Source organism: Nocardioides sp. zg-1228 (assembly GCF_017086465.1).
In the GTDB taxonomy this organism is placed as follows: domain Bacteria; phylum Actinomycetota; class Actinomycetes; order Propionibacteriales; family Nocardioidaceae; genus Nocardioides.
The window spans coordinates 2,036,964-2,490,532 of the sequence record NZ_CP070961.1 but is presented as its reverse complement, the minus strand read 5'-3'; the positions used below and the strand labels follow the sequence as shown (position 1 = coordinate 2,490,532).

Here is a 453,569-nt window from a genome sequence, read left to right as displayed (position 1 = left end):
TCGTCGTGGAACTCGGCCGCGGTGACGTCGACCCAGCCGCCGTCCTCGGTCGGGCGGCTGAACACGGCCGTCTCGGCGAAGTCGCGCGCGTTGGTCACGACGTCGTCGGTGAGGTTCCCCGTGGTGGGGATCGCGATGGAGAGCGGCGTGGAGTACTCACGCACGGTGGAACCTCCTGGAGATGGTGGACTGCGATCCGCAGGCTATCCCGCGGACTTCCGCCGGCCGCAGGCCCGGTGGCACCGGGCCGGAACGGGCGCGGCGGTGGGCTAGGCTCCGGCCATGGCCGAACAGACCTCCTCGTCGATCGTCGTCGACGCTCCTCCGGCCGAGGTGATGGCCGTCATCGCCGACTTCGAGGCCTACCCCGAGTGGGCCAAGGGGGTGCAGAAGGCCGAGGTCACGGTCCCCGGGACGGGCGACCGCGCCGAGCAGGTCTACTTCGCGCTCGACGTCTCCCCGATCAAGGACGAGTACACCCTCGCCTATGACTGGGACGGTGACCGGGAGGTCACCTGGACCCTCGTCGAGGGCAACATGCTGAAGGCGCTCGACGGCGCCTACACGCTCGTCGACCGTGGCGACGGCGGCACCGAGGTCACCTACCGGCTCGCCCTCGACGTGAGCATCCCGCTCATCGGCATGCTCAAGCGCAAGGGCGAGAAGATCCTCATCGACGCCGCGCTGAAGGGCCTCAAGAAGCGCGTCGAGTCGCTCTGACACGCGGTCCGGGCATGCGGATCCTGCTGTTCACCGGCAAGGGCGGCGTCGGCAAGTCGACGCTGGCCGCCGCCACGGCGTGCGCAGCGGCGGCCGCCGGCCACCGGACCCTGGTGCTGTCGACCGATGCCGCCCACTCGCTGGCCGACGCGCTGGACGTCGCGGCCTCGTCCGAGCCGACCGAGGCCGCGGACAACCTGTGGGTCCAGCACGTCGACGCCCAGGAACGGTTCGACCGGTCCTGGTCCGACATCCAGGGCTACCTCCTCAGCGTGCTCGACGTGGCCGGGGTGGACCATGTCGCCGCCGAGGAGCTCACCGTCATCCCCGGCGCCGAGGAGGTGCTGGCCCTGCTCGAGGTGCGCGCGCAGGCGAGGTCGGGGCAGTGGGACGTCCTCGTGGTGGACTGCGCGCCGACGGCCGAGACCCTGCGCCTGCTCGCCCTCCCCGAGGCGCTCGGGTGGTACATGGGACGCGTCCTGCCCGCCCAGCGCCGCGTGGTGAAGGCGCTCAAGCCGGTCCTGACCAGGGCGGCCGGCGTGCCGATGCCGGAGGACTCGGTCTTCGACGCCATCGAACGGCTCCACGCCGACCTCGACGACGTACGCACCGTGCTCACCGGGCCCGAGACATCCGTGCGGCTGGTCCTGACGCCCGAGTCGGTCGTGCTGGCCGAGGCGCGTCGGGCCTACACGTTCCTCACGCTCTTCGGCTACAGCGTCGACACGGCGATCGTCAACCGGGTGTTCCCCGAGGAGGGGGCCGACGAGTGGCGCCGTACCTGGGTCGAGGCGCAGCGTCGTCGGCTCGAGGACGCGGCCGACTCCTTCGCCGGCCTCGACGTGCGCCGATCGGTCTACCGGGCCACGGAGCCCGTGGGCCGCGACGAGCTCCTCGAGGTCGCGGCGTCGGTGTACGACGGCTCCGACCCGCTGGGACACGGCACCTCCGCGCCGGGGATGTCGGTGCGCACCACGCCCGGTGCCGTCGTCGTGTCGCTCCCGCTGCCGCTCGCCGCCCAGGACGACGTGGGGCTGGTCCGCAAGGGCGACGAGCTGATCGTCTCGGTGGCCTCCTACCGCCGGCTCCTGACGCTGCCGACCGGGCTCGCGCGCCATCGCGTCTCCGGGGCCCGGGTGCGCGACGGCGAGCTGCAGGTCCGGTTCACCGCCCCGGTCGACGGTGCGGCCCGCGCGGCCGACGCCCACCCCGACGCCCACCCCGACGCCCACCCCGACGCCCACTCCGACGCCGACCCTGACGACGTGCCCGAGGAGGCCTCGTGACCGACGCAGACCCGCACGCCGACCGGCACACGGATCCGCACGCCGACCCGCACCCCGATCCGCACGCCGATCCGCACGCCGTGGGATCGCTGGGGGAGGAGGCGACCAGGCTGCTCGGCGCCCTCTCCGGCTGGGCCCGCGAGCACGCGGACGAGGCCGGCGACGGGCTGACCGGCCTGGCGTCGCACCTCGCGGCGTCCGCCCACGACCTCGACGACCACCTCGCGACCGGTTCGGCCGAGTGCACGGTGTGTCCCGTGTGCCGGATGGTGGCCGTGGTGCGCCAGACCAGTCCCGAGGTGAGTGCCCACCTCGGCGCCGCGGCGGCGTCGCTCGCGCAGGCGTTCTCCGCTGTCATGGCGACGCGGGGTCCCCGGACGCCCCGCCGGGAGGACGACCCCGACGTCGAGCACATCGACCTCGACGACGAGTGGCCCGAGGACCCGTGAGCGGCCGGGCGCCGGGCGTGGTGGTCGGGGTCGACATCGGCGGCACCAAGGTCCTGGCCGGTGTGGTCGACGCCGAGGGCCGGGTCACCCGCACGGCGCGGCGCACGACCCCGGGCCGCCGGGTGGTGACCAGCCGCGTCGAGGACGCGCTGGTCGAGGCCGTCGTCGAGGCCGCGGCCGGGGCGCCACTCGCCGGCGTGGGCGTGGCCGCCGCGGGACTCGTGGACCGGGCGGGGGAGCGGGTGATGTTCGCGCCGCACCTGCCGTGGCAGGGCGAGCCGCTGCGCGAGCTGCTCGCCGACCGCCTCGGGTGTGCCGTCCTGCTCGACAACGACGCCAACTGCGCCGCGCGGGCGGAGGCGACCCACGGCGCCGCGCGGGGGGCAGGGTCGGCGTTGATGATCACGATGGGCACCGGGATCGGTGGCGCCGTGCTCCTCGACGGTCGCGTCGTGCGGGGCGCCAACGGCATGGCGGGCGAGTTCGGGCACATGCAGGTCGTCCCCGACGGCCTGACGTGCGAGTGCGGGCGGCGGGGTTGCTGGGAGCAGTACTCGTCCGGCAACGCGCTCGTCCGTCACGCCCGCGCCGCGCTGGCGGCGGGGCAGCCGTCGGTGCTGCACGAGACCGCCGACGGCGACCTCGACCGGGTGAGCGGACCGATGGTGACGGCGGCGGCCGGCAGCGGCGACCCGGTGGCGGCGCAGGCGTTCGCCTCCGTGGGCGACTGGCTCGGGGTCGGCACGGCCAACCTCGTCGCGGCGCTGGACCCCGAGGTCGTGATGGTCGGCGGTGGACTGTCTGCCGCCGGCGACCTGCTGCTGGAGCCGGCGCGCGCGGCGCTGCGACGCTCGCTCGTCGGCGGCGCCCACCGCCGGACCCCGGACGTCCTCGCTGCCCGGCTGGGCCCGCAGGCGGGCATGATCGGGGCGGCCCTGCTGGTGTCGGCGGCTCACGCCCAGCGGTAGTCGGGCACCAGCTCCAGTGCGAGCTGCTCGAGGAACAGGGCGACGTCGGTCACGATGCCGCGCCCCGGGTTGGCCCCCCGGTCGGTGAGCCGGCTGACCGTGGCGGGGTCGCTGTCGACACACACCAGGGGCACGGTGGCGGGCAGGAGGCTGCCCGTGGCGGAGGCGAGGAGCCGCGTCGCCAGCATCATGCAGTGGCCTGCGCCGCGGACCTCCGCGCGCATCGCCCGCTGTCCCTCGACCACGTCGGTGTAGGCCTCGGGCATGGGCCCGTCGTCGCGGACCGAGGCGACGAGCACGAACCGCTTGTCGTGCGTGACGAGCGCGTGCATCAGCCCGCTCGTCAGCACCCCGTCACGGACGGCCTGCGCGATCGAGCCTGCCTTGCGGATCGTGTTGACGGCCCGCACCCGGTGCTCGTGGCCGTGCTCGTAGCCGCGCACGCCACGGATGCCCGGCCCGTGGAGCGCCGCCTCGACGTCGTGGGCCGCGACGGCGTTGCCCGCGAAGAGCACGTCGACCCAACCGTCTCGGACCAGCGCCACGAGTGCGGGCACGGCTCCGGCGTGCACGACCCCCGGGCCGGCCACCCAGATCAGGGGCTTGCCGTCCGAGCGCGCCTCGCGCATCCCGTCGGCGACCTGCCGCACGAAGATCGCCTGCGGCCGGTCGGGCACGTCGCCCTCGGCGGAGCCGCTCGCGGACGGTGCCACGCGGCGACCCGGCACGCTCACCTGGATGCCGGTGGCGCCCGTCACGACGCGCATGCCACGCACGACGTCGGGCATCGGGATCGTGCGGACGCGGTGGTCGCCGTACGGCGTCGTCTCGACGACCAGGCCACAGTCCATCTCGGGGGCCTCGACGTCATGCCAGCGCCCGTCCAGCCGGACACGAGTGGGGAGGCTGGTCGTGGCGTAGAACCCGTCGGGCAGGACCCCGTCGTGGGCTGCGGCCACCAGCGTCGCGTCGCCGTGGAGCACCTGGTTGACCCCGCGGGTCTGAAGCCGCATGAGGAGGCGCTGCAGGGAGTCGTCGTCGGGGGCCTCGACGGTGAGGCGGGCGCAGCTCGGGTCGTGCGCGTCGTGACCGACGTCGAACTCCTCGATGACGTAGTCGCCGCCGTACTCCCGGATGTCGTCGAGGACGCGCGACAGGATGCCGCTGTCCATCAGGTGACCCGTGATCTCGACCGTCTCGCGCGCCCCCACGCGCGAGACCCTACGCCCCGCGGATCGTGACCGGCGCTCAAACGCGCGAGCCGTCGTCCCAGGGATCGCGCGGAGCCTTCGGCATGTCGAGGACGAGGTAGACGAACCCGCCGACGAACCAGCCGACGAGCGCCCAGCCGACCAGGGGAGCGACGTAGAAGGAGAACAGGCCGATGACGAGGGCGACGACCGGTGAGACGAACACCCCGGCCCAGGCGAGTCCCCGCTGCCAGGTGCGCGGGACGGGGAAGGGCGGCGCGGGAGGGGGCTTGAACTGCTCGGCCCGGGCGATCGCCTGCTCGCGACGCTCGACCTCGTCGACGTCGCGCAGGTGCTCGGGCAGCTCGTCCGACAGCTCGTCCGACGGGGGCACCGTGGGGTCGTCAGCCGAGGCACCCGCCGCGTCGTCGCTCGGCTCCTCGACCCGGTCGGCGGGAGGCGCGTCGGCGCTGGGCGAGGAGCGCGCCTGGTCGTCGAGGACGGCGCGCTCGCCGTAGTGGGCGACGATCTCGCGCCACGCGAGCTCGGTGCGGCTCTCGTCCTCCGGGCGACTCACACGGTCCACGGTAGCGGGGGACTGGTTCCACGTCGCGGGGTCGCTCGGGGGCCCTCCGCCGGACGACCGGTGCGGCGCTCCGACGCGTCCGGGTGCGGCCGTGCCGGGCTGGTGCACACTGTGCGCGTGAAGCTCCCCCTCCCGGGCACCCGGGCCCCGCTCCTCGACCCCGAGCGGGTCGCGCCGATGTCGACGCCTGCGCGGCCCGAGCTGACGGGCGGACGGCGCATCGGCGTGCTCGTGCAGCACGGCTTCACCGGCAACCCCGTCTCGATGCGACCGTGGGCCGAGGACCTCGCGGCACGCGGCTACGCCGTCGAGATGCCGCTGCTCCCCGGTCACGGCACCCGCTGGCAGGACCTCAACAAGGTCACCTGGGCCGACTGGGTCGCGACCGTCGAGGGCGCCCTCGACAAGCTGTCGTCGGAGAACGACGCCGTGGTGGCCGTCGGGCTCTCCATGGGCGGTGCGCTGTGCCTGCGACTCGCCGCCGACCACGGTGAGGACCTCGCCGGGATCGTCGTCGTCAACCCCGCGGTCGACACGCTGCGCAAGGACGTCAAGCTGCTGCCCCTGCTCAAGCACGTCCTCCCGGGGATGCCGGGCATCGCCAACGACATCAAGAAGCCGGGCGCCGACGAGCACGGCTACCCGACCACGCCGCTGAGGGCGGCCGCGTCGATGTTCGCCGGCTACGCCGACCTGCGCCGCGACCTGCCCAGGATCGCCGTCCCGGTGCTGTTCTTCCGCTCGGCCGAGGACCACGTGGTCGACATCGCGAGCTCGCGCGCCCTGCACGCGGGCCTGTCGTCCACCGACTTCGAGGAGCGGGTGCTGGAGGACAGCTACCACGTCGCCACCCTCGACCACGACGCCCCGCGGATCCTCGCCGAGTCCGCCGAGTTCATCGAGCGGGTCACCGCCCAGCAGCAGGGATAGTCTCGGACAGTGCTCTATTGGTTCCTGAAGTGGATCGCCCTCGGGCCGGTCCTGCGACTCGTCTTCCGGCCCAAGGTCTACGGGGTGGACAACGTGCCCGAGGTGGGTCCGGCGATCATCGCGAGCAACCACCTCTCCTACGCCGACTGGCTGTTCATGCCGCTCACGCTCAACCGTCGCGTGACCTTCGTGGCCAAGGCGGAGTACTTCACCAGCCCTGGCATCAAGGGCTGGTTCCAGAAGAAGTTCTTCACCGGCGCCGGACAGGTCCCGATCGACCGATCCGGCGCCAACGCCGCCGAGGGCGCGATGAAGTCGGCGATGAGGATCCTCGCCGCGGGCGACCTCTTCGGCATCTACCCCGAGGGCACCCGGTCCCACGACGGCAGGCTCTACCGCGGCAAGACCGGGGTGGCCCGGCTCGCCCTGGAGAGCGGCGCCCCGGTCATCCCGTGCGCGGTGGTCGGCACCGACGTCGTTGCGCCCACGGGCAAGGTCTATGGCACCTGGACGCGCCCGGTCGTGCGCTTCGGCGCGCCCCTCGACTTCTCCCGCTACGCGGGCATGGAGAACGACCGCTACATCCTGCGCTCGATCACCGACGAGATCATGTACGAGATCATGCGGCTCTCCGGCCAGGAGTACGTCGACCTCTACGCGAGCAAGGCCAAGGAGCTCGACAAGGAGAGGGCCAAGCAGGCCGACCGCGAGAAGGCCGAGCGGGAGAAGGCGGCGCGCGAGCAGTCGGACGACGGGCCCGGGCAGCCCGATCGGAAGGCGTCCTGAGCCTCCTGCGGCGCCCGCTGCCGGTGCACCCGCGGGCCGACTCCGCCCTCGCCGTCGAGGACCGCCTCTACTCGGCGCTCGCGCTCGTGCGGGTGGTCGTCACCGTCAACATGGTCGGCCTCAACGCCTACCGCCGCGACAGCTTCGCCCACCCCGACGTCGCCCTCGCCGTCGTGCTGGGCCTCGTCGTGTGGACGGGTGCCGCGATCTGGCTCTACGGCCGTCCCGCCACCCGTACGCCGGCCCTGCTGGTGGCCGACCTGCTGATCGCCGTCGCGGCCATCGCGGTCACGCCGTGGCTGAAGTCGGAGGGCTTCCTCGCGACCCTGCCGGGCTTCTGGGTGATGGGCGCCCTGCTGGCGTGGGCGATCCACTGGCACTGGAAGGGCGGCCTCGTCGCCGCCGTCGTGCTGTCGGTGGCGGACCTGCTGCCCCGTCAGGTGGTCGACCAGGGCAACTACGGCAACGTCTTCCTGGTCGTCATCGGCGGCCCGATCGTGGGCTACCTGTGCGAGTCGCTCCAGCGCATGGCGCGCGAGCGCGACGAGGCCGAGCGGGCGGCGGCAGCCGCGGAGGAACGCACGCGCCTGGCTCGCGCCGTCCACGACGGCGTCCTGCAGGTGCTGGCGATGGTGCAGCGGCAGGGGGCGGCCAGCGGCGGACAGTGGGCCGAGCTCGGCCGGCTCGCGGGCGAGCAGGAGCGCGGCCTGCGCTCGCTCATCCGGCAGCAGGACACCGTGCCGGCGGGGGCCGGGGACCTGGTCGACCTCGCCGGCGCGCTGGAGGCCATGGCCACCGCGCACCCGGTGCGGGTCGAGGTCGCCACCCCCGGTGGCGCCGTGCCGGTCGACGCCCACGTGGTGGCCGAGACCGTGGCGGCGGTCAAGGCGTGCCTCGACAACGTGCTCGCCCACGTCGGCCCCGACGCCACCGCGTGGGTCCTGGCCGAGGCCGGGCCGGGAGCGATCACGATCTCGGTGCGCGACGACGGTCCCGGGATCGCTCCCGGTCGGCTCCACCAGGCGGAGGCCGAGGGGCGCCTGGGCGTGGCGTCGTCGATCCGCGGGCGCGTCGAGGCGCTCGGCGGCACCGCGACCGTGCAGAGCGGAGAGTGGGGCACCGCGTGGGAGCTGGCGGTGCCGCTAGCGTGAGGCGGGTGACGATCCACGCCGGCCACCCGTTCCCCACCCCGGACGACCCCGTACGCCGCCTGCGCGGGCGCCTCGGTGGGTCCGTCTCGCTGTGGACGGCCGGGGACGACGCGGAGCGGGCCGGCCTGACGGTGACGTCGTGGCTCGTGGCGGGCGGCGAGCCCGGCCGGGTGGTGGCGCTGCTCGACCCGGACGCCGACCTCACCGAGCTGCTGCTCGAGTCGGGACGGGGCGTCGTGCAGCTGCTGTCGTGGGACGACCGCGGCCTCGCCGACGCCTTCGCCGGCACCGCCCCCGCGCCCGGCGGGCCGTGGCGGATGGCCGACTGGGTCGACACCTCCCACGGGCCGCGCCTGGCGCGGGCCGGCACCTGGGCCCTGGTCAGCGTCGAGACCCAGGCGGAGGCCGGGTGGTCGCGGCTGGTGACCTGCACCCTCGACGAGGTGGTGGTCGGCGACGACGACGAGCCCCTGGCGCACCGCCGCGGTCGCTACGTCCCGCCCGGCGCCTGACTGGTCTAGTCTCCTGCCCAGCTCTCGGAGGGGGGACGCATGGTCAGGGTGATGGTGGTCGACGACCACCCCATGTGGCGCGACGCGGTCGAGCGGGACCTGCAGGCGGCCGGGCACGAGGTCGTGGCGGTGGCCGCCAACGGGCGTGAGGCGATGGCCCGGTTTCCCGCGGCGGCGCCGCAGGTGGTGGTCCTCGACCTCCAGCTGCCCGACCACAGCGGGGTGCAGGTCACCGGCATGATGCTCGAGCACGACCCCGCGGCCCGCGTGCTGATCCTCTCCGCCAGCGGTGAGCAGGCCGACGTCCTCGACGCCGTCAAGGCCGGTGCCACCGGCTACCTGGTCAAGTCGGCCTCCAGCGCCGAGCTCATCGACGCGGTGGCCCGGGTCGCCGAGGGCGACACGGTGTTCACCCCCGGACTGGCCGGGCTGGTGCTGGGGGAGTTCCGCCGCATCGCCGACGGCCCCGCCGACGACCCGCGTGACCAGCTGACCGAGCGGGAGACCGAGATCCTCAAGATGGTCGCCACCGGCATGAGCTACAAGCAGATCGCCGGGCGCCTGGTGATCTCGCACCGCACCGTGCAGAACCATGTGCACAACACCCTGCGCAAGCTGCAGATGAACAACCGGGTGCAGCTGACCCGGTGGGCCATCGAGAACGGGCTCGACGAGTCCTGATCGCGCCGCTCAGGACGGGATCGTCACCACGGCGAGCACCCGGTCGACGGGGTCGTCCCCGGTGAGCTCGACGCGCCACTGGTCCGTGCCGCCCGACACCCCGCCCGAGGTGCCGCACGGCGTGGGCCGGCGGTCGGGCGCGGCACACGCCAGCGACAGCACCTCCTGCGACCGCACCACCCGCACGTCGCGCGCCTGGGTCGCGGTGACGTCGAGCGACGTCGTGGTCGCGAGCCCGCGGCCGTCGGCCGACGAGCTCCGCTCGACCGCACCCGTGAGCCGGTAGCGCACCTGGATGCGCGTCGCCTCGGCGAAGGAGTACGACGACCCGCCCGCGGGCACGACGCGCGGCCCGGCTGCGGTGCGACCGTCGGCGACGACCTCCACGTCGGCCGCCGCGATCTGGACGGCCCCGTCGAGGTCCGGCAGCGTGAGCCCGACCTCGTCGAGCGGGAGGTCGGAGTGGATCCAGTGCGTGACCTCGAGGTCGCCGTCGGCGCGCACCTCGGTCACGGCCCGCGACTCGCCCGCCGCGGGCCAGCCGTCGATCGGCAGGGCGGCCGCCGGTGGGCGCGACGACCCGTCCACCCCGACGACCTGCCACACCCCGACGGCGCCTCCGAGGACCCCCGCGAGCGCGAGCGCCACGAGCAGGGGCGTCCGGCGGTCCGGCCGGCTCGGCCGGTCCGGGCCGGCGACCGGGACAGGAGCGGGGGGAGCGGCGGGGACAGGGGCGGGGACAGGAGCGGGAGGAGGGGCGGGGACAGCGGCGGGGGCGGGTGCGGGCGCCGGTGAGGCGGGTGCGGCGGCACGGGGTCCTGCCGGGCGGGGCGCGCGCCGCGCGGAGGCCTGCTGCTCGGGTGGACGGCGCGGCGCGGGCGGCAGCACGGTGGGCAGGCGCTTCTGGAAGGGCTTCTTCGGGCTCATGTCGTCTCCGGGGGACCGATCGGCCGGGCACTCACCACGGCGAGGTTCTGGTAGCCGCCGCGGCCGGCGTCGTAGGGCGGCGCGCAGGTGACCAGCGTCAGCCGGAGATCGCCGGCCGCGGCGTAGATCCAGGCGTCGTCCGCGAGGCCGCCCTGCGGCACCAGCCGCCGCGACGTCACCTCGAAGTCCTGCCGGAGGCCGTCGGCCTCGAGCCGCACCCGCGCGCCCTCCGAGGTCGTGAGCATCTCGGCGAACGGTCCGAGTCCCTCGGTCCACGAGTCGACGTGCGCCGCGAGGAGGATCGAGCCGAACGGGTCGCCGATCCGGGAGCCGCCGCGCCACCATCCGGCGACGTCGACGTCGTCGGGGACGTCGAGGACGCCGGCCCCGGTGGTGCCCGCGGCGGTCACGGGGACGACGCGTCCGCTGGGGAGCGTGGCGCTGGCCGGTCGGCGCGGAGACACCTCCGATCGCGCCCGGCGCGCGGGGAGGACCGGCTGGGGACGGGGGTCCGCGGCCTGAGTGGTCGGGTCGTCGGCCGCCGGTGGGGTCGCGGCGGGGCCGGTCCCGGCGCACCCGGCGGCGGCGAGGAGGAGACCGGCGGAGACCAGGATCCCCGGTGCGCTGCGGGTCATCCCGCGGGTGGTCGCGCGGAGGTGCGGGCTCGCGGGTGACGCAGGCAGGCGCGGGGGCGCCGGGCGCGCACGAGGAGCCCTGCCGCCACCAGCGCTGCCACGGCGAGGGCGGACCACGCCCCGGGTGACGGACCGGGTGGCAGAGCGGGCCACGGACCGGAGGCGGCCGGGTCGGCGGCGGAGGCCCCGAACGGTGCGACCGGGGCGCGCACCAGCCCCGCCGAGCCGGTCTCTATGCGCGAGGGGCGCACGCTCCCGTCGGGTGCCAGCCGGGCGGTGTGCGCGATGACGTTCATCGAGCCGTCGCGCGGGTTGCCGTAGGCGTAGATCATCGAGAGCGTCCGGGGCTCCAGCGTCACCTCGAGCGGTCCGAGGATGGGGTCGGCGTCCGTCCCGGAGGGCAGCAGCGCGACCTCGATGGACCCGGCCGGCACGTCGGCGTCGGCGAACTCGCCGTTGGCGATGTTGGTGAAGACGGTCTGCCCGTCCACCTCGACGTCGGCTGGGGCGACGGTCGCCGTGTGGGCGAGGAGGACGCGGGCCTTGCCGGGGCCGATGGGGCCGGCGGGCGCCGCGTAGGAGTGGACGACGGGGTCGCCGCCCACCTCGGCCGGCAGGTGCAGGACGACGTCGCTGGCCTCGCCGGCGCCGACGTCCAGGGTCGAGTCGACGCGCACGCCGTCGCCGCGGAAGCTGATCTCGTGGTCGCCGGACGGCAGGTCGAACGGGCCGAGCACGTCGCCGACGGCGACCCCCGCTGCGACCTCGCGCCCGTCGACGGAGACGTCGACCGAGGCACCGGGCACGGCCTGGATGACGGTGACCCGGGCGGGGACGGGCGCGGGCGCGTCGGCGCTCGCGGGCGGGCCGAGCACCACCGGCAGCCAGGCTGCCGCCACCAGCGCACGGAGTCGTCGACGCATCCCCACCACATCCCCACAGCCCGGCGTCCCGAGCGGGAGACCGTCCTCACCTGAACACCGGCCGGCCGGGCGGCTCAACCCCGATATGGGGTATGCCCACGCGCGCGCGGGGCCACGGGCTACGGTCGTCGCGCGCCCGGTGGCCGGGTGGGCGAGAGCGAGGAGCAGCGTGGACGACGACACCGTGGTCGGGGCCTACCTCGCGCGCCTCGGGCTGGATGCCGCGCCGCCCGCGACGCTGGCCGGGCTGCGCGAGCTCCACCGTGCCCACGTCGCCCGGATCCCCTACGACAACCTCTCCACGATGCTCGGCCGTCCCGACCCGGTCGACCCGGTCGCGGCCGCCGCGCGTGCCGCCGGCGGTCGGCGGGTCGGCTACTGCTTCCAGCAGAACGGCGCGCTCGGCTGGCTCCTGGAGCGGCTCGGGTTCGCCGTCAGTCGTCGCCACGGCCACGTCTGGTTCCGGCCCGAGGACCAGCTCGGCACCGCCCTCAACCATCTGGTCCTCGTCGTGTCCGGGCTGCCCGCCGACGACAACCCCGGTGGCCACTGGTGGGCGGACGCCGGGCTGGGGGAGGGCTTCGCCGAGCCGCTGCCCCTGGTGCGCGGCGACCACGTGGTCGACGGGTGGTCCTTCGGCATCGGAGCGGGCTACGGCGCGCAGGCGGCCGGGCGCCCGACGGGGCCGGCCGCCTGGACCTACCGGCACCTGCCCGGCGGCGTGCTGCGGGGCCTGGTCGTCACGTCCCGCGACCACTCGGCCGAGGCCGTCGAGGCGGCGCACGACACCCTGAGCCGGGGCCCGGACTCGCCCTTCCGCCGCGTCGTCGTCGCCCAGCGCATCGACGGGGCGCACCAGCGCACCGTGCGGGGACTGGTGCACCAGGTCATGACCCGGGGTGGGAAGGACCAGCGCGACCTGACGTCGTACGCCGAGTGGCGCGGCGCGCTGGTCGACGACCTGCTGCTCGCGGTCGACGACGTCTCCGACGACGAGTGGGCGTCGCTGTGGGAGCGCACCCGGGCCGCCCACCGGGCCTGGGACGAGGCGGGTCGCCCGTGAGCGCGGCGCAGTGGCGGCGGGCGACCGCGGACGACGCGGTGGCGCTGCGCGACCTCGAGCGCGTCGCGAGCCAGGTCGGGCTCGCCCACGTGTTCGGCGAGCTGCCCTACCCCGACGACGACGTGCTCGCGCGCTGGGTGCTGCTCCTCGACGACCCGGAGGTGAGCGTCGAGGTCGTCGAGGACGGGCAGGGGCTGGTCGCCCTCGCCGCCCACGACGGCTCCACGCTGCGGCACCTGGCGGTGCGGCCCGACCACTGGAGCGCCGGGCTGGGCAGGGAGGGCTTCCTCCGCGCCGAGGCCGCGGGAGCACGGCGGCTGTGGGTCCTCGAGGCCAACGCCAGGGCGCGCCGGCTCTACGAGTCCCTCGGCTGGGCACCCAGCGGCGTCACCCAGGAGTGCCCCTGGCCGCCCCATCCGACCGAGGTGGAGTACGCCGCTCCCTAGGATCGGTGCATGCCGGACGCCGACCCGCTGCTGGAGATCGCCGACGACCTCTACGCGCTGCCGCTCGCCGACTTCACGCCCGCGCGCGACGCGCTCGTCAAGGAGCACAGGGCCGACAAGGACCTCGCCGCCTCGATCAAGGGGCTGCGCAAGGCGTCCGTCGCGGCGTGGGTGGTCAACCTGCTCGTGCGCCGCGACCCCGACCAGGTCGACCAGGTGCTGGCCGTCGGCGAGGCCCTGCGCGACGCGCAGGACAACCTCGACGCCACCCAGCTGCGCGAGTTCACCAAGCAGCGCCGCCAGCTGACCGCGTCGGTCACCACCGCGGCGCGCCGGATGGCGCGCGAGGAGGGGGTGCGGACGACGGAGTCGGTGGCCGAGCAGGTCGAGGCCACCCTCACCGCCGCCATGCTGGAGCCCGACGCCGCGCGCGCCGTGCGGAGCGGCCTGCTGGTGAGCGCGCTGTCGGCGACCGGGCTGGGCGACCTCGACCTCGGCGGCGCCGTGGCCGTGCCCGAGGCGCTCGGCTTCAGTGCGAAGGCCCGCCCGGCGCCGGGTCCCGACCCGACGCAGCGTCCGCAGCTCCACGTCGTCCCCGATCCCGACGCCGACGTCAAGGCGCGGTCGGCGGCCGACGAGCGGCTCGCCGAGGCGCGCAGCGCGCTCAAGGACCACGAGAAGGAGCACCGGGCGGCCCGCCGGTCGGTCGAGAAGCTGCAGGCGCGCACGCTCCAGGTCCAGTCCGAGATCGACGAGCTGCGCGGGCGGATCGCCACGCTCGAGGACACCCTCGAGGAGGTCGACGAGCAGCTCGCCGAGGCCGAGGCGGCGCAGGCCGAGGTCGAGGAGGCCGTCGACGAGGCCAGGTCCGAGGTCGAGGCGGCGCGCGAGGCCCGCGAGCGGCTGAAGGGCTGACGGGCTGACGGGCGCTCAGCCGAGGCTCGCCCAGCCCTTCGACCGCTCCACGGCCTCGCTCCACCTGGCGTAGGCCGCGTCGAGTGCGCCGCGGTCGCCGCCGGGCTCGAAGCGGCGGTCCAGCGACCACGTCGCGCGGAGCTCGTCGGTCGAGTCCCACACCCCGGTGCCGAGCCCGGCGAGGAAGGCGGCGCCCAGCGCCGTCGTCTCCACGATCTCCGGACGCTCCACGGCCCGGCCCACCTGGTCGGCCTGGAGCTGGCAGAGGAAGTCGTTGGCCGCCGCGCCGCCGTCGACGCGCAGCGTGGTGAGCTCGGGCAGGGTCTCCAGCACGTCGCGCACCTCGAAGGCGATCCCCTCGAGCGTGGCGCGCACGAGGTGGGCGCGCGTGGTGCCGCGGGTGATGCCGAGGATGGCGCCCCGGGCGTGCGGGTCCCAGTGCGGTGCCCCGAGCCCCGTGAGCGCGGGCACGAAGACCACGCCGTCGGAGTCGTCCACGGTGGCGGCGACGGCCGCGGTCTCGGCGGCGCTGCCGACGATCTGCAACCCGTCGCGCAGCCACTGCACCGCCGCTCCGGTGACGAAGATCGCGCCCTCCAGGGCGTAGGTCAGCCCACCGTCGGGGGAGCGCCAGGCCGCGGTCGACAGCAGGCCGGCGTCGCTGCGCACGGCCGTGCTGCCGGTGTTGGTGAGCACGAAGGAGCCGGTGCCGTAGGTGCACTTGGACTCGCCCTCGTCGAAGCAGGTCTGCCCGAAGAGCGCGGACTGCTGGTCGCCCGCGACCCCCGCGATCGGCAGGGACAGGCCGAGGAAGGTGGCCGGGTCGGTCGGTGCGATCTCGCCCCAGTTGGGCACCAGGTCGGGCAGAGCGTCGCGGGGGACGCCGAAGAGCTCGCACAGCTCGTCGGACCACTCGCCCGACTCGAGGTCGAGCAGGAGGGTGCGACAGGCGTTGGAGACGTCGGTGACGTGCCACGTGCCGCGCGTCATCCGGGCGATGAGGTAGGAGTCGACCGTGCCGACGGCGTACCTGCCGGACTGGACGAGCGCCCACGTGTGCGGCTCGTTCTCGGCCAGCCACGTCAGCTTGGTGCCGGAGAAGTACGGGTCGAGGCGCAGGCCGGTGAGCTCGGCGACCCGGTCCTCGTGGCCCTCGGCGCGGAGCCGGTCGCAGATGTCTGCCGTGCGCCGGTCCTGCCACACGATCGCCCGCCGCGGCGAGCCGAGCGTCTCGCGGTCCCACAGCACGATCGTCTCGCGCTGGTTGGTGATGCCGATCGCCGTCAGCTCCGACTGGTCGACCTTGGTGAGCACCTCGCGGGTGGCCTCGATGGTGGCCTGCCAGATCTCCTCGGCCGAGTGCTCGACCCAGCCGGGCCGCGGGAAGTGCTGCCGGAACTCCTGGTAGCCCGTGGCCGCGATCCGGCCGTCGGGCGTGACGACGACGGCGGTGACCCCGGTGGTGCCGGCGTCGATGGCCAGGATGCTCACTGCGCGTCGCCCCGGAGGATCGCGAGCACCCGACGGTCGATCCAGGCCGGCCGCAGGCCCGGCGCGACGCGCATCTCGTAGTTCTCCGACCCGACCCACTCCCGGAAGCTGTCCTTGCCCTCCGCCTTGGCGAGCGACTCGAGCTCGATCATCAGTGCGTCGTCGACCGGCACCTGCTCCTCGGGCGTCGAGGCGGTCAGGTAGAGCTCGTTGAGCTCGACCAGACGCGTCAGCTCGGCGACGGGGTCGGCGTGGTCGTCCACCCGGAGGTCCACCGCGACGTCGTCGTGGCCGCCGTAGCCGGCGCCGTCGCGCACGACGAGCAGCGCCGCGGACTGGCGCCCGCGGCTGTCGCCGCCCGCCTCGTCGCCCGCCGCCAGCGCGGCGAGCAGGCGGCGCTCGAGCGAGCGGCCCTCGGCGCCGATCCACGCCCGCTCCATCGCCTCCACCACCTCGGGTCCGGTGAGGATGTTGCCCTGGATGGCGTAGCCGCCCCGCTCACCGCTGCGTCCGGTCGTCCCGCCCGCCCAGGCGAAGCACTCGGCTCCGGTGAAGGTCGCGGCGTTGCCGTCGGAGTCGACGATGCCGACCTGCCGGTGCTCGCGGTCCTCGTCGTCCTCCACCAGCCGGTCGAGGGCGACCTGGGCGGTCGCGCCGTCGTCGAGGTGGGCGAGGCCGAGGTACTTGTAGGAGGTGTTGGCGTCGGCCTGCGTGGCGACCGCGCCGATGCCCGCGGCGGCCGCAGGCACGGCCGAACCCACGGCCAGGAACTTGGAGGCCACCGCGACGCCCCACGACTCACCGTCGTCGGACCGAGCCACGATCGAGAATGTCATGGCCCGACCCTAGTGTGAGCACGTGCTGACCCGTCTCGGCTTCCCCCACGTCGGGGAGCACCGCAGGTTCGTGGCCGCGATCGTCGCCGACACCGTGGGCAGTGGGCTGTTCATGCCGATCACGCTGCTCTACTTCATCGCGATGACCGATCTGTCCCTCGTGCAGGTCGGGTCGGCGCTGTCGATCTCGGCGCTGCTGACGATGCCCGGGGCCTTCGTCATCGGCGCCCTCGTCGACCGGTTCGGCCCGCGCCGGATGATGCTCGCGGGCAACCTGGTCCAGGCCGCCGGCATGGTGGCCTACCTGTGGGCCGACTCGCTGCTCGCCGTGGCGCTGTGGGCCACCCTGCTCAACCTCGGGCGCCAGTCGTTCTGGGGGTCCTTCGGCAACGTCGTCACCGCGATCTCGGCGCCGGGGGAGCGGGAGGTGTGGTTCGGGTTCCTCCAGGCGGTGCGCAACCTCGGCTACTCCGTCGGCGGCGTGCTGGCCGGGCTGGCACTGCAGATCGGCACCGATCTCGCCTACCAGTCGGTCGTGGTGGTCAACGCGGTGACCTTCGTCCTGGCGTTCGTCCTGCTGCTCGACGTGCCCGACCACCGCGCCGCACACGCCGACGACGCACCGGTCGAGGGCTGGGGCGTGGTCCTGCGCGACGGGGCCTACCTGCGCCTGGTGGCGGGCCAGCTCGGATTCGTGGCGGGCATGATGGTGCTCAACTTCGCGCTGCCGGTCTACGTCGCCGAGACGATCGCCCTCCCGGGCTGGGTGGTCGGGGCGATCTTCACCCTCAACACCGCGATGGTCGGGCTCTGCCAGGGACTCGTCGTACGCCGCATGAACGGACAGGTCCGGGCCCGGATGATGGGCCTGGCCCAGGTCGTCTTCGTGGTCGGCTACGCACTGTTCGTCCTCGCCGGCTGGCTGCCGGTGTGGCTCGCCGTCGTGGCCATGCTGGTCGGCGCCGCCGTCTACACCAGCGGCGAGCTCGTGGGCGGGCCGGTGTTCAGCGCGACGGCCGCCGAGGCCGCCCCCGACCACCTCCGGGGCCGCTACCTCGGGCTGTTCCAGCTCAGCTGGGGCATCGGGGGAGCGGTGACCCCGATCGCGTTCACCTGGCTGCTCGCGCAGGGGCAGACCACGCTGTGGTGGGTGCTGGCGCTGGTCGCCGTGGTCAGCGCGGCCTACCTCCAGCGGCTGCCGCGCGTGCTGCCGGCCGCCGGGCGGCGGGTGACCGACCGCTCCGAGCAGGCGGAGCCGGACACGGCCTAGCCACGTGCACCGAGCTCAGGCCTGGCCGATCCCGGCGAGCAGGTCGGTGAACCACTGCTGCGAGGCGTCGAAGGGCTTGTGGCCGGCGATCCGCTCGAACTCGATGGCGCGCAGCTCGTCGCCGCGGTCCTCGTCGTGCCCGATGACGCCCGCCCGGCCCTCGAGGGCGCAGGCGACGGCCAGCTCGGCCATCTCGCGAACCAGCGCCAGGTCGGTCTCGTTGGCCGGCGCGGAGCGGGAGAAGTAGCCGGACTTCTGCACCATGGTCTTCTCCGCGCCGATGGCCTCGGAGAAGCGGTCGGCGAAGTACTGTCCCGGGTTGATGGTGTCGATCTTGACGTGGCCGAACGGGTCGCGGCCCACCGTCTCCCCGGTCGCCTCGAGATCGGCGACGATGTCGTCGATGCCGGCCCCCTCGGCGAGGAAGATGTTGACGCATCCGGTCTCGTCCATCACGGCGCGCAGCCGCTCGGCCTCGGCGGCCAGGTCGATGTGGATCTCGGGCACGTAGACCGCGTGGATCGCCCAGGTGCGGGGGTCGAGGCCGATGCCGGGCAGCCAGTCCTGCTCGGCGTGCCAGGCCATGTAGGCGCGCGCGGCCGACGCGGTGAGCCAGCCGCTGGCGCGGCCCATCACCTCGTGCACGATCAGCATCCGCGGGTTGGAGCCGTGCTCGGCGAGCACGTTGCGGGCGAAGCGCCCGGTCTCCTCGGCGGCGGTCAGCGCGCCGAGGCTCTGCCGGATCGGGACGATGTCGTTGTCGATGGTCTTGGGCAGGCCGACGACCGTCAGGTGCGAGCCCCGGGCCTCGAGGTGCGCCGCCAGGTCGGCCGCCGCGGTGTTGGTGTCGTCGCCGCCGATGGTGTGCAGCACGTCGACGCCGTCGGCCTGCAGCCGCGCGGCGGCCACCTCGAGGGCGGTCTCGCCCTCGCCGATGAGCCCGCGACGGCGGCAGTCGTCGTCGTTGGTCAGCTTGACGCGGCTGTTGCCGATCGGGCTGCCGCCGAACCGGTGGAGCAGCGCGGCGCCGACGCGCTCCTCGGGACCGACCGTGACGCTGTTGCCGGTCAGCAGCCCGTGGTAGCCGTGCCGGTAGGCGATGAGCTCGATGTCGGGGTCGGTGGCGTCATAGGTCTCGATCAGTGCCCCCACCGCGGAGGACAGGCACGGGGCGTATCCGCCGGCCGTCAGGATCGCAACACGCTTCGGCATGGGGGGCAGCGTAGTTGGAACGTTCACATGCCCGGTAGGGGAGTCCATGTGGCGTCGGGCCCACCCCTTCGGTGGTGCCGGTGCGGCTCAGCGTGCGACACGACGCCGTCCGGGATGCTGCGGTGGTTGCCACGTCCCCGCGGCAGGGCCATTGTGAGGGGAATGCCGTGCGGGGGCACGGGCCGACGATGGGAGCCTCGGATGAGCGCGACAGAAGCCGCGGAGCAGGACGTCAACGGATCGGAGACCACCGAGCTCAAGCGGGTGCTCGGCCCGAAGCTGCTGCTCCTGTTCATCGTCGGCGACATCCTCGGCGCCGGGGTGTACGCCGTGACGGGCAAGCTGGCCGGTCAGGTCGGCGGCGTCGCGTGGCTGCCGTTCCTGGTCGCCTTCGCGGTCGCGACCGTGACGGCGTTCAGCTATCTCGAGCTGGTCACCAAGTATCCGCAGGCCGCGGGCGCCGCGCTCTACACGCACAAGGCCTTCGGCATCCACTTCATCACCTTCCTGGTGGCCTTCACGGTGGTGTGCTCGGGCGTCACGAGCGCGTCGACGTCCTCCAACCTCCTGGCCGCCAACCTGCTCATCGGCTTCGGCAACGACGACCCGAGCACCGGCACCACCCTCGTGACGGCGCTCGTCTTCATGGTGGTGCTGGCCGCGATCAACCTCCGCGGCGTCGGGGAGAGCGTGAAGTTCAACGTGATCCTCACGATCGTGGAGATGACGGCCCTCGCCATCGTCATCGGCCTCGGGGTCTGGGTGATCGGCCGCGGCGAAGGCGACCTCGGACGGATCACGGTCTTCGAGAGCCCCGACGACAAGGGCCTGTTCATGGCCGTCACCATCGCCACGGCGATCGCCTTCTTCTCGATGGTGGGCTTCGAGGACTCCGTCAACATGGTGGAGGAGACCCGCGACCCGCTCCGGATCTTCCCGCGCACCATGCTCACCGGCCTGGGCATCGCCGTCGTGATCTACATGCTCGTCGCCATCTCGGTGGTGGCGGTCATCCCGTCGGGGCAGATCCTCGAGCCGACCAACGCCGAGGCGGGCATCCTGCTCGACGTCGTGAAGATCGGCGCCCCCGACCTGCCGATCGACACCGTCTTCCCGTTCCTCACCGTCTTCGCGGTCGCCAACACCGCCCTCATCAACATGCTGATGGCGAGCCGGCTCATCTACGGCATGGCGCGCCAGGACGTGCTCCCGCGCTCGCTCGGCAAGGTGCTGGCCGGTCGCCGCTCCCCGTGGACGGCGATCCTCTTCACCACGCTCCTGGCGCTCGGCCTGATCACCGTCGTCACCCTCGACTCGGAGTCCTCGGTCGTCGGGGCGCTCTCGGGCACCACGGCGCTCCTGCTGCTGGCGGTGTTCACCATCGTCAACATCGCCTGCCTGGTGCTCCGACGCGACCCCACGCCGGACGACGCGTTCCGCGCGCCGTCGTTCCTGCCCGTCGTCGGCGCCCTCTGCTGCGGCTACCTCCTCGGGCCGTGGGCGCGGCTGGAGGCCGACATGGTGCAGTACAAGATCGCCGCCGGGCTCCTCGCCATCGGCGTGGTGCTGTGGGCCCTGACCTGGATGACCAACCGCGGCGTGCGGGCCAAGAAGACCGGGTTCCGCGACATCGACCACCTCGACGAGTGAGTCGGCACCGACGACGTCCGCGGGTCCTCGCGCGGACGTCGGTCGCGACCTCTACGGTTGTCCGGGTGATGCGACGACCTCTCGGGCCCCTGCTGGCGGTGCTCGTCGCCGGTGCACTCGGCTGCTCCACGGCCACCTCGTCCGGCTCGTCGGCCAGCGCGGCGCCGGGCTCCGACTACCCCGGGCAGAGCGTGCCGCCGGCGTCCGCCGGTCGCGCCGGTGACGCCGACGCTGCGTCCGACCCCGCCCTCCGTGCCCGTGGCCCGCGGGACCGCCCGCCGGTGCCCTCGGCCCCCGACCTGGCCGGGGCCTACCGGTTCGTCTCGGCACCCGACTTCCTCAACCAGGACGTCGCCGACCTCACCGCCGGCGGTCGTCGCGAGCACGTCGTCGCCGCCACGGGCGAGGTGGCCAACTCGACCAACGAGGCCTACGAGACCGCCCTCGGCCGGGTCATCGACGAGATGGCCGACCAGGGTGCCGACGACGTCCTGGTCGCCGGCGACCTCGTCGAGGGCCGCTGGGGGCGCGACGACTCCCGGACCGGCGTGTTCGGCCCGGTCCGCACCGACGCCCAGCGGCTGCGCGCGTGGCGCCGGGCGGCCGACGTCTACTACCCGGCGTGGTTCGAGCGCTTCGCCGACCGCGGTCTGGCCACCTACCCGGCGGTCGGCGACCACGAGATCGGCGACGACCCCTGGCGGGCCCGGCGGGGCGACCCGTGGGTCGACTTCAAGCGCCGCCACCTCCCCGAGTTCAAGCGGATCTTCGCCCAGCACGCGCTGAGCGGGAGCGACGGACTGCCCCGGTTCGCCGACCGTCCCCCGCGCGGACCGGCGCGGCACACCGCCTACGCCGTGCGGCTCGACCGCGACGTGCTCCTGGTGAGCCTCGACGTCTTCGAGCGCCGCGGCGGCGACGTGCACGTGTCGGTCGACCCCGCCCAGCTCCGCTGGCTGGCCGGGGTGCTCCGGCGCGCCGAGCGCGACGACGTGCCGTGGGTGATGGTGCAGGCCCACACGCCGATGCCCGGTGCGGTGCGGGTGCGCAACTCCACCCACCTGGTCTACGAGAAGGGCCGCTCGTCCGACCTGTGGCGCACGATGGTCGACGGGGGAGTCGACGTCTACCTCAGTGGTGAGGTGCACGACCAGACTGTCCGCCAGCGCGACGGCGTCCTCGAGGTGTCGCACGGCTCCCTGTTCTACCGCGGCGAGGCGTCCTACGTGGTGGGGCAGGCCACGGCCGAGCGGCTCGTCCTCGAGAACCGCCAGTTCCGCGGCACGGTCGGCTTCGACTCCCGGCTCTGGACCACCTCGCGCCAGGGAGCGCCGGCGCAGATCTCCTACCCCCCTCGCTCGATCGTCACCGGCACCCTGGTGGCGAGCCGCACCCGCGCGGGGGGCGTGCGCGTCGACGACGCCGAGGGCGTGCTGGTCCCGCGGGGCTGAGCCCCGCCCGGTGACGTCCGTGCCGTGGGTCACCCGTTCAGGGTTCGGTCACGGTTCGGGCAGGGAGGCGGCGTCGCCGTACCCTTGTCGCGTGAGCGCCATCCCCACCCTCGAGCAGCTGCACGCGCTCGGGCCCCGCCAGCAGCCGACCTACCCCGACGCCGGGGCGGTCGACGCGGCCGTGGCCCGACTGAGGACCGCGCCGCCGCTGGTCTTCGCGGGTGAGTGCGACGACCTCACCGACAAGATCGCCGCGGTCTCCCGCGGCGAGGCGTTCCTGCTCCAGGGCGGCGACTGCGCGGAGACCTTCGCCGGCGTCACCGCCGACAACGTCCGCAACAAGCTGCGGGTGCTGCTGCAGATGGCGGTCGTGCTGACCTACGCCGCCTCGGTGCCGGTCGTGAAGCTGGGCCGGCTCGCCGGGCAGTACGCCAAGCCCCGCAGCTCCGACGAGGAGACCCGCGGCGACGTGACGCTGCCGGCCTACCGCGGCGACGCCGTCAACGGCTACGACTTCACCCCCGAGGCCCGCATCCCCGACCCGCAGCGCCTGGTCGAGGTCTACAACTCCTCGGCAGCGACGCTCAACCTGGTCCGCGCGTTCGTGACCGGTGGCTACGCCGACCTGCGCCAGGTGCACACCTGGAACACCGACTTCGTGCAGAGCTCGCCGTTCGGCCGGCGCTACGAGGCGGTGGCCGACGAGATCGAGCGGGCGCTGACCTTCATGCAGGCGATCGGCGCCGACCCCGACGAGTTCCACCGCGTCGACTTCCACTCCAGTCACGAGGCGCTGCTGCTGGAGTACGAGCAGGCCCTCACCCGCATCGACTCGCGCACCGACCTGCCCTACAACGTCTCGGCGCACTTCGTGTGGATCGGTGAGCGCACCCGCCAGCTCGACGGGCCGCACGTCGAGCTGCTCTCGAGGATCAAGAACCCCATCGGCATCAAGCTCGGTCCGACCACGACGCCCGACGACGCCCTGGCCTACGCCGCGCGGCTCAACCCGGACAACACGCCCGGCCGGCTGACGTTCATCACCCGCTTCGGCGCCGGCAGGATCCGCGAGGGCCTGCCCGCCCTGGTGGAGAAGGTCAGCGCCGAGGGCCTCAACGTCGCGTGGGTCTGCGACCCCATGCACGGCAACACCTTCGAGGCCTCCTCCGGCTACAAGACCCGTCGCTTCGACGACGTCATCGAGGAGGTGCAGGGCTTCTTCGACGTCCACCGCAGCCTCGGCACCTGGCCCGGCGGGGTCCACGTCGAGCTCACCGGCGACGACGTCACCGAGTGCGTCGGCGGCGGCGAGGAGATCGACGAGGTGGGCCTGTCCCACCGCTACGAGTCGGTCTGCGACCCGCGGCTCAACCGGGTCCAGTCCCTGGAGCTCGCGTTCCTCGTCGCGGAGATGCTCCGCAAGGCCTGACGGCTCCACGGGTGGGGCACTCGTCTCCGGGCAGTGGGGCGGAGGGGGGTAGGTTCGGCGCGTGATCGACCTGCGCTCCGACACCCTGACCCGCCCGTCCGACGCGATGCGCGCGGCGATGGCCCGCGCCGAGGTGGGCGACGACGTCTACGGCGAGGACCCGACGGTCGCGGCGCTCGAGGAGCGGGTCGCGTCCACGTTCGGGCACGAGGCGGCGATGTTCACGCCCACCGGCTCGATGGCCAACGTGCTGGCCGTGGCGAGCGTCGTGGCCCCGGGCGAGGAGGTGCTGTGCGAGTCGTCCGCCCACATCGCGCGGGCCGAGCTCGGCGCGCACGGGGCGATCACCGGCCTCACGATGCGCACCTGGACCCACCCGCGCGGACAGGTCGACCTCGCCGCGATCGAGACGATGTACGCCCCCGACATGGGCCCGTTCTTCGTGCGCACCGCGGCCGTGTCGGTGGAGAACACCCACAACTTCGCCGGCGGCACGGTGCTGCCGATCGACGACCTGCGCGCGCTGCGTGCGTGGGCGGACGAGACCGGGACGAAGGTCCACCTCGACGGCGCGCGGGTCTGGAACGCCCACGTGGCGACCGGGACGCCGCTCGCCGACTACGGGCGCATCGCCGACGTGCTCGCGGTGTGCCTGTCCAAGGGCCTCGGGGCGCCCATCGGCTCGCTCATGGTGGGCTCGGCCGACGCGATCGCGACGGCGCGGGTGCGCCGCAAGCGCATGGGCGGCGGGATGCGCCAGGTCGGCGTGCTGGCCGCGGCAGGTGCGTACGCCCTCGACCACCACGTCGAGCGCCTGGCCGAGGACCACGCGCACGCCCGCCTGCTGGGCGAGGCGCTCGGGCTCGACCCCGCGGCCGTGGACACCAACATCGTGGTCGTCGAGCGGCCCGACGCCGTGTCGTTCGTCGAGCGAGCGGCCGCGGAGGGCGTGCGCATCGCGGCCGTGGGACCGCGCGCGGTGCGGCTGGTGACCCACCTCGACATCTCGCGCGAGGACGCCGAGCGTGCGGCCGCGGTGCTCAGCCGGCTGGCCGCCCCCTGATGCCGACCTCGCTGATCGCGGTGTAGTCGCGCCCGAGGCTGCCCGGGCCGGGCGACGTCACGTCGACGAGCGTGAGGGTGAGCGTCGAGGTCTCCACCGGGGGCACGTCGCGCCACTGCATCCCCGGTCGCTCGGCCAGCACCTGCTCGACCGAAGAGCCGTCGTCGAAGCCCCACCGGACCGCGACCGTGCGCCGGTTGTTGGGATACCAGTCGACGCCCGCCACGGTCTTGGCGTAGCCGTTGATGAGCCCCACGCGGGTGACGACGGCCGGCTCGGGCAGGGTGATCGTGATGGACTGACCTGTCGCGTCGCCGGCCGTGCGCCACGCCGTGCCCGGCTTCCCGTCGCCCATCTGGTCGGCCTCGTAGGCGACGAGGTTGCCGTCGAGGTCGGTCGTCGGGGGCGCGGTGCCGGGGACCTCGAAGGTGGCACCCCGGGCGAGGTTGCGCGCCTTGGCGGGCTCCTCGCCCTCGTCGTCGCTGTCGCCTCCGCCCGCGCCGGGCGCGGAGGGGTCGGCCGAGGCGCTGCTCGTCGCCCGGTCGCCCGCGGCGTCGTCGCCGTCGGTGCTGAGGACCTGGAGGAGCAGGAAGGCCAGACCCACCAGCAGCAGGGCGCCGACGACCCACCCGATCCACGCCTTGCCCCGCACCGGCAGGTCGCTGTCGAGGTCGTCGACCTCCTCGTAGGGCAGCAGGTCCTCGCCGGGGTCCCACGCCGGCCGCTCCGGCTCGGGGCCGAACGAGCGCTCGGCCGGGTCGACGGGAGGGGTCGTCGGGGGCACCGGGGTCGGGTCCGCAGCCTGGACAGGCGGCTGGACGGGTGGCTGGACGGGTGGCTGGACGGGCGCGGCGTCGGGACGATCGGCGACCCGGTCGGCGGTGTCGGGGTCGGCGGTGTAGGGGTCGGCAGTGTCGGGGGAGCCCGTCGAGGTGCCGCGCGCCGGCGCGGCAGGGGCCACCGCGACGTCGGGGGCGGACGCGGCGGGCCGGGGGACGCCTGTCGGCGCGGGGGGAGTCGGCGCGGGGCGAGTCGGCGCGGGCGCGCCGATGCGGTGCCCGCAGTTGAGGCAGAACCGCCCCACCCCCAGCTCGGCGCCGCACGCCACGCACGTGTCCACGGTCCAACGATAGGCGGCCGCGCCCACCTCGGGGCCGAGTCCGGACGACCGGACCCGGCTCACACGGCGATGTGCGGCACCTCACCCTCGACGGCGCGGCGCGGGGCGAGCTCGACGGTCAGCATCGCCACCAGGACCATCCCGCCACCGAGCAGCAGGCGGGTCGTGACGTCCTCGCCGCCGAGCCACACGGCGAAGAGCGAGGCGAACACCGGCTCCATGCTCATGATGATCGCGCTGCGGGTGGGAGGCAGGTGCGCCTGGGCCCAGGTCTGGCCCAGGAGGCCGAGGGCGCCGACGACCACGGCCATGTAGACCACGGCCCACCAGTCCGCGGCGCGGTCGGGGAGCACGATCCCGTCGTGGGCCGTCGCGAGGGTGCAGACCACCGCGATGACCACGATCTGCAGGATCGTCATGCCGACCGCGTCCTGCGCGGTCGACCAGGCGCCGAGGCCGACGATGTGCAGCGCGTAGAGCACGGCCGACGCCAGCGTGATCAGCTCGCCGTAGCCGATGCTCAGGCCGTTGAGCGCCAGCACCCCCAGGCCCACGGTCGCGAGCGCCACGGCCGCCCACGTCACCGGCGGGATCCGGGTGCGCAGGATGGCGGCGGCGAGCAGTGGGGTGCACACGACGTAGAGCCCGGTGACGAAGCCGCTGATGCTGGCGGGCGTGTGCGCCAGCCCGGCCGTCTGAAGGATCTGGGCGACGCCGTAGAGCAGCCCGAGCACCACGGCGTGGCGGCGTACGACCGGGGACAGCCGCCCGAGCGCCTTGGGTGCGACCGCCAGCAGCACGAGCGCGGCGATGCCGAAGCGCACCGCGAGGAAGTCGAGGGTGGGCACCCGCTCGAGCAGGTCCTTGATCATGAAGAACGTCGAGCCCCAGCACGCCGCGAGCGCGAGGAGCGCGGCCGCCGCCAGCAGGGACGTACGACGGGTCTGCTCGGCGCTCACCCGAAAATGCTAGGCCAGCCGCACCGAGCCGCCGGCGCCGCCCTCAGGCGTGGACGACCGACGAGAGGTGGCCTCAGACGAGGAACAGGGTGATCGTCGAGCCCTTCGGGACCTTCTCGCCCGCACCGGGGTCGGAGTCGGAGACGTAGCCGAGCCCGAGGTGGATGTCGGCCTGCTCGGTCTCGACCTCGAACCCGAGTCCCTCGAGCAGCTCGGTGGCGGCCTCGACGCCCATCCGCCGCACCTGGGGCACCTCGACCAGCTCGGGGCCGAGCGAGACGACGAACGAGACGGTGTCGCCGCGGTGGAGGGTGCCGGTCGTCGGGTCCTGGGAGATGACGTCGCCCTCGGGGACGGTGTCGCTGTACTCCTCCGCGCTCACGTCGACGGCGAGCCGGCGCTTCTCCAGCGCCGAGCGGGCGTCGGCGAAGGAGCGGCCGGTCCAGTCCTTGACCTCGATCGGCTTGCGACCGCGGCTGAGGACGAGGTCGACCGGGGCGCCGGGCTTGAGGGTGGTGCCGGCCTTCGGGGCGGTGCGGATGACCTGGCCCTCGGGCACGGTCTCGCTCCAGCGCCCCTTGCTCGACCCGAACGCGAGGTTGGTCGCGGCGAGGGAGTCCTGGGCCTGGTCCTCGGTCTGCCCGGTGAGGTCGGGGACGTCGTAGCGCTCGGGGCCGAGGGACAGGACGAGGGTCACGGTGCCGCCGTCGAGGACCTTGCCGCCCGGGCCGGGGTCGGTGGCGATCACCAGTCCGGGGGCGACGTTCTCGGAGTACGCCGGCTCGCCGGCCTCGGCCGCGAGGCCGGCGTCCTCGAGCTCGGCGGTCGCGGCCGGCTCGTCGAGGCCCAGGACTCCGGGCGTCGTGGTGTAGCGCTCCCAGCCGAACCACCACGCCCCGCCCGCGACGCCCGCGACGAGCAGGACGGCCAGCAGCAGGACGACGGGTCCCTTCACGGACCGTCGGCGGGCGGTGGTGGTGACCGGCACCGGCCGGCTCGGCCCGCGCCCGGGGACCGGGCGTGCGCCGTCGCGCGGCGCGGGGTGCGCGGCGGCGCCTGTCGCCGGCGCCGCGCTCCTGGAGCTCGCAGGGCTCGCAGGGCTCATCGTGCTCATGGCCACGGTGGCGGGGGCGGCCGTCGGGCCGGGCGCGCCGGCCGGGACGGCCGCCCCGGCCGGGTGGGCCGGTCGGGACGGACCGCCGGGTGCCGCCGGGTGCCGCTCCAGTGCCGTGGTGCGATCCGGGGTGCCGTCGTCGACGAGCCCGGAGTCGCGCGGGTCGACCTCGGTGAGCAGCGCGAGCGCGCGGGCGTCGAAGGGCTCCGGTGTCGTGTCGGTGCTGACGGCGGGCTCGTCGGGCGCTGCGCTGGGACGGCGGGGGAGCAGGTCGGCGGCGAGCTCGGTGTCGGAGTCGAGGCCCTCGCGCAGTGCCTGCTCCACGCGGTGCAGGTGGTGCAGCAGGACCGTGGCGTCGGCGGGACGGTGGTCCCGGTCGCGAGACGTGGCGCGGGCCACCAGGGCGTCGACGTAGTCGGGGATGCCGGGCTGCACCAGCGACGGCATCGGGACGTCGTGGTGCACGTGCCGGTAGGCGACCTGGATGGGCGACTCACCCTCGTGGGGCTTCGTCCCGGTGAGCAGCTCGTAGAGCACGACCCCCACCGCGTAGACGTCGGCTCGGGCGTCGGCCCGGCCGTCGACGACGAGCTCCGGCGCGAGGTAGGACACGGTGCCGATCAGCACGCCCCCGGTGGCGGTGTGCTGGGTGTCGGCACTGACCGCCTTGGCCAGGCCGAAGTCGGCGACCTTCACCCCGCCGCCGTGCGCCTCGTCGGCGATGAGCACGTTCTCCGGCTTGACGTCGCGGTGGATCAGGCCGGCGCGGTGGGCGGCGGCGAGCGCCGAGACGACCGGCTCGATCAGCGCCACGGCCCGAGCGGGAGGCATCGGGGCCTCCTTGCGGATCACGTCGCGCAGCGTGTGGCCGGGCACGTACTCCATCACCAAGAAGATCGTGTCGGTGCCGTCCGAGGTGTCGTCGCCCTGGTCGTAGACGCCCACGACGTGCGGGTGGTTGAGCCGGGCCGCGGCGCGCGCCTCGCGGACGAACCGCTGCGCGAACTCCTGGTCGTCGCCGAGCCCGGGGTGCATCACCTTGACGGCGACCGTGCGGTCGAGCCGCAGGTCGGTGGCCTCGTAGACACTGGCCATGCCGCCGCGCGCCACCCGGGCGATGATGCGGTAGCGGTCGTCCAGCAGGCGTCCGACCAGGGGGTCGCCAGCAGCGCCGGGCGCTGTCGCGCGGGCGTGCTCCGGTGGCTCCACGGTCGACCTCCATCACCGGTCGGGGAAGGGACCGGCGCGCCCATCGTACGGAAGCCGGGGCTCGGCCCACGCTCAGGCGCGGCCCCGGCGTGGCGTCAGCAGGCTCCGTGGAACGTGCTGAGCTCGAGCTGCGGGGCCTTGATCGACTTCTCGTTGGGCGCACGCATCGTCCAGTAGCGCATCCAGTCCATCTGCATCCGGGCCGGATCCATCGTCTTGCCGTCCTGCGCGCGGAGCTCGAACTTCAGCTGCCGCGGCACCGGGTCGAGCGCCTCGGCGCGGCGCTCGGTGTGGATCACGTGGGCGTCGACGAACCACGAGACGTGGTCCTCGGCGACCTCCACGGCGTAGGTGTGCCACCGGTCGTTGCGCAGGTGGCGACCGAGGAAGCCGCGGAAGGAGTTGTCGGGCAGCGTGTGCACGTAGGACTTCACGGTGTTGGTGCCGAGGGTGAAGTTCTCCAGCGCGATGTCGCGACCGCCGCAGCGCTGGTCGCGGGTGCCGGCGGGCACCAGCTCGGTGACGACCTTGAAGGGCTTGCCGCCCTTGACCTTCGACATGGTGCGCGCCCGCATGCGGATCTCCCACCGCCCGTAGGTGTTCCCCTTGAGGTCCAGCGTCGCGGACACGCTGCCGCGGGTGGTGCTCATGAGCGTGAGCATGCCGTTCTGGGTGCGGACGACGCCGCGCCCCTTCTTCTTCCAGAACCCCGGCTTCGGGCCGATGAACTCCTGCCGGAAGACACCGTGCTGGTACCAGCCGAAGGTGTTGCCGGCGTGGACCGGGCCCGGGGCACCGTCGTAGTGGTCGGCGGACGCGGGGGAGACCGCCGGGGAGAGCGTCAGGGCCAGCAGGCCCACGAGGCTCGCCGCGAGGACTGATCGGAGTGGGCGCATCCGCGACACGCTACGGACCGGTGGCCGCGGCGACAACTCCACCGGGCCCGCGACTGCCGGGCCGCGACCCCTCTCACCTAGGCTGCCCGCATGAGTGACGTCCCCCTCGCCGACCGTGACCTCGCCGCCCTCGTCCCGGAGTGGCTCGACTGGGACCAGGCCGCGAAGCTGCTCGGTGTCACACCGGGCAAGGTGCGCACGATGATCCGTGACCACGAGCTGGCCGCCGCGGTGTCCGAGCCGGGCACCGGCCCCCGGGTGCCGGCGGCCTTCATCCAGGACGGGGTCGTGGTCAAGGGTCTTCCCGGCCTGCTCACGCTGCTGCACGACCACCGCTTCGACGACCGCGAGTGCATCGCGTGGCTCTTCACCGACGACGACCTCCCGGGCCGCCCGATCGACGCGCTGCGCGAGAACCGCGGCAGCGAGGTCAAGCGCCGGGCGCAGGTGCTGGAGTACTGATGGCGCCTGCCGGCCCGACCGGCAGGCAGCGCTACCGCTGGCTGCTCCTGCTCCTCGCGGCCGCGCTGCTGGTCGCGTGGCTGGCCGGCGGCGGCTGGAAGGGCGGGACCGGGCAGCCCGGCGAGCCGTCCGCGCCCTCGCCGTCGGCCTCGTCGTCCCCGACCCACGACTTCACCGCGACGACCACACCGACGAGTGAGCCGACCAGTGAGCCGAGCGGGGGTACGTCCGGCGCCCTGCCGGTCGTCCGGCTCGCCGACCTGCCGCCCGAGGCCGCACGCACGGTGGAGCTGATCGACGCGGGCGGACCGTTCCCCGAGCCCGAGCACGACGGCACCACCTTCGGCAACCGCGAGGAGCTGCTGCCCGACCGGCCGACGGGCCACTACCGTGAGTACACGGTGCCCACGCCGGGCGTCGACCACCGTGGCGCCCGCCGCATCGTGGCGGGCGAGGACGGCGAGCTCTACTGGACCGGCGACCACTACAGCTCCTTCTCGCGCATCCGGAGGTAGACGTGAGCGACGCAGCGACGCGAGCACGTCGATGAGCGGGCTCGCGGCCGTGCTGGCCGGACGCGAGCCACCCGGCATCCACCGGTGGCACGCGGCGTTCGAGGTCGAGGAGGTGCGCCACGCAGTGGAGCACGCCGGGTGGGGCTTCGGCTACGTCGACGGCTGGACCGGCGCCGACACCAAGCCCGCCTTCCTGGCCGCCGTGGGGGAGGCCCTCGACTTCCCCGACCACTACGGCCAGAACTTCGACGCCCTCGCCGACTGCCTGCACGACATCGGCGAGCACCGCGACGGCGTCGTGCTGCTGTGGGACGGCTGGGCGACCCTGGCCCGGACGGACGAGAGGGCGTTCAGCGTCGCACTCAGCGTCCTGGGCTCGCGTGTCGAGGCCGATCGGGGCGTGCCGTTCGTGGTGCTGCTGCGCGGCGAGGGACCGGTGCTGCCGGGCGTGACCAGCCTGGACTGAGGCCGTCGGGCCCCGCCGTCGGGCCGAGCCGGGCGGGGAGCGTGGGTCAGACCGTGCGCTGGGTGGCGGCGGCCGCCAGCTCGACGAGGACGTCGCACGCGTGCGGATCGATGTCAGCGGATCGCAGCGCCTCGACCGCGTGGTCGGCGAGCTGCCCGATCACGGCCTCCACCTGGGCGCGGGCTCCGGACTCCTCGATGATCCCGCGGAGCTCGTCGACGTCGGCGTCGCTGAGCGGAGTCCCGAGCGCGGCGTCGAGCCGCTCGGCGGCGGCACGCGGGGCGGCGTCGAGGGCGAGCGCGACCAGGACCGTGCGCTTGCCCTCGACCAGGTCGTCGCCGGCCGGCTTGCCGGTCTCGCCTGGGTCACCGAAGACGCCGAGCAGGTCGTCGCGCAGCTGGAACGCCTCGCCGACCGGGAGCCCGAAGCGGCCGAGCTGGTCGAGCTGTCGGGGGGTGGCGCCGGCGAGCGCGGCGCCGATGTGGATGGGGCGCTCGATGGAGTACTTGGCCGACTTGTAGCGCAGCACGGTCATGGCGGTGTCGACGTCTGCGCGCCCGCGCGCCTGCACCGACACGTCGAGGAACTGCCCGGCGATGACCTCGTTGCGGCACCGCTCGAAGAGCGCCAGCCCGGGGGCCACCTCCTCGGGCGCGAACCCGCTGCCGCGCAGCATGTCGCCGGCCCAGCCGAGCAGCAGGTCGCCGAGCAGGATCGCTGCGGCCGCGCCGTACTGCTCCGGGTCGCCGCGCCACGCGGCGGCGCGGTGCTCGGCCTCGAACGCGCGGTGGGTCGCCGGGCGGCCGCGCCGGGTGTCGGAGGCGTCCATGAGGTCGTCGTGCACGAGGGCGCTCGCGTGCAGCACCTCGAGGGAGGCGCAGGCGCGGGCGAGGGCGGCCTCGTCGGCCACCTCCGGGCGGATCGCGCGGTGCCCCCAGTGGCAGAACGCCGCGCGGAACCGCTTGCCGCCACGCACCGCCGTCCGTGCCTCGGCGACCAGCCGGCCGGCATCGGGCCCGAGCGGGACCAGCTCGGCCTCGCGGGCGGCGAGGAACTCGTCGAGCACCTCCTGGACCTGGTCGCGGAAGTCGGCGGGGTCCCAGGTGGTCACGCGGTGCAGCCTAATCAGTGGGACGATACGAGGGGTCACGGCTGTGCTCCGTAGGCTGGTTGCCATGACCTCCGCACCCGGCCTGAGCATGCGCGAGCTCCTCGCGCGCGGTGAGCGGTCGTTCTCCTTCGAGTTCTTCCCACCCAAGGACGAGGCGGGCGAGGAGCAGCTCTGGCAGGCGATCACCGACCTGGAGCCCTACCGCCCGACGTTCGTCTCGGTGACCTACGGCGCGGGCGGCACCACGCGGGACCGCACGGTCGCGATCACCGCGCGCATCGCCCGCGAGACCGGCCTGCTCCCGGTCGCGCACCTCACCTGCGTGGGCCACACGACCGACGAGCTCCACGCGATCCTCGACGACCTCGGTGCCGCGGGCGTGCACCACGTCATGGCCCTGCGCGGCGACCCCCCGGGCGGCCCCGGCGCCCCGTGGACCCCGACCGACGGCGGACTCACCTACGCCAACGAGCTGGTCGCCCTCATTCGCGAGCGCGCCGACATGCGCATCGGCGTCGCGGCGTTCCCCGAGGGGCACGTCGACGCGTCCGACCTCGACCACGACGCGCGCGTGCTGAAGGCCAAGCAGGACGCAGGGGCCGAGTTCGCGGTGACCGAGATGGTGCTGCGCGCCTCCGACTACGTCGCGCTCGTCGAGCGCGCGTGGGCAGTCGGGGCCGACCTCCCGATCATCCCCGGCATCATGCCGATCCTCGGCCTCCGGTCGATGGAGCGGATGGTCGAGCTGTCTCGCCGTCAGCTCCCCGCCGAGGTCACCGCGCGGCTCACGCCCCACGCCGACGACCCGGCGCGGCTGCGCGCGGAGGGCATCGCGATCGCGACCGAGCTCTGCGAGACGCTGCTCGACGCGGGCGCGCCGGGACTGCACTTCTACACCCTCAACCGGTCCAGGGCGACGCGCGAGATCTTCGCCAACCTGCAGATCACCGTCTGAGCTCGGCCCGACCCACCATCTCGGCGACCAGGGCGGCGCTGAGGCCCGCGAACGGCAGGCCCGACCCCGTCGTGGCGTGCGCGCCCGCGGTGAGCACGCCCTCGATCGGCGTGCGGGGACCGAGTCGCGTGCGAGCGGAGCGCGGTCCCTGCCAGAGCACGCCGTGCGGGGACCCGCCCCACGCCTCGACGAGGTCGCGGGGCGTGCGGTCGATCCGGGCGACGACCTGACGGCGCACGTCGAGGCCGCGGCGGGCCAGCGCCGTGAGCAGGTCCTCGCCGAGGCGCCCGCGCGCCAGCACCGTCCACGCAGCGGCACCGTCGGGCGCCCGGCCGCCCGTGCGCACCACGAGCAGCGGGTCGCCGTGCAGCACCACCTCGTGCGTCAGGTCGGGCAGGTCGCCCTCGAGGGCCACGTGGCACACCGCCGGCGGGCAGGCCGCTCTCGTGCGGCGGACGTGGCTCGCGAGCGCGGGCAGGCGACGCGGGTCGACGGCGACGACGACGACGTCGGCGTCGAGCTCGTCGCCGTCAGCGGTCCGCACCGCGACCACGTGGTCGGCGCGCACCACCAGGTCTGCGGCGGGGGTGCCGGTGAGCACCGTGACCCGCCGCAGGGCGAGCCGGTCGGCCATCGCCGTGCCCAGGGCGGCGAGCCCGCCCGGCACGGTCCAGGCGCCGAAGCGCTGCTCGAGGTAGACGTCGACGCCGGCGATCACCGGCGCGTCGCGCGGGTCGTGCCCGTCCATGACGACCCGGTGCCCGGCGACCAGCCGCAGCCGCTCGTCGCCGAGCGTGCGGCGCAGCCGCCGGTGCAGCGACTCCCGCCGCTCCAGCAGCCTGAGCAGCTCGCTCGGGGCGACGTCGGCGTCGAAGGGGCGTTCGTACCACTCCTTGCGCAGCAGCTCCCACGGCTCGCCGTAGGACGCGACGTGATCGACCCACTGCTGTCCCAGGCCGGCGCCGAGCTCGTCGAACGCTGCGAGCTGGGCCGCGCGCGACCCGCCCGGCAGGACCAGCGACGAGCCGTCCGCGAAACGGTGCTCGCGCACCACGTCGAGCGGCTGGAGGTCGACCTCGCGCTCGAGCGGACGACCGGACTTGCGGAACAGGTCGCGCACGACGGCCGGCAGCAGGGTGCTGGTCGGTCCCGCGTCCCAGGCGAAGTCGTCGTGCTCCACCGTCGTGAGCGCGCCGCCGAGCCGCTCGGACCTCTCGAGCAGAGTGACCTCGTGGCCGAGCTTGGCCAGCCGGGCCGCGGCGGCCATGCCGCCGAACCCGCCGCCGACCACCACCACGCGTGCCACGGGGGGAACCCTAGGCGACCCGGTGGACGGGCTCCCTCGCGCGCCACCGGCGCCAGCCACGGCGGACCAGTCGCCCGACGAGCAGCAGCATCACCAGGCCGAGGAGCAGCAGGACGCCGGCGATCGCGGCGGCCGCCTGCGGGTGCTCGAGGGAGAACCAGACCACGCCCAGCACCGCGGCGTCCTCGGTGATGCTGGCCAGCACGTTGGTGGCGGGCTCGGGGGAGGAGTTGAGCGCCAGCCGCCCGCCCGCCTTGGCGAGGTGGCTGAGCAGGGCCGTGCCCCCGCCGACCACGCCGAGCACGGCCTGGTCGAGGGAGGAGGCGTCCCCGGCGAGCAGCACGCCGATGACCGCCCCCGCGGTGGGGCGCACGGCCGTGGAGATCGCGTCCCACGTCGAGTCGATGTAGGGGATCTTGTCGGCGACGAACTCCATCGCGTACATGAAGCCCGCCGCGGCCAGCACGTCCCACCGGCCCAGCGCGTCGGGGATGTCGGCGAAGGAGCCGAGCCGGTCGGCGACGCCCAGCACCAGGACCACGAGGTAGGCGTTGATGCCGCTCGCCCACCCGCTCGAGAACGTCAGTGCCAAGGCGTCCATCAGGCCGGCACCTCAGTCGACCTCGACCTCGACGGCGCCCGTCATCGCCACCAGCTCGTCGTAGGACGTGGAGAACACCGCGGCCGGGTGGCCGGCCGCCGCCCACACGACGTCGTGGCGTCGCAGCCACGGGTCGATCCACGTGCGGATCGGGGCCGGGTGGCCGAGCGGGGAGACGCCGCCGATCACCTGGCCGGTGTGGAGCCGGACGAAGTCGGGGTCGGCCCGCCGGAGGCGCGCGACACCGATGCGCTCGGCCACCGCGGCGGTGTCGACCCGGTGTGCGCCCGAGGTGAGGACGAGGACCGGCTCGCCGTCGGCGTCGAAGAGCAGGCTGTTGGCGATCGCGCCGACCTCGCAGCCGAGTGCCGCCGCGGCGAGAGCCGCGGTGTGGGCGCTGTCGGGCAGGATGACCACGTCACCGGTGCCGCCGCGCCGGTGGAGGTCATCTCGGAACGAGGTGATCGATGCGTGCTCCGTCGACATGGCGCGAGCCTAGCGACCCGACGACGAGCCCCAGGGGAGATCCGATGGCGCGCGACCTGCCGCGATCCGTGGTCAACAGCCTGCGCGTGCTCGTGCTGATCGTCGCCACGGCGGGCCTGATCACGCTCCTGATCCGGCTGATGCGCGACGACGTGATCCTCGGATGGGCCGAGGGCAACCCGTCGGCGCAGGGGCTCCTGGCCCAGGGTGGCATCGAGCTGCTCCGCGAGAGCCCGATCGTGCCGGGCTTCGTCGCCCTGTCGATCGTCGCGTTCGTCGGCTTCGCCGCCCTCGTCCTCGTGCTCGGGTCCCTCTTCGTCGGCGGCCACGGCTGGACCCGGCCCGTGCTCACGGGCACCGCGGGCATCGGCGTCCTGGTCGGGGTGGTCTGTCTCGACGCCCGCCTCCCGGCGGTGTTCGTCGTGCTCTCGGCGCTGGTGATCGTCGAGGGCCTGGTGCTGTCGTTCTTCCTGTGGCGCCGCGAGACGACCGCCTTCCTGCGCGGCGACTGAGCGGGGCGGCCCGCCCCGGCCCGCCCCGGCCCATCCCTCGCCCGGCCCATCCCTCGCCCGGCCTTGACGGGCTGTCGGTGGCAGGTAGTACCGTGGCGGTGTTCGAACATCTGTTCGATGCGACCCGGGTGGGCGTGACCTCGACCCCCACCTCCACCCGGGTCGGCCCCGGGTCGACCGAGGTGCGGAGGAGGCACGATGAGTCAGGACCACGACCCTGTCGAGGTGCGGAGCGGGGTGACGGACGACTCCCGCGGCTCGCCGGTCGCCCGGACCGAGGAGCGGGCATGAGTGCCGCCGCTGCGAGCGCCCGCCGCCACCCACTGGCGCAGCCGGGCCCGCACCTGCTGCCGGCCACCGCCCACTCCTACCTCCAGCGCTCCGCCACGTCGCTGCGCGACGCGATCACGGCTCGCGACGTGCCCACGCGCTACGCCTGCGCCCACGTCGCGGCCCTCTGCGCGGCGGCCGCACTGCTTGCCGCCCGCGCCCGGCCCGCGCCGCGGGGGCGCCGGCAGAAGAACGCCTGGGTGCTGCTGGCCGAGGTCGCCCCCGAGCTCTCCGAGTGGGCGACCTTCTTCGCCGCGGGTGCGGCCAAGCGGGCCGCCGCCGAGGCGGGCTCGACCCGTGCCGTGAGCGAGCGGGAGGCCGACGACCTGGTGCGCGACGCCGACCGCTTCCTGGCCGTGGTCGAGCAGACGCTCGGCCTGGTCCCGCACGCGAGCGTCGCCTGAGGCGGGGGAGAGAGGTGACCTCCGACTCGCGCGTCCTCCCGTCCGGACGATCCGGGCGCGCCCGCGTGCGCCCGCGGGGCTCGGTCGACGAGCCACTAGGGTGGCGCCCATGGCCCAGCCGTCCGCCAGCCCGTCCGCCAGTGAGCGCCGCCAGTCCGTCCGCAGCGGCGTGGCCTGGGAGGGCGTACGCCGGCTCCTGGAGCACCGTGGTGACGCGGAGGGTCGGCCCGCCCGCATCGTCGACGTCGGCGGCGGCACCGGCGGCTTCGCCGTGCCCCTGGCCGAGCTCGGCCACGCCGTCCGGGTCATCGACCCCAGCCCCGACGCGCTGGCCGCGCTCGACCGACGCGCCCGCGAGCGTGGGGTGGCCGACCGCGTCACCGGGCAGCAGGGCGACCTGTCCGACCTGCCGCACCTCGTCGACGAGGCCGACCTCGCCGACCTCGTCCTGTGCCACGGCGTGCTGGAGATGGTCGACGACGCCGCCGCGTCGGTGGCGTCGATCGCCGGGGTGCTGCGCCCCGGCGGGCACCTCAGCCTCCTGGTGGCGCAGCGTCACGCCGCCGTGGTGGCGCGCGCCATGGCCGGGCACTTCCAGGCCGCCCGTGAGCTGCTCGACGACGGCGGGTCGTCGGCGGGACAGCCCGGACGCGGTGGGCACCGCTTCACCCACGACGAGGTCGTCGAGCTGCTCGCCACCGCGGGCCTGCGTCCCGAGAGCGTGCACGCCGTCCGCGTCTTCGCCGACCTCGTCCCGGGCAGCCTCCTCGATCTCGAGCCGGGCGCGACCGCGGCGCTGCTCGAGCTCGAGCAGGCCGTGGCCACCCGCCCCGAATACCTCCCCCTCGCTGCCCAGCTCCACGTCATCGCCCGGCGCTGACAGTCGCCCCCGCGGGGGCCGGCGGTGACCGAGACGCCGCTCCTCCACGTCGACATGGACGCGTTCTTCGCCTCCGTGGCGCTGCGGGAGCGTCCCGACCTGGTCGACCAGCCGGTGGTGGTGGGCGGCAGCGGGCGCGGCGTCGTGCTGGCCGCCAACTACGTCGCGCGCGGCTACGGCATCCGCTCGGCGCTGCCGATGGCGCGGGTGCGTCGGCTGTGCCCGCACGTCGTGGTGCTCGCGCCCGACTACGCCACCTTCGCCGGCGTCTCCGCCTCGGTGATGGAGACCTTCCGCGACGTCACTCCCGTGGTGGAGGCGATGTCGCTCGACGAGGCCTTCCTCGACGTGCGCGGTGCGACCCGACGCCTGGGCGAGCCCCGTGAGATCGCGGAGCGGCTCAGGGCCACCATCCACGACGAGCAGGGCATCACCTGCTCGGTGGGGGTCGCGGCATCGGTGTCGGTGGCCAAGGTCGCGAGCCGGCGCGCCAAGCCCGACGGCGTGGTCGTGGTGCCGCCCGCCGAGGTCGCGTCGTTCCTGCACCCGCTCGACGTCGGGGAGCTCTTCGGCGTCGGCGAGAAGACCCGGACGGTGCTGCGCCGCGCCGGCCTCCTCACCGTGGGCGACGTCGCGCACACGCCGCTCCCCACCCTCCAGCAGACCCTGGGCCGCCACCTCGGTCGCCACCTCCACCAGCTCGCGTGGGGCACCGACCGCAGCGAGCTCTCCGCGACACCCGGCCCCCACGAGCCCGAGAGGTCGATGGGTGCGGACGAGACCTTCGCCCGCGACACGGCCGACCGCGAGGTCGTCGTCCGCGAGCTCCTGCGCCTCTCCGCGCGGGTCACCGGCCGGATGCGTGCGGCCGGCGTGGTCGGGCGCACGATCACGCTCAGGGTCCGCTTCGCCGACTTCACGACCATCACGCGCTCGCGCACGATGCCCGAGGTGACCGACGTGACGGTGGAGGTGCACCGTGCGGTGACCAGGCTCTACGACGCGCTCCGGCTGCGGCGCGAGCGCCTGCGTCTGGTCGGCGTCCGCGTCGAGGGTCTGGTCCCTCGGGCGATGGTGCAGCGGCAGCTGGTGCTCGGCGAGCCCGAGCACGGATGGGCCGAGGCCGACCGTGCGGTGGACCGGGCCACGCGCCGCTTCGGGGCGGCCGCCGTGCGCCCGGCGAGTCTCGTGTGAGGGAGGCGTTCCTCGCCCCTCGGACGGAATTTTCTGGGGGACGCCTACCCTAGGCGCAGCAGCGTGCCTAGACTTGCAGCAGAAGGTGAGGAGGAACCGTGGAGCTCTCCGAGGAAGAACTGCGAATGCTCGAGCAGATGGAGCGCGCCCTCGTCGAGGAAGACCCCAAGCTCGCCTCCACCCTGCGCGGCACGTCCTTCCAGCGGGCTGCTCGTCGCCGGATGATCCTGGGCGGTGCCGTGCTCCTCGTCGGCATCGGTCTGCTGATCGTCGCGGTGCTCCTCGACCTCAACGCCGTCCTCCAGACGGTGGTCGGTGTGCTGGGCTTCGTGGTGATGCTCGGCGGCGCGATCCTGGCCCTGACCTCCGCGCGCAGTCCCGGTCACCCGGCGGCTCCCACGGTGCGTGCCTCGGGCCGCACCGGCTTCGGGGTCGTCGACGGCGGTCGCCCCAGCCGGCCCGCCCGGCAGCGCTCGGGCGGCCCCTTCATGGAGCGCATGGAGGAGCGGTGGCGTCGCCGCCGCGAGCGCGGCCTCTGACCTCCGCAGCACGCGCATCACGTCCCATCGACGCCAGGCGCCCGCTCGTCCGACTGCGTCCCTCGGCTGGGAGCTGAGCCTGTTCCTGCTGACGCTCGACCTCGTGGGCGTCGCGATCGTGACGGCCACGCCGTCCTTGGCGATGGTCGCCGTCATGGTGTGCGCCGCCGCTGCTCCCGTGGCCGTCGTCAGCTTCTTCGTCCGGCTGGTCGCGGCGATGATCGACGAGAGTCGGCGTCGGCGGCTGCTCCGCCGTGTGACCTGGGCCCGACCTGAGCCCGGCCCGAGCCCTGCCCCGTTCCTGCCGGGCCGGGCCGTCAGCCGACGAGCTCGTCGACCGTCTGGGTGGACTCCCGGTCGGGGGTCGCGGTCGTGGCCCGGGCCGACCGGGAGCGGCGACGCCACGACGTACGCCGTCCCACCACCGATGCGGGCCACCACCGCGCCCTGCGCTCCTCGCGCGGCGTCACGCCTGCGGCCAAGGACTCCTCGACGACGAGGAGGTCGGCGCCGAACCGGTCGGCGGTGCAGGTCTCGGGATCGCGGGCGTAGCGGCTGCGCTCCAGCGTGACGACGAGCCGGTCGAGCGCCTGGGCGGCCCCGGGAGCCTGATCGCGTCCGCGCCGCGGCCGGTCGGGCCGCGACGCGTCGTCGACGGGTGCCGCGAGGAGCCGGCCGATCCAGTCGCCGGCCCGACGCGGCGAGCGGCCGTCCGGCCATGCGTGGCCGAGGTCGACGGCCACGTCGCGCAGCTCGGCCCAGAGGTCCTCGATGCCGCCCTCGAGTCGGCGGCGCCGACGTGCCCGCCGGACCAGGTGCGGCGTCGCCAGCACGAGCGCCACCAGGGCCAGACCGAGCAGGCCCGACAGCACGGGCACCCAGGGGATCGAGGACGCGCTGCTGTCGTCGGCCGCCGCCTCGGCGTCGGCCTCCTCGCCCCGCTCGGGCAGCAGCTCGGTCGACCGGCTGGCGCTGGGGGACGGCGCCTCGGTGACCGCCTCGAACTCGGCCTCGGTGTAGTCGGGCGTCTGCGTGGCGCGGTCCTGCGGGGTGGGCTCGAACCGCACCCAGCCCGAGCCGGGGAAGTAGAGCTCGGGCCACGCGTGGAGGTCGTGAGAGGAGAACTCCCACGACCCGTTGGTGGCCCGCTCGGGCTCCAGGAAGCCCACGGCCACGCGGCTCGGGATGCCGATGACCCGCGCCATGATGGCCATCGTCGCCGCGAACTGCTCGCAGTAGCCCACCCGGTCGTTGAGGAACGCGAGCAGGTCGGCACTGCCGTCGCCCGCCGACGGCACCTCGGCGAGGTCGTAGCGGAACCCGCCGTCCTCGCGGAACCACTGCTGCAGCAGCTGCGCCTTCTGGAAACGGGTGGGCGCGTCGGCGGTGACGCTGGCCGCGATTCGCCGGATCTCGTTGCTGAGGGTGGGGGGCACCTCGGTGAAGATGCCGGCCACCGACCCGGCGCCCGACACGGCCGAGTCCATCCGCTGGGCGTCGTAGGTCAGCTGGACGCCGGTGTAGTCGTAGGTGCTGTCGGCGGTCGTGACGTCCTCGCGGGCCGCGATGACGTCGCGGGTGTCGAGGTCGAAGCGCCAGTCGGTGCCGGCCGCGATGCGGGTCGTCTGCGCGGCGGTGGGCAGCCACGCCGAGGTGAAGTCGGGGCCCACCCGCACGTCGTACTTGAACTCGCGGCGCGGCACGTCGCCGCTGACCCCGTCGAGGGGCGGGAGGTCACCGGTGGCCGACTGCGACTCGGGGATCTCGCGGTCGCCCGGCGTCCACTCCGACCCGCTGAAGCGAGCGAGCACCGAGACGCGCAGGTAGGTGGGCTTGGGCCCGGAGGTGGTGACCCACAGCAGGGGCACGTCTGCGCCGCGGGTCAGGTCGCGGCGCAGGTCGACCATCGGGTCCTTGACCTCGACCTCGCGGGTGCCCGGACCCTTGCCCTCGAAGACGCTCATGCTCATGGTCGGCACGGCCGCCGGCACCACGACGGCCAGCGCGATCGCGGTGGCGCCGAGGGCCAGCGCAGTGTTGCCGATCGCCCCGGTGCGGACGGAGAACGAGCCCTTCTCGCCGTCGGGCGCCCGTCCCCAGCTGGTCACGTGGTCGCTGTGCTGGAGAAAGACCAGGGAAAGGAAGAGGCCGGCGACCACGACGAACAGCCACCACGACACGGCCTCGCCCGTGACCGCGACGGGCAGCGTGTAGGCCGCGAGCAGCACCAGGCCGGCTACGGGCGCGCGGCGCAGCGTGCAGGCGACGAGGTCGACGAGCAGCACGATCAGCGTCCCTCCGACCAGGAGCAGCGGATGGACGGAGGGCACGCCGAGCTGGATGGGGGCGGCATAGTCGCGCGAGGTCTGGAGGGCGTCGTCCAGCGCGGCCAGGAACGCCTCGACGTTGCCCGGGGTCGGGACGGGTGAGCCGGTGGTGGTGCCCAGCACCAGCAGCGCGGCCACCACGACCTGGCCGGCCACGACGGCGAGCGCGGGCAGCCGGCTCCACCGACCGAGGGCGCCCATCGCGGCGACGACGACGCCGATCATCAGCAGCGGGATCGCGACCCGGGGGAAGCCCTCGGTCAGCACGCGCCACGACAGCACCGTCGCCCACGCCGCGAGCAGGGCGATGCCGGCGATCCGCAGCTGGTGGGGGAGCGTGCTCCACTCGGTCCTCATCGGCTCGCCCCCGCTGACGCGGTGGCACGGCTCCGCATCAGCCCGAGCTCCTGCCAGGCCGTGTCGAGGCGGTCGCGCGGGCCGAGGGTGATCGAGCGCCAGCCGGTCGCGGTGAGGTGGGCGGCCGACCCGGGGCCGGGGTGGACCGGGAGGTGGGGCGCCCACGCGTCGACGTCGAGGGCGATCGCCAGGCTGGACGACGCGTGGTGCTGGAGCCGGCGCAGGAAGGGCAGGTCGGTGTCGCCGAGCGCGCCGAAGACGCCGATCGTGAGGCCGCCGTGGCCGGGCTCGGCCAGCCACTGCGTGTCGGGAGCGGGCGAGTGGTCGAGCTGCACGACGGCGAGCGCCTCGAGCAGCGGGATCGTGCTGGCCGCGGCGGTGTGGGAGTGCCACTCGGTCTCCCGGCTGTCGCCGGACGCCGTGACCAGCCGGACGGTGTAGCCGTGGTGCGTGAGGTGGACGGCGATGGAGGCCGCGGCCGACACGGCCGCCTCCAGCGAGCTGGCCGCGCCCTGCCCTCGGTGGGCGGTGCCCCGGTTGTCGAGGAACACCGTCGCCCGCGACTGCCAGGGCTGCTCCTCGCGGCGCACCATCAGCTCGCCGACGCGGGCCGAGCTGCGCCAGTGGACGCGCCGCAGGTCGTCGCCGCGCCGGTACTCGCGCACCGTGACGTCCTCCGCGCTGCCGGTGGCGAAGGCGCGCGGGCGGTTGTCCCCCGACCCGGTCCACGCCCCGCCCAGCGGGATGCTGGGCAGCGCGACGGTGCGCGGGGTGACCGTCAGCCGCGACGTGGCGTGGAACGTGCGGCCCAGCTCGACGAGGCCGAACGGGTCCGTCACCCGCACCGCCATCGGGCCGATCTCGAACTGGCCCCGCAGCTCCGAGCGCACCTGGTAGGTCGCGTGCCGGCGCCAGCCGTGGCCGAGGCCCTCGAGCACGAAGCGGGGCCGTGTGCCGAGCACGTAGGGCAGCCGCTCCTCCAGGAGCAGCACGCCAGTGGGGGTGCGCGACTCGTTGGAGACGGTGAGCTCCACCGTCGCCGGCTGACCGGCGACCACCAGCTGCGGCGACACGGTGCGCACCAGTGCGAGGCGGTAGCGCGAGCGCCCGACCCACCAGGCGGTGAGGAGCGGCAGCGCCGCGACCAGCACGCCGATGCGGACGACCGAGGGGTGTCCCACGACGATGGCCGCGACCACCGTGGTGATGCCGGCGGCCAGGAACGCCCGTCCGCGGACGGTCAGCGCAGCAAGTGCCTCACGCACGGCTGCCGCGTGGGATCGACGGGGAGCCGGTCGTGGAGTGGGACGTGGCGTGTGACGTGGAGTCGGACGCGGTGGGCACCGGCACCGACTCCACGATGCCGGACAGGATCGCCGAGGTGGTGCGTCCGCTCATCGTCGCCTCGACGTTGGGCAGCAGCCGGTGCGCGAGGACGGACGAGGTGATGCCGTACACGTCGTCGGGCAGGACGTAGTCGCGTCCCTGCGTGGCGGCGACGGCCTTGGCGGCGCGGACGAGGTGGAGCGTCGCCCGCGGCGAGGCGCCGAGGTGGAGGTCGTTGCTCGCGCGCGTGGCGGTGGTCAGTGCCACGGCGTAGCGCTGGACGGCGGGCGCGACGTGCACGCGCCCGACGATCTCGATGACCTTGCGGATCTCGCCGGCGTCGGTGACCGGCTCGAGGTCGTCGAGGGGGTTGCGGGCGGTGTGCCCCTCGAGCATCGCGATCTCCGCCGACTCGACCGGGTAGCCGACCGACACCCGCGCCATGAAGCGGTCGCGCTGTGCCTCGGGGAGGGCGTAGGTGCCCTCCATCTCGATCGGGTTCTGCGTCGCGATCACCATGAACGGCCTCTCGAGCTGGTAGGTCGCGTTGTCGACGGTGACCTGGCGCTCCTCCATGCACTCCAGCAGCGCGGACTGGGTCTTGGGCGACGCACGGTTGATCTCGTCGCCGACCACGATGTTGGCGAAGACGCCGCCGGGGCGGAACTCGAACTCGCGGGTGTCCTGGTTGAACACCGAGACCCCGGTGACGTCGGAGGGCAGCAGGTCCGGCGTGAACTGGATGCGCCGTACCGAGCAGTCGATGCTCCGGGCCAGCGCCTTGCTCAGCTGCGTCTTGCCGACGCCGGGCACGTCCTCGATGAGGAGGTGGCCCTCGGCCAGCAGCACGACGAGCGCGGCGTTGACGACGTCGGGCTTGCCGGCGATGACGCGCTCGATGTTGCCGCGCACGGCCCCGGTCACCCGGCGCACGGTGTCGAGATCGGGCGCCTGCCCGGTGGACCCAGTCGTCACGTCGTTCGTTCCCCTCGTGCCCGTGCGGTCGACCCGTCCGCCGATCCGTTCGCCGATCCGGTCGTCGACCTCGCCACCACGGTATGTGGTGCGCGCAACATACCGCTCGGTCGCTGCCGCGGCGCCGATGCGGAGACGAACGCCCTCGTCCTGCGCTCCCCTCGGCACCACCCTTCGCCACGCCGTTCCCCACTTCGCTCCACCACGGCGCGCCGGCTTCCCCCACCGACCCTCCACCAGGGCCGTCCTGAGCGTGGATCGGCCCCGTTCCGCGCTCCCGGACCGGTCACGGCGCGGCGCGTGCGCACCCATCGGAGAGGTCGCGGAGCCGCCGATCCGGGCGCGAAACGCGCTCGATCTGGTTGACGGTGGAGCGAAGTGGGGTACTGTGGTGCGAAGTGGGGGACAGGGTCGATCTTTCCCGCCGAGCAAGGGGAGGTGCCGGGTGTTCTTCGGCACCTACACGCCCAAGCTCGACGAGAAGGGCCGTCTCTTCCTCCCGGCGAAGTTCAGGGACGAGCTGACGGAGGGACTCGTGGTGACCAGGGGACAGGAGCGCTGCCTCACTGTCTGGTCGCTGGAGGACTTCGGCCGGCTCACCGACCGGCTCCGAGAGGCGCCGGTCACGCAGAAGAACACCCGTGACTACGTCCGCATGCTGTTCGCCGCCGCCAGCCAGGAGGTGCCGGACAAGCAGGGGCGGATCAACATCCCGGCCCCACTGCGGGAGTACGCCTCGCTCCGCAAGGAGTGCGTCGTCATCGGGTCGATGAACCGGATCGAGATCTGGGACCCGACCGCGTGGGCGACCTACTCCGAGGAGCAGGAGCAGAAGTTCTCCGAGCTCAGCGACGAGGTCTTCCCCGGGATCTGAGCACCACCCCGCAGCAGCACCAGCACGCACCACCCGACAACGCCAGACAACAGCACAGCTGACATCGCGACCCGTATCACCAGGTCTCGAGCCCGCTCCTCGCGGCCATCTGGGGCACTTCCCCGGCACCAGAGGGCACCCCCTGCTCCGGCAGGGGGCAAGGAGCGGGCAGGGACCTGGTGCGGCGGCTCGCCCCGTGCCACACGGCGGGGAGTGTCAGCCGCACCGCCAGCTCCGGCCCCGCCACCTCAACATCCGGCCCGGCCGGGCCGGCGCCCAGCACGTACATCCGCAGCAACCAGTGGGGTCGAGACGATGAGCACCACCCAGCGCGTGGGACGCACGGCAGCACCGCCGTCGCGGGTCCGCGACCAGGCGCGTGAGGCGGTCGCGCTCGTCGCGTTCTCGGCCGCGACCGCCTGCGGGCTGGCGCTCGCCCTGCTCCTGCTGATGCGCCTGGGCTCCCAGGGTTGAGCAGATGACGACTCCCCGCCACGCCCCGGTGCTCCTCGACCGGGTCGTCGCCCTGCTGGCCCCTGCGCTCGAGGCCCCCGGCTCGGTCTACGTCGACTGCACCCTCGGCCTCGGCGGGCACAGCGAGGCCGTCCTCGAGCGCCTCCCCCACGCCCGCGTGATCGGGATCGACCGCGACCCCGAGGCGCTGCGGATGTCCTCCGAGCGGCTCGCGTCCCACGGCGACCGGTTCACCGCCGTGCACGCCGTCTACGACGAGCTGCCGGAGGTGGTCGGCTCGCTCGGCCTGGACCACGTCGACGCCGTGTTCTTCGACCTCGGCGTGTCCTCGATGCAGCTCGACGTGCGTGAGCGCGGGTTCGCCTACGCCGAGGACGCGCCGCTCGACATGCGGATGGACCCCACCACCGGCCCGACCGCGGCCGAGCTGCTCAACACCGCGACCGCCCAGGAGCTGACCCGGATCCTGCGGGAGTACGGCGAGGAGAAGTTCGCCAGCAGGATCGCCCGCGAGGTCGTCCGGCGCCGCGAGGCGACGCCGTTCAGCACCAGCGCCGACCTCGTCGAGCTGCTCTACGCCACGATCCCCGCACCCGCCCGGCGCACGGGCGGCCACCCGGCCAAGCGCACCTTCCAGGCGCTGCGGATGGCGGTCAACGACGAGCTCGCCGTGCTGCGGCGGGCGATCCCGGCCTCGATGGAGGTCATCGGCGTCGGTGGGCGGGTGGTGGTCGAGTCCTACCACTCGCTCGAGGACCGGCTCGTCAAGCGGGCGTTCGCCGACGCCACCCGCCTCGACGTGCCGCCGGACCTGCCGTTCGTGCCCGAGGGCGCCGAGCCGGCCCTGCGGCTGGTCACCCGCGGCGCCGAGCGGGCCGACGAGCAGGAGATCGCCGAGAACCCCCGCGCCGCCTCCGTCCGCCTGCGCGCCGTCGAGCGCGTCCTCCCGTCCACTCCCACTTCCCCAGGAGTCGTCCGATGAGCAGTCCCGCCCTCCAACCCCGGACCCGGGTCACGCGGATCGCCCAGGAGGCCGTCGACAAGGCCCGCCTGAGCGTCGTGCCGCGGGTGCGCACCCGCGCCCCGCGGATGCCGTTCATGACGTTGGTGAGCCTCGTCCTGCTCGCCGGGATCGTCGGCCTGCTGCTCTTCAACACCTCGTTGCAGCAGGCGTCCTTCGCCGCGTCCGCCCTCGAGTCCGAGGCCGACACCCTCGCCGCCCGCGAGCAGACCCTGCGCATGGAGCTCGACGAGCTGCGCAACCCGCAGCGGGTCGCCTCGCAGGCCCAGGCGATGGGGATGGTCATCCCCGCCGCACCGGTGTTCCTCGACCTCGAGACCGGCGAGACGAGCGGCGTCCGCACGCCCGCCACCCCGGAGAACGCGCTGCTGCTGCAGCCGCCCGCCCCGGTCAAGCCGGCCGTCCTGGCCCCGCGCCCGACCTACGTCGAGGTGCCGGCCGCTCCGCGCGTCGAGGAGCAGGGCGCGACCGCCGCGGGAGGCACCGACGCCAAGCCGCGCAAGAAGCGCAACCGCTGACGGCGCGCTCGCGCGGATCCGTCGCGCCGCGCGCCTAGATTGTCGACCAGGCCGGCTCCACCCCGGAGCCGTCCGGGAAGCGAGGGAGATCAGTGCCGAGCACCCGCCCCAGGCGCGGCGCCTCACGTGGCGCGCCCATGCTGCGCCTGCGCATCGGGTTCGTCCTCATCGCGATGGTCCTCTCCTTCTTCGGTGCCCGGCTGGTGCAGCTCCAGGGCGTCGATCCCCGCTCCTACGCGGTCCGCGCGGCCGCCGAGGGCGCGGTGCGGGTGCCGCTGGAGGCCGAGCGCGGCGACATCCTCGACCGCAACGGCCAGCCGCTCGCCGACTCCGTCAAGGGCAAGATGGTCATCGCCGACCCCGCGCTCACCGCAGACCGGGCGCCCGAGCTCGCCCGGCTGCTGACCGACCGGCTCTCCGTCGACTACTTCAGGACCCTCACCGCGCTGCGCGGCCGCAAGGACGGCAGCCGCTTCGAGTACGTCGCCCGGCGGGTGCCGAGCACGCTGGCGGGCGACACCCTCGCGGCCCTCGACGAGGCCGGCTTCAAGGGCATCAGCCTGCAGGACGACCCGATCCGGTCCTACCCCTCCGGTGACGTGGGCGCCAACCTGATCGGCTACATGGGCACCGACGAGCCGCTCGGCGGCTTCGAGCGCACCTTCGACACGCAGCTGGCCGGCGTCGACGGCGAGGCCACCTGGCAGTCCAACTCGGGCAAGGGGGTGCGGATCCCGCTGCGCGAGAGCACCCTCAAGGCCGCCCGCAACGGCGAGGCGCTGCGCACCACCATCGACCGCGACCTGCAGTGGTTCACCCAGAAGGTGCTCGCGCAGTCGGTGCGCCAGTACCGCGCCGAGAGCGGCGCCGCGGTCGTCATGGACACCCGCACCGGCGAGATCCTCGCGCTCGCCGACTACCCGACCTTCGACGCCAACGTGCCGACCGAGTCCGACCAGGACGACCTCGGCTCGCGCGCCATGAGCGACACCTACGAGCCCGGGTCGGTGCAGAAGGTGCTCACCGCCGCCTCGCTGATCGACGCAGGCAAGGCGTTCCCGCGTCAGCGCTTCAAGGTGCCGTCCAGCCTCGCGCGCCAGGACCGGGTGATCGGCGACTGGTTCGACCACGGCGACATCCGGCTCACCCTGGCCGGCATCATCGCCAAGTCGTCCAACATCGGCACGGTGCTCGCCGCCGACGCGTTCTCGCCGCCGGAGCTGGTGGCCTACCTGAAGCGGTTCGGGCTCGGCACGCGCACCGACATCGGCGTCCGCGGCGAGACCCCCGGCATCCTGACCCCCGGCGAGGCGATGACGTCGCAGACCAAGGACCGCGTCGCCTTCGGGCAGTCGCTCTCGGTCAACGTCGCCCAGATGGCCGCGGCCATCAACACCATCGCCAACGGGGGAGTGCGGGTCTCGCCCAGTCTCGTCTCGGGGTCCGCGGTCACCGACGACGGCGTCACCGTCGGCACCGACGTCGCCACGCGTACGCGCGTCGTCAGCAAGAAGGCCGCGCGCGCGACCGCACGGATGATGGAGAAGGTCGTCGACCCCGAGGACGGCGTCGCGCCCGCGGCACAGGTGCCCGGCTACCTCGTCGCCGGCAAGACCGGCACCGCCCAGCGGGTCGCCAGCGACGGCACCGGCTACGACGGCAGCACGTCGGTCTCCTTCGGAGGGTTCGCTCCCGCCGACGACGCCCGCTTCACCGTCTACGTCGTGGTGCACGCCCCCCGGGTCGACGGCGGCGGCGGCTCGATCGCGGGGCCGGTGTTCTCCCGGATCATGGGCTACGTCCTGGGCCGCTACGGCGTCGCGCCCACCGACGGCACCCCGTCGCGCCTGCCCGTCGAGTGGTGAGTCGATACGCTCGGTCGGTGCACGAGTCTGTGAGTGCGACGCGACCACGGCAGTCCCCGTCGACCCCTGCGGTCGAGCTCGCCGAGTGGCTCGCGGCGACGACGGAGGTGGCCGTCCACGGCGATCTCGACGTCGTGGTCACCGGCATCTCGCTGAGCACCGCGCGGGTGCGCCCCGGCGACCTCTACGCCGCGCTCCCCGGCGCGCGCGCCCACGGCGCCGACTACGCCGAGCAGGCCCTGGCGGCCGGGGCGGTCGCCGTGCTCACCGACCCCGACGGCCTCGACCGGCTCCCGCCGGGCACGCCCGCCCTCGTCGTGGCCGACCCCCGACGGGTGCTCGGCCGGCTGGCCGCCCGGGTCTACGGCGACCCCGCCGACGCGCTCCGCGTCGTCGGCGTCACCGGCACCCAGGGCAAGACCACGACCACCCGGCTCCTCGAGCAGGGCCTCACCGCCGCGGGGGTGACCTCGGCGGTCATCGGCACCGTCGGCACCCGGGTCGCCGGGGAGGACGTCCGGACCCAGCTCACCACCCCGGAGGCGCCCGACCTGCACGGCCTCTTCGCGGTGATGCGCGAGCGGGGCGTCGACACCTGCGCGATGGAGGTCTCCAGCCACGCCCTCGTGCTCGGCCGCGTCGAGGGGGTGCGGTTCGACGTCGCCACGTTCCTCAACCTCGGGCGCGACCACCTCGACTTCCACGCCGACCTCGACGACTACTTCGCCGCCAAGGCCGGCCTCTTCACGCCCGAGCGGGCCCGGGTCGGTCTGACCAACGTCGACGACGAGTTCGGCAGGCGCCTGCTCGACGTGGCGCGCATCCCGATGTCGACCTACTCCTCGCGCGGCGCCGACGCCGACTGGCGGGCCACCGACGTCGAGCTCTCCGCCGACGGCGCGCGCTTCACCGTCCTCGGCCCGGGGGTCGAGGTCCCGGCGCAGGTGCTCCTCCCGGGCGAGTTCAACGTCTCCAACGCCCTGGCCGCCATCGCCTCGGCAGCCCTCGCCGGGCTCGACCCGCGCCGGGTGGCCGACGGGATCGCCCGCGTGGGCGGGGTGCCGGGCCGGCTCGAGCCGGTGACGGCCGGCCAGGACTTCACCGTGGTCGTCGACTACGCCCACAAGCCCGACGCCCTCGAGGCGGTGCTGGCCACCCTCCGGCCGCTGACGGACGGACAGGTGGTCGTCGTGGTGGGGGCCGGGGGCGACCGCGACACCGCCAAGCGCCCGGTCATGGGCGAGATCGCCGCGCGGCTCGCCGACGTCGTCGTCGTCACCGACGACAACCCCCGCACCGAGGACCCCGCGACCATCCGCGCCGCGCTGCTGGCGGGTGCGCGCGGCGGCGCTGCGGAGGTCCTCGAGGTGGGGGAGCGCCGGCTCGCGATCCGGGAGGCCGTGCGGCGCGCCCGCACCGGTGACGTGGTGCTCATCGCCGGCAAGGGCCACGAGACCGGCCAGGAGGTCGACGACGTGGTGCACCCCTTCGACGACCGGGTCGTCGCCGCCGAGGAGGTCGAGTCGGCCCTGGCCGCGCGACGCGACGGCACCACGGGGTCGGAGGCGCCGGCCCGCTCCGACGGCTCGGGGGCCCGCGCATGATCGAGATGTCGCTCGACGAGATCGCCCACGTGGTCGGCGGCACCGCCCACGGGGAGGCGCTCGTGCGCGGCGGCGCGTTCATCGACACGCGCACGCCCGAGGACGGCGGACTCTTCGTGGCGGTCACCGGCCAGCGGGTCGACGGTCACGACCTGGCCCGCGCCGCCGGCGACGCCGGCGCCGTCGCCGTGCTCGGCACCCGGCCCACCGAGCTGCCCACCGTCGTCGTGGCCGACGTGACGACGGCCCTGGGGCTGCTGGCCCGGCACGTCGTCGACCGGCTCCCCGACGTGGTCGTCCTCGCGATGACGGGCTCGCAGGGCAAGACGGGCACGAAGGACTACCTCGCCCACGTGCTGTCCGAGGACGCGCCGACCGTCGCCACCCGCGGCAACTTCAACAACGAGCTCGGCGTCCCGCTGACCGTGCTGCGCGCCACCTCCGAGACCCGCTACCTCGTCGTCGAGATGGGGGCCCGTGGGATCGGCCACATCGCCGAGCTGTGCGCGATCGCGCCACCGCGCGTGGCCGCGGTCCTCAACGTCGGCTCGGCCCACATCGGCGAGTTCGGCAGCCGGGAGGCGATCGCGCTGGCGAAGGGCGAGATCATCGAGGCGCTGCCGGCCGACGGCACGGCGGTGCTCAACGCCGACGACGACCTGGTGGCCGCGATGGCCCCCCGCACCCACGCGCAGGTGATGACCTTCGGCAGTGCGTCCGAGAGGTCCGCGCAACACCCGGTCCCCGACGTCGCCGTCAGCGAGGTGACCACCGACGAGCTCGGTCGGCAGTCGTTCGAGCTGGCCCACCGCGGCTCGGGGGCCACCGTGCACCTCGCGACGATCGGCGCCTACCAGTGGCGCAACGCCGCGGCAGCCGCCGCCATGGCACTGGCGGCAGGGCTCGACCTCGACACGGTCGCCGACTCGCTGGGCGACGCCGTGCCGGCGAGCCGCTGGCGCATGGAGCTCGGCGAGCGTCCCGACGGCCTGGCCGTCCTCAACGACGCCTACAACGCCAACCCCGAGTCGATGACGGCCGCGCTGGAGACCCTGGCCGGCATCGGCGCACGCAGCGGGCGGCGTACGGTCGCGGTGCTCGGCCAGATGCTCGAGCTCGGCGACGGGGCCGCCGAGGCCCACCGCGGTGTGGGCGCCTACGCCGCGGAGGCCGGGATCGACGTCCTGGTCGCCGTCGGCGACGAGGCCGCCGCCATCGCCGAGGGCTTCACCGCGGTCGGACGTGGGGGAGTGAGCATCGCCACGGCGGGGCGTGACGAAGCCGCCGACTGGCTGCGGCACAATGTCTCGGCTGCTGATGTCGTCCTGGTGAAGGCATCGCGGGGGGCGGCGCTGGAACTGATCGCCGACGACCTCCTGACCGGGAGCGGCAAGGAAGGAAGCACCACATGAGAGCCATCCTGTTCGGAGGAGGACTCTCCCTGCTGATCTCGCTGCTGGGCACGCGCTACGCGATCAGGTTCTTCACCCGCCAGGGATTCGGGCAGCCGATCCGTGACGACGGGCCGACCACCCACCACGTCAAGCGCGGCACCCCCACGATGGGCGGGGCGGTCATCGTGCTCGCCACCGTCGTGGGCTACGCCGCCGCCAAGGTGATCACCGGCACGGCACCGACGGCCTCGGCGCTGCTGCTGCTGTTCCTCTTCGTCGGCCTGGGCACCGTCGGCTTCCTCGACGACTTCCTCAAGGTCAGCCGGCAGCACAACCTCGGGCTGCGCAGTCGCGCCAAGATGATCGGCCAGACGCTCGTCGCGGTCATCTTCGGCTTCCTCGCGCTCTCGCCGGCGCTGGAGGACGAGCGTGGCTGGCGACCGGCGTCCGACCACATCTCCTTCATCCGCGACTACGAGCGCTTCGCGCTGCCGACGGCCCTCGCGATGCTGCTGATCTGGTTCTTCGTGACCGGGTTCAGCAACGCGGTCAACCTCACCGACGGCCTCGACGGGCTGGCAGCGGGATCCTCGATCCTCGTCTTCGCCGCCTACACGCTGGTCAACATCTGGCAGAACAGCCAGTCGTGCGCCCTCCAGGCCGGACCGAAGTGCTACGAGGTGCGCGACCCGCTCGACCTGGCCGTGGTCGCCGCGGCCATCACGGGAGCCTGCTTCGGCTTCCTGTGGTGGAACGCCTCGCCCGCGCAGATCATCATGGGCGACACCGGCTCGCTCGCCCTGGGCGGCGCGATGGCCGGCTTCGCGATCATGACCCGCACCGAGCTGCTGCTGGTGATCATCGGCGGCCTCTTCGTCGCCGTCACCCTGTCGGTGATGATCCAGGTCTCGGTGTTCAAGGCGAGCCGCGCGAGCGGGCTCTTCCGCAGCATCTTCAAGGTGCAGCCCGGCCACCGGGTGTTCCGGATGACCCCGCTGCACCACCACTTCGAGATGCTCGGCTGGGAGCAGGTCACGATCGTGATCCGCTTCTGGATCATCACCGGCCTCGCGGTCGCCACGGGCCTGGGCATCTTCTATGCCGAGTGGGTCGCGGGCATTGGCTAGCACCCCGGGCGGTCTCGACGTCGACGGGCTGGGGCGCACCAGCGACTGGTCCGGCGTGCGCGTCGTCGTCGCCGGGTTCGGCGTCTCGGGGTTCGCCGCCGCCGACAACCTGCTCTTCCTCGGCGCGCAGGTGACGGCGCTCGACGAGTCGACCAGCGACGAGAAGGCCGAGAGGGCCCGGCTGCTGGAGACCCTGGGCGCCACCATCCGCCTCGAGCCCGGCGCCACCGACGTCCTGCCCGACGACGTCGACCTGGTGGTCACCTCGCCGGGCTGGCGTCCCACCGCGCCGCTCCTCGCCCAGGCCGCCGAGCGGGGCGTGCCCGTGTGGGGCGAGGTCGAGCTGGCCTGGCGGCTCCGCGACCCCGACCACGCCGCTCCGTGGCTGGCCGTCACCGGCACCAACGGCAAGACCACGACCGTGCAGATGCTGCGGTCCATCCTCACCGCGGCCGGCCTGCGTGCGGTCGCCGTGGGCAACGTCGGTCGCCCGATCGTCGAGGCCGTGATGGACCCCGAGCCCTACGACGTCCTCGCCGTCGAGCTCTCCAGCTTCCAGCTCCACTACACCCGGTCGATGGCCGCCGAGTCCGCCGTCGTGCTCAACCTCGCCGAGGACCACCTCGACTGGTACGCCGACGAGCCGGGCGGCCGCACCGGCATGGAGGTCTACGCCGCCGACAAGGCGCGGGTCTATGCCGGCGTCGAGCGCGCCTGCGTCTACAACCTGGCCGACCCGGCCACCGAGGACATGGTGCGCGAGGCCGACGTCGTCGAGGGCGCTCGGGCGGTCGGCTTCACCCTCGGCACGCCCGGCCCGGGCAACCTCGGCGTCGTCGACGACCTGCTGGTCGACCGGGCCTTCATCGAGGAGCGGGCCACCAGTGCCGCCGAGCTCTGCACGCTCGGCGACCTCGCCTCCCCGGCCCCGCACTTCGTCGCCAACGCCCTCGCCGCCGCCGCCCTGGCGCGCGCGCACGGCGTGAGCCAGCAGGCCGTGCGCGACGGGCTGCGGGCCTTCCGGCCCGACGGCCACCGCATCGCCCACGTCGCCGAGGCCCGCGGCGTCACCTGGATCGACGACTCCAAGGCCACCAACCCGCACGCCGCGCAGTCCTCCCTGTCCGCCTACGAGCCCGTCGTGTGGGTCGCCGGCGGGCTGGCCAAGGGGGCCCGCTTCGACGACCTCGTGCGGTCCGTGCGCGGCCGGTTGCGCGGCGTCGTCCTGCTGGGCCGCGACCGCCGGGTCGTCGCCGACGCTCTTTCGCGACACGCGCCCGATGTGCCGGTCATCGATGTGGGCGCCGACGAGACTGGGGATCCGATGGAGCGCGTGGTCGACGCGGCCGCCGGGCTCGCCAGGGCCGGTGACACGGTGTTGCTCGCGCCGGGATGCGCCTCCATGGACATGTTCACCGACTACGGCGCTCGCGGCGACGCGTTCGCCACCGCGGTGCACGCTCACATCGACCGCACCGACCAGACCGACCCGCCCGACACCGACTGAGGGCGCGCACCGACCCGAGGGGAGCCGCGACGATGACCACCGTCAACCCCGGGGACGTCGGGCTGGGCGTCGCGTCGCCACCGGTGGACGGTGCCGCGGACGGGACGGTGGACGGGCAGGTCGACGCCCCCACGCGTGCGTCGTCCCCACGCCCGCCGCTCGGCTCGGGCCTCGCCGCGGGCTGGCGCTCGGTGCGCGAGGCGCTCGACAAGCCCCTCGCCTCCTACTACCTGCTGCTCGGCGCCTCGGCGCTGCTGCTCACCATCGGCGTGATCATGGTGCTCAGCGCCTCCAGCGTGCGGGCCTACCTCACCTACGACGACTCCTACGCCGTGGTGAAGCGCCAGCTGCTGTGGGTCGCGATCGGGCTGCCCGCCGCCTGGGTGGCGTCGCGGATCCCGGTGCGGCACGTGCGCCGGCTGGCCTATCCGAGCTTCCTGGTGGCGCTGGTGCTGCTGGCCCTCGTCGCTCGCTTCGGCGTGCTCGTCAACGGCAACAAGAACTGGCTGGCCGTTGGCCCGGTCAACATCCAGCCGGCCGAGATCGCCAAGCTGGCCATCGTGCTGTGGGCGGCCAACATCTACGCCCACAAGGAGCGCCGCCTCCGCGAGCTGCACCACCTGCTCGTGCCGGTCGTGCCGGGCCTGTTCGCGGTGATCGGCCTCGTGCTCGTCGGCCGCGACCTCGGCACGGCGATGGTGCTGGCGGCCATCCTCCTCGGGATGCTGTGGGTGGTCGGGGCCCCGTTGCGGCTGTTCGGGCTCAGTCTCTCGGTGATGGGGGTGGCGGCGCTCGCGCTGGCCGCCACCGACCCCGAGCGGCTGGAGCGCATCACGCACTTCACCGACCCGTTCAAGGACTACACCGACGCCGGCTGGCAGCCCGCCCACGGCCTCTACGCCCTGTCCAGCGGCGGGTGGTTCGGGCAGGGGATCGGTGCGTCGACCCAGAAGTGGGGCGATCTCCCCGAGGCCCACACCGACTTCATCTTCGCCGTCCTCGGCGAGGAGCTCGGCCTCGTGGGCACCCTGCTGGTCGTCGGTCTCTTCTTCACCATCGCCTACGCCGCGATCCGCGTCGCGCTCAGCACCCAGGACCCGTTCGTGCGCTACGCCACGTTCGGGATCGTGGTGTGGCTGCTCGGCCAGATGATGATCAACGTCGGCATGGTGCTCGCCGTCCTGCCCGTCATCGGCATCCCGCTGCCCATCGTGTCCTACGGCGGGTCGGCCCTCCTGCCGTCGCTGGTGGCCCTCGGGCTGGTGATCGGGTTCGCCCGCCGGGAGCCGGAGGCCGCGGCGGCGCTGGCGGCACGCCGTCGCAACCGCTCCGCCGGCCTGTCCGCGGGCCACGCTCGCTAGGTTTGGCCCGATGCGCGTACTCCTCGCCGGCGGTGGATCCGCCGGCCACACCTCGCCCCTGCTCGCCACGGCCGACGCCCTGCGGCGGCTCGACCCGGGGGTCCGGGTGACCTGCCTCGGCACCCGCGAGGGACTCGAGGCCCGGCTCGTGCCCGAGGCCGGCCTGCCGCTCGAGTACGTGCCCCGCGTGCCGCTGCCGCGGCGTCCCAGCCCCGAGCTGCTCCGGACGCCGACGCGGTTGCGCGCCGCCCGCGCGGCGGCCCTCGAGGTGGTCGACCGGGTGCGCCCCGACGTGGTCGTGGGCTTCGGTGGCTATGTCTCCGTGCCCGCCTACCTGGCCGCCCGCAAGCGCGGAGTGCCGATCGTCGTCCACGAGGGCAACGCCATGCCCGGGATCGCCAACCGGCTCGGGGCGCGGATGACGTCCCACGTGGCCACCAGCTTCCCGGGCACGGAGCTGCCGCACGCCGTGTGCATCGGCCTGCCGATCCGGCGGCTCATCTCGACCCTGGACCGGGGTGCGCTGCGCGGTGAGGCGCTCACCACCTTCGGCCTGCGCGACGACCTGCCGACCCTGCTGGTCACCGGTGGCTCGCAGGGCGCCGCGCGCATCAACGCCGCGGTCTCCGGCGCCGCCCCCGACCTCGCGGCCGCCGGGGTGCAGGTGCTGCACATCGTGGGACCCGCGCACGAGCTCGCCGTCGAGCCGGGCGAGGTGCCCTACGTCGTGCTCAACTACGTCGACCGGATGGACCTCGCCTACGCCGCGGCCGACGCGGTGCTGTGCCGCTCCGGCAGCAACACCGTCACCGAGGTCTCCGGGGTCGGCCTGCCGGCCGTCTACGTCCCGCTGCCCATCGGCAACGGCGAGCAGGCGCTCAACGCGCGCCCGGTCGTCGACGCCGGCGGCGGCCTCCTGGTCTCCGACGCCGCCCTGACCCCGGAGTGGGTCGCGGCCACCCTGCCGGGCCTCCTCACCGACCCGGCGCGGCTCGCCGCCATGGGCGCCGCCGCGACCGGCGTGATCCCGCTCGACGCCGACGAGAAGCTGGCGCGCATCGTCCTCGACGCCGCAGGCGGACGGTCGTGAGGATCCCGGTCCCCGACGAGGTGCTGCCCGCGGCGGCGCTCGGCCGCGTCCACTGCATCGGCATCGGCGGCGCCGGCATCTCCGCGATCGCGCGCATCATGGCCCAGCGCGGCGTCCCGGTGACGGGCAGCGACGACCACGACACCCCGTTCCTTCCCGCGCTGCGCGAGCTGGGGGTGACCTGCCACCTCGGCTACGACGCCGCGCACCTCGGCGACGCCGACACCGTGGTCGTCACCACGGCTGCCCGCGAGGACAACCCCGAGGTGGTCGAGGCGCGCCGCCGCGGCCTGCGCATCCTGCCCCGCTCAGCCGGTCTCGCCTCGGTGATGCTCGGCTCGCGGGTCCTGGCCGTCGCCGGCACCCACGGCAAGACGACGACCACGGGCCTGCTCACGTCCGCGCTGCTGGCCGCCGGCGTCGACCCGTCGTACGCGGTGGGCGGGGTGCTCAGCGCCACCGGCCGCAACGCCGACGCCGGCACCGACGACCTGTTCGTCGCCGAGGCCGACGAGAGTGACGGCGCCTTCCTGCACTACCGCCCCCACGCGGCGATCGTCACCAACGTCGAGGCCGACCACCTCGACAACTGGGGGACGGAGGAGGCCTACCACCGCGCGTTCGACGACTTCGCCGCCACCCTCGACCGCAGCGGCTTCCTGGTGTGCGTGGTCGACGACCCCGGTGCGGCGCGGCTCGCGCGCCACGCCCGCGACGCCGGCCTCGAGGTGGTGACGGTGGGGGAGTCGCCCGACGCCGACGTCCGTGTCCACGACCTGCTGCTCGACGGCTCCACCTCGGTGTGCCGCGTCACCCAGCACGGCAGCGACCTCGGCGAGCTGCGGCTGCGGATCCCCGGGCGCCACTACGTCCTCGACGCGGTCGCCGCGCTGGCCATGGGCCTGCGGCTCGGTCTTCCGTTCGCGTCCCTCGCCGAAGGGCTGGGCGGCTTCACCGGCACCGGACGCCGCATGGAGCTGAAGGGCGAGGCGGCAGGCGTGCGCGTCTACGACTCCTACGCCCACCACCCCGTCGAGATCCGGGGCGACCTCGAGGCCGCCCGGGCCCTCGCCGGCGACGGACGCGTCATCGCCGCCTTCCAGCCCCACCTCGTCTCCCGCACTCGCATCTTCGGCGAGGCGATGGGCGCCGAGCTCGGTGCCGCCGACGAGGTCGTCGTGCTCGACGTCTACGTCGCGCGCGAGGACCCCGACCCGGCGGTGACGGGCCTGCTCGTCGCCGACGCCGTCCCGCTGCCGGCCCAGCACGTGACCTACGTCGACGGGCTGGGCGCCGCGGCCCAGGCACTCGCCGAGCGGTCGCGCCCGGGCGACCTCGTGATCACCCTGGGCGCCGGCGACGTCACGACCGTCGGACCCCAGGTGCTCGACCTGCTCGGAGGTGCCTGAGTGGACCGCGACGCGCCGCCCCGCGACTCCCGGCCCACTGGCCCGGGCGCGGTCTCGGGCAGCGACGCGGAGCACGGCGGACCCGACCCCCGGGCCGTGGCCCGGCAGCGCAAGCAGGCCGAGCGGGAGGCGAGGTCGGCCCGGCGCACCCGGCGCCGCTTCGCCCGGCGGCAGTGGGCGCGCCGGTGGCTGTCCCTGCGCTACGTCCTCGCCCTGCTGCTGGTCCTCGCGCTGCTCGCCACCGGCGTGCACCTGGTCTTCTTCTCCACCAGGCTCCAGGTGCAGCGCGTCGAGGTGGTGGGCAACACCCTCCTCAGCGACGGCCGGGTCCGGGAGGTCGCCGACGTGCCGCTCGGGGAGCAGCTCGCGCTCGTCGACCTCGCGCGCGCCCGGGCGCGCGTCGGCGCGCTCGCCGAGGTCGAGTCCGTCGACGTGACGCGCACCTGGCCCGACTCCGTGCGGATCGCGGTGGTCGAGCGCACCGCCGTGGCCGTCGTCGAGCTCGCCGGCCGGATCCGCGGCCTCGACGCCGACGGGGTGGTCTTCCGCGACTACCGCGCGGTGCCGAAGGGGATCCCGCGGGTGCGCCCCGGCAGCACCGCCGGCGGCGACGCGCTCCGCGAGGCCGCCACGGTCGTCTCGGCGCTCCCGGCCGACCTCGTCACCCGCGTCGACCACGTCGAGGTCGCCACCATCGACCAGATCACCCTCGTGATGCGTGACCGGCGCGAGGTGCTGTGGGGGAGTGCCGAGGACTCCGAGCTCAAGGCGCTCGTCGTGGACAAGCTGCTGGCCGCGCAGAAGGCGCCCTACTACGACGTCAGCGTCCCCGGCAACCCCACCTACCGCACCACTCCCTGACGGCTGCTCCCTGCCGGCTGTGGCCTCGCGGTGCGGTCGTGGCCGGCACACCGGGTGCAGAAATCGGCGCCGCGCCGGGCGTGTTGCCGGACTGGGGCAGAGCGGTCTGCCTATGGTCGTGCGAAAGGCGAGGTTGACATAACTATAACCCTCAGGCTCACGGTTAGGGTTCCGGCGGGCCGAGGGTGGCGGACTCGTCCATCCCCCTGACACAGACACTCAAGGAAGGCCCCGCAGCCGTGGCAGCAGCGCAGAACTACCTGGCGATCATCAAGGTCGTCGGCATCGGTGGCGGCGGCGTCAACGCCGTCAACCGGATGATCGAGGTCGGCCTCAAGGGCGTCGAGTTCATCGCGATCAACACCGACGCCCAGGCACTCCTCATGAGCGACGCCGACGTCAAGCTCGACATCGGCCGCGAGCTCACCCGTGGGCTCGGCGCCGGCGCCGACCCCGAGGTGGGCGCCAAGGCCGCCGAGGACCACGCCGACGAGATCGAGGAGGTCATCAAGGGCGCCGACATGGTCTTCGTGACCGCCGGCGAGGGGGGTGGCACCGGCACCGGTGGCGCGCCCGTGGTGGCCCGCATCGCCCGCTCGCTCGGTGCCCTGACGATCGGTGTCGTCACCCGGCCGTTCGCGTTCGAGGGCCGGCGTCGCGCCAACTCCGCGGAGGAGGGCATCAGCCAGCTCCGCGAGGAGGTCGACACCCTCATCGTGATCCCCAACGACCGGCTGCTCTCGATCACCGACCGCAGCGTCTCGATCCTCGACGCCTTCAAGCAGGCCGACCAGGTGCTGCTGCAGGGCGTCTCCGGCATCACCGACCTGATCACCACCCCCGGCCTGATCAACCTCGACTTCGCCGACGTGAAGTCGGTGATGGCCAACGCCGGCTCGGCGCTGATGGGCATCGGCTCGGCCCGCGGCGAGGACCGCGCGGTCGCAGCCGCCGAGATGGCTGTCTCCAGCCCGCTGCTCGAGGCGAGCATCGAGGGCGCCCACGGCGTCCTGCTGTCCATCGCCGGCGGCTCCGACCTCGGCCTGTTCGAGATCAACGAGGCCGCGGCGCTCGTCTCCCAGGCCGCCCACGCCGAGGCCAACATCATCTTCGGCGCGACCATCGACGACGCCCTCGGCGACGAGGTGCGGGTCACCGTCATCGCCGCCGGGTTCGACGGCGGGATGCCCAAGCGTCGCTCCGACGGCAACGTGCTGCGCCAGCACCAGCCCGCCCAGACGCAGGAGCAGACCCGGGCGGCTGCCCAGCAGGTCGCGACACCGGCCCGCAGCGACTCGTCCGGCGCCCCGGCTCCTGCGACGTTCGCGCCGTCGAGCTCCGACGGGCAGGCGCCGTCGGCTCCCGCCCGGCAGGCCCCGGCCCAGCAGCAGGGCCAGCCCGGTCAGCAGTCCGCCCCGTCCCGGCCGGCTCGTCAGGTGCAGTTCGACGACGACGACCTCGACGTTCCCGACTTCTTGAAGTGAGCTGACCCAGGACCGTGCCGCTGCTGCGCCATCGTGAGCGGATCGAGGGCGACCTCGTCGTCGAGGTCGCCTTCACCGACTCCTCCCTCGGCCTCGGCGACGCCGAGGAGGCTGCCGTCCGCGACGACGCGCTCGCCCGCTTCGCCGCCGCGTCGGGCGCCCGTCCCGTGCTCATGGACCAGGTGCACGGTGCCGAGGTCTCGACGGTGGACGAGTGGAAGCCCTACGACCGGCGGCCCACGGCCGACGCCCTGCTCACGTCGCGTCCCGGGCTGGCGTTGCTGGCCCGTGCCGCGGACTGCGTGCCCGTGCTGCTGGCCGACCCGGCCACCGGGTGGGTGGCGGCCGCCCACTGCGGCCGTCCCGGCCTCGCCGCGGGTGTCGTGCCCGCCACCGTCGCCCGGCTCCGCGAGGAGGGGGCCCGGCCAGCCGTCGCCTGGATCGGCCCGCACGTGTGCGGCTCGTGCTACGAGGTGCCTGCCGACCTGCAGGACGAGGTCGCTGCCGTCGTGCCCGAGGCCCGGTCCACCACGTCGTGGGGCACGCCGGCCCTCGACCTCGGTGCCGGCGTGCGTGCCCAGCTCGCGGCCGCCGGCATCCCCGACGTCCGGGTCGTCGACGCCTGCACTCGCGAGGACGCCACGTGGCCGTCCTACCGTCGCGACGGAGCGGCGGCGACCCGCTTCGCCGGCGCGATCTGGGTGGCCCGATGACGGAGCGTCGCGACGAGCTCGCCGCCCACCTCGACGTCGTACGACGTCGCATCGCGACCGCGTGCGCCGAGGCGGGGCGCCCCGAGGGCGACGTCTCGCTCGTCGTCGTCACCAAGTTCTTCCCCGCCTCCGACGTCCGGCTGCTCGCCGACCTCGGCGTCACCGACGTCGGCGAGAACCGCCACCAGGAGGCGGAGGCCAAGGCCGCCGAGTGCGCCGACCTCGGCCTGCGGTGGCACTTCATCGGTGGGCTGCAGTCCAACAAGGCGGCAGCCGTCGCCGCCTACGCTGACGTCGTCGAGTCGGTCGACCGCCCCAAGCTCGTCGCGCCCCTGGCGCGCGGCGCGACGGCCCGGGGGAGCGAGGTCGACGTGCTCCTGCAGGTCAGCCTCGACCCGCCGGGAGCCGACCACCGCTCCGGCGTCGAGCCCGCCGCCCTCGTCGACCTGGCGCAGCGCGTGGCGGACGCCGACGGGCTGCGGCTGCGCGGACTGATGGCGGTGGCGCCCCTCGGCGAGGACCCCGACGCGGCCTTCACACGCCTCGCCGAGGTCCGCGAGGCGTTCCTGCGCGAGCACCCCGCGGCGCGCGTGCTGTCCGCGGGGATGAGCGGCGACCTCGAGGCGGCGATCCGGCACGGCGCGACACACGTGCGTGTCGGCTCCGCGGTCCTCGGTCCGAGGCCCACGGTCCAGTAATGTCCACAACAGTCAAGCGGCACCCGGTCCCGGGTGCCAGGTCTAGCGGAGGAACAGTCTCATGAGCGGCGCGATGCGCAAGATCGGCGAGTACCTCGGCCTGCTCGAGGACACCGGCCACTACGACGACTACGACGGCGACACCGAGACCACGACCCACGACGCTGTCGAGCAGCGCCCGGTCACGCGCGAGCGTCGCCCTGCCCCCGTGTCCGACCTCGCCGAGCGCCGCCGTCCGGCCCCGGTCCAGACAGGAGTCGTGGCCGAGTTGAGCCGCATCACCACCCTCCACCCCCGCAACTACAACGAGGCCCGCCTGGTCGGTGAGAACTACCGCGACGGCACGCCCGTGATCATGAACCTCAGCGAGATGGACGACAACGACGCCAAGCGCCTCGTCGACTTCGCGGCCGGCCTGATCTTCGCGACCCGCGGCTCGATCGAGCGCGTGACCAACAAGGTGTTCCTGCTCTCGCCGCCCAACGTCGCGGTCTCGGCCGAGGACAAGCAGCGGATCGCCGAGGACGGGTTCTTCAACCAGAGCTGATCCATACTTCACCTGTGTACACCGTCGGTTCCATCCTCGTCGCCATCCTCTACGTCTTCATCGGCCTGCTCTGGATCCGCTTCATCGTCGACTGGGTGCAGGTCTTCGCCCGGCGCTGGGAGCCCCATGGCCCGCTGCTCGTGGCCCTCGAGGGCGTCTACTCCGCGACCGACCCGCCGATCATGGCGCTGCGCCGCGTGATCCCGCCGCTGCGGATCGGCCAGGTCGCCCTCGACCTGAGCTTCCTGCTGGTGATGGTGGCCGCATGGCTGCTGCTCAGCGTGGTGCGCACGATCTTCGGCGTCTAGAAACCATCCGTCACACGGGTCACTGTGCCCGGTGGCGGTCCGGGCGCTATTGTCTCCTGACAGCAGAGCCACCGTGATTACCGATCGTGAAAGTTTGGGTGACGTCATGCCGCTGACGCCTGAGGACGTGAGCAACAAGCGCTTTACGCCTGTCCGCCTCCGTGAGGGCTACGACATGGGCGAGGTGGACCAGTTCCTGGACGAGGTCGAGGCGGAGCTCGCCCGGCTGACCAAGGAGAACGACGACCTGCGCGCCAAGCTGTCCGCCGCGCAGGCCGGTGGTTCGTCGGCTCCCTCGTCGATGCCGTCGTTCGCGCCCGCGGCTCCCGAGCCGGAGCCCGAGCCCGAGCCGGAGCCCGAGCCGCAGCGTCCCGCTCCCGTGGCCGCTGCCGCACCGCAGCAGACGATGCGCGTCGAGACGATCGCCGACGCCTCCAACGCCGCGGCCCGCCTCCTCGAGATCGCCACGCGCAACGCCGACGAGCTCGTCGAGGACGCCAAGAACGAGGCCGACCGCATCGTCGGCGCTGCCCGCACCAAGGCCGAGCGCCTCGAGGCCGAGGCCAAGACCAAGGCCGACCGCATGGAGGCCGACGCGCGCCAGCGTTCGCAGATGCTGGACTCCGAGACCGCCGAGCGCCGCCAGCAGATGTTCGGCGACCTGGAGAAGGAGCGCGACAAGCTCAACAGCGACGTCGAGACCCTCCGCCAGTTCGAGCGCGAGTACCGCTCCCGCCTGAAGACCTACTTCTCGCAGCAGCTGGAGGCGCTCGCCCACGGCAGCGAGACGCAGGCTCCGGCCGACAGCAGCAACGCGCCCAAGCGCCTGCGTTCGGTCCTCGGCGACGACGAGAGCTGATCGCCGAGCACCAGCACGACCCGAGCACATGCGAGAACGACCGCCCCCAGGGGTGGTCGTTCTCGCATTTCGGCGAAACGGAGTTGGTCGGTTTGATCCCACCGGATAGCCTCCCTGCACCGTGTGGCTCCCGCCACACCTGACGCACGCCTGGAGGCCCTCGGATGGCTGGCAGCACGCGCAAGTCCCTGGCCGGCACGGCCGCCGCAGCAGCGAAGCGGGTGATCTCCCGCACGCGCACGACCGCCGCGCAGGAGCCGGCGGCAGCCGCAGCGAAGAAGGCCGCCGCCAGGGGGCCGGTCGCCAAGAAGGCGCCGGGCGAGAAGCCCGCCGCCACGAAGGCCCCGGCGGGCACGGCGCCGGTCACGAAGCCGCCCGCCACGAAGTCCACGGCGAAGAAGGCGCCCGCCACGAAGTCCACGGCGAAGAAGGCCCCGGCGAAGAAGGCCGCAGCGAAGAAGGCCCCGGCGAAGAAGGCCCCGGCCAAGAAGCCCGCAGCGACGAAGAGCCCGGCGAAGCAGGCCCCGGCCAGGAAGGCCCCGGCCAAGAAGGCCCCGGCCAAGAAGGCGGCCGCGACGCGGTCGGCACCTGCCGCCCCCGCACCCACGACCACGACGACGACGACGAAGGCTGCACCCGTGACGAAGGCCGCTCCGACGCCCGCCCAGAAGGCCGCCCCGGCCAAGAAGGTCCGCAAGGCGACCCCCTCGACCCTGGTGGTCCTCGAGGGCGAGAGCCCCTGGACCAGGACCGAGCTCAACGAGGTGGTCAAGGAGCTCAAGGAGCACCGTGACCGCCTGACCGCCATCGTGGGCGAATCGGAGGCGGAGCTGGCCGGGCTGATGCGCGATGCCGGCGACGGGGCCGGGCACGACCAGGCCGACGTCGGGGCGACCAGCTTCGAGCGCGACCACGAGCTCACCGTCCTCACCCGGGAGCGCGAGACGCTCGCGCAGATCGAGCGCGCCCTGGCGCACATCGACGACGGCAGCTACGGCGTGTGCGACTCCTGCGGCAACCCGGTCGGCAAGAATCGGCTGATGGCGGTGCCCCATGCCACACTGTGCATGTCATGCAAGCAGCGCGAGGAGCGTCGCTGAACTCCAGCGACCCGGCCGATCAGGCCACGGCCCGTCGTCGACGCGTCGATGCCCGCGTGCTGTTCGCGGCGGTGGCGATCACGGCCTACGCCGTCGACCTCGGCACCAAGGAGTGGGCCCTCAGCGCACTGGCCGACGGTGACATCCCGGTCCTGGGCGACTGGCTCACGCTCCACCTGACGTTCAACCCCGGTGCGGCGTTCAGCACCGGCACCGACTTCACCATCGTGTTCACCTGCCTGGCGATCGCCGCCGTCGTCGTGGTGCTGTGGCTCAGCCGCCGGATCGCGACCACCGGGTGGGCGCTGGCACTGGGGTTCCTCCTGGGCGGCGTCGCGGGCAACCTGACCGACCGCATCCTTCGCGACCCCGAGCCGTTCCACGGCCACGTCGTCGACTTCCTGATGCTGCCCAAGTGGCCGGTGTTCAACATCGCCGACGTCTGCATCAACGTCGCGGCGGGCCTGATCATCCTGCAGACCTTCCGCGGCATCGCCCTCGACGGCACCCGCGAGTCCGACGCCAGGTCCGACGCGGGGTCCGACGCCAGGTCCGACGAGGCCGAGGCCCGCCGGGAGCCCGGTCGCGAGCCGGGGCACGGGGCGACGTGACGACCCACGCCGACCAGCGCACGGTCTTCGTCCCCGACGGCCTGGCGGGCGAGCGCGTCGACGCCGCCATGGCCAGGATGTTCGGGTTCTCCCGCACCCGGGCCGCCGACCTGATCTCGCAGGGCCTCGTGCACGTCGACGGCTCCGTCGTGGGCAAGAGCGACCGGGTCGACGCCGGTGCGATGCTCGACGTGACCATCCCCGCGGAGTCCGACCCCCTCGAGGTCGTCCCGGAGGTCGTCGAGGGCATCCGGATCATCCACGACGACGACGCCATCGTCGTGATCGACAAGCCGGTCGGCGTGGCCGTGCACCCCTCGCCCGGCTGGTCGGGCCCCACCGTCGTCGGCCACCTCGCCGGCGCCGGGTTCCGCATCTCCACCAGTGGCGCCAGCGAGCGCCAGGGCATCGTGCAGCGCCTCGATGTCGGCACGAGCGGCGTGATGGTGATCTGCAAGTCCGAGCGCGCCTACTCCGTGCTCAAGAACGCGTTCCGTCGCCGCACGGTCGACAAGACCTACCACGCCCTCGTGCAGGGACACCCCGACCCGCTCTCCGGCACGGTCGACGCCCCGATCGGGCGCCACCCGCACCACGACTACAAGTTCGCCGTGATGGCCGACGGCCGCGCCAGCGTCACCCACTACGAGACGCTCGAGGCCCATCGCTTCGCCAGCCTGCTCGAGGTGCACCTGGAGACCGGGCGCACCCACCAGATCCGGGTGCACATGAGCGCGCTCAAGCACCCGTGCGTGGGCGACCTGACCTACGGCGCCGACCCGACCCTCGCCAAGCGACTGGGTCTCGAGCGGCAGTGGCTGCACGCGATGCGGCTCGGCTTCGAGCACCCCGAGACCGGCGACTACGTCACCTACGAGTCCACCTATCCCGACGACCTCGCCCACGCGCTCGAGGTCATCCGTGATGAGCGCTGACCTCACCCTGCGTCCGGTCACCCCCGACGACCTCGCCGTCGTCGCCGACCTGCACCTCGCCTCCCGTCGCGCCGCGGCGGACGCCTTTCCGCCGCCCGCGCACCCCGACCACGAGGTCCGGCAGTGGGTCGCGGGCTGGGACCTGTCGTCGTACGAGGTGTGGCTGGCCGAGCGCGACGGCGAGCCGTCCGGCTACGCGCGCTGGACGGCGACCTGGCTCGACGACCTCTACGTGCACCCCGCCCACCAGGGCCACGGCGTGGGGAGTGCGCTCTTCGAGCTCGTCGCCTCGACGCGCCCCCAGGGGTTCTGCCTGTGGGTCTTCGAGACCAACGCGCCGGCCCGGGCGTTCTACGCCCGCCACGGCTGCCTGGAGCTCGAGCGCACCGACGGCTCGGCCAACGAGGAGCGTGCGCCCGACATCCGGGTCGCCTGGCCGGGGTCGGAGCCGCTGGTCTTCCTGCGCGGGCTGATCGACGAGACCGACCTGCTCCTGGGCGACGTGCTCGCCCGTCGCACGGCGCTGACCCGGGCCGTGCAGGTGGTGAAGCCGTCGACGGAGCGCGACCCCGACCGAGAGGGGGAGATCGTGCGCCGCGTGGCAGCCGTGGTCCCGGCGCTCGGGCCCGAGCGGGTGGGGCGCATCGTCGACACGATCATCGCCGAGGCGCTCGACGCGTCCCGCTGAGCCGCCGCACGCAGGACGACCGGCCACCCCCGGGTCGGGAGTGGCCGGCCGTGCGTCGCTGCCCGGCGTGCGGGCGGGTGGTGCGAACGGGTGGTGCGGTCGGGTCAGTAGCCGACGAGTCCCGACTGCCACTCGACGAGGTCGCCGATCTTGGCGACGAGGGTCGCGTCCTGCAGGCCGTGGGCCTTTCCCTTCGCCTTCTTCAAGATGTGCGCCGCCTGAGCATGGTCGCCCTCCTCCGCAGCCGCCTCGGCGGCGGCGAGGTACTCGGCCACGTCGCGGCCGAGCTTCGCGTTGCGGTTGCCACCGTCGTCGGCGAGGTCGGCGGTGATCGCCACGACCTCCGGGAACGTCACGCAGTTGCCGCCGCCCTCGACGACGCCGGCGGTCCACTCGATGCCACCGAGCAGGTGGGCCAGGAACAGCGGGTCGGTGTAGGACGCCTCGACGTGACCGGCACCCTCGTACCAGGAGCGGCCACCCTCGAAGTTGTGGCACCAGGCGATCGGGTGGTCGGCGCCCATGGCCCCGCGACCCGGGCTGTAGGTCGACTCGTCGAGGGTGATCAGGACGTGCACGTCCTCACGCGGGTTGGCGGTGAAGTTGTACCACTCGTCGAAGCGCGACCACCGCTTGGGCAGCATCGTGGTGGAGGGGTGGGTGGGGCTCTCCACGACCATCGTCGCCTGCTGCTGCGCGGGGTGGGCGAGGAACCGCGCCGACCCGCCGGTCAGGCGGCTGAACCACGGGACGGCGTGCATCTCGTCGGTCGCCGCGTGGAGGCCGACGAAGCCGCCGCCCTGGCGGATGTAGCCCTGGAACGCCGCGAGCTCCGCGTCGTCGAGGGTGCGAGGGCTGGCCGGGTTCTGGTTGTTGGTGCCGTCCACGGGCGAGGCGAACATGATCGTGGCGTACTGGGAGAGCGCCTGGGTGCTGGTGAACGGCGTCGTGGCCATCGTCAGGTCGGGCTGGCCGGGGGAGCGCCCGATCGGCGGGTCCCAGACGTCGACGGTGAAGCCGTTGTCCTTGCCCAGCTCGATGACCGCGTTGGTGGTCTCGTCGATGTGGGAGTGGCGGAAGCCGAGGGTCTTGCCGACCACGAGCACCTTGTAGGGCTCGGCGGCGGGGGCGGCCTTCGGCTCGGCTCCGGCCGGGGCGAGCGTCGTCCCTGTCAGGAGCAGGGCGCCGGCGCACAGGCCGGTGGCGAGCAGGCTGATCGGTTTCCTCATGGTGGTCCTTCGCGCGGGGGGATTTGTTTGGGTTCCCAACAAATGGGGACAGGGGCACCGTAGTGACGTCCGTCACGTCGGTCAACGCTCCCCTCGGGGGTCCGGCATCATGGCCGCGTGCTGCTCTATGACGACGTGGTGAGCGAGTACCGCGACTTCGCGACCTACGCCGCGGGCGACTCACCGTGCTTCGAGGAGTGGGCGCTCGGGGTGTCCACGGACGAGGAGATGCTGGCCTGGCTCGGCACCCTGCCGCCGCTCAAGCGGCAGGCCAACCTCGTGTTCGCGGCCGCCCGGTGGCACGGTGCTCCCGCCCCGGCGCCGTACGCCGCCCTGCGCCGGGTGCTGCTCGAGCAGGAGCCCGAGGTGCGGGCGAGCGTCATGTCCCGGGCGACCCAGACCAACGAGGTCGGCCGGCTCGCGAGCCTCACCCCGGTCCTCGGCCTCCTCGACGGTCCGCTGGCGCTGATCGAGGTCGGGGCGAGCGCCGGGCTGTGCCTGCACCCCGACCGCTACGACTACGCCTGGCCGCCCGTGGGTGGGCTGCGGGGGAGCGGCGGCCCGGTCCTGACGGCCGCGGCCACGGGTCCGCTGCCGGTGCCCGCCCGCCACCCCGAGGTCGCCTGGCGCGGGGGCGTCGACCTCAACCCGCTCGACGTCGCCGACGCCGACGCGATGCGGTGGCTGGAGAACCTCGTCTGGCCCGAGCAGGACGAGCGCCGCGAGCGTCTTCGCGCCGCCGTGGAGGTCGCCCGCCTCGACCCGCCGGACCTGCGCCGCGGCGACCTGTTCGACCACCTTCCGGCGCTGCTCGACCGGGCCGCGACCCACGGCACCCCGGTGGTGTTCCACTCGGCCGTCATCGCCTACCTCGAGGAGCCCGACCGGCGTCGCTTCCACGAGCTGATGACCGGCCTCGTCGCGGGCGGGCGCTGCCGGTGGATCAGCAACGAGGGGCGCCACGTGCTGCCGTCGGTCACGGGCGACGCCGACGTCCCCCCGGGCCGCTTCGTGACCGCCCTGGACGGCACCCCGGTGGCCCACAGCCACGGCCACGGGCACGCGATCCACTGGCTGTGAGCGTGGCGCCCGCCACCCTCCTCGACGGGGCGAGTGTCCTGTCGGTGGGGCCGGTCAGACTGACGTAGGCTGACTGCCTTCCCCCTCTCCGCCTGGCGGTCGCCACCGACCCCGCCAGTGACACCGTCAGCGACCGAAGAAAGGTGCGGAAGTCTCCCCCATGTCGTCCGGCTCCACAGACAGCTCCACGGGCAACTTCGTGCACCTGCACGTGCACACCGAGTACTCCATGCTCGACGGCGCGTCCCTGCTCGACGGCCTGTTCGCCCGCACCAGCGACCTGGGCATGCCGGCCATCGCGATGACCGACCACGGCAACCTGCACGGCGCCTACGACTTCTACTCCAAGGCGCGCCGGCACGGCGTGAAGCCCATCATCGGCATCGAGGCCTACATCACGCCCGGCACCCAGCGCGGTGAGCGCCGGCGCGTGCGGTGGGGGCAGGGCGACCTGGCCGAGGAGGGCGGCAACGACGTCGCCGGCGGCGGCGCCTACACCCACATGACCATGTGGGCCGAGAGCACCGAGGGCATGCACAACCTCTTCCGGCTGTCGTCGCGCTCGAGCCTCGAGGGCTACTTCTACAAGCCCCGCATGGACAAGGAGATCCTCGCCGAGCACAGCAAGGGGCTGATCGTCAGCACCGGCTGCCCCAGCGGCGCGATCCAGACCCGGCTGCGCCTGGGCCAGTACGACGAGGCCGTCCGCGAGGCGGGCGAGCTGCAGGACATCTTCGGGCGCGACAACGTCTTCCTCGAGCTGATGGACCACGGCATCGACATCGAGAAGCGGGTCCGCGACGACCTGCTGCGCCTGGGCCGGGAGATGGGCATCGCACCCATCGCCACCAACGACTCCCACTACAACAACCCCGAGGACGCCGCCGCCCACGACGCCCTGATCTGCGTCGCGTCGGGCAAGCGGCTCTCCGACACCAACCGGCTCAAGTTCGACGGCGGCGGCTACTACATCAAGTCGCCGGCCGAGATGCGCGCCCTGTGGGCCGACCGCTTCGGGATGCCGGAGGCCTGCGACAACACGCTGGCGATCGCCGAGCGCTGCGACGTCGAGTTCACCGAGTCGACCGGCGGCTACATGGCCCGCGCTGACGTGCCCGAGGGCGAGACCGAGGACTCGTGGTTCCGCAAGGAGGTCTGGCGCGGCATCGAGGCGCGCTACCCCGGCGACCGCCTCGACCAGGAGGTCCGCGACCGGGTCGAGATGGAGCTCGCGATCATCTCCCAGAAGGGCTACTGCGGCTACTACCTCGTGGTCGCCGACTTCATCAACTGGGCCAAGGACAACGGCATCCGGGTCGGCCCCGGCCGCGGCTCGGGTGCGGGCTCGATCGCCGCCTACGCCCTGCGCATCACCGACCTCTGCCCGCTCGAGCACGGGCTGTTCTTCGAGCGCTTCCTCAACCCCGAGCGCCCCTCGATGCCCGACTTCGACATCGACTTCGACGACGCGCGTCGCGGCGAGGTCATCCACTACGTCAGCCAGAAGTACGGCGCCGAGCGGGTCGCGCAGATCGCGACGTTCGGCCGGCTCAAGGCGAAGGCGGCGATCAAGGACGCCGCACGCGTGCTCGACCACGGCTTCGCGATCTCCGACCGGATCACCAAGGCGCTGCCCGCCGACGTGATGGGCAAGGGCGTCCCGCTCAAGGAGATCTTCAACCCCCAGCACAAGCGCTACCACGACGGCGGCGAGTTCCGCGCGCTGCACGAGCAGGACGCCGACGTCCGCACCATCTACGAGACGGCGCTGGGCCTCGAGGGCCAGATCCGCAACTGGGGTGTGCACGCGGCCGGCGTGATCATGTCGAGCGAGCCGCTCATCGACATCGTGCCCATCATGGCCCGTCCCCAGGACGGGGCGGTGATCACGCAGTTCGACTACCCGATGTGCGAGTCGCTCGGCCTGGTCAAGATGGACTTCCTCGGCCTGTCCAACCTGCGGATCCTCGAGGACGCGCTGTCCAACATCAAGGTCAACCGCGACCTCGACGTCGTCCTGGAGGAGCTGCCCTTCGACGACCGCCCCACCTACGAGCTGATGGGCCGCGGCGACACGCTCGGCGTGTTCCAGCTCGACGGCTCCGGCATGCGCGCGCTGCTGCGCTCGATGCAGCCCGACCAGTTCGCCGACATCACCGCCGTCAGCGCCCTCTACCGCCCCGGCCCGATGGGCGCCGACTCCCACAACAAGTACGCCCGCCGCAAGAACGGCCGCGAGCCGATCGAGCCGATCCACCCGGCGCTCGCCGAGGCGCTCGAGCCGGTCCTGGGGGAGACCTACGGCCTGATCGTCTACCAGGAGCAGGTGATGGCGATCGCCCAGGTGCTCGCCGGCTTCACCCTCGGCGCCGCCGACAACCTCCGCCGGGCGATGGGCAAGAAGAAGAAGGAGGAGCTCGACAAGCAGTACGCCGGCTTCCAGGCCGGCATGCTCGAGCGCAGCTTCCCCCAGAGCGCCATCGACAAGCTCTGGGAGATCCTGCTCCCGTTCTCCGACTACGCCTTCAACAAGTCGCACTCGGCCGCCTACGGCGTCATCACCTACTGGACGGCCTACCTCAAGGCCAACTACCCCACCGAGTACATGGCCGCGCTCCTCACGTCCGTCAAGGACGACAAGGACAAGATGGCCATCTACCTCAACGAGTGCCGTCGGATGAAGATCCAGGTGCTGCCGCCCGACGTCAACGAGTCGCACGCCAACTTCACGCCGGTCGGCAACGACATCCGCTTCGGCCTGACCGCCGTGCGCAACGTCGGCAGCAACGTCGTCGACGGCATCGTGTCCGCGCGCGAGGCGAAGGGCCGCTACCTCGACTTCAACGACTTCATGGAGAAGGTCCCCGCGCTGGTGTGCAACAAGCGCGTGGTGGAGTCGCTGATCAAGGCGGGCGCCTTCGACGACATGAAGCACAAGCGCCGCGCGCTCGCCGCGGTCCACGAGACCGCGGTCGACCAGTTCGTCGACCTCAAGAAGAACGAGGCGATCGGCCAGGACTCGCTCTTCGCCGGGCTCGGCGACGGCGACGACGACGCCGGCTTCGGGGTGAGCGTGACGATCCCCGACATCGACGACTGGGACAAGCTCACCCTGCTCGGCCACGAGCGCGAGATGCTCGGCCTCTACGTCTCCGACCACCCGCTGCTCGGTCTCGAGCACGTGCTCTCCCAGGGCACCGACTGCACGATCGGGCAGCTGATGCTCGACGAGGACCGCGCCCACAACTCCACCCTCACCGTGAGCGGCCTGATCACCTCGGTCCAGCGCAAGATCACCAAGCGCGGCGACCCGTGGGCCACCATCACGCTCGAGGACCTCGACGGAGCCATCGACGTGCTGCTCTTCCCGAGCGCCTACACCCTCGCCTCGACCCTGCTCGTCGAGGACCAGATCGTCCGGATCAAGGGCCAGCTCTCCCGCGACAAGGACCAGCCGGAGCTGCGCGCCCAGGAGGTCACCGCGCCCGACCTCACCCAGGGACCCGCCGGCCCGGTCGTGATCAGCCTGCCGTCGACGCGGTGCACCCCGCCCGTGGTCGCCCAGCTGCGCGACGTGCTCGGCACCCACCCGGGCATGACCGAGGTCCAGCTGCGCCTGCTGACCCGCAGCTCGACCAAGGTGCTGCGCCTCGACGACAACCTGCGCGTCAGCCCGAGTCCGGCGTTGTTCGCCGACCTCAAGCAGCTGCTCGGCCCGGGTTGCCTGGCCGGATGAGTGACGCCACGCACGCGCCCGAGCAGTCCGGCGACGAGCCCGGGGCCGGTCCGGGACCGTCATCGCTGCGGCGCCGCCTGCTCTGGGTGCTCGTGCTGTTCGTCGGCGGCGGAGCGGCCGCCGGGGTGCTCTGGGAGCGCCTCGCGGAGCCCGCCACCGGCCTGGCCTACGAGGGCGGCTGGTACCTCGAGCCGGCCGGTCCCGACCTGTCGTTCCAGGCCGTCGCGCTCTACGTGGTGATCGCCTTCCCGCTCGGCCTCCTGCTGGCCGTGCTCGTGGGCAGGTGGCGTGGTCACGAGCGCGTCACCGTCCTGGCGGTGCTCGTGGCAGCCGGCCTGGGCGCCGCGGCGATGTACGCCGTCGGCCACGCGCTCGGTCCGCCCGACCCGCAGGCGCTGGCCGCGGGCAGCCCCGACTACACCGAGCTGCCGGCCGAGCTCGGCCTGACCGCCCCCGACCGGGACAGCGTCCCCTGGCACTCGACGGCACTGCTCGCGCTGCCCGGGGGAGCCATGCTCGGGCTGGTCGGGTCCTATCTCGGGGGCAACTGGGCCACGGCGCGGCGCGCGCGTGGGTAGGCTTCCCCCCGAACGCAAGTAAGCAGTCCCGGTGCCGCCGGGACCCGTGCAGTGGGGGAGCAGGACGACATGAGCATGACACCTGGGGGACCGGCCGAGCGGCCCGAGTACCTGGACGGATCGGGTCCGGCGCAGCCGGTGCCCGGCGACGACAGCAAGAAGCGGCTCATCGCCCTCGGGGCGATCGTGGCCGGCGGCGCGGTGGTCGCCGGTGGCGCCTGGGCCGCCAGCAGCTTCTTCGCCACCGGGTCGCAGCCCGCCGAGGCGCTCCCGGCCTCCACGGTCGCCTACGTCAGCGTCGACCTCGACCCGAGCGGCGGGCAGAAGATCGAGGCCATCAAGACCCTGCGGAAGTTCCCCGGGTTCACCGACCAGGTCGACATCAAGAGCGACGAGGACCTGCGCGAGCGCCTCTTCGAGGAGATCACGTCCTCGGGCGAGTGCGAGGGCCTCGACTACGACGCCGACGTCAAGCCGTGGCTGGGCTCGCGCGCCGCGATGGCCGTGGTCGACCTCGGCGAGGACGAGCCCACGCCGGTCGGCGTCGTGCAGACCTCCGACGCCGGCAAGGCCGAGGACGGCCTCTCGGCACTCATCGACGCCTGCGGCGGCGGCGAGGACGGCGGTGACGCCGAGGCCAGCACCGACGTCGGCGGCTGGGTGGTCGAGGGCGACTGGATCGTCGTCGCGGAGACCCGGGAGATCGCCCAGAAGGTCGTCGAGGCCGCCGACGGCTCCCCGCTCGCGGGCGACGCGGCGTTCGAGGAGTGGACCGGCGAGGCCGGTGACGACGGATTCATGTCGATGTACGTCGGCAAGGCCGTCACCAAGTACATGGACGACTTCGGCGCCACCGGCGCGATGCTCGGCGGCCCGCTGTTCAGCGGCGCTGCCGACCCGATGGAACTGTCCTCCGAGTGCCTGGCCGGGGCCACCACGACCGAGGAGATCGACGCCTGCCTCAACGAGCCCGCGTCCGAGACCTCGTCTGAGGAGGTCCCGCCGGAGCTGCAGCAGATGGTGGACGACTTCGACGGCATGGCCGCCACCGTCCGCTTCGACGACGGTGCGGTCGAGATCGAGTACGCCACGAGCGACTACCAGCCCGACATGACCAAGTTCCTCGCCAGCAAGACCGGCGCCGAGATGGTGGCCGGCCTCCCCGAGGACACCATCGCCGCCTTCGGGTTCTCCCTGGGCGAGGGCTGGGCGCAGGGCCTGCTCGACTACATCAAGTCGGTCGCGCCCGACGAGGCCGCGTCCGTCGACGACCAGATCGCGCAGTTCGAGTCCGAGACCGGCCTCGCGTTCCCCGAGGACATCGAGACGCTCCTCGGCGAGGGCGTCACCGTGTCCGTCGGTGGCGGGATCGACCCCGACGCCATCGCCAACGGCGGTCCGCAGGAGGTCCCCGCCGGCATCACGATCAAGGGCGACGCTGACGAGATCCAGGCCGTGCTCGACAAGATCAGCGCGGCAGTCGGCTACGAGGCCGAGGACTACCTCCAGGTCACCGAGGCCGACGGGCACGCCGTCCTCGCGCTGCAGGACGACTACCGCTCCTCGCTCGAGTCCGAGAGCGGCCTCGGCGACAGCGCCGCCTACACCGACGTCATCGACGGCGACGCGCAGACGGTGTTCTACCTCAACTTCGACGCCGACGACGACTGGCTGGTCCGGCTGGCCGAGGACGACCCCGAGATCAGCAAGAACCTCGAGCCGCTCGCGGCGTTCGGCGTCAGCGGATGGGTCGACGACGACGTCGTCCACGGCCTGGTCAAGATCACGACCGACTGAGGCACCCGCTCAGCGACCGATGGTGGCGGTCACCGCACCGGTGACCGCCACCAGGTCCTGCGGAGCGAGCTCGATGTCGAAGCCGCGTCGCCCGCCGGACACCAGCACGGTGGCGTGGTCGAGGGCCGAGGTGTCGAGCACCGTGCGGTGCGCGCGCCTCTGGCCGATGGGGGAGATGCCCCCGGCGACGTAGCCCGTGGCCCGCTCGGCGGTGGCCACGTCGGCCATCACCGCCTTGCTGCCGCCCAGCGCCCGCGCGAGGGCCTTGAGGTCGAGCTGTCCGGCCACCGGCACGACGGCCACGACCAGCTCGCCGTCGAGGGAGGTGAGCAGCGTCTTGAAGACCCGCGCAGGGTCCTCGCCGAGCGCCCCGGCCGCCTCGAGGCCGTACGACGTCGCGCGCGGGTCGTGCTCGTAGGTCCGCGGCAGGTAGTGGATGCCTGCCCTCGTCAGGGCGAGGGTGGCGGGGGTGCCGCCCGCACCCTGTGCCTTCTTCGCCATCGGCGCCGACTCGGCTCAGTTGGGCGACCAGGCCGTGCGGGCGACCTGCGTGGCCGGCAGGGACGGGATCACGTTGATGGCGCGGAGCTCCTCGGTCAGCAGCCGCGTGACGAGGGTGAGCCGCTCGGTGGCGTCGGGGGCCTCGAGCAGCGCCTGCCGCTCGGCCATCGGGAGCGGGGCCAGCGCCGAGAGGGTCCAGGCCAGGTAGTCGGGGTCGCGCGGCAGGGTGCCGCTGAACGGGTCGCCCTGCAGCTCCGTCATGGCCGCCCGGAACGCGGTGAAGGTCGCGCGGGCCCGGTCGAGCACCTCGGCGGGGACCTCGACCTCGGGCTCGGGCAGGACCACCGCCAGCCCCTGGGGGAAGTCGGCGCCGCGCTGCATCTCCTCGAGCACCAGCCGCTCGCGGGCCACCGCCACGATGTCGAAGGTGCCGTCGTCGCGGCGCTCGGCCTCGGTGAGCTGCAGCACGCAGCCGACGCGGTAGACCGACTGGGCGCCGTGGTCGCCGACCTCGTAGCCCTCCCGGATGGCGACCGTGCCGAACACCCGATCCGCCGGGTCGTCCACCTCGAGGAGGTGCCGCACGAGCATCCGGTAGCGGTCCTCGAAGACGTGGAGCGGCACGGCCATGCCCGGGAACACCACGGTGCTCAGCGGGAACATCGGCATCGGATCGCTCACACCCACGACACTAGTGGCCGCTGTCCACGATGGACGCGCCGCTTAGGGTCGTGCCGCCCAGGAACCTAGAATCGGGGCATGTCCCTGATCCGTCGCATCGACCTGAGGGGCGCCGACGCGGCGTCCGTCGACTACCGCGCGAGCGTGCCTCGCGCCGAGTTCGACGTCGAGGCGGCCACGCATGTCGTGGCGCCGATCATCGAGGCGGTCCGGACCGGGGGAGCCGACGCCGTCCGCGCGCTCACCCTCGAGCTCGACGGCGTCGACGTGCCCGACCCGCGGGTGCCTCCCGCGGCCCTGCGAGACGCCCTCGAGGCGCTCGACCCCGCCGTCCGGGCCGGGCTGGAGGAGTCGATCCGCCGGCTCCGGCTCACCAGCGAAGCCGACGTGGAGGCCGACTCCGTGGTCGAGGTGGCGCCCGGTGCCACCGTCACCCACCGCTCCATCCCCGTCGACCGCGCCGGGCTCTACGTCCCCGGGGGCCTGGCGCCGCTGGTGTCGACGTTGGTGATGAACGTCGTGCCCGCCCAGGTCGCGGGCGTGCCGTCGCTGTGCGTCGCCGCGCCGCCCACCCGTGAGACGGGGCTGCCCGACGCGACGATCCTGGCCGGCTGCGCCCTGCTGGGCATCGACGAGGTCTACGCCGTCGGCGGCGCCCAGGCCATCGCCATGCTGGCGCACGGCGCGGGCCCCTGCCGCCGGGTCGACCTGGTGACCGGTCCCGGCAACCTCTACGTGATCGCCGCCAAGCGCCTGCTGCGCGGCGTGGTGGGCATCGACTCCGAGGCCGGTCCCAGCGAGATCGCCGTGCTCGCCGACGACTCGGCCGACCCCGCGTTCGTGGCCGCCGACCTGCTCACCGAGTGCGAGCACGGCGGCACGTCCGCCTCGCTGCTGGTCACCGACTCGACCTCGCTGGCCGACGAGGTCGAGGCCGAGCTCGGCAAGCAGGTCGCCGCCACCCGGCACGGCGAGCGCGTCGCGGCCGCACTCGGCGGCCCGCAGTCCGCGATCGTGCTGGTCGACGACCTCGAGCAGGGCCTCGACGTCGTCAACGCCTACGCCTCCGAGCACACCGAGATCCACACCCGCGACGCGCGCGGCGTTGCCGCCCGCGTGCGCAACGCCGGTGCGGTCTTCATCGGACCCTGGTCGCCGGTGGCGCTGGGCGACTACTGCGCCGGCTCCAACCACGTGCTGCCCACCGCGGGCTGCGCGTGCCACTCCTCGGGGCTGGGCGTGCACTCGTTCATGCGTCGCGTGCACCACGTGGAGTACACGCGCGAGGCGCTCGCGGAGGTCGCCGACCACGTCGTGACCCTGGCCGAGGCGGAGGACCTGCCCGGCCACGGCGCCGGCGTGAGCTCGCGGTTCGCGGACCGCTCGCAGCGATGAGCGCGCCCTTCCCGCCCCTGCGGGACGACCTGTGGGGGATCGAGCCCTACGGCGCGCCGCAGCTCTCGCTGGAGCAGGCGCCCGTGCAGCTCAACGTCAACGAGAACCCCTACGGCCCCTCGCCGGAGGCGGCGGCCGACATCGCCCGGGCGGTCGGCCGGGCCGCGGTGTCGCTCAACCGCTATCCCGACCGAGAGTTCGTCGAGCTGCGCACGGCACTCGCGGCCTACCTCGACACCTCCGGCGGCTCGGGCATCACGCCCGAGATGGTGTGGGCGGCCAACGGGTCCAACGAGGTGATGCTCCAGCTGCTGCAGGCCTTCGGGGGTCCGGGGCGGGTCGCGCTGTCGTTCGCGCCCACCTACTCGATGTATCCCGAGTACGCCCGCGACGCGATGACCGAGTGGGTCGCCGGCCGCCGTGCCGACGACTTCTCGATCGACCTCGACGCCGCCCGGCGGCTGGTGGAGGAGCGCCGGCCCACGATCGTGCTGCTGCCGAGCCCCAACAACCCCACCGGCACGGCGCTGCCGCCCGAGGCCGTCGCGATGCTCTGCGAGGCGGCGGCGTCCTACGAGCCCGGCGGGCTGGTCGTCGTCGACGAGGCCTACGGCGAGTTCCGCCGCGCCGGCACCCCCAGCGCCCTGGAGCTGCTGCCCGCGCACCGCAACCTCGTGGTGACCCGCACGATGAGCAAGGCCTTCGCGCTGGCCGGTGCGCGCCTGGGCTACCTCGCCGCCGACCCGGCGATCTGCGACGCGCTCCGGGTGGTGCGGCTGCCCTACCACCTCTCAGCGGTCACCCAGGCGACCGCGCTGGCGGCGCTGCGCCACGCCCCCGAGCTGCTCGGCCGGGTCGACGACCTGCGCGCCGAGCGCGACGCGACGGTGGCGTGGCTGCGCGAGCAGGGCTTCGAGGTCGCCGACTCCGACGCCAACTTCGCGCTGTTCGGCAGGTTCGCCGACCGGCACGCCGTCTGGCAGGGTCTGGTCGAGCGCGGCGTGCTGATCCGCGAGACCGGGCCCGACGGGTGGCTGCGGGTCTCGATCGGCACGGCCGAGGAGATGGCAGCGTTCAAGGGCGCCCTGCTCGACACGGTCCGAGGCACGGACCACCAGACGGACCACGAGACGGACCACAAGGTGGACGACAAGATGGAGGAGCCGGCATGAGCCGCACCGCGAAGATCGAGCGCACCACCAAGGAGTCCAGCGTGCTCGTCGAGGTCGACCTCGACGGCAGCGGCCGCTCCGAGGTGTCGACGGGCGTGGGCTTCTACGACCACATGCTCGACGCGTTCGCCCGCCACTCGCTGGTCGACCTCGTGGTGACGACCACCGGCGACACCCACATCGACGCCCACCACTCCGTCGAGGACACCGCGATCGTGCTCGGCCAGGCGCTGCGGCAGGCCCTCGGCGCCAAGACCGGCATCCGCCGCTTCGGCGACGCGACCGTGCCGCTCGACGAGGCGCTGGTCCAGGCCGTCGTCGACGTCTCCGGCCGTCCCTACTGCGTGCACACCGGCGAGCCGGAGGGCCAGCAGTACGTCGCCATCGGCGGCACCGGCGCGCCCTACATGGGCTCGCTGACCCGCCACGTCTTCGAGACGATCTCCTTCCACGCCCACCTCGCGCTCCACGTGCGGGTGCTCGGCGGCCGCGACCCGCACCACGTCGTGGAGGCCCAGTTCAAGGCCTTCGCCCGCGCCTTCCGCGACGCGGTCGCCATCGACCCGCGCGAGACCGGCGTGCCCTCCACCAAGGGCAGCCTGTGACCGCTCCCGACGTCGTCGTCCTCGACTACGGCTCGGGCAACCTCCGCTCGGCCGTGCGGGCGGTCGAGCGCGCCGGGGCACGGGTCACGCTGACGAGCGACTTCGACACCGCGCTGGCCGCCGACGGTCTCGTGGTGCCCGGTGTGGGGGCGTACGCCGCGTGCATGGCCGGCCTGCGCGAGATCAAGGGCGAGCGGATCATCGGCCGTCGCCTCGCGGGCGGACGCCCGGTGCTGGGCATCTGCGTGGGCATGCAGATCCTCTTCGCGCGGGGGGTCGAGCACGGGGTCGAGACCGCCGGCTGCGACGAGTGGCCGGGCACCGTCGACCGGCTGCAGGCCGACGTGGTGCCGCACATGGGCTGGAACACCGTCGAGGTGCCCGAGGGGTCGCGCCTTTTCGGCGGCATCGAGGACGAGCGGTTCTACTTCGTGCACTCCTACGGCGTGCGCGAGTGGGAGCTGGTCACCAACGACCGCACCACGGCGCCGCTGGTCACCTGGGCCGAGCACGGGGGCGACCGGTTCGTGGCCGCGGTGGAGAACGGCCCGCTCTCGGCCACGCAGTTCCACCCCGAGAAGTCCGGCGACGCCGGTGCCGCGCTGCTGCGCAACTGGGTCGCGTCCCTCCCGACGGGCTAGGCCGGCGCGGCTGGGAGGATGACCGCGTGCCCGACTGGCCCGTCGTCCCCCTCTATGCGTTCCTCGTGGTCGTGGCCTTCTGCCGGGCCGGAGGGACCTACCTGGTCGGGCGCGGTGCACGCGGCGCCGCGGGACGCCGCTGGTCGCTCGACAACGCCTGGCTGGCGCGCGGCGAGGAGGTCGTACGCCGCTTCGGCGCGCCGGCGGTCACCCTGTGCTTCCTCACCGTGGGCGTGCAGACGGCCGTCAACCTCGCGGCCGGCACGCTGCGGATGCCGTTGCGCCGCTACGTGCCCGCCCTGTTCCTCGGCGCCCTGATCTGGGCGGGGGTCTACCTCACGGTGGGGATCGCGGTGGTGGAGACGTTCTGGGGCGGCAGTCGGCCGTGGGCGCTGCTGGGCGTGCTGGCCGCCGTGGCGGCGACGGCGGTGTTGGTGCGCCACCTGCTGCGCCGGCGCCCGCAGCACTGAGGATCCCCGAAAACTGGGTCGCGGCGGGGTCGTCGGCGGGTCTACTTTCGCGGGGTGACCGAGCAGCTGAGCATGAACCAGATCATCCATGCCGCCGTGCGCCGCGACGTCTCCCGCACCGAGCAGGCGCTGCGCGAGCTCCGCGAGGGCGACGCGGCGCGGGCCGCGCAGATCCGGACCGCCTGGCGCAACCTGCAGCGTGAGCTGACCCACCACCACGAGGCCGAGGACGAGCACGTGTGGCCGTTCCTCGAGTCGCGCGGCTTCGACCTCACCCTGCTCGAGGAGATGGAGGCCGAGCACGTCGCGATGAAGCAGGCCCTGGCCGCGGTCTCCACCAGCCTCGACGCCGTTGTCGCCGCCCCCACAGCCGTCAACGCCACGGCCGCCGCCGACGAGGTGGCCCGCGCCCGCGAGGTCATCAACGGCCACCTCGACCACGAGGAGCGCGACGTCGAGGGCCCGATGGGGGCCCTCCACGACGACCCGGAGTTCAGGGAGCTGACCAAGAAGCTGCGACCGGCCAGCGCCGTCGACGCCGCCAACGCCCTCGCCTGGATGCAGGACGGTGCGGGCGAGCGCGAGCTGTCGTCGCTGCGCGCCGCGATCCCGGGCCCGGTGGTGACGGTGATGACCCGGGTGGTCGCCCGCCGCTACCGCCGCGAGGTCGCCCCCGTCTGGCGCTGATCGTCCTCGGCGAGCCGCTTGAGCGTCAGCAGCTGCCGACGCGCCATCACCAGGTCGCCCACCGACAGCAGCGGCGCCACCCAGTGGGGCGTCGCGGCGACCACCTTGAGCAGCAGGCGGGTGCCGTCGGGACCCGGCGCGACGGCGTACGTCAGGTGTGCGCCCATGATCGTCGCCGTCAGCTCGCGGCCGGGCACGACCGCCAGCACCCGTCCCTGGTCACCACCCAGCGCGCGGGTGAACGGGTCGCCGACGCGGGGCTCGGGCACGTCGAGGCGCTCGCGCGGCGACCTCCGCCCGAGGTTGTCGAGCAGGTCGTAGGAGTAGGGCGCGAGGCGCACCTGCCTCAGCCGGGCCCACACAGTCGCCGGCTCCGCGTCCACCGTGACCCCGCGCCACGCCTGCATCGTTGGCGCTGGCACGAAGGCGTCGCACCCGTATCCGCGACGTGCCTCCTCGGGGCTGACGCCCCACCGGTCGCCGATCACGGGCCCCACGCTAGCCCGGATCGATGCACGCCGCTCGGTCCCAGGGAGGAGCCGCGCATGCAGCAGTAGTCTCCCGCAAATGGGGGAGACGACCATCGAGCCGCTCGACGACACGGCGGCAGCCGACTGGCTGGTGTCGGCCATCCCAGACCACTTCCACGGACGGGTCGTCGACCTCGTCACGAGCACGTTCCCTGCCTACGCACGGATCTTCCACCGTCCCGATCAGGGTCTCCCCAGCGGCGACCGTCCGAGCACGTGGGCCGCGATCGCCGACGACCGCGGCGCGGTGTTCCATCCCGCTGCCCAGTTCACCGACATGTCCCGGGAGGCCGATCGACCAGACACCGAACGGATACCGGGACCGCGTCTCGGGACGCTCGATCCGATCACCCTGCCGCTCATGGTCGCCCACCTGAGCGCGCACACCGACACTCCCGAGGTGTGCTGGTCCGCCCTCTGGGCCGGCTTCGGGAGCTCGCCCGCGCGATGGCGTGCCAAGCCCGCCTTTCGGCTGCCGGGCCGCCAGTACTGGCTGTTCTCGGGCGCGCTGGCTGACGTGGTCGCACTCTCGTCCGAGCTCGAGACCGCCGGGCTTCCCGAGACGTGGAGCAGGACGGTCCGCGCGATGGGCATCGTCCAGTCGCCCACGATCTGGTGGCCGCACGACAGGTCGTGGCTTGTCCACTCCGAGATCGACTACGACAGCACGATCGTCGGCGGCACGCCTGCGCTGATCCAGGAGCTCGTCGCTGATCCGGAGATCGAGGCCCTGCAGGTGGACGGGCACGTGTCGCTGTATGCGAACGGCGACCGGATCAACGGCTCGCATCCCAGCGGCCGGCCCCCGCTCGGCTGAGGGCGAGGACGACGATGAGCGGACCCCAGCCCCGCGGGGGGAGGTCGGCCCGGGTCGCGCTTGCGCCGCCTCCCCGGCGCGAGGGTCCGGGGCGGCTCGGCGCTGGTTCGGTTCCGTTCGTTGCGCTTCCGCGAGCTCTGCGCGGAGGCCGATCCGGTCGTGGGCGCGGCGGCACCTGCCTCTGGCCCCGCCAGTTGGTCGGGGGCGGGGCGTGGGGCGGGGTCATGGTCGCCGAGGTTGGGGGATGCCCGGCGGAACCGACGCGGGTGGGTCGAGTGAGCGCGTGCCGGTCTGGTCACGGCGGTAGTGGTGGCCGTGCGGCGAGGTCCACTCGTACGCACCCGGGTCGGTTGTCCGGTAGTGCCAAGCGGGTGGGTCTTGAGGCGGTGATGCGACCGGCACAGCGCGGCGAGGTTGTCGCTCCGGGTGGGGCCGGGCTGCGGTCTGCCCTCGGCTGCGGCGTCGTGGTCGTAGGGGGTGCCGTGGTCGATGTCGCAGCCCTTAGCGGGGCGGGTGCACCACGGGAAGACACAGGTGCGGTCCCGGAGGACGACCCTGCTCGCGGAGCTTGTCGGGGACGTCGTAGCCCGCTGCAGTGAGCTCCGTGTTGAGGTCGATGACCGGTCTGATGGTGACCTTGGTGCGCGAGTCGGCACACCAGTCGCGGACCTGGTCGAGCAGCACCAGCCGCTGCCCTTCCACCACTCGAGCAGCCCCACTAGGACAGTCTCGTCCCCGCTGGGACACCCGGATCCGGGTGGTTGAGCGGGGTCGTGACCGCTCGAGGCGCCCAGTCGGCCCGAACCGCATCGTCCCGGCGAAGTGCACCTCGTGGTCGTGGAGGGTGGCGTGACGTGGGTCGACGTACAGGTAGTCGTCCTCCGGATCAGTCGACCGGCGGGCGCGGCGAGGTCGAAGCGCTTGATGGCCTCGGCGACGAGCCGGTCGAGCTGCGCCGGACCCACCCGCCCCGCGACCGCGACGGCCGCAGCCCGGCCCCCACCACGAGCCCGCCGTCTCGCCACCACCACCGCCGACGCGCGGGCGAGCGGGGCGATCCTAGGATCGACCCATGCCCAGCACCCCCGAGCAGCCCTACCTCGAGCTCCTGCCCGCCGTCGACATCAAGGGCGGCCAGGCCGTCCAGCTGGTGCAGGGCGTGGACGGGTCGGAGAAGCGCTTCGGCGACCCGATCGAGGCGGCGTTGCGCTGGCAGGAGGCCGGCGCGGAGTGGATCCACCTCGTCGACCTCGACGCGGCGTTCGGGCACGGCCACAACCGCGAGCTGCAGGCGCGCATCGTCGGCACCCTCGACATCCAGGTCGAGATGAGCGGCGGCATCCGTGACGACGAGTCGCTCGAGGCGGCGATTGCGGCCGGCTGCCGGCGGGTCAACATCGGCACGGCGGCGCTCGAGCAGCCCGAGTGGTGCGCCCGGGCGATCGCGACCTACGGCGACCGGGTCGCGGTGGGCCTCGACGTACGCGGCACGACGCTCGCCGCCCGCGGCTGGACGCGTGACGGCGGCGACCTCTACGAGACTCTCGCGCGCCTCGACGGCGAGGGCTGCGCGCGCTACGTGGTCACCGACGTCAACAAGGACGGCATGCTCCAGGGCCCCAACCTCCAGCTGCTCCGCGACGTGTGCGCCGCGACCGACCGACCGGTCGTCGCCAGCGGCGGTGTCACGACGCTCGACGACATCCGCGCCCTGATGGGCCTCGTCGACGAGGGCGTCGAGGGGGCCATCGCGGGCACGGCGCTCTACGAGGGCCGCTTCACCCTCGAGGACGCGCTCGCCCTGACGAGGGGCGCCTGAGCATGGAGTTCTTCGAGTACCACACCCGCCTGGCGGCGTACGTCCTGATCGTCGACGACCAGGACCGCGCGCTGCTCGCGTGGTGGAACGGCGAGGGGCACAGCGACCCCGAGTGGTCGCTGCCCGGGGGCGGCATCGACTACGACGAGTCGATCATGGACGGCGTCGTCCGTGAGGTGTTCGAGGAGACCGGCTACCACGTGGAGCCGGGCATCCTGCTGGCCGAGCACCACTTCACGGCGCAGGGCCGGACCTTCGACGGCCCGTTCAGGTCGCAGCGCTTCGTCTTCGAGGCCACGATCACGGGTGGCGAGCTGGGCACGACCGAGGTCGACGGCTCGACCGACTACGCGCGATGGGTGCCGCTGGCCGAGCTGGAGGGCCAGCCGCGCTCGGAGATCGTCGACATCGCGCTGGCGGCGCGCGCACGAAGGCTGGCGGAGCGATGAGCCTCGCGATCCGGGTCATCCCGTGCCTCGACGTCGACGGCGGGCGGGTGGTGAAGGGCGTCAACTTCACCGAGCTGCGCGATGCCGGCGACCCCGTGGAGCTGGCGCGGCTGTACGACGCCGAGGGCGCCGACGAGCTGACCTTTCTCGACATCTCCGCCTCCCACGAGGGCCGTGCCACCACCATGGAGGTGGTCAGCCGCTGCGCCGAGGAGGTCTTCATCCCGCTCACCGTCGGCGGCGGGGTGGGCAGCGTGACCGACGTCGACCGCCTCCTGCGTGCCGGCGCCGACAAGGTCGCGGTCAACACGGCTGCGATCAACCGCCCGGAGCTGGTCGCCGAGATCGCCGACCGATTCGGCAACCAGGTGCTCGTCCTCAGCGTCGACGCCCGTCGGGCGACCGGCACGCAGAGCGGATTCGAGGTGACCACCCACGGCGGTCGCAGGAGCGCCGGGCTCGACGCGATCGAGTGGGCCGTGCGCGCCGCCGAGCTGGGCGCGGGCGAGATCCTGCTCAACGCGATGGACGCCGACGGCACGACCGTCGGCTTCGACCTGGACCTGATCAGGGCCGTACGCCGCGAGGTGAGCATCCCGGTCATCGCGAGCGGGGGAGCGGGGGCGGTCGAGCACTTCCCGCCGGCCGTCGAGGCGGGAGCCGACGCCGTGCTCGCGGCGACGGTCTTCCACTTCGGCACCCTCAGCATCGGCGAGGTCAAGGCCGGCCTGTCCACGGCCGGTCATACGGTCAGGACGGCCCACCCGGAGTCGTAGGATTCGGCCATGCTGAAGACGCCCCGGCGCGTGGCGAAGCGCCACCTCGCCATCGCCGCCCTCGCGACCGCCACGGTCGCGCTCACCGCCTGCGCCCCGACCGACGAGGGCGACACCGCCACCGACGCGACCTCGGACGCCTCCGAGTCCGCCGACTCCGCGAGCGCCGACGCGTGCACGCCCGAGACCCTCGAGACCGTCTCCGAAGGCACCCTGACGATCGCGACTGACGACCCGGCCTACGAGCCGTGGTTCGTCGACAACGACCCGGCCAACGGCGAGGGCTACGAGTCCGCCGTGGCCTACGCCGTCGCCGAGCAGCTCGGCTACACCGAGGACCAGGTCACCTGGGTCGCGGTCCCGTTCAACAAGGTGGTCCAGCCCGGGCCCAAGGAGTTCGACCTCGACATCAACCAGGTCTCGATCACCGAGGCCCGCCGCAAGGCCGTCGACTTCTCCTCCGGCTACTACGACGTCGTGCAGACCGTGATCACCAACGAGGGCAGCGCCATCGAGGGCGCCACCAGCCTGGCCGACCTGGCCGACGCCAAGCTCGGCGCACAGGTCGGCACCACGAGCTACACCGCGATCACCGACCAGATCCAGCCCTCGCAGGACCCCGCGGTCTTCGACACCAACGACCAGGCCGTGCAGGCGCTCAAGAACGGTCAGATCGACGGCATCGTCGTCGACCTGCCCACCGCCTACTACATGACGGCCGTCCAGCTCGACGACGGCACCATCGTCGGCCAGCTGCCGCTCGCGGAGGGCGAGCCGGAGCAGTTCGGCGCGGTGCTGGCCAAGGACAGCCCGCTCACCGAGTGCGTCTCGGCGGCCGTCGACACCCTGCGCGAGGACGGCGTCCTCGACCAGATCGGCCAGGAGTGGCTGGCCCAGCAGGGCGCTCCCGAGCTGTCCTGATGACGGACCGGGTCGCCGACGAGGCGCCTGGGGGGTGGCTTCCCTCCGCGGTCCAGCTCGAGCGTGACGACTGGCGGAGGCGCCGCACCCTGCGCAGCGCCGTGATCGCGGCGGGCAGCACCCTGCTGCTACTCGGCGCGATCGGCGCCGCCGTCGTCGGCTCACCCGGCTGGGAGCGCGTCCGCGAGACCTACTTCGACTGGGACAAGGCGGTCTCGTCCTTCCCCGCGGTGCTCGACGGGCTCTGGCTCAACATCCGGGTCATGGTCGTGTGCTGGATCCTGATCCTGGTCGTCAGCCTGACGGTCGCGATCGTGCGGACCCTGCGCGGCCCGGTCGCGTTCCCGCTGCGGCTGCTCGGCACGGCGTACGTCGACGTGTTCCGCGGGCTGCCGCTGCTGCTGGTGATCTTCCTGCTCGGCTTCGGCGGCCCGGCCCTCAGCCTGCAGGGGCTCCCCACCTCGCCGCTGTTCTGGGGCGGCACCGCGCTGGTGCTCTCCTACTCCGCCTACGTCGCGGAGGTCTTCCGCGCCGGCATCGAGTCGGTGCACCCCAGCCAGCGGCTGGCGGGCCGGTCGATGGGACTGACCTACGGCCAGACGCTGCGCCACGTCGTGCTGCCCCAGGCCTGGCGTCGGGTCATCCCGCCGCTGATGAACGACCTCGTCTCGCTGCAGAAGGACTCCGGCCTGATCGCGGTGCTCGGCGTGACCGACGCGATCCGTCGGGCGCAGATCGAGACCGCGCTCGACTTCAACTACACGCCCTACGTCGTGGCGGGCGTGCTGTTCTGCTGCCTGACCATCCCGATGGCACGGCTCACCGACCGCTACGCCCGCAAGAAGGGCTACCACGGAGCAGGAGGACCTCTGTGAACGCTCCCACCGAGCTCCTGCGCCTCGCCGGCGTCCGCAAGTCGTTCGGCGACCACGTGGTGCTGCGCGACGTCGACCTGACCATCGAGCCCGGGCAGTGCGTCGTCCTCATCGGCGCGTCCGGATCGGGCAAGTCCACCCTCCTGCGCTGCGTCAACCTCCTCGAGGTCGTCGACGACGGCGTGATCACCTTCGAGGGGCGCGACATCACCGACCCGCGCGTCGACGGCGACAAGGTCCGCTCGCGGATGGGGATGGTGTTCCAGGCCTACAACCTCTTCCCGCACCTCGACGTCGTCGGCAACGTGACGCTGGCGCTGCGGCTGGTGCACGGGGTGGATGCCCGGGAGGCCCGGTCGCGCGGGCTGGCGATGCTCGAGCGCGTCGGCCTGGCCGAGAAGGCGACGGCCCGCCCCGACGACCTGTCCGGCGGCCAGCAGCAGCGGGTGGCCATCGCGCGTGCGCTCGTGGCCAACCCCCGCCTGATGCTGCTCGACGAGGTGACCAGCGCGCTCGACCCCGAGCTGGTCGGCGAGGTCCTCGACCTGCTCACCGAGCTCAAGGCCGAGGGCGTGACCATGCTGCTCAACACCCACGAGATGGCGTTCGCCCGCGACGTGGCCGACGAGGTGTGCTTCCTGCACGACGGTCACATCCACGAACGGGGGCGCCCCGATCAGGTGCTCGGCGACCCGCAGCAGGAGCGCACCCGGGCGTTCCTGTCCCGCATCCGCGCCTCCTGAGCGGGGGCGTGCAGCGGCGTACTGATTCGTCCGCTGTCAGTGCCGAGGAATAGCCTTGCCAGGTTGGGCGGTTGCTGTGAGCAACCGACCCGCGAGACGCGGATCACGACGAGGAGGCGGGCGACACCTGTGGGCGAGGACGCGAAGCTGCGGGGCACCACCACTCTCGACGGCTTCCGGGTCCTGTGGGTCGGCATCAAGCGCGAGCCCACGGTGTTCACGGTCGCGACGCTGGGCGCGGTGCTGTTCGGCGTCCTCACGGTGGCCGACGCCTGGGTGCTCGGGTGGGCCACCGAGCACGTCCTGATCCCCGCCTTCGACACCGGCGAGATCGGCACCGACATGCTGCTGTGGGTGGTCGCGCTGTTCATGGCGGTCGCGATCCTGCGCGCGGTCGGCATCGTCGCGCGCCGCCTCGGCGGCGGCATCATGTACTACCGGATGCAGTCGCACACCCGCCGCGGCGTCACCCGCCAATACCTCTCGCTGCCGATGGAGTGGCACCAGCGGCACCCCACGGGCCAGCTGCTCTCCAACGCCTACTCCGACGTCGAGGCGGCGTGGGCGCCGATCATGCCCCTGCCGATGGCGCTGGGCACGATCGTGATGATGGTCATCGCCGTCGTGCAGATGTTCGTCGCCGACGTCGTCATGGCGCTGGTCGGCCTGCTGGTCTTCCCCGCCGTGGTCGTCGCCAACCTGCTCTACCAGCACTACTCCTCACCGCTGATGACCCGCGCGCAGGGCCTGCGGGCCGAGGTCAGCGAGATCGCGCACGAGTCCTTCGACGGCGCGATGGTCGTCAAGACGCTCGGGCGTGAGGTCGAGGAGACCGACCGCTTCCGCGCCAAGGCCGAGGAGCTGCGCGACACCAACATCCGCGCCGGGCGCATCCGGGCCGTCTTCGACCCGACCCTGGCCAGCCTGCCCAGCCTCGGCGTGCTCGTCGTGCTGGCCGTCGGCGTCTCCAGGGTCTCCAGCGGTGCCACCGACCCCGGCGACGTGGTCACCGTCGCCTACCTGCTGACCATCGTGTCCTTCCCGATCCGCGCCATCGGCTGGCTGCTCGGCGAGTTCCCGCGATCGGTCGTGGGCTACCGCCGTGCCAAGGCGGTGCTCGACGCGACCGGCAGCATGGCGTTCGGCTCCGACGAGCTGCCCCGCGACGCCACGGGCGGGGCACTCCTCGAGGTCGAGGACCTCCACTACTCCTACGACGCCGACGCGCCGCTGCTGCGCGGCGTCGACTTCGACGTCCGCCCCGGACGCATCGTGGCCCTCGTCGGCGCCACCGCGTCCGGCAAGAGCACCCTCACCAGCCTGATGACCCGCCTGGTCGACCCCGACGCCGGCCGGATCCGCCTCGACGGCCAGGACCTGCGCGGGCTGCGCAAGGGCGAGCTGCCGCGCGACGTCGCGCTCGTGCCGCAGACCGCGTTCATGTTCGACGACACGGTCCGGGGCAACGTCACCCTCGGCGCGGACGTGCCCGACGCGGAGGTGTGGGCGGCGCTGCGCACCGCGCAGGCCGACGGCTTCGTCGCCGCCCTGCCCGAGGGGCTCGACACCCGGCTCGGCGAGCGCGGCACGTCGCTGTCCGGAGGCCAGCGGCAACGACTCTCCCTCGCCCGGGCGCTCGTACGCCGCCCGCGGCTGCTGATCCTCGACGACGCCACCTCCGCGGTCGACCCCGAGGTCGAGGCCCGCATCCTCGCCTCGCTGCGCGACGACCGCTCGCCCGGCGACCACGAGGGATCGGGCGACGGACCGGCTGACGGATCGGCTGACGCAGCGGCCGCCTCCCTGGTCGTGGTGGCCTACCGCAAGGCGACGATCTCGCTCGCCGACGAGGTCGTGCACCTCGACGAGGGGCGGATCGTGGGGCGCGGCACCCACGCCGAGCTGCTCGCCACCAGCCCCGCCTACGCCCACCTCGTCAACGCCTACGAGGCCGCGCCCGAGACCGCACCCGAGACCGCCGAGACCTCGCCGGGGGCGGCGCCCGGCGCCGCGGCCGGTCCCGACCACGCCGAGGGGAGCACGCGATGAGCACCACGACCGCTCCGGCCACGGCCGGCACCCAGATGGACAGCGGTGCCGACATCGGCGCCCTCGCCACCATCCGGCTCGGCATGAAGTACTCGCCCGAGCTGCGCGAGGGCCTGGGCCGCACCCTGGTCTACGCCGTCATCGCCTCGTGCGGTCAGGTCGTCGTGCCGATCGCGGTGCAGCAGACGCTCGACCGTGGCCTCAACGGTCCCGGCGGGCCGCGCCTCGACTTCGTCGTGTGGATGGGCGTGGTGGCCGCCATCGCGATCGTCGCAACGAGCTGGGCGTCCTACAAGATGACGAGCCGTCTGTTCACCACCTCCGAGCGCGGTCTCGCGACCCTGCGCACGAGGGCGTTCCGCCACGTCCACGACCTCCCGCTGCTGACGCAGAACACCGAGCGCCGCGGCGCCCTCGTCTCGAGGGTGACCAGCGACGTCGACCAGGTGAGCCAGTTCCTGGTCTTCGGCGGGCTCATCTTCGTGGTCAGCATCGGCCAGATGCTGGTGGCGACCGTGCTGATGGTGGTCTACAGCTGGCAGCTCGCGCTGGTCGTCTGGCTGGCGTTCGCGCCCCTGTTCCTCTCCATCCGCTGGTTCCAGAAGAAGCTGTCGGCCGCCTACACCGTCGTGCGGCACCAGGTGGGTGTGCTGCTCGGCGCCATCTCCGAGCCGGTCGTCGGTGCGGCGGTCGTCCGCTCCTACGGCGTCGAGGACCGCACCCAGGCGCGCATCGACACCGCGATCAAGGACTGGCAGGACGCCTACACCCACGCGCAGACCTACACCGTCACGTCGTTCTCCCTGGGCGGCCTGTCGGCCGGCCTGGCCAACGCCGGCGTGATCGTGATCGGCGTGCTCCTCGGCTTCGCCGGCGACATCACGCCCGGCAAGGTGCTCGCCTTCGCCTTCCTGGTGACCCTGTTCGTGGGTCCGGTGCAGATGGGCACCCAGATCCTCACCGACGCCCAGAACGCCATCGCCAGCTGGCGCCGGGTGCTGGGCATCCTGGAGACCCCGGCCGACCTGGTCGACCCGGGCGACGACGGCGAGGTGCTGCCGCGCGGCCCGATCGACGTCCGGTTCGCCGACGTGAGCTTCGCCTACCCCGGCGGCCCGCCGGTGCTGCGCGACATCGACCTCGCGATCGCCGCGGGCACGCGGGTGGCGATCGTGGGGGAGACGGGCTCGGGCAAGTCGACCTTCGCCAAGTTGCTCACCCGCCTGATGGACCCCGTCGACGGGGCCGTGCTGCTCGACGGGATCGACGTACGCCGCATCAACGCGCGGTCGCTGCGGCGCAGCGTGGTGCTGGTGCCGCAGGAGGGCTTCCTCTTCGACGACACCATCACCGCCAACGTGCGCTACGGCAAGCTCGACGCCACCGAGGACGAGATCCGTGCGTCCGCGGTCGAGCTCGGCATCGACGACTGGCTCGCCGGCCTGCCGCGCGGCCTGGACACCCAGGTGGGCCAGCGCGGCGAGTCGCTGTCGGCCGGCGAGCGGCAGCTCGTCGCGCTGCTCCGCGCCCATCTGGCCGACCCCGACCTGCTCGTGCTCGACGAGGCGACGAGCGCGGTCGACCCGGCGCTGGAGATGCAGATCGGACGCGCCCTGGAGCGGCTGATGCAGTCACGCACGTCCGTCACGATCGCCCACCGGCTCTCCACCGCGGAGAGCGCCGACGAGGTGATCGTGGTCGACAAGGGTCGTGTGGTGCAGCGCGGACCCCACCGTGAGCTGGTCACGCAGGCGGGCAGCGTCTACGCGGGCCTGCACGCGAGCTGGGTCGCCCAGCACGCCCCGGTGTGACAGGGGCGTCAGGAGGCCAGCAGCTGGCTGATGAGCAGGTCGGCGTCGAAGGAGTCGGACTCGGCGCCGGGCGCGATGACGGCGATGGTGCGAGCGAGGAAGTCCAGGACGTCCGACGCGCGGGCCAGCAGGACGAGGTGGCCGTCGGGGGAGCTGAGCTCGATCGACACCATCGCGCGGCCGCTGAGGCTGCTGGCGGGGGAGACGTGGACGTCGCCGTCCCCGGCAGGCGACTCGGCGCCGCGGATCAGCAGGTCCCGGCCGAAGGTCCACACGAGGTTGCCGTCGGAGGTGACGAAGGTCATCGCGACGGCGAAGGGGTCCGAGCCGGCATAGCTGAGCACGGTGTCGATCTCGTGGCGGATGCCGCGGTCGTCGATGCACTCGACGGTGATGTCCAACGCGACGTCGGACAGGGTGTGCCCGCTTCCGGAGATGTTCATCGAGACTCCTTGTGGTCTCCGGGGGCGAGAGTTTGCCCCGGGGTGCGTGCTCATGAGACGCCATCGCGGGGCGCTTGTGAGGCAAAACGCAGAAATATGACCCATACCGGTCCAGACCGGATCTTGATGGAGGCTCGTGACGACCTTGACGGTATCCACCGTTTTCGCCTGCGAAAGGGGCACTGGGCCGAGCGGGTAGGTTTCTCCTATGACACGGGCAGCCAAGCGGGTCGTTCTGGAGACGCTGGGCTGGACCCTGCTCGTCCTCGGGGTGGCGGCTCTCTTCCTGCCCGGCCCCGGCCTGCTCGGGATCTTCGCGGGGCTGGCCCTGCTGTCCCAGCAGTACACGTGGGCGGAGCGCCGCGTCGAGCCGGTGCGGCTGCGGGCCATGATCGGCGCCGCCGAGAGCGTCGAGACCCGGACGCGCATCGTCGCGTCCTGCCTCGGCGCCCTGGTGCTCGCTGCGTGCGGCGTGCTGTGGATCGTCAAGCCCCCTGCGCCCGAGTGGTGGCCGGTCTCGGAGGCGTGGTGGCTGCCCGGCGGCATCTGGACCGGAGTGACGCAGGTGGCGTCCGCCTTCATCGCGATCGGGCTCATCGTCTACAGCTACCGCCGCTTCCACGGGCACCCCGAGATGGCCGACGAGTTGCGCCGCGAGGTGCGCGAGCGCCGCAAGACCGGCGACGACCGGAGCGGCGTCGGCACCGGTTCCTGACCCGATTCCGGGTCCGGGCACCGGATGGGATAACGTTCTGGCGAGCTCGGGCGATTGGCGCAGTGGTAGCGCGCTTCGTTCACACCGAAGAGGTCACTGGTTCGAACCCAGTATCGCCCACCGAGTGCACGACAGCCCCTGGCTCGCGGAGACGCGAGGTCGGGGGCTGTTCTGTTGGGCCCCCGCGACGTAGCGTGGGAAGGCATGAGACGTGTGACGGTTCCCGCTCTGGCGGCTCTCCTTCTTGCCCCGCTGGGTGCGGCCGCCCCTGCTCATGCGGCCGACGAGGTGGCCGTCAGCATGCCGGGCGGAGTGCTGTACGACCCGTGCGACAGTCACGAGTTCTCCTACACAGCGCGTCTCCCGGCGGGATACACCGACCGCTGGAGCATCACCTTCGAGCTCATCGGCCCAGATGGCGGAGAGGTCGACTACGAATACCTGTGGAGCGAGCCGAGCACGGGGTTGGAGGACTTCTCCATCTGCGGCTCCCCCAACCTGGCGGGCACCTATGTGATCCAGGGGACGGGCGAGGCGTGCAACCCGAGTTCCTCCTGTGTGCCGATCTCGGTGGCGCAGACCTCCCTGTCGTTCCGGCTTCCCGAGACGAGGACGACCATCAAGGCGAAGCCGCGGCGTCCTGGGAAGGGGCGGATGGTCCGATTCGCGGTCAGGTCGGAGGACGAGCGGCCGACGGGCTACTTCGGGACCTCGTCCGCGACCGTGCGGTTGCAGGTGCGCAGGAAGGGCTCGTGGCGCACCGTCAGGAAGGTGACCACCGACGAGGGAGGACGCGCTTCCACGAGCGTGCGCGTCAAGAGTCGGCGCACCAAGGTGCGGGCCGTCACTGCCGACACCGCCTTCCGGACCGGATCGGTGTCCCGGTCGATCCGGGTGGGGTGAGAGCACCGACGCATCGCCGCGCGGCCTGGCTGGTGGGGAGGGGGAACGCTTGGACGATCGCGAGCGCCCGACCACCAACCAGCCCTCGATTTCCCCGGGCCACGACCCAACGTGTCACGCCGCTCCTTGCCGTGATCGGTGTGTCTCGCTGATCGCGGCGACCGGCGCGCGTTGGTCCTCCACAGATTTGTGACGGCGATGTCGATCGTCGGTGGCCGGCAGTAAAATCGAACACATAATCGAGCCGCTGGCAAGGACGGAAGGGGGTGGGGTCGTGGACCTCACCGCCTCTGGTCTGCTCGCGCTCGCACGGGAGCGCAAGGCTGCGGAGGAGCGGGCCGCGGCCGACCTGCTGGACGTGGCTGCGCGGTGGGCCGACCTGCACCCGCCGGAGTCGATCCACTCCGCGGCCTCCTTCACCGTGCCGGGCTGTGAGCACGAGGAGCCCATCGCAGGCGAGGGCACGCCCCTGGTCGCGGAGTTCTGCGTCGCCGAGCTCGGCGGCGCCCTGGGCGTCTCGACGGTCTCGGCGAAGAGGCTCATCGGCCACGCCCTCGAGCTGCGTCACCGCCTCCCGCGACTGTGGGCGCAGGTCCAGGCCGGTCGGGTGCCGGCATGGCGCGCGCGTGCCGTCGCGGAGGCCACGATCCACAGCACCCCCGCGCTGACGCGTGAGGCGGCGGCGTTCGTGGACGCGCAGGTCGCCGCCGTCGCCGGCCGCATCGGGCCGGCGCAGCTCGACCGGCTGGTCGCGGAGACGATCAAGCGCTACGACCTCGCCGCCCCCGACCCGGCCTCCGACCCCGAGGACGGCGACCTCTACATCGACCCCCGCCACGCCACCGTCCACGACCAGGAGGTCCACTTCGCCGGCACGATGACGTTCGAGGCCGAGCTCGACCTCGCCGACGCCCTCGACCTCGACCGCGCGCTGGCCCACGGCGCTGCCACGCTCGCCGCGCTCGGCTCACTGGAGTCGCTCGACGCCCGCCGCTCCGCCGCCTTGGGTGATCTCGCCCGCACCCAGACCGCGCTGGACCTGCACCACCAAGGCGCCGCGACCACGTGTGCCGAGGACGGGCTGCCGGTCGTGCGGGAGGTCGTGCTGCACGCCCACCTCGACGCCACGTTCTGCGGTGAGGCCACCGTCTTCGGTCCGACCGGGCGGCTGGAGGAAGGCCAGCGGCTGGTGCTGCTCGACCACATCCGCGACTGGTGCGCCGACTCCCGCACCAAGGTCACCATCAAGCCGGTCATCGACCTCACCACGCAGCTCCACACCGACGCCTACGCGATCCCCGACCGGATCCGGGAGCAGATCGTCCTTCGCGACCGCACCTGCGTGTTCCCGTGGTGCTCGCGCCCCGCCCGCGGCTGCGACATCGACCACGTCACCCCCTACGACCACGACGCCGCCGCCGAAGGCAGACCACAGCCCGGCCCCACCCAGACCGACAACCTCGCCGCGTTGTGCCGGTCCCACCACCGCCTCAAGACCCACACCGCCTGGCGCTACGAGATGACCGCGCCCGCCACGTTCGAGTGGACCTCGCCGCGCGGCCACCGCTACCGCCGCGACGCATCCGGCACCACCCGGATCGACGAGCCGGACCCACACGGCCCACCCGGCATCCCGCACCCGCGCCGACCATGACCGGGCCCACACCCCGCCACCCACCCGGTAGCGGGGCCACCTGCACGCACGGGGGCGCCGCACGCCCAGCGGCCCGAAGACTCACCCAGCCCTACGAAGCGTCCGCGCTCACAGCTGCCCGGCCGCGACGTCGATGGCGTGCAGGATGCTCGACAGGCTGCCCGGGTCGGCGAGCGTCAGGTCGGCGAGCTCGTCCGGTCGGAACCAGCGAAGGTCGTCGTGCTCCAGGGGAGCAGCGTTGACGGGTGCGCCTTCCCAGCGCGTGACGAGGAACGCGTGCACGTCGAGTGCGGGGTCGCTGACGGTCAGCGGTATGGGTCGGGGCTCGTGGACGTGGACCCCGAGCTCTTCGAGACACTCCCGCGTGACGGCCTCATGAGGCAGCTCGCCCGGCTCGACATGCCCGCCGGCGAGGTCCCAGCAGTTCGGATACCGCCGACGTGAGGGGTGGCGGTGCACCAGGAGCACCGAGCCGTCGCGCACGAGTGCAGCGAGCGAGATCGCGATCGGTGCGGCCATGGGCGGGACGCTAGCGGCGGGGGCCGACACGCCCGCGCACGGCGATTCTCGTGCCGGACGACATCGGTCCGCCGGGGAGCGGATCACGCGTCGCTCGACTAGGGTCGGCACATGGAACGACGCCACGATGGTCCCGGCGACGAGACCCTCTCACCCGGCGTGCGGCTCGACGAGACGGTCGCCAGCGTCGACACGGATCCGGTGCCGGACCCGGACGCGGGGCGGAACGTCGACCAGCACCGAGCGCTGCGCGACGACTGACCCGTCCGGCTGACGCACGGACCCGGTGCACGCACTGCGGGGCTTCGCGGGAGACGGTCAGGTCATCCTCGACGGTGCGCCGAACGACGGCCGCGCGTCGCGCAACGTCGCGGCATGGCTGGTGGAGGAGTGGGTACGGCTGGACCATGGACGATCGCGAGCGCCCGACCACCAACCAGCCCCTCAACGCCCCCGGTCCACGACCCAAGGTGACGCCGATCCTGGCCGTCATCGGGGTGATCGCGCTGATCGCGCTGATCTTTGTCGTGATCACCCTGGTGCGCTACAACTCCTGACCCGACGCGGGCACGGCCTCAGGGTCCCTCGGGCGCCCAGCGGACGACCAGCAGGGCGATGTCGTCCTCCTGCTCGTCGCTCGCCATGGACTCCAGCAGCCGGTCGGACAGCTCGTCGAGGTCGGACGTGGTGGGGCAGACGTCGGCCAGCAGCCGCATGAGCGACTGGATGCCGTCGTCGATGTCGCGGTCGCGTCGCTCGACGAGGCCGTCGGTGTAGAGGACCAGCGTCGCCCCGGGCTGCAGGGCCACGGCCCCCTCGTGGCGGTCGGCCGCGGGGTCGAAGCCGAGCAGCAGGTCGTTGGCGTCGTCGTCGACCAGCCGGGTGACGGTCCCGTCGGGGTCGACCAGCAGGCCCGGCGGGTGCCCGGCGTGGGACCAGCGCAGCAGCGCGCGTCCAGTCCGGCCGCGCGTCGCCGGCGCCTGCTCGAAGCGCGCCACCACGGCGGTGGCCGTCGTCTCGAGCTGGAGGGACTCCATGACGGTGTCGAGGCCCGAGAGGATCGCGGCGGGAGCGTCGCCGCTGTGGACCGCGATGCCGCGGAGCAGCCCGCGGACCTGCCCCATCGCGGCGGCGGCCTCGACGTCGTGGCCGACCACGTCGCCGACCACGACCACCACGTCCTGCGCCCCGTCGCTCGCGTCGCCCTGGAGGAACGCGTCGTACCAGTCGCCACCGATGCGGGCCACGTCGCCGGCGGGCGTGTAGCGGGTGACCACCTGCAGGCCCTCGCGCCGGGGCGGCGCGGTCAGGATGCTGCGTTGCAGCGCCTCGGCGACGTCGCGCTGCGACTCGTAGAGGCGGGCGTTGTCCAGTGCCAGCGCGGCCCGGGCGCCGATGTCCTCGAGGAGGGACACGTCCTCCGCTGCGAACGCCGTGCGATGGATGCCGCGGAACGCGCTCACCACGCCGACCGTGCGCCCGCGGGCCCGCAACGGCACGATCACCGCGGAGAACGGGGCGAGCTCGCGCAGCCGGTCGCGCGCCACCCCGGGCACGAGGACGGCGGCGACGGCCTCGGTGGCCGAGGACCCCATCAGCACGGGCGTCATCTCGCGGATCGCCTCGGCGAGGTAGGACGAGTCGGTCATGGCCTGCAGCCGCCGCCCGGCGTAGTCACGCAGCGTCTGCGCCATGTCGGGGTCGCGGTGCGACCAGCCGACATCGCGCAGCCCGCGTCGCCAGTCGGTGGCGTTGGGGTCCTCGACCAGCGTGACCAGGCACCAGTCGGCCAGCTCGGGCACCAGCTGGGTGGCCAGCCTGCTGACCCCCTCGGTGGGGTCGAGCGTGGCCGTGAGCGCCTCGGACACCGAGGCCAGCAGCGCCAGGCGGTGCGCGGAGCGGTCGAGCTCGGCGCGCGCCTCCCGACGCGCGGTGATGTCGACGAAGTAGACGGCGAGGCCCTCCGGCGAGGGCCAGGCCCGCACCTCGTACCAGGCGCGCAGCGGCGCGGGGTGGTAGGCCTCGAAGGTCACCGGCTCACCCGACTCGACCGCGCTGCGGTAGTGCGTCTCGAAGCTGCTGCCGACCGACGAGGGGAAGGCCTCCCAGATGGCGGTGCCGATCAGGTGCACACGGCTCGAGCCCAGCAGCCTCTCGGCCTCGGAGTTGACGTAGGTGAAGTGCCAGTCGCGGTCGAGCTGGAAGAAGGCCGAGGGCATCGCCTCCAGCACGCGTCCGACCCGGGCGTCGCCCTCGCGCGCGTCGGTCGTGTCGTACGACGCGCCGACGAGCCGCACCGGCAGCCCGTCGGGCTCGTCGGCGAACGCATGACCGCGCGCCTCGATCCACCGGAGGCGGCCGTCGGGGAGCACCACGCGGTACTCCGCGGCGTAGTCGCCGCAGGTGGCGATGGCGCGCTGGAGGGCGTCGGAGACGCGGCCGAGGTCGTCGGGGTGCAGGCGGCGGTTGAACGCCTCGATGGTCCCGCCGAAGTCGTCCTCGGCGAGACCGAAGAGCTCGAACATCCGGTCGTCCCACCGCAGCTCACCGGTGACGAGGTCCCACACGAAGACACCGACACCCGCGGCGTCCACGGCGAGCCGCCACGCGAGGCGGTCGCTCTCGGCGTCGAGGGGGGACCGGGTCGTGGGCGGAGGGAAGTGGTCGTCGATCACAGGTCCTTCTCACGCACCGATGGCCCACGCTGCTCGAGGCCCCTCCACAGCGTGCCACAGGCCCGGACCGGGCGGCGGCGAACGGCGAAATGTCAGCGCTGACCGCCGGCACGAGCGGCGGGCGGCAGCTCGTGAACGGCGGCAGCCGACGCCGACGCGGGGTCGGCCGGCAGCTGGGCGACCTGCTCGCGACACCACACCGACACGGTCCGGCTGCCGTCGAGCACCGACCGGCGGAACGGCTGCCACGGCTCCCAGCGCGCCTCCGCGACCTCGTCGGGGTCGGGCCGGACGGGACCGACGAGCGACCCCACGAACACCGGGCACATCTCGTACTCCACCACGCCCTCCTGCTCGGCGCGGTAGCGGAAGCGCGGCAGCACCAGGCGCAGGCCGGCGACGGGGACGCCGAGCTCCTGCTCGACGCGCCGGCGCACCGCCTCCTCGATCGGCTCGCCGGGAGCGGGGTGCCCGCAGCAGCTGTTGGTCCACACCCCCGGGAACGTGCGCTTGTGCAGCGCCCGCCGGGTGATCAGCACGTTGCCGTCGTCGTCGAAGAGGTAGCACGAGAACGCGAGGTGCAGCGGCGTCTCGGCGTGGTGGACCCCGGCCTTGTCGGCGGTGCCGACGGCCCGCCCGTCCTCGTCGAGCAGCACCACGAGCTCGGCCGCGCCGGGCGCGCTGTCGGGGGTGTCGAACGTCGGCCTGTCGGTCGTCGGGCTGTCGGTCATGAGGGCCTCCCCACGGGTCGGGCGAGCTGGTTGACGGCGGTGTCGAAGAGCCACGGCAGCCGCGACGCGGCGGGCACGAGGCGCCTGCGGACGGTGGCGTGCGCGGTGGCCCGCAGCAGGGCGTGGGTGAGGAGCTCGTGGCGGACGCCGAGCCGGCGGGCCAGGCCGTCGTAGCGCCCGGCCCGGCCCGCGGCGAGGCACGCGACGGCCACGCGGGCCTGCGCGAGCCCGAGGGCGAGGCCCTCGCCGGTGAGGGCGTCGACGTAGCCGCCGGCGTCCCCGACGAGCAGCACGCGGCCCGCCGAGCGCGCCCGGGCCCGCTGGCGCAGCGGCCCCGCGCCCATCACCCGTGTGCGTGCGCCCACCAGGCGCTGCTGGAGGACCGGGAAGTCGTCGATCAGGTCCGCGAAGCGCGAGCCGGCGTCGCCCAGCACGGCGACCCCGACGAGGTCGTCGTCGACGGGCGTCACGTAGGCCTCGGCGCGCGGCGACCAGTGCACCTCGACGTACGACGTCCACGGCGCCTGCCGCACGTGGCAGCGCAGCCCGAACCGGCGGCGCCCGGCGACCGGGGCGTCGAGGCCCACGAGGCGGCGCACCGGGGAGTGCAGGCCGTCGGCGGCGACGAGGTGGCGCGCGGGCTCGCCGTCGACGAGGAGGTGGTCGCCGGCGTCGGCGACGGTCGTCACCGCGCTCGGCTCGACCGGGATGCCTGCCGCGGCGACCCGCTCGGCGAGCGCCTCGTGGAGCACCGTGCGGCGTACGCCCCGGCCGGGGCCGTGGGCGAACCGCGCGGTCGCGACGGGACCCCCGGCGCGGCCGTCGAGGTAGCGGATGCCGGTCAGCTCGCGTCCGTGCGGGTGCACGCCGAGGGCGGCGAGCTCGGCGACGGCGCCGGGCATCAGCCCCTCGCCGCACGCCTTGTCGATCGGGCCGGTGCGCGGCTCGCGCACCACGACGGACAGGCCGGCGCGGTGTGCGTGCAGGGCTGTGGCGAGACCCACCGGCCCGCCGCCGGCCACCACGAGGTCACGCACCTGCGGCCTCCGTGGAGCTCGTGGGGGAGTCGGCGGGTGGGGCCGGGAGGGTGGCGAGCGCGGCGTCCTCCACCCGGATGCGGACGACGAGCAGCGCGGCGTTGAGGACGGTGAAGACGAGCGCGGTGATCCAGGCGGCGTGGACCAGCGGCAGTGCGATGCCCTCGACCACCACGGCGACGTAGTTGGGGTGGCGCAGGAAGCGGTAGGGACCCGACGTCACGGGTGGCATGCCGGGCACCACGATCACGCGGGTGTTCCAGCGGGGGCCGAGGGTGGCGATGCACCACCAGCGCAGCGCCTGGGAGGCGACGACGAGGGCGAGCATCGACCACGCCAGCAGCGACGGCACCTGGGGCTGGCGGATCCATGCCTCGGCCAACGCGCCGACCAGCAGGGCGGTGTGCAGCACGACCATGAACGGGAAGTGGCCGAGCCCGTGCTCGACGCCGCCGCGCTCGCGGCTCCAGCGCGCGTTGCGGGTGGACACGACGAGCTCGGCGATCCGTTCGAGCCCGACGAGCGCCACCAGCACGGTGAACGCGACGAGCCCGGTCATGACGCGGCCCGCAGCAGCACGAGCTCGGAGCAGAAGCCCGGCCCCATCGCCATCAGCACCCCGGGGGAGCCCGGCACGGGCGGCCGCTCGCGCAGCGTGTCCTCCAGGACGTGCAGCACCGAGACCGAGGACAGGTTGCCGACCCGGGCCAGCGACTCCCAGGTGAGCCGGACGGCGTCGCGGGGCACCTCGAGCGCCTCCTCCAGCGCCTCGATGACCTTCGGCCCGCCGGGGTGGCACACCCACCACCCGATGTCGGCGCGGGTGAGCCCGTGGTCGGCGAGGAAGGCGTCGACGTCGCCGCGCACGAAGCGGCCCACCAGCGTCGGCACCTCGGCGTCGAGCACGATCCGCAGACCGTTGCCGGTGACGTCGAAGCCCATGGTGCGCTCGCTGTCGGGGTAGAGGCGGCTGCGCGAGTCGAGCACCTCGACCGGCCCGGGACGCCCGGCGCGTCCGGTCGCGACCACCGCAGCGGCGCCGTCGCCGAAGAGCCCGCTCGCCACCAGGTTGGGCACCGAGGCGTCGTCGCGCTGCACGGTGAGCGAGCACAGCTCCACCGCCACCAGGACGGCCGTGTGGTCGGGGTGGCCGAGCAGGTAGTCGTGCACGCGGCCGATCCCGGCGGCGCCCGCCACGCAGCCCAGCCCCACCAGCGGCATCCTGCGGACGTCCTCGCGCAGGCCGACCTGCGCCGCGATCCGGGCGTCGAGCGAGGGCACGGCCAGGCCGGTGACGGTCGCGGTGACCACCAGGTCGACGTCGGACGGCGTCAGGTCGGCGGCCTTGAGCGCGTCGACCAGTGCCCGCGAGCCCAGCTCGACGGCGTGCTCGATGAAGAGGTCGTTGGCGTGCCCGAAGTCCCCGATGCCGGCGTACTCCTCGAGCGGCAGGACGGTGTGGCGCCGCTCGACGCCGGCGTTGGCGTGGAGGCGCCGCATCAGCGAGCGGTCGAGGCTGCGCTCGGAGATGAACTCGCCGAAGGCCTCGGTGATGTCAGCCTGCGGATGTGAGTGGGGCGGCAGCGCGCCTCGGACGGAGAGGATCCTCATGTCAGCCACCTCGGGTCTGTGTGGAGGGTTCGGGGGACGGGTCGGGCGGGCGGAGAAGGGCCCGGAGCAGCCCTCCCGCCAGGCGGGTGTCGATGCGGCCGTCGCCGAGACCGAGCTCGACGAGGGTGTCGAAGGCGTGGCGCTCGCGACCCGCGGCGCGGATCCCGGCGTCGACGATCCGCGGCGACTGCGCGAGCCGGGAGGCCGCCCAGGTGTGGCGCAGGTGGGTGCCGAGCAGGTCGCGGACCACCCGTCGGTGCCGGGCGCCGGCCGCGTGCGGCCGCCCGGCGCGCACCGCCTGGGCCGCGGTGCGCCCCGCCGCGATGCCGGTGGCGACGGCGTAGTAGATCCCCTCGCCGGTCATCGGGTTGACCAGCCCCGCGGCGTCGCCGGCGAGCAGCACCGGGCCGTCGGGCTGGTCCCAGCGCCAGCTGCTCAGCGGCAGGTGGTGGCCGCGCCAGTCGTCGCCCGTGCGGGCGGCGCCCGGCACGAGCTCCTCGAGCTGCTCGAGCAGCAGCCGGCGGCTCGGCGCGCGGTCGCCGGTGCGCTCGCCGGGGAGGAGCTCGCCGTAGCCGACGTTGGCCAGCCCGTCACCCCGGTCGAAGGCCCAGGCGTACGACGGCTGGCGGCGGCTGCCGTAGCGGATGACCTGGCGCCCGGCCATCTCGGGCGTGGTGGGCGCGTAGCCGCGGATCGCGATGGCTCGCGGATCGCGCCGCTTGCCCAGCAGCGTCGTGCGCACGACCGAGTGCGCCCCGTCGGCTCCGACCACGACGTCGGCGGAGACGGTGCCCGACACCACGGGGGTGCCGGTGGAGGTGAGGGAGGTGACGCGGTGGGTGCGCAGGACGGCTCCGGCCGCGACGGCGCGCTCGACGAGCCGGGCGTCGAGGACCCGGCGCGGCACGACGTGGACCTCCCGGCGCATCGGCCCGGAGACCGACACGTCGCCGTGGGCGAGCTCGAGGTGGCGCAGCGGGGTCCAGTCGTCCACGACGTCGGCGGCGCCGACGGGCGCCAGCGCGTCGAGGACGTGCGGCGCGATGCCGTCGCCGCACGACTTGTCGCGGGGGAAGTCGCTGCGGTCGACGAGGAGGACCCGCAGCCCGGGCTGCTCGGCGAGCGCGCCGAGGGCCGTGGCCGAGCCCGCCGGTCCGGCGCCGACCACGACGAGGTCCCAGTGCTCAGTGGCGGGTGCGCGGCTCATCGGGCCACCACCAGGAGGAGGGCGTCGACCAGCGCGATGGCGACCGCTGCGGCGAAGGGCGCCCGGCCGGTGCGCGACACGACGACCGCGGCGAGGCCCAGCACGACGACCGCGACGGTGAGCGAGGCGGGGACCGGGGGAGCGGACCCGGCGAGCACGACGCCGGTCGCGACCACCAGGACCGCGGCGGCGACGGGCGCGATGAGCCGAGGCCCGAGCCGGTGGGGCAGCCCGCGTACGCCCGTCGCGGCGTCGTCGGCCAGGTCGGGCAGCACGTTGAGCAGGTGCGCCCCGACGCCGAGGAGGGCCGCGCCCACGGGCCACCACCACGGCGGCGCCTCACCGTCGGCCAGCGTGACCACGGCCGTGAGGCCGCCGAACGACAGGGCGTAGGGCAGCCACGACCACACGGTCGCCTTCAGGCCGAGGTTGTAGCACCACGCCGAGGCCACGCAGCCCAGGTGGACCAGCCCGGCTGCCGGGCCGAGGGACAGCGACAGCGCCACACACACCACGACCGCGGCGGCGCACGCGGCACGGACGAGCGCGACCGCGCCGTCGTCGGCGGCCAGCGGCTTGTCCGCGCGTCCGGCCGCGCGGTCGCGCGAGCGGTCGAGCAGGTCGTTGCTCCAGCCCACGCTCAGCTGGCCGGTCAGCACCGCGGCCACGAGCAGCACCGTCGACTCGGGCCTGAGCCCCTGCGCGAGCGCGAGCAGCCCCATGAGGACGGTGACCGCCAGCGTGGGCCCCGCGTGGGCGGCGTGCAGCAGCACACGAGCGGACGAGCCGACCGGCGCCTCGCTGGGACCGGGGAGGTGTGCCGGGCGCGTGCTCATCGGGCGTCCCCCGGCGCCGCGGCGGTGCCCGACCGGCGCCGGGCCAGGCGCGCCGCACCCACCCCGAGCACCGCGACCAGCCATCCAGCGAGCACGTCGACGACGTAGTGCTCGCCGGTGTAGACGAGCGTGACGGCCATGGCGAGGGGGTAGACGACGAGCAGCACCCGGGACACCCGGGACACCGACGGCCACAGGAACAGCGCCGCCAGGAGCGCGGCCGCCGCGTGCAGCGACGGCATCGCGGCGACCGGGTTGCTGCCTGACTGGCCGAGCTCCACCAGCCGACCCACCGGGTCGAGGCCCAGCACCTGCCAGCCCACGTGCGAGATCCGCTCGACGGCACCGATGTCGCCGCGCTCGGCGGCGAGCCACGGCGGGGCGGCGGGGTAGGCCAGGTAGCCCACGATGCCGAGCAGCGACAGGGACAGGACGGCGGTGAGCCACTCACCGAACCGGTCGCGCAGGCGGAACCAGACGACCGCGGTGATGAGCGGGATCGTGAGGAAGTGGGTGACGTAGACCGACGCGGCGAGGGCGTCGTACCAGTGGGCGGACCCGTCGATCAGCCGGGCCTGCAGCCAGACGGTGGGCATCGTGCCCAGCAGCGCCTCGTCGGCGCGGGCCGGGCCGAGCACGTGCAGTCCGGCGCCGAGCCGGTTGGTGTCGTCGCCGTCGCCCACCCCGAGCGGCGCGGTGATCCACTGCGCCAGCCAGTAGGTCAGCAGGATCGCGCTGAGCGGCGACCAGGCGATCAGCAGCTGGGCGATCGGGCCGTGGCGCGACTCCTGGCCCGGCGCGGCCGCGCGTGCCTCCGGCTCGGCGACCGGGGTGCCGAGACGGGAGCGCGAGGCCGCGGGACTCGTCATGTCGCGCTCGTCCTGCGGGACAGGCGCGCGAGGAGCGCCTGCGTCCGGAAGCGGTTGTAGCGCTGGATCGCGATGAACGGCAGGTTGACCAGCACCCCGTAGGCGCCCAGCAGGGCGGCCGCGAGGGGCGGGTTCCACAGCATGAAGAGCGGGCTGCAGCACAGCGCCCACCAGTGCGCCAGCTCGGCGCGACGGGTCTCGCGCACGAAGATCGCCAGCCCGTCGGCGTCCACCGCGGGCAGCTCGCGCTTGCTGACCCCGCCCTCGAAGAGCGCGCCGGCCTCCGGCACGCGGTCCTTCCAGCGGTGGATGCGCAGCCGCCGGCGATACCAGCGCCCGCCGTCCTCGAACGCCCGCGCCCGCAGCAGCCACCCGTCGCGGGCGAGCCGCTCGTCGCCGAGGCGGTGGGCCGCGTAGCCGGTCGCGGCGTGGAAGACGCCCCACGCGATCACGTCGACCACGATCGTGAGGCCCTGCGGCATGACGAGGCGCAGCATCAGGCGACCCCCTGCCTCGACCCGCGGTCGGCGAGGGACACCTCGCGGCCGCGCCACGGCACGGAGCGGCGGACGACGGTGAGCGCGAGGGAGCGGGCGAAGACGAGGTCGAAGGCGAGCAGCGTCGCGGGGAACAGCGCCCACGCCCACCACCGGAAGGAGCCCGCGCGGCGCAGCACCCAGCGCAGCTGCAGCGCCGCGCCGACGTAGGCGAGCGCCCAGAGCACGGGGCTGCCCGTGAGCAGGGACGCCCCCTGCCCGGTCGTGACGGTCACCAGGGACAGCACGGCCCCCACGGCGACGGCGTGGTGCGCGCTGATCCACGCCACTGTCGTCGCGCCGGCCGACGGCGCGGCGGCCGTCGCACCCGAGGCGATGTTCTTGGTCCAGCCGGCCACGAGCTGGCGCACCCCGCCGGGATAGCTGCGCATCCGCACCTCGTCGCCGCCGACCGCGCACCACACGGGCAGCCCGGCTCGCGCGTAGGCGGCCGCCAGCGCGGCGTCGTCGAGGATCGCGGACCTGACCGCCTCGTGCCCGCCCGCGGCGGCGAGGTCGGCGCGTGAGGTCAGCAGGCACGGTCCGAAGGCCATCGGCGGATGGGCCGGGCGCGCCTGACGCCTCCGGCCCGCCCGGGTCGGGGTGAAGGCGCCGCTGGCCATGAGCGCCACGGCGTTGAAGTAGGCCGACAGCTGCTCGTAGGGGCGCACGACGTCGTGGTGCGGCTGCACCGAGACCAGGCCGCCGTGGCGTCGGTGCGCGGTCAGCAGGCCCGCGAGGGCCCCCGGAGCCAGGACCGTGTCGGCGTCGAGGAAGAGGATCAGGTCGCCCGTGGTGGCCGCGGCACCGGTGTGGCAGGCCCAGGCCTTGCCGGTCCACCCGGTGGGCGGGGCTCCGGCGGGCACGACGCGGGCGCCGCCGGCGCGGGCGACCTCGGCGGTCGAGTCGCGGGAGGCGTCGTCGACCACGACGACCTCCGCCACCGCGGGGACCTGCGCGTGCACGGACCGCAGCAGCGCGGGCAGCGTGTGCTCCTCGTCGCGCGCGGGCACGATCACCGACACGGACGCCGCCGGTCGGTCGGCCGGGGGAGCGGTGGGCGAGGGCAGCGTCCGGAGGTCGGCGACCAGGCGCTGCGCGCACAGCGCCGCCGCCAGCAGCAGCACGGCGAGGACGAGGTCGAGCGGGCCGAGGCCCAGGGCGCTCACGGGGCGCGCACGCGTCGTACGACGAGCGGCATGCCGCCGCGGGGGTGGACGGCGGCCTTCGCCTCGGCGACGGGGCGCGACCACGCGCGTGGGTCGCCGGGGAGCTCGAGGCGGTGCTCGGCCAGCAGCTCGGCGAGCACGACGACCATCTCGCCCAGCGCGAACTCGCGCCCGATGCACAGCCGCGGCCCGAGGCCGAAGGGGAGGTAGCCGGTGCGGGCGGTGCCGTCGAGGAAGCGCTCGGGCCGGAACGCCTCGGGGTCGGGCCAGAGGTCGGGGCGCCGGTGGACCAGCCACGGGCTGATGATCGCCAGGGTGCCCACGGGGACGGTGCGCCCGGCCACCTCGTCCTCGCGGACCGAGCGGCGCGAGATGGCCCAGGCCGGCGGGAAGAGGCGCAGCGCCTCGTCGACCACGGCACGCGTCCAGGGCAGCCGGTCGCGGTGCCCGACCAGCGCGACCGGCCCGGGGTGGGCCGCGAGCTCGGCCCGGGCGCGGTCCTGCGCCTCGGGGTGCTCGGCGAGCAGCATCAGGGTCCAGGCGAGCGCGGCAGCGACCGTCTCGTGCCCGGCGATGACCATCGTGACGAGCTCGTCGCGGATCTCCTCGTCGCGCATGCCGCTGTCGAGCAGCAGGCCGAGGAGGTCGTCGCCGTGCGCGGCGGGCGCCCCTGCCGGCGGGTGCGCATTGCGGGCGCGCCGCTCGGCGATGATCGCCGCGGTGGCCTCGTCGAGGCGCCGGCGGGCCGCCCGGAGCCGGAGGTTGGTGCGCGTCGGGGTCCACTCGGCCCGCGGGAGGATCGAGCGCCCGAGCCGCACCACGAGGTCGGCCGACTCGCTCGTCGCGGCCAGCAGGTCGTGGGCGTGGCCGGACAGGTCGGTGCTGAAGAGCGCCCGGCCGACCGCGTCGAGGCCGATCGTGTGCGTGAGCGCCGCCACGTCGACGACCTCGCCGTCGTCGCCCACGCGCCCCAGCCGGGCGGAGATGGCGGTGCGGGCGGCCGCGCGGACCTCGTCGCCGACGGCCTCGAGACGCTGGTGGTGGAACGCCGGGGCGGCCAGGCGGCGGTGCTCGATCCAGTTGGGCTCGGCCGAGGCGAGCAGGCCCGGACCGGTGACGCGCGCGAGCGCGGCGTACTGCACGGTGTCCTTGGTCCAGCTGCGTGCCGAGGTCTGCAGCACGTGCTTGACGTCGGCGGGGTCGGTGAGCAGCAGCGCCGGCGGGCCGGGCACCGGGAACGACACGGTGTCGCCGAAGCGCTGTGACACCTGGCCGAGGAAGGTCAGCGGGTCGGCGCGCACGGAGCGGAAGACCCGCGCCATGTCGAGCGAGGAGGGTCCGGGCACGCCGATGTCGGTGGGCTGCATCGCCTGCAGGCGGGTCGCGACGCTCATGCGCTCGCCTCGCCGCGCCGGCGTCCCAGCCAGGTCCAGGCCACGCAGCTGCACAGCACCAGCCCGAAGCCGAACATCAGGTCCTCGACCGGGGCGTAGACCAGCCGCCCGTCGCCCAGGAAGGTGACCTCGCCGCTGCCGAGGATGGCGTCGCCGGAGTAGCGCACGATGCCGCGGCCGGTGAGCCAGCCGTTGGAGAGCAGCTGGAAGAACACGATGATCGCGTAGGCGAGCCACCAGTCGCGGGTCGAGGTGACGCGGGTGCGGACGACCCAGCGGTCGAGCGCCACGGCGAGCACCACGCAGGCGACGGCGATGGTGGTGTAGGTCATCGGGCCTCCTCCCGACGGCGCCCCGACCCGGGTCGTACGCCGCGCCGGGCGGCGCGCACGCCCTCAAGTGTCAGGACCGAGACGAGGGGGATGACGACGAAGAACGCGATCTCCTCCAGCGGCAGGCCCGCGATGCGCCACGGCAGCGTCTGGCCCTCGTCGAACCACCAGTGGCCGGTGTGCGTGGCCCACAGGTCCCACAGCAGGAACGGGGTGCCGGCGAGGCCGATGGTGAGCAGCAGGCGCCCCGGCTGCCGCAGCACCGTCAGCCGGAACGCCGGCACCAGGGGCAGCGTGCCGGCGAGGCAGAACGCGAGCATGGCGACGTAGGCCCAGTGGGGCAGGCTCATGCGCGCACCGGCTGGCTCGAACGGTCGCCGGAGAGCCGCTTGAGGACGAGCTCGGCGCTGATCAGGCACATCGGCAGGCCGACGCCGGGCACGGTGCTGGCGCCGGCGTAGAGCAGCCCGTCGACCTTGGCCGAGGCGTTGCCGGGGCGCAGGAACGCGCTCTGGCGCAGGGTGTGCTCGAGGCCGAGGGCGCCTCCGCGCCAGGCGTGGTAGCGCGTGGCGAAGTCGTCGGGACCGACCGTGTGGCGCACCCGGATCCGCTCGCGCAGGTCGGGCACGCCCGCCCACGACGCGATCTGCTCGATCGCCGCATCGGCGGTGCGCTCGACCGTCTCGGAGCCCGCGCCGTCGTCGCCGCCCCCGCCGATGGCCGTGTCGGCAGGGACGGGGACCAGCACGAACAGGTTCTCCGACCCCTCGGGCGCCACCGTGGGGTCGCTCTCGGACGGTTTGCAGACGTAGATCGAGGCGGGGTCGGGCACCTTGGCATTCTCCCCGAAGATGTCGCGGAAGTTCTGCCCCCAGTCGCGGGTGAAGAAGAGCGAGTGGTGCGGCAGCTGCGGCAGCCGGCCCTCGACGCCCAGCATCGCGAGCACCGCGCCGGTGCCGGGGGAGCGGCCGCGCCACGCGGGCTCGGGGTGGGTCTGCAGCGCGGGCGGGAGCAGCGCGGTCTCGAGGTGGTGCAGGTCGGCGGCGCCCACGACGACGTCGGCGTCGACGGTGCGCAGGCCGTCGGCCGAGTCGTGCTCGACGCCGGTGACGGCGGGTCGGCCGGTGCCGGGTCGACCGGTGCCGGGGCGGGAGGTGAGGATGCGGGTGACGGGGGCGCCGGTGTGCAGCCGCGCGCCGTGCTTCTCCGCCAGCCCGGCGACGACCCGCACCAGCTCGGTGAAGCCGCCCTGCGGGTAGAGCACCCGGTCGCCGAGGTCGAGGCGGCTCATCAGGTGGTACATGCTCGGCGCGCGGCTCGGGGAGGAGCCCAGGAAGACCGCGGGGTAGCCGAGCACCTGGCGCAGCCTGGTGTCGGTGAACGACCCGGCGACGTGGCTCTCCAGCGACCGCGTGAGGAGCCGGCCCAGGGCAGGCGTGCGGCGTACGACGTCGGGGTGCGCGAACGCGCCGGGGGAGTCGAAGCTGGTGTAGAGGAAGCGCCGCAGCGCCATGTCGTAGGTGTCCTCGGCCGAGCGGAGGTAGGCGTCGAACCGCTCACCGGCCCCCGGCTCCAGCGACTCGAACAGGGCGCGGTTGTGGGCGCGGTCGGGGCGCAGGTCCACCGGCTCGGGGTGCCCCTCGAAGAACACCCGGTAGCTCGGGTCGAGCACGGTGAGGTCGAGCTCGGCGTCGGCCGAGGTGCCGAGGAGGGCGAAGAAGTGCTCGAAGACCTCGGGCATGAGGTACCACGAGGCCCCGGTGTCGAACCGGAAGCCGTCGCGCTCGAGGCTGCCGACCCGGCCGCCGAGGTCGTCGTTCTTCTCCAGCAGGTCGACCGAGTGGCCACGGGAGGCGAGCAGGGCGGCGGTGGCCAGCCCGGCGATCCCGCCGCCGACGACGACCACGCGCCGTGGCGTGCCGTCGGTGTGGCGAGACGTCGGGACCAACCGGCTGAGGCGTTCGGGCAGGCGCAGCGTCACGAGCGGCCTCCGCGCAGCGCGCCGACGGCGAGCCGCAGCTTGACCGGCGCCGGGACTTGGACCCGGGTGGCGCGGATCTCTTCGGCGGAGGCGGCGTGCAGGCGCTCCGCGAGCTCGGCGAAGGTGGCGTGGGCCGCCCACACGGCGCGCCGGCTGCTGGGCGGAAGGTCGGGCACGACCGCCGCGGCGGCGCGCAGGTCGGCGTCGACGTCGTCGAGGATCCGGTCGCGGTCGGCGTCGCAGAACGAGTCGGCCTCGACCCCGGGGAAGTAGTCGCGCCGCAGCAGGTCGTGGTCGTCGGACAGGTCGCGCAGGAAGTTGAGCTTCTGGAAGGCGGCCCCGAGGCAGCGGGCGCCCGCGGCGAGCCGGTCGTACTGCGCGTCGCGGTCCGCGCGGGCGTCGGGCGCGGCGAGGAAGGCGCGCAGGCACATCAGCCCCACGACCTCCGCCGAGCCGTAGACGTAGCGGTCGAAGCTCTCCTGGGTGTGGGTGGCGGTGTCGAGGTCGGTGCGCATCGAGGAGAAGAACGGGGTCACGATGTCGTGCTGGATGCCCACGGCGACGGCCGTGCGCGCGAACGCGTGCACCACCAGGTTGCCGCTGTAGCCGGCCCGCAGCGCGTGGGTCACGTCGGCCTCGAGCCAGTCGAGCATCGTGGCGCGGGCGTCGCGGCCGAGTGCGGGGTCGGGGTTGTCGACGATCTCGTCGGCGACCCGCACGAGCGCGTAGATGTTGCGGACCTGGGTGCGCACCGGCTCGGCCAGCAGCCGCGAGGCGAGCCCGAACGAGCTGGAGTACTCGCGGATGACGACCGCGGCGCTGGCCTCGGCGACCGCGTCGTAGAGGCTGCGGGGGGTGCCGCGCCCGACGAACATCGTCATGCCGCGACCTCGCTGTCGTCGATCAGCACGGGCGGCATCACGGTGACGCCGTCGAGCAGGTCGCCGGGGATGCCCAGGCCGTCGAGCACGGTGCGGGCCTGGGCGAGGTGACGCTCGGCGAGGTCGGCCACGAACCGGCGCGACCCCGACTCGACCAGCAGTGCGCGGGCCTCGTCGAGCTCGGCGTCGGTGAGGTCGTGGCCGACGTAGCCGCTCACCTGCTTCCACTGCGGCGTCGTGCGGGCGTGGACGAGGAGGGGCGTCTGCTTGCGGGTGCGCAGGTCGCCCGTCGAGCTCTTGCCGGAGCGGGCCGGGTCGCCGAACACGCCGATGAGGTCGTCGACGAGCTGGAACGCGATGCCGAGCGCGCGCCCGGCGTCGTCGAGCCGGGCGGTGGTCGCGGCGTCGGCGCCGGCCAGGACCGCGCCGGCCTGGAGGGGCAGCGAGAACGAGTACGCGCTGGTCTTCTGCGCCTCCATCTCCAGGCTCTGCGCGAGGGTGGCGGGGGCGAGGCCCAGGGCGAGGCGGACGTCGGCGAGCTCGCCCGACGCGGTGCGGTGGAGCGCACCGTCGAAGAGGTCGAGCAGGCGCCCCACGACCGGGGCCGGGGCGCCGCTCAGCGCGACCGTCCGGACGGCGGCGGCCAGGGCGAGGTCACCGGCCAGGATCGCGGCGGTCAGGCCGTAGCCGGCGGCGACGTCGGACGTGGCGCCGTCGACACCGGCGAGGGCGCGGAAGGTGCCGCTGACGTTGGGCCGGCCGCGGCGCACGTGGTCGTCGTCGATCACGTCGTCGTGGATGACCAACGCGGTGTGGAGGAGCTCGACGGCGGCGCCGACCTCGACGGCGGCGTCGTGGCACTCACCGCCCAGCGCGTCGTGGGTGGCGACGACCAGCGCGGGACGGAAGCGCTTGCCGCCCTCGGTCGCGGCGCACAGCGCCTCCCAGAGCAGCGCGTGGTGGGCGTCGATGGCGCTCGCGCGACGGCGGCCGTCGTCGAGGACCCGTGCCAGTGCCTCGTCCGTGCCTGTGCCGGTCATCTGGTGCCTCCCGCGGTTGGACAATCCTTACCCAACAAAATCTATGCAACACTTCCAAGTAGATCTAGGCACGGTGCGAAGGAGTGCAGGACGTGGACGCCAGCCCTCGCGATTCCCTCTCCATCGGGGACCTGGCCCACAGGAGTGGAGTACCCATTTCCACGCTCCGCAGCTGGGAGAAGCGCTACGGATTTCCCCGGCCGAGCCGGCAGGGCGGTGGGCACCGCCGCTACACCGAGGCCGACGTCGACGCCGTCCTCGACGTCCTGGCCCGTCGGCGCGGAGGGCTCTCGCTCGCGGCCGCCATCCGGCGCGCGGAGGTCCCGCCCCTGCGCTCGGGCTCCGTCTTCGCCGAGCTGCGCCGCCTGCACCCGGCGCTCGCGCCGCAGGTGCTCACGCGGCGCACGCTCGTGTCGATGAGCCGCGCCATCGAGGACGAGTGCTGCGCCCGTGCCGCCGACCCGGTCCTCTTCGGCTCGTTCCAGCGCGAGCAGTTCCTGCGCCCCTCCTACGACCGGTGGCGCGAGCTGGCGCGCACGGCCCTGTGCACGGTCGTGTTCGCCGACTTCGCCGAGCCGGCGCCGCCGCGCCCCGGCGAGCCCGTCGAGGTGGCCGTCCCGCCCGACTCCCCGCTCACCCGGGAGTGGCTGGTGGTGTGCGACGCCGTCGACCTGCCGGCGTGTCTGGCGGCCGTCCAGCGTCCGGGCCAGCTCGCCCACCCGCCGAAGGAGCGCACCTTCGAGGCCTTCTGGTCGGTCGACCCGCAGGTCGTGCGCGACGCCGGCCGCATCGCCGCGTCGCTGGCCGACGAGCTGCGCCCCGGCTGGCGCGAACTGGTCGACCTGGCCCCCCAGCCCGACCCCCGCGGCGCGTCGGAGGACCTGCACCGGGCCTCGCTGCTCTTCGACCGGATGGTCGGTTACATCGACGCCGCCCGATGAACCCCGGACACGACCGAAGGACCCGGTCGCCGTGGGGCGACCGGGTCCTTCTCGGGGTCCTTCTCGGGGTCCTTCTCGGGGTGCGGGGGAGTCAGACGGGGACCGTCTGCCGCTCCGTCGCGGTGCCCTCCTCAGCGGTGCGCTTCGCGTGCCGCAGGCCGAGCAGTGCGAGCGCCAGCAGGGCGATGGCACCGGCGAAGGCGGCGATCGCTGCGTAGCCGGCGATGGTGCCGATGGTGGCGAACGCGTAGCCGTAGAGGAGCAGGCCGCGGAGCGTGTTGCCCATGAAGAGCGACTGGCGCAGTCCGCCCAGGGCCTGGCCCTCGGCGCTCGCCTTGCCCTCGTCGTCGAGCGCCAGGTACTCGCCGCTCACCTCCTGGTAGGTGCGACCGTCGCTCGAGGTGTTCATGTGCGCGAGGATGTAGTGGTCGGCGTAGGCGCGGGCCTCCGGGCCGGTGTCCATCACGCTGCCGGCGTGCGGCTCGAGGGCGTTGACGTCCTCGTCGGACAGGCCGCCGAGGGCGTCGCCTTCCGGCATCACGATGTCCTGCATCGTGAGCTGGTCGTTGACCTGGTCGCCGATGAACGAGCTGGCCCACGTCAGGAGACCGCCAGCGACAAGGAGAACGACGGCGAGGGCCACGCCCGTCCAGGAGACGAGCCGGTCGAGAAACGCGCGCATGTTGTGCCTTCCGTCAGGGCGGGTACTGGGTCGTCCCCGCCTCGTGTCCGAGGTTAGGGACGAGCGAGGTGCGCCCGCATGGGGCGAAGGCACCCAACCCGGGAGGACCTAGGTCCCGTCGGGTCCTGCGGATGTCGTCCTGAAGTCGGGGTCGTGCCTCTCCGGCGCCGTTGCTCGCGCGCCGGCGGGGGTACCTGCTGGCATGCCCGCACGCCCCCGCGCCCCCCGCGTCGTCATGGTCACCGGTGCCTCCAGCGGCATCGGCGAGGCGGCCGCGCGCCAGGCCGCGCGCCGTGGCGACCACCTCGTCCTGCTGGCCCGCGGCCGCGAGGCGCTCGAGCGGGTGGCGCTTGACTGCGACGGGCTCGGCGCGGCGTCCACGATGGTCGCGCCGGCCGACATCAGCGACGACGCGCAGGTCGAGGCCGCCGTCGCCGCCGCGCTCGCGCGGCACCTCGCCGTCGATGTCGTGATCGGCAGTGCGGGCGTGGTCGCCTACGGCCGGGTGGACGAGGTGCCGGCCGAGGTCTTCGACCAGGTGGTGGCGACCAACCTGCTCGGCTCGGTCAACCTCGCGCGCCACGTGCTGCCGGTGCTGCGCGCCCAGGGCACCGGCGACCTGGTGTTCGTCGGGTCCGTCATCGGCCACATCGCGGTGCCCGACATGGCCGCCTACGTCCTCAGCAAGTGGGGGGTGCGCGCCCTGGTGCGCCAGCTCCGCGTCGACAACCGCGACCGCCCCGGGGTGCGCATCGGCTACGTCGCCCCCGGCGGCGTCGACACGCCGATCTACGGGCAGGCGGCGACGTACGGCCGGGCGGCCGGGAGGCCACCCTTCCCGGTCACGACCCCCGAGCGCGTCGCCGCGCGCGCCCTCGGCGTGGTCGACGGAGGCCGCGGCGGCCAGGTCGGCCTCGCCAACCAGGTGATCCGCCTCGGCTTCACGGCCGTGCCGTGGGCCTACGACCGGCTCGTCGGCCCGTTGTTCGCCCTCGCGGCCCAGGACCAGACGGTCGACGTGACGCCCGGTCCGGGCAACGTGCTGGGCTCGCGCCAGGAGCACAACCGCCTGCGCGGCGGTCACGGCAGCGCGCTGCTCGCCATCGGCGCCAACGCGGTGGCGCTGGCCCGCCGGCGGATCAAGGGCGGCTGATCGCGGTCGGGTCGTGATCGGACCGCGGTCGGGCGCATGGACCCCCACCTCGGGGGAACAGGAAGCACCAGCCCCACCGACCCCAGGAGAGTGCATGAACGCCAGCAAGCCCGTGGCCGCCGCGAAGAAGGCGGCAGGTGAGGTCGTCGACGCCGTCGCCGAGGCCGTCTCGCTCACCGACAAGCCCGTCCCCGGTGCCCCCGGCAGCGAGCCGCCGACGCTTGAGGAGCCCACCGAGCCGCGCGAGGTCCCGCCGCCGAAGCCGGACCAGCAGCAGCCCACGCCCCTCTCGCCCACCGGCGCCCCGAGCGCGGACCCGGCCACCGCCAGCGCGCAGCAGGGTGCCTACCTCACCACCGCGACCGGCGTGCGGATCGGCGACAGCGACCACTCGCTCAAGGCCGGACCGCGCGGCCCGACCCTCCTCTCGGACCACCACCTCCGCGAGAAGATCATGCACTTCGACCACGAGCGCATCCCCGAGCGCGTCGTCCACGCCCGCGGCGCGGGAGCCCACGGCGTCTTCGTCGCGAACGGCGCGGCGTCGCAGGTCTCGCGTGCGGGCGTCTTCGAGAAGGGTGAGGAGACCCGCGTCTTCGTGCGCTTCTCGACGGTCCTCGGGTCCCGCGGGTCGGCCGACACCGTGCGCGACACCCGCGGCTTCGCGACGAAGTTCTACACCCGCGAGGGCAACTGGGACCTGGTCGCCAACAACATCCCGGTCTTCTTCATCCAGGACGGGATCAAGTTCCCCGACGTCATCCACGCGGGCAAGCCGCACCCCGACCGGGAGATCCCGCAGGCGCAGAGCGCCCACGACACGTTCTGGGACTTCGTGTCGCTGCACACCGAGGCCCAGCACCACGCGCTCTGGAACATGTCGGACCGCGGCATCCCGCGCAGCTACCGGATGATGGAGGGCTTCGGCGTCCATACGTTCCGGCTCGTCGACGCCGAGGGCGGCACGACGCTCGTGAAGTTCCACTGGAAGCCCCGGCTCGGGGTGCACTCCCTCACGTGGGAGGAGGCGCAGCTCGCGGGCGGGGTCGACCCCGACTTCCACCGCCGCGACCTCTATGACGCCATCGAGGCGGGCGCGTTCCCCTCGTGGGACCTCGGCATCCAGACCTTCCCGGACACCCCCGACCAGATGTTCGAGGGGATCGACCTGCTCGACTCGACCAAGCTCGTGCCCGAGGAGCTGGCGCCCGTGCAGGTCATCGGCACCCTGACCCTCAACGGGAACCCGACGAACTTCTTCGCCGAGACCGAGCAGGTCGCCTTCCACACCGGCCACCTCGTGCCGGGCATCGACGGCACGGACGACCCGCTGCTGATGGCCCGCAACTTCTCCTACCTCGACACCCAGCTCACCCGGCTGGCGGGGCCGAACTTCAACCAGATCCCGATCAACCGCCCGCACGCGCCGGTCAACGACAACCACCGCGACGGCTTCCACCAGCAGGCGGTGCACGGCGGGGTCGCGCCCTACAAGCCCAACTCGCTCGACGCGGGCTGCCCGTTCTTCGCGGGTGCCGACGAGGGGGCGTTCGTCGACGTGCCGGTGACGGTGCCGGAGGGCTCGAAGGTCCGCGAGAACCCGGCGTCGTACGACGACCACTTCAGCCAGGCGCGACTGTTCTGGCTGAGCATGAGCGCGGTCGAGCAGGAGCACATCGTCAACGCCTACTCCTTCGAGCTGGGCAAGTGCTACGAGCAGGCGATCAAGGAGCGCCAGCTGCTGGCCCTGGCCAACATCGACGCCGGGCTGTGCGCCCGCGTCGCGCAGTCCCTCGGCCTGCCCGCTCCCGAGCCCACCGTGCAGTACGACGAGCCCCGGCCCAGCCCCGCGCTGTCGCAGCTCGGCGAGACCTGGCCGGCCGACGGCCGCCTCGTGGGGATCGTCGTCGACCCGGACGGCGACCTGTCGGGCGTCGCGGCGCTGCGTGAGGAGCTGATGGCGGCCGGCGTGCTGCCGCTGCTCATCGCGCCCCGTGGCGGCGAGCTGGGGGAGGGCCTGGTGGCCCAGCGCACCTTCGCGACCGCGCGGTCCATCGAGTTCGACGCACTCGTGGTCGCCGGCGCCGCCCCGCCGGCCGCCGACGCGTTGACCAGCCGGGACAGCAAGGCCGGGGCCGCCGCCACCGTCGCCACCGACCCGCGCGTGGGCCTGCTGGTGGAGGAGTGCTTCCGCCACTGCAAGGCCGTCGTGGCCTTCGGCGAGGGGCGCGCCGTGGTGGACGAGCTCGGCCTCGCCGGCGCCGGTGTGCTGACCGGCGACGGGGCGGGTGACGTCCAGGGCGACCTCATGACGCTGCTCGCCGGGCACCGGTCGTGGGAGCGCTTCGCGACCAGCGTCTGACCGAGTCGAGGTGGGACGCCGAAACCGGGGTGAGCCGGCCGCAGCCCGGCCGATAGGCTCGCATCGACATCCCGTCCCACCTCTTCCAGGAGCTCTCGTGCCCGACATCAAGGTCGTCCGCGTCCACGCCGATCAGCGTGCGGAGACCACGGTCACGACCGGCACCAAGGCGTGGGAGCTGTTCCGCGACGACGCCGACGTCATCGCCGCGCGCGTCGACGGCACGCTCAAGGACCTCGCCTACGAGCTCGTCGACGGCGACGAGGTCGAGGGCGTGGCGATCGACAGCCCCGACGGTCGCGACATCCTGCGCCACTCGACCGCCCACGTGCTGGCGCAGGCGGTGCAGCAGATCTGGCCCGAGGCCCGGCTCGGGATCGGCCCGCCGATCACCAACGGCTTCTACTACGACTTCGACGTCGAGACCCCGTTCGTGCCCGAGGACCTCGCCAAGATCGAGACCGCGATGCGCAAGATCATCAAGGAGGGCCAGCGGTTCGAGCGCCGGGTGACCACCGATGCCGAGGCGCTCGACGAGCTCAAGGACGAGCCCTACAAGATCGAGCTGATCGGGCTCAAGGGCGGCGCGGGCGCCGAGGACCCGGAGTCGATCGGCGAGGGCGCCAGCGTCGAGGTCGGCGGCGGCGAGCTCACCATCTACGACAACGTCCGGCGCAACGGCGACGTCGCGTGGTCCGACCTGTGCCGCGGCCCGCACCTGCCGACGACCAAGCGGATCCCGGCGTTCAAGCTGATGCGCTCAGCGGCGGCCTACTGGCGCGGCGACGAGAAGAACAAGCAGCTCCAGCGCATCTACGGCACCGCCTGGGAGACCAAGGAGGCGCTCGAGGAGCACCTGCACCGCCTCGAGGAGGCCGAGCGCCGCGACCACCGCAAGCTCGGTCGCGAGCTCGACCTCTACTCGTTCCCCGACGAGATCGGGTCGGGCATGGCGGTGTTCCACCCCAAGGGTGGCGTCATCAAGCGGGAGATGGAGGACTACGTCCGCCGCCGGCACCTCGAGGAGGGCTTCGACTACGTCGGCACCCCGCACATCAGCAAGGACGGGCTGTTCCACACCTCCGGGCACCTGCCCTACTACGCGGACACCATGTTCCCGCCGATGGAGATGGAGCACGCCGAATACCGCCTCAAGGCGATGAACTGCCCCATGCACAACCTCATCTACCGCTCCCGGCAGCGCTCCTACCGCGAGCTGCCGCTGCGGTTCTTCGAGTTCGGGTCGGTCTACCGCTACGAGAAGTCCGGCGTGGTGCACGGCCTGACCCGCGTGCGGGCGATGACCCAGGACGACTCGCACTCCTACGTCACCCCGGAGCAGGCTCCCGCCGAGGTCGAGCACCTGCTGACCTTCGTCACCGGCCTGCTGCGCGACTTCGGGCTCGACGACTACTACTTCGAGCTGTCGACGCGCGACGACTCCAAGCCCGACAAGTTCATCGGCTCCGACGACCAGTGGGAGACCGCGACGTCGGTGCTCGAGACCGCCGCGCGCAAGTTCGGCGTCGACCTCGTGCCCGACCCGGGTGGTGCCGCCTTCTACGGCCCCAAGATCTCGGTGCAGGCCAAGGACGCCATCGGGCGCACCTGGCAGATGTCCACGATCCAGTACGACTTCAACCAGCCGGCCGTCGACCGCTTCAACCTCGAGTACGTCGCCGCCGACGGCACCCGGCAGCAGCCGGTGATGATCCACTCGGCGAAGTTCGGCTCGATCGAGCGGTTCATCGGCGTCCTCGTCGAGCACTACGCCGGCGCGTTCCCGCCCTGGCTGGCTCCCGTCCAGGTGCAGGGCATCCCGATCGCCGAGCGGCACAACGACTACCTGTTCGACATCGCGCGGCAGATGAAGGCGCAGGGGCTGCGGGTCGAGGTCGACGACTCCGACGACCGGATGCAGAAGAAGATCCGCAACGCCCAGCTGGCCAAGGTGCCGTTCATGATGATCGCCGGCGACAACGACGTCGAGGCGGGCGCCGTGTCGTTCCGCTACCGCGACGGCCGCCAGGACAACGGCGTGCCGTTGGCCGAGGCGATCGAGCGGGTGGCGGCCGCGGTGGCCTCGCGCGAGCAGGTCTGAGCCCGGGGTGGGGGACGCGGGGGAGCGGCGCCCGGTCGTCGACCTGACCGACGAGCAGGCGCGCCGCGCGCTGCCGCTCAAGTGGGGCGTGCCCGACGACGTGCTCCCGGCGTGGGTCGCCGAGATGGACTACGCCGTCGACCCTGTGGTGCTCGGCGCGGTGCAGCAGGCGCTCGCCGACGGCATCACCGGCTACCCGCTCTACGGCTTCGACCCCGCCCTCGCCGAGGCGTACGCCGGCTGGTCGGCGCGGCACGTCGGCTGGGCGCCGGAGCCCGAGGCGGTGATCCCGGTGGTCGACGTGACGGCGGGCGTGCGGCTCGCGCTCGACGTGCTGAGCGGGCCCGGCGGCGTCGTCTTCCCGACGCCGGGCTACAACGCGCAGTTCGGGCTGGCGAGCGTCACGGGCCGCGAGGAGGTGCGCCTCGACGTGCCCGCGTCCGCCGAGCGGGCCGAGATCGACCTCGATCGGCTCGACCGCCTCTTCGCCGAGGGGGCCCGGACGCTGCTGCTGACCCAGCCCCACAACCCGTGGGGCCGCGTCTTCACCCGCGCCGAGCTCGAGGGCATCCGCGACGTGGTCGTGCGCCACGGGGCGCGGGTGGTGAGCGACGAGATCCACGCGCCGCTCGTCCTGCCCGGCGCCGAGCACGTCTCCTACCTGTCGGTCGAGGGCACCCACGACCACGCAGTGGCCGTGGTGGCCGCGTCGAAGGCGTTCAACACCGCCGGGCTGCGGTGCGCGCAGCTCGTCGTGCCGTCCGCGGCCGACCGTTCCCTGCTCGCGGACCAGCCGATGGCGCGCAACGACTCGCACTCGCCGCTCGGGGCGATCGCCGCCCGGGCGGCCTACGGCCTGGGCGACCCGTGGCTCGCCTCGCTCGTCGATCGCCTCGACCAGCAGCGCGCCCTGCTCGGCGAGCTGCTCGCCACCCACCTGCCCGAGGTGCGGATGCGCCCCGTCGAGGCGACCTACCTCGCCTGGCTCGACGCGTCCGCCTACGGCCACGCGGACGCCGCCGCCGTCGCCCTCGAGCGTGGCCGTGTGCAGGTCAGCGCAGGGGAGTCCTACGCCCCCGGCACCACCGGCCACGTGCGGCTCAACTTCGCCACCTCGCCCGACCGGCTCACCGAGATCGTGGCGCGGCTGGCGAAGGCCTGGACGTAGCTCGCGTAGGTCGCGGCTCGTCGCCCCGCCCCACGCCACGGTCTACGAGGGGTGCTCAAGCGGTCACGTCCCCGCTCAACCACCCGGATCCGGGTGTCCCAGCGGGGACGGGACTGTCCTAGTGGCGCTGCTCGGGTGGAGGACGGGCGGCGGCCGGTCCCGCTCGACCACGTCCGCGCCTGGTGTGCCGACTCCAGCACCACGGTCACCATCAAGGCGGTCGTCGACCTCAACACCACCGGATCGACGACCCCGTCCCACACCCGGCCACCGGCCCGGTGGCGGGGCCACCGGTACGTCCGGTCCCCTAGGGTCCGACCATGCCTCCCTTCCGGACCGGCCACGTCATCGAGCGACGCGAAGTGCTGCACGGCCGAGCGTGGCTCACCTCGCCGGTGACCGTGGTGCACGACGACGGGGACCGGCTGGCCGTCCGGCTCGACCCGGGCTCGGCGTTCACCTTCCCGGCTCACCCGTTCGGGGTGCACCCGTGGGCGATGCACTCGGAGTGGCGTGGTGCGATCGTGCTCCAGCTCTACCGAGCCGGTGACCTCTACAGCGTGTGGAAGTTCTTCGATCCCGACGGCTCGTTCCGTCACTGGTACATCAACTTCGAGGCACCGCTGAAACGCGGCCCCGGGCACATCGACACCGACGACTACGGGCTGGACCTCGTCGTGGACGCCTCGGGCCAGCGGCGCTGGAAGGACGTGGCGGACCTGCACCACCAGCGGGTCGAGGGGCGCATCTCTCCGCAGACGGTCCTCGATGTCCTCGCCGAGGCGGCGCACGTCGAAGCGTCGCTCGACCGCGACGAGCACTGGTGGTCCGCGTGGACCGACTGGTCGCCCACCGCCCCCAGCAGCGGCACGGACGGCCCGTCGTGACCGGACGCCGCGGGACGAGCCCGAGCGACCTGCTGGAGACCTTCTGGGGCATGAGCGGCGCCGCGGTCACGTCGTTGGGGGGTGGGATGAACTCGGAGACCTGGCTCGTCGAGCACGAGGGCTCGACGTACGTCGCCAAGGCGGTGTCACGAGCAGCCGCAGCGGATCTGGCCACCGGGGGAGAGGTCGCGACGACGCTCGCCCGGTCGGGCTTCGTCACCGGGCATCCGGTCCCCACCCGTGACGGCCGGATGATCCTGACCGACCCGCCGCTCGCGCTGCTCCGGCACGTGCCCGGCCGGGAGCTGGACGGAGAGGCCGACGAGGAGCAGGAGTGGATCGCGAGCACGCTCGCCGGTGTCCACGCGGCCTCGGACCCGGCGCCGGGGCCCAGCCCCGCCGCCTTCGCGACGGACTGGCTCGACCCACGGATGCCCGGCGTGACCGCTCATCCGTGGCTCGTGGCAGCCATCGAGGCGGTGCGGGCCGAGACCGACGCCCTGACCGTGACCTGGGCGACTCTGCACACCGACCCCGCACCCGAGGCGTTCCTCCACGACGACCGCTCGGGCGTCACGGGCCTGGTCGACTGGGCGGGGGCGCGGCGGGGGCCTGTCCTCTACGACGTCGCGTCCGCCGTCATGTACCTCGGCGGCCGGGAGCACGCCTCGCGCTTCCTGCGCACCTACCTGGCGAGCGGCCCACTCCGCGCCGAGGAGATGCGCCACCTCGACGCGTTCAGCCGCTTCCGAGAGGCCGTGCAGGGCGTCTACTTCGCCGGCCGGCTGGCGTCCGACGACCGCACCGGGGGAGTCGACCGCGCCGACAACGAAAAGGGCCTCACCGACGCCCGGCGACGCCTCGCCGCGCTCGGCGTCGCTACCTAGCCATCACCGTGCCCGACAGGTCGGTCCAGGTCAGAGCCGCCAGCGGAACGGCCTGCGGTCCTTGGCCGTCAGCGAGTCCACCACGGGTGTGCCGGCGCTGAAGTCCATCGACCCTGCCGTCCACTGCAGCACCTTGGCGCCCTTCTTGACCTGCCTGAGCTCGACGACGGTGCGATAGGTCGTGGCATCGACCTGGGTGACCGGCAGCGTGCTGCAGTCGTAGGGCTCGATGACCTCCCCGCTCCTGGCATAGCTGCACACGTCACTGCCCAGGACCCCGTCCGTCGTGGCGATCCGCACGATGCGCCAGATCCGCTTGTTCTTGATGAACTCCACTGCCACGCCGCCCGGCTTCATCAGGGTGGCGGCGGAGGACACCGGCGAGTGCAGCTTGAAGGTGACGCGGATGCTCTTCTTGCGGTGCTGGGTCTTGAGCTGCACGGCCGCCAGGTCGAGGCCGCGGTTCGCGTCGCCGAGGACGACGTCGTTCCGGGGATCCTGCTTGGTGGTGCTCGAGGCGGACGCCGGCGCGGTGGTGCCCAGGGCGATCGCGAGCACGCAGGCGATCGGCGCGGTCAGCAGCCTGGTGGTCCGGGACGTGGTCATGGTGGTGTTCCCCCGGTTCGGTCAGCGGTGAGTGCGAGGCACTATCCCACTGTTGGAGTCCGCACCGCTGGGCGTTCGGCGCACGGGCTTCTCGTACCTCCGGCACGGCGAGACGAACGTCTGGTCGCCGGCCGCCACCTCGTAGGGCAGGTCGCCGCGGTCCGCCCACCCGCAGCGCTCGTAGAACCGGCGCGCCCGCACGTTGCCGACCACCACCGCCAGCCAGGCGGTCTCGTGCCCGGTGGCGGCCACCTGGCGCTCGGCCTCGGCGAGGAGGTCCTCCGCGACCCCGGCGCCGCGCGCCGACCGGGCGACGAAGAGCTGCTCCACCTCGTCGTCCACGACCATCACGAACCCCTGCAGCGACCCGTCGTCGGCGACCGCGACCGTCGTGTCCGCCACCCTGGGCGGCGTGCGCTCGTGGAAGGCCGCGAGGGTGCGCGCGGCGGTCAGCCCGCCGGGCACGTGCCCCGCGTGTCCGTCGTGCCACCCTTCGTGCCACAGGTCCGCGACGGCACCCATGTCGGCGTCGCGTGCCGGTCGGATCGACGTCATGGGCCCACCCTAGGATCGCTGCCATGACTGGTGGGACGAGTGGCGGCGGGCTCGAGCGGATCTGGACGCCCCACCGGATGGCGTACGTCCGCACGGCGGTCGACGACGACGGCTGCCCGTTCTGCGCGATCCCGTCGCACCCCGACGACGAGTCGCTGGTCGTCGCGCGCGGCGCGTCGACGTACGTCGTGCTCAACCTGCACCCCTACAACCCCGGCCACCTGATGGTGCTGCCCTACCGCCACGTCGCCGACCTCGCCGACCTCACGACCGAGGAGGCGACCGAGCTGATGACGATGACGCAGCAGGCGCTGCGCACCCTGCGCGCGGTGAGCCGGCCCGACTCGTTCAACGTCGGACTCAACCTCGGCCGGTCCGCGGGCGGCTCGCTGTCGGAGCACCTGCACCAGCACGTGGTGCCGCGGTGGACCGGCGACGCCAACTTCATCACCGTCGTCGGGGGCACCAAGATGCTCCCCCAGCTGCTCGAGGACACCCGCGCACTGCTCGCCGACGCCTGGCCCGGAGCCTGAGCGCGGCCCCGCATCGCTCGGTAGTGTCGCTCGGGTGACCACCCGCCTGCGCGCCGACGCCGCTCTCGCTGCCGACCTGGTCCGCGAGGCGGCGCTGCTCGCCGCGCGCATCCGCTCAGAGGGCCTCGACGTCGAGCGCAAGACCAGCGGGTCCGACATCGTCACCCAGGCCGACACCGCGGCCGAGCGGCTGATCGTGCAGCAGCTCGCCGCCGAGCGCCCCGACGACGCGATCGTGGGGGAGGAGGGCGCCTCGCGAGCGGGCACCTCGGGCCGGACCTGGGTGATCGACCCGGTCGACGGCACCTACAACTTCTCCCGGGGCAGCGACTGGTGGTGCTCCGCGATCGCGCTGCACGACGAGGACGACGTGCTGCTCGGCGCGGTCCACCACGCCGCCACGCTCCGCACCTGGGTCGGCGGTCCGGCCCTGCCCAGCACCTGCGACGGCACGGCCCTCGCCCCGCTCCCGGACACGCCGCCCGAGGCGCGGTGTGCCGCGAGCTACCTCCACCCGCCCTACTTCGGCACCGAGGTGGGGGAGGCGTTCACCCGGGCGCTCGGGCAGGTCGGCACCCTGCGGATGTTCGGCTCCGGGACGATGGACATGGTCGCGATCGCGTCCGGCCAGTGGGACGTGCTCTTCCAGCACTCGGTCCCGGCCTGGGACCGGCTGCCCGGCGCGGCGATCATCCGCGGTGCGGGCGGGGACGCGGTCGTCCTACGCGCCGGGGGGGTCGACTGGACGGTGACGGGTGCACCCGCCGCGGTTGCGGACGTCCGCGCCGCGCTGCTCAGTCCAGCGTGATGGCCACTAGGGTCACCCCATGACACAGCGCCCGACCCGCCCTGATGACGCGCGTCCTGTCGCGCGCACCTTCCAGGGCGTTGATTCGCCCTACTGGTCGGAGTCGCGCGCCCACGTCGCCGACCTGGTGCCCGACTCCGCCCGCCGGGTCCTCGACGTCGGGTGCAACGACGGCACCTTCGGTGCCGGGCTGAAAGCGCGCGTCCCTGGTCGGGAGGTCTGGGGCATCGAACCGCACGACCTCGACGCAGCGGCGGCAGCCCAGAAGCTGACCGGCGTGGCGTGCGGCTTCTATCCGGACGCGCTCAAGGAGGTGCCCGGTGCCTTCGACTGTGTCAGCTTCAACCACGTGCTCGAGCACATGACCGACCCGTGGCACGCCCTTCGGGTCACCCGCGAGCGGCTCCACCCGGGCGGCGTGATCGTGGGAGAGCTTCCCAACATCCGCCACCTGCCGTTCCTCTTCGACCTCGCCGTACGCGGGAGGTTCGACTATGTCGACTCCGGGCTGCTCGACCGCACGCACCTGCGCTTCTTCACCCGGTCGAGCGCTCACGACCTCTTTGCCACGGCCGGCTACGAGGTCGAGGAGTTCTTCCCCGTCGTCGCCATGGGCAACGCTCGTTTTCCTCGCGCGTCGCGGGTCGTGGCGAAGGCGGTCGGCGACCTCTCGTACCTGGCTTTCGCGTTCCGCGCGCGGCCCGTATGAGGCGGTACCGGTAGCCTGCGGCCACCATGCTCGAACACATCCGCGGCCTCGTCACCGCGATCATCTCGCCGATCGCCCGCCTGCTGCTGCGCCTGGGGGTGAGCCCCGACGCGGTCACGCTGGTCGGCACCGTCGCGACCTGCACCGCCGCGCTGTGGTTCGCGCCGCGCGGCGAGCTGGTCGTCGCCGCGCTCGTCGTGACGGTCTTCGCGCTCTTCGACCTGCTCGACGGCACGATGGCCAGGATGAGCGAGCGGGCGAGCGCGTTCGGGGCGTTCCTCGACTCGACGCTCGACCGCATCGCCGACGCCGTGGTCTTCGGCGCGGTGATCCTCTACTTCGCCGGACCCGGCGACTCGATGTTCGGGGCCGCCATGGCCCTCTTCTGCCTCGTCACGGGCGTCTCGACCTCCTACGCCCGGGCCAGGGCCGAGTCGCTCGGCTTCACCGCCCGCGTGGGCATCATGGAGCGCGCCGACCGGCTCGTGGTCCTGGGCATCGCCGCCATCGCCGCCGAGCTGAGCGACCAGCCGCTGGTGCTCGCGTGGGGCCTCGCGCTGCTCGGGGCGCTGAGCTCGGTGACGGTCGCCCAGCGCATCTGGGTGGTGCGCCGCCAGGCCCTCGACCGGGCGGCCTCCCAGGCCTGAGCGCGGTGTGATCCAGGTCTCACGCCGATGCCCCCGTCCGGGCGGGGCGGCACTACGATCGAGGCATGGCTGAGCACACCTCGTCCCAGACCCCCATCGAGCACGGCACCAGCCGCGTCAAGCGCGGCATGGCCGAGATGCTCAAGGGCGGCGTGATCATGGACGTCGTCACCGCCGACCAGGCCAAGATCGCCGAGGACGCCGGCGCCGTCGCCGTCATGGCCCTGGAGCGGGTGCCGGCCGACATCCGCGCGCAGGGCGGGGTGTCGCGGATGAGCGACCCCGACATGATCGACGCGATCATCGAGGCCGTCTCGATCCCGGTGATGGCCAAGGCCCGCATCGGCCACTTCGCCGAGGCCCAGGTGCTGCAGTCGCTCGGCGTCGACTATGTCGACGAGTCCGAGGTGCTCACCCCGGCCGACTACGCCAACCACATCGACAAGTGGGCCTTCACCGTCCCGTTCGTGTGCGGCGCGACCAACCTGGGCGAGGCGCTGCGCCGCATCACCGAGGGCGCGGCGATGATCCGCTCCAAGGGCGAGGCGGGCACGGGCGACGTGTCCAACGCGGTCATGCACATGCGCACGATCGGCGGGGAGCTCCGCCGGCTGCACGGCATGTCCGAGGACGAGCTCTACGTCGCGGCCAAGGAGCTGCAGGCGCCCTACGACCTGGTCAAGGAGGTCGCGGCGGCGGGCAAGCTGCCGGTCGTGCTCTTCACCGCCGGCGGCATCGCCACCCCGGCGGACGCGGCGATGATGATGCAGCTCGGCGCCGAGGGCGTGTTCGTGGGCTCGGGCATCTTCAAGTCCGGCAACCCGGCCCAGCGCGCCGAGGCGATCGTCAAGGCCACCACGTTCCACGACGACCCCGACGTCGTCGCCAAGGTCTCGCGCGGGCTCGGCGAGGCGATGGTCGGCATCAACGTCGACGAGATCCCGCAGCCGCATCGCCTGGCCGAGCGTGGCTGGTGACGCGGGACCGCGGCGGGCTCAGCCTCGCCGCGGCTCGCCGGCGTAGGTGCCGAACGACCACTGGTTGCCCTCCGCGTCGGTGACCCGGAACTCACGGCTGCCGTAGTCCTGCTCGACGATCTCGCTGGGCTCGAGGCCCGCCTCGGCGGCGCGCCGGTGCACGGCGTCGACGTCCGGCGCGACGACGTACGCCGCGCTGGTGCCGGGCTGCTGCGTGAACGGGCCGTCGGGCTTGTGGCAGCCGAGCATCACGCCGCCTCCCTCGGGCCAGTCGAGCTGGGTGTGCTGGACGATGCCCGCCTCGTCGCGGTAGGCCGCGGTCTCCTCGAACCCGAGGGCGACGAGCGCGCGGATGACGACATCGGGGTCGTGGGCCTGCAGGGCGGGCCAGACGGTGGGTGGGTGCTGGTGGCTCATGGCGACGATGCTGCCGCGACGCCGGGCGGGGCGCCTTGGATATTTGGGAACTCCGCGGTGAGCCACGCCGACGGCCCGAGGCCCGCGAACTCCCTGAAGTCGCGCACGAGGTGCGACTGGTCGTAGTAGCCGGTGCGGGCGGCGACCTGGGCGAGCGACGAGCCCGACGCGCCGGCCGCGACCACCGCGCGCCGGGCGACGTCGAAGCGGGCGAGCCGCTGGACGGTCTTCGGGCCGTGGCCCGTCTCGGCCGTGATCAGCTGGTGGAGCCGCCGGCGGCTGTAGCCGACGGCGTCGGCCACGTCGGACACCGCGAGGTGGCGCCGCCGGGTGAGCAGCCGCCACGCCTCGCGGACCTCCGCGGACGCGTCGCGCGGCTCCGCGCCGCGCTGCGTGCGGCGGATGCGGCGCGACAGGAAGCCGGCGACCGCGGCATACCGCCCGTTCCAGTCGGGCGCCGCGTGCATCTCCTCGACCACCCGGTCGACCTCGGCGCCGAACAGGTCGCGCGCGTCCCAGCTGCCCACGGGCAGCTCGGCCGCGGGGACGCCCAGCAACCGTCGCACACCCACGGGGTCGAGGGTGAGCTGGACGCCGGCCCACCGGCCGGGCTGCTCGACCATCGCCGGACGGGTGTGCAGCCCGCCGAGGCTGACCCACTGCGCGTCGCGCACCCCGGCGCCCCAGTCCTCGGCCGTGGGTGCGGTGCGCAGCGGCTCGTCGAGGCTCAGCACCATCGTGAGCTCGGCCGACGGGAGCCCGCGGTGCACGCCCGGCGCCAGCCCGCTCGCCGCGTAGCCGTACATCGACGTGACGTGCGGCGCGAGGGGCGCGGGGACTCGCGCCTCCGGAACCTGCTCCCACCCGCCGCCCATGGGGCGAGTGTGCCCCAACGGGCGGGCGGCGTCACCGCGACCTAGGATCGGCGCTCGTGGACCCGACCATCGGCGTGCTGGCCCTGCAGGGCGACGTGCGCGAGCATCTCGAGGTGCTGCGGGCCGCGGGCGCGGAGCCGCTCGCGGTACGCCGTCGGGTCGAGCTCGCCGCCTGCGACGGCCTCGTGATCCCGGGCGGGGAGTCCACGACGATGGTCAAGCTCGCGAGGATCTTCGAGCTGCTCGAGCCGCTGCGCGACGCCGTCCGCGGAGGGCTGCCCACCTTCGGGACCTGCGCCGGGATGATCCTGCTCGCCGACCGCATCGAGGACGGGGCAGCAGGCCAGGAGAGCGTCGGCGGGCTGCACATCACCGTGCGCCGCAACGCCTTCGGTCGCCAGGTCGACTCCTTCGAGGAGGACCTCCACCTCGACGGGCTGGCGGACCCGGTGCGGGCGATCTTCATCCGCGCGCCGTGGGTCGAGGCGGTCGACGAGGACGTCGAGGTGCTGGGGCGGGTGGAGGACGGCCCGGCCGCGGGTAGGATCGTCGCGGTCCGTCAAGGCCCCCTGATGGCGACCTCGTTCCACCCAGAGGTCGGCGGCGACGGCCGGGTGCACGGCATGTTCGTGGACCTGGTGCGCTCGGCCTGACGACCGCCCAGGCTCGAGCGACGGATAGAGGGACTCATGTCAGGCCACTCCAAGTGGGCAACGACCAAGCACAAGAAGGCCGCGATCGACGCCAAGCGCGGCAAGCTCTTCGCCAAGCTGATCAAGAACATCGAGGTCGCGGCGAAGCAGGGCGGCGGCGACCCCGCCGGCAACCCGACCCTCTACGACGCCATCCAGAAGGCGAAGAAGAGCTCGGTCCCCAACAAGAACATCGACTCCGCGGTCAAGCGCGGCTCGGGCGCCGAGTCGGGCGGGGTCGACTACCAGGGCATCTCCTACGAGGTCTACGGCCCGCAGGGCGTCGCCTTCCTCGTCGAGTGCCTCACCGACAACAAGAACCGCGCCGCGATGGAGGTCCGCACCGCGGTCACCCGCAACGGCGGCACCATGGCCGACCCCGGGTCGGTCTCGCGGCTGTTCACCCGCAAGGGCGTCGTGACGGTGCCCAAGTCGCAGGACGACCGCGAGGTGAGCGAGGACGACGTCCTCGAGGCGACCCTCGACGCGGGCGCGGAGGAGGTCAACGACCTCGACGAGGCGTTCCAGGTGCAGAGCGAGGCGACCGACGTCGTCGCGGTCCGCACGGCGCTGCAGGACGCCGGCATCGACTACGACTCCGCCGACGTGGAGTTCGTGCCCAGCCTCGAGATCCCCGTCGACGCCGACGGGGCGACCAAGGTGCTGCGGCTCGTCGACGCGCTCGAGGACCTCGACGACGTGCAGGACGTCTTCACCAACGTCGACATCCCCGCCGAGGTGATGGCCGAGCTCGAGACCGCCGACGCCTGAGCCCCGCGCCGTGCCGCGTGTCGTACGACGACCCGCGGCCGCCGCGGGTTAGCGTGGTCGCACGAACACATGTTCGGACGACGTGGCCGGACCGACGGCGGAAGGGGAGCTTCGTGCGCGTGCTCGGCATCGACCCCGGCCTCACCCGCTGCGGCGTCGGGGTGGTCGACGGCAGCGTCGGCCGGCCGCTGACGCTGGTCGACGTCGGGGTGGTCCGCACCAGCTCCTCCCTGCCGATCGCCGAGCGGCTGGTCACCATCGAGAAGGGCCTCGACGCCTGGATCGAGGAGCACCGGCCCGACGCCGTCGCCGTGGAGCGGGTCTTCGCCCGCTCCGACTCCAGCACCATCATGGGCACCGCCCAGGCCAGCGGCATCGCGCTCGTCGTCGCCGCCCGGCGCGGCCTGCCCATCGCGATGCACACCCCGAGCGAGGTCAAGGCGGCCGTCTCCGGCAACGGCCGAGCCGACAAGGCCCAGGTGGGCGCGATGGTGGTGCGGATCCTCCGGCTGGCCGAGCTGCCCAAGCCGGCCGATGCCGCCGACGCGCTCGCGCTGGCCATCACCCACGTCTGGCGGGGCTCGGCCAGCACCCGGCTCGAGGCCGCCGCCGCCCAGGCCCGGGCGCAGCAACGAGCCCCGCGGCGCCCCAGCCCGACCAGCACCCCACCGAGCACCACCCACGTGAGGACCCGATGATCGCCTTCGTCCGCGGCGAGGTCGCCGCCGTCACCTTGTCCAGCGCCGTCCTCGAGGTCGGTGGCGTGGGGCTCGAGCTGATGTGCACCCCCGGCACGCTGGCGACGCTGCGGGTCGGGCGCCCCGCGACGCTGCCCACGAGCATGGTCGTCCGCGAGGACAGCCTGACGATCTTCGGCTTCCTCGACGACGACGAGAAGCAGGTCTTCGAGATCGTCCAGACCGCCTCGGGGGTCGGGCCCAAGGTCGCCCAGGCCATCGTGGCCGTGATGAGCCCCGACGAGGTGCGCCGGGCCGTGACCACCGAGGACGTCAAGGCGCTCACCCGGGTCCCCGGCATCGGGCAGAAGGGCGCCCAGCGCATCATCCTCGAGCTCAAGGACCGCATCGGTCCTCCCGTCGGGGCCCACCACCCGGCCGCGGCGTCCCCGCCCACGGAGGCCTGGCGCGACCAGGTCCAGCAGGGCCTCGTCGGCCTCGGCTGGTCGGCCAAGGAGTCGGAGAAGGCGGTCGACGCCGTGGCTCCCGAGGCCGGCGACCAGCCCGACGTCGGCGCGCTGCTGCGCGCCGCGCTCCGCACGCTGAGCAAGGCCTGAGCCGATGAACTGGGACGACACCGACGAGGACCTCCACGGCGACCTCAACGACGAGCTCCGGCTCACCGACGCCGAGCTGGGCCACCTCCAGCGGCTCACCGACGCCGACGCCGACGGCGACGAGCGCGCGGTGGAGGCGGCCCTGCGGCCCCGCACGCTCGACGAGGTCGTCGGGCAGGCGCGGGTGCGCGACCAGCTCGGGCTGGTCCTCGAGGCCGCCCGCCGCCGCGGCCGGGCGCCCGACCACGTGCTGCTGTCCGGCCCGCCAGGGCTCGGCAAGACCACGCTCGCGATGATCATCGCCGCCGAGATGAGCACGCCGCTGCGGCTCACCAGCGGGCCGGCGATCACCCACGCCGGCGACCTCGCGGCGATCCTCTCGGGGCTCAACGAGGGCGACGTGCTCTTCGTCGACGAGATCCACCGGATGTCGCGCCCGGCCGAGGAGATGCTCTACATGGCGATGGAGGACTTCCGGGTCGACGTCGTCATCGGCAAGGGGCCGGGTGCGACCGCGATCCCGCTCGAGATCCCGCCGTTCACCCTCGTCGGCGCCACCACCCGCGCCGGCCTGCTGCCGGGGCCCCTGCGCGACCGGTTCGGCTTCACCGCCCACCTCGAGTTCTACGAGCCCCACGAGCTCGACCGGATCGTGCACCGCTCCGCGGGGCTGCTCGGCGTGCACGTCACACCCGAGGGCTCCAGCGAGATCGCGTCACGCTCGCGCGGCACCCCCCGCATCGCCAACCGCCTGCTGCGCCGGGTCCGCGACTACGCCCAGGTGCGGGCCGACGGGGTGCTGAGCCTGCCCGTCGCCCACGCGGCCCTCGACCTCTTCGAGGTCGACGAGTCCGGCCTCGACCGGCTCGACCGGGCCGTGCTCGACGTGCTCTGCCGCCGGTTCGGCGGGGGACCGGTGGGGGTCTCCACCCTCGCGGTCGCGGTCGGCGAGGAGCGCGAGACCGTCGAGGAGGTGGCCGAGCCCTTCCTCGTCCGGCTGGGCATGCTCGCCCGCACCCCCCGAGGGCGGGTCGCGACGCCCGCCGCGTGGCAGCACCTCGGCCTCACCCCGCCCGCCGTCCCGACCGTCGACTCCACCCTCGACTCCGGCCTCGACTCCGGCCTCGACTCCGGCCTCGACTCCGGCCTCTTCGACGACGTGTGAGCTCGCCGGGCGACCCGCGTAGACTCCCACGCGCTCACGCACCCGACCCCCCGAGGAGACCCCCACCGTGAACGATGTCGCTGCCCTTCTGCCCCTGGTCGCCATCGTGGCCCTCTTCTGGTTCATGGTGATCCGCCCGCAGCAGCGCCGCCAGAAGGAGGTCCTGCGCCTGCAGCAGAGCATCGAGGTCGGCCAGCGCGTGATGACGTCCTCCGGCATCTTCGGCACCGTGGTCTCGCTCACCGACGACCGCGCCCGGCTCGAGATCGCCCCGGGCACCCAGATCGAGGTCGTGCGCGCGGCGATCGCCAAGGTCGACGAGCCGCTGCAGCAGCCCGACGCCGACCCCCGCGACGATGCCTGATCGTCGTACGGCGAAGGAGGCGCTCGAGCGCCTCGTCGTCGACGTCGCGGACTGGCCCGAGGAAGGGGTGACCTTCAAGGACATCACCCCCGTCCTGGCCGACCACGAGGCGTTCTCCGCGGTCATCGCCGCGCTGGCGGCCGCCGGTCGTGACGAGCGCGGCCGCGTGGTCGTCGACAAGGTCGTCGGCATGGAGGCCCGCGGCTTCATCCTCGCGGCCCCGGTGGCGCTGGCGCTCGGCGTCGGCTTCGTCCCGGTGCGCAAGGCGGGCAAGCTGCCGCGCGAGGCCCACGCCGTCTCCTACTCGCTCGAGTACGGCGAGGCCACCCTCGAGCTGCACAAGGACGCCATCGCGCCGGGGGAGCGCGTGCTCCTCGTCGACGACGTGCTCGCCACCGGCGGCACCGCGCGCGCGACGCGCGAGCTCGTCGAGACCGCCGGCGGCGTGGTGACCGGTGTGTCGGTGCTGATGGAGCTCTCCTTCCTCGACCCGCGCGCGGTCACCGGCGACCTTCCGATCGCCACGCTGCTCACGATCTGACCGTGCCCGTCCCGTCCCCGCGCATCGCTCGCCGACACCCTCACTAGACTGGGCCAATGGCAGAGGAGCAGGCACCGGCGCACGACGCGAAGGCGTCCCCGAGCGCGCGCGGCATGCGCGCCCGCCTGGCCCGCGTCGGCACCCGGCCGCCGTCCTCCAACCCGGTGCTCGAGCCGCTGTTCCGGGCCGTGCGGGCCAACCATCCCAAGGCCGACCTGGCGCTCCTCGAGCGCGCCTACGCGGTGGCCGACAAGTGGCACACCGGCCAGATGCGCAAGAGCGGCGACCCCTACATCACCCACCCGCTCGCGGTGACCACCATCCTCGCCGACATCGGCATGACCGAGCCGACGCTGGTCGCGGCGCTGCTCCACGACACGGTCGAGGACACGCCCTACACCCTCGACGCGCTGCGCGCCGACTTCGGCGACGAGGTGGCGCTGCTCGTCGACGGTGTCACCAAGCTCGACAAGGTGCAGTACGGCGACTCGGCGCAGGCCGAGACCATCCGGAAGATGATCGTGGCGATGTCGCGCGACATCCGCGTGCTGGTCATCAAGCTGGCCGACCGGCTGCACAACATGCGCACCCTGCGCTACGTCCCGGCGGCCTCGCAGGAGCGCTCGAGCCGCGAGACCCTCGACATCTACGCCCCGCTGGCCCACCGGCTCGGCATGAACACCCTCAAGTGGGAGCTGGAGGACCTGGCGTTCGCCACGCTCCACCCGAAGATCTACGACGAGATCGTCCGGATGGTGGCCGAGCGGGCCCCCTCGCGCGACCAGTTCCTCGCCGAGGTGGTCGCGGAGATCGAGCAGGACCTCAAGGCCGCGCGGATCAACGCCAAGGTGACCGGCCGGCCCAAGCACTACTACTCGATCTACCAGAAGATGATCGTCGGCGGCCGCGACTTCTCCGACATCTACGACCTCGTCGGCATCCGGATCCTCGTCGACGAGGACCGCGACTGCTACAGCGCGCTCGGCGTCATCCACTCGCGCTGGAACCCGGTGCTGGGGCGGTTCAAGGACTACGTCGCGATGCCGAAGTTCAACATGTACCAGTCGCTCCACACGACGGTCATCGGCCCGCAGGGCAAGCCGGTCGAGGTGCAGATCCGCACGTTCGCGCAGCACCGCCGCGCCGAGTACGGCGTCGCCGCGCACTGGAAGTACAAGGAGAACTCCAAGGCGGGCGTCGACACCGACCGCCTCGGCGACAAGGACGACCTCACCTGGCTGCGCCAGCTCCTCGACTGGCAGAGCGAGGTGGAGGATCCGGGCGAGTTCCTGGAGTCGCTGCGCTTCGAGATGAACCAGCAGCAGGTCTACGTCTTCACCCCCCGCGGCGACGTGATCGCGCTGCCGATGGGCGCCACGCCGGTCGACTTCGCCTACGCCGTGCACACCGAGGTCGGCCACCACACGATCGGCTCGCGGGTCAACGGTCGCCTCGTGCCGCTGGAGTCGACCCTCGACAACGGCGACGTGGTCGAGGTGTTCACGTCCAAGTCGCCCACGTCCGGGCCCTCGCGCGACTGGCTCAACTTCGTGCAGTCGCCGCGCGCCCGCTCCAAGATCCGCCAGTGGTTCACCAAGGAGCGGCGCGACGAGGCGATCGAGCGCGGCAAGGACCAGATCGCCAAGCTCATGCGCAAGGAGGGCCTGCCCCTCAACCGGCTGATGACCCACGACGTGCTGGCGCTCGTGGCCGAGCACTTCCACCACGCCGACGTGTCGGCCCTCTACGCCGCGGTGGGGGAGGGCAACCTCAGCGCCCAGGCCGTCGTACGCCGCGTCATCGACCTGCACGGTGGCGACGAGGGTGCCCAGGAGGACCTCGCCGAGGGCGTCACCATCACCGGCCGATCCCGCACCGCCACCAAGCGCGGACCCGCCGACTCCGGGGTCATCGTCAAGGGCGTCGACGACCTGTGGGTCAAGCTGGCCAAGTGCTGCACCCCGGTGCCACCCGACCCGATCCTCGGCTTCGTCACCAAGGGCGGGGGAGTCTCGGTGCACCGCAAGGACTGCACCAACGCCGCCAGCCTGCTCGGCCAGCCCGAGCGGGTGCTCGAGGTGGAGTGGGCGCCGACGTCGCAGTCGACGTTCCTGGTCAACATCCAGGTCGAGGCGCTCGACCGGGCCCGGCTGCTGTCGGACATCACCATGGCGCTCTCCGACGCGCACGTGAACATCCTCAGCGCCACGCTGTCCACCACGCGCGACCGGGTCGCCAAGAGCCGGTTCTCCTTCGAGATGGCCGACGCCGCCCACCTCGACGGCGTGCTGCGGGCCGTGCGCGCCGTGCCGGGCGTGTTCGACGCCTACCGCGTCACGGCCTGACCCGGCGCCCCTCGGGGACGCCGGGCGAAGCCGCGGCGGGCCGGGCTCAGCTGAAGTCGGCCGCCGCCCGGCGGGCCATCTCGAGGAACGCCTGCTTGCTCTCGAGCTCGCCCTGGAGGTCCTTGACCTTGCGATCGTCGCCGGCGGCGGCAGCCTTGTCGAGGCGCGCCTGCGCCTCGGCGATCCCGGCCTCGAGCTTGCCGATCATGTCGTCGGCGCGGGCGGACTTCTCCGGGTCGCTGCGGCTCCACTGCTCGTCCTCGACGGCCCGGATCGCCTGCTCGACCTTGCGCATGCGCCCCTCGAGCTCCTTCATCCGGTCGCGGGGGACCTTGCCGGCGGCGTCCCACCGGTCGGCGAGCTCACGGAACGTCTTCTTGGTCGCCTCGAGGTCGGTGACCGGCACCAGGGCCTCGGCCTCGACGAGGATGGCCTCCTTGACCTCGGCGTTGGCCGCGAACTCCTGGTCGAGAGCGGCGTTGGCGGCGTCGCGGGCGCCGAAGAAGGTGTCCTGGGCCCCGCGGAAGCGCTGCCAGAGCTTGTCGTCGACGTCGCGCGGCGCCGGTCCGGCGGCCTTCCACTCGCGCATCAGGTCGCGGTACTTGCCGGCGGTCGGGCCCCACTCCGTCGACGACGCGAGGGCCTCGGCCTCCTTGACGAGCCGCTCCTTCACGACACGGGCGGAGTCGCGGCGCTCGTGCTCCTCGGCGAAGTGCGCCTTGCGGTGGCGGGTGTAGGTGGTGCGGGCGGTGGAGAAGCGCCGCCACAGCGCGTCGTCGGTGGCGCGATCGAGCCGCGGGAGCTCCTTCCACGTCGCCAGCAGGTCGCGCAACCGGTTGGCGCCGTTGCGCCAGTCGGTGCCCTCGGCGAGCCGCTCGGCCTCGGCGACGAGCTCCTCCTTGGCGGCCTTCGACTCGGCGGCCTTCTGCGCGCGCTCCTCCTTGCGGGCCGAGCGCTGAACGGCGATGACCGGCGCCAGCGCGTCGAGCCGGGCCGCGAGCGCGACCAGGTCCCCGACCGCGTGGGCGTCGACCACCTGCTCGCGCAGGGCCTTCACCGACGAGCTCGCCTCCTCGGGGGCCAGCCGGCCCGTGGCGACCCGCTGCTCGAGCAGGTGCACCTTGCCCTCGAGCTCGTCGAAGCGCTTGGTGAAGAACTCCAGCGCCTCCTCGGCCGTGCCGGCCTCGTAGGACCCCACGGGGCGCTCGCCATCGGCGGTGCGGACATAGACGGTGCCGTCCTCGGCCACCCGACCCCAGGGCATGTCAACCGGGGCCGAGTCGTCTCGGGACTGCTTGTCGGAGCTCATGGTCGCCCATCGTAGTCATGGCCCCGAGGGCCCTCGGTAGGCTTCCACCGACAAGCAGACGACTGGCAAGACGACTAGCAAGGACTGACGCCCGTGTTCATCGCCGGCTTCCCCGCCGGACCCTGGGGGACCAACTGCTACGTCGTGGCAGCCGGTCCCGGGTCGGAGTGCGTGGTCATCGATCCGGGCAAGGACTCCGCGGCAGGGGTCGACCAGGTCGTCCGCGAGCACCGGCTCAAGCCGGTCAGCGTGCTCGTCACGCACGGCCACGTCGACCACATGTGGTGCGTCGCTCCCGTGGCCGGCAGCTACGACGCGACGGCGTGGATCCACCCGGCCGACCGCCACCTGCTCTCCGACCCGATGGCCGGGATGAGCCCCGAGACCACCCAGATGCTCCTCGGCGGCGACTACTCGTGGGCCGAGCCCGACGACGTGCGCGAGCTCACCGACCTGGCCGAGCTCGAGCTCGCGGGACTGCGGTTCGTCGTCGACCACACGCCGGGGCACACCGAGGGGTCGGTCACGTTCCGCACCCCCTACGCGCAGCAGGACGTCTCGGAGCTGATGTTCTCCGGCGACCTGCTCTTCGCCGGCTCGATCGGGCGCACCGACCTGCCCGGCGGCGACCACGCGACGATGCTGCGCAGCCTCACCGACAAGGTGCTCCCGCTGGCCGACGACATCGTGGTGCTGCCCGGGCACGGCGAGCAGACGTCGATCGGGCGCGAGCGCGCCACCAACCCCTTCCTCCGAGACCTGGTCCAGGACGTGCGATGAGCAAGATCGCCCCGCTGAGCGGGTTCCCCGAGCTGCTGCCTGCGCAGCGCGCCGTCGAGCGCGAGGTGGTCGCCTCGGTGTCGCGCACCTTCGAGCTGCACGGCTTCGCCAACATCGAGACGCGGGTCGTCGAGCCGATCGACCGGCTGGCCAAGGGCGGCGAGGTGGACAAGGAGATCTACGTCCTCCAACGCCTCGCCGCCGAGCCCGGCGCCAAGGCCGACCTCGGCCTCCACTTCGACCTGACCGTGCCTTTCGCGCGCTACGTGCTCGAGCACGCCGGCCACCTCGAGTTCCCCTTCCGGCGCTACCAGGTGCAGCCGGCCTGGCGGGGCGAGCGACCCCAGGAGGGCCGCTACCGCCAGTTCACCCAGGCCGACGTCGACATCGTCGGCCGCGACGAGCTGCCGTTCCACCACGACGTCGAGGTGATGGCGGTGATGGTCGACGCCCTCGGCCGGCTGCCCATCCCGCGGGTGTCGTTCCAGTTCAACAACCGCAAGCTGATCCAGGGCTTCTACCGCGGTCTCGGCATCGACGACGTGACGGACGCCATCCGGGTGATCGACAAGCTCGACAAGCTCCCCGCCGACGAGGTGGCCACCCTCCTCGTCGAGCGCGTCGGGGCCACCCCCGAGCAGGCGCGGCGCTGCCTCGAGCTGGCCACGATCCGCGTCGAGGACACCTCGTTCGTCGAGCGGGTCCGGTCCCTCGGCGTCACCGACGACCTGCTCGACCAGGGCCTCGAGGAGCTCGCGGCGGTCGTCGAGGGCTGCCGCGCGGTTGCCGGCGACCGGGTCGGGGTGGAGGCCAACCTGCGCATCGCCCGCGGCCTCGACTACTACACCGGCACCGTCGTGGAGATCTTCATGGCGGGCTACGAGCGGCTCAAGTCCGTCGGCGGGGGAGGGCGCTACGACGCGCTCGCCAGCGACGGCCGCACGACCTACCCCGGCGTCGGCGTCTCGTTCGGCGTCTCGCGCACCCTCGTCCCGCTCATCGCCGACGGCGTGCTGTCCGGGAGCCGACCGGTGCCCAGCGCGGTGCTCGTCGCCCTCAACACCGAGGACGAGCGTGGCGCCAGCACGGCGGTCGCGGCCGCTCTCCGGGCGCGCGACATCGCCTGTGAGGTCGCCCCGGCTCCGGCCCGGTTCGGCAAGCAGATCCGCTTCGCCGAGCGCCGCGGCATCCCCTACGTGTGGTTCGTCCAGGCCGACGGGACCCACCAGGTCAAGGACATCCGCAGCGGTGAGCAGGTCGGGGCCGATCCCGCGGCCTGGAGCCCGCCCGAGGCCGACCTGCGGCCCGCCGTCGTCAGCACCATCGTTCCCAGCAACACCCCCGGCAGCACCACCAGTGAGTCATCAGAGGAGATCCAGTGATCCGCACCCATGACGCCGGCGCCCTGCGCGCCGACAACGTCGGCCAGACCGTCACCCTCGCCGGATGGGTGGCGCGGCGGCGCGATCACGGCGGCGTCGCGTTCCTCGACCTGCGCGAGCGCAGCGGAGTCGTGCAGGTGGTCGTGCGCGACGAGGAGGTCGCCCACAGCCTCCGCAGCGAGTACTGCATCAAGGTGGTCGGCGAGGTCGTGGCCCGCAAGGAGGGCAACCAGAACCCCAACCTCGCGACCGGCGAGATCGAGGTCGTCGCGACCGAGGTCGAGGTGCTCTCCGCCTCCGACCCGCTGCCGTTCCCCGTCGACGACGCGTCCGGTCACAAGGGCGGCGAGGTCGGCGAGGAGGCCCGCCTCAAGCACCGCTACCTCGACCTGCGCCGCTCCGGCCCCAACGCCGCGCTGCGGCTGCGCAGCAAGATCAACAAGGCGGCGCGCGACGTGCTCGACGCGCGCGACTTCGTGGAGGTGGAGACGCCCACGCTGACGCGGTCCACCCCCGAGGGCGCTCGCGACTTCCTGGTGCCCGCGCGCCTGGCGCCCGGCAGCTGGTACGCCCTGCCGCAGAGCCCGCAGCTGTTCAAGCAGCTGCTCATGGTCGGCGGCATGGAGCGCTACTACCAGATCGCGCGCTGCTACCGCGACGAGGACTTCCGCGCCGACCGCCAGCCCGAGTTCACCCAGCTCGACATCGAGATGAGCTTCGTGGACCAGGAGGACGTCATCACGCTGATGGAGGACGTCCTGGAGGCGATGTGGGCGCAGGCCGGCCACACCATCGAGCGGCCGCTGCCCCGGATGACGTACGCCGAGGCGATGGCCCGCTACGGCTCCGACAAGCCCGACCTCCGGATGGGCCTCGAGCTCGTCGACTGCACCGACTACTTCTCCGACACCCAGTTCCGGGTGTTCCAGGCGCCCTACGTCGGCGCGGTCGTGATGCCGGGCGGCGGCAGCCAGCCGCGTCGGCAGTTCGACGCGTGGCAGGAGTGGGCCAAGCAGCGCGGCGCCAAGGGCCTGGCCTACGTCACGATCGGGGAGGACGGCACCCTCGGCGGCCCGGTGGCCAAGAACCTCACCGACGCCGAGCGCGACGGCCTCGCGGCCCACGTCGGCGCCGAGCCGGGCGACTGCGTCTTCTTCGCCGCCGGCCCGGCCAAGAGCAGCCGCGCGCTGCTCGGTGCCGCCCGCCTCGAGATCGGGCGCCGCGCCGGCATGCTCGACGACTCCACGTTCGCGTTCACGTGGGTCGTCGACGCCCCGCTGTTCGAGCCCAGCTCGGAGGCGGTGGCCAGCGGCGACGTGGCCGTGGGCGCGGGCGCGTGGACGGCCGTGCACCACGCGTTCACGAGCCCCAAGCCGGAGTTCATGGACACCTTCGACACCGACCCCGGCAATGCCCTGGCCTACGCCTACGACGTCGTCTGCAACGGCAACGAGCTCGGCGGCGGGTCGATCCGTATCCACCGCGGCGACGTGCAGAGGCGCGTCTTCGCCGTGATGGGCCTCACCGACGACGAGGCGCAGGAGAAGTTCGGATTCCTGCTCGACGCGTTCAAGTACGGCGCACCCCCGCACGGCGGCATCGCCGTCGGGATGGACCGGATCGTGGCGCTGCTCGCGGGCACCGACTCCATCCGCGACGTGATCGCCTTCCCCAAGTCAGGCGGCGGCTTCGACCCCCTCACCGCCGCGCCCGCTCCGATCACCCCGGAGCAGCGCAAGGAAGCCGGTGTGGACGCCGTCCCCGCGAAGGACGTCCCGCCCGCCGGTTGATCCTTCGAAGGGTTTGCCGTGTCCTGGCGGCGACCCCGGTGCACCGCGTCGTAACGGGATCGTTACCCGTCGGTGACCGTGCCCACCACGGACGTCACATAGAGTCGCGCTCGGCGCAGCCCTCGGGAGACCCCGGGCTGCGCCGGCCAGTCCCGAACCAGATGGGGAGAGCATGTCGGCAGAGATCGCAGGGCCCGAGACGCTGGGCATCCTGAACTCCGATCCGGAGCACCAGGACCCCAACAGCCCCAAGGCCAAGGAGATCTCCGGGAAGTCGCCCCTGCGCATCGCGCTCGGACGGTTGGCTCGCGACAAGATCGCCGTCGTGTGCGCGGTGGTGGTGCTGTTCTTCATCATCTGCGCCGTGTTCGCCGGCACGATCACCAACATCTTCGGCGTCGACCTCGTCACGCCGCTGGCCAGCGAGCGCGTCGACGGCCTCAACAACGGCATGCCCAAGCCGGAGATGGGCCCGCCCAACGGTCCGTTCACCTGGGACCACCCGATGGGCGTGGCCCCCCGCACCGGCGAGGACAACCTCGCCTACTGGCTGCACGGGTGCCGGATCTCGCTGATGATCGCGACGGTCGCGACGCTGATCGCCAGCACGCTCGGCGTGATCGTCGGGCTCGTGGCCGGCTTCCTCGGCGGCACGGTCGACAAGGTCCTGTCGTTCTTCATCGACATGTTCCTGACGGTCCCGTTCCTGCTCGCCGCGCTGACCCTCTCCCCGATCCTCAACGACCGGTTCAACACCTCCGAGGACTACGCGACGATCCAGAAGTTCATGCTGGTGTGCGTGCTGGCCATGTTCGGCTGGATGGGCACGGCTCGCCTGATCCGCGGTGAGGTCCTCGCGCTCCGTGAGCGCGAGTTCGTGCAGGCCGCCCGGGTGGTGGGCATGCCGACCTCGCGGGTGCTGTTCAAGGAGCTGCTGCCCAACCTGGCGGCGCCCATCATCATCAGCGTGTCGCTGATGCTGCCGTCCTTCGTGGCGCTCGAAGCCGGACTGGCGTTCCTCGGCATCGGCGTCACCGACGGTGTCTCGTGGGGCCAGACGATCCTCAAGGCGGCCACGCCGACCTACTTCCGGGAGTACCCGCAGTACCTGTGGCAGCCGCTGCTCGGCATCGTCGCGCTGGTGCTCTCCCTCAATCTCTTGGGCGACGCGGTCCGCGACGCCCTCGACCCCAAGACCCGTCGTTGAGCCACGGCTCGACCCCAGGTTGTGCACGTCGCCGATGACGCCGTCCTCGGTGAGAACAAGAAAGAAAGGCTGGACAGCATGAAGCGGAACAAGCCGCTCGCGCTCGTTGCCGGTGCTGCCCTACTGACGCTCGCCGCCTGCGGTGGCGGGTCGTCGGACGAGGGCGAGACCGGGAGCGGGACGACTCGAGAGTTCGGCGACCAGGGAGGGGGCACCAAGGACGCTGAGCGTCAGGCCCCCGCTGCCGAGGTGGAGGGTGCCACCCCGGGCGGGACCATCACGGTCTACCTGCCCGGAGACCCCGGTCCGGACACGCTCGACCCGACCGCTGGTTGGTCGGTGACCGGCAACTCGATCCAGCAGGCGCTCACGAGCCGCTCGCTGACCCAGTACATCCGTGACGAGAACGGCCAGCCGGTGCTGGTGCCCGACCTCGCCACCGACCTGGGCACCCCCAACGACGACTACACGGAGTGGACCTTCACCATCCGTGACAACGCGACGTGGGAGGACGGCAAGCCCGTCACGGCCGAAGAGGTCGCGTTCGGCATCTGCCGCTCGCTCGACTCCGAGGCGTTCCCGTCCGGTGCCGGCACCGAGTACTCCAAGCACTACTTCGCGGGTGCCGAGGACTACGAGGGCCCCTACACCGCCAAGGACCCCAAGTGCGAGAACTGGGACGGCATCGCGGTCGACGGCCAGGACGTCACCATCTCGATGTCCACGCCCTTCCCGGACATGGACTACTGGGGCGCGTTCATGGCGATGGGCCCCGCGCCCCTCGGCAACGCCTCCAAGCCGCCGAACTACGGCACCAAGCCGCTGTCCAACGGCCCCTACAAGGTCGAGAGCTACAAGCCCAACGAGGAGCTCGTCCTCGTGAAGAACGACCAGTGGGCCGCTGACTCCGACCCGGGTCGTCACCAGTACGCCGACGAGTTCGTCTTCAAGTTCAACCAGGACCAGGCCAAGGTCGACGAGATCATGCTCTCCGACAACGCCGACAGCCAGACGGCCGTGTCCACCTCGCTCGGCTCGGACAAGTACAACGACGCCAACGGCCAGCTGGGTGACCGCCTGGTCCAGCAGACCTCGCAGTGCGTCTCCACGCTGACCCCGGACTACAACAAGATCCCCGAGATCGAGGTCCGCAAGGCGCTCGCCTACGCGTACCCCTACGAGGACGTGTGGATCGCCGGCGGCGAGGTGCCCGGTGTCACCCGCATCCCCGCCAACTCGGTGATGCCCCCCGGCATGGCCGGCAAGAAGGACTTCCAGGTCGACGGTGAGCAGATCACCTACGACCCGGAGAAGGCCAAGGCCCTCCTGGAGGAGGCCGGCGTCGAGACCCCGTACCCGATCACCATGGTCTACTACGAGGTCGACCCGCTGGCGAAGGCCACCCAGGACCAGATCACCAAGGGCTACGAGGCCGCCGGCTTCTCGGTCAAGGCGATCCCGGTGCAGGAGTCGCCGTACAACATCTGGCTCGACCCCGACAACAAGGTCAACAAGAAGCTCAACCTCCGTGGCGTCAACTGGTGCTCGGACTGGCCGTCGGGCTCGACCATGCTCCCGCCGCTGCTCAAGGGTGGTGCCGTCTACAACACCGCTCTGTTCGACGAGGCTTCGGTCAACGACGAGATGGACCGCATCAGCACGCTGCCGCTCGACGAGCAGGCTGCTGCCTGGGGCGACCTGGACGAGAAGATCATGACGGAGTACTTCCCGATCATCCCGACCGCGTTCCGCAACGACCTGTTCGTCTTCGGCACCAAGGTCGGCAACCCCTCGGGCGATGGCTCGATCGGTGCGCCGAACTACAAGGACCTGTACGTGATGCAGTGATCCTGGCGCTCATCAGGTCCTCGACCTGGAGCACCATGTAGTCCCCAGCACGACCCAGCACCACACTGACGGGTGGGGGCTCCCGGACCGGGAGCCCCCACTCGCCAGCCCGGACCCCGATAGGCTGTCTCCTCGGGGGCCGACTCATCCACCATCCCCGGAGAGTGACCAGCGATGCTTGCCTATGTCGTGAAGCGCCTGATCTCGGGAGTCCTCGTCGTGGCCCTGGTCTCGATGGCGATCTTCCTGCTGTTCTGGTACGGCCCTTCGAGCCCGGCGCAGCCGATCTGTGACCGCGAGACCAGCAACAGGTGCACCCAGCAGAAGCTCGCGGTCTACGAGAAGACCCTGGGTTACAACAACCCGGTCTACGAGGAGTACGCCAAGTACGTCGAGGGCATCTTCGTCGGTCGCACGCTCACCATCGCGTCCAACGAGTACGAGTGCTCCGCCCCGTGCCTCGGCGTCAGCTTCCGCACCAAGCAGCCGGTCAAGGAGGAGCTCGTCTCGCGCATGCCCGCGACCTTCTCCGTGGCGATCGGCGGTGCGTTCCTCTACCTGCTCTTCGGGGTGCCCATCGGTGTCGCCGCCGCGAGACGGCGCGGCACCGTGGCCGACAAGGCCCTGGTGTCGAGCTTCCTGTTCATCAGCTCGATCCCCTACTACCTCTTCGCCCTGCTGACCTGGCTCTACCTCACGATCACGTTCGAGGTGCCGCTCTTCAGCGACACGGGCTACTTCTCGATAGGCGCCAACGGGCCATGGAAGTGGTTCAGCGGCCTGTTCCTCGCCTGGGTGGCACTCGGCATCTTCGGGTGCACCCAGTACACCCGATTCACCCGCGGCGCGATGGTCGAGGCCCTCAGCGAGGACTACATCCGCACCGCCAAGGCCAAGGGCCTCCCGGCTCGCACGATCGTCTACAAGCACGGACTGCGCGCCGCGCTGGTGCCGGTCGTGACGATCTTCGGCATCGACTTCGGCACGCTCCTCGCAGGCACCATCTTCACCGAGCGGATCTTCGAGATCCAGGGCATCGGGTGGTGGAGCCTGCAGGCGGTCCAGGGCCGTGACCTGCCAGTGGTGCAGGCGACCGCCCTGTTCAGCGCCGTCGTCCTGATCATCTCCAACCTGCTCGTGGACATCGTCTACAGCGTCCTCGACCCGAGGGTGAGGCTCTCGTGACCAGCGTTCCCATGACCCAGTCGAGTGCCCCCGCCTCCGCGGAGGCCGAAGGCCCCTTCCTCCAGGTCGAGGACCTGAAGGTCACCTTCCCGACCGAGGACGGCCCCGTCACCGCGGTGCAGGGACTGTCCTACTCGGTCGAGAAGGGCAAGACGCTCGGCATCGTCGGCGAGTCGGGCTCCGGCAAGTCGGTCTCGAGCATGGCCGTGATGGGCCTGCACGACACCAAGTCGGCGCAGATCTCCGGCTCGATCCGCGTCGGCGGCACCGAGGTCGTCGGCCTCAGCGAGTCGCGCATGCGCAGCCTGCGCGGCAACGAGATGGCGATGATCTTCCAGGACGCGCTCGCGGCCCTGCACCCGTTCTACAAGATCGGCTCGCAGCTGGCGGAGGCCTACCTGGTGCACCACTCCGGTGCCTCCAAGCGCGACGCGCGCCGCAAGGCGATCGAGATGCTCGACCGCGTGGGCATCCCGCAGCCCGACCGGCGCGTCGACGACTACCCCCACCAGTTCTCCGGGGGCATGCGCCAGCGCGCGATGATCGCGATGGGCCTGATCAACGACCCGTCGCTCCTGATCGCCGACGAGCCGACCACCGCGCTCGACGTGACGGTGCAGGCGCAGATCCTCGACCTGCTCCAGGACCTCCAGCGCGAGTTCAACTCCGCGGTCATCATCATCACCCACGACCTCGGCGTCATCGCCGAGATGGCCGACGACGTCCTGGTGATGTACGCCGGGCGGTGCGTGGAGTTCGGCACGACCAAGCAGATCCTGACCACGCCGGAGATGCCCTACACCTGGGGGCTGCTCTCCAGCGTGCCCGAGGTGTCGGCGTCCACCGACGCGCGCCTGATCCCGATCCCGGGCAACCCGCCCAGCCTGCTGCGCCCGCCGCCGGGATGCTCCTTCCACCCCCGGTGCGTGCACTCCGACAAGGTCCCCGGCGACCTGTGCTCGACCCAGCTCCCCGACCTGCTGCCGGCCAGCACGGGCACGGCCCATCTCAAGCGCTGCCACCTGGCCGACCCCATCGCGGTCTACCACGCGGAAGTGCTGCCCGAGATCGCCCCCGACCTCGTCGAGGAGACCCGATGACCCAGGATCCCAACGCCCGCGCCGAGATCGAACCGACCGAGATCGGAGCCAACGCGGCGGAGACCGGGGAGCGTGAGCTCACCAACCCGGTGAGCGAGGCCTACGGCGACGACGACATCCCCGTCGACCTCGACTTCGCGACGCTGGCCGAGCAGGGCCACGTGGCCGCCGAGCTCGACCCCGACGCCCCGGCCGTGCTGACGGTCGACAACCTCAAGATGTACTTCCCGGTGAGGTCCTCGGGCATCGTCCGACGCACCATCGGGCACGTGCAGGCCGTCGACGGGATCTCGTTCGAGGTCCCCAAGGGAGGCTCGCTGGGCCTGGTGGGGGAGTCGGGCTGCGGCAAGTCGACGACCGGACGCCTGATCACCCGGCTCTACAAGCCGACCGGCGGCTCGATGATGTTCGCCGACAAGGACCTGGCCAAGCTCTCCAACAAGGAGATGAAGCCGCTGCGCCGCGACGTGCAGATGATCTTCCAGGACCCCTACACCTCGCTCAACCCGCGGCACACCGTCGGCACGATCGTCGGAGCGCCGCTCGAGGTGCACAAGATCGTGCCCAAGAACAAGATCCTGCCGCGCGTGCAGGAGCTGCTCGAGATCGTGGGCCTCAACCCCGAGCACTACAACCGCTACCCCAACGAGTTCTCCGGTGGCCAGCGCCAGCGCATCGGCATCGCCCGGGCGCTCACGCTCAACCCCAAGGTCCTCGTGGCCGACGAGCCGGTCTCCGCGCTCGACGTGTCGATCCAGGCGCAGGTGGTCAACCTGCTCCAGGACATCCAGACCGAGTTCGACGTGGCGTTCCTCTTCATCGCCCACGACCTCGCCATCGTGCGCCACTTCTGCCCCGAGATCGCCGTGATGTACCTCGGCAAGATCGTGGAGATCGGCGACCGGGAGACGATCTACGCCAAGCCGCACCACCCCTACACCCAGGCGCTGCTGTCCGCGGTGCCCGACGTGAAGCAGGCCGCGATCGGCGGCCGGCGCGAGCGCATCCGGCTCGAGGGTGACGTGCCGAGCCCGATCAACCCGCCGTCGGGCTGCCGGTTCCGCACCCGCTGCCAGTTCGCGCAGGAGATCTGCGCGAAGGTCGAGCCGCCGCTGCTGCAGATCGGCAAGCGCCACAAGGTGGCCTGCCACTTCGCGGGCGAGCTGGGCGCGCATCCCGCCACTCCGGTGACGACCGAGCTGCTCGGCGTCGACGACCAGGGCACGCCGGTGCCGGGCGCCACGCCCAGCAACACCCAGCTCACGATCCCGGGCTACGAGAAGACCTGGTACGACCTCCGGACCAAGCAGACGACGGGGGCCTGAGTCGAGCGCCGTCGGCGCCCGGGGGATACTTCCCGGCGTGGACGGCCTCTTCGAGATCCCGGGCGCGGGGCAACCCGCGCCCGGCTCCGTGCCCAGCGCCGGCTCGCTGGGCGCCAACACGCACGCGTCCGCGCCCCTGGCCGTGCGCATGCGGCCGCGCACGATCGACGAGCTCGTCGGCCAGCAGCAGCTGCGGGCGGCCGGCTCTCCGCTTCGCCGGCTGATCGAGGGCGACCAGTCGATGTCGCTGCTGCTGTGGGGCCCGCCCGGCACCGGCAAGACCACGATCGCGGCGATCGTGAGCCAGCAGACCCGACGCCGGTTCGTGGAGGTCTCGGCGGTCGCCGCCGGGGTGAAGGAGGTGCGCGCCGCCATCGACGGCGCCCGGGCCGAGCTGGCCAGGGGCGGTCAGGAGACCGTCCTGTTCGTCGACGAGGTGCACCGTTTCACCAAGGCTCAGCAGGACGCGCTGCTGCCGGGCGTGGAGAACCGGTGGGTCACCCTGATCGCCGCCACCACGGAGAACCCGTTCTTCTCGGTGATCAGCCCGCTCCTCTCGCGCAGCCTGCTGCTGCGGCTGCAGTCGCTGACCGACGAGGACGTCGCCGAGGTGATCGACCAGGCGCTCGTCGACGAGCGGGGGCTGGCCGGCAGCACGGTCCTCGAGGACGACGCCCGCGACCACCTCGTCCGCCTCGCCGGCGGTGACGCCCGGCGCGCCCTCACCTACCTCGAGGCCGCCGCCGGCGCCGCGAGCAGCAACGGCGTGGCCACGATCGACCTCGCCACCGCCGAGACCGCGGTCGACCAGGCCGCCGTGCGCTACGACCGGCAGGGCGACCAGCACTACGACGTGATCTCCGCCTTCATCAAGTCGATCCGCGGGTCAGACCCCGACGCGGCGCTGCACTACCTCGCCCGGATGATCGAGGCGGGCGAGGACCCGCGCTTCATCGCCCGCCGCCTCGTGGTGCACGCGAGCGAGGACGTCGGGCTGGCCGACCCGACCGCGCTGCAGGCGGCCGTCGCGGCCGCCCAGGCGGTGCAGCTCATCGGGATGCCGGAGGCGAGGATCAACCTCGCCCAGGCCACCATCCACCTCGCCGTCGCCCCCAAGTCCAACGCCGTGATCACCGCGATCGACGCGGCCCTCTCCGACGTACGGGCCGGGAAGATCGGGCAGGTGCCCTCCCACCTGCGCGACGCCCACTACGGCGGCGCCACGGACCTCGGGCACGGCAAGGGCTACGCCTACCCCCACGACAAGCCCTTCGGTGTGGCCGAGCAGCAGTACCTTCCCGACGTCCTCGCCGACGCGAGCTACTACCGTCCGACGTCGCTCGGCGCCGAGGCAGGCGTCAAGGAGCGCTGGGAGCGGGTCCGGCGGATCGTCCGCGGCGGCTGACCCGCCGTCGCGTGAGGCTTGTAGGCTCGGCGCCGTGACGACGGAGCAGGCGTGGCTGGGTGCAGCGGTCGTGGTGGCGCTGGTGGCGCTCGCCGTGGCGCTGCTCGCGCATCGTCGCGCTCGCCGCGCCGAGGCGCGTGCGGAGTCGCTCGCCGAGTCCCTCACGGCGTCGCTGTCCGAGCGTGCCCCAGCGCCGCACGCCGAGGCCGGCGCGTCCGCGTTCGTGATCACCGGGCTCGACGACCCCGCACGTGGGACGGCGCCCCACCGTGGGCCCGAGGTCGACCCGCCCGTGGCCCGGCCCATCGACGGTCGCCTGTTCACCGACCTCGTCGTCCGCGAGACCGTGGTCCGGGCGGCCGGCTGGTCCCACGGCCTGCGGCGGGCCATGTCGGCCGAGAGCCGCAACCGGATCCGCTTCGCGGTGCGGCAGGAGTCGCGCCGTGCGGGCCGCGAGCGCCGCGCCGAGGTGAAGCAGGCCATGCGCGAGTTCCGTGCCCGCGAGCGCGCCGACGCCCGCGCCGACCTCGGCGAGGACGTCGCCTGATGGGTCGCCCACTCTGGTTCGTCGCCGGAGCGGGGGTCGGGGTCTACGCCGCTGCCCGCGCCCGCCGCGTCGCCGACTCACTCACCGCCGACGGCGTACGCGACCGCGTACGCGGGTGGCAGGCCGGCGCCCGGCTCTTCGCCGAGGAGGTCCAGCAGGGCCGTGCCGAGCGCGAGACCGAGCTGCGCGAGCAGCTCGGGCTGCGGCCCCTGGGGACCGGGCATCCTCCCGAGCTGACCACGAGCACCACCGAGACGAAGGACCACTGATGGACACCGCCGAGATCCGCCGCCGCTTCCTCGCGCACTTCGAGGCCGCCGGACACGCCGTGGTGCCGTCCGCCTCGCTGCTCGCCGACGACCCCAACCTGCTGTTCGTCCCGGCGGGGATGGTGCCGTTCAAGCCCTACTTCCTGGGCCAGGAGACGCCGCCGTTCGTGCGCGCGACCAGCATCCAGAAGTGCGTGCGCACCCCCGACATCGAGGACGTCGGCAAGACCACCCGCCACGGCACGTTCTTCGAGATGTGCGGCAACTTCTCCTTCGGCGACTACTTCAAGGCCGGTGCCATCGAGCTGGCCTGGGACCTGATCACCAAGCCCGTCGCCGACGGTGGCTACGGACTCGAGCAGGACCGCCTCTACCCGTCGGTGCTGGTCGGCGACGAGGAGGCCATCGGCATCTGGATGAACGTCACCGGACTGCCGCGCGAGCGGATCGTCCAGCTCGGCCCGAAGGAGAACTACTGGTCGATGGGCGTCCCGGGCCCCGGCGGGCCCTGCTCGGAGATCCTCTACGACCGCGGTCCCGAGTGGGGTCCCGACTTCGACCCCGCCGCGCTCGGCCCGGACATGCCGGTCGAGCTCGAGGACCGGCTGCTGGAGATCTGGAACCTCGTCTTCATGCAGGACGAGCTCAGCGCCGTGCGGTCCAAGTCGGACTTCGACATCGCCGGCTCGCTGCCGAAGAAGAACATCGACACCGGCATGGGCCTCGACCGGGTCGCGCTGCTGCTGCAGGGCAAGAAGAACATGTACGAGATCGACGTCGTCTACCCCGTCATCGCCAAGGCCGAGGAGATGACCGGCAAGACCTACGGTGCCGACCCCCAGGACGACGTCCGCTTCCGCGTGGTCGCCGACCACGTCCGGTCCTCGATGATGCTGATCGGTGACGGCGTGACGCCCGGCAACGACGGTCGGGGCTACGTGCTGCGCCGGCTGCTGCGCCGCGCGGTGCGGTCGATGCGGCTGCTGGGCTGCGACGCCCCCGTGCTTCCCGAGCTGATGCCGATCTCCCGCGACAGGATGGGGGAGACCTACGACAACCTCCTGACCGACTGGCCGCGCATCTCGCAGGTCGCCTTCGCCGAGGAGGACGCGTTCCGCAAGACGCTCCAGGCCGGCACGCAGATCTTCGACACCGCTGCCTCCGAGGTGAAGTCCACCGGCGGCACCACGCTCTCCGGAGAGCGCGCCTTCGCGCTGCACGACACCTACGGCTTCCCCATCGACCTGACCCTCGAGATGGCGGCCGAGCAGGGCCTCACCGTCGACGAGCAGGGGTTCCGCGGGCTGATGGCCGAGCAGCGAGAGCGTGCCAAGGCCGACGCTCGTGCCAAGAAGGGCGCCCACGGCGACACGGCCGTCTACCGCGGCGTGTTCGACGAGTTCGGCCCGACCGAGTGGCTGGCCTACGAGACGCTCGAGACCGAGTCGAAGCCGCTGGCCCTGCTCAGCGGCGGAGCCCCGGTGCAGCGCCTGGTCGAGGGGGAGGTCGGCGAGCTCGTGCTCGACCGCACGCCGTTCTACGCCGAGTCCGGCGGACAGGCGGCCGACGCCGGGACGATCGTCTTCGACGGCGGCCGCATCGAGGTGCTCGACGTCCAGCGCCCCATCAAGGGCCTGGTCGTCCACCAGGTGCGCGTGCTCGAGGGCGAGCTCGACCCCGGCCGTGAGGTCCACGCCCGCGTCGACCCCGAGTGGCGCACCGGCGCCCGCCAGGCGCACTCCGGCACCCACGTCGTGCACGCCGCGCTGCGCGAGGTGCTCGGCCCCACGGCGCTGCAGTCCGGCTCCTACAACCGCCCCGGCTACCTCCGGCTCGACTTCGGCTGGACCCAGGCGCTGACCCCCGAGCAGGTGCGCGACATCGAGTCCGTCTCGCAGCAGGCGCTGCGGGCCGACCTGCCCGTGCACTGGGACTACATGACGCTCGAGCAGGCCAAGGAGTGGGGCGCGATCGCGCTCTTCGGCGAGACCTACGACAACACCAAGGTGCGCGTCGTCGAGATCGGCGGACCGTGGTCGCGCGAGCTCTGCGGCGGCACGCACGTCGACCACTCCTCGCAGATCGGCACGGTCGTGGTGACCGGCGAGACGAGCGTCGGCTCCGGCAACCGCCGCATCGAGGCGCTCACCGGCGTGGAGGGCTTCGGCTACCTCGCCCGCGAGCGCGACGTCGTCGCCCAGCTCACCGGCCTGCTCAAGACCCAGCCCGACGACCTCGTCAGCCGGGTCCAGGGCCTCACCGAGCGGCTCCGCGCCGCCGAGAAGGAGCTCGAGAAGGCGCGCCTGGCCCAGCTCCTCGGCGCCAGCGCCGACCTCGCCGCCGGGGCGTCGCAGGTCGGGCCGGTCAAGCTGGTCGCCCACCGCGCCGACGGGGCCGGTGCCGGCGACGTGCGCAACCTCGCGCTCGACGTCCGCGGCCGGCTGCCGCAGGGTGAGCCCGGCGTCGTGGTCATCATCGGTCAGGCCGGGGGCAAGGTCTCGGTCGTGGCCGCCACCAACGACCAGGCCCGCGCCCGCGGGCTCTCCGCCGGTGACCTCGTCCGCGCCGTCGGGCCGCTGCTCGGTGGCAAGGGCGGCGGCAAGGACGACGTGGCCCAGGGCGGTGGCACCGACGCCTCACGCATCGACGAGGCCCTCGACCTGGTCGGTCGCGAGGTCGCGCAGCGCGCGACCCAGGTCTGAGAGGACGAGCGTGAGGCGAGGAGTGCGGCTCGGCGTCGACCCGGGGGACGCCCGGATCGGCGTGGCGAGCAGCGACCCCTCCGGGGTCCTCGCCACCCCCGTGGAGACGGTGCGCAGCGGCGGGGGCGACGTACGCCGGCTCGCCCAGCTCGTCGCCGAGCTCGACGCGGTCGAGGTGGTGGTCGGGCTGCCCCGCTCGCTCAACGGGACTGAGGGCCCGGCGGCCCAGAAGGCACGCGCACTTGCCCTCAGGCTGGCGCGGAGGGTTGCCCCCGTGCCCGTGAGGCTGTGTGATGAACGACTGACCACGGTGTCCGCCGAGTCGATCCTGCGCGAGCAGGGCCGGCACGGCGCCAAGCGGCGCGCGGTCGTGGATCAGGCGGCAGCCGTGCTGATCCTGCAGACTGCACTCGACACGGAACGGTCGAGTGGGCAGGCACCGGGAGAGATCGTCGAGGTGGCGGAGACAGATGAGTGAGCACGAGACCCGTTCGGACGCCCCCGTGCGCCCGGAGGAGCGGGAGGAGCACGAGGACCGCGCCTACGTCCCGGGCGGCAAGCGGCGCAAGAGCCGCGGGTTCAAGGGCTGCTTCGCCGTGCTGATCGCGCTCGTCGTGCTGCTCGGCGGCTTCTACGTCGCGCTGACGCAGGGCGTCTCCTGGGTCGCCGACCAGTTCCAGGGCCCCGAGGACTATCCCGGGCCGGGCACGGGCTCGGTCGAGTTCACCGTCAACGAGGGCGACACCACCGCCCAGATCGGCCGCAACCTCAAGGACGACGGCGTCGTCAAGTCGGTCCAGGCCTTCATCGACGCCGCCGCCGGCGAGCCCGCCGCCGCGGGCATCCAGGTCGGCGCGTACGAGCTCCAGGAGGAGATGCGCGCCGCCGACGCCCTCGAGGTGCTGATCGACCCCGCCAACCTCATCGGCTTCCCGACCGTCACCATCCCCGAGGGCCTGCGCCTCACCGAGATCGTCGCGACGCTCGCCGACAGCACCGAGTTCTCCGAGCAGGCCTGGAACCGGGCCCTCCAGAAGCCCGACAAGCTCGGGCTGCCCGACTACGCCGAGGGCAACGCCGAGGGCTACCTCTTCCCGGCGACCTACGAGATCAAGCCCGGCATGAAGCCGGTGCGCATCCTCACGATGATGGTCGACCGCTGGCGCGCCGCCGCCGACGCCGCCGGCCTCGAGGAGCGGGCCGCCGAGCTCGGCAAGACGCCCGGCGAGCTGATGATCATCGCCTCCCTGATCGAGGCCGAGGGCCGCGGCGACGACATGCCCAAGATCGCCCGCGTGATCTACAACCGGCTCGACGGCCCCGGCGACAAGGGCGGCACCAACGGCACGCTGGGCATCGACGCCTCGATCGCCTACGGGCTCGGCCTCTCGCCCGGCTCGACCGAGCTCACGCCCGAGCAGCTGGCCGAGGACACCCCCTACAACACGCGAATCAACCCGGGGCTCCCGCCCACGCCCATCGAGGCGCCCGGCGACGACGCCATCGCGGCGGCGGCCAACCCCGCTGAGGGCAACTGGTACTACTACGTCACGGTCGACCTCGCGACGGGCGAGACCAAGTTCTACGAGACCTACGACGGCTTCCTCGAGGGTCGCAACGAGTACAAGACCTACTGCGAGACGTCCGACCGGTGCTGAGCCGGTGCTGAGCCGGCGCTGCGGCGTGCTCGGCGACCCGATCGCGCACTCGCTCTCACCGACGCTGCACCGCACGGCCTACGCCGAGCTCGGGCTCGACTGGGCCTACGACGCCCACCGGGTGCCCGCCGGTGGGCTCGAGGAGTTCGTGTCCGGGCTCGGTCCGCAGTGGCGCGGGCTGTCGCTCACCATGCCGCTCAAGCGTGAGGCGCTCGCGCTGGTCGACCGCTCCACCGACCGCGCGCGCCTGGCGGGAGCCGTCAACACGGTCGTGCTCGAGGACGACGGGACGCGCGTCGGCGACAACACCGACCTGCCGGGAGCAGCGGCCGCGATCCGCGAGCGCACGTCCGCCCCGCTCGCCACGGCTGTCGTCCTGGGGGGTGGCGCGACCGCGACGTCGACCGGGCTGGCGCTGGCCGAGCTCGGGGTGGGCTCGGTCGAGCTGCTGGTGCGCGACGCGTCGCGAGCCGCCGAGACCGTGGCGGCGCTCCGCTCGCACCCGGCCGGCATCGACGTCCGCACCGGCTCGCTCGACGCGCCCGACGCCCTCGTCGCCGACATCGTGGTGTCCACCGTCCCGGCTGGCGCGCAGACGTCCGCCCTGGTGGAGCGCTGCGCGGCGGTGCCGGTGGTCTTCGAGGCGGTCTACGACCCGTGGCCGACCCCGCTGGCCGCCTCGGCGTCAGGCCGCACCCTCGTCGGCGGGCTCGACCTGCTCGTCCACCAGGCCGCCCTGCAGGTCGAGCTGTTCACCGGCCGCCCGGTCGCGGTCGAGCTGCTGCGCGATGCGGGCGAACGTGCCCTCGCGGCGCGGAATCCCGGTTGAATGGGCTCGTGAACGACACCGTCCTCGCCGTCCTCGTGGCGGCGGTGCTCGCCGGCCTCGGCGGTCTCCTCGTCCCGCGCCTCGTCGCGCGCGTGCCGGAGCCCGTGCCCAAGCCCGTCGGGTCCCCGGACGGGGCCGGCCCCGACGCCGGCGAGCCGGGCTCCGTCGCCACGCAGGTCGAGCCGCCCAAGACGCGCTACGCCGACATCGCCGGGCGACCGGGGCTGGGCTGGCGCAGTGCGGTGGTGTCGGCCGTCTCCGGCGCGCTGCTGGGGGCGGCGACGGGCCTCGACTGGTCGCTGCTGTGGCTGGTGCCGCTGACCCCGGTCGCGGTCGCCCTGTCCGTCATCGACTGGCACACCCGCCTGCTCCCGCGGGTCGTCGTCGTGCCGGCGACCCTCGCCGCGATCGTCGCGGTGACGGCGGTGGGCTTGGCGACGGGCGAGCGGGAGTCCCTCGTACGCGCCCTCGTCGCGATGGTCCTCGCGCGGTCCTTCTTCTGGGTGCTGTGGTTCGTGCGCTCGGCGGGGATGGGCTTCGGCGACGTGCGGCTGGCGGCACCCGTCGGGCTCGTGCTCGGCTGGGCCGGCTGGGGCGAGCTGGCGATCGGGGTGTGGGCGAGCTTCGTGCTGTTCGTCGTTCCCGTGCTGGTCGTCCTCGTGGTCAGGCGCGACCGCAGCCTGCTGAAGCGCGCGGTGCCGTTCGGCCCCTTCATGTGCGCCGGTGCGCTGGTGGGTCTCGTCTGGGGGACTGCGCTCGCTGGGCGCATCTGGGGCTGAGAGACTGCACGCATGCTCCGATGGCTCACAGCAGGCGAGTCCCACGGTCCCTCGCTGGTCGCGATCCTCGAGGGGCTGCCCGCCCATGTCCGCGTCACCACCGACGACCTCGCCGACTCACTGGCGCGCCGCCGGCTCGGCTACGGCCGTGGGGCGCGGATGAAGTTCGAGCAGGACGAGGTCCGCCTGCTGGGCGGGGTGCGCCACGGCGAGACCCAGGGCGGACCGGTGGCCATCGAGATCGGCAACACCGAGTGGCCCAAGTGGGAGAAGGTCATGTCGGCCGACCCGGTCGACCCGGTCGAGCTCGAGGCACTGGCCCGCAACGCTCCGCTCACCCGGCCGCGGCCCGGCCACGCCGACCTGGTCGGCATGCAGAAGTACGCCTTCGACGAGGCCCGCCCCATCCTGGAGCGCGCCTCGGCGCGCGAGACCGCGGCCCGCGTGGCGCTCGGCCGGGTGGCGTCCAACTTCCTCGAGCAGACCGTCGGCGCGCGCATCGTCTCCCACGTCGTCTCGCTCGGTGGCGTCGCGGCACCCGCCGGCGTGGTCCCGGGTCCCGACGACGTCGAGCGGCTCGACGCCGACGAGGTGCGCTGCCTCGACCCCGAGGCGAGCGCCGCGATGGTCGCGCGCATCGACCAGGCCCACAAGGACGGCGACACGCTCGGCGGCGTCGTCGAGGTCGTCGTCCACGGACTCCCGCCCGGCCTCGGGTCGCACGTGCACTGGGACCGCCGGCTCGACGCCAGGCTGGCTGGTGCGCTGATGGGCATCCAGGCGATCAAGGGCGTCGAGGTCGGTGACGGGTTCGAGCTGGCCGACACCCCGGGCTCGCAGGCGCACGACGAGATCGTTCCCACCGACGATGGCCTGCGACGCACCTCGGGTCGCTCCGGCGGCACCGAGGGCGGCATGTCGACCGGCGAGGTCCTACGGGTGCGCGCGGCGATGAAGCCGATCGCCACCGTCCCCAAGGCCCTGCGCACCGTCGACGTGGCGACCGGGGAGGCCACCGTGGCCCACCACCAGCGTTCCGACGTGTGCGCGGTCCCCGCCGCGGGCATCGTGGCCGAGGCGATGGTCGCGCTCGTGCTCGCCGACGCGGTCGTGGAGAAGTTCGGCGGTGACTCGGTGCAGGAGACGCGCCGCAACGCCCAGTCCTACCTCGACACCATCCGGTACCGCTGATGGCGCCCCGGGTGGTGCTCGTCGGGCCGATGGGCGCGGGCAAGACGACCGTCGCGGAGCTGCTGGGCGAGGCCTGGGGGCTGCCGGTGCGCGACACCGACGCCGACATCGAGGCGAGCACCGGCAGGGAGATCTCCGACATCTTCGTCGAGTCGGGCGAGGACCACTTCCGCGAGCTCGAGGCGGCTGCGGTCGCCGCGGCGCTGCGTGAGCACGACGGCGTCCTGGCGCTCGGCGGGGGCGCGGTGCTGAGCGCCGCCACGCGCGAGCTGCTCGCCGGCCTGCCGGTGGTCTTCCTGCGCGTCGGACTGTCCGACGCCGTGAAGCGCGTCGGCCTGGGTGTCGGGCGCCCGCTGCTGCTCGGCAACGTCCGCAGTCGCATCAAGACGCTGCTCGACGAGCGGACGCCCCTCTACGAGTCGGTGGCCGTCCACACGGTCGACACCGATGGCCGCACCGCCGACGAGGTCGCCGCCGAGATCAGGAGCCTGCTCCGATGACCGAGCGCACCACCCGGAGCCACCAGCGGCCCGCCGACACGGTCCTGCACGTCGGCGGCTCCTCGCCCTACGACGTGGTGGTCGGTCACGGCCTCGCCTCCCTGCTCCCGGCCGTGCTGGGCGAGTCGGTCGAGCGCGTGGCGGTGCTCTACGCCGGCACGCTGGGCGCGCTCGCCGACCCCGTCGTCGACGCGCTCGTCGAGCACTACGACGTCCTCGCCCTCGGGCTGCCCGACGGGGAGCGCGCCAAGACCGCCCCCGTCGCGGCCGACTGCTGGGAGGCGCTCGGCGAGGCCGGCTTCACCCGCTCCGACGCCGTCGTGACCATCGGCGGGGGAGCGACCACCGACCTCGGCGGCTTCGTCGCCGCGACCTGGCTGCGCGGCGTACGCGTCGTGCACGTGCCGACCACCCTGCTCGCCATGGTCGACGCCGCGGTCGGCGGCAAGACCGGCATCAACACGGGCGCGGGCAAGAACCTGGTCGGCTCCTTCCACGAGCCCGCCGGGGTCCTCTGCGACCTGTCGCTGCTGGAGACGCTGCCCCACGAGGAGCTCGTCGCCGGGCTGGGCGAGGTGGTCAAGTGCGGCTTCATCGCCGATCCCGCCATCCTCGACCTGGTCGAACGCACGGACCCGGCCGCCCTGACGTGGGACTCGGCCGAGCTGCGCGAGCTCGTCGAGCGCGCGATCAGGGTCAAGGTCGACGTCGTGGTCGACGACCTCCGCGAGACCGGCGGCGCCGACGGGCATCCCGGCCGCGAGGTGCTCAACTACGGCCACACCCTCGCCCACGCGATCGAGCGCACGAGCGACTATGCCGTGCGCCACGGCGAGGCCGTCGCCATCGGGTGCGTCTACGTCGCCGAGCTGGCCGCGCGTGCCGCCGGCCTCGACCCGGCGCTGGTCGAGCGGCACCGCACCGTCCTGTCGCGCGTCGGGCTGCCGACGACCTACGACGCAGCCTCCTTCGACGACCTCCACGCCGCGATGAAGGTGGACAAGAAGGCGCGGGGCTCGCGGCTACGGTTCGTCGTGCTCGACGACCTCGCGGTCCCGCGGATCCTCGCCGGGCCCAGCGAGGACGACCTGCGGGCGGCCCACGCCGCGATCGGGGGCCGGGCGTGACGCGCGTGCTCGTCCTCAACGGCCCCAACATCGGACGGCTCGGTCGCCGGCAGCCGGAGATCTACGGCTCGACGACCCACGCCGAGCTGGCGCACCTGTGCGTGGAGTGGGGACGCGACCTCGGTCTGGAGGTCGAGGTGCGCCAGACCAACCACGAGGGCGACCTGCTCGACTGGCTCAACGCCGCCGCCGACGACGTCACCCCGGTCGTGCTCAACGCCGGCGCCTGGACCCACTACTCGCTCGCGCTCTGGGACGCCTGCGCCCAGCTCACCGCACCGCTGGTCGAGGTGCACATCTCCGACCCCAAGGAGCGTGCCGAGGAGTTCCGCCACACCTCGGTCGTCGAGCCGCACGCGGTCGCCACGATCGCCGGTCAGGGGATCGACGGCTACCGCCGGGCGCTCGGGGTGCTGGCCGGCGCCATGTCGTGACCTCCGCGGGGCGTGGCCGCGGGGCGCTGCTCGTCGCGGGCCTGCTCGGCAGCCTGCACGCGGCGTTCAGCCTCTACTGGGGTGCCGGCGGCCACTGGCTGGTCGAGACGCTCGGGCAGCGGATGGCGGACGCGTTCACCGGGTGGGAGTGGCTGCTGCTCCCGATCGGACTCCTCAAGCTGGTCGCGGCGTGGGTGCCGCTGCTCGCTGCGCGCGCCGGGTGGCCGGTGCGACGCCTGTCCAGGGGCGCCTGCTGGGTCGGTGCCACCGTGCTCGTGGCCTGGGGAGGGCTCAACACCGTGGTCGGCCAGCTCGTGCTGGCCGGCGCCGTCGTGCCGGACGGCGGCGTCGACCGGGCCGGCATGGTGGGCCACGCCTACCTCTGGGACCCGTTGTTCCTCCTCTGGGGCCTCGTCCTCGCCGCAGGGCTCGCCCGGTCCCGCGCCTGACGGCCGCGGCGGCGTCCGGTGCCGGACCTGTGCTTGGATCGCGAGGTGCTCCCCTTCCGCCAGGTCGACGTCTTCAGTGCCGAGCCGTGGCTCGGCAACCCGCTCGCGGTCGTGCACGACGCCGATGGCGTCTCCGACGAGGAGATGGCCAGGTTCGCGCGGTGGACCAACCTCTCGGAGACCACGTTCCTGTGCGCGCCGACCGACCCCGGCGCCGACTACCGGGTGCGGATCTGGACGATCGGCGGTGAGCTGCCGTTCGCCGGACACCCCACCATCGGCAGCGCGCACGCGTGGCTCGAGGCCGGGGGAGTGCCGCGCGGCGACGTGGTCGTGCAGGAGTGCGGCGCCGGGCTCGTCGACGTACGCCGCTCGCCGCGGCTCGGCTTCTCGGCGCCGCCGCTCCGGCGCTCCGGCCCCGTCGACGCCGACCTGCGGGCGCGCATCGTGCGCGCCCTCGGCATCGACGACGCGGCCGTGGAGGACATGGCGTGGATCGACAACGGACCCGGCTGGGTCGGCGTCGACCTCGGGTCGGCCGACGCGGTGGTGGCCGTCGCGCCGGACGTCCCCGCCTTCACCGACCTCAAGGTGACCGTCCTCGGCCGCTGGGACCCCGCCTCCGCCGCCGCGCTCGGCGCGGACGTCGAGGTGCGCGCCTTCTACGCCGACGGGAGGGACTTCGGGGAGGACCCGGTGACCGGCAGCGCCAACGCCGGGCTCGCGCAGTGGCTGATCGGCACCGGCGCCCTCCCGGCGTCCTACACCGCCCGGCAGGGCAGCGTGATCGGCCGAGAGGGGCGGGTCCGCCTCGAGGCGAGGGATGGTGCCGTGTGGGTCTCCGGCGAGGCCGTCACCCGGATCGTCGGCGAGGTCGACGTCGGGGCGTCCGGCTCCGGTGCATGACGTCCGCGCATCGAGGCGGCGGCACCGGGGTAAGGGGGACCACGACTGATCGGCACGACGAACGAGGAGGCGCGGTGGGCCTGACGGCTGTGCTGCACGGACGACGCGGACCGGTGGAGCTGGTGCTGGTGCGCCATGGGCAGAGTGCGGGCAACATCGCCGACTCCCAGGCGCGCGACGCCGACGCCGAGCGGCTCGAGCTGACGGCCCGCGACGCCGACGTCGAGCTGTCGGCCAACGGCGAGGAGCAGGCCCGCACGCTGGGGCGCTGGGTCGCGGACCTGCCTGCGTCCGAGCGCCCGGACCTCGTGGTCAGCTCGCCCTACCGGCGCGCCGCCGACACGGCGCGGGCGGCGCTCGAGGGCCTCGACCTCGACCTGCTGCTCGACGAGCGCCTGCGCGAGCGTGACCTCGGCCTGCTCGACGGCCTCACCGGCAAGGGCATCCGGGCACGCCACCCGGGAGAGGCCGAGCGCCGCTCCCACGTCGGCAAGTTCTACTACCAGCCCCCGTCGGGTGAGAGCTGGGCCGACGTGGTGCTGCGGATCCGCAGCCTGCTGGGCGACCTGCGCGAGGCGTACGACGGCAAGCGGGTGTGGCTGTTCACCCACCAGGCGGTGATCATGTCGTTCCGCTACGCCCTGGAGGGTCTCGACGAGGCCGAGCTGCTCGAGATCGACCGCACCACGCCGATCCCCAACGCCTCCATCACCCGCTACTGCCGGCGCGACGGTGGGCTGGTGCTCGACACCTTCGCCGACGACTCCCACCTCGAGCCCGGTCCCGCCGCCAGGACCGCCGAGGAGGGCCGGGCGGAGGAGGCGCCCGATGCCTGACGCCACTCCGGACCACGCGACCCAGGTCGACGCGACGCCGGTCGACGCCGACCTGCTGCGCCGGTGGCCGCTGCCCGAGCTCGGGGCCGACAAGGAGGAGCGCGGCCGGTTGACCGTGGTCGCCGGGAGCCGCGAGACCCCCGGGGCGGGGCTGCTCGCGGTCGAGGGCGCCTTCCGCGTGGGCGCGGGGAAGGTCCACCTCGCCACCGCCGACTCGTGCGCGCGCTCGCTCGCGGTCGCGGTGCCCGAGCTGATGGTGAGCGGGCTGGCCGAGGACGACGGCGGGGCCATCGCCCCCGACGAGGCCGACCGGCTGGTCGACTGCGCGGAGGGGAGCGGCGCGGTGCTGCTCGGCCCCGGCTTCGTGGCCCCCGACGTCTCCGACTCGCTCGTGCGCCGCGTCGCCCCCCGGCTCGCCGGCACCATCGTGCTCGACGCCCTCGCGACGGCCTACGTCACCGACAACCACGAGGAGGTCGCCTCGCTCGAGGCGACCGTCGTCCTGACCGTCAACCCCGGGGAGCTGGCGCACTGCCTCGGGGTCCCCGAGGACGAGGTGTCCGCCGACCTCGTCGCGCACACCGTGCGACTGGCCGCCCGCACCCAGGCCGTCGTCCTGTGCGGCGGGCCCGTCAAGGTGATCGCCCACGGCGACGACCTGTGGCTCGTCGAGGCCGGCAACCCCGGACTGGGGACGGCCGGCTCGGGCGACGTGCAGGCCGGCATCGTGGCGGGCCTGATCGCCCGAGGGACCGAGCCAGCGCAGGCCGCGGTGTGGGGCGCGTTCCTCCACGCGACCGCGGGCGACCGGCTGGCCGAGCGGGTCGGGCCCGTCGGCTACCTCGCCCGCGAGCTGCCCGGTGAGGTCCCCGGCCTGCTGGCGGAGCTGGTGGACTGACGCGTCCGTCGTGGGCCACCGGTCCAGACATGCGTAGTAATGCCGATGCGACGGCAGGTGCCCCCCGGCCACACTGGTGCCGGACAGGGGAGGAACGATGCGAAGCGTCCTGAGCAGGAGCGCCCACGCCGACCAGCTCGAGGCCGAGGTGCGCGAGGCCATGTGCTGCGTCCCGACCGACCGGTGCTGGGAGTGCCAGGTCAAGCTGGGCGAGGTGCGGGCCGCGCGGCGCGACGCCGTGCTGCACTCGATGAGCATGGCCCGACCGCGGCGGCCGGCCTGGTGATGGTCCGCGACGACGGGCTGCTCATGAGAAGTCGACCGGGTCGCGCACGATCGGGCAGGTCATGCAGTGACCGCCGCCGCGGCCCCGGCCGAGCTCGGCACCCACGATCGTGATCACCTCGATGCCGGCCCGGCGCAGCAGCGTGTTGGTGAGCGTGTTGCGGTCGTAGGTGAACACCACCCCCGGCTCGAGCGCGACGGCGTTGTTGCCGCTGTCCCACTGCTGGCGCTCGGACTGGTAGACGTCACCGCCCGTGGCGATGACGCGCAACGACGCCAGGCCGAGCTCGCGCGCCACCACGTCGACGAACGGCGTCGTGCCCTCGTCGCGCACCTCGAGTCCGGGGGCCGCGTCGGCGGGCAGCAGGGTGAAGGTGTGCACCGCGTCCATGATGGTGGGGTAGAGCGTCACCACGTCGCGGTCGACGAACGTGAACACGGTGTCGAGGTGCATCGCCGCGCGCAGCTTGGGCATGCCCGCGACCACCACGCGGGTGGCCGCGCCCCGGTCGAAGAGCGCCTTGGCGACCTGGGTGATGGCCTGGCGCGAGGTCCGCTCGCTCATCCCCATCAGGACCCCGCCGTTGCCCACCGGCATGATGTCGCCGCCCTCGAACGTCGCCTGCCCGCTGTCGCGCTCGGGGTCGCCCCACCACACGGTCGAGTCGACGTAGTCGGGGTGGAACCCGTAGATCGCCTTGTAGATCAGCGTCTCGTCCTTGCGGGCGCCCCAGTAGAGCGGGTTCATCGTCAGCCCGCCGTAGAGCCAGCACGTCGTGTCGCGCGTGTAGAGGGTGTTGGGCAGCGGGGGCATCAGGTACTCCCGCACACCGGTGGACTCGCGTGCGAGCGCGAGGTAGGGCGAGCGGTGCTCCTCGGGGAGGTCGCTCGTGGCCATCCCCCCGATGAGCAGCTCGGCGAGCCGGCGCCCGTCGAGCGAGTCGAGGTGGGCGCGGGTGGCGTCGACCAGGCCGAGGCCCACGCGGTCGGCGACGACCTTGCGGTCCAGCAGCCAGTCGCGCGCTCCGGGGACGTCCATCGTCTGCGCGAGGAGGTCGTGGAGCTCGACGACCTCGACGCCTCGCTGGGCGAGCTTGTTGACGAAGTCGGCGTGGTCACGCTGGGCGTTCTCCACCCACATCACGTCGTCGAAGAGCAGCTCGTCGCTGTTGGTCGGGGTGAGCCGTCGGTGCGCGAGGCCCGGCGCGCAGACCAGCACCTTGTGCAACCGGCCGACCTCGGAGTGCACGCCGTACGTCGCGGACTGGCTCATGATGCTTCCTCTCGATGGGTGCTCAGACGGTGATGCGACCGGTCCACAGGCTCACGACGCCCACGGCGCTGGCGACGACGATGACCGCGCAGAGCACCATCTCGGTGGGGGTGAAGATGCGACGCCCGTGCTCGCTGCGCGCCTTGACGTAGAGGACCGTCGCCGGGGCGAGGACGACCGTCATCAGCAGCACGAACTCGCGGCCCGCGGCGTCGAAGAGGAACAGCGTGTAGGCCGTGGCGACGCCCGCCACGACCGTCTCCCTGCGGCGCACGCCGGCGGGGACGCCCTCGTAGGCCTCGCCCGTGAGGCCGAGCTTGAGCGCGTACGCCGCGGCGAGGAAGTAGGGCAGCAGGGCCAGACTGGTGCACAGGTCGAGCATGAAGTTGAGTGCGTCGTCGAGCACCAGGGTGAGCGCGATCAGGCTCTGCACGGCCAGCGAGGTCACCACCAGCGCCGCGATCGGGGCACCGGCCGCGTTCTCCTGGCCGAGGAGCCGCGGGAGGTCCTCGTTGTGGGCCGGGATGTACATCACCTCCGCCGCCATCAGCGTCCAGGCCAGGTAGGCCCCCAGCACCGAGACGATCACCCCGGCGCTGATGAACACCTCGCCCCAGTCGCCCACCACCGACTCGAACACCCCGATCATCGAGGGCTGCCGGGTCGCGGCGAGCTCGGGCTGCGGGACGACGGCATAGCTCGACAGCGTGACGAGCGCGAAGATCGCGAGCACGCTCAGGAAGCCCAGCACCGTCGCGCGCCCGACGTCCTCGCGGCGCCGGGCGTAGCGCGAGTAGACGCTGGCGCCCTCGATGCCGAGGAAGACGAACGTCGTGACCAGCATCGTGTTGCGGACCTGCTCGTCCAGACCGCCGAGGTCGCCGTAGCCGTAGGCGGTCCAGTTGTCGGCGAACACCCCCGCGTCGAAGTAGAACAGCAGCACGACGACGAAGGTGAGGATCGGCAGGATCTTGAAGACGGTGACGATGCGGTTGATCACCGCGGCGTCGCGCACGCCGCGGGCGATCAGGTAGTGGAAGAACCACACCCCGGCGCTGCCGAGCGCGGCGGCCAGCAGGGTGTCGCCGTCGCCGAAGCCGTCGAAGAAGGCGCCCAGCGTCGCGGTGATGAAGACCCAGTAGAACCCGTTGCCGGCTGCGGTGCTGGCCCAGAAGCCGATCGCGGAGTTGAAGCCGGCGTAGTCGCCGAACCCCGCCTTGGCATAGATGAACACGCCGGAGTCGAGGTCGGGCTTGCGGATCGCGAGGGTCTGGAACACGAAGGCGAGCATCAGCATCCCGACGCCCGCGACCGCCCAGGCGATGAGCGAGCCGAGGATCCCGGTCGCCACGCCGAACCGCGCCGGCAGGGAGAAGACGCCGGCCCCGACCATGCCGCCGACCACCATCGCGGTCAGCGTCGGCAGGCTCATCGTCGCGACCGCGCCCGCGGGGGGCGCCTCGCTCGGCGCGCTCATGGCGCCGGCGCACCGGCCTGCGACGGCCGGCCGGCGTCTGGGGCTGTTCCAGCGCGCACGAGGGCCCCCGAACGGTCACCCGTACGGGTGACCTAGGTCGTGATCAGGCTAGGGTCCGGGACCGCTCGTGTAAATGTCCACGCGCGCCTGGCTGCGGGGGAGTCGCCGGCGAGGTGCCTCAGAGCGAGGCGAGCCAGTCGTCGATCGGGACGTCGCCGTCGCCGAAGACGAGGGTCTTGCCGTGGGCACGGGGGTCCTCGAGCACGGCGAGGGCGACCTGGGCCACCAGCTCGCGCGCCGTGGTGTCGCCGTCGTTGAATCCGGCCTGCGGGTTGACCGCCCCCCGGCCGGGCTCGAGGGTGAGGGTGCCGGGCCCGAGGACGGTCCAGTCGAGCTCCGAGGCGCGCAGGTGCTCGTCGGCGGCGATCTTGGCGTCCTGGTAGGGCCGGAACGGGTTGTCGTCCGGCACGAGGAAGTCGGGGTCGGCGCCGGAGAACGACACCATCACGTAGCGCCGCGCGCCCGCGGCCTGCGCGGCGTCCATCGAGCGGATCGCGGCGTCGCGGTCGACCGCGAAGGTCCGCTCGGGGTCGCCGCCGCCGGCACCGGCCGACCAGACGACCGCGTCCTGGCCCGAGAGCAGGTCGGTCATGGCGCCCGTGTCGGCGTCCTCGACCGACGCGACCAGTGCGGTCGCGCCGGTGGCCTCGACGTCCGCCACGTGGTCGGGGTTGCGGATCACCGAGGTGACCTCGTGACCCGCCTCGACCAGCATGGGTGCCAGGAGAAGAGCGATCTTGCCGTGTCCGCCGATGATGGTGACTCGCATGGTCCCGACGCTACACACCGCGGGGTCGGATCCCCTGCCCGTCGCGCATTTCCCGGCTCCAGCGGCCCCCGACTAGACTGGTCCGTCGGCACGGGCTCGCCCCGGGGCCGGAGACGTTGACAACTCGACGAAGGCGGACACACACCACATGGCAACCACCAACGACCTCAAGAACGGCATGGTCCTCAAGATCGAGGGTCAGCTCTGGTCCGTCGTCGAGTTCCAGCACGTGAAGCCCGGCAAGGGCCCGGCCTTCGTGCGCACCAAGCTCCGCAACGTCGAGTCGGGCAAGAACGTCGACAAGACCTTCAACGCCGGCACGAAGGTCGAGACGGCCAACGTCGACAAGCGCACCATGCAGTACCTCTACAACGACGGCTCGTCCTACGTCTTCATGGACACCAGCACCTACGAGCAGCTCGAGGTCACCCCGGAGGTCGTGGGCGACGCGAAGAACTTCATGCTCGAGAACCAGGAGGCCATCGTGGCCACCAACGAGGGCCGGGTGCTCTTCATCGAGCTGCCCGCCTCCGTCGAGCTGCTGATCGCCGAGACCGAGCCGGGCCTGCAGGGGGACCGCTCCACCGGTGGCACCAAGCCCGCCACCCTCGAGACCGGCCACACCATCGCGGTGCCGCTCTTCATCACCACCGGCGAGAAGGTCAAGGTCGACACCCGCGACTCGTCCTACCTCGGCCGCGTCAAGGCCTGACGCCAGGTGTCTGCCCGCTCCAAGGCCCGCAAGCGCGCGCTCGACATCCTGTTCGCCTCCGAGCTCCGCTCGGAGGACCCCGTGACGGCGCTCGAGCGCGCCATCGCGGAGGGCGAGGGGCCGACCAACGCCTACACCGCCACGCTGGTGCGGGGGGTGGTCGAGCACCAGGCGCGCATCGACGAGGTGCTGACGACCTACAGCAAGGGCTGGACGCTCAGCCGGATGCCCGCGGTCGACCGCAACGTGCTCCGCATCGGCGTCTACGAGCTGCTGTGGGGTGACGACGACGTCCCCGACACCGTCGCGGTGAGCGAGGCCCTCCACCTCGTGCAGGACCTCTCCACCGACGACTCGCCGGCCTTCGTCAACGGGCTGCTCGGCTCGATCCAGCGCGACCGGGCCAGCCTGGTCTGACCCCGGTCGGCGCGACGCCCCGCGCCGGCCTCACCCGCAGGGGTCAGCGCGTTCGCGGCGGGTCGTCGCGAGGTCCTAGGTTGAGCCCATGAGCGCTCCTTCCGACACCGCTGCGCAGGCCCACGAGAGCGACTGGCTGGACCACGCCATCCGGGCGGGGCTGGTCGCCTACGGGGTCGTGCACCTGCTCGTCGGGTGGCTCGCGCTCCAGCTCGCCTTCGGCGAGAAGGAGGACAGCGCGTCCAACGCCGGCGCCCTCCACTACCTGGCCCAGCAGCCGCTCGGCGAGGCGCTGGTGTGGATGGTCGCGATCGGCATGTTCCTGCTGGTCCTGTGGCGCCTGCTGGAGTTCGGCTTCGGCTACCGCGAGGAGTCCGACGACGCCAAGCGCTGGCGCAAGCGCGCCACCTCGCTGGGCAAGGCCGTGCTCTACGGCGCCATCGGCTGGAGCGCGGTGCAGACCGTCACCGGCTCGGGCGGCGGCCAGGGCGGCACCGACTCCACCACGAGCAAGCTGATGGACCTGCCCGGCGGCCAGCTCATCGTCGGCGCGGTCGGCCTCGCGGTGATCGCGTACGGCGGCGTGCTGGTGTGGCGCGGCTGGAAGGAGAAGTTCCGCGAGCACCTCGACTCCGAGGGCCAGACGGGCAAGGACGGCTCGGTCTACGTCACGCTCGGCAAGGCCGGCTACATCGCCAAGGGCATCGCCATCGCGATCGTCGGGGGGCTGTTCGTCTACGCGGCCGTCACCCACGACCCCGACAAGTCCGGCGGGCTCGACCAGGCGCTGCAGACGGTGCGCGAGCAGCCGTTCGGCCAGGTGCTGCTGACGATCATCGCCCTCGGCATCGCCTGCTACGGCGCGTTCTGCTTCGCGCGCGCCAAGCACCTCTCGCGCTAGCGTCCACGGCCCGTCCGCGCGGCCGTGCCGCCGGTGACGGCCAGGGCGGTGGCGACCATGTGGTCGCGCACCTGCTCGGCGGTGACCCGGCTGATCCGGGGCACCCCCGGCTGCTCCTCCGAGACGAGCATCGCCACCCGGCCGAGCTGGAGCGTGCCGAGCCCGCTGGCGTAGAGCATGTTGGCCAGCAGGCCCGGGTCGTCGACGTGGAACTCGCCGGTCTCCGCCCCTGCGGTGATGGTGCGGGTCAGCACCGACAGGCAGCCGCTGATCGCCTGCCCGAGGCGGTACATCGCGCTCTCGCTGACCTCCTCCAGCAGGTCGCCGCCGGGGCGTCGCATGATCGCCTGTGCGCAGTCGACGAACGCTGGGTGGGCCAGGCCGTAGTCGACGAACGCCTCGACCAGGCGCACGAGCTGGTCGCGCGGGTCGGACGTCGTCGCGGCGGCCCGCTCCAGCGCCACCCGCAGCTCCTCGAGGTACTGCACCAGGGTGAGGCCGAAGAGCTCCTCCTTGCCGGTGAAGTGGCGGTAGATGATGGCGCGGTTGATGCCGACCGCCCGGGCGATGTCCTCGATCTGCGCGTCGCGCACGCCCCGCTCGTCGAAGAGTCGACGGGTGGCGCCGATGATCTCCGCCTCGCGCTGCCGCCGACGGTCGGCCGCGGTGCCACCCCGCTCGGTGCCGGTGCCGGTGGCGGTGCCGGTGCCGGTGCCTGGCGTCGGCTCGGTGGTCATGATGGTCAGTCTAGGTAGGTCGCGCCGCGGCGCCGTTGTGGTTCGATGGACGGGTGCTGGTCGTCGCCGCTCGTCGTCCCGTCCGCCGTGCGGTCGTCCTGGTCGTCACAGTGCTCGTCGCCGCGCTCGCCGTCACCGCAGTCACCGCGCTCGGCGCGCTGGCGGCGCCGGTCGGGGCCTCGGTCGCCGTCGACGGTGGCCGCTTCGCCGGCACCGCCCGGCTGCCCGGCTGCTCCGGCGCGGTCGTGAGGTGGCCCGCGGCCCTCGACGCCGATCCCGCGGTGGTGCTCACCAACGGTCACTGCGTCCGCTCTCCCTTCCTCGGCGCCCGTGAGGTGCTGGTCGACGAGCGGAGCCGGACCCCGATCGAGCTGCTCGACGGCCGCGGCGAGGTGGCGCTGACCACGCGGGCGGCCCGCCTGCAGTACGCCACGATGTACCGCACCGACGTCGCCCTGCTCACGCTGCGCCGGACCTACGCCGACCTCGCCGCGGCGGGCGTCACCCCGCTCTCGCTCGCCGCCGCCGGACCGGCGCGCGGGGACCGCGTCCGCATCCCGTCGGGCTACTGGCGCGAGCAGCGTGGCTGCAGGACCGCCGGGACGGCGTACCGCCTGCACGAGCAGAGGTGGGACTGGTGGGACTCGATCCGGTTGCCGGCCCGCGGCGGCGGCTGTGCGATCCGCGGCGGCTACTCCGGGTCGCCGATCGTGGCGCGCGCCACCGGGCTGGTGGTCGGGGTGGCCAACACCGCCTGGGTCGGCGGCCGCCGCTGCGTCGACTCCGCCTGCGAGGAGAGCCGCCGCGGGCGCGTCGTCGTGCGCAGGCACATGAACTACGGCCAGCAGACGTGGTGGCTGCTCACCTGCCTCGACGCCGGACGGACGTTCGACCTCGACGTGCCGGGGTGCCGGCTGGCGAAGCCGCGGCGCTGAGGCTCACGCCGGGAGGAGCGAGCGCACCGTCTCGATCGTGTCGGCCTCGTCGGGCCCCTTGTCGTCGCGGTAGCCGATCACCCGCGCGAAGCGCAGCGCGACGCCTCCGGGATAGCGGGTGGAGCGCTGGAGGCCGTCGAAGGCGATCTCGACGACCTGGAGGGGGCGCACCTCGACGACGTAGCTCTCGCGGACGGTCTCGGGGGAGACGGCGAGCTCGGTGAAGCGCTCGGTCTGCCACGCGAGCATCTCGTCGGTCATCCCCTTGAACGTCTTGCCGAGCATCACGAAGCCCGTCTCGGACGTCTCGTCGCGGGCGCCGAGGTGGATGTTGGAGAGCCAGCCCTCGCGCCGGCCCGAGCCCCACTCCACGGCGAGCACGACCAGGTCGAGGGTGTGCCGCGGCTTGACCTTGACCCATGCCGAGCCGCGGCGGCCCGCGGCGTAGCGGGCGGACAGGTCCTTGAGCACGACGCCCTCGTGGCCGGCTGCGAGCGTCTCGGCGGCGAAGGCGGCGGCCGCCTCGGGGTCGGCGGTCACGAGGCGGCGGACGCGGTGCTGCTCGGGGACCAGCGCGTCGAGGGCGGCGAGGCGCTCGCGGCCGGGGGAGTCGAGCAGGTCCTGACCGTCGACGTGGAGGACGTCGAAGAAGTGTGGCGTGACGGCGACGCCGGTGTCCTGCGCGGTGCGGCTCGCGGTGTCCTGGAAGGCCAGGGGTCGTCCGTCGTCGGAGAGCGCGAGCGCCTCGCCGTCGAGGACGAAGCGCTCCGCGGGGAGGGAGCGGGCCACGTCGACGACCTCCGGCAGTCGGCCGGTGATGTCGTCGAGGCTGCGGGTCACCACCAGCACGACGTCGCCGTCGCGGTGGACCTGGATCCGGATGCCGTCGAGCTTGGCGTCGATCGCGACCTCGGTCTCGCCGTCGGGGGACAGGGCGGCCATCGCTGCGGCGACGTCGGGTGCGCTGGAGGCGAGCATGGGCATGACCGGGCGGCCGACCTCGAGCCCGATCGCGGCCAGCGCCTCCGCGCCGTCGAACGCCGCCCGCGCGGCCGCGACCGTGGAGCCGGCGAGCATGGCGGCGCGGCGCACGGCGGTCAGGGGCACGCCGGCCACCTGGGCCACCGCCTCCTGCGTGATGGCGTCGAGGGCGCCCTGGCGGACGTTGCCGGTGACGATGGCGCGCAGCCACCGCTGCTCGGCGGCGGTGGCGCGCCCGAAGAGGTCGCCCACCGCGGCACTGCGGGCGAGCTGCGACCCCGCGCCCGACAGGTGCGACATCGCCTCGAAGGCGGCGTCGACCTCCAGCACCGTCAGCGACGGCTCGTCGGCGGGGGAGGGGAGGTCGCTGACCCCGCGCCAGCCCAGGCCCGTACGACGCTGCCGCAGCGTGCCGCCCAGGTAGGACACCACCACCTCGAGCTCGGCCGGCTCCACCCGCGCGAGCAGCTCGGCGAGCGCGGCCACCTTGGCCTTGCGGGACCGGGTGGCGGCCACGGCGGCGGAGGTGGCGACGAGCTCGGCGAGCAGCATGCGTCCATCCTGCCGCCCGGCACCGACAGCGAGTGCCACCCGAACGGGCAGGATGGGCATCATGAGCAGCACACCCGCGACCGCCTCCCTCTACGTGCCGCGCGCCAACGCGATGGGCCCGGACGACGTACGCCCGTTCGTCGCCGCCGTCGGCACCGCGCAGCTGGTCACGGTGGGCGAGGACGGCGTGCCCGACGCGACGTTCCTGCCCGTGCTCTGGGAGGGCGACCGGCTCGTCGGGCACCTCGCCCGCGCCAACCGGCACTGGCAGCGGATCGTCGCCGGGGCGCCGGCGCTCGCGATCGTCACCGGACCGGACGCCTACGTCTCGCCGTCCTGGTATGCCGCCAAGGCCGAGCACGGTCGGGTCGTCCCGACGTGGAACTACTCGGTGGTCCACCTCCGCGGGTCGGTCACGGTGCACGACGACGCCGGCTGGGTGCGGGGGCTGGTCACCCGCCTGACCGATCACCACGAGCAGCAGCGCGCCGAGCCGTGGGCCGTCGCCGACGCCCCGGACGACTATGTGGACAAGAACCTCCGCCCCATCGTGGGCGTCGAGGTGGTCGTCTCGTCGGTGGAGGCGAAGGCCAAGCTCAGCCAGAACCGCTCCGCCGCCGACCGAGCGGGCGTGGCGGCCGGGCTGGCCGCGGACGGGCGCGACCCCGGCGGGCTCGTGGCCCCGTGAGCCGGACCCGGGAGCGCTTCACCGGCCGCATCGCCGGCGTGGGCAGCACCAGCGGCGTGCGCGTCGTCGTCGGCCGCTGGGACGACTCGCCGTGGGGCGCCTTCGCCGACGTCATGGTGGAGGCCGCCTCCGGGCACCGGGTGCTCCTCGCCCCCGACGACCGGGTGCGCGAGTTCGTGGCCGCGACCTACACCTTCGACGAGCACGTCATCGAGCCGGTGGGTGTCGAGGACACCGCCGACGGATGGCAGGTGTCGACGCCCTCGCTCTCGCTCCGGCTGGTCACCGGAGGGCGTACGCCGCTGGGCCGGCTGCTCGGCCTGGTCCCCGCCCGCGTCGCCATCTCGCCGGCGTGGTGCTCGGCCGTCGACCCGGTGGCGCGTGTCGTGCTGAGCGGGGTGCGCACGCGCGGGACGGCCGGCAACGACCGACGGGAGTGGTACGGCGCGACGTCGGTCGTCGCGGTGACGGCGATCGCCGGTCACTGGCGCGGCGCCGCGCTGGGGGAGCTGGCCCCGGTCGACCCGCCCTGCCGCTTCGGGTTCTCCAGCACCCCCGAGCGGCCGTCGGTGACGAGCGTGGTGACGACCGTCGAGCGGTCGCTGTAGCCGGGCGCTGCTGGACGGCGGCCGAGACCTCCCACAGCGTGCTGGCGCCGCTCGGCGTCGAAGGACACGCCCGCCCGAGGTCCGGTGCAGGTCGTGCGCGTCATGCGTCATCCGCCGTGGACGGTGCCGCGTTGTAGAGCAGGTCGCGGTAGTCGGGGTGTCGCCGCAGCCACCTGGTGACGTAGGGGCAGATCACGAGGGCCCGCAGTCGTCGAGCGCGGATGTCGTCGAGCGCGGCCCGGGCGAGGGCGCTGCCCACTCCCTGGCCCTCGAAGGACGGGGCGACCTCGGTGTGGGTGAGTGCGACGAGCTCGCTGGTCTCCTGGTAGTCGAGGAACCCGGCGACCGTCGAGTCGCCGAGGACGGCCTCGTAGCGCTGGCGGTCGGGGTTGCGGGTCACCGTGACGTCGATGGGCATGGTGGGTGGAGCCTCCTGGTCTCGGAACGGGTGCGACGTCCACACGATCGCCCATCAGGCCGCCTGCTCGCGTCGGGGAGAACTGCCTAGACCGGTCGAGGTCCCTACCTGTCTCAGGGAAGCGGCAGCTGCCTGAGCTGCCGGCGGGAGGTGATCTCCAGCTTGCGGAAGATGCTCCGCAGGTGGGCCTCGATCGTGCGCGGGCTGAGGAACAGCTCGGCGGCGACCTCGCGACTGGTTGCCCCGGTGGCCACCAGTCGCGCGATGTTCAGCTCCTGGGCGGTGAGCTCGTGGGTCGGCTGCGCGGCTCGGGCGCGTGGGTGCTCGCCCGTGGCGCGGAGCTCCCGTGCGGCGCGTGCGGCGAACGCCTCCGCGCCCATGTCGGCGAGCAGCCGGTGGGCGGTGCGGAGCTGTTCGCGGGCGTCCCTGCGGCGGCCCTCACGGCGTAGCCACTCGCCGTAGACGAGGTGCGTGCGAGCGAGGTAGCCGCCCATCCGGCTGCGCCCGAGCTGTCCGATCGCCTCGAGGTAGTGCTCCTCGGCCGCGGCTCCGGTGCTCGTGAGCGCCCGGGCGCACGACGCCACTCCGAGCGCCCAGGGCGCGCCGCTGGCACGCGCCCGGGCGTCGAGCTGCTCCATCGCCGAGGCGGCGCTCTCGGGGTGGTCGGTACGGACGCAGGCCTCGACGAGCTCGGGGAGGCCGGCGCTGCTCAGCGCGAGCTCGGGTGACCGGCAGGCGCGTGACGCGGCCTCCCGCGCAGCGGCGTAGTCGCCCAGCCCGTTGTGGAGCACTGCCAGCGCGTACAGGGCCTGAGCGGCGTCCGTGCTCCCCTCGGGGTAGGCGTCGTCCTCGGCGGTGCCGGCATGGAGCGCGGTGGTCGCGGCGCGGTCGCCACACCAGCCACTGAGGATGACCTGGGCGTGCCGGAGCTCGACGCCGCCGGTGGCCTGGGTGATGGCCGTCGCCTCGGCGGCCAGCTCGCCGGCGCGGGCGAGCTCACCCATCAGGGTCGAGGTGATCGACATGAGGCCGAGGGCGGCGGGCAGCGTCGCCAACGCGCCGGACTCGCGGGCCAGCGCGACGTTGCGGCTGGCCAGTGCGTGGAGCAGCTCGTCGTCGAGGAGCGCCACCGCGTTGCGGCCGGCCAGCCACAGCCACCCGGCGCTCTCCCGCTCGCGGCCGGGATCGGTGAGGGTGCCGTCGCAGAACGACTCGAGGGCGCGTCGCAGCCGGGGGGCTCCTGCCATGTATCCGATCGTCAACGTCGTCGCGAGGCCGTCGAGGAGCAGGTCCACCGGTCGGGCCGGTGTCGGCGGCGGGGGAGCGGCCGCAGCGGCTGCGGCAATGTGCGTCACGTCGTCGCTGCCGATGAGGATCGCCGCGTCGAGGGCGCGCAGGTAGGTCTCGCGAGAGAGCGCGGGGTCGAGCGGGGCGAGCATCCTGGCCGCGTCCAGCAGCATGCCGGGCACGTCCTGGTCCCGTGTCAGGTGGAACGCGATCTGGGCGCGCAGCAGCTGGAGGCAGGCGCGTGCCAGGTCGTCCAGCGGCCCCGCGGCGGCGGCCGCCACCAGGGCCGACGCGGCCTCGATCGCACCCGCGTCGTGCTTGGCCTGGGCGGCCGCCAGCGACCGCCGCGTGCGGGCGGCGGGCTCCGGCGTCAGCTCGGCTGCGCGCTGCAGGAACGCGGCCGCGGCGGCCACACCGCCGCGGAGGCGCGCTCGGTCGGCCGAGAGCTCCAGCTCTGCGGCCGCGTGCTCGTCGGTGCCCAGCACGGCCTGCGCCCGGTGCCAGGCGCGCCGGTCGGGGTCGCCCCGCGGGTCGGTGGCGCCGGCCAGGGCTCCGTGCACCCGACGCCGGTCGGGTGCGGTGGCCGACTGGTAGACCGCGGAGCGCACCAGCGGGTGCCGGAACCGTACGCGGGTGCCGATCTCGACCAGATCGCTCGCCTCGGCGGGCGCGGCCGCCTCGGGGACGATCCCCAGGTGGGAGGCCGCGCGCCAGAGCAGCGCCGGGTCGCCGGTCGGGTCGGCCGCCGCCACCAGCAACAGCAGCTGGGTCTCGGATGGCAAGGTCGCCGAGCGGCGGCGGAAGCCGTCCTCGATGCGGTGGGGCACGCTGAGCGTGTCGGGCAGCTCGAAGCCGCCCGCCCGGACGGTCGCGGGTGCGGCCCGGGGCAGCTCCAGCAGCGCCAACGGGTTGCCGCGGGCCTCTGCGGCGATCCGCTCGCGCACGGCGTCGTCGAGAGGCGCGGCGACACCCGTCGCCAGCAACGTCCGCGCGTCTGCCTCGCCGAGCCCGGCCACCCGCAGCTCCGGCAACCCGGCCAGCGGGTCGTCGGTGGCTGTGCTGCTGTCGCGGCGCGCGAACAGCAGCGCCACGCGTTCGGCCGAGACGCGTCGCGCGACGAACGCCATCACCTGCGCGGACGCCTCGTCCAGCCACTGGGCGTCGTCGACGACGCACAGCAGCGGAGCCGCCTCGGCGACCTCGGCCAGCAGGTTGAGCGTCGCCAGGCCGACCAGGAACCGGTCCGGTGCAGGCCCGCTCCGCAGTCCGAACGCCACGCCGAGAGCGGCCTGCTGCGGGTCCGGCAGCGCGCCGAGGTGGCCCAGCAGCGGGCCGCACAGCTGGTGCAGACCGGCGAACGCGAACTGCGCCTCGGCCTCCACCCCCACCGACGTCTCCACCCGGAACCCCGATGACGCGGCGCCAAGGGCGGCCTGCTCCACCAGGACCGTCTTCCCGATGCCCGCCTCGCCGCGCACCACGAGGGCGCCGCTGCTGCCGGCGCGTGCCCGGTCCAGCAGGCGCTCGATCTCCGCTCGTTCGGCGTCCCTGCCCACGAGGTCCACGGCGGCGGCTCCCCCCAGTCTCTGCGCGCGAGGACGTGAGTCTCACGGACGCCACGCACACCCGCAAGGCCGGGTCTCGCCGCTGATAGACGTCCGGCGATCACCCCTCACACGAGCCCGAGGGCCTCCGCGTGGCGGCGTACGGCGTCGGTGTCCGCCGCCAGCACGAACGGGACCTCCGACCCCCACGCGTCCGCGACCCTCTCCACCCGGCCGTCGCCGGGGTCGAGCCGCACCTCGCGGATGTAGACCGCGATCACCCGGTCGGGGTGCTCGCGGACGATGTCGGCGTAGATCTCCGGGTCGTGCTCCCCGGAGTCGCCCAGCAGCACGACCCTCAGGTCGGGGTGGAGGTCGAGCACCTCGCGGATGCGTTCGTGCTTCTGCTCACGCCCGGCGGAGGTGCCGAGCAGGTCGCGCAGCAGCACCGGGCCGAGGGGGAACCCGTGGTGGCGCAGGAACGCCACGAGGAACGAGTGCAGGTTCCACGGGCTCGAGGAGACGTAGAAGACCGGGTTCACGCCCGCAGCCAGGTCGCGGTAGAGCCCCGCAGCGCCGGGGAACGGCGCCCGCGTGAGCTCGGAGCCGGTGAGCGTGTGCAGCACCATCCGGACCACCCGCTGGACACCGGTCTGGAGGATGGTGTCGTCGATGTCGGAGATCACCCCGAACCGCGCGCCGGCAGCCGGGACCCGCACGTCCACCGACGCCGACGGCTGGCCGGTGAGTCCCCGGTAGTCTCCGGCGAGCTCGACCGTCCCGCGGGTCCACGGGCTGGTGAGCGCCCCGGGTGCCGGTGACAGCCGGGCCAGGAAGTAGCCCTCGTCGTCGGTGACGGCGTCGACCTGCTCACCCGCGACCGTCACGCGGAGCGGGACACCCGGCAGCTCGTCGGTCAGGAAGTTCCCCACCGTGCGGCGGACCGCGGCGGCGACGCCCTCCCCGTCCGCCGCCTCGGGCGACCGGGGGTTGTCGAGCACCCGGCCCCGCACGACCACGCCCTCGGTCCCGCCGTGGCCGAGGTAGGGATCGATCCTGAAGTGCTCGGGCGTCCGCGACCGTCGGCGCCGCACGCGCGCACCGTCCCACGCCCGCTCCGCGGCGACGACCCACCGGCGTACGTCCATGGCGCAACCGTAGGCACGGCGAGCCGTCGCGGCCGAGCGGGGGCACCACTCCCAATTGGACATGCTCCCGCGATCGTGTTCTGGTGGACGAGCCGCAGGTAGTGCCCTCGCCGTGAGCGGGGCGCCTCCCATCGTGAGGTGATGCGCACCGTGGCCTCGACGCCCGACTCGACGGTGTCGCGTCCGAGCGCCCCGGAGAGGGCGCACACAACACCCCGTGAGGTCCGAAGCACGTGCGTGCCACCACCACACCTGTCCTGTCCGTCCGCCTGCGAGGCGCCGCTGCCGGCGTCGCCGCGGCAGCCCTCGCCCTGACCCTGGCGCCCGGCAGCGCCTACGCCCAGCCGGCGGACGACGAGGCCGTCGCCGTCCGCCTCAAGGTCGCCGACCAGCCGCCCGTCGAGGTCGCCACCACGCCCCGCGCGTGGCCCGGTGCGCTCCTGGAGGCGCAGGGCGTCTCCGTCGACGGCAACGACCTGGTCGACGTCGTCCGCGACGGCCGCGAGGTCTCCGGCAAGCGCAAGCGGCTGCGCCAGGGCGACGTCGTCCGCCTGACCGACGTGGTCAAGAAGCGCAAGACCAAGCGCGAGAAGGTCCGCCCGCGCACGGTCGAGGTCGCCACCACCAAGCTCAAGCCCGGTCGCCGCAAGGTCGTGGCCACCGGTCGGCCCGGCGTCCGCGAGATCGTCGCCGTGAAGACGCTGCACAACGGCGAGCCGGAGACCTACCGCGTCGTCAGGCGCACCCTGGTCAAGGAGCCGCGCCCGCGCCGCGTGCTCGTCGGCCGCAAGGCCAGCTCGGTCGCCGGCGCAGACGGCCTCAACTGGGCCGCGCTGGCCAGCTGCGAGTCCGGCGGCAACCCGCGTGCGGTCAACCCGGCCGGCTACTACGGGCTCTACCAGTTCGACCTCGGCACGTGGCGCAGCGTCGGCGGCTCCGGCCTCCCGACGTCCGCGTCGCCCGGCGAGCAGACCTACCGCGCCAAGCTGCTCTACAAGCAGCGCGGCCGCTCGCCGTGGCCCACCTGCGGCCGGCTGCTCTGAGCCGAGCGCCCGGTCGGGCAGTGGCCGCGGTCACTGCCCGATGCGGGTGCGCACCTCGTAGAGCTCGGGGAAGAACGTCAGGTCCAGCGCCCGGCGCAGGAAGTCGACGCCCGACGACCCGCCGGTCCCCGTCTTGTGGCCGATGACGCGCTGGACGACCTGGAGGTGGCGGAAGCGCCACTGCTGGAAGGCGTCCTCGACGTCGACGAGCTCCTCGCAGGTCTCGTAGACGCCCCAGTGCTCGTCGGGTGAGGCGTAGACCGACGCGAAGACGTCGACCAGCTCGGGGTCGGTGGTGTGCGGCCGTGTCCAGTCGCGGTCCAGCAGGCGCTGCGGGACGGCGTAGCCCTGGCGCGCGAGGTGGGCGAGGAACTCGTCGTAGAGCGACGGCTCGTGCAGCAGCTCGTCGAGGGCGTCCCGCGCGGCCTCGTCGTGGGAGAAGACCTTGACCATCTCGGCGTTCTTGTTGCCGAGGAGGAACTCGACCTCGCGGTACTGCGCGGACTGGAAGCCCGAGCTGGTGGCCAGGAACGGTCGGATCTCGGCGTACTCCGACGGCGTCAGCGTCGCCAGCACCGACCACTGGTCGGTCAGGGTGTGCTGGATGTGCTTGACCCGGGCCAGCCGCTTGAGGGCGGGGGAGAGGTCGTCGGTGCGCAGGAGCGCGCGGGCCGATCGCAGCTCGTGGACCAGCAGCTTGAGCCACAGCTCGCTGGTCTGGTGCTGGACGATGAAGAGCAGCTCGTCGTGCTGCGGAGGGTCGGAGAGCGGCTGCTGGGCCGACAGCAGCACGTCGAGGCGCAGGTAGTCGCCGTAGGACATCGCGCGGGAGAAGTCGCGCTGGATGCCCTCCTCGAGGTCGCGCTGGTTGGGGGTGACCGGTGTCTCGCCCGTTCCTGGAGCCATGGACTGCAAGGTAGTCGGTGCCCTCGTCTACCGTCGCACCATGGCCCCCGCGACCGCCGAGCGCACCCGCACCTGGGTGCCCGACTGGCCGTGCGTGCCCGCCCAGGTGCTGCGCCCGCAGCGTCGTGGCGCGGGCGACCCGACGCAGCGCCACGAGGAGTCCGGACGCGTCTGGCGCGCCATGCGTACGCCGCTGGGCCCGGCGTCGCTCTGCGTGCACCCCCGGCCGGCGGCCGGCGAGGTCGTCGGCCGCGCCTGGGGTCCGGGGGCCGACTGGGCGCTCGACGCGATGCCCGCGCTCCTCGGCGCGGACGACGACCCCACCGGCTTCGAGCCGCACCACCCGGAGGTCGCCGCCGGCTGGCGCGCCCACCGCCACTGGCGCATCGGGCGCACCGGGCTCGTGATGGAGTCGCTGGTGCCGTCGATCCTCGAGCAGAAGGTGACCGGCAAGGAGGCGTTCGGCTCGTTCCGCGAGCTCGTCCGGCGCCACGGCGAGCCCGCGCCCGGCCCGGTGGCGTCCCTGCGGCTGATGCTGCAGCCGACGCCCGAGACGATCGCGGCGATCCCGTCGTGGGAGTGGCTGCGCCTCGGCGTCCAGCCGGCCCAGTCGCGCACGGTGGTGACGGCGTGCCGGCTGGCGTCGGCGCTCGAGCGACTCACCGAGGTGGGCGCCGAGGAGGCCGACCGCCGGCTGCGGTCGGTCCGCGGCATCGGCGTGTGGACCAGCGCCGAGGTGCGCCAGCGCGCCCTGGGCGACCCCGACGCGGTGAGCTTCGGCGACTACCACCTCGCCGACTGGATCGGCTGGGCCCTCCTCGGCCACGACATCACCGACGAGGAGATGGGCGAGCTGCTCGAGCCCTACCGTCCCCAGCGCGGCCGCGCCGCCGCGATGGCCATCGCCGGCGGCCGGACGAGGCCGCGGCGCGGACCGAGGATGAGCGTCCCGACCCACCTGCCCACCCGCTGAGCGCGCTCAGAGGAACGGACGCAGCGGCGCGAGGAAGCTCTCGGTGAACTTCCGGTTGAGGTCGCGCGCCTCCCACTCCGCCAGGGTCAGCTCGAGGCAGTTGGACTCGTCGGCGGCGAACACCTTCTCCATCACCGCGGCGAAGTCCCGGTCGATCACCTCGACGTTGATCTCGTAGTTGCCCTGGAGGCTGAGCCGGTCGATGTTGGCGGTGCCGACGGTCGACCAGTTGCCGTCGATGGTGGCCGTCTTGGCGTGCACCATCGCGTCCTTGAAGCGGAGGATGCGCACCCCGGCGGCGAGCAGCTGGCCGTAGTAGCCCCGCGAGATCCAGTCCGCCACGATGTGGTTGGACTTCAGCGGCAGCAGGATGCGTACGTCGACCCCGCGCCGCGCCGCGTCGGCCACCGAGTCCACGAAGTCCTGGTCGGGCAGGAAGTAGGCGGTGGTGAGCCAGATGTTGCGGCTCGCCCGGGCGATCGCCTCGAGGTACATGCTGCGGATCGGGAACGTCCACTGCCGGGGGACGTTCTGGTGCGTGCGGATGTGGGGGTCCCACTCCGACGCGGTCTCGAGCAGCAGGGGCCGGTCGTCGCGCCGCAGCCGGTGGTGCCGGTTGACGTTCCAGAGGTCGGCGAACGCCCTCTTGAGGTCCCACACGCCGGGGCCGGCGATCCGCACGTGCGTGTCGCGCCACTCGGTGGCGTACGCCGAGCCGATGTTGTAGCCGCCGACGAAGGCGACCTCGTCGTCGACGACGAGGATCTTGCGGTGGTCGCGGCCGTAGCGGCGCAGGTCCCAGACGCGGAAGCCGGCGGTCCACATGGGGTAGCGCAGCACCTTCAGCGACGACGGGAACCGCTTGAAGGCGGGCGACACGACCAGGTTGGCGAAGCCGTCGTAGATGCAGTGCACGTCGACCCCGCGGTCGGCGGCGGCGGCGAGGGCGGTCTTGAACTTCCACCCGATCTCGTCGCCCTTCCAGATGTAGGTCTCGAAGAGGATCTGCTTCTTGGCCCCGTCGATGGCGGCCAGCATGTCGTCGTAGAGGTCGCGGCCGAAGGTGTAGGTCGTGATCTCGCTGTCGCCGACCGGCACGGTCTCGGGCCCCGTCACCGGGAACGGCTTGGGCTTCTTGCCACGGCGCCGGTAGGAGTCGACGAGCGAGAGCGCGACGGCGACGGCGAGCTGGAGCCCGACCAGTGTGAGCAGGGTGCGCCGTACGGCGGTCAGCGTGCGGGCGACGGTCACAGGGGTCAATCTAGCGAGGTGTCCCTCCAGCCGGGCCGCCGGCACGAGGGGCCGGAGGCGCTCAGTCGGGACGCGCGTCGGCGTACGCCGGGAAGCGGGCCAGCTCGTGGGTCGGGAGCAGGGCGGCGGGCACGACGGAGGTCGTCGGCGACCCCACGAGCCGGACGTGGACCCACTCGCCGTCGTGCCGCAGCGACTCGAGGCTGGCATAGGGCAGCGTCTGCGTCCCCTCGCGGCTGCTCAGCTCGAGGCCGTCCTCGGTGAACCGCGAGGTGACCACCAGCCCGGGCACGAGCTGGCGACGGAAGGCGTGGCGCCACCGGAAGCGGCCGACCAGCACGATGGCCCCGAACAGCACGGCGACGGTGCCGGTGCCGAGCCCGAGCGCGGGGCCGATCCGCGACGGGTCGGGGTCGAGGGCGAAGAAGACGGCGCAGTAGAGCACCCACGCGAGCAGGGCGAACGTCACCGTGCGCCGGCTGCGCCGCTGCGCGCGCAGGAAGGAGTCGGCCGCCCGGGCGGCGGAGTCGGGGGCGGCGGTCCAGCGGTAGGTCGGTGCGTCGTCCACGGGGAGATCCCATCACGCGCGCCCGCTGTCGGTGGCCCCGCGTACGCTCGAGTCATGCGTCCAGTCACCGATCTGCAGCGCCGGGTGGCCCCCTTCAAGGTGGTGTCCGACTACGAGCCCTCGGGCGACCAGCCGGCCGCGATCAAGGAGATCGTCGGCCGCATCCAGGGCGGCGAGAAGGACGTCGTGCTCCTCGGCGCGACCGGCACCGGCAAGACCGCCACCGTCGCCTGGGTCACCGAGCAGCTCCAGCGCCCGGTCCTGGTGCTCCAGCCCAACAAGACGCTGGCCGCGCAGTTCGCCAACGAGCTGCGCCAGCTCTTCCCCCACAACGCGGTGGAGTACTTCGTCTCCTACTACGACTACTACCAGCCCGAGGCCTACGTCCCCCAGACCGACACCTACATCGAGAAGGACTCCTCGATCAACGAGGAGGTCGAGCGGCTGCGCCACAGCGCGACCAACAGCCTGCTCACCCGCCGCGACACGATCGTGGTCTCCACGGTGTCGTGCATCTACGGCCTCGGCACCCCCCAGGAGTACGTCGACCGGATGCTGCGGCTCAAGGTCGGCGAGGAGCACGACCGCGACTCGGTGCTGCGCCGGCTCGTGGAGATCCAGTACACCCGCAACGACATGTCGTTCACCCGCGGCACGTTCCGGGTGCGGGGCGACACGCTCGAGATCTTCCCGGTCTACGAGGAGCTCGCCATCCGCGTGGAGTTCTTCGGCGACGAGGTCGAGCGGCTGATGACGCTCCACCCGATCACCGGCGAGGTGATCTCCGACGACACCGAGCTCCACGTCTTCCCCGCCACCCACTACGTCGCCGGTCCCGAGCGGATGGAGCGGGCGATCCGGGGCATCGAGCTCGAGCTCGACGACCAGCTCGCGGCGTTCGAGAAGCAGGGCAAGCTGCTCGAGGCGCAGCGGCTGCGGATGCGCACGACCTACGACGTGGAGATGATGCGCCAGGTCGGCTCGTGCTCGGGCATCGAGAACTACTCGATGCACATGGACGGCCGCGCTCCGGGCAGCGCCCCCAACACGCTCCTCGACTACTTCCCCGAGGACTTCGTCCTCGTCATCGACGAGTCCCACGTCGCGGTGCCGCAGGTCGGCGGCATGTACGAGGGCGACATGTCCCGCAAGCGCAACCTCGTCGACCACGGGTTCCGGCTGCCGAGCGCGATGGACAACCGCCCGCTCAAGTGGGAGGAGTTCGTCGACCGGATCGGCCAGACCATCTACCTCTCGGCCACCCCGGGCAACTACGAGCTCGACCGCGTCGGCGGCGTCGACAACACCGTCCAGCAGATCATCCGGCCCACCGGCCTCATCGATCCCGAGGTCGTGGTCAAGCCCACCAAGGGCCAGATCGACGACCTCATCCACGAGATCCGCGAGCGCGCCGACAAGGGCGAGCGCGTCCTCGTCACCACGCTCACCAAGAAGATGTCCGAGGACCTCACCGACTACCTCCTCGACGCCGGCATCCGCACCCGCTACCTCCACTCCGAGGTCGACACCCTGCGCCGCATCGAGCTGCTGCGTGAGCTCCGGATGGGTGAGTACGACGTGCTCGTCGGCATCAACCTGCTGCGCGAGGGCCTCGACCTGCCGGAGGTGTCGCTGGTCGCGATCCTCGACGCCGACAAGGAGGGGTTCCTGCGCTCCGACAAGTCGCTGATCCAGACCATCGGTCGCGCGGCTCGCAACGTGTCCGGCCAGGTCCACATGTACGCCGACAAGATCACGCCCTCGATGGAGAACGCGATCAGCGAGACCAACCGTCGTCGCGCGATCCAGGTCGCCTACAACACCGAGCGCGGGATCGACCCCCAGCCGCTGCGCAAGAAGATCGCCGACATCACCGAGATGCTGGCCCGCGAGGACGAGACCACCCAGGAGCTGCTCAAGACCTGGGCCGACGTCGGCCAGAAGGGCCGCGCCGGAGGGGTCAAGGCCGGCAAGTCGCCCACGCCCGCCCTGTCGAGGATCCACGACGAGGCGCCCGACACCGCCGGCATCCCGAGCAGCGACCTCGCCGAGCTCATCCAGGAGCTGACCGGCCAGATGAGGCACGCGGCCGCCGAGCTGCAGTTCGAGGTGGCGGCGCGGCTGCGCGACGAGATCTCCGACCTCAAGAAGGAGCTCCGCCAGATGATGGAGGCGACGAAGTGAGGAGGGCGCGCGCGGGCCGAGGAACGAGGCCTGTGGCGCGCCCGACGAGCGAGGAGCAGCGTGCGAGCGAAGCGAGCGCGCCGGCGACGAAGTGAGGAGAGGGCCCCGAGCGAGGAACGAGCTCGGTGGGTCCTCGACGAGGGAGCTCAGCCCTCCTCCCACTTCCTGAGCTCCTTGCGCTGCTTCTTCTCCAGCCGCTGGGTCTCGGACTCGATGATGTCGTCCTTCTGCCAGATCACGCGCCCGGCGTTGAGCCCGGTGCCGAGCATCACGAACAGCGGCCACGGGAACTCCTGGCCGGTGGCGAACCAGATCACCCAGCAGATCAGCGAGGCCGACAGGAAGCCCCACACGGCCTGGCGCCGCTCGGCGAGGTAGGCCCTCGTCGCCTGCTCGGGGATCGACGAGCGCGGGGCGGGCGCGGCGGTGGGCAGATCGGCCACGAGCGGCACCAGGTCGCCCAGCGTGCGGCTGGCGAGCAGCGCGTCGGCGCGCTCGTCGTACTCCGCGCGGGTGAGCCGGCCCTCGGCGAAGGCATCGGCGAGCACGGTCTCGATCACCGCGCGGTCGCGGTCCGACGCGCGCATCGCCGCGTTGGCGGAGCTGCGCGGATCGTGGTCGAACTGGCTCCACACCTCGATGCCTGGCACGACGCCCATCGTAGGCACGCGCGCCGACGGACGAGGACGTCGTCCGGACCCGGAGGGGTGAGGTCGCGCGCCTGAGGCATGGCTAGCCTCCGCTCCATGAGCACCCCCATCGACCTCGGACGCCCCGTCTCCGGCGACGTCATCGACCTGATCCTCGAGGACCACCGCCGCTTCGAGACCCTCCTCCGGCAGCTGCGCGACAGCTCCTCCGACCGTGACGCCGTGCGCAAGGCGCTCTCGGCGCTGCACGTCGCCCACGCCGAGGCCGAGGAGAAGCACGTCTACCCCAAGCTGGAGCGCAAGAACGCGATCACCGAGCACGAGGCCGAGCACGGCGAGGAGGAGCACGCCGAGGGCCACGAGGCGATGCTGAAGGTCCTCGAGCTCAAGGGCACCGACACGCAGGCCTTCGACGACGCCGTGGAGGAGCTGGCCGCGGCGCTCAACCACCACCTCACCGAGGAGGAGCTCACGATCCTCAACCCGGCGCGTGAGGAGGTCAGCGAGAGGATCCGCGTCGAGCTCGGCACGGCCTTCGCCACCGAGCGCAACGCCCAGCTCGACGCCGACTGCGGCTCCCTCGACAACGTGCGCCGCATCGTGGCGGCTGCCGAGCGCGAGGGTCTCCTCGACGACGACGAGGACGACGACGAGGAGTGAGTCCTCAGCGGCGGTGGCGCATCATCGTGAGCCCGACCATCCGGGCCACGACCATCGCGACGTAGAAGACCCCGACCATCATCTCCACCATGACCACCGAGCGGGCCTGCTCGCCGACGGCGACGATGTCGGACAGGCCGACGCTGGTGAGCGTCGAGAACGACAGGTAGAGCAGCTCGAACCACGTGTGCTCGAAGCCGGACGCGTTGGTGAACGAGTTGGGCCACACGATCTGCACGACCGAGAAGACGTAGGCGAAGCCCCACGCCACGACGGTGAACGCGGCGCCGGTCGCGTAGTACTCGTCGGTGGTGACCTCGTCGTCGTGGAACAGGTAGCGCAGCATCGCGTAGGAGACGTAGAAGTAGAACGGCGCGTGCAGCATCCCCGAGACCAGCAGGATCGCGTCGGTGTCGGGGAAGATCGCCTCGAGCAGGGTGAAGACGATCGTCGGGGCGCCCAGGAAGAACACGACCCGGCTCACGTTGGGCGTACGCCGGACCGCGAGCACCGCCGAGCCGACCGCGAGCATCGCGATGACGCCGAGGAAGCCCCCGCCCAGTCGCGAGCCGCCCAGGAAGGGCCACGCGAGCACCTGCAGCAGCTGGGCGGCGAGCAGCATCGCGGACGGGTGCGCCGTCACCTGCGGGAGAGGTCTGCTCACGAGGATGCAGTCTAGGGACGCGACGCTGCGGCGCCCGGAGGCTCGGCTGGGCTAGGTTCGCCCCGTGGGAGCGCGAGCAGGGCGATGGACGGCCGGTGGCCTCGCCGTCGTGCTCGTCGCCCTGCTGGTCGCCATCGGCCTGGTCGTCACCTCGCAGGACGAGGTCGACGCCGAGCTGACGGCCGCCCACCAGGGCGTCGCCGCGGCGGCGCGCGCCGAGGCGATGGCGTTCCTCACCGTCGACCACCGCGACATGGACCCGCTCGTCGAGGCGGTGCTCGACGGTGCCACCGGCGACTTCGCCGAGCAGTACGCCTCGCAGCGCGACACGCTCACCAGCGAGGCGGTCCGCACGGAGGCCGTCTCGACGCCCGAGGTCGTCTCGCTCGGGGTGGGCGACCAGTCCGGCGACGCCGCGACGGTCCTGGTCGCGGCCAACAGCACCGTCACCAACACGGGCACCGACGGCGAGGGTCAGGTCCGCTACTACCGGCTGCGCCTGCGGCTCGTGCACGAGGGCGGGCGCTGGCTGACCAGCGACCTGCAGTTCGTGAGGTGACGACCCGTGACCCCGACTCCCGTCCCGACCCCGATCGCGCGGCGCTGGCTGGTGGTGCTGGGCGCACTGGTCTGCCTGGCCGCCGGCGCGCTGGCCTGGGCCGTGACCGAGGCCGGCGACGATCCGGCCCCGACGGTCGCGACCGCCGACTCCTCCGCGGCGACGCTCGTGTCGGCCGCGGTCAAGGACGCGGTGCGCGAGCGTGCCGGCGAGGCTGCCGCCGCGGCCTACAGCTACTCCTGGGAGACCCTCGCGGCGGACAAGGCCGACGCCCGCGCCCTGATGACGAGCGCGATGCAGGACCGCTACGACCGCACGATGGCCGGCGTCGCGACCGCGAGCCGCCGCGACCGCACGGTGGTGCGCGCCGAGGTCGTCGACACGGCGCTGGTGTCCGCCTCCGCGTCGTACGCCCGCGTGCTCGTCTTCGTCAACCAGCACACCTCGGGCCGCGGGCTCGACCCGCCGACGCTCGACCTCGACCGGGTGCTGGTGACGCTGCGCCGCACGGGCGGGGAGTGGCGGGTCGACGAGCTCGACGCCCTGTGATGGACCGGCCCTTGTGGCCGGGACGCCCCGAAGGAAGGATCCGCGACGTGGACGACGTGACGACCGACCTGCTGATCATCGGAGCCGGCCCGACCGGCCTGTTCTCGGCCTACTACGCCGGGTTCCGCGGGATGAGCGTCGCGGTGGTCGACTCGCTGCCCGAGCTCGGCGGCCAGATCACCGCGATGTATCCCGAGAAGGCCATCCTCGACGTCGCGGGCTTCCCGAGCGTGAAGGGTCGCGACCTCGTCGAGGGGCTGGTGACGCAGGCCGCCACCGCCGACCCGACCTACCTGCTCGACCGCACGGCCATCACGCTCGACCACGGCGAGGACCAGGTCGTCGTCACGCTCGACGACGGCACCCGCGTCACTGCCGGCGCCGTGCTCATCACCTCCGGCATCGGCAAGTTCAGCCCGCGACCGCTGCCTGCTGGCGACGGCTGGGTGGGCCGCGGCATGGAGTTCTTCGTGCCCAGCTTCGCCCCCTACGCCGGCAAGGACGTGGTCGTGGTCGGGGGAGGCGACAGTGCGTTCGACTGGGCGCAGCACCTCGAGCCCATCGCCGCGTCGGTCACCCTGGTCCACCGCCGCGACGCGTTCCGGGCGCACGAGCGCACGGTCGCCGCCGTCCGGGACTCCAGCGTGGAGATCGTCACCAACGCGCAGGTCACCGAGCTGCGGGGTGCGGCCCACCTCGAGGAGGTCGTGATCACGGTCGACGGCCAGGACCCCCACGTACGTCCGGCGCAGGCGCTGGTCGCGGCCCTCGGCTTCATCGCCGACCTGGGCGCGATCCAGCAGTGGGGGCTGGAGACCAACAAGCGCCACGTGGTGGTCGACTCGTCCATGCGCACCAACCTGCCGCGCGTCTTCGCCGCCGGCGACATCACCGACTATCCCGGCAAGGTCCGGCTCATCGCGGTCGGGTTCGGAGAGGCCGCGACGGCCGTCAACAACGCCGCCGTCGTCCTCGACCCGGCCGCCCACGTGTTCCCCGGCCACTCCAGCGAGGGGTGAGGGCGCGGGCTGCTACTTGTCGGTAGGCATAATGGCCCGGTGCGCATCGCCATGCTGTCCTACCGGAGCAAGCCCCATTGCGGAGGGCAGGGCGTCTACATCCGACACCTGAGCCGCGAGCTCGTCCGCCTCGGCCACGAGGTGGAGGTGTTCTCCGGCCAGCCCTACCCCGACCTCGACGAGGGTGTCGGGCTCACGAAGGTGCCGAGCCTCGACCTCTACCGCGAGCCCGACCCGTTCCGGGTGCCGCGGCCGAGTGAGTTCCGCGACCGCATCGACGTCGAGGAGTTCCTCACGATGTGCACGGCCGGGTTCCCCGAGCCGAAGACGTTCAGCTCGCGCATCGCCCGGCTGATGAAGGAGCGCGCCGGCGACTTCGACATCGCCCACGACAACCAGGTGCTCGGCACCGGCATCATGGCGCTGGAGTCCTACGGGCTCCCCGTGATCGCGACGATCCACCACCCGATCACCATGGACCGGCAGATCGACCTCCAGACCGCGCCCACCTGGCGCAAGCGGCTCACGCTGCGCCGCTGGTACGGCTTCCTGCGGATGCAGGCCCGCGTCGCCAAGCGCTACCGCACGATCCTCACGCCCTCGGAGTCCTCGCGGCGCGACGTCGCGCGCGACTTCGGCGTCGACCCGGACCGCATGCGGACGATCCTGCTGGGCGTCGACGACGTCTTCGCCCCGCCGACCGCCCCGCGGGTGCCGGGCCGCATCCTCGCCATGGCCAGCGCCGACGCACCGATGAAGGGCATCGCGACCCTCCTCGAGGCGTTCGCCAAGCTCGCGGTCGAGCGCGACGTGTCCCTGGTGCTGGTGACCCGTCCCGAGCCGGGCGGGCGCACCGAGCAGCTCATCGACCAGCTCGGCATCGCCGACAAGGTGCAGTTCGTCAACGGCGTCAGCGACGCCGAGCTCGTGGAGGTCATGGGCTCCGCCGAGGTGGCGTGCGTGCCCTCGCTCTACGAGGGGTTCTCGCTGCCGACGGCCGAGCTGATGGCGTGCGCGACCCCGCTGGTGGTCTCGCGCGCCGGCGCGATCCCGGAGGTCGTCGGGCCCGACGGCGAGTGCGCCGACCTGGTGACCCCCGGCGACGTCGGCGAGCTCGAGCAGGCGCTCGCCGCGCTGCTCGACGACCCCGAGCGGCGTACGGCCATGGGCACGGCCGGCCGGGCCCGGGTCGAGGAGCTGTTCAGCTGGCGTGCCGTGGCCGAGGCCACCGCCGCCGCCTACGAGGAGACCATCGCCGACTTCCGGCGTGAGCGAGGCCTGCCCGAGCAGGACCAGGAGGAGAGCATCCGTGCTGACCGTTGACTTCGACCGGCTCGGGCTGCGCCCGGGCGACCGCGTGCTCGACATGGGCTGCGGTGCCGGTCGGCACGCGTTCGAGATGTACCGGCGCGGCGCGGACGTGATCGCCTTCGACCAGGACGCCGACGAGCTGGCCACTGTGCGCGAGTGGTTCACCGCGATGCGCGCGGCCGGTGAGGTGCCCGCGGCCGCCGAGGCGGACGTCAAGGAGGGCGATGCGCTCGCGCTGCCCTTCGCCGACGGTGAGTTCGACCGCGTCGTGGCCGCCGAGGTGCTCGAGCACATCCACGCCGACGTCGACGCCATCAAGGAGCTCGTCCGGGTGCTGCGCCCGGGTGGCACGCTGGCCATCTCCGTGCCCCGGTGGCTGCCCGAGCTCGTCAACTGGAAGCTCTCCGACGACTACCACAACGCCGAGGGCGGGCACGTCCGGATCTACACCGCCGAGGAGCTCGTCGACAAGGTCACCAAGGCCGGCCGGTCCAACGACGGCACGCCCGGCGACGCGATGGTCTTCCTCGGCAAGGACCACGCCCACGGGCTGCACACGCCCTACTGGTGGATCAAGTGCGCCGTCGGCGTGACCAACGACGACCACCCCCTCGCCAAGGCCTACCACCGGCTCCTGGTGTGGGAGATCATGAAGAACCCCAAGGCGCTCCAGTACGCCGGCAAGGTGCTCGACCCGCTCATCGGGAAGAGCATGGTGCTCTACTTCCGCAAGCCCGCATGAGCCGAGCCCTGGGGGTCGAGGAGATCCTCACCCGCGCCCAGGTCGAGCAGACCGCGGCGACGATCGCGGCGACCCAGGAGCCGTCGGGTGCCATCCCGTGGACGGCGGGGGAGCACACCGACGTGTGGAACCACCTCGAGGCGGCGATGGCCCTGATGGTCGGCGGCCGGCGCGAGGAGGCCGAGCGGGCCCTGGCCTGGGTGCGGGACACGCAGCGCGCGGACGGGTCGTGGCCGATGAAGATCGTCGGTGGCGAGGTCGAGGACCACTCCGGCGAGTCCAACATGTCGGCCTACCTCGCGGTCGCGACGTGGCACCACTGGCTGGTCGCCCGCGACGAGGAGCTCGTGCGCCGGACCTGGCCGACGGTGCGCCGTGCGCTCGACTTCGTGGTGGGCCTGCAGCTGCCGTTCGGCGGGATCGCGTGGTCGCAGGAGTGGCGCGACGACCGTCCCGGTCCGGTCAACGAGCAGGCGCTGCTCGCCGGCTCGTCGAGCATCTACCACTCGCTGCGCGCAGGGGTGGCGCTCGCCGGGCTGGTGGGGGAGCCGCAGGTCGAGTGGGAGCTCGCCGGCGGCCGGCTCGGCCACGCCCTCCGCGAGCACCGCGACCTCTTCCTCGACAAGTCCGACTTCTCGATGGACTGGTACTACCCGGTCCTCGGCGGTGCGGTCCGCGGGCCCGCGGCGCACACCCTCCTCGCCGAGCGGTGGGACACCTTCGTCGAGCCGGGGCTGGGCATCCGGTGCGTCTCGGAGAACCCGTGGGTGACCGGCGCCGAGACGTGTGAGCTGGTGCTGGCCCTGGAGGCCCTCGGCGACCGGGAGCGCGCGCTCGAGCTGCTCGCGGCGATGCAGCACCTGCGCACCGACGACGGGTCCTACTGGACCGGCTACGTGTTCCCCGACGACGTCAACTGGCCGGTCGAGCACACCACCTACACCGCCGCGGCCGTCGTGCTGGCGGCCGATGCGCTGGGCGACTGGACGCCCGGCGCCGACATCATGCGCGGCACCACGCTCGCGCCCGACTTCGCCGAGGTCGGCCTGGAGTGCGGCTGTCGGCCCGGCGAGGACTCAGCCGAGCGGGTCGCCGGCGTCGCCCGCCGTACGACGTAGCACCCGCATCGAGCCGACCGCGTCGACCTCGGTGAAGGCGCCGCTGGCGATCGCGGGCAGGTAGATGTCCTCGTAGGGCGGCCGGCCGCCGTCGGCGGGGTCGGGGAAGACGTCGTGGATCACGAGCACCCCGCCCGCCTCGACCCAGCGCGGCCAAGTGCGGAAGTCGGTGCGGGCCGGCTCGACGCCGTGGCCGCCGTCGATGAAGAGCAGCGACAGCGGGGTGCGCCACCACCTGCCGACCGTCTCGGAGCGACCCACGACGGCCACCACCTGCTCCTCCAGCCCGGCCGCGGCGATCGTGCGGCGGAAGGTGGGCAGCGTGTCCATCAGCCCGAGGTCGTGGTCGACGAGGCTGTCGTCGTGGTGCTCCCAGCCGGCTTGGTTCTCCTCCGAGCCGCGGTGGTGGTCGACGGTGAGGACGGTGCCGCCGACCTCCCGTGCCGCGCCGCCGAGCCAGACCGCGGACTTCCCGCAGTAGGTGCCGACCTCGAGGGCGGGGCCGTGCGGCAGCCGCTCCCGTGCCCACCGGTGCAGCAGCGCGCCCTCGTCGTCGGGCATGAAGCCCTTCGCCGCGCGGGCGTGCTCGAGCAGGTCGGGCGGGAGCGGGTCGGAGGACGGCACGGGTGGAGAGACTAGTGCGTGTCACGTCGGCGGCCGCGGGGCCGTCAGGAGGGTGAGAGCAACCACCACACACGGGAGCAGCCATGAGCAACCACACCATCGTCATCCCCGCCGCCGACCTCGCGCCCGCCACGGCGTTCTACCGCACGGCGTGGGGGACCGAGCCGCACACCGAGACGCCCTACTACGTCGGGTTCAACCTCGACGGGCAGGAGATCGGGCTCAACCCGCAGGGCGAGCGGGACGGGATGACCGGACCCGTCGTCTACTGGAGCACCGACGACCTCGCCGCCAAGGTGGCCGAGGTGGAGGCCGCCGGCGGGACCGTCGTACGCCCGGTGACCGAGGTGGGCGGCGGCACGTCCCTGGCCCTGCTGACCGACCCGGCCGGCAACCAGGTCGGCTTCATCACCCAGGCGGACGGCTAGCCTGCGTCGGCGTCCACGTCCTGGCGCATCTCGTCGGGCTCGACGCCGCTGTCCGCCGCGAGGCCGTGGCGCCAGGTGTTCCAGTGCCAGGTCAGGTAGCGGTCGACGGCCCGCACGGCGTGCGCGCTGCGGATCGAGTGGAACATGTCGAAGGCGTGCTGGGCGCCCGGCAGCTCGGCGTAGACCACCGACTTCCTGGAGGTGCGCCGCAGCTCGGCGACGAACAGGCGGGCCTGGTCGACGGCGACCAGCGAGTCGAGCTCGCCGTGGATGACGAAGAAGTCGGGGGCGTCGGGCGTGATGCGGAGGATCGGTGAGGCCGCCTCGTAGACGTCGGGCGCGTCCTGCCACGTCGTCTGGACCACGCGCGGGCCGAGGAAGGCGTCGCGCATGCCGATCGCGTTGGCCAGGCCGGTGGAGCCGGCGAAGTCGTAGACGCCGTAGAACGGGACCGCCGCCTGCACCGAGGTGTCGGCGTCCTCGAACCCGGGCTGGAAGGCCGGGTCGCCGGGCGTCAGCGCTGCGAGTGCGGCGAGGTGGCCGCCCGCGGAGCCGCCCGTGACCACGAGGTAGTCGGGGTCGCCGCCGTAGTCGGCGATGTTGTCCCTGACCCAGGAGATGGCGCGCTTGACGTCGACGATGTGGGCGGGCCACGCGTCGCGGGGGGCGAGGCGGTAGTTGATCGCGACGCAGACCCAGCCCTTGGCGGCCATCCGGTTCATCAGGGGGCGTCCCTGGTGCTCCTTGGCGCCCAGCGTCCAGGCGCCGCCGTGCACCTGCAGGAGCACGGGGGCGTCCGTGATCGCGTCCTGGTCCGCCGGCAGGTAGATGTCGAGGTGGCCGCGCTTGCCGGCCTCGGAGTAGGGCAGGTCGCTGATCACCCGGACGGCGTCGTCGCGGAAGTCGAAGGGCCGCGCGAGCCGTCGCCAGGGGGTCGCGAGGTCGGCCGGGTCGGGCGCCTCGTCGAGCTGCTCGACGTAGTCGACGCCGAGCCCGTCGAGCAGGGCGTCCTCGAAGCGGTCCTCGGCGCGCTGGCTCTGCCGGATCATGTGGGCCAGGCCGAGCGCGCTGGCGCCGGCGAGCGCGAGCCCCGCCTTGGCGCGGATCCCACTGCGACGGCTCTTGGTGAGGTGGCTCGCCGCGTCGAGCGCGGTGAGGGCCAGCATCTGCGGTGCGGTCTCGCCGAAGAGCCACCCGGCGACGAACGCGGGCAGCCCGGCACGTCGGCCGCGCGGCGGGCGGAGGGCGTTCGCGGTGAGAGCGGCGATCACGGCCTGGCGGGTCAGGAAGCTCACGTGCCATACGTTACTCGTCGGTACCACTCCCTGTCCGGCGAGCCGACCGAACCCTGCGTCAGGCGAGCCCGTTGAGCACGGCGTAGCCGGCGCCCAGCACGCCGGTGGCTGCGACGGCGGTGCCGGCGAGCGTCGTGAGCGCCACCCGGCTGCGCAGCCGCACGACCACCACGCCGAGCAGGACGACGCCGAGGGCCAGGCAGAGCAGCCAGTAGACCGGGCTGGTCGTGTCGCCGACGACCGTCAGCCCGTAGATCGCGTCCGCGACCAGCGCACCCGCCAGCGCGCCGGCGCCGAGCGCCGCACGGACGGCGTGGCCTCCGACGACCGCGGCCGCGGCGGCGCCGACGAACGGGCCGGCGACCACACCCACCAGGCTCCAGAACAGCGGGTCGTAGGCGAGCCCGCGCAGCTCGGAGGCGACCGTGTAGCCCAGGACGAGGCTGACGAAGGACACCACCCCGAGCACCGCGCCCGCGGCCACGGTCGGTCGGACCGCGACGATCATCGACGCGGTCAGCACCGTCCAGCCGGACGGCGAGTTGGCGAACGACGACAACGCGTCGGGCAGGAAGCCTTGCGCCCACGACGTCAGCCCGCCCAGCACCAGGCTGCCGGCCACGACGACGAGTGCGGACAGGGGCCATCGGGCCATGGGGTTCATGGCTCCATCCTCGACGGGGCGGGGCGCCCGCTCCACCGATCCGGGCGACCCCGGCACCTGGGTACCGAAAGTCGGTACCGGAGGACGAGCTCGCGCACTACGTTCGTCACCGATGACGGGGATGCACGCCGATGAGCACGTGGCCGACGACGAGACCGTACGGCGACTCGTCGCCGAGCAGCTACCGCAGTGGTCCGGGCTGCCGGTGCGGCGGCTGCCGCCCGTCGGCACCGACAACCAGCTCTTCCGCCTCGGCGAGGACCTGCTCGTCCGGATGCCCCGGATCCCCGGACCGGCCGCGACGGTGGCGTTCGAGCACACGTGGCTGCCGCGACTGGCGCCGCACCTGCCGGTGGCGATCCCGGCGCCCGTCGCGCTGGGGGAGCCGGGTGAGGGCTTCCCGTGGCCGTGGACCGTCGTGCCATGGATCGAGGGCACGACGCCGACGGAGGCCACCTACGACCCGGAGCGGTGGGCGGTCGAGCTCGGCACGTTCGTGCGAGCCTGTCGCGCCGTCCCGGGCATGGACGCCCCGGTCAAGACCGAGGGACGCGGTGCCCCGCTGGCAGCCCTCGACGCCTGGGTGCGGGAGTGGACCGCCCGGGCCGACGCCGGTGCGGTCTCCCGCGACGCGGTGCTCGCCGTCTGGGAGGACGCGCTGGCGGCGCCGGCGCACGACGGCGAGCCGTGCTGGTTCCACGCCGACCTGCACGACGGCAACCTGCTGGTGCGCGACGGCCGCCTGGTCGCGGTGATCGACTGGGGCGCCGCCGGGCGCGGTGACCCCGCGATCGAGCTCAACGCGATGTGGGGCTACGTCCCGTCGTCGGCCGCCGGGCTCTACCGCGAGAGCGTCGGGCTCGACGAGGCCGCCTACCGCCGTGCCCGTGGCTTCGCGCTCGCCCCCGCCATCAGCGCCTGGACCTACTACCGCGACACCGCCCCCGAGACCTCGCGCGGCGCGCTGCAGACCGTGCGGCGGCTCATCGCCTCGCTCGACGGGTGAGCCGGGCCCGGCCTCGGTCGCGGCGCCTCAGAGCTGCTTGCGCAGGTGCACGTCGTCCCGGCCGGGCGTCGGCACCGACTCCCAGCGGAAGATCTCCTCGTAGCCGAGCCGCTGGTAGAACGCCGGAGCCTGGAAGGTGAACGACGTGACGAAGACGTGCGTGCAGCCTCGCTCGACGGCCTCGTGCTCGAACGCCGCCAGCGCCCTGGCGCCGACACCGGTTCCCCGCTGGTCCTCGTGCACCCACGTCAGACCGATCCCGGCGGCCTGTCCCCAGGTCCAGCCCGAGACCCCCGCCATCAGCTCGCCGTCCTGCTCGACCTTGACGGTGAGCTCGACGGCGGGAGCAACGTCCGCGGTCGCGGCAGCGTTGTAGCGGTCCAGCTCGTCGTTGAGTCGCTGGTCGAGGGCCGGGTCCTCCTTGCCGATCAGGATCTGTGCGTCTCGCATGGCCGGAGCGTAGCGGCGCGCGGGGGACTCGCGCCGTGGTTGTCGGGCAGGGGGCGTCGCCGGGGGAGGGGCGTGCGTGGCCTCCTCGAGCGCAACTGGAGCCGCGGGTCCCCTCCGGCGAGGACGGCAGGGCGCCGCTCGCTCGCACCGAGACGTGCCGGTGGCCCCGCTACCGGGTGGGTGGCGGGGTGAGGGGCGGGGTCATGGTCGGCGGGGGTGGGGGATGCCCGGCGGTGCGGCCGTCTCTGCCTCGTCGATCCGGGTGGTGCCGGTGGGGTCGCGGCGGTAGCGGTGGCCGTGGGGGCTGGTCCACTCGAATGCGCCCGGCCCGACCGTCGCGTAGCGCCAGGCGGTGTGGGTCTTGAGCCGGTGGTGCGACCGGCACAGGGCGGCGAGATTCTGCGTAGCCGTCGGCCCGGGCTGCGGTCTCCCGTCCGCGGCGGCGTCGTGGTCGAACTCGGTGACGTGGTCGATGTCGCAGCCGCGGGCGGGGCGGGTGCACCACGGGAACACGCAGGTGCGGTCCCTCAGAACGACTTGCTCCCGGATCCGGTCGGGGATCGCGTAGCCGGGCGCGGTGAGGTGGGCATTGAGGTCGATGACCGGCCTGATCGTGACCTTCGTGCGCGAGTCGGCGCACCAGTCCTTGACCTGGTCGAGCAGGACGAGCCGCTGGCCCTCCTCCAACCGGCCGGTCGGACCGAACACGGTGGTGTCGCAGATCGTGGCGTCGAGGTGAGCGTGGAGCACGACCTCCCGCGCGACCGGCAGGCCGTCATCGGTCCGCGTCGCTGTGGTGGTCCGGGTGCCCTGGTGGTGGAGGTCGAGGGCGGTCTGGGTGCGGGCGAGGTCACCGAGGGCTGCGGCCCGTCGCGCGTCGAGCGGCTCGGGTGAGCCGAGCGCGGCCAGGGTCGCGGCGCCGTGCGCGAGCGCGCGGTCGAGGTCGAGGGCGTCGGCGAGGTCGAGCTCGGCCTCGAACCGCATGGTGCCGGCGAAGTGCACGTGCTGGTCGTGGAGCGTCGCGTGACGCGGGTCGACGTCGAGGTAGCCGTCCTCCGGATCGGCCGACCGGTCCGGCACAGCGAGGTCGAAGCGCTTGATGGTCTCGGCGACCAGCCGGTCGAGCTGGGCCGGCCCGATGCGGCCGGCGACGGCGGCCACCTGCGCGTCCACGAACGCCGCCGCCTCGATGCTCAGCGACGGTGCCGCGTGGATCGTGACCTCCGCGACCGCCCGCGCCCGCCACGCCGGCACCCTGCCGGCGTGGACCTGCGCCCACAACCGCGGCAGCCGGTGGCGCAGCTCCAAAGCGTGGCCGATGAGCCGCTTCGCTGAGGTCGTCGAGATCCCGAGCACGCCCCCGAGCTCGGCCACGCAGAACTCCGCGACCAGCGGCGTGCCCTCGCCCGCGATGGGCTCCTCGTGCTCACAGCCGGGCACGGTGAACGACGCCGCGTGGTGGATCGACTCCGGCGGGTGCAGGTCAGCCCACCGCGCAGCCACCTCGAGCAGATCGGCCGCGGCGCGCTCCTCGGCAGCCTTGCGCTCCCGCGCGAGCGCAAGCAGGCCACCGGCGGTGAGGTCCACGACCCCACCCACCTCCGGTCCCGTCAGCGTCTCGATCATGTGTTCGATTCTACGGCGAACCACCGACAGCCGCTCTACGTCTCCACAGGCGCTGAGGCGCGCCCGACCGTGTCCTCCGGCCCACGACAGCCCGCTCCGCGAAGAGCTCCAGCACAGCTCCTACGGCGACCCCCCGGGAACCGATGCCCACAAGCGTGACGCTGCCGGGCGCGGTCACTCGCCGGTGGCACCGTCGATCGACTCGCGGATGAGATCGGCGTGTCCGTTGTGCCGGGCGTACTCCTCGAGCATGTGCAGCATGATCCAGCGCAGGGTGAACTGCCCGCCCTCACGACGGCTCGGGGTCACGGCCGGCTGGCCGAGCCCGCCCAGCCGGAGGGCGTCATCGATGTCACGACGCGCCTGGGCGACTGCGTCATCCATGAGTCGACGCAGCTCCTCGGGACTGTCGTCCCTCGCCGAGCGGAGCTCCCAGTCGGGGTCGGCATCCCAGTCCGCGGAGTCCCACGGCTGTCCCAGCGGCCGCCCGTGCAGCACGAAGCCGAACCAGTGCGCCTCGTTGAGGGCCACGTGCTTGAGCAGTCCACCCAGTGTGAGCGTCGACGGCGGATGGGTCCGTCGCAGCTGGTCGGCGGTCAGCCCGTCGACCTTCATCCGGAGGGTGTCTCGGTGGTAGTCGAGGTAGGCCACCAGCATGTCGGCCTCGTCGGCGGCCAGGGGCGGATCGGTGCGCTCGATCGTCATGGGTGCGACCGTACTGTCCGAGCGAGACGTGGCATGCCATTTGTCGCGCCCGCACTCGCCGTCGGTGAACCCAGGACGCCGCAGCGAACGCGCGGGTCCGTCGCCTGAGCGCGGAGCGCGGAGAGGTGTCAGAACGTGTAGCCGAACGCCTCGAGGTCGGGGGCGTAGACCTCGGCGACCTTCGCCCGGGTCGCGTCGGTGTAGTAGTCGCGGTAGCTGCCGTGCGGGGACTTGTTGCGGTGCGGCACGTGGACCGGCTCGCCGCCGAGTCGGCGCTCGACCTCGGCGAGGTCGTCGGCGAAGGACTCGGTGCGTCCCACGAAGTCGACCTCCCGGCCGGGCGCGCGCAGGTAGTCCACCTGCGGCCGGCCGACCCGCGGGAGCTCGGTGGTGCCCCGCAGCACGAACTCCTCGAAGCCCGAGTACGCGGCGGCCGCACGCCACATCTCGTTGCCGCGCATCCGGGTGGCCTCGGGTCCCTGCGGCCGGCCGCTCGACGGGCCCCACTCGCGGTCCCAGTCCTGGATCATCGACCACCACGAGACCATCCGCGCCCACGGGTTGCGCACGAACGCGAACGACCAGTAGTCGGCCGTCTGGGGCTCGGCGCGCAGGATGCGGGCGTACGGCGCGTGCCGGCCGAGCGGGGGACGTACGCCGGGCGCCTTGCTCCGCGCGTCGGGGCAGCAGCGCTCGAACACGACCCCGACCGAGACCCCGCCGGTCTTCGGCACGTGCACGAACAGGGCGCGCCTGGTGTCGGAGATCAGCACGGGCGCGAGGCTAGCCGACGCACCTGTGGCAGCCCGCGCCTGCATCCGGGCCACCCGGCCGCGGCGCTTCGGGATGCGCGATGATCGACGCGTGATGACGTTCCTCGAGCTCGGGCCGGGCCGGGACTTCGTGCTCCTCGCCCTGCCCAAGACCGCGAGCACGTCGCTCGAGCGGACTCTGTCGCCGTACGCCACCGAGGTCGTCGGCTCGCCGCCGGGCCGCAAGCACCTCCCGGCCCGCGGCTTCGTCCACACCAAGGCGCACGAGCTCGCCGCGCAGGGGCACCCACGCGAGTCCTACGACCTGGTCACCATGTTCCGCGAGCCGGTCGCCTGGCTGGAGTCGTGGTGGCGCTACCGGGCCCGCGAGGACAGCCGGCAGTCGACGGCCGAGATGACCTTCGAGGAGTTCGCGCTCCACTACCTCGCCGGCGACGACGAGGCGCCCGTGCCGAAGGGCCGCCCTGCGCGGTTCATCCACGCCCAGGGCAGCGTCGCGGTCGACCACGTGCTCGCCGTCGAGCGTCCCGACGTCTGGACGTCGTGGTTCGCCGAGCGGATCGGCCGACCGCTGGAGTTCGAGCGGCGCAACGCCTCGTCCGCCGAGCACGGCGAGCTCGGGTTCGCCACCCGCGAGGCGCTGGTGGCCCACTTCGCCCCGGAGTACGAGGTGTGGCGGCGCCTGGCCGACGCCGGCGTGTGGTCGGGCGCCCGCGGCACCCGCCTGGAGTCGCTGGGTCAGCAGCGAGATCAGTAGGTGTAGCCGAAGAGCTCGATGTCCTCGGCGTAGACCTCGGCGACCCGCTGACGCGTCTCGTCGGTGTAGTAGTCGTGGTAGGTGCCGTGCTTGGACTTGTTCTTGTGCGGCGGCGTCGTCGGCTCGAGGCCGAGCTGCACCTGCACGCGCTGGAGGTCCTGCACGAAGTTCTCGGTGCGGCCGATGAAGTCGACCTCGCGCCCGTGCTTGGGGGCGCGGAGGTACTTGATCTGCGGCGTGCCGACGCGGGGCAGCTCCTCGGTGCCGCGCATCACGAACTCGTCGAAGCCGGAGTACGCGGCCGCGGCCCGCCACATGTCGTTGCCGTCGCGCATCGAGTGGTGCTTGACGTCCTGCGGCTTGCCGCTGCGGGGGCCGTGCCGACGGTCCCAGGCGGAGATCATCGAGTACCACGAGACCATCCGCGCCCACGGGTTGCGCACGAAGCCGAACGTCCAGTAGTCGATCACCTGCGGCTCGTGCTTGATGATCTTGCCGAGCGTCGCGTGGCGGCCGATGGGGACGCGCGCCTTGCGGGCGTCGGGGCAGGCCTCCTTGACGGTCTCCTCGACCGACACGCCGCCCGTCTTGGGGACGTGGACGAAGAGCACCTTGCGCGAGTCGCTGATCAGCACGCGGCGAGGCTATCCCACCGCGGCAGGGCTCCCACGCGCCGCCGAGCACCTAGCATCGCGACGTGACGACGACCGCACCGGCGCGCGGCTACCGGGCCTCCCAGAAGGTGCTGCACTGGCTGACGGTGCTGGCCGTGGCGGCGCAGTTCGCCGTCGGCTACGCCCTCGACCTCGACGGCGACTGCGACCCGTCGGGGGAGGACCGCAGCGGCGGCGACACCACCGACGCGGAGGAGGAGCGGTTCGACCGGCTCGAGGAGGCGTGCGAGGCGCGCGCCGACGACTACGACCTGCTCGGCGGCGGGCTCGACCTGGCGGAGCTGCACCTCGGCCTCGGGATGACCGTCCTGCTGCTCGGTGTCGTACGCCCGCTGTGGCGACGGGTGGCCGGTCTCCCGCCGTGGTCGGACCACCTCTCCACGCGCCAGCGGCGCCTGGTCCACTGGACCGAGCGCGCCCTCCTGGTGCTGCTGGTCCTCGTGCCGCTGAGCGGACTGTTGCTCGTCGGCACCGGGGACGACGCCTGGCTGCCCCTCCACATCGGGGCGCATGTGGCGTTCTTCACCGCCCTGGCGGCGCACCTGTCCACCAACCTGCGCCCGGTGATCCTGCGCCGGATGCTCTGAGCCCGGCGCCCGCACTCCCGAGCGGGCGCGTCAGCGCTCGAGCGGCCAGCCGCGCTGCGCCCAGCCCCCGGTGCCGCCCGCCACGTTGATCGCCGGGACGCCCTGGGCTCGCAGGTGGTCGACCACCTGGCGGCTCCGGCCGCCGGACTGGCAGATCACGAAGACGGGCCGGTCGCGCGGCAGCTCGGCGACGTGGGCGGGGACGTCGTTCATCGCGGTGTGCGTGGCCCCGGGCACGTGACCGCCGGCGTACTCGTCGTCCTCGCGGACGTCGAGGACGAACGCCCCCTGGCTGTGGGCGGCGGCGAACTCGTCGAGACCCACCTCGTCCTGCGGTCCGTCGGCGGCGGCCTCCTGCGCGGCGGCGACCTCCTGGCGTACGGCGTCCATGTCGAGGCCGCGGGCCTGCTCGATCACCCCGGCGAGGGCCTGCGGCGGCAGCGCGCCGGCCTGGTTGAAGAGCAGGATCCCGTCGCGGAACAGCATCAGGGTCGGGATCGAGGTGATCGCGGCCATCTGCGCCAGCTGCTGCTCGGCCTCGGTGTCGACCTTGCCGAAGACGATGTCGGGGTTGTCCTCCGACGCCTTCTCGTAGACGGGGGCGAACTGCCGGCACGGTCCGCACCAGGCGGCCCAGAAGTCGACGAGGACGATGCCCTCACCGCTCACGGTCTGCTCGAAGTCGGCCAGGGTCAGCTCTCGCGTGCTCATGCCTCCACAGTGCCACGGAGGTCGGAGCAGGGCCTCACCAGCCGCGTTCGCGCCACTCAGCGAGGTGGGGGCGCTCGTCGCCCAGCCGGCCGTCGTTGCCGTGGCCGGGGTAGAACCAGGTGTCGTCGGGGAGCCGGTCGAACAGCTTGGTCTCCACCTCGCCGACCAGCTGGGCGAACGCCTCGGCGTCGCCGAAGGTCGAGCCCACGCCGCCGGGGAAGAGCGAGTCGCCGGTGAACAGCTGCGGGCTGGGAGAGACGGCCTCGTCGTCGAGGAGCAGGCAGATCGAGCCCGGCGTGTGGCCGGCGACCGGAACGACCACCAGGTCGCACGTGCCCACGGCGACCGTGTCGCCCTCGCCGACCCGGCGCTCCACGGTGACGCCGGTCTGCTCCTCGATCGCGTCGGCGTCGGGGGCGCCGGCGACCACCGTCGCGCCCGGGTGGGCCGCCTTCACCGCGGCCAGCGCCCGGTGGTGGTCCCAGTGCTGGTGGGTCGTGACGATCGCGGTCAGGGCCCGGTCGCCGATGAGCTCCAGCAGCCGCTCCGGCTCCGCCGCCGCGTCGACGAGCACCAGCTCGTCGGTCTCGGTGCAGTGCAGCAGGTAGCAGTTGTTGGACATCTCCGGGTCGACGGCCACCTTCGTCAGGGTCAGGCACCCGAGCGGGCGCACGCCCGGCTCGCCGCCGGGGGACACCTCGCCGGTGTAGGACTCGTTCACCATGGATCAACCTTCGGTAGCTCGTCGGAATCGGATGTGAGGCCCTCGCCGGAGCCACGGCCGGTGAGCCACCAGCCGAGGGCACCCGACGTGCCACTGACGACGGGCACCTGGTCGGCGGCCTCGCCGGGCGAACCGTAGCGCCAGGTGTGCCCGAGGTCGGTGGGCCGGACGGCGAACGGCTGAGGATAGGCGCGCTTGGTCATCGACTCCAGCAGCATCGCGCGGAAGTCCTCGGGCCAGTCGTCGGCCGTGTAGCCGGTGCCGAGGTCGGCGTGGTGGATCTCCACCTCGCGCAGCCGCATCAGCACCGCGTTGCGCAGCGCGAAGCCAGGTCCGCCCGGAGTGCGCTCGAACCGGCCGTCCCAGTCGTCGGGCCGCATCGCGGTGAGCGCCTCGCCGAAGCGGGCCGTCGACGCCGCGAGGCGCTCGCGCAGCTCCTCCGGCCCGGTCGACGCGAGGTCGTCGATGTCGGCGTCGCGCGCCTGCGGCGAGGCGTACATCGGCTGGGGTCGTCCGGTGCGGGCTCCGTGCAGGACGCCGGCGAGACCCTCGGCGTTGAGCGCGAGGTGCGCGAGCACGTGGCTGCGGGTCCAGCCCGGCAGTCGGGAGGCCTCCGCATACTGGGCACCAGCGAGCGCCTCGACCGTGCGGCCGAGCGCTCGATCGGCTCGGGCGACGGTGTCCGGGCCTGGTCTCGGGAGGTCGATCACCCGACCATCGTGACACCACCGGCGCCTCCGTGCGGTCCACCCTGCCGGGTGGACGATGGGGCGCTGTCGGTGCTGCGTGAGAGGGTGGATCGGTGCGTCGACTTGATCGCGACGCGCCTCCGGGACGAACATGCGTTCGACTCCGTCAAAAGCCAGAACGAGGACCACTGTGGCCGACCAGCTCATCATCAGGGGCGCCCGCGAGCACAACCTGAAGGACGTCTCGCTCGACCTGCCGCGCGACTCGCTCATCGTCTTCACGGGCCTGTCCGGCTCGGGCAAGTCGAGCCTCGCCTTCGACACCATCTTCGCCGAGGGCCAGCGCCGCTACGTCGAGTCGCTGTCGGCCTACGCCCGCCAGTTCCTCGGCCAGATGGACAAGCCCGACGTCGACTTCATCGAGGGCCTGAGCCCGGCCGTCAGCATCGACCAGAAGTCCACCTCGAAGAACCCCCGCTCGACGGTGGGCACGATCACCGAGGTCTACGACTACCTCCGCCTGCTCTACGCCCGCGCGGGCCGCGCCCACTGCCCCACCTGCGGTGCCCCGATCGAGCGGCAGACGCCGCAGCAGATCGTCGACCGCATCCTCGCGCTGGAGGAGGGCCGCCGGTTCCAGGTGCTGGCGCCGGTGATCCGCGGCCGCAAGGGGGAGTACGTCGAGCTGTTCCGCCAGCTGCAGCAGCAGGGCTTCAGCCGGGCGCGCGTCGACGGCCAGGTCCACTCCCTCGACGACCCGCCGACCCTCGACAAGAAGCTCAAGCACACGATCGAGGTCGTGGTCGACCGGCTCGCGGTCAAGGAGTCGTCCAAGCGCCGCCTCACCGACTCGGTGGAGACCGCCCTCGGCCTCGCCGGCGGGCTCGTCGTCTTCGACTTCGTCGACCTCGACGCCAAGGACCCGGGCCGGGAGATGAAGTTCTCCGAGAAGATGGCCTGCCCCAACGACCACCCCATCGACACCGACGACCTCGAGCCGCGCTCGTTCTCGTTCAACTCGCCGTTCGGAGCGTGCCCGGTCTGCTCCGGCCTCGGCACCCGGATGGAGGTCGACCCCGACCTCGTCGTCCCCGACCCCCGCGCCACGCTCGGCGAGGGCGCGATCGCCCCGTGGAGCGGCGCGCACGTCGCCGACTACTTCCTGCGCCTGGTCAACGCGCTGGGCGAGGAGCTCGGCTTCGACCTCAACACGCCCTGGGAGGACCTGCCGGCCAAGGTGCGCACCTCCCTGCTGGAGGGTCACAAGACCAAGGTCCACGTCGTCACCCGCAACCGCTACGGCCGCCAGCGGGCCTACTACGCCGCGTTCGAGGGCGTGCGCCCCTACGTCGAGCGCCGCCACCGCGAGGCCGAGTCCGACACGAGCCGCGAGCGGTTCGAGGGCTTCATGCGCGAGGTGCCGTGCCCGGCCTGCCGGGGCACCCGCCTCAAGCCGGTCTCGGTGTCGGTCACCCTCGGTGCCCGCGACCAGGGCGGCAAGAACATCGCCGAGGTGTGCGCCCTCCCGATCGACGAGGCCGCCCACTACCTCCGCACCGTGGAGCTCTCCGCGCGCGAGCGCCAGATCGGCGAGCAGGTGCTCAAGGAGATCCAGGAGCGCCTGCGGTTCCTGCTCGACGTCGGCCTCGACTACCTCTCCCTCGACCGGCCCAGCGGGTCGCTGTCGGGTGGCGAGGCCCAGCGGATCCGGCTCGCCACGCAGATCGGCGCCGGCCTCGTCGGCGTCCTCTACGTGCTCGACGAGCCCTCCATCGGCCTCCACCAGCGCGACAACCAGCGCCTGATCGAGACCCTCGTGCGGCTCAAGGAGCTCGGCAACACGCTGATCGTCGTCGAGCACGACGAGGAGACCGTCCGGGTGGCCGACTGGGTCGTCGACATCGGCCCCGGCGCCGGTGAGCACGGCGGCCAGGTCGTCCACTCCGGCACCGTCGAGGGTCTGCTCGCCCACCCCGACTCGATGACCGGGCAATACCTCAGCGGCCGCCGCGAGATCCCGGTGCCGGCCGTGCGCCGCCCGCGCACCAAGGGCCGCGAGCTCGTCGTCCACGGTGCGCGCGAGCACAACCTCCGCGACGTCGACGTCGCCTTCCCGCTCGGGGTCTTCACCGCCGTCACCGGCGTCTCGGGCTCGGGCAAGTCGACGCTGGTCAACGACATCCTCTACACGTCGCTGGCCAAGCAGATCTACAACGCCCGCACCGTTCCCGGCCGCCACACCAAGATCACCGGCCTCGAGCACGTCGACAAGGTGATCCACGTCGACCAGTCGCCGATCGGCCGCACCCCGCGCTCCAACCCGGCCACCTACACCGGCGTCTTCGACCACGTGCGCCGGCTCTTCGCCTCCACCCCCGAGGCCAAGATGCGCGGCTACCTCCAGGGCCGGTTCTCGTTCAACGTCAAGGGCGGGCGCTGCGAGGCGTGCTCCGGCGACGGCACGATCAAGATCGAGATGAACTTCCTCCCCGACGTCTACGTCCCGTGCGAGGTGTGCCACGGCGCCCGCTACAACCGCGAGACGCTCGAGGTGCACTACAAGGGCAAGACCATCGCCGAGGTCCTCGACATGCCGATCGAGGAGGCCGCCGAGTTCTTCGCCGCGGTGCCCGCGATCGCGCGCCACATGAAGACCCTGGAGGAGGTCGGGCTCGGCTACGTCCGTCTCGGGCAGCCCGCGACCACGCTGTCCGGCGGCGAGGCGCAGCGCGTCAAGCTCGCCAGCGAGCTGCAGAAGCGGTCCACCGGCCGCACGGTCTACGTCCTCGACGAGCCCACGACCGGCCTCCACTTCGAGGACATCCGCAAGCTGCTCGGCGTGCTGTCGAGCCTGGTCGACAAGGGCAACACCGTCCTGGTGATCGAGCACAACCTCGACGTCATCAAGACCGCCGACTGGATCATCGACATGGGTCCCGAGGGCGGCTCGCGGGGCGGCATGGTCGTCGCCGAGGGGACGCCCGAGCAGGTCGCGGCGGTCCCGGAGAGCCACACCGGTCACTTCCTCGCGCCGATCCTGGAGGGTCGCGGCGCCCAGCAGCCGGGGGCACCGCGCCGGCAGCCGGCCGTGGCCGCGAAGTCGGGGCCGGCGACGCGCACCGCGACGAAGGCCACCGCGAAGAAGACGGCGGCGAAGAAGGCCCCTGCCAAGAAGACCGCGGCCAGGAAGACGACGAAGAAGTCCTGACCGACCATCAGGTTTCTCACAGGTCCGCTGGCTAGGGTCGCGGCATGACCGCCCTCAACAGACGTCGCGCCCTCACCGGATCGGCGGCGATCGCCGTCGGTGTCCCCGTCCTCGCCGCCTGCGGCTCCGACGGCGACTCGACGGCCACCGACCCCGCCGACTCGGCAACGCCCTCGCCGAGCGACACGAGCTCGGCGCCGAGCACCGACGGCACCCAGACGCCGAGCGGCGGCGCGGCGCTGGCGAGCGCCTCGGACGTGCCCGTCGGCGGGTGCGTGGTCAACACGGACGCGAAGGTCGTGGTGACCCAGCCGACCGAGGGCGACTTCAAGGCGTTCTCGGCCGTGTGCACCCACCAGGGCTGCCTCGTCCAGTCCAGCAGCGAGGGCGACATCCCCTGCCCGTGCCACATGAGCCGGTTCTCGCTGGACGACGGCTCGCCGCTGTCCGGACCCGCCACCGCGCCGCTCGCCGCGGTGCAGATCACCGTCGACGGGGACTCGATCACCGAGGCCTGATCGGCAGCGCAGCGGGGCCCTCCGGGCTGTCGGGGGGCGCCCGTAGGGTTGACCCGTGGCCAGTCCGAGCTCCTATCGACCCGCACCTGGATCGATCCCGACGAAGCCGGGGGTCTACCGCTTCCGCGACGCCAAGGGCCGCGTCATCTACGTCGGCAAGGCCAAGAGCCTGCGGCCCCGCCTCTCGTCCTACTTCCAGGACATCGGCAACCTCCACCCGCGCACGGCGAGCATGGTCACCACCGGTGCCAGCGTCGAGTGGACGGTCGTCGACACCGAGGTCGAGGCGCTCCAGCTGGAGTACAGCTGGATCAAGGAGTTCGACCCCCGCTTCAACGTCAAGTACCGCGACGACAAGTCCTACCCCTGGCTGGCGGTGACCGTCGGCGAGGAGTTCCCCCGGGTCATGGTGGGCCGCGGCGCCAAGCGCAAGGGCACCCGCTACTTCGGCCCCTACAGCCACGCGTGGGCGATCCGCGAGACCGTCGACCTGCTCCTGCGCGTCTTCCCGATGCGGTCGTGCAGCAACGGCGTCTTCAAGCGCTCCGCCCAGATCGGCCGTCCCTGCCTGCTGGGCTACATCGACAAGTGCGCGGCTCCCTGCGTGGGCAACGTCACCGCCGAGCAGCACCGCGAGATCGTCGACGACTTCTGCGACTTCATGGCCGGCAACACCGCGGCGTTCACCCGGCGCATCGAGCGCGAGATGTACGCCGCCTCCGAGGCGCTCGACTTCGAGAAGGCCGCCCGGCTGCGCGACGACCTCGGGGCGCTCACCAAGGCGCTGGAGAAGCAGGCGGTGGTGCTGCGTGACGGCACCGACGCCGACGTGATCGCGCTCGCGGAGGACCCCCTCGAGGTGGCGGTCCAGATCTTCTACGTCCGCGGCGGCCGCATCCGCGGCCAGCGTGGGTGGGTCGCCGACCGCACCGACGAGGGCGGCACGCCCGAGCTGGTCCAGGACTTCCTCCTCCAGCTCTACGGCGGCGAGGACGACTCCATCCCGCGCGAGGTGCTGGTGCCGGCCCTGCCGCCCGACAGCGACGTGCTCGAGCAGTTGCTCAGCGAGCGGCGGGGGAGCAGGGTCGTCATCCGGGTCCCGCAGCGCGGCGACAAGCGCGACCTCCAGCAGACGGTCGCCAACAACGCCGCCCAGGCGCTCGCCCTCCACAAGACCAAGCGCGCCAGCGACCTCACCACCCGCAACCGCGCCCTCGAGGAGATCCAGAAGTCGCTGGGCCTCGACGAGGTGCCGTTGCGCATCGAGTGCTACGACGTGTCCAACCTCCAGGGCACCGAGGTCGTCGCCTCGATGGTGGTCTTCGAGGACGGTCTGGCCCGCAAGTCCGAATACCGCCGCTTCGTCATCCGCGGCGTCGACGGGCAGAACGACGTCGCCTCGATGCACGAGGTGATCACCCGTCGGTTCCGCCGGCTGCTCGACGAGCAGGCTCGCAGTGAGCTCCAAGACGCTCCTCGGGCGGCGCCAGCGGGCTCGGCTGCTTCGCAGGCTCAGCAGGACGAGCCGCAGGCGCCCCTCCTCGTCGACCCGGAGACCGGGCGTCCCCGCAAGTTCGCCTACGCGCCCTCGCTGGTGGTCGTCGACGGTGGCCCGCCCCAGGTGGCGGCGGCCCAGCAGGCGCTCGCCGAGCTCGGCATCGACGACATCCCCGTCTGCGGGCTCGCCAAGCGCCTCGAGGAGGTGTGGCTGCCGGGGGAGGAGGACCCGGTGATCATGGCGCGCACCAGCGAGGGCCTCTACCTGCTCCAGCGGATCCGCGACGAGGCGCACCGCTTCGCGATCACCCACCACCGCGGCCGGCGGTCCAAGTCGATGGTGGAGAGCGCCCTCGACGACGTCCCCGGCCTGGGCGAGGTGCGGCGCAAGACCCTGCTCAAGCACTTCGGCTCGCTCAAGAAGCTGCGCGAGGCCGACATCGACCAGATCGCGCTCGTGCCCGGCATCGGGCCGCGCACGGCGACGGCGATCAAGGACGCGGTCGCGCAGGCCGACGCGACGCGCAAGACTGCTCCCCGCGAGCCGGCCGTCAACACCGCCACCGGCGAGATCCTGGAGGACTGAGAGGCATGCCCGCGATGAACGAGACCGCCCCCGGCGAGCTGGTGATCGTCACCGGCATGACCGGTGCAGGCCGCAGCACCGCCGCCAAGGAGCTGGAGGACCTCGGCTACTTCGTCGTCGACAACCTCCCGCCCACCCTGGTGCGCGACGTGGTGCGGCTCGTCGACGACAGTCGCGGCGTCCACCAGCCGATCGCCGTGGTGGTCGACGTGCGCTCCGGCTCGTTCTTCGACTCCCTCCAGGCCAACCGCCACCAGCAGGTGACCGGGCGGCCCACCACCCTGCTGTTCCTCGAGGCCACCGACGAGGTGCTGGTTCGGCGCCAGGAGGCGGCGCGCCGGCCCCACCCGCTGCAGGGTGGCGGACGGCTGCTGCACGGCCTGCACCGCGAGCGGACCGCGCTGGCCGACCTCCGAGGCGACGCCGACGTCCTCCTCGACACCTCCAACTTCAACGTCCACCAGCTCAAGGACCGCATCGCCGAGCTCTTCGGCACGGCCGCGTCGACGCGGCTCAAGGTCACCGTGATCAGCTTCGGCTTCAAGTACGGCATCCCGGTCGACGCCGACTGGGTCGCCGACATGCGCTTCCTGCCCAACCCCCACTGGATCCCCGATCTGCGTCCCCAGGACGGCCGCGACCCCGACGTGTCGGCCTACGTGCTCTCGCAGCCCGGTGCCGGGCGGTTCCTCGAGCAGTACCTCCCGGTGCTCGAGACGGTGGCCGAGGGATACCTCACCGAGGGCAAGCGGTTCATGCGCGTGGCGGTCGGGTGCACCGGCGGCAAGCACCGCAGTGTCGCGATGAGCGAGGCCATCGGCGCGCTGCTGCGCGAGTCCGGCTACGACGTGCGCACCTCCCACCGCGACCTCGGCAGGGAGTGACGTGGCCCGCGACACCGCCCAGGCCGCGGTGGCGCTCGGCGGCGGCCACGGCCTCTACGCGACCCTGTCGGCCCTGCGCCGCCTGCACGACGACCTCACCATCGACGACCTCACGGCGGTCGTGACCGTCGCCGACAACGGCGGCTCGTCCGGACGGCTGCGCGGCGAGTTCGGCGTGCTGCCGCCGGGCGACCTGCGGATGGCGCTCGCGGCTCTGTGCGGCGACGACGAGTGGGGCCGCACCTGGGCCGAGGTCCTGCAGCACCGCTTCGCGGGACAGGGCCAGATGAACGGCCACGTGGTGGGCAACCTGCTCATCGTCGGCCTCTGGGAGCTGATGGGCGACCCGGTGCGGGCGCTCGACTGGGTCGGGCGGCTGCTCGGGGCCCACGGCCGCGTCCTGCCGATGGCGACCACGCCGATGGACATCACCGCTCGGGTGCGCGGCGCAGAGGCCGCGCATCCCGACGCGGTCACCGTCGTACGCGGGCAGGTCGAGGTCGCCACGACCGCGGGACGCATCGAGTCGGTCGCCCTGGTGCCGGAGGACCCGCAGGCGTGCGCCGAGGCGGTCGACGCGATCCTCGCCGCGGAGTGGGTGGTGCTGGGTCCGGGCTCGTGGTTCAGCTCGGTGATCCCGCACCTGATGGTCCCCGGGCTGCGCCGGGCGCTCGCCGAGACCGCCGCGCGGCTCGTCGTCGTGCTCAACCTCGAGGCCCAGCCGGGGGAGACCACCGGCTTCGGTCCCGCCGACCACCTGGCCGTGCTGTTCGAGCACGCCCCCGACCTCACGGTCCACGCGGTGCTGGTCGACTCCTCGGCGCTCGCCGACGACCACGAACGGCTCGCGAAGGACGTCGCCGAGCGGGGCGCCCGGCTCGTCGTCGCCGACATCGCCGTGCCGGGGGAGCCGCGCCACGACCCGGAGAGCCTGGCCGCGGCGTTCCGGCGGATCGTGGAGGAGGCATGAGTCACGCCGGGAGGGCGGTTGCCGCCGTTCCCGCCGGGGTTCGTTGACCCGCGTGGCAGGATTCGCCTCATGGCTATGACGGCGCAGGTGAAGGCAGAGCTCGCCTCCACCCAGATCACCAAGACCTGCTGCCGCAAGGCCGAAGTGGCCTCGATGCTGCGCTTCGCCGGGGGCCTGCACATCGTGAGCGGGCGCATCGTCGTGGAGGCCGAGCTCGACACCGGCGCCGCCGCGCGGCGGCTCCGCACCGACATCGCCGAGGTCTACGGGCACCCCTCCGACGTGGTCATGGTGCAGGGCAACGGCATCCGCAAGGGCAGCCGCTACCTCGTGCGGGTGACCAAGGACGGCGAGGCGCTGGCGCGCCAGACCGGGCTGCTCGACCAGCGCGGTCGGCCCGTACGCGGGCTGCCGCCGGCCGTGGTCAGCGGCGGCGGGTGCGACGCGGTCGCGGCGTGGCGCGGCGCGTTCCTCGCGCACGGCTCGCTCACCGAGCCCGGACGCTCGTCCTCGCTCGAGATCACCTGCCCCGGCCCCGAGGCCGCGCTGGCCATCGTCGGCGTCGCCCGCCGGCTCGGCATCTCCGCCAAGGCACGCGAGGTCCGCGGCGTCGACCGGGTCGTGATCCGCGACGGCGACGCGATCGGCGCGCTCCTCACCCGGCTCGGCGCTCACGAGTCGCTGATGGCGTGGGAGGAGCGCCGGATGCGGCGCGAGGTGCGGGCCACCGCCAACCGGCTCGCCAACTTCGACGACGCCAACCTGCGCCGCTCGGCCCGTGCCGCCGTCGCCGCCGGTGCCCGCGTGGAGCGGGCCCTGGAGATCCTCGGCGAGGAGATCCCCGACCACCTGCGCCAGGCCGGACACCTGCGCCTCGAGCACAAGCAGGCGTCGCTGGAGGAGCTCGGGCAGCTCCACGAGCCGGTCCTGACCAAGGACGCCATCGCCGGCCGCATCCGCCGGTTGCTGGCCATGGCCGACAAGCGCGCCGAGGACCTCGGCATCCCCGACACCGAGTCGTCGCTGACGCCGGAGATGCTGGCCGAGGACGCCTGAACGGGCCGTTCCGGCCAGATTGGATCGTTCCAAGTTACCGGTCCGTACCGCGGGAGACCCGGGGTCGACGGGTCTCGGGCACCCAGTAGGGTCGTAACTGGTCACCAAAGGCCAACTGTCGACGGGGTCACCGAAGGCCCCACCAAGGAGGCACGGATCATGACTGTCCGCGTAGGCATCAACGGCTTCGGCCGCATCGGTCGCAACTTCTTCCGCGCGGTGCGCGCCTCGGGCGCCGACATCGAGATCGTGGGCGTCAACGACCTCACCGACAACGCCTCGCTCGCCAACCTGCTCAAGTTCGACTCCATCCTGGGTCGCCTCGACGCCGACGTCACCAGCGACGACACGTCGATCCGCGTCGGCGACCAGACCATCGCGGCGTTCGCCGAGCGCGACCCGGCCGCCCTCAAGTGGGGTGACATCGGTGCCGACGTGATCGTCGAGTCCACCGGATTCTTCACCGACGCCACCAAGGCGCGCGCCCACCTCGACGCCGGCGCCAAGAAGGTCATCATCTCGGCGCCCGCCAAGAACGAGGACATCACCGTCGTGATGGGCGTCAACCACGAGCTCTACGACCCGGCCTCCCACACGGTCATCTCCAACGCGTCGTGCACCACCAACTGCCTCGCGCCGATGGCCAAGGCGCTCCACGAGGGCCTCGGCATCAACAAGGGCCTGATGACGACCATCCACGCCTACACCGCCGACCAGAACCTCCAGGACAACATCCACAAGGACCCGCGTCGTGCCCGCGCGGCCGCGCTCAACATGGTGCCCACCTCCACCGGTGCCGCCAAGGCGATCGGCCTGGTCCTGCCCGAGCTCAAGGGCAAGCTCGACGGCTACGCGATGCGCGTCCCGGTCCCGACCGGCTCCGCCACCGACCTGACCTTCGAGGCGTCCCGCGAGACCTCCGTCGACGAGGTCAACGAGATCGTGAAGGCCGCGGCCGACGGTCGCTACCTGAAGTACTCCACCGACCCGCTCGTCTCCACCGACATCGTCACCGACCCGGCGTCCTGCATCTTCGACGCCCCGCTCACCAAGGTCAACGGCAACCAGGTCAAGGTGCTCGGCTGGTACGACAACGAGTGGGGCTACTCCAACCGGCTCGCCGACCTGATCACCTACGTCGGCTCCTCGCTCTGACGCCGATGCCCGCCACCACTCCCGGCATCGACTCGCTCGGTGACCTGAAGGGCAAGCGCGTCCTGGTCCGGTCCGACCTCAACGTCCCGCTCGACGGCAGCACGCCGGGGGACATGAAGGTGGCCGACGACGGCCGGATCCGCGCGAGCGTGCCGACGATCAAGCAGCTCTCCGACGCCGGCGCCCGGGTGGTCGTCACCGCCCACCTGGGCCGGCCGAAGGGCGCGCCCGACCCGAAGTACTCGCTCCGGCCCGTGGCCGAGCGGCTCTCCGAGCTGCTCGGCCGCCCGGTGGCGTTCGCGACCGACACGGTCGGCACGAGCGCCACGGAGACGGTGGCGGGCCTGCAGGACGGCGACGTCGCCCTGCTGGAGAACGTTCGGTTCAACGACGGCGAGACCAGCAAGGACGACGAGGTCCGCGCCGCGTTCGCCGACCAGCTCGCCCAGCTGGCCGACGCGTTCGTCTCCGACGGCTTCGGCGTCGTGCACCGCAAGCAGGCCAGCGTCTACGACGTCGCGCTGCGGCTGCCGTCCGCCATGGGCGGCCTGGTCGCCAAGGAGGTCGACGTGCTGCGACGGCTCACCGAGGACCCCCAGCGCCCCTACGTCGTCGTGCTCGGCGGGTCGAAGGTCTCCGACAAGCTCGGCGTCATCGACAACCTCATCGACAAGGCCGACAAGCTGCTCATCGGCGGCGGGATGGTCTTCACCTTCCTCAAGGCCCAGGGCCACGAGGTGGGCAAGAGCCTGCTCGAGGCCGACCAGGTCGACACCTGCGCCCGCTACCTCACCGAGGCGGCCGAGCGCGGTGTGGAGATCCTGCTGCCGACCGACGTCGTGGTCGACACGGCGTTCCCGTCGGGCGACCGCGAGCCGCAGCCCAGCGTCGTACCCGCCTCGGAGATCCCGGCCGACGCCATCGGGCTCGACATCGGGCCCGAGTCGGCGGCGGCGTTCGCGGCGGCCCTGGCCGACGCGCGCACGGTCTTCTGGAACGGCCCGATGGGCGTGTTCGAGACCGACGCGTTCGCCGGCGGCACCCGTGCCGTCGCCGAGGCGCTGACGAAGGTCGACGGGCTGTCCGTCGTCGGCGGTGGTGACTCCGCCGCGGCCGTGCGCAAGCTCGGCTTCGACGAGGCCGCGTTCGGCCACATCTCCACCGGCGGTGGCGCGTCGCTGGAGTTCCTGGAGGGCAAGGAGCTCCCGGGCATCGCCGTACTCGAGAGGGGCTGACCGTGGCCGGGACCAACAAGAGCCGCACGCCGTTGATGGCGGGCAACTGGAAGATGAACCTCAACCACCAGGAAGCGGTGGTGCTGGTCCAGAAGCTCGCCTGGACGCTGGCGGACAAGCGTCACGACTTCGGCAAGGTCGAGGTCGTCGTGGTGCCGCCGTTCACCGACCTGCGCTCGGTGCAGACGCTGGTCGACGGTGACCGCCTCTCGATCCGCTACGGGGCCCAGGACGTCTCCGTCCACGACAACGGCGCCTACACCGGCGAGATCTCCGCGACGATGCTGGCCAAGCTGGGCTGCTCCTACATCGTGGTCGGCCACAGCGAGCGCCGCATCTACCACAACGAGTCAGACGAGCTGGTCAACGCCAAGGCGCACAAGGCGCTGCACGCGGGGATGACCCCGATCGTGTGCGTCGGGGAGGGCCTCGACGTGCGCCAGGCGGGCGAGCACGTGCCGTTCACCCTCACGCAGCTCGACGGCTCGCTCGACGGTTTCACCGCCGAGCAGGTCGCCGACCTCGTGGTCGCCTACGAGCCCGTCTGGGCCATCGGCACCGGCGAGGTGGCGACCCCGGACGACGCCCAGGAGGTCTGCGCGGCGATCCGCGAGCGCGTCCGGCACGTGCACGGCGACGGTGCCGCCGACGGCCTCCGGATCCTCTACGGCGGGTCGGTGAAGGCGGCCAACGTCGGCGGGATCATGGACAAGGCCGACGTCGACGGCTGCCTGGTCGGTGGCGCCAGCCTGCAGGTCGACGAGTTCGGCGGCATCTGCCGGTTCTACGACATGCCGGTGCTGTGAGGCGGCCTCCGGTCCTCGAGCTGCGTGACGTAGGCTGCGCCACGTGATTCTGCTCTTCACCATCCTGCTCGTCATCACGAGCGCGATCATGATTCTGCTGGTGCTCCTCCACAAGGGACGCGGAGGCGGCCTCTCCGACATGTTCGGCGGCGGCGTGTCCAGCAGCCTGGGGGGATCGTCGGTGGCTGAGCGCAACCTCGACCGGTTCACCATCGGGGTCGGCGTCATCTGGTTTGCGTGCGTGGTTGCCCTGGGCCTGCTCATGGCCTACCAGGGCAACTGAATACCCCCCCTCTGAGCGTTTGTGAGAAGGAGTCGACATGGCTGGTGCTGGTAACGCGATTCGCGGTAGTCGAGTCGGAGCCGGCCCGATGGGCGAGGCCGAGCGCGGCGAGGCCGCGCCGCGGCAGATGGTCACCTATTTCTGCAGCCACGACCACCGCTCGGTGGTGACGTTCGCGATCGAGGCCGCGGCCCCGGATTCCTGGGACTGCCCCAAGTGCGGCCTCCCGGCCAGCCTCGACTCCGACAACCCGCCCCCGGCACCCAAGATCGAGCCCTACAAGACGCACCTCGCCTACGTGAAGGAGCGTCGCAGCGAGACCGAGGCGGCCGACATCCTCGACGAGGCGGTCGCCCTCCTCCGCAGCCGCCGCAAGGCCGGCGAGATCATCTTCTGAGCCGAGCGGGCGCGTCCTGACGTCGGGGACACGTCGAGTCGGCGCGTCCTGACGCCCGGGACACGTCGAGTCGGCGCGTCCTGTTCAGGCGGCGCGACGCCTGCGCGCTCGACGTACGCCGTCCAGGATGATGTCGTCGATCCGCCGGTCGGGGCCGTAGACATCGGCTGACCACGCCGGCTCGACCAGCCAGTCGGCATCCTGGCGCAGCCACCCGAACCGCACCTCGTCGTCGTCCGCGTGTGCGCCGGTGTGCCACTCGACCCCCTGGAACTCGACGCCGAAGCGCAGCGCCTCGTTGCCGACGTCGACGAACGCGACCCGGCCGTTGACGCGGACCTCGACCTGGGGTTCGGGCGGCGGGACCGGCAGCTGGAGCCAGCGCCACCGGACGACCGTCTCGCCGCCGGACTGCGCCCGGCCGTCGGTGTGCGGAGCGACCAGCCGCAGCGTCGTCACCCAGCGCATCCGGCTGAAGCGGCCGACTTCCGACAACAGCTCTCCGACGCCGAACGCGCCGAGCCGGTGGAGTGCGTCCAGCGCGGTGAGAGCCGGCTCGGGCCACCTCTGACGCCCGAGGTCGAGCGCCGTGCGCAACGGCGTCGTCATCCGCACGCCGCCCGCCTCGATGAGATCGCGGTCGTCGAAGGTGCGCTCACCACTCTCGGCGAGCTTGTTGCGCAGCCGCCCGCGGCCGTGGGGAAGGAACATCGCGATCGGCATGGCATCGAGGTGCTCGTTGGGGTGCAGGAGCATGTCGGCGCCCTGTGCCCAGCCCGCGTGGCGGTCCACGACGATGGCGTCCGGGGGAGTAACCAGCCGCAGGCAGGCGAGTCGGTGGGCCGTGTCGTCACGCACCTGGGCGGCGACGTACACACCCTTGATCGGGGTGCGCAGGAGCCCTTCGCGGCACAGCAGGGTCAGCTCGCGCGCCGTCACGCCGGCCGCCAGGGCGTCGCGCGTGGCGAACGGCGCATCCACGGGAAGCGGGAAGCTGTGATCGAGACAGGTCTGGGTGAACCACCGGGATGCGCGCATGCCGGAACGATTCCCGCCGGGGCCGATGTCAGTCCCAGCAGTCCCGGCGCTGTGGACAACGGTCAGGACGCGCCCACTCGACACCCGTGCGCGGTCAGGACGCGCCCACTCGACGAGAGGTCGGGGTCTCAGAGGGCGGAGGCGGCGGCCTCGTCGAGCCACCAGACGGTCTCGTCGCCGCGTACGCCCCGCGCGGGGGTCTCGGCGACGGACCCGTCGGGGGCGAGCGCCCGGGCGACGGCGTCGGCCTTGCCGTCGCCGCTGGCGATGAACCAGACCGCGCGACACCGCTCCATCGCCTCGAAGGTGAGGGTGACGCGGTCGGGGGGCGGCTTGGGGGAGTCGTGGACGGCGACGGCGATCGCGTCGCGCGCCCCGAGCGCCGGGTGGCCGGGGAAGAGCGACGCGCAGTGCCCGTCGGGGCCGATGCCGAGCATCAGCACCTCGAAGAACCCGGCGCCGTGCTCGCGCATCGCCTCGCTGTAGGCCGCGGCGGCGTCCTCGGCGGTCGGCACCTGGTCGCTCGCCGGCACCTCGTGGACGTTGGCCGGGTCGACCGGCACGTGGTCGAGCAGCGTCTGGCGGGCCTGGACGGCGTTGCGGTCGGGGGAGTCGGATGCGACGAACCGCTCGTCGCCCCACCAGATCACCACCCGCGACCAGTCGAGCGAGGAGTCCACGGACCGGCGGGCGAGCTCGCGGTGGAGCTGCTCGGCGATGCTGCCGCCGGTGAGGCCGACCTGCGGCACCTCGCCGCGCGCCTGGGCCGCCTCGAGCCGGTCGAGCAGCGCGGACGCGACGTCGCCGACCAGCGCGTCGGCGTCGTCGTGGCGGCGGACCTCGGGATCGTTCACTTCGTGCTCCTCAGCGTGACCAGGTGGGCGGCGACCTCGGCGTAGATGTCGTCCTCGTCGAGGCGGCGCAGCTCCTCGGCGAGGAGCGCGGGCACCTCGCGCCGCTTGAGCGCGATCGGCCGGTCGGGGCGGTTGGGCGAGCTGAACGTCGCCAGCCGTCCGTCGGCGCGCGAGATCCGGATCGGGCCCTCCCGGGTGTCCATGCTGACCTCGGTGATCCCGGGCCCGTCGGAGGTGCCACGGGCGACGTCGACCTTGAGGCGGTCACTGAGCCAGGCCACCAGCAGGTCGGCGCTCGGGCTGGTCCGCTCGGCGGTGACCTTGGCGCTGCGCACCTTGAGCGGGTGCTGGTCGAGCGCCGCGGCGAGCAGGGCGCGCCACGGCGTGAGCCGCGTCCAGCTCAGGTCGGTGTTGCCGGGGGCGTAGGTCTGGCACTGGGTCAGCATCGCGGTCGCCTTGCCCCGCGGGACCGCGGCGGAGTCGGTGATGCGGCGTTGCGCCAGCGAGCCGAGCGGGTCGGCGGCAGGGTCGGCGGGCGCCGAGGTCGGCCACCAGATGGCGACGGGGGAGTCGGGCAGGAGCAGCGGCAGGACGACCGAGTCGGCGTGCTTGACCACCTCGCCCTTGAGCCGGATCAGGGCGATCTCGCCACCCCAGCCGTCACCGCTGCCGACCTGTGCGTCGACCTGGCCGGTGCCGCGCCCGTCGCCCAGGATCACCCCGAGCACCCGGGAGGGGTGCTCGCGGGAGGCGCGCTTGGCCGCGACCATCGCCTCGCCTGCGTCCTCCTCCGGCGCGACGATGATGAGCGTCATCACCATCCCCATCGCGGGGCTGCCGGCGCGGGTGCGCGAGCGGACGAACTCGGCCGCGATCTTCGCCGAGGTGGTGTCGGTGAGCTCGATCATCTCGGGGTCCCGTCGGAGGCGTGAGCGGAAGGTGCGGCGTCGCGGCGCGGGGCCATCACGGCCTCCGCCAGGTGCGCCCGTCGCGGGCGAGCATCTGGTCGGCCGACGCGGGACCCCAGGTGCCGGAGTCGTAGGGCTCCGGCGTGCCCTTCCTGGCCCACGCGGCGATGACGGGGTCGAGGATCTTCCACGACAGCTCGACCTCCTCGTGGCGGGGGAACAGCGGCGGGTCGCCGAGGAGCACGTCGAGGATGAGGCGCTCGTAGGCCTCGGCGCTGGCCTCGGTGAAGGACCCGCCGTAGGCGAAGTCCATGTTGACGTCGCGGATCTCCATGGCGGTGCCCGGCACCTTCGACCCGAAGCGCATCGTCATGCCCTCGTCGGGCTGCACGCGGATGACGAGGGCGTTCTGGCTGAGGTCCTCGGTCGCCGTCTGGGTGAACGGCAGGTGCGGGGCGCGCTTGAAGACGATGGCGACCTCCGTCACCCGCCGCCCGAGCCGCTTGCCGGTGCGGAGGTAGAACGGCACCCCGGCCCAGCGGCGGGTCTCGACGTTGACCGTGATCGCCGCGTAGGTCTCGGTGGTGGAGGTCTTGGGGATGCCCTCCTCGTCGAGGAAGCCCTTGACCTTCTCGCCCCCGGCCCACCCGGCGGTGTACTGGCCGCGGGCCGTGGTGGTGTCGAGGCGAGGAGGGAGGGTCGCGGACGCGAGCACCTTCTGCTTCTCCAGGCGCAGGCTCTCCGCGTCGAACGCGATGGGCTCCTCCATCGCCACGAGCGCCATCAGCTGGAGCAGGTGGTTCTGGATGACGTCGCGTGCGGCGCCGATGCCGTCGTAGTAGCCGGCCCGGCCGCCGATGCCGATGTCCTCGGCCATCGTGATCTGCACGTGGTCGACGTAGTTGGCGTTCCAGATGGGCTCGAACATGTTGTTGGCGAAGCGCATCGCCAGGATGTTCTGGACCGTCTCCTTGCCGAGGTAGTGGTCGATGCGGAACACCGATCCCGACGGGAAGACACCGTCGAGGATCGCGTTGAGCTCGCGCGCCGACTCGAGGTCGTGGCCGAACGGCTTCTCCACCACGACCCGGCGCCACTGGTCGGGTGCGGGGTCGGCGAGGCCGTGCTCCTTGAGCTGGCCGACCACATTGCCGAAGAACGCCGGCGGGATGGCGAGGTAGAACGCCATGTTGCCGCCGGTGCCGCGGAGCTGGTCGAGCTCCTCCACCGTGCGGCGCAGGTGGTCGAAGGCGTCGTCGTCGTCGAAGTCGCCGGGGACGAAGCGGAACCCCTCGGACAGCTGGTTCCACACCTCCTCGCGGAACGGTGTGCGCGCGTTCTCCTTGACCGCGTCGTGGACGATCTGGGCGAAGTCCTGGTCGGCCCACTCGCGCCGGGCGAAGCCCACCAGGCTGAACCCCGGCGGCAGCAGGCCGCGGTTGGCGAGGTCGTAGATCGCCGGCATGATCTTCTTGCGCGACAGGTCGCCGGTCACGCCGAACAGGACCATGCCGCACGGGCCGGCGATGCGCGGCAGCCGTCGGTCCTGCGGATCGCGCAGCGGGTTGACGTAGGTCATGCGGGGTCCCCCAGTCGTGGTTCGGAGGAGCGGTGCTCCCGGTAGAAGCGGATCAGCGCCTGGGTGGAGGGGTCCTGCCCGGCCGCGGCCGACGCGTCGCCGGCGACCGCGGGGCGCACCTCCTGGGCGAGCTGCTTGCCGAGCTCGACGCCCCACTGGTCGAAGCTGTCGATGCCCCACACGGCGCCCTGGACGAACGTGATGTGCTCGTAGAGCGCGACCAGCTGGCCCAGCACGGAGGGGGTCAGCGCCGGCGCCATGATCGAGGTGGTGGGCCGGTTGCCGGGGAACGTCCGCGCCGCCACCAGCTCCTCCGCGACGCCCTCGGCGCGCACCTCGTCGGCCGTCCGGCCGAGAGCGAGGGCCCTGGTCTGGGCCAGGAAGTTGGCCAGCAGCAGCTCGTGGACGTCCACCCGCTCGCCGTCGACCTCGTCGACGAGGTCGTACGCCGGCCGCGCGAAGGCGATGAAGTCGGCCGGCACGAGCCGGGTGCCCTGGTGGATGAGCTGGTAGAACGCGTGCTGGCCGTTGGTGCCCGGCTCGCCCCAGAACACCTCGCCGGTCTCGTAGTCGACCGCCGAGCCGTCCCAGCGCACGCCCTTGCCGTTGGACTCCATCGTGAGCTGCTGGAGGTAGGCGGGAAAGCGGTGCAGCAGCTGCGCGTAGGGGAGCACGGCGTGGGTGTGGGCGCCGAGGAAGTTGGCGTACCAGACGTTGAGCAGCCCCATCCGGAGCGGGACGTTGTCCTCCGGCGGGGAGGCGCGGAAGTGCTCGTCCATCGCGTGGAAGCCCGCCAGCATCTCGGCGAAGTGCTCGGGACCGATGGCCACGACCAGCGAGAGGCCGATGGCGGAGTCCATCGAGTAGCGCCCGCCGACCCAGTCCCAGAAGCCGAACGCGTTGTCGGGGTCGATGCCGAAGTCGGCGACCTTGTCGAGGGCGGTCGAGACGGCCACGAAGTGCCGGGCGACCGCGTCCTGCGGGTCGCTGCCGTCGGGGAGCCGGTCGAGCAGCCACGCCTTGCAGAGCCGGGCGTTGGTGAGCGTCTCGAGGGTGCCGAAGGTCTTGCTCGAGACGATGAAGAGCGTGGTCTCGGGGTCGAGCCCGGCCAGCGCCTGGCCGGCGTCGGTCGGGTCGATGTTGCTGATGAAGCGGCAGGACACCCCGTCCTGGCGGTAGGGCTCGAGCGCCTCGTAGGCCATCACCGGGCCCAGGTCGGAGCCGCCGATGCCGATGTTGACGACCGTCTCGATGCGCCGCCCGGTCACACCGGTCCACGCGCCGGACCGGACCCGGTCGGCGAAGTCGTAGACCCGGGCGAGCACCTCGTGGACCTCGGCGACGACGTCCTGGCCGTCGACGGTCAGCGACGCGTCGGCCGGCAGCCGGAGCGCGGTGTGCAGGACCGCGCGGTCCTCGGTGACGTTGATGTGCTCGCCGGCGAACATCGCGTCGCGTCGCGCGGCGACCCCGACCTGGTCGGCCAGCGCCAGCAGCGCGGCCTCCACGTCGGCGTCGACGAGGTTCTTCGACAGGTCGACGTGCAGGTCGGCAGCAGTGAGCGTCTGCCGCTCGACCCACGCCGCCGTCAGGTCGCGTCGCAGGTCGGGCTCGTAGGACTCCGCGAGCGCTGCGAGCCGCGCCCACGCCTCGGTGGTCGTGGGGTCGACGGCGCCGGCGCTCATGCCCGAGCGGCCTCGAGTGACTTCGAGAGGGTCGACTGCAGCTCGTCCCAGGCGACGACGAACTTGTCGACGCCCTCCTTGATCAGGGCCTTGATCACGTCGTCGTAGTCGATCCCGGCCTCGGCCAGTGCCTGCATGTGGGCGTGCGCGTCGTCGTAGAACGGTCGCACCCGGTCGCCGCGCACCTCGCCGTGGTCGGCGACGGCGTCGAGGGTCTTCTCCGGCATCGTGTTGACGGTGTTCTCCACGACCAGGTCGACGACGTACATCGTGTCGTCGTAGTCGGGGTTCTTCACGCCGGTCGAGGCCCACAGCGGGCGTTGCCTGCGCGCGCCCTTGGCCTCGAGGGCCTCCCAGCGCTCGCCACGGAAGAACTCCTCGTACATCTGGAACGCCAGCCGCGCGTTGGCGACTCCCGCCTTGCCGCGCAGGGCCGGGTCGGTGCCGGGCCCCTGGGTCGTCGCCTCGAGCCGCTTGTCGACCTCGGAGTCGACGCGCGAGACGAAGAAGGACGCGACCGAGTGGATGTCGGCGAGCTCGTGGCCGTTGGCGGCGGCCTGCTCGAGCCCGGTGACGTAGGCCTCCATCACGTTGCGGTACTGCTCGAGGCCGAAGATCAGCGTCACGTTGACCGAGATGCCGGCGGCGATGGTCTGGGTGATCGCCGGCCAGCCCTCCTTGGTGCCGGGGATCTTGATCATCACGTTGGGCTCGCCGACGGTCTCGTGGAGCGTCGCCGCCTCCGCGACCGTCTCGTCGGTGGCGTGCGCCAGCCCGGGGGAGACCTCGATCGAGACGCGGCCGTCGACGCCGTCGGTGGCGTCGAAGACGGGGCGCATCACCTTGCAGGCCTCGCGCACGTCGTCGGTGGTGATGACGAGCGTGGCGCGGTCGACGTCGGCGCCCTCGGCGGCCAGCTCGCGGACCTGGGCGTCGTAGCGCTCGCCGTCGGCGAGCGCGGTCTGGAAGATGGCGGGGTTGGACGTCACGCCGACGACGTTGCTGTTCTTCACCAGGTCGGCCAGGTTGCCGGTCTCCAGGCGCTCGCGCGAGAGGTCGTCGAGCCAGATGGACACCCCGGCGTCAGCCAGGGCCTTGAGACGGTCGTTCATGTGGTGCCTCCTGTGGGTCGTCGTGCGGGACGCGGTCAGTCGGTCAGGGTGCGCAGGCTGTCGCGGGCCGCGTTGGCCACGGCCTCGCCGGTGATGTCGAACTCCTCGTAGATCCGCGCGTAGTCGGCCGAGGCGCCGTAGTGGTCGATGGAGACGATGCGGCCGTGGTCGCCGACATAGTCGCGCCAGCCCTGCTTGACGCCGGCCTCGACCGACACGCGGGCCTTGACGGTGGGCGGCAGGACGGTCTCGCGGTAGGCCTCCTCCTGCTCCTCGAACCACTCCAGGCAGGGAAGCGAGACGACCCGGGCGCGGATGCCGTCGGCGGCGAGGAGCTCGCGGGCCGCGACCGCCACCTGCACCTCGGAGCCGGTGCCCATCAAGATCACGTCGGGCTCGCCGGCGCGGTCGTCGATGGTGGGGGCGTCGATCAGGACGTAGCCGCCGCGGTGGACGTTGGAGGTGTCGCTGAAGCCGTCCTCGCCTCGCGGGAAGACGGGTACGTTCTGGCGGGTCAGCGCGATGCCGGCGGGCCGGTCGGTGTGCTGGAGCACGGCGTGCCACGCGGCGGCGGTCTCGTTGGCGTCGGCAGGGCGTACGACGTCGAGGCCGGGGATCGCGCGCAACGCGGCGAGGTGCTCGATCGGCTGGTGCGTCGGGCCGTCCTCGCCGAGGCCGATGGAGTCGTGGGTCCAGACGTAGGTGACCGGCAGGCCCATCAGCGCCGCCAGACGGACCGAGCCGCGCATGTAGTCGCTGAAGGTGAGGAACGTGCCCCCGAAGACGCGGGTGCCGCCGTGCAGCGCGATGCCGTTGAGGATGCCGCCCATGCCGTGCTCGCGGATGCCGAAGTGCAGCACCCGGCCGGCGAGCGGGTCGCCCGTCCACTGGTCGGTGGACCGGCTCTCGGGGATGAACGACGGGGCGTCCTCGATGGTGGTGTTGTTGGACTCGGCGAGGTCGGCCGAGCCGCCCCACAGCTCCGGCATGACGGCCGCGACCGCGTTGATGACCGCGCCCGAGGCCTTGCGGGTGGCCACGCCCTTGGGGTCGGCGTCGAAGCTCGGCAGCACGTCGGCGAGCCCGGCGGGCAGCGCGCGGGTCTGCATCCGCTCGAACGTCTGGAGGACGTCGTCGGACGCGGCGGAGCGCCACGCGTCGAAGCGCTCCTGCCACGCGGCCTGCTGCTCCTTGCCGCGCGCCACCAGCGAGCGCGTGCGCTCGATCACGTCGGTGGGCACCTCGAAGTGCTTGTCGGGGTCGAAGCCGAGGACCTCCTTGGTGGCCGCGACCTCCTCCGCGCCGAGGGCGGAGCCGTGGGACTTGCCCGTGCCCTGTGCGTGGGGGGCGGGCCACGCGATGAGCGTGCGCAGCACGATGAGGCTGGGCCGGTCGGTGACCGCGTCGGCCGCGCGGACCGCGGCGTAGAGCTCGGGGACGTCCTCGACGTAGTCCGTGCCGTCGTTGGTCCAGTCGACGTGCTGCACGTGCCAGCCGTAGGCCTCGTAGCGTGCGCCGACGTCCTCGGTGAACGCGACGTCGGTGTCTCCCTCGATCGAGATCCGGTTGGCGTCGTAGATCACCGTGAGGTTGCCGAGCTGCTGGGTGCCGGCGATCGAGGAGGCCTCGGCGCTCACGCCCTCCTGCAGGTCGCCGTCGGAGCACAGCGCGTAGACGTGGTGGGTGAACGGGGAGTCGGCCTCGGGGGTGTCGGGGTCGAGCAGGCCCCGCTCGCGGCGGGCCGCCATGGCCATGCCGACCGCGTTGGCGACGCCCTGGCCGAGCGGGCCGGTGGTCGTCTCCACGCCGGCGGTGTGGCCGTACTCGGGGTGCCCGGGGGTCTTGCTGCCCCAGGTGCGCAGCGTGCGCAGGTCCTCGATCTCCAGGCCCCACCCGCCGAGGAACAGCTGGGTGTAGAGCGTGATCGAGCTGTGCCCGCACGACAGCACGAACCGGTCCCGACCGGTCCAGTTCGGGTCGGCCGGGTTGTGCCGCATCACCTTCTGGAAGAGCAGGTAGGCGGCCGGGGCCAGGCTCATGGCCGTGCCGGGGTGGCCGTTGCCGACCTTCTGGACCGCGTCCATCGCCAGCACCCGCGCCGTGTCGACGGCGCGGCGGTCGATGTCGTCCCACTCGAGGGTGGCGGGCAGGGCGGACTTCTCGGTCAACGCAGTTCCTCTCAATGGGTGCAACCAGGTGCAGTCGAGATCACAGCCCGGCAGGGGTGGCCTCGACTGCGACCCTATCCTCGCGGCCGAGTAGACTCGACCTTGCTCGAGGGTCGTCCCGCACGCCGGGAACCAGCTGGAAGCTCACCCCCCGGTTCCCTCGCCGTCCGCGTTCCATCCGCTCCCGTCCTCCCGAGGTTCTGCACTGTGTCCCACGCCGGCCCGCACGCAGCCGCGTCCGCCCGGCCGTCGACCGGCGGGGGCGCCGATCCCGAGGGACCGAAGACCTGGCGCGACGTCGTCGGGGCCTACGTCGGGCTCACCAAGCCGCGCGTCATCGAGCTGCTCCTGCTCACGACCGTCCCGGTGATGTTCTTCGCCGAGCGCGGGATCCCGCCGCTCGGCCTGGTGGCCGCCACGGTCGTCGGCGGAGCGCTCTCGGCCGGCTCGGCGTCGGCCTACAACTGCATCTACGACCGCGACATCGACGAGCAGATGCGGCGTACGCGCCGGCGCGCGCTGCCGCGCCACATCGTCTCGCCGGTCTCGGCGCTCGTCTTCGCGACCGTGCTGGCGGTGCTGTCGACGGTCGTGCTGGCGCTGTGGGTCAACGGGCTCTCGGCCGTGCTGGCGGTGCTCGCCAACGCGTTCTACGTCTTCGTCTACACGATGCTGCTCAAGCGCCGCACCACCCAGAACATCGTCTGGGGCGGGCTGGCGGGCTGCTTCCCGGCGCTGATCGGCTGGACCGCGGTGACCGGCGAGCTGGCGTGGACGCCGGTCGTGCTGTTCCTGGTCGTGTTCTTCTGGACGCCCCCGCACACCTGGGCGCTCGCCCTGCGCTACCGCGAGGACTACCGCAACGTCGACGTGCCGATGCTGCCGGTCGTCAAGCCGGCCGCCGAGGTCGGCCGCCAGGTCGTGATCTACAGCTGGGTGATGGTCGCGACCTCGCTCCTGCTCTGGCCCGTCGCCGACACCAGCCTCGTCTACCCGGTCGCCGCGGCCGTCCTGGGTGCGGTGTTCCTCCTCGAGGCGCACCGGATGTGGAAGCGGGCCAGGGGCTCGGAGGCGCTGGCCGACATCAACCCGATGCGGCTCTTCCACGCGTCCAACCTCTACCTCTCGCTGCTCTTCGTCGCCGTCGCGCTCGACCCCCTGCTCGGCCGATAACGCAAAATTCGTACGTTTAGCGCAACTTTGAAGGTCTTGTCAGGCGAATGCGGAAGATTTGGCCGTTTTCTTGAGGAGACGTTTCGGGTCTTTCTGCTCGAACCCACGTTGAATGCATCGTGAGGGGATGGCAGTGGGCCATCCCCGTGGGAGCAGGGGGTAGTTCTGCATGTCTTCACCACGAGTACGACGTGACCGGACCGCGGGGGGCGCGACCGGCACGGGGGTTCGTCCTCGCACGCTTCACCGGGGGGTCTCGAGGGTGCTCACCCTCGTCCTGGGAGTGGGCTTCGCCGTCGTCGGCATCGCCGGCGCGGCCAGCGCCCACCACAACACGATCAGCGGAACGGTGGCCTGCAAGACCGGAGGCGGCTGGGCCGTCACCTGGCGCGTCGTCAACAGCGAGGCGCGCACCGAGACCATCACCGCGAGCAACCGTTCCGCCGTCGTCCCGGTCGGCACGCCGCTGACCAGCAGGCAGACGCGCACCTTCACCGAGACGGTCACCACCAAGCCGACCTCCACCCAGACGCTGACGCTGTCGGCGCGGTGGGACAACGGCTCCACCAACACCAGCTCCGGCAGCATCCCGGTCGAGAAGTTCGAGGACGGCTGCAACGTCACGACCGTGGAGCCGCCGACGATCCCGGTCGTCGACGACTGCGGCCCGGGCAACGCGCACTACGGCCAGGTGCCCCCGGGCCCCTGGAGCGCGGTCACCAACCCCGACGGCAGCGTCACGGTCACGACCACCGCGGGCACCCAGTTCCCGGGCGGCGCGACCACCGTCACCTTCCCGGCGCCGGTCGACAGCAACCAGCCGTGCCCGACCCCGGTCGTCACCCCGCCGGTCGTCACCCCGCCCGAGGTGCTGCCGGCCGAGGCGCGCGTCGTGTCGGCCCGCGCCCGCATGATCGACAAGTGCGGCACCCGCGGCGACGTCTTCAAGGTCCACAAGCGCACCGGCGTCGTCTACACCTCGAAGGGCAAGGTCCTGCGTCAGGGTGCCTGGCTCAAGGCCACGTCGCCCCGCGTGACGGTCCGTGCGCACGCGGCCGACGCGACGTTCCGCCTGCAGGGCAAGCAGGTGTGGAAGATGACCTTCCGCACCCGCCCGTGCGCCAGCGCACCGGAGGTCGCGCCCAACACCGGACACCGATGACACGGGTCCGGGCTGCAGGGCTCGTGGCTGCGCTCACGCTCGGCGTGACCGTGGCGGCCGGTCAGGGCGTGGCTCACGCCGCCCCTGACCGGCTCACGATCGCGCGCACCGGCACCGACGCCGTGGTGGTCAAGGTGCCGGCGCGCAACGACACGCTCGCCGTCGGCGACCGGCTCCGCGGCGCCGTCTACACCTGGGCCAAGGGCGACCCGCCGTGCGACCCCACCGGCAGCACCGTCTACGCCGGCCACGCGTGGCGCGCCGGCAACGGGGTGGCCGACCACTGGGCGACGCTGCGGCGCGGCGACAGGATCACCGTCGCCGGCTGCCGGTTCGAGGTCACCAAGCGTGAGTTCTGGTCGGCCAGGAGGCGGATGGGCTCGCTCTACTCGGTGGCCGGGCCGGCCCGCATCGTGCTCGTCGGCTGCAAGGCCGACGACTACGCCAAGCGGACGGTCATCTTCGCCCGCAAGCTGTGACCGGTCGGCCCGCGTCCTAGGAGGGGACGATGCGCGTGGCGGCGAGCCTCTGCGGCTCGCCGTCCGCGCGCGCCTCCGCGGAGCCCTGGTGGGGCAGCACGGCCAGCGCGATGCGGGCCAGCCCCGCCGCGAGCAGGCCGGCGCCGAGCATGTGCAGCGCGACCAGGCCGATCGGGAGCTCCAGCCAGTACTGCACCCACCCGAGGACGCCCTGGAGCACCTCGATCAGCAGCACGAGCGCCGTGACCTGCGCCAGCCACCGGTGCCCACCACGCAGCGCGACCACGAGCAGCGCGACGGTGAGCGCGACGAGGACGTAGACCGCGATCGCGTGGACCTGTGAGACGACGGCCGGGTCGAGGCCGTTGCGCGGGGAGTCGGTGTCGCCGGCGTGCGGGCCCGCTCCGGTCACGACCGTGCCGAGGTAGAGCACCACCCAGCCGACGGCGAGGTTGGCCCAGGCGAGCGTGCGCGGCAGGGCCGGAGCCAGCCCCCGCGAAGGGCTGCGCAGCTCGTCGAGCAGCGCGACGCAGACCATGATGATCGCCATCGACACCAGGAAGTGGCCGGCCACGATCCACGGGTTGAGGTCGGTGAGCACGGTGATGCCGCCGAGCACGGCCTGCAGGGGGATCCCGAGGCCCACGACGAACGACAGCCGCGTCGCCCGTCGGTGCCGGGCGCCGACGGCCGCGAGGAAGCACAGCACCGCCACCGCCGCGAGCACGAAGGTGAGCAGCCGGTTGCCGAACTCGATGGCACCGTGCATGCCGAGCTCGCCGTGCGCGACGTATGACTCGTCGGTGCAGCGCGGCCACGTCGGGCAGCCCAGTCCGGAGCCGGTCAGCCGCACGGCGGCGCCGGTGACGACGATGCCGATGTTGGCGAGCAGGTTGGCCACCGCGAGGGGCCAGAGGAACCGTGCGAGACGGTCGAGCAGGGTGTGTCCCATCATTCCCACCTGAAGGTCCGTGCCGTGAGCAGCGTGCCGAGCAGCGTCCACGCCGCCAGCACGAGCAGGGATCGAGCGTCGATGCTCGCGTGCACCAGTGCCGCGCGCATCGCCTCGCCGAGCGCGCCCGAGGGCAGCCACTCGACGAACGCGCCGGCGGCGCCGTAGGTGCTGGCGGGCAGGACGATGCCGCCGCCCGCCATGAGGAGCAGGTAGACGAGGTTGGCCAGCGCGAGAGTGGCCTCGGCCCGGAGCGCGCCGGCGACGAGGAGCCCGAGCGAGGCGAAGGCCGCCGTGCCGAGCGCCACGGCGAGCGCCACGCCGAGCAGCGTGCGGGCCGGGTGGTCGAGCGACGGCTCCCACCCCATGACGAGGGCGACGGCGACCAGCACCACGAGCTGGAGCGCGACGACGCTGAGCAGCGCCACCACCTTGCCCAGCAGCAGGCCGTGGCGCGGCAGCGGCGACGAGCCGAGCAGCTTGATGACGCCGTAGCGCCGCTCGAAGCCGGTGGCGATGGCGACCGAGGTGAACGCGGTCGACATGACGGCGAGCGCCAGGACGCCCGGGGCCAGGACGTCGATCGCCGCGCGGCCGTCGACCGTGCGGTCGAGGCGCGCGGCTGCCACGACGCCGCCCACGAGCACGATCACCGGGATCACGATGGCGAGGAGCAGCTGCTCGCCGTTGCGCAGCATCAGCCGCGCCTCCATCCGGGCCTGGGTCAGCACCATCGCCGCCAGCGACGCCGCACCCGGGTCGGGCGCGAACATGCCGGTGGAGCGAGCGGCACCGGCGGTGCCGACGGCGGTGAGCCCGGTGTCCGGAGTCGGTGTCGTGCTCACGGCGCCAGCTCCCGTCCGGTGAGCTCGAGGAACACGTCCTCCAGGGTGCGCTGGCCGAGGGTCAGCGTCTGGGGCAGCACCTCGTGGTGCTCGCACCACCGCGACACCCGACCGAGCGTGGAGCCGTCGGCGGGACCGTGGACGAGCATGCTCACCTCGTCGAGCTGGCGGACCTCGGTGTCCGGGCCGAGCTCGGCGCGGAGCGACTCGGGCGCGCCCTCGGGGAAGGGCCGGTTGACCACCAGCCGGATGGTCGCTGAGCGCCCACCGCGGGTGAGCTCTGCCGGTGTGCCGCTCGCGATCACGGTGCCGCGGTCGATGATGTGGATGCGGTCGGCGAGGTGCTCGGCCTCGTCCATGTGGTGGGTCGTCAGCACGACGGTCACCCCGTCGGCGCGGACCTCCTCGAGCAGCTCCCACGTCGTGCGCCGCGCCTGCGGGTCCATGCCGGCGGTCGGCTCGTCGACGAACACGAGCTCGGGGCGCCCGACCAGCGCGATGGCGAGCCCGAGCCGCTGCTTCTGGCCGCCCGAGAGCCGACGGTAGGGCGTCCGCCCGCAGTCGGCGAGGCCGAGCCGCCCCACGAGCATCCCCGTGGGGAGCGGGCGGGCGTGCAGCGAGGCCATGTGCTCGAGCATCTCCACCGCGCGTACGCCGCTCCACGCACCGCCGCTCTGCAGCATCACCCCGATCCGGGGGTGGAGCGCCGCGCGGTCGCGCTGGGGGTCCAGGCCGAGCACGCGCACGGTGCCGCGCTGCGGAGCGCGGTAGCCCTCGCACGTCTCGAGCGTGGTCGTCTTGCCTGCCCCGTTGGGGCCCAGCACGGCGGTGACCGAGCCGCGGGCCACCTCGAGCGACAGCCCGTCGACGGCCACCTTGTCGCCGTAGGCCATCACCAGGCCGTCGATCTCGACGGCGGGGGAGGCGGGTGGCACGTCCCGATTCTAGGTGCGGGTTAATCAGGAGCGGTTGTCGGTCCCCGCGACTAGCGTGAGGTCCATGGCACGCGCGTACGCGATCGAGGCCGAGGGCCTCGTCAAGCACTTCGGCGACACCGTCGCGGTCGACGGGGTCTCCTTCGTCGTCCCCGAGGGCTCGGTGCTCGGACTCCTCGGCCCCAACGGCGCCGGCAAGACGACCACGGTGCGGATGATGACCACCCTGACCCGCCCCACCGCGGGCACCGGGCGGGTGGCCGGTCACGACATCCTGGCCGACGCGGCGGCGGTGCGGCGCAGCATGGGCCTGACGGGGCAGGCCGCGACCGTCGACGAGCTCCTCACCGGCCGGGAGAACCTCCGCCTCATCGGGAGCCTCTACGGCCTCGACCCGGTCTACATCCGGCGCGCCAGCGACGAGCTGCTGGAGCGCTTCTCGCTCGCCGACGCCGGCAACCGCACGGCCAAGACCTACTCCGGGGGCATGCGACGACGCCTCGACCTCGCGGTCAGCCTCATCGCGACGCCTCCCGTGCTCTTCCTCGACGAGCCGACCACCGGCCTCGACCCGCGCTCGCGCGTGGAGCTGTGGGAGGTGCTCCGCGAGCTCGTCGGCGACGGCACGACGCTGCTGCTGACGACTCAATACCTCGAGGAGGCCGACCAGCTCGCCGACAACATCGTGGTCATCGACCGCGGGACGGTGATCGCGGAGGGCACCCCGCTCCAGCTCAAGGACCAGTCCGGCGCCGCCGCCCTCGTCGTGACGGTCTCCCACGCCGGCGAGCTCGAGGCGGCCCGGGCGCTGCTCGGCCCCCACGTGCGCGAGGTGCACGTCGACGTCGGCGCGCGCCAGCTCACCGCGCCCGCCGAGGGTCTGGGTCACATGACCCGCGTGGCCGCGATCTTCGACGAGAGCGACATCGTGCTCGACGACATCGGGTTGAAGAGGCCGAGCCTCGACGACGTGTTCCTCCACCTCACGGGGCACCGCGCCGAGCAGCCGACCGATGACGAGAGCGACGACCACGCCGGTCAGGGCGCGGGGGAGACCACAGGAGGGAGAGCCCGATGACCACGCTCGAACGACCCGAGATCCGCGCCACCGGGCTGCTGACGCAGTCGTGGGCCATCGCCCGCCGCAACTTCCTCCACATCCGGCGCATGCCCGAGATGCTGATGGACGTCACCATCCAGCCGGTCATGTTCGTGCTGCTGTTCGCCTACGTCTTCGGCTCCTCGATCGACGTGGCGACCCCCGCCGGCTACCGGGCGTTCCTGCTGGCCGGGATCATGGCCCAGACCGTCGCGTTCGCCTCGTTCATCGTCGCCGTCGGCCTCACCGCCGACCTCGACAAGGGCATCGTCGACCGGATGCGCTCACTCCCGATCAACCCCGCGGCGGTCCTGGTGGGCCGGAGCATGTCGAGCCTGGTGCACGCCTCGATCGGTCTGGTCGTGATGTCGCTGACCGGGCTGGTGATCGGCTGGCGCATCCACACCAACGTGCTGGAGGCGGCCCTGGGCTACCTCCTGCTGCTCGGGTGGGGCTTCGCGATGATCTGGGTCGGCATCTGGGTCGGCTCGGCGATGAGGTCCGTCGAGGCGGTCAACGGCGTCATGTTCGCGACGATGTTCCCGATCACGTTCCTGGCCAACACCTTCGCTCCCACCGACCGGATGCCCACCTTCCTGCGGGTCATCGCCGAGTGGAACCCGATCTCCTCGCTCACCCAGGCCGTGCGCGAGCTCTGGGGCAACGACCAGCCCCTGGCCGCGGGGGCGGCGTTCCCCATGCACCACCCGATCCCCTTCACGATCGGCTGGATCGTGCTGATCACCGCGGTCGTGGCGCCCCTGGCGATCCGCACCTTCCGGGCCCGCACCGCCGACTGAGCGACCGGCCGCTGCGACCGGCCGCTGCGTGGTGGCCGGGGTCACTTAGGTGACCCTTGCTTGAACCACGGGAAGCAATAACGACACACTTGCGTTGTGGAATTCGTGAGGACGGCGACCGGACAGCGTGAGGGCGATGCGCCCACGCGCGACCGCGTGGCCCGCACCATCCTCGAGAACGGCCCGTCCACGGCCGCCGACCTGGCGCTCCGCCTCGACCTCACGCCCGCCGCCGTGCGCCGCCACCTCGACCACCTCGCCGACGAGGGAGTCGTGGAGTCGCGCGAGCAGAAGGTCTACGGCACCCGCGGGCGCGGGCGCCCCGCCAAGGTCTTCGCCCTGACGCAGGCCGGGCGCGACAGCTTCGACCAGCAGTACGACGACCTCGCCGTGCAGGCGCTGCGGTTCCTGGCCGAGACGCAGGGCGAGGACGCCGTCGTGGAGTTCGCCCGGCGCCGGGTCTCGTTCGTGGCGCGCGACTACGCCACCGCCATCTCCGGCGACCCCGACCTCACGCCCGCCGAGGCCCTCGCCCAGGTCTTCACCCAGAACGGCTACGCCGCCTCGGTGCGCGACCTCGCCCCCGTCCGCGGCATCAGCGTGGGGGAGCAGCTGTGCCAGCAGCACTGCCCGGTCTCCCACGTCGCCCACGAGTTCCCGCAGCTCTGCGAGGCCGAGACCGAGGCGATCGCCTCCGTGCTCGGCACCCACGTCCAGCGGTTGGCGACCATCGCCCACGGCGACGGCGTCTGCACCACGTGCATCCCCCAGACCCTCAAGACGGACCCGGAGACGGACCCGACAAAGGAGCAGGCATGACCCAGAACCTGAGCATCGAAGACCTCAACCCCGAGCTCAAGGGCATCGGCCGCTACGAGTTCGGGTGGGCCGACAAGGACGACGCCGGCGCGACCGCGACCCGTGGCCTCAACGAGGACGTCGTACGCGACATCTCCGGCAAGAAGTCCGAGCCGCAGTGGATGCTCGACCTGCGCCTGAAGGGCCTCAAGCTCTTCCACCGCAAGCCGATGCCGACGTGGGGCTCCGACCTGTCGACGATCGACTTCGACAACATCAAGTACTTCGTGCGCTCCTCGGAGAAGCAGGCCACCTCGTGGGAGGACCTGCCCGAGGACATCAAGAACACCTACGACAGGCTCGGCATCCCCGAGGCGGAGAAGCAGCGCCTCGTCGCCGGTGTGGCCGCGCAGTACGAGTCGGAGGTCGTCTACCACTCGATCCGCGAGGACCTCGAGGAGAAGGGCGTCATCTTCGTCGACACCGACACCGCGCTGAAGGAGCACGAGGAGCTCTTCAAGGAGTACTTCGGCACCGTCATCCCGGTCGGTGACAACAAGTTCGCCGCGCTCAACACCTCGGTGTGGTCGGGCGGATCGTTCATCTACGTGCCCAAGGGCGTCCACGTCGACATCCCGCTCCAGGCCTACTTCCGGATCAACACCGAGAACATGGGCCAGTTCGAGCGGACGCTGATCATCGCCGACGAGGACTCCTACGTGCACTACGTGGAGGGCTGCACCGCGCCGATCTACTCCTCCGACTCGCTGCACTCCGCCGTCGTGGAGATCATCGTCAAGAAGGGCGCCCGGGTCCGCTACACGACCATCCAGAACTGGTCCAACAACGTCTACAACCTCGTCACCAAGCGCGCCACCTGCGAGGCCGGCGCGACGATGGAGTGGGTCGACGGCAACATCGGCTCCAAGGTGACGATGAAGTACCCCGCCGTCTACCTGATGGGCGAGCACGCCAAGGGCGAGACGCTCTCGATCGCGTTCGCGGGCGAGGGCCAGCACCAGGACGCCGGCGCCAAGATGGTGCACGCGGCGCCGCACACCTCGAGCTCGATCCTGAGCAAGTCGGTGGCGCGCGGCGGCGGGCGCACGTCCTACCGCGGGCTGATCCAGGTCAACGAGGGCGCCTACGGCTCGAAGTCCAACGTGCTCTGCGACGCGCTGCTGGTCGACCAGATCAGCCGCAGCGACACCTACCCCTACGTCGACATCCGCGAGGACGACGTGTCGATGGGCCACGAGGCGAGCGTCTCGAAGGTCTCCGACGACCAGCTCTTCTACCTCATGTCGCGCGGCATGGAGGAGGACGAGGCGATGGCGATGATCGTGCGCGGCTTCGTCGAGCCGATCGCCAAGGAGCTGCCGATGGAGTACGCCCTCGAGCTCAACCGCCTGATCGAGCTGCAGATGGAGGGCGCGGTCGGCTGATCGACGCCGCCCGCCCTCGTCCGACGTACCAGAAAGAGATGTAGTGACCGTCACCACCGATTCCGTCCGCTCCGCCCTGGAGCAGGCACCCGCCGACCGGGTCGAGAGCCACCTGCACCCGGCCGGCTCGTTCGCCGTCGCCGACCACGTGGTCCCCACCGGCCGCGAGGAGATCTGGCGCTTCACGCCGCTCAAGCGGCTCAAGGGCCTGCACGCCGACGCCCCGCTCGACGGGCGCAACGTCGACGCCACCTGGACCGCGCCCGAGGGCGTCTCCGTGGGCGTCGTCACCGGCGACGAGGCCACGGCGCTGCGCGGCGTGAGCGGCTGGGTGCCCAACACCCGGTTCACCGCCCGCGTCCTCGCCGACGTGCCTGCCACGCTGCTCGTCGACGTGCCCGCCGACGTCGAGGCCACGGAGCCGATCGTCCTCGAGGTCGACGGCACCGACGCCGACGTCACCAGCGGTGCCCACGTCGTGCTGCGGTTCGGGCGCCACAGCAAGGGCGTCGTCGTGCTCAACCACACCGGCTCGGCCGCGGTCGCGGCCGTGGTCGAGGTCGTGGTCGCCGACGGCGCCGAGGCGAGCGTCGTCTCGATCCAGGACTGGGCCGACGACGCCGTCCACCTCTCGCACCACCAGGCGCTCGTGGGTCGCGACGCGACCTACAAGCACGCCGCCATCTCCTTCGGCGGCGACCTGGTGCGGATGGACGCCAACGTCACCTACGACGGTCCCGGTGGCTCCGCCGAGCTGCTCGGCCTCTACTTCGCCGACGCCGGCCAGCACATCGAGCACCGGATCTTCGCCGACCACACCGCCCCCCGCACGAAGTCCCACGCCGTCTACAAGGGCGCGCTGCAGGGCGAGAAGGCGCACACCGTGTGGGTCGGCAACGTGCTGATCCGCAAGATCGCCGAGGGGATCGAGACCTACGAGGAGAACCGCAACCTGGTCCTCACCGACGGCTGCCGGGCCGACTCGATCCCCAACCTCGAGATCGAGACCGGCGAGATCGAGGGCGCCGGCCACGCCTCGGCCACCGCGCGGTTCGATGACGAGCAGCTGTTCTACCTCCAGTCCCGCGGCATCTCCGAGGCCGAGGCCCAGCGACTGGTCGTGCACGGCTTCTTCAACGACCTGATCCGCCAGGTCGGCGTGCCGTCCATCGAGGAGCGCCTGCTCTCGACCGTCGAGGCCGAGCTCGCCAAGAACGTCCTCAAGGACGTCGGCTCGCTCGCCGCCTTCGCATCGGGGGCCTGATGGCGTTCGAGCGCGCCTGCTCCCTCGACGAGGTCTCGGCCGACCAGGGCCTCGCCGTGACCCTCGGGCGCTACGAGATCGTCGTCGCCCGCAACGGCGACGAGGTCTTCGCGCTGGAGAACGAGTGCAGCCACGCCGCGGTCGCGCTCAGCGAGGGCGAGGTCGCCGACTGCCAGATCGAGTGCTGGCTGCACGGGTCGATGTTCGACCTGCGCACCGGCAAGCCGACCAACCTGCCGGCGACGGAGCCCGTCGCCACCTTCCCGATCGAGGTACGCGGCACCGACGTGTACATCGACACCGAGACCACCCTGAACGGAGTCACCCCCGCATGAGCAAGCTGGACATCCAGGACCTGCACGTCACCGTCGACACCGAGGACGGCCCCAAGGAGATCCTCAAGGGCGTCACCCTCACCATCATGGACGGGGAGACGCACGCCATCATGGGGCCCAACGGCTCCGGCAAGTCGACGCTGGCCTACTCCATCGCCGGCCACCCCAAGTACACGATCACCGGCGGCTCGGTGACGCTGGACGGCCAGGACGTGCTGTCGCTCTCCGTCGACGAGCGCGCCCGCGCCGGCCTGTTCCTCGCCATGCAGTACCCCGTCGAGGTCCCCGGCGTCTCGGTGTCCAACTTCCTGCGCACCGCCAAGACCGCCATCGACGGCGAGGCCCCCAAGCTGCGCACGTGGGTCAAGGACGTCAACGGCGCCCTCGAGCGGCTCAACCTCGACTCGTCCTTCGGCACCCGCAGCGTCAACGAGGGCTTCTCCGGCGGCGAGAAGAAGCGCCACGAGATCGCCCAGCTCGAGCTGCTCGACCCCAAGGTCGCGGTGCTCGACGAGACCGACTCCGGCCTCGACATCGACGCGCTCAAGATCGTCGCCGAGGGCGTCAACCGGTTCCGCGGCCGCGAGGGCAAGGGTGTCCTGCTGATCACCCACTACACCCGCATCCTGCGCTACATCGAGCCCGACTACGTCCACGTGTTCGTCGACGGCAAGGTGGCCGAGTCCGGCGGCAAGGAGCTCGCCGACCAGCTCGAGGCCGAGGGCTACGACCGCTACGTCACCGCGGCGCGCTGAGCGGCACCCCGCACCCTCCACCCTCCGCCGTGACCAGCACGGTGCGCCCACCGCCCGAAAGGGGTACGACATGGAAGGACTGCTTCCGGATCTCGACGTGATCCGCAAGGACTTCCCGATCCTCGAGCGCACGCTCGCGGGCGGAGTGCCGCTGGTCTACCTCGACAGCGCCAACACCTCGCAGAAGCCGCAGATCGTCATCGACACGATGGTCGACCACCTCGAGCGGCACAACGCCAACATCGCCCGGGCGATGCACCAGCTCGGCGCCGAGTCGACCGAGGCCTACGAGGCGGCGCGCGACCAGGTGGCGACGTTCCTCAACGCGCCCTCGCGCAACGAGGTCGTCTTCACCAAGAACGCGACCGAGGCGCTCAACCTGCTGGCCCGCACCATCGAGCTCGGCCCCGGCGACAATGTCGTCATCACGGAGATGGAGCACCACTCCAACATCGTGTCGTGGCAGCTCGCCTGCGAGCGCGCCGGCGCCGAGCTGCGCTGGTTCGGGCTGACCGACGACGGCCGGCTCGACATGACCGACGCCGACCGGCTGGTCGACGAGCACACCAAGGTGGTCGCCTTCACCTGGGTCTCCAACATGCTCGGCACGATCAACCCGGTCACCGACCTGGTGGCGCGCGCCCGAGCGGTCGGAGCCGTGTCGGTGATCGACGCCTCGCAGGCGGCGCCCCAGCTGCCCGTGGACGTCCAGGCGACCGGGTGCGACTTCCTGGTCTTCACCGGCCACAAGGTCTGCGGCCCGACCGGCATCGGCGTGCTGTGGGGGCGCGAGGAGCTGCTCAACGAGCTTCCGCCCTTCCACGGCGGCGGCGAGATGATCGAGACCGTGACCATGGCGCGCTCGACGTACGCCAAGGCGCCCCACCGCTTCGAGGCCGGCACCCCGCCGATCGTCGAGGCGGTCGGGCTCGGCGCGGCCGTCGACTACCTCCGTCACATCGGCCTGGACTCCGTCCACCGCCACGAGCAGGCGATCACGGCCTACGCCCTCGAGGGCCTGCAGACCGTCCCGGGCCTGACCGTCCTCGGTCCGCTCGACGCGGCCGACCGCGGCGGCGCGATCGCCTTCGAGCTCGAGGGCGTGCACCCGCACGACATCGCCCAGGTCCTCGACTCGCGCGGCGTCGCCGTGCGGGCCGGGCACCACTGCGCCAAGCCGGCGCACGCGCGGTTCGGGGTGCAGAGCTCGACGCGGATGTCGTCCTACCTCTACACGACCCCCGCCGAGATCGACGCGCTGGTCGAGGGCCTCCACCACACCCGCAGCTACTTCAAGGTGGGTTGAGATGAGCACCGAGCTCGACGCGCTCTACCAGGAGATCATCCTGGACCACTACAAGAACCCTCACCACAAGGGCCTGCGCGACCCCTTCGAGGCCGAGGTGCACCACGTCAACCCGACCTGCGGCGACGAGGTCACCCTGCGGGTGCACCTGTCGGACGGGGTGGTGGAGGACGTGTCGTACGACTCGGTCGGCTGCTCGATCTCGCAGGCGTCGGCGTCCGTGATGACCGACCTGGTGATCGGCCGGCCGGTCGACGAGGCGATGACGATCCACCAGACCTTCCTCGAGCTGATGCAGGGCAAGGGTCAGGTCGAGCCCGACGAGGACGTCCTCGAGGACGGCATCGCCTTCGCCGGTGTCGCCAAGTTCCCCGCGCGCGTGAAGTGCGCGCTGCTCTCCTGGATGGCGTGGAAGGACGCGACCAGCCAGGCCCAGACCGAAGGAGTGACCCGATGACCGAGTCCACCCACCAGACCGACCACAGCGACCTGCCCGAGGTGCCCGAGGCCATCGGTGGCGGCGGGACCGGCGGCACGTCGACGGTCACCGTCGACGACGTCACCGAGGCGATGAAGGACGTCGTCGACCCTGAGCTGGGGATCAACGTCGTCGACCTCGGCCTGGTCTACGGCGTGCACCTCGACGAGCACAGCAACGCCGTGCTCGACATGACCCTCACCTCGGCGGCCTGCCCGCTGACCGACGTCATCACCGACCAGACCGAGTCGGCCCTCGAGGGCCTCGTCGGCGACGTCGCGATCAACTGGGTCTGGATGCCGCCGTGGGGCCCGGACAAGATCACCGACGACGGGCGCGAGCAGCTGCGCGCGCTCGGCTTCAACGTCTGAGGCCGCCGCTCAGCTGCCGGCCCGCGCCGACACCTTCGTCACCCAGTAGGGCGTCGTCGGTGTCGGCGTGGTGTTGAACCGCGCGTTGGGCAGGTAGAGGTCGCCGCGGTAGCGGGCGACCGTGGTCGGCACGTCGAAGCTGGTGTCGTCGTCGAGGTCCGCGGCGGTGATCGTGCGGACCAGCCGACCGCTGAGCCCGCTGCGTGACAGGCGCAGGACGGCGACCTCGTTGATCCGGTTGCGCACGACGTAGAGGGTCTGGCCGTGGCGCAGCATGCCGTCGCCCATCGTGAGCGACGCGCCACCCAGGTCGACCTCGGTGGCCACCCCGGTGCCGGGGTCGACCCGGTAGAGCAGCCCGCTGGTCGAGTTGACCACGAGGAGATGGCGACCGCTCGGCGTGGTGCTGATGCCGTTGGCCCCGAAGCCCGTGCCCTGCACCCACTCGCCGGTGAGCGGGAGGGTGGTCGCCGTGGCGGCGGGTCCCCGCGCACTGCGGCCGAGCCGGTAGAGCTGCGGTTGGGAGGAGTCGGTGAACCAGGCGGCATCCCGGGTCAGGACGACGTCGTTGACGAACGCAGGCCCGGCGGTCAGGGCGAGGTCCGCCACCACGGCTCCGGTGTCGGTGTCGACGACCCGGGCCGTGCCGGACGTGCCGCCGGCGACGTACAACAGGCCCCTGCGGTCGGACTTCAGCCCCACCGACGGCGTGCCGGGTCCCTCGCTGATGACCGTGCCCCGGCCGGTGCGCAGCGACACCTCGTAGATGTCGCCGTCTGCCCTCGAGCCGAACCAGGCCGTCGGTCCCGGTCCGATCGCGATCCCCTCGGGCTGGAAGCCGTCCGGCAGTGCGATGCGGGAGGGGAAGGTGCCGTCGAGGGGCACGGCCCGGGCCGCGGCGGGCGGCGTGGTGAGCACGGTCAGGCCGAGCAGAGCAGCGGCGCCGGAGACGAGCAGACGACCCATGGTGGACCTCCGAGTAGGTGAGACCTTCGACCGTAGCCCCGCCATGGTGGGCGGACCCGGACCCGGCCCTGCCACTCCCGCGTCGGCCGTGGTCGGCGACCCTGATATTGCGTGGCGGCGGGACGCGGGCAGGCGCACACTCCAACCGTGCTCAACCCCCATCCCACGCGCTACGCCCTGCTCAACGGCGTGCTGCACGACCTCGTCACCGGCGCCCACGACGCGCTGGGCGACGCGCTGGTCGGTGCCTACCTGCAGGGCTCGTTCGCCCTCGGCGCGGGGGACGAGCACAGCGATTGCGACTTCCTCGTCGTGGTGAGCGCGCGGCCCGACGCCACGCAGGAGGCCGCGCTGCGGCGCCTCCACCACGACCTGCCCCACCGCGACGGCTTCTGGTGGGGGCACCTCGAGGGCTCGTACGCGGTGGCGGTCGACCTGCGCACGACGGCGGGCCTCGGCCGCGAGTGGCTCTACGTCGACCACGGGTCGGACCGGATGGAGTGGTCGACGCACTGCAACCAGCCATGGACCCGCTGGATCCTGCGCGAGCACGGCATCACGCTGGCCGGGCCGTGCCCGGTCGGGCTGGTCGAGCCGGTGCCCGAGGAGGTGCTGCGCGACGCGGCGCGCGCGGGCCTGGCGACGCTGGTCGACGAGGTGCTCGGCTGGTGCCCGCCGAGGGTCGCGTGGTGCCAGCGCTACCTGGTGGTGCAGGCCAGTCGTAGCCTCTACACGGTCCGCACCGGCGAGGTGGCCAGCAAGCGCGACGCGCTGCGCTGGGCGATGGTGCACGGTGACCCGAGGTGGCGGCCGCTGCTGCAGCAGGTGCTGGCCGACCGCGACCAGGGGCTCGACCCGCAGGCGCCGCCGCGGCCCGGGTCGATGGAGGCGGCGCGCGAGTTCGCGGCGTACGTCGCGCGCGTTGCCTGACTCGCTACCCTTCGGGGCATGCAACCCGAGGTCGACCCGTCCGAGACCGACTTCGACCACGAGGAGCTGCGCGTCTTCTGGGACCTCGCCCGCTTCCACGCCAAGCTCAACGCGGCGCCGACCTACTTCGGCCCCACCGCGCTGGAGTCGGTGCCGCCGCCCGCCTGGGCCTACGGCGAGACGGCGGGGGAGTCCGACGCGTTCGTCGCGCAGGTGCTCGCCGACGAGAAGGGCGCGACGACCGCCCCCGCCGAGGAGTACGCCGGCGAGCTGCCGGAGGTCGGCGTGCTCTCGATCCTGTGCGACGGGTCGGGGAAGCCGCGGGCGCTCGTCCAGGTCTCCGACGTGACGCAGTCGGGCGACGACGTCGTCGAGTCCTTCACGGTCGTCTACAGCGCCTGAGCCCACACGCTGCTCGCCCACGGGTGCGGGGGAGTCGTGTGGGAGAGTCCTCGCATGGCTGAGCGGATGACCTACCTCCTCGTCGACGGGGAGAACATCGACGCCACCCTGGGCACCTCGATCCTGGGTCGGCGACCGCGTCCGGAGGAGCGTCCGCGCTGGGACCGGCTGCTGGAGTGGGCCGAGCGTGCCTTCGACCAGGACGTGACCGGCCTGTTCTTCCTGGCCGCGAGCACCGAGCTGCCGACCAGCTTCGTCCAGGCGCTGCTCGCGATCGGCTTCAAGCCGATCCCGCTGAGCGGCGAGGGCAAGATCGTCGACATCGCGATCCAGCGCACCGCCGAGGCGCTGGTGCACCGCGAGGCCGACGTGGTGCTGGTCAGTCACGACGGCGACTTCGTCGACCAGGTCTCCGCGTTGTGCGACGGCAGCCGGCAGGTCGGCGTCATCGGGTTCACCGAGTTCGTCAACTCGCAGTTCCGCAGCCTCCCCGGCGTGCGGATCTTCGACCTCGAGTACGACCTCGGTGCCTTCAACTCCCCGCTCCCGCGGGTGCGGGTGATCCCGATCGACCAGTTCGACCCGCTCGACTTCCTCTGAGCCCGGCTCGGGCCTCGAGATCGTGCATGTAGCACTCTTGCTATCTCCATAGCACGAGGACTATCTTCGGGTGATGGACACCACACGGGGGACGGTCATCGAGGTCAGCGACCTCCGGATGCGCTACGGCGACAAGGACGTGCTGCGCGGCGTCGGGTTCGCGATCGAGGCGGGCGAGGTGGTCTGCCTGCTCGGTCCCAACGGGGCGGGCAAGACCACGACCATCGAGATCCTGGAGGGGTTCCGCGACCGGTCCGCCGGCGACGTCCGCGTCCTCGGTGAGGACCCCCGACGGGCGAGCGAGGCATGGCGGGCGCGTACGGGCGTGGTGCTGCAGTCGTGGCGCGACCACCCGCGCTGGACCCCCCGCACGCTGCTCGACCAGATGGGCGGCTACTACGCGCCCTACTCCACGGACGAGCGGACGCGACCGGTGCCGACCGACGAGCTCCTCGAGACGGTAGGCCTCGTCGACCTCGCCGACCAGAAGATCGCCACCTTCTCCGGGGGCCAGCGTCGCCGCCTCGACGTCGCCATGGGCATCATCGGCCGCCCCGAGGTGCTGTTCCTCGACGAGCCGACGGCCGGCTTCGACCCGCAGGCGCGACGCGACTTCCACCAGGTCGTGCACCGCCTGGCCGACCTCGAGCACACCACGATCCTGCTGACCACCCATGACCTCGACGAGGCGGAGAAGCTCGCCGACCGCGTCCTGGTGCTCGCGGGCGGCCGGATCGTCGCCGACGACACGGCCGAGCGGCTGGCGTTGCGCGCCGCGCTCGGGGTCGAGGTGAAGTGGACGCGCGGAGGTGAGCGCTTCGTGCACTCCGCCGACGACCCCACCGACTTCGTCCGCAGGCTCCTCAACGAGCCGGGTGAGCCGGTGGTCGACCTGGAGGTGCGGCGGGCCAGTCTCGAGGATGCCTACCTCGACCTCGTGCAACGGCACGAGGCGGGGGAGGCCGACGAGGCCGTCCGGGCATTCTCGAGGGCGGTGTGAGATGGCGACGCTGACGACACGGGCGACGGCCGGCACGGCGCACGCCGTACGCCTCGGGCTGGGTCGCGGGTGGACCGAGTTCGTCCAGGGCCTGCGCAGCTCCCAGGACCAGTGGTTCTACCTCTCCACGGCGGCCCTCGCCGTGGGCTACCTCTACCTGCGTCGCGACACCGTGGTCGACGGCTCCGGCCTGCTGCTGCCGTCGGTCGCCCTGCCCAGCATCCTCGGCGGCCTCATCGTCTTCGGACTGATCGTGGGTCCGGCCTACAGCCTGGCCATGGAGAAGGAGGACGGCACCCTGCTGCGCGCGAAGGCCGTGCCGCGTGGCCTGACGGGCTACTTCGCCGGGCAGCTCGTGCTCCACTCTGCGAGCCTGGTGCCGCAGACGGTCGCCGTGCTGGTGCCGAGCTTCCTGCTCTTCGACAACCTCATGGCCCACCCGAGCGGCTGGTTCACCCTCGCCTGGGTGATGGTGCTGGGTCTCCTGGCCGCGCTGCCGATCGGCATGATGATCGGCGCGCTGGTCCCGTCGGCGCAGAAGGTCGGCATGTGGGGGATGCTCCCGGTGATGGTGCTGGCCGGCATCTCCGGCATCTTCTACCCCATGCAGGCGCTGTGGGGCTGGGTGCAGGTCGTGGCGCAGGTCTTCCCGATGTACTGGATGGGCCTGGGCATGCGCTCGGCGTTCCTGCCCGACTCCTACGTCGGCGCCGAGCTCGGCGACTCGTGGCGCACGGCCGAGACGGTCGCCGTGCTCGGCGCCTGGGCAGTCCTCGGCGCCCTCGTCGCCCCGGCGCTGCTGCGCCGCATGGCACGCCGCCAGTCGGGCTCGCAGGTCGCCGCCGCACGCGAGGCCGCCACCCAGTGGGTCAAGTGAGCGAGTCGGTGCACAACCGCATCGCCCTGCTGCGCGCCGAGCAGGGCGTCTCCCGCCGTGAGCTCGCCTCCGCCCTGGGGGTCCACTACCAGACGGTGGGCTACCTCGAGCGCGGCGAGAACAGTCCCAGCCTCGACCTCGCGCTGCGCATCGCCGAGTTCTTCGGCGTGCCAGTGGAGGCGGTCTTCTCGCTGAGACCGTTCCCCCGCATCAGCGACCAGTCCGGGCACAGCGCGTGACGGCCCGCTAGCGTGCGGGCGTGCCCGTCGTCCTCGTCCCGACCCCCCGCTGGGAGCGGTGGGTCGCCAACTTCACCGCGCGCCACGGCGGGGCGGAGCTGACGGTCGCCGACGGGACGCTCCGGGGACAGGCGGGCGACGGCTCGCACTTCACCGCCCGGCTGCCGTTCGGGGCGACGTACGCCGGCGTCCCCGAGGCCGGTGCCTTCGCGGCGGCGGCCCGCCCGCCGGGGGAGTGGGGCGTGCTGCTCGTGCGCAAGGGCGGCTTCGCCGTCGCCCGGCTGCGCGGTGACTCGCTGGTCGAGCACAAGATCGGGCAGCGGCACGTGCAGGGCCGCACCAAGGCCGGCGGCCAGAGCCAGCAGCGCTTCGCCCGCCGTCGCGACAACCAGGCGCGGCAGGCCTACGAGGCCGCGGCCGACCACGCCGCGCGGATCCTGGCCGGGGTGCGCGTCGCCGTCGCCGGCGGCGACCGTGGCGCGGTCGACGCGGTCCTGGGCGACCCGCGGCTCTCGTCGCTCACCCTCGTCGACCCGTGGCTCGCGGTGCCCGACCCGCGGCGGGCGGTCCTCGACGCGGCGGTCCTGGAGGCCCAGGCGATCGAGGTCGACGTCGTCAACGCCTGACGCGCCGCCGCGACGCGCCTATCCTCCGTGAGTGTGAGCACTCCGATCGAGGTCCGGGGACTGGTCAAGACCTTCGGCAGCACCCGGGCCCTCGACGGGCTCGACCTCGACGTGGCGGCCGGGGAGGTGCACGGCTTCCTGGGGCCCAACGGGTCGGGGAAGTCGACCACGATCCGGGTGCTGCTCGGGCTGCTCCGCGCCACAGCGGGGGAGGCCCGGCTGCTCGGCGGCGACCCGTGGGCCGACGCCGCCCGGCTGCACCGGAGGCTGGCGTACGTCCCGGGCGACGTGACGCTGTGGCCGAGCCTCACCGGTGGCGAGGTCATCGACCTGCTCGGCAGGCTGCGTGGAGGCGTCGACGAGCGGCGTCGGGCCGACCTGGTCGAGCGCTTCGAGCTCGATCCGTCGAAGAAGGGCCGCACCTACTCCAAGGGCAACCGGCAGAAGGTGGCCCTGGTCGCGGCCCTCGCCAGCGACGTCGAGCTGTTGCTCCTCGACGAGCCCACCAGCGGCCTGGACCCGTTGATGGAGGCGGTGTTCCAGCAGTGCGTCGAGGAGTTCCGCTCCGCAGGCGGCACCGTGCTGCTGTCGAGCCACATCCTGGCCGAGGTGGAGCGGCTGTGTGACCGGGTGAGCATCATCCGGGCCGGTCGCTGCGTGGAGTCCGGCACGCTCGCCGAGCTGCGGCACCTCACCCGGACGACGGTGCGCGCGGAGACCACCCGCCCGGTGGACCGGCTGGCCGGGATGGGTGGCGTGCACGACCTGGCCGCCGAGGGGCAGCGGGTCGCCTTCGAGGTCGACTCCGCGGCGCTGCCCGGCGCGCTCGCCGCCCTGCAGGACGCCGGCCTCGTGAGCCTCACCGCGACCCCGCCGACGCTCGAGGAGATGTTCCTGCGCCACTACGGCGACGACGTCTCCGCGCACGCGGGGCCGGAGCGGGCGCCGTGACGGGAACGCTGGCGCTGCTGCGCCACTTCCTGCGGCGCGACCGGTGGATGATCCTCGCCTGGTCGGCCGGCATCACGCTCCTCTACTGGTCGCAGGCGGTCAGCGTCGGAGGGCTCTACGCCACGCAGGAGGAGCTCGACCGGGCCGCCGCGGCGATGGACGGCAACGCCGCCTTCGTCGCGATGGCCGGACCGGCCCGGGCGCTGGACACCGTGGGTGGCCAGGTCGCGTGGCAGGCGACGGCGTTCGGCGCGATCTGCGCCGGGTTGATGTCGATGTTCCTGGTCGTGCGGCACACGCGGGCCGAGGAGGAGTCCGGTCGCGACGAGCTGCTGCGGGCGGCCGCGGTCGGCCGCGCCGCGCCCACCGCGGCGACGCTGGTGGTCGCCGTGACGGCCAACGTCCTGACCGGCGCGCTGGTGGCCGCCAGCCTGGTCGCCTTCCCGCTTGCCGTCGCCGACTCGGTCGCCCTGGGCGTCGGGCTCGCGGCCGTCGGCCTGGTGTTCGCCGCGGTCGCCCTGCTCGCGGCCCAGCTCACGTCCGGCCCGCGGGCGGCGTACGGGCTCACCGGTGCGGTGATCGGCGCCGCGTTCGTGCTGCGGGCGATCGGCGACGTCGGATCGCCCGCGCTCACCTGGCTCTCGCCGATCGGGTGGTACCAGGCGATGCACGCCTTCTCCGGCCTCCGGTGGTGGCCGCTGCTGCTGCTCGCCGCAGCGGGCGCGGTCACCGTGGTGGCCGCGGTGTGGGCCTTCGACCACCGCGACCACGGCGCCGGGGTGCTCGCCGACCGCCCCGGTCCGACGAGGGCCGGGCCACGGCTCGGCACGCCCCTCGGCCTGGCCTGGCGGCTCCAGCGCGGCACGCTCGCGGCGTGGGGCCTCGGGCTGCTGCTCACCGGGATGGCCTACGGGTCGCTGGGCAGCGACGTCGGCGACGTGCTCGGCGACTCGGCCGCCACCGAGGAGATCCTCGCCCGCGGCAGCGCCGACCTCGTCGACGGCTTCTACGCCACCTCGATTCTGATGCTGGGCCTGATGGCGTGCGGATACGCCGTCTCGACGGCCCTCCGCCCGCGCCACGACGAGGCCACCGGGGTCGTCGAGGTGCTGCTGGCGACCGGGCTGTCCCGGCGTCGCTGGCTGGTCGCCCAGACCGTGCTGACCGTCGTCGGCTCGGCGGTCGTGGTCACGGCCGCCGGTGTGGGGCTCGGGGTCGGCTACGCCCTGACGACCGGCGACTCGGCTGCGACCGGCACCTATCTCGTCGCCTCCCTGCCCTACCTCGCGCCGGTCCTGGTGATGAGCGCGCTGGCGCGCCTGCTCTTCGGCCTCCGCCCCCGCCTCGCGTCGCTGGCCTGGCTGGCGCTGCTGTTCGCCGTGGTCGTGATGCTCTTCGGCGAGCTGCTCCGGATGCCCGAGTGGCTGCAGGACCTCTCGCCCTTCCACCACCTCGCCCTCGTGCCGGCCGAGGACTTCCGGTGGGGCCCGTTCCTGGCCCTGCTCGTCGTCGCGGGCGCGCTGAGCGCCGCGGGGCACCTGCTCTTCGGCCGCCGCGACGTCGAGGTGCGCTAGGTTCGCGCGCATGGACGGGTCGACCGCGGCGGTCTGGCAGCCCGAGCCCGGGTGGCAGCGGCTGTCGGGAGCGGGCCCGGCGACCGTGGGGCTCTGGGCCGCGACCCACCGCGGTCGCGAGGTCGTGGTGAAGCGGCTCGGCAGGCCCGACCCGCACGATGCTCCGGGCGTCCTCGTGCCGGCCGACGTCAACTACTGGCGCCGCGCCGCCGACGTCGCCCTGAGCGGGGTGGTGGCCGACTCGCCCGGACTCCGCGAGGCCCCCGTCGTGCGGGTGGAGGAGGACGAGGAGGGCATCACCCTCGTGCACGAGCGGGTCGCGACCGCCGACCCGCCGGGCCTGTGGCTGGCGGCCTGTCTGGGCCGGTTCGCCGCGGTCGACCTCGGCGGCCACGCCTGGCTGGCTCGCGACCAGCTGCGCAGCCGGCTGCGCCTGGTCGAGCGCCGCGGCGGCTGGCGCACGCTGGCCCGCACCCCCGTCGCCGACATCGCCGACCACCTCTGGGCTCGTCGCACGAGCTGGCTGGACCGCTGCGACGCGCTGCCCCAGGTCGCGCAGCACGGCGACCCGTCGGCGGGCAACATCCCGGGCCGCGACGGCGACGGCGCGGTGGCGATCGACTGGGCGCACCTGGGCCGGGGACCGGTGGGCGCCGACCTGGGCTACCTCTCGCTGGCCACCCGCGAGGACATCGACCCCCTCGTGGAGGCGTACGTCGACGCGCTCCCTCCCGGGCTCGCGAGCCGTGCCGACGTGGTCACCGGCGCCCGGGTGATGGCCGTCTACACCGCGCTCACCCGGCTCGACTGGGCGCTCGCCCGCGTCGCCGACGGCGAGGGCGCCCTGGCCGGGAAGTTCCGCCACCCCAGCGTGGCGCCCTACATCCACTCGATGCAGCGCCAGGTCGCGCAGATCGAGGCGCTGCTCGACGACCGTTGAGGCGCGGTCAGGACCGGCGGCCGGCGTCATGGACAGTAGCGTTCGGTGGATGCCGCACACTCATGACGTCGAGGTTGGCCAGAACCAGGTGCGCAAGACATTCGTGTCGTGGTCGCTAGACGAGCCAGAAAGGGAATGGGGTGCGCTGAAGCACCTCAGCGCCTATGCGCCGGGTCTCGCGCCATCACCCATTGCGCGCACCGAGGTTGGCGGCCGCCCCACTATTGTCATGTCGCGAGTCCCAGGCGCCCCGTTGGCTGGCGAGATCACCGGTGCGCAGACGCAGGCTCTCGCACGGGCGCTGCGAAGGCTGTTCGACGTGCCTGTGCCGCCAGGCTTGGCGGTGCGCGCGAATGACCCACTCGGCTTCTCTCGGCGCTTCAAGCAATGGCTGGCCGAAGAGTACGACTGGTCGGAATGCCAGGACGCTGGGCTGGTTCGTGAAGCGGTTGAGTCGGCCCGGCTCTGGCTGGACCAGCACCTGTTCTCCGAAGGATGGATCGTCGATCCCGTCATCGCTCTCGGGGACGGCAACCTCGACAACGTGCTGTGGGATGGCGAGACCTGTCGGCTAATCGACTGGGAGGAATACGGCGTCTCTGATCTGGCCTACGAGGTGGCCGACATTGTGGAACACGCTTCATCCAGGCTGGAGAATCGGTTGGAGGCCGACGCCTTGATCGAGGCGATATTCCTCAGCGAGTCGCAACGCCGCCGTGTCGAGCAGCACCGTCCGTTCTTCGCCGCTTTCTGGCTCGCCATGCTCCTGCCGGGAAACGCCGGCTGGGGCCGCAACCCCACCGGTTCGACCGAGGACCAGTCCCGGCACCTGCTCCGCCTGCTCGAGGGCAGCGGGCGTCAGTGAGACGGGATGGCGACTGTCGCGGCGGCCCACTCGCCAGCGGCGGGGTACGGGCCGGTCAGGTCCAGGACTCGTCTGAGGTCCCCGGTGCGCGGCTCCCAGTCGACGAGCCGGCGGTTCGCGATGAGCAGCCGAAGTGTGTCGTCGTCCGTCCACCCGACCAGGCTGCTCGTCGCCGGGACTTGTAGCCGCGCGCCCATCGCTCCCGTGCTCTTGTCCAGCACCCAGACCTGTGCCGGTGCGCGGCTCGGCCATTCGCGGCGGGCGGCGTGGAGCGCGAGGTGGCTGGTGCTGAACACCCCGAACGCATGACGGCGCATTGGGCGCGGGACCTTCGCACCGGGAGCGACGGTCCTCGACGAAACACCGTCGCCGGTCCATCGCTTCACCATCAGTCCCTCATGTGTTGCACCGATGATCTCGGTCGGTGTGCCGTCAACGTCGAATCTGGTGCGCCACCCCGGGTATCGGGCAGGCGTCACGCGGCCCGCTGCGTCGATGTGGAAGGTGCCGTAGTCGGACGACTCCGGAGGGGCCGCGTAGGCGGACACGACGTCCTTGCCCGGTATCCAGTCCACGCGCACGACATGGGGGTGGCTTGCCGGAAAGGACACGTGTCGAACGTCGCCGCTGGTCAGGTCGAGCAGGACCACACCGCGGTGAGTCTGTGCTGCCCACAGGCTTCCGTCGCGGGACAGGGAGCCGGACCCGTAGGTGTCCGGGCCCGGCCATGACTCCTCTGCGAGGCCCAGGCCGTCCATGGCCAGGCTGCGCCAGCGGTCGTCCACACCGAGGAAGAGGAGGCGTTCCCCGGCCCATCCCGCGCGGTCACTGAGCCGTTCGGTGGGGTGGTACACCATCTGCGCCCGCGCAGGGTCCTCCAGGACACTCGGCAACTCTGCGGCTGCCTCAGGTGCGACCCTGCGGCTGCCATCCTCCCAAGCGACGCGGCTCCAGTCGCGTGGAGACATCTGCGCCCTCGGCGCTGGCGCACGGTTCGACACGAAGGCCTCCGGCGCCGCAGTGGGTCGCTGCGCTGTGTCTGCGGGTCCCGACCTCGGCAGCTCCTCCGTCTCGTCGACGGAGGTGCTGCACGCCACGAGGACGGTCATGAGCGTGCAGGAAAGCGCAGTTCGCAACACCCGCGCCTCCCTTCCCCCGATGAGCGACCGCGATCATCCGCTGGCCTGACTCTCACCGTAGACGCCTTCGGACTATCGCCGGTGTGCATGAGGTGAACGCGTAGACGGGCATCCGCGACCCACAGTGGCGTGGGCGGAGGTTTCGGAGATGGCGCAGCGGGGACAGGACGAGTCCCGCTAGGGTCGCCGGATGGTCGACGGAGCAACCGAACGGTGCGTGTTTCCCTCGCTGTCGACCAACCGCCTCGTGCTTCGACCCGTCGGAGCCGGGGATCTTGGATCTGATGATCGACCTGAACTCCGATCCGGTCGTCATGACCTACATTCGCGGGCGTTGCGCGACCCCCGAGGAGACCGCCGCTGAGTGGCGGCAGCGGCTTGACCATCAGAGTGACGCAGCGCGTGGACTCGGATACTGGGTCGGGTTCGACGCGAACGGCTTCGTGGGCTGGTGGTCGGCGTCAGCGTTTGAAGGACGTACCGAGATCTCCGGCATCGGCTACCGGCTGAGCTCTACGGGGTGGGGACGCGGACTTGCCACGGAGGGCGCCCAGGCCATGATCCGCCAAGCGTTCTCGTGCCGAGACGTAGACCGGGTCTTCGCCTCCACGATGGCGGCGAACACCGGCTCACGTCGAGTGCTCGAGAAGTTGGGGATGACGCAGAACGCGTCGCGGGCGGCCTCTCAGGAAAGGAAGCAGATTGCGGGCTGGCAGCACGGCGAGGTGCACTACGAGCTGACCCGGGCCGACTGGGACGGCTCGCACACCGAAAGGGGGAGTAGCAGTGCTCCGACGTACGTCGGCTCACCGACAGATCCGGTTGAGCTGAGCGCGGCAGATCCTTGCACGGGGCCGGCGGTGAAAGGTCAGCCCGCAGACCTGGCGGCAGCCTCGATCTTCTCTCGCCGCTCCGTCCAGAAGGCGGCGTCGTGCTGTTGCTCGGCCATCGCCTCGGCGTCGGTCCCGAAGGCACCGTCGAGCTGTTCGCGCAGGATGTCAGCGTGGCCGGCATGCCGGCTGGTCTCGGCGAGCAGGTGGACAAGCACGTTGAGCAGAGGAACCTCGGCGTTCCCCCACCAGGGCACACGGCCTGTGTCGTCCAGGGCGAGCGAGCCCACGGTGACGTCGCTGTGCGCCCAGACCCGCTGGTAGCGGTCGACGACTGCCTGGCGCGACTCGTCCTCGGTCGCCCACATGTCGGCGAGACGGTCTGCCTCGACATCCCACCGCGGCAGCGGTTCTGGGAATGGCCGGTCGAACACCTCGCCGAGATACCTCGCCTCCCACGTCGCCAGGTGTTTCACCAGGCCGAGCAGGTTGGTCCCGGTGACGGTGAGCGGGCGGCGGGCGTCGTACTCAGAGAGCCCTTCCAACTTGGCAAGCACCGCTTGGCGCTCGTGCTTCAAGTAGTTGTGCAGGTTGGTCTTCGCTGCCGTGTCGTCCACGAGACAACACCTTGCCACTGGTGTGCCTGATCCGGTCGCAACTCCCGCCCGCACCTCGGGATGAGTGGATCACCGTTGGGGAGGCGCCGGTCAGAGCCTGCTGGCCGAGAAGGTGTCGCACGCCTCGAGGGTGCCCTCCTCGTAGCCGCGGGTGAACCACGCCATCCGCTGGGCGGCCGACCCGTGGGTCCACCCCTCGGGGTCCACGCCCTGGCCCGACTTCTGCTGGATGCGGTCGTCACCGACGGCCTTCGCCGAGTCGAGCGCCTCCTCGATGTCGCCCTGGTCGAGGTCGGTGAGGATGCCGTCGCCGTCGCTGGCGTCGCGGGTCCACATGCCGGCGTAGCAGTCGGCCTGCAACTCGAGCCGGACGGCGTCGGAGTCGGGGCCCTTCTGCGTGCGGACCTTGCCCATCGTGCCCATCAGGTTCTGGATGTGGTGGCCGTACTCGTGGCCGAGCACGTAGGGCTCGACGAAGTCGCCGCCCTGCCCGCCGAGCTGGCCCTGGAGGACGTCGTCGAAGAAGGTGGTGTCGAGGTAGATCTGCTGGTCGGGCGGGCAGTAGAACGGGCCCACCTGCGACGACGCCTCGCCGCAGCCGGTCGACACGGCGCCGGAGAACGTGTTGATGGCCGCGGGGGAGAGCTCCGTGCCGGCCTGCTCGGGCAGGGTGTCGGCCCAGTAGCTCTCCAGCGACAGCGTCACGGCCACGCGCGCGCAGTCGGGGTCCTCGTTGGCGTCGGCGCCGGTGCGGCAGTTGGCGTAGCGCTCGTCGCCCGTGTCGATGCCCTCGGGCTGGGCCTGGCCCTGGGAGCCGGTGCCCCCGCCGCCGTCCGACATCAGGCCGGTGCACTGGGTGAGCACCACGAACAGCACGACGATCAGGATGCCCCCGATGCCGCCGCCGGCCCGGGCGCCGCCCGGGAGCGGCATCCGCATCCCGCCGCCGGCGGCGCCACCGCGGCCACCGCCGCGGCCCGCGTCGCTGACCCGGCCCCTGCTGATGTCGGCCTTGGGGTTGAAGCGCATGGACGTGCCTTTCGAGCGGTCGAGACGGTCGGATCGACCTCCGGGGAGGTTAGCGCCTGCCTCGCCGATGGGGCTGCGACCCTCACCCCTTCGTAGGATGGCGCCCGAGATGATCACCGCCCAGAAGCTCGAGGTCCGAGCCGGCGCGCGACTCCTCATGGAGGACGTCACCTTCCGCATCGCCGCAGGCGACAAGGTGGGCCTCGTGGGGCGCAACGGAGCCGGCAAGACGACCCTCACCCGTATCCTCGCCGGCGAGGGCCAGCCCGCCTCGGGCCAGGTCCTGCGCACCGGCGACGTCGGCTACCTCCCGCAGGACCCCCGCGTCGGTGACCCCCAGGTGCTCGCCCGCGACCGCATCCTGTCGGCCCGCGGCCTCGACGACGTCGTACGCCGCCTGCGCGAGGCCGAGATCGACATGGCCAGCGAGGACCCCCGCACGCACGAACGCGGCATGAAGCGGTGGACCCGCGCCGACGCCGAGCTGCACGCGGGCGGCGGCTACGCCGCGGAGTCCGAGGCCGCCCAGATGGCGGCGGCGCTCGGCATCGAGGAGCGCCTGCTCGCCCAGCCGATCGGCACCCTCTCCGGCGGCCAGCGACGCCGGGTCGAGCTCGCCCGCATCCTCTTCTCCGGCGCCGAGATCATGCTGCTCGACGAGCCGACCAACCACCTCGACGCCGACTCGATCGTCTGGCTGCGTGACTTCCTCAAGGCGCACCGTGGCGGGTTCGTGGTGATCAGCCACGACAACGCGCTGCTCGAGGCGACGGTCAACAAGGTGTTCCACCTCGACGCCAACCGCGCGGTGATCGACATCTACAACATGGGCTGGCACAACTACCTGACCCAGCGCGAGGACGACGAGAAGCGTCGTCGCCGCGAGCGCCAGAACGCCGAGAACAAGGCCAAGGTGCTCACCGACCAGGCCAACAAGATGCGCGCCAAGGCCACCAAGGCGCAGGCCGCGCAGTCGATGCTCAAGCGCGCCGAGAAGATGATGGCCGGCATCGAGACCGAGCGGCAGGCCGACAAGGTCGCCCGGATCGCGTTCCCCGATCCCGCCCCCTGCGGCAAGACCCCGCTGATGGGCAAGGACCTGTCGAAGTCCTACGGCTCGCTCGAGGTCTTCACCGCCGTCGACCTGGCGATCGACCGGGGCAGCCGCGTGGTGATCCTGGGCCTCAACGGCGCCGGCAAGACCACGATGCTGCGCATCCTGGCCGGGGTCGACAAGCCCGACACCGGCGAGGTCGTGCCCGGCTACGGGCTCAAGATGGGCTACTACGCCCAGGAGCACGAGACGCTCGACGTCAACCGGACGGTGCTGGAGAACATGCACGGCGCCGCCCCGGAGCTCACCGACACCCAGGCGCGCTCGGTGCTCGGGTCGTTCCTCTTCTCCGGCGACGACGCCCACAAGCCCGCGGGCGTGCTCTCGGGCGGGGAGAAGACCCGGCTCGCGCTCGCGATCCTGGTGGTCTCCAGCGCCAACGTGCTGCTGCTCGACGAGCCCACCAACAACCTCGACCCCGCCTCTCGCGAGGAGGTGCTCCACGCGATCCGCAGCTACACCGGCGCGATCGTCCTGGTCACCCACGACGAGGGCGCGGTGCGCGCGCTCGACCCCGACCGGGTGCTCCTGCTGCCCGACGGCGACGAGGACCTCTGGAGCGACGACTACGCCGACCTGGTGTCCCTCGCCTGACCGGCCCCCTGCCGGGCCGTCGTCGTGTCTGTCTGAGTCCCCGCTCGAGCGGGGACTCCGACACCTGGAGGCCGTTGCAACCCCCTCCGAGTGTCAGACTCCCCCCACAAGTCGGGCACGGGCCGGCCGCGTACGCCCGCCCGGACGTTACTGACGAGTAGTAACCTGACGGCATGACTCCCGAAGAGCTCGCCGCGGTCGGCCTCCGCCTCGACGTCGTCGACGCCGTCGCCACGATCACCCTCGACCGGCCCGAGGTGCGCAACGCGCAGACGCCGGCCATGTGGCTGGCCCTCGCCGAGCTGGGCGCCTCGCTGCCCGCGGAGGTCCGGGTCGTGGTGGTCACGGGGGAGGGCGAGACGTTCTCCGCGGGTCTGGACCGGGCGATGCTCGACCCTGCCAACTCCGGCGAGGGCACCGTGCTGGGGCTGCTGGCACTCAGCGACGAGGAGGCGTCCGCGCGGATCGAGGAGTTCCAGCGCGGCTTCACGTGGCTGCGCGACCCGCGCTTCGTCTCGATCGCGAAGGTGCGCGGCCACGCCATCGGCGCCGGCTTCCAGCTGGCGCTGTCGTGCGACCTCCGCGTGGTCGCCGACGACGCCAAGCTGTCGATGAAGGAGTCGGCGCTCGGGCTCGTGCCCGACCTCACCGGCACCAAGCCCCTGGTCGAGCACGTCGGGTACGCCCGGGCGCTGGAGCTCTGCGCGACCGCGCGCGTCGTGACGGGGGAGGAGGCGGCGCGCATCGGGCTCGCCACGGCGTGCGTCCCGGCGGCCGAGCTGGACGGCGCCGTCGCCGACCTGGCGGCTGCACTGGTCGCCCCGATGCCGGGGGTGCTCAGCGAGACCAAGGCGCTGCTGCAGGGTGCTGCCGACCGCGACCTCGACGAGCAGCGCCGCCTGGAGCGCGAGGCGCAGGTACGCCGGTTCCGCGCGGTCGCGGCGGCGTTCGCGGGCTGACGCCCGCCGACCGCCGACTGCGGTGTCGGCGGCGCGAGGAACAATCAGGCCCCGTCGCGGGTTGACGCGGGTGGACCTCAGGAGGAGTTTGCATGTCGATGGGACCGGGTGCGGGTGGCCCGCCGTGGCGACACCTGCGCAGTGACCGGAGCGTCGTCGACAACAAGATCGAGCGCAGCACGCTGCGCCGGGTGGTCGCCTTCGCCCGTCCGCACCGCAGGCTGATCGTCGCGTTCCTGGCCGTGACCGTCCTCGACGCCGCCCTGGTCGTGGCGCCGCCGCTGCTGCTCAAGGCGATCATCGACGACGGCGTGAGCACCGGTGACACCTCGCTCGTGGTGCTGCTGGCGGCCCTCGTGGCCGTCGTGGCGGTGGTGAGCGCCGGGTTCGGCCTGATCACCGGCTGGCTGTCGAGCCGCATCGGCGAGGGACTGATCTACGACCTCCGCACCCGTGTCTTCGCCCACGTGCAGCGCCAGTCGCTCGCGTTCTTCACCCGCACCCAGACCGGGGCCCTCGTCAGCCGGCTCAACAACGACGTCATCGGTGCGCAGCGGGCGTTCACCTCCACGCTCCAGGGCACCGTCTCCAACATCATCGCCGCCGTGGTGGTCGGCGTCACGATGCTCTTCCTGAGCTGGCCGGTGACGCTGCTGTGCCTGGCGCTCTTCCCGATCCTGCTGCTGGCCTCGCGCTGGGTGGGCAACCGCCTGGCCGACCTGTCGCGCGAGCAGATGGACGGCAACGCCGACCTCGGCAACGCCATGACCGAGCGCTTCAACGTCGGCGGGGCGATGCTGCTCAAGCTCTTCGGCCGGCGCGAGGTGGAGGACGTCGCCTACGCGCAGAAGGCCGCGGTCGTCCGCGACCTCGGCATCCGGATCTCCCTGCTGACCCGCATCTTCTTCGCCGCGATGATGCTGGTGCCGTCCCTCGCCACCGCGCTCGTCTACGGCATCGGCGGCTGGCTCGCCATCCGCGGCGACCTGTCGGTCGGCACGATCGTCGCACTCGGCGTCCTGCTCACCCGGCTGCTCGGTCCCCTCCAGGGCCTCTCCAACGTCCGCATCGACGTGATGACGGCCCTCGTCAGCTTCGACCGCGTCTTCGAGGTGCTCGACCTGCCGTCGCTGATCCAGGAGAAGCCGGACGCGGTCGTGCTGCCGCCGACGGCGTCCCGCCTGGAGTTCGACCACGTCGCCTTCACCTACCCGCGCGCCGACCAGATCTCCCTCGCCTCGCTGGAGACCGTCGCGCGCACCGAGTCGCGCGACACCGGCCAGGTGCTCCACGACGTCACGTTCACCGCCGAGCCGGGACAGATGGTCGCGCTCGTCGGTCCGTCCGGTGCCGGCAAGACGACCGTGACGCACCTCGTGGCCCGGCTCTACGACGTCGAGTCCGGCGCGGTGCGCGTCGGCGGCCACGACGTGCGCGACGTGACCCTCGAGTCGCTGGAGGACGTGGTCGGCTACGTCACCCAGGACGCCCACATGTTCCACGACACCATCCGCGCCAACCTGGTCTACGCGCGCCCCGAGGCGAGCGACGACGAGGTGTGGGCGGCCCTCGAGGCGGCGCAGATCGCCACGCTGGTGCGCTCGCTGCCCGACGGGCTCGACACCGTCGTCGGCGACCGGGGCTACCGCCTCAGCGGCGGGGAGCGGCAGCGGCTCGCGATCGCGCGCCTGCTGCTCAAGGCCCCGGCCATCGTGGTGCTCGACGAGGCCACCGCCCACCTCGACAGCGAGTCCGAGGCGGCGGTGCAGCAGGCGCTCGACGCCGCGCTGGAGGGGCGTACGTCCCTCGTGATCGCCCACCGGCTCTCCACGGTCCGCAACGCCGACCAGATCCTGGTCCTCGACGACGGCCGGGTCGTGCAGCAGGGCACCCACGCCGAGCTGATGGCTGCCGGTGGCCTCTACGCCACGCTCCACGCGACGCAGTTCCAGGCCGACCGGGCCGTGCCCACGCCCGGCTAGCGGTGCTCCGGCTGGTCGGCGCGGTCCTCCGCGTCGTCCTGGTCGAGCCGGTCGCGCCACGTACGTCGGCGGGCGCGGGCGGGCTGCGCCGGCTGCGCACGCTCGGTGCCGGTCGGCTCCGGCGCGGGTGACTCGTTGCTGCCCCAGGGGCCGCGGCCGCCGCGCCACTCGTCGTAGATGAGGTAGAAGAACCCGAAGATGGCCAGCGCCCCGAAGAACCACCACTGCAGGCCGTAGAAGAAGTGCGGCCCGTTGTCGAGCTCGGGCAGCTCGACCGGCACGAGCGGTGTCTCGGGCTCCGGCGACTCCGAGCGCAGGTCGACCCAGCCGCCGAGCACCTCGCGGCCGAGCGCCTCGGCGATGCGGCTGCTGTTGACGGCGCGGGTCGACTGGTCGGTGACCTCCGCGCTGTCGCCCTCGGCGTCGCTGCGCACCCAGCCGGTCACCTCGACCTCGCCGGACGGCGGCTCGGGGACGTCGGCGGTGGTGGCGCCGCGGTTGTCGGTGGCGTACCAGCCGCGGTCGACGAGCAGGCTGGAGCCGTCCTCGAGCTCGAGCGGCACCACGACGTCGACGCCGGCGGCGCCCTCGCGCGTGCGGTAGCGCACGATCACGGTGTCCTCGACGGCGTAGGTGCCGGTGGCCTCCACGATGCGCCACTCGTCCTCCTTGGCCACCGACCGGCCCGGGGCCAGCACGTCGGTGACCGGGGAGGGGCCCGCCTTCTCGTTGCGCTGGATGACGTCGTTGCGCTCCTGGCGGTCCTCGAGGCGGTGGAACTGCCACTCGCCGAGCCGCCACGCGACCCAGGCCAGGAAGACGACGACGAGCGCGAAGGCGATCCAGCGGCGTGAGACCAGGAACCGCATCTTGTGCACGCGGCGAGGCTATCCGGCGCGTCCTGAGCGTTCCGGGGGTGGTGCGGAGCGCGTCGGTAGACTGTGACGATGACGACACCCCTCGCTGACCGCTTCGGCCGCGTGGCCACGGACCTGAGGGTCTCGTTGACCGACCGCTGCAACCTCCGCTGCAACTACTGCATGCCGGCCGAGGGGCTCGACTGGCTGCCCACGGAGCAGACGCTCAGCGACGACGAGGTCGTCCGGCTCATCACGATCGGCGTGGAGCGGCTCGGCATCCGCGAGGTGCGGTTCACCGGCGGTGAGCCGCTGCTGCGGCGCGGCCTGGTCGACATCGTCGCGCGTACGCACGCCCTCGGCGTCGAGACGTCGCTCACCACCAACGCCCTCGGGCTCTCGCGCACCGCCGTCGCCCTCGCCGAGGCGGGGCTCGACCGCATCAACGCCAGCATCGACTCGGTGCGACCGGAGACCTTCGCGACGATCACCCGCCGCGACCGCCTCACCGACGTCGTCGCCGGTCTCGAGGCGGCCAAGGCCGCGGGGCTTGGCCCGATCAAGCTCAACGCGGTGCTGCTGCGCGGCACCAACGACGACCAGGCCGCCGAGCTGCTGCGGTGGAGCGTCGCCCATGGCTACGAGCTCCGCTTCATCGAGCAGATGCCGCTCGACGCCCAGCACGACTGGAGCCGGGCCGCGATGGTCACCGCCGACGAGATCCACCAGGCGCTGTCCGCCGAGTTCTCGCTGACCCCCCACGGTGAGCCGCGGGGCAGCGCGCCGGCCGAGCTGTTCGACGTCGACGGCGGCCCGGCGACCGTCGGGATCATCGCCTCGGTGACCCGTCCGTTCTGCGGCCACTGCGACCGCGTCCGGCTGACCGCCGACGGTCAGGTGCGCAACTGCCTCTTCGCCCGCGAGGAGTCCGACCTGCGCACGGCGCTGCGCTCGGGCGCCGGCGACGAGGAGATCGCGGAGCGCTGGGTCATCGCGATGCTCGGCAAGCGTGCCGGGCACGGCATCGACGACGAGACCTTCCTCCAGCCCGACCGCCCGATGTCCGCCATCGGGGGCTGAGCGCCGGGCACTCCCATGACGTCCGGGACTCAGCGCTCGGTCCGGTGCTCCACGACGTCCTTCAGGAAGCCGCGGGCGCCCAGGAAGTCGGACAGCGAGGAGCGGTGCTCCTCGCACGCGAGCCACGACTTGCGGCGCTCGGGGGTGTGGATCTTGGGGTTGTTCCACTGGAGGTCCCACACGGCGTCGGCCTGGCAGCCCTTGGCCGAGCAGATGTCACGGTCGGGGTCCATCGGCGTCCTCTCGGCAGGGGGTACGGCGGGGCTCCGCCGGACATGAGAAGTGCCGGACAGCCACGGGGGGAAGCTGTCCGGCACTCAGAGCTCGCGCAGACGGGGGATGCTGCGCTCGCACGGTGAATCATTCCAGACGGGTGGATGAAAACCAAACTTGTCGCGCACCGCGCCCGACAGAGGTTTTCCTCAGTCCGTGTCGTCCTTCGCCGCGAGTTCGTGGGCCCCGGCGTTGGCCGGAAGCGTGAATCCGTCGTGACGCTGGTCGTTGGCGTTGGCCATGACCACGGCGAAGAGCGGCAGGAAGACGGCGGCCGCGACGAGCACCCACCGCAGCGCCCCCGGGCCGACCGCGACGGCGGCGACGAAGCACACCAGGCGGATGCTCATCGACCACGCGTAGCGCCGTTGGCGCGAACGCATGTCGTCGGCGGCGTTGCTGCGAGCCGTGGTGATGCGCACGGCATCGGACTTGGCCATGGGATCGAGTCTACGTCGCTAGGCTCGGAGAACCACGGGCCCGGGGACGGTCCGCACGACGCTCACCAGGAGGAAGCATGACCGACCGCACCTACCGCGTCACCGAGATCGTCGGGACGTCTCCGGACGGCATCGACCAGGCCATCCGCAACGGCATCGAGCGGGCCGGCAAGACGCTGCGCCACATCGACTGGTTCGAGGTCACCCAGGTCCGCGGCCAGGCCAAGGACGGGGCCGTCGAGCACTTCCAGGTCGGCATGAAGGTCGGCTTCCGCCTCGAGGACGAGTGACCCGGGCGGGCGGCGCGGCGTGATTCCGGATACCCCCCGGTAATCACTAGCGTCGGGGAGCGTGAGCGAGATTCCCGAAACCACCCCCGCGCCCCGGTCCGTCCTGGTGACGGGAGGCAACCGCGGGATCGGCCGCGCGATCGCCGAGGCGTTCATCGCCCAGGGCGACAAGGTGGCGGTCACCACCCGCAACGGCGGCGCGCCCGACGGCGCGCTCGACGTGCGCTGCGACATCACCGACCCGGACGCCGTCGACGCGGCGTTCGCCCAGGTCGAGGAGGCCCACGGCCCGGTCGAGGTCCTGGTGGCCAACGCCGGCATCACCAAGGACACGCTGCTGCTGCGGATGAGCGAGGACGACTGGTCGTCGGTCATCGACACCAACCTCACCGGCACGTTCCGGCTCGCCAAGCGGGCCGCGAAGGGCATGCTGCGCCTGCGCCGCGGGCGCATCATCCTGATCTCGTCGGTGGTCGGCCTGCTCGGCTCGGCCGGGCAGGTCAACTACGCCGCGTCGAAGGCCGGCCTCGTCGGCCTCGCGCGCTCGCTCGCCCGCGAGCTGGGCAGCCGCTCGATCACCACCAACGTCGTCTCGCCCGGCTTCGTCGAGACCGACATGACCGACGTCCTCACCGACGAGCAGAAGGCCGCGATCAGGACGCAGGTCCCGCTGGGTCGCTACGCCTCGCCCGCCGAGGTCGCGTCCGCCGTCACCTGGCTCGCCTCCGACGGCGCCGCCTACGTCACCGGCGCCGTGATCCCCGTCGACGGCGGCCTCGGCATGGGCCACTGACGCCCCCACCTGCTCCGCCACCTCCTCTGCCCGACCACGACCCGACATGAAAGGTCCACAGACATGGGAATCCTCGACGGCAAGCGCATCCTGGTCGCCGGCGTGACGATGGACAGCTCCATCGGCTTCGCCACCGCCAAGGTCGCCCAGGAGCAGGGCGCGACGGTGCTGATCTCCAACTTCGGCCGCGCGCTCGGCATCACCCGGCGCATCGCCAAGCGGCTCCCGGAGGAGCCCCCGGTGCTGGAGCTCGACGTCACCGACGAGAGCCACCTCGCCGGCCTGGCCGACCAGGTCCGCGAGCACGTGGACGGCCTCGACGGCGTCGTCCACTCGATCGCCTACGGCAACCCCGACACGTTGCTGGGCGGCAAGTTCATGGACGGTCCGTGGGACGACGTCGCACAGGCCGTGCAGGTCTCGGCGTACTCGCTGAAGTCGCTGGCCGTCGCGACCAGGCCGCTGCTCTCGCGCGGCTCGTCGATCGTCGGGTTGACCTTCGACGCCACCACCGCGTGGCCGGCGTACGACTGGATGGGCGTGGCGAAGGCCGCGCTGGAGAACACCTCGCGCTACGTCGCGCGCGACCTCGGCCCCGAGGGGATCCGCTGCAACCTCGTCTCCGCCGGGCCGCTGAAGACCCTCGCCGCCAAGGCGATCCCGGGGTTCGGCGACCTCGAGTCGGCGTGGAAGGACCGCGCGCCCCTCGGGTGGGACGAGTCCGACCACACCCCGACCGCCCAGGCCGTCGTGGCCCTGCTCAGCGACTTCTTCCCGGCCACGACCGGTGAGATCGTCCACGTCGACGGCGGGTTCCACGCGATGGGCCTGTAGCACCGGCGCCGTGCTTCGGTAGTTTGCGCGCGTGACCTCACTCGCCGAGCTGCGCGTCCTCGAAGGACCCAACCTCTACTTCCCGCGCGCGGCGATCAAGCTCACGCTCGACGTCTCCACGATCACCGAGGCCGACGAGGAGCGGGTGCTGCGGTTCGCGCGCCGCATCGGGCTGCGCACGACCCGTCCCGGCACGCCGGGCTCGGGATTCCGCCAGCGCTTCGCCCTGCGCGCGGTCGAGCGCCTGGTGCGCGCGGTCGCGGCCGAGGCCGGAACGCGCCGGCTGGCGGTCCGCGTCCGCCCGACGAGCGACCCCGACGTCGTGGTCGTGGCCTATCCGTGGCGCAACCGCGGGCGGGCCCGGGCCCTGGGGGAGGCGGTGGCCCGGGCCATCGACGCGCTGCCGACGCCCGACGTGGAGGCGGCCCTCGGCGCCGCTGCGGCGGAGGTGGCCGCCGCACCCGTCGGAGACACGCCCACCACGATCACGCCCACCATCCCGGTCGTCGCCGTCACCGGCACCAACGGCAAGACCACGACGAGCCGGATGATCGCCCACGTCGCCCGCACCAGCGGGCTGGTGGCCGGCTGGTCCAACACCGACGGCATCTACCGCGACGGCGTGCTCGTCGAGGCGGGCGACTACTCCGGACCCTCCGGCGCCGCGCGGGCGCTGGGACTCGACGGCGTGCAGCTCGCCGTGACCGAGACCGCCCGCGGCGGCATCCTGCTCAAGGGCATCGGCATCACCCGCAACGACGTGTCAGTGGTGACCAACGTGACCGCCGACCATCTCGGGCTCCAGGGCATCGACACGGTCGACCAGCTCGCCGAGGTCAAGTCGGTCGTCCCCCGGATCACCCGCAAGGGCGGCTGGGCGGTGCTCAACGGCGACGACCCGCGCGTCCTCGCGATGCGGGGCGTCATCTCCGCCCGACCGTGGATCTTCAGCCGGGACCCCGACTCGCCGGCCGTGCGCGACGTGCTCACCGGCGGTGGGCGCGCCACCACGGTGATCGACGGCTGGATCACCGTCCTGGCCCCGGGAGCCGACCCCGACCCGCTGGTCGAGCTGGTCGACGTCCCCATGACGCTCGCCGGCCTGTCGCGCTTCAACATCGAGAACGCGCTCGCCGCCGCCTCGGCGTCCCTCGCCGTCGGGATCGCGCGCGAGCACGTCGTCGCCGGCCTCACGTCGTTCCTCCCCGACGCCGAGCACAACCCCGGGCGGATGAACTTCTTCTCCCTCCCCGGCGACGTCTCGGTCGTGATGGACCTCGCCCACAACGAGGCGGGCCTGGAGGCGCTGCTCGAGATCATGGGCGGCGTACGACGTCCCGGCGCGCGCCTGCTGCTCGGCCTCGGCGCCGTCGGCGACCGCACCGACGAGCTGATCGACGCGCTCGGCGAGATCGGCGCGAAGGGCAGCGACGTCGTCGCGATCGGCCACAAGGAGTGGTATCTCCGCGGCCGCACGATGGACGAGATCGACGTGCTCCTGCGAGCCGGCGCCGCCCGGGTCGGTGTCACCGAGATCGAGACCCACACCACCGAGGTCGCCTGCCTGGCGTCACTGGTCGGGCAGGCGGCGCCGGGCGACGTCGTCGGCCTGATGTGCCACGCGGAGCGCCAGGAGGCCTACGACTGGATCGCCGCCCACGGCGGCACCCCCGACAGCCCCGAGGTGCTGTCGGCCAAGGTGCGCGCGGCCGGCGGTGGGGCTCAGCCGGCCTTGGCGGCCGTGAACGGCACGTCGCCGGTGTCGCACTCGGGGCCGCTGACGCGGTAGCTCCCGGACGCCCCGCCCGCCGGGTCGAGCGCGACGGAGTAGGTGAAGGTCGCCGGGTAGAAGTCGTCGAGGAAGGTGTGGGAGACGCTGCCGTCGTGGTGGACCAGCGAGCGGCCGAAGCTGGAGAGGTCGCCGTAGGAGTGGGTGCCGCAGACGAGCTTGCGGGTGACCGCGAGGTCGTCGAGGACCTTCCCGCCCGCCTCGAGCACGAAGGACACCGGGGCACCCGTCGCGTCCGTGCCGGCGAACGTGCCGCCGCGCGACGCCGTCGGGCCCACCCACGTCGCGCTGAACGGCTTGGGCTTGCCCTTGCACCCGAACAGCCCGGGCGCCGGGTTGGCCGAGCCCCTGACCTTGGTGCGGCTGGTGAAGCGGCCGGCGATGTCGACGATCGAGGACTTGCTGAAGCGGCCCTTGCGGACCTTCACCCGCGTGTAGGTGGTGTAGCCCTCCTCGCCCTCGGTGTCGTTGCCGCACCGGTAGAACACGACGGCCCGGCTCACCGACAGCCCGCCCTTGCGCTTGACCACGTCGAGGGAGAAGGCGGACTTCTGGCCCTTCGGTCCGAACGTGCCCTCGTAGGTGCCCACCTTCGGGCGTGCGGTGGCGCGCCGGTCGTGGTCGACGACGGCGTGCGCCGTCGAGGGGACGGCCAACGCCCCCAGGAGCAGGGGCAGGACGGCGAGGAGCAGCGGGGTGCGTCGAGTCATGCCCGCACCCTGCCCTTCCCTCCGCGAGCCAAACCTCAGGAGCTGGCGGCCGGCGTGTAGTCGGGATCGGCCGCGGGCGCGTCGGGGTTGGTCGTCGAGCCGGCCTGGGCCACCTCCGACCAGTGCTCCAGCTCGGCCATCACCTCGGCGTGCTTGTCGACGCAGACCACGACCAGGTCGCCCCGGTTGGCGCGGCTCATCGCGTGCCGCACGGCCTCGAGCTCGTCGAGCACCAGCTCGGCCTGCTTGCAGCGCGCGCCCTCGGCCATGGCCGTGCGTACGCCCTCCAGCACCAGCGCGGCGGTCGCCCCCCGCTCGCGGCCGCGCAGCGCGACGTCCTCGCGCACGATGCACACGTCGAAGTGCTGGGCGGCGATGTGGCCCAGCTCGACCATGTCCTGGTCGCGCCGGTCACCGGCGGTGGCGATGATGCCGATGCGCGAGGGCCGGGCCAGGTGGTGCGAGGACTCCAACGACTCGCCCACCCGGTCCACGAAGTCGCCGAGCATCCGCATGCCGGGTGCGTTGTGGCAGTAGTCGACGATCACGTTGACGCCGTTGACCTCGACCTCGTTGAGGCGGCCGGGGGAGAGGTAGTAGTTGGTGGAGAAGGTGCGCAGGCCCTGACGGATGTCGTGCAGGGGCGCGCCGGCGGCGAAGGCTGCGGCCGCGGCGGCGAGCGCGTTCTGGACGTTCATCCGCGCGCGCCCACTGAACGTCGAGGGCAGCAGGTGGGTCCACGCCAGCTGCATCTCCCGGCGGCCGTGCTGGACGACCATCATCTCGCCCCGCTCGGTCGGGTTGAGCACGATGGCCTTGCCCCCGCGGCGGCAGTGCGCGTCGATCATGTCGCGCACCTCGCTGCCGGGCTCCTCCATGGAGAACCACACGACCTGGCCCGAGCACTTGCGACGCATCGCGCGCACCAGCGGGTCGTCGGCGTTGAGGACGGCGTGGCCGTCGCGGGGCACGGCCTCGACGATGACGGCCTTGACGTCCGCGAGCTGCTCGACGGTGTCGATGCCGCGCAGGCCGAGGTGGTCGGGCTGCACGTTGAGCACCACCGCCACGTCGTTGCGCTCGTAGCCCAGGCCCTCGCGCAGGATGCCACCGCGGGCGACCTCGAAGACCGCGAAGTCGACGCGGGGGTTCTGCAGGACCATGCGCGCCGAGCGCGGGCCGGAGGCGTCGGCGCGGATCACCAGGCGCTCGTCGATCACGACGCCGTCGGTGGAGGTCATGCCGACCTTGCGGCCCATCCCCTTGAAGATGTGGCTGATCATCCGGCTCGTCGTCGTCTTGCCGTTGGTGCCGGTGACGGCGACGATCGGGATCCGCGACGGGGCGCCCGGCGGGAACAGCATGTCGACCACCGGCTTGGCGATGAACTGCGGCTCGCCGATGGTGGGGTGCGTGTGCATCCGGAAGCCCGGTGCGGCGTTGACCTCGCAGATCGCGCCGCCGGCCTCGCGGACCGGCTCGGTGATGTCGGGGCAGATGAAGTCGATGCCGGCGATGTCGAGGCCCACCATGCGGGCGGCCTCCTCGGCGATCTCGACGTTCTCCGGGTGCGCCTCGAAGGTGCGGTCGATCGAGATGCCGCCCGTCGACATGTTGCCGGTGAGGGCCAGCTTGACGGTCTCGCCCTCGGCGGGCACCGAGTCGAGCGTGTGGCCCTGGTCGGCGAGCACCTCGATGGCCGCCTCGTCGACCTTGATCCGGGTCAGCACCTTCTCGTGGCCCACGCCGCGCCGCGGGTCGGCGTTGGTCAGCTCGACGAGCTGCTCCACCGTCGAGGTGCCGTCGCCGGTCACGGAGGCCGGCACGCGCTCGGCGATCGCGACCATCCGGCCGTCGATGATCAGGCAGCGGTAGTCCTTGCCGGTCACGAAGGACTCGACGATGACGGTGCCGCGTCGCGACTGCCCCTCCGCGATCGGGAACGCCGTGCGCACGTCTGCCTCGTCCTGCAGGTCGAGGCACACGCCGCGGCCGTGGTTGCCGTCGAGCGGCTTGAGCACCACCGGGTAGCCGATGCGGCGCGCTGCAGCGACGGCCTGGTCGACGGAGCGGACCGACTCCTGCTTGGGCACGGGCAGCCCGGCGGCGCCGAGGAGCTTGGTGGTGAGGTCCTTGTCGGAGGCGATGTCGACCGCGATCGACGACGTCTCGGAGGTCATCGTGGCGCGGATCCGCTTCGCGTGGACGCCCTGGCCGAGCTGGACGAGGGAGTACTGGTTGAGCCGGATCCACGGGATGTCGCGCGAGACCGCCTCGTCGACGATGGCCTGCGTCGAGGGGCCGAACGCCGTCCGCTCGGCGCGGCGGATGAACTCGTCGCGCTCGGTCTCCCAGTCGAAGTCCGGGTCGCCCTCGACCAGGTGGTTGACCAGCCGCACGGCGAGGCTGCCCGCGGTGAGGCCGACGTTCTCCTCGATGTAGCCGTAGATGATGTTGTAGCGGCCGGGGTGGCCCTTGACCTGGCGGGTCTTGCCCCGGCGGATGTCATGGCCGACGAGCTGCTGGAGGGAGAGGGCGACGTGCTCGGCGACGTGACCGAGCCAGGTGCCCTCGTTGAGCCGCTCCAGGAAGCCGCCGCGGCGCCCGCGCGAGCACGAGTGCTCCCGCAGGCCCGGCAGCATCGACACCAGGTCGTCGGTGAAGCCGGGGAGGGTGTTGGTGGGGAACTGCTCGAGCGAGCCGAGGTCGACCACGAGGTGGATCGACTTGTCGTACGACCAGACGTTGGCGCCGCGGTAGACGCGCGTCTCCATGATCTCCAGGTCCGGTGTGGGCCGCTCGCTCATGCACTGTCTCCGTCGGTGGGCTGGCTGGGGGGCTGGCTGGGGGTCTCGGCGGGCTTGCTGCGACGCAGCTTGAGCCGTCGCCGGATGGCGGCGGGGGTCGCGTCGGCGGCGGCGATGTCGCGGGCCAGCTGGCGCAGGTCGCGTCCCGCCTCGGCGAGCTCGTCGGCGTCCTCCTGCTGGACGGCCGGGGGCTGCGGCACGAGCGTGCGGGTGGTCAGGTTGAACACGGCGTCCTCGGGGAGGGTGTGGAGGACGACGCCGCTCGCGAGCAGCGGCTTGGAGCGGGCGGCCTCGTAGGCGTCGGACACCATCCGGGAGCCGTCGAAGATGGTGACCGCACCCTTGCCGAGGACCCGCATGACGGTGTCGCCGTCGACGTCCTCCAAGAGGCCGCAGGTGTCCTCGTCGACGCCGATCCCCAGCAGCTGCGGGCTCTGCGCGACGATCATCAGCAGCCGGCCGTAGCGGTTGCGCTGGTCGAAGTGCTGGTCGACGACCGCGGACTCGATGAGACCCAGCCCTGCCGCCACCTGCGTCATCCGCTGTTTGGCGGTCGACCCGCCCACGCCGAAGGCGACCATGTGGGAGGACTGGACGCTGGCGCCGGCGGACGTGCCCGCCACCACCGCGCCGCGCTCGTGCGCGCGCCGGATCGCCTCGCCGACGGGCGTGCCGCACACGATGGCGGACAGCTTGAGCTGGTTGCCGCCCGTCATGAACACGCCGGTGGCCTCGTCGATCGCCTTCACCAGCACCGGGTCGTGGGCCTCGTCGCGCGACTCGGGGCGTACGGCGTCGACGCGGGCCGCCCCGAACTTGGTGAACAGCGCGTCGTAGACGTCGACGACCTCGCGGCCGAGCGAGGACGCCGTGGGGATCACCGCGATGTGCGCGTCCCTGCCACCGCTGAGTGCGACGAAGTGCTTGAGGATCGTCGGCTTGCGCATCTTGTCCTCGGCGCCACCGATGATCATGAGTGGTCCCTTGGGCATGACAGGCAGGCTAGCGGCTGGGATGGTGAGGCAATGCAGGAGTCAGTGAGTGACGCGGCCGGAGCGGGCCGGCGGCTGGTCGTGATGCGGCACGCCAAGGCCGAGCACAGCGCTCCCACCGACCACGCGCGCGCGCTGGCCGATCGGGGTCGCGCCGACGCGGAGGCCGCCGGGCGGTGGCTGGGCGAGCACGACGTCGACCCCGACGCGGCACTGGTCTCCGACGCGCTCCGCACGCAGCAGACGTGGGAGGGTGTCGCCGCCGGCGCCGGGTGGGACCCCGACGGCAGGGAGCTGTCCGAGGCCCTCTACGCCGCCGGCACCGACTCCGCCTTCGACCTGCTGCGCGACACCCCGGCCCACGTACGCACGCTCGTCGTCATCGGGCACAACCCCACGATCGCCTCGCTCGCCGAGCTGGTCGACGACGGCGAGGGCGACACCGAGGCGGCGACCGCCATGATGACGCGCGGGTTCCCGACGTCGGCGGTCGCGGTCTTCGCCGTCGCGGGCGACTGGGCCGACCTCGGCCCCGGCACCGCCCGCCTGGAGGCGTTCCACCCCGGGGCCGCGTGAGCGCTCGGCACGTCGTGGCCCGGCTGCGTGCCGCCGGGTGCGTGTGGGCCGAGGAGGAGGCCGTCCTGCTCGAGGAGGCCGCCACCTCCGACGGGGAGCTGGAGGCGCTCCTCGCCCGGCGCGTCGCCGGCGAGCCCCTCGAGACGGTGCTGGGCTGGGCCGGCTTCCTCGGACGCCGCCTCGTGGTCGCCGCGGGCGTCTTCGTGCCGCGCCGGCGCACCGAGCTGCTGGCGCGGACGACCCTCGACCACCTCGCGCGGTCCGACCGCCGGGTCGCCGGATCGCGGCCCGTCGTGGTGGAGATGTGCTGCGGCGTCGCGCCGGTCGCCGCGTGCCTGGAGGACAGCGGGGCGCAGGTGCACGCCGCCGACGTGAGCCCGGCCGCGCTCGACTGCGCCCGGGCCAACGCGCCGTCGGCCGCACTGCACCTCGGTGACCTCTACGACGCACTCCCGCCCGGCCTGCGCGGCCGGGTGGACGTGCTGGCGGCCAACGCCCCCTACGTGCCGACCGACCGGGTCGCCGACATGCCGCCCGAGGCGCGCGAGCACGAGCCGCTGGTCGCGCTCGACGGGGGAGCCGACGGGGTCGACCTGCACCGGCGCCTCGCGCGCGACGCCGTCGGCTGGCTCGCGCCCGGGGGAGTGCTGCTGGTGGAGACCAGCCCTGCCCAGGCGCCGCTGACGACGGCCGCCATGGCCGGCGCCGGGCTGGACCCCCACGTGGTGGCCGACCCGGACGTGGGCGGCTGCGTCGCCGTCGGCGTACGCCCGGCGACGGTCAGTCGGTGAGTGGCGGCGCCGGCGTGGTGATGCCCACGGCGGCGTCGGCCTCCTCGATCTGCTCGCGGGAGATGCCCAGCAGATAGAGGATCGCGTCGAGGTAGGGCACGTTGACCGACGTGTCCGCGGCGTCGCGCACCATCGGCTTGGCGTTGTAGGCGATGCCGAGCCCCGCGGCGTTCAGCATGTCGAGGTCGTTGGCGCCGTCGCCGATGGCAATGACGGCGTCGAGCGGGACGCCGACCTCCGCCGCGAACTCGCGCAACGCCGCCGCCTTGCCGGCCCGGTCGACGACGTCGCCGACGATGCGGCCGGTGAGTCGGCCGTCGACCACCTCGAGCTGGTTGGCGCGCGCGAAGTGGATGCCGAGGTCGGCCCTGAGCCGGTCGGTGATCTGGGTGAAGCCGCCGGAGACGATGGCGAAGCGGTAGCCCAGCCGGCGCAGCGTGCGCACCATCGTGCGCGCTCCCGGAGCCAGCTCGATGGAGCGGTAGACCTCGTCGAGCGCGGACTCCGGGACGCCCTCGAGCAGCGCGACGCGCTCGCGCAGGGAGGCCTCGAAGTCGAGCTCGCCCCTCATCGCCGCCTCGGTGACCCGGGCGACCTCGGCCTGCTGTCCGGCATGGGCGGCGAGCATCTCGATGACCTCGCCCTGGATGAGCGTGGAGTCGACGTCCATGACGATGAGTCGGATGCCCCGGCGGTGGAGCGAGTCGCGCTGCACGGCGAGGTCGATGCCCTGCTTGACCGCCTCGACGGACAGCAGCGGGCGCAGCGTGTCCGCCGGCGCGCCCGAGACGTGCATCTCGATGGCGGTGACCGGGTAGCGCGCCATCCGCTCGATCCGGTCGATGTTGGCGCCCGAGTCGGCGATGCGGCCCGCGATCGCCGACATCGCCGAGGCCTTGAGCGGACGCCCGATGATCGTGATGTGCGAGCGGTCTCCGGGGCGGCTGCGGTTGTCGCCCGCGCCGCGCTCGACCTCGACGCTCATGTCGAGCTCGGCGGCGGTGCGCTCGATGACGTCGCGCAGCCGCTTCCAGTCGCGGGGCGCGGTCACCAGGATGCCGAGCACCAGCCGGCGGCGCAGCACGATCTGCTCGATGTCGAGGACCTCGACCCCGGCGCCGGCCAGGGCGGCGAAGATCGCTGAGGTGACGCCAGGCCGGTCCTTGCCCGTGAGGGTGACCAGGAGAGTCTTCGGCTCGTCTTCCATCGTCTCAGAAGGCTAGTCGTGCCGGGCGGCTCGCGTCGCGCCGGTCCGTCCCGCGGGCGGCACGATCACCTCGGGCTCAGCGACCCGGTCGGCAACGTGCTGGGCGTCCGGTCGACGTCATGGCCGCTCAGGGCTCGGGCCACACCTCGGGCGAGCACGCCGCCACGACCGCCCGCCGGGCGGCGCGGCCCAGCGGCCGCAGCAGGTCGCGACGCCGCTCGGCCTCGAACGACGACAGCGCGCCGCCGTCGTCGGCCAGCGCGAGGTCGACGATCGCCCAGGCCTGGAGGCCGCGCGCGGCGAGGTCGACGCAGCGTGGCGGGGTGCCGAGTGGCGCGTCGAGGTCGGGCCGGTGGTGCAGGTTCATCAGCGCGTCGGCCGCCTCCGGCCTCCACCGCGCGACGTCGAGCGCGGCGAGGTCGCCGGCCGCCGCGAGCAGCGCGGCCCGCAACGACCGGTCGGCCTCACCGACGTCGGGGAGCTGGCGGCGCGACGCCGCGAAGGGGTGCCACTGCACGGTCTCGCCCTGCTCGTCGGGCACCAGCCCCAGATCGCCCGCCACCACCGCCTGCCCCGCCTCGAGCGCGGCGGCGTTGAAGTCGTGCGGTCCGCCCAGGCCCAGCGGGTCGCCGTCCACCGGCAGCGCCAGTCCGGCGTACGAGGCCCCGGCGCTCCTGGCCTGCAGCAGCAGGTCGAGGGCGGAGCCGCCGTGCAGCAGGTGGGTGTCGTCGGCGAGCGCATCGAGCACGTGGTCGGTCTGCTCGTGCCCGCGCAGCCAGGCGGTCAGCCACCAGGCGAGGGTCGCCGAGTGGGGAAGGGCGAGGGACGTTCGCGACATCGCGGGCGACGTTACTCGTCGTCCTCCGCCCGTCGTGTCAGGCGGGGCCCTGCCCACGATGCTGGATAGGGTGACGGCCATGGTCGCCGTCATCGAGCTCGCCGGGGTCACGGTGCGCCGTGGCCGGTCGCTGCTGCTCGACGACGTGAGCTGGGTGGTCGAGGACGACGAGCGCTGGGTGGTGCTCGGGCCCAACGGCGCCGGCAAGACCACCCTCCTGCAGGTCGCCGCCGCGCAGCTGCACCCGACGTCCGGCGTCGCGGGCATCCTGGACGAGGTGCTCGGCACGACCGACGTCTTCGAGCTGCGTCCGCGCATCGGCCTCACCAGTGCGGCGCTCGCCGACCGCATCCCGCGCTCCGAGCTGGTCAGGGACGTGGTGGTGTCCGCCTCCTACGGCGTCCTGGGCCGGTGGCGCGAGGCCTACGACGAGCTCGACCACGACCGGGCCGCCGACCTGCTCGCCGAGGTCGGGGCCGACCACCTGGCCGAGCGCACCTTCGGCACCCTCAGCGAGGGGGAGCGCAAGCGCGTGCAGGTCGCGCGGGCGCTGATGACCGACCCCGAGCTGCTGCTGCTCGACGAGCCGGCCGCGGGTCTCGACCTCGGCGGGCGTGAGGACCTGGTGGCGACCCTGTCGCGGCTGGCCCTCGACCCGGACTCGCCGGCGACCGTGCTGGTCTCCCACCACGTCGAGGAGATCCCGCCGGGCTTCACCCACGCGCTGCTGCTGCGCGAGGGCCGGGTGGTCGACTCCGGCCCCATCGACGACGTGGTCACGGCCGAGTCGCTGTCGGCCGCGTTCGGCATGCCGCTCCTGCTGAGCCACTCCGACGGGCGCTTCGCCGCCCGGCGCCGGATCGACTAGCGCGTCCACCGGCGCGCCTCATGGCGCACTCGATAGGGTCGGGCCATGGACTGGATCCGCGACCACCTCTGGGAGACCTGGCTCGGCCTCTCGATCGTGCTGGGCGTCGCCGAGATGTTCAGCCTCGACCTCATCCTGGCCATGCTCGCCGCCGGTGCGGTCGTCGGCATGGTCGCGGCCCTGTTGGGCCTGCCGCTCGTCGTGCAGGTGCTCGTCGCCCTCGGCGCCGCGACCGCGATGCTGGTCTTCGTCCGTCCGAGCTTCGTCAAGCGGCTGCACAGCGGTCCCGAGCTCTCCCTGGGCCACGGCAAGCTGGTCGGCTCGCGCTGCCTGGTGACCGAGGAGATCACCGGCCTGGCGCCCGGCCGGATCAAGGTGTCCGGCGAGATCTGGTCGGCCCTGCCCTACGACGAGAACCTGCGGATCGCACCGGGGGAGACCGTCGAGATCCTCCAGATCAAGGGCGCGACCGCCTACGTCCACCCGGTGGCCACGCTCGAGCCCTGAGCGACCCGCAGCCACCGCCTCACAGACCCGCACACCCACACGTCCACACCAAGATCGGGGGAGACCAGTGCCGTCCGCATTGCTCGTCCTGCTCGTGCTCGTCATCCTGTTCGTCGTCGTCATGCTCGCCAAGACGGTCCGCATCGTGCCCCAGGCACGGGCTGCGATCGTCGAGCGCTTCGGCAAGTACAAGGGGACGCTGTCGGCAGGACTCAACATCGTCGTTCCGTTCGTCGACAAGGTGCGCTACCTGATCGACCTGCGCGAGCAGGTCGTGAGCTTCCCGCCCCAGCCGGTCATCACCGAGGACAACCTGGTGGTGTCGATCGACACGGTCATCTACTTCCAGGTGACCGACCCGGTGGCGGCGACCTACGAGATCGCCAACTACATCCAGGCCGTCGAGCAGCTGACCATGACGACCCTGCGCAACATCGTCGGTGGCATGGACCTCGAGGAGACGCTCACCAGTCGCGACGAGATCAACACCCGCCTGCGGGGCGTGCTCGACGAGGCGACCGGCAAGTGGGGCATCCGGGTCAACCGCGTCGAGCTCAAGGGCATCGACCCGCCGCCGTCGATCAAGGACTCGATGGAGAAGCAGATGCGGGCCGACCGCGACAAGCGCGCCCAGATCCTCACCGCGGAGGGTGGCCGCCAGGCCGCCATCCTCACCGCGGAGGGCGAGAAGCAGTCGTCGATCCTGTCGGCCGAGGGCGACCGGGAGGCACAGATCCTGCGCGCGCAGGCCGACCGTGAGGCGCAGATCCTGCGGGCACAGGGTGAGGGTCAGGCGATCCAGACGGTCTTCCAGGCCATCCACGACGGCCAGCCCGACCAGTCGCTGCTCGCCTACCAGTACCTCCAGATGATGCCGAAGATCGCCGAGGGCAGCGCCAACAAGGTGTGGGTCATCCCCTCGGAGATCACCAAGGCGATGGAGGGCCTGGGCTCCTCGATCCACGAGATCGCCGGCATCCCCAAGGACGCCACCCCGCGCACGCGCGTGGACATGGGCCCGACCGACCCGCAGCTGCCCCGCTCGTCGGCCGACCCGGAGATGCGCGCGACCAACGAGGCGGTCCAGCAGGCGATCGCCGAGGCCGAGAGCGCCGCCAACCCGGGACGTGGCTCCCGCTCGATCGACCCGGCGACCGCGACCGAGGGCGACGAGCCCACTGACCCCGGAGCGCCTGCCGGCCAGTGAGTCCGACCGAAGCGGTGCTGGTCGTCCTCGCAGGAGTGGCGGCCGGCACCATCAACACTGTGGTGGGGTCGGGAACGTTGATCACGTTCCCGACCCTCCTGGCGTTCGGCGTCCCTCCGGTGACGGCCAACGTCAGCAACAACGTCGGCCTGGTGCCGGGCAGCGTGTCGGGGGTCATCGGCTACCGGCGCGAGCTCGCCGGCCAGCGGGCGCGGGTGCTGCGGCTGGGGGCGGCGTCGCTGATCGGCGGCACCGCCGGGGCGCTGCTGCTGCTGTGGCTGCCGTCCGCAGCCTTCGACACCATCGTGCCGGCGCTGATCGGCCTCGGCGTGGTGCTGGTCGTGCTGGGCCCGCGCATCCAGCGCTCGGTGGCCGCTCGCGCGGACGAGCGCGGTGGCATCCCCGACCACGGCGTGTGGTGGGTGTGGCCGGCGGTCGCGCTGGCCGGTGTCTACGGCGGCTACTTCGGCGCGGCCCAGGGCGTGCTGCTGATGGCGATCCTCGGCATTGGGGTCGCCGACTCCATGCAGCGTCACACCGCCACCAAGAACGTCCTCGCCCTCATCGTCAACGCGATCGCCGCCGTCGTCTTCATCGCGGTCGCCGAGATCGACTGGGAGGTCGCCGGCCTCATCGCGCTCGGCTCGGTCGTGGGCGGTCAGATCGGCGCCGGCGTCGGGCGGCGGCTGCCGCCCGACCTGCTCCGCGCCGTGATCGCCGTCGTGGGGGTCGTGGCCCTCGTCGCCCTCGTCTCCTGAGCAGGCTCCCCGGGGGCATGCCTGGGTTCAGGCCGGCTCGCAGACGCAGAGCGCCCGCCAGTGGCCGTGCTTGAGCGGTCTCGTCTCCGCTCAACCACCCGGATCCGGGTGTCCCAGCGGGGATGAGACCGTCCTAGTGGCCTTGCGCGGGCGGTGGGAGGGCAGCGGCCGTGCTGCTCGACCAGGTCAAGGGGGCGATCGCAGGACGGGCCCGGACAGAATGACAACCCGGCCGCGCGGTGCCGTACGCACCTCGACGCGTACGGGATGGCCGCCGTACGCCCCGCCCGACGCCGTAGCCGATCGCGCAGCTAGTCCGCCCGACCGTCGCCGGCGCCGGGTTCGGGCTTCTCCACCCACGCCTCGAGCCACGTGCCGAGGACGTCGTAGACCCGGGTGCGGATGCCGGGGCGCGACAGCACGACGTCGTGCACGGCTCCCTCGATCGCGACCGACGTGACGTGCCGGCCGACCGAGGAGGCCCAGCGCCGGATCTGCTCGACGTCGAGCACGATGTCGTGCGTCGCCGCGGTCTCCTCGGTCTGCTCGCCGAAGAAGGACCGGGCCGAGGACAGCACCAGGGTCGGCCGGTCGATGTCGAGCCCGGCGTGGAGCAACGCGTGTCCGCGGCGGACGGCGCGGAGCCACCCGACGTGGACCGGGCGTGACTCGATCGGCTTCCACGTCAGGTCGTAGTCCCACTCCCCGCCGTACTCGCGGTGGAGCGAGCGCCCGTAGACGGTCCTGATCCGGCGCGGGACCTCCTGCATCGGGCGTCTGCGGCCGAGCCGCTCGATCGCCAGCCGGGTCGCCGGGCCGCGCAGCCACGCGGCACCGTGCATGTCGAACCAGGGGGAGTTGAGCACCATAGCCGCGAGCTCGGCGGGCCGCCGCTCCCGCACCCACAGGGGCACGGTGAGGCCACCGGTGGAGTGCGCCGAGGCGATCACCGCGCGGTGCCCGTCACGGTGCGTGATCCGCCACCAGGCGAGATCGATCTCGGCGAAGTACTCACCCAGGTCGGCGACGTAGTGGGGGGTCTGGTGATCCCGCAGCGACCGGCCGTACTTGCGCAGGTCGAGGGCGTAGAAGGTGTAGCCGCGATCGGCCCACCACTGGGCGTACTCGGTGTGGAAGAAGTAGTCGGCGAAGCCGTGCACGTGGAGCACCGCGCGACCGTTGGGGCGGGCGGGCCTGAGGCGCACGAGGGTCGCGACGACGGCACCCTCGGCGTCGGGGGGGAGGGAGATCGTCTCCGCCTCGAACTCCGGGCCGAGGACGTCGGCCTGCAGCGGGACCAGGGACATGTGACGAGCCTATCGATACCGAAGGGGTGGACTTTCGGGGTTCGGCCTCGGGGGGCTCCCGGCGCGACCTACTCTTCGGTCGTGTCGAACGCGCTGGGATCCGTCGCGCGCGGTCTCGTGTCCTACGTGCAGCAGCGCGTCGCCGGCTGGCGCACGGGTTCTCGCGGCAGCCAGGCGTTCCTCCTGACGGTGCTGGTGGCGCTCGTGGGTGGTGCCGTCGGAATCGGCATGCTGAGCCAGACCATCGTCCCGGTGACGCTCTGGTTCCTCTTCCTGATGCTCGGGCTGATGCTGCTCCGCTTCATACCGCTGCTCGTGCTCGCAGCGGTGCTGATGGGCGTCGCCTACTGGACCTCCATCCAGACGGGCTTCGCCGCCGCGAGCCGCCAGGCCGCCCTGCTGACCCTCGCCGTGGCCATCATGCTGGCGATCCACCAGTCCAGCCGCCAGCGCTCGGGACTGCCGATGGCGCTGAGCGAGGCGGTGCTGAGCCAGCTCCGCGACCGGCTGCAGCGCCAGGGCGTCGTGCCCGCGCTGCCCAACGGCTGGCGCTCGGAGTCGGCGACGATCACCGCCCACGGCCCCAGCTACGCCGGCGACTTCCTCGTCGCCGACCTGCGCGAGGGGCGCTGGCTCGAGATGGCCCTCGTCGACGTCTGCGGCAAGGGCACCTCGGTCGGCCCGCAGGCGCTCCAGTTCGCCGGCGCGCTCGGTGGCCTGATCGGCGCCCTGCCCCCCGCCGAGCTGATGGCGGCGGCCAACCACTTCCTGCTCCGCCAGGACTCGGACGAGTCGCTGGCCACCGCCGTGCACATCAAGGTCGACCTCGTCACCGGCGACTACACGATCACGAGCGCGGGCCACCCGCCGGCGCTCCACTGGCACCTCGGCGAGCGCGGCTGGTCGATCGACAACGCGCGTGGCATGGCGCTGGGCGTGATCGACGAGGCCGAGTTCGTGCCCAGCCGGGGCCGGCTGCGCCCCGGTGAGGCGTTGATGTTCTACACCGACGGCGTCATCGAGTCGTCCGGGCGCGACCTCGACGAGGGCATCGACTGGCTGCGCGACGTCGCGCTGCGGGCCGTCGACGCGCGCGGCTTCAACGGCATGCCCCAACGGGTGCTCAAGCAGGTGCCCCGCGGCGACGACGATCGGGCGATGCTCGTCCTTGAGCGCCAGCCGCTGACGTCCCCCGAGCGCGACGCCGACCGGCTGCGCGGGCTCGGCGGCGCGCGCTAGCGGCTCGGTCAGGCGCCGCGGGAGTAGAGGTCGCGGATGACGTCCTCGATGGCGGGCTCCTGGATCGACAGGTCCGCCACGTCGTACGCCGCGGCGACGGCCGCCACGACGGGTGCGGCGCTCGCGTCGGCCGGGAACGACAGCCACTGCCTCGGCCCCTCGACCCGGCGCACGCTCGCCCCCGGGACGACGATGGGAGGCGCCTCGTCGACGAGGTCGACGACGAGGGTGCGCGACGACCCGCCCTCGGCGTGCAGGCCGGCCAGCGAGCCGTCGTAGACCGACGTGCCGTCGTCGATGACGATCACCCGGCCGCACAGCGCCTCGATGTCCTGCAGGTCGTGGGTGGTCAGCAGCAGCGTGGTGCCGCGCTCGGCGTTGAGCGCGCGCAGAAACTCGCGCAGGCGTCCCTTGCTGACGACGTCGAGCCCGATGGTGGGCTCGTCGAGGTAGAGCACCTCCGGGTCGTGGAGGAGCGCGGCGGTGATGTCACCGCGCATCCGCTGGCCGAGGCTGAGCTGCCGGACCGGGGTGTCGAGCTGCGGGCCGAGGTGGAGCAGGTCGACGAACCGGTCCAGGTTGTCGCGGTAGCGCTGCGGGGGGATGCGGTACATCTTCTGCAGCAGGTCGAACGAGTCGCGCAGCGGCAGGTCCCACCACAAGGTCGAGCGCTGGCCGAACACGACCCCGATGCGCCGCGCGAGCTCGACCCGGTCGCGGCTGGGGTCGAGTCCCGCGACCTGCACGTCCCCGCCGGTGGGGACGAGGATCCCGGTGAGCATCTTGATCGTGGTCGACTTCCCGGCGCCGTTGGGCCCGATGTAGCCGACCATCTCGCCGGCGTCGACGGAGAACGTGAGGTCGTGCACGGCGCGGACCGACTCGCGCACCCGCCGCCGACGACCCTCGACCCGGCGGCGGACGACGAAGGTGCGCTCGAGGTCACGCACGTCGATCAGGCTGGACATCTCAGCTCCCGGTGGAGGTGTAGTGGCGGACGCCGGAGCGCCACACGAGCAGGGCGACGGCCATGGTCAGCAGCCCGGCGACGGGGGAGGCGAACTGGAGCGCCTCGGGCATCCCGGCAGGGTCTGGCCGCCCGAGCAGGTAGAGGCACGGGTACCAGTTGACGAACGCGATCGGCACCACGAACGTCAGCCCGACCAGCACCTCGCGCGGGAAGATCGAGAGCGGGTACTGCGTGACCGTCGCGCCTCCGTAGGTGAAGGCGTTGGCGAACTCCGTGGCATCGGTCGTCCAGAACTGCACGCACGAGAACCCGACGAACAGCCCGAAGAACACCAGCGCACCGCTGGCCAGCATCGACACCGCCACCAAGACGCGCAGCGGCGTCCAGTCGACGTAGGTGCACGCCCAGCCGAAGACGGCGCTCGCCTGCGTGAGGCGCCCCAGCCGGCGGAGCGTGAACTGGTCGGCGCACACCTGCAGGAGCAGCGGCACCGGCTTGGTCATCATCTGGTCCAGCCGGCCGGTGCGGATGTAGGTGCCGATCCGCTCGACGCTGCCGATCGCGGTGTCGGCCAGCGCGAGCGCCAGGGACGCGCTGCCGTAGAGCAGCGCGACCTCGTGCAGCGAGAAGCCGGCCAGGTCGTCGAGGTGGGCGAACATGATCCACAGCCCGACGAAGTCGAGGCCGGTGATGAGTCCGTTGCCCACGGCCAGCAGCACGAACGAGGCGGGGTACTGCCACGCCGCACGGATCCACAGCCACGCGATCTGCGCGTAGGTGCGCAGGTGGCGACCGGGCGCCGCCAGCACTCGCTCAGCCACCCTGCACCACCACCTTGCGCGTGGCCAGGCGCAGGACGCCGTGGCAGGCCACGAGCAGCACCACCGCCCAGAGCACCTGGAAGCCCAGCGCGGCGACCAGGCCGGTGCCGGTGTGCTTGCCGAGCCAGACGTCGGCGGGCACCTGGACGTACGACGCCCACGGCAGGGCCCGCGCGAGCGTGCCGAGCCAGCCGGGGAACAGGACCAGCGGGAGCATCATGCCGCTGAAGAAGATCGCGAACGCCCCGCTCATCACCCTGACTCCCGACTGGTCGAGCAGCCAGAAGGCGGTGCTCGCCACCAGGAAGCGCACCGAGAAGCTCACCACCACGGCGAGCACCAGCGACACCGCGAAGGCGAGCCCGGCCAGCGGCGAGGCGGGGAGCGAGATGCCGAAGACCACGATGCCGATGAGCGTGGGCCCCAGGCCCCGGGTGAGGAGGTGGTAGGCGGCGCGGCCGAGGTCGCTGGCGAGGTACCAGCCGACGATCCCGACCGGCCGGTAGAGGTCGATCGCCACGTCTCCGGTCCGGATCCGCTCGGCCAGGTCGTCGGTCGACCCGCCGCCCCAGAGGGCGATCGTCATCAGCAGCGCCTGCCCGAGCCAGACGTAGGTCACCGCGTCCTGCTGGTCGTAGCCCCCCGCGGTGGGGTTGGCCTTCCAGAGGGCGATGTAGGCGAAGGAGTAGATGACGCCGAAGACCGAGTTGGTGAAGATCCCGGCGAGCGTGGCGGCCCGGTAGGTGGAGTAGCGACGGAACGTGCGGGTCGCGACGGCGACGTGCAGCATCCCGTTCCCCCCTCACGCGAGTCGATTCCCGGCCCTCCCCCGAGGGGGCCGGGAATCGTCTCACATCCGGGGCGGGACGCGCCCGGCTCTGCGCCGGGTGGTCGTCGTGCGGATCAGCTTTCGCGGACCAGGTTGACCACACCGACGGTGCGGCCCTGCGCATCGCGGGTGATGGCGACGCCCGCGCGCCGGGCGCGGGGGCTCAGGAGGATCGCCCGGTGTCCGGGGGAGTCGAGCCAGAGCTCCACCATGGCCGCCGGGCTGAGGTCGGCGCCTCGCACCAGCGTCTCGCCTGCCCAGGAGTGGTCGCACCTGCGGAGGACCTCACGCTGGTCGCGGTGCTCCAGGACGCCGGTGCGCGCGATCCGCGCGCCCCACTTCTCGGCCAGTCGGTCGGTGCAGCCGTCGAAGGTCCTGATCCTGCGCAGGCCGCGGTCGACGCGGGCCTCGTTGATCCGGACCATGACGGCGGTCTCCAGGGCGTCGCTGCCCGGGTCGTCCGCGGTGGTGGCGGGAGCGGTGCGGGGGACCGACCAGGTCTCGGCCTCTGCCGCGACCGGCATGCCGCACGCGAGCGCGGTCGCGACGCCCAGGGCGGCGAGGCGCAGGAAACGGCGAGGCTGTGGCACGGGTCGTCCTCCAGGGAGGATCCGCAACGTGAGCGGATCTTGATGAAATCTGTTGACTCTCAAGATTGACGATAGGCATGAGACGTGCATGCTGTCGACCTTTTGGGCGATTCGCGGACGTGCTGCGGACCGTTTCCTCAGATTTCGTGGAAGAGCCCCGCATTCCATCCCTGCGCAGATGAAAGCGGCTTGACGGTTTCTTCATGACGGGAACGCGCAAAAAAGAGGCCCGCGGTCTGGACCGGTGGGTCCGGACCGCGGGCCTCGTGGGGCCGGTGCCGACTGGTGTGACTGGTGTGACTGAATCCGAGCGGGCGGGGGTCAGTGCTGGGTCAGTGCTGGGTCAGTGCTGGGTCAGTGCTGGTAGGTGCCGTGGATGATCGCGCGGCCGAGCGTGGCGAAGGCCAGGTTGAACGACACGACGGCGCACGAGGCGTCCGCGTCGACGCCGAGGGACTCCTCGCCGACCGCGTGGACGACGAAGTAGTAGCGGTGCGGCTGGTCGCCCTCGGGCGGCGCCGCACCCATGAAGCCGGCCTCGCCGCCGTCGTTGCGGACGTGGAAGGCCTTGCCGGGCAGCTCGCCCGAGGCCGCGCCGGCGTCGAGGGAGGTCACGTCGGCGGGGATGTCGACCAGGCACCAGTGCCAGAACCCGCTCGGGGTCGGCGCGTCGGGGTCGAAGCAGGTCACGACGTAGGACTTGGTCCCCTCGGGAGCACCCGACCAGCTCAGCTGGGGCGAGGTGTTGCCCTTGTCGGCCACCTGGTCGTCCTTGAGGGGGGCGCCGTCGGTGACGTCGTCGCTGGTGACGGTGAAGGAGGCGGTGGGCGGGAGGAGGTCGTAGGGATCGGGTGCCACGGGTCGCTCGATGCTCATCCCTCGAACCTAGCCAGTGACCACCACGCGGGCCAGAGACAATGGGGCAATGCCCGACGACAGGCCCGCCGAGGTCCGCCCCTACCTCGCCGGCCTCGTCCTGACGGGCCGCAAGGTGCTCGTCGTGGGCGGCGGCCACGTGGCCCAGCGACGCGTCCCCTCCTTCCTGGCCACCGGAGCGCTGGTCACCGTGGTGAGTCCCGAGGTGACCCCCGCCCTCGAGGGCCTGGCCGGCGAGCTGACACTGGTGCTGCGCGACTTCGTCGAGACCGACGTGGACGGCGCGTGGTACGTCGTGGCCGCCACCGACGATCCCGAGGTCAACGCCCGGGTGGTGGCCGCCGCGGAGGCACGCCACACGTTCTGCGTGCGCGCCGACGACGCGTTGGGCGGGAGCGCCTGGACCCCGGCCGTGGGCCACCACGGCAGCGTCACGGTCGGCGTGCTCGGAAACCGGGAGCCGCGCAGGTCCGCGGCACTGCGCGACGACATCGTCAACGCCCTCCGCGACGGCCACGTCTCGGCGCGCGACGCCCACGACCGCACCCCGGGGGTGGTGCTCGTCGGCGGGGGACCGGGGGAGCCGGAGCTCGCGACGGTCGCGGCCCGGCACGCGCTGGCGTCCGCCGACGTGGTCGTGGCCGATCGGCTCGCCCCCCGCGAGCTGCTCGACGAGCTGGGCCCGCACGTGGAGCTCGTCGACGTGGCCAAGCTCCCGCGCGGCCGGTCGGCCTCCCAGGAGGCCATCAACCGGGTGATCGTCGACCGCGCCCGCGCCGGCAAGCGCGTCGTGCGCTTCAAGGGCGGTGACAGCTTCGTCTTCGGCCGCGGGTTCGAGGAGGTGCTGGCCTGTGCCTCGGCCGACGTGCCCGTCACCGTCGTGCCCGGCCTCACCTCCGCCATCGCGGTGCCCGCCCGTGTGGGCATCCCGGTCACCCACCGCGGGGTGGCGCACGAGTTCACCGTCGTGTCCGGCCACCTGCCGCCCGGACACCCCGACTCGCTCGTCGAGTGGGACGCCCTCGCCCGGCTGCGCGGCACCCTGGTCCTGCTGATGGCGGTCGACAACGCCCCCGCCATCGCGGACGCGCTGGTCTCGGGCGGTCGCGGCGCCGAGACGCCGGTGGCCGTGATCGTCGACGGGACGATGCCGACCGAGCGCACCGTGCTCAGCACGCTGGGGACGCTGGCCGACGACCTGGCCGCCCACCGCGTCGAGCCGCCGGCCATCATCGTGGTGGGCGAGGTCGTCGCCGTGGCCCGTCCGGCACACTACGGTCGTGGCTGACCCGGACCCGACCGTCGAGATCATCGAGCTGGACGACCCCGGCGACCCTCGGCTGGCCGACTACCGCGACCTGCGCGACGTGGAGCTGCGCAAGCACCTCGAGGCCGAGCACGGGCTGTTCCTCGCCGAGGGCGAGAAGGTCGTGCGCCGCGCCGTCGAGGCGGGCTACGAGGCGCGCTCCTTCCTGATGGCACCCCGGTGGCTGGACGGCCTCAGCGACGTGCTGGCCCGTGGCGACGCGCCCGTCTACGTCCTGTCCGAGGCGATGATCGAGCAGGTCACCGGCTTCCACGTGCACCGCGGTGCGCTGGCCTCCCTGCATCGGCGGCCGCTGCCGTCCGTCGAGGAGGTGCTGGAGGGCGCGCGCTCGGTCCTGGTGCTCGAGGACCTCGTCGACCACACCAACGTCGGCGCCGTCTTCCGCAGCGGGGCGGCGCTCGGGTTCGACGCCGTCCTCCTCTCGCCGCGGTGCGCCGACCCGCTCTACCGCCGTTCGATCAAGGTCGGCATGGGCGCCGTCTTCTCGACGCCGTGGACGCGGCTGCCCGACTGGTACGACGCGCTCCCGGCGCTCTCGCGCCGCGGCTTCACCACGGTGGCCCTGACCCTCGGCCCCGACTCGGTGCCGATCGAGGAGGCGGTGGCCGGGGTCGACCGGCTCGCCCTCGTGCTCGGCTCGGAGGGGCACGGGCTGTCCGCGCGGTGGGAGGCGTCCGCCGACCGGCGCGCGATCATCCCGATGGCCGCGGGGATCGACTCCCTCAATGTGGCGGCCGCCAGCGCGGTGGCCTGCTACGCCGCGGCCCGTCGCTGACGCCGGGTGGGTGGCAGGCGGACCCTGCTCAGGCCGGTCGGCGCCGCAGCCGGCGGACCGCCAGGACGGACAGTCCCACCGCCAGGAGCACGTAGACGACGTTGCTGACCGGACCGACGTACGACTCGACGACGTGCCACTGCGCCCCGAGCTGGTGGCCGGCGAGGATGAGTGCGGCGTTCCAGACCAGGCTGCCGGCGGTGGTGAACACGCAGAAGCGCAGCAACGGCATCCGGTCGATGCCGGCGGGGATCGAGATCAGGCTGCGCACCCCGGGCACCAGCCGGCCCACGAAGACGGCGGTGCGGCCGTGACGGCCGAACCACGCGACCGCCCGGCGCACGTCGCGCCCGTGCATCAGCGGGATCCGGTCGGCGAGCGCGCACACCCGCTCCAGGCCCCAGGCGGCGCCGAGCCGGTAGAGCACCAGCGCTCCGAGCAGCGAACCTGCCGTCGCCCACGCGATCGCGGGCACGAGCCCGTAGTGGCCCTGGCTGGCGGTGTAGCCGGCGAGCGGCAGCACCAGCTCGCTCGGCACCGGCGGGAAGACCGTCTCGAGCGCCGTGGCGACACCGACGCCGGGCGAGCCCAGCGTGCGCATGACGAGGACCACCCAGTCCAGCACCGCGTCCATCGACCAGCCGCCGTCAGCCGCGCTGCCGCAGGGCTTCGTGGAGCACGATGGAGCCGGCCACGGCCGCGTTGAGCGAGGAGGCACTGCCGACCATCGAGATGGCGGCGACGTCGTCGCAGGCCTCGCGCCAGCCCGACGACAGGCCGTGGGTCTCGTTGCCCACCACGAGGACGACCCGGCCGCCGAGGTCGACGTCGGTGAGCGCGCTGCCGTGCTCGTCGGTGCCGACGATGCGGTAGCCGTGGGCGTGGGCGTGCTCGACGACCGGGCCGGGGCCGGGCACGCGCAGCACGGTGAGGGCGAAGAGCGACCCGGTGCTCGCCCGCACCGACTGGGGGTCGTAGGGGTCGGCGGCGTGGCCGGTGACCACGAGCGCGGAGGCGCCGAACGCGTCGGCGGAGCGGGCGAGGGTGCCGATGTTGCCCGGGCTGGTGGGCCGGTCGAACACCACGACCGGGCCGTGGCGGGTCGAGTCCTCGAGCCGGGCCACGCCGTCCTCGGGCATCTCGACGACGGCGACGAGCTCGGCGCCGTCCTCGCGACCGCTGAGGCGGGCGTGCAGCGCGGGGGAGAGCAGCACCCGCTCGGCCGACGTCGAGGCCCACAGCTCGTCCGCCCAGGTCGAGCCGGCCGCGTCGTCGGCGCGCAGCAGGGCGCGCACGGTCCAGCCCTCCTCGACGGCGCGGGTGAGGGGGCGCACCCCCTGCACGAGGAACTCGCGGTTGCGGTGGCGCTTGGTGCGGTTGGTCAGCAGCGCCTCCCACTGCTGGAAGCGCGCGTTCTCCCGGGTGATGCGCAGCTCAGCCATGGCGGTCTCCCGTCGGGCTCACTCCGCCGGCCAGGTCGCCGGGAAGTCCTCGGCCGCGGCGTCGTGCTTCTTCGTCAGCCGCTTGCGCGACTTCGCGGAGAGCCGGTCGCCGAACACGGTGCCGACGGTGTGGTCGGTCTCGTGCTGCAGGCAGCGCGCGAGCAGGCCGTCGCCCTCGAACGAGACGGGCTCACCGTCGAGGCCGTAGCCGTCCACGCGCGCCCAGTCGGGGCGCGGGCACGGCTCAAAGGACCCGGGGAACGACAGGCAGCCCTCGTCGTCGTCGTCGAGGCGGCGGTCCTTGCCCTCGGGGAGGGTGAGCACCGGGTTGCAGACCACGCCGACGGTGCGCACGCCCTCGTCGTCGGGGCAGTCGAAGACGAACATCGCCACGTCCTCGCCGATCTGGCAGGCCGCCAGCCCGACGCCCTCGGCGGCGTACATCGTGGCGACCATGTCGGCCGCCAGCGCGGCGAGCGCGTCGTCGTAGGCGGTGACCTCGGCCTGGGGCCGGTGCATGACCGGGGTGCCCCAGCGGGTGATCGGGCGCACGGTCCCACCGGTCGGCAGCGGTCCGTGGGGTGCCCGGACGGACGGGTCGGGATCGGCGCGTACGTCGGTCGGCTGCTCGTCGGACATGCGGTGGATCCTAGCCAGCGACCGGGTGGCCGCCCGCAGGGCGGGCAGGCGGTGGTGCGAGATGTAACTGACAGTTACGTTGACGGCATGGTCCTTCCCCGCATCCTGCGCCCGGGCGGTCGGCACGGGGTGTCGTCCCGCGAGACCCGCGATGCGCTCGGGCTCGCCGTGGCGGCGGTCAGCCGGGTGGCGCAGAGCGACCTCCTCGACCGCCTCGGGCTGCGCAGGCAGGCGGAGCAGACCGTCTACGCGACGACCCGCGACGGCTTCCGAGTGGCGACCGCGGCCGGGCGCACGTTCGCCCGTGCCGGTCGCAGGAGCGCCGGCGCGAGGCCGGTGAGCGCGGCGTCGACCGGGCTCTTCGACCTCACGCCCACCGACGACGAGGAGATGCTCGTCGCAGTCGTCCGCGAGCTCGCGGATGAGGTGCTGCGTCCCGCCGCCCCCGCGGCCGACGCGGCGTGTGCCGCGCCCGCCGAGGTGCTCGCCGCCGCCGAGGTGCTCGGCCTGCCCGGCCTCGGCGTCCCCGAGGCGCTCGGCGGGATCATGGAGGAGCGCTCGGCCACGGCGGGCGTCCTGGTCGCGGAGGCGCTCGCCCACGGCGACATGGGCCTCGCCGTCGCCACGCTCGCTCCGGGAGCCGTCGCCACCGCGATCGCGCTGTGGGGCACGGACGCCCAGCAGCAGACCTACCTCCCCGCCTTCACCGGCGGCGACGGGTCGGGCGCCCCCGCCGCGGCGCTGGCCGTCGCCGAGCCCGCCGTGCTCTTCGACCCGTTCCGGCTCGCCACGACCGCGCGCCGCGACGGCGACGGGATCGTCCTCGACGGGGTGAAGTCGGCGGTCGTGCGGGGCGCCGAGGCCGAGCTGTTCGTCGTGGCGGCGATGCTCGACGGCACACCCGCGCTGTTCCTGGTCGAGTCCGGCGCCGACGGCCTCGAGGTGGAGGCCGACCCCTCGATGGGGGTGCGGGCGGCCGCCCTGTCGCGACTGCACCTCTCCGGCGTCCGCGTCGGCGCCGACGCGCTGATCGGTGACGCCGCCGGTGAGGCGTACGCCGAGTGCGTGCGGCTCTCCCGCCTGGCGTGGTGCGCCCTCGCGGTCGGCACCGGGCAGGCGGTGCTCGACCACGTCAAGGACTACGTCAACCAGCGCGAGGCGTTCGGCGAGCCGATCAGCCACCGGCAGTCCGTGGCCTTCATGGTCGCCGACATGGCCATCGAGGTGCAGGCGATGCGGCTGGTGACGTGGCGGGCCGCCTCCCGCGCCACCCGGGGCGAGGACTTCGCCCGCGAGGTCGGCCTCGCCCGCCAGCTCTGCGCCGAGAAGGGCATGCGGATCGGCCTCGACGGCGTCCAGCTGCTCGGCGGGCACGGCTTCGTCAAGGAGCACCCGGTCGAGCGGTGGTATCGCGACCTCCGGGCCGTCGGCGTGATGGAAGGCGCGGTGCTCTTCTGATGATCAACCTCGAGACGCCTCGCAAGCACGCCACGCTCGTCGGCCAGGCCCACCAGCTGGCGTTGAACATGCTCCGCCCCATCTCCCGCAGGTACGACCGTGCCGAGCACACCTATCCCCGGGAGCTCGACATGCTCGCCGCGCTGATCGACGGCGTGTCCGAGACCGGGGCGACGAGCGGGGCCGGCGCGGGTGGCGTACGCCGGGACGGCACGGGCACCGGGGACGAGGCCGGTACGGTCCGCAACGGTGCCAACCTCGCCTCCGTGCTGTCGGTCGCCGAGATGTGCTGGGGCGACACCGCGCTGCTGCTCTCGATGCCGCGCCAGGGCCTGGGCAACTCGGCGATCGCGTCGGTCGCCACCGAGGAGCAGCTGGAGCGCTACCGCGGGACGTGGGCGGCGATGGCGATCACCGAGCCGGGCACCGGCTCGGACTCGGCCAACATCACCACGACCGCGGTGCGCGACGGCGACGACTACGTCATCAACGGCGAGAAGATCTATGTCACCTCGGGCGAGCGGGCCGACTCGGTCGTGGTCTGGGCGACCCTCGACAAGGAGCTCGGCCGCGCCGCGATCAAGTCCTTCCTGGTCCGCAAGGACAACCCCGGGCTGAAGGTCGAGCGGCTCGAGCACAAGCTCGGCATCCGTGCCTCCGACACCGCGGCCCTCACCTTCACCGACTGCCGGGTGCCCGCAGAGGACCTGCTCGGCTCGCCCGAGATCGACGCGCGGTCAGGCTTCGCCGGCGCGATGGCCACCTTCGACAACACCCGCCCCCTGGTCGCGGCGATGGCGGTCGGGTGCGCCCGCGCCTCCCTCGACCTCACCCGCGACCTGCTCGAGCAGGCCGGCGTGGTCGTCGACTACGACCGCCCCGGGCAGTCGCAGTCGGCAGCCGCGGCGACGCTCCTGCGGCTGGAGGCCGACTGGGAGGGGGCCCGGCTGCTGATGATGCAGGCGGCCTGGATGGCCGACAACCGGATGCCCAACTCGCTCGAGGCGTCGATGGCGAAGGCGAAGGCCGGCCGGGTCGGCTCCGACGTGACGCTGTCGTGCGTGCAGCTGTGCGGGACGCTCGGCTACAGCGAGGTCGAGCTGCTGGAGAAGTGGGCCCGCGACTCCAAGATCCTCGACATCTTCGAGGGCACCCAGCAGATCCAGCAGCTCATCGTGGCGCGGCGCGTGCTGGGGCTCACGAGCGCCGAGCTGCGCTGAGGGCGCACGAAGAGCCCCCTCCCGGTGGACCGGGAGAGGGCTCTGGTGGGCGATGGTGAGTGGTCAGGAGACGGACTTGAAGGGGTCGTGCTCGGAGAGGATCCGGTCGACGCGGGCCTGGTCGATGCGCGAGACGACGTAGCTGTCCTCCTGCGCGTCGCGCACGCACTTGGCGAGCGTGAAGCTCGAGGTGGTCAGGAACATCGTCCCGAGGCCGAGGAAGGCGCGGATCCAGCCGTCGACCGGGAGGTAGAAGATCGCGAAGATCATCGTCAGCAGGGCGACGGCGAAGGAGATGCCGGCCTGCAGGAAGAAGGCGTTGGTGTTCTTGGTGGGAGTCGTGGTGGCCATGGCCCCCACCCTCGTCATCCTCGGGCGCCGCAGCAGCCGCTGACCTACCCGTTCCGGGGTGAGTACCGGCGCTCAACCGCCGCGAGTAGGTTCTGCGCATGCCCGACCAGCCGGCCCACATGTCGCCCGAGGAGTTCCGTCGCCACGGCCATGCCGCCATCGACTGGATCGCCGACTACTGGGCCTCGCTCGACGACCTCCCGGTCCGCTCGCAGGCCGCGCCCGGCGACGTACGACGTCTGCTGCCCGCCTCGGCGCCCGAGCAGGCCGAGCCGTTCGACGCCGTCCTGGCCGACCTCGACCGCGTGGTGGTGCCGGGCCTGACGCACTGGCAGCACCCGCGGTTCTTCGCCTACTTCCCGGCCAACTCCTCGCCCGCCGCGATCCTCGGCGACCTGGTCTCCAGCGGCATCGGCGCGCAGGGGATGCTCTGGGCGACCAGCCCGGCGGTCACGGAGGTCGAGCAGGTCGTGCTCGACTGGTTCGCCGAGGCGCTCGGGCTGCCGGACGCGTTCCACAGCGACGGCCCCGGTGGCGGGGTCATCCAGGACACCGCGTCCACCGCCACCTTCACGGCGCTGCTGGCCGCGCTGCACCGCGCCAGCGGGGGAGGCGTACGACGGCACGGGGTCGGCGACGCCGGGTGGCGGGTCTACGGGTCCACGCAGGCGCACTCGTCGCTCGTGAAGGCCGCGATGATGGCGGGACTGGGCGAGGACGCCGTCCGCACGATCGACGTGGACCCCGCCACCCAGGCGATGGACGTCGACGCTCTGCGCGCCGCGATCGTGGAGGACGCCGCTGCCGGGCTGCGACCGGTGCTGGTCCACGTCGCCGCCGGCAGCACCTCCACCGGGGCCATGGACGACATCGCGGCCGTGGCAGCCGTCGCGCGTGAGGGGGACGTGTGGGTGCACGTCGACGCGGCGTGGGCGGGCGTCGCGGCGGTGTGCCCGGAGCACCGGGCCCACCTCGCCGGCGTCGAGGCGGCGGACTCGTTCGTCACCAACCCGCACAAGTGGCTGCTGACCACCTTCGACTGCAGCACCTTCTGGGTGCGCGACCGCGCCGCCCTCACCGGCGCGCTGTCGATCCTGCCGGAGTACCTCCGCAACGCCGCCACCGAGTCGGGCGACGTCGTCGACTACCGCGACTGGCACCCGCAGCTCGGGCGGCGCTTCCGCGCGGTCAAGCTGTGGGCGGTGCTGCGCACCTACGGTCTCGAGGGACTGCGTGCGCACGTCCGCAGCGGGGTGGAGCTTGCTCGTCGGGTCGCCGACCTCGTCGCGGCCGACGACCGGTTCGAGCTGGTGACCGAGCCGTCCCTGTCGTTGGTGGTCTTCCGGCTCCGGGCGGGCGACGAGGCGACGATGGCGGCGATGGAGGCGGTCAACGCCTCCGGCGAGGCCTACCTCTCGCACACCACCGTCGAGGGGCGCGCGGCGATCCGGGTCGCGGTCGGCAGCTGGCGCACCACACCCGCCGACGTCGACCGCACCTGGCGAGCCCTCCAGGAGGCCGCGTCCGCGCCCGGCTGATCGCCGGCTGCTCGCCCCGGTGCACGTCGGGTCCGGCCGCGTAGAGTCACCCCACGTGCAGTTCCTCGACAGCGCCACGCCGCCCCACGACCTGACCTACGACGACGTCTTCATGGTGCCTCGCGCCTCGTCCGTCGCGAGCCGCTACGACGTCGACCTCTCCACCACCGACGGCACCGGCGCGACGATCCCGATCGTGGTCGCCAACATGACGGCGATCGCGGGCAAGCGGATGGCCGAGACGGTCGCCCGCCGCGGTGGCATCACGGTCATCCCGCAGGACATCCCGGTGCCCGTCGTCGCCGACGTCGTGGCGTGGGTCAAGCAGCGCCACCGCGTCTTCGACACCGCCATCGAGCTCCGCCCGGACCAGACCGTGGCCGAGGCGCTGTCCCTGATCCCCAAGCGCGCGCACCGGGCGGCCGTCGTCGTGGAGGACGGCCGTCCGGTCGGGGTGGTCTCGGAGGCCGACTGCGCCGAGGTCGACCGGTTCGCCCAGGTCGCCCGGGTCATGAACCGGTCGGTGGTCACCGTCGCGGACGACACCGACCCCCGCGACGTCTACGACGCCATCGAGCGCGCCGGCGCCCCGCTCGCGGTCGCCGTGTCCGGCGACGGCGCGCTGGTGGGCGTGCTGACCCGCCTCGGCGCGCTGCGGGCCACCCTCTACACGCCGGCCGTCGATGCGTCCGGGGGCCTGCGCATCGCCGCCGCCGTCGGGGTCAACGGCGACGTCGCCGACCGCGCGGCCCAGCTGCTCGACGCCGGGGTCGACTGCCTCGTCGTCGACACGGCGCACGGCCACCAGGAACGGATGCTCCAGGCCCTGCGGTCGGTGCGCGCGCTGTCACCCTCCGTGCCCGTCGCCGCCGGCAACGTGGTGTCGGCCGACGGCACCCGCGACCTCATCGAGGCCGGCGCCGACATCGTCAAGGTCGGCGTCGGTCCGGGGGCGATGTGCACGACGCGGATGATGACCGGGGTCGGGCGTCCGCAGTTCTCCGCGGTGCTGGAGTGCGCGGCCGCGGCCCGCGAGCTGGGCAAGCACGTGTGGGCGGACGGCGGCGTGCGCCACCCGCGCGACGTTGCGCTCGCGCTGGCCGCCGGGGCATCGTCGGTGATGATCGGCTCGTGGTTCGCCGGCACCCACGAGTCGCCCGGCGACCTGATGGAGGACGCCGACGGCCGGCCGTTCAAGGTGTCGTTCGGGATGGCGTCGGCCCGCGCGGTGGCCAACCGCACGGCCGGCGAGTCGTCGTACGACCGGGCCCGCAAGGGCCTCTACGAGGAGGGCATCTCCTCCTCGCGGATGTACCTCCACCCCGGCCGGCCCGGCGTCGAGGACCTCATCGACCAGATCTGCTCCGGGGTGCGGTCCTCCTGCACCTACGCCGGCGCAGCCGACCTCGCCCAGCTCCACGAGCGGGCGCTGGTGGGCGTGCAGTCCATGGCCGGCTTCCACGAGGGACGTCCGCTCGAGAGGTCGTGGTGAGGGTGCGCGGCCCCGACGACGACCTCGAGGATGACCTCGACCATGTGTTCGTGATGACCTACGGCAGGTCGGGCTCGACGCTGCTGATGGGCATCCTCAACTCGATCCCCGGCTGGCTGCTGCGCGGGGAGAACCGCCACGCCATGCGGCACCTCTACGACTTCCACCGCAGCGGGCTGGTCGAACGGGCCCGCGTCGACCCCGAGCGCGCGAGCCGGCCCACGCACCCGTGGTTCGGCATCGAGGCGTTCCCCGAGGACGCCTCGCTGCGACACATCCGCGCCCTCGCCGAGGCGACGCTGCTGCGGCCCGAGCCCGACACGCGGGTGACGGGCTACAAGGAGATCCGCTGGTACGACGAGGACCTGCCCGACTACGTCGACTTCCTCCGCCAGGTGTTCCCGGGCGCCCGGTTCGTGGTCAACACCCGCAACCTCGAGGACGTGGCGGCCAGCAACTACTGGACGCACAAGGACGACCCGCTGTCGCAGGTGAGCGCGATCGAGGCGAAGATCCTCGACGCGGCGGAGCGGCTGGGCGACGCCGCCTACCGTGTGCACTACGACGACTACGTCGCCGACCCCGACGTGCTGCGCGGGCTCTTCGACTGGCTCGGCGAGCCCTACGTCCCGGACGCGGTGGAGACGGTGCTCGCCACCCCGCACTCGCGGCGCGGGAGGCATCGTGGCTGAGCGCCACCTCGTCGTCGCGGCGACCGCCGCGGAGGCCGCCCACGTGCCGCCGCACCTGCCACTGGTCCTCACCGGCCTCGGCAAGACCGCGGCCGCAGCCGCGACCGCCCGCGCGCTCGCGGCGTACGACGACCTGAGCGACCTCACCGTCGTCAACATCGGCACCGCCGGAGCGCTGCGCCCGGGACTCACCGGCCTGTTCGAGCCCGGCGTCGTGCTCAACCACGACCTGAGCGCCGACCTGGTGAGGGCGCTGGGCTACGACCCGCAGGAGCGACTCGAGGTGGGGGCGTCCGAGGTCGTGCTCGCCACGGGCGACGTCTTCGTCACCGACCCCGCTGTCCGCGACGCCCTCGCCCTGCGGGCGCACCTCGTCGACATGGAGGGCTACGCCGTGGCGTACGCCGCGCGCGAGGCCGGCGTGCCGGTGCGGCTGGTCAAGCACGTCTCCGACAGCGCCGACGAGTCCGCGCTCGACTGGCCGAGCGTGGTCGAGGCGTCCGCCCGGGCGCTGGGGGACTGGCTGCAGGCCCCCGCCTGAGGCGGCTGCGCGGTACGTGGTGTGCGGTGTTTGGGTCGGGCCGACACGGCGTCCTCAAGCGGTCTCGTCCCCGCTCAACCACCCGGATCCGGGTGTCTGAGCGGGGACGAGACTGTCTTAGTGGCGCTGCTCGGGTAGAGGAGGGGCAGCGGCTCGGCTGCTCGGCCACCAGCCCCGGGGCGTTTGAGCAGACCAGCCCTTACGGCCACCTGCTTCCGCCGAGACCGGTCCCACGCTGGTCCTCGTGCACCCAGGTCATCGCGACCTCGGCGACCTGGCCTCAGGTCCAGCCCGAGACTCCCGCGACCAGTTCGCCGTCCAGGTTCTGCCTTGGCGGCCAGCTCCACGGCCGGGGCGGCATCAGGCGTCGCGACGGCGTTGGACCGGTCCAGCTCGTCGTTTGAGTCGCTGGTCGAGGTCCGCATCCGCCTTGCCGGTCACGATCTGTGCGTCTCCCATGGCCGGAGCGCATCGGCGCTCACGGGCACGCGCTTTCACCCGCCAAGGCGCGCCCATACCCGTCCCGGGTACTCGATCGCTGCAACGCTGCACTCATGATCCTCTCTGTGGGTGGCTGAGTGGGCCCTCGACGAGGACCGGCGCACGCTGCGCGTCGACGACACCCGCTCGGCCTCACCCACGCCGTCAGCCGGGCGTGGGCCCGTCGACGCCGAACCACGCGTCGACCGCGGCCTGCAGGCCGTCGCCGCCCTGCTCAGGCAGCACGCGGAAGAGCTTCCACAGGTAACCGTAGGGATCCTCGAGCTCCACGTATCGCTCGCCCCACGGGGCAGACTCGGGACCGGAAGTGACGACGCACCCTGCGGCCGCGGCGATCCGGGCGGCCTCGTCCACGTCTGCCACCTCGATGCCGATGACCACGCCGAGTCCACGGGGGCCGGTCTTGGTGAGCCGCTCGCGCGCGCTGTCGGGGAACGGCATCCCGTCCAGTGCGTCGACGAGCAGCTGCAGGGGTCCGCGCCTGAGGATCACCATCAGGGCGCGACCGTCCGGGTCCGGGACCGTCCCGACCTGCACGAAGCCGAGCTGCTCGTACAACGCCGTGGCGGCCGGCACGTCGTCGACTCGTAGCGCAAGTCGCACGGGAGGCTCATCGCTCACGCAGCGACATTAGCGTCGTCGGTGTCTGCGGCCGTCAGGTCAGCGGCGGCTGGATCTTCTCCCGGACCTCGGTCTCGATGACCCCGAGGCCGAGTTCACAGGCTTGAGCGTGCCTCACGCTCGAAAGCTCCCAACAGGCTGGCGCCGGGGCAGGTCCCACGCTGGTCGTGGTGCACCCAGATCATCCCGATCCCGGCGGCCCGGCCCAGGTCCAGCCCGAGACTCCCGCGACCAGCTCGCCGACCAGCTCGCCGTCCAGCTCAGCCTTGGCGGTGAGATCCACGGGTGGGGCCGAACCGCACGCTGATCACCGGCGGATCCGGACGTGCGGCCGTAGCGGCCAGCGCTGCACGGTGCCGGCGCTCAGCCGGAGACGACGACCAGGCGGAGACCATCCCCGCCCTCGAAGCTGCCGATCAGTGCCGGGCCTGGCGGGGCGTCGCCGACCCGACGCATGACGGTGAGCTCGAAGCCCGTGCCGGCGATGGTGGTGCGGTCGGACCCGTCCGTCGGGGACACCGGTTGCTCAGCGTCGTGCTGGGGGACGGTCGACACGCGTTCGCCCCAGGCGGTTGCGGTGGGTTCGCGCTGGACCTGGGTGCCGTCGGGCCGCCTCAGCAGGAGGTCGGCCTGACGGCCGCCCGTGCGGATCGCGTGGAGCACGGTCGCGACGAAGACCGGGTCCGCGCAGGCGTCGTACAGGTAGCGGGTGCCGAGGACGGAGTGCTCCATGGTGCCCAGCAGGCTCGCCTCGGCGCCCGGCAACGGAGCGGCACGGTAGGTGACCGGGACGAACAGGGTCGACGCCGATCGCGACCCGAACAGGAAGCACTCCATCCCCACCTCGCCGGCCGGATCGTCCAACCGGAACGAGCCGACCGGCTCGCGTTCGCTGGCGCCGTCCCACCACGACCTGGTGCGGAGCCAGGGACCGACGAGCTCGTCCTTGCGCGGTGAGATCGTCGCCTCGTGGAGCGTCGCCATGGGGCCACGGTAGCCGCCCGGGCCGATCCGGCGGGGCGGTCGGTTCCTCAGTCCTGCCCCGACGCGACACGAGTGGCCCGGCTCGGTGACCACCCCGCTGGAGGTGCACCCGCCCCGCCCGAGTGCCCAGTCTGGTCGGGTGAGCCGTGAGACGAGCGTTCCCGCCGACCAGCTGACCCCGGGCCAGGTCCGCCGGGCCGGGAGATGGGCGGTGGGCAACCGCGACGGCGAGCTCTTCGCGGTGTCACGCCGCTGCCGGCACCAGCTCGCCGACCTGGCCGAGGGGCGCGTCGACGCCGACGGATGCCTCGTGTGCCCGTGGCACCAGTCGCGCTACGACGTGACGACCGGGGTGATGGTCGAGGGACCGCACGGCTTCCTCGGCCACCACGGACGCACGCCGCGCTACGCGCGGTTCGTGCGCGGCTACGCGAAGGTGCTCCGGTTGCGGGTCGCGCGAGCCGTACGGGCCGGCGCCGACGTCGTCGTCCGACCGGGCAGGACTGACCGGTAGAGGCACGCCGGGGCGCCACGGTCGGAACGCTCAGGGCTCCCGGCGGCTGCTGACCGGCCCCCGGCGCAGCGTCCGCAGCAGGCCACCGGCCACCGAGCGCGGGCGCAGGACCGGCGTCCGGGACCAGCCCGCCTCCTGCATGCCCTCGAGGGTCTCGGCCAGCACCGAGACCGCGTCCGTCGTCGGGCTCCAGCCCAGCTCGGTCCGTGCGCGCGTCGAGTCGAGGAGCGGCACCGCGTAGCCCATGTCGATCCAGCCGGGGTCGACCGGCTGGAGCCGCGCGTGCCAGCTCGCCGAGACGGCGGCGCGCACCACACCGGAGGGGACGTGGACGAGGCGGGCGCCGAGCACGTCGGCCACCTGGTGGGCGGTGACCGGCGGCGGCGCCGAGAGGTTGAACGCGCCCGGAGCCCGGGCCGCGAGCACCCGGGCGAACGCGTCGGCGACGTCGTCGGCGTGCACCATCGAGATGACGAGGCGCTCGTCGATCGGCAGCACCGGCACGTGGCGCAGCACGCCGCTCGGCACCAGCGCCGGCAGGCCGTAGCGCAGCAGCGCGCTGCCAGCGTCGCGCTGCCCGATGATCCCGGGGCGCATCCGGGTCACGACCACGCCCGGGAAGTCGGTCTCGAGGCGGTCGAGGAGCCGCTCGGCCGCGGCCTTATGCCGGCTGTACATCGACGTCGGGACGCCGGCGGTCGGCCAGGTCTCGTCGACGGGGGAGTCGTCGTGCTTCGGCGAGTAGGCGCCCACCGATGACATGTGCACGAGGTGAGGAACGCCCGTGGCCACGACGGCGTCGATCACCCGCCGGGTGCCGCCGACCCCGAGCTCGCGGAGGTGGTCCTCGCGGTGCGAGGGCTGGAACCCCCAGGCCAGGTGCACCACCGCGTCGGCCCCCTCGCAGGCGGCCCGCAGTGCCCCGGCGTCGGCGTCGTCGGTCAGGTCGACCCGGACCCACTCGGCCGCCGGCAGCGGCGCGTCGTCGCCCGGCGGTCTCCGCACCAGCCCGACGAGCTCGTGCCCGCCGTCTTCGGCCAGCCGACGCAGCAGCGCCGTGCCCACGTTGCCGCTCGCGCCGGTGATCACGATGCGCATGTCGCCTCCTCGTCGTGGCGCGGCACCACGGCCCCGCTCCCGACGCCGGTACCCCGCAACCGCCTGGGGCACCGGCCGGCGCTCAGCGCGAGGTGTTGGCGGTGCGGCCCTTGGTGACCCCGACGAACGCCTGGGTGACGTCGTCGTCGCGCTCGATGCGCCAGACCAGCGCGATCGTGGTGGGCTCGAGGTCGGCCACGACGCGGGTCACCACGTCCTTGCGCTGGTGGAGGCGCGCGACCGACATCGGCACGATCACGATGCCCGTGCCGGCCGCGACCGTCTCGATCGCCTCCTGCTCGGTCATCGGCGGCCACTCGAGCTGGGGGACCGTCGGCGTCCAGCCGCTCGGGTGGGGGCGGACGAGCTGCTCGTCGACGAGGTCGGCCGTGGTGACCTCCTCGTCGGCGGCGGCCAGGACGTGATCCCGCGACGCGACGGCCACCTGCAGCTCGTCGTAGAGCCGCACGCAGTGCAGCCCGTCGCGGTCGACGGGGAGCCGCACGAGCGCCATGTCGAGGCTGCCGTCGCGGACGCCGTCGAGCTGCTCGGCCTCCGTCACCGGCACCAGCTCGAGCGGCTCGCGGCGGCGGTCGCGCCAATGGCGGGCCCACTTGTCGGGGGTCGAGCCGGCGACGAAGCCGATGCGCAGCGGGTCGGTCATGCCCCGAGCCTAGGCGTCAGCTCTTCGCGGTCTCGCCGGCCCCGGTCCGCGGCCCGCCCTTCTCGACCTCGCCCTTCTCCACGGAGAACACGAAGTCGTCGCCGTGCTCGGTCACGCCGGTGATGACGGCGGCCTCCACGGCCTCGCGGGCGTACTTGCGCCGCACGACCAGCGGGTCCTGGCCGAGGTCCTTCACCAGCGCGACCGCCAGGCCGATCATGATCAGCACGAAGGGCAGCGCCGCGATCACCGTGATCGTCTGCAGCCCGCTGAGGGCGTCCGGGCCACCGACGAGCAGCATCACCGCGGCGACGGCACCGGTGGCGACGCCCCAGAAGACGACGGTCGGACGGCTGGGGTGGATCGTGCCGCGCTCGGACAGCGAGCCCATCACGATGGACGCGGCGTCGGCGCCCGAGACGAAGAAGATGCCGACCAGGACCATCACGACGATGCTGGACGCCGTCGCCAGGGGGTAGGCCTCGAGCGTGCTGAAGAGCTGGTTCTCCAGGCCACCCGCGCCCGCGATGTCGGTGCCCTTCTCCTGCAGGTCGATCGCCGCGCCGCCGAAGATGCAGAACCAGACCACGCTGATCATGCTCGGCACCAGCAGCACGCCGGTGACGAACTGGCGGATGGTGCGGCCGCGGGAGATGCGGGCGATGAACATGCCGACGAACGGCGTCCACGACAGCCACCACGCCCAGTAGAACACCGTCCAGGTCGAGAGCCACGCGCTGGTCTCCGCGCCCTCGGCGGCAGTGCGGGCGGCCATCATCGGGAGGTCGGCGACGTAGCTGCCGATCGAGGTGGGCACCAGGTTGAGGATGAACACGGTCGGACCGACCACGAAGACGAACAGGGCGAGCGCGACCGCGAGGACCATGTTGATGTTGGACAACCACTGGATGCCCTTGGCCACGCCGGACACGGCGGAGAGCACGAAGGCGGCCGTCAGGACGGTGATGATGCCGATGAGCGCCGCGTTGCCGGTGTCGCCGAGGCCGGCGACGATCGTGAGGCCCGACTCGATCTGCAGCGCGCCGAGGCCCAGGGAGGTGGCCGAGCCGAAGAGAGTCGCGAAGATCGCGAACATGTCGATCGCCTTGCCACCGAGCCCGTGGGCGTGGCGTCCGATGAGCGGCTCGAACGCCGAGCTGATCAGCTGCAGGCGTCCCTTGCGGTAGACGCCGTACGCCACAGCGAGGCCCACGACCGCGTAGATCGCCCAGGGGTGCAGCGTCCAGTGGAACATCGTCGTGGCCATGGCGTTCTGCGCGGCCTCGGCCTCGCCGGCGGCACCCGTGCCGGGCGGGGGAGCGATGAAGTGGGTGATCGGCTCGCTGACGCCGTAGAACATCAGCCCGATGCCCATGCCGGCGCTGAACATCATCGCCACCCAGGAGATCGTGCGGAACTCCGGCTGCTCGTCGTCGCGGCCGAGCGGGATGTTGCCGAACTTGCCGAGCGCCAGCCAGATGACGAAGACGACGAACCCGCTCGAGGTCAGGACGAAGAGCCAGCCGGTGTTCTCTATCGTCCATGCCAGCCCCTTGCCCGAGGCGTCGGCGAGGCTGTCGGTGCTGATGAAGCCCCAGGCCAGGAACGCCAGGCTGACGACGGCGGTGACGCCGAAGACGAGCCTGTCCAGGCCGCGCTCACGCGGCGCGGTGGGCTCGATCGCCGCGTCGAGGGCGGGGTGCGGCTCGTCGACGGGGTCGGGCGTGGGCAGGTCGCGTGGATGCTCGATTCCGGTGGCCATCCGCCGACCAGAGCAAACAGCGGCGCCGGCACGCAACCCGCGGGCCCGCCCGTCCACCCGAAATGGCGCGCCAGTCGCGCGGAATGAGACCAGGACCACAGGGGTGAGGACCCCGCGGCAGCGGCCGTGGCACCGTGGTGGGACGGGCGGACAGCCAGAGGAAGGGGAGCGGCATGAGGCAGTCGCGGACGTTCGACCCGTCCCTGCACGCGGCCGGTGGACCGGCGGCTGAGGGACGGTGCTCCTACCACCGGAGCGAGCAGTCAGGGGACCGGGGCGACCCCGCGTGCGCGGGTGAGGCCGTCGTCTCCTTCGAGGACGGCGCCGGCGGGTGGGAGTCCGGGTGCCGCACGGCGCTCGAGGACCTCGTCGAGCGTGGTGAGATCGAGCCGCTCGGCCAGGGGGCGTGAGACCGGCGCCACCTCAGGCGCCGTTGGACGCCTCGTGCCAGTCCCAGTGCGCGCGGCGGTAGACGTCGGTGGCGGCCACCAGCGCGCCGCAGACCCGGCACACCGGCTGCGGGTCGGCGTCGGTGTCGAACATGTCGTCGATGTCCGCTCCGGCGATGTCGTCGTGCTCGCTCATGCGCTCACGATAGGGCCGGGCCCTCCGGTGGGCCACCCACCGCCGTGGCTCCGGGCTTGCCCGCCTCTGCGTAGGAGCGCGTGACGGTCACGGTGAGCGGGAAGTCCACCGCGAGGTCGCGGAACAGCAGCCGGCCCGCGTCCTCCGCCGCCGCCCTGGCCTCCCGGCCGACCGCGTCGGCCAGGGCGGCGGGAGTGTGCACGACCACCTCGTCGTGGAGGAAGAACACGAGGTGGGGCCGGTCGGTGAGCGCGCCGTCGCCGAGTCGCCAGAGCCGGTTGCGCAGGTCGGCGACCCAGCACAGCGCCCACTCCGCGCCCGTGCCCTGCACCACGAAGTTGCGGGTGAACCTGCCGAAGGCGCGACGCTGCCGGTCGAGCGCGTCGAGGTCGGGCGGCGTCGCGTCGGGCGACTCCTCCCACGTCCCGCCCAGCGACGGGCTGCCACGCCCGAGCAGCGTGCGCACCACCTGGCCGCGCTCGCCCGCCCGTGCGGCCTCCTCGACCAGGCCGAACGCCTGCGGGTAGCGGCGGGTCAGCCCCGCGACCATCCGTCCGCTCTCGCCACTGGTGGCCCCGTACATCGCCCCGAGCAGGCCGAGCTTGGCGTCCTGACGGCTCGCGACCGCGCCGGCGTCGACCATCCCCTGGTAGAGGTCGGCACCCCGCGCCGCCGCGGCCAGCCCACGGTCGCCACTCATCCCGGCGAGCACCCTCGGCTCGAGCTGCGCGACGTCGGCGACCACGAAGGTCCAGCCGTCGTCGGCGACGACGGCCGAGCGCACCTGCGCGGGGATCGACAGCGCGCCCCCGCCGTTGGACGACCACCGCCCGGTGGCCGAGCCGGCCGGCTGGTAGACGGGACGGAAGCGACCGTCGCGCACCCAGTCGTCGAGCCACGCCCAGCCGTTGGTCTGGAAGAGGTGGGCGAGCGACTTGTAGCGCAGCAGCGGCTCGACGACCGGGTGGTCGACCGCCCGCAGGGTCGAGGCGCGGATGTCGCCGACGTCGATGCCGGCGCGGCGCAGCGAGGCGAGCAGGTCGGGGTGGGAGTCGGGGTTGAGGGCGGGGGCGTCGAGCAGGCGGCGCAGGTCGTCGGCGCACTCCTCGAGCAGGCGGGGGCGCGCTCCGCGCACCGGGCGTGGGCCGAGCCGCTCGGTGAGCAGGGCCTCGTGGACGTCGACCCGCCACGGGACCCCCGCGTGCGTCATCTCGGCGGCCGCGAGCGCGCCGGCCGACTCCGCCGCGACGAGGAGCGCGAGCCTCGGCTGCTCCGGCGAGGCAGCGATCGCGGCGAGCTGGCGGTCGTCCTCGAGGTCGGCGCGCAGGTGCTCGGCCGCGTCGTCGGCGCCGAACAGGACGGGGTCGCCCACCCGCTCCGCGGACCACGGCCGCAGCAGGTCCCACAGGTCGGCCTGGTCGCCGCGCAGGAAGGACCGGTCGACGGCGGGTGCCCGGGAGAGCACGCGACGACAGAGCCGGAGGTCGTGGCACCTCGTCACCCGCACGCCTGCCGCCAGCAGCCCGGGATACCAGCGGGCGGTGTCGTCCCACACCCACCGCGGGGCGTCGGGCCCGTCCTCCCGCTCGCGCACGTGGGCCGGAAGCGCGCCGAGCGGCAGCTCGCGGGAGGCACTGCCGTCGGCGACCAGCACCCGCTCACCCGGCAGGAGGGAGAGGCGGACGCGCGTCATGGGGACAGCCTCCCCGATGCCACCGACGCCGGACGCGGCGGTGCCCCGCTCAGGTACGACCCGGATGATGGGTCGGGTGCTGCACCGACATCCCTTCCTCGGCCTGATGACACTGCTCTACCTGGGGTTCGTCGGGCTGGTCACGCTGACGCCCGGGGCGGAGCAGCCCGACTACGCGGGCCTGGCCGGTCGCATCCTGGCCCGGCTCGAGCGCTACCCCGACCTCGACCCGATCACCAGCCGGCTCAGCGTGGAGCGGTTCGAGTTCCTCGCCAACATCGGGCTCTTCGTCCCGCTGGGGATGTTCCTGCTGCTGCTCGTCGGCTCTCGGCTGTGGCTCGTGGCCCTGGCCGCCGGCATCGTGCTGACCTCGATGATCGAGAGCGTCCAGCGCGAGATCCCGGGGCGGGTGTCCGACCCGCGCGACGTCGCCGCCAACACGATCGGCATGTTCCTCGGCATCGTGCTCGCTCTCGTGCTCACCCTGCCCAGCACCCTGCGGCGCCGCCGTGCGGCACGCGGCACCTGACGAGAGGGGCGGCGCCGGCGCTGCCCGCGTGGCCGTTCGCACGCGAGAGGACCCGGCGCCGTGGGCGCCGGGTCCGGGTTGTGTGGTGTGGGTGGGTGTCAGCGGAGGATGGGGAACCTGCGGACCAGTGCGGTGTTGCTCCACCAGCGGCCCAGGCCCCAGGTCATGCCGGCCGCGCCGAGGGCGAGGACGACCATGACGATGACGCCGATGAGGTGGTCGTCGACGATGGGGTTGTTCTCCAGCGGGAGCGACGCGGCGTACATGAAGGCGTACATCAGGGCGCCTGCGGCGGTGCCGATGCGCATCCCGATCCCGAGCAGCAGGGCCAGGCCGATGCCGAGCAGGCCGGCCATGAAGAGCCAGTCGACCCAGGCGTGTCCGGCCAGGGAGGTGAAGAACCCGTGGAAGGGGTTGTCGGCCGGGACGGCGAAGGACAGGAATCCCTCGGTGGGGCTGCCGCCGTTGATCCAGGCGGCGGGGCCGAAGCGGTCGAGGTTGCCTGCCTGGTCGTAGCCGGTGTGGAAGCCCAGGGCGAAGGTCTTGTCGAGGAAGGCCCACAGGAAGGTCACTCCGAAGGCGATCCGCAGGACGGCGAGGGCGCGGGCGAAGCCCGGGCGGGTGACCTCCTCGGTCTCGGAGGTGGTGACGCCCTCGGTGCTGATGTGGTGCTGGCGGTGGATGACGCTCATCGTCATCTCCTCCTCGGTTCACGATTCCGGATGTCTTCCGGTACCTCTACTGTCCGCCGAGGGGCGGGGTCGCGTGGAGGGGAGGACGTCCATGATCGGCCGGGACCAAGGTCCCCACCTCCCAGGGACCCTCGTCCGGGCGCGAGCGAGCGACGGATGGTCGGACCCCGTCGGTGGTCAGTGCCCGTGGGCCAGGTGGGGGTCGGGGCGTCGTACGCGCAGGGGCGACTGCTGGAGGTCCGTGCGGCCCGTCGGCTGCCAGCCGACGCCCACCAGCAGCAGCGGGTGGCCGAGCCCGTCGAGGACCTCGGCCCGGAGCGCCTCGCGGGTCTGCGTCACCTCGATCACCTGCGGGAGCGGGACGATCGACATCCCCTCCTCGGCCGCGGCCAGCCACATCGTGCTCAGCCCCTCACCGGCCCGCAGCCAGCTCTCCGGCGTGTCGTCACGGTCGAGGAGCATGACGAGGCCGTCCACCGGTCCGGGTGGTGCGAAGCCCTCCGGCGTGGCCCGGGCGATCCACGCCTCCTGCTCCGAGACGGCGGCGCGGTCCTGGCCCTGGAGCGTCGCCGCGCGGGAGATGAGCCGGTCGACCCTCGAGCGCTCGTCGCGGTCGGTGAGTGCCCGACCGATGGTGCCCCAGGTCGTCGCCGCCGCCGCGAGGTGCTCGAGATGCTCCCGTGGCACCGGTCGGGAGGCGGGGGGCCGCGGGTCGGCGCCCTCCTGCTCGACGGCCGCGAGCACGGCGTCGCCCCCGGGAGCAGGGGTGCCCGACGCGAGGTCCAGCCGGGCGAGCAGGTCGGGGCGCTCGGGGTCCGGGCGTCGGGTCACGGTCGCGCTCCAGCCGAGCGCAGCGGCGATCGCCTGGGCGTGGTGCAGCGCGGCACCGCAGCTGATGACCATGTCGCGGCCGTCCGGGTCCGTCGACGGCAGGCGCCGGCTGCGGTCGGCGAACAGCTCCAGCACGTCGGCCGACGCGCGCCAGCGCCACGGCTTCGTGTTGCGCACGCTCGGGGCGCTGGCGGCACCCGCGATGATCCGGCGCAGCGCCGGCACCGGCACGACGAGTGTCTGCGACATCGCTCAGCCTTCCCTCGAGACGTTCCTCGCAGACCAGCGTGCCGTCGCCCACCCGAGGCGGGCAGTGCCCTTCTACCCGGTCCCTCGGGGGCCGTCCGGGGCGGGCCGGGCAGCGCGCGAGCCGGCCCGCCGCGCCCATGACGTCGGCCCCGTGCCCGAGCCGCCCACCGGCTGGTCGGCACCGGCCGGCTGCCTCTGGGAGCCGGGCGGCGCTGCGGGCACCGTGGGGAGCGGCAGGGCCCGCCCGGCGGCGGCCCGTGCCGCGAGCCGGAGGTGGACGGGATGAGGGTGTACCGCTGGGTGTGGGCGGTGGTGACCACGGTCGTCGTCGTGTCGAGCGTGTCGTACGACGTCCCGACCGGCGGGTGGGTGCGCCTGGCGGTGCTCGGTCCCGCGATGGCGGTGTTCGGCGCGCTCCTGGGGCTGGTCTTCGCCGAGGACCGGCACGACCGGTGGGCGTGGGCGAGGAGGGGCGCGGTCTGGCTCGGGGTGGGAGCGACGACGAGCGATGCCCTCGTCGCCGCCTGGGGCGGCGTCGGGCTGCTGGTCGGAGCCCTGCTGGTGGGGAGCTCCCCGGCCTTCGTCCGGACGGTGCGCTCGCGGTTGTTGGCCCACTCCCTGCGCAGCTGCAGCGGTCCGGTCGAGCTCCTCGCCACGCGCGACCTGATCCGCTGGTGGGACTGGACCACGGACGAAGTGGTGCACAGGCGCACCTCGGTGCCCCGACGGATGGTCCTGGTCGAGGAGCGGCGACGGCTGCTCGACGAGCTCCAGCGACGCGACCAGGAGCGCTTCCAGGAGTGGATCGCGGTGGCGGTGCCCGAGCGCCCCGGCGACCGGCTCTGGGGCGGCGAGCGGGCGTGGCGTCGGGGGTGGTGACCGGCTCGTCGAGCCGCCCCGCAGGCCCCACCGAGCAGAGGTCCCGGGTCGAGTGGCCCGGTCCGTGCGCCTCTGCTGGAGCGCCGTGCGGCGGACGAGCATGGGGGAGACCAGACCCCGAGCGAGAGGCACGCCCATGGCACTGACGCGACGCACCCAGAGTCCCTTCGCCGAGATGGTGGACTGGCTCGAGACGGTGGCCCCCTTCCGCCAGTCGTACGACGAGGGCTTCATCCCCGTCGAGGAGTACCGCGAGGACGGGAAGTACGTCGTGCGGGCGGACCTCCCCGGCATCGACCCCGACAAGGACGTCAGCGTCACCGTCGACGACGGCTACCTCGTCATCCACGGCGAGCGGCGGCACGAGGAGCACGACGACCACCACAGCGAGCTGCGCTTCGGGTCGTTCAGCCGCCGCCTCCCGCTGCCCAAGGGGAGCACGGGCAAGGACGTGACGGCGTCGTACGCCTCGGGCGTGCTGACCGTGACGATCCCGTCCGACGGCGAGGTGTCCGAGCCGACGCGCATCCCCGTCGCGCGCTCGGGTGACTGACGCGCCGCGGGCGATGCCCCGGTCGTCGGACGACCCCCCGCCGCCGCGGATCCCGGCGCCGCGCCGCCCGCCGGGCCGGCAGGGACGGGGTGAGGGGTGAGCTCGCTCGCCGAGGGCGTGCATCCACGCGTGGTCCCCTCGTGGGTGATCGTCCTCGACCTGCTCGCCAAGGTGGTGCTGGTCCTGGCCATGGCCCGGGTGGCCATCGACCCCGCCTGGGGCAACCTGGAGGGCAAGGCACCCGGCACCCGTGCGGTCACCTATCCGCTGCTCGCCTTCCTGGTGCCGCTGGTCTACTGGCTGCGCCGCCCGGCGGGGCCCTACCCGTGGCTGGCCGACCTGATGGTCACCGTGCCGGCGTTCTCCGACATCCTGGGCAACCGGCTGGACCTCTACGACCAGGTGGTGTGGTTCGACGACCTCGTCCACTTCGTCAACACCGGTCTGCTCGGCGCCGCTGCGGTCATCTTCTCCGGCGCCGTCGAGGCGCCGTTGCGGCGGCGGCTGGAGGTGTCGGTGTCGGTGGCCATGACCCTCGGGGTCGCCTGGGAGGTGTGGGAGTACCTCGCGTTCGTCACCCGCTCGGGCGAGGCCGGCACGGCGTACGCCGACACGGTGGGCGACCTCACGCTCGACTGGATGGGTGCCGTGCTCGCCGCCGTCCTGCTCGGGCTGCCCGGGTTCCACCGCCCGGGGGTCCTGCCCACGCCGCCCCACCTGGGCGCCACCCGACGGCCGTCACGGCCCGGAGGTCCGGCGGGCTGAGGCCCCCGCGGTGCCGGCGACGGGACCTCCGACTCTGGCGATGGTCGCCCGCGCACGTACATGCTCGCCTCATGGACGACACCACGCGCAGCATCCTCGTCGCCTACGACGGGTCCACCGACGCGGATCTCGCACTGGGATGGGCGGTGCGAGATGCCCAGCTCCAACGCCGCCCGGTGACCGTGGCCATCGTCGAGGAGACCGGCGCCACGCCCGGTGTCGCGTGGCAGCCAGCCGACCACTGGATCGAGGTGGAGCGGCGTGCCACGGCGATCCTGGCCGAGGCGCCCGTCGACGCCGCCACCGTGGTCCGCACGCACGGCCCTGCGGTGACGACCCTGGTCGACCTCTCCCGCGATGCCGCCCTCCTCGTGGTGGGCGGTCGCGGACACGGCCTGGCCGGTGAGCTCTTCGTCGGCTCGGTGAGCCAGCACCTCGCGACCCACGCTGCGTGCCCGGTCGTCGTGGTCCGGGTCGCCGATGCGCCGGACGCCCGGCGGATCGTCGTCGGTGTGGACGGGTCCGCCGCGAGCGACGCTGCGCTCGACGTCGCGTGCCGTCACGCCCGGGTGACCGGCGAGACGGTGTCCGCGGTGCGGGCGGCCGCCGTCGGCACGGTCCACGTCGACCGGCACGGAGAGATGCCGGACGCCCTCGGCCGGCTCCTCAACGACGAGGGGGAGCGCCTCGCCGCGACCGTCGAGGCGGCGGCCGCCCGCCATCCCGAGGTGGACATCGAGTCGGATCTCATCGCGCTCGCGCCGGCTGCGGCCCTCATCGAGGCGTCCAAGCACGCCTCGCTTGTCGTCGTGGGGTCGCGGGGGCTCAACCCCTTCGCCGGACTGCTCCTCGGCTCCGTCAGCCACGCCGTCCTGCACCGGGCGCGCTGCCCGGTCATGGTGGTGCGCTGAGCCGCCGCTCGCGGGGTCACGCCTGCTGCCGGGCGCGAACGGCGTCCCGCGCCGGACGGGTCGCCCTGCTCGGCGGGGTCGCCGTCGGCGCGGTGCGGGGCCAGGTCCAGGCCCACCGCAGGACGAGGGCGAGGAGGACCAGCTCCAGCACGACGCCGAGGCCGTAGAAGTACAGGTAGAACCCGCCCGCGATGTTGAAGACCGTGAAGGGCACATAGAGCGCGGCCACGACGAGGTTCGTGGTGCGGTTCACCCTGGCAGGCAGCGTCGTCGACAGCACCACCATGAAGATCGGGACGGCCAGGGCGGTCAGCGCCGCCACCGAGAAGGTCTGGGAGAGGTCGAACTCGTAGACCTTGCCGTCGAGGATGTCCTCGACCATGCCGGGCGTGTAGAAGCCGAGGACGTCCACGTAGACGTACAGGAACATGAAGCTCGTCCACGCGGCGGCGAGCTTGGCCTGCACGGGGATTGTCCGGTCTTCCAGGGGCGTGCGGTGAGGTGCATTCATGTCGGGCTCCGTTGTCGTGGTGGGGATCGGTGCGTCCACGGTCCCTGCGCCACGTCGCGGGCGCCTCGGCTTCGAGGCCGGAGCTCGCCCGGCCGATGGCACGGTTCCTCGCTCGTACTTTCGGCGGGCACGCCGAGGCGCCCCGATCCCTAGGCTGGCGCCGTGGTCACCGTCCCGCGCTCCGTCTGGCACGAGCCGCGGCCTGCCGACGCCCCACCCGTCGGCCGGCCCGACTGGCTGCTGGTGGGCGTGTTCGCGGCCGGCGTCCTGGTCGAGGGCGCCGCTCGACCGGGCGTGACCTGGCGGCCCCTGGTGACGGTGCTCGCCCTGGCGCTGGTTCCTGCGCTGCTCCGGCGGCGGCATCGCCCCCTGGTGACCGCCCTGGTGGGGTGGGGCGTCGCGGGGGTGCTCTCCGTGCTCCAGGTGGCCGCGCACGACGGGGACCTCGGCCTCTACTCCATGGCGGCCGTGCTGGTCCTGCTCTACTCCCTGCTGCGGTGGGGCTCGGGCCGCGAGGTGGTCGTGGGTACGGCGTTCGTGGCGGTCGTCGTCGCGCTGGGGATGTACGCCGGGTCCGCGGGCTGGGCCGACATCTTCGGCGGGACCGTCCTGCTGTTGCTGGTCATCGCCCTCGCGGCGGTGTTCCGCTACCGCGCGGACCTCTGGCTCCGCCAGCAGCGTGAGATCCGCAACCAGGAGCGGGTCGCGCTCGCGCGCGAGCTGCACGACACGGTGGCCCACCACGTCTCGGCCATCGCGGTGCAGGCCCAGGCCGGTGGCGTCGTCGCCGGCACCCAGCCCGAGAGGGCTGCGGAGATCCTGGCCGCGATCGAGTCCGAGGCGTCGCGAACGCTGGCGGCGATGAGGTCCATGGTGCGGGTGCTGCGGGAGGAGGAGGCGGTCGCCTACGCACCGCAGCCGGGTGTCGCGGACCTGCCTGCGCTGGCCCGCGCCGACCCGACGCCCGCGGTCGAGGTCTCGGTGGACGGCTCGTTGTCGCGGCTGGCACCACCCGTGGACGCCGCGCTCTACCGGCTCGCGCAGGAGGCGCTCACCAACGCCGTACGGCACGCGCGGAGCGCGACCCGCGTCGGGATCGACGTACGCCGGGAGGGCGACGCCGTCACGCTGCGCGTCAGCGACGACGGACGGGCCGAGCCGGGGCCAGCGCCGAAGCCCGGGTTCGGCCTGCTGGGCATGGCCGAGCGCGTCCAGCTCCTCGGCGGGTCGTTCTCCGCGGGCCCGCGGCCCGAGGGCGGCTGGGTGGTCGAGGCCGTGCTGCCGGTGGAGGCGCCGGCATGAGCATCCGTGTCGTCGTGGCCGACGACCAGGACCTGGTCCGGACCGGGCTCGTGATGATCCTCGGCGCGCAACCCGATCTCGAGGTCGTGGGGGAGGCAGCGGACGGGCTCGCGGCGCTCGACCTGGCGACCCGGCTCCGTCCCGACGTCCTCCTCGTCGACATCCGGATGCCCGGGCTCGACGGCGTCGAGGTGACGCGGCGCCTGGCCGGGCCGGACGTGCCCGACCCCATGGCGGTGGTCGTGATCACCACCTTCGACCTCGACGAGTACGTCCTCGGCGCGCTGCGCGCCGGCGCCCGCGGCTTCCTGCTCAAGGACGCAGGGCCGGAGCTCCTCGTGCAGGCCATCCATGCCGCGGCCGACGGGGACGCGCTGATCGCCCCCAACGTCACCCGCCGGCTGCTGGCGACCTTCGCCGACCACGCGCCGGTGGCACCGGTCCAGCCCGTCACCCCGCTCACCGAGCGCGAGGAGGAGGTGCTCGCGCTGGTGGCGCGGGGACGGACCAACGCCGAGATCGCCACCGAGCTCTTCGTGGGCCTGAGCACGGTCAAGACCCACGTCGCGTCGTTGATGGCCAAGCTCGGCGCCCGCAACCGCGTCGAGGTCGCGATGTGGGCGCACGACACCAGACGCGTGAGAGCCGATTAGCCGGTCGTGACCCGCTCCGCATCGCCGCGCAACTCGCGGGTCGCCATCCCTCCTGTCGGGGGGCTTTGTCATGCTTGCGCCCCGAGCACCAGGTGGGAACGAGTGGGGGCCTAGACGTTGAGCGAGATCACGGGCGAGCTCGCGCGCGTCAAGGGTGCCTTCGGCCAACCCACGCTGACGCTGCTCCACCAACGGCAGGCGCCCGTGGTGATCACCATCTTCCGCACTGCTTTCGGCCGCAACAACAACCCGATCCCCACGGCTCGCCTGCACACGCAGGTCGAGGAGCACGTCGCGCAGATGAGGCTGGCGGGGGAGCAGGACGTCCCCAGTGGCACCGGCCGCGACATCTGTCAGCGCTGGATGCGCGGTCAGTGGCTGGTCCGATCGCTCGACGAGGGCGGACACGAGGTCTACGTGCTGACCTCGCACGCGCAGCAGGCGTTGGAGCTGGTGAAGAACCTGGCGCGCGATCGGGCCACGCTCAGCGAGCACCGGGTCGCCACCATCCTCGGCACGGTCCGGCGCTTCAACTCCGAGGCCAACCCCGATCGGACGGCCCGAGTCACGATCCTCAACGAGGAGATCGCGCGGCTGCGAGCCGAGCGCGATCGGCTGGTCGACGGTGGTGTGCTGGAGGGCGCCACCGAGGACTACATGCTCGAAGGGTTCACCGAGCTGTTGTCGCTGATCTCGGCGCTGCCGAGTGACTTCGCTCGCGTCGAGGAGCGCTTCACGACCATCCGCGCCGAGATCCTCGCAGCGTTCCGAGCCGAGGACCGGCCGGCGGGTGAGGTGATCGACGACTACCTGGCTCGCGCCGACGCGCTCATGACGGCCACCCACGAAGGACGTGCGTTCGAAGGTGCGTTCGCGCTGCTGCGCGACGACGCGATGGTGGCGCAGCTTCGCGAGGACCTCACCGACCTGCTCGAGCACCCCCTGTCGGACCGGATCCTCAGCGACGCGGACCGAGCCGAGCTGCGCGGCACCGTGCGGGTGGTCCGCGACGGCCTCGACCGGGTGCTTGCGCAACGGTCGCGGGTGACGGCGACCCTCAAGGAGTACATCGTCTCCCACGACGCGGCCCGCGACCGCGAGCTCGAGCAGACGCTGCGCCAGGTGGAGGCCGAGCTGATGACGTGGATGGCCACGACCGGGCCGCGCGCCACCCACGACATACCGCTGCTCCCCGCGCGCACGAGCATCGACCACCTGCGCGAGCGCTTCTACGACCCTGCCGACCACGTGCTGCCCGAGCGCCTCACCGTGGTCGACGCAGACCTGGCGCCGACGGTCTCGCTCGCAGAGCTGGTGTCGCAGGGTGGGCCCAAGCTGACGACCTTGCGTGAGCGGCTCGACGCCGCCTCCTCCTCGCTGCTCCCCTACGCCTCCCTCGGCGCACTGTTCGACGACCTGGAGCCGTCACTGCGCAGGCCGGTCGAGATATTCGGCCTGCTCCACCTCGCCGCCGACCGCGAGTGGCTGGCCGAGGACGAGACCGAGTCCTACGCGACCGTCCGTCCCGACGGAACGACGCGCCTCTTCGCGGTGCCACGGACGCCGCTGCCCGACCCAGACCTGGACGAGACCCGGCACGACAGGGAGACCCGCGCATGAGCGTCGAGACCGACACCGCGCCTCAGACCGCGCCCCACGCGGACGCGGAGGCGGCAACAGACGACGGACTCGTCGAGGACCTGCTCGACGACGGTTCGGTCTCCCTGTTCGAGGGCGACGAGGGCGGCCTCGAGTACGCGCAGCGGCGGGTCCTCGTCACGCTGCTCAAGCAGCGCTTCATCAGCGCGCGCACCCACCCACGCGACTGGCCGGTGCTCGTCGAGCACGAACGGCTGATCCGCTCCCGCCTCAACGAGCTGTTCCTCGACCTGCAGGTCGACCGCTCGAGCGAGGTGGCCTGGAAGCGACAGGCAACATCCGAGACGGGCAGCCGGTTCCCGACGCTGCTCTACGACGCCGCGTGGTCGCGCGAGGAGACGCTCGTCCTGGTGCACCTACGCGACCGGCTGCGCGCCGGGCTGGCCGGCGGCGACGCGCGCGTGTTCATCGACCGCGAGGACGTCGTGTCCTACGTCGCCAGCTTCCGACCCGCGCACGCCACCGACGAGGCCGGCGACGAGAAGCGGGCGCGCAATGCGGTCGCCAGCGTCGTCAAGGCCGGTCTGCTCATCCCCTCCGGCAACGACGAGCGCTTCGAGATCAGCGAGGCCGTGGAGCCGCTGCTGCCGCTCGAGCTCCTGCAAGAGCTGCTCGAGGCGTTGATGGCGGCCAACAGCAGCGAGGTGCTCCCGGAGCCCGAGTCGTCCCACCTCTTCGACGACGAGCCCGACCCGGACGGCCACGCCGCCGACGACGACGCGAGGGAGCAGTGAGCGTGTCCATCGACCGGACTGACACGGCGGACGTGAGCGGCCTCTTCGCGCAGCGTGACGTCGCCACCCCCTCGGACGACACCATGCAATGGCGCGCGTCGCTGCTGCAGATGGTCAACTGGGGTGGGTTCGGCGGACTCACGGTGGTGCCGCTGCGCGGCGACGCCACGATGATCTCCGGCGCCTCCGGCGTCGGCAAGAGCACCATCCTCGATGCCTACACGGCGCTGATGATGCCGTCCGACACCAAGTTCAACGGCGCGTCCAACGACGCGGTCGCCGGCCGCGCCCGAGGGGCCGGGCAGCGCAACCTGCTGTCGTACCTCCGGGGCGCGGTCGACGTCATCGACGACCCCCGCACCGGGCGGCCGGTCGAGCAGCTGCTGCGCGGCAAGGGCTCCGACACGTGGGGCGCCATCGCGATGACGTTCGTCAACGACCGGGGCGGCCGGTTCACTGCGCTGCGCACCTACTACGTCCCGCGCCGCGCCACCCGCTCCGGCGACGTCCAGATGCAGCTCGCGACGCAGGAGGGCGCGCTGACGCTCGACCTGCTCGAGGTCGCGGTGCCCGAGCGGTTCCACGCCCACACGCTCAAGAAGATCTTCCCCGGGATCCGGGTGCACCGGACCTACGCCGAGTACGCGGCCGTGCTGCACGCCCGCCTCGGCATCGGAGCCAACGGCGACGGCGCCAAGGCGCTGCGGCTTCTCGCCCGGATCCAGGCCGGCAACCAGGTCCGCAGCGTCGACGAGCTCTACAAGGACATGGTCCTCGAGCGCCCTTCGACCTTCGCCGCGGCCGACCGCGCGATCGAGCACTTCGACGACCTCGACACCGCCCACTCAGCGATGCGCACCGAGGAGCAGAAGCTCGAGCTGCTCGGGCCGATCACCGAGCTGCACGACCGCAAGGTGGCCGCGACCCGACGACTGGACGAGCTCGATGCCTACGGGGTGACGAAGGGCGGTGACACACCACTGCGGATGTGGCTGCTCCGGGCCCACCTGCGACTGATCGAGGCCGCCGTCGCCGACAACCGGGCCGAGCGGGCGGCGGCCGCCGACGAGCTGAGCGCGACCACGTCCGTCGAGCGGACCCACCTCGCAGACCTCGAGGCCGCACAGGAAGCACACCGGGCTGCCGGGGGAGCGACCCTCCAGTCACTCGCCCTGTCCCTGGAGCAGGAGCAGGTCGTCCGGGAGGACCGGCTGACCCGCCGCACCATCTTCCAGGAGCGGATGCTCCCACTCATCGACGCCACAGACGCCCACGCGCCCGACGTCGACGGCGCGCTGCTGTCCAGCGAGGCATTCGCCGTGCTCCAGCTGCACGCCCGACAGTGGCTCGCCGGCTACCAGCGGGAACAGGAGCGGCTGCGGCGCGAGCGTGACGCCGTGCTGCGCAGCCAGTTCCCCCTCAGCCAGCGACAGGCTGAGCTGCGTCGCGAGCGGGCGTCGATGGAGGGCCGCGCGGGCCGGATGCCGGCCCGCATGCACGAGCTCCGCGCGGAGGTGGCGCGAGCAAGCGGGCTCGGCCTTGACGACCTGCCGTTCGTTGCCGAGCTGGTCGACGTCGCTGCCGAGGAGGCGAGGTGGCGCACCGCCATCGAGACGGTGCTCGGCGCCAGCGCCCGGATGATGCTGGTCCCGCTGCAGCACCTGGAGCGGTTCTCCTCCGCCATCGACGGACTGCACCTGCGCGGGCGCCTCGTCTTCGAGGGGGTGGAGCTCGACCTGCCCGACCCCGGACCGGCTGATCCCGAACGGGTCGGTGGCAAGCTCGCGTTCAAGGACACGCCCTTCACCGGGTGGGTCCGGGCGCACGTCGAGGAGCCGTCCCGCAACGCTCTGTGCGTCGAGTCCGCCGAGGACCTCGCTGGCCCTGGCTTCCGCGTCACCCTCGCCGGCCAGACCCGCAACGGCCGACGAGGCGCCCACGGGCGCAACGACGCGCGCAGCATCATCGGGTTCTCCAACGAGGACGCGATCGCCGACATCGACGCCGAGCTTGCTGACCTCGAGGAGCAGCTCGACGCCGTCTCCGCGGAGCTCGGCCAGCTGGATCTGCAGGCGCGCGTGCTCGAGCGGCAGCGCACCTCCTACGACGCCGTCGCGACCGCGCGGTTCGACGACTTCGACGTCGACGGCAGCGACCGCCGCATCGCGCACCTGGAGCAGCGCCGCTCGGTGATCCTGGAGTCCGACGACCGCCTGCAGGCGCTCGACACCCAGATCGACGACCTCACCGCCCGACTCGAGGAGGCGCGCCGGGCCCGCTACGGCCTCGAACAGCGCCAGCGGGAGCTCAACGCGTCGCACGCCGAGCTCGTCGACGCCGAGGACAGCGTCAAGGACCGGGTCCACGCCATCGAGGAGGACGGCACCGTCGTCATCGGCCCGGGGCAGGAGGAGGCGCTGGCCGCGGAGTTCGCCGCGGCCGCGGAGCCGGCCGACCCCCACGACCTGGCGCGGTTCGCCGAGACCTCCCAGCGGCTCGTCCAGCGACTGCGTGAGGCGGTCACCGACGCCGAGGCCGCGGTCAGGCGCGTCGACGAGGACCTCGTGCAGATCTTCCGGGTCTACAAGTTCCAGTGGGACTCACCCAACCTCGGCTCGACCGCGGACTCCTACCCCGACTACGCCCGCATCCTCGAGGACATCCAGGGTGAGGGCCTGGCCGCACGCCGCGCCGAGTGGAGGCGGCGCCTCACCGAGTGGAGCGGTCAGGACCTCGTGCCCCTCGTCGGGGCCATGGCGGCGTGCGTGGAGGAGATCGAGGACCGTCTCGAGCCGATCAACGCGATCCTGCGGCGCCTCGAGTTCGGCGCATCGGGCGACCGTCTCAGGATCCGTCTCCGACGCCTGGCACCGGCCCACGTGCAGACGTTCATGCGGGATCTGCGGACCCTCTCCTCGGGCTCCACCACCGCTCTCACGGAGGAGGCGCTGGAGAAGCGGTTCGCCGAGCTCAGCAGCTTCATGCAGCAGCTTCGCAAGCCCAGCCAGGTCGGCGACGCCGCGACGACGCTGACCAACCGCGAGCGTCTCCTCGATGTACGCCGCCACGTGGAGATCAGCGCTGAGCGCTACGACCACGCGACCGGCGAGCTGCGTGCCACCTACCGCACGCTGGGGGAGAAGAGCGGCGGCGAGAGCCAGGAGCTGGTCGCCTTCATCGTCGGCTCCGCGCTCCGCTTCCGGCTGGGAGACGAGATGCGTTCCCGCCCGCGGTTCGCGCCGGTGTTCCTCGACGAGGGGTTCGTCAAGGCCGACTCCGAGTTCGCGGGCCGTGCCGTCCAGGCGTGGCGAGGTCTCGGCTTCCAGCTGATCGTCGGCGTTCCCCTCGACAAGGTCACCGGGCTCGAGCCCCACATGGACGCCCTGCTCGCCATCACCAAGAACAGCGCCACCCACCAGTCGTGGATCACCCCCATCTCCGCCGTGGACCCACGGCCTGAGGCCAAAGAAATCAACACCGGGTGAAGGCTCGCGAGGGCGTGCTGCACGAGGTCGTGACGGCTGGAGCAGACGTGGGCGGCGTCGTCCCCGGAGCACCATGGATCTCACTCGGTGTCCCTTTTGGCGACGCCGGTTGCCGGATCTGGCACCCCTCTGTGTCGAGGAGTGCTCGTTGTGAGGGTCTTCCGACGGGGAGATGGTCGGCGTAGCGTCGGCTGCGCGGGTCCGGGAAGTGGCTGATCCGAAGTGTCGATGAGCGGGTGCGAGTCGACCGCGCTGGATTGAAGTGTCGCCCCGCAGTGCCCTCCCGGGCCCGCTCCATCGTGTTTCTGGGCGTCGGCGACGAGTTGGCGGTAGACGACGTCGGACAGGCGCCGTTTGAGGCAGCGCAGGGCTTCCATGGGGGTCTTGCCGGCGGCGAGCTTGCGTCGGTAGTAGGCGCGGCCTTCGGTGTCGTGGCGGATCTGCACGGTCGCGGCGACGTGCAGGACGTGGTTCATCCTCCGGTTCCCGGCCCGCGACGAACGGTGGTGGGTTTGCTCGCCGGACGAGGCGTCCAGGGGCGCGGTGCCGGTCCAGGACGCGAACCGGTTGCGGTCGGCGAACCGTGCCACGTCACCGACCTCGGCCAGCACCCGTGCCGCGCCTGCCGGTCCGATGCCGTAGATGTCCATCAGGTGCGAGCCACGCTCGAGCACCGCGGCCTTCAGCTCGGCCTTGATCCGCTTGAGCTTGGCGTCGACCGCGACCAGGTCGGCGATCTCCTCAGCAGCCATCCGACGGCGGGTCTTCCCGGCGATGCCACGGGGCCTGATGGTCGCCAGCACCGTCTTGGCCTGGGTGGCGGACAGGTCACGTTTGCGCTGGCCGGGCAGCAGTTCACTGAGCAGTCGCTGCAACCGATTGAGGGTCTGGACGCGTTGGTGGGCGAGTTCGTCGCGGCGGTCGGTGAGCATCCGCAGGGCTTCGAGCTCACCGTCCTCGACCAGCACCCGCAGGTCCGCCGTGCGGACCGCGACGACAGCGATGGAGTGGGCGTCCAGGGCGCCGGTCTTGCGGTTGTGGCCGGTGTCGAAGAGCCGCACCCCGGGCCGCGAGCTTGGCCGGAACGTCGACGACCTGCTCGCCGGCGGCGACGAGTCGTTGGGCCAGCGGACGACCGGCGCCGTTGGCTCCCTCGACCGCCCAACCGCGGTCGGGCCACTGCTTCACGTAACGCTGAAGTGCTGCGTGACCGGCTCTGTCTGTAGCGAACCGCCCCGTGCCGAGCAGCTGCTCGTGGGTGTCGACGACCTCGATCGTCACCGACATCTTGTGGGATCGACCCCGATGATCACTGCCTGCGTCTTGCTCATCTGCTCACCTCGCAACTGGGAACCAGCAGGACGACGAGGTGGGCATTGCTACTACGAGCCGGGCAGACCCCTCTGGAGCCACTCCTCGTCACGGTGACCGACGAGGCGCAGTCCAGATGAGAGCCACACCATCGGTGGTCAGCCGGTAAGAGAGCGTCGCGCCGATCACCTGGATCGAAGTCTGGCCGGACACCGATCCTGCGGGAAGTTTCCTAGTAGCCGATGAGCGGGCGCAGCTCAACGATAGAAGCGCGTCGAGAACGTCGTCGGTCGCGGCACATCACCAGTAGTGAAGTGCTTGTGCAGCCGTCTGTGTCGATGCCGGAAGAAGGCGCCGACTATGCGCGCCAGCAGCATGGAGAGTCCAGGAACGGGCAGGCGGGGCTGCAGGGTGACGCGGTCATGAACTCGGGTGCCCTCCGGGACCGGTGTCAACGTCCGCTCATGCTCCCAGTGCCGCATGCTCAACATGGTGGAGCGCTCCAGAAACCGGACGCCCGGCTCAAGTTCATCGATCATCAGGTGGTCGAAGTCGAACGGGACGAGGCCGAACAGTCGGAGCCAAGCGCGACCGATGGGCTGGCCCAGCGGGAGAGTCTCTACCGTCAGTCCCGCCGCTCGGCGCGGCATGGTCATTGTCATCCAGGGCCACATCTCGTGATTTATGCCTTCGGCACTAACGACCCGCTGCCAAACCGCTGCCGGAGGCTCCGGAAGGTCAACGTGATTCTCCACGGTCCTCGTCGCCACGCCGCTCCCTATGCCGAATGTCCTCGCTGCACGATTGCACACCGTTCCTATGGCCGTGCTACGGACTTCCGCTCATGCCGATGACAGGGCGTTTGTTTGGCTTGGTCGCGCCCGTCAGAGAACGAGTTTCATGCGCGGAGCAGACGTCAAGACGAAACCCGCCTTGCCGTAGAGGCCCTGTCCTTCCTCCGTAGAACTGAGGTCCACCCGATCTGCATCGATCGACCTAGCCCACTCGACTACGTCGCGGACTAGCAAGGTTCCGTACCCGCAGCCGCGGTGCTCGGGAAGAGTGATGACATTCGCGAGCCGAACGGTTCGCCCATGGGGACACATGGGATTGGGGACGCCCAGTTCGAGGGTGCCGATTGCGGTTGCGACGATTTCGCCACCGATGTCGACGACTGGGAAACGAGCGGTGCTGGAGTCGCCGACGTACTGGGCGAACCACTCTTGAGCGTGGCTCCTCCACGGCTCGTCTTCAGCAGCCTCGTCCTTCTCAAAGAGCAGGCCCCACAACCGTAGAAGTTGTGGGACGTCAGGGGTGGTTGCGATCCTGAGCGAACTACGCGAACTGTTCATTGGAGACAACTCTAAGTGCCCTGACCGACAGGTTGACGGTATCCGGATCTGCCGCGACCCGTGTGTCCGGTCATGCCAAGGTGAGTGCGACGACTGGTGAGATGCTCAGTCCTATGAGCACGGACCGCGCTGAGGTAATTGAGCAACTCCGTCGCGTCATCGCTTGGGAAATCGAAGCCCAGGTTGGTGTCCAGCGTGCCGCCGAGGAGATGCCCCCACTCATCGCCGACACCCTGCTCGACTACTTCGACGTCGCCATCAGGCCTGGGGTCGACTTGCCGTAGAACGTCCGGATCTGCCTGCGGGCTCAGGCGGTCAATGCAACACCTCGGCTAGTGCTTGCGATGGTGTCTTGAACCCGAGGGTCTGTCGAGGTCTGTCGTTGAGCTCGAGTGCGATGGCGTCGAGGTCGACTTGGGTGAGGGTCTTGAAGTCGACCCGCCGCGGCAGGTACTGACGTAGAAGGCCGTTGGTGTTCTCGTTGCTCCCGCGCTGCCACGGTGACTTGGGGTCACAGAAGTAGACCTGGATCCCGGTCTCGTTGGTGAAGCGTTTGTGCTCGGCCATCTCGTGGCCCTGGTCCCAGGTCAGCGACTTGGCCAGCTGTGCAGGTAGGTGCGCGACGGCGGCGGCCAGGGCGTCAGCGACGACGTCGGCCTTGTGGCTGCCGCCGGGTAGTCCGACGAGCAGCAGGTAGCGAGTAGAGCGTTCGACCAAGGTGGCCACTGGGCTCATCTGCTTGCCGAAGACCAGGTCGCCCTCCCAGTGTCCGGGCACCGCACGGTCCTCGGCTTCAGCGGGACGCTCACTGATGTTCACGATCCCCGGCCGCCCGCCTCGACCGTCGGGGAGCCGGACCCCGTGCACGCGTCGGATCACCCGACCGGTGCGCAGGTAGGCGGTCAGCTCCTTGCGCAGCGCACCGCGTGACTGCACGAACAGCGTGCGGTAGATGCTCTCGTGCGACACGTGCATCTCCGGGTCTTCGGGATAGGTGAGCTTGAGCCAGCCGGCGATCTGCTGGGGCGACCATCGTCGCTGAAGCTTCGCGGCCACGATGCCAGCCAGCACCGGGTTGGTGGCTAGCTTGCATGCCTTGGGTCGGGTCGCCCTGGCCCAGGCGTGCTGGTCCGCGGACGCGGCCCGGTAGCCACGCCGGCCGCCGTTGCTCGCGACCTCACGGCTGATCGTCGACGGCGAGCGACCCAACCCGGCCGCGATCGCCCGCAACGACAAGTCGGCGGCCAGGCCGCGGGAGATCTCCTCACGCTCCTCGAAGCCCAACCGGCCTGCTGAGCGGTGACGTGGGTCAGGTCTGATCCCGCCGCAACGCAGCAAGTAGGCCCGCACCGTGCTCGTCGACAATCCCAACGATCGCGCGGTCGGCTTCACCGCGTGCCCAGCACGCATCCGCGACCAGATCTCATCAATGTCTGCTGGCGACAACCTCTGATAGTTCTGACGCGCCATCGCGACCTCCTCGACTTAAGGAGTGTTGCGCTGACCGGTTGAGAACGCCCCGCTGATGGTGCGCGGATCTGCCGAGATCCGGTCGCTGCTCAACGGCACTAGATGAGTAGGGCGTGGGTGCGGTCGAGCGCGTCCATCGCATCGTGGGCAGGCGCCCAGTTGCTCGTCAGTCTGCCGTCGCCCGAGAACCGAGGCACGAGGTGAAAGTGCAGGTGGTCCACCGTCTGTCCCGATGCCGCGCCGTTGGACTGGAACACACTGACGCCATCGGCGGCCAGGCGATCCCTGAGCAGAGCGGCGGTCGTGTGCAGTGCTTGGGCCATTCCCGCGATGCCTTCTGTGGCGAGTCCCGACATCAGATCGGTGATGTGCGCTGTCGGTATGACCAGGATGTGACCTGCCCTCACTGGTTCAGTGTCGAGGAAAGCGCACGCCGACTCGTCCCGATAGACGAACCGGGCGGGCGATCGGTCGGCAGCGATGTCGCAGAAGATGCATCCGCCAACGGCCATCGGGTCATTGTGCGCGCGTTGTGGAGGGGAACGCACTCATCTGCCGCTGATAGTGCGCGGATCTGCCGAGATGCGCTCACTAGACTTCCCGTGTGACATCACTACAGGTTGCGGATGACGAGGCGTGGTGGACGGCCCTGGGTGTCACACCAACCGCCGAGGCAGTCTCCGGCGACGAGTTCGTGCGTGAGGTGGTCTACCCCGTCACGGGCAGCCGCGAAACCGTCCACGTGACATGGGATGTGACCGACAGCAGCGTGCGGGTACGACACCGAAGAGGTGACGTCGTCGTAACGGACGTCCATCGCGAGATGGCGACTCTGCTAACCGTCGCCGGCGTCGGAGAGACGGCAGAGATCTTGTTGGAGTACGGATCTGCAGGGCACTCGGGTCGAACGCGGGTACGCGTGACTCCCGAGGTGCTCATCGAGGACACGTTCCTGCGGTCCTAGCGAACATCCGGATCTGCCGCTGACAGTGCGCGGATCTGCCGATGAGCCGGGCGAGCGACCGCTGCCCCGTGGTCAGTCGACTCGCGGATCCATGTCGAAGGTGATGACGGGGTTGCGCGCGGCGACAGAGTCGTAGAGAGACTGGGCAGGGTTGCTTGGTTTCGTGGTCCATCGAACGGTTGTCCATCCGGATGCCCCTGCCAACCCGGCGAGGTGTTCGAGCAGGGCGCGGGCTCCGCCATGCCCTCGCTGCACGGTGTCGACGAACAGATCGTCCAGATAACACCCGATGGAGCCCGTGATGGGCCTCTCGAACGGTCGGTAGTGAGCGAGCCCCACAGCGTCCGGGACCGTGCTGTCATGCAGTAGTAGACAGTTGGTCTGCCCGTCACTGCGCATGATCCAGGACCAGACACGCGAAAGATGCTCGTCGCTGACCACGTAGCCCGCTTCCTCGCCGTAGGCGCGGTAGAGCCTCCTCCACGTCATCTGCTCAGAAGTCGTCGCCGTTGAGACCTTCCACCTGCCGTGCCGAGTCACCACGAGCGCAGCGTTTCACAGGACCGATGTCGCGTCCGGATCTGCCGCGTTGAGGACGGCTACGCTCGCCCGGATCTGGCCGCTGATGGTGCGCGTAGCCGCTCTTCTGGGGCGAGCGCCCGCCACCCGGACGAGGCGCCGAAGGCGCCGACTCCCCTTGTGCCACGATGAACGGGTGCCGGCACGTTTCAAAGACATCGCGCTCGACGCGGTCGACCACCAGGCGCTCGCAGACTGGTGGTGCGCCGCCCTTGGCTACCGGCGATCGGATGAGCTGTATCCGCGCGACGATGGCTGGACTCGGCCGGCGGCGTGGCCGACGCCGATCGTCGACCCGGCTGGGAGCGGACCCCTGATCTGGATCAATCCGGTCGCCGAGCAGAAGTCGGTCAAGAACCGGATGCACTTGGACGTGTACGGAGACTGCGAGGAACTCGTCGAGCTTGGTGCGATCGTCATGCGCCGTCGCGGCGCGGAGATCGATTGGGATGTCCTCGCAGACCCGGAGGGCAACGAGTTCTGCGTATTCCAGCCGGAGTGAGTCAGGGGTCGGGCGTCGCGGGGACGGAACCGTACCTGCGGTGGGTAACGATGCGGCGTGCGAGTGCCGCGTCGGGTCGGCAGTCCCAGTTTGTCGTCAGGTGGTCTGACCTCGAGGGCTGGTTCGGCCGTGACGGCACGCCGCAGTGGCCGTGATTTGCACGCTCGTACCGCCGAGAGCGTGCGCTGCGGTTCAACCGGATCTGCCGCGATCAGCTGGACCGGATCTGCCGAGATTCGGTCGCGCTGGAGCGGCGTGCCGCTAGGACCGCTTGGCGACGAACTCCGCCAGGGTGCCCTCGGGGTCGCGGACGACTGCGTTGCGGTTGTTGTTGCCCGCATCATGCGGTGGCGTGACGACTGGCGCACCAGCATCGGCGGGCACCACCAGCGCGGCCACCGGTAGGCCGGTGACGTCGACGTCGACGGCCACGACTCGATTCGCGCCCTAGGCGCGGCGGTAGGGGCCGCCTCGGTCGTGGACGTGAACCCGCCGTTCGAGGCGCCGCGGGTCCGGTCAGGCGTCGATGACGACCACGCGAGGGCGTCTTCTCCGTTCTCGCGTCCTGCCTGCGCGCGGATGTGTCCAGGGTGCGGCATGCGCCGCACGGTCCCTGTACAACTCGCCCAGCCAATGGGGACACACCCCGTCAGACCTCCCCCGGAGGACCTCCGGGCCCAGTGGTTGCCGTCTCGCCGACAGCTGGCACACCGCCGAGGGGACTGTCCGCCAAGGGGACCTTCTGCAGGGATCGGTGACGCCCGGACCCGCGTCGAGAAGCAGGTCGGACAACCAGGTCGCGGGAAGCAGTCAGGGCCCCGCTCTCGCGAGGCCCTGACTGTCCACCGTGGTGTCCGAGGGGGGACTTGAACCCCCACGCCCTAATACGGGCACTAGCACCTCAAGCTAGCGCGTCTGCCAATTCCGCCACCCGGACGAGTGCTGGGAAACAGTAGCAAAGCCGCTTCCCACCAACGAATCGGGGCTGGTGCTCGCTCGTGGGGCAGGATGGGCGGCATGGAACAGGCGCCCCGGGACCTCTCGCAGGACCGCTCGCAGGACCGCTCCTACGACCCTGCGGCGGAGGTGGTGCGGCTGTGCCAGGAGCTCATCCGCATCGACACCTCCAACTACGGCACCGACGAGGGGCCGGGGGAGCGGAAGGCGGCCGAGCACGTCGCGGGCCTGCTCGACGAGGTCGGCATCGACGCCGAGGTCATCGAGGGCCTGCCGGGTCGGGCCAACGTCGTGGCGCGCTGGGGCGGCGGCGACGGCCGTGCCCCGCTGCTGCTCCACGGCCACCTCGACGTCGTGCCCGCGGAGGCCTCCGACTGGCAGGTCGACCCGTTCGCCGGCGAGATCCGCGACGGGCACGTGTGGGGCCGGGGTGCGGTCGACATGAAGGACTTCGACGCCATGCTGCTCAGCGTCGTACGGGCGCGGGCGGCGGCCGGCGCGGTGCCCGACCGCGAGCTGGTGCTGTGCTTCACCGCCGACGAGGAGGCGGGTGGCCACCACGGCGCCGGGGTGCTCGTCGACCAGCACGCCGACTGGTTCGCCGACTGCTCGGAGGCCGTCGGCGAGGTGGGCGGCTTCTCGGCCACCGTGCGCGGACGCCGGGTCTACCTCATCGAGGCGGCCGAGAAGGGCATGGCGTGGATGCGGCTGACGGCCCGCGGCCGGGCCGGCCACGGCTCGATGATCAACGACGACAACGCCGTCACCCGGCTCGCCGGCGCGGTCGCCCGCATCGGCGCGCACCAGTGGCCCGTGCGGCTGACCCCGACCATGGAGGTGCTGCTCGCGAGCGTCGCCGAGCTCGCCGGCACGGAGGCGACGCCCGACAACGCCGAGGCGCTGGTGGAGGAGTTCGGCGACGCCGCCCGGATGCTCGGCGCGGTCATCCGCAACACCGCCAACCCGACGATGCTGCGCGCCGGCTACAAGACCAACGTCATCCCCACCGACGCGCAGGCCACGGTCGACGGGCGCTTCCTGCCCGGCTACGAGGACGAGTTCTTCGCGACGCTGCGCGAGCTCGCCGGCGACGGCATCGAGTTCGACTTCGAGTCCAAGCAGGACCCGTGGGAGACGCCGTACGACGGCGACCTGGTGGCGGCGATGACCCGCAGCCTGCTCGCCGAGGACCCCGAGGCGATCGTCGCGCCCTACCTGATGTCGGGCGGCACCGACGCCAAGCACTTCCGCACGCTCGACATGCGCTCCTACGGCTTCGCGCCGCTGCGGCTGCCGGCCGACCTCGACTTCACCGCCCTCTTCCACGGCGTGGACGAGCGGGTGCCGGTCGACGCCCTCGAGTTCGGCGCGCGGGTCTTCGACCGCTTCCTCGACCAGGTCTGACGGCGCTCGGCCGCGACACGGTGTCGCCCATCTCACCGGTGGAGCCGGGTGAGGGAATGGCTCGCGCTGTGGCAGAGTTGCGCCCACAAGAGCTTGCGTGCTCTGGGGGCGGTGGAACTCCGCACCGGCGGTCACAGTCCGCGACCCGACCACCGCCAGTGGCCGGTTGACCAGGTGGAACTCCTGGACCGACGGTCATAGTCCGGATGAGAAGTGCACGCTGACGGCTCGTACGTCGTCCCCGACCGGGGACCGCGTGCCCCGTCGCCCGCCCCCCGGAGTCCCACACGGACCGGAGGCGGAGATGACGAGCAGCGAGGCGGAGCGGCGCGCGATGCGCCGCGCGCTGGCGATCGCCGTCGCCCCCGGGGTGCCGCTCGGCCCCAACCCGCGCGTCGGCTGCGTGGTGCTCGCGCCGGACGGCTCCACGATCGCCGAGGGCTTCCACCGCGGCGCCGGTACGCCGCACGCCGAGGCCGCCGCGCTGGCCGAGGCCGGGGAGGCGGCACGCGGGGCCACTGCCGTGGTCACGCTCGAGCCGTGCGACCACACCGGCCGCACCGGACCGTGCAGCGAGGCCCTGGTCGCGGCGGGCGTACGCCGCGTCGTCTACGCACAGGCCGACCCCAACCCGGCGGCCAGCGGCGGTGACCGCCGACTGCGCGACGCCGGCGTCGACGTCGAGTCGGGGCTGCTGGCCGCGGAGGCGGAGGCGGTCAACCGGGTGTGGACGTTCGCCGTCATCCACGCCCGCCCCTTCGTCACCTGGAAGTTCGCCACCTCCCTCGACGGTCGCAGCGCGGCGGCCGACGGCACCAGCCGCTGGGTGTCGAGCCGCGCGGCCCGCCTCGACACGCACCGCCTGCGCGCGCAGTGCGACACGATGCTCGTCGGCACCCACACCGTCGAGGTCGACGACCCCCAGCTCACCGTGCGCGACGAGCTCGACCGGCCGGTGGCGATCCAGCCGCTACGTGCGGTGATGGGGCTGCGCGACCTGGCGCCCGACCGACGGGTCCTCGACGACCGCGCCGAGACGGTGCACCTCCGCACCCGCGACCCCCACGAGGCGCTCGCCCGGCTCCGCGCGCTCGACCGCCAGCACGTGTTCCTCGAGGGGGGACCGTCGCTGGCCCGCGCGTTCCTGCAGGCGGACCTCGTCGACGAGGTGGTCGCCTACGTCGCGCCGATGCTGCTCGGTGCCGGCACCAGCGCCGTCGCGGACCTCGGCATCGAGACGATCGCGGACGCCCGGCACCTGCGCGTCGACGACGTGCACGTGCTGCCCGGCGGCGACGGCGAGGACACCAACATCCGGCTCACCATGACGCCCCTGAGGAGGCACTGAATGTTCACCGGGATCGTGGAGGAGCTCGGCACCGTCGCCGAGGTCACCGACCAGGGCGACGCCATCCGGCTCACCGTCGAGGCCGACACCGTGCTCGAGGGCACCGCGCCGGGCGACTCCATCGCCGTCAACGGCTGCTGCCTCACCGTCTCGGAGATCGGGGACGGGCGGTGGACCGCCGACCTCATGCAGGAGACGCTCGACAAGACCTCCCTGCGCGGCGTCGCGCCCGGCGACCGGGTCAACCTCGAGCGCGCCGTGACCCTCGGCACCCGTCTCGGCGGCCACATCGTCCAGGGCCACGTCGACGGTGTCGGCGAGATCCTCTCGCGCACGCCCAGCGAGCACTGGGACGTCGTGGAGGTCTCGCTGCCCGCCCACCTCGCCCGCTACCTCGTCGACAAGGGCTCGATCACCGTCGACGGCGTGAGCCTCACCGTGGTCGAGGCCTACGACTCCAGCTTCACCGTCAGCCTGATCCCCGAGACCCTCGCCCGCACGACGCTCGGGTCCCGCCGCGTCGGCGACCTGGTCAACCTCGAGGCCGACGTCATCGCCAAGCACGTCGAGAAGCTGCTCGGCGTCCACGCCCCCGCCCGTACGAACGACGAGGAAGAATGATGTCCCTTCTCGAATGGCTCATCCACGGCACCATCCCGGTGGGCGGCGGGGAGCTCGGTGTCCGCGAGGTCGTCGGCAACGTCTTCGGCCTGGCCAGCGCGATCCTCGGCATGAAGCGCCTGGTGTGGGCCTGGCCGATCGGCCTGGTCGGCAACGTCCTGCTCTTCACCGTCTTCGCCACCGGCGAGCTCTCCGGCCAGATCGACGAGCCGCTGTGGGGCCAGGCCGGGCGACAGGTCTTCTTCGCCGCGGTCTCCCTCTACGGCTGGTGGCGCTGGACGCGGGTACGCCGCGCCGGGGGCGCGTCCGACGGCGGAGCCATCGCGCCCCGCTGGGCGACCGGTGCCGAGCGGATCCAGCTGCTCGTGGTCGGCGTCGTCGGCTACGCGGCGGCCTACGTGCTCCTCACCCAGGTCCTGGGCTCCTGGGGCCCGACCACCGAGGCGTGGATCCTCGCCGGCTCGATGCTCGCGACCTACGGCATGGCCCGCGGCTGGGTCGAGTTCTGGCTGATCTGGATCCTCGTCGACATCGTCGGGGTGACCACCCTCGTCCAGGCCGGCTACTACCCCACGGCCGGCATGTACCTCTTCTACGCCGTCTTCGTCGTGATGGGCTTCGTGGTGTGGATGCGGGCCAGCCGCACGGTCGTCGACACGACCGACACCGACCGCAGCAGCGAGGCGGTGTCGGCATGAGCGAGACCCACGAGCCCGCCCCCGACCCCGGACCCGACCCCGTCCGCCTCGACCCGGTCGAGCGCGCCGTCGCCGACATCGCCGCAGGACGTGCGGTCATCGTCGTCGACGACGAGGACCGCGAGAACGAGGGCGACATCATCTTCGCCGCCGCGAAGGCGACCCCGGAGCTGATGGCCTTCACGATCCGTCACTCCAGCGGCGTGATCTGCGTGCCGATGCCGGGCGACATGCTCGAGCGGCTCGAGATCCCGCTGATGACCCCGCACAACAAGGACAAGCTGCGCACGGCCTACACGATCTCGGTCGACGCCCGCGACGGCGTCTCCACCGGCATCAGCGCCGCCGACCGGGCCCACACCGCGCGGACCCTCGCGGACTCCGCCACCGAGCCGTGGGAGCTCACCCGCCCCGGGCACGTCTTCCCGCTGCGCTACCGCGAGGGCGGCGTGCTGGTGCGCCGCGGACACACGGAGGCGGCCGTCGACCTGGCCCGGCTCGCCGGGCTGACGCCGGCCGGCGTGCTGGTCGAGGTCGTCAACGACGACGGCACCATGAAGCGGGGTCCCGAGCTGCGGGAGTTCGCCGACGAGCACGGCCTGGCGATGATCTCGATCGACGACCTGGTCCGCTACCGCCGCCGCCACGAGCGCCACGTCGAGCGGGTCGCCGAGACGCGGCTGCCCACTCGGCACGGCGACTTCACCGCCTACGGCTACCGCATCACCATCGACGACAGCGAGCACGTCGCCCTCGTGCACGGCGACCTGTCCGGCGACGAGCCGGTGCTGACCCGGGTGCACAGCGAGTGCCTGACCGGCGACGTGTTCGGCAGCGAGCGCTGCGACTGCGGCCCCCAGCTCGACGAGGCGCTGCGCGCGATCGTCGCCGAGGGCAGGGGAGTGGTGGTCTACCTGCGCGGCCACGAGGGTCGCGGCATCGGGCTGGTCGCCAAGCTGCAGGCCTACCAGCTCCAGGACGGCGGCCGCGACACCGTCGACGCCAACCTCGACCTCGGCCTGCCCGCCGACGCCCGCCACTACGGCACCGCGACGCAGGTGCTGCGCGACCTCGGCATCGCGTCGGTGCGGCTGATGACCAACAACCCCGACAAGACCGCCAGCCTGGAGGACTTCGGCATCCGCGTGGCCGAGCGGGTCCCGCTGGCGATCAGCCCGACGGTGCACAACGAGGCCTACCTGCGCACCAAGGCCGAGCGGATGGGTCACCACCTGCCCGGGACGAGCGCCCAGGCGCTCGACCTCCCCGCGGAGGCCATCGACCACCAGGCCGAGCACCTCGAGCCGTCCGAGCAGGTCGAAAGAGAAGGAGAGCACGCATGAGCGGAGCCGGAGCACCCACGTCCCAGCCCTACGACGCCAGCGGCCTGCGGGTCGCGGTCGTCGCGGCGAGCTGGCACACCCAGGTGATGGACGGACTGGTCGGCGGCGCCGAGCGCGCGTTGGCGGCGTACGGGATCGCCGATCCGGAGGTGGTCCGGGTGCCGGGCACCTTCGAGCTGCCGGTGGTCGCGGCCGCGCTGGCGCGGGCCGGCTACGACGCGGTGGTGGCCCTCGGGGTCGTGATCCGCGGCGGGACGCCGCACTTCGAGTACGTCTGCTCCGCGGCCACCGACGGCCTGACCCGGGTCAGCGTCGAGCACGCGGTGCCGGTGGGCTTCGGCGTGCTGACCTGTGACACCGAGGAGCAGGCGCTGGACCGTGCCGGCCTCCCGGGCTCGGCCGAGGACAAGGGATGGGAGGCCGCCTCCGCCGCGCTCGACACCGCCCGCGTGGTGCGGGCGGTGTGGGCCGACCAGCCTCGGTAGTCCCCCCCGGGACGGGTGCTCACACCGTGAGCAGCACCTTGATGGCGGTGCGCTGGTCCATCGCGGCGTAGCCTTGGGCGGCCTCGTCGAGCGGCAGGGCGAGGTCGAAGACCTTGCCGGGGTCGATCCGTCGGTCCCAGATGAGCTGGACGAGCTCCGGGAGGAACCGGCGCACGGGGGCGGGGCCGCCGTGGAGGTGGACGCCGGCCATGAACAGCTCGTCGCCGGGGATGGCGACGTCGTGGGAGACGCCGACGAACCCGACGTGCCCTCCGGGGCGGGTCGCGTGGATGGCCTGCATCATCGACTCCTGTGTCCCGACTGCCTCGACGACCGAGTGCGCGCCGAGCCCATGGGTGAGCTCCTTGACCCTGGCGACGCCCTCCGCGCCGCGCTCCTCGACGATCTCGGTGGCCCCGAACTCGCGCGCCAGGGCCTGGCGGTCGGCGTGGCGGCTGAACGCGATGATGCGCTCCGCGCCGAGCTGCTTGGCGGCGAGGACGCCGAGCAGGCCGACGGCGCCGTCGCCCACGACTGCGACGGTCCTCCCCGGCCCTGCCTCGGCGGCGACGGCGGCGAACCAGCCCGTGCCGAGCACGTCGGAGGCGGCCATGAGGGACGGGATGAGGTCGGGCTCCGGCACGCCGGGCGTCTTGACCAGCGTGCCGTCGGCGAGCGGGATCCGGGCGAGCTCGGACTGGGTGCCGATGGTGCCCATCAGGACGCGGTGGATGCAGTAGGCCTGGTAGCCGGACCGGCAGATCTCGCACGTGTTGTCGGATGCCCAGAACGAGCCCACGACGAAGTCGCCGACCTCGACGGTGCGCACGTCCTCACCGACCTGCTCGACCACCCCGACGTACTCGTGGCCCATCACCTGGTCCGCGATCGGCTCCGCGCCGCGATAGGGCCACAGGTCGCTGCCGCAGATGCAGCTCGCGCTCAACCGGATGATCGCATCCGTCGGCTCGACGATGGTGGGGTCGGGGCGCTCCTCGACCCGTACGTCCCCGGGGGCGTGCATGACTACCTGGCGCATGGCGGGTGGCTCCTCTTCGTCCGTGGTCCGACGTCCTCGGGCAGCTCGTGCCGCCTCGACTTCGAGTCAACCCGCTACGCCCCGCCTACGGGAGCCCCTGAGGGGAGGTCGTCGTCGGGAGGACCCTCCGCGCGCACTGACGCCGGGGACCGGACCGGTGGCCCGGGACGCACCCGGCAGCACCTAGGCTAGGGCCTCGTGAAGACGTTCGAGGAGCTGTGGGCGGAGCTGTCCGCCAAGGCCGAGGAGCGCCCCGAGGGGTCCGGCACGGTCCGCCAGCTCGACGCCGGGGTCCATGCGATCGGCAAGAAGCTCCTGGAGGAGGCCGCCGAGTCCTGGATGGCCGCCGAGCACGAGGGCAAGGACGCCACCGCCCTCGAGATCAGCCAGCTGCTCTATCACGCGCAGGTGCTGATGCTCGCCTCCGGCCTGACCCTCGACGACGTCTACGCCCACCTGTGAGAGCCCCGGTGACCTTCGCATGACCCTCCGCATCGCCATCCCCAACAAGGGATCGCTGTCCCAGGCAGCCACCGACATCCTCCGCGAGTCCGGCTACCGCCAGCGCAGCGACTCCAAGGAGCTCGCGCTCGTCGACACCGAGAACGACGTCGAGTTCTTCTACCTCCGGCCGCGCGACATCGCCCTCTACGTCGGCGAGGGCACCCTCGACGTCGGCATCACCGGGCGCGACCTGCTGCTCGACTCGGGCGCCAAGGCGGAGGAGGTCATGACGCTCGGCTTCGGCCGCTCCCGCTTCCACTTCGCCGGCCCCGTGGGCCGCTACACCTCGCTGGCCGACCTCGAGGGGCTGCGGATCGCGACGTCGTACGTCGGCGTGGTCGAGGACTACCTGTTCCGCCACGGCATCACCGCCACGGTCACCCGCCTCGACGGGGCGGTCGAGACCAGCATCCAGCTCGGGGTCGCGGACGTGATCGCCGACGTCGTGGAGACCGGCTCGACGCTGCGCGCCGCGGGCCTGGAGACCTTCGGCGAGGTCATCCTCGACTCGCAGGCGGTGCTGATCACCCGCGGCGGCGAGGTGCCCGACGACTTCGAGATCTTCCGCCGCCGGATCGAGGGCGTGCTCGTGGCGCGCAGCTTCGTGATGATGGACTACGACATCGAGGAGGAGCACCTCGACCGGGCCACCGAGCTGGCGCCGGGTCGCGAGGGTCCCACGATCTCCCCGCTCGGCAAGCCGGGCTGGGTCGCCGTGCGCGTGATGGTGCCGCGGGCCGGGTCGCAGCGCCTGATGGACGAGCTCTGGTCGATCGGCGCCCGCGCGATCCTGCTGACGGACATCCATGCCTGCCGCCTCTGAGGGCCCGGAGGGCCGCCCGCCGGTCCCCGACGCCGACCTGCCCCGCACGTGGCGCCCCATGGGCGTGCGCCTCGCCGTCGTCGGGTTCGGCCTGGTGCTGCTCGTGGTCTGCGCCGCCGCCTGGATCGGCTTCGGCGACGAGACCCGCGCGAAGTTCAACATCCTCCAGCGACTCACCCTCCTCGCCATGGGGGCGGGGTTCGGGGTGATCGGCTGGGCCCTGGGCCGCGCGCGGGTGACCGCCGAGCGCGCCGGTCTGGTCGTGGTCAACGGCTTCCGCACCCGGCGGCTGGCCTGGGAGCAGGTGGTCGCCGTGCACCTGCGGTCCGGGGCTCCCTGGGCGACGCTCGACCTCGCCGACGGCACCTCCGTCTCGGCGATGGCGTTCCAGGGCTCCGACGGCAAGGCCGCTCGGGACGGCGTGCGCGAGCTGCGCGCCCTGATCGACCGCGCTGGCTCCGAGGGGAGCTAGTCGGCGGGCAGCACGACCTGGATGCCCCACGACACCGACAGCTCGTCGCCCGGCGTGCCCGCCGGGGCGAGGGTGGCCACGTCGGTGCCGGAGTTGAACGCGTCGGCCGGGGCGGTCATCGGCTCGACCGCCAGCGCCGGACGCGTCCCCTCGGCGGGCGGGGTGAAGACCTGCAGCCAGCGGTGGTGCTCGTCGGCCCACAGCGCCACGCCACGGCCCTCGGTCGGCTCCACCAGGGTCACCCGGACCCGTCCGTCGACGTGCTCGAGCCCGCCGAGGCCGTCGTCCAGCACGGCGTCGCCGACCCGGCGCCCCGAGCGGAAGTCGTACGCCCCGCTCACGGGCTCGGTGCCGGTCGGGATCCTGCTCTCGTCGAGCACCACCCGGGTCCGGGCCGGGATGGTCAGCTCGAGGTCCTCGACGGCATCGCCGGCGCAGAGGTAGGGGTGCGCCCCACTGGCGTAGGGGGCGGGCTCGGGGGACAGGTTGGTGGCGGTCTGGGTGACCACGAGGCCGTCGGCCGACAGGTCGTAGAGGACGTGCAGGTCGAGCGCCCAGGGATAGCCGGTCTGTGCCATCAGGCGGTGCACCAGGGACACCGAGGTGCTGGTGTGCTCCTCCACCGTCCAGGGCGCCCAGCGCACCAGCCCGTGCGACGCGTTGCCGGTGGCGGGGTCGGTCAGGCCGAGCTGCAGCTCGCGGCCGCCGAACGAGTAGCGTCCCCGGCGGATGCGGTTGGGCCAGGGCATGAGCAGCTGGCCGCGTCCGCCGCTCGACATCGCGGTGCGGTCGAAGCCGTGCACCAGGTCGCGGCCGTGGTGCCGCAGGACCCGCAGCGCCGCGCCGCCCTCGGTGACCACCGCGGTGTAGCCGGCTGCCGAGATCTCGTACTGCTCACCGCTGGGGAAGACCATGGCGGCCACCCTAGGCATCACGATCCCCCGCGACGGGCACCGCCACGCGCGACGACCGGGCGGGACGTCGTACGCCCTCGCGTCAGCCGGTGACGACCACGAGGTCCGCGTGGGCGCGGGTCTCCAGGCGGTCGTGCAGCGCCTGCTCGTCGAGGCGCCACTGCTCCCAGTGCGCGAGCATCGCCCCGCCGTCTCGGGCGGTCCAGCGAGCCAGTCGCACGTCGGCGGCGGCCTCGACCCACACCAGCAGGCCGGCCAGGTCGGCGATCGCGGGCGACCACGACCCGACGCCCTCGAGCACCAGCAGGCCGCCCGGCTCGACGACGCGCTCCTCGGCCCAGGCGTCGGCGTGCCAGTCCCACCGCCGCCAGCGCCCGTCCCGGCCCGCGGCCAGCGGGCGCAGCAGGCCCTCGACGGTCGCGGGCAGGCCGGGCAGGCCGGACCAGCCCTCGAGCAGCTCGTCGCAGTGCACGACGGTGGCCCCGGGGGCGACGCCGGCCAGCGCCTCGGCCAGCGTGGTCTTGCCCGACCCGGCGGGACCGTCGACGCACACCAGCCGGCCCGGCCCGAGTGTCGGCGGTGCCGCCTGCACCCGCTCGACGACCTCCCGGGCGACCTCGCGGGGGTCGACCCCCATCAGAACGCCTGGTCGCAGCCGCGGTAGGACGGCACGACGTCGGTGACCACGTCACCGCGCACCAGGTGCACGTCGCGGACGTGCTCGAACAGCTCGCCGGACTTGGCGTGGCGGAACCAGACCAGGTCGCCGATCGCGAGGGTGGCCGCCGCGTGCCCGACCAGGGGCGTCTGCACCTCGCCGGCCCCCTCCAGCGAGGTCAGCCGGAGCCCGGGCGGCGCCCACGGCACGGGGGAGCGGTCGGCACCGGTCGCGCCGCTCGCGACGAGGCCGCCGCCGTGCACGGTGGCCGTCGTCGGGTCGGGCCGGCGGGTGACAGGGAGGCCGAAGAACGCGGCCGGGCGGGGCTCGAACGACGCGTAGTGGTCGAAGATCCGCGGCACCAGCAGGCCGGAGCCGGCCGCGATCTCGGTGACGGCGCCGTCGGCGGCCGTGGCCTCCACGGAGCCGGTGCCACCCCCGTTCCAGAACTCCAGCTCAACCAGTGGGGCCAGGGCCTCGGCGATCTCCCGGCGGCGCCCCTCGAGCTGGGACATCGACGCCCGCTTGAGCCTGCGGACCACCATCGACCGGGCCCGCTGCTCCGGCACGGTGTCCTGCACCCCGGCCACCTGGCCCTCGTAGGTCATCACGCCGACCAGCCGGAAGCCGTCGCGCTCGACGACGGTGCGGGCCAGGGCGACCACGTCGGCCGTGTCGAACAGCGGCGACCGCTTCGGCCCGATGTGGCGCCCGCCGAGCCGCAGGCCGGCGTCGACGTCGAGCGCGACGCGCACCGGCACCGCGCGCGAGGCGCGGGTGGCGTCGACGGCGTCGAGGTGGGCCGGGTCGTCGACCATGAGGGTGATGGCGGCGGCCGCGGACGGCGAGGACGCCAGGCGGGACAGCGCACCGGCATCCACCGACGGGTAGGCGACCACGATGTCGTCGCTGACGCCCGTCTCGTGGAGCCAGAGCGCCTCGCGGACGGTGTAGGCGAGCACGCCGGAGAAGCCGTCGTGGGCGAGGGCCCGCCGGATCAGGGAGGGCACCCGCAGCGACTTCGACGCGACCCGGACCGGCTTGCCGCCCGCGCGCCTCACGAGGTCGGCGGCATTGGCGTCGAACGCGTCGAGGTCGACCACCGCGATCGGCGTCGGCGGCGGCTCGGGGAGCGTGGCCACCGCCGCGGTGAGCCGCGACCAGAGGCGGTTGCGCTCGACGAGCGGGTCGCTCACTCGATGCCGCGCTTGCGCAGCAGTGCCTCGATGTCGGCCATCTCGTCGTCGACCGCCGGCTTGGAGGTGGGGCCGGTCCGGGTGGAGGACGCCTCGGGGAGCGAGCCGCGGCGTCCGGTGCGGCCCGGCGCGGCGTCGCCGGCCTGGGCGCGGGCGAGCTGGCGGTCGCGGATGAAGCCGCTGACCACCCAGAGGACCAGCGCCAGGCCGGCCAGCCCGACGCCGGCCCAGGTGCGGACGTCGAAGACCAGGCTGGTCGCCCAGTCGGTGACCGACCCGGCGATGTCGACGACCATCTCGAGGGTGCCGGTCAGCCAGGCGGCCGCGGGCAGGAGCGTGAAGCCCATCGCGCGGAGCCCGTTGGCGGCTCCGCGGCGGCGGAACGCGATCCACGTCCAGATGGCACCCGCCACGGTGAGTGCGGCGGTCAGAGCGGCCCAGGTTGTCCCTTCCACGGGCCCAGAGTCCCACAACCGACCACACCTCCGTGACAATGGCCGCGTGCACCACGACGACCGAGACCCCGCCGGCCCCCCGGATCAGGAGCCGCTCGTGCGGACCATCCCCGACCCGGGGTTCGCCGACGACACCGGCGCCGGCGACCCGCGACTGGCCGGCCTGCTGGCCGCGCACGCGTCGGGTCAGGCCTCGTCCGGCGACGTGCTCACCGCCCTGCAGGATGCACGGCTGCTCGTCCCGGTCGTGGCGATCCTCGGCGAGGTCGAGGTCGACGACCAGGGGCTGGCCCACGACAAGACCTCCGACATGGCCGCGGTGCTGGTGCGGGCGGCGGACGGCAGCACGGGCCTGCTGGCGTTCACCTCCACCGAGACCATGGCGCGGTGGGACCCGCAGGCGCGACCGGTGCCGGTCACGGCGGCCACCGCCGCCACCGCGGCCGTGCAGGACGGGGCCGAGGCACTGCTGGTCGACCTCGCCGGCCCCGCGACGTACGTCGTCGACGGCGACGACCTCACCCGGCTGGCCGCCGGGTGGCGGCTGGTCGCGATCGGCGACGACCCGGAGAGTGGGGGCGGGCACGGCTGGATTGGGCCCTCCACGGAATGATCCGCTACCCTTTCGTGTTGACCGATCAGTGACGCGCAGCACCACCGTGCGACACCGATCCCGCCAAGCGGAGTCGAGCACCACCCGTCTCCCACCCGCATCGATCGCCCTGCACCACAGATCGTCGGGTCCGGTCCAGTGACACCACCGTCGTGAGACGGATGTGACCACCCAGCCTTCCCCTCGTGGGGGACGCGTCGTGACTGGCTCCCGCTTGGCAACAGCGGGAGCCACTGTTCATTTCCCGCACCGGAGATCCACGACCGGTGCGACAGGGGCTCCCATCCATCCGAACCACTGGAGGACTCATCAGCACCGAGCTGCGCATCAACGACCGGATCCGCGTACCCGAGGTCCGGCTCGTAGGACCCAACGGCGAGACCGTTGGCATCGTGCCGACCGACCAGGCACTCAAGCTGGCCCAGGAGGCCGACCTCGACCTCGTCGAGATCGCCCCGCAGGGACGCCCCCCGGTCTGCAAGCTCATGGACTACGGCAAGTTCAAGTACGAGAACGCCCAGAAGGCTCGTGAGGCGCGCCGCAACCAGACGAACGTGATCATCAAGGAGATGAAGCTTCGTCCCAAGATCGACTCGCACGACTACGAGACCAAGAAGGGTCACGTCGTGCGGTTCCTCGGCGCCGGCGACAAGGTCAAGATCACGATCATGTTCCGTGGTCGCGAGCAGCACCGCCCCGAGCTCGGCTTCCGGCTCCTCCAGAAGCTCGCGGAGGACGTGCAGGACCTGGGCTTCGTCGAGTCCTCTCCCAAGCAGGACGGCCGCAACATGACCATGGTCCTCGGCCCGCACAAGAAGAAGGCCGACGCCAAGATCGACGCCGAGGCCGCTCGCGCCACCAAGGAGCAGGCGCGTGCCGACCGCAAGGCCGAGGAGGACGCCGAGCGCGAGGCGGCCCACGCCGCCGGACCGGTGGCCCAGAAGAAGGAGCGTGGCCGCTCCGAGAACCTGGACCCTGAGATCGAGGCCTGAGCGAAGCGAAGGGCTCGATCGAGCAGGTCGCGGCGGAGCCGTGACAACAGCCTGAGCACGGGCCGCTCACCCCCAGCAGACCACGAACCACGCACAAGGAAGTTGAGGCAGACATGCCGAAGAACAAGACCCACTCGGGCGCCAAGAAGCGCTTCAAGGTGACCGGCTCGGGCAAGATCATGCGCCTGCAGGCCGGCCGCAAATCCGGCGCCGCGTTCGCGTCCGCGCCGACGACGGGCAGCCGCAAGAAGCACCGCCGCAACGCCGGCATGGTCGAGCTCGAGCCCGGCGACGTCAAGCGCGCCAAGAAGATGCTCGGCATCTGAGCCTCACCCCTGGTGGCCCAGCCGCCGACCTTCCCGACTTTCCCCTGCACCAAGGAGTAGCACCATGGCACGCGTCAAGCGCGCAGTGAACGCCCAGAAGAAGCGTCGTACCACCCTCGAGCGCGCCAGCGGTTACCGCGGCCAGCGCTCGCGGCTCTACCGCAAGGCCAAGGAGCAGGTCACCCACTCCCTGGTCTACAGCTACAACGACCGCCGCAAGAACAAGGGCAACTTCCGCAAGCTGTGGATCCAGCGCATCAACGCCGCTGCCCGCGCCAACGGGATGACCTACAACCGCTTCATCCAGGGCCTCGGCCTGGCCGGCATCGAGGTCGACCGCAAGATCCTCGCCGAGCTCGCCGTCCACGACGCCCCGGCCTTCGCCGCGCTCGTCGAGGCCGCCAAGGCCGCGCTGCCCGACGACGTCAACGCGCCCAAGGTCTCCGCCTGAGCAACATGCAGCCCCTCTCCGCGAGCAACGCTCGCGTCAAGGAGGCTCGCAAGCTGAGCCGCCGTTCGGTACGCACCGAGCGGCGGCTCTTCCTTGCCGACGGGCCCAAGGCGGTCGAGGGCGCGCTCGGCGTGGACGGCTGCGTCGTGGAGGTGTTCGCGACGACCTCCGCGCTCGACCAGCACGCCGCGCTCCTCGCGACCGCTCCGGTCACCCTGGTCGACGAGCGGGCCCTCGCCTCGCTGTCCGACTCGGTGTCGCCGGCCGGTGTGGTCGCGGTGTGCCGCCCCGTCGACGCCCCGCTCGAGCACGTGGTCGCGGCATCGCCGCGCCTGCTCGCCGTCTGCGCCGACGTGCGCGACCCGGGCAACGCCGGCACCGTGATCCGCACCGCCGACGCGGCGGGCGCGGACGCCGTCGTGCTCGCCGGGCACTCGGTCGACGCCTACAACCCCAAGACCGTGCGCAGCACCGTCGGCAGCCTCTTCCACCTGCCGCTCGCGGTCGAGCCCGACGCCGCCGCCGTGGTGCGCGCGGCGCAGGCGCGCGGCCTGACGGTGCTCGCCGCCGACGGCGCGGGCGAGGTCGACCTCTTCGAGGCGGACCTCACCGGACCCACCGCATGGCTCTTCGGCAACGAGGCCTGGGGCCTGCCCGACGAGCTGGCCGCCCTGGCCGACCACCGCGTCGCCATCCCGATCCACGGGCGGGCCGAGAGCCTCAACCTGTCGACCGCCGCCGCGGTGTGCCTCTACGCCAGCGCGCGCGCCCAGCACCGCTGAGCGCCGGCGGGGCCCTCACCGCGGCGTGACGGCGCCGGCGTACCTCGTGGCGAGCGTCGCGACGTGCCCGACCAGCTCCGGCGGCGAGTCGACGTGGAAGTCGAGGCCGAGCATCCCGATCCACACCGCGACCATCTCGAGACTGTCCGCCCCGGTGACCAGGACGCTGTGGTCGTCGTCCACCGTCTCGACGACGCCCACGGTCGGGTTGATCCGACCGAGCACCTCCTCGGCGGGGGCGTCGACCGCGATGCGGCAGTGCACCGACCATCCCGAGAACGCCACCTCGCGCAGGACGAACGCCGCGTAGTCGCCGCCCTCCAGCGGGTCGGGTGCGAAGCGCCCCGCACCGGGCGTGCGCAGCTCGAGCCAGTCGGCGCGGTAGGCGTGCCAGGCACCGTCGGTGCGGCGCCGGGCCACGACGTACCACCGCTCCTGCCAGCTCACGAGCCGGTAGGGGTCCGCCTCGACCCGCTCCTCGAGCCCTGCGCCGCCGGGCCGGTAGCGCAGGCGGAGCCCTTCGTGGTCGCGGACCGCCGCGGCGAGGTCGGCCAGCAGCCCGACGTCGACCACGGGGGCGACGACGTTGGTGGCGGTGTTGGCCGGACCCACGTCGGTGCTCTCGTGCACGGCGCGCACGCGCCGGCGCAGGCCGTCGGGCAGCACCTGTTCGAGCTTGGCCAGTGCGAGGGCGCTCGGCTCCTCGAGGCCGCGCACGGTCGCGGCGCTGCTCAGCCCGACGGCCACGGCCACGGCCTCGTCGGCCTCGAGCAGCAGCGGCGGCAGCCGACCGTGGTCGCGGAAGCGGTAGCCGCCGGCGGGCCCGCGCACCGAGTCGATCGGGTAGCCGAGCTCGCGGAGCCGCTCGACGTCCTTGCGCACCGTGCGCTCACCGACGCCGAGCCGGTGCGCGAGGTCGCTGGCCGACACGACCGCTCGCGCCTGCAGCAGACCCAGCAGCGCGAGCAGGCGAGAGGATGTCGGGAGCGGCACGGGACCTCCACGATCTTCTCGCCGAACGAGGGGAAGTACCGGAACGAAGGGTGCCGGATCCCTTCCTACCGTACCGGCATGACCTCTCACCAGAACCCGAACCCGAGCACGAACCCGAGCTCCACCACGGCCAGCCTCGACCTGCGCCCCTTCACCGTCGACGTCCCGCAGGACGCGATCGACGACCTCTACGCCCGCCTCGACCGGACCCGCTACGCCGCCGAGCCGGCCGACACCGCCGGCACCCACGACTGGTCGGCCGGCGCGCCGGTCGCCTGGCTGCGAGAGATGGTCGCCCACTGGCGCGGCGACTTCGACTGGCGGGCGCAGGAGCAGCGGATGAACGCCTACCCGCAGTTCCTCACCGAGATCGACGGGCAGACCGTGCACCTTGTCCACGTCCGGTCCGCCAACGAGGACGCGACGCCGTTGCTGCTGCTGCACACCTACCCGGGGTCATTCGCCGAGTTCCTCGACCTGGTCCCGCACCTCACCGACGACTTCCACCTGGTCATCCCGTCCCTTCCCGGGATCGGGTTCAGCCAGCCGCTGGCGGACGGCGCGTGGGACTCCCCGCGCATCGCGCGGGCCTGGAACACCCTGATGCGCGGCCTCGGCTACGAGTCCTACGGCGCCCACGGCTCCGACAACGGCGCGATCGTCTCGCGCGAGCTGGCGATGCTCGCCCCGGAGGGCTTCCTCGGCGCCCACGTCCTACAGCTGTTCTCATTCCCCTCCGGCGACCCGGCCGAGTTCGAGAGGATGGCGCCCGCCGATTACGCCGCGCTCGAGTTCGCGGGCTGGTTCCAGACCGTCAACGGCTTCGCGACGATGAACGCCTCCCGCCCCCAGACCATCGCGGCAGCGCTCAGCGACTCGCCCGTGGGCCAGCTCGCCTACAACGAGCTGTTCGAGAGCTTCGGCACGGGCACGAGCCTGCTGAGCCGCGAGCAGGTGCTGACGCAGGTCAGCCTCTACTGGTTCACCAACAGCAGTGCCGGTGCGGCGCGGCTCTACCACGCCGACCGCGACGGCGAGCCCCGTGTCAACGAGGGACGGATCGGGGTCGCGGTGTTCGCGGACGACTTCCGGTCGATGCGGCCCTTCGCCGAGCGCGACAACACGTTCCTCGCGTCCTGGACCGAGCACCCGCGTGGCGGGCACTTCGCCGCCATGGAGGTGCCCGAGGAGCTGGCCGCCGCGATCCGCGGGTTCTTCGCCTGAGCGATCCCACCTCCCACCTGCCGCAGCCGCGTACGGCATCGGTCGTACGCCGCTGCGGCACGCCCGGTCCGCGTCTCCGCGCATGTCCTAGGCTCGCGAGCGATGATCCTCATCGACCCGCCCGCCGTCCCGCGCTGGGACCGGCTCTGGTCGCACCTGGCCAGCGACACCTCCTACGACGAGGTGCACGCCTTCGCCGCGTTCCACGGCGTCCCGGCCCGTGGCTGGGACCGCGACCACTACGACGTGCCGGCCGACGCCTACGACGCGCTCGTGGCCGCCGGCGCCGTGCCGGTGTCCTCACGCGAGCTCGCGCTGGCACTGCGCGCCGCCGGCCTGCGCCGGCCCAAGCCGGCGGGGCGCGGCACCCGCGACCGCTGACGCTGACTAGGGTGCGGAGGGTGTCCGCCGACCAGAACGCGCCACGCCACCGGGTGGACTCCGCCCGCCCGAGCCGGCTGCGGGAGCTCGCCGACTTCTACCCCGACGGCATCCTGGGCGCGAGCCGCACGGGCGTGGTGACGCTCCTCAACGCGCAGGGCGCCGCACTGCTCGGTGTCGACGCCGAGCAGGCGCGCGGCCTCCCGCTGCCCGACGTGCTGCGCCTGCTCGACCAGGACGGGCGCACCTGGCTCGACGTCAACCGGCCGTTCGACGCCATCTCCATCACCCGCGGCGTGCCCGAGCAGTCCTGGCTCAACGCCAGCGGGGAGGAGGTGCTCACCACCGCCCGGCTGGTGCGGGAGGGCAGGCGCGGTCCCGTCGTCGGGATCGCCGTCGGGCTGCGCAGCGGCCGGGGCCGGGCACGTCTCGACCGCGACCGCTCAGACCTGGTCGCGACCGTCGCCCACGAGCTCCGCTCGCCGCTGACCGGCGTGAAGGGCTTCGTGCAGGCGCTGCTCAACCGCTGGGACAAGCTCAGCGACGACCAGCGCAAGCTGATGCTCACCACCGTCAACGCCGACGCCGACCGGCTCTCGCGGCTGATCGCCGAGCTGCTCGACGTGGCGCGCATCGACACCGGTCGCCTCCAGCTCTACCCGCGCGAGGTCTCCGCGGAGGTGCTGGTGCGCCGCGTCGTCGAGTCGATCGAGGCGGGCACGTCGCGCGGGATCTCCCTCGAGGTGGAGCCCGGCCTGCCCGAGGTGTTCGCCGACCCCGACAAGTTCACGCAGGTCGTCACCAACCTCGTGGAGAACGCCGTCCGCCACGGCCAGGGGCACGTGCGGGTCCGCGTCGGTGCCTCCGACACCCTCGACGGCGTCCGGATCACCGTCGACGACGAGGGCGACGGCATCCCGGCCGAGCTGCGACGCCGGGTCTTCACCAAGTTCTGGACCACCGGCGACGCCGGCGGCAGCGGGCTGGGCATGTACATCGTCGGCGGGCTCTCGCGTGCCCACGGCGGCTGGGTCACCATCGACGACGCGCCCGGAGGCGGTGCCCGCGTGATGGTCGACTGGCCGAGCGAGGACCGCCGACCTGTCTGAGGCGCACCTCCACACAACCTCCACGAGTCGTCCCCGGCCTCGCCACGCCCGCGCTCCTAGGGTCGAGCCATGACGCTCCGCACCGCTGCGAGAACCGCCCTGGTGGTCGAGGACGACCGCACCATCAACGACGCGCTCGCCCAGCGCCTGCGCGCCGAGGGCTACGCCGTCGAGCAGGCCTTCGACGGCCCGTCGGCGGTCGACCTGGCCGCCACCGTGCGCCCCGACGTCGTGCTGCTCGACGTGATGCTGCCGGGCTTCGACGGCCTGGAGGTGTGCCGCCGGATCCAGGCGACGCGCCCCGTGCCCGTGCTGATGCTCACCGCCCGCGACGACGAGGCCGACGTCCTCGTGGGTCTCGGGGTGGGGGCCGACGACTACCTCACCAAGCCCTTCTCGATGCGTGAGGTCGTGGCCCGGGTCGCCGCCCTGCTGCGGCGCGTGGAGCGCGCGGCCGCCCTCGCCGACGAGCGGCCGTCGGCCGTCGAGGTGGGAGGGGTGCGCATCGACCCCGGCACCAGGCGTACGACGGTCGCGGGGGACCCGGTGCACCTCACGCCGACCGAGTTCGACCTGCTCCTGTGCCTGGCGCGGGTGCCCGGTCAGGTGCTGAGCCGCGAACGGCTCCTGCGCGACGTCTGGGACTGGGGCGACGCCTGGGCGAGCGCCAGCGCGACCCGCACCGTCGACAGTCACGTCAAGGCGCTGCGCAGCAAGGTGGGGGCCGCGCGGATCCGCACCGTCCACGGTGTCGGCTACGCGCTCGAGGTGCTGCCGTGAGCGGCTGGCTCGACACCGTCTCCAGCCTCAAGGTCAAGCTCGGCCTGCTCGTGGTCGCGTCCGTCGTCACCGCCGTCCTGCTCACGCTCCTCGGCTCGGCCGCCGGTGTCTCGCCCGTCCTCGTGCTGCCCGTCAGCGTCGCCCTCGCGCTCGGTGTCACCCAGCTCCTCGCCGCGGGGATGGTCGCGCCGCTGCGCCGGATGACCGAGGTGTCGCGGGCGATGGCCCGCGGCGACTACACCGGTCGCGTGCGGACGACCGCCACCGACGAGGTCGGCCAGCTCGCCCTGGCGTTCAACCGCATGGCGGAAGACCTGGCGACGGTCGACCGCGAGCGCCGCGACCTCATCGCGACCGTGTCCCACGAGCTGCGCACCCCGCTCACCGCGATGACCGCGCTGCTCGAGAACCTCGCCGACGGCGTCGTGCCCGCCGACCCACCCCACCTCGGCGCGGCGCTGGAGGAGGCGCGACGCCTCGGCCGGCTCGTCGAGGACCTGCTCCAGCTCTCGCGGCTCGAGGCGGGGGTGGTCGACCTCGATCGCCAGGACGTGGCGCTGCGCGCGCTCGTCTCGGACTCGGCGGCCCAGGTGCGCGCCGCCGGCGGGAGCGGGACCTTCGCGATCGACCTGGCCGAGGGGCTCGTAGTCCCCGGCGACCCGGCGCGGCTGCGCCAGCTCGTGACCAACGTGCTCGACAACGCCGTGCGCCACGCGCCCGCGGAGACGTCCGTGCGGGTCTCCGGCGGCGCCGCCGGCGACGGCTGGTGGCTCGAGGTCGTCGACGACGGCGGGGGAGTGGCACCCGAGGACCGAGACCGCGTGTTCGAGCGCTTCGGCACCGACGGCAGCGGCGGCACCGGCCTCGGGCTGGCGGTGGCGCGGTGGGTCGCCCAGCTCCACGGCGGCACGCTGCGCTTCCTCGACCCCGAGACGGGACAGGGCTCGCGGCTCCGCCTCGAGGTGCCCACCGCGCCGGCCCCGTCCCCGACCGCGGCTCGCTCCGGGACGCCGGCGGAGGGGTCCGCGCCGGCGCCGGCCGCGACCACGGCAGCACCTGCGGCGCACCCGTCCGCCCAGGCGGCCGTCCCTGGTCGCCCCCAGCCGGGGCTCGACGCGCTGTTCGGTCGCTTCTGGCCCGAGCGCGGCGCGCCGCACGGCCTGCTGACCGTGGCCGCCGCAGCGGGCGCCGGACTGGTCGCGGGCGTCGCCCTCTCCTTCACCGCGGTCGGCGTCTCGTGGACGCTGGTCGCCGTCGTCTGCGGAGCCGCGGCGCTGGCCACCGCCCGCCGTCGCCGCGAGCCCTGGACCCTGGCGTGCGCCGCCCTCGCCCTGCTGCTCGTGCTCCCGATGACCCTGCTCGACGCCTGGTGGATCCAGATGCTCGGCCTCGTCGCCGCCACGGCGGTGTTCCTGTGCGGGGTCACCGGTGCGCGTACGCTGCCCGGCTACGTGCTGACCGGCCTCGCGTGGCCGCTGGCGTCGGTGCGCGGCCTGCCCTGGTTCGGACGGACGCTGCGGATCGCCGGCACCGGCTCACGCACCCCGGCGGTCGTGCGGACGACGGTGTGGTCCCTGCTCGGCCTCGGCGTCTTCGGCACGATCTTCGCCAGCGCCAACCCCGTCTTCGGGTCGTGGGTCGACCAGCTCGTGCCCAACCTCACCTTCAACGACCTGGTCGGGCGGGCGTTCCTGGCCTGCTTCGTCTTCGCCGCCACGCTCGGCGCGGCCTACCTCGCGCTCAACCCGGCCGACGTCGAGGTGCTCTCCGGACGGCGGCCGGCCGCCCTGGCCAACCGGTTCGAGTGGCTGGTGCCGGTGCTCGTCGTCGACTCCGTGTTCGTCGCGTACATCGCCGCCGAGGCCCGCGCCCTCATCGGCGGACGCGACTACATCGAGGCCACGACCGGCCTCACCTACGCCGACTTCGTGCACCAGGGCTTCGGCCAGCTCACCCTCGCCACGGCGCTGACCGTGCTGGTCGTGTGGGTCGCCTCGCGGCGCGCGGGCGACACCGCCGAGGACCGCCGCTGGCTGCTCGGCTCCCTCGGCCTGCTGTGCGCGCTCACCCTGCTCGTGGTGGCCTCCGCGCTGCGCGGGATGAGCGTCTACCAGGACGCCTACGGCTTCACCACGCTGCGCGTCTTCGTCGACGTCTTCGAGGGGTGGCTCGGCTTCGTCGTGCTCTCGATCATGGTCGCCGGGGTCACCGGGCTCGGTCGCTGGCTGCCGCGGGTCGCCCTCGTCTCCGGCGCGGTCGCGCTCATCGGCCTCGCTGCGATCAACCCCGACGCGTGGGTCGCCGGGCGCAACCTCGACCGCTACGACGCGACCGGTGACCTCGACATCCGCTACCTCCAGGACCTCTCCGCCGACGCCGCCCCCGTGATCGCCGAGCGGCTGCCCGCCGACGTGGCCCGCTGCGCGCTGGAGCGCCTCCCGCTCAACGGGCTGTGGGCGGAGGTCGTCGACGACCCGCGGGCCTGGAACCTCGCGCGCGAGCGCGCCGAGCACGCGCTGCGCGATCTCGGGATGGTCGGCGCCTCGGGTCGCCCCGCACCCGCCTCCGGCGAGGGCGACGAGTGCGCCGCCGTGTGGAGCGCCTTCGAGGAGTAGCATCGTCGTCGTGCACACGAGCCTGCGATTTCCGAGCCCCGGACCTGTTCCGTCGGGCAGCTGACGCCACCGGGTCCGGGGAGTCCCCGTCCGACCCGACGCTCGTCCACTTCTAGACTCTGCGGCGAACCGATGTCGCCGCGCGAAAGGGAGCCATGTCCGGCCCCAACACCGACTACGACCCTGTCGAAGTGACCCCGCTCAAGGCCGACCAGGTCGAGGCGATGCGCGACGCGGCCCTCGCCGCCATCGCGGACGCCGCCGACCTCGACACCCTCAAGCAGGTCCGCCTCGACCACGCCGGCGACCGCTCGCCCCTTGCCCTGGCCAACCGTGAGATCGGCGCCCTGCCGCCGCAGGCGCGCAAGGAGGCCGGCCAGCGCGTCGGCCAGGCCCGCGGCGCGGTCAACCAGGCCCTCGCGGCTCGCCAGGCCGTGCTCGAGGCCGAGCATGAGGAGCGGATGCTGGTCGAGGAGACCGTCGACGTCTCCCTGCCGACCACGCGCCGGCGCCGCGGCGGCCGACACCCCCTGACCCTGCAGTCCGAGCTCATCGCCGACCTGTTCGTGGCCATGGGCTACGAGGTCGCGGAGGGCCCGGTGGTGGAGGCCGAGTGGCTCAACTTCGACGCCCTCAACCTCGGTCCCGACCACCCCGCCCGCACCATGCAGGACACGTTCTGGACCGAGCCCGCCGAGGACCACCTCGTGCTGCGCACGCAGACCTCGCCCGTCCAGGCGCGCACGATGCTCACCCGCACGCCACCGATCTACGTCGTGTGCCCGGGCCGCGTGTTCCGCACCGACGAGTACGACGCGACGCACTCGCCGATGTTCCACCAGGTCGAGGGCCTCGTCGTCGACGAGGGCATCACGATGGCCCACCTCAAGGGCACGCTCGACCACTTCGCCTCCCAGCTGTTCGGCGACGGGATCACGACGCGGTTCCGCCCGTCCTACTTCCCGTTCACCGAGCCGTCGGCCGAGGTCGACGTCCGCTGCTTCGTGTGCCGCGGCTCCGGCCTCGACGAGGCGGGCTCCGCCTCGTGCCGCACCTGCCGCGGCGAGGGCTGGATCGAGTGGGGCGGCTGCGGCGTGGTCAACCCGCGCGTGCTCGTCGCCTGCGGGGTCGACCCGCAGGTCTACAGCGGCTTCGCCTTCGGGATGGGCATCGACCGTTCGTTCATGTTCCGCCACGGGCTGGAGGACCTGCGCCCCCTCTTCGAGGGCGACGTCCGGTTCAGCAGCGCGTTCGGCACCGAGATCTGAGAGGGGAGAGCGAGATGAAGGCACCCCTGTCCTGGATCCTGGAGCACGTCGACGTTCCCGCGGGCACCACCACCGAGGAGATCACCGACCGGCTCACGCTGACCGGCCTCAAGCTCGAGGCGATCGTCAGCCCCGGGCGCGAGATCACGGGCCCGCTGGTCATCGGTCGCGTGCTCACGATGGAGCCCGAGCCGCAGAAGAACGGCAAGACCATCAACTGGTGCACCGTCGACGTCGGCCCCGAGTTGAATGCGGCCCACGGCACCGGCGAGCAGTCCGACGGGGTGGGCATCGTCTGCGGCGCCCACAACTTCAAGCCCGGCGACCTCGTCGTCACGGTGCTGCCCGGCGGCGTGCTGCCCGGCGGCTTCGAGATCGGCGCCCGCAAGACCTACGGCCACCTGTCCGCGGGGATGATCTGCTCGGCCCGCGAGCTCGGGCTCGGCGAGGACCACGACGGCATCATCGTGCTGCCCGAGGACGCCGGTGCCCCGGGCGACGACGTCCGTCCCGTGCTCGGCCTTGACGAGGAGGTCATCGAGTTCGAGATCAACCCCGATCGGGCCTACGCCCTGTCGCTGCGCGGCATCGCGCGGGAGGTGCTGGTGTCCGTGGACGGCGCCTGCAACTTCCGCGACCCCGCGGTCCGCGACACCCCTGCCGCCAACGACCAGGGCCACCCCGTCGTCGTGGAGGACGCCGAGGGCTGCCCGGTCTTCGTCGCCCGCCGCGTCGACGGCTTCGACCCGGCCGCGCCGACTCCCGACTTCATGGTGCAGCGCATCACCGCGGCCGGCATGCGGCCGATCTCGTTGGCCGTCGATGTCACCAACTACGTCATGCTCGAGACCGGCCGGCCGATCCACGGCTACGACGCCGACCGGGTGCAGGGCACGCTCGTCGTACGCCGTGCCCGCGAGGGCGAGCGGCTGACCACCCTCGACGGCACGTCCCGCGCGCTCGACCCCGGCGACCTCGTGGTCACCGACGACTCGGGCATCATCGGCCTCGGCGGCGTCATGGGCGGCGAGACGACCGAGATGTCGAGCACCACCACGTCGGTGCTCGTCGAGGCGGCCCACTGGGACGCGGTGTCGATGTTCCGCACCGGCCGCCGGCACCGGATCACCTCCGAGGCGGGCAAGCGCAACGAGCGCGGCGTCGACCCGACGATCTGCGAGGCCGCGGCCGACCGTGTCGTCGAGCTGCTCGTCGAGCACGGTGGCGGCACCGCGCACCCCGGCGTCACCGTCGTCGGCACCCCGCCGGCGATGCCGGTCGTCGACGTGCCGGGCGACCTGGCCGCCCGCGTGTCCGGGATGGACATCAGCGAGGAGCGCGCCGTCGAGTGCCTGCGCGCCGTCGGCTGCGAGGTCGAGGGCAACGGCACGCTGGCGGTGACGCCGCCGCCGTGGCGCCCCGACCTCACCGACGCGCAGGACTTCTCCGAGGAGGTCATCCGCCTCGTCGGCTACGACAAGGTGCCGTCGGTGCTGCCGACCCCGTCGTCGGGCCGGGGGCTGACCCGCGCCCAGCAGCTGCGCCGGAGGATCGGACGCACGCTCGCCGGCGAGGGCTACGTGGAGGTGGTGAGCTTCCCGTTCGTGGGCGAGGCCGACCTCGACGCGCTGGGCCTGCCCGACGACGACCCGCGCCGCGACCTGCTGCGGCTGTCCAACCCGCTCAGCTCCGAGGCCGCGTTGATGACCTCGACCCTGCTCCCGGGCGTGCTGCGCGCCGCGGGCCGCAACGTCGGGCACGGCACGAGCGACCTCGCGCTCTTCGAGACCGCCACCGTCACCCTCCCGCGCCACGCCGGACCCGCCGCGATCCTGCCGGTGGACCGGCGTCCGAGTGCCGAGGAGTTCGCCGCGCTCGATGCCGCGCTGCCGGCCCAGCCGCTGCACCTCGCGGTCGTCGCCAGCGGCGACGCCGTCTCGGGCGGCTGGTGGGGCCCGGCGCGGCCGGTGTCGTGGTCCGACGCCGTCGAGGCGGTGCGCGCCGTCGCGGCGGCGCTCGGCCTCGAGGTGACCGCGACCGCGGCGGAGGTCGCCCCGTGGCACCCCGGTCGCTGCGCCGAGCTGTCCGTGGCGGGCGACGTCGTCGGCCACGCGGGTGAGCTGCACCCGAAGGTCTGCCAGGCGTTCGGGCTGCCCAAGCGCACGGTCGCCGCGGAGGTCGACCTCGACGTGCTCATCGCACGCTCGGTCCACCTGCGGCAGGCGCCGGTCTTCTCGTCCTACCCGGTCGCCAAGGAGGACGTGGCGCTCGTCGTCGACGCCTCCGTCCCGGCCGCCGACGTCGAGGCGGCCCTGCGCGAGGGAGCGGGCGAGCTGCTCGAGTCGCTCCGGCTCTTCGACGTCTACACCGGCGACCAGGTGGGCGAGGGAAGGAAGTCGCTGGCCTACGCGCTGCGCTTCCGGGCTCCCGACCGCACGCTCAAGGAGGGCGAGGCGGCCGCCGCGCGCGACGCCGCGGTGGCGCACGCCACCGAGCGGACGGGCGCCGTCCAGCGCACCTGATCCGCGCTCGTCGACACGCACAGTGGGCCTTGAGTCTCCAGGAGACTCAAGGCCCAGTGCGCACGATCAGCGGCTCTCGCAGGTACGCCGTACCTCGGCCGAGCAGCGGTCCCGACCCTGCTGCCCGAACGCCTTGTCCCGGCCCGGACCGCCGATGATCTCGTCGCCGCGCCCACCGCCGAAGAGCCTGTCGTTCCCGGGGCCGCCGAGCAGCCGGTCGCGCGCCTGCGACCCGACGAGACGGTCTGTGCCGGGCCCGCCCGCCAGGACGACGGGGTGCTCGCCTCGCAGGGTGCCCGAGGCGGTGGCGTTGAGGACGTCGTCGCCCCCGCGACCGCGGACGCGGATCCGCTGGCTCGCCATGACCTTGACCTTCTCGTCGGCGGCGCTGCCCACGACCCTCACGTCACCACCCTTGAGCAGGAGGTCCTCGAAGTCGTCGAAGCCGAAGGAGTGCCGCACTGCCCCGTCACCCACCGGGACGCACGAGAAGGTGCCGCCGACCCGGACGGTGGCGATCGAGCAGGCGTTGCCGGAGTAGCTGTCGCGACCGGTACCGCCCGTCACCCTCCCGCTTCCCATCGAGTGGAGCGCGAGGTGGTCGTCTCCTCCGCCCATCGAGATCACGCGTCGTCCGCCGGTCGTCCGGGACGCGAGCACCAACGTCTCGGCGGCGTCGGTGCCGGTGAAGCTCTGGTCCCTCGTGTGGACCCCGACCTCGTAGTGGGCGATCGACCCCGCCCAGCGCAGCACGGTCCGGCCGTCGACGACCGCGGCGCGGGCGGGGCCCGAGACCGTCGTCGAGGCGCCCTGCCAGCCGGGGTGCAGCGACAGGGTGTTGTCGCCCGGACCGAGGTCGAGGGTGCCGGCGCCTCCCTGCTCCCCGGCCCACTCGACGCTGTCGTCACCGGTGCCGGTGAGCACCGTGTCGTTGTTCGTCGCACCGGGCGTCGTGGTGCCGGAGTGGACGACGTCGTCTCCGCCGCGGGTGTCGATCACGTCGACCTCCACGTCGAGCGAGCCCTCGACGCTTCCCGTCTCCCGGACGCCGGCGTAGACGGTCTCGTGGAACGGGGACGCCTGCGGGTTCGACGGGATGACGGCGTCGAGTCCGACGTAGGAGTCGGCGCCCGTGCCGAGGACGATGGTGTACCAGACGTCCTCGACGTCGGTGCTCTCGTTGACGACGGTGTCGTCGCCCGCGCCCGCATCCACGGTCACGTTGCGCATCCCACCCTCGGGAGCGGCGACGATGCAGATCGTGTCGTTGCCTCCGAGCCCCTGCGCTGTCACGCCCGGCTGCGGGACGACCACCATGACGTCGTCGCCCTCCGTCCCGGTGCTCCCCACGACCGTTGCCGGCCTGCCCTGGCAGGTGATCGTCGGCGCACCGTGCGCCGGGGGGCCGGTCGTGACCGGCGCGACGCCGGCGAGGGCGGTGGTGAGGGCCGCGACGGCGGTCTTGAGTGCTCTGCGCATGGAGTGGTCTTTCCGTGGTGTCTGATGAGGGCGACGAGGAAGACGCAGCCGACTCCCGATTGGTTGTGGCCGGGCGCGTTCAGTTGATCGGCGACGCCACGATGGTGCTGAACCGCCCGAGCACACCGCGGTCACCGGCGGTCGAGAGCTCCTCGCTCCCGCCGCGGTTCCACAGCCACAGGTCGAGCGGTGCGGCCGGACCGTCGACGACCAGGTCCGGCTCGACCTCGGCGCCCTCGGGGGCGGGCACGACGTGGAAGTCCTCCTCGTCGGCGTAGGACGTCCCGCTGTCGGGATCGGTCCCCGCGAAGGTCCCGAACCGCAGCCAGAACGAGTCGCCGGTGTCGGTCACGTCCACCCGCACCAGTCCCTCGCCGGGCTCCCACGATCCCCATGTCGGCATCCCGCCGTACATCACGTCGAGGCACTCGTGGACGCCGTCGGCGGCGAGCACCGGGTCGAGCTCGCTCGCCACGCCGGCCGCCTGCTCGGCGTCGACGCGGTGCACCAGCGCCTCGTGCGCCTGGCGGCGCAGGATGAAGCCGACCGTGTGGTCGCTCGACCAGTTCCAGGCCTCCTCCGACGGGTCCGCGGCCGCCAGCGCGTCCGCCAGGTCGCGTGACCACTCGTCGAAGACCTCGAGCAGGTCGTCGTACGACTCGGGGCGGGGCGGGTCGACCTCCTCGGGCCGCGCAGGGCGGGCGCGCACCACCTCGGCCCACCGGTGCTGGACCGTGGCCAGGTGCCACAGCAGGTCGGCGGCGTCCCAGTCGGGGCAGGCCGGCACCCGTGCCGACGGCTCGCGCGCGGCGAGCACCTCGCGGAAGCGGGCGGACTCCGAGCGGAGGTGGTCGAGGTAGGTCTCTGGCGCCAGACGGGTCATCCCCGCCACGCTAGGGGAAGCGGCCGGGGCGGCGCTCACGGTTTCCGGTACGGACCCCCAGCAACGCATCATGCAACGCCATGTATAGTCATGCAGCATGACCGCATCAGTCGCCGTGGCCGGAGCCAGCGGGTACGCCGGGGGAGAGGTGCTCCGCCTGCTCCTCGGCCACCCCGACGTCGAGGTCGGCGCGCTCACCGCCGGCTCCAACGCCGGTGAGCGCCTCGGTGCCCTTCAGCCCCACCTGCTCCCGCTGGCCGACCGGGTCCTGGCCGACACCACGGTCGACGTCCTCGCCGGGCACGACGTGGTCTTCCTGGCCCTCCCGCACGGCCGCTCCGCGGTGATCGCGCAGGCGCTGGGCGACGACACCGTGGTGATCGACTGTGGGGCCGACTTCCGGCTGACCGACCCGGGGGAGTGGGAGGCGTTCTACGGCGGCGAGCACGCCGGGGCGTGGCCCTACGGCCTGCCCGAGCTGCCCGGCCAGCGCGAGCTGCTGCGTGGCGCGCGCCGGATCGCCGTCCCCGGCTGCTACCCGACGGTCTCGACGCTCGCGGTCGTGCCCGCCCTGGCCGCCGGCCTGGTCGCCCCCGACGTGACCGTGGTGGCCGCGTCCGGCACCAGTGGCGCCGGCAAGGCCGCCAAGGCGCACCTGCTCGGAAGCGAGGTGATGGGCAACGCCAGCGCCTACGGCGTCGGCGGCACCCACCGGCACACCCCCGAGATCGTCCAGAACCTCAGCGCCGTCCACGGCGCCCCGGTGGCGGTCGGCTTCACGCCGCTGCTCGTGCCGATGTCGCGCGGCATCCTCGCCACCGTCCAGGCGCCGCTGCTCGACGGCGTCACGCCGCAGCAGGTCCGCGAGGCCTACGCCGCGGCCTACGACCCCGAGCCGTTCGTCCACCTGCTGCCCGAGGGGCAGTGGCCCCAGACCAAGTCCGTGGTCGGCTCCAACGCCGTGCAGGTCCAGGTCGCCGTCGACGAGCGCGTACGACGACTCGTGGCGGTGGCCGTGGTCGACAACCTCGCCAAGGGCACCGCCGGCGCCGCCGTCCAGTGCATGAACCTCGCCCTGGGCCTCGACGAGGCCACCGGGCTCACCACGATCGGACTCGCTCCATGACCGTCACCCACCCCGCCGGCTTCACCGCCGCCGGCGTCGCCGCCGGACTCAAGTCCACCGGCGCGAAGGACCTCGCCCTCGTCGTCAACGAGGGCCCCACCCACGACTCCGCCACCGTCTTCACCGCCAACCGCTGCAAGGCCAACCCCGTGCTCTGGAGCCAGGAGGTCGTCAAGGACGGCGTCGTGCGTGCGGTCGTGCTCAACTCCGGCGGCGCCAACTGCTACACCGGGCCCGAGGGCTTCCAGACCACCCACGCGGTGGCGGAGAAGGTCGCCGACGGCCTGGGCATCGGCGCGATCGACGTCGTCGTCTGCTCGACCGGCCTCATCGGCCTCGCCAACGACCGCGACGACCTCCTCGCCGGGGTCGAGGCGGCGACCGCCGCGCTCTCGGCCGACGGCGGGGCGCAGGCCGCGGAGGCGATCATGACCACCGACTCGGTCAGCAAGAACACCGTCGTCGAGGGCGCGGGATGGTCCATCGGCGGCATGGCCAAGGGCGCCGGCATGCTGGCGCCACAGCTCGCCACGATGCTCGTCGTCCTCACGACCGACGCCGTGGTGCCCGCCGCCGACCTCGACACCGCCCTGCGCGCGGCCACCCGGGTCAGCTTCGACCGGCTCGACTCCGACGGCTGCATGTCGACCAACGACACCGTCACCGTGATGGCCAGCGGCGCCAGCGGCATCACGCCGACCCCCGAGGACTTCACCGCCGCCCTCACCCAGGCCTGCACCGACCTGGCGATGCAGCTGCTCAAGGACGCCGAGGGCGCCGACCACGAGATCGCCATCACCACCGTCCACGCCGCCACCGAGGACGAGGCCGTGGAGGTCAGCCGCAGCGTCGCGCGCAGCAACCTCTTCAAGGCCGCGGTCTTCGGCAAGGATCCCAACTGGGGCCGCGTGCTGGCCTCGGTCGGCACCACGCAGGCGCGCTTCGACCCGGCCGACCTCGACGTGGCGATGAACGGCGTGTGGGTCTGCCGCGAGTCCACCCCGGCCGAGGACCCGGCGGGGGTCGACCTGTCCGGCCGCGAGGTCAGCGTCACCATCGACCTCAAGTCGGGCGACGCCCGCGCCACCGTCTGGACCAACGACCTCACCCACGCCTACGTCCACGAGAACAGCGCCTACAGCTCATGAGCGACGCACCGACGACCGAGACCGTCCAGAGCCCCCGCCGGCCCGACCCGGCGAAGGCCCGTACCCTCGCCGCGGCGCTGCCGTGGCTCAAGCGCTACCACGGGCGCACGATCGTGGTGAAGTACGGCGGCAACGCGATGACCGACGAGTCGCTCAAGGTCGCCTTCGCCGAGGACATCGCCTTCCTCCGCTTCGCCGGCTTCAAGCCGGTCGTCGTGCACGGCGGCGGCCCGCAGATCTCCCGCATGCTCGACCGCCTCGGCATCGAGTCGGAGTTCCGCGGCGGGCTGCGGGTCACCACCCCCGAGGCGATGGACGTCGTCCGGATGGTGCTCGTCGGCCAGGTGCAGCGCGAGCTCGTCGGGCTCATCAACCAGCACGGCGCCCTGGCGGTCGGCCTCTCCGGCGAGGATGCCGGACTGTTCCGGGCCGAGCCCGCCAGCACCATCGTCGACGGCGAGGAGGTCGACCTCGGACTCGTCGGCGAGGTGGCAGAGGTGCGGCCCGAGGCGGTGCTCGACCTCATCGAGGCGGGCCGCGTCCCGGTCGTCAGCTCGGTCGCGCCCGACGTCGAGGGCCGCGTCCACAACGTCAACGCCGACACCGCCGCCGCGGCGCTCGCGGTGGCCCTGGGCGCGGAGAAGCTGCTCGTGCTGACCGACGTCGAGGGCCTCTACCGCGACTACGGCAACTCCGACGACCTGATCCAGGAGATCGGCCCGGAGGCGCTGGGCGAGCTCCTGCCGACGCTCGACGCCGGCATGGTCCCCAAGATGCGCGCCTGCTACGAGGCGGTAACCGGGGGAGTGCCACGCGCGACGGTCGTCGACGGTCGCGAGCCGCACGCCGTGCTGCTCGAGATCTTCACCGACGAGGGCGTCGGCACCCAGGTGCTGCCCGGCGCCGCCACCCGGATGCGCAAGCCCTACCCCACCGAGGAGCAGACGTGAGCGACATCCAGGAGCGCTACGCCGGCGCCGTGATGAACACGTTCGGCCCGCCCGTCCTCGCGCTGGTGCGGGGTGAGGGCGCCCACGTGTGGGACGCCGACGGCAGGGAGTACGTCGACCTGCTCGGCGGCATCGCGGTCAACGCCCTCGGCCATGCACACCCGGCGCTGGTCGAGGCGGTCACCGGCCAGCTGCAGACGCTGGGCCACGTGAGCAACTTCTTCGCCACCGAGCCGCAGGTCGCGCTCGCCGAGCGGCTCGTGGCCCTGCTCGGCTGGGACGACTCGGCGCGGGTCTTCCTCAGCAACTCCGGCGCCGAGGCCAACGAGGCGGCGCTCAAGCTCACCCGCCGCACCGGCCGCACCAGGCTCGTCGCGGCCGAGGGGTCCTTCCACGGCCGCACGATGGGCGCGCTCTCGCTCACCTCCAAGGCCGCCTACCGCGAGCCCTTCGAGCCCCTTCCCGGCGACGTCACCTTCGTCCCGTACGACGACGTGGCCGCGCTCGAGGCCGCCGTCGACGGGACCGTCGCGGCCGTCGTCCTCGAGCCGATCCAGGGCGAGGCCGGCGTCGTCGTGCCGTCGCCCGACTACCTCGCCGCCGCGCAGCGCATCGCCCACGACAGCGGGGCGCTGCTCTGGCTCGACGAGGTGCAGACCGGCATCGCGCGCACCGGCGCGTGGTTCGCCCACCAGCTGCTCGACGGCGTCGAGCCCGACGTGGTCACCCTCGCCAAGGGCCTCGGCGGCGGCATCCCGATCGGCGCCACCGTCGCCCGCGGGACGGCCGCCACGCTGCTCCAGCCCGGCAACCACGGCACCACCTTCGGCGGCAACCCGGTCGCGGCCGCCGCCGCGCTGGCCGTGCTCGCCACGGTCGAGGCCGACGGACTGCTCGACGCCGCCGTGGCCCGCGGCGCCCAGCTCGAGGCGCTGCTGCGGGCCCAGCAGGGCGTCGTGGACGTCACCGGCGCCGGGCTGATGCGCGGCGCCGAGCTCGACGGGCCCTACGCCCCACAGGCCGTCGCCGCCGCCCGCGACGCCGGCTTCATCCTCAACGCCACCGGCCCGACCCGGCTGCGCTTCGTCCCGCCGCTCGTGATCGGCGCCGCCGACCTCGATGCGCTGGGGGCCGCCCTCCCCGCCGTCCTCGACACCGCCCGCCGCGCCGCCCAGGAGGCCACGCCATGACCCGTCACCTCCTCCGCGACGACGACCTCTCGCCGTCGGAGCTCGTCGAGGTCCTCGACCTCGCCGATCGGATGAAGGCCGCACCCTTCGACCACAAGCCGCTGGCCGGCCCGCGCACCGTCGCGCTCGTCTTCGACCGTCCCACCCTGCGCACGCAGGTCTCCTTCGCCGCCGGCATCGCCGAGCTCGGCGGCAACCCGATGACCGTCGACGGCGGCCTGGCCGCGATGGGATCGCGCGAGGGCGTCGAGGACGTCGCCCGCATCCTGGGGCGCCAGGCCGCCGCGATCGTGTGGCGCACCGCCCACCAGGGCGACGTGGTGACGATGGCGGCCTACTCCGGCGTCCCCGTCCTCAACGCCCTCACCGACGAGTTCCACCCCTGCCAGCTCCTCGCGGACCTCCAGACCGTGCGGGAGCAGAAGGGCCGGCTGTCCGGGCTCCGCGTCGCGTTCGTCGGCGACGGCGCCTGCAACATGGGCAACTCCTGGGTGCTCGCCGGCGCGTCCGCGGGCATGGACGTCGTCGTCGGCGCCCCCGAGGGCTTCACCCCCGACGCCCACGTGGTCGCCAAGGCGCGCGACATCGCCCAGGACACCGGCGGATCGGTCGAGCTCACCGCCGATCCGGTCGAGGCGGTCTCCGGCGTCGACGTCGTCGTCACCGACTCGTGGGTCAGCATGGGCCGGGAGGAGGAGGCGCAGGAGCGGCTGCGGGTCTTCCCGCCCTACGGCGTCACCGACGACCTGCTCTCCCACGCGGCCGCCGACGCCATCGTCATGCACTGCCTGCCCGCCTACCGGGGCAAGGAGATCTCCGAGGAGGTCATCGAGGGGCCGCAGTCGGTGGTCTGGGACGAGGCGGAGAACCGCCGCCATGCCCAGAAGGCGGTGCTCGCCTGGCTGCTCGAGCGTTCGTCATGACCGCCACGACGCCGCTGACCAAGGGCGCCCGCCACCAGCGGATCATCGACATCGTCACCACCCACCCGGTGCGCTCCCAGACCGAGCTGGCCGACCTGCTGGCCGACCACGGCGTACGCGTCACTCAAGCGACGCTGAGCCGCGACCTCGTCGAGCTCGACGCGGTCAAGGTGCGCAGCCCCGACGGCGCCCTCGTCTACGCCGTGCCGGGGGAGGGCGGCGACCGCAGCGCCTCCGCGCCGCGGGCCAGCGCCGCCGGCCGGGACCGGCTGGCCCGGCTCTGCGCCGAGCTGCTGGTCAGCGCCGAGGCCAGTGCCAACCTCGTCGTGCTGCGCACGCCCCCCGGGGCCGCCCAGTTCCTCGCCAGCGCGTTCGACAAGGCGGAGCTGGGTGACATCCTCGGCACCATCGCCGGTGACGACACCCTGCTGGTCATCGGTCGCGACCCCGCCGGCGGTGACGCGCTGGTGCAGCGCTTCCTCGACCTGGCCAACGACCCCCGGCACGGCCACGGCGGCACCACCCCGGCACCCACCCCCGCTTCCCCCAGCCCCACCACTGCAAAGGACATCTCGTGAGCAAGGTCCTCACCTCCCTCCCCGTCGGCGAGCGCGTCGGCATCGCCTTCTCCGGCGGCCTCGACACCTCGGTGGCCGTCGCCTGGATGCGCGAGAAGGGCGCGGTCCCGTGCACCTACACCGCCGACATCGGCCAGTACGACGAGCCCGACATCTCCGGGGTGCCCTCGCGCGCCCTGCAGTACGGCGCCGAGCTGGCCCGCGCGGTCGACTGCAAGACCCAGCTCGTGGAGGAGGGGCTCGCCGCGCTCGCGTGCGGCGCGTTCCACGTCCGCTCGGGCGGACGCGTCTACTTCAACACCACACCGCTCGGCCGCGCGGTCACCGGCACCATGCTCGTGCGTGCCATGCACGAGGACGGCGTGAACATCTGGGGCGACGGCTCGACGTTCAAGGGCAACGACATCGAGCGGTTCTACCGCTACGGCCTGCTTGCCAACCCCGACCTCCGCATCTACAAGCCGTGGCTCGACGCCGACTTCGTCAGCGAGCTGGGTGGGCGCCACGAGATGAGCGCCTGGCTCACCGAGCACGGCCTGCCCTACCGCGACAGCCAGGAGAAGGCCTATTCCACCGACGCCAACATCTGGGGCGCCACCCACGAGGCCAAGACGCTGGAGCACCTCGACGTCTCGCTCGAGACGGTCGACCCGATCATGGGCGTGCGGTTCTGGGACCCCGCGGTCGCCATCGACACCGAGGACGTCACCATCCGCTTCGAGCAGGGCCGCCCGGTCGCCGTCAACGGCCTGCGCCACGACGACCCGGTGGCGCTCGTGCACGAGGCCAACGTGATCGGCGGCCGGCACGGCCTGGGCATGTCCGACCAGATCGAGAACCGCATCATCGAGGCCAAGTCGCGCGGCATCTACGAGGCGCCCGGCATGGCGCTGCTGTTCATCGCCTACGAGCGACTGGTCAACGCGATCCACAACGAGGACACCGTCGCGCAGTACCACAACGAGGGCCGCAAGCTCGGCCGCCTGCTCTACGAGGGCCGGTGGCTCGACCCGCAGGCGCTGATGATCCGCGAGTCGATCCAGCGCTGGATCGCCTCCCTGGTCACCGGCGAGGTCACCCTGCGGCTGCGCCGCGGCGAGGACTACTCGATCCTGCGCACCGACGGCCCGGCGTTCTCCTACCACCCCGACAAGCTGTCGATGGAGCGCACCGACAACGCCGCCTTCGGTCCCACCGACCGCATCGGCCAGCTCACCATGCGCAACCTCGACATCGCCGACTCGCGCGCCAAGCTCGAGCAGTACGCCGCTCAGCCGCTCGACCAGGGCCAGGTGCTGGTCGAGAACGGCACCCTCTACGGTGCCATCGAGGCCGGCGGCTACGACAAGATCACCGACAACCCGGCCGCCACGGCGGACGACGAGTCCGCCCTCGACAACGCAGCGATGGAGTTCGGGACCGACTGATGCCACAGACACCGACGAGCGGCGGCACCACCAACGAGGGCTCGCTGTGGGGCGGCCGCTTCTCGAGCGGCCCGTCCCCCGAGCTGCAGGAGCTGTCGCGGTCGACGCAGTTCGACTGGCAGCTGACGCCCTACGACCTCGCCGGGTCGCGCGCCCACGCCAACGCCCTGCACCGGGCCGGGCTGCTCACCGACGCCGACCACGCCGAGCTGCTGCGCGGGCTGGCGGTGCTGGGGGAGCGCTACGCCGCGGGGGAGCTGGCGCCCGCGCCGAGCGACGAGGACGTCCACGGCGCGCTCGAGCGGCTGCTGCTCGAGGAGGTCGGCCCGGAGGTGGGTGGGCGGCTGCGTGCCGGGCGCTCGCGCAACGACCAGGTCGCGACGCTGTTCCGGGTCTACCTGCGCGACCACGCCCGCACCATCTCCGCGCTCGTCCTCGACCTGGTCGACGTGCTCGCCGAGCAGGCCGCGGCGCACCTCGACCCCGACGGGTCGAGCACCGTGATGCCGGGGCGTACCCATCTCCAGCACGCGCAGCCGGTGCTCCTCTCGCACCACCTCCTCGCGCACGCCTGGCCGCTGGTGCGCGACGTCGAGCGGCTGCGCGACTGGGACGCGCGGGTCGCCGCCGACTCGCCCTACGGCTCCGGGGCGCTCGCCGGCCAGACGCTCGGGCTCGACCCGGAGGCCGTGGCCGCCGAGCTCGGGTTCTCCGGCTCGTCGGCCAACTCCCTCGACGGCACCGCGGCCCGCGACTTCGCCGCCGAGTTCGCGTTCGTCACCGCCCAGGTCGGCGTCGACCTCTCCCGCCTCGCCGAGGACGTCATCCTCTGGACCACCCGCGAGTTCGGCTTCGCGACGCTGCACGACTCGTGGTCGACGGGGTCGAGCATCATGCCGCAGAAGAAGAACCCCGACATCGCCGAGCTCGCCCGCGGCAAGGCCGGCCGGCTGGTCGGCAACCTGGCCGGGCTGTTGGCCACGCTCAAGGGGTTGCCGCTCGCCTACAACCGCGACCTGCAGGAGGACAAGGAGCCGGTCTTCGACTCGGTCCTGACCCTCGAGGTGCTGCTGCCGGCGGTGACCGGCATGGTCGCCACCTTGACGTTCGACACCGCGCGGATGGCCGAGCTCGCGCCCCAGGGGTTCTCGCTCGCCACCGACGTCGCGGAGTGGCTGGTGCGCGAGGGCGTCCCGTTCCGCGACGCCCACGAGATCGCCGGCGCGTGCGTACGCCGCTGCGAGGAGCTCGGCTGCGACCTGCCCGACCTCAGTGACGAGCAGCTGGCCGGCATCTCCCCGTTCCTGACCCCGGCGGTGCGGTCCGTGCTCACCGTCGAAGGCTCGGTCGCCTCGCGCGCCGGTCGAGGCGGCACCGCGCCGGTGCGCGTTCAGGAGCAGCTCGACGAGCTCCGCGTCGCAAGCACCGGTCACCGTGCCCGCCTGGGCTGAGGGCGACCCGATCGAGGTCGCACCCCGGGTGCTCGGCGCCGTGATCACCCACGGCGGGGTGTCGGTGCGGCTCACCGAGGTGGAGGCCTACGCCGGCCCGCTCGACCCCGGGTCCCACGCCCACCGGGGCCGGACCGCGCGCAACGCGGTGATGTTCGGCCCGCCCGGGCGCCTCTACGTCTACTTCGTCTACGGCATGCACCACTGCGCCAACCTGGTGACCGGACCCGACGGCGACCCCGGCGCCGTCCTGCTCCGCGCCGGTGAGGTGGTCGCCGGCCACGACCTCGCCCGACAGCGGCGCCCCGGCAGCAGCGACCGCGACCTCGCGAGGGGGCCGGCGCGTCTGTGCCGCGTGCTCGACCTCGACCTGTCCCACAACGGCGATCCCGTCGACCTGGTCTCGGGGGAGCGGGTAGCCGACATCAGCAGGGGTCCGCGGGTCGGGCTCCGGCACGCAGCCGAGCGTCCGTGGCGCTTCTGGATCACCGGCGATCCGACCGTCAGCACCTACCGGCCCGCCGCCCCGCGGCGTCGTACAGGCCGCTGACCTGCGGTGATGCGTAGAGGGCACCCCCGGTTTTGCATGCTCGGCGAGGACGGTCTAATGTTTCACCTGTCGCCGCAAGCGGCGCCGCTTCCTGGCCAGAAGGCCAGATGAGGCGGAGACCAGCTGCGACCACCGAAGCACGAAGCTCACGAGTTTGACGGTGAGCCAAGAGCCCGGTAAGTTTGTGCAGGTTGCCCCGCGACCAGACCGGCCCAGCCGGCGCGGAACGGGTGCGTCTGATACTTGAGAACTCAACAGTGTGTTTGATTAGTCGACGAATTAGTTTGTTTTGCCCCGTTGACGTCATGTTCTGGCTTGTGCCTTTGGGTGTGGGTTGGTGGATGGTGTCGCGGTTTCTTTGACGATGATTCTGACAACATGTCAGTTTCGTTTTTTGTCATGGATGTGGCTCTTATTGATTGTCGTGCTTGTGTCTGCTGCTTTTTGGTGGTGGGTGTGGGTGCGTGTTTTTCGATGGAGAGTTTGATCCTGGCTCAGGACGAACGCTGGCGGCGTGCTTAACACATGCAAGTCGAGCGGAAAGGCCCTTTCGGGGGTACTCGAGCGGCGAACGGGTGAGTAACACGTGAGTAATCTGCCCTTGGCTTCGGGATAGCCACCGGAAACGGTGATTAATACCGGATATGACCATGTCGTGCATGCGGTGTGGTGGAAAGTTTTTCGGCCAGGGATGTGCTCGCGGCCTATCAGCTTGATGGTGAGGTAATGGCTCACCATGGCTTCGACGGGTAGCCGGCCTGAGAGGGTGACCGGCCACACTGGGACTGAGACACGGCCCAGACTCCTACGGGAGGCAGCAGTGGGGAATATTGGACAATGGGCGGAAGCCTGATCCAGCAACGCCGCGTGAGGGATGACGGCCTTCGGGTTGTAAACCTCTTTCGCCTGTGACGAAGCGCAAGTGACGGTAACAGGTAAAGAAGCACCGGCCAACTACGTGCCAGCAGCCGCGGTAATACGTAGGGTGCGAGCGTTGTCCGGAATTATTGGGCGTAAAGGGCTCGTAGGCGGTTTGTCGCGTCGGGAGTGAAAACGCCGTGCTTAACACGGCGCTTGCTTTCGATACGGGCAGACTAGAGGTATTCAGGGGAGAACGGAATTCCTGGTGTAGCGGTGAAATGCGCAGATATCAGGAGGAACACCGGTGGCGAAGGCGGTTCTCTGGGAATTACCTGACGCTGAGGAGCGAAAGTGTGGGGAGCGAACAGGATTAGATACCCTGGTAGTCCACACCGTAAACGTTGGGCGCTAGGTGTGGGGTCCATTCCACGGATTCCGTGCCGCAGCTAACGCATTAAGCGCCCCGCCTGGGGAGTACGGCCGCAAGGCTAAAACTCAAAGGAATTGACGGGGGCCCGCACAAGCGGCGGAGCATGCGGATTAATTCGATGCAACGCGAAGAACCTTACCTGGGTTTGACATACACCCTGCCGCTCCAGAGATGGGGCTTCTTTTGGGGGTGTACAGGTGGTGCATGGCTGTCGTCAGCTCGTGTCGTGAGATGTTGGGTTAAGTCCCGCAACGAGCGCAACCCTCGTTCTATGTTGCCAGCACGTAATGGTGGGGACTCATAGGAGACTGCCGGGGTCAACTCGGAGGAAGGTGGGGATGACGTCAAGTCATCATGCCCCTTATGTCCAGGGCTTCACGCATGCTACAATGGCCGGTACAAAGGGCTGCGATCCCGTAAGGGGGAGCGAATCCCAAAAAGCCGGTCTCAGTTCGGATTGGGGTCTGCAACTCGACCCCATGAAGTCGGAGTCGCTAGTAATCGCAGATCAGCAACGCTGCGGTGAATACGTTCCCGGGCCTTGTACACACCGCCCGTCACGTCACGAAAGTCGGCAACACCCGAAGCCGGTGGCCCAACCCTTGTGGAGGGAGCCGTCGAAGGTGGGGCTGGCGATTGGGACGAAGTCGTAACAAGGTAGCCGTACCGGAAGGTGCGGCTGGATCACCTCCTTTCTAAGGAGCACACACCCCGATGCCGGGCGAATGTTTCGGCACGCATGGTGGTGTCTCACTAGTGGAATCGTCGACGTCAGCTGCTGCTGGTCGCTCATGCATGGGCTTGTTCTTCGGGACGGGTTCGTGGGTGGGGGGTTGGTGGTGGGTGGTTCACCCAGGTCCTGCGTTGGTGGGGGTGGGGTCAGACACACTGTTGGGTCCTGAAGGATCAGCCGTGAGGCGCCTTCTGTTCCCTCTTCGTCTGCTGGTGCCCGTTGGGGTGGTGGTGGGGGTTGGTGGGGTTGTTGTTTGAGATCTGCATAGTGGACGCGAGCATCTTTGCAACCGATGCCGCCTTGGTGCGCACGCACGTGTCGGATCCTTTCCTTTCTTGTTTGTTGAGGGGGTGGGGGTGCGGTGGTGTGGGTGTGGGCTGGGTGTGGTGTGGGTTGTGAGTGAATCACCTGCCCTTTGATTGGGGGTGGGTGGTGTGTTTTTTCGTTTTTTGTTTCAGCGTGTGTTGTTTTGACGTTGTTGAGACAAGCTATGAAGGGCACATGGTGGATGCCTTGGCATCAAGAGCCGATGAAGGACGTTGGAGCCTGCGATAAGCCCTGGGGAGTTGGCAACCGAACTGTGATCCGGGGGTGTCCGAATGGGGAAACCCAGCACGAGTCATGTCGTGTTACCCACATCTGAACACATAGGGTGTGTGGAGGGAACGTCGGGAAGTGAAACATCTCAGTACCGACAGGAAGAGAAAACAACAGTGATTCCGAGAGTAGTGGCGAGCGAAATCGGAAGAGGCCAAACCTCGAGTGTGTGATACCCGGCAGGGGTTGCACTCGGGGGGTTGTGGGACCGCTCATTCTCATCTGCCGGTGAGGAGCAGAGTAAGAAACCAGTGTGGAAGTCGAAGTCGGTTGGAAAGCCGTACCGTAGAGGGTGATAGGCCCGTAGACGTAAAGCGCTGGCTCTGGAGCGTGTTCCCAAGTAACACGGAACCCCTGAAATTCCGTGTGAATCTGGCGGGACCACCCGTTAAGCCTAAATACTCCTTGATGACCGATAGCGGACAAGTACCGTGAGGGAAAGGTGAAAAGTACCCCTGGCGGGGAGTGAAATAGTACCTGAAACCGTGTGCCTACAATCCGTCGGAGCTTGTGCATTCCCTTTGGGGGTGTGTGGGTGACGGCGTGCCTTTTGAAGAATGAGCCTGCGAGTTTGCGGTGTGTTGCGAGGTTAACCCGTGTGGGGAAGCCGTAGCGAAAGCGAGTCCGAATAGGGCGATTCAGTAGCGCGCTCAAGACCCGAAGCGAAGTGATCTATCCATGGGCAGGTTGAAGCGTCGGTAAGACGACGTGGAGGACCGAACCCACTTAGGTTGAAAACTGAGGGGATGACCTGTGGATAGGGGTGAAAGGCCAATCAAACTTCGTGATAGCTGGTTCTCCCCGAAATGCATTTAGGTGCAGCGTTGCGTGTTTCTTGCCGGAGGTAGAGCACTGGATAGCTAATGGGCCCTACAAGGTTACTGACGTTAGCCAAACTCCGAATGCCGGTAAGTGAGAGCGCAGCAGTGAGACTGCGGGGGATAAGCTCCGTAGTCGAGAGGGAAACAGCCCAGACCATCAGCTAAGGCCCCTAAGCGGTGACTAAGTGGAAAAGGATGTGGAGTCGCATTGACAACCAGGAGGTTGGCTTGGAAGCAGCCACCCTTGAAAGAGTGCGTAATAGCTCACTGGTCAAGTGATTCCGCGCCGACAATGTAGCGGGGCTCAAGTCATCCGCCGAAGCTATGGCATTCAGCGAATACATCAGCATCGAGGAATCGGTGTTCAGTGCGCTGGATGGGTAGGGGAGCGTCGTGTGGGCAGTGAAGCGTCGGAGTGATCCAGGCGTGGAGGCCACACGAGTGAGAATGCAGGCATGAGTAGCGAATCACGGGTGAGAAACCCGTGCGCCGAATGATCAAGGGTTCCAGGGTCAAGCTAATCTGCCCTGGGTAAGTCGGGACCTAAGGCGAGGCCGACAGGCGTAGTCGATGGACAACGGGTTGATATTCCCGTACCGGCGAAGTTGCGCCCATGACGAACCTGGTGATGCTAACCACCCGAAACCTCTCGGACCGGACCCTTCGGGGCGAGGCTGGGAGGCGGAGCGTGGGACCCGAGCTGGTAGTAGTCAAGCGATGGGGTGACGCAGGAAGGTAGCCCAGCCACAGCGATGGTTGTCTGTGGGCAAGCGCGTAGGACGTGGTGTAGGCAAATCCGCACCATCCACTTCAGTGTGGAGTCTGAGACGTGACGCGGAGCCAATCTTGGCGAAGTGGGTGATCCTATGCTGTCGAGAAAAACCTCTAGCGAGCAACGAGCCGCCCGTACCCCAAACCGACTCAGGTGATCAAGTAGAGAATACTAAGGCGATCGAGACAACCATGGTTAAGGAACTCGGCAAAATGCCCCCGTAACTTCGGGAGAAGGGGGGCCGGATCCGTGAACCCACTTGCTGGGGGAAGCGGTGATGGCCGCAGAGACCAGGGGAAAGCGACTGTTTACTAAAAACACAGGTCCGTGCGAAGTTGTAAGACGATGTATACGGACTGACTCCTGCCCGGTGCTGGAAGGTTAAGAGGACCGGTTAGACCACTTGTGGTCGAAGCTGAGAATTTAAGCCCCAGTAAACGGCGGTGGTAACTATAACCATCCTAAGGTAGCGAAATTCCTTGTCGGGTAAGTTCCGACCTGCACGAATGGAGTAACGACTTTCCTACTGTCTCAACCATGGACTCGGCGAAATTGCACTACGAGTAAAGATGCTCGTTACGCGCGGCAGGACGGAAAGACCCCGGGACCTTTACTATAGTTTGGTATTGGTGTTTGGTACGGCTTGTGTAGGATAGGTGGGAGACTGTGAAGCTTTCACGCCAGTGGAGGTGGAGTCAACGTTGAAATACCACTCTGGTCGTACTAGATGTCTAACCTAGGTCCGTTATCCGGATCAGGGACAGTGCCTGATGGGTAGTTTAACTGGGGCGGGTTGCCTCCTAAAATGTAACGGAGGCGCTCAAAGGTTCCCTCAGCCTGGTTGGCAATCAGGTAGCGAGTGTAAGTGCACAAGGGAGCTTGACTGTGAGACAGACATGTCGAGCAGGGACGAAAGTCGGAACTAGTGATCTGGCCACGGCATGTGGAAGCGTGGTCACTCAACGGATAAAAGGTACCCCGGGGATAACAGGCTGATCTTCCCCAAGAGTCCATATCGACGGGATGGTTTGGCACCTCGATGTCGGCTCGTCGCATCCTGGGGCTGGAGTAGGTCCCAAGGGTTGGGCTGTTCGCCCATTAAAGCGGCACGCGAGCTGGGTTTAGAACGTCGTGAGACAGTTCGGTCCCTATCCGCCGCGCGCGCAGGAAACTTGAGAAAGGCTGTCCCTAGTACGAGAGGACCGGGATGGACGAACCTCTGGTGTGCCAGTTGTTCTGCCAAGAGCACGGCTGGTTGGCTACGTTCGGAAGTGATAACCGCTGAATGCATCTAAGCGGGAAGCACGTTTCAAGATGAGGTTTCCCACCCAGAGATGGGGTAAGGCCCCCCACAGAACATGGGGTTGATAGGCCGGAGGTGTACAGCAGTAATGCCTAGCCGACCGGTACTAATAGGCCGAGGGCTTGTCCCAACACCGTACAAGACCACACACGCGCAAAAGACGAACACACATGTTCGCGTCCACTAAGCAGTTCCCAACCAACAAACCCAGCAGGGTTTGATTGAGTTGAAAGAGTTACGGCGGCCATAGCGAAACGGGAAACACCCGGTCCCATACCGAACCCGGAAGTTAAGCCTTTCAGCGCCGATGGTACTGCAACCGAGAGGTTGTGGGAGAGTAGGACGCCGCCGGACATACGTTGTGGAAGTGGGGTCACCTTCGGGTGGCCCCACTTCTGCATTTCATAGCATCGTCCGGAGCGCACTCGGCGCGTGCTGCCTGGCCGCTCACCGTCCACAGGCGGCCCGAGAACGGTGTCGTCCACAGCCGTTGTGACCACGGGTCCGCTGTTGTCCGTCCTCCCCGTCAGAGTCGGAGGCAGGAGGTGCATGGTGAGCACAGGACAGACGAAGGCCGCGGCCCGGAGCACGCCTGCCGGTTCGGACGAGGCGATCAACGAGGTACGACTGACGGGGCGGCTCAGCAGCGTCCCGATGACGGTCGAGCTGCCCAGCGGCGACAGCCTGGTGACCTTCCGGGTGTCGGTGGAGCGCCCGCCGGCGACGGGGAGGGTGAGCGGCTCCGCGTCGGGGCAGCGGGTCGACTCGATTCCCTGCACGGCGTGGACCGCGGTGCTGCGACGCCGCGTCGTGGGTTGGCGCCCGGGTGACGTCGTCGAGGTGGTGGGCGCCGTGCGGTGCCGGTTCTACCAGGCCGGCGGCGCGACGCGCTCGCGGGTGGAGGTCGAGGCGTCGTCGGGACGGATCATCCGTCGAGCACCGGCCGCATGATCACACCGAGGCTCGGCTTGGGCTGGAACGACGTCGCCTTCTCGGGCAGGAGCCCGCCCGACTCGACGAGGGCCTGCACCTGCTCGAAGTCCGGGCTCGGCAGCAGCACGCCGGGCGCCGCGGCCGACGTCGCGGCCAGCGCCTCGTCGACCGTGTGGTGGTGGTGGATGCGGCGCGGCGGTCGGGGCAGCCGGGGCAGCACGTGGTCGTGGAGCCAGGACACCGCGGCCTCGCGCTCGAGCCCGTCCGGCGCCACGGCGTACCAGGCGTCCCCGTCGGTGAGCACCATGTGAGTGCTGTCGAGGGCCCCGAGCGCCCGGGGGCGGGCCTGCTGCGTCACCGCGGCTCCCGCCCGGCGAGCCCCGTCGAGCAGCGCGTCGAGCCCGACGCCGGGCAGCGTGCGGTGGATGGCGCCGAGGAAGAGGGGAGTGTCGGCCTGGTCGACCAGCATCGCGAGTCCGGAGTCCCAGGGCGTGCCCGGGTGCTGCTCCTGCAGTCGGAGGTAGGCCGCGTAGCGGTGGTGGCCGTCGGCGAGGAGGCATCGGCTGTCGGCGATGAGGCTCCCGATCCGCGCGACGGTCGCGTCGTCGCGCACGGCCCAGAGCCGCTGTCGCTGTCCGGTGCGGTCGAGGTAGCGCCAGTCAGGCTCGGCGAGCGTGAGCTCGGCGACCAGCTCGCGGAGCTCGCGGCGGCCGTGGTGCACGAGAAGGATGGGGGCGGGGTTGAGGTCCATCTGCAGCATGCGGTCGGCCAGCTCGCCGGCCTGCTCGGGGTGGATCGCCTCGTGCGGCCACACCACCCGCTCCTCGAGCGTCTCCGCGCGGCGCGAGACGCGAAGGGCACCGACCAGTCCTCGCACGGTGAGGCCGCCGGAGGTGTACTCGTGGAGGTAGAGCGCGGGCTCGGTGTCGGCGCTCGCGTCACCACGGGCCATCCACTGCGTCAGCCGCCCCGCGACGTCGCGATAGGGTCGCGCCAGTGCTCGCGCGGAGGCGGGGTCACCCACGCGCGCCGGTGCCAGCATCACCGCCCGGAACGGGAGCAGCTCGAGGGGCTTCGCCACGTACGGAGGCACGACGGTGGCGGAGTCCATCGGAGCATCGTAGGGGGACGCTCGTCACAATCCGGAAAGGGGTGGACCATGCTCGAGGAGTCGACGACGCCGCTCGTGGAGGCGCACGACCTGGTCATGTTCGACCTCGACGGGGTGGTCTACGTGGGCACCGAGGCCATCGCGGGAGTCGCGGAGGCCATCGACAAGGTGCGCCAGGACGGGCGCCACGTGGCGTTCGTGACCAACAACGCCTCACGCACGCCTGAGCAGGTGGTCGACAAGCTCGTCGGGGTCGGGGTGGACGCCCATCCGTCGGACGTGGTCACGTCGGCACAGGCCGCGGCCCGGCTGCTCGTCGAGGAGCACGGCGCGGGCGCCCGCGTGCTGCTCCTGGGCGGCGAGGGTCTCCGGGTCGCACTGCTGGAGGCGGGTCTGGTGCCGGTCGACGACCCGGAGGGCGCGGTGGCCGTGGTGAGCGGCTACGGACCCGACGTGCGGTGGCGCGAGATCATGCGTGCGGCCACCCTGGTGCGCGGCGGGCTGCCCTACGTGGCCAGCAACGCCGACCTGACGATCCCCACCCCCTACGGACTCGCGCCCGGTCACGGCGTGCTCGTGCGCACGATCACCGGATTCGCCGGCGTCGACGCCGTGGTGGCGGGCAAGCCCGAGAAGCCGCTCATGGAGGAGACCGTGCTGCGCGTGGGTGGCGACCGGCCCCTGATGGTCGGCGACCGCCTCGACACCGACATCGAGGGCGCCCACGCGATCGACGCGCCCTCGCTGCTCGTGCTGACCGGGGTGACGTGGCTCGACGAGCTGGCAGCGGCTCCGCCCCGGCTCCGCCCGACCTACATCTCACCGACGATGGACGGGCTGTTCGAGACCCATCCGGCCCCCGCGGTGAGCGAGCGCGCCGCGGAGCTCGGCGGCTGGATGGCCCGGGTCGACAGGGGCCGACTGAGCGTGTCGGGCGAGGGGTCGGACGCCGACTGGTGGCGCGTCGCTGCCACCGCGTGCTGGCGTCACCTCGACGACAGCGGGAGCCCCGCCGACGTCACCGACACGACGCCGCCCGGACCCGTCCGGCGACTCGGCGCCGAGTAGGCTCGCGGCCATGAGCGAGGTGCCCGAGCACGAGCCGACCGGCGTCGAGGCCGTCGACCGCGTGCTGGCCGACGTGTCAGGGCTGGACGGGATCCCCGTCTCCGACCACGTCGCCGTCTTCGAGCGGGCCCACGAACAGCTGCGGCGTGCGCTCGACGCCCGGCCCGACGCGCCCGGCGCCGACCCGGGCGCCTGAGCCACCGTGCCACCCAGACGCCTTCGCCTCGACCAGGAGCTCGTCAGGCGCGGCCTCGCCCGCTCGCGCGATCACGCCAGCGAGCTGGTGGCCGCCCGTCGGGTGACGGTGTCGGGGGCCGTCGCGACCAAGCCGGCGACCGGGGTCACCACCGACGTCGCGATCGTGGTCAAGGACGACCCGTCGTCGGTCGACTACGTCTCCCGGGGCGGGCACAAGCTCGCCGGCGCGCTGGCGGCGTTCGCCGAGCACGGCCTGACCGTCCGGGGCAAGCGGTGCCTCGACGCCGGCGCGTCCACGGGCGGCTTCACCGACGTGCTGCTGCGGGCCGGCGCGCGCGAGGTGGTGGCGGTGGACGTCGGCTACGGGCAGCTCGCGTGGTCGCTGCAGAGCGACGCCCGCGTGCAGGTCCACGACCGCACCAACATCCGTGAGCTGACCCTCGACGTGATCGGCGAGCCCGTCGACCTCGTGGTCGGCGACCTCTCCTTCATCTCCCTCGCCCTCGTCCTCGACCCGCTCCTGTCGGTCACGCGGGACGACGGCGCGCTGGCACTGATGGTCAAGCCGCAGTTCGAGGTCGGCAAGGACCGGGTCGGCAAGGGGGGAGTGGTCCGTGACCTGGCCCTGCGGGCCGAGGCGGTCACCACGATCGCCGACCTCGCCGCCGAGCGCGGATGGGGAGCCGTCGCGGTCACGGTGAGCCCACTTCCCGGCCCGTCGGGCAACGTCGAGTTCTTCCTGCTGCTGCGGCACGGGCCGGCGTCCGTCGGGGCGGACGAGATCCGCGCCGAGGTGGAGCGCGCCGGGTCGATGGGGGTGGCGGGTGAGAGGGTGGACCCGTGACCAGCAACAGCCCCCCGCGCCGTGTCCTGGTGCTGGCGCACACCGGCCGCCCCCAGGTGCACGACGTGGCCCGCGAGTGCGTGCAGACGCTCACGGCCCACGGGATCGGCGTACGCCTGCTGGCCGACGAGGCAGCCGACCTGGGCCTCGACGACTCCGACGTCCTCGTCGAGACCACCCGGGCCGACGACAGGCCGGGTGAGGGCTGCGAGCTGGCCCTGGTCATCGGCGGCGACGGCACCATCCTGCGAGCCGTGGAGCTGACCCACGAGACGAGCACCCCGCTGCTCGGCGTCAACCTCGGCCACGTCGGGTTCCTCGCCGAGGCCGAGCAGGAGGACGTCGCGTCGACGATCGCCGCGATCGTCGCGCGCGACTACACCGCCGAGGACCGGCTCAGCCTCGACGTGTGCGTGATGGTCGGCAAGGAGGTGCTGTTCTCCACCTTCGCGCTCAACGAGGCGAGCGTCGAGAAGGCGGCCCGCGAGCGGATGCTCGAGGTCGTCGTCGAGGTCGACGGGCGCCCGCTGTCACGGTGGGGCTGCGACGGGGTCGTCTGCGCCACGCCCACCGGCTCCACCGCCTACAACTTCAGCGCCGGTGGACCGGTGGTGTGGCCCGAGGTCGAGGCCCTGCTGATGGTCCCGCTGAGCGCGCACGCGCTGTTCGCCCGCCCGATGGTGGTGGCGCCGACGTCGGTGCTCGCCGTCGAGGTGCTGTCCAACACCGAGGGCTCGGGCGTGCTGTGGTGCGACGGCCGGCGCACGGTCGACCTGCCGCCGGGCGCGCGCATCGAGGTGCGCCGCGGCGCCCGTCCGGTGCGCCTGGTCCGGCTCCACCACGCGCCGTTCACCGACCGGCTGGTGGCCAAGTTCGACCTGCCGGTCGAGGGCTGGCGTGGCGCCGCCGAGCGTCGCCGGCGCGACAACGGGGACCACGATGCTTGAGGAGCTGCGGATCAGCCAGCTCGGCGTCATCGAGTCGTCGACGCTCGAGCTCGGCCCCGGCCTCACCGTGATCACCGGTGAGACCGGCGCCGGCAAGACGATGGTCGTCACCGCGCTCGGCCTGCTGCTGGGCGGCCGGGCCGACCCGGGGGCCGTCCGCTCGGGGGCCAAGCAGGCCCGGGTCGAGGGGGTCGTCGCCGCGACCGCGCTTCCCGGCTTCCGCGGGGCCGTCGAGGACGCCGGCGGCGAGGTCGAGGACGGGCAGGTCGTCCTGGCGCGCAACGTCGCGGCGCAGGGACGCTCCCGGGCCTGGGTCGGTGGGGCCTCGGTCCCGGTGACCACGCTGGCCGAGGTGGCCGAGCCGCTGGTCGCCGTCCACGGCCAGTCCGACCAGCACCGCCTGCTCCGGCCCGGCGCGCAGCGCGCCTCGCTCGACCGGTTCGGCGGCGACGAGCTGGCCGCGACCGCCGCGGCCTACGCCGCCCGGTGGTCCGAGCTGGTCGTCACCGAGCGCACCCTGGCCGAGGTCGTCGGCTCCGCCCGCGAGCGGGCCCGGGAGGCCGACCAGCTGCGCTTCGGCCTGGGGGAGGTCGAGGCCGTCGACCCCAGGCCCGGCGAGGACGCGGAGCTCGCGGCCGAGGAGACCCGGCTCGGCTTCGCCGACACGCTCCGCACCGCCGCCGAGACGGCCCGAGAGGCGCTCTCGAGCGAGGAGGGCGCCCCCGACGCCCTCGCCACGACCAGCACGGCCCGACAGGCGCTCGAGGGTGTGCGCGAGCACGATCCGGCGGCCGGCGAGCTGGCCGACCGGCTCGCCGAGCTCGGCCACCTGCTGGTCGACGTGGCCGGCGACGTCGCGTCCTACGCCGCCTCCCTGGAGACCGACCCCGCGAGGCTGGCGGCCGTGTCGGAGCGCCGGGCGGCGCTGACCGCGCTGACCCGCAAGTACGGCGAGAGCATCGACGAGGTGCTGGCGTGGGCCGAGGACGGCGCCAAGCGGCTGCTCGACCTCGAGGACACCGGCGGGCGGATCTCCGAGCTCGAGTCGCGCCGCGACCGCATCCGCGCCGAGCTCGGCGAGCTCGCGTCCACGCTGAGCGCCCAGCGCACCGAGGCCGCCCGGCGGCTCGGCGTCGCGGTGAGCGAGGAGCTCACCTCGCTGGCCATGCCCCACGCCACGGTGACCGTCGCGGTGACGCAGCAGGAGACCCCCGCCCCGGAGACCCCCGCCGGCCCGCAGTTGCTGGTCGACGGGCGGTGGGTGCGCGCCGCGGCGCACGGGGTCGACGACGTCGAGCTCCTGCTCGCCGCCAACACCGGCGCCGAGCCGCGTCCCCTCCACAAGGGGGCGTCCGGCGGCGAGCTCTCCCGCGTGATGCTGGCGCTCGAGGTGTCGCTGGCGGAGACCGGGTCGGTGCCGACGTTCGTCTTCGACGAGGTCGACGCCGGCGTGGGCGGCAAGGCCGCCATCGAGGTGGGACGTCGGCTCGCCGCGCTGGCCCGTGCCTCCCAGGTCCTCGTGGTCACCCATCTGCCGCAGGTGGCCGCCTACGCCGACCGCCACGTGGTGGTGCACAAGTCGAGCGACGGCACGGTCACCACGTCCGGCCTGGTCGCGCTCGGCGACGATGATCGCGAGCGTGAGCTGTCGCGGATGCTCGCCGGGCTCGAGGACTCCGAGAGCGCCCGCGCCCACGCCCGCGAGCTGCTGGAGGCCGCCGCGCCCGAGCGGGCGTGCCTCCCCGGGAGGCCGGGACCCGGCTGAGACCATGGCGGGGTCATGAAGTTCGCAGTCCGCACCCGCCAAGCCCCCGCCCTCCCCGGCGTCCACGGCCCCGCCCGCGTCCACCGGCGTACGGCGAGCGTGCTCGGTCGCCTGCACCCGGGCGACGTCGCCGTCCTCGACCACCTCGACATGGACCGCGCCACCGCGCAGGCGCTGGTCGACGCCGGTGTCGTCGCCGTCGTCAACGCGAGCCCGATGATCTCGGGTCGCTACCCCAACCTCGGCCCCGAGCTGCTGGTCGAGGCCGGGCTCGCCGTCGTCGACAGCACCGGCTCCGAGGTCTTCGACCGCGTCAAGGACGGCGCCGCGCTGCGCGTCGACGGGGGAGCGGTGCACGTCGGCGACACCCTCGTGGCCGACGGCCGCGAGCTGACCGACGAGCTGGTCCGGGGCGAGATGGACCGTGCCCGCTCCGGCCTCACCGCCCAGCTGGAGAGCCTGACCCACAACAGCACCGAGTTCCTGCGCCGCGAGCAGGACCTGCTCCTGCACGGCCACGGCGTGCCGACCACCGCGACCGAGATGGCCGGTCGGCCCGTGGTCGTCGCCGTCCGCTCCCACGGCTGGGAGGACGAGCTGCGCGCCATCAAGCCGTTCCTGCGCGAGCAGCGGCCCGTCCTGGTCGGCGTCGACCGTGGCGCCGACGCCCTCGTCGGCGCGGGGCACCGCCCCGACGTCGTCGTCGTGACCGGTGGCTCCGACGACCTGCCCGCCGCCGCCGTCCTGCGCCGCGCCCGCGACGTCGTCGTGCTCGTCCAGCGCGGGGCCAAGCGCGACGTGACCGAGCCGTTCGAGCGGCTCGGCATCCGCGCGCTGCGCTTCGAGACCACCGCGACCACGCAGGACGCCGCGCTGCTGCTGGCCGCCGCCCACGACGCGGCCCTCATCGTCGGCGTCGGCATGCACGCCACGCTCGACGAGTTCCTCGACCAGCGCCGCGCCGGTCTGGCCAGCACCTTCCTGACCCGGCTCAAGCTCGGCCCCGACCTGGTCGACGCCGCCGCCGTCGCGCGGCTCTACGACGGCGCCGTACGACCGCGGCACCTGGCCGGGGCGATCGCCGCCGGCGTGCTCGCGCTCGCCGCGGCCGTGAGCGTCACCCCCGTCGGCCAGCAGTGGGTCGACGACGTGTCGCCCCGGGTCTCCGGCGCGACGACCGACCTGATCGACGACGTACGAGGAATGCTCCCTTGATCACCCTGCGCCACCACCTGCTCACCATCGTCGCCGTGTTCCTGGCCCTCGCGGCCGGGATCGTCCTGGGCGGCGGCCCGCTCTCCGACGTCGGTCCCACCGTCGCGACCGCCGGGGGAGACCGCGAGACCACACCCGCCGAGGACCAGGCGCAGGTCGACTACACCGAGAGCTTCGTGTCGGCTGTGGGCCCGGCCACCGTCGGCGGCCGTCTCGCCGAGCGGTCGGTCGCCCTGGTGACGGTGCCCGGCGCCGACGAGCAGCTGGTGGGTGCGCTCGGCGAGCAGGTGACGGCCGCCGGTGGCACCGTGAGCGCCCGCTACGACCTCGCCGACGACCTCGTCGACCCCGCCCAGAAGTCGCTCGTCGACACGCTGGGCAGCCAGCTGCTGACCCAGCAGGCCGAGGGCGACGTCGCCGCCGACGCGTCGACGTACGACCGCCTCGGCCAGCTGCTCGGCCTCGCCGTGGCCTCCAAGGACGCGGATGGCCAGGGCGTCAACGGCAAGGCGCGCGCGATCGCCGACGCCATCAGCGGGGCTGGCCTGATGGCCGAGCCGGGGGAGGTCGCCGAGCGCTCGCCGCTGGTGCTCCTCGTGCTCGGGACCGACGCCGAGGACGACGGGTCGGACGCCATCCTCGCCGGGCTCGCCCAGGGCCTCGCGGCTCAGGCGACCGGCGTGGTCGTGGTGGGGGTCACGGCCGACGGCGGCACCGGGCAGCTCGGCCGGTTCCGTGCCGACCCGGCCTCGGCGGGCGTCGCCAGCCTCGACGGCATCGACACCGCAGCCGGCCGGGTAGCGACGATCCTCACACTCCAGCGCTCGCTGACCGCGCCCGGTGGCGCCTTCGGTGCGTCGGGTGCCGACGGACCCGTCCCGCTCGGGTAGGATCGAAGCCCGTGAAGAGCCACACGCCGACCAAGCACGTGTTCGTGACCGGAGGCGTCGCCTCCTCCCTCGGCAAGGGGCTCACGGCCTCCAGCCTGGGCAACCTGCTCAAGGCGCGCGGCCTGCGCGTGACGATGCAGAAGCTGGATCCCTACCTCAACGTGGATCCCGGCACGATGAACCCGTTCCAGCACGGCGAGGTCTTCGTGACCAACGACGGGGCCGAGACCGACCTCGACATCGGCCACTACGAGCGGTTCCTCGACACCGACCTCAACCAGATCGCCAACGTGACGACCGGCCAGGTCTACTCGACGGTGATCGCCAAGGAGCGACGCGGCGACTACCTCGGTGACACCGTGCAGGTCATCCCGCACATCACCAACGAGATCAAGGACCGCATCCTCGCGATGGGCGGGCCCGACTTCGACGTGGTCATCACCGAGGTCGGCGGCACGGTCGGCGACATCGAGTCACTGCCGTTCCTCGAGGCCGCGCGCCAGACGCGCCACCAGATCGGGCGCGACAACTGCTTCTTCATCCACGTCTCGCTGGTGCCCTACATCGGGCCGTCCGGCGAGCTCAAGACCAAGCCGACGCAGCACTCCGTCGCCGCGTTGCGCTCGATCGGCATCCAGCCCGACGCGATCGTGTGCCGCGCCGACCGCGACCTGCCCGCCGGCATCAAGCGCAAGATCGCGCTGATGTGCGACGTCGATGACGAGGCCGTCGTCACGTGCGCCGACGCGCCGTCGATCTACGACATCCCCAAGGTGCTGCACCGCGAGGGCCTCGACGCCTACGTCGTGCGCCGCCTCGACCTGCCCTTCCGCGACGTGGACTGGACCGACTGGGACGAGCTGCTGCGCCGCGTCCACAACCCGTCGGAGGAGGTCACGGTCGCACTGGTCGGCAAGTACATCGACCTGCCCGACGCCTACCTCTCCGTCAGCGAGGCGCTGCGCGCCGGCGGCTTCGCCCACGACGCCAAGGTCAACATCCGCTGGGTCGCCTCCGACGAGTGCCGCACCGAGGCCGGCGCCGCCCGGCACCTCGCTGACGTGGACGCCGTGCTGGTGCCCGGCGGCTTCGGCGTGCGCGGCATCGAGGGCAAGCTCGGCGCGCTCCACTACGCCCGCACCCACGGCATCCCGACCCTCGGGCTGTGCCTGGGCCTGCAGTGCATGGTCATCGAGTACGCCCGCAACGTCGCCGGGCTGACCAAGGCCGGGTCGACGGAGTTCGACCCCGACACCGTCGAGCCGGTGATCTCCACGATCGAGGAGCAGAAGAAGTTCGTCGACGGCGCGGGCGATCTTGGTGGCACCATGCGGCTGGGCCTGCAGAAGGCCGACCTCGCCGAGGGCAGCGTGGTGCGGGCGGCCTACGGCGAGGCGACGGTCGAGGAGCGCCACCGCCATCGCTACGAGTTCAACGACGCCTACCGCGACACCTTGGCGAGGGCGGGCATGGTCTTCTCCGGCGTCAACCCCGAGCTCGGCCTGGTCGAGTTCGTCGAGCTGCCCGCCGACGTGCACCCCTACTACGTCGCCACCCAGGCACACCCCGAGCTGCGCTCGCGGCCCACCCGCCCGCACCCACTCTTCGCGGGACTCATCGGGGCGGCCATCGAGCGCCAGCGCTCCGAGCGGTTCCCGCTCGACGAGTCCGGCCTGCGCCGCAAGGACGAGGCAGTCGAGGCCTGAGCCCCGGCCGGCCCGTGACCGGGCCGGATTCGGTCAGACGTACCTGCACCTGCGCCCGCGGGCGGATCAGCCGACGTTGACGTCGACCCGCGCAGTGACCCCGGCGTCAACCGATCCGACGTAGCCACCCAGCACGCCTACGAGCACCCCGATCACGACGGAGTTGGCCGATGGGCGCACCTGCGCGGGCTGACGGACGCGTCCGCTGCCATGCGTACCAATCGCTGCGGCAGAACTTTGCGAGTCCGGCGAGAGCCCCGGCACTGGCAGTGAGCGCGAGCACCGCGGGGGCTGTCTGACCAAGGCCGTGGATCGAGACCAGATCGGCAAGACCGCCGATGAAACCCAGCGTCAGTAGGACCCAGGCAAGCACGATGCGGACGCGGCGGGCCCGGACGACGCCAGCGGACACGTAGCCGACCAGCAGGGCCCCGAGGATCATGGACAGGACCTGCGACGCTTCCTCGCCGACGCGACCTCCATGTCGGAGGACCAGGAGCGCCTGGCCCGCCAGCGAGGCCCAGGCAAGCACCCAGATCGAACGAGGAAGTGGGGGCGTAGCGTCCAGCCGCTCGAATGCCCCTTCGGCGGTCACCGGGTCATCGTCGCACCCGGAGCGAGCACGCGCTGGCATCTGGTTTCGGACGTGCACGTGGGTTGCAGCGAACGATGCGAGCGGATCTTATGACGAGCGTGCGGGTGTGGCCTGTCCTGACTGCCGTCAGTCGTGCCTCCGGGTGCACGTGCGAACCTAGGATCATGGCCACGACGAGCGCGGAGGACATGCGCCGGATCCCCTCCCTGACCGGGACCGCACCCAGCATCGACCCGACTGATCTGCCTCCCGACCCCGTACAGCTCTTCCAGGAATGGCTGGACGTCGCCCTAGAGCAGGGTGTCGCCGAGCCGATCGCCGCTACGTTGGCAACCGTCGACGACGAGGGAGTCCCGGATGCCAGAACGCTGATCCTCAAGGCAGTCGACACCGAAGGCTGGGCGTTCGCTGGCGCCGCATCGTCGCAGAAGGGTCAGCAGCTCGAGAAGCATCCTTCGGCCGCGTTGAACCTGTGGTGGCAGCCGCTCGTGCGAGCCGTGCGTGCGCGCGGCCCTGTTGTCGAAGCATCCAGACGAGAGTGTGTCGCAGACCACGAAGCCCGCAGCGAGGCCGCCCGCGCCGGTGTCGATCCGCAGGACTGGAGGTTGTGGCGCATGGTCCCGTCTCGCGTCGAGTTCTGGCAGGGCTCTCCGGATCGCCGGCACCTGCGCATCATCTACACCTACGACGGGGCCTGGCACCTCGACATCTGGCGCGGTGAAGCCCGCCCAGGGTCTCCCTCCGAGCGCTAGCGGCCAGCAGTCGTTGTCCGCTGCCACGTGGCATGCGGGCGGAGGGACCCACGATCGTGGCGTCCGAGCGTCTGTGCCGAAGGTGGGGCGCCTATGGTCGTGGCCATGGCTCTCATCCACAAGGCGACCTTGAATCCGACCAAGCTGCAGCTGCTCGCCAGCTGGCTGCCGCGGCAGACCTGGGTCACCGACGTGACGGACCTCGAGCAGGTGGGCGCCTACAGGTTCGACGATCCGGCCGGCGTGGTGGGCATCGAGGCTCTCCTCCTGCAGTCTCGTGACGGCTCGGTGTTCCACGTCCCGTTGACCTACCGGGGGGCGCCGTTGGTCGGGGCCGAGGAGTTCCTCATCGGCACCACCGAGCACTCCGTGCTCGGAACGCGCTGGGTGTACGACGGGTGCGGCGACCCGGTGTGGGCGACGGCGCTCGCGACCGCTGTACTGACCGGCGGCACCCAGGCCGAAGAGCTCGTCGACATGGAGGGGCGCCTTCAACCACGGGCCGCCACCGCGGAGGTGCGGGGCAGCGGGAACCAGGGGACCCCCGTGGCGGAGGTGGAGGCGGTCAACTGCCGCGAGGAGGGCTCGACGACGGTCGTACGGACCGAACAGTTCGACCTGGTCGTCGTTCGCGTGATCGGAACCGAGGTAGCCGTCCAGCAGACGCTCACCGGCAGCTGGGCCCAGCACGGCCCGGCAGTGTTGGCCGGAGTTCGACCGATCTAGCGGACCCGGCGCTGGCTCCTCGACAGAGGGAACCTCCTGCGCGGAAGAGCCGGACTGTCCGCTCGAACCGTCGGCGCTGCATCCAGCAGGACGTAGCGCAACGCACGGTCGCAGATGTCCGCGCGAGGTGGGTCCACTGCTCGGCCGACGAACACCGACCATGAGCGCTCTTCTCCCTCCCCGAACACACAACTCCTGCGGATGCGGCATCCGCGAAGCTCTCCGCTGGGAGCTTGATCAGTTGGCCGTCGTACCGCGTGCCACGAACCCCACGTCGACGAACAGCCGGAGCGCCCCGGTCAGAGGCGGCGGGCCTGCAGGATGCGGCTGAGGACGAAGGAGTTCGAGCGGAGCTGGTTGCGGGCGTAGGCGATCAGGGCGGTGTCCTCGGCGGCGTTCTCGGCGGCGGCGAGGAAGTCCTCGTCGCCGGCGCCGAGGGGGTACATCGCCCGGATGGTGAGGCCCTGGTTGAGCAGGCCGCCCTTGAGCGTGCGCAGCTCCTCGAGGTAGCGGTAGGTGTAGGGGGCGAGCAGCTCGGCCTGCCCGGGACGCCAGAACGTCGAGCCGAGCACGAGCGTCTCCCGGCTCGCGGGTACCGCGTAGTCGACGAAGAACGCCCGCCACACCTCCTCCTTGGCCTCGACGTCGGGACGGGCGGCGAGCACCGCGAGCCGACGCATCGCGGCGTCGGGGTCGGGGTCGGACTCGAGGAGCCGGCGCACGGCGTCCTCGTCGTAGTCGCCGAGCTCGGCGCGGCGCACCGCCATCCGCCACGCCAGGTCGAGGTCGGTCGCCTCCGCGGCGGCCGCCTCGAGCACGGCCCAGTGCGCGGCGGTGGAGGCTGACGCGGCCAGGGTGCGCAGCGCCGCCTGCCGGGCGTCGGGCAGGTCCACGAGGCCGACGACCGCGTCGGCCAGCGCGGCCAGGAGCGCGGGCGACTCGGCGGCCGGCGCCCAGCGGTCGGCGACCTGCAGCGCTTGGGCGAGGAACGGCTCGATGAGCGCGGCGCTCGTCTCCGACGCCAGCGCCCGGGTCAGCGCGGCCGACACGTCGCGAGGGGCGACGTCGCCGAGCAGCAGCAGCTGGCCGGCGGTCGCCGCGACGAGGGACCGGTCGAGCGGGTCCTCGAGCTGGTGGATGCGCTCGAGCATCAGGCGCAGGGACGTGTCGTCGGGCTTGACGGCGGCGAACGTGAAGTCGCCGGCGTTGACCAGGCGGAGGTCGCCGCCGGGGAGATCGACGGGCGTGCGCGGGCCGGTGACCTCGTGGGAGGAGCGACCGGCCGGCACGAGCGTGTCGCCCGAGGCGTCGAAGACGGCGATGTCGAGGTGGTGCGGCCGGGGGTCCTGGGTGCCGGGTGCCTGCACCACCAGCTCGCCGTCGGCCAGCGTGATGACGTCGGTGCCCGCCTCGTCGAGCCACGCCCGGGTCCAGGCGGACAGGTCGCGGCCCGAGGCCCGCGCGTAGCAGTCCATCAGGTCGTCGAGGCGGGTGTTGGAGAAGGCGTAGCGGCTGAAGTAGTCGCGCAGGCCCTCCACGAAGGCGTCCTCGCCGATGTAGGCGACGAGCTGGTGCAGGACGCTCTGGCCCTTGACGTAGGTGATGGCGTCGAAGTTGGACATCGCCGACGCCACGTCGGGCACGGCCCCGCGGATCGGGTGGCTGGCCGGGCTCATGTCCATCTCGTAGGCGGTGCGCTTGGAGGCAGCGAGGAACGTGGCCCACTGCTCGGTGAACTCGCTGGCTGCGGCCATCCCCCAGTTGGCCGCCCAGGACGCGAAGGCCTCGTTGAGCCAGAGGTCGTCCCACCACTGCATGGTCACGAGGTCGCCGAACCACATGTGGGCCATCTCGTGAAAGATGAACTCCGCGCGCACCGCACGCTGCGCGTGGGTCGGGGGAGTGCGGAAGAGCTGGCCGTCGCCGTAGGTCACGCACCCCCAGTTCTCCATCGCGCCGCCCAGGTTGGGGACGAAGACCTGGTCGTAGCGCTCCTGTGGGAACGGGTAGCCGAAGCGCTCGCCGAAGAAGGCGAGGCCCTGGCGGGTGAGGGTCACCATCTCGTCGAGGTCGCGCTCGAGGATCGGCACGAGCGACTGGCGGCAGTAGAACCCCAGGTCGTAGCCGTCGTGCTGGCGGCGCACCTCGTGGAACGGGCCGGCGTTGACCACCACGACGTACGTCGAGAGCCGGGGCGTGTCGGGGTAGGTCCACACGCGCGCGTCGCCGGTCTCCGCGTCCACCACCGACTCCGGGGCACCGTTGGAGGTGACCAGCCACGACGACGGAGCGGTGACCACGAACCGGTGCGGGGCCTTGAGGTCGGGCTGGTCGAAGCACGCCCACACCCGCCGGGCCTCGTCGGGCTCGAGGCTGGTCCAGACGTAGACCAGCTTGTCGGTGGGGTCGACCGTGCGCAGGACGCCCTCGCCGGTGTCGGTGTTGGTCGTGCTCGCCTCGACGACCAGCACGTTGTCGGCGGCCAGCGCGGGCAGCGGCAGCCGGCCGTCGGCGGCCGCGGACACGTCGATGTCGTGGCCGTTGAGGCTCGCTCGCGCCACGTCCATGGCGACGTCCACGAAGGTCGTGGCGCCGGGCTCGGAGCAGGTGAACGTGATGGTGCTCGTCGACCGCCACACCTCGCCCTCCAGCAGGCCGGTCATGTCCACGTCGATGTCGTAGCGCTGGACCTCGAGGAGGTCGGACCGGGTCTGCGCTTCGTCCTTGGTGAGCGTCGCCAACGTCATGGGCCGAACCTACTCACCCACCCGTCGACGTCGCCGCCTGGGCTAGCGTCTGGCGCATGGGAGACCGGAACGGGGACGACGGACCGCAGGAGCTCGCCGACCGGCCGATGGCGTGGCCGGTGGTGTCGAGCCACTACCTGCACCGCGACGACTGGGTGGTGGCGCTGCGCGAGGACATGATCACCCGCCCGGGGCACTCCGAGGAGTTCAGCCGGATCAGCCTCGAGCACCCCGGTGCGGTCGTGGTGCTGGCGGTGGACGACGACGAGCGGGTGATGTGCCTGCGGCAGTACCGCCACACGAGCGGGCGGGAGTTCGTCGAGCTGCCGGCGGGACTGCGCGACGCGGGCGACGAGCCGGCCGTGGAGACCGCGAAGCGCGAGCTGCGCGAGGAGGTCGAGCTCGAGGCCGCCCACTGGCAGCAGCTGCTGAGCACGTTCTCCAGCGCCGGCATCAGCAACGAGGTGCACGACATCTTCCTGGCGCGCGGGCTCTCGCACGCCCCGCGAGGCGACTTCGCGATGGAGCACGAAGAGGCCGAGATGGAGCACTTCTGGGTGTCGATGGCCGATCTCCTCGACGCCGTCCTCGACGGCCGCGTGCGGCAGGGCCCGCTGGTCCAGGCGGTGCTCGCCTACGACGTGCTGAAGCGTCGGGGAGTCCTGACGGCCCCGTAGGCCGCCCCGGGAGTAGTCTCGCCCACGCTGTGAGGCGGCCCACGCCGTGAGGCCCCGGATCCCGGAGGAGCAAGGCATGAAGGTCGGCGTCCCCAAGGAAGTCAAGAACCGCGAGTATCGCGTGGCTCTGACCCCCATCGGTGTCCACGAGCTGGTCCAGCACGGTCACGAGGTGATGATCGAGCGGGGCGCCGGGAGCGGCTCGCAGATCCCCGACGAGGAGTACGTCGCCGCGGGGGCGCGGATGCTCGAGACGGCCGACGACGTGTGGGGCGCCGCCGACATGGTGCTCAAGGTCAAGGAGCCGGTCGCCGAGGAGTACGCGCGGATGCGCGACGGCCAGACCCTCTTCACCTACCTCCACCTGGCCGCCGACAAGCCGCTGACCGAGGAGCTGCTGCAGCGCCGGGTGACGGCCATCGCCTACGAGACGGTCCAGCTGCCCTCAGGTGGGCTGCCGCTGCTCTACCCGATGTCGGAGGTCGCCGGCTGCCTCGCGCCGCAGGTCGGCGCGCACGCGCTGCTGAAGGCCAACGGCGGTCGCGGGGTGCTGATGGGCGGCGTGGGCGGGGTCGCCAACGCGAAGGTCGTGATCATCGGCGCGGGCGTCTCGGGGCAGAACGCCGCCAACATCGCGCTCGGGATGGGCGCGGACGTGACGCTGCTCGACACCGACCTCGACAAGCTGCGGATGTCGTTCTGGCGCTACAACAACCGGGTGCACGGCCTGGCGTCGTCCAAGCTGGCGATCGAGCAGCAGGTGATGGAGGCCGACATGGTGATCGGCGCGGTGCTGATCCCCGGTGCGGCGGCGCCGAAGCTGGTCAGCAACGAGCTGGTGGCGCGGATGAAGCCCGGCTCGGTGCTGGTCGACATCGCGATCGACCAGGGCGGCTGCTTCGAGGACTCGCACGCCACGACGCACGACGACCCGACCTACGAGGTGCACGACTCGGTGTTCTACTGCGTGGCCAACATGCCGGGCGCGGTGCCCAACACCTCGACGTACGCGCTCACCAACGCGACGCTGCCCTACGCGGTGGCGCTGGCCGACAAGGGGTGGGAGCGGGCGCTGCGCGAGGACGCGAGCCTCGTCCACGGCCTCAACACCCACGCCGGGAAGCTCACCAACGCACCGGTCGGCGACGCCGTCGGCATCGAGTCGGTGGCACCGGAGACAGTCCTCGGGTGAGCCCCGGGGCGCCGTTGGGCCGCGCGGTCCGCACCTACCTCGACCACCTCGCGGTCGAGCGCGGGCTGGCGGCCAACACGCTCAGCTCCTACCGGCGCGACCTGAGCCGCTACGTCGAGTTCCTCGCCGGCCAGGGCATCGAGGAGCTCGACGCGGTCACCGAGGCGACCGTCGTCGCGTTCCTGGTCGGCCTGCGCGAGGGCAGCGACATCCACCCCCCGCTGGGCGCGTCGTCCGCGGCGCGCACCGTGGTCGCGGTGCGCGGCTTCCACAAGTTCGCCGTCTCCGACGGGCTCGCCGCTGGCGACCCGGCGGCGGCGGTCAAGCCGCCGACCCCGGCCAAGCGGCTGCCCAAGGCGCTCCCGCTGTCGGACGTCGAGGCCATCCTCGAGGCGGCCGGGGCGCCCGGCACGGCGCTGTCCTTGCGCGACCGCGCGCTCCTCGAGCTGCTCTACGGCACCGGTGCCCGCATCTCCGAGGCGGTCGGGCTCGACGTGGACGACCTCGACCAGCACGACGGCACGGTGCTGCTGCGCGGCAAGGGCGGCAAGGAGCGGCTGGTGCCGGTCGGCGGCTACGCCCGAGAGGCCGTGGCCGCCTACCTCACGCGCGCGCGCCCGGAGCTGGTCGGCACCGGCAAGGGCGGCCCGGCGATGTTCCTCAACTCCCGCGGCGGTCGCCTGTCGCGGCAGAGCGCCTGGGCGGTGCTGGTGAAGGCCGCCGAGCGGGCGGGGGTCACCGCCTCGGTGTCGCCGCACACCCTGCGGCACTCGTTCGCGACGCACCTGCTCGACGGCGGCGCCGACGTCCGCGTGGTGCAGGAGCTCCTGGGCCACGCGTCCGTCACCACGACGCAGGTCTACACGCTGGTCACCGTCGACAACCTGCGTGAGGTCTTCGCGACCGCCCACCCGCGAGCGCGCGAGTGACCACGGGGGAGCGCGTCCGGCTGCGGCTGCTCGGGGCGCCGTCGTGGGACGACGCCCCTGTCGTGGGGGCCCGCCCGCAGGCGCTGCTGGCCGCGCTGGTGCTCGAGCCGCGCGGCCTGAGCGTGGCGCAGCTCGTCGCCCAGGTCTGGGAGGACGACCCGCCCGCCGCCCCCGGCAAGGCGCTCCAGGTCATCGTCTCGCGGCTGCGGGCCGCGACGGCGCCGGAGGTCGTCGAGCTGACCGAGACCGGCTACCGGCTCGGCGTCGACGCCGCTGAGGTGGACGTGCTGGCACTGGGTCTCGCGGTCTCGGAGGCGCGGGAGGCCCTCCGCGCCGGTGACGCGGTGCGGGCGGCCGAGCTGGCCGAGTGGGCGCGGGCGTGGCCCGAGCCCGCGACCGACGACGCGCCCGGACCACTGGCCCGGCTCAGGTCCCTGGCAGCCCGGACGCTCGACGCCGCCGACGACCTCCTGGGACGGGCCCTGGCCCGCCAGGGCCGCCACGCGGAGGCGGTGCCGCTGCTGGAGGCGGCCGCCGCTCGGTGGACCGACGAGTCCGGCGTGCTGGTCGACCTGCTCCGCAGCATCGCGGCCGTCGGTGGGCCCGCGGTCGCGCTCGGCCGCTACGAGGACTACCGCCTCGACCTCGCCGAACGCCTCGGCGTCGACCCCGCGCCCGAGCTGCAGCGGCTGCACCGCGAGCTGCTGGCCGCCGACGACCCGGTGCGCACCGGGCTGAGGTACGACGGCGCCGGGCTCCTGGGCCGCGAGCAGGACCTGGCCCGGCTGCGCTCGGCGCTGGCGGCGTCGCGGCTGGTCACGGTGCTCGGTCCCGGGGGCATCGGCAAGACCAGCATCGCGCAGGTGCTGGCCCGCGAGTCCGTGCTGCCCCACGTGCACGTCGTCGAGCTCGTCGGCGTGGGCGCCGGCGACGACGTCGTGGTCGCGGTCGGCGCGGCGCTCGGCGTGCGCGGGTCGGTGACGACCCGCCTCGCGCTCACGCCGGCCGAGCAGGCCGACGTCCGCAGCCGCTTGGCGCAGGAGCTCGACTCCGGGCCGACGCTGCTCGTGCTCGACAACTGCGAGCACGTGCTCGAGCCCGTCGCGTCCCTCGTGGCGTTCCTGCTGGCGACGACCCGTGACCTCCAGGTGCTCGCCACGAGCCGCGCCCCGCTGCGGCTGGCCGCCGAGCGCGTCGTGCCGCTGACCCAGCTCTCGCCCGACGACGCCCGCGAGCTGTTCGTGCGGCGCGCGTCGGCCACCCGGCCCGACGCGGTGCTCGACCCGGCCATCGTCGCCGACGTGGTCGACCGGCTCGACGGACTGCCGCTCGCCGTCGAGCTCGCCGCCGCGCGGGTCCGCACCATGACCGTGCCTGAGGTGGCCGCGGCGCTCGACGACCGCCTGACCGCGCTGAGCAGCCGGGAGCGGAGCACCCCCGACCGCCACCGCACGCTGGCCGCGGTGATCGGCTGGTCGTGGGACCTCCTCACGGCCGCTGAGCAGCGGGCACTGGCGTGGCTGTCGGTGTTCCAGGACGGGTTCGACCGCGCGGCGGCGACCGCCGTCCTCGGCCGCGACGGCCCCGACCTCGTCGACGCGCTGGTGGAGCAGTCGATGCTCGTCCTCGTCGACGACGGCGCGACCGCGCGATTCCGGCCGCTCGAGACGATACGTGAGTACGCCGCCGCCGAGCTGGCCCGGCGCGGCGAGACCCCCGAGGCCCTGGACGCGCTGCACGGATGGGCCGCCCACCTCGCCGCACGGTGTCGCGACCTCGTCGTCTCCGACGAGCAGGTCGCGCAGGTCGACCTCCTCGTGCGCGAGCAGAACAACCTCACCGACGTGCTGCGCCGGGCCCTGACCATCGGCGACCGCCCTCTCGTGGCCCGGATGGTCGCGCTGCTGGGCAGCCTGTGGACCATCACCGGCGACCAGCCGAAGATCTTCGCCGTCTGCGACGCGGCCGTCGAGGTGCTGTCGGGCTGGGACGTCCCCGACGAGGCGCGCCACGACGCCCTCGAGGCGGCGGGCGTGCTGCTGGTCCACGTGACGTGGGTCCCCGGCGTGGAGGTGGGCGGGCTCTGCGACCTGCTGACCCGCGGGGAGCCGCCCGCGGGCGCGTGGGGGCTGATCGGCCGCACCGTGCTGCAGGTCGACGAGGACACGCCCGCCCGGCTCGCGCGCGTCGCGGCGGAGCAGACCGGGGCCGGCCTCGCCGGCGCGCTGCTGATGTGGGCGAGCATCGTCGCGGAGAACGCCGGCGACGTCGACGCCGCGCGCGCGTACGCCGAGCAGGCGCTGCGGCACCGGCTCTCGGTCTTCCTGCGGGCGTCCGTGCACGCCGAGCTCAGCCAGCTCGCGATGACCGCGGGCGCGCACCATGAGGCCGCGCGGCACGCCGCCGTCGCGTGGCCGCTGCTCGAGCAGATCCACTCCGTCACCGACTCCTACAGCCTCCAGGTCGCCACCGCCCTGTCACCGCTGCTGGACGGCGACGTCGCGGGGGCCGTCGCGGTCCTCGACGCCGTCGGACCACCGGGTGGCGCGGCCGCGCAGATCGGTGCCCGGGTGGCGTGGCAGGCCGCCCAGGCCGAGGTCGCCCTCGCCCGGGGTGACGGCGCCGAGGGGATCCGGCGCTACGACGCGCTCGTCGACATGGTCGTCGACGCGGACAGCGGGCCGGCCGTGTCGCCGTGGGCGCCGATGATCTCCGCGGCCGCACTGGTCTGCCGTGCGCGTCACGGCACCGGGGCCGCGGACCCCGTGGCCGACGAGCTGCGCGACCGGGTCGTCGGACCGGGAGGCCGGACCCCACCGGGCACGCTGTGGTTCACCGACCTGCCGCTCAACGGCGTCCTGCTCATCGCGCTCGGCGCGTGGGTGGTCCGCTGGGGTCCGCCCGACCAGCGCTCGGACGGCATGTTCCTGCTCGCCGTGGCGCACCGATGGGCCTACAACCGCAGCGTGCCGGTGATGGCGTGGGAGTCGATGGTCGCCCTCGCCGACGCCGCGGAGCCCGGGCGGCTCGGCCGCCTCGTCGGCGAGCTGGCCGACCGCCCGGGACCGGAGCTCGTGCCCGAGGCGGCCGCAGCCGTCGACCGGCTGCGGCGCGCCTGGGCGGGCGGGGTCACGTCCTCCGGCTGAACGCCCGCACGGCCAGCGGGGCGAACACCGCGATCAGCACGGCGCAGCCCAGCAGCGCCCAGGCGACGTCGGTGGTGACGGCGCCCTCGTTGGCCAGGTCGCGGATCGCGCTGATCACCAGCGACACCGGGTTGACCTCGGCGAACGCGCGCAGCGGCCCGGGCATCGTCTCGGTGGGCACGAACGCGTTGGACAGGAACGTCAGCGGGAACATCACCAGCAGCGAGATGCCCTGCACGCCCTGGGCGTTGCGGCCGAGGATCCCGAAGAGCGTGAAGATCCACGCGAGCGACCAGCCGGCCAGCATCGCGAGCAGCACCGCGCCCGCGACCCCGGCGACGCCGCCGCCGGGCCGGTAGCCGATGGCGATGCCGACCCCGAAGGTCAGCACCGAGGCGATGAAGTAGCGCACCAGGTCGGCCACCATCGGCCCCGCCAGCGGTGCGATGCGCGAGATCGGCAGCACCCTGAACCGGTCGAACACCCCGGTGTCCATGTCGGTGCGCAGCTGGACCCCGGTGGCCACGCACGCGGTCAGCACGGTCTGCCCGATCAGCCCCGGGATGATGAGCGGGAGATAGCTGTCGACGTCGCCGGAGATGGCGCCGCCGAAGATGTAGGCGAACATCGCGGTGAAGACCAGCGGCTGGATGGTGACGTCGAACATGACCTCGAGGCTGCGCTGCATCTTCTTGGTCGCCCGCCACGCGAGGGTCATGGTCTGGCTGATCGTGTCGGCCACGCCGACGCGCTCCGGGGTGGGACCCGCGGTGGGGCCGGCGGCGGGCTCGGGCAGGGTCGCGGTGCTCATCGGGCGGTCTCCATCTTGTCGGTCTCGTCTGTCTCGTCGGTCCGGTCGCCGCGCTCGTCCTGCGCCCCGGCCGGGGTGTCGTGGGTGTCGTGGCCGGTGAGGGCGAGGAACACCTCGTCGAGCGAGGGCTTCTGCACGGTCACCGACTCGATGGCGACCCCGCGGTCGCGGAGCGAGACGAGGACGTCGACGCTCTGGTCGGTGCGGGCCAGGGGGACGTTGACCCGCCGGGACTCCGGGGTGAGCGCGGCCTCCTCGCCGAGCAGGCGGAGGGTCTCCTCCGCGACGACCGCGAGGTCGGCGTGGTCGGCGAGCTGCAGCTGCAGGGTGGACTGGCCCACCGACGACTTCAGCTCGTCGGAGGTGCCCTCGGCGACCTTGCGCCCGCGGTCGATCACCGCGATGCGATCGGCCAGCTGGTCGGCCTCGTCGAGGTACTGCGTGGTCAGCAGCACGGTGCAGCCGTCGCGCACCAGGTCGCGGACGGTGTCCCACACCTGGCCGCGGGTGCGCGGGTCCAGGCCGGTGGTCGGCTCGTCGAGGAAGATCACCGGCGGCCTGGTCAGCAGGCTCGCGGCCAGGTCGAGGCGGCGGCGCATGCCGCCGGAGAAGGCCGAGATCGGCTTGCTCGCGGCCTCGACGAGGTCGAACTGCTCGAGCAGCTCGGCCCCGCGGGCGCGGGCCTCGGTGCGCCCGAGTCCCTGCAGCCGGGCGAAGAGCCAGAGGTTCTCGGTGGCGGTCAGGTTCTCGTCCACCGAGGCGTCCTGGCCGGTGACGCCCAGCGTGCGACGCACGGCGTGGGGTGCGGTGCGTACGTCGTGGCCCAGGATGCTCGCCTCGCCCTCGTCGATCGTCAGCAAGGTCGCGAGCATCCGCATCATGGTCGTCTTGCCGGCGCCGTTGGGGCCCAGCACGCCGAACACCTCGCCGCGCTGCACCCGGAGGTCGATGCCGTCGACCGCGCGCTGGTCGCCGAACCGCTTGACGAGGCCGGTGGCGGAGACGGCGGGTCCCGGCGCGGAGGGGGAGTCATGTGGTGTGGTCATGACGGCCACGATCGACGCGCGCGGTTTCACGGCGGTTGCATGCCGGCCGCGCCCACGAAACCGGCACCGGGCGCGCGCCCCCGCGAGCGTCGACGCGTGCGCGGATGGTTGGATCGAGACATGCCGGACCCAGTGCGCCTCGACACCCGGGTCCCCACGGGCGCCGACCCGGACACGGTCTACGACGCCTTCACGGGCTGGGTCGCCGACCGTGGGCTGGAGCTCTACCCCCACCAGGACGAGGCGGTCATCGAGGTCCTCGACGGCAACCACGTCATCCTCGCGACCCCGACGGGGTCGGGGAAGTCGCTGGTGGCGATCGGCGCCCACCTGGCGGCGCTCGCGCGCGACGAGGTGAGCTTCTACACCGCGCCGATCAAGGCGCTCGTCAGCGAGAAGTTCTTCGCGCTCATCGAGGTGTTCGGCGCCGACAACGTCGGGATGCTGACCGGGGACGCCGCGGTCAACCCCGACGCGCCCATCATCTGCTGCACCGCGGAGGTGCTCGCCAACATCGCGCTGCGCGAGGGACGCTCGGCCGATGTCGGCCTCGTGGTGATGGACGAGTTCCACTTCTACTCCGAGCACGACCGGGGCTGGGCGTGGCAGGTGCCGCTGCTCGAGCTGGTCGACGCGCAGTTCCTGCTGATGTCGGCGACGCTGGGCGACGTCTCGTTCTTCGTCGAGGACCTCCAGCGGCGCACGGGGCGCGACACCGCGGTCGTCGACGACGCCGAGCGGCCGGTGCCGCTGAGCTTCCGGTGGTCGATGGAGCCGCTCGACGACACCCTCGAGGAGCTCGTCGTCACCGGCCAGGACCCGGTCTACGTCGTCCACTTCACGCAGGCGGCCGCCGTGGAGCACGCGACCAACCTGCTGCGGCGACCGCTGAAGAAGGTGGACAAGGACGCCATCGCCGAGCGCATCGGCGCCTTCCGGTTCGGGGCGGGCTTCGGCAAGACGCTGTCGCGGATGGTGCGCAACGGCATCGGGGTGCACCACGCCGGCATGCTGCCGAAGTACCGCCGGCTGGTGGAGACGCTCGCCCAGGCCGGGCTGCTGCGCGTCATCTGCGGCACCGACACGCTCGGCGTCGGGATCAACGTGCCGATCCGCACCGTGCTGTTCACCGGACTGGCGAAGTTCGACGGCAACCGGCAGCGGGTGCTCCGCACGCGCGAGTTCCAGCAGATCGCCGGCCGCGCCGGGCGGGCGGGCTACGACACCGCCGGCCACGTCGTGGTCCAGGCTCCCGAGCACGTCATCGAGAACGAGCAGGCCAAGGCCAAGTCGGCCGCGCGCGTCGCGGCCGGCAAGAAGAAGTCGAAGGCGCAGCTCAAGAAGCCGCCCGAGGGCACGGTCGTGTGGACCGAGCAGACGTTCGACAAGCTGGTGGCCGGGGTGCCGGAGCGGCTGACCAGCCGGATGAAGGTCGACAACTCGATGCTGATCAACGTCCTGACCCGCGCGGAGGACGCGTTCTCGGTGCTCCGGCGGCTCCTCACCGACAACCACGAGGACCGTCGCGGGCAGCTGCGCCTGGCCCGGCGGGCCCTGCGCCTGTCGCGCTCGCTCGTGCGTACGGGGATCGTGACCCGCCTCGACGAGCCCGACGAGCACGGCCGGCGTCACGTGCTCACCGTCGACCTCCCCGACGACTTCGCGCTCAACCAGCCGCTCGCCCACTTCGCGCTGGCCGCCTTCGACGTGCTCGACCCCGAGTCCGAGACCTACGGCCTCGACGTGGTGTCGGTGGTGGAGGCCGTCCTGGAGGCACCGCGCCAGATCCTGATGGCCCAGCAGCACGCCGCCCGCGGCGAGGCCATCGGGGAGATGAAGGCCGACGGCCTGGAGTACGACGAGCGGATGGCGCTGCTGGAGGAGATCACCTGGCCCCAGCCGCTGCGCGAGCTCCTCGAGGCCCTCTACGAGACCTACCGGCAGACCCACCCGTGGCTGCCCGACGACGCACTCGGCCCCAAGTCGATCGTCCGGGAGATGTGGGAGCAGGGGATGGGGTTCACCGACTTCGTCGGTCGCTACCAGCTCGCCCGCTCCGAGGGACTCGTGCTGCGCTACCTCACCGACGCCTACCGGACGCTGCGGCAGACCGTGCCCGAGTCGCACCGTGCCCCCGAGGTGGAGGACGTCATCGAGTGGCTCGGCGAGACCGTGCGCCAGACCGACTCCTCGCTGCTCGACGAGTGGGAGGCGCTGGCCGACCCCGACCACGCCTCCTCGTCCGTCGCGCACCACGAGCCGCCGCCCCCGCCGCGCCCCCTCTCGCGCCAGGAGCGGCCGTTCCGGGTGATGGTGCGCAACGCGATGTGGGCGCGGGTGGACGCGGTCTCCCGCGACGACCTCGACGGTCTCGTACGCCTCGAGCGCGCCGCCGCCGACCGCACCGACCCGCCGCGCGAGGTGGTCGTCGGCCGGTCGGCGTGGGACGCCGCACTGGAGGACTACTACGCCGAGCACGACCGGGTCCTCACCGATGGCGACGCGCGCGGTCCGGACCTGCTGGTCGTGGGGGAGGAGCGCGTCGGCGAGCCCGTCGGCGCCGAGGAGGGCACCACGGCCCGGGTCCGCGACGTACGCCAGACCATCCACGACCCCGAGGGGCACCACGACTGGGTGATCGAGGCGAGGGTGGACTGCGACGCCACCGACAGCGCCGGCGAGCTGGTGATCGCGACCGTGGCGATGAGGCGGCTGTGAGTCCGTCCCCGTGGGCCGCGTAGAGTCCCGCGCGGTGCAGGCCGGGACCGTCTCGGAACTGGTGCGACAACTGTCGACGTGTCGACAAAGTCGCGGGCGTGCGACGTGGTCCAATCGAGCGGTAGGCCCGATGCACGACCCAGCCACGACGAGGCACGAGGAGCAGACATGAGCGGTGCGGGATTCCCCGGTCACGACACGGGCAGCAGTGCCCCGCAGATGCCGCCCCTCGTGCGGACGCCGGTGCCGCACCAGACAGCCCAGCCAGGCCCGACCCCGCGAGACGAGCAGCCCGTGACCCAGCCGATCCCCTTCGACCGCCCGATCGAGTCGCCCACCGCGACCCTCCAGGCGGAGGAGCCGCTCGGGCCCACCGGTCGCCCGATGCCGGTCTTCCCCGAGCCCCCGGCCCTCACCGAGCACGGCGGCGCCCGCGTCGTCTCGATGTGCAACCAGAAGGGCGGGGTCGGCAAGACCACCACCACGATCAACCTCGGCGCGTCGCTGGCCGAGCTCGGGCGCCGGGTGCTGCTCGTCGACTTCGACCCCCAGGGCTCGCTGTCGGTGGGTCTGGGCCTCAACCCGCACGAGATGGACTTCACCATCTACAACCTGCTGATGGACCGCGAGGTGTCCCTCGACGAGGTCGTCGTGCCCTCCGGCATCGAGGGCATGGACCTGCTGCCGTCCAACATCGACCTGTCCGCGGCCGAGGTGCAGCTGGTGCACGAGGTCGCACGCGAGCAGACCCTGCAGCGCGTGCTCGCCCCCGCGCTCGAGCACTACGACGTCATCCTCATCGACTGCCAGCCCTCGCTCGGGCTGCTCACGGTCAACGCCCTCACCGCCTCCGACGGCGTCATCGTGCCGCTGGAGTGCGAGTACTTCGCGCTGCGCGGCGTCGCGCTGCTCAAGACCACGATCGACAAGGTGCGCGAGCGGCTCAACCCCAAGCTGGAGATCGAGGGGGTGCTCGGCACCATGTTCGACGGGCGCACGCTCCACAGCCGCGAGGTGATGGAGCGCCTGGTCTCGGCGTGGGGCGACAAGGTCTTCCACACCGTCATCCGTCGCACCGTGAAGTTCTCCGACGCCACCGTCGCGGGGGAGCCCATCACGTCCTACGCGTCGTCGTCGACGGGCGCCGACGCCTACCGCCAGCTGGCGAAGGAGGTGCTGTCCCGGTGGCCCGCCGAGTGAGCATGCCGGCCGCGGACGACCTGTTCCGGCCGACCGCCGACCCCGTCGACGCCGCGGGGGCCGAGGCCGACACCCGGCCGCGGCGGGTGCGTGCCGTCGCCGACGAGGCCGAGCCGGCCGGGCCGCGCAAGCCCAGCGGGCGCGTACGCCACGACGAGAAGATGACGGTCTACGTCACCTCCGACGAGCTCCTCGACATCGAGCACGCCCGGCTCACGCTCCGCCGCGAGCACGGCCTCGCCGTCGACCGGGGCCGCCTGGTGCGCGAGGCGCTCGCGCTGGTGCTCGCCGACCTCGAGGGCCAGGGGGCCGACAGCGCGCTGGTGCAGCGGCTGCTGGCCGAGTGAGCGCCGCCCGCCCTGCTGCTCCGGGCGCCGCGCCCGCCGACTCGCTCGAGCCGGGCAGCGAGGCCCCGGCGTTCGCCGTCCGCCTGGACAACTTCGAGGGACCCTTCGACCTGCTGCTCGGGCTGATCGCCAAGCACAAGCTCGACATCACCGAGGTCGCCCTCTCCCAGGTCACCGACGAGTTCATCGCCCACGTCAAGACCCTCGGCGAGCAGTGGGACCTCGAGCAGACCACGTCGTTCCTGGTGGTCGCCGCCACGCTGCTCGACCTCAAGGCGGCCCGGCTGCTGCCGCAGGGCGACGTGGAGGACGAGGAGGACCTCGCGCTGCTCGAGGCGCGCGACCTGCTCTTCGCCCGGCTCATGCAGTATCGGGCGTTCAAGCAGGTGGCCACGGTCATGGAGGACCGGCTGGCCTCGGAGTCGCGCCGCCACCCGCGCGCGGTCGGCCTGGAGGAGCGCTTCGCCACGCTGCTGCCCGACGTGCTGATCGGCATCGGGCTCGAGGAGTTCGCCCGGCTGGCGGCGCGGGCGATGGAGCCCAAGCCGGTGCTCGAGGTGTCGCTGCAGCACATCCACGCCGCCAAGGTCAGCGTGCGCGAGCAGGCCCAGCTGGTCGTCGACCGGCTGCGGCGCGGCGGCACGATGACGTTCCGCGCGCTCTGCGGCGACTCCCCGGACCGGCTCACGACGGTGGCCCGCTTCCTGTCGCTCCTGGAGCTGTTCCGCGAGGGCGCGGTGTCGTTCGACCAGGTCACCCCGCTCGGCGAGCTGACGGTGCGCTGGACGGGCGCCGAGGACGGCGACGTCGAGATCCACGACGAGTTCGACGGCGCCCCGTCGGACGACGATGATGTACCGCTGCCGGCTCCCGCCGGTGTGCGCGAGGAGGACCAGTGAGCGAGCAGCCCGACAGCAGCCCGGCCGAGGCGGGGGAGTCCGTCGACCAGGAGCTCGACGTCGAGACCCTCGCCGTCCCCGTCGCCGAGCTGCGTCCCGCGCTCGAGGCCATCCTGATGGTCTCCGACGAGCCGCTCGGCACGGTGCGGCTCGCCTCGGTGGTGGGGCACCCCGTCGAGGAGGTCGAGTCGGCGCTCGACGCTCTCGTCCGTGAGTACGCCGAGCAGGGCCGCGGCTTCGAGCTGCGGTCGGTGGCCGGCGGATGGCGCTTCTACTCGCGCCCGGAGTTCGCCGGCGTCGTCGAGGCGTTCGTCCTGGAGGGGCAGCAGGCGCGGCTGACCCGGGCCGCGCTGGAGACCCTGTCGGTGGTCGCCTACAAGCAGCCGGTGTCGCGGGCGCGGGTCTCCGCCATCCGCGGCGTCAACGTCGACGGCGTGATGCGCACCCTGCTCACCCGCGGACTGGTCGAGGAGGCCGGGCAGGACGAGCAGAGCGGCGCCAACCTCTACCGCACCACCTCCTACTTCCTCGAGCGCATCGGCATCACCTCCCTCGACGAGCTGCCCGAGCTCGCCCCCTACCTGCCCGACATGGACGACCTGGAGGACGAGCTCGCCAGCGTCGCCGGCCTCGACGCCGCGCCCGAGCCGACGCCGGAGCCGTCCCCCGAAACGTCCTCCGAGCCGTCGCCCGAGCCCGACGACTCTCCCGCCCGGCACCCCTCGCCCCATTCCGGGTCGGGCACCGAGCCCGACGGCGGGACGGAGGTCTCATGACCACCTCCCGCCCTCACTCCCGGCCCCACCCGCACCCCCACCGCTCGCCCAGGGACCCCGCATGAAGCCGCACGACGCGCCCGACAACGACCAGCCCGCCTCGCAGCGCCCCGAGACCGACGAGGACGGCCTCATCCGGCTGCAGAAGCTGCTCGCGAAGTCGGGGGTGGCCAGCCGCCGCAAGTGCGAGGAGCTGATGCTCGACGGCCTCGTCGAGGTCGACGGCGAGGTGGTCACCCGCCTCGGCACCAAGGTCGACCCCCGCACGGCGGTGATCCGCGTCGACGGCAAGCGGCTGCCGCCGATCAGCGACAAGGTCTACCTGGTGCTCAACAAGCCCCGGGGCGTCGTGTCGACGATGTCCGACCCCGAGGGCCGGCCGACGCTCGGCGACCTGGTGGCCGACCGGCCCGAGCGGCTCTTCCACGTGGGGCGCCTCGACACCGACACCGAGGGCCTGATCATCCTCACCAACGACGGCGACTTCGCCCAGCTGCTGGCGCACCCCTCCCACCAGGTCGACAAGACCTACGTCGCGGAGGTCGACGGCGAGGTGCACGTCCGCACCATCCGCGAGCTGCTCGCTGGCGTGACCCTCGACGACGGCCCGGTCACCGTCACCCACGCACGGGTGCTCGGCGGTGACCCGCGGCGCGAGGGCAGCAACCGTTCGATCGTGGAGCTCACCATCCACGAGGGCCGCAACCGCATCGTGCGGCGGCTGCTCGCACACCTCGGGCACCCGGTCCGCCGGCTCACCCGCACCCAGATCGGACCGCTGACCCTGGCGCGGCTGCGGCCGGGCGCGATGCGCGAGCTCACCGTGGCCGAGCTGGGCGAGCTGATGGACAGCGCGCAGCTCTGACTGGGTGTGTCCCTGTCGGCGACGTCAGCGACCGGATCCACCGATGAGCAACAAAGGGTTTGCCTACGGTTGGGGCGGCCGCGGAAACTCGGGCGATGCGAATCGCCCAGCCCTCGGCCACGCAGCTGGCTTCCGCGGCGACACTGAGCGTTCCTGCCGAGACCGGCCTCTCGGCCGACGAGGTGGCAACAGAGATCGCGGCGGGCCGTATCCGGCCCGAGTGGTCCGTCCTGGCGATCGACGAGTCTGGCGCGGTCATCGGGCGAGCGATGTGGTGGGGCCGGGACACGACCGTGCCGATCGCGTTGGACGTGTGGGACGTTCATGCGCAGGTGCCCGACCGCGGCAGCCTGGCCAGGGCTCTTCTCGATGCGGGACACGAGGCCCTGTCACGTCGAGGGGTGGCCGTCCCGCTGCCGCACACGATGCGACTGCCGAACGACTGGCGCGACCATGCGACCGTGGCCGCCGAGATGCACCTGAAGACTCGTGCCGCTGCTGCAGCGGGCATGACGCGGGTCAACGAGCGACTCCAGTTCCAGTGGGACGCGGATCGACCGTTGCCGCCAGCACTCGGCTCGCTCGTGTTCGCGCCGGCCGACGACGACACGTTCGTACGACTGTTCGCCGCCGCTGCGGAGGGCTCGCTGGACGTCATGACCCGCCGCGAGCTCGAGTCCAGCAGTCCCGACGAGCTGGCCCGTGCCGAGATCGACTACTACCGAGCCTGCCCCGGGGAACGCTCCTGGTGGCACACGGCCGCCACGACTGACCGCACCGTCGTCGGTGTCGCCATCCCGTCAGCGACCCCGACGAACCGCAACGTCGGATACCTCGCCGTGCTCCCCGAGCACCGAGGTCGGGGGTACGTGGACGAGATCCTCGCGTTCATCACCCGCTTCCACGCCGAGCAGGGTGCCCCTCGCGTCACCGCGACCACGGATGCCGCCAACGCGCCCATGGCTGCGGCCTTCCGCCGCGCCGGCTTTCGTTGCACCGAGACGCGCATCGAGCTTGAGGCCCCCTGAAACGAGGGTCACGCACCCGGGCGCATGCCGCGATGAGGGCACGCGTCTGCCGACGAGCGGGACGTCCTGCGACACCGTGGATGGGTACGTTCTGGACCGTGGACTGGTCCGCAGGCCCCAGCAGGTCCCACCGCTCATCGGTCAGGTCACTCGGGCTCGGGTGCGGCATCCCCGGCACGGTCCCACGCATCTCGCCCAGCCGATGGGCCACACCCAGTGAGACTCGGCGCCGCTAGGCTCACCGTGTGGCAGTGAGAGCAGTACGTGGTGCGACCCAGCTCGACGAGGACACCCGCGAGCACATGCTCGACCGGGTGGCCGAGCTGGTGACCGACGTGATGGAGGCCAACGGCCTCGAGGTCGACGACTTCATCTCGATCATCTTCACCGCGACCAGCGACCTCACCAGCGAGTTCCCGGCCTATGCCGCGCGCCAGCTCGGCTTCTCCGACGTCCCGCTGGTGTGCGCCCGCGAGCTGGAGATCGAGGGCTCGATGCCGCGGGTCGTGCGCCTGATGGCGCACGTCGAGACCGACCTGCCACGTGCCGAGATCACCCACGCCTACCTCCATGGTGCGGCGCACCTGCGTCGCGACCTGGCGCGGACCACCAGCCATGGCTGACGGCGACCTGCCGGCCCTGACCGGGCCGGTCGAGGTCGTCGGCGCCGGGCTCATCGGCACGTCGATCGCGCTCGTGTGCAGCCGGCTCGGGATCGAGGTGGCGCTGCGCGACACCTCCGAGGAGCACCTGCGCACCGCCCACGGCCTCGGCGCCGGACGCCCGGCGACCGCTGCCGACCGTCCGCAGCTGGTCGTGGTGGCCGTGCCACCGGCCCTGGTCGGCGACGCCGTCGTCGAGGCGCTCCGCCGGACCGACGCCGTGGTCACCGACGTGGGCAGCGTGAAGGCGGCCCCGCTCGAGGCGGTCGCGGCCCGCGTCGGCCCCGCCGAGCTCGGGCGCTACGTCGGCTCCCACCCGATGGCCGGCAGCGAGCGCTCCGGCCCCCTGGCTGCCAGCGCCGCGCTCTTCGACGGCCGCCCGTGGGCGGTCACACCCCACCCCCACGCCCGACCGGAGGCGGTGGGGCTCGTCGAGGCGCTGGTGCTCGAGTGCGGTGCCGCGCCGCTGGTGATGGAGCCGGTCGAGCACGACCGCGCGGTCGCCCGGATCTCCCACCTGCCCCACCTCGCCGCGGTGCTGGTCGCCGGGCGGCTGGCCGCCGCCCCCGCCGAGCACCTCGCCCTGTCGGGCCAGGGAGTGCGCGACGTCACCCGGGTCGCCGCCAGCGACCCGGCGTTGTGGCAGCAGATCCTCGAGGCCAACTCCGAGGCGGTGCTCGACCTGCTGGCCGAGGTCCGCGCCGACCTCGACGCGCTGATGGCGGCGGTCGCCTCGGACGCCGACGACGACCTCGCCGACATCCTCACCCGCGGCAACGCCGGCACCGCCGCGATCCCGGGCAAGCACGGCGGCCCGGCGCGGCCGACCCGCTCGGTCTTCGTGGCCGTGCCCGACCACCCGGGCGAGCTGGCCCGTCTCTTCGGCGACGCCGGCGAGATCGGCGTCAACATCGAGGACGTCCGCATCGACCACGACCCGGCCCGACCGGTCGGCCTCACCGAGCTCGTGGTCGAGCGCGACAGCGCCGAGCGCCTGCTGGCCGCTCTCGAATCCCGCGGCTGGACGACCCACCGGTAGCCTTCTCGCCCGTGAGCAGCGCCAGCACCCTCCCCTCCAGGTCCCTCGTCATCGCCGTCGACGGCACCTCCGGATCGGGGAAGTCGAGCACGTCTCGCGGCGTGGCCCGACGTCTCGGCCTGCGCTACCTCGACACCGGCGCCATGTTCCGTGCGATGACCTGGTGGCTGCTGCGCGAGGGCGTCGACGTACGCGACCAGGCGGCGGTCGCGGCCGCCGCCGGGCGTCCCACCATCGAGTCCGGCACCGACCCGCTCGCCCCGACCATCACCGTCGACGGCACCGACGTCTCCGTCGAGATCCGCGGCGAGGACGTCACGGCCGCGGTCAGCCCGGTCAGTGCCGTGCCCGAGGTCCGGGCTCGCCTGCTCGAGCTCCAGCGCGAGGTGATCGGCGCGGGCGGCATCGTGGTCGAGGGACGTGACATCGGCTCGGTCGTCTGGCCGCAGGCCGAGGTCAAGGTCTACCTCAGCGCCGACCCCGACGCCCGGGCCCAGCGGCGCGCGGCCGAGCAGGGCGGCAGCGACGTCGCCAGCACCCAGCAGTCGCTGCTCGAGCGCGACCGCATCGACTCCGGTCGCGCCACCGCGCCGCTCACCGTGGCCGAGGGTGCCGTCCACGTCGACAGCACCCACCTCACGCTCGCCGAGGTCATCGACCGCATCGTCGAGCTGGCCGCGGAGGTCCGGCCCGCGTGACCCGCGCGGAGCTGCCGACCAGCGCGGAGGAGCACCCCGCGACCCGGGTGCTGCAGCGGGTGCGTCCCGTGGCGGCACGGCTGGTGCGGGCGCGGTGGCCCGTGACGGTGCACCACGCGGACCGGGTGCCGGCGTCGGGCGGCGTGATCCTGGCCGCCAACCACGTCGGGATCATCGACGGGCCGCTGCTCGCCACCTTCTCGCCGCGCCCCGTGCACGCCCTGACCAAGCGCGAGATGTTCGCGGGCCGGCTCGGGCGCTTCCTGCGCGCCTCCGGACAGATCCCGCTCGACCGGTTCCACGCCGATCCCGGCGCGATCCGGGCCTGCCTGCGGGTCGTGCGCGACGGGGGAGTGGCCGGCATCTTCCCCGAGGGCACCCGTGGCGACGGGGAGCTGCACCGCTTCCACCACGGTGCGGCCTACCTGGCCCTCGTCACCGGCGCCCCGGTGGTGCCGGTCACGATGATCGGCACCCGGCCGCCGGGCGGCGGCGCCAACGCGCTCCCCGGGCGCGGCGACACCATCGACATCGTGTTCGGGCAGGCGTGGCGGACGACACAGCAGCCGTGGCCGCGTACGCGGGAACAGGTGCGGGCCACCTCGGTGTTGCTCCGGGGGCACATGCTGTCCGAGCTGGCCGCCGCGCTCGCCGAGACGCGCCGATCCTTGCCCGGGCCCCTTCCTGCGGGACAATCCGAGGACGACCCCGACACCGGGCTCGTCGAGCCACCCAGAGAGCTGTGATCACCCATGACTGACTACGACGCCGACGTCGAGTCCGCGTCGACCCCGGGGTCCGTCCCCGGGACCGATGCCACCGGCCCGACCCCCGTCCTGGCCGTCGTCGGGCGACCCAACGTGGGCAAGTCCACCCTCGTCAACCGGATCATCGGTCGCCGCGAGGCCGTCGTGGAGGATCGTCCGGGCGTGACCCGCGACCGCGTCTCCTACGACGCCCACTGGAACGGGCGCGCCTTCACCGTCGTCGACACCGGCGGCTGGGACCCCGACGCCCGCGGCCTCGCCGAGCGCATCGCCGGGCAGGCCGAGGTGGCGGTGTCGCTGGCCGACGCCGTCCTCTTCGTCGTCGACGCGACCGTCGGCATCACCGACGCCGACGAGGCGGTCGTGCGGATCCTCCGCAAGTCGGGCAAGCCTGTCGTGCTCGCGGCCAACAAGGTCGACGACCAGCGCACCGAGGCCGAGGCCTACGGCCTGTGGAACCTCGGCCTGGGCGAGCCCTTCTCGGTCTCCGCGCTGCACGGGCGCGGGTCGGGCGACATGCTCGACGCGATCCTCGCGGCGCTGCCCGAGACCCCGGAGGAGGTCTTCGACGAGGTCGGCGGTCCCCGCCGCATCGCGATCGTCGGCAAGCCCAACGTCGGCAAGTCCTCGTTGCTCAACATGCTCGCCAAGGAGGACCGCGTCGTCGTCGACAACGTCGCCGGCACCACCGTCGACCCCGTCGACGAGCTGATCACCCTCGGCGACCGGACCTGGCGGTTCATCGACACCGCGGGCATCCGCAAGCGCGTCAACCAGGCGTCCGGCCACGAGTACTACGCCTCCCTGCGCACGACGACCGCCATCGACCGCGCCGAGGTGGCGGTGCTGGTGCTCGACGCCAGCCAGACGGTGTCCGAGCAGGACATGCGCATCATCCAGACGATCCGCGACGCCGGCCGGGCGATGGTCATCGCCTTCAACAAGTGGGACCTCGTCGACGAGGAGCGTCGCCACTACCTCGAGCGCGAGATCGAGCGCGACCTCGTGCAGGTGCGGTGGGCGCCACGCATCAACTTCACCGCCCGCACCGGCTGGCACGTCGACCGGCTGGTGCCGGCCATCGACAAGGCGCTCGAGGGCTGGGAGACGCGCATCGGCACCGGGGCGCTCAACACGTTCCTGGGCCGGCTCATCGCCGAGCACCCGCACCCCGTGCGCAGCGGCAAGCAGCCCAAGATCCTCTTCGCCACCCAGCCGTCGACCGCGCCGCCCACGTTCGTGCTGTTCACGAGCGGTCGGCTCGACGCAGCCTACGAGCGGTTCGTCGAGCGGCGCCTGCGCGAGGAGTTCGGCTTCGTCGGCACGCCGATCGTGATCAACCAGAAGCCGCGCGAGAAGCGCAAGCGCTGACGCCGGGTGCGGGTCACGGGTCGAGCCCCTGCGCCCGCAGCCAGTCCATCGGGTCGACCGCGCCGTCGGGTGTCCGCACCTCCAGGTGCAGGTGCGGGCCGGTGGAGTTGCCGGTCGAGCCGACGCTGCCGATGACGTCCGCGACGTGGACCTGCTGGCCGGTCGAGACCGACGCCTCGCTCTGGTGGCAGTACCAGACCTCGGTGCCGTCGGGGAGCGTGAGGATCGTGCGCAGCCCGTAGGGCCCGGCGTCCGCCACCTCGGTGACCACGCCGTCGGCGACAGCGACCACAGGCTCCCCGGCGTACGCGCCGAAGTCCTGCCCGTCGTGCTGGGCCTCCCACAACGGGCCGGTCAGGCCGAAGCCGGCCGAGACGTCGTACGACGCCAGCGGGAGCACGGCCCGCACGGCGCCCGGGTCGCCGTGGTAGCCGTAGTCGGCCAGGACTGCGCGGCGTCCGACGAGGGCCCGGTCTCGCGCGTCGGCGCGTCGGTTGAGCGCCGTCAGGGTCTGCTCGCGCTCGGCGAGCTGGTCGGCCAGCGCGACGGCCTCGGCCAGCGCCTGCGCGTGCGCACCGTCCTCGTGGACGGCAGTCTCGGGTGCCGCGTAAGCCCCGGGCGCGGTGAGGCCCAGCCCGACGAGTGCCGCGAGTGCGGCGATCGTCGGAGCAAGGCGTGGCAGTGCTGGCATCGGAACCCCCCACAGGTCGAGGGTCCATGCTCACCGCCGCCGGGTCACGCCCGTGGGGGTTCGGCGACAAATGGCCCAGTCGGGCCAGGCGCCGTGCCGCGAACGGGCGGGTCGATTCCGTGGCGGCCGAGGGGCTGCGGTAGTGTTCCCCACGCTTCGCAGGCTTCGCGCCGGAGGCACTCGGGCTGTGGCGCAGCTTGGTAGCGCACTTGACTGGGGGTCAAGGGGTCGCAGGTTCAAATCCTGTCAGCCCGACCGAGAGAATACGCAGGTCAGGGGCCGTTTCCCATCGGGAAGCGGCCCCTTCCTGTCTGCTGCGCCGGAGAACTGGTAGCAGTTTTGGTAGCAGTTGCCGCAGGCGGTGGGTGAGCAGGCCCGAGGTAGTCGTGTGGACCAGCACTCTGGTGATCGTGGGCTAGGTGCCAGTAGGCACCGGGTGCAATCCGACGGGAGGGCATCACACAGATTCGCTCCATGCAGACGCACCGTGAAGGCGAATGGTCTCGGCATACCTCGCCCGCCTCTGCCACGTGCTCGTCGCCCCATCTGTCAACCCACGGCTGCCGTGGACCTCTGCGGGCTTTTCTTGGGTGGTCGGCCTTCTCCCAACCACTGGATGAAATGGCCCGAAGGACAGCCACAGGAAGCCACAAGCCCAGATGAGACCTTCGTTCCCATCGATCAGGAAAATCGAAACGACGGTTGCTAAGGCGAGAAAGCCGACGAAAATCTCCATCGACCAGTCCTTCTTGGGGGCCATAGGTCATTGTGTACCGCGGACGGCATCCGCGCTGTCAGTTACTGAGCCGATGCGGCTAGCCTGCCGAGCATGTCCGGGTGGGTGACGCAGCGCGAGGCCGCCGAGCTGCTCGGCGTGCACGTGAGCCTGGTGCCGAAGATGGTGCGCCGTGGCGACCTGACGCCGGGCGCTCATCGTCCCTCGCTGTCCCGCGACCAGGTCGTCGAACTGGCGACCGCCCGGAAGCAAGCCGCTGAGGAACGTGCACGTCGGCTGACCAGTCCGCCGGTTAGGCCGCGTCCACCGGACGACGAACATGACTGGCTCCTCCCACCAGCTGCGGCTGCGGTTACTGGGGTGCAGCGTGGTGGCGGTGCGGGCCCGCGCCGTCCGGGGACGCGTGCCTTCGGTCCTATCGGGTGGCCGGCGCTGGTTCCGGTTGGACCACCTCGAACTGGTGGTGCGTGCCGAGGTCGCCCGACGGCGACGTCGGGTGGCCCGTTGACGCACTCATCGCGGCAGATCCGGACGTCTGGCCGCGTGGCAGGCACAGAGATTGGTGATCCGCTGCTGGAACGGCGGATGGGATCGTAGCGTCCAACGCCTATTCGAGGAGGGGCGTTATGCAGACTCAACGACTGCGGGGGGCTTGTGCCCTGGCCCTCCTCCTCACCTGCGGTTGCGGCCATGGTCAAGCCGCCGAGCCTGCGAACGAGTCTGAGGCTTCCTCAGGGGTGTCACTCCCTTGCACCCGTACTCGTCAGACGCTCATCGACTACGGCGGACCCGGACAGCCGTCGCCCGAGGAGGCGGTTGCGCCGTTTGCCGGCGGCCTCACGCTCGTGTCGGAAGGGACCGCGAATGCTCCGCGCATCCACGGACTGGACACTGATGGCACCGTCGTCCGCACCTTCAAGGTCGCGAAGCACGACGACGGATGGTGGACCGACGGATGGGCTGACTGCGGAAACTAGGCCTAAGCCGCATACGCATCTCGGCAGATCCGGGCGTCTAGGACGTCAGCAGGCTCACGGTGTGCGACCAACTAGGCCGTCGTCGTCGGTGAGGTTGCCGCACGGGCGCAGATGGTCGGCGTGAATCCAGTTGAGGTACTGCATCCCGGGCCGGGTGCTGTAGTTGCACATGCCCCACCAGTCGCCGGTCTCGTCGTCCACGGCCCACGCACGGAGCAGGCCGAAGCGGACGCCAGCGTGCTCGTGACCGTCGGGAAGGGTGATGGTGACTTCGGGCTGCGCCCAGCCACTGAAGTCTGGGTCATCCGCTTGGTCATAGGGACAGTGTGTGCACGCTGTCCGACAACGCGGGAGGTTCTCAACTTGGTCTGTGGATAAGGGACCGAGCAGTCGTGTCCACACGTGGTGCCCCACCCGGAAAGGCGTTCCACCGGGCGCGAATCGTAGTACCGCCTTCGAGGGGTGCCACGCCTCAGTACGAGTCATCGCCGTCGAGGTCGAAGATGTTCTCGTCGCTCCAGTAGTGGGCGTCGTACCACCGCATCCAGGCATGAAGCCTCTTATATTCGGGTCCGGCGGCAATCGCGTCCCACATCCGCGTCTGAGTGCGTCGCGCTCGCGCACGCAGCTCGGCGGCGTCATTGAGGTCGTCGGCGCTCACCGGCAGTCGAGCGAACAGGAGCCGTCGGATCGCCTGATGCTCGCCCCGGCACTGCACGGGCACCTCGGCGGCACGAAGCTCAATCCGTCCCGCAGCCGCTAGACCATGTGCCGCACGCCGCCGCGACTCCCGGTGCTCGCCGAGCCCGAGGTCGACGGTCGTCACGCACAGCCACAGCTCCGGACGCAACTCAGTCCACGTCTCTTCGACGCGGGTGAGCAACGTTCGCTGGACGACACCGAACCCTCGTGACACGCCGATAGTTTAAGTGTTGGACGGGGAACCGGAAATCCGGAAGGACGGTTGGGACGATAGGTCCAGCAGAAAAAGGCAGCAGCGGCGCTCGGTCAGGAGCGCCGCTGCAAGGTCCCCATCACCCGGTGTGAACGAGAAACGGAGTTGCTCAGAATGGTAGACCCAAAGCGGCGCAGCCGCACAGGCAAGGATCAGAAACTCCATCTTCGCTGGGCGGCGATCGGAGCGGGCGCAGTCGCCGCCTACGCGGCCAGCAGCCCGGCTGGACCGGGCGTGGCTATCACGGCGTCCGCCGCTGCGGCGGTGGCGCTCCACCAGGTTCTGGAGTGACCCCGGGGCCGTGATGGGTGTCAGTAGATGAAGAACGGCAGCGTGCCGGTAGCGCTCACCTGTGCGGCGACGGCCCACGACGCGGCTCGGAGGAGGTCACTGCGACCCGACTTCGTAGACAGGTTCAGCCCTCCGGTGGCGGCCTCGACTACCCGCGCCGTGTCGATCTGCCCGGCGAGTTCCGGGCCGCCGTCGTGGACCAGGCGACCGCTGGCGACCAGTTCGCGGACGAGCGGCAGGGCGGTGCGGGTGGTGGTCGTGGACGCCAGCTCCACCGACGCCACCACGTCTGCCGGTATGTCGGGGTCGCCGTCGAGCGACGCGCCGACCAGCAGCCGAGCGCCGGGCCGCTGTGCTGCGATCTGACGGGCTGCGGTGAACGCGTCGGCCCGTGAGCCGTACGTCCGTCCCCACACCGCCACGCGCTCACGTCGGGCGCTGTGGTGGGCCGTGTGCGGGGTGCTGGTGGCGACCGCGACCGCAGCACCGCGCCCGTAGTGGTCCTCCACCGCGATCACGGCGGACGTGGCCGGGCCGCCGACCGTGTAGTCGACCAGGGCGGGCCACGCGTCGGCCTGCAACAGCGGTTCGTCGCGCCCCGCGCCGGCCCCGGCAGCGACGGCCGGCCACCGGTTCAACCACTGGCACGCGAACGACGTACGCGGGTCCACACCCGCCGGCGTCCGGGCGTCCCCACCTGCCAGCGCGGCAGTGTGAGCGGCAGCGATCAGCCGTTCGCGTCGCGGCGACCAGTGCGGTGATGCGGCCCGCCACGCCGTCCGGTCGGCGAGGTCCGCGCCCGCCGGTGCCGACCACTCCAGCAACAGCAGCTCGCCCGGCTCGTCCAGCTCGGCCAGACCCAGCGCCCGACGTTTCGGCAGCAGCCCGGTCGTCTGCTTGTGGGCGGTGGAGGTCAGCAGCAGTTGCGGGCTCACCCGTTCCGCCAGCGTCGGCCCCAACGCGTCGTCGGCCACCGACTCCGGAAGCGACCACGCCTCGTCCAGCAGACCCAGGCTCACCGTGTAGGAGTACGTCGACCCCGATCCTCGGATCGCCCACCGGGACCCCGTCGCCGGGTCCTCGATCTGCTGCTGCCCGTTTGCCCGACGCACCAACCACCCCTGCGCGTCCGCCCATGCCAGCGCGGGACGGTGGACCTCTTGTGCCGCTGCGACGTCCTTGCTGACCAGTAGCGCCAACTGCGGTTCGCCCCACCGCTCGGACTGGTCGAGACGCCATAACGCCAGTTCGCCCAACAACACGCTCTTGCCCACCTGCCGCGACGTCGACAGCACCGCCCACAACCACACCAGGTGCCCGGCGGCGTCGTGTTCGAGGAGCCGGGCCGCCGCGAGGCGTTGCCACCATCGCAACGGGCGCCCCGACCTCGCCCTCGACCATGCGGCGAACTCCTCGCCGTACGAATCGACCGCGCTCGGGTGCGGTCGGGTCATGAAGCGCGGCCATGAGGCGTCGGCGGGGACTGCGAGCAGACCGGGGCCGATCCAGGGCACCTGCCAGCACTCGTGTTCGGGACCGGGGGACGCCACCGGGTCGTGCGCGTCCTGTGACCGCTGGGGAGAGAGAGGCGCGAGTGATGAGTTCGGACTGACATCGGGGCCGACAAAAAAACCGGCCGCCCCTGTCGCTCCCTGTTCGGCGACGATGCGCGCCGCCGCGTGTTTGATCGCTTCGCGGGTCTCGACTCCTGCCGACCTGTTGCAGCGCTGGTGTGCGGGGCGTGCGGTGTCGGGTCCGCCTCCGAGGGCAGCGGGGGTCAGGTGGTCGAGGTCCCACGCGTCGTCGGGGTGCACGGGCTGGCCGCACCGGGCGCAGGGCACGGGCAGCAGCTGCGCCCACTGTCGGCGGCGTTGGTTCCATGCGTGGCCGTAGGTGGGTGCCACCGCTGGCCTCCCTGGTGGTGTGGGTGGGTGGTGGGTGCTGGTAGGTGTGGGCCTACGGCGTGCGGTTGCGGCGCCACTGCCCGACGATCAGGCCCAGGTCTGCCGGGGTGGGTGGCGGTCCGGGCGGTGGGCGCTTGGCTTCACGTCGTGTGATGGCGTCGGACTGACGTTGGCGGGCGGCAGCAGCGGCCTCAGCTTCACGCTGACGGACAGCGGCTGCGGCCTGCGCATCCTGTTCGGCGAACCGTGCGCGGGCCTCGCGTAGCCGCCTCTCCGCGGCGGCGATCTTGTCGGCGGTTGACGTCCAAGGCGGCAGGTTCCGGCGGGGTGCCGCGGGCGCCGGCGGTGAGACCACGTAGAGGACGTGGCCCCGCAGGGGCGGGTTGCTGTAGAGGGGGTCGCTCATGACGTGCCACCCATCCGGCGGGCGATGATGGCGGCGGCGACGTCCCCGGCGCGGCGGCCATCGTCTAGGACCCGGTCGGCTTCCCGGGTGGCGACGGCGACGCGGGCGGCGTCGTATAGCAAGGGTTGGCAGGTGTAGCAGGTGTGGACGGCGACCCGGAGGTGGCGCGGTACTGCGTCGCTGTTCGGCAGGTGGAGGGGCCGGACGTTGGGCGCCTTGGCTCCGCACATGTCGCACACCAGCCACGCGGCCTTGACTGCGGCTTGTCGGTCGGCGGCCTGCTTGGCGCGTATGGCCAGGTCGACCCGCTTCGTGTGAAGCCACGTCGGGTAGTAGTCGGCGCCCTGCTTGTGGACCAGGCCGTTCACGGTGTACGGCTCCTCCACCACGGTGGGCGCCCGGCGGTCGTCTCCGGGGTCGATCACCCGGGTCCGTTCGGCAGTCAGTTCCTCCACGACGTCCACGCCGTTCTGGAGGTACGCCTCCGTGTCGATGCGACTGGGGTTCGCTTCGGCGTAGTAGGGCCGGAGGTCGGCGGGCACCTCCCACGGGCCGTCGTCGGCCCACGTGTCGCCGTTGCCGTAGTCCTCCGGCGGGGGACTGTCCGAGTAGGTCCTGATGTCACTCATGGTCGTCACTCCTGTCGCGATCGGTGTGCGTAGCGGGGGAAGCGGATACCCGCCGGGAAGAAGGGGGCTGCGCCGTTCATGTCGCTGATCGCATCGGCGGCCACCCTGTGAAGTACCTCAGAAAGTTCGAGGGCGCGCTGGGGCCATAACGAGATGAGCCGGTCCCCCAACTGCACTGTGACCGAGACCTCTACCCAGTCGTTCGGCTCGAAGTCGCAGCGGCTCGAAAGCCGTACCTCTTCGACGTGTTCTGGGGTTCGTGTCTCGACCTCTTGGGCTGGAGGGGGCGGTGGGATCGGCCCAGACTTCTCGGCGTCGGTTTCAGTCATGGTGCGGTCTCCTTCGTGGTGGGTGTTCGCGGTAGGGCGAGGTTTGGTCATGGCCGCCTCTGTTGCAGACCTTCGTGAGCTCGGTAGGTGGGGCATGGTGGGCGAGGTCATGGGCTTCCTGTCCTGTCCTCAGCGGTCCTCGGGCGGGCGGCCGACCGGTCGAATTTGTCCAGGGGCGCGTCCAGAGCGGGTTCGACGCCCACCGGCTCGCGGTCACGCGGACGGAAGTCGTGGCCTGCGTCATCGGCGGTTCGTGGTGCGCGTTCACAATCGCGTCGCGACTTGCCACACTCGGTACACGCGGCGTCGGCGCGGCGGCCGGAACCGGCCGCGCCGTCGGGGTTCCTGTCCCTGTTGGGGACGGGACGGGACGGGACGGGGAGCCGTTACCAACAGCGTTACCAGACGGGTTACGTAGCGCGTTACGCCTGTGCAGAAGGGCGGGGCACTTCGTGGGGTCACAGGCGGTGTGGTCCCCGTCTTCGTGGCGTCGTCGGCGGTCTCGAAACCGCTTCTGCCGTTCGGCGTTCCGGGCGCGTGCCTCCAGGACTTCCTCGGCCCCCAGCTGGTCGGACCAGTCGACCTGCCAGGCCGGTGCCCCTGAGATGGGCTCCCACAGGCCCACGGCCGTCAGTTCGGCCACCGCGGCGTCGGGAGAGTCGGCGTCTGTGATTCGGCTCAGGGCGCCGTACGGGAGTCGGCCGTCCGTCAGTTGCTGGTTGCACCACACCAGCGCTTCAACGTGCAGTAGGCGGGCCGAACGGGAGCATTCCAGTAGGCGGGGGTCCATGTTGAACGTGTCGGACAAGCGGGACCAGGTCATGGGTGAACCTCACACGTCCACGGCGGCAGGGCGGGCGCGCTCGAACGCGCCGGTGCGACGGCGCCAGTAGGCGGCGGTCGCTTCGGCGACGGCGTCCTGGACCATCCGGCGGCTGAACTGCCGCAGGTAGTCGGGCGGGAGGGTGGCGACGCGCCAGTCCGACCGAACGGTGGTCATGGTCGGCCGCCGTCAGGACGTCGTCTCGACCCGCAGGCCGTCGATGTACGCGATCAGGTCCGCGGCGGCCACTCTGCGCAGTCTCCCGACGGTGACGCTGGGAATCTGCGGACCGGTGCCGTCGTCGTTCGGGCGGATGAGTTGGTAGACGCGTGCCCGACTGATCCCCAGCTGTTGGGCGACCTGTTCGACCGTCAGCAGGGCGGGCAGCCCGCCCAGGGTGCGTGTGGCCATGGGGTTGGCCTCCTCTCGGAAGGGGTAGTCCACATGATCGCGTAGTCGTGCAGAACTGTGCAACTAGATCAGCGGAACTGGTACCGTCGTGGACGTGGCTAGACGAAAGAACCCCCTGACGGTCGAGTCGTCGCAGTTCCTCACGACCGGCGCACACGTCGAAGCGCTATATGAAGTGGACCCCGGCGGCGGGCTGCGGCTGGTCCGGTTGACCTTCACCGGCACTGACCTCGGCGGAGCCGACGTACGGGCCTTCCCGTTCTCGGAGTCTCTGGTCAACGCAGAGATGGGTGCAAGCGTCCTGCTTCCGACCGACGTGCCGCCCTTCTACGAAATCGGTCGTCCCGACGGGACGGACGACTGGTACCAACAGTTCGCCAAGGTCTTCACCTTCGCGAAGCGACACGGTCAGGCCCGTGCGCCCGCCACCTTTCTGGCCGAGCGCAACGGCGTGCCCGTCACGACGATCCACCGGTGGACCCGCGAGGCACGTCGCCGCGGGTTCCTGCCCCCCGACCCACGAGGAAAGAGAACGCAATGAGGATCACCGAAGGCAGCGTCTACCAGCAGTCCGGCGACGGCCGGTGGGTGGCGACCTACCACGTCGATGGCCGCCGCCAGGTCGTCAAGGCGAAGACCAGGGCGGCAGCCCGCGCCGCTCGACGGGACAAGATCGCCCGCGTCATGGCGGGAGGTCCGGCGTCGGACTCGCGGGCCACGGTCGCGTCGTACGCGCAGCAGTGGATCGAAACGTCCCTGCCCGCATCCGGCCGTCGTGCCAGCACCCAGGCCCTCTACCGGTCGCTGTTGACCAAACACGTCGTCCCGCGACTGGGGGAGTACCAGCTGGGGAAGGTCACCGGCGCGGACGTGGAGGCGGTGCTGGTCGCGTTGGAGGCGACGCTAGGGCCGTCCACCCGGCGGTCGGTGTACGCGGCCATGCGGGCCATGTTCGACACGGCGGTGCGGGACCGGCTTCTGGCGGTCAACCCGGTGGTTGCGGTCCGGCGTCCCCGTCTTCCGGCCCGGGAGGCGCCCCATTTGGAACAGGAGCAACTGCACACACTGCTAGCGCTCGCCCAGCACGACCCGCTGGCCGCGTTGTGGACGTTGCTCGCCGGGACCGGAATGCGGCGCGGGGAAGCGCTCGCACTGCGGTGGTCCGACGTTGACCTAGACGCCGCGGTGGTGCGGGTCCGTCGCACGTTGGGCCGGGTGGACGGAGTCGGACTGGTGGAGAACGAACCGAAGACGGCACAGTCTCGGCGCACTCTGTCCCTGAGTCGGCCCGTGGTGACACGCCTTCGCACCCACAAGGCCGCACAGGCGGTCCAGCGGCTGGCGGCTGGCGCCGCATGGCAGGACGACGACCGGGTGTTTACAACGGAGGTGGGGACGCCGCTGGACCCACGCAACGTGGGGCGCCGGTTCAAATCGTTGGCGGTGCGGGCCGGGTGCCCGGAGGCCACGCCGCACACTCTGCGGCACACCGTGGCGACCACCCTGTTGAGCCAGGGTCACGACTTGGCGGCGGTATCGGAGTTGCTGGGGCATTCCTCCAAGGTCATCACGTTGGAGGTCTACAGCCACGTCACTGCGGCCAGCCGTCAGGGTCTGGCCGATGCACTGGGGGACAGTCTCGGACTGGGGTGAGCCACGGGCGCCGCGCCGGTAGGAGTTGGTAGCAGTTTTGGTAGCAGTCCGGTCGCAAGACGGCCCCTAGACGGGGTTGGACGCCATTCGCCGCCGCTGGACTCAAAACACCGTCTGGCCTGCGGAAACGCAACCACGGGACTGTCCACCGACAGACGTGGCTGGACCCCCTGCGCGAATCTGGGGGTCAAGGGGTCGCAGGTTCAAATCCTGTCAGCCCGACCGAGAAGTAGCCCCTGACCAGCGGAAACGCTGATCAGGGGCTACTTGCGTTTCGAGCCAAATCGCCTCGTGCCACGTTTATGTCCCGAAAACTCTGTCGCATGACCGGCTTTGCCTCGGTCTGGGGAGCCCTGCGGACGTTCGTTCCTGGAGTGGTCATCGGGCGTAGTCCGCAGACTCACTCGCTCGGCGGGGTCGTCGTCTTCCGGCCGGCGAAGCTCTGCAGAAGGTGCGTCACGTCGGGCGCTGACCGGTCCCTTTCGATGTAGTACTCCTTGGTGATCACGGAGGAGGAGTGTCCTAGGACGCGGGCCGCGGTGTCGGGAGAGTGCGGCGACCTGATCGATCGTCCACAGCTCTCCGGCACCGCCGCCAGCCTGGCGAGGAACAGTTCTGGTGCGCGCGTGTGCCGCTCGCCGAGCGGGAGTGGCCCTATTTCCGCTGTCGTAGGTTCCCCATAGCGACGGCGTCGCACACGTCCCGCCAGGTCGAGTCACCTGATGCGGCCTTGTCGATCAGGAAGATCATCGCAAGTCCGTCCGTCCGTGCGCTCGCAGTGCTGGCACGGCCCCCGACGACGCAGCCAGTAGCAGTACGTGGCCACCCCCAACCCGACCGCCCAGAACAGCCAGATCAGGCTGGGGGCCCAGGTGCTCCAGTTCTCGGCTGAGAACCCGTCGTTGACCCGGGGGTTGAGGAACATGACCGACGCTGCGGGAATTGTCACCGTGACGGTGGCTGCCGGGATGACCGCCAGCATTACCGGGACTCTTCTGCGGGCGAGTCGCGGCACCCAGCTCGGGAACCGCTCTCCCCACGCGGCGATCAGTCCGTGCGTGAGCATCGCCCCTCCCGTCGAGACCAGCCCGAGCACCAGCCCGATGGCGAGCAGGCCGGGGGTCGCCGCGAGGCTGTCGTACAACGGGTCGGACAGGCCTAGCGGCCAGCCGAGGAACCAGGCGAGCCGGGTGATGTCGTACGGGACCGTCGACAGCACTGCCACCCAGACCCCTGCCCTGCCCCAGCGCAGTAACCGTTCGGTCGTGGGCTCTGGCCGGAGCCCACCGCGCCCGCAACGACTGCACGCCCCCTGGGTACGGCGGTAGTGGCCGAGCGTCGCTCCCGCCCACAGCAACCCTCCGACGAAGATCAGCAGCACGTTCACTCGGTGCCAATACAGGATGTCGCCGATGCCGTCCTGCGCGCCGGGGACTCCGGTGAAGGCGAACACCAGCATCGCCGGCCACATCACCAGCGTGGTGAGTGGCGTGTAGTCCGACATTACGCCGGCGAACAGCACGGCAGCGCCGGCGCCGTACCCGGTTGCGGCGCGACGCAGTGCCGGGCCGACGTGCTCTTGGAGCATGACGAAGCCGCTGGCGACGCCGACCACGCCGAGCACCAGGAACAGGGGGCCCATGACGTGCGGCGGCGCCCCCTCGAAGAGCGAGGCGCTCGAGCGGTCTTCGTGGACGGTCGCGAATGGGTACCACTGCCAGCCGGCCCACCACACTGCCCCGAATGTCGCGAACACCGCCGACCAGACGATGGCACCCCACGCGGTCCACCGAGGCCACTGGCGCCAGAGTCGACGAAAGGCCGCCGACCCGGACGTGGACGGCCGGGACGACTCGGACGCGTGGACCCTCGATGACGCGCCGTCTGTGTCGACGGAGGCGTCAACCGGCTCGAAGCAGGCATGGGTATCAGTCATGCACCCCACAGCACCACCGCGGCGCGGGAGCCGATTCCCCCGCGCGGGGGACAGCGCTCCCTCGCGTCGGGATTTCCGGGCTGGGGTCGGTCGGTCGGCGATCCGCCGCACGCACTCCCCCGTGCGAGGGAGCCGGTCGGGGGCAAGAACCTGAGACGATGGCCCGGTGAGCAGCCTGCGCCGAGCGGCGACCGCCGTGCTGGGACCGGGCGCCCTGCTCGGAGTGGCGTTCGTCATGCTCGGCGCGGCCCTGGCCCTGGCGTTCACGATGCTCGCGGCCCTTCTCGCCGCCGCGGTGGGCCAGGCCACTGCACTTGCGCAGCCGCTCGTCGTGACCATCGGCGTGCTGATCGGTTCGCTCCTGGTGCTGGCGGTGGGGGCCCTGCCCGCCGTACGACGGATCGAGGGCACCGCATCCGAGTCGATGCTCGCGGTGTCCTTCTTCGGCGGGCTCCCGCAGGCGTCCACCCAGTGGCACGACCGCTGGCGGAGCGTGGGCTGGCTGTGGGCGCACGTCCTGGCGGGAGCGGCCCTGGTCCTTTGGACGGGGCCGGTCCCGTTCCTGGCTTTCCAACAGAGCCCATGGTTGGTGCTCCCCTCAGTCCTTGCCGTTCCGGCGCTCGGGGCGTTGTTGGCGGCTGGGCTGCGCCGGCTGGCTCCTCTGCTGCTCGGACCGTCGCTCCGCGAGCGGGTGGACCGGTTGGAGCGGGAGGCGACGGAGCTGGGCGAGCGACACCGGATCGCCCGCGAGATCCACGACAGCGTCGGTCACGCGCTGAGCCTGGTGACCGTGCAGGCCGCTGCGGCAGCCCGGGTGCAGCACTCCGATCCCGGCTTCGTCGCCGAGGCGCTGGCGGCGATCGAGAGCGCCGCCCGACAGGCGGCGGGCGAGCTGGACCACGTGCTGGGGCTGCTGCGGGTGGAGGAGACGACGCGACGACCGACCCCGGACCTCGCTGACCTCGTCGACCTGGTCGCTGCCGCCCGCCGCGCTGGCCTGGACGTGACCATGGAGGACCGGTCTGGCGACGCTGACGACGCCGTACCCCCGGTCGTCTCCCGGGAGCTCTACCGGGTGGCTCAGGAGGCCTTGTCCAACGTCCTGCGCCACGGTTCCGGACCGTGTCGGGTCCGCCTCGATCGGACTGGGGGTGCTCTCACTCTCGAGGTCACGAACACGTCCGCGCCCCCTCCCCGACGGATGGGGGACCGGCGCGGTCATGGCCTCCGAGGAATCCGGGAACGGGTCACGGCGATCGGCGGCCACGCGACCGCTGGCCCGACAGACGACGGCTGGCGCTTGCGCGTGGTGCTGCCCATCAGGACCGCACGATGACGCGGGTGCTGCTCGTTGACGACGAGCCCCTGGTGCGTCGCGGCATTACTGTCACGCTCTCGACGGAGGACGACCTCGACGTCGTGGGCGAGGCGGAGGACGGCGCCGAGGCGGTGTCCCAGGTCGGCCGGCTGCGCCCCGACGTCGTGCTGATGGACATCCGGATGCCCCGGGTCGACGGCATCACCGCCACCCGAACCATCACTGCAGGCAACCGGCCACCCGCAGTGATCGTGCTGACGACGTTCGAGAATGACGACCACGTCTACGACGCCCTGCTGGCGGGCGCCCGCGGCTACCTGCTCAAGCGCGCCCCTGCTAACGACGTCGTCGCGGCCGTACGCCTGGCCGTCCAACCGGACACCCTTCTGTTCCCCGCCAAGCTCCGCGAGCTGGTGCGGCAACGGTCGCGGCAACCGAGCGCGAGCGGTCCCGACCTGGCTCGCTTGTCGGCACGGGAGGAGGAGGTGCTGCGGGCGATGGCTCGAGGCCTGTCCAACCCGGAGATCGCCGCGACGCTCCACCTCGGCGTGGAGACGGTGAAGACGCACGTGGCGGCCGTGCTGGCGAAACTAGGAGTCCGTGACCGGACGCAGGCGGTTATTCGCGCCTACGAGTCGGGCTTCGTCGTGCCTGACGATCTTTGCTGAAAACCAGCTGAGACCGCGCGGGCTGGCGGACCGGCAGGTCCACCGCCGCACGGCCGGACCAGCGCGCAGATCGCTTGCGTGCGGGTCGCCCGTCCCGGCCGCGAGAGAGGTGTGCCCCACTCCACCGCGCGAGGCCGCTTGGGACGGCGACACCCAGGAGAAACGTGCGCACCGAGCCAGCAGGTCTAAATCCTGTCAGCCCGACGACCAGCACAGGGCTGGGGGTTGCCCTGGGCATCGCAGCACTCGGCAGCATCGGCGCCGCCTTCTTCAGCTCGGAGCGCGCCGGTGATCAGTACGCCGACGCCGGTGTCAGCGCCCCGCCGGAGACACTGGCCGCAGCCGTCGATATGGGACGCGACCTGCCGGCCGGGGCCGGCAGCGAGCTCGTCGCGACTGCCACGTCGGCCTTCATGGACGGGTTCGGAGCCGCGGCGTGGGTGAGTGCAGTCGTCATGGCCGCCGTCGCAGCGATGGCCGCTGTCAGTCTTCGCAAGGTCGAGTCCCCTATCGCAGCCCAGTCGGACTGACTGAGTGTGTCCCGATCGTCTGGACGAGTGGTGTCGTCACCGTGCGGGCCATGCCGTACCCAAGTGAGCTGACCGATGAGCAGTGGGACCTGCTAGCGCCTGTCTTCAACGCGCCGGGCAAGCGCGGTCGCAGGCACGCCCATGACCTTCGGGCGTGGTGGACGCGATGCTGTACATCGCCCAGACCGGTTGCCAGTGGCGGTACCTTCCGGAGTCGTTCGGGCCGTGGACCCATGTCTGGTCGCAGTTCCGCCGCTGGTTCCGGGACGGCACCTGGGCGCAGGCCCTGACGTTGCTGCACGCAGCCGCGCGTGCCAACAGAACGGAAGGGCAGAGCAGGCGCCCTCAATGGTCGTCATCGACACCCACCTCGCACGCGGAGCATCGAACGGCGGGTTCACGTTCCACAACCGAGGCGGCCCCTACGGCCGCACCAAGGGCGCGAAGCGTGTCGTGGCCGTTGACGTCACCGGTCTTCCGGTGGCCGCAATGGTGGTTCCCGCCTCCACCCACGAGAACCGGGCCAGCGAGTTGATGTTGGAGCACCTGACCCAGCAGGGCGTGGCCGGTCGACTCGAGCTCGTGTTGGTAGACCGAGGAGTCACCGGCTCGCCCAACGCGAGGCCAGCATCACCGCGCGATCCGTAGCCCTGTTCCGTGCCTCCGCCCTCCTGGAGGGACTGTGCACGTGACCCCGTGTAGGCGGGCCAAGCAGGGGCCGGTGGCTTCAAGCGTTGCTGCAGCAAGTGATTGTGCGACGTCGCCTCAAGCCTGACGACGGGGATTGAACCGTGGCGCGTTCATGTACCGAAAACGGCAGCGCAAACCGCCAAAGCCGAGCGGAGCGGATCAAGGGCGCCAGTCCATCCCCGAACGTGGAGTTCGAGTTTCCGCAGGTCAGAGGCACCATGTGTCATTCGAGAGCAAACCCCACGACGGGGGCGTGCGCACACGCTGCGGGCCAAGGGGTCGCAGGTTCAAATCCTGTCACCCCGACCGAGAGAAACAGGGCTCTGATCTGCAAAGACCGCAGGTCAGAGCCCTGTTTGCGTCCGCAATGGCCTTGGCCGTTTGACCACCTGGACCCCACGTTCAGGGTCATTTCAGGGCCAAGCTCGGCGTTCTGGGTTCCGCACGATCACACGTGGCCCGCAGTCAAGTGGGGCCGCGCAATCGCGCTGGTTTCCGCAGGTCGGCGCCGGCGGCATGCGGATGGCCCCGCCTTGGGGTCCAGTCGTCTCGTAGCCCTTCCAACAGGTGTGGCGGAAAAGGAGGCAGGGCCCCGGCGCCATGTCGTGGCACCGGGGCCCTGCTGGGTGAGAGGAGAACTCCCCCGCGAATCTCCTCTCAGGCGGTGGGCGCGGCCCGCCGGTCCGTCCAGGAAGGAGGTTGTCTCGCCCGAGCCTTCGGAGAGATTCCCCGACGGCCGGTCGTGATGGCCGGTGTCAGTTGTTGATGGTCCCGGCGTCCACGGTGATGCTGGTGTTGGGGACGCACAGCGCCCAGACGGTCAGCGTGCTGGTCTGCTGCCCGTTGCCGAGGACGATCCAGCCGTCGAGGCGACCCGGACGCGGGGTGCCGGTGTCCCAGTTCATGCGACCGGGGAACGACGAGTTCACCACGAAGCCGTCGTCCTGCGTGTCCACGGTGCCGCCCTGCACGCCGCCCGCGATGGCCGTGTAGGTCTGGGAGACCGTCGGGTCGTCGTCACACGCCACGGTGGCCGATCCGCCACCGCCGTTGATGTAGGTCAGCGTGCGGTACTTCGCACCGACGAGCGCGTTGCCGGGGTCGCCCTTGGCACCGTCCTTGCCGTCCGCGCCCTTGGGGCCGACCGGACCGACCGGGCCGGGGACCCCCTTGGTGGAGGCGGTGAACTTCTCGACCGCGCCGGGGGCGATGTCCTTCACCTTGACCGAGCCGTCACGGATGTCCTTGCTGCCGATGAGGTCACCGGCGACTGCGCCGCCCGTGCCACCGATGACGAGCGCTCCCGCGAGGATGAGGCCGGTGATGATGTTGCGCTTCTGCAATGTCTTGCCCTTCAGGTGTTGGGTGTTCCGTGTTGCGATTCGTGGGGGAACGGCTCAGTCGCCGTTCCGGTCCCAAAGAGGGTTCCCTGGGTGTTGGCGCGCCACGTTGGGTTGCTGGCAACCGTGGTGACGTTCTGGGGTCTCTCCGGTGCAACGAGCCCGGACCGTGATGGTTACGCTGTGCGGGGGCTCAAGCCGGGCCCCCGCACGAGCGCACTGTCCGAAACGAGCGCGACCCCAGTCCTGGGGGAGCTGGGGCTTGTCTCCACTTTCGACGAAGAGGGTCGAACGTGCTTCGTTGATAGGTCGGGCGGATGAGTTCCCCTCGATGTCGTCGGCGATCTTGCGGAGTGCCTGCAGCACCGCCTCGTGCAGGTTCGCCCCGGCGACATGCGCACCTCGCGCACGTCCGGGTGGGGAGAGGGGGAGCCGGCACGCGCTGTCCCCGCTGCCGCACCTGGGTTGGCGTCGCTGGGTGGCACTCGGTCTCCTCACCGCGTTCGCGGCTGCCTGCTGCTACGGCCTCGGATCGGTGCTGCAGGCGATGGCTGCTCGCGGCACCACCGCAGGCGAAGGCCTCGACCCGCGACTCCTGGGGCGGCTGCTGCGGTCCTGGCGCTACCTCCTGGGCGTGGGGCTGGACGGCCTGGGGTTCTTACTGGCACCGCCGCGACGCCGAGGACGACCGCGGCCACGAGCACGCCCCACTCCTGGCCCGCATCGGCGGCGCGCGGCGCCACGGCGCTGGGGTCGGTGGCCGGCCTGGCGTACGGCGCCACGGCGGTGGCGTCACGGATGCTGCCTGGCGACCTGTCCCCGGCCCACGTCCTCGACGCGGTGCCGGCGCTCGTGCGGAGTCCGTCGACCTATGCGCTCGTCGTCGCCGGCGTCGTGGGGCTGATGCTGGTCGGCGACCAGCCGCGCGCGGGATGGGGCTGGGTCGCCTTCGTCGGCTTCACGCTCTCGGTGCTGGGCGCGATCAGCCGCGCGCGGGATGGCGAGGTCGAGGTGCCCGAGGGGGCGCCGTCGGCGGCCGGAGCGGGGGGCCCGGCCGCCGGGTAGCCGGCCCGCGCCGGATCGGATGCGATCCGTGCGCAACTTTCCGTGGCCCGGCGCCGTCTCCTCTTGTCGGACGGACCGGGTCTGCGAACCGCTGGGCCCGGTCGACGTGCCCCGGCCGTGCTCGCGCAGCGATGTGTGGGACGGGGCCTGAGCGTGACGACGCCACCCGACGGTGGCGGTCAGGAAGGCGTGTACGTGTCGAGGTTGTTGGTCCTGCTCACCCTGGCCCTGGTGCTGGGCACCCCGGAGGCCGTCGTGCCTACGGCCGCGGCCGCTCCCGGGGGCAGCCCGGGGTCCACGGCGGAACGGGCGGCGGCTGCCCAGACCGACCCGGCCGACCAGGCCGCCCGGGCGAAGCGCAAGAGGTGGAAGGCGCCGCAGGGTCCGTTCTTCAACGACCCGCACCTCAAGAAGGGGCACTACCGGATCGAACGCCGGGTGATCGACACGATCAACCACGCGCCCAAGGGGTCGACGATCAGGATCGCGGTGTACTCGTTCGACCGGATGCCGGTCGCGAGGGCGCTGATCGCCGCCCACCGTCGGGGCGTGAAGGTGCAGATGCTCCTCAACGACCACCAGTACACGAGGGCGATGCTGGCCATCCGGCGCGAGATCGGCGCCAAGCGCAGCAACAGCAGCTTCATCTACCGCTGCAAGGCCGGGTGCCGGAGCAAGAGGAACGAGTACAACAACCTGCACACCAAGTTCTACACGTTCTCCCGCGCCGGTCGCTCCACGGACGTGCTCGCCGTCGGCTCGGCCAACATGACCCAGAACGCCAACATCCACCAGTGGAACGACCTCTACTTCACCTCCGGCGACCATGAGCTGTTCCGGCAGTTCGTGCGGCTGTTCAACGACATGAAGAAGGATTACGACACCCGCCAGCCCCCGCAGTTCTTCTGCGGGACGCCCCGGCTCGGCGTGTGCGACGACTCGGTCGACAAGCACACCGCGTGGATCATGCCCAAGCCGTCGGGGGCCAAGAACGACCTGATCCTCGACACGCTGGGCAAGGTGCAGTGCCTGACCCCGGACGCGGCCGGCGGTCAGAAGCGCACCCGGCTGGCGCTGTCGATGCACACGATGCGCGGCAGGCGGGGCGACTACCTCGCCGCGGCCATCCGGCAGAAGTACATCGAGGGCTGCCAGGTGCGGGTCAGCTACGGGCTCATCGGCTACCACACCAAGCGCGTCATCGGCGCGCCCACGCCGCGGGGGCGGATCCCGCTCCGCTCGACCGGGCTCGACTTCAACCCCGACGACAACTACGACCTCAACAAGGACGGCAAGGACGACCTGATCCTGAGCTACTACAGCCACCAGAAGTACCTCGTCGTCCAGGGCACCTACAACGGCGTGCCCGACTCCCACCTGGTGCTCACCGGGTCGTCCAACTGGGCCAGCCTGAGCCCCGGCAACGACGAGCTCCTCTTCACCATCCAAGGCAAGCGGGTGGCGCGGAAGTACCTCAAGAACTTCGACTACCAGTGGAAGAACAAGCGCAACTCCCGCAACGCCTACACCACGACCTACCTCAACTTCCGCGTCTCGACCAAGGTGCGCAACCCCGACGGCACGTGGCGCACGGTGTGGCGGACCGAGCGGCGGCCGGTCACCACGATCGAGCCGGATCCCTACCGCCCGGGTCCCTACTGGGAGGCCGACTGAGCCCGAGGTCCGGGCCAGGGGAAAAAGGTGTGCCCGGCCCGTAACACCACGGGCCGCGAGCACGCTGAGGAGGTGAGCGGCCGCGTTCCGCTGGGTCCACCACCGTGTCGTCCGTGCCTCGACCTCCCGCCGTGGCACGGATCCCCCCAGAGACAGTGGGTCGGCCCGAAAACGCGAACCACAGCGGCGTGGCCCTCCGGGGCCACGCCGCTGCTGTGTGCTGGTCAGCCGCCCGCCGTCATGCGGGACGTACGCCCCGCTGAGGACCGCCGCCATCGCGGTCGCCGCCCCGTGCTCGGACGCGATGCGGTGCTCGGCCCAGAGGTCGCGGGCCGCGACGATGTTGTCCTCGCCCACCAGGACCGAGACCGGCGGCTCGGCCCGGAGGGCGGCGTCGGCGAGGTCGCCGAGCCGGCGTAGAGCCCGCCGCCCCGACCGCCACCACGATCGCGATGCCCGGCTCGTCCTCGAGCACGCCTGGGCGAGCCCGGCGTTGCCGCCTGAGGCGACCACGACGCCGGCCGGGCCGAGCTCGCCGCGCTCGCGCGCGCCCAGCTGGCGGTTGTAGGCGCCGCGGGTCTTGAACACGCCGCAGTGCTGCAGGTGCTCGCACTCGAGCCAGAGCGTGTCGCTGCCGGCCGGGGCGAGCAGGGGAGTGCGCCGCACCCGGCCGTCGATGCGGCGCCGGGCGGCGAGGACGTCGTCGCGGGAGATCGTCACCGGGGGGGAGTATCGCGGCTCAGCGGATCGCGAGGGTGGCGGCGGTCACGCTGAGGGTCGCGCACAACGCCCCCCAGGCGGCCAGGCGCAGCAGCGGGATCCGCAGTCCGGCCGCCCGGCAGCGCTGCAGCCACAGGAGCGTGGCGAGCGACGCCCAGGGGGTGACCAGGGCACCGGCGTTGACCCCCACCAGCGACGCGACGAGGCGGCGCACGTCGTCGGACGCCGCTGGCTCCACGAGCAGGTAGGCCGGGAGGTTGTTGACGGCGTTGGCCGCGAGCGCCGCGGTGGCGGACAGGTGGAGCAGGTCGAGGGTCCGGGTGCCGGCACCGAACGCCGGTGCGAGCCAGTCGAGCATCCCCTCGCCCTGCGCGAGCCGCAGCAGCCCCGCCACCACGAGGAACGCGCCGGCCATCAGCCACGGGGGTCGGACGTCCCGCACCAGGCCCGGCGCGCGCCAGCGGAGGACGGCGAGGAGGACGCCGGCCGAACCCAGCGCCACCAGAGCGGGAGGGGCGCCCACCGCGAAGAGCGGACCGATGAGCAGGCACACCCCGCCGGCGACGACGAGCAGCACCCGGTCGTGGGGATCGGCCGGGGGCTCCACCGCGTAGGTGCCGCGCAGCGCGCGGCGCTGCAGCACGGCGATGAGGAGGAGCGTGACAGCGACGGCCGCCAGCGCCGGGAGCGCCGCCGCCCGCACGTAGTCGCCGTGACCGGCGTCGAGGTCGGCGAGCCGGTGCACGGCGAGCAGGTTGGTCAGGTTGGAGACCGGAAGCAGCAGCGAGCCGGTGTTGGCGATCCAGAGCGTGGTGAGGGCGAAGGGGAGCGGTGCGATGCCGGTCTGCCGGGCGACGGCGATGCCGACGGGCGTGAGCAGGACCGCGGTGGTGTCGAGGCTGAGCACGACGGTGCAGGCCACGGCCAGGCCGGCGAAGGCGAGCCACAGCAGCAGCACGCGGTGCCGGGCGCGCCGCGCGAGGGCGTGGGCGGCCACGTCGAACACGCCGGCGAGCTGGGCGACCTCGGCGGTCACCGTGATCGCCACCAGGAACACGGCGATCGGAGCGACCTGGACCAGGGCGGCGAGGAGCGTCTGGCTCACGCCGTCACGACGGCCCCTGGGTGGGGTCGGTCACCGGGTCGGTCACCGGCTCGGTCACCGGGCCGAACTGCTGGTTGCAGGTCCATCCCGCGCACTCGGTGAGCTCGCGGCGGCGCTGCTCCAGCACCGCCCGCACCCCGGCGTAGGCCGGATCGTCGACGAGGTTGACCAGCTCGTCGGGGTCGAGCAGGCGGTCGTAGAGGAAGCCGTCGGTCCCGTCGGTGCCGTAGAGGTAGCGCTCCGTGCGCACCCCGCGGTGCGACCAGCCGTCGCCGAGCGTGCGGCCGGTCTGGATCAGGGTGGTGTCGCGGAAGGCCTGGTCCTCCCCGCGCAGGGTCGGTGCGAGCGACGTGCCGTCGACCTGCCACTGCGGGGTGACGCCGGCGAGGGCGGCGAAGGTGGCCGGGAGGTCGACGAGCGTGACCGGCAGCGCCGAGGTGCTCCCCGGCACGATGCCCGGGCCCCGGACCAGCAGCGGGACCTGGAGGGCCTCGTCGGTGAGCACGTCCTTGCCGAGGTAGCGGTGCTCGCCGAGGGAGTAGCCGTTGTCGGAGGCGAACACGAGGTAGGTCTCATCGAGGACGCCCTCGGTCGCCAGCGTCTCGACCAGCGAGCCGACGGCCCGGTCGACCGACTGCAGCGCCTGGAGACGAGCGGTGTTCTCGGCCGCGACGTCGGGACGCGAGACCCGGGCGCGGTTGCGGAGGTAGCGGGGCTGGTCGGTGACGTCGTCCTCGTCGAAGGCGGGGTCGTCGAAGGACGCGGGGCGCTCGTCGAGGAACAGCTGCTCGTCGCGGGGCTCGGCGAGCGGCAGGCTGCGTCCGCCCTCGGGCGTGATCCGGTAGTGGGGCGCGATGTGCCAGGCGTAGACGACGAACGGGTCGCCGCTGCGGGCGAAGTCGCGGACCGCCTCGTTGGCGTGGTCCTCGATGACCGAGGTGACGTAGGCGTCGGTGTGGTGACGCGGCTCGCCGTCGTTGGTCATCGTGAAGTCGACGTAGTCGTAGGTGCCGCGGGTCAGCGCGTCCCAGCGCGACCAGCCGGCGGGCCGGACGTCACGGGGGCCGTAGCCGTTGAGGAACTTGCCGACGAACGCCGTGCGGTAGCCCTCGTCGCGGAACCATGCGCTCGCCTCCCGGGTGGGATCGAGGGCCTGGAACCCCCCGTGGACGCCCCGGTTGTGCTGCACGCCGTTGTTCTGGGCGTACTGGCCCGTGGCGAGCTGCGCGCGGGCCGGGCAGCAGAGCGGGTGAGGGGAGATCGCGTCGGTGAACTCCATGCCCTGGTCGGCCAGGAGCCGGCGGGTGATCGGCATGTGGTCGAGGTCGTCGTCGCGCATGTCGTCGGTGAGCACGAACACCAGGTTGGGGCGCGCGGGGCCGGCGTCGGCGGCCTGGGTGCCCTGCACCATCCGCGCCGCGTCGGGCCCGCTGGCGTCACCCGGGTCGCCGGTGGCGCTGACCGTGGCCAGGGTGGCGATGAGGACGACGAGGAGGGCAGCCGAGACAGACTGTGCCCACGCTCGCATTGTGCCCCTCGCCGAGACCCGGAGGGCACCTGTCGCACCCCTGTGTCGGCGCCACCCTAGGCCGCGGGGACCCGCCACCCCAAAAGCGACACGACGACTGGGGCCGAGAAGGTCCCGACCGTTACCCTTGGGCGCGTCGGCGGCCCCCTCTGCGGGGCGCGCCACGACCACGACCCCGGACGAAGGAACCCGCAGCAGCCGCCATGGACGAGAGTCAAAGTCCCCGCACGACCGCACCGACCACCACCGGGTGCGCGTCGTGACCCCCCTCCTGCTCCTGCTGGTGTCATTGGCCCTCGTGGCTGCCTGCGGCCTCTTCGTGGCCGCCGAGTTCTCCCTCGTCACCGTCGACCGCCCCGGCGTCGAGCGCGCGGCCGCGTCGGGTGACGAGGGCGCCCGAGGGGTCCAGCTGGCGCTCCGCTCGCTGTCGACGCAGCTCTCCGGCGCCCAGGTCGGCATCACCGTGACCAACCTCGCCATCGGCTTCCTGGCCGAGCCGGCCATCTCCGACCTCGTCGACGAGCCGCTGGCCGCGCTGGGCGTGCCCGACGGCGCGGTCAGCCCGCTGTCCATCGCGCTCGGCCTGGCGCTCGGCACGGTGATCACGATGATCTTCGGCGAGATGGTGCCCAAGAACATCGCCATCGCCCGGCCGCTCGAGACCGCGCGCGCCACCCAGGGCTTCATGCGCGGCTTCACCGCACTCAGCCGCGGGCCGATCCGCGCACTCAACGGCTCGGCCAACGCGATCGTGCGCCGACTCGGCATCGAGCCGCAGGAGGAGCTCCGCTCCGCGCGGAGCTCCCAGGAGCTGTCCTCGCTCGTCCAGCGCTCCGCCGACCAGGGCACCCTCGACGCCGACACCGCCGAGCTGGTGGAGCGCTCCGTCGAGTTCGGCACCCGCACCGCCGGCGAGATCATGACGCCGCGCGTGCGTACGACGACGGTCGAGGACGGCGACCGCGTGTCGACGGTCATCGACCTGGCCCGCCAGACCGGCCACTCCCGCTTCCCCGTGCTCGACGCGGAGGACGCTGTCGTCGGCACCGTGCACGTCAAGCACGCGGTGGCGGTGCCGGTCCACGAGCGTGCCACCACGCGCATCAAGCACGTGATGGTCAAGCCCGTCGTCGTGCCCGACAGCCTCCGGCTCGACCCGCTGCTGGCGCTGCTGCGCCAGGACGGCTTCCAGATGGCCGTCGTGCTCGACGAGTACGGCGGTCACGCGGGCATCGTGACGCTCGAGGACGTCGTCGAGGAGATCGTCGGCGACATCTCCGACGAGCACGACCGCCTGGGCGCCCGCATCCGGCAGCGCCGCGACGGCAGCTGGACCCTCTCCGGGCTGCTGCGCCCCGACGAGGTCGAGGACGTCACCGACATCGAGCTGCCCGACCACGAGGACTACGACACCGTGGCCGGACTGGTGATGCGTGAGCTCGGCAAGATCCCCGAGCCCGGCGACCGGATCGAGGTGCCGGTGCCCGACCGCAGCGATCCCAACGAGGTGCGTGAGCGACTGGTGACCCTGACCGTGCAGAGGATGGACGGCTTGCGCATCGACCGGCTCGACCTGGTCCTGGTGGGGGAGTCCGACCATGAACAGTGACCTCTTCGGGGTGGGCCTGGCCGTCGTGCTGCTCGCCCTCAACGCCTTCTTCGTCGGCGCCGAGTTCGCGCTGCTGGCCGCGCGCCGCAGCCAGATCGAGCCGCGGGCCCAGGAGGGCTCGCGCGCAGCTCGCACCACGCTGCGCGCCATGGAGAACGTCTCGCTGGTGATGGCCGGCGCCCAGCTCGGCATCACCGTCTGCTCGCTCGGCCTCGGCGCCATCGGCGAGCCCGCAGTCGCCCACCTGCTCGAGCCGCTGTTCCACGCGGCCCGGCTGCCCGAGGACCTGCTCCACCCGGTGTCGTTCGTGGTGGCGATGTCGATCGTGGTCTACCTGCACGTCGTGCTCGGCGAGATGGTGCCCAAGAACATCGCCCTCGCCGGGGCCGACCGAGCCGCCCTGGTGCTGAGCCCGCCGATGATGGTGATCGTCACGGTGCTGCGCCCGGTCATCGGCGGCATGAACATGGTCGCCAACGGGGTGCTGCGACTGCTGCGCATCGAGCCCAAGGACGAGGTCCACTCCAGCTTCACGCGCGAGGAGGTCGCCGCGCTGGTCGAGGAGTCGCGCGGCGAGGGCCTGATCGAGGCCGACGAGTACGACCGTCTCGCGGGTGCGCTCGGCTTCACCGAGAAGTCGGTCGCCTCGATCGTGATGACGACCGACACGCTCGCCACCGTGGCGCCGGGCTCCACCGTGGCCGACGTCGAGGCGGTCTGCGCCGCCACCGGCTTCAGCCGGTTCCCGGTGGCCGCCGACGACGGCACCCTCCTCGGCTACCTCCACATCAAGGACGCCCTCGAGTCCGAGGACGACAAGCGCTCGCGCGTCATCGAGGACAAGTGGATCCGGCCCTTCGCCTCCGTCCACCCCCACGACCTGCTCCACGACGCCCTGGAGAGCCTGCAGGTGAAGGGGGCCCACATGGCCCGGGTCGTCGAGCGTGACGGCACGGTCATCGGCGTGGTCACGCTCGAGGACGTCCTCGAGGAGCTCGTCGGCGAGATCCGCGACGCCGCCCACCACGACGTGTCGGCCGTCGAGGCTCGCTGAGTGCTCGGTAGGGTCTGATCGTGTCCGAGGGAGCTACTCGCGTCTGGACCGTGCCCAACGTCATCAGCGTGGTGCGGCTGGCCGGCGTGCCCCTGTTCCTGTGGCTGGTGCTCGGGCCCGAGGCCGACGCGATCGCGCTCGTCGTGCTGATGGTGGCCGGTTTGACCGACTTCCTCGACGGTTGGCTGGCGCGCCGGCTCGACCAGTACTCGGTGCTCGGCGAGATCCTCGACCCGGTGGCCGATCGGCTCTACATCCTCGCGGTCGTGGTCGGGCTGTACATGCGCGACATCATCCCGTGGTGGGTGGCCATCGCCCTGCCGCTGCGCGACCTCCTCCTCTGGGGCCTCGTCCCGATCCTGCGCACCCGGGGCTTCTCGGCGCTCCCGGTGCACTTCCTCGGCAAGGCCGCCACGTTCAACCTGCTCTACGCCTTCCCGCTGCTGCTGCTCGGCGACGGCGACGGCATCGTCGCCACTCTCGCGCGCAACTTCGGGTGGGCCTTCGCGTGGTGGGGGATCGGGCTCTACTGGTGGGCCGGGGTGCTCTACGCCTGGCAGGTGCGCACGCTGCTGCGCGAGACGCCACGCCACCCGTCACCGGCAGGCGACCATGGCTGAGGCGCGACCCGCTCCCGCGCCGGTCGCGGACGGTGCGAGCGGGCTGCCCGAGCACGTCACCACCCCGCTGCTCGCGCTGGTCACCGCCCGCTCGATGGACGAGGACTACGCCCACGTCGCCCAGCAGCGGGCCGCGGCCGGCGACGTACGCCCGAAGGTGGCGCGCCCGCACTGGTCGAGCGTGCTGGCGGTGGCCGCCCTCGGGGCGATGACGGCGGTGGTCGCGGTGCAGACCGCCCGGGAGGCGCCGGCCAACGAGATGGGCCGCGCCGCGCTCATCGAGCAGATCGACGTCCGGGGCGACCAGGTCCGCAACCTCCAGGCCGAGGTCGGCCGGCTGACCCGCTCCAACGCAGCCGTCGCGAGCAGCAGCACCAAGATCCGGGGCCAGCTCGACGAGATCGCCCCCCGCGTGCGGCGCGCCGAGCTCCTCACCGGCTTCTCCGCCGCCCACGGCCCCGGCGTGCGCATCACGGTCGACAACGCCCCCGGCGCCGACGTCGACAGCGAGATCCGCGACGAGGACCTCGCCACGCTCGTGGACGGGCTGTTCCAGGCGGGGGCCGAGGCCATCGCCATCAACGACCAGCGGCTCAACGCCCTGGGGGCCATCCGCAACACCAACCGCGCCGTCCACGTCAACGGCCGCCCCGTCAACGCGCCCTACGTCGTGTCGGTGATCGGCGACCCGCGCACGCTGCAGGCCCGGCTCGTGGAGACCTCCCAGGGCCAGCAGTGGTTCGGCCTGGTCAACGGTCTCGGCTTCGTCTACGAGGCCCAGAACGTCGACGACGTCAGCCTGCCGGCTGCGCCCGAACGCGCGCTTCGTGATGTGATCGAGCTCAGCGCCGACCCCGACGGCGCACCTGAAGGAGGGGGGAGCTCGCCGTGATCGCCGCCCTTGGCCTGCTCCTGGGCATCGTCGCCGGCCTCGTGTTCGCGCCCGACGTGCCGCTCAGCCTGCAGAACTACCTGCCCATCGCCGTGGTCGCGGCCCTCGACGCCGTCTTCGGCGGTCTGCGCGCCCACCTCGACGGCATCTTCGACGACAAGGTCTTCGTCGTCTCCTTCGTGAGCAACGTGGTGGTCGCGGCGGCCATCGTCTACCTCGGCGACCAGCTCGGCGTGGGCTCGCAGCTCAGCACCGGCGTCATCGTCGTCCTCGGCATCCGCATCTTCGCCAACGTCGCGGCCATCCGCAGGCACGTGTTCCATGCCTGAGCAGCGACCCGACCGCGACGACCCGACGCCCGAGACCGGGACCGAGGCGCAGCCGGAGCCCGGGACCACGACCGGGACCACGACCGGGCGCGCGCGGATGCGGGTGGCGCTGACGCGGCCGTCGCGGCGCCAGGGGGTCGTCGCCGTGCTGCTGGCCGTCCTCGGCTTCGCGTTCGTCGTCCAGGTGCGCGACACGGCGGCCAACGACACCTACGAGGGGTTGCGCGAGGGTGAGCTCATCGAGGTGCTCGACGGCCTGACGGGCACCGCCGAGCGGGCCCGTCGCGAGGTCGACCGACTGGAGGCCAGGCGCGACGAGCTCACCGACGAGAACCAGGCCCGGTCCGCCGCCCTCGCCGAGGCCGAGCAGCGCGTGCGCACGCTCAACATCATCGCCGGGCTGGTGCCGGTCGCCGGCCCGGGCCTTCGGGTGACGATCACCGAGTCCGACAGCCGGGTCAACGTCGGGTCCCTGCTCGACACCGTGCAGGAGCTGCGCACCGCGGGCGCGGAGGCGATCGAGTTCAACGACTCCGTGCGGCTCGGCGCCGACAGCTCGTTCGAGAACGCCGTCGGCGGCATCGAGCTCGACGGCGAGCTCCTCGAGCCGCCCTACGTCATCGACGTGATCGGCGACCCCCACGTCCTGCGCACTGCGCTGACGTTCTCGACCGGCCCCATCGAGACGCTGGAGACCTACGACGGCGCGTCGGTGGAGGTGGCGGAGGACGAGACGATCGAGATCGCCAGCGTCCGCCCCGCGACCCGGCCTGAGTATGCGGAGTTCGGCACCGGCCAGTAGCCTGCCGAGCGACCCACGCCACACCAGCCCGACCCCGCGAGGAGCCATCGTGTATCCGGAGAACCTGAAGTACACCAGCGAGCACGAGTGGGTCCGCACCCCGGGCGAGGCCGACGGCTCGGTCCGGGTCGGCATCACCGACTTCGCCCAGGACGCGCTCGGCGACATCGTCTACGTCTCGCTGCCCCAGGTCGGCGACCAGGTGGCGGCGGGGGAGACCTGCGGTGAGCTGGAGTCCACCAAGTCGGTCAGCGACATCTACGCCCCGGTGACCGGCGAGGTCGTGGCCACCAACGCGGCCCTCGACTCCACCCCCGAGCTCGTCAACAGCGACCCCTACGAGGCGGGCTGGCTCTTCGAGGTCACGGTGGCCGACGACTCGCAGCTCGACGGGCTGATGGACGCGGCCGCCTACCAGTCCGGGCTCGACGGCTGAGCCGACGCCCGCCGGCCCCGGTGGGTCTCCCGGACCGGCCGCGGTGACCAGCGCCGGGCTGGTAGGTTCGGGGAAACCATCAACCTCAACCCTCGGCTGAGGGTTCAGCGTCGATACGTCGAGGAGCTTTCCATGCCGTTCTGCACCGCCTGTGGCAAGCAGAACCCTGACGATGCCCGCTTCTGTGCCCAGTGCGGCACCAAGCTGCTCGCTGGGGAGGAGCCGGGTCCCAGCCCGGTCGAGACCACTGCGACCATCACCTTCGGGGTCCCGGACCAGCGCGAGTCCTCCGACCGCCAGCTCAGCCCCGTCGACGCCGCCGCGGTCGACGCGCTTCCCGCCGGTCACGCGCTCCTCGTCGTGCAGCGCGGCCCCAGCGCCGGCAGCAGGTTCCTCCTCGACACCGACGTGGTCGGCGCCGGGCGGCACCCCGACAGCGAGATCTTCCTCGACGACGTGACCGTCTCGCGTCGCCACGCGGAGTTCCGCCGCTCCGGGGGCGGCTACACGGTCAGCGACGTGGGCAGCCTCAACGGCACCTACGTCAACCGCGACCGGATCGACTCCCTCGAGCTCCACGACGGCGACGAGGTGCAGATCGGCAAGTATCGCCTCGTGTTCTTCTCCTCCCACCCGGACAGCTGATCCGTGAGTGCCTCGACGGCCCCGGGGGCGGGTCGCGGCGCCCGCTACAACATCGGGCAGGTCCTCGACCAGCTGCGAGCCGACTTCCCCGGGGTGACGATCCCGAAGATCCGCTTCCTGGAGGACCAGGGACTCGTCAAGCCCGAGCGCACCGCGGCCGGCTACCGCAAGTTCTCCGGCGACGACGTGTCGAGGCTGCGCTACATCTTGACGATGCAGCGCGACCACTACCTCCCGCTCAAGGTCATCGGCGACCACCTCGACGCGATCGACCGTGGGCTCGAGCCGCCGGCGATCGAGTCGGTCGTGCCCACCGTCCCCAAGGTCGCGCTGAGCGCCGACGGACTTCCCAGCCCCGAGTCGTTCCGCCGCAGCAGTGACCTGCGCCTGTCGCGGCGCGAGCTGCTCAAGGTCGCGGAGATCTCCGAGGAGCTGCTCTCCGAGCTCGAGCAGTACGGCCTGGTGAGCGCGCGCAGCGGCACCGGCCACTTCGACAGCGACGCCCTCGTGGTCGCGCAGACCGCCCGCGAGCTCGCCGACTACGGCTTCGAGCCGCGCCACCTGCGCGCGTTCAAGAACGCTGCCGACCGCGAGGTCGGTCTCGTCCAGCAGGTGGTGGCCCCCCTCGCGCGGGGCCGCGACGCCGCCGCCCGTGGCCGCGCCGAGGACGCCACCTCCGAGATCGCCGCGCTGTCGGTGCGACTGCACGCGACGCTGGTGAAGGTCGGTCTCGACCGGGGGTGACCCGGGCCAGGAGCCCGCGCGCAGGCATCAGGGCGCGTGGGTAGGGTGGGGCCATGCGCGAAATGGACGTCGTGGGAGTCCGCGTCGAGATGCCCTCCAACCAGCCCATCGTGCTGCTGCGCGAGGCGACGGGGGAGCGCTACCTGCCGATCTGGATCGGGGCGGTCGAGGCCACCGCCATCGCCTTCGCCCAGCAGGGCGTCACGCCGCCGCGTCCGCTGACCCACGATCTGATGCGCGACATGCTCGAGGCGACCGGCCAGCGGCTCGACGAGGTCCGCATCGTCGACATGCAGGACGGCATCTTCTTCGCCCAGCTCGTCTTCGACGGCGGCGCTGAGGTCGGGGCGCGGCCGTCCGACTCGATCGCGCTGGCCCTGCGCACCGGCTCCCGCATCGTGTGCGCGGAGGCCGTGCTCGACGAGGCGGGACTCGCGGTCCCGGCCGAGCAGGAGGACGAGGTGGAGCGGTTCCGCGAGTTCCTCGACCACGTCTCACCCGACGACTTCGAGTCCGAGTGACCGCGGCGTGGCGCCGCTCAACCCTCACCCTCAAGTGAAGGTCGAGGGTTGGCGACACGCCGCGGCGTGGATGGACAACCCGGATTCCGGGGCCTACGGTGAACTGTCTCTGTTGTAACTCCACCGTTGTGGTTGCCGCGTGTCGGCCGCCGGGCGGGCCCTTCCCCCAGGAGTTACCGCTCAGCGGAGGAACTGACCTGGAGGGTCACTGTGGCTAGCAACGAGAACGAGCAGGGCGCCGACGCAGCCCGCCTCAAGGCCGAGGCCGAGGCCGCCGACAAGGCGCAGGAGCAGGGGCTGCTCTTCGACGACGACGTGTCGCCGCTGCCCAGCGACACCGGCTACCGCGGTCCCACGGCCTGCAACGCCGCCGGCATCACCTACCGCCAGCTCGACTACTGGGCCCGCACCGGCCTCGTCGAGCCCAGCGTCCGCGGCGCCGCCGGCTCGGGCTCCCAGCGCCTCTACTCCTTCCGCGACATCCTGATCCTCAAGGTCGTCAAGCGCCTGCTCGACGCCGGCATCTCGCTCCAGCAGATCCGCACCGCCACGGCGCACCTGCGCGAGCGCGGCACCGACGACCTGACCCGCGTGACCCTCATGAGCGACGGGGCCTCGGTCTACGAGTGCACCAGCAACGACGAGGTCATCGACCTGCTCCAGGGCGGCCAGGGCGTCTTCGGCATCGCGATCGGCGGCGTGTGGCGCGAGATCGAGGGGACGCTCGCCGAGCTGCCCTCCGAGCGCACCGCCGAGCAGCCGGGCGCCTCCGTCACCGGCGACGAGCTCGCCGCACGCCGCGCAGCCCGCCAGACCGGCTGACCGCACCCTCCACCGGCACTCTCCGTACGAGCACCGGCCCACACCCTCCGACCAGGCCGCCCGGGCACACCGGGCGGCCTCGGTCATTTCGCGCCTCGGTCATTTCTCCTGCGTTCCCGCTAGACTCGGCAGCGCCGACATCCCATGCGGGAGAGTCGCGGCGCCCGGTCTCGCCGACCGAGCGTCGCGCGCCGAAGGGGCAATTCCTCCCCGGAACCTCTCAGGCACCCGGACCGCACTGGGCTGGCACTCTGGAGGTCGTCCGACCGACAGAGGGGGAGGTCCCAGCGACGCGACCTCAGGGAGCCCCCGTGCCCGACGCCACCTCGACCTCCACCGCCAGCCCGGCCGACAACCCCGGCGACGGCCTCGGCGAGTTCGTCGCCCGGCACATCGGCCCCGACGAGGCAGCGATCGCGCACATGCTCGAGACGATCGGCCACGAGTCGCTCGAGTCGCTGATGACGGCCGCCGTGCCGGGCGGCATCCGCTCGGCCGCCGCCCTCGACCTCCCCGCCCCGCTCGATGAGGAGGCGACGGCCCGGGCCCTGCGCACGCTGGCGTCGCACAACCGACCCGCCGAGGCGATGATCGGCCTGGGCTACCACGCGACGATCACGCCGCCGGTGATCCGGCGCAACGTCCTCGAGGACCCGTCCTGGTACACCGCTTACACGCCCTACCAGCCCGAGATCTCCCAGGGCCGGCTCGAGGCGCTGCTCAACTTCCAGACGGTCGTGGCCGACCTGACCGGCCTGCCGACGGCCAACGCGTCCCTGCTCGACGAGGGCACCGCCGCCGCGGAGGCGATGACCCTCGTGCGCCGGGCCAAGCGCACCGCGACCGGCCCGTTCGTCGTCGACGCCGACGCCTTGCCCCAGACGATCGACGTGGTGCGCACCCGCGCCGCGGGCATGGGCATCGAGGTGGTCGTCGCCGACCTTGCCGACGGCCTCCCCGACGGTGACGTGTGTGGGGCGCTGGTGCAGTACCCCGGCGCGTCCGGGGCCGTGCGCGACCCGCGTCCGGTCATCGAGGCCGTCCACGAGCGCGGCGGGCTGGCCGTGGTGGCCGCCGACCTGCTTGCCCTGGTCCTGCTCGAGGCGCCGGGAACGCTCGGCGCGGACGTCGTGGTGGGCTCGTCCCAGCGCTTCGGCGTGCCCCTGTTCTACGGCGGTCCGCACGCCGGGTTCATGTCGGTCGCGTCGGGCCTCGAGCGGCACCTGCCCGGGCGCCTCGTCGGGGTCTCCGTCGACGCCGAGGGCCGCCCGGCCTACCGCCTCGCGCTCCAGACCCGCGAGCAGCACATCCGTCGTGACAAGGCGACCTCCAACATCTGCACCGCGCAGGTGCTCCTCGCCGTCGTCGCGTCGATGTACGCGGTCTACCACGGCCCGGAGGGGCTGCGCCGGATCGCACGACGCACCCACGAGCAGGCCAACGGCATCGCCGCGGCCCTCCGTGCCGGGGGAGTGGAGATCGTCAACGACACCTGGTTCGACACGCTCACCGTGGCGGTGCCCGGCCGGGCCGACGAGGTCGTCACCGCCGCCCGCCAGCTCGGTCTCCACCTGCGCCCGATCGACGCCGACCACGTCGGAGTGTCCACCTCGGAGCGCACCAGCCCGTCCACCGTCGCCGCCGTGCTGCGCGCGTTCGGCGTCGCGCCCGCCGACGACGACGCGTCCGGGCTGCCCGAGGACCTGGCGCGCACCACCGACCTCCTCACCCACGAGGTCTTCAACTCCCACCACAGCGAGACGCAGATGCTCCGCTACCTGCACAGGCTCTCCTCGCGTGACTACGCCCTCGACCGAGGCATGATCCCCCTCGGCTCGTGCACGATGAAGCTCAACGCCACCACCGAGATGGAGCCGGTGAGCCTGCCGGGCTTCGCCGACCTGCACCCCTTCGCCCCCGCCGAGGACGCCGCCGGCTACCGCGAGCTCGTCGACGACCTGGAGCGCTGGCTCGCCGAGGTCACCGGCTACGACAAGGTCTCCGTCCAGCCCAACGCCGGCTCGCAGGGCGAGCTCGCCGGGCTGCTGGCGATCCGTGGCTACCACCTCGCCAACGGCGACGCCGGGCGCAACGTGTGCCTGATCCCGTCGTCGGCGCACGGCACCAACGCCGCGTCGGCGGTGATGGCCGGGATGAAGGTCGTGGTCGTCAAGGCCTCCGACGACGGGTCGGTGGACCTCGACGACCTGCTCGCCAAGTGCGCCCAGCACGCCGAGACCCTCGCCGCGATCATGGTGACCTACCCCTCCACCCACGGGGCCTACGAGGACACCATCACCGACCTGTGCAAGATCGTGCACGACCACGGTGGGCAGGTCTACGTCGACGGAGCCAACCTCAACGCGCTGCTCGGCTGGGCGCGACCGGGGGAGTTCGGCGGCGACGTCTCCCACCTCAACCTGCACAAGACCTTCTGCATCCCGCACGGCGGCGGAGGCCCCGGGGTCGGTCCGGTCGCCGTCCGCGCCCACCTCGCGCCCTACCTCCCCTCCCACGGCTCGCACCCCGAGCCGGAGAAGCGGCAGGGCATCGGGCCGATCAGCGCCGCGCCCTACGGCTCCGCCGGGATCCTGCCGATCACGTGGGCCTACATCCGGATGATGGGAGCGCTGGGGCTCACCCGGGCGACCGCGGTCGCCGTGCTGTCGGCCAACTACATCGCCCACCGCTTGGAGGAGCACTTCCCGGTCCTCTACCGCGGCCACGGCGACCTGGTCGCCCACGAGTGCATCCTCGACCTCCGCGGCATCACCAAGGCGAGCGGCGTGAGCGTCGACGACGTCGCGAAGCGGCTGGTCGACCACGGCTTCCACGCCCCGACGATGTCGTTCCCGGTGGCCGGCACGCTGATGGTCGAGCCCACCGAGTCCGAGGACCTCGCCGAGATCGACCGGTTCTGCGACGCCATGATCGCGATCCGCGCCGAGATCGCCCAGGTGGAGGCGGGGGAGTGGAGCCCCGAGGACTCGCCGCTGCGCCACGCGCCCCACACGGCCCGCGCGCTCGTCGGCGACTGGGACCGCCCCTACTCGCGCGAGGTCGCGGTGTTCCCGGGAGGGATCGACTCCGACAAGTACTGGCCGCCGGTCGCGCGCATCGACCAGGCCTACGGCGACCGCAACCTGGTCTGCGCGTGCCCCCCTCCGGAGGCGTTCGCCCAGGACTGACAGCTGGGACCGACGGCTGGGACCGACGGCTGGGAGTGACGGCTGGGAGTGACGGCCGGGGCCGACGCCTGGGCGCGGGTTCCCCGACCGCCGGCGGCCACCTGGCCTAGGGTCGTGTCGTGAGCGACCAGCGTCAGCGACTGCTCGACGTCGCGCAGGCCGAGGGCCGGCTGACGTCCGTGGTCGGCGCGGTCTTCGACCGCTACGGCGCGGTGTGGGCGGGCGGCGCCGGCCAGGCCCCCGGCCTCGACGGGCAGTACCGGATCGGGTCGATCACCAAGACGATGACCGCCGTGCTCGTCGTCCAGGCCCGCGACGCCGGCCTGCTCGACCTCGACGACCCGCTCGCCGACCACCTCGGCGACGTCGGCTACGGCGAGGTGACCCTGCGCGAGGCGCTGGCCCACAGCTCGGGGATGCAGAGCGAGCCGCGCGGACCGTGGTGGGAGCGCACCCGTGGCGGCGACTTCGCGGCGCTCGTGGCCGCCAACGACGGCAGCGGCCGGGTGGCGCCCGCCGGCGCCTGGTTCCACTACTCCAACCTCGGCTTCGCCCTGCTGGGCGAGGTCGTGGCCCGCCGCTTCGGCGCGACCTGGCGCGAGCTCGTCACGGATCGCCTGCTGCGGCCGCTGGGCCTGCGTGCCACGTCCTACCTGCCCCGCCCCGGCGCCCAGCCGGGCTGGAGCGTCGACCACTTCACCGGCATCCGGGTGCACGAGCCGCTGACCGACACCGGCGCGATGGCCCCCGCCGGGCAGCTGTGGTCGACGCTGGCCGACCTCGTCACGTGGGGACAGGTGCTGGGCGGTGCGCGGCCCGACCTGCTGTCGGCGTCATCGCTGACGGAGATGCAGCGGCCGGTGACCCCCGACTACGGACTGGGCCTGATGCTGGGCGTCCATCCCGGCGGACGCCTGGTCGGCCACAACGGCTCGATGCCGGGCTTCCTGGCGGCGCTGCACGTCGACCCGGGCAGCGGCATCGGTGCCGCGGTCCTGGCCAACGCGACCACGGGCATCGACCCGCGCGAGCTCGCCGTCGCGCTCATCGAGGGCGACCCGGACGCCGACGACACCCGCCCGGCGCCGTGGCGTCCCACCGTGGTGGTGCCCGACGACGTGTCAGGTGTGCCCGGGCTGTGGTTCTGGGGCAACACGGCCTACGACGTGCGGTGGCACAACGACGGGCTCGAGCTGCGGGCGATGGCCCGCGGCAACGTCGTCACCGACCGGTTCGAGCTCGTCCACGGCGTGCTCATCGGCGTGCTCGGCTACCACCGCGGCGAGCAGCTGGTGCTCGTGCGCCGACCCGACGGGACGATCCACCACCTGGAGTGCGCGACGTTCGTCTACACGCGCACGCCCTACGACCCCGACGTGGAGATCCCGGGCGGCCACCCGCGACGACCCTGACCGGCCTGACCCGGCCCGGCCCCGACGTCCCGCGCAAGGACGCGCCGCACGGCTGATCGCCTGCCTCCGGGGCGCCGGGCCGATACTGTGTCCGCCGGGCGGATCCGCCCGCACTGCAGGCATCGGAGGCATGGGCATGGGACTCTTCCAGGCGGTGAGCGGCGCCATCGGCGGCACGCTCGCGGACCAGTGGCTCGACTTCTTCGGCGTCCCCGAGGGGATCTCCGCGACCGCGGCGGTGTTCCCGGCGGTCCGCAAGGACCAGAACGCCGGACGCGGCGCCAACCCCGGTGCGTCCGACGGCATCATCACCGACGGGTCGAAGATCGTCGTCCCGGAGGGCTACGGCCTGGTGCTGATGGAGGACGGCGCGTTCACCGGGTTCGCCGCCCAGCCGGGCGGCTACATCTGGGACTCCGGGGAGCCCTCGTCGCAGTCGGTCTTCTCCGGCGGCGGGCTCGTCGAGTCGATCGTCAAGCAGAGCTGGGAGCGCTTCAAGTTCGGCGGTCGTCCCGGCGCGCAGCAGACGGCGCTGTTCGTCGCGCTCAAGGAGCTTCCCAACAACAAGTTCGGCACCCAGTCCGAGATCTACTGGGACGACGCCTTCCTCAACACCCAGGTCGGTGCCGTCACCCGCGGCACCTACACCCTCAAGATCACCGACCCGCTGACCTTCATCCGCAACTTCGTCCCGGCGGGGGTGATCGAGGGTCGCGCCGTCTTCGACTTCACCGACCTCGACAACCCCGCGGGCGAGCAGCTCTTCAACGAGGTCGTCGGCTCGCTCGCCCCCGCCTTCTCGATGTACACCAACGATCCGGCGAAGGGCAACCGGATCGCCCGGCTCCAGCAGGACTCCGTCGGCTTCGCGCAGTCGCTGTCGGCCGCCGTCGAGGACAACTACCGCTGGCGCACCGACCGCGGGCTCGAGATCGTCAAGACGGCGATCATCTCCATCGAGTACGACGCCACCACCCGCGAGCTGCTCGCCAACGTCCAGCGGGCCGACGCCCTCTCCGGTGCGCGCGGCAACGCCAACCTCCAGGCGTCCGTCGCTGCGGGCATCGAGGCCGCCGGTGAGAACGCCGGTCCCGGGGGCGTCATCGGGATGGGCATGGCAGCCGGGGGGATGGGCCTGGGCGGCCTGCAGCAGCCCACCGAGCAGGCGCCCGCCGCACCCACTCCTGCCGATGCTCCAGCGGCTCCCGCCGCCGAGGACCCGGTCGCGATGCTCACGAGGGCCAAGCAGATGCTCGACGCCGGCCTGATCACCCAGGAGGACTACGACGCGGCGAAGGCCAAGGCGCTCGGACTCTGAGACGGGACGTGAGATGACGCAGGACGCCCCACCGCCGCGGGACCCCGACGCCCCGGTGTTCGACGGACCGCCGCTGCCGCTCGAGGAGGAGCTGGCCGCGGCACGTGCCGACCCGGAGCCGGGACCGGACATCCAGACCGTCAACGACTCGCTCGCCGACGGGATCAACCGCTGCCCCAAGTGCGGCTCGACCGACGTGCAGCTGCGGGCGTCGACTGGCATGCTCGTGTGCCTGTTCTGCCGCCACCAGTGGGAGGAGTCGCGGGTCGAGGAGGCGCTCGGCCTCGGCGAGGGCATCGACGAGCTCGAGGGCACCGTCATCGCCGGCGGCGCCGGGCACATCGCCGCCGACGCCGCGGCGCAGGTGACGTTGAAGTGCGGCGGCTGCGGCGCCGAGGTCGTCGTCGACACCGCGCACACGATGAACGCCCGCTGCCACTGGTGCCGGCACACGCTCAACGTCAACCAGCAGACCCCCAACGGGGCCGTGCCCGACGCGGTGCTGCCGTTCCGGCTGACGCACGCCGAGGCCGTCGAGAGGATCCGCGAGTTCGCCGGCAAGCGGCGCCTGTTCGCGCACCCGCGGTTCAAGGCCGAGTTCGTGCCCGAGAACGTCCTCGGTGTCTACCTGCCCTACCTGGTCATCGACGCACGCGCCGACACGGCCTACGTCGGAGAGGGCGAGGTGCAGACACGGCGGTGGACCGAGAAGAGCGGCGACAACGACGTCACCTACTACGCCGCCGACGTCTACCGCGTGCGGCGGTCGGTGTCGTTCACCGTCGACGACCTCACCGTCGAGGGCGCTGCCGCGCGGGCGAGCTCGGACTCCTCCACGACCAACAACATCATCAACACGATCCTGCCGTTCGACACCAAGAACGCCGTGAGGTGGAACGCCAGCTATCTCGTCGGCTACACCAGCGAGAAGCGCGACCTCGACGTGGACGACCTCCGCCCGGTCCTGGAGGACCAGCTGCTCTCCATCGGCCGCGCCCAGGTGCACGACTCGCTGTCGAAGTTCGACCGCGGGGTGCGGTGGGAGCAGGAGAAGGTGGACGTCGGCGGGTCACGGTGGATCTCGATGTACCTGCCGGTCTGGCTCTACTCCTACTACCAGGAGAACACCAAGGTGCTCCACTACATCGCGGTCAACGGGCGCACCGGCGAGACCATGGGAAGCGTGCCGGTGTCGCAGTGGCGACTGATCGCCGCGGCGCTCACCGTCGGCACGGTCCTCGAGGGCGCCGCCGGCGCGCTGCTGGTGGCGATGTCATGAGCACGTGGCTGCTCGACGTCGTCATGTCCGGCGACTCGTCGCCGCTGTGGATCCTCGCCGCGGGGCCGGCGGGGGCGGTCGCGACCTACTGGGCGCTCTACCGCTACTACCGCAACACCGACAAGTCGCACGCCTACGAGCGCGACACCCTCATCACGGCGCAGCCGGTGCAGGGCGACGAGGAGAAGATCGACCACATCTCGCGCACCCGCGACTCCGACATCGACGGTGACAACAGCTCGCAGCACCGCCAGCGGGTGCAGCGGATGCGCTGAGGCGGCTCAGACGCCCTGCGACACGCTCGACATGTTGAAGTCGGGGATCCGCAGGGCCGGGGTGGCGGTGCGCGAGAAGTAGTCGTCGCCCCACTCGCGGCTGAAGCTCGGCACGGTGGCGGTGGCCGCGGTGAACCGGTTGAGCAGGTCGACGGGGCTCTCGTTCCAGCGGAAGTTGTTGGCCGCACCCACGATCTCGCCGTCCTCGACGACGTAGACGCCGTCGCGGGTCAGGCCGGTGAGCAGCATCGTCTGCGGGTCGACCTCGCGGATGTACCACAGGCAGGTCAGCAGCAGGCCGCGCTGCACGCCGGAGACCATGTCCTCGATCGTCCCCGCGCCGTCGCCGACCTCGAGCACCAGGTTGTCGATCATCGGCGTGACCGGCTGCCCGGTCATGCCGGCGGAGTGCCGGGTCTGCAGCAGCCCGGTGAGCAGCCCGTCGCGGATCCAGTCGGTGCGCTCGAGGGAGAGGCCGTTGTCGAACACCGAGTCGGTGTTGTCGGACGCCCCGGCGATCACGAAGGGCGCGCACTCGAGCCCGGGGTGGGCGGGGTCGGAGAACAGGCTCACGCCGGGGGCGGCGACCTTGTCGCCGATGCGGGTGCCACCGCCGCGGCGGCTGTAGACCGACTCGCCCTCGTGGGCCACCCGCGCGCCGGCGCCCCAGTAGGCGTCGATCATCAGGTCGGCGACCGACGACGGCGGCAGGATCGTGTCGTAGCGCCCGGCGGGCAGGTCGATGCGGCGCTCGGCCCACGCGAGCCGCTGGGCGACGGTGGCGGCCATGGCGGCCGCGTCGACGTCGCGGAAGTCGCGGGTGGCGCCCCCGGTCCAGGCGCTGCGGGTGAGCGAGGCGTCCTTGCCGGTGCAGGCGTAGTGCCCGGTGGGCTGCACGTGGCGCAGTCGCAGGCCGCGGGTCGAGCCGAGGTAGGTGGTGGCGACGTCGTGGTTGACGAAGCCGTAGAGCAGCCGCTGCTCGGCGCCCGCCTGGGCGAACGCCTCGCCCAGCGACGGCGCGAACTGGCGGTAGACGCCGATGTCGGTGGTCTCCGGCTCGGTGTCCCAGTCGGGGGACGTGGCGTCGGCGACGAGCTCGGCCACGTCCTCGGCGGGGGAGCCGGCGCGGGCGGCCGCGTCGGCGGCCTGCACGAGCGCCGTGACCTGCTCGGGCGTCGAGGCACTGCCCGAGACCGACCCGGTCGCCACGCCCCCGCTGACGGCGGCGAAGCTGACGACCGTCACCGACACCTCGGTCATCACACCGTTGGTGGTGAGCGTGTTGTTGGCCCAGCGCAGGTTGGCGCTGGTCACGTCGCGGACGATCGCGACGCAGTCGTCGGCGGTCGAGGTGGCGAGCGCGTGCTCGACCAGCTGCTGCGGGGTGTGCAGGGAGGGGTGCAGAGCAGGGGACGTCATCAGTGGCCCGCCTCGTCGAGGGTGTTGAGGATGGTGACGCCGCGGAACAGTGCGGTGGGGCAGCCGTGGCTGACCGCCGCGACCTGCCCGGGCTGGGCCTTGCCGCAGCCGAAGGCCCCGCCGACCACCCAGGTGTCACGCACGAGAGGCCCCACGGGGTCCGTCGTCCTCGTGGCGGGGGATCGTCTCGCCCGGCGTGGCATCGGTTCGACGGGTCCGGCGCCCAACATCGCTAGCTGCATGACTCGTTCCAGGGGTCGTGGTCGAGGAGTCTTCGCAGCATAGGGGCACCGCTTCGTCGTTCGAGTGGTGGGTGACGTCCCGTCGACCGGTGTCGTGCCACGGTCGGTGAGACCTGCGATGGAACTCACGGAACGGACCAGGTCTGCTGGAGGGATGGGGGAGTTCCAGATCGGCTAGGACGAGGGTGACGGAAGACGGCGGGTGTTGATCAGCTCGATGGCGACCTGGCGCAGCTTGACGTTGTGCGTCGAGGAGAGCCGGGTCAGCAGGGCCATCGCGCGATCCGCATCGACGTCGTAGCGCTCCATCACCACACCGCACGCCTGACCGATCAGGGTGCGGGAGTCCAAGGCCGCCTCGTACTGGTCCAGCCTTTGCGCGGCCAGTACGGCGAGGGCGATGTGCGCCGCGAGAGCCATGCCCTCGGACTTGTCCTCAGCGCTGAACGCGTCGGCCTCGGTCGAGTACATGCTCAGAGCGCCGACGATGTCCTTGATCGTGAACAAGCGGAAGGTCAAGACGCTGCGCGCTCCCGTCGCCTCGTGAAGCGCCGCTCCCCACCTGCGCCAACGACCGTCGGCAGCAAGGTCGGGAACGTAGACCGTGTCCACGTGCCACAGCGTGTCGAGGGCAGGTCCTTCGCCGAGCTCGGCTTGCAGCCGGTCGCCCACCGCTGCTACCTCGTCACTGGCAGCCGGAGTCTCCACCCGCTGCTTGCCGTACACGAGCGAGATGCTCGCGGAGTGACATCCCTCCACATTCCGCACCAGCAGTTCGACGGCGCTCTTCACAGTGGCCGCGGGGTCACCTTGGTCCTGCATCTCTCGGGCAGCGGCCGCCATGCGGTCCGAGATCGATTCCTCACCCACGCCCCCAGCCTCTCACTCCAAGGTCTTGTTGGTCCACGCGAACCACGGTATCGGTCCACGGGGCCGTCTTCTCGACCCCGTGGACCTGGCAGAGCCCCAACGCGCGCTGGACGTGTTCCGCCTGGTACGGCTGTACCCACGTGACGTGGAACTACACTCGAGCGCTCAGCCTCGTGTGGGTGCGTCTCGGTCGTCCGCGCCTGCCGACAGAGAACACATGGTCAGTGGCCCGCCTCGTCCATGGTGTTGAGGATGTTGACCCCGCGGAAGAGAGCGCTCGGACAGCCGTGGCTGACCGCCGCGACCTGGCCGGGCTGGGCCTTGCCGCAGTTGAAGGCGCCGCCGAGGACCCAGGTGTCGGGACCGCCGACGGCCTCCATCGAGCCCCAGAAGTCGGTGGTCGTCGCCTGGTAGGCGACGTCGCGGAGCATGCCGTCGAGCCGGCCGTCGGTGATCTTGTAGAACCGCTGGCCGGTGAACTGGAAGTTGAAGCGTTGCATGTCGATCGACCACGACTTGTCGCCGACCACGTAGATGCCCCGCTCCACGCGGGAGACGAGGTCGTCGGTGCCGAGATCGTCGGTGCCCGGCATCAGGGACACGTTGGCCATCCGCTGGATCGGGATGTGGCCGGGGGAGTCGGCGTAGGCGCAGCCGTTGGAGCGGCCGCCGTTGAGCTCGGGCTTGAGGTGGCCCATCGAGCGGTCCAGCTGGTAGCCCACCAGGACGCCGTCGCGGACGATGTCCCAGGCCTGGGTCTCCACGCCCTCGTCGTCGTAGCCGACGGTGGCCAGGCCGTGCTCCTGGGTGCGGTCGCCGCGCACGTTCATGACGGGCGAGCCGTAGCGCAGGGTGCCGAGCTTGTCGTAGGTCGCGAACGAGGTGCCGGCGTAGTTGGCCTCGTAGCCGAGCGCGCGGTCGAGCTCGGTGGCGTGGCCGATCGACTCGTGGATCGTGAGCCACAGGTTGGACGGGTCGACGACCAGGTCGTAGGTGCCGGCCTCGACGGTGGGTGCCGTGAGCTTCTCCGCGAGCAGCTCGGGCACCTCGGCGAGCTCGGCGTCCCAGTCCCAGTGGCCGCCGGTGAGGTATTCCCAGCCGCGGCCGACCGGTGGGGCGATGGAGGCCATCGAGTCGAAGATCCCGGTCTGCGCGTCCTCGCCGGTCGCCTCGAAGCCCGGCTGGAGGCGCACCCGCTGCTGGGTGGTGCGGGTGCCGGACAGGTCGGCGTAGTACTTGTTCTCCTGGACCTGCTGCAGGAAGGCGGTCGCGTGCGCGACGGCCGCCCCGGCGCGCAGCCGCTCGGTCCAGTCGACCAGCAGCGCTCCCTTGTCCCGCGTGGGCACCTCGAGCGGGTTGAGGTCGTAGCCGGAGACCCAGGTGACGTCGTCGTGCACCGGCTCGGGGGCGAGCTCGACCGGGGTCGTGGTCATCGCGGCGGCGACCTTGGCCACCGTCACGGCGGTCTCCGCGACGCGGCGCGCCTCGTCGTCGGTCAGCACCACCCCGGACGCGAAGCCCCAGGCCCCGTCGTGGACGACGCGGACCGCGAAGCCGACGTCCTCGGCGTCGCTGGCCGTCTGGAGCACGCCGTCGCGGGCCCCGAGGTACTGGTAGCGGTTGCGCTCGAACCGGAAGTCGGCGTGGCTGGCGCCGAGCTCGGCGGCCCGGGCCAGGGCCACGTCGCCGAGGCGGCGGTGGGGCAGCTCGCTGAAGGTCGGGTCGAGCCCGGGCGCACTCATGGCACGAACCTAGCCGAGTCGGTCAGGCGAGGGAGAGCGAGGTGTGGCTGCCGTTGCGGCCGCGGTGGACCCGCAGCTGGGTGGGGATGCGGGTCTGGAGCTCGGGGACGTGGCTGACCACGCCGACGACCCGGCCGCCGTCGCGCAGGGTGTCGAGGGTGTCCATCACGTCCTCGAGCGTCTCGGCGTCGAGCGAGCCGAAGCCCTCGTCGACGAAGAGCGTGTCGAGGTCGGTGCCGCCCGCCTCCTGGGTGATCACGTCGGCGAGGCCCAACGCCAGCGCCAGCGACACGACGAACGTCTCGCCGCCGGAGAGCGTCGCGGGATCGCGGCTGTCGCCGGTCCAGTCGTCGCGCACCAGCAGGCTGAGCCCGCCGCGCCGCTCCCCGGCACCGCGCTGGCCGGAGTGGACGAGGGAGTAGCGCTGGTCGCTCATCGTGGAGAGCCGGAGGTTGGCGGCCTCGACCACCTGTCCGAGCCGGTGCGCGAGGACGTAGGCGGAGAGCCGCATCTGGTGGCGGTTGTCGGCGTGCTTGCCCTCGACGAGGGCCGCGAGGTCGGTGACGAGGTCGAGGTCGTCACGGACCGGCGCCCAGGAGGCGAGGGCTCCCTCGATCTCGGCTCCGAGGTCGCGCAGGCGTCGTCCCTGCTCGTGCAGCCGAGCGTCCTCGTGGCGGGCCTGCCCGACCGCTTCCGTGGCCCGCTGATGGGCGAGGTCGAGGGCATCGAGGTCGGGAGCATCGGCCTCGCTCGCCTGCTGGAGCGTCTCGTCGGCGAGGAGGTCGCGCACCCGGGTCACCTCGCGCTCGTGGCGCTGCACCTCGTGCTCGAGCCGGGCGAGGTCGGACTCGGGCAGCCAGGCGGCGGCCCCGTCGTCGGACGACGCGAACCCGGCCCGCGCGGCCGCCCGGTCGGCCGCGTCCTGGGCACTGGCGGCCGTGGCGCGGGCCCGCGCGCACTCGGCTGCGAGGTCGGTGCAGCGTTGGGCGAGCTGCTCGACCCGCTGGTGGTGGGTGAGCAGGTCGTCGAGGTCGGACCCCTCGGGGACGACGGCGCCCACCTGCTCGCGGAGCGACTCCACGCGGGCCGCGAGCACCGCCGCCTCGGTGTCGAGGCGCGCCGCGGTCTCGGTCAGCGTCTCGCGCCGGCGGGTGAGGGACTCCTGCTCCTCGCGCAGGGCGACGAGCTGATCCGTGAGCGGCTGGAGCGTCGCGGCGTCGGCGCGGGCGGTGTCGCGGCGTGCCCGCACGTCGCGCTCGTCGGCGAGCAGGCGCTCGGGCGTGCCTCCCGCCTCGGCGAGCGCCGCGGCGAGCTGGGACTCCAGCCCGCGGACCTGCTGGGCGTGCGCCTCGACGACCACCTCGAGGTCGTCTACCTCCCGGCGCGCCTCGCGCTCGCTCGCCTCGTCGGGCGCCCCCGGCGCTGCGGCCGCGGGGGAGGGGTGGTCGGCGGAGCCGCACACGGGGCAGCAGGCGCCGACGGCGAGCTTGCGGGCGATCTCCGCCGCCATCCCGTCGAGACGCTGCTCGCGGATCTCGACGAGTGCCTCGCGGGCCAGCAGCCGGGCACCGGTGGCATCGGCGAGCGCCTGCTCGGCCTCGGCGAGGCCCGTCGCCAGCGTCTCGGCCGACCTCGCGGCGCGCAGTCGCGTGCCGATCACCGCGAGCTCCCGGTCGAGCGTGTCGGCGACCGCCACGGACTCACGGGCGGCGACGACGCGGGGCTCGATCTCGGCGACCGCGGCGGGCACGAGCGCCGCGCGCGCGTCGAGGCGGGTGAGGTCGGCGGCGACGTCGTCACGGCGTCGCCGGGCGCGGGCGAGCTCGTCAGCCAGGTCGGTCGCCTCGAGCTGGAGCGGCCGGACGCGGGCGAGGTCGGCGAGCGCGCGGGTGGCGGCCCGATGGTGCTCGGCCACCCGGAGGTCGTCGAGGTCGGTCGTGGCGAGCACCTCGGCGAGCGAGTCGAGGGCGCGTGCTCGTCGCTGGTCGAGGTCGTCGACGTGCGCGTGCGAGGACACCGCGAGGTCGTGGAGCGAGCGGACCGAGGCGGCACGCCGGGCCCGCTCGACCCGGCTGCGCCGGAGGTCGTGGTCGGGCGTGGCGTCCTCGAGGTCGGCCCAGTCCCGGCGCGCGGCGGCGTGGGTGGCGCGGAGGCGATGGAGCTCGGTGCCGGTGGCCCGCGCCTCGGCGGCGGCGCTCTCCGCGGCGACCGCGGCCTCGACGCGGGCCGACTGCGCGTCCGCGCTCGCGGTGGTGGCCTCGGTCAGTGCGGTGATCCACGCGCCGAGGCCCGCCGGGTCGGACGTCCAGTCGTCGGGGGCCGCGTCGCCGCCCACCTCGCTGACGCGGCTCACCAGGTCGGCGACCGTGGTCCGGTGGGCCTCGGAGGTGCGGCGCAGCTCGACCCGGCGATCGCGCAGCCACCGCTCGGAACGGTCGAAGCGTCCGGTCTGGAAGACCTGCTGCAGCAGGGCGTGGCGCTCCTCCGAGCGGGCGCGCAGGAAGGCCTGGAAGCGGCCCTGCGGCAGCAGCGCCACCTGGCAGAACTGCGGAAGCGTCATGCCGACCAGGCGCGTGACGAGGTGACCGGTCTCGTCGAGGCGGGTGCTGAGGGGGTGCCAGAGGTGCTCCCCGCGGCCGTCCGGCGCCGCGCGCCGCTCGGAGATCACCACGCGCGCCTGCTCGGTGGTCGTGCCGGAGCCGCGCTTCTTGGGCCGGGTCCAGGCAGGGGACCGGTCGATGCGGAACCGTCGTCCGGACAGGGTGGCCTCGAGCACCACCCGCGGGACCACGTCGTCGCTCGCGTGGTCGGAGCGCAGTCGCTTGGCCGTGGCCCGGTCGCCCGGGACGTCGCCGTAGAGCGCGAAGCAGACCGCGTCGAGGATGCTGGACTTGCCGGCGCCGGTGGGCCCGCTGAGCAGGAACAGGCCGGCGTCGGAGAGGGCGTCGAAGTCGATCGACACCGGGGCCGCGAACGGGCCGAACCCGACGACGTGCAGGTGGTGCAGCCTCACCCGGCACCACCCGGGGCCGGCGTCGGACCGGCCGCCGCGCCGACGAGGACGTCCTGGTCGGGATCGTGGCAGCACGCCTCGATCGCCTCGCGCAGCAGCGCGGACTCGGCGTCGGTGGCCCGGGACCCGCGCACGTGCTGGACGAAGTCGAGGGCGATGGCGTGGTCGCTGGTGCCGTCGGCCGGCCGGGCGGGCGCGCCGACCTGCGCGGCGGGGGTGGGGAACTGCAGCACGAGGGTGTGGGGGAAGCGTCGCCGCAGCTGCTCCATCGCGCGGGCGGGGCGGCGGTCGTCGGTGAGGACGGCCTGCACCCAGGCGTCCTCGTGGACGGCGAGGGTCGGGTCGGCGAGGAGGTCGGTCAGGGTGCCGGTGATCCGGGCCAGCCGCCGGGGCACCGGCGCGTCGATCCAGGTCGCGGAGCGGAGGCCGCTCGCGCCGAGCTCGACCAGCCACGACCCCTTGGCCTGGTCGGCCTCGGAGAAGGAGTAGGCCAGCGGCGAGCCGGAGTAGCGGAGGCCGTCGGCCAGGACGTGGGGGCCGTGGAGGTGTCCGAGCGCGGTGTAGTCGATGCCGTCGAAGACGCTGGTGGCGACCCGGGAGACGCCCCCGACGCTGATGTCGCGCTCGGACTCCGACGGCGTGGCGCCGGCGACGAAGGCGTGGGCGAGCACCACGCTGCGCGTCGTGGCGGGGCGGGCGTCGAGGTCGGCGCGCACCCGCCTCATCGCCTCGGTGAGTGCGGTATCGTGGCTGCGGCGCCCGAGCGCCCAGGGCTCGAGCAGCGCGGACGGGTCGAGGTAGGGGATCGCGTGGAACGCCACGTCGCCGTGCTCGTCGGCGAGCACGACCGGCGTGCCGACCGAGGAGGCGTCGGTGCGGACGAACACGCCGGCGGCGTCCATCAGCCGCGAGCCGAAGCCGAGGCGGCGGGCGCTGTCGTGGTTGCCGCTGCTCACCACGACGCGGGCGCGGGAGGCCGCGAGCCGGGCGAACGCCTCGTCGGCGAGCGCGACCGCGTCGACGTGGGGGAGGGCGCGGTCGTAGACGTCGCCGGAGACCACGACGACGTCGACCCGCTCCGCCGCGACCACCTCGAGGAGGTGGTCGACGAACGCACCCTGGTGGCCAAGGAGTCCTTCGCGGTGGAAGGACCTCCCGAGATGCCAGTCGGAGGTGTGGAGGATGCGCACGGCACGACCGTAGATCGCGGCACCGACACGGCCGCGGCCCCACGCCGCCGGCGCGACGTGAGACGCCGCTCAGTAGCGCACGGTGCGGCCCGCCGAGGTGAACCCCCACAGGTCGATGCCGGCCTCGTCGGCGAGGCGGGCGGCGAGGCTCGTGGGGGCGCCCACCGCTGCGATCGAGCCGATGCCGACGGCCGCAGCCTTCTGCACCAGCTCGAAGCCCACCCGTCCGCTCAGGACCAGGCACGCGGCGGCGGGGGCCTCGCCGGCGAGCACGCGGGCGCCGATGACCTTGTCGACGGCGTTGTGGCGACCGACGTCCTCGCGCACCACCCGCAGCGCGCCGCCGGCGTCGGTGAGGCCTGCGGCGTGAACGCCGCCGGTGCGCGCGAAGAGCGTCTGTCGCTCGCGCAGCGCGTCCGGGAGGCGGCGGACGACGGAGGCGTCGGGGCGGGCGCCGGCCCAGGCAGCGCTCGTCCGGGTGGCGAGGGCGTCGGCGATGCTGTCCTTGCCGCACACACCGCACGCCGACGAGCCCGAGGAGGCGGCGTCGTGGCGGTGCGGCACCACGGGCTCACCCGACACGGTCACGGTGACGACGTTGTACTCCTGCTCGGGCGCGAGGTCGGCGTCCGTGCAGTAGGCGACCTGGGCGATCGACCCGGGGCGGGCCAGGCCCTCGGCGACCAGCCACCCCGCGGCGAGCTCGAAGTCGTGGCCGGGGGTGCGCATGGTCACCCACGCCCGCCTGGGCGCCAGCGCGCCCGACCGGACCCGGATCTCGAGCGGCTCCTCGGTGATCAGGCGGTCCTCACGGGCCGTCTCGGAGCCCGAGGCGTGCTCCACGACGCGGGTGCGGACCGAGGGTCCGGGGCGTCGCGATCGCTCGATGGTCACGCCTTCGAACCTACCTCCCGCGCGGTCGGGCGAGTGGGCGAGATCACGCCGGCGCCGATGGGGGCGCGTCGTGTCCGGCTCCCTATGCTGTAAGGGTCGCAACGGAGCGACAACTTCTTACATCCACTGTTCGAACGTGAGGGTCGGATGCCCTCGGACAAGGAACGAAACTCCATGAACCCGCAGCTGCACCTCGCGCTCAGCCTCGTCGACTCGCGTGCGCGCGCCGCCGAGGACCGCGCCCTCCTGCGCAACGTGGAGATCGCCCGTCGCGAAGAGCGCCGCGCCCGTCGCGCCGCGCGCCGCGGCACCCGCTGAGCCCCCGCGGGCACACGGCCCGCCGTCCACACCGTCGTGGACCCGCACCCTGCCCGAGCGCCGCTCTGGCAGGGTGGTCGTCATGACGGACGACACGGTGCGCAGCGTCGAGATCACCCGGATCGGGCCCGCCAGGTTCAAGGCCACCAACGCGCGTGGCGGTGAGACCTACTTCGGCACCGGGGGAGCGGACCCCGACTTCACCCCGGTCGAGCTGCTGCTCGCCGCCATCGCCGGGTGCAGCGCGCTCGACGTCGAGGCGATCACCCACAAGCGGACGAGCAGCACGACGTTCGACGTCCACGCCGAGGGCCGCAAGGTGCGCGACGCCGACGGCAACCACCTGACCGGGATCCGCGTGTCGTTCGACATCGCCTTCCCCGAGGGCCCCGACGGCGACGCCGCGAGCCACCGGGTGCAGTCGGCGATCGAGATGTCCCGCGACCGGCTCTGCACGGTCTCGCGGACCGTGCAGCTCGGCGAGGACGTGGTCTACGAGCCCGTCAGCCGACCGTGACGGTCTCGATGGTGACGTCCTTGTTGGGCGCGCCGCCGCCGGCCGGGTGGGCGCCGTCGTTGCCCTCGGCGGCGATCTTGTCGATGACCTCGAGTCCGGCCTCGTCGATCGTGCCGAACACCGTGTAGCTCGGCGGGAACTGCGAGTCGCGGAAGACCAGGAAGAACTGCGAGCCGTTGGTGTCCGGCCCGGCGTTGGCCATCGCGAGGGTGCCCGCCGGGTAGGTCTCGTCACCGCTCAGCTCGTCGGCGAAGGAGTAGCCGGCGCCGCCGGAGCCGGTGCCCGTCGGGTCGCCGCACTGCAGGATGCCGAAGCCGTCCTGGTCGCCGATGCGCGGGCAGGGCGTGTCGTTGTAGAAGCCCTGCTCGGCCAGCGACACGAACGAGTTGACGGTGCAGGGGGCCGAGCCCGCGTCGAGGGTCAGCCCGATGTCGCCGAAGTTGGTGATGATCGTCGCGGGCACGGTGCCGTCGGCCAGCGCCTCCGCCTCGGGGGGCTCGACGTCGCGGGCCGGCTCCTGGCCGTCCTCGGGGTACTCGCAGGTGGTCGTCTTGCCCGACGCCGACTCGCTGGGGGACTCGCTGGGGGACTCACTCGTCGACTCGCTGGTGGAGTCGGCGGCCGGGTCGTCCGCGCTCTGGTCGGCCTCGTTGCCGCAGCCGGCGAGGGCGAGGACGGACAGGCAGGCGGCCACAGTGGCGAGTCGCTTCAGCATGCCCACGATCGTAACGAGCCCCTCGTCACATCTCCTCATAGGTGTCCGGGTCGCCGCCGAACAGGCGCCCGTCGGACTCCCCGAGACGCGAGATGGCGGCCATCTCGTCGTCGGTGAGCTCGAAGCCGAACACGTCGAGGTTCTGCGCCTGGCGGGCCGGGTCGACGGACTTGGGGACGGGCAGCGAGCCGAGCTGGACGTGCCAGCGCAGGATGACCTGGCCCGGCGAGACGTCGTGCGCCTCGGCGGCCCCCCGGACGGCGTCCTCCGTCAGCGGCGCGCGACGCTTGCCCATCGGGCTCCACGCCTCGGTGCGGATGCCGAGCCGCTCGTGGACCTCGCGCATGTGCTCCTGCGGGAAGCGCGGGTGCAGCTCGATCTGGTTGACCGCCGGCGTGACGCCGGTGTCGTCGATGATGCGGGCGAGGTGCTCCTCGGTGAAGTTGGAGACACCGATCGATCGGACCAGCCCGTCCTGCTGCAGCTGCACCAGGGCGCGCCACGCCTCGACGTACCGGCCCTGGCTCGGGTTGGGCCAGTGGATCAGGTGGAGGTCGGTGCGCTCGAGGCCGAGGCGGTCGAGCGACTCGCGCACGGACGCGATGGCGTCGTCGTAGCCGTGGTGCCGGCCCGGGATCTTGGTGGTCACGACGAGCTCGTCGCGGGGGACGCCCGAGCGACGGATGGCCTCGCCGACCTCGGTCTCGTTGTCGTAGTTGACCGCCGTGTCGATCAGGCGGTAGCCCGTCTCGATGGCGGAGAGGACCGCCGCGGTGCCGTCGTCGCCGACCAGCGGATAGGTGCCGAAGCCGATCGCGGGGATCGTCGTGCCGTCGTTGAGGGTGTAGGTCGGGGTGTCAGCCATGCGTCCCACCGTAGGCCGCAGGCGGGCGGGGGCGCAGGGGGGTGCGCCCGAGGACGCGGCGCCGGTCAGGGCGCCGGTCAGGGCGCCGGTCAGGGCGCTCCGCGGGGCTCCTCGTGGGCCGGACCGTCGGTGAGCTCGTCGACGACGAGCAGGTCGTGGCGCACCTGCCCGGCGCGGAACGACGCGCGCCCGACCATGTGGCTGGTCACCACGCTCGTCGCCATCTGCAGCAGCACGATCAGCGCGAGGACGCCCACCACACTGGGCTCGCGGAGCCGGAGGGCGACGCCGGTCATCACCAGCATGGTGCCGAGCACCTGGGGCTTGGTGGCCGCGTGCATCCGGCTGAGGAGGTCGGGCAGCCGCAGGACGCCGATCGCGGCGACGAGGGCGAGCAGCGCGCCCAGCAGGATGCACACGGCGGCCGCCACGTCGGCGACGTCGGTCCAGCTCATCGGGCACCCCCCGTGCTGCTCTCGTCGCGGTCGCCGGCCTCGATGTCGTCGCTGCGGCTGGCGTAGCGCGCGACGCTGACGGCGCCGACCATGCCGCAGCCCGCGAGGACCACCAGCATCGGGAGGGCGTACGTGGTGCCGCTGTGGGCGACGTAGAGGCCCGTCGCGGAGACGGTCACCGCGACGATCACGTCGAGCGCGACGCTGCGGTCGAGGATCGTCGGTCCGATGGTGAGCCGGACGAGCAGCAGCCCGGCGGCGGCCGCGAGCAGCCCCGCCGCGAGCACGAGCACGAGGGTCATGGCTGCTCCTGCGGGGTCGGTGCGGGGGTGGGCGTCCGGAGCGGCAGCGCGTGCAGGAGCCGTTGCTCCAGGTCGAGCGCGGTGCGGCGGAACGTCTCGGCCGCCTCCGCGTCGGGCACGTCGAGCACGTGCAGGTAGAGCGTGTGGGTCGAGCGTCGGGCCTCGACGACCACCGAGCCGGGGATGAGGGAGAGCAT

At 72.4% G+C, this 453,569-nt stretch carries 453 protein-coding genes, 3 tRNA genes, 3 rRNA genes and 2 riboswitches (2 of these 461 cut by a window edge); of the genes, 299 read left to right on the top strand and 160 right to left on the bottom strand.

Annotated elements, in window-relative coordinates:
* Positions 1–164: the 5' portion of an AMP-dependent synthetase/ligase gene (locus tag JX575_RS12025; RefSeq protein ID WP_186341021.1), read on the bottom strand. It extends 1,636 nt beyond the left edge of the window; the window shows 164 of its 1,800 coding nt (coding positions 1–164); the start codon lies at positions 162–164; its stop codon lies beyond the left edge, outside the window.
* A gap of 118 nt (positions 165–282) precedes the next feature.
* Here JX575_RS12025 and JX575_RS12020 point away from each other — a divergent pair, with 118 nt between their 5' ends.
* Genes JX575_RS12020 through JX575_RS12005 form a run of 4 tightly spaced genes read left to right on the top strand, consistent with a single transcriptional unit; the run spans position 283 to position 3,423 of the window.
* Positions 283–720 (top strand): SRPBCC family protein, encoded by a 438-nt coding sequence (locus JX575_RS12020; protein WP_186341022.1) that lies wholly within the window; start codon positions 283–285, stop codon positions 718–720.
* Between the two features lie 14 nt (positions 721–734).
* A complete protein-coding gene (locus tag JX575_RS12015) occupies positions 735–2,006 on the top strand; it encodes an ArsA family ATPase (protein WP_206054382.1) in 1,272 nt (423 codons plus the stop codon).
* The gene (locus JX575_RS12010) at positions 2,003–2,455 is read left to right on the top strand and encodes a hypothetical protein (protein ID WP_186341023.1); all 453 of its coding nucleotides are present in this window, start codon (positions 2,003–2,005) and stop codon (positions 2,453–2,455) included. The genes JX575_RS12015 and JX575_RS12010 overlap by 4 nt, the downstream gene beginning before the upstream one ends.
* Positions 2,452–3,423 (top strand): ROK family protein, encoded by a 972-nt coding sequence (locus JX575_RS12005; protein ID WP_186341024.1) that lies wholly within the window; start codon positions 2,452–2,454, stop codon positions 3,421–3,423. The genes JX575_RS12010 and JX575_RS12005 overlap by 4 nt, the downstream gene beginning before the upstream one ends.
* Here the strand turns inward: JX575_RS12005 and JX575_RS19675 are convergent.
* Positions 3,408–4,634, bottom strand: a complete 1,227-nt coding sequence (locus JX575_RS19675; RefSeq protein ID WP_186341025.1) for a TIGR00300 family protein — start codon at positions 4,632–4,634, stop codon at positions 3,408–3,410. The two genes, JX575_RS12005 and JX575_RS19675, sit on opposite strands and share 16 nt — an antisense overlap.
* Before the next feature lie 37 nt (positions 4,635–4,671).
* A complete protein-coding gene (locus tag JX575_RS11995) occupies positions 4,672–5,190 on the bottom strand; it encodes a hypothetical protein (RefSeq protein ID WP_186341026.1) in 519 nt (172 codons plus the stop codon).
* Positions 5,191–5,316: 126 nt separating this feature from the next.
* On the opposite strand from JX575_RS11995, the gene JX575_RS11990 reads away from it, so the two are divergent.
* The 5 genes from JX575_RS11990 to JX575_RS11970 are packed head-to-tail and all read left to right on the top strand — an operon-like array spanning position 5,317 to position 9,259.
* Positions 5,317–6,129 (top strand): alpha/beta fold hydrolase, encoded by an 813-nt coding sequence (locus tag JX575_RS11990; RefSeq protein ID WP_241005126.1) that lies wholly within the window; start codon positions 5,317–5,319, stop codon positions 6,127–6,129.
* Positions 6,130–6,138: 9 nt separating this feature from the next.
* Positions 6,139–6,915 (top strand): lysophospholipid acyltransferase family protein, encoded by a 777-nt coding sequence (locus JX575_RS11985; RefSeq protein ID WP_186341027.1) that lies wholly within the window; start codon positions 6,139–6,141, stop codon positions 6,913–6,915.
* A 23-nt stretch (positions 6,916–6,938) separates the two neighbouring features.
* Entirely contained in the window at positions 6,939–8,066 is a 1,128-nt protein-coding gene (locus JX575_RS11980; protein WP_241005125.1) for a DUF5931 domain-containing protein, read from the top strand.
* Between the two features lie 5 nt (positions 8,067–8,071).
* Complete coding sequence (locus JX575_RS11975; RefSeq protein ID WP_186341028.1) at positions 8,072–8,578, top strand: flavin reductase; 507 nt, start codon at positions 8,072–8,074, stop codon at positions 8,576–8,578.
* Positions 8,579–8,617: 39 nt separating this feature from the next.
* Positions 8,618–9,259 (top strand): response regulator transcription factor, encoded by a 642-nt coding sequence (locus JX575_RS11970; RefSeq protein WP_186341029.1) that lies wholly within the window; start codon positions 8,618–8,620, stop codon positions 9,257–9,259.
* A 9-nt stretch (positions 9,260–9,268) separates the two neighbouring features.
* Here JX575_RS11970 and JX575_RS11965 read toward each other — a convergent pair whose 3' ends face one another.
* From JX575_RS11965 to JX575_RS11955, 3 genes are all read right to left on the bottom strand, one after another.
* Positions 9,269–9,907 (bottom strand): hypothetical protein, encoded by a 639-nt coding sequence (locus tag JX575_RS11965; RefSeq protein ID WP_186341030.1) that lies wholly within the window; start codon positions 9,905–9,907, stop codon positions 9,269–9,271.
* 275 nt (positions 9,908–10,182) lie between these two features.
* Positions 10,183–10,821: a class F sortase gene (locus JX575_RS11960; RefSeq protein ID WP_186341031.1), complete on the bottom strand. Its 639-nt coding sequence runs from the start codon at positions 10,819–10,821 to the stop codon at positions 10,183–10,185.
* Entirely contained in the window at positions 10,818–11,744 is a 927-nt protein-coding gene (locus JX575_RS11955; RefSeq protein ID WP_186341032.1) for a DUF4397 domain-containing protein, read from the bottom strand. The genes JX575_RS11960 and JX575_RS11955 overlap by 4 nt, the downstream gene beginning before the upstream one ends.
* A gap of 169 nt (positions 11,745–11,913) precedes the next feature.
* Between JX575_RS11955 and JX575_RS11950 the strand changes: the two genes are divergently transcribed.
* The 3 genes from JX575_RS11950 to JX575_RS11940 are packed head-to-tail and all read left to right on the top strand — an operon-like array spanning position 11,914 to position 14,168.
* The gene (locus JX575_RS11950) at positions 11,914–12,807 is read left to right on the top strand and encodes an arylamine N-acetyltransferase (RefSeq protein WP_186341033.1); all 894 of its coding nucleotides are present in this window, start codon (positions 11,914–11,916) and stop codon (positions 12,805–12,807) included.
* A complete protein-coding gene (locus JX575_RS11945) occupies positions 12,804–13,253 on the top strand; it encodes a GNAT family N-acetyltransferase (RefSeq protein ID WP_186341034.1) in 450 nt (149 codons plus the stop codon). Before JX575_RS11950 ends, JX575_RS11945 begins: the two co-directional genes overlap by 4 nt.
* A 9-nt stretch (positions 13,254–13,262) precedes the next feature.
* Positions 13,263–14,168, top strand: a complete 906-nt coding sequence (locus JX575_RS11940; RefSeq protein WP_186341035.1) for a hypothetical protein — start codon at positions 13,263–13,265, stop codon at positions 14,166–14,168.
* 15 nt (positions 14,169–14,183) lie between these two features.
* Here JX575_RS11940 and glpK read toward each other — a convergent pair whose 3' ends face one another.
* Entirely contained in the window at positions 14,184–15,659 is a 1,476-nt protein-coding gene (gene glpK / locus JX575_RS11935; protein ID WP_186341036.1) for a glycerol kinase GlpK, read from the bottom strand.
* Complete coding sequence (locus tag JX575_RS11930; RefSeq protein ID WP_186341037.1) at positions 15,656–16,495, bottom strand: DUF1028 domain-containing protein; 840 nt, start codon at positions 16,493–16,495, stop codon at positions 15,656–15,658. Before JX575_RS11930 ends, glpK begins: the two co-directional genes overlap by 4 nt.
* A gap of 22 nt (positions 16,496–16,517) precedes the next feature.
* On the opposite strand from JX575_RS11930, the gene JX575_RS11925 reads away from it, so the two are divergent.
* Positions 16,518–17,765 carry an MFS transporter gene (locus tag JX575_RS11925; protein WP_206054381.1) on the top strand — a complete coding sequence of 416 codons (1,248 nt, stop codon included), beginning with the start codon at positions 16,518–16,520 and terminating at the stop codon, positions 17,763–17,765.
* 15 nt (positions 17,766–17,780) lie between these two features.
* Here JX575_RS11925 and JX575_RS11920 read toward each other — a convergent pair whose 3' ends face one another.
* Entirely contained in the window at positions 17,781–18,977 is a 1,197-nt protein-coding gene (locus tag JX575_RS11920) for a pyrophosphate--fructose-6-phosphate 1-phosphotransferase (RefSeq protein ID WP_186341038.1), read from the bottom strand.
* A gap of 201 nt (positions 18,978–19,178) precedes the next feature.
* On the opposite strand from JX575_RS11920, the gene JX575_RS11915 reads away from it, so the two are divergent.
* From JX575_RS11915 to JX575_RS11900, 4 genes are all read left to right on the top strand, one after another.
* Positions 19,179–20,627 (top strand): APC family permease, encoded by a 1,449-nt coding sequence (locus JX575_RS11915; protein ID WP_186341039.1) that lies wholly within the window; start codon positions 19,179–19,181, stop codon positions 20,625–20,627.
* Positions 20,628–20,692: 65 nt separating this feature from the next.
* Positions 20,693–22,078: a metallophosphoesterase gene (locus tag JX575_RS11910; RefSeq protein ID WP_186341040.1), complete on the top strand. Its 1,386-nt coding sequence runs from the start codon at positions 20,693–20,695 to the stop codon at positions 22,076–22,078.
* 91 nt (positions 22,079–22,169) lie between these two features.
* Positions 22,170–23,507: a 3-deoxy-7-phosphoheptulonate synthase class II gene (locus tag JX575_RS11905; RefSeq protein ID WP_186341041.1), complete on the top strand. Its 1,338-nt coding sequence runs from the start codon at positions 22,170–22,172 to the stop codon at positions 23,505–23,507.
* Between the two features lie 61 nt (positions 23,508–23,568).
* Positions 23,569–24,570, top strand: a complete 1,002-nt coding sequence (locus JX575_RS11900) for a GntG family PLP-dependent aldolase (protein WP_186341042.1) — start codon at positions 23,569–23,571, stop codon at positions 24,568–24,570.
* On the opposite strand, the gene JX575_RS11895 is transcribed toward JX575_RS11900, so the two are convergent.
* The 4 genes from JX575_RS11895 to JX575_RS11875 all read right to left on the bottom strand — a co-directional run bounded on the left by JX575_RS11895 (position 24,548) and on the right by JX575_RS11875 (position 29,868).
* The gene (locus JX575_RS11895) at positions 24,548–25,690 is read right to left on the bottom strand and encodes a hypothetical protein (RefSeq protein WP_186341043.1); all 1,143 of its coding nucleotides are present in this window, start codon (positions 25,688–25,690) and stop codon (positions 24,548–24,550) included. The two genes, JX575_RS11900 and JX575_RS11895, sit on opposite strands and share 23 nt — an antisense overlap.
* A gap of 59 nt (positions 25,691–25,749) precedes the next feature.
* The gene (locus JX575_RS11890; protein ID WP_241005124.1) at positions 25,750–26,649 is read right to left on the bottom strand and encodes a DMT family transporter; all 900 of its coding nucleotides are present in this window, start codon (positions 26,647–26,649) and stop codon (positions 25,750–25,752) included.
* A gap of 73 nt (positions 26,650–26,722) precedes the next feature.
* Positions 26,723–28,972: a PASTA domain-containing protein gene (locus JX575_RS19670; RefSeq protein WP_241005123.1), complete on the bottom strand. Its 2,250-nt coding sequence runs from the start codon at positions 28,970–28,972 to the stop codon at positions 26,723–26,725.
* Positions 28,973–29,067: 95 nt separating this feature from the next.
* The gene (locus JX575_RS11875; protein ID WP_186341044.1) at positions 29,068–29,868 is read right to left on the bottom strand and encodes a glycoside hydrolase family 16 protein; all 801 of its coding nucleotides are present in this window, start codon (positions 29,866–29,868) and stop codon (positions 29,068–29,070) included.
* A gap of 90 nt (positions 29,869–29,958) precedes the next feature.
* Here JX575_RS11875 and JX575_RS11870 point away from each other — a divergent pair, with 90 nt between their 5' ends.
* From JX575_RS11870 to JX575_RS11860, 3 genes are read left to right on the top strand one after another with little or no spacing between them, the layout of a single operon-like run.
* Positions 29,959–30,330, top strand: a complete 372-nt coding sequence (locus tag JX575_RS11870) for an Rv2175c family DNA-binding protein (RefSeq protein WP_186341045.1) — start codon at positions 29,959–29,961, stop codon at positions 30,328–30,330.
* Positions 30,330–30,845, top strand: coding sequence for a ribonuclease domain-containing protein (locus tag JX575_RS11865; RefSeq protein WP_186341046.1), 516 nt, complete (start codon positions 30,330–30,332; stop codon positions 30,843–30,845). Before JX575_RS11870 ends, JX575_RS11865 begins: the two co-directional genes overlap by 1 nt.
* Positions 30,846–30,876: 31 nt before the next feature.
* Positions 30,877–31,311 (top strand): barstar family protein, encoded by a 435-nt coding sequence (locus JX575_RS11860; RefSeq protein ID WP_186341047.1) that lies wholly within the window; start codon positions 30,877–30,879, stop codon positions 31,309–31,311.
* 46 nt (positions 31,312–31,357) lie between these two features.
* Here the strand turns inward: JX575_RS11860 and JX575_RS11855 are convergent, their stop codons facing one another.
* Positions 31,358–32,422, bottom strand: a complete 1,065-nt coding sequence (locus tag JX575_RS11855; protein ID WP_241005122.1) for a polyprenyl synthetase family protein — start codon at positions 32,420–32,422, stop codon at positions 31,358–31,360.
* 64 nt (positions 32,423–32,486) lie between these two features.
* Here JX575_RS11855 and metF point away from each other — a divergent pair, with 64 nt between their 5' ends.
* Positions 32,487–33,377 (top strand): methylenetetrahydrofolate reductase [NAD(P)H], encoded by an 891-nt coding sequence (gene metF / locus JX575_RS11850; protein ID WP_186341049.1) that lies wholly within the window; start codon positions 32,487–32,489, stop codon positions 33,375–33,377.
* Here metF and JX575_RS11845 read toward each other — a convergent pair.
* Genes JX575_RS11845 through JX575_RS11835 form a run of 3 tightly spaced genes read right to left on the bottom strand, consistent with a single transcriptional unit; the run spans position 33,367 to position 35,770 of the window.
* Positions 33,367–34,683 carry an FAD-dependent oxidoreductase gene (locus JX575_RS11845; protein WP_186341050.1) on the bottom strand — a complete coding sequence of 439 codons (1,317 nt, stop codon included), beginning with the start codon at positions 34,681–34,683 and terminating at the stop codon, positions 33,367–33,369. The genes metF and JX575_RS11845 overlap by 11 nt on opposite strands.
* Positions 34,684–34,693: 10 nt before the next feature.
* On the bottom strand, positions 34,694–35,284 hold the full coding sequence (locus JX575_RS11840) for a DUF4126 domain-containing protein (RefSeq protein ID WP_186341051.1): 591 nt from the start codon (positions 35,282–35,284) through the stop codon (positions 34,694–34,696).
* Positions 35,285–35,296: 12 nt separating this feature from the next.
* Positions 35,297–35,770: a YbaK/EbsC family protein gene (locus tag JX575_RS11835; RefSeq protein ID WP_186341052.1), complete on the bottom strand. Its 474-nt coding sequence runs from the start codon at positions 35,768–35,770 to the stop codon at positions 35,297–35,299.
* A 44-nt stretch (positions 35,771–35,814) separates the two neighbouring features.
* Here JX575_RS11835 and JX575_RS11830 point away from each other — a divergent pair, with 44 nt between their 5' ends.
* From JX575_RS11830 to JX575_RS11810, 5 genes are all read left to right on the top strand, one after another.
* On the top strand, positions 35,815–36,282 hold the full coding sequence (locus JX575_RS11830) for a hypothetical protein (RefSeq protein WP_186341053.1): 468 nt from the start codon (positions 35,815–35,817) through the stop codon (positions 36,280–36,282).
* 287 nt (positions 36,283–36,569) lie between these two features.
* Entirely contained in the window at positions 36,570–37,016 is a 447-nt protein-coding gene (locus tag JX575_RS11825) for an SAV_6107 family HEPN domain-containing protein (RefSeq protein ID WP_186341054.1), read from the top strand.
* A 109-nt stretch (positions 37,017–37,125) separates the two neighbouring features.
* Positions 37,126–37,896, top strand: a complete 771-nt coding sequence (locus tag JX575_RS11820) for a methyltransferase domain-containing protein (protein ID WP_186341055.1) — start codon at positions 37,126–37,128, stop codon at positions 37,894–37,896.
* A 24-nt stretch (positions 37,897–37,920) separates the two neighbouring features.
* On the top strand, positions 37,921–39,090 hold the full coding sequence (gene dinB, locus JX575_RS11815) for a DNA polymerase IV (RefSeq protein WP_241005121.1): 1,170 nt from the start codon (positions 37,921–37,923) through the stop codon (positions 39,088–39,090).
* 98 nt (positions 39,091–39,188) lie between these two features.
* Positions 39,189–39,629: a DUF3040 domain-containing protein gene (locus tag JX575_RS11810; RefSeq protein ID WP_186341056.1), complete on the top strand. Its 441-nt coding sequence runs from the start codon at positions 39,189–39,191 to the stop codon at positions 39,627–39,629.
* 317 nt (positions 39,630–39,946) lie between these two features.
* Here JX575_RS11810 and JX575_RS11805 read toward each other — a convergent pair whose 3' ends face one another.
* Genes JX575_RS11805 through JX575_RS11795 form a run of 3 tightly spaced genes read right to left on the bottom strand, consistent with a single transcriptional unit; the run spans position 39,947 to position 44,614 of the window.
* The gene (locus JX575_RS11805) at positions 39,947–42,313 is read right to left on the bottom strand and encodes a DUF3488 and transglutaminase-like domain-containing protein (RefSeq protein ID WP_186341057.1); all 2,367 of its coding nucleotides are present in this window, start codon (positions 42,311–42,313) and stop codon (positions 39,947–39,949) included.
* Positions 42,310–43,578, bottom strand: a complete 1,269-nt coding sequence (locus JX575_RS11800) for a DUF58 domain-containing protein (RefSeq protein ID WP_186341058.1) — start codon at positions 43,576–43,578, stop codon at positions 42,310–42,312. Before JX575_RS11800 ends, JX575_RS11805 begins: the two co-directional genes overlap by 4 nt.
* The gene (locus JX575_RS11795) at positions 43,571–44,614 is read right to left on the bottom strand and encodes a MoxR family ATPase (protein ID WP_186341059.1); all 1,044 of its coding nucleotides are present in this window, start codon (positions 44,612–44,614) and stop codon (positions 43,571–43,573) included. Before JX575_RS11795 ends, JX575_RS11800 begins: the two co-directional genes overlap by 8 nt.
* A 445-nt stretch (positions 44,615–45,059) precedes the next feature.
* Here JX575_RS11795 and mraZ point away from each other — a divergent pair, with 445 nt between their 5' ends.
* The 23 genes from mraZ to JX575_RS11675 all read left to right on the top strand — a co-directional run bounded on the left by mraZ (position 45,060) and on the right by JX575_RS11675 (position 67,662).
* Complete coding sequence (gene mraZ / locus JX575_RS11790) at positions 45,060–45,488, top strand: division/cell wall cluster transcriptional repressor MraZ (protein WP_056607086.1); 429 nt, start codon at positions 45,060–45,062, stop codon at positions 45,486–45,488.
* 315 nt (positions 45,489–45,803) lie between these two features.
* Positions 45,804–45,962: a hypothetical protein gene (locus JX575_RS11785; RefSeq protein WP_186341060.1), complete on the top strand. Its 159-nt coding sequence runs from the start codon at positions 45,804–45,806 to the stop codon at positions 45,960–45,962.
* Positions 45,963–45,966: 4 nt separating this feature from the next.
* Complete coding sequence (gene rsmH, locus JX575_RS11780; RefSeq protein ID WP_186341061.1) at positions 45,967–46,944, top strand: 16S rRNA (cytosine(1402)-N(4))-methyltransferase RsmH; 978 nt, start codon at positions 45,967–45,969, stop codon at positions 46,942–46,944.
* Entirely contained in the window at positions 46,941–47,501 is a 561-nt protein-coding gene (locus JX575_RS11775; RefSeq protein ID WP_186341062.1) for a hypothetical protein, read from the top strand. Before rsmH ends, JX575_RS11775 begins: the two co-directional genes overlap by 4 nt.
* Positions 47,502–47,593: 92 nt before the next feature.
* Entirely contained in the window at positions 47,594–49,366 is a 1,773-nt protein-coding gene (locus tag JX575_RS11770; protein WP_241005120.1) for a penicillin-binding protein 2, read from the top strand.
* Between the two features lie 17 nt (positions 49,367–49,383).
* Positions 49,384–50,970, top strand: coding sequence for a UDP-N-acetylmuramoyl-L-alanyl-D-glutamate--2,6-diaminopimelate ligase (locus JX575_RS11765; RefSeq protein WP_241005119.1), 1,587 nt, complete (start codon positions 49,384–49,386; stop codon positions 50,968–50,970).
* A complete protein-coding gene (murF, locus tag JX575_RS11760) occupies positions 50,967–52,382 on the top strand; it encodes a UDP-N-acetylmuramoyl-tripeptide--D-alanyl-D-alanine ligase (protein ID WP_186341063.1) in 1,416 nt (471 codons plus the stop codon). Before JX575_RS11765 ends, murF begins: the two co-directional genes overlap by 4 nt.
* Entirely contained in the window at positions 52,379–53,491 is a 1,113-nt protein-coding gene (gene mraY, locus JX575_RS11755) for a phospho-N-acetylmuramoyl-pentapeptide-transferase (protein WP_186341064.1), read from the top strand. The genes murF and mraY overlap by 4 nt, the downstream gene beginning before the upstream one ends.
* Positions 53,463–54,998, top strand: coding sequence for a UDP-N-acetylmuramoyl-L-alanine--D-glutamate ligase (murD, locus tag JX575_RS11750; RefSeq protein WP_186341065.1), 1,536 nt, complete (start codon positions 53,463–53,465; stop codon positions 54,996–54,998). Before mraY ends, murD begins: the two co-directional genes overlap by 29 nt.
* Positions 54,999–55,030: 32 nt before the next feature.
* On the top strand, positions 55,031–56,359 hold the full coding sequence (gene ftsW, locus JX575_RS11745; protein WP_186341066.1) for a putative lipid II flippase FtsW: 1,329 nt from the start codon (positions 55,031–55,033) through the stop codon (positions 56,357–56,359).
* Between the two features lie 10 nt (positions 56,360–56,369).
* Positions 56,370–57,449 (top strand): undecaprenyldiphospho-muramoylpentapeptide beta-N-acetylglucosaminyltransferase, encoded by a 1,080-nt coding sequence (gene murG / locus JX575_RS11740; RefSeq protein ID WP_186341067.1) that lies wholly within the window; start codon positions 56,370–56,372, stop codon positions 57,447–57,449.
* Complete coding sequence (murC, locus tag JX575_RS11735; protein WP_186341068.1) at positions 57,446–58,858, top strand: UDP-N-acetylmuramate--L-alanine ligase; 1,413 nt, start codon at positions 57,446–57,448, stop codon at positions 58,856–58,858. Before murG ends, murC begins: the two co-directional genes overlap by 4 nt.
* On the top strand, positions 58,859–59,719 hold the full coding sequence (locus JX575_RS11730) for an FtsQ-type POTRA domain-containing protein (protein ID WP_241005118.1): 861 nt from the start codon (positions 58,859–58,861) through the stop codon (positions 59,717–59,719). It begins immediately after the preceding gene.
* A 239-nt stretch (positions 59,720–59,958) separates the two neighbouring features.
* Positions 59,959–61,203 (top strand): cell division protein FtsZ, encoded by a 1,245-nt coding sequence (ftsZ, locus tag JX575_RS11725; protein WP_186341069.1) that lies wholly within the window; start codon positions 59,959–59,961, stop codon positions 61,201–61,203.
* 14 nt (positions 61,204–61,217) lie between these two features.
* A complete protein-coding gene (gene pgeF / locus JX575_RS11720) occupies positions 61,218–61,916 on the top strand; it encodes a peptidoglycan editing factor PgeF (RefSeq protein ID WP_186341070.1) in 699 nt (232 codons plus the stop codon).
* Positions 61,913–62,614 carry a YggS family pyridoxal phosphate-dependent enzyme gene (locus tag JX575_RS11715; RefSeq protein WP_186341071.1) on the top strand — a complete coding sequence of 234 codons (702 nt, stop codon included), beginning with the start codon at positions 61,913–61,915 and terminating at the stop codon, positions 62,612–62,614. The genes pgeF and JX575_RS11715 overlap by 4 nt, the downstream gene beginning before the upstream one ends.
* A gap of 61 nt (positions 62,615–62,675) precedes the next feature.
* Positions 62,676–63,161 (top strand): cell division protein SepF, encoded by a 486-nt coding sequence (sepF, locus tag JX575_RS11710; RefSeq protein ID WP_186341072.1) that lies wholly within the window; start codon positions 62,676–62,678, stop codon positions 63,159–63,161.
* A 14-nt stretch (positions 63,162–63,175) separates the two neighbouring features.
* Entirely contained in the window at positions 63,176–63,469 is a 294-nt protein-coding gene (locus JX575_RS11705) for a YggT family protein (protein ID WP_186341073.1), read from the top strand.
* A gap of 106 nt (positions 63,470–63,575) precedes the next feature.
* Positions 63,576–64,328, top strand: a complete 753-nt coding sequence (locus JX575_RS11700; protein ID WP_186341074.1) for a DivIVA domain-containing protein — start codon at positions 63,576–63,578, stop codon at positions 64,326–64,328.
* A 164-nt stretch (positions 64,329–64,492) separates the two neighbouring features.
* A complete protein-coding gene (locus JX575_RS19665) occupies positions 64,493–65,428 on the top strand; it encodes a TraR/DksA C4-type zinc finger protein (RefSeq protein ID WP_186341075.1) in 936 nt (311 codons plus the stop codon).
* Positions 65,401–66,039 carry a signal peptidase II gene (gene lspA / locus JX575_RS11685; RefSeq protein WP_186341076.1) on the top strand — a complete coding sequence of 213 codons (639 nt, stop codon included), beginning with the start codon at positions 65,401–65,403 and terminating at the stop codon, positions 66,037–66,039. The genes JX575_RS19665 and lspA overlap by 28 nt, the downstream gene beginning before the upstream one ends.
* Positions 66,040–66,107: 68 nt before the next feature.
* A complete protein-coding gene (locus JX575_RS11680; RefSeq protein ID WP_241005448.1) occupies positions 66,108–66,974 on the top strand; it encodes an RluA family pseudouridine synthase in 867 nt (288 codons plus the stop codon).
* Positions 66,964–67,662 (top strand): GNAT family N-acetyltransferase, encoded by a 699-nt coding sequence (locus tag JX575_RS11675; RefSeq protein ID WP_186341078.1) that lies wholly within the window; start codon positions 66,964–66,966, stop codon positions 67,660–67,662. The genes JX575_RS11680 and JX575_RS11675 overlap by 11 nt, the downstream gene beginning before the upstream one ends.
* A 104-nt stretch (positions 67,663–67,766) precedes the next feature.
* Here the strand turns inward: JX575_RS11675 and JX575_RS11670 are convergent, their stop codons facing one another.
* Positions 67,767–68,891 carry a ThuA domain-containing protein gene (locus JX575_RS11670; RefSeq protein ID WP_186341079.1) on the bottom strand — a complete coding sequence of 375 codons (1,125 nt, stop codon included), beginning with the start codon at positions 68,889–68,891 and terminating at the stop codon, positions 67,767–67,769.
* 117 nt (positions 68,892–69,008) lie between these two features.
* Here JX575_RS11670 and JX575_RS11665 point away from each other — a divergent pair, with 117 nt between their 5' ends.
* The 4 genes from JX575_RS11665 to JX575_RS11650 all read left to right on the top strand — a co-directional run bounded on the left by JX575_RS11665 (position 69,009) and on the right by JX575_RS11650 (position 76,082).
* Positions 69,009–69,971 carry a DUF2332 domain-containing protein gene (locus JX575_RS11665; RefSeq protein ID WP_186341080.1) on the top strand — a complete coding sequence of 321 codons (963 nt, stop codon included), beginning with the start codon at positions 69,009–69,011 and terminating at the stop codon, positions 69,969–69,971.
* A gap of 160 nt (positions 69,972–70,131) precedes the next feature.
* Positions 70,132–73,707, top strand: coding sequence for a DNA polymerase III subunit alpha (gene dnaE, locus JX575_RS11660; RefSeq protein ID WP_186341081.1), 3,576 nt, complete (start codon positions 70,132–70,134; stop codon positions 73,705–73,707).
* The gene (locus JX575_RS11655; RefSeq protein WP_186341082.1) at positions 73,704–74,285 is read left to right on the top strand and encodes a hypothetical protein; all 582 of its coding nucleotides are present in this window, start codon (positions 73,704–73,706) and stop codon (positions 74,283–74,285) included. The genes dnaE and JX575_RS11655 overlap by 4 nt, the downstream gene beginning before the upstream one ends.
* 69 nt (positions 74,286–74,354) lie before the next feature.
* Positions 74,355–76,082, top strand: a complete 1,728-nt coding sequence (locus JX575_RS11650) for a DUF3352 domain-containing protein (RefSeq protein ID WP_186341083.1) — start codon at positions 74,355–74,357, stop codon at positions 76,080–76,082.
* A gap of 9 nt (positions 76,083–76,091) precedes the next feature.
* Here JX575_RS11650 and ybaK read toward each other — a convergent pair whose 3' ends face one another.
* Both ybaK and JX575_RS11640 read right to left on the bottom strand, forming a co-directional pair.
* A complete protein-coding gene (gene ybaK, locus JX575_RS11645) occupies positions 76,092–76,583 on the bottom strand; it encodes a Cys-tRNA(Pro) deacylase (RefSeq protein WP_186341084.1) in 492 nt (163 codons plus the stop codon).
* A 15-nt stretch (positions 76,584–76,598) separates the two neighbouring features.
* Positions 76,599–77,264 (bottom strand): LON peptidase substrate-binding domain-containing protein, encoded by a 666-nt coding sequence (locus JX575_RS11640; protein ID WP_186341085.1) that lies wholly within the window; start codon positions 77,262–77,264, stop codon positions 76,599–76,601.
* Positions 77,265–77,342: 78 nt separating this feature from the next.
* Between JX575_RS11640 and hisD the strand changes: the two genes are divergently transcribed.
* From hisD to JX575_RS11610, 6 genes are read left to right on the top strand one after another with little or no spacing between them, the layout of a single operon-like run.
* On the top strand, positions 77,343–78,659 hold the full coding sequence (hisD, locus tag JX575_RS11635) for a histidinol dehydrogenase (protein WP_206054380.1): 1,317 nt from the start codon (positions 77,343–77,345) through the stop codon (positions 78,657–78,659).
* Positions 78,656–79,831 carry a histidinol-phosphate transaminase gene (locus JX575_RS11630; protein ID WP_186341086.1) on the top strand — a complete coding sequence of 392 codons (1,176 nt, stop codon included), beginning with the start codon at positions 78,656–78,658 and terminating at the stop codon, positions 79,829–79,831. Before hisD ends, JX575_RS11630 begins: the two co-directional genes overlap by 4 nt.
* A complete protein-coding gene (gene hisB / locus JX575_RS11625) occupies positions 79,828–80,436 on the top strand; it encodes an imidazoleglycerol-phosphate dehydratase HisB (RefSeq protein WP_186341087.1) in 609 nt (202 codons plus the stop codon). The genes JX575_RS11630 and hisB overlap by 4 nt, the downstream gene beginning before the upstream one ends.
* A complete protein-coding gene (gene hisH / locus JX575_RS11620) occupies positions 80,433–81,077 on the top strand; it encodes an imidazole glycerol phosphate synthase subunit HisH (protein WP_186341088.1) in 645 nt (214 codons plus the stop codon). The genes hisB and hisH overlap by 4 nt, the downstream gene beginning before the upstream one ends.
* A 26-nt stretch (positions 81,078–81,103) precedes the next feature.
* Positions 81,104–81,547, top strand: a complete 444-nt coding sequence (locus tag JX575_RS11615; protein ID WP_186341089.1) for a VTT domain-containing protein — start codon at positions 81,104–81,106, stop codon at positions 81,545–81,547.
* 54 nt (positions 81,548–81,601) lie between these two features.
* Positions 81,602–82,234 (top strand): hemerythrin domain-containing protein, encoded by a 633-nt coding sequence (locus JX575_RS11610; RefSeq protein ID WP_186341090.1) that lies wholly within the window; start codon positions 81,602–81,604, stop codon positions 82,232–82,234.
* Here the strand turns inward: JX575_RS11610 and JX575_RS11605 are convergent.
* Entirely contained in the window at positions 82,201–82,722 is a 522-nt protein-coding gene (locus JX575_RS11605) for a polyketide cyclase (protein WP_186341091.1), read from the bottom strand. The two genes, JX575_RS11610 and JX575_RS11605, sit on opposite strands and share 34 nt — an antisense overlap.
* Before the next feature lie 79 nt (positions 82,723–82,801).
* Between JX575_RS11605 and JX575_RS11600 the strand changes: the two genes are divergently transcribed.
* Complete coding sequence (locus JX575_RS11600) at positions 82,802–83,581, top strand: hypothetical protein (protein WP_186341092.1); 780 nt, start codon at positions 82,802–82,804, stop codon at positions 83,579–83,581.
* Positions 83,582–84,082: 501 nt separating this feature from the next.
* On the opposite strand, the gene JX575_RS11595 is transcribed toward JX575_RS11600, so the two are convergent.
* Positions 84,083–84,286: a hypothetical protein gene (locus JX575_RS11595; protein ID WP_186341093.1), complete on the bottom strand. Its 204-nt coding sequence runs from the start codon at positions 84,284–84,286 to the stop codon at positions 84,083–84,085.
* A gap of 367 nt (positions 84,287–84,653) precedes the next feature.
* On the opposite strand from JX575_RS11595, the gene priA reads away from it, so the two are divergent.
* The 8 genes from priA to JX575_RS11555 all read left to right on the top strand — a co-directional run bounded on the left by priA (position 84,654) and on the right by JX575_RS11555 (position 93,024).
* Positions 84,654–85,400 carry a bifunctional 1-(5-phosphoribosyl)-5-((5-phosphoribosylamino)methylideneamino)imidazole-4-carboxamide isomerase/phosphoribosylanthranilate isomerase PriA gene (gene priA, locus JX575_RS11590; RefSeq protein ID WP_186341094.1) on the top strand — a complete coding sequence of 249 codons (747 nt, stop codon included), beginning with the start codon at positions 84,654–84,656 and terminating at the stop codon, positions 85,398–85,400.
* A 2-nt stretch (positions 85,401–85,402) separates the two neighbouring features.
* Positions 85,403–85,849: an NUDIX domain-containing protein gene (locus tag JX575_RS11585; RefSeq protein WP_206054379.1), complete on the top strand. Its 447-nt coding sequence runs from the start codon at positions 85,403–85,405 to the stop codon at positions 85,847–85,849.
* Positions 85,846–86,625 carry an imidazole glycerol phosphate synthase subunit HisF gene (hisF, locus tag JX575_RS11580; protein WP_186341095.1) on the top strand — a complete coding sequence of 260 codons (780 nt, stop codon included), beginning with the start codon at positions 85,846–85,848 and terminating at the stop codon, positions 86,623–86,625. The genes JX575_RS11585 and hisF overlap by 4 nt, the downstream gene beginning before the upstream one ends.
* Positions 86,626–86,634: 9 nt before the next feature.
* Entirely contained in the window at positions 86,635–87,546 is a 912-nt protein-coding gene (locus JX575_RS11575; protein ID WP_186341096.1) for an ABC transporter substrate-binding protein, read from the top strand.
* The gene (locus tag JX575_RS11570) at positions 87,546–88,421 is read left to right on the top strand and encodes an amino acid ABC transporter permease (protein WP_186341097.1); all 876 of its coding nucleotides are present in this window, start codon (positions 87,546–87,548) and stop codon (positions 88,419–88,421) included. Before JX575_RS11575 ends, JX575_RS11570 begins: the two co-directional genes overlap by 1 nt.
* A complete protein-coding gene (locus JX575_RS11565) occupies positions 88,418–89,164 on the top strand; it encodes an amino acid ABC transporter ATP-binding protein (RefSeq protein ID WP_186341098.1) in 747 nt (248 codons plus the stop codon). The genes JX575_RS11570 and JX575_RS11565 overlap by 4 nt, the downstream gene beginning before the upstream one ends.
* Positions 89,165–89,293: 129 nt before the next feature.
* On the top strand, positions 89,294–91,213 hold the full coding sequence (locus JX575_RS11560; RefSeq protein ID WP_241005117.1) for an ABC transporter ATP-binding protein: 1,920 nt from the start codon (positions 89,294–89,296) through the stop codon (positions 91,211–91,213).
* Positions 91,210–93,024 carry an ABC transporter ATP-binding protein gene (locus tag JX575_RS11555; RefSeq protein ID WP_186341099.1) on the top strand — a complete coding sequence of 605 codons (1,815 nt, stop codon included), beginning with the start codon at positions 91,210–91,212 and terminating at the stop codon, positions 93,022–93,024. The genes JX575_RS11560 and JX575_RS11555 overlap by 4 nt, the downstream gene beginning before the upstream one ends.
* A gap of 8 nt (positions 93,025–93,032) precedes the next feature.
* Here the strand turns inward: JX575_RS11555 and JX575_RS11550 are convergent, their stop codons facing one another.
* The gene (locus JX575_RS11550; RefSeq protein ID WP_186341100.1) at positions 93,033–93,467 is read right to left on the bottom strand and encodes an SsgA family sporulation/cell division regulator; all 435 of its coding nucleotides are present in this window, start codon (positions 93,465–93,467) and stop codon (positions 93,033–93,035) included.
* Between the two features lie 208 nt (positions 93,468–93,675).
* On the opposite strand from JX575_RS11550, the gene JX575_RS11545 reads away from it, so the two are divergent.
* The 4 genes from JX575_RS11545 (at position 93,676) to JX575_RS11530 (ending at position 96,739) form a co-directional block, all read left to right on the top strand.
* On the top strand, positions 93,676–94,182 hold the full coding sequence (locus JX575_RS11545; protein ID WP_186341101.1) for a PGPGW domain-containing protein: 507 nt from the start codon (positions 93,676–93,678) through the stop codon (positions 94,180–94,182).
* Positions 94,183–94,230: 48 nt separating this feature from the next.
* Positions 94,231–94,302 (top strand) — tRNA-Val (locus JX575_RS11540).
* An 84-nt stretch (positions 94,303–94,386) separates the two neighbouring features.
* Positions 94,387–95,085 (top strand): hypothetical protein, encoded by a 699-nt coding sequence (locus tag JX575_RS11535; RefSeq protein WP_186341102.1) that lies wholly within the window; start codon positions 94,387–94,389, stop codon positions 95,083–95,085.
* Positions 95,086–95,359: 274 nt separating this feature from the next.
* A complete protein-coding gene (locus tag JX575_RS11530; protein WP_186341103.1) occupies positions 95,360–96,739 on the top strand; it encodes an HNH endonuclease signature motif containing protein in 1,380 nt (459 codons plus the stop codon).
* Positions 96,740–96,847: 108 nt separating this feature from the next.
* Here the strand turns inward: JX575_RS11530 and JX575_RS11525 are convergent, their stop codons facing one another.
* Positions 96,848–97,258, bottom strand: a complete 411-nt coding sequence (locus JX575_RS11525; RefSeq protein ID WP_186341104.1) for an NUDIX domain-containing protein — start codon at positions 97,256–97,258, stop codon at positions 96,848–96,850.
* 111 nt (positions 97,259–97,369) lie between these two features.
* On the opposite strand from JX575_RS11525, the gene JX575_RS11520 reads away from it, so the two are divergent.
* Together JX575_RS11520 and JX575_RS11515 are read left to right on the top strand one after the other, a co-directional pair.
* On the top strand, positions 97,370–97,519 hold the full coding sequence (locus JX575_RS11520; protein WP_186341105.1) for a hypothetical protein: 150 nt from the start codon (positions 97,370–97,372) through the stop codon (positions 97,517–97,519).
* A 146-nt stretch (positions 97,520–97,665) separates the two neighbouring features.
* Positions 97,666–97,815, top strand: a complete 150-nt coding sequence (locus tag JX575_RS11515; protein ID WP_186341106.1) for a hypothetical protein — start codon at positions 97,666–97,668, stop codon at positions 97,813–97,815.
* Between the two features lie 18 nt (positions 97,816–97,833).
* Here the strand turns inward: JX575_RS11515 and JX575_RS11510 are convergent, their stop codons facing one another.
* The 16 genes from JX575_RS11510 to JX575_RS11435 all read right to left on the bottom strand — a co-directional run bounded on the left by JX575_RS11510 (position 97,834) and on the right by JX575_RS11435 (position 113,557).
* Entirely contained in the window at positions 97,834–99,933 is a 2,100-nt protein-coding gene (locus tag JX575_RS11510; RefSeq protein ID WP_186341107.1) for a SpoIIE family protein phosphatase, read from the bottom strand.
* A 92-nt stretch (positions 99,934–100,025) separates the two neighbouring features.
* Complete coding sequence (idi, locus tag JX575_RS11505) at positions 100,026–100,664, bottom strand: isopentenyl-diphosphate Delta-isomerase (RefSeq protein WP_186341108.1); 639 nt, start codon at positions 100,662–100,664, stop codon at positions 100,026–100,028.
* Positions 100,661–101,701: an NAD(P)/FAD-dependent oxidoreductase gene (locus tag JX575_RS11500; RefSeq protein ID WP_186341109.1), complete on the bottom strand. Its 1,041-nt coding sequence runs from the start codon at positions 101,699–101,701 to the stop codon at positions 100,661–100,663. Before JX575_RS11500 ends, idi begins: the two co-directional genes overlap by 4 nt.
* Positions 101,694–102,260, bottom strand: a complete 567-nt coding sequence (locus JX575_RS11495) for an isoprenylcysteine carboxyl methyltransferase family protein (protein WP_186341110.1) — start codon at positions 102,258–102,260, stop codon at positions 101,694–101,696. The genes JX575_RS11500 and JX575_RS11495 overlap by 8 nt, the downstream gene beginning before the upstream one ends.
* Positions 102,257–103,312 carry a 3-oxoacyl-[acyl-carrier-protein] synthase III C-terminal domain-containing protein gene (locus JX575_RS11490; protein WP_186341111.1) on the bottom strand — a complete coding sequence of 352 codons (1,056 nt, stop codon included), beginning with the start codon at positions 103,310–103,312 and terminating at the stop codon, positions 102,257–102,259. The genes JX575_RS11495 and JX575_RS11490 overlap by 4 nt, the downstream gene beginning before the upstream one ends.
* A 1-nt stretch (position 103,313) precedes the next feature.
* Positions 103,314–104,519: an NAD(P)/FAD-dependent oxidoreductase gene (locus JX575_RS11485; protein ID WP_186341112.1), complete on the bottom strand. Its 1,206-nt coding sequence runs from the start codon at positions 104,517–104,519 to the stop codon at positions 103,314–103,316.
* Positions 104,516–105,355: a UbiA family prenyltransferase gene (locus tag JX575_RS11480; protein WP_186341113.1), complete on the bottom strand. Its 840-nt coding sequence runs from the start codon at positions 105,353–105,355 to the stop codon at positions 104,516–104,518. The genes JX575_RS11485 and JX575_RS11480 overlap by 4 nt, the downstream gene beginning before the upstream one ends.
* Entirely contained in the window at positions 105,352–106,224 is an 873-nt protein-coding gene (locus JX575_RS11475; RefSeq protein WP_186341114.1) for a phosphatase PAP2 family protein, read from the bottom strand. Before JX575_RS11475 ends, JX575_RS11480 begins: the two co-directional genes overlap by 4 nt.
* Positions 106,221–106,721 (bottom strand): hypothetical protein, encoded by a 501-nt coding sequence (locus JX575_RS11470; RefSeq protein WP_186341115.1) that lies wholly within the window; start codon positions 106,719–106,721, stop codon positions 106,221–106,223. The genes JX575_RS11475 and JX575_RS11470 overlap by 4 nt, the downstream gene beginning before the upstream one ends.
* Positions 106,721–107,929, bottom strand: coding sequence for a glycosyltransferase (locus JX575_RS11465; protein WP_186341116.1), 1,209 nt, complete (start codon positions 107,927–107,929; stop codon positions 106,721–106,723). The genes JX575_RS11470 and JX575_RS11465 overlap by 1 nt, the downstream gene beginning before the upstream one ends.
* Positions 107,926–109,323, bottom strand: a complete 1,398-nt coding sequence (locus tag JX575_RS11460) for a cytochrome P450 (protein WP_186341117.1) — start codon at positions 109,321–109,323, stop codon at positions 107,926–107,928. Before JX575_RS11460 ends, JX575_RS11465 begins: the two co-directional genes overlap by 4 nt.
* Positions 109,320–109,655 carry a lycopene cyclase domain-containing protein gene (locus JX575_RS11455; protein ID WP_186341118.1) on the bottom strand — a complete coding sequence of 112 codons (336 nt, stop codon included), beginning with the start codon at positions 109,653–109,655 and terminating at the stop codon, positions 109,320–109,322. Before JX575_RS11455 ends, JX575_RS11460 begins: the two co-directional genes overlap by 4 nt.
* Positions 109,652–110,005 carry a lycopene cyclase domain-containing protein gene (locus JX575_RS11450; protein ID WP_206054378.1) on the bottom strand — a complete coding sequence of 118 codons (354 nt, stop codon included), beginning with the start codon at positions 110,003–110,005 and terminating at the stop codon, positions 109,652–109,654. Before JX575_RS11450 ends, JX575_RS11455 begins: the two co-directional genes overlap by 4 nt.
* Entirely contained in the window at positions 110,002–111,636 is a 1,635-nt protein-coding gene (gene crtI / locus JX575_RS11445; protein WP_206054377.1) for a phytoene desaturase family protein, read from the bottom strand. The genes JX575_RS11450 and crtI overlap by 4 nt, the downstream gene beginning before the upstream one ends.
* Positions 111,633–112,517: a squalene/phytoene synthase family protein gene (locus tag JX575_RS11440; protein WP_186341119.1), complete on the bottom strand. Its 885-nt coding sequence runs from the start codon at positions 112,515–112,517 to the stop codon at positions 111,633–111,635. Before JX575_RS11440 ends, crtI begins: the two co-directional genes overlap by 4 nt.
* The gene (locus JX575_RS11435) at positions 112,514–113,557 is read right to left on the bottom strand and encodes a polyprenyl synthetase family protein (protein WP_186341120.1); all 1,044 of its coding nucleotides are present in this window, start codon (positions 113,555–113,557) and stop codon (positions 112,514–112,516) included. Before JX575_RS11435 ends, JX575_RS11440 begins: the two co-directional genes overlap by 4 nt.
* Positions 113,558–113,649: 92 nt before the next feature.
* Here JX575_RS11435 and JX575_RS19820 point away from each other — a divergent pair, with 92 nt between their 5' ends.
* Positions 113,650–114,498, top strand: coding sequence for a DICT sensory domain-containing protein (locus JX575_RS19820; RefSeq protein WP_186341121.1), 849 nt, complete (start codon positions 113,650–113,652; stop codon positions 114,496–114,498).
* Positions 114,499–114,589: 91 nt separating this feature from the next.
* Here JX575_RS19820 and JX575_RS11425 read toward each other — a convergent pair whose 3' ends face one another.
* Positions 114,590–115,180, bottom strand: a complete 591-nt coding sequence (locus tag JX575_RS11425) for a hypothetical protein (RefSeq protein WP_186341122.1) — start codon at positions 115,178–115,180, stop codon at positions 114,590–114,592.
* 202 nt (positions 115,181–115,382) lie between these two features.
* Here JX575_RS11425 and JX575_RS11420 point away from each other — a divergent pair, with 202 nt between their 5' ends.
* The 6 genes from JX575_RS11420 (at position 115,383) to JX575_RS11395 (ending at position 123,738) form a co-directional block, all read left to right on the top strand.
* Positions 115,383–116,333, top strand: coding sequence for an SDR family NAD(P)-dependent oxidoreductase (locus JX575_RS11420; protein WP_186341123.1), 951 nt, complete (start codon positions 115,383–115,385; stop codon positions 116,331–116,333).
* A 94-nt stretch (positions 116,334–116,427) separates the two neighbouring features.
* Entirely contained in the window at positions 116,428–118,695 is a 2,268-nt protein-coding gene (locus tag JX575_RS11415; protein ID WP_186341124.1) for a catalase, read from the top strand.
* Between the two features lie 97 nt (positions 118,696–118,792).
* The gene (thrS, locus tag JX575_RS11410; protein WP_186341125.1) at positions 118,793–120,796 is read left to right on the top strand and encodes a threonine--tRNA ligase; all 2,004 of its coding nucleotides are present in this window, start codon (positions 118,793–118,795) and stop codon (positions 120,794–120,796) included.
* Between the two features lie 7 nt (positions 120,797–120,803).
* Entirely contained in the window at positions 120,804–121,964 is a 1,161-nt protein-coding gene (locus JX575_RS11405; protein WP_186341126.1) for an aminotransferase class I/II-fold pyridoxal phosphate-dependent enzyme, read from the top strand.
* 320 nt (positions 121,965–122,284) lie between these two features.
* The gene (locus tag JX575_RS11400; protein WP_186341127.1) at positions 122,285–122,851 is read left to right on the top strand and encodes a DUF402 domain-containing protein; all 567 of its coding nucleotides are present in this window, start codon (positions 122,285–122,287) and stop codon (positions 122,849–122,851) included.
* Entirely contained in the window at positions 122,797–123,738 is a 942-nt protein-coding gene (locus tag JX575_RS11395) for a phosphotransferase (protein WP_186341128.1), read from the top strand. The genes JX575_RS11400 and JX575_RS11395 overlap by 55 nt, the downstream gene beginning before the upstream one ends.
* A gap of 30 nt (positions 123,739–123,768) precedes the next feature.
* Here JX575_RS11395 and JX575_RS11390 read toward each other — a convergent pair whose 3' ends face one another.
* Entirely contained in the window at positions 123,769–124,344 is a 576-nt protein-coding gene (locus JX575_RS11390; protein ID WP_186341129.1) for a hypothetical protein, read from the bottom strand.
* Between the two features lie 21 nt (positions 124,345–124,365).
* Complete coding sequence (locus tag JX575_RS11385) at positions 124,366–124,899, bottom strand: GNAT family N-acetyltransferase (RefSeq protein WP_186341130.1); 534 nt, start codon at positions 124,897–124,899, stop codon at positions 124,366–124,368.
* Positions 124,900–124,922: 23 nt separating this feature from the next.
* Between JX575_RS11385 and JX575_RS11380 the strand changes: the two genes are divergently transcribed.
* The 5 genes from JX575_RS11380 to pdxS all read left to right on the top strand — a co-directional run bounded on the left by JX575_RS11380 (position 124,923) and on the right by pdxS (position 128,573).
* Positions 124,923–125,432, top strand: coding sequence for an HIT domain-containing protein (locus tag JX575_RS11380; protein WP_186341131.1), 510 nt, complete (start codon positions 124,923–124,925; stop codon positions 125,430–125,432).
* 34 nt (positions 125,433–125,466) lie between these two features.
* The gene (locus JX575_RS11375) at positions 125,467–126,240 is read left to right on the top strand and encodes an inositol monophosphatase (protein ID WP_186341132.1); all 774 of its coding nucleotides are present in this window, start codon (positions 125,467–125,469) and stop codon (positions 126,238–126,240) included.
* A 19-nt stretch (positions 126,241–126,259) separates the two neighbouring features.
* Positions 126,260–126,949, top strand: coding sequence for a class I SAM-dependent methyltransferase (locus JX575_RS11370; protein WP_186341133.1), 690 nt, complete (start codon positions 126,260–126,262; stop codon positions 126,947–126,949).
* A gap of 26 nt (positions 126,950–126,975) precedes the next feature.
* Entirely contained in the window at positions 126,976–127,596 is a 621-nt protein-coding gene (gene pgsA, locus JX575_RS11365) for a phosphatidylinositol phosphate synthase (protein ID WP_186341134.1), read from the top strand.
* Positions 127,597–127,661: 65 nt separating this feature from the next.
* A complete protein-coding gene (gene pdxS, locus JX575_RS11360) occupies positions 127,662–128,573 on the top strand; it encodes a pyridoxal 5'-phosphate synthase lyase subunit PdxS (protein ID WP_186341135.1) in 912 nt (303 codons plus the stop codon).
* 18 nt (positions 128,574–128,591) lie between these two features.
* Here the strand turns inward: pdxS and JX575_RS11355 are convergent, their stop codons facing one another.
* Together JX575_RS11355 and JX575_RS11350 are read right to left on the bottom strand one after the other, a co-directional pair.
* Positions 128,592–128,990: a VOC family protein gene (locus JX575_RS11355; protein ID WP_186341136.1), complete on the bottom strand. Its 399-nt coding sequence runs from the start codon at positions 128,988–128,990 to the stop codon at positions 128,592–128,594.
* On the bottom strand, positions 128,987–129,865 hold the full coding sequence (locus JX575_RS11350) for an AraC family transcriptional regulator (protein ID WP_186341137.1): 879 nt from the start codon (positions 129,863–129,865) through the stop codon (positions 128,987–128,989). The genes JX575_RS11355 and JX575_RS11350 overlap by 4 nt, the downstream gene beginning before the upstream one ends.
* Positions 129,866–129,921: 56 nt before the next feature.
* Here JX575_RS11350 and pdxT point away from each other — a divergent pair, with 56 nt between their 5' ends.
* From pdxT to JX575_RS11310, 8 genes are all read left to right on the top strand, one after another.
* A complete protein-coding gene (pdxT, locus tag JX575_RS11345) occupies positions 129,922–130,518 on the top strand; it encodes a pyridoxal 5'-phosphate synthase glutaminase subunit PdxT (protein ID WP_186341138.1) in 597 nt (198 codons plus the stop codon).
* Between the two features lie 36 nt (positions 130,519–130,554).
* Entirely contained in the window at positions 130,555–131,328 is a 774-nt protein-coding gene (locus JX575_RS11340; RefSeq protein WP_186341139.1) for a YebC/PmpR family DNA-binding transcriptional regulator, read from the top strand.
* Positions 131,329–131,441: 113 nt separating this feature from the next.
* Positions 131,442–132,026 (top strand): crossover junction endodeoxyribonuclease RuvC, encoded by a 585-nt coding sequence (gene ruvC / locus JX575_RS11335; RefSeq protein ID WP_186341140.1) that lies wholly within the window; start codon positions 131,442–131,444, stop codon positions 132,024–132,026.
* Positions 132,023–132,622, top strand: a complete 600-nt coding sequence (ruvA, locus tag JX575_RS11330) for a Holliday junction branch migration protein RuvA (RefSeq protein WP_186341141.1) — start codon at positions 132,023–132,025, stop codon at positions 132,620–132,622. Before ruvC ends, ruvA begins: the two co-directional genes overlap by 4 nt.
* 4 nt (positions 132,623–132,626) lie before the next feature.
* Complete coding sequence (ruvB, locus tag JX575_RS11325) at positions 132,627–133,787, top strand: Holliday junction branch migration DNA helicase RuvB (RefSeq protein WP_241005116.1); 1,161 nt, start codon at positions 132,627–132,629, stop codon at positions 133,785–133,787.
* Between the two features lie 67 nt (positions 133,788–133,854).
* Entirely contained in the window at positions 133,855–134,151 is a 297-nt protein-coding gene (gene yajC, locus JX575_RS11320; protein ID WP_241005115.1) for a preprotein translocase subunit YajC, read from the top strand.
* Complete coding sequence (locus JX575_RS11315; protein WP_186341142.1) at positions 134,144–134,692, top strand: adenine phosphoribosyltransferase; 549 nt, start codon at positions 134,144–134,146, stop codon at positions 134,690–134,692. Before yajC ends, JX575_RS11315 begins: the two co-directional genes overlap by 8 nt.
* Positions 134,693–134,748: 56 nt before the next feature.
* Positions 134,749–137,037 (top strand): bifunctional (p)ppGpp synthetase/guanosine-3',5'-bis(diphosphate) 3'-pyrophosphohydrolase, encoded by a 2,289-nt coding sequence (locus JX575_RS11310; protein ID WP_241005114.1) that lies wholly within the window; start codon positions 134,749–134,751, stop codon positions 137,035–137,037.
* Positions 137,038–137,083: 46 nt separating this feature from the next.
* Here JX575_RS11310 and JX575_RS11305 read toward each other — a convergent pair whose 3' ends face one another.
* Entirely contained in the window at positions 137,084–138,346 is a 1,263-nt protein-coding gene (locus JX575_RS11305; protein ID WP_206054376.1) for a DUF349 domain-containing protein, read from the bottom strand.
* Between the two features lie 93 nt (positions 138,347–138,439).
* Between JX575_RS11305 and JX575_RS11300 the strand changes: the two genes are divergently transcribed.
* The 25 genes from JX575_RS11300 to JX575_RS11180 all read left to right on the top strand — a co-directional run bounded on the left by JX575_RS11300 (position 138,440) and on the right by JX575_RS11180 (position 163,779).
* Positions 138,440–139,126: an MBL fold metallo-hydrolase gene (locus tag JX575_RS11300; RefSeq protein WP_186341143.1), complete on the top strand. Its 687-nt coding sequence runs from the start codon at positions 138,440–138,442 to the stop codon at positions 139,124–139,126.
* The gene (gene hisS / locus JX575_RS11295) at positions 139,123–140,508 is read left to right on the top strand and encodes a histidine--tRNA ligase (RefSeq protein ID WP_186341144.1); all 1,386 of its coding nucleotides are present in this window, start codon (positions 139,123–139,125) and stop codon (positions 140,506–140,508) included. The genes JX575_RS11300 and hisS overlap by 4 nt, the downstream gene beginning before the upstream one ends.
* The gene (aspS, locus tag JX575_RS11290; RefSeq protein ID WP_186341145.1) at positions 140,505–142,298 is read left to right on the top strand and encodes an aspartate--tRNA ligase; all 1,794 of its coding nucleotides are present in this window, start codon (positions 140,505–140,507) and stop codon (positions 142,296–142,298) included. Before hisS ends, aspS begins: the two co-directional genes overlap by 4 nt.
* A gap of 172 nt (positions 142,299–142,470) precedes the next feature.
* Positions 142,471–143,505, top strand: a complete 1,035-nt coding sequence (locus JX575_RS11285) for an ABC transporter permease (RefSeq protein WP_186341146.1) — start codon at positions 142,471–142,473, stop codon at positions 143,503–143,505.
* A 78-nt stretch (positions 143,506–143,583) separates the two neighbouring features.
* Positions 143,584–145,353: an ABC transporter substrate-binding protein gene (locus JX575_RS11280; protein WP_186341147.1), complete on the top strand. Its 1,770-nt coding sequence runs from the start codon at positions 143,584–143,586 to the stop codon at positions 145,351–145,353.
* Positions 145,354–145,527: 174 nt separating this feature from the next.
* Complete coding sequence (locus JX575_RS11275) at positions 145,528–146,538, top strand: ABC transporter permease (protein ID WP_186341148.1); 1,011 nt, start codon at positions 145,528–145,530, stop codon at positions 146,536–146,538.
* Positions 146,539–146,549: 11 nt separating this feature from the next.
* Positions 146,550–147,638 (top strand): ABC transporter ATP-binding protein, encoded by a 1,089-nt coding sequence (locus JX575_RS11270; RefSeq protein WP_186341283.1) that lies wholly within the window; start codon positions 146,550–146,552, stop codon positions 147,636–147,638.
* Positions 147,635–148,963 carry a dipeptide ABC transporter ATP-binding protein gene (locus tag JX575_RS11265; protein ID WP_186341149.1) on the top strand — a complete coding sequence of 443 codons (1,329 nt, stop codon included), beginning with the start codon at positions 147,635–147,637 and terminating at the stop codon, positions 148,961–148,963. The genes JX575_RS11270 and JX575_RS11265 overlap by 4 nt, the downstream gene beginning before the upstream one ends.
* An 88-nt stretch (positions 148,964–149,051) precedes the next feature.
* Positions 149,052–150,368 (top strand): replication-associated recombination protein A, encoded by a 1,317-nt coding sequence (locus JX575_RS11260; protein ID WP_241005446.1) that lies wholly within the window; start codon positions 149,052–149,054, stop codon positions 150,366–150,368.
* Between the two features lie 34 nt (positions 150,369–150,402).
* Positions 150,403–150,915: a hypothetical protein gene (locus JX575_RS11255; RefSeq protein ID WP_186341150.1), complete on the top strand. Its 513-nt coding sequence runs from the start codon at positions 150,403–150,405 to the stop codon at positions 150,913–150,915.
* A complete protein-coding gene (locus JX575_RS11250; protein WP_186341151.1) occupies positions 150,915–151,184 on the top strand; it encodes a DUF6167 family protein in 270 nt (89 codons plus the stop codon). The genes JX575_RS11255 and JX575_RS11250 overlap by 1 nt, the downstream gene beginning before the upstream one ends.
* Complete coding sequence (gene alaS, locus JX575_RS11245) at positions 151,184–153,886, top strand: alanine--tRNA ligase (RefSeq protein WP_186341152.1); 2,703 nt, start codon at positions 151,184–151,186, stop codon at positions 153,884–153,886. Before JX575_RS11250 ends, alaS begins: the two co-directional genes overlap by 1 nt.
* 10 nt (positions 153,887–153,896) lie before the next feature.
* Positions 153,897–154,364 carry a Holliday junction resolvase RuvX gene (gene ruvX, locus JX575_RS11240; protein ID WP_186341153.1) on the top strand — a complete coding sequence of 156 codons (468 nt, stop codon included), beginning with the start codon at positions 153,897–153,899 and terminating at the stop codon, positions 154,362–154,364.
* Positions 154,357–155,544, top strand: coding sequence for an endolytic transglycosylase MltG (mltG, locus tag JX575_RS11235; RefSeq protein ID WP_186341154.1), 1,188 nt, complete (start codon positions 154,357–154,359; stop codon positions 155,542–155,544). Before ruvX ends, mltG begins: the two co-directional genes overlap by 8 nt.
* A gap of 4 nt (positions 155,545–155,548) precedes the next feature.
* Positions 155,549–156,373 carry a shikimate dehydrogenase gene (locus tag JX575_RS11230; RefSeq protein WP_206054375.1) on the top strand — a complete coding sequence of 275 codons (825 nt, stop codon included), beginning with the start codon at positions 155,549–155,551 and terminating at the stop codon, positions 156,371–156,373.
* 8 nt (positions 156,374–156,381) lie between these two features.
* Positions 156,382–157,152: an A24 family peptidase gene (locus tag JX575_RS11225; protein ID WP_186341155.1), complete on the top strand. Its 771-nt coding sequence runs from the start codon at positions 156,382–156,384 to the stop codon at positions 157,150–157,152.
* A gap of 12 nt (positions 157,153–157,164) precedes the next feature.
* Complete coding sequence (gene aroC / locus JX575_RS11220; RefSeq protein ID WP_186341156.1) at positions 157,165–158,343, top strand: chorismate synthase; 1,179 nt, start codon at positions 157,165–157,167, stop codon at positions 158,341–158,343.
* Complete coding sequence (locus JX575_RS11215) at positions 158,343–158,843, top strand: shikimate kinase (protein WP_186341157.1); 501 nt, start codon at positions 158,343–158,345, stop codon at positions 158,841–158,843. The genes aroC and JX575_RS11215 overlap by 1 nt, the downstream gene beginning before the upstream one ends.
* Positions 158,840–159,970: a 3-dehydroquinate synthase gene (gene aroB / locus JX575_RS11210; RefSeq protein WP_186341158.1), complete on the top strand. Its 1,131-nt coding sequence runs from the start codon at positions 158,840–158,842 to the stop codon at positions 159,968–159,970. Before JX575_RS11215 ends, aroB begins: the two co-directional genes overlap by 4 nt.
* Entirely contained in the window at positions 159,967–160,404 is a 438-nt protein-coding gene (locus tag JX575_RS11205; RefSeq protein ID WP_186341159.1) for a type II 3-dehydroquinate dehydratase, read from the top strand. Before aroB ends, JX575_RS11205 begins: the two co-directional genes overlap by 4 nt.
* Positions 160,401–160,853: a DUF3995 domain-containing protein gene (locus JX575_RS11200; protein WP_186341160.1), complete on the top strand. Its 453-nt coding sequence runs from the start codon at positions 160,401–160,403 to the stop codon at positions 160,851–160,853. The genes JX575_RS11205 and JX575_RS11200 overlap by 4 nt, the downstream gene beginning before the upstream one ends.
* A 45-nt stretch (positions 160,854–160,898) precedes the next feature.
* Positions 160,899–161,759, top strand: a complete 861-nt coding sequence (locus tag JX575_RS11195) for a PhzF family phenazine biosynthesis protein (RefSeq protein WP_186341161.1) — start codon at positions 160,899–160,901, stop codon at positions 161,757–161,759.
* 74 nt (positions 161,760–161,833) lie between these two features.
* Positions 161,834–162,595 (top strand): histidine phosphatase family protein, encoded by a 762-nt coding sequence (locus JX575_RS11190; protein WP_206054374.1) that lies wholly within the window; start codon positions 161,834–161,836, stop codon positions 162,593–162,595.
* On the top strand, positions 162,588–163,493 hold the full coding sequence (locus JX575_RS11185) for an NAD(P)H-hydrate dehydratase (protein WP_186341163.1): 906 nt from the start codon (positions 162,588–162,590) through the stop codon (positions 163,491–163,493). Before JX575_RS11190 ends, JX575_RS11185 begins: the two co-directional genes overlap by 8 nt.
* Positions 163,494–163,590: 97 nt before the next feature.
* Entirely contained in the window at positions 163,591–163,779 is a 189-nt protein-coding gene (locus JX575_RS11180) for a hypothetical protein (RefSeq protein ID WP_186341164.1), read from the top strand.
* A gap of 21 nt (positions 163,780–163,800) precedes the next feature.
* Here JX575_RS11180 and JX575_RS11175 read toward each other — a convergent pair whose 3' ends face one another.
* The 3 genes from JX575_RS11175 to JX575_RS11165 form a co-directional block, all read right to left on the bottom strand.
* Positions 163,801–165,051: an arginine deiminase gene (locus JX575_RS11175; protein WP_186341165.1), complete on the bottom strand. Its 1,251-nt coding sequence runs from the start codon at positions 165,049–165,051 to the stop codon at positions 163,801–163,803.
* A 22-nt stretch (positions 165,052–165,073) separates the two neighbouring features.
* Entirely contained in the window at positions 165,074–166,528 is a 1,455-nt protein-coding gene (locus tag JX575_RS11170; RefSeq protein ID WP_241005113.1) for a basic amino acid/polyamine antiporter, read from the bottom strand.
* 178 nt (positions 166,529–166,706) lie between these two features.
* Complete coding sequence (locus JX575_RS11165) at positions 166,707–167,357, bottom strand: SDR family oxidoreductase (RefSeq protein WP_186341166.1); 651 nt, start codon at positions 167,355–167,357, stop codon at positions 166,707–166,709.
* Between the two features lie 148 nt (positions 167,358–167,505).
* Here JX575_RS11165 and efp point away from each other — a divergent pair, with 148 nt between their 5' ends.
* From efp to JX575_RS11150, 3 genes are all read left to right on the top strand, one after another.
* Complete coding sequence (gene efp / locus JX575_RS11160) at positions 167,506–168,069, top strand: elongation factor P (RefSeq protein WP_172259690.1); 564 nt, start codon at positions 167,506–167,508, stop codon at positions 168,067–168,069.
* A gap of 6 nt (positions 168,070–168,075) precedes the next feature.
* On the top strand, positions 168,076–168,486 hold the full coding sequence (nusB, locus tag JX575_RS11155; protein WP_186341167.1) for a transcription antitermination factor NusB: 411 nt from the start codon (positions 168,076–168,078) through the stop codon (positions 168,484–168,486).
* Positions 168,487–168,574: 88 nt separating this feature from the next.
* A complete protein-coding gene (locus JX575_RS11150; RefSeq protein WP_186341168.1) occupies positions 168,575–169,387 on the top strand; it encodes a DUF1206 domain-containing protein in 813 nt (270 codons plus the stop codon).
* Here the strand turns inward: JX575_RS11150 and JX575_RS11145 are convergent.
* Positions 169,384–170,124, bottom strand: a complete 741-nt coding sequence (locus JX575_RS11145) for a TetR/AcrR family transcriptional regulator (protein WP_186341169.1) — start codon at positions 170,122–170,124, stop codon at positions 169,384–169,386. The two genes, JX575_RS11150 and JX575_RS11145, sit on opposite strands and share 4 nt — an antisense overlap.
* Positions 170,125–170,177: 53 nt before the next feature.
* On the opposite strand from JX575_RS11145, the gene JX575_RS11140 reads away from it, so the two are divergent.
* A complete protein-coding gene (locus tag JX575_RS11140) occupies positions 170,178–171,059 on the top strand; it encodes a serine protease (RefSeq protein ID WP_186341170.1) in 882 nt (293 codons plus the stop codon).
* Between the two features lie 3 nt (positions 171,060–171,062).
* Here the strand turns inward: JX575_RS11140 and JX575_RS11135 are convergent, their stop codons facing one another.
* Positions 171,063–172,592, bottom strand: coding sequence for an ATP-dependent DNA ligase (locus tag JX575_RS11135; protein WP_186341171.1), 1,530 nt, complete (start codon positions 172,590–172,592; stop codon positions 171,063–171,065).
* Positions 172,593–172,653: 61 nt separating this feature from the next.
* Between JX575_RS11135 and JX575_RS11130 the strand changes: the two genes are divergently transcribed.
* Both JX575_RS11130 and JX575_RS11125 read left to right on the top strand, forming a co-directional pair.
* Positions 172,654–173,280 (top strand): FMN-binding negative transcriptional regulator, encoded by a 627-nt coding sequence (locus tag JX575_RS11130; protein WP_186341172.1) that lies wholly within the window; start codon positions 172,654–172,656, stop codon positions 173,278–173,280.
* On the top strand, positions 173,277–173,888 hold the full coding sequence (locus tag JX575_RS11125) for a hypothetical protein (RefSeq protein WP_186341173.1): 612 nt from the start codon (positions 173,277–173,279) through the stop codon (positions 173,886–173,888). Before JX575_RS11130 ends, JX575_RS11125 begins: the two co-directional genes overlap by 4 nt.
* A 100-nt stretch (positions 173,889–173,988) precedes the next feature.
* Here JX575_RS11125 and JX575_RS11120 read toward each other — a convergent pair whose 3' ends face one another.
* The 3 genes from JX575_RS11120 to JX575_RS11110 all read right to left on the bottom strand — a co-directional run bounded on the left by JX575_RS11120 (position 173,989) and on the right by JX575_RS11110 (position 178,285).
* Positions 173,989–174,351: a GNAT family N-acetyltransferase gene (locus tag JX575_RS11120; protein WP_346776140.1), complete on the bottom strand. Its 363-nt coding sequence runs from the start codon at positions 174,349–174,351 to the stop codon at positions 173,989–173,991.
* 68 nt (positions 174,352–174,419) lie between these two features.
* Entirely contained in the window at positions 174,420–177,158 is a 2,739-nt protein-coding gene (locus JX575_RS11115; RefSeq protein WP_206054373.1) for a LuxR family transcriptional regulator, read from the bottom strand.
* Between the two features lie 107 nt (positions 177,159–177,265).
* Positions 177,266–178,285, bottom strand: a complete 1,020-nt coding sequence (locus JX575_RS11110) for a phosphatase domain-containing protein (protein WP_186341175.1) — start codon at positions 178,283–178,285, stop codon at positions 177,266–177,268.
* A gap of 233 nt (positions 178,286–178,518) precedes the next feature.
* On the opposite strand from JX575_RS11110, the gene JX575_RS19650 reads away from it, so the two are divergent.
* Complete coding sequence (locus JX575_RS19650; RefSeq protein ID WP_186341176.1) at positions 178,519–179,328, top strand: resuscitation-promoting factor; 810 nt, start codon at positions 178,519–178,521, stop codon at positions 179,326–179,328.
* A gap of 30 nt (positions 179,329–179,358) precedes the next feature.
* On the opposite strand, the gene kynA is transcribed toward JX575_RS19650, so the two are convergent.
* Complete coding sequence (gene kynA / locus JX575_RS11100; protein ID WP_186341177.1) at positions 179,359–180,234, bottom strand: tryptophan 2,3-dioxygenase; 876 nt, start codon at positions 180,232–180,234, stop codon at positions 179,359–179,361.
* 40 nt (positions 180,235–180,274) lie between these two features.
* Here kynA and JX575_RS11095 point away from each other — a divergent pair, with 40 nt between their 5' ends.
* A complete protein-coding gene (locus tag JX575_RS11095) occupies positions 180,275–181,207 on the top strand; it encodes a DNA-3-methyladenine glycosylase 2 family protein (RefSeq protein WP_186341178.1) in 933 nt (310 codons plus the stop codon).
* 6 nt (positions 181,208–181,213) lie between these two features.
* Here the strand turns inward: JX575_RS11095 and JX575_RS11090 are convergent, their stop codons facing one another.
* Positions 181,214–182,458 (bottom strand): phospholipase D-like domain-containing protein, encoded by a 1,245-nt coding sequence (locus tag JX575_RS11090; RefSeq protein ID WP_241005112.1) that lies wholly within the window; start codon positions 182,456–182,458, stop codon positions 181,214–181,216.
* Positions 182,459–182,519: 61 nt separating this feature from the next.
* Positions 182,520–183,026, bottom strand: coding sequence for a hypothetical protein (locus tag JX575_RS19645; RefSeq protein WP_241005111.1), 507 nt, complete (start codon positions 183,024–183,026; stop codon positions 182,520–182,522).
* A gap of 54 nt (positions 183,027–183,080) precedes the next feature.
* Between JX575_RS19645 and uvrB the strand changes: the two genes are divergently transcribed.
* Positions 183,081–185,210, top strand: coding sequence for an excinuclease ABC subunit UvrB (gene uvrB, locus JX575_RS11085; protein ID WP_186341180.1), 2,130 nt, complete (start codon positions 183,081–183,083; stop codon positions 185,208–185,210).
* A gap of 146 nt (positions 185,211–185,356) precedes the next feature.
* Here the strand turns inward: uvrB and JX575_RS11080 are convergent, their stop codons facing one another.
* Positions 185,357–185,860: a DUF1707 domain-containing protein gene (locus tag JX575_RS11080; RefSeq protein ID WP_206054372.1), complete on the bottom strand. Its 504-nt coding sequence runs from the start codon at positions 185,858–185,860 to the stop codon at positions 185,357–185,359.
* Positions 185,861–185,956: 96 nt separating this feature from the next.
* Here JX575_RS11080 and JX575_RS11075 point away from each other — a divergent pair, with 96 nt between their 5' ends.
* Positions 185,957–186,520: a hemerythrin domain-containing protein gene (locus tag JX575_RS11075; protein WP_186341181.1), complete on the top strand. Its 564-nt coding sequence runs from the start codon at positions 185,957–185,959 to the stop codon at positions 186,518–186,520.
* Positions 186,521–186,524: 4 nt separating this feature from the next.
* On the opposite strand, the gene JX575_RS11070 is transcribed toward JX575_RS11075, so the two are convergent.
* Positions 186,525–187,184 (bottom strand): ion channel, encoded by a 660-nt coding sequence (locus tag JX575_RS11070; RefSeq protein ID WP_241005110.1) that lies wholly within the window; start codon positions 187,182–187,184, stop codon positions 186,525–186,527.
* A 64-nt stretch (positions 187,185–187,248) separates the two neighbouring features.
* Between JX575_RS11070 and JX575_RS11065 the strand changes: the two genes are divergently transcribed.
* Genes JX575_RS11065 through JX575_RS11040 form a run of 6 tightly spaced genes read left to right on the top strand, consistent with a single transcriptional unit; the run spans position 187,249 to position 192,482 of the window.
* Positions 187,249–187,743 (top strand): hypothetical protein, encoded by a 495-nt coding sequence (locus JX575_RS11065; protein ID WP_186341182.1) that lies wholly within the window; start codon positions 187,249–187,251, stop codon positions 187,741–187,743.
* A gap of 6 nt (positions 187,744–187,749) precedes the next feature.
* Positions 187,750–188,292: a hypothetical protein gene (locus tag JX575_RS11060; protein WP_186341183.1), complete on the top strand. Its 543-nt coding sequence runs from the start codon at positions 187,750–187,752 to the stop codon at positions 188,290–188,292.
* Between the two features lie 47 nt (positions 188,293–188,339).
* Complete coding sequence (locus tag JX575_RS11055; RefSeq protein ID WP_241005109.1) at positions 188,340–189,311, top strand: NAD(P)/FAD-dependent oxidoreductase; 972 nt, start codon at positions 188,340–188,342, stop codon at positions 189,309–189,311.
* 39 nt (positions 189,312–189,350) lie between these two features.
* Positions 189,351–190,634, top strand: coding sequence for a glycosyltransferase family 4 protein (locus JX575_RS11050; RefSeq protein ID WP_186341185.1), 1,284 nt, complete (start codon positions 189,351–189,353; stop codon positions 190,632–190,634).
* A complete protein-coding gene (locus JX575_RS11045) occupies positions 190,621–191,364 on the top strand; it encodes a methyltransferase domain-containing protein (RefSeq protein ID WP_186341186.1) in 744 nt (247 codons plus the stop codon). Before JX575_RS11050 ends, JX575_RS11045 begins: the two co-directional genes overlap by 14 nt.
* A complete protein-coding gene (locus JX575_RS11040) occupies positions 191,361–192,482 on the top strand; it encodes a prenyltransferase (RefSeq protein WP_186341187.1) in 1,122 nt (373 codons plus the stop codon). Before JX575_RS11045 ends, JX575_RS11040 begins: the two co-directional genes overlap by 4 nt.
* Here the strand turns inward: JX575_RS11040 and JX575_RS11035 are convergent.
* Positions 192,441–193,106, bottom strand: a complete 666-nt coding sequence (locus JX575_RS11035) for a class I SAM-dependent methyltransferase (RefSeq protein ID WP_241005108.1) — start codon at positions 193,104–193,106, stop codon at positions 192,441–192,443. The genes JX575_RS11040 and JX575_RS11035 overlap by 42 nt on opposite strands.
* A gap of 83 nt (positions 193,107–193,189) precedes the next feature.
* Here JX575_RS11035 and JX575_RS11030 point away from each other — a divergent pair, with 83 nt between their 5' ends.
* The gene (locus tag JX575_RS11030) at positions 193,190–193,534 is read left to right on the top strand and encodes a VOC family protein (protein ID WP_186341188.1); all 345 of its coding nucleotides are present in this window, start codon (positions 193,190–193,192) and stop codon (positions 193,532–193,534) included.
* On the opposite strand, the gene JX575_RS11025 is transcribed toward JX575_RS11030, so the two are convergent.
* Positions 193,531–194,829, bottom strand: coding sequence for an alpha/beta hydrolase (locus JX575_RS11025; protein WP_186341189.1), 1,299 nt, complete (start codon positions 194,827–194,829; stop codon positions 193,531–193,533). The two genes, JX575_RS11030 and JX575_RS11025, sit on opposite strands and share 4 nt — an antisense overlap.
* Before the next feature lie 58 nt (positions 194,830–194,887).
* Positions 194,888–195,493, bottom strand: a complete 606-nt coding sequence (locus JX575_RS11020; RefSeq protein WP_186341190.1) for a DUF6518 family protein — start codon at positions 195,491–195,493, stop codon at positions 194,888–194,890.
* Between the two features lie 112 nt (positions 195,494–195,605).
* Between JX575_RS11020 and JX575_RS11015 the strand changes: the two genes are divergently transcribed.
* Positions 195,606–196,499, top strand: coding sequence for an aminoglycoside phosphotransferase family protein (locus JX575_RS11015; RefSeq protein WP_206054371.1), 894 nt, complete (start codon positions 195,606–195,608; stop codon positions 196,497–196,499).
* A gap of 27 nt (positions 196,500–196,526) precedes the next feature.
* Here JX575_RS11015 and JX575_RS11010 read toward each other — a convergent pair whose 3' ends face one another.
* From JX575_RS11010 to JX575_RS10995, 4 genes are all read right to left on the bottom strand, one after another.
* On the bottom strand, positions 196,527–196,949 hold the full coding sequence (locus tag JX575_RS11010) for a GNAT family N-acetyltransferase (RefSeq protein ID WP_186341191.1): 423 nt from the start codon (positions 196,947–196,949) through the stop codon (positions 196,527–196,529).
* Between the two features lie 201 nt (positions 196,950–197,150).
* Positions 197,151–198,575: an HNH endonuclease signature motif containing protein gene (locus JX575_RS11005; protein ID WP_206054370.1), complete on the bottom strand. Its 1,425-nt coding sequence runs from the start codon at positions 198,573–198,575 to the stop codon at positions 197,151–197,153.
* Between the two features lie 174 nt (positions 198,576–198,749).
* Entirely contained in the window at positions 198,750–199,280 is a 531-nt protein-coding gene (locus JX575_RS11000; protein ID WP_186342613.1) for a DinB family protein, read from the bottom strand.
* Positions 199,281–199,408: 128 nt separating this feature from the next.
* A complete protein-coding gene (locus JX575_RS10995) occupies positions 199,409–200,053 on the bottom strand; it encodes a sulfotransferase family 2 domain-containing protein (RefSeq protein ID WP_186342612.1) in 645 nt (214 codons plus the stop codon).
* Between the two features lie 91 nt (positions 200,054–200,144).
* On the opposite strand from JX575_RS10995, the gene JX575_RS10990 reads away from it, so the two are divergent.
* Positions 200,145–200,810: a hypothetical protein gene (locus JX575_RS10990; protein WP_186342611.1), complete on the top strand. Its 666-nt coding sequence runs from the start codon at positions 200,145–200,147 to the stop codon at positions 200,808–200,810.
* Here JX575_RS10990 and JX575_RS10985 read toward each other — a convergent pair.
* On the bottom strand, positions 200,804–201,445 hold the full coding sequence (locus JX575_RS10985) for a sulfotransferase family 2 domain-containing protein (RefSeq protein WP_186342610.1): 642 nt from the start codon (positions 201,443–201,445) through the stop codon (positions 200,804–200,806). The two genes, JX575_RS10990 and JX575_RS10985, sit on opposite strands and share 7 nt — an antisense overlap.
* A 62-nt stretch (positions 201,446–201,507) precedes the next feature.
* Here JX575_RS10985 and JX575_RS10980 point away from each other — a divergent pair, with 62 nt between their 5' ends.
* Positions 201,508–202,071 (top strand): cytochrome b/b6 domain-containing protein, encoded by a 564-nt coding sequence (locus JX575_RS10980; RefSeq protein WP_186342609.1) that lies wholly within the window; start codon positions 201,508–201,510, stop codon positions 202,069–202,071.
* 30 nt (positions 202,072–202,101) lie between these two features.
* Here JX575_RS10980 and JX575_RS19890 read toward each other — a convergent pair whose 3' ends face one another.
* From JX575_RS19890 to JX575_RS10965, 3 genes are read right to left on the bottom strand one after another with little or no spacing between them, the layout of a single operon-like run.
* Complete coding sequence (locus JX575_RS19890) at positions 202,102–202,782, bottom strand: thioredoxin domain-containing protein (RefSeq protein WP_186342608.1); 681 nt, start codon at positions 202,780–202,782, stop codon at positions 202,102–202,104.
* A 34-nt stretch (positions 202,783–202,816) separates the two neighbouring features.
* Positions 202,817–203,506: an MBL fold metallo-hydrolase gene (locus JX575_RS10970; protein WP_186342607.1), complete on the bottom strand. Its 690-nt coding sequence runs from the start codon at positions 203,504–203,506 to the stop codon at positions 202,817–202,819.
* Positions 203,500–204,216 (bottom strand): maleylpyruvate isomerase family mycothiol-dependent enzyme, encoded by a 717-nt coding sequence (locus JX575_RS10965; protein WP_186342606.1) that lies wholly within the window; start codon positions 204,214–204,216, stop codon positions 203,500–203,502. Before JX575_RS10965 ends, JX575_RS10970 begins: the two co-directional genes overlap by 7 nt.
* 169 nt (positions 204,217–204,385) lie before the next feature.
* On the opposite strand from JX575_RS10965, the gene uvrA reads away from it, so the two are divergent.
* The 11 genes from uvrA (at position 204,386) to JX575_RS10910 (ending at position 216,790) form a co-directional block, all read left to right on the top strand.
* On the top strand, positions 204,386–207,403 hold the full coding sequence (gene uvrA, locus JX575_RS10960) for an excinuclease ABC subunit UvrA (RefSeq protein WP_186342605.1): 3,018 nt from the start codon (positions 204,386–204,388) through the stop codon (positions 207,401–207,403).
* 44 nt (positions 207,404–207,447) lie between these two features.
* On the top strand, positions 207,448–207,921 hold the full coding sequence (locus JX575_RS10955; RefSeq protein WP_186342604.1) for a Rieske 2Fe-2S domain-containing protein: 474 nt from the start codon (positions 207,448–207,450) through the stop codon (positions 207,919–207,921).
* 55 nt (positions 207,922–207,976) lie between these two features.
* Positions 207,977–210,004 carry an excinuclease ABC subunit UvrC gene (gene uvrC, locus JX575_RS10950; RefSeq protein ID WP_186342603.1) on the top strand — a complete coding sequence of 676 codons (2,028 nt, stop codon included), beginning with the start codon at positions 207,977–207,979 and terminating at the stop codon, positions 210,002–210,004.
* Between the two features lie 5 nt (positions 210,005–210,009).
* Positions 210,010–210,888, top strand: a complete 879-nt coding sequence (gene rapZ, locus JX575_RS10945) for an RNase adapter RapZ (protein ID WP_313960530.1) — start codon at positions 210,010–210,012, stop codon at positions 210,886–210,888.
* A 1-nt stretch (position 210,889) separates the two neighbouring features.
* Positions 210,890–211,858, top strand: coding sequence for a uridine diphosphate-N-acetylglucosamine-binding protein YvcK (yvcK, locus tag JX575_RS10940; protein WP_206054369.1), 969 nt, complete (start codon positions 210,890–210,892; stop codon positions 211,856–211,858).
* 69 nt (positions 211,859–211,927) lie between these two features.
* Positions 211,928–212,914: a DNA-binding protein WhiA gene (whiA, locus tag JX575_RS10935; RefSeq protein WP_186342602.1), complete on the top strand. Its 987-nt coding sequence runs from the start codon at positions 211,928–211,930 to the stop codon at positions 212,912–212,914.
* Between the two features lie 159 nt (positions 212,915–213,073).
* Positions 213,074–214,069, top strand: coding sequence for a type I glyceraldehyde-3-phosphate dehydrogenase (gene gap, locus JX575_RS10930; protein WP_186342601.1), 996 nt, complete (start codon positions 213,074–213,076; stop codon positions 214,067–214,069).
* Between the two features lie 5 nt (positions 214,070–214,074).
* Positions 214,075–215,304: a phosphoglycerate kinase gene (locus JX575_RS10925; protein ID WP_186342600.1), complete on the top strand. Its 1,230-nt coding sequence runs from the start codon at positions 214,075–214,077 to the stop codon at positions 215,302–215,304.
* Between the two features lie 35 nt (positions 215,305–215,339).
* On the top strand, positions 215,340–216,110 hold the full coding sequence (tpiA, locus tag JX575_RS10920) for a triose-phosphate isomerase (RefSeq protein WP_206054628.1): 771 nt from the start codon (positions 215,340–215,342) through the stop codon (positions 216,108–216,110).
* A gap of 43 nt (positions 216,111–216,153) precedes the next feature.
* Positions 216,154–216,393 carry a preprotein translocase subunit SecG gene (gene secG, locus JX575_RS10915; RefSeq protein WP_186342598.1) on the top strand — a complete coding sequence of 80 codons (240 nt, stop codon included), beginning with the start codon at positions 216,154–216,156 and terminating at the stop codon, positions 216,391–216,393.
* Between the two features lie 37 nt (positions 216,394–216,430).
* Positions 216,431–216,790 (top strand): RNA polymerase-binding protein RbpA, encoded by a 360-nt coding sequence (locus JX575_RS10910; protein WP_186342597.1) that lies wholly within the window; start codon positions 216,431–216,433, stop codon positions 216,788–216,790.
* 84 nt (positions 216,791–216,874) lie between these two features.
* Here the strand turns inward: JX575_RS10910 and JX575_RS10905 are convergent, their stop codons facing one another.
* The 7 genes from JX575_RS10905 to tkt form a co-directional block, all read right to left on the bottom strand.
* Positions 216,875–217,828: a type IV toxin-antitoxin system AbiEi family antitoxin domain-containing protein gene (locus JX575_RS10905; RefSeq protein ID WP_186342596.1), complete on the bottom strand. Its 954-nt coding sequence runs from the start codon at positions 217,826–217,828 to the stop codon at positions 216,875–216,877.
* Between the two features lie 128 nt (positions 217,829–217,956).
* Positions 217,957–218,682: a 6-phosphogluconolactonase gene (pgl, locus tag JX575_RS10900; protein WP_186342595.1), complete on the bottom strand. Its 726-nt coding sequence runs from the start codon at positions 218,680–218,682 to the stop codon at positions 217,957–217,959.
* Entirely contained in the window at positions 218,679–219,590 is a 912-nt protein-coding gene (locus JX575_RS10895; RefSeq protein ID WP_186342594.1) for a glucose-6-phosphate dehydrogenase assembly protein OpcA, read from the bottom strand. Before JX575_RS10895 ends, pgl begins: the two co-directional genes overlap by 4 nt.
* A 55-nt stretch (positions 219,591–219,645) precedes the next feature.
* Positions 219,646–221,169, bottom strand: a complete 1,524-nt coding sequence (gene zwf, locus JX575_RS10890) for a glucose-6-phosphate dehydrogenase (RefSeq protein ID WP_186342593.1) — start codon at positions 221,167–221,169, stop codon at positions 219,646–219,648.
* Positions 221,166–222,854 carry a glucose-6-phosphate isomerase gene (gene pgi / locus JX575_RS10885; RefSeq protein ID WP_186342592.1) on the bottom strand — a complete coding sequence of 563 codons (1,689 nt, stop codon included), beginning with the start codon at positions 222,852–222,854 and terminating at the stop codon, positions 221,166–221,168. Before pgi ends, zwf begins: the two co-directional genes overlap by 4 nt.
* Positions 222,851–223,966, bottom strand: coding sequence for a transaldolase (tal, locus tag JX575_RS10880; protein ID WP_186342591.1), 1,116 nt, complete (start codon positions 223,964–223,966; stop codon positions 222,851–222,853). Before tal ends, pgi begins: the two co-directional genes overlap by 4 nt.
* Before the next feature lie 35 nt (positions 223,967–224,001).
* Positions 224,002–226,116, bottom strand: coding sequence for a transketolase (gene tkt / locus JX575_RS10875; protein WP_222129822.1), 2,115 nt, complete (start codon positions 226,114–226,116; stop codon positions 224,002–224,004).
* Positions 226,117–226,341: 225 nt separating this feature from the next.
* Between tkt and JX575_RS10870 the strand changes: the two genes are divergently transcribed.
* From JX575_RS10870 to JX575_RS10860, 3 genes are all read left to right on the top strand, one after another.
* The gene (locus JX575_RS10870) at positions 226,342–227,307 is read left to right on the top strand and encodes a heme o synthase (protein WP_186342589.1); all 966 of its coding nucleotides are present in this window, start codon (positions 226,342–226,344) and stop codon (positions 227,305–227,307) included.
* Positions 227,308–227,569: 262 nt separating this feature from the next.
* The gene (locus JX575_RS10865; RefSeq protein WP_186342588.1) at positions 227,570–228,469 is read left to right on the top strand and encodes a hypothetical protein; all 900 of its coding nucleotides are present in this window, start codon (positions 227,570–227,572) and stop codon (positions 228,467–228,469) included.
* Between the two features lie 23 nt (positions 228,470–228,492).
* Positions 228,493–228,948, top strand: a complete 456-nt coding sequence (locus tag JX575_RS10860) for a class F sortase (protein ID WP_186342587.1) — start codon at positions 228,493–228,495, stop codon at positions 228,946–228,948.
* Between the two features lie 16 nt (positions 228,949–228,964).
* Here the strand turns inward: JX575_RS10860 and JX575_RS10855 are convergent, their stop codons facing one another.
* Genes JX575_RS10855 through JX575_RS10845 form a run of 3 tightly spaced genes read right to left on the bottom strand, consistent with a single transcriptional unit; the run spans position 228,965 to position 231,680 of the window.
* Entirely contained in the window at positions 228,965–229,900 is a 936-nt protein-coding gene (locus JX575_RS10855) for a COX15/CtaA family protein (RefSeq protein ID WP_241005107.1), read from the bottom strand.
* Positions 229,900–230,745 (bottom strand): ABC transporter permease, encoded by an 846-nt coding sequence (locus JX575_RS10850; protein ID WP_313960529.1) that lies wholly within the window; start codon positions 230,743–230,745, stop codon positions 229,900–229,902. The genes JX575_RS10855 and JX575_RS10850 overlap by 1 nt, the downstream gene beginning before the upstream one ends.
* Positions 230,742–231,680: an ABC transporter ATP-binding protein gene (locus JX575_RS10845; protein WP_241005106.1), complete on the bottom strand. Its 939-nt coding sequence runs from the start codon at positions 231,678–231,680 to the stop codon at positions 230,742–230,744. The genes JX575_RS10850 and JX575_RS10845 overlap by 4 nt, the downstream gene beginning before the upstream one ends.
* 64 nt (positions 231,681–231,744) lie before the next feature.
* Between JX575_RS10845 and JX575_RS10840 the strand changes: the two genes are divergently transcribed.
* The 10 genes from JX575_RS10840 to JX575_RS10795 all read left to right on the top strand — a co-directional run bounded on the left by JX575_RS10840 (position 231,745) and on the right by JX575_RS10795 (position 240,331).
* Positions 231,745–232,758 (top strand): ATP-binding cassette domain-containing protein, encoded by a 1,014-nt coding sequence (locus JX575_RS10840; RefSeq protein WP_186342585.1) that lies wholly within the window; start codon positions 231,745–231,747, stop codon positions 232,756–232,758.
* Positions 232,755–233,579 carry an ABC transporter permease gene (locus tag JX575_RS10835; RefSeq protein WP_186342584.1) on the top strand — a complete coding sequence of 275 codons (825 nt, stop codon included), beginning with the start codon at positions 232,755–232,757 and terminating at the stop codon, positions 233,577–233,579. The genes JX575_RS10840 and JX575_RS10835 overlap by 4 nt, the downstream gene beginning before the upstream one ends.
* A gap of 96 nt (positions 233,580–233,675) precedes the next feature.
* Entirely contained in the window at positions 233,676–234,398 is a 723-nt protein-coding gene (locus tag JX575_RS10830) for a metalloregulator ArsR/SmtB family transcription factor (protein WP_313960528.1), read from the top strand.
* Complete coding sequence (gene sufB, locus JX575_RS10825; RefSeq protein WP_186342583.1) at positions 234,395–235,822, top strand: Fe-S cluster assembly protein SufB; 1,428 nt, start codon at positions 234,395–234,397, stop codon at positions 235,820–235,822. Before JX575_RS10830 ends, sufB begins: the two co-directional genes overlap by 4 nt.
* A 43-nt stretch (positions 235,823–235,865) precedes the next feature.
* A complete protein-coding gene (gene sufD, locus JX575_RS10820; RefSeq protein ID WP_186342582.1) occupies positions 235,866–237,086 on the top strand; it encodes a Fe-S cluster assembly protein SufD in 1,221 nt (406 codons plus the stop codon).
* Positions 237,086–237,421: a non-heme iron oxygenase ferredoxin subunit gene (locus tag JX575_RS10815; RefSeq protein ID WP_186342581.1), complete on the top strand. Its 336-nt coding sequence runs from the start codon at positions 237,086–237,088 to the stop codon at positions 237,419–237,421. The genes sufD and JX575_RS10815 overlap by 1 nt, the downstream gene beginning before the upstream one ends.
* Positions 237,418–238,176: a Fe-S cluster assembly ATPase SufC gene (gene sufC, locus JX575_RS10810; protein ID WP_186342580.1), complete on the top strand. Its 759-nt coding sequence runs from the start codon at positions 237,418–237,420 to the stop codon at positions 238,174–238,176. The genes JX575_RS10815 and sufC overlap by 4 nt, the downstream gene beginning before the upstream one ends.
* A 79-nt stretch (positions 238,177–238,255) precedes the next feature.
* Positions 238,256–239,482 carry a cysteine desulfurase gene (locus tag JX575_RS10805; RefSeq protein ID WP_222129819.1) on the top strand — a complete coding sequence of 409 codons (1,227 nt, stop codon included), beginning with the start codon at positions 238,256–238,258 and terminating at the stop codon, positions 239,480–239,482.
* A gap of 1 nt (position 239,483) precedes the next feature.
* The gene (gene sufU, locus JX575_RS10800; protein WP_186342578.1) at positions 239,484–239,939 is read left to right on the top strand and encodes a Fe-S cluster assembly sulfur transfer protein SufU; all 456 of its coding nucleotides are present in this window, start codon (positions 239,484–239,486) and stop codon (positions 239,937–239,939) included.
* The gene (locus JX575_RS10795) at positions 239,936–240,331 is read left to right on the top strand and encodes a metal-sulfur cluster assembly factor (protein ID WP_186342577.1); all 396 of its coding nucleotides are present in this window, start codon (positions 239,936–239,938) and stop codon (positions 240,329–240,331) included. The genes sufU and JX575_RS10795 overlap by 4 nt, the downstream gene beginning before the upstream one ends.
* A gap of 9 nt (positions 240,332–240,340) precedes the next feature.
* Here JX575_RS10795 and JX575_RS10790 read toward each other — a convergent pair whose 3' ends face one another.
* Positions 240,341–241,297 (bottom strand): superoxide dismutase, encoded by a 957-nt coding sequence (locus JX575_RS10790; RefSeq protein WP_186342576.1) that lies wholly within the window; start codon positions 241,295–241,297, stop codon positions 240,341–240,343.
* A 147-nt stretch (positions 241,298–241,444) separates the two neighbouring features.
* Between JX575_RS10790 and JX575_RS10785 the strand changes: the two genes are divergently transcribed.
* The 11 genes from JX575_RS10785 to JX575_RS10735 all read left to right on the top strand — a co-directional run bounded on the left by JX575_RS10785 (position 241,445) and on the right by JX575_RS10735 (position 250,301).
* Complete coding sequence (locus tag JX575_RS10785) at positions 241,445–242,227, top strand: aminoglycoside adenylyltransferase domain-containing protein (protein ID WP_186342575.1); 783 nt, start codon at positions 241,445–241,447, stop codon at positions 242,225–242,227.
* A gap of 18 nt (positions 242,228–242,245) precedes the next feature.
* Positions 242,246–242,629 carry a hypothetical protein gene (locus tag JX575_RS10780; protein ID WP_186342574.1) on the top strand — a complete coding sequence of 128 codons (384 nt, stop codon included), beginning with the start codon at positions 242,246–242,248 and terminating at the stop codon, positions 242,627–242,629.
* Between the two features lie 54 nt (positions 242,630–242,683).
* Positions 242,684–243,229, top strand: a complete 546-nt coding sequence (locus JX575_RS10775; protein WP_186342573.1) for an NYN domain-containing protein — start codon at positions 242,684–242,686, stop codon at positions 243,227–243,229.
* A 73-nt stretch (positions 243,230–243,302) separates the two neighbouring features.
* The gene (locus JX575_RS10770; protein WP_186342572.1) at positions 243,303–244,229 is read left to right on the top strand and encodes an ABC transporter ATP-binding protein; all 927 of its coding nucleotides are present in this window, start codon (positions 243,303–243,305) and stop codon (positions 244,227–244,229) included.
* A gap of 1 nt (position 244,230) precedes the next feature.
* Complete coding sequence (locus tag JX575_RS10765; RefSeq protein WP_186342571.1) at positions 244,231–245,106, top strand: ABC transporter permease; 876 nt, start codon at positions 244,231–244,233, stop codon at positions 245,104–245,106.
* Positions 245,103–245,345, top strand: coding sequence for a helix-turn-helix transcriptional regulator (locus JX575_RS10760; RefSeq protein ID WP_186342570.1), 243 nt, complete (start codon positions 245,103–245,105; stop codon positions 245,343–245,345). The genes JX575_RS10765 and JX575_RS10760 overlap by 4 nt, the downstream gene beginning before the upstream one ends.
* Before the next feature lie 20 nt (positions 245,346–245,365).
* Positions 245,366–245,971, top strand: coding sequence for an acVLRF1 family peptidyl-tRNA hydrolase (locus JX575_RS10755; RefSeq protein ID WP_186342569.1), 606 nt, complete (start codon positions 245,366–245,368; stop codon positions 245,969–245,971).
* 33 nt (positions 245,972–246,004) lie between these two features.
* Positions 246,005–246,922, top strand: a complete 918-nt coding sequence (locus tag JX575_RS10750) for an ABC transporter ATP-binding protein (protein ID WP_186342568.1) — start codon at positions 246,005–246,007, stop codon at positions 246,920–246,922.
* Complete coding sequence (locus tag JX575_RS10745; protein ID WP_186342567.1) at positions 246,919–248,496, top strand: ABC transporter permease; 1,578 nt, start codon at positions 246,919–246,921, stop codon at positions 248,494–248,496. Before JX575_RS10750 ends, JX575_RS10745 begins: the two co-directional genes overlap by 4 nt.
* A 10-nt stretch (positions 248,497–248,506) precedes the next feature.
* A complete protein-coding gene (locus tag JX575_RS10740; RefSeq protein WP_186342566.1) occupies positions 248,507–249,436 on the top strand; it encodes a phosphotransferase in 930 nt (309 codons plus the stop codon).
* Between the two features lie 49 nt (positions 249,437–249,485).
* Positions 249,486–250,301 carry an aminoglycoside phosphotransferase family protein gene (locus tag JX575_RS10735; RefSeq protein ID WP_186342565.1) on the top strand — a complete coding sequence of 272 codons (816 nt, stop codon included), beginning with the start codon at positions 249,486–249,488 and terminating at the stop codon, positions 250,299–250,301.
* Here the strand turns inward: JX575_RS10735 and JX575_RS10730 are convergent.
* From JX575_RS10730 to JX575_RS10720, 3 genes are all read right to left on the bottom strand, one after another.
* The gene (locus JX575_RS10730) at positions 250,295–251,155 is read right to left on the bottom strand and encodes a hypothetical protein (RefSeq protein ID WP_186342564.1); all 861 of its coding nucleotides are present in this window, start codon (positions 251,153–251,155) and stop codon (positions 250,295–250,297) included. The two genes, JX575_RS10735 and JX575_RS10730, sit on opposite strands and share 7 nt — an antisense overlap.
* A 1,153-nt stretch (positions 251,156–252,308) precedes the next feature.
* A complete protein-coding gene (locus JX575_RS10725) occupies positions 252,309–252,887 on the bottom strand; it encodes a DinB family protein (RefSeq protein ID WP_186342563.1) in 579 nt (192 codons plus the stop codon).
* Between the two features lie 90 nt (positions 252,888–252,977).
* The gene (locus tag JX575_RS10720; protein WP_186342562.1) at positions 252,978–253,916 is read right to left on the bottom strand and encodes a neutral zinc metallopeptidase; all 939 of its coding nucleotides are present in this window, start codon (positions 253,914–253,916) and stop codon (positions 252,978–252,980) included.
* Between the two features lie 109 nt (positions 253,917–254,025).
* On the opposite strand from JX575_RS10720, the gene JX575_RS10715 reads away from it, so the two are divergent.
* The 3 genes from JX575_RS10715 (at position 254,026) to JX575_RS10705 (ending at position 258,565) form a co-directional block, all read left to right on the top strand.
* Positions 254,026–255,624, top strand: coding sequence for an ABC-F family ATP-binding cassette domain-containing protein (locus JX575_RS10715; RefSeq protein WP_186342561.1), 1,599 nt, complete (start codon positions 254,026–254,028; stop codon positions 255,622–255,624).
* Between the two features lie 173 nt (positions 255,625–255,797).
* Entirely contained in the window at positions 255,798–256,583 is a 786-nt protein-coding gene (locus JX575_RS10710) for an enoyl-CoA hydratase/isomerase family protein (RefSeq protein WP_186342560.1), read from the top strand.
* A 92-nt stretch (positions 256,584–256,675) separates the two neighbouring features.
* Complete coding sequence (locus tag JX575_RS10705; protein WP_206054368.1) at positions 256,676–258,565, top strand: ABC transporter ATP-binding protein; 1,890 nt, start codon at positions 256,676–256,678, stop codon at positions 258,563–258,565.
* Here JX575_RS10705 and JX575_RS10700 read toward each other — a convergent pair.
* The gene (locus tag JX575_RS10700; protein ID WP_222129814.1) at positions 258,562–259,434 is read right to left on the bottom strand and encodes an SURF1 family protein; all 873 of its coding nucleotides are present in this window, start codon (positions 259,432–259,434) and stop codon (positions 258,562–258,564) included. The two genes, JX575_RS10705 and JX575_RS10700, sit on opposite strands and share 4 nt — an antisense overlap.
* Before the next feature lie 78 nt (positions 259,435–259,512).
* On the opposite strand from JX575_RS10700, the gene moaA reads away from it, so the two are divergent.
* On the top strand, positions 259,513–260,502 hold the full coding sequence (gene moaA / locus JX575_RS10695; RefSeq protein WP_186342558.1) for a GTP 3',8-cyclase MoaA: 990 nt from the start codon (positions 259,513–259,515) through the stop codon (positions 260,500–260,502).
* A 29-nt stretch (positions 260,503–260,531) separates the two neighbouring features.
* Here moaA and JX575_RS10690 read toward each other — a convergent pair whose 3' ends face one another.
* Entirely contained in the window at positions 260,532–260,735 is a 204-nt protein-coding gene (locus JX575_RS10690; RefSeq protein ID WP_186342557.1) for an acetone carboxylase, read from the bottom strand.
* A 189-nt stretch (positions 260,736–260,924) separates the two neighbouring features.
* Positions 260,925–261,215: a DUF3099 domain-containing protein gene (locus JX575_RS10685; protein WP_186342556.1), complete on the bottom strand. Its 291-nt coding sequence runs from the start codon at positions 261,213–261,215 to the stop codon at positions 260,925–260,927.
* A 77-nt stretch (positions 261,216–261,292) separates the two neighbouring features.
* Between JX575_RS10685 and JX575_RS10680 the strand changes: the two genes are divergently transcribed.
* The 4 genes from JX575_RS10680 (at position 261,293) to JX575_RS10665 (ending at position 264,921) form a co-directional block, all read left to right on the top strand.
* Positions 261,293–261,505, top strand: a complete 213-nt coding sequence (locus JX575_RS10680) for a dodecin (RefSeq protein WP_186342555.1) — start codon at positions 261,293–261,295, stop codon at positions 261,503–261,505.
* Positions 261,506–261,566: 61 nt separating this feature from the next.
* Positions 261,567–262,298 (top strand): 3-oxoacyl-[acyl-carrier-protein] reductase, encoded by a 732-nt coding sequence (gene fabG, locus JX575_RS10675; protein WP_186342554.1) that lies wholly within the window; start codon positions 261,567–261,569, stop codon positions 262,296–262,298.
* Between the two features lie 63 nt (positions 262,299–262,361).
* Positions 262,362–263,132, top strand: a complete 771-nt coding sequence (gene fabI, locus JX575_RS10670) for an enoyl-ACP reductase FabI (RefSeq protein ID WP_186342553.1) — start codon at positions 262,362–262,364, stop codon at positions 263,130–263,132.
* Between the two features lie 31 nt (positions 263,133–263,163).
* The gene (locus JX575_RS10665; RefSeq protein ID WP_186342552.1) at positions 263,164–264,921 is read left to right on the top strand and encodes a Mur ligase family protein; all 1,758 of its coding nucleotides are present in this window, start codon (positions 263,164–263,166) and stop codon (positions 264,919–264,921) included.
* Here the strand turns inward: JX575_RS10665 and JX575_RS10660 are convergent.
* The 3 genes from JX575_RS10660 to JX575_RS10650 are packed head-to-tail and all read right to left on the bottom strand — an operon-like array spanning position 264,855 to position 269,430.
* Entirely contained in the window at positions 264,855–265,631 is a 777-nt protein-coding gene (locus JX575_RS10660; protein ID WP_186342551.1) for a hypothetical protein, read from the bottom strand. The two genes, JX575_RS10665 and JX575_RS10660, sit on opposite strands and share 67 nt — an antisense overlap.
* Before the next feature lie 35 nt (positions 265,632–265,666).
* Positions 265,667–268,438 carry a cyanophycin synthetase gene (cphA, locus tag JX575_RS10655; RefSeq protein WP_186342550.1) on the bottom strand — a complete coding sequence of 924 codons (2,772 nt, stop codon included), beginning with the start codon at positions 268,436–268,438 and terminating at the stop codon, positions 265,667–265,669.
* Positions 268,435–269,430 (bottom strand): cyanophycinase, encoded by a 996-nt coding sequence (locus JX575_RS10650; protein WP_186342549.1) that lies wholly within the window; start codon positions 269,428–269,430, stop codon positions 268,435–268,437. The genes cphA and JX575_RS10650 overlap by 4 nt, the downstream gene beginning before the upstream one ends.
* Before the next feature lie 33 nt (positions 269,431–269,463).
* On the opposite strand from JX575_RS10650, the gene JX575_RS10645 reads away from it, so the two are divergent.
* Positions 269,464–270,006, top strand: coding sequence for a histidine phosphatase family protein (locus tag JX575_RS10645; protein ID WP_186342548.1), 543 nt, complete (start codon positions 269,464–269,466; stop codon positions 270,004–270,006).
* On the top strand, positions 270,003–270,797 hold the full coding sequence (locus JX575_RS10640; protein ID WP_186342547.1) for a putative protein N(5)-glutamine methyltransferase: 795 nt from the start codon (positions 270,003–270,005) through the stop codon (positions 270,795–270,797). The genes JX575_RS10645 and JX575_RS10640 overlap by 4 nt, the downstream gene beginning before the upstream one ends.
* On the opposite strand, the gene serB is transcribed toward JX575_RS10640, so the two are convergent.
* Together serB and JX575_RS10630 are read right to left on the bottom strand one after the other, a co-directional pair.
* Positions 270,787–272,004 (bottom strand): phosphoserine phosphatase SerB, encoded by a 1,218-nt coding sequence (gene serB / locus JX575_RS10635; RefSeq protein ID WP_186342546.1) that lies wholly within the window; start codon positions 272,002–272,004, stop codon positions 270,787–270,789. The genes JX575_RS10640 and serB overlap by 11 nt on opposite strands.
* Before the next feature lie 127 nt (positions 272,005–272,131).
* Entirely contained in the window at positions 272,132–272,842 is a 711-nt protein-coding gene (locus tag JX575_RS10630; protein WP_186342545.1) for a hypothetical protein, read from the bottom strand.
* A 79-nt stretch (positions 272,843–272,921) separates the two neighbouring features.
* Between JX575_RS10630 and JX575_RS10625 the strand changes: the two genes are divergently transcribed.
* The 4 genes from JX575_RS10625 (at position 272,922) to JX575_RS10610 (ending at position 276,182) form a co-directional block, all read left to right on the top strand.
* Positions 272,922–273,710 (top strand): ABC transporter ATP-binding protein, encoded by a 789-nt coding sequence (locus tag JX575_RS10625; RefSeq protein WP_186342544.1) that lies wholly within the window; start codon positions 272,922–272,924, stop codon positions 273,708–273,710.
* Between the two features lie 45 nt (positions 273,711–273,755).
* On the top strand, positions 273,756–274,217 hold the full coding sequence (locus JX575_RS10620) for an NfeD family protein (RefSeq protein WP_186342543.1): 462 nt from the start codon (positions 273,756–273,758) through the stop codon (positions 274,215–274,217).
* Positions 274,218–274,284: 67 nt separating this feature from the next.
* A complete protein-coding gene (locus JX575_RS10615) occupies positions 274,285–275,424 on the top strand; it encodes an SPFH domain-containing protein (protein WP_186342542.1) in 1,140 nt (379 codons plus the stop codon).
* Positions 275,421–276,182 (top strand): sulfite exporter TauE/SafE family protein, encoded by a 762-nt coding sequence (locus JX575_RS10610; RefSeq protein WP_186342541.1) that lies wholly within the window; start codon positions 275,421–275,423, stop codon positions 276,180–276,182. The genes JX575_RS10615 and JX575_RS10610 overlap by 4 nt, the downstream gene beginning before the upstream one ends.
* 311 nt (positions 276,183–276,493) lie before the next feature.
* Here JX575_RS10610 and JX575_RS10605 read toward each other — a convergent pair whose 3' ends face one another.
* Positions 276,494–277,489, bottom strand: a complete 996-nt coding sequence (locus JX575_RS10605; RefSeq protein WP_241005105.1) for an alpha/beta hydrolase — start codon at positions 277,487–277,489, stop codon at positions 276,494–276,496.
* Positions 277,490–277,570: 81 nt separating this feature from the next.
* Between JX575_RS10605 and JX575_RS10600 the strand changes: the two genes are divergently transcribed.
* Positions 277,571–278,728: a PP2C family protein-serine/threonine phosphatase gene (locus JX575_RS10600; protein WP_186342540.1), complete on the top strand. Its 1,158-nt coding sequence runs from the start codon at positions 277,571–277,573 to the stop codon at positions 278,726–278,728.
* Positions 278,729–278,736: 8 nt separating this feature from the next.
* On the opposite strand, the gene JX575_RS10595 is transcribed toward JX575_RS10600, so the two are convergent.
* The 5 genes from JX575_RS10595 to JX575_RS10575 all read right to left on the bottom strand — a co-directional run bounded on the left by JX575_RS10595 (position 278,737) and on the right by JX575_RS10575 (position 282,814).
* The gene (locus tag JX575_RS10595) at positions 278,737–279,696 is read right to left on the bottom strand and encodes an ATP-binding cassette domain-containing protein (RefSeq protein ID WP_186342539.1); all 960 of its coding nucleotides are present in this window, start codon (positions 279,694–279,696) and stop codon (positions 278,737–278,739) included.
* 1 nt (position 279,697) lies between these two features.
* Positions 279,698–280,519, bottom strand: a complete 822-nt coding sequence (locus JX575_RS10590) for an ABC-2 family transporter protein (RefSeq protein ID WP_186342538.1) — start codon at positions 280,517–280,519, stop codon at positions 279,698–279,700.
* Complete coding sequence (locus JX575_RS10585; protein ID WP_186342537.1) at positions 280,512–281,309, bottom strand: ABC-2 family transporter protein; 798 nt, start codon at positions 281,307–281,309, stop codon at positions 280,512–280,514. The genes JX575_RS10590 and JX575_RS10585 overlap by 8 nt, the downstream gene beginning before the upstream one ends.
* A 113-nt stretch (positions 281,310–281,422) precedes the next feature.
* Complete coding sequence (locus tag JX575_RS10580) at positions 281,423–281,938, bottom strand: CAP domain-containing protein (protein ID WP_186342536.1); 516 nt, start codon at positions 281,936–281,938, stop codon at positions 281,423–281,425.
* A gap of 354 nt (positions 281,939–282,292) precedes the next feature.
* Positions 282,293–282,814 carry a YbhB/YbcL family Raf kinase inhibitor-like protein gene (locus JX575_RS10575; RefSeq protein ID WP_186342535.1) on the bottom strand — a complete coding sequence of 174 codons (522 nt, stop codon included), beginning with the start codon at positions 282,812–282,814 and terminating at the stop codon, positions 282,293–282,295.
* Between the two features lie 49 nt (positions 282,815–282,863).
* Here JX575_RS10575 and cobA point away from each other — a divergent pair, with 49 nt between their 5' ends.
* The gene (gene cobA / locus JX575_RS10570; protein WP_186342534.1) at positions 282,864–284,102 is read left to right on the top strand and encodes a uroporphyrinogen-III C-methyltransferase; all 1,239 of its coding nucleotides are present in this window, start codon (positions 282,864–282,866) and stop codon (positions 284,100–284,102) included.
* The gene (locus JX575_RS10565) at positions 284,095–284,916 is read left to right on the top strand and encodes an RNA methyltransferase (RefSeq protein WP_186342533.1); all 822 of its coding nucleotides are present in this window, start codon (positions 284,095–284,097) and stop codon (positions 284,914–284,916) included. Before cobA ends, JX575_RS10565 begins: the two co-directional genes overlap by 8 nt.
* Before the next feature lie 28 nt (positions 284,917–284,944).
* On the opposite strand, the gene JX575_RS10560 is transcribed toward JX575_RS10565, so the two are convergent.
* Genes JX575_RS10560 through def form a run of 3 tightly spaced genes read right to left on the bottom strand, consistent with a single transcriptional unit; the run spans position 284,945 to position 286,997 of the window.
* Positions 284,945–285,550, bottom strand: coding sequence for a DedA family protein (locus JX575_RS10560; RefSeq protein ID WP_186342532.1), 606 nt, complete (start codon positions 285,548–285,550; stop codon positions 284,945–284,947).
* 13 nt (positions 285,551–285,563) lie between these two features.
* Positions 285,564–286,358 carry a TrmH family RNA methyltransferase gene (locus JX575_RS10555; RefSeq protein ID WP_186342531.1) on the bottom strand — a complete coding sequence of 265 codons (795 nt, stop codon included), beginning with the start codon at positions 286,356–286,358 and terminating at the stop codon, positions 285,564–285,566.
* Positions 286,359–286,376: 18 nt separating this feature from the next.
* Entirely contained in the window at positions 286,377–286,997 is a 621-nt protein-coding gene (gene def / locus JX575_RS10550; protein ID WP_186342530.1) for a peptide deformylase, read from the bottom strand.
* Positions 286,998–287,084: 87 nt separating this feature from the next.
* Between def and JX575_RS10545 the strand changes: the two genes are divergently transcribed.
* Together JX575_RS10545 and JX575_RS10540 are read left to right on the top strand one after the other, a co-directional pair.
* A complete protein-coding gene (locus JX575_RS10545; protein WP_186342529.1) occupies positions 287,085–288,455 on the top strand; it encodes an acyl-CoA dehydrogenase family protein in 1,371 nt (456 codons plus the stop codon).
* A complete protein-coding gene (locus JX575_RS10540; RefSeq protein ID WP_186342528.1) occupies positions 288,455–289,675 on the top strand; it encodes an acyl-CoA dehydrogenase family protein in 1,221 nt (406 codons plus the stop codon). Before JX575_RS10545 ends, JX575_RS10540 begins: the two co-directional genes overlap by 1 nt.
* A gap of 63 nt (positions 289,676–289,738) precedes the next feature.
* On the opposite strand, the gene JX575_RS10535 is transcribed toward JX575_RS10540, so the two are convergent.
* Positions 289,739–290,026 (bottom strand): YiaA/YiaB family inner membrane protein, encoded by a 288-nt coding sequence (locus tag JX575_RS10535; RefSeq protein WP_186342527.1) that lies wholly within the window; start codon positions 290,024–290,026, stop codon positions 289,739–289,741.
* 98 nt (positions 290,027–290,124) lie between these two features.
* Between JX575_RS10535 and JX575_RS10530 the strand changes: the two genes are divergently transcribed.
* Genes JX575_RS10530 through JX575_RS10515 form a run of 4 tightly spaced genes read left to right on the top strand, consistent with a single transcriptional unit; the run spans position 290,125 to position 294,289 of the window.
* On the top strand, positions 290,125–291,564 hold the full coding sequence (locus JX575_RS10530) for an aminotransferase class V-fold PLP-dependent enzyme (RefSeq protein ID WP_206054367.1): 1,440 nt from the start codon (positions 290,125–290,127) through the stop codon (positions 291,562–291,564).
* A gap of 55 nt (positions 291,565–291,619) precedes the next feature.
* Complete coding sequence (locus tag JX575_RS10525; RefSeq protein WP_186342526.1) at positions 291,620–293,056, top strand: GuaB1 family IMP dehydrogenase-related protein; 1,437 nt, start codon at positions 291,620–291,622, stop codon at positions 293,054–293,056.
* On the top strand, positions 293,053–293,748 hold the full coding sequence (locus JX575_RS10520; protein WP_206054366.1) for a sulfotransferase: 696 nt from the start codon (positions 293,053–293,055) through the stop codon (positions 293,746–293,748). The genes JX575_RS10525 and JX575_RS10520 overlap by 4 nt, the downstream gene beginning before the upstream one ends.
* The gene (locus JX575_RS10515) at positions 293,741–294,289 is read left to right on the top strand and encodes a nucleosidase (RefSeq protein WP_206054365.1); all 549 of its coding nucleotides are present in this window, start codon (positions 293,741–293,743) and stop codon (positions 294,287–294,289) included. The genes JX575_RS10520 and JX575_RS10515 overlap by 8 nt, the downstream gene beginning before the upstream one ends.
* A 645-nt stretch (positions 294,290–294,934) precedes the next feature.
* Here JX575_RS10515 and JX575_RS10510 read toward each other — a convergent pair.
* Positions 294,935–295,411, bottom strand: coding sequence for a VOC family protein (locus JX575_RS10510; RefSeq protein ID WP_186342524.1), 477 nt, complete (start codon positions 295,409–295,411; stop codon positions 294,935–294,937).
* 363 nt (positions 295,412–295,774) lie between these two features.
* Positions 295,775–296,395 carry a hypothetical protein gene (locus JX575_RS10505; protein WP_186342523.1) on the bottom strand — a complete coding sequence of 207 codons (621 nt, stop codon included), beginning with the start codon at positions 296,393–296,395 and terminating at the stop codon, positions 295,775–295,777.
* A gap of 139 nt (positions 296,396–296,534) precedes the next feature.
* On the opposite strand from JX575_RS10505, the gene JX575_RS10500 reads away from it, so the two are divergent.
* Positions 296,535–296,909, top strand: coding sequence for a Rieske (2Fe-2S) protein (locus JX575_RS10500; RefSeq protein ID WP_186342522.1), 375 nt, complete (start codon positions 296,535–296,537; stop codon positions 296,907–296,909).
* Between the two features lie 30 nt (positions 296,910–296,939).
* Here the strand turns inward: JX575_RS10500 and JX575_RS10495 are convergent, their stop codons facing one another.
* From JX575_RS10495 to JX575_RS10485, 3 genes are all read right to left on the bottom strand, one after another.
* Entirely contained in the window at positions 296,940–298,007 is a 1,068-nt protein-coding gene (locus JX575_RS10495) for an NAD-dependent epimerase/dehydratase family protein (RefSeq protein WP_186342521.1), read from the bottom strand.
* Positions 298,008–298,089: 82 nt separating this feature from the next.
* A complete protein-coding gene (locus JX575_RS10490) occupies positions 298,090–298,671 on the bottom strand; it encodes a LysR family substrate-binding domain-containing protein (RefSeq protein ID WP_186342520.1) in 582 nt (193 codons plus the stop codon).
* A gap of 16 nt (positions 298,672–298,687) precedes the next feature.
* Positions 298,688–300,433, bottom strand: a complete 1,746-nt coding sequence (locus JX575_RS10485; RefSeq protein WP_186342519.1) for a BCCT family transporter — start codon at positions 300,431–300,433, stop codon at positions 298,688–298,690.
* Positions 300,434–300,606: 173 nt separating this feature from the next.
* Between JX575_RS10485 and JX575_RS10480 the strand changes: the two genes are divergently transcribed.
* Entirely contained in the window at positions 300,607–300,843 is a 237-nt protein-coding gene (locus JX575_RS10480) for a hypothetical protein (RefSeq protein ID WP_186342518.1), read from the top strand.
* A gap of 13 nt (positions 300,844–300,856) precedes the next feature.
* On the opposite strand, the gene JX575_RS10475 is transcribed toward JX575_RS10480, so the two are convergent.
* On the bottom strand, positions 300,857–301,018 hold the full coding sequence (locus JX575_RS10475; protein ID WP_186342517.1) for a hypothetical protein: 162 nt from the start codon (positions 301,016–301,018) through the stop codon (positions 300,857–300,859).
* A 4-nt stretch (positions 301,019–301,022) separates the two neighbouring features.
* Complete coding sequence (locus JX575_RS10470) at positions 301,023–302,711, bottom strand: bifunctional 3'-5' exonuclease/DNA polymerase (RefSeq protein ID WP_186342516.1); 1,689 nt, start codon at positions 302,709–302,711, stop codon at positions 301,023–301,025.
* A gap of 16 nt (positions 302,712–302,727) precedes the next feature.
* On the opposite strand from JX575_RS10470, the gene JX575_RS10465 reads away from it, so the two are divergent.
* On the top strand, positions 302,728–303,240 hold the full coding sequence (locus JX575_RS10465; RefSeq protein WP_186342515.1) for a VanZ family protein: 513 nt from the start codon (positions 302,728–302,730) through the stop codon (positions 303,238–303,240).
* A gap of 98 nt (positions 303,241–303,338) precedes the next feature.
* On the opposite strand, the gene JX575_RS10460 is transcribed toward JX575_RS10465, so the two are convergent.
* Positions 303,339–303,932 carry a hypothetical protein gene (locus tag JX575_RS10460; RefSeq protein WP_186342514.1) on the bottom strand — a complete coding sequence of 198 codons (594 nt, stop codon included), beginning with the start codon at positions 303,930–303,932 and terminating at the stop codon, positions 303,339–303,341.
* 177 nt (positions 303,933–304,109) lie between these two features.
* Positions 304,110–305,012, bottom strand: a complete 903-nt coding sequence (locus tag JX575_RS10455) for a nitroreductase (RefSeq protein WP_186342748.1) — start codon at positions 305,010–305,012, stop codon at positions 304,110–304,112.
* Between the two features lie 282 nt (positions 305,013–305,294).
* Between JX575_RS10455 and JX575_RS10450 the strand changes: the two genes are divergently transcribed.
* From JX575_RS10450 to JX575_RS10435, 4 genes are all read left to right on the top strand, one after another.
* Entirely contained in the window at positions 305,295–305,891 is a 597-nt protein-coding gene (locus JX575_RS10450) for a hypothetical protein (protein ID WP_186342749.1), read from the top strand.
* A gap of 136 nt (positions 305,892–306,027) precedes the next feature.
* A complete protein-coding gene (locus JX575_RS10445; RefSeq protein ID WP_186342750.1) occupies positions 306,028–306,444 on the top strand; it encodes an Hsp20/alpha crystallin family protein in 417 nt (138 codons plus the stop codon).
* Positions 306,445–306,540: 96 nt separating this feature from the next.
* Positions 306,541–307,209, top strand: coding sequence for a hypothetical protein (locus JX575_RS10440; protein WP_186342751.1), 669 nt, complete (start codon positions 306,541–306,543; stop codon positions 307,207–307,209).
* Between the two features lie 71 nt (positions 307,210–307,280).
* Entirely contained in the window at positions 307,281–308,120 is an 840-nt protein-coding gene (locus tag JX575_RS10435; RefSeq protein ID WP_186342752.1) for a universal stress protein, read from the top strand.
* A gap of 16 nt (positions 308,121–308,136) precedes the next feature.
* Here JX575_RS10435 and JX575_RS10430 read toward each other — a convergent pair whose 3' ends face one another.
* Positions 308,137–308,586, bottom strand: coding sequence for a DUF6326 family protein (locus JX575_RS10430; protein WP_241005104.1), 450 nt, complete (start codon positions 308,584–308,586; stop codon positions 308,137–308,139).
* 207 nt (positions 308,587–308,793) lie between these two features.
* Between JX575_RS10430 and JX575_RS10425 the strand changes: the two genes are divergently transcribed.
* The 5 genes from JX575_RS10425 to JX575_RS10405 all read left to right on the top strand — a co-directional run bounded on the left by JX575_RS10425 (position 308,794) and on the right by JX575_RS10405 (position 316,464).
* Positions 308,794–309,933, top strand: a complete 1,140-nt coding sequence (locus JX575_RS10425) for a sensor histidine kinase (protein WP_186342753.1) — start codon at positions 308,794–308,796, stop codon at positions 309,931–309,933.
* The gene (locus JX575_RS10420; RefSeq protein WP_186342754.1) at positions 309,930–310,586 is read left to right on the top strand and encodes a response regulator transcription factor; all 657 of its coding nucleotides are present in this window, start codon (positions 309,930–309,932) and stop codon (positions 310,584–310,586) included. The genes JX575_RS10425 and JX575_RS10420 overlap by 4 nt, the downstream gene beginning before the upstream one ends.
* Before the next feature lie 117 nt (positions 310,587–310,703).
* Positions 310,704–312,206 carry a DUF3375 domain-containing protein gene (locus tag JX575_RS10415; protein WP_186342755.1) on the top strand — a complete coding sequence of 501 codons (1,503 nt, stop codon included), beginning with the start codon at positions 310,704–310,706 and terminating at the stop codon, positions 312,204–312,206.
* Positions 312,203–312,979, top strand: coding sequence for a DUF4194 domain-containing protein (locus JX575_RS10410; RefSeq protein ID WP_186342756.1), 777 nt, complete (start codon positions 312,203–312,205; stop codon positions 312,977–312,979). The genes JX575_RS10415 and JX575_RS10410 overlap by 4 nt, the downstream gene beginning before the upstream one ends.
* 32 nt (positions 312,980–313,011) lie before the next feature.
* Entirely contained in the window at positions 313,012–316,464 is a 3,453-nt protein-coding gene (locus JX575_RS10405; RefSeq protein ID WP_241005103.1) for an SbcC/MukB-like Walker B domain-containing protein, read from the top strand.
* Between the two features lie 80 nt (positions 316,465–316,544).
* On the opposite strand, the gene JX575_RS10400 is transcribed toward JX575_RS10405, so the two are convergent.
* The 3 genes from JX575_RS10400 to JX575_RS10390 form a co-directional block, all read right to left on the bottom strand.
* A complete protein-coding gene (locus JX575_RS10400) occupies positions 316,545–317,525 on the bottom strand; it encodes a transposase (RefSeq protein WP_206054364.1) in 981 nt (326 codons plus the stop codon).
* 507 nt (positions 317,526–318,032) lie between these two features.
* Entirely contained in the window at positions 318,033–318,431 is a 399-nt protein-coding gene (locus JX575_RS10395) for a hypothetical protein (protein ID WP_206054363.1), read from the bottom strand.
* Positions 318,432–318,659: 228 nt separating this feature from the next.
* Positions 318,660–319,064, bottom strand: coding sequence for a GNAT family N-acetyltransferase (locus tag JX575_RS10390; protein ID WP_206054362.1), 405 nt, complete (start codon positions 319,062–319,064; stop codon positions 318,660–318,662).
* Between the two features lie 176 nt (positions 319,065–319,240).
* On the opposite strand from JX575_RS10390, the gene JX575_RS10385 reads away from it, so the two are divergent.
* Complete coding sequence (locus tag JX575_RS10385; RefSeq protein ID WP_186342759.1) at positions 319,241–319,411, top strand: hypothetical protein; 171 nt, start codon at positions 319,241–319,243, stop codon at positions 319,409–319,411.
* A gap of 31 nt (positions 319,412–319,442) precedes the next feature.
* Here the strand turns inward: JX575_RS10385 and JX575_RS10380 are convergent, their stop codons facing one another.
* Both JX575_RS10380 and JX575_RS10375 read right to left on the bottom strand, forming a co-directional pair.
* Entirely contained in the window at positions 319,443–320,597 is a 1,155-nt protein-coding gene (locus JX575_RS10380; protein ID WP_206054361.1) for an IS30 family transposase, read from the bottom strand.
* A 98-nt stretch (positions 320,598–320,695) separates the two neighbouring features.
* Complete coding sequence (locus JX575_RS10375; RefSeq protein ID WP_186342666.1) at positions 320,696–321,109, bottom strand: HIT family protein; 414 nt, start codon at positions 321,107–321,109, stop codon at positions 320,696–320,698.
* A 92-nt stretch (positions 321,110–321,201) separates the two neighbouring features.
* Between JX575_RS10375 and JX575_RS10370 the strand changes: the two genes are divergently transcribed.
* On the top strand, positions 321,202–321,561 hold the full coding sequence (locus JX575_RS10370) for a hypothetical protein (RefSeq protein ID WP_186342667.1): 360 nt from the start codon (positions 321,202–321,204) through the stop codon (positions 321,559–321,561).
* Between the two features lie 72 nt (positions 321,562–321,633).
* Here JX575_RS10370 and JX575_RS10365 read toward each other — a convergent pair whose 3' ends face one another.
* Entirely contained in the window at positions 321,634–322,104 is a 471-nt protein-coding gene (locus JX575_RS10365; protein WP_186342668.1) for a GNAT family N-acetyltransferase, read from the bottom strand.
* 172 nt (positions 322,105–322,276) lie between these two features.
* Here JX575_RS10365 and JX575_RS10360 point away from each other — a divergent pair, with 172 nt between their 5' ends.
* On the top strand, positions 322,277–322,642 hold the full coding sequence (locus tag JX575_RS10360) for a VOC family protein (RefSeq protein ID WP_186342669.1): 366 nt from the start codon (positions 322,277–322,279) through the stop codon (positions 322,640–322,642).
* A gap of 261 nt (positions 322,643–322,903) precedes the next feature.
* Here the strand turns inward: JX575_RS10360 and JX575_RS10355 are convergent, their stop codons facing one another.
* Entirely contained in the window at positions 322,904–323,074 is a 171-nt protein-coding gene (locus JX575_RS10355) for a hypothetical protein (RefSeq protein WP_186342670.1), read from the bottom strand.
* A gap of 416 nt (positions 323,075–323,490) precedes the next feature.
* A tRNA-Leu gene (locus JX575_RS10350) sits at positions 323,491–323,579 on the bottom strand.
* 80 nt (positions 323,580–323,659) lie between these two features.
* Here JX575_RS10350 and JX575_RS10345 point away from each other — a divergent pair.
* The 6 genes from JX575_RS10345 (at position 323,660) to ribH (ending at position 329,498) form a co-directional block, all read left to right on the top strand.
* On the top strand, positions 323,660–325,003 hold the full coding sequence (locus tag JX575_RS10345) for a M20/M25/M40 family metallo-hydrolase (RefSeq protein WP_186342671.1): 1,344 nt from the start codon (positions 323,660–323,662) through the stop codon (positions 325,001–325,003).
* A gap of 93 nt (positions 325,004–325,096) precedes the next feature.
* A riboswitch (FMN riboswitch) is annotated at positions 325,097–325,226 on the top strand.
* Positions 325,227–325,307: 81 nt separating this feature from the next.
* On the top strand, positions 325,308–326,351 hold the full coding sequence (ribD, locus tag JX575_RS10340; protein ID WP_241005102.1) for a bifunctional diaminohydroxyphosphoribosylaminopyrimidine deaminase/5-amino-6-(5-phosphoribosylamino)uracil reductase RibD: 1,044 nt from the start codon (positions 325,308–325,310) through the stop codon (positions 326,349–326,351).
* Positions 326,352–326,972, top strand: coding sequence for a riboflavin synthase (locus JX575_RS10335; RefSeq protein WP_186342672.1), 621 nt, complete (start codon positions 326,352–326,354; stop codon positions 326,970–326,972).
* Positions 326,969–327,670 carry a nicotinamide riboside transporter PnuC gene (gene pnuC / locus JX575_RS10330; protein WP_206054360.1) on the top strand — a complete coding sequence of 234 codons (702 nt, stop codon included), beginning with the start codon at positions 326,969–326,971 and terminating at the stop codon, positions 327,668–327,670. Before JX575_RS10335 ends, pnuC begins: the two co-directional genes overlap by 4 nt.
* Positions 327,667–329,013, top strand: coding sequence for a bifunctional 3,4-dihydroxy-2-butanone-4-phosphate synthase/GTP cyclohydrolase II (locus JX575_RS10325; RefSeq protein WP_186342674.1), 1,347 nt, complete (start codon positions 327,667–327,669; stop codon positions 329,011–329,013). The genes pnuC and JX575_RS10325 overlap by 4 nt, the downstream gene beginning before the upstream one ends.
* Positions 329,010–329,498: a 6,7-dimethyl-8-ribityllumazine synthase gene (gene ribH / locus JX575_RS10320; RefSeq protein ID WP_186342675.1), complete on the top strand. Its 489-nt coding sequence runs from the start codon at positions 329,010–329,012 to the stop codon at positions 329,496–329,498. Before JX575_RS10325 ends, ribH begins: the two co-directional genes overlap by 4 nt.
* Positions 329,499–329,517: 19 nt before the next feature.
* On the opposite strand, the gene JX575_RS10315 is transcribed toward ribH, so the two are convergent.
* A complete protein-coding gene (locus JX575_RS10315) occupies positions 329,518–330,537 on the bottom strand; it encodes a zinc-dependent alcohol dehydrogenase family protein (protein WP_186342676.1) in 1,020 nt (339 codons plus the stop codon).
* Between the two features lie 198 nt (positions 330,538–330,735).
* Here JX575_RS10315 and JX575_RS10310 point away from each other — a divergent pair, with 198 nt between their 5' ends.
* From JX575_RS10310 to JX575_RS10300, 3 genes are read left to right on the top strand one after another with little or no spacing between them, the layout of a single operon-like run.
* Complete coding sequence (locus JX575_RS10310) at positions 330,736–330,999, top strand: phosphoribosyl-ATP diphosphatase (RefSeq protein ID WP_186342677.1); 264 nt, start codon at positions 330,736–330,738, stop codon at positions 330,997–330,999.
* A 19-nt stretch (positions 331,000–331,018) separates the two neighbouring features.
* A complete protein-coding gene (gene hisG, locus JX575_RS10305; protein WP_186342678.1) occupies positions 331,019–331,864 on the top strand; it encodes an ATP phosphoribosyltransferase in 846 nt (281 codons plus the stop codon).
* A complete protein-coding gene (locus JX575_RS10300) occupies positions 331,848–332,336 on the top strand; it encodes a PH domain-containing protein (RefSeq protein ID WP_186342679.1) in 489 nt (162 codons plus the stop codon). Before hisG ends, JX575_RS10300 begins: the two co-directional genes overlap by 17 nt.
* Here the strand turns inward: JX575_RS10300 and JX575_RS10295 are convergent.
* The 4 genes from JX575_RS10295 to JX575_RS10280 all read right to left on the bottom strand — a co-directional run bounded on the left by JX575_RS10295 (position 332,333) and on the right by JX575_RS10280 (position 335,559).
* Positions 332,333–333,250, bottom strand: coding sequence for an aldose 1-epimerase family protein (locus tag JX575_RS10295; RefSeq protein WP_186342680.1), 918 nt, complete (start codon positions 333,248–333,250; stop codon positions 332,333–332,335). The genes JX575_RS10300 and JX575_RS10295 overlap by 4 nt on opposite strands.
* A gap of 82 nt (positions 333,251–333,332) precedes the next feature.
* A complete protein-coding gene (locus tag JX575_RS10290) occupies positions 333,333–333,887 on the bottom strand; it encodes a 4-amino-4-deoxy-L-arabinose transferase (RefSeq protein ID WP_186342681.1) in 555 nt (184 codons plus the stop codon).
* Entirely contained in the window at positions 333,887–335,104 is a 1,218-nt protein-coding gene (locus JX575_RS10285) for an amino acid deaminase/aldolase (protein ID WP_206054359.1), read from the bottom strand. Before JX575_RS10285 ends, JX575_RS10290 begins: the two co-directional genes overlap by 1 nt.
* Entirely contained in the window at positions 335,101–335,559 is a 459-nt protein-coding gene (locus JX575_RS10280; RefSeq protein WP_186342707.1) for a cellulose synthase, read from the bottom strand. Before JX575_RS10280 ends, JX575_RS10285 begins: the two co-directional genes overlap by 4 nt.
* Positions 335,560–335,656: 97 nt before the next feature.
* On the opposite strand from JX575_RS10280, the gene JX575_RS10275 reads away from it, so the two are divergent.
* From JX575_RS10275 to JX575_RS10255, 5 genes are all read left to right on the top strand, one after another.
* A complete protein-coding gene (locus JX575_RS10275; protein WP_241005101.1) occupies positions 335,657–336,172 on the top strand; it encodes an SseB family protein in 516 nt (171 codons plus the stop codon).
* Positions 336,173–336,438: 266 nt separating this feature from the next.
* Positions 336,439–337,164: a translation initiation factor IF-3 gene (gene infC / locus JX575_RS10270; protein WP_313960531.1), complete on the top strand. Its 726-nt coding sequence runs from the start codon at positions 336,439–336,441 to the stop codon at positions 337,162–337,164.
* A gap of 113 nt (positions 337,165–337,277) precedes the next feature.
* Positions 337,278–337,490: a 50S ribosomal protein L35 gene (locus tag JX575_RS10265; RefSeq protein WP_056909573.1), complete on the top strand. Its 213-nt coding sequence runs from the start codon at positions 337,278–337,280 to the stop codon at positions 337,488–337,490.
* Between the two features lie 64 nt (positions 337,491–337,554).
* Positions 337,555–337,941 (top strand): 50S ribosomal protein L20, encoded by a 387-nt coding sequence (gene rplT / locus JX575_RS10260; RefSeq protein ID WP_186342683.1) that lies wholly within the window; start codon positions 337,555–337,557, stop codon positions 337,939–337,941.
* Positions 337,942–337,946: 5 nt separating this feature from the next.
* Positions 337,947–338,723 (top strand): RNA methyltransferase, encoded by a 777-nt coding sequence (locus JX575_RS10255; RefSeq protein ID WP_206054358.1) that lies wholly within the window; start codon positions 337,947–337,949, stop codon positions 338,721–338,723.
* A 15-nt stretch (positions 338,724–338,738) separates the two neighbouring features.
* Here the strand turns inward: JX575_RS10255 and JX575_RS10250 are convergent, their stop codons facing one another.
* Positions 338,739–339,716 carry a WYL domain-containing protein gene (locus JX575_RS10250; protein WP_186342684.1) on the bottom strand — a complete coding sequence of 326 codons (978 nt, stop codon included), beginning with the start codon at positions 339,714–339,716 and terminating at the stop codon, positions 338,739–338,741.
* A gap of 78 nt (positions 339,717–339,794) precedes the next feature.
* Here JX575_RS10250 and JX575_RS10245 point away from each other — a divergent pair, with 78 nt between their 5' ends.
* From JX575_RS10245 to pheT, 7 genes are all read left to right on the top strand, one after another.
* Positions 339,795–340,940 (top strand): epoxide hydrolase family protein, encoded by a 1,146-nt coding sequence (locus JX575_RS10245; protein ID WP_186342685.1) that lies wholly within the window; start codon positions 339,795–339,797, stop codon positions 340,938–340,940.
* Between the two features lie 102 nt (positions 340,941–341,042).
* The gene (locus tag JX575_RS10240) at positions 341,043–341,321 is read left to right on the top strand and encodes a DUF4031 domain-containing protein (RefSeq protein WP_186342686.1); all 279 of its coding nucleotides are present in this window, start codon (positions 341,043–341,045) and stop codon (positions 341,319–341,321) included.
* A 20-nt stretch (positions 341,322–341,341) separates the two neighbouring features.
* Positions 341,342–342,430, top strand: a complete 1,089-nt coding sequence (locus JX575_RS10235) for an ATP-binding protein (RefSeq protein WP_241005100.1) — start codon at positions 341,342–341,344, stop codon at positions 342,428–342,430.
* A 69-nt stretch (positions 342,431–342,499) separates the two neighbouring features.
* Positions 342,500–343,210 carry a response regulator transcription factor gene (locus tag JX575_RS10230; protein WP_186342687.1) on the top strand — a complete coding sequence of 237 codons (711 nt, stop codon included), beginning with the start codon at positions 342,500–342,502 and terminating at the stop codon, positions 343,208–343,210.
* A complete protein-coding gene (locus JX575_RS10225; RefSeq protein WP_186342688.1) occupies positions 343,207–345,825 on the top strand; it encodes a DUF4153 domain-containing protein in 2,619 nt (872 codons plus the stop codon). The genes JX575_RS10230 and JX575_RS10225 overlap by 4 nt, the downstream gene beginning before the upstream one ends.
* Positions 345,826–345,980: 155 nt before the next feature.
* Positions 345,981–347,093 carry a phenylalanine--tRNA ligase subunit alpha gene (pheS, locus tag JX575_RS10220; protein ID WP_186342689.1) on the top strand — a complete coding sequence of 371 codons (1,113 nt, stop codon included), beginning with the start codon at positions 345,981–345,983 and terminating at the stop codon, positions 347,091–347,093.
* Between the two features lie 14 nt (positions 347,094–347,107).
* Entirely contained in the window at positions 347,108–349,615 is a 2,508-nt protein-coding gene (pheT, locus tag JX575_RS10215) for a phenylalanine--tRNA ligase subunit beta (RefSeq protein WP_186342690.1), read from the top strand.
* Positions 349,616–349,681: 66 nt separating this feature from the next.
* Here the strand turns inward: pheT and JX575_RS10210 are convergent, their stop codons facing one another.
* Positions 349,682–351,094: a hypothetical protein gene (locus JX575_RS10210; protein WP_186342691.1), complete on the bottom strand. Its 1,413-nt coding sequence runs from the start codon at positions 351,092–351,094 to the stop codon at positions 349,682–349,684.
* Positions 351,095–351,173: 79 nt separating this feature from the next.
* The gene (locus JX575_RS10205) at positions 351,174–351,977 is read right to left on the bottom strand and encodes a maleylpyruvate isomerase family mycothiol-dependent enzyme (RefSeq protein ID WP_186342692.1); all 804 of its coding nucleotides are present in this window, start codon (positions 351,975–351,977) and stop codon (positions 351,174–351,176) included.
* A gap of 97 nt (positions 351,978–352,074) precedes the next feature.
* Between JX575_RS10205 and argC the strand changes: the two genes are divergently transcribed.
* The 13 genes from argC to JX575_RS10140 all read left to right on the top strand — a co-directional run bounded on the left by argC (position 352,075) and on the right by JX575_RS10140 (position 367,788).
* Positions 352,075–353,103, top strand: a complete 1,029-nt coding sequence (gene argC / locus JX575_RS10200; protein ID WP_186342693.1) for an N-acetyl-gamma-glutamyl-phosphate reductase — start codon at positions 352,075–352,077, stop codon at positions 353,101–353,103.
* The gene (gene argJ, locus JX575_RS10195; RefSeq protein WP_186342694.1) at positions 353,100–354,251 is read left to right on the top strand and encodes a bifunctional glutamate N-acetyltransferase/amino-acid acetyltransferase ArgJ; all 1,152 of its coding nucleotides are present in this window, start codon (positions 353,100–353,102) and stop codon (positions 354,249–354,251) included. The genes argC and argJ overlap by 4 nt, the downstream gene beginning before the upstream one ends.
* Positions 354,248–355,201 carry an acetylglutamate kinase gene (argB, locus tag JX575_RS10190; RefSeq protein ID WP_186342695.1) on the top strand — a complete coding sequence of 318 codons (954 nt, stop codon included), beginning with the start codon at positions 354,248–354,250 and terminating at the stop codon, positions 355,199–355,201. The genes argJ and argB overlap by 4 nt, the downstream gene beginning before the upstream one ends.
* The gene (locus tag JX575_RS10185; protein WP_186342696.1) at positions 355,198–356,391 is read left to right on the top strand and encodes an acetylornithine transaminase; all 1,194 of its coding nucleotides are present in this window, start codon (positions 355,198–355,200) and stop codon (positions 356,389–356,391) included. The genes argB and JX575_RS10185 overlap by 4 nt, the downstream gene beginning before the upstream one ends.
* Positions 356,388–357,314: an ornithine carbamoyltransferase gene (gene argF / locus JX575_RS10180; RefSeq protein ID WP_186342697.1), complete on the top strand. Its 927-nt coding sequence runs from the start codon at positions 356,388–356,390 to the stop codon at positions 357,312–357,314. The genes JX575_RS10185 and argF overlap by 4 nt, the downstream gene beginning before the upstream one ends.
* Positions 357,311–357,892 (top strand): arginine repressor, encoded by a 582-nt coding sequence (locus JX575_RS10175; protein WP_186342698.1) that lies wholly within the window; start codon positions 357,311–357,313, stop codon positions 357,890–357,892. Before argF ends, JX575_RS10175 begins: the two co-directional genes overlap by 4 nt.
* Positions 357,889–359,319 (top strand): argininosuccinate synthase, encoded by a 1,431-nt coding sequence (argG, locus tag JX575_RS10170; RefSeq protein WP_186342699.1) that lies wholly within the window; start codon positions 357,889–357,891, stop codon positions 359,317–359,319. Before JX575_RS10175 ends, argG begins: the two co-directional genes overlap by 4 nt.
* Positions 359,319–360,770: an argininosuccinate lyase gene (gene argH / locus JX575_RS10165; RefSeq protein ID WP_186342700.1), complete on the top strand. Its 1,452-nt coding sequence runs from the start codon at positions 359,319–359,321 to the stop codon at positions 360,768–360,770. Before argG ends, argH begins: the two co-directional genes overlap by 1 nt.
* A complete protein-coding gene (locus tag JX575_RS10160; RefSeq protein WP_186342701.1) occupies positions 360,754–361,320 on the top strand; it encodes a DNA-3-methyladenine glycosylase in 567 nt (188 codons plus the stop codon). The genes argH and JX575_RS10160 overlap by 17 nt, the downstream gene beginning before the upstream one ends.
* 471 nt (positions 361,321–361,791) lie before the next feature.
* A 16S ribosomal RNA gene (locus JX575_RS10155) occupies positions 361,792–363,306 on the top strand.
* A gap of 519 nt (positions 363,307–363,825) precedes the next feature.
* Positions 363,826–366,967, top strand: a 23S ribosomal RNA gene (locus tag JX575_RS10150).
* Positions 366,968–367,073: 106 nt separating this feature from the next.
* Positions 367,074–367,191 (top strand): 5S ribosomal RNA (rrf, locus tag JX575_RS10145).
* The 16S, 23S and 5S rRNA genes sit together here, the layout of an rRNA operon.
* A gap of 198 nt (positions 367,192–367,389) precedes the next feature.
* Positions 367,390–367,788, top strand: coding sequence for a single-stranded DNA-binding protein (locus JX575_RS10140; RefSeq protein ID WP_241005099.1), 399 nt, complete (start codon positions 367,390–367,392; stop codon positions 367,786–367,788).
* Here JX575_RS10140 and JX575_RS10135 read toward each other — a convergent pair.
* Entirely contained in the window at positions 367,763–368,881 is a 1,119-nt protein-coding gene (locus tag JX575_RS10135; RefSeq protein ID WP_186342286.1) for a DUF1015 family protein, read from the bottom strand. The two genes, JX575_RS10140 and JX575_RS10135, sit on opposite strands and share 26 nt — an antisense overlap.
* A 48-nt stretch (positions 368,882–368,929) precedes the next feature.
* On the opposite strand from JX575_RS10135, the gene JX575_RS10130 reads away from it, so the two are divergent.
* The 10 genes from JX575_RS10130 to JX575_RS10085 all read left to right on the top strand — a co-directional run bounded on the left by JX575_RS10130 (position 368,930) and on the right by JX575_RS10085 (position 379,587).
* Entirely contained in the window at positions 368,930–369,949 is a 1,020-nt protein-coding gene (locus JX575_RS10130) for an HAD-IIA family hydrolase (protein WP_241005098.1), read from the top strand.
* A gap of 10 nt (positions 369,950–369,959) precedes the next feature.
* Positions 369,960–370,145 carry a hypothetical protein gene (locus JX575_RS10125; RefSeq protein ID WP_186342285.1) on the top strand — a complete coding sequence of 62 codons (186 nt, stop codon included), beginning with the start codon at positions 369,960–369,962 and terminating at the stop codon, positions 370,143–370,145.
* A 6-nt stretch (positions 370,146–370,151) separates the two neighbouring features.
* Positions 370,152–370,991: a TlyA family RNA methyltransferase gene (locus JX575_RS10120; protein WP_186342284.1), complete on the top strand. Its 840-nt coding sequence runs from the start codon at positions 370,152–370,154 to the stop codon at positions 370,989–370,991.
* Entirely contained in the window at positions 370,988–371,938 is a 951-nt protein-coding gene (locus JX575_RS10115; RefSeq protein ID WP_186342283.1) for an NAD kinase, read from the top strand. The genes JX575_RS10120 and JX575_RS10115 overlap by 4 nt, the downstream gene beginning before the upstream one ends.
* The gene (gene recN / locus JX575_RS10110; RefSeq protein ID WP_186342282.1) at positions 371,931–373,703 is read left to right on the top strand and encodes a DNA repair protein RecN; all 1,773 of its coding nucleotides are present in this window, start codon (positions 371,931–371,933) and stop codon (positions 373,701–373,703) included. The genes JX575_RS10115 and recN overlap by 8 nt, the downstream gene beginning before the upstream one ends.
* A 15-nt stretch (positions 373,704–373,718) precedes the next feature.
* The gene (gene steA, locus JX575_RS10105) at positions 373,719–374,918 is read left to right on the top strand and encodes a putative cytokinetic ring protein SteA (protein ID WP_186342281.1); all 1,200 of its coding nucleotides are present in this window, start codon (positions 373,719–373,721) and stop codon (positions 374,916–374,918) included.
* Positions 374,915–375,808, top strand: coding sequence for a copper transporter (locus JX575_RS10100; protein ID WP_186342280.1), 894 nt, complete (start codon positions 374,915–374,917; stop codon positions 375,806–375,808). Before steA ends, JX575_RS10100 begins: the two co-directional genes overlap by 4 nt.
* A gap of 11 nt (positions 375,809–375,819) precedes the next feature.
* A complete protein-coding gene (locus tag JX575_RS10095; protein WP_186342279.1) occupies positions 375,820–377,514 on the top strand; it encodes a CTP synthase in 1,695 nt (564 codons plus the stop codon).
* Positions 377,515–378,273: 759 nt separating this feature from the next.
* Positions 378,274–378,861, top strand: a complete 588-nt coding sequence (locus tag JX575_RS10090; protein ID WP_186342278.1) for a pyridoxamine 5'-phosphate oxidase family protein — start codon at positions 378,274–378,276, stop codon at positions 378,859–378,861.
* Positions 378,862–378,966: 105 nt separating this feature from the next.
* On the top strand, positions 378,967–379,587 hold the full coding sequence (locus JX575_RS10085) for a hypothetical protein (protein ID WP_186342277.1): 621 nt from the start codon (positions 378,967–378,969) through the stop codon (positions 379,585–379,587).
* A 299-nt stretch (positions 379,588–379,886) separates the two neighbouring features.
* On the opposite strand, the gene pepN is transcribed toward JX575_RS10085, so the two are convergent.
* Positions 379,887–382,334 carry an aminopeptidase N gene (gene pepN, locus JX575_RS10080; protein ID WP_186342276.1) on the bottom strand — a complete coding sequence of 816 codons (2,448 nt, stop codon included), beginning with the start codon at positions 382,332–382,334 and terminating at the stop codon, positions 379,887–379,889.
* A gap of 56 nt (positions 382,335–382,390) precedes the next feature.
* Between pepN and JX575_RS10075 the strand changes: the two genes are divergently transcribed.
* From JX575_RS10075 to JX575_RS10060, 4 genes are all read left to right on the top strand, one after another.
* Entirely contained in the window at positions 382,391–383,011 is a 621-nt protein-coding gene (locus JX575_RS10075) for an NUDIX hydrolase (protein ID WP_186342275.1), read from the top strand.
* A gap of 76 nt (positions 383,012–383,087) precedes the next feature.
* Positions 383,088–384,203 (top strand): alanine dehydrogenase, encoded by a 1,116-nt coding sequence (gene ald, locus JX575_RS10070; protein ID WP_186342274.1) that lies wholly within the window; start codon positions 383,088–383,090, stop codon positions 384,201–384,203.
* Positions 384,200–385,132, top strand: a complete 933-nt coding sequence (gene xerD, locus JX575_RS10065) for a site-specific tyrosine recombinase XerD (RefSeq protein ID WP_186342273.1) — start codon at positions 384,200–384,202, stop codon at positions 385,130–385,132. Before ald ends, xerD begins: the two co-directional genes overlap by 4 nt.
* Positions 385,129–388,278 (top strand): BTAD domain-containing putative transcriptional regulator, encoded by a 3,150-nt coding sequence (locus JX575_RS10060; RefSeq protein WP_186342272.1) that lies wholly within the window; start codon positions 385,129–385,131, stop codon positions 388,276–388,278. Before xerD ends, JX575_RS10060 begins: the two co-directional genes overlap by 4 nt.
* On the opposite strand, the gene JX575_RS10055 is transcribed toward JX575_RS10060, so the two are convergent.
* Positions 388,262–389,089, bottom strand: coding sequence for an ABC transporter permease (locus JX575_RS10055; protein ID WP_186342271.1), 828 nt, complete (start codon positions 389,087–389,089; stop codon positions 388,262–388,264). The genes JX575_RS10060 and JX575_RS10055 overlap by 17 nt on opposite strands.
* On the bottom strand, positions 389,086–390,135 hold the full coding sequence (locus tag JX575_RS10050; RefSeq protein ID WP_186342270.1) for an ATP-binding cassette domain-containing protein: 1,050 nt from the start codon (positions 390,133–390,135) through the stop codon (positions 389,086–389,088). The genes JX575_RS10055 and JX575_RS10050 overlap by 4 nt, the downstream gene beginning before the upstream one ends.
* A gap of 120 nt (positions 390,136–390,255) precedes the next feature.
* On the opposite strand from JX575_RS10050, the gene JX575_RS10045 reads away from it, so the two are divergent.
* The 12 genes from JX575_RS10045 to der all read left to right on the top strand — a co-directional run bounded on the left by JX575_RS10045 (position 390,256) and on the right by der (position 402,505).
* On the top strand, positions 390,256–392,853 hold the full coding sequence (locus tag JX575_RS10045) for a DEAD/DEAH box helicase (RefSeq protein WP_186342269.1): 2,598 nt from the start codon (positions 390,256–390,258) through the stop codon (positions 392,851–392,853).
* 294 nt (positions 392,854–393,147) lie between these two features.
* Positions 393,148–394,053, top strand: a complete 906-nt coding sequence (locus tag JX575_RS10040; protein WP_313960527.1) for a ParA family protein — start codon at positions 393,148–393,150, stop codon at positions 394,051–394,053.
* The gene (locus JX575_RS10035) at positions 394,038–394,400 is read left to right on the top strand and encodes a hypothetical protein (RefSeq protein WP_241005097.1); all 363 of its coding nucleotides are present in this window, start codon (positions 394,038–394,040) and stop codon (positions 394,398–394,400) included. Before JX575_RS10040 ends, JX575_RS10035 begins: the two co-directional genes overlap by 16 nt.
* Before the next feature lie 83 nt (positions 394,401–394,483).
* Positions 394,484–395,299: a segregation/condensation protein A gene (locus JX575_RS10030; RefSeq protein WP_222129771.1), complete on the top strand. Its 816-nt coding sequence runs from the start codon at positions 394,484–394,486 to the stop codon at positions 395,297–395,299.
* Positions 395,296–396,075 carry an SMC-Scp complex subunit ScpB gene (gene scpB / locus JX575_RS10025; protein ID WP_186342267.1) on the top strand — a complete coding sequence of 260 codons (780 nt, stop codon included), beginning with the start codon at positions 395,296–395,298 and terminating at the stop codon, positions 396,073–396,075. Before JX575_RS10030 ends, scpB begins: the two co-directional genes overlap by 4 nt.
* Before the next feature lie 61 nt (positions 396,076–396,136).
* The gene (locus JX575_RS10020) at positions 396,137–396,940 is read left to right on the top strand and encodes a pseudouridine synthase (RefSeq protein ID WP_186342266.1); all 804 of its coding nucleotides are present in this window, start codon (positions 396,137–396,139) and stop codon (positions 396,938–396,940) included.
* Between the two features lie 95 nt (positions 396,941–397,035).
* Complete coding sequence (locus JX575_RS10015; protein ID WP_186342265.1) at positions 397,036–397,968, top strand: GNAT family N-acetyltransferase; 933 nt, start codon at positions 397,036–397,038, stop codon at positions 397,966–397,968.
* A gap of 251 nt (positions 397,969–398,219) precedes the next feature.
* Entirely contained in the window at positions 398,220–398,591 is a 372-nt protein-coding gene (gene aroH / locus JX575_RS10010) for a chorismate mutase (protein ID WP_241005096.1), read from the top strand.
* The gene (locus tag JX575_RS10005; RefSeq protein WP_186342263.1) at positions 398,584–399,669 is read left to right on the top strand and encodes a prephenate dehydrogenase; all 1,086 of its coding nucleotides are present in this window, start codon (positions 398,584–398,586) and stop codon (positions 399,667–399,669) included. Before aroH ends, JX575_RS10005 begins: the two co-directional genes overlap by 8 nt.
* 11 nt (positions 399,670–399,680) lie before the next feature.
* Complete coding sequence (gene cmk / locus JX575_RS10000) at positions 399,681–400,367, top strand: (d)CMP kinase (protein ID WP_186342262.1); 687 nt, start codon at positions 399,681–399,683, stop codon at positions 400,365–400,367.
* Positions 400,364–401,113 carry a lysophospholipid acyltransferase family protein gene (locus tag JX575_RS09995; protein WP_186342261.1) on the top strand — a complete coding sequence of 250 codons (750 nt, stop codon included), beginning with the start codon at positions 400,364–400,366 and terminating at the stop codon, positions 401,111–401,113. The genes cmk and JX575_RS09995 overlap by 4 nt, the downstream gene beginning before the upstream one ends.
* A 6-nt stretch (positions 401,114–401,119) precedes the next feature.
* A complete protein-coding gene (gene der / locus JX575_RS09990) occupies positions 401,120–402,505 on the top strand; it encodes a ribosome biogenesis GTPase Der (RefSeq protein ID WP_186342260.1) in 1,386 nt (461 codons plus the stop codon).
* Positions 402,506–402,518: 13 nt separating this feature from the next.
* On the opposite strand, the gene JX575_RS09985 is transcribed toward der, so the two are convergent.
* Positions 402,519–403,196 (bottom strand): M23 family metallopeptidase, encoded by a 678-nt coding sequence (locus tag JX575_RS09985; protein ID WP_186342259.1) that lies wholly within the window; start codon positions 403,194–403,196, stop codon positions 402,519–402,521.
* 181 nt (positions 403,197–403,377) lie between these two features.
* Here JX575_RS09985 and JX575_RS09980 point away from each other — a divergent pair.
* Positions 403,378–403,451, top strand: a tRNA-Pro gene (locus tag JX575_RS09980).
* 1,512 nt (positions 403,452–404,963) lie between these two features.
* Here the strand turns inward: JX575_RS09980 and JX575_RS09975 are convergent.
* The 8 genes from JX575_RS09975 to JX575_RS09940 form a co-directional block, all read right to left on the bottom strand.
* Positions 404,964–405,110 carry a hypothetical protein gene (locus JX575_RS09975; protein ID WP_186342258.1) on the bottom strand — a complete coding sequence of 49 codons (147 nt, stop codon included), beginning with the start codon at positions 405,108–405,110 and terminating at the stop codon, positions 404,964–404,966.
* Between the two features lie 271 nt (positions 405,111–405,381).
* Positions 405,382–405,825 carry a hypothetical protein gene (locus JX575_RS09970; protein WP_186342257.1) on the bottom strand — a complete coding sequence of 148 codons (444 nt, stop codon included), beginning with the start codon at positions 405,823–405,825 and terminating at the stop codon, positions 405,382–405,384.
* A gap of 350 nt (positions 405,826–406,175) precedes the next feature.
* A complete protein-coding gene (locus tag JX575_RS09965; protein WP_186342256.1) occupies positions 406,176–408,059 on the bottom strand; it encodes a hypothetical protein in 1,884 nt (627 codons plus the stop codon).
* A 52-nt stretch (positions 408,060–408,111) separates the two neighbouring features.
* The gene (locus JX575_RS09960; protein WP_186342255.1) at positions 408,112–408,465 is read right to left on the bottom strand and encodes a hypothetical protein; all 354 of its coding nucleotides are present in this window, start codon (positions 408,463–408,465) and stop codon (positions 408,112–408,114) included.
* Positions 408,462–409,094, bottom strand: coding sequence for a hypothetical protein (locus JX575_RS09955; RefSeq protein ID WP_186342254.1), 633 nt, complete (start codon positions 409,092–409,094; stop codon positions 408,462–408,464). The genes JX575_RS09960 and JX575_RS09955 overlap by 4 nt, the downstream gene beginning before the upstream one ends.
* A gap of 5 nt (positions 409,095–409,099) precedes the next feature.
* Positions 409,100–409,423, bottom strand: coding sequence for a hypothetical protein (locus tag JX575_RS09950; protein WP_186342253.1), 324 nt, complete (start codon positions 409,421–409,423; stop codon positions 409,100–409,102).
* Between the two features lie 832 nt (positions 409,424–410,255).
* Positions 410,256–410,423 carry a hypothetical protein gene (locus JX575_RS09945; RefSeq protein ID WP_186342252.1) on the bottom strand — a complete coding sequence of 56 codons (168 nt, stop codon included), beginning with the start codon at positions 410,421–410,423 and terminating at the stop codon, positions 410,256–410,258.
* Positions 410,424–410,435: 12 nt separating this feature from the next.
* Complete coding sequence (locus JX575_RS09940; protein WP_186342251.1) at positions 410,436–410,657, bottom strand: helix-turn-helix domain-containing protein; 222 nt, start codon at positions 410,655–410,657, stop codon at positions 410,436–410,438.
* 94 nt (positions 410,658–410,751) lie between these two features.
* Here JX575_RS09940 and JX575_RS09935 point away from each other — a divergent pair, with 94 nt between their 5' ends.
* Both JX575_RS09935 and JX575_RS09930 read left to right on the top strand, forming a co-directional pair.
* On the top strand, positions 410,752–411,198 hold the full coding sequence (locus tag JX575_RS09935; RefSeq protein ID WP_186342250.1) for a hypothetical protein: 447 nt from the start codon (positions 410,752–410,754) through the stop codon (positions 411,196–411,198).
* Positions 411,195–412,310: a site-specific integrase gene (locus JX575_RS09930; RefSeq protein ID WP_186342249.1), complete on the top strand. Its 1,116-nt coding sequence runs from the start codon at positions 411,195–411,197 to the stop codon at positions 412,308–412,310. The genes JX575_RS09935 and JX575_RS09930 overlap by 4 nt, the downstream gene beginning before the upstream one ends.
* 715 nt (positions 412,311–413,025) lie before the next feature.
* Here the strand turns inward: JX575_RS09930 and JX575_RS09925 are convergent.
* A complete protein-coding gene (locus tag JX575_RS09925) occupies positions 413,026–414,066 on the bottom strand; it encodes an NYN domain-containing protein (RefSeq protein ID WP_186342248.1) in 1,041 nt (346 codons plus the stop codon).
* 403 nt (positions 414,067–414,469) lie between these two features.
* Here JX575_RS09925 and JX575_RS09920 point away from each other — a divergent pair, with 403 nt between their 5' ends.
* The 4 genes from JX575_RS09920 (at position 414,470) to JX575_RS09900 (ending at position 417,410) form a co-directional block, all read left to right on the top strand.
* A complete protein-coding gene (locus JX575_RS09920; protein WP_206054357.1) occupies positions 414,470–415,582 on the top strand; it encodes a histidine kinase in 1,113 nt (370 codons plus the stop codon).
* Positions 415,579–416,232 (top strand): response regulator transcription factor, encoded by a 654-nt coding sequence (locus tag JX575_RS09915; protein WP_186342246.1) that lies wholly within the window; start codon positions 415,579–415,581, stop codon positions 416,230–416,232. The genes JX575_RS09920 and JX575_RS09915 overlap by 4 nt, the downstream gene beginning before the upstream one ends.
* Before the next feature lie 164 nt (positions 416,233–416,396).
* Positions 416,397–416,762 carry a hypothetical protein gene (locus tag JX575_RS09910; protein WP_186342245.1) on the top strand — a complete coding sequence of 122 codons (366 nt, stop codon included), beginning with the start codon at positions 416,397–416,399 and terminating at the stop codon, positions 416,760–416,762.
* 348 nt (positions 416,763–417,110) lie between these two features.
* Complete coding sequence (locus tag JX575_RS09900; protein WP_186342244.1) at positions 417,111–417,410, top strand: transposase; 300 nt, start codon at positions 417,111–417,113, stop codon at positions 417,408–417,410.
* 797 nt (positions 417,411–418,207) lie between these two features.
* Here JX575_RS09900 and JX575_RS09895 read toward each other — a convergent pair.
* On the bottom strand, positions 418,208–418,795 hold the full coding sequence (locus JX575_RS09895; RefSeq protein WP_186342243.1) for a hypothetical protein: 588 nt from the start codon (positions 418,793–418,795) through the stop codon (positions 418,208–418,210).
* 795 nt (positions 418,796–419,590) lie between these two features.
* Here JX575_RS09895 and JX575_RS09890 point away from each other — a divergent pair.
* Together JX575_RS09890 and JX575_RS09885 are read left to right on the top strand one after the other, a co-directional pair.
* Positions 419,591–419,857, top strand: a complete 267-nt coding sequence (locus tag JX575_RS09890) for a hypothetical protein (protein ID WP_186342242.1) — start codon at positions 419,591–419,593, stop codon at positions 419,855–419,857.
* 195 nt (positions 419,858–420,052) lie between these two features.
* A complete protein-coding gene (locus tag JX575_RS09885; RefSeq protein WP_186342241.1) occupies positions 420,053–421,531 on the top strand; it encodes a phospholipase D-like domain-containing protein in 1,479 nt (492 codons plus the stop codon).
* A 739-nt stretch (positions 421,532–422,270) separates the two neighbouring features.
* Here JX575_RS09885 and JX575_RS09875 read toward each other — a convergent pair.
* Both JX575_RS09875 and JX575_RS09870 read right to left on the bottom strand, forming a co-directional pair.
* Positions 422,271–423,356 (bottom strand): SLC13 family permease, encoded by a 1,086-nt coding sequence (locus tag JX575_RS09875; RefSeq protein ID WP_186342240.1) that lies wholly within the window; start codon positions 423,354–423,356, stop codon positions 422,271–422,273.
* Positions 423,357–423,360: 4 nt separating this feature from the next.
* The gene (locus JX575_RS09870; protein WP_186342239.1) at positions 423,361–424,884 is read right to left on the bottom strand and encodes a sulfatase-like hydrolase/transferase; all 1,524 of its coding nucleotides are present in this window, start codon (positions 424,882–424,884) and stop codon (positions 423,361–423,363) included.
* A gap of 259 nt (positions 424,885–425,143) precedes the next feature.
* Here JX575_RS09870 and JX575_RS09865 point away from each other — a divergent pair, with 259 nt between their 5' ends.
* The 16 genes from JX575_RS09865 to JX575_RS09790 all read left to right on the top strand — a co-directional run bounded on the left by JX575_RS09865 (position 425,144) and on the right by JX575_RS09790 (position 440,830).
* Complete coding sequence (locus tag JX575_RS09865) at positions 425,144–426,493, top strand: hemolysin family protein (RefSeq protein ID WP_186342238.1); 1,350 nt, start codon at positions 425,144–425,146, stop codon at positions 426,491–426,493.
* Positions 426,483–427,547, top strand: coding sequence for a hemolysin family protein (locus JX575_RS09860; RefSeq protein ID WP_186342237.1), 1,065 nt, complete (start codon positions 426,483–426,485; stop codon positions 427,545–427,547). The genes JX575_RS09865 and JX575_RS09860 overlap by 11 nt, the downstream gene beginning before the upstream one ends.
* Before the next feature lie 20 nt (positions 427,548–427,567).
* Entirely contained in the window at positions 427,568–428,167 is a 600-nt protein-coding gene (locus tag JX575_RS09855; RefSeq protein ID WP_241005095.1) for a CDP-alcohol phosphatidyltransferase family protein, read from the top strand.
* The gene (locus JX575_RS09850) at positions 428,160–429,059 is read left to right on the top strand and encodes a DUF881 domain-containing protein (RefSeq protein ID WP_186342236.1); all 900 of its coding nucleotides are present in this window, start codon (positions 428,160–428,162) and stop codon (positions 429,057–429,059) included. Before JX575_RS09855 ends, JX575_RS09850 begins: the two co-directional genes overlap by 8 nt.
* The gene (locus JX575_RS09845; protein ID WP_186342235.1) at positions 429,056–429,388 is read left to right on the top strand and encodes a DUF1290 domain-containing protein; all 333 of its coding nucleotides are present in this window, start codon (positions 429,056–429,058) and stop codon (positions 429,386–429,388) included. Before JX575_RS09850 ends, JX575_RS09845 begins: the two co-directional genes overlap by 4 nt.
* Positions 429,381–430,190: a DUF881 domain-containing protein gene (locus JX575_RS09840; protein WP_186342234.1), complete on the top strand. Its 810-nt coding sequence runs from the start codon at positions 429,381–429,383 to the stop codon at positions 430,188–430,190. The genes JX575_RS09845 and JX575_RS09840 overlap by 8 nt, the downstream gene beginning before the upstream one ends.
* Before the next feature lie 49 nt (positions 430,191–430,239).
* Positions 430,240–430,626, top strand: coding sequence for a glycine cleavage system protein GcvH (gene gcvH / locus JX575_RS09835; RefSeq protein WP_241005094.1), 387 nt, complete (start codon positions 430,240–430,242; stop codon positions 430,624–430,626).
* Between the two features lie 132 nt (positions 430,627–430,758).
* Entirely contained in the window at positions 430,759–431,271 is a 513-nt protein-coding gene (locus JX575_RS09830; RefSeq protein WP_186342232.1) for an FHA domain-containing protein, read from the top strand.
* A 3-nt stretch (positions 431,272–431,274) separates the two neighbouring features.
* Positions 431,275–432,015 (top strand): MerR family transcriptional regulator, encoded by a 741-nt coding sequence (locus JX575_RS09825; RefSeq protein WP_186342231.1) that lies wholly within the window; start codon positions 431,275–431,277, stop codon positions 432,013–432,015.
* 53 nt (positions 432,016–432,068) lie between these two features.
* Positions 432,069–432,536, top strand: a complete 468-nt coding sequence (locus tag JX575_RS09820) for a bifunctional nuclease family protein (protein WP_186342230.1) — start codon at positions 432,069–432,071, stop codon at positions 432,534–432,536.
* Between the two features lie 210 nt (positions 432,537–432,746).
* Complete coding sequence (locus JX575_RS09815; RefSeq protein WP_186342229.1) at positions 432,747–433,358, top strand: MerR family transcriptional regulator; 612 nt, start codon at positions 432,747–432,749, stop codon at positions 433,356–433,358.
* Positions 433,359–433,495: 137 nt separating this feature from the next.
* Positions 433,496–433,604, top strand: a riboswitch (glycine riboswitch).
* 146 nt (positions 433,605–433,750) lie between these two features.
* Positions 433,751–436,546 (top strand): aminomethyl-transferring glycine dehydrogenase, encoded by a 2,796-nt coding sequence (gene gcvP / locus JX575_RS09810; RefSeq protein WP_277395323.1) that lies wholly within the window; start codon positions 433,751–433,753, stop codon positions 436,544–436,546.
* 119 nt (positions 436,547–436,665) lie between these two features.
* Entirely contained in the window at positions 436,666–437,958 is a 1,293-nt protein-coding gene (locus JX575_RS09805; protein ID WP_186342227.1) for a serine hydrolase domain-containing protein, read from the top strand.
* 136 nt (positions 437,959–438,094) lie between these two features.
* Positions 438,095–439,276, top strand: a complete 1,182-nt coding sequence (locus JX575_RS09800) for an SPFH domain-containing protein (protein ID WP_186342226.1) — start codon at positions 438,095–438,097, stop codon at positions 439,274–439,276.
* Positions 439,277–439,289: 13 nt separating this feature from the next.
* A complete protein-coding gene (locus JX575_RS09795; protein ID WP_186342225.1) occupies positions 439,290–440,555 on the top strand; it encodes a TFIIB-type zinc ribbon-containing protein in 1,266 nt (421 codons plus the stop codon).
* Positions 440,552–440,830, top strand: coding sequence for a hypothetical protein (locus tag JX575_RS09790; protein ID WP_206054356.1), 279 nt, complete (start codon positions 440,552–440,554; stop codon positions 440,828–440,830). The genes JX575_RS09795 and JX575_RS09790 overlap by 4 nt, the downstream gene beginning before the upstream one ends.
* A 6-nt stretch (positions 440,831–440,836) precedes the next feature.
* On the opposite strand, the gene JX575_RS09785 is transcribed toward JX575_RS09790, so the two are convergent.
* The 7 genes from JX575_RS09785 to JX575_RS09755 all read right to left on the bottom strand — a co-directional run bounded on the left by JX575_RS09785 (position 440,837) and on the right by JX575_RS09755 (position 450,200).
* Positions 440,837–442,249 (bottom strand): metallopeptidase TldD-related protein, encoded by a 1,413-nt coding sequence (locus tag JX575_RS09785; protein WP_186342224.1) that lies wholly within the window; start codon positions 442,247–442,249, stop codon positions 440,837–440,839.
* Positions 442,249–442,392 carry a hypothetical protein gene (locus JX575_RS09780; protein ID WP_186342338.1) on the bottom strand — a complete coding sequence of 48 codons (144 nt, stop codon included), beginning with the start codon at positions 442,390–442,392 and terminating at the stop codon, positions 442,249–442,251. Before JX575_RS09780 ends, JX575_RS09785 begins: the two co-directional genes overlap by 1 nt.
* A gap of 273 nt (positions 442,393–442,665) precedes the next feature.
* A complete protein-coding gene (locus tag JX575_RS09775; protein WP_186342223.1) occupies positions 442,666–443,361 on the bottom strand; it encodes a GAF and ANTAR domain-containing protein in 696 nt (231 codons plus the stop codon).
* 221 nt (positions 443,362–443,582) lie between these two features.
* Positions 443,583–445,103 carry a TldD/PmbA family protein gene (locus JX575_RS09770; protein WP_186342222.1) on the bottom strand — a complete coding sequence of 507 codons (1,521 nt, stop codon included), beginning with the start codon at positions 445,101–445,103 and terminating at the stop codon, positions 443,583–443,585.
* 22 nt (positions 445,104–445,125) lie between these two features.
* Positions 445,126–448,116, bottom strand: coding sequence for an SMC family ATPase (locus JX575_RS09765; protein WP_186342221.1), 2,991 nt, complete (start codon positions 448,114–448,116; stop codon positions 445,126–445,128).
* Positions 448,113–449,306 carry an exonuclease SbcCD subunit D gene (locus tag JX575_RS09760; RefSeq protein ID WP_186342220.1) on the bottom strand — a complete coding sequence of 398 codons (1,194 nt, stop codon included), beginning with the start codon at positions 449,304–449,306 and terminating at the stop codon, positions 448,113–448,115. Before JX575_RS09760 ends, JX575_RS09765 begins: the two co-directional genes overlap by 4 nt.
* 69 nt (positions 449,307–449,375) lie before the next feature.
* The gene (locus JX575_RS09755) at positions 449,376–450,200 is read right to left on the bottom strand and encodes a formate dehydrogenase accessory sulfurtransferase FdhD (RefSeq protein WP_241005093.1); all 825 of its coding nucleotides are present in this window, start codon (positions 450,198–450,200) and stop codon (positions 449,376–449,378) included.
* A gap of 174 nt (positions 450,201–450,374) precedes the next feature.
* Between JX575_RS09755 and JX575_RS09750 the strand changes: the two genes are divergently transcribed.
* Positions 450,375–450,518 (top strand): hypothetical protein, encoded by a 144-nt coding sequence (locus tag JX575_RS09750; protein ID WP_186342219.1) that lies wholly within the window; start codon positions 450,375–450,377, stop codon positions 450,516–450,518.
* Positions 450,519–450,600: 82 nt separating this feature from the next.
* Positions 450,601–451,035 carry an OsmC family protein gene (locus JX575_RS09745; protein ID WP_186342218.1) on the top strand — a complete coding sequence of 145 codons (435 nt, stop codon included), beginning with the start codon at positions 450,601–450,603 and terminating at the stop codon, positions 451,033–451,035.
* On the opposite strand, the gene JX575_RS09740 is transcribed toward JX575_RS09745, so the two are convergent.
* The 5 genes from JX575_RS09740 to JX575_RS09720 form a co-directional block, all read right to left on the bottom strand.
* Entirely contained in the window at positions 451,022–451,750 is a 729-nt protein-coding gene (locus tag JX575_RS09740; protein WP_186342217.1) for a peptidylprolyl isomerase, read from the bottom strand. The genes JX575_RS09745 and JX575_RS09740 overlap by 14 nt on opposite strands.
* 25 nt (positions 451,751–451,775) lie before the next feature.
* The gene (locus JX575_RS09735) at positions 451,776–452,615 is read right to left on the bottom strand and encodes an aldo/keto reductase (protein ID WP_186342216.1); all 840 of its coding nucleotides are present in this window, start codon (positions 452,613–452,615) and stop codon (positions 451,776–451,778) included.
* Between the two features lie 89 nt (positions 452,616–452,704).
* The gene (gene mnhG, locus JX575_RS09730; protein ID WP_186342215.1) at positions 452,705–453,070 is read right to left on the bottom strand and encodes a monovalent cation/H(+) antiporter subunit G; all 366 of its coding nucleotides are present in this window, start codon (positions 453,068–453,070) and stop codon (positions 452,705–452,707) included.
* The gene (locus JX575_RS09725) at positions 453,067–453,372 is read right to left on the bottom strand and encodes a monovalent cation/H+ antiporter complex subunit F (protein ID WP_186342214.1); all 306 of its coding nucleotides are present in this window, start codon (positions 453,370–453,372) and stop codon (positions 453,067–453,069) included. The genes mnhG and JX575_RS09725 overlap by 4 nt, the downstream gene beginning before the upstream one ends.
* On the bottom strand, positions 453,369–453,569 hold the 3' portion of the coding sequence (locus tag JX575_RS09720; RefSeq protein WP_186342213.1) for a Na+/H+ antiporter subunit E. The gene runs 375 nt beyond the window's last position; only the last 201 of its 576 coding nucleotides appear in the window; the start codon falls outside the window, past its right edge; the stop codon is at positions 453,369–453,371. The genes JX575_RS09725 and JX575_RS09720 overlap by 4 nt, the downstream gene beginning before the upstream one ends.

Coding starts and splice junctions, on each gene's coding strand:
- JX575_RS10470 (WP_186342516.1), bottom strand. CDS start 302,711: ATGACGCGCGTCCGCCTCTCCCTCCTGCCGGGTGAGCGGGTGCTGGTC.
- pnuC (WP_206054360.1), top strand. CDS start 326,969: ATGATGTCCCTTCTCGAATGGCTCATCCACGGCACCATCCCGGTGGGC.
- ruvA (WP_186341141.1), top strand. CDS start 132,023: ATGATCGCCTTCGTCCGCGGCGAGGTCGCCGCCGTCACCTTGTCCAGC.
- JX575_RS11480 (WP_186341113.1), bottom strand. CDS start 105,355: ATGAGCACGCGCCCGGCACACCTCCCCGGTCCCAGCGAGGCGCCGGTC.
- JX575_RS11650 (WP_186341083.1), top strand. CDS start 74,355: ATGAGCATGACACCTGGGGGACCGGCCGAGCGGCCCGAGTACCTGGAC.
- JX575_RS10700 (WP_222129814.1), bottom strand. CDS start 259,434: ATGCGGTTCCTGGTCTCACGCCGCTGGATCGCCTTCGCGCTCGTCGTC.
- fabI (WP_186342553.1), top strand. CDS start 262,362: ATGGGAATCCTCGACGGCAAGCGCATCCTGGTCGCCGGCGTGACGATG.
- JX575_RS10505 (WP_186342523.1), bottom strand. CDS start 296,395: ATGGCGACGCTCCACGAGGCGACGATCTCACCGCGCAAGGACGAGCTC.
- JX575_RS11870 (WP_186341045.1), top strand. CDS start 29,959: ATGAGTGACGTCCCCCTCGCCGACCGTGACCTCGCCGCCCTCGTCCCG.
- JX575_RS11865 (WP_186341046.1), top strand. CDS start 30,330: ATGGCGCCTGCCGGCCCGACCGGCAGGCAGCGCTACCGCTGGCTGCTC.
- JX575_RS10045 (WP_186342269.1), top strand. CDS start 390,256: ATGCCGGACCCAGTGCGCCTCGACACCCGGGTCCCCACGGGCGCCGAC.
- JX575_RS11075 (WP_186341181.1), top strand. CDS start 185,957: ATGAGCACCCCCATCGACCTCGGACGCCCCGTCTCCGGCGACGTCATC.
- murF (WP_186341063.1), top strand. CDS start 50,967: ATGATCGAGATGTCGCTCGACGAGATCGCCCACGTGGTCGGCGGCACC.
- JX575_RS10630 (WP_186342545.1), bottom strand. CDS start 272,842: ATGTCGCGAACGTCCCTCGCCCTTCCCCACTCGGCGACCCTCGCCTGG.
- JX575_RS11920 (WP_186341038.1), bottom strand. CDS start 18,977: ATGCCGAAGCGTGTTGCGATCCTGACGGCCGGCGGATACGCCCCGTGC.
- JX575_RS10490 (WP_186342520.1), bottom strand. CDS start 298,671: ATGACCGACCCGCTGCGCATCGGCTTCGTCGCCGGCTCGACCCCCGAC.
- JX575_RS10575 (WP_186342535.1), bottom strand. CDS start 282,814: ATGAGCATCGAGCGACCCGTGGCACCCGATCCCTACGACCTCCTCCCG.
- JX575_RS10775 (WP_186342573.1), top strand. CDS start 242,684: ATGGCTGAGCGGATGACCTACCTCCTCGTCGACGGGGAGAACATCGAC.
- JX575_RS11305 (WP_206054376.1), bottom strand. CDS start 138,346: ATGAGCTCCGACAAGCAGTCCCGAGACGACTCGGCCCCGGTTGACATG.
- JX575_RS11820 (WP_186341055.1), top strand. CDS start 37,126: ATGGCCCAGCCGTCCGCCAGCCCGTCCGCCAGTGAGCGCCGCCAGTCC.
- JX575_RS11955 (WP_186341032.1), bottom strand. CDS start 11,744: ATGCGTCGACGACTCCGTGCGCTGGTGGCGGCAGCCTGGCTGCCGGTG.
- JX575_RS11970 (WP_186341029.1), top strand. CDS start 8,618: ATGGTCAGGGTGATGGTGGTCGACGACCACCCCATGTGGCGCGACGCG.
- sufC (WP_186342580.1), top strand. CDS start 237,418: ATGAGCAAGCTGGACATCCAGGACCTGCACGTCACCGTCGACACCGAG.
- JX575_RS10175 (WP_186342698.1), top strand. CDS start 357,311: ATGACCGCCACGACGCCGCTGACCAAGGGCGCCCGCCACCAGCGGATC.
- JX575_RS11495 (WP_186341110.1), bottom strand. CDS start 102,260: ATGACCGGGCTCGTCGCGTTCACCGTGCTGGTGGCGCTCGTCGGGCTC.
- efp (WP_172259690.1), top strand. CDS start 167,506: ATGGCAACCACCAACGACCTCAAGAACGGCATGGTCCTCAAGATCGAG.
- JX575_RS11370 (WP_186341133.1), top strand. CDS start 126,260: ATGACACAGCGCCCGACCCGCCCTGATGACGCGCGTCCTGTCGCGCGC.
- kynA (WP_186341177.1), bottom strand. CDS start 180,234: ATGGCTCCAGGAACGGGCGAGACACCGGTCACCCCCAACCAGCGCGAC.
- cphA (WP_186342550.1), bottom strand. CDS start 268,438: ATGAGCGAGCGGCCCACACCGGACCTGGAGATCATGGAGACGCGCGTC.
- JX575_RS11250 (WP_186341151.1), top strand. CDS start 150,915: ATGGGTCGCCCACTCTGGTTCGTCGCCGGAGCGGGGGTCGGGGTCTAC.
- JX575_RS11785 (WP_186341060.1), top strand. CDS start 45,804: ATGAGCACCACCCAGCGCGTGGGACGCACGGCAGCACCGCCGTCGCGG.
- dnaE (WP_186341081.1), top strand. CDS start 70,132: ATGTCGTCCGGCTCCACAGACAGCTCCACGGGCAACTTCGTGCACCTG.
- JX575_RS11005 (WP_206054370.1), bottom strand. CDS start 198,575: ATGATCGAGACGCTGACGGGACCGGAGGTGGGTGGGGTCGTGGACCTC.
- JX575_RS11655 (WP_186341082.1), top strand. CDS start 73,704: ATGAGTGACGCCACGCACGCGCCCGAGCAGTCCGGCGACGAGCCCGGG.
- pgsA (WP_186341134.1), top strand. CDS start 126,976: ATGCTCGAACACATCCGCGGCCTCGTCACCGCGATCATCTCGCCGATC.
- JX575_RS09850 (WP_186342236.1), top strand. CDS start 428,160: ATGGCTGAGGCGCGACCCGCTCCCGCGCCGGTCGCGGACGGTGCGAGC.
- JX575_RS11475 (WP_186341114.1), bottom strand. CDS start 106,224: ATGACGAGTCCCGCGGCCTCGCGCTCCCGTCTCGGCACCCCGGTCGCC.
- JX575_RS10335 (WP_186342672.1), top strand. CDS start 326,352: ATGTTCACCGGGATCGTGGAGGAGCTCGGCACCGTCGCCGAGGTCACC.
- JX575_RS11840 (WP_186341051.1), bottom strand. CDS start 35,284: ATGGACGCCTTGGCACTGACGTTCTCGAGCGGGTGGGCGAGCGGCATC.
- alaS (WP_186341152.1), top strand. CDS start 151,184: ATGGACACCGCCGAGATCCGCCGCCGCTTCCTCGCGCACTTCGAGGCC.
- uvrB (WP_186341180.1), top strand. CDS start 183,081: ATGCGTCCAGTCACCGATCTGCAGCGCCGGGTGGCCCCCTTCAAGGTG.
- murG (WP_186341067.1), top strand. CDS start 56,370: ATGCGCGTACTCCTCGCCGGCGGTGGATCCGCCGGCCACACCTCGCCC.
- JX575_RS10005 (WP_186342263.1), top strand. CDS start 398,584: ATGGCTGACGGCGACCTGCCGGCCCTGACCGGGCCGGTCGAGGTCGTC.
- JX575_RS11175 (WP_186341165.1), bottom strand. CDS start 165,051: ATGAGCCAGTCCGCGACGTACGGCGTGCACTCCGAGGTCGGCCGGTTG.
- JX575_RS10315 (WP_186342676.1), bottom strand. CDS start 330,537: ATGCGCCAGGTAGTCATGCACGCCCCCGGGGACGTACGGGTCGAGGAG.
- priA (WP_186341094.1), top strand. CDS start 84,654: ATGCCCAGCACCCCCGAGCAGCCCTACCTCGAGCTCCTGCCCGCCGTC.
- argJ (WP_186342694.1), top strand. CDS start 353,100: ATGACCGTCACCCACCCCGCCGGCTTCACCGCCGCCGGCGTCGCCGCC.
- JX575_RS10680 (WP_186342555.1), top strand. CDS start 261,293: ATGACCGACCGCACCTACCGCGTCACCGAGATCGTCGGGACGTCTCCG.
- JX575_RS10720 (WP_186342562.1), bottom strand. CDS start 253,916: ATGCGCTTCAACCCCAAGGCCGACATCAGCAGGGGCCGGGTCAGCGAC.
- JX575_RS11555 (WP_186341099.1), top strand. CDS start 91,210: ATGAGCACCACGACCGCTCCGGCCACGGCCGGCACCCAGATGGACAGC.
- JX575_RS10480 (WP_186342518.1), top strand. CDS start 300,607: ATGAGGCAGTCGCGGACGTTCGACCCGTCCCTGCACGCGGCCGGTGGA.
- JX575_RS09890 (WP_186342242.1), top strand. CDS start 419,591: ATGCTGCCTGGCGACCTGTCCCCGGCCCACGTCCTCGACGCGGTGCCG.
- JX575_RS10955 (WP_186342604.1), top strand. CDS start 207,448: ATGACCGCCCTCAACAGACGTCGCGCCCTCACCGGATCGGCGGCGATC.
- JX575_RS10530 (WP_206054367.1), top strand. CDS start 290,125: ATGCCCGACCAGCCGGCCCACATGTCGCCCGAGGAGTTCCGTCGCCAC.
- JX575_RS10585 (WP_186342537.1), bottom strand. CDS start 281,309: ATGCTGCACGTCGCCGTCGCGACCCGCACGTTCCGTCGCTACTCCACC.
- mnhG (WP_186342215.1), bottom strand. CDS start 453,070: ATGAGCTGGACCGACGTCGCCGACGTGGCGGCCGCCGTGTGCATCCTG.
- steA (WP_186342281.1), top strand. CDS start 373,719: ATGAAGTTCGCAGTCCGCACCCGCCAAGCCCCCGCCCTCCCCGGCGTC.
- JX575_RS11440 (WP_186341119.1), bottom strand. CDS start 112,517: ATGACGATGTTCGTCGGGCGCGGCACCCCCCGCAGCCTCTACGACGCG.
- zwf (WP_186342593.1), bottom strand. CDS start 221,169: ATGACCTACGTCAACCCGCTGCGCGATCCGCAGGACCGACGGCTGCCG.
- JX575_RS11420 (WP_186341123.1), top strand. CDS start 115,383: ATGCCCGCACGCCCCCGCGCCCCCCGCGTCGTCATGGTCACCGGTGCC.
- JX575_RS11315 (WP_186341142.1), top strand. CDS start 134,144: ATGCCTGATCGTCGTACGGCGAAGGAGGCGCTCGAGCGCCTCGTCGTC.
- JX575_RS11485 (WP_186341112.1), bottom strand. CDS start 104,519: ATGAGCCGCGCACCCGCCACTGAGCACTGGGACCTCGTCGTGGTCGGC.
- JX575_RS11010 (WP_186341191.1), bottom strand. CDS start 196,949: ATGCGAGACGCACAGATCCTGATCGGCAAGGAGGACCCGGCCCTCGAC.
- hisG (WP_186342678.1), top strand. CDS start 331,019: ATGACCCTCCGCATCGCCATCCCCAACAAGGGATCGCTGTCCCAGGCA.
- JX575_RS12015 (WP_206054382.1), top strand. CDS start 735: ATGCGGATCCTGCTGTTCACCGGCAAGGGCGGCGTCGGCAAGTCGACG.
- sufB (WP_186342583.1), top strand. CDS start 234,395: ATGACCCAGAACCTGAGCATCGAAGACCTCAACCCCGAGCTCAAGGGC.
- JX575_RS09785 (WP_186342224.1), bottom strand. CDS start 442,249: ATGACGTCCCCTGCTCTGCACCCCTCCCTGCACACCCCGCAGCAGCTG.
- JX575_RS11265 (WP_186341149.1), top strand. CDS start 147,635: ATGACCCAGGATCCCAACGCCCGCGCCGAGATCGAACCGACCGAGATC.
- JX575_RS09985 (WP_186342259.1), bottom strand. CDS start 403,196: ATGCCAGCACTGCCACGCCTTGCTCCGACGATCGCCGCACTCGCGGCA.
- JX575_RS11575 (WP_186341096.1), top strand. CDS start 86,635: ATGCTGAAGACGCCCCGGCGCGTGGCGAAGCGCCACCTCGCCATCGCC.
- JX575_RS11930 (WP_186341037.1), bottom strand. CDS start 16,495: ATGACATTCTCGATCGTGGCTCGGTCCGACGACGGTGAGTCGTGGGGC.
- JX575_RS11380 (WP_186341131.1), top strand. CDS start 124,923: ATGACTGGTGGGACGAGTGGCGGCGGGCTCGAGCGGATCTGGACGCCC.
- JX575_RS09945 (WP_186342252.1), bottom strand. CDS start 410,423: ATGACCACCGTTCGGTCGGACTGGCGCGTCGCCACCCTCCCGCCCGAC.
- JX575_RS11180 (WP_186341164.1), top strand. CDS start 163,591: ATGCGAAGCGTCCTGAGCAGGAGCGCCCACGCCGACCAGCTCGAGGCC.
- JX575_RS11000 (WP_186342613.1), bottom strand. CDS start 199,280: ATGACGATCGAGCGCACCGATCCGCCCCTGGCCGCCGACGAGGCCGAC.
- JX575_RS10815 (WP_186342581.1), top strand. CDS start 237,086: ATGGCGTTCGAGCGCGCCTGCTCCCTCGACGAGGTCTCGGCCGACCAG.
- JX575_RS11040 (WP_186341187.1), top strand. CDS start 191,361: ATGAGCCGAGCCCTGGGGGTCGAGGAGATCCTCACCCGCGCCCAGGTC.
- JX575_RS10265 (WP_056909573.1), top strand. CDS start 337,278: ATGCCGAAGAACAAGACCCACTCGGGCGCCAAGAAGCGCTTCAAGGTG.
- JX575_RS11550 (WP_186341100.1), bottom strand. CDS start 93,467: ATGAACATCTCCGGAAGCGGGCACACCCTGTCCGACGTCGCGTTGGAC.
- JX575_RS10710 (WP_186342560.1), top strand. CDS start 255,798: ATGACTCCCGAAGAGCTCGCCGCGGTCGGCCTCCGCCTCGACGTCGTC.
- JX575_RS10545 (WP_186342529.1), top strand. CDS start 287,085: ATGGTCCTTCCCCGCATCCTGCGCCCGGGCGGTCGGCACGGGGTGTCG.
- JX575_RS11015 (WP_206054371.1), top strand. CDS start 195,606: ATGACGGGGATGCACGCCGATGAGCACGTGGCCGACGACGAGACCGTA.
- JX575_RS10620 (WP_186342543.1), top strand. CDS start 273,756: ATGGACTGGATCCGCGACCACCTCTGGGAGACCTGGCTCGGCCTCTCG.
- rplT (WP_186342683.1), top strand. CDS start 337,555: ATGGCACGCGTCAAGCGCGCAGTGAACGCCCAGAAGAAGCGTCGTACC.
- pheS (WP_186342689.1), top strand. CDS start 345,981: ATGTCCGGCCCCAACACCGACTACGACCCTGTCGAAGTGACCCCGCTC.
- JX575_RS10135 (WP_186342286.1), bottom strand. CDS start 368,881: ATGGACTCCGCCACCGTCGTGCCTCCGTACGTGGCGAAGCCCCTCGAG.
- JX575_RS11700 (WP_186341074.1), top strand. CDS start 63,576: ATGCCGCTGACGCCTGAGGACGTGAGCAACAAGCGCTTTACGCCTGTC.
- JX575_RS10485 (WP_186342519.1), bottom strand. CDS start 300,433: ATGGCCACCGGAATCGAGCATCCACGCGACCTGCCCACGCCCGACCCC.
- JX575_RS11835 (WP_186341052.1), bottom strand. CDS start 35,770: ATGTCGACGGAGCACGCATCGATCACCTCGTTCCGAGATGACCTCCAC.
- JX575_RS11490 (WP_186341111.1), bottom strand. CDS start 103,312: ATGAGGATCCTCTCCGTCCGAGGCGCGCTGCCGCCCCACTCACATCCG.
- hisD (WP_206054380.1), top strand. CDS start 77,343: ATGTCCCTGATCCGTCGCATCGACCTGAGGGGCGCCGACGCGGCGTCC.
- JX575_RS09735 (WP_186342216.1), bottom strand. CDS start 452,615: ATGGCTGACACCCCGACCTACACCCTCAACGACGGCACGACGATCCCC.
- JX575_RS10495 (WP_186342521.1), bottom strand. CDS start 298,007: ATGCGCATCGTGATCACCGGCGCGAGCGGCAACGTGGGCACGGCGCTG.
- JX575_RS09830 (WP_186342232.1), top strand. CDS start 430,759: ATGCCGTTCTGCACCGCCTGTGGCAAGCAGAACCCTGACGATGCCCGC.
- JX575_RS10020 (WP_186342266.1), top strand. CDS start 396,137: ATGAAGCCGCACGACGCGCCCGACAACGACCAGCCCGCCTCGCAGCGC.
- JX575_RS10455 (WP_186342748.1), bottom strand. CDS start 305,012: ATGTCGCAGACACTCGTCGTGCCGGTGCCGGCGCTGCGCCGGATCATC.
- aroC (WP_186341156.1), top strand. CDS start 157,165: ATGCTCCGATGGCTCACAGCAGGCGAGTCCCACGGTCCCTCGCTGGTC.
- moaA (WP_186342558.1), top strand. CDS start 259,513: ATGACGACACCCCTCGCTGACCGCTTCGGCCGCGTGGCCACGGACCTG.
- recN (WP_186342282.1), top strand. CDS start 371,931: ATGCTTGAGGAGCTGCGGATCAGCCAGCTCGGCGTCATCGAGTCGTCG.
- JX575_RS10410 (WP_186342756.1), top strand. CDS start 312,203: ATGAGCGTCGAGACCGACACCGCGCCTCAGACCGCGCCCCACGCGGAC.
- JX575_RS11310 (WP_241005114.1), top strand. CDS start 134,749: ATGGCAGAGGAGCAGGCACCGGCGCACGACGCGAAGGCGTCCCCGAGC.
- JX575_RS10210 (WP_186342691.1), bottom strand. CDS start 351,094: ATGCGCAGAGCACTCAAGACCGCCGTCGCGGCCCTCACCACCGCCCTC.
- rsmH (WP_186341061.1), top strand. CDS start 45,967: ATGACGACTCCCCGCCACGCCCCGGTGCTCCTCGACCGGGTCGTCGCC.
- JX575_RS10380 (WP_206054361.1), bottom strand. CDS start 320,597: ATGGCGCGTCAGAACTATCAGAGGTTGTCGCCAGCAGACATTGATGAG.
- JX575_RS11170 (WP_241005113.1), bottom strand. CDS start 166,528: ATGAGCGCGCCGAGCGAGGCGCCCCCCGCGGGCGCGGTCGCGACGATG.
- JX575_RS10595 (WP_186342539.1), bottom strand. CDS start 279,696: ATGTCCAGCCTGATCGACGTGCGTGACCTCGAGCGCACCTTCGTCGTC.
- JX575_RS11020 (WP_186341190.1), bottom strand. CDS start 195,493: ATGAACCCCATGGCCCGATGGCCCCTGTCCGCACTCGTCGTCGTGGCC.
- JX575_RS10540 (WP_186342528.1), top strand. CDS start 288,455: ATGATCAACCTCGAGACGCCTCGCAAGCACGCCACGCTCGTCGGCCAG.
- JX575_RS11285 (WP_186341146.1), top strand. CDS start 142,471: ATGTCGGCAGAGATCGCAGGGCCCGAGACGCTGGGCATCCTGAACTCC.
- JX575_RS11585 (WP_206054379.1), top strand. CDS start 85,403: ATGGAGTTCTTCGAGTACCACACCCGCCTGGCGGCGTACGTCCTGATC.
- pgi (WP_186342592.1), bottom strand. CDS start 222,854: ATGAGCGCCGGCGCCGTCGACCCCACGACCACCGAGGCGTGGGCGCGG.
- JX575_RS10770 (WP_186342572.1), top strand. CDS start 243,303: ATGGACACCACACGGGGGACGGTCATCGAGGTCAGCGACCTCCGGATG.
- JX575_RS10905 (WP_186342596.1), bottom strand. CDS start 217,828: ATGCGCGCATCCCGGTGGTTCACCCAGACCTGTCTCGATCACAGCTTC.
- JX575_RS10460 (WP_186342514.1), bottom strand. CDS start 303,932: ATGAGCGTCATCCACCGCCAGCACCACATCAGCACCGAGGGCGTCACC.
- JX575_RS09725 (WP_186342214.1), bottom strand. CDS start 453,372: ATGACCCTCGTGCTCGTGCTCGCGGCGGGGCTGCTCGCGGCCGCCGCC.
- der (WP_186342260.1), top strand. CDS start 401,120: ATGACTGACTACGACGCCGACGTCGAGTCCGCGTCGACCCCGGGGTCC.
- JX575_RS10780 (WP_186342574.1), top strand. CDS start 242,246: ATGCAACCCGAGGTCGACCCGTCCGAGACCGACTTCGACCACGAGGAG.
- JX575_RS10895 (WP_186342594.1), bottom strand. CDS start 219,590: ATGATCGAGCTCACCGACACCACCTCGGCGAAGATCGCGGCCGAGTTC.
- JX575_RS11915 (WP_186341039.1), top strand. CDS start 19,179: ATGAGCGCGACAGAAGCCGCGGAGCAGGACGTCAACGGATCGGAGACC.
- JX575_RS10085 (WP_186342277.1), top strand. CDS start 378,967: ATGGCTCTCATCCACAAGGCGACCTTGAATCCGACCAAGCTGCAGCTG.
- hisS (WP_186341144.1), top strand. CDS start 139,123: ATGAGCAAGATCGCCCCGCTGAGCGGGTTCCCCGAGCTGCTGCCTGCG.
- tpiA (WP_206054628.1), top strand. CDS start 215,340: ATGGCGGGCAACTGGAAGATGAACCTCAACCACCAGGAAGCGGTGGTG.
- JX575_RS10245 (WP_186342685.1), top strand. CDS start 339,795: ATGACCTCTCACCAGAACCCGAACCCGAGCACGAACCCGAGCTCCACC.
- JX575_RS09800 (WP_186342226.1), top strand. CDS start 438,095: ATGGGACTCTTCCAGGCGGTGAGCGGCGCCATCGGCGGCACGCTCGCG.
- JX575_RS10395 (WP_206054363.1), bottom strand. CDS start 318,431: ATGACCATGCCGCGCCGAGCGGCGGGACTGACGGTAGAGACTCTCCCG.
- JX575_RS10790 (WP_186342576.1), bottom strand. CDS start 241,297: ATGGGTCGTCTGCTCGTCTCCGGCGCCGCTGCTCTGCTCGGCCTGACC.
- lspA (WP_186341076.1), top strand. CDS start 65,401: ATGCAAGCAGCGCGAGGAGCGTCGCTGAACTCCAGCGACCCGGCCGAT.
- hisF (WP_186341095.1), top strand. CDS start 85,846: ATGAGCCTCGCGATCCGGGTCATCCCGTGCCTCGACGTCGACGGCGGG.
- JX575_RS11825 (WP_186341054.1), top strand. CDS start 36,570: ATGAGTGCCGCCGCTGCGAGCGCCCGCCGCCACCCACTGGCGCAGCCG.
- cobA (WP_186342534.1), top strand. CDS start 282,864: ATGCCCGACGACAGGCCCGCCGAGGTCCGCCCCTACCTCGCCGGCCTC.
- JX575_RS09950 (WP_186342253.1), bottom strand. CDS start 409,423: ATGACTGAAACCGACGCCGAGAAGTCTGGGCCGATCCCACCGCCCCCT.
- JX575_RS10835 (WP_186342584.1), top strand. CDS start 232,755: ATGACCACGCTCGAACGACCCGAGATCCGCGCCACCGGGCTGCTGACG.
- JX575_RS09745 (WP_186342218.1), top strand. CDS start 450,601: ATGACGGACGACACGGTGCGCAGCGTCGAGATCACCCGGATCGGGCCC.
- JX575_RS11570 (WP_186341097.1), top strand. CDS start 87,546: ATGACGGACCGGGTCGCCGACGAGGCGCCTGGGGGGTGGCTTCCCTCC.
- JX575_RS10435 (WP_186342752.1), top strand. CDS start 307,281: ATGGACGACACCACGCGCAGCATCCTCGTCGCCTACGACGGGTCCACC.
- JX575_RS11030 (WP_186341188.1), top strand. CDS start 193,190: ATGAGCAACCACACCATCGTCATCCCCGCCGCCGACCTCGCGCCCGCC.
- sufU (WP_186342578.1), top strand. CDS start 239,484: ATGAGCACCGAGCTCGACGCGCTCTACCAGGAGATCATCCTGGACCAC.
- JX575_RS11545 (WP_186341101.1), top strand. CDS start 93,676: ATGACACGGGCAGCCAAGCGGGTCGTTCTGGAGACGCTGGGCTGGACC.
- JX575_RS10125 (WP_186342285.1), top strand. CDS start 369,960: ATGAGCGAGGTGCCCGAGCACGAGCCGACCGGCGTCGAGGCCGTCGAC.
- argC (WP_186342693.1), top strand. CDS start 352,075: ATGACCGCATCAGTCGCCGTGGCCGGAGCCAGCGGGTACGCCGGGGGA.
- JX575_RS09900 (WP_186342244.1), top strand. CDS start 417,111: ATGGTCGTCATCGACACCCACCTCGCACGCGGAGCATCGAACGGCGGG.
- JX575_RS10295 (WP_186342680.1), bottom strand. CDS start 333,250: ATGGTCTTCCCCAGCGGTGAGCAGTACGAGATCTCGGCAGCCGGCTAC.
- JX575_RS19890 (WP_186342608.1), bottom strand. CDS start 202,782: ATGAGCACGCGAGAGCTGACCCTGGCCGACTTCGAGCAGACCGTGAGC.
- JX575_RS10910 (WP_186342597.1), top strand. CDS start 216,431: ATGGCTGGTGCTGGTAACGCGATTCGCGGTAGTCGAGTCGGAGCCGGC.
- JX575_RS10055 (WP_186342271.1), bottom strand. CDS start 389,089: ATGAGCACCGCGACCCTGCCCGAGCCCGCCGCCGGCCCCACCGCGGGT.
- JX575_RS11110 (WP_186341175.1), bottom strand. CDS start 178,285: ATGGACGTACGCCGGTGGGTCGTCGCCGCGGAGCGGGCGTGGGACGGT.
- JX575_RS10970 (WP_186342607.1), bottom strand. CDS start 203,506: ATGGTGAACGAGTCCTACACCGGCGAGGTGTCCCCCGGCGGCGAGCCG.
- JX575_RS11805 (WP_186341057.1), bottom strand. CDS start 42,313: ATGAGGACCGAGTGGAGCACGCTCCCCCACCAGCTGCGGATCGCCGGC.
- JX575_RS09820 (WP_186342230.1), top strand. CDS start 432,069: ATGCGCGAAATGGACGTCGTGGGAGTCCGCGTCGAGATGCCCTCCAAC.
- JX575_RS10740 (WP_186342566.1), top strand. CDS start 248,507: ATGGACGGGTCGACCGCGGCGGTCTGGCAGCCCGAGCCCGGGTGGCAG.
- JX575_RS10660 (WP_186342551.1), bottom strand. CDS start 265,631: ATGACTCGACGCACCCCGCTGCTCCTCGCCGTCCTGCCCCTGCTCCTG.
- JX575_RS10535 (WP_186342527.1), bottom strand. CDS start 290,026: ATGGCCACCACGACTCCCACCAAGAACACCAACGCCTTCTTCCTGCAG.
- JX575_RS11275 (WP_186341148.1), top strand. CDS start 145,528: ATGCTTGCCTATGTCGTGAAGCGCCTGATCTCGGGAGTCCTCGTCGTG.
- JX575_RS11520 (WP_186341105.1), top strand. CDS start 97,370: ATGGAACGACGCCACGATGGTCCCGGCGACGAGACCCTCTCACCCGGC.
- JX575_RS11515 (WP_186341106.1), top strand. CDS start 97,666: ATGGACGATCGCGAGCGCCCGACCACCAACCAGCCCCTCAACGCCCCC.
- idi (WP_186341108.1), bottom strand. CDS start 100,664: ATGACCGACAGCCCGACGACCGACAGGCCGACGTTCGACACCCCCGAC.
- JX575_RS11940 (WP_186341035.1), top strand. CDS start 13,263: ATGCCGGACGCCGACCCGCTGCTGGAGATCGCCGACGACCTCTACGCG.
- whiA (WP_186342602.1), top strand. CDS start 211,928: ATGGCTATGACGGCGCAGGTGAAGGCAGAGCTCGCCTCCACCCAGATC.
- pheT (WP_186342690.1), top strand. CDS start 347,108: ATGAAGGCACCCCTGTCCTGGATCCTGGAGCACGTCGACGTTCCCGCG.
- JX575_RS09740 (WP_186342217.1), bottom strand. CDS start 451,750: ATGCTGAAGCGACTCGCCACTGTGGCCGCCTGCCTGTCCGTCCTCGCC.
- JX575_RS09870 (WP_186342239.1), bottom strand. CDS start 424,884: ATGCGAGCGTGGGCACAGTCTGTCTCGGCTGCCCTCCTCGTCGTCCTC.
- JX575_RS11355 (WP_186341136.1), bottom strand. CDS start 128,990: ATGAGCCACCAGCACCCACCCACCGTCTGGCCCGCCCTGCAGGCCCAC.
- JX575_RS11340 (WP_186341139.1), top strand. CDS start 130,555: ATGTCAGGCCACTCCAAGTGGGCAACGACCAAGCACAAGAAGGCCGCG.
- JX575_RS11280 (WP_186341147.1), top strand. CDS start 143,584: ATGAAGCGGAACAAGCCGCTCGCGCTCGTTGCCGGTGCTGCCCTACTG.
- JX575_RS11875 (WP_186341044.1), bottom strand. CDS start 29,868: ATGCGCCCACTCCGATCAGTCCTCGCGGCGAGCCTCGTGGGCCTGCTG.
- JX575_RS11415 (WP_186341124.1), top strand. CDS start 116,428: ATGAACGCCAGCAAGCCCGTGGCCGCCGCGAAGAAGGCGGCAGGTGAG.
- JX575_RS11470 (WP_186341115.1), bottom strand. CDS start 106,721: ATGCTGCGCCTCGTCATGCCGCAGGGCCTCACGATCGTGGTCGACGTG.
- argB (WP_186342695.1), top strand. CDS start 354,248: ATGAGCGACGCACCGACGACCGAGACCGTCCAGAGCCCCCGCCGGCCC.
- JX575_RS11680 (WP_241005448.1), top strand. CDS start 66,108: ATGGCCAGGATGTTCGGGTTCTCCCGCACCCGGGCCGCCGACCTGATC.
- JX575_RS09840 (WP_186342234.1), top strand. CDS start 429,381: ATGCCTGAGCAGCGACCCGACCGCGACGACCCGACGCCCGAGACCGGG.
- JX575_RS10840 (WP_186342585.1), top strand. CDS start 231,745: ATGGCACGCGCGTACGCGATCGAGGCCGAGGGCCTCGTCAAGCACTTC.
- JX575_RS11525 (WP_186341104.1), bottom strand. CDS start 97,258: ATGGCCGCACCGATCGCGATCTCGCTCGCTGCACTCGTGCGCGACGGC.
- ruvB (WP_241005116.1), top strand. CDS start 132,627: ATGAACTGGGACGACACCGACGAGGACCTCCACGGCGACCTCAACGAC.
- JX575_RS10475 (WP_186342517.1), bottom strand. CDS start 301,018: ATGAGCGAGCACGACGACATCGCCGGAGCGGACATCGACGACATGTTC.
- ald (WP_186342274.1), top strand. CDS start 383,088: ATGAAGGTCGGCGTCCCCAAGGAAGTCAAGAACCGCGAGTATCGCGTG.
- gap (WP_186342601.1), top strand. CDS start 213,074: ATGACTGTCCGCGTAGGCATCAACGGCTTCGGCCGCATCGGTCGCAAC.
- JX575_RS11135 (WP_186341171.1), bottom strand. CDS start 172,592: ATGCTGCTCGCCGAGCTCGTCGCCACCTCCGCCGCCGTGGCCGCCACC.
- JX575_RS09790 (WP_206054356.1), top strand. CDS start 440,552: ATGAGCACGTGGCTGCTCGACGTCGTCATGTCCGGCGACTCGTCGCCG.
- JX575_RS12020 (WP_186341022.1), top strand. CDS start 283: ATGGCCGAACAGACCTCCTCGTCGATCGTCGTCGACGCTCCTCCGGCC.
- JX575_RS11350 (WP_186341137.1), bottom strand. CDS start 129,865: ATGGGCGGCGGGTGGGAGCAGGTTCCGGAGGCGCGAGTCCCCGCGCCC.
- JX575_RS11150 (WP_186341168.1), top strand. CDS start 168,575: ATGAGCGCTCCTTCCGACACCGCTGCGCAGGCCCACGAGAGCGACTGG.
- JX575_RS11860 (WP_186341047.1), top strand. CDS start 30,877: ATGAGCGGGCTCGCGGCCGTGCTGGCCGGACGCGAGCCACCCGGCATC.
- JX575_RS10555 (WP_186342531.1), bottom strand. CDS start 286,358: ATGGCTGAGCTGCGCATCACCCGGGAGAACGCGCGCTTCCAGCAGTGG.
- JX575_RS10560 (WP_186342532.1), bottom strand. CDS start 285,550: ATGGACGCGGTGCTGGACTGGGTGGTCCTCGTCATGCGCACGCTGGGC.
- mltG (WP_186341154.1), top strand. CDS start 154,357: ATGAGTGAGCACGAGACCCGTTCGGACGCCCCCGTGCGCCCGGAGGAG.
- argF (WP_186342697.1), top strand. CDS start 356,388: ATGACCCGTCACCTCCTCCGCGACGACGACCTCTCGCCGTCGGAGCTC.
- serB (WP_186342546.1), bottom strand. CDS start 272,004: ATGGAAGACGAGCCGAAGACTCTCCTGGTCACCCTCACGGGCAAGGAC.
- JX575_RS10130 (WP_241005098.1), top strand. CDS start 368,930: ATGCTCGAGGAGTCGACGACGCCGCTCGTGGAGGCGCACGACCTGGTC.
- JX575_RS11670 (WP_186341079.1), bottom strand. CDS start 68,891: ATGAGGAAACCGATCAGCCTGCTCGCCACCGGCCTGTGCGCCGGCGCC.
- JX575_RS09960 (WP_186342255.1), bottom strand. CDS start 408,465: ATGAGCGACCCCCTCTACAGCAACCCGCCCCTGCGGGGCCACGTCCTC.
- JX575_RS10290 (WP_186342681.1), bottom strand. CDS start 333,887: ATGGGGGTCGACCCCCGCGAGGTCGCCCGGGAGGTCGTCGAGCGGGTG.
- JX575_RS10715 (WP_186342561.1), top strand. CDS start 254,026: ATGATCACCGCCCAGAAGCTCGAGGTCCGAGCCGGCGCGCGACTCCTC.
- JX575_RS11460 (WP_186341117.1), bottom strand. CDS start 109,323: ATGAGCGTCGCGACCCGCCTGCAGGCGATGCAGCCCACCGACATCGGC.
- hisB (WP_186341087.1), top strand. CDS start 79,828: ATGAGCCGCACCGCGAAGATCGAGCGCACCACCAAGGAGTCCAGCGTG.
- metF (WP_186341049.1), top strand. CDS start 32,487: ATGACCTCCGCACCCGGCCTGAGCATGCGCGAGCTCCTCGCGCGCGGT.
- JX575_RS11145 (WP_186341169.1), bottom strand. CDS start 170,124: ATGACCACCGAGCCGACGCCAGGCACCGGCACCGGCACCGCCACCGGC.
- ybaK (WP_186341084.1), bottom strand. CDS start 76,583: ATGGCGAAGAAGGCACAGGGTGCGGGCGGCACCCCCGCCACCCTCGCC.
- JX575_RS11600 (WP_186341092.1), top strand. CDS start 82,802: ATGGGGGAGACGACCATCGAGCCGCTCGACGACACGGCGGCAGCCGAC.
- JX575_RS11675 (WP_186341078.1), top strand. CDS start 66,964: ATGAGCGCTGACCTCACCCTGCGTCCGGTCACCCCCGACGACCTCGCC.
- JX575_RS10240 (WP_186342686.1), top strand. CDS start 341,043: ATGATCCTCATCGACCCGCCCGCCGTCCCGCGCTGGGACCGGCTCTGG.
- JX575_RS10255 (WP_206054358.1), top strand. CDS start 337,947: ATGCAGCCCCTCTCCGCGAGCAACGCTCGCGTCAAGGAGGCTCGCAAG.
- JX575_RS10855 (WP_241005107.1), bottom strand. CDS start 229,900: ATGGGACACACCCTGCTCGACCGTCTCGCACGGTTCCTCTGGCCCCTC.
- rapZ (WP_313960530.1), top strand. CDS start 210,010: ATGCCCGCGATGAACGAGACCGCCCCCGGCGAGCTGGTGATCGTCACC.
- JX575_RS11215 (WP_186341157.1), top strand. CDS start 158,343: ATGGCGCCCCGGGTGGTGCTCGTCGGGCCGATGGGCGCGGGCAAGACG.
- JX575_RS10705 (WP_206054368.1), top strand. CDS start 256,676: ATGTCGATGGGACCGGGTGCGGGTGGCCCGCCGTGGCGACACCTGCGC.
- JX575_RS10650 (WP_186342549.1), bottom strand. CDS start 269,430: ATGCCCAAGGGACCACTCATGATCATCGGTGGCGCCGAGGACAAGATG.
- JX575_RS10450 (WP_186342749.1), top strand. CDS start 305,295: ATGAGGGTGTACCGCTGGGTGTGGGCGGTGGTGACCACGGTCGTCGTC.
- JX575_RS11270 (WP_186341283.1), top strand. CDS start 146,550: ATGACCCAGTCGAGTGCCCCCGCCTCCGCGGAGGCCGAAGGCCCCTTC.
- JX575_RS10385 (WP_186342759.1), top strand. CDS start 319,241: ATGAGCACGGACCGCGCTGAGGTAATTGAGCAACTCCGTCGCGTCATC.
- JX575_RS10375 (WP_186342666.1), bottom strand. CDS start 321,109: ATGGCCGTTGGCGGATGCATCTTCTGCGACATCGCTGCCGACCGATCG.
- ribD (WP_241005102.1), top strand. CDS start 325,308: ATGACGAGCAGCGAGGCGGAGCGGCGCGCGATGCGCCGCGCGCTGGCG.
- argH (WP_186342700.1), top strand. CDS start 359,319: ATGCCACAGACACCGACGAGCGGCGGCACCACCAACGAGGGCTCGCTG.
- JX575_RS09930 (WP_186342249.1), top strand. CDS start 411,195: ATGAGGATCACCGAAGGCAGCGTCTACCAGCAGTCCGGCGACGGCCGG.
- JX575_RS11435 (WP_186341120.1), bottom strand. CDS start 113,557: ATGACCGGCACAGGCACGGACGAGGCACTGGCACGGGTCCTCGACGAC.
- JX575_RS11185 (WP_186341163.1), top strand. CDS start 162,588: ATGCCTGACGCCACTCCGGACCACGCGACCCAGGTCGACGCGACGCCG.
- JX575_RS11715 (WP_186341071.1), top strand. CDS start 61,913: ATGACGGAGCGTCGCGACGAGCTCGCCGCCCACCTCGACGTCGTACGA.
- JX575_RS11535 (WP_186341102.1), top strand. CDS start 94,387: ATGAGACGTGTGACGGTTCCCGCTCTGGCGGCTCTCCTTCTTGCCCCG.
- JX575_RS11390 (WP_186341129.1), bottom strand. CDS start 124,344: ATGACCACGTCCCGGACCACCAGGCTGCTGACCGCGCCGATCGCCTGC.
- JX575_RS09940 (WP_186342251.1), bottom strand. CDS start 410,657: ATGGCCACACGCACCCTGGGCGGGCTGCCCGCCCTGCTGACGGTCGAA.
- JX575_RS11130 (WP_186341172.1), top strand. CDS start 172,654: ATGAGCAGCACACCCGCGACCGCCTCCCTCTACGTGCCGCGCGCCAAC.
- JX575_RS11425 (WP_186341122.1), bottom strand. CDS start 115,180: ATGCGCGCGTTTCTCGACCGGCTCGTCTCCTGGACGGGCGTGGCCCTC.
- JX575_RS10015 (WP_186342265.1), top strand. CDS start 397,036: ATGCGAATCGCCCAGCCCTCGGCCACGCAGCTGGCTTCCGCGGCGACA.
- JX575_RS10605 (WP_241005105.1), bottom strand. CDS start 277,489: ATGTCCCTGGTCCCGCTGCAGGCCGACGTCCTCGGCCCGGAGTTCGAG.
- sepF (WP_186341072.1), top strand. CDS start 62,676: ATGAGCGGCGCGATGCGCAAGATCGGCGAGTACCTCGGCCTGCTCGAG.
- JX575_RS10465 (WP_186342515.1), top strand. CDS start 302,728: ATGCCACCGACGCCGGACGCGGCGGTGCCCCGCTCAGGTACGACCCGG.
- JX575_RS09955 (WP_186342254.1), bottom strand. CDS start 409,094: ATGAGTGACATCAGGACCTACTCGGACAGTCCCCCGCCGGAGGACTAC.
- JX575_RS10345 (WP_186342671.1), top strand. CDS start 323,660: ATGGAACAGGCGCCCCGGGACCTCTCGCAGGACCGCTCGCAGGACCGC.
- JX575_RS11095 (WP_186341178.1), top strand. CDS start 180,275: ATGGCCCCCGCGACCGCCGAGCGCACCCGCACCTGGGTGCCCGACTGG.
- JX575_RS09915 (WP_186342246.1), top strand. CDS start 415,579: ATGACGCGGGTGCTGCTCGTTGACGACGAGCCCCTGGTGCGTCGCGGC.
- JX575_RS10230 (WP_186342687.1), top strand. CDS start 342,500: ATGACGCTCCGCACCGCTGCGAGAACCGCCCTGGTGGTCGAGGACGAC.
- JX575_RS10925 (WP_186342600.1), top strand. CDS start 214,075: ATGCCCGCCACCACTCCCGGCATCGACTCGCTCGGTGACCTGAAGGGC.
- JX575_RS10735 (WP_186342565.1), top strand. CDS start 249,486: ATGCCGCACACTCATGACGTCGAGGTTGGCCAGAACCAGGTGCGCAAG.
- def (WP_186342530.1), bottom strand. CDS start 286,997: ATGTCCGACGAGCAGCCGACCGACGTACGCGCCGATCCCGACCCGTCC.
- JX575_RS10795 (WP_186342577.1), top strand. CDS start 239,936: ATGACCGAGTCCACCCACCAGACCGACCACAGCGACCTGCCCGAGGTG.
- JX575_RS11775 (WP_186341062.1), top strand. CDS start 46,941: ATGAGCAGTCCCGCCCTCCAACCCCGGACCCGGGTCACGCGGATCGCC.
- JX575_RS11165 (WP_186341166.1), bottom strand. CDS start 167,357: ATGCGAGTCACCATCATCGGCGGACACGGCAAGATCGCTCTTCTCCTG.
- tal (WP_186342591.1), bottom strand. CDS start 223,966: ATGAACGACCGTCTCAAGGCCCTGGCTGACGCCGGGGTGTCCATCTGG.
- JX575_RS10075 (WP_186342275.1), top strand. CDS start 382,391: ATGGGAGACCGGAACGGGGACGACGGACCGCAGGAGCTCGCCGACCGG.
- mraY (WP_186341064.1), top strand. CDS start 52,379: ATGAGAGCCATCCTGTTCGGAGGAGGACTCTCCCTGCTGATCTCGCTG.
- JX575_RS09860 (WP_186342237.1), top strand. CDS start 426,483: ATGAACAGTGACCTCTTCGGGGTGGGCCTGGCCGTCGTGCTGCTCGCC.
- JX575_RS10300 (WP_186342679.1), top strand. CDS start 331,848: ATGCCTGCCGCCTCTGAGGGCCCGGAGGGCCGCCCGCCGGTCCCCGAC.
- JX575_RS10765 (WP_186342571.1), top strand. CDS start 244,231: ATGGCGACGCTGACGACACGGGCGACGGCCGGCACGGCGCACGCCGTA.
- JX575_RS09770 (WP_186342222.1), bottom strand. CDS start 445,103: ATGAGTGCGCCCGGGCTCGACCCGACCTTCAGCGAGCTGCCCCACCGC.
- ribH (WP_186342675.1), top strand. CDS start 329,010: ATGAGCGGAGCCGGAGCACCCACGTCCCAGCCCTACGACGCCAGCGGC.
- JX575_RS11630 (WP_186341086.1), top strand. CDS start 78,656: ATGAGCGCGCCCTTCCCGCCCCTGCGGGACGACCTGTGGGGGATCGAG.
- JX575_RS09750 (WP_186342219.1), top strand. CDS start 450,375: ATGAACCCGCAGCTGCACCTCGCGCTCAGCCTCGTCGACTCGCGTGCG.
- pepN (WP_186342276.1), bottom strand. CDS start 382,334: ATGACGTTGGCGACGCTCACCAAGGACGAAGCGCAGACCCGGTCCGAC.
- pdxS (WP_186341135.1), top strand. CDS start 127,662: ATGGCTGAGCACACCTCGTCCCAGACCCCCATCGAGCACGGCACCAGC.
- JX575_RS10050 (WP_186342270.1), bottom strand. CDS start 390,135: ATGACCACACCACATGACTCCCCCTCCGCGCCGGGACCCGCCGTCTCC.
- murD (WP_186341065.1), top strand. CDS start 53,463: ATGCCGAGTGGGTCGCGGGCATTGGCTAGCACCCCGGGCGGTCTCGAC.
- JX575_RS10685 (WP_186342556.1), bottom strand. CDS start 261,215: ATGGCCAAGTCCGATGCCGTGCGCATCACCACGGCTCGCAGCAACGCC.
- ftsW (WP_186341066.1), top strand. CDS start 55,031: ATGACCACCGTCAACCCCGGGGACGTCGGGCTGGGCGTCGCGTCGCCA.
- JX575_RS11450 (WP_206054378.1), bottom strand. CDS start 110,005: ATGAGCCTGCCCCACTGGGCCTACGTCGCCATGCTCGCGTTCTGCCTC.
- JX575_RS10625 (WP_186342544.1), top strand. CDS start 272,922: ATGGTCGCCGTCATCGAGCTCGCCGGGGTCACGGTGCGCCGTGGCCGG.
- JX575_RS11455 (WP_186341118.1), bottom strand. CDS start 109,655: ATGACCTACACCACCATCGCCGTCGCCTGCGTGGTGCTCGCCGTGGCG.
- JX575_RS11400 (WP_186341127.1), top strand. CDS start 122,285: ATGCCTCCCTTCCGGACCGGCCACGTCATCGAGCGACGCGAAGTGCTG.
- JX575_RS10645 (WP_186342548.1), top strand. CDS start 269,464: ATGCAGGAGTCAGTGAGTGACGCGGCCGGAGCGGGCCGGCGGCTGGTC.
- JX575_RS19665 (WP_186341075.1), top strand. CDS start 64,493: ATGGCTGGCAGCACGCGCAAGTCCCTGGCCGGCACGGCCGCCGCAGCA.
- JX575_RS10325 (WP_186342674.1), top strand. CDS start 327,667: ATGAGCGAGACCCACGAGCCCGCCCCCGACCCCGGACCCGACCCCGTC.
- JX575_RS10445 (WP_186342750.1), top strand. CDS start 306,028: ATGGCACTGACGCGACGCACCCAGAGTCCCTTCGCCGAGATGGTGGAC.
- JX575_RS11960 (WP_186341031.1), bottom strand. CDS start 10,821: ATGACCCGCAGCGCACCGGGGATCCTGGTCTCCGCCGGTCTCCTCCTC.
- JX575_RS10205 (WP_186342692.1), bottom strand. CDS start 351,977: ATGACCCGTCTGGCGCCAGAGACCTACCTCGACCACCTCCGCTCGGAG.
- aroB (WP_186341158.1), top strand. CDS start 158,840: ATGACCGAGCGCACCACCCGGAGCCACCAGCGGCCCGCCGACACGGTC.
- JX575_RS10690 (WP_186342557.1), bottom strand. CDS start 260,735: ATGGACCCCGACCGTGACATCTGCTCGGCCAAGGGCTGCCAGGCCGAC.
- JX575_RS10420 (WP_186342754.1), top strand. CDS start 309,930: ATGAGCATCCGTGTCGTCGTGGCCGACGACCAGGACCTGGTCCGGACC.
- JX575_RS11385 (WP_186341130.1), bottom strand. CDS start 124,899: ATGACGTCGATCCGACCGGCACGCGACGCCGACATGGGTGCCGTCGCG.
- JX575_RS10090 (WP_186342278.1), top strand. CDS start 378,274: ATGGCCACGACGAGCGCGGAGGACATGCGCCGGATCCCCTCCCTGACC.
- JX575_RS09795 (WP_186342225.1), top strand. CDS start 439,290: ATGACGCAGGACGCCCCACCGCCGCGGGACCCCGACGCCCCGGTGTTC.
- JX575_RS11830 (WP_186341053.1), top strand. CDS start 35,815: ATGGCGCGCGACCTGCCGCGATCCGTGGTCAACAGCCTGCGCGTGCTC.